397 protein-coding genes, 13 tRNA genes, 12 rRNA genes, 6 pseudogenes and 2 riboswitches (2 of these 430 only partly in view) are annotated in these 461,373 nt (G+C 52.8%); of the genes and pseudogenes, 178 read left to right on the forward strand and 250 right to left on the reverse strand.

What is annotated here, in order from left to right; translation table 11 throughout:
* On the forward strand, window positions 1–1,314 hold the 3' portion of the coding sequence (locus tag IB214_RS21490) for a hemolysin family protein (RefSeq protein ID WP_096758548.1). 24 nt of this gene lie to the left of the window's left edge; the window shows 1,314 of its 1,338 coding nt (coding positions 25–1,338); the start codon falls outside the window, past its left edge; its stop codon occupies window positions 1,312–1,314.
* Between the two features lie 84 nt (window positions 1,315–1,398).
* On the opposite strand, the gene IB214_RS21495 is transcribed toward IB214_RS21490, so the two are convergent.
* Entirely contained in the window at window positions 1,399–1,605 is a 207-nt protein-coding gene (locus tag IB214_RS21495; protein ID WP_003025710.1) for a DUF1107 domain-containing protein, read from the reverse strand.
* A gap of 326 nt (window positions 1,606–1,931) precedes the next feature.
* Between IB214_RS21495 and IB214_RS21500 the strand changes: the two genes are divergently transcribed.
* Window positions 1,932–2,489 carry a YtfJ family protein gene (locus IB214_RS21500; protein ID WP_096758549.1) on the forward strand — a complete coding sequence of 186 codons (558 nt, stop codon included), beginning with the start codon at window positions 1,932–1,934 and terminating at the stop codon, window positions 2,487–2,489.
* On the opposite strand, the gene cysQ is transcribed toward IB214_RS21500, so the two are convergent.
* Window positions 2,479–3,219: a 3'(2'),5'-bisphosphate nucleotidase CysQ gene (gene cysQ, locus IB214_RS21505; RefSeq protein WP_115259599.1), complete on the reverse strand. Its 741-nt coding sequence runs from the start codon at window positions 3,217–3,219 to the stop codon at window positions 2,479–2,481. The genes IB214_RS21500 and cysQ overlap by 11 nt on opposite strands.
* 189 nt (window positions 3,220–3,408) lie before the next feature.
* On the opposite strand from cysQ, the gene cpdB reads away from it, so the two are divergent.
* Window positions 3,409–5,352: a 2',3'-cyclic-nucleotide 2'-phosphodiesterase gene (cpdB, locus tag IB214_RS21510; protein WP_117342419.1), complete on the forward strand. Its 1,944-nt coding sequence runs from the start codon at window positions 3,409–3,411 to the stop codon at window positions 5,350–5,352.
* A 95-nt stretch (window positions 5,353–5,447) separates the two neighbouring features.
* Here the strand turns inward: cpdB and IB214_RS21515 are convergent, their stop codons facing one another.
* The gene (locus tag IB214_RS21515) at window positions 5,448–5,822 is read right to left on the reverse strand and encodes a helix-turn-helix domain-containing protein (protein WP_115260000.1); all 375 of its coding nucleotides are present in this window, start codon (window positions 5,820–5,822) and stop codon (window positions 5,448–5,450) included.
* An 88-nt stretch (window positions 5,823–5,910) separates the two neighbouring features.
* Here IB214_RS21515 and IB214_RS21520 point away from each other — a divergent pair, with 88 nt between their 5' ends.
* From IB214_RS21520 to IB214_RS21530, 3 genes are all read left to right on the forward strand, one after another.
* Window positions 5,911–6,759: an SDR family oxidoreductase gene (locus IB214_RS21520; RefSeq protein ID WP_117342420.1), complete on the forward strand. Its 849-nt coding sequence runs from the start codon at window positions 5,911–5,913 to the stop codon at window positions 6,757–6,759.
* Between the two features lie 81 nt (window positions 6,760–6,840).
* Complete coding sequence (locus tag IB214_RS21525; RefSeq protein WP_096758553.1) at window positions 6,841–7,665, forward strand: AraC family transcriptional regulator; 825 nt, start codon at window positions 6,841–6,843, stop codon at window positions 7,663–7,665.
* A gap of 75 nt (window positions 7,666–7,740) precedes the next feature.
* Entirely contained in the window at window positions 7,741–8,706 is a 966-nt protein-coding gene (locus IB214_RS21530) for a DMT family transporter (RefSeq protein WP_117342442.1), read from the forward strand.
* Window positions 8,707–8,770: 64 nt separating this feature from the next.
* On the opposite strand, the gene IB214_RS21535 is transcribed toward IB214_RS21530, so the two are convergent.
* The gene (locus IB214_RS21535; protein ID WP_117342421.1) at window positions 8,771–10,342 is read right to left on the reverse strand and encodes a methyl-accepting chemotaxis protein; all 1,572 of its coding nucleotides are present in this window, start codon (window positions 10,340–10,342) and stop codon (window positions 8,771–8,773) included.
* A gap of 245 nt (window positions 10,343–10,587) precedes the next feature.
* Between IB214_RS21535 and ytfE the strand changes: the two genes are divergently transcribed.
* Entirely contained in the window at window positions 10,588–11,250 is a 663-nt protein-coding gene (ytfE, locus tag IB214_RS21540; protein WP_115259604.1) for an iron-sulfur cluster repair protein YtfE, read from the forward strand.
* A 63-nt stretch (window positions 11,251–11,313) separates the two neighbouring features.
* On the opposite strand, the gene cycA is transcribed toward ytfE, so the two are convergent.
* Both cycA and fklB read right to left on the reverse strand, forming a co-directional pair.
* The gene (gene cycA, locus IB214_RS21545) at window positions 11,314–12,723 is read right to left on the reverse strand and encodes a D-serine/D-alanine/glycine transporter (RefSeq protein WP_096758556.1); all 1,410 of its coding nucleotides are present in this window, start codon (window positions 12,721–12,723) and stop codon (window positions 11,314–11,316) included.
* A 309-nt stretch (window positions 12,724–13,032) separates the two neighbouring features.
* Window positions 13,033–13,653, reverse strand: coding sequence for an FKBP-type peptidyl-prolyl cis-trans isomerase (gene fklB / locus IB214_RS21550; RefSeq protein ID WP_168246986.1), 621 nt, complete (start codon window positions 13,651–13,653; stop codon window positions 13,033–13,035).
* A gap of 219 nt (window positions 13,654–13,872) precedes the next feature.
* Here fklB and IB214_RS21555 point away from each other — a divergent pair, with 219 nt between their 5' ends.
* Window positions 13,873–14,523, forward strand: a complete 651-nt coding sequence (locus IB214_RS21555) for an OapA family protein (RefSeq protein ID WP_096758557.1) — start codon at window positions 13,873–13,875, stop codon at window positions 14,521–14,523.
* 88 nt (window positions 14,524–14,611) lie between these two features.
* Here IB214_RS21555 and IB214_RS21560 read toward each other — a convergent pair whose 3' ends face one another.
* The 7 genes and pseudogenes from IB214_RS21560 to IB214_RS21590 form a co-directional block, all read right to left on the reverse strand.
* The gene (locus IB214_RS21560; protein WP_096759481.1) at window positions 14,612–15,538 is read right to left on the reverse strand and encodes a DMT family transporter; all 927 of its coding nucleotides are present in this window, start codon (window positions 15,536–15,538) and stop codon (window positions 14,612–14,614) included.
* A 142-nt stretch (window positions 15,539–15,680) separates the two neighbouring features.
* A complete protein-coding gene (rplI, locus tag IB214_RS21565; protein WP_003025676.1) occupies window positions 15,681–16,130 on the reverse strand; it encodes a 50S ribosomal protein L9 in 450 nt (149 codons plus the stop codon).
* Window positions 16,131–16,169: 39 nt separating this feature from the next.
* The gene (gene rpsR, locus IB214_RS21570; protein ID WP_002210155.1) at window positions 16,170–16,397 is read right to left on the reverse strand and encodes a 30S ribosomal protein S18; all 228 of its coding nucleotides are present in this window, start codon (window positions 16,395–16,397) and stop codon (window positions 16,170–16,172) included.
* Window positions 16,398–16,401: 4 nt separating this feature from the next.
* Window positions 16,402–16,716, reverse strand: a complete 315-nt coding sequence (priB, locus tag IB214_RS21575; protein WP_096758558.1) for a primosomal replication protein N — start codon at window positions 16,714–16,716, stop codon at window positions 16,402–16,404.
* A gap of 6 nt (window positions 16,717–16,722) precedes the next feature.
* Window positions 16,723–17,118: a 30S ribosomal protein S6 gene (rpsF, locus tag IB214_RS21580; RefSeq protein WP_096758559.1), complete on the reverse strand. Its 396-nt coding sequence runs from the start codon at window positions 17,116–17,118 to the stop codon at window positions 16,723–16,725.
* Window positions 17,119–17,188: 70 nt separating this feature from the next.
* Window positions 17,189–17,272: pseudogene (locus tag IB214_RS21585) on the reverse strand (hypothetical protein); the annotation flags it as partial.
* A 4-nt stretch (window positions 17,273–17,276) separates the two neighbouring features.
* Complete coding sequence (locus IB214_RS21590; protein WP_096758560.1) at window positions 17,277–18,041, reverse strand: TSUP family transporter; 765 nt, start codon at window positions 18,039–18,041, stop codon at window positions 17,277–17,279.
* A gap of 298 nt (window positions 18,042–18,339) precedes the next feature.
* Between IB214_RS21590 and yjfY the strand changes: the two genes are divergently transcribed.
* The gene (gene yjfY, locus IB214_RS21595) at window positions 18,340–18,615 is read left to right on the forward strand and encodes a DUF1471 family protein YjfY (RefSeq protein ID WP_096758561.1); all 276 of its coding nucleotides are present in this window, start codon (window positions 18,340–18,342) and stop codon (window positions 18,613–18,615) included.
* Between the two features lie 136 nt (window positions 18,616–18,751).
* Here the strand turns inward: yjfY and IB214_RS21600 are convergent, their stop codons facing one another.
* Genes IB214_RS21600 through ulaA form a run of 6 tightly spaced genes read right to left on the reverse strand, consistent with a single transcriptional unit; the run spans window position 18,752 to window position 23,161 of the window.
* Entirely contained in the window at window positions 18,752–19,438 is a 687-nt protein-coding gene (locus IB214_RS21600; protein ID WP_117342422.1) for an L-ribulose-5-phosphate 4-epimerase, read from the reverse strand.
* Entirely contained in the window at window positions 19,438–20,292 is an 855-nt protein-coding gene (gene ulaE / locus IB214_RS21605; protein ID WP_117342423.1) for an L-ribulose-5-phosphate 3-epimerase UlaE, read from the reverse strand. The genes IB214_RS21600 and ulaE overlap by 1 nt, the downstream gene beginning before the upstream one ends.
* Window positions 20,293–20,301: 9 nt before the next feature.
* Entirely contained in the window at window positions 20,302–20,952 is a 651-nt protein-coding gene (ulaD, locus tag IB214_RS21610) for a 3-keto-L-gulonate-6-phosphate decarboxylase UlaD (RefSeq protein WP_096758564.1), read from the reverse strand.
* Between the two features lie 13 nt (window positions 20,953–20,965).
* Window positions 20,966–21,433 carry a PTS ascorbate transporter subunit IIA gene (gene ulaC, locus IB214_RS21615; RefSeq protein WP_096758565.1) on the reverse strand — a complete coding sequence of 156 codons (468 nt, stop codon included), beginning with the start codon at window positions 21,431–21,433 and terminating at the stop codon, window positions 20,966–20,968.
* Between the two features lie 9 nt (window positions 21,434–21,442).
* Window positions 21,443–21,748, reverse strand: coding sequence for a PTS ascorbate transporter subunit IIB (gene ulaB, locus IB214_RS21620; RefSeq protein WP_096758566.1), 306 nt, complete (start codon window positions 21,746–21,748; stop codon window positions 21,443–21,445).
* A 15-nt stretch (window positions 21,749–21,763) separates the two neighbouring features.
* A complete protein-coding gene (gene ulaA / locus IB214_RS21625; RefSeq protein WP_096758567.1) occupies window positions 21,764–23,161 on the reverse strand; it encodes a PTS ascorbate transporter subunit IIC in 1,398 nt (465 codons plus the stop codon).
* Between the two features lie 366 nt (window positions 23,162–23,527).
* Between ulaA and ulaG the strand changes: the two genes are divergently transcribed.
* Both ulaG and ulaR read left to right on the forward strand, forming a co-directional pair.
* Complete coding sequence (gene ulaG / locus IB214_RS21630) at window positions 23,528–24,592, forward strand: L-ascorbate 6-phosphate lactonase (protein WP_117342424.1); 1,065 nt, start codon at window positions 23,528–23,530, stop codon at window positions 24,590–24,592.
* 107 nt (window positions 24,593–24,699) lie between these two features.
* Window positions 24,700–25,455 carry an HTH-type transcriptional regulator UlaR gene (ulaR, locus tag IB214_RS21635; protein WP_096758569.1) on the forward strand — a complete coding sequence of 252 codons (756 nt, stop codon included), beginning with the start codon at window positions 24,700–24,702 and terminating at the stop codon, window positions 25,453–25,455.
* Here ulaR and yjfP read toward each other — a convergent pair.
* A complete protein-coding gene (gene yjfP / locus IB214_RS21640; protein ID WP_117342425.1) occupies window positions 25,452–26,201 on the reverse strand; it encodes an esterase in 750 nt (249 codons plus the stop codon). The genes ulaR and yjfP overlap by 4 nt on opposite strands.
* Before the next feature lie 182 nt (window positions 26,202–26,383).
* Here yjfP and bsmA point away from each other — a divergent pair, with 182 nt between their 5' ends.
* Window positions 26,384–26,713 (forward strand): biofilm peroxide resistance protein BsmA, encoded by a 330-nt coding sequence (gene bsmA, locus IB214_RS21645; RefSeq protein ID WP_117342426.1) that lies wholly within the window; start codon window positions 26,384–26,386, stop codon window positions 26,711–26,713.
* A gap of 147 nt (window positions 26,714–26,860) precedes the next feature.
* Entirely contained in the window at window positions 26,861–27,136 is a 276-nt protein-coding gene (yjfN, locus tag IB214_RS21650) for a DUF1471 family protease activator YjfN (protein ID WP_135912687.1), read from the forward strand.
* A gap of 85 nt (window positions 27,137–27,221) precedes the next feature.
* Here the strand turns inward: yjfN and IB214_RS21655 are convergent, their stop codons facing one another.
* The 21 genes from IB214_RS21655 to nnr form a co-directional block, all read right to left on the reverse strand.
* Complete coding sequence (locus tag IB214_RS21655) at window positions 27,222–28,844, reverse strand: isovaleryl-CoA dehydrogenase (RefSeq protein WP_115259611.1); 1,623 nt, start codon at window positions 28,842–28,844, stop codon at window positions 27,222–27,224.
* Window positions 28,845–28,928: 84 nt separating this feature from the next.
* Window positions 28,929–30,095 carry a glutathionylspermidine synthase family protein gene (locus tag IB214_RS21660; protein WP_096758574.1) on the reverse strand — a complete coding sequence of 389 codons (1,167 nt, stop codon included), beginning with the start codon at window positions 30,093–30,095 and terminating at the stop codon, window positions 28,929–28,931.
* 2 nt (window positions 30,096–30,097) lie between these two features.
* Window positions 30,098–30,739 (reverse strand): DUF1190 domain-containing protein, encoded by a 642-nt coding sequence (locus IB214_RS21665; RefSeq protein WP_117342427.1) that lies wholly within the window; start codon window positions 30,737–30,739, stop codon window positions 30,098–30,100.
* A 9-nt stretch (window positions 30,740–30,748) separates the two neighbouring features.
* A complete protein-coding gene (locus IB214_RS21670) occupies window positions 30,749–31,147 on the reverse strand; it encodes a DUF350 domain-containing protein (RefSeq protein ID WP_096758576.1) in 399 nt (132 codons plus the stop codon).
* Between the two features lie 17 nt (window positions 31,148–31,164).
* Window positions 31,165–31,824, reverse strand: a complete 660-nt coding sequence (locus IB214_RS21675) for a YjfK family protein (protein WP_096758577.1) — start codon at window positions 31,822–31,824, stop codon at window positions 31,165–31,167.
* Between the two features lie 58 nt (window positions 31,825–31,882).
* Window positions 31,883–32,581 carry a PspA/IM30 family protein gene (locus tag IB214_RS21680; protein ID WP_096758578.1) on the reverse strand — a complete coding sequence of 233 codons (699 nt, stop codon included), beginning with the start codon at window positions 32,579–32,581 and terminating at the stop codon, window positions 31,883–31,885.
* 15 nt (window positions 32,582–32,596) lie between these two features.
* Complete coding sequence (locus IB214_RS21685; protein WP_117342428.1) at window positions 32,597–33,001, reverse strand: DUF2170 family protein; 405 nt, start codon at window positions 32,999–33,001, stop codon at window positions 32,597–32,599.
* A gap of 122 nt (window positions 33,002–33,123) precedes the next feature.
* Window positions 33,124–33,855, reverse strand: coding sequence for a 23S rRNA (guanosine(2251)-2'-O)-methyltransferase RlmB (gene rlmB, locus IB214_RS21690; protein WP_096758580.1), 732 nt, complete (start codon window positions 33,853–33,855; stop codon window positions 33,124–33,126).
* A 73-nt stretch (window positions 33,856–33,928) separates the two neighbouring features.
* Window positions 33,929–36,391: a ribonuclease R gene (gene rnr, locus IB214_RS21695; protein WP_096758581.1), complete on the reverse strand. Its 2,463-nt coding sequence runs from the start codon at window positions 36,389–36,391 to the stop codon at window positions 33,929–33,931.
* A gap of 38 nt (window positions 36,392–36,429) precedes the next feature.
* Window positions 36,430–36,855, reverse strand: coding sequence for a nitric oxide-sensing transcriptional repressor NsrR (nsrR, locus tag IB214_RS21700; RefSeq protein ID WP_096758582.1), 426 nt, complete (start codon window positions 36,853–36,855; stop codon window positions 36,430–36,432).
* Window positions 36,856–37,071: 216 nt separating this feature from the next.
* Entirely contained in the window at window positions 37,072–38,370 is a 1,299-nt protein-coding gene (gene purA, locus IB214_RS21705) for an adenylosuccinate synthase (RefSeq protein WP_096758583.1), read from the reverse strand.
* A gap of 102 nt (window positions 38,371–38,472) precedes the next feature.
* The gene (locus tag IB214_RS21710) at window positions 38,473–38,670 is read right to left on the reverse strand and encodes a DUF2065 family protein (RefSeq protein ID WP_096758584.1); all 198 of its coding nucleotides are present in this window, start codon (window positions 38,668–38,670) and stop codon (window positions 38,473–38,475) included.
* 82 nt (window positions 38,671–38,752) lie between these two features.
* The gene (gene hflC / locus IB214_RS21715) at window positions 38,753–39,757 is read right to left on the reverse strand and encodes a protease modulator HflC (protein ID WP_115259618.1); all 1,005 of its coding nucleotides are present in this window, start codon (window positions 39,755–39,757) and stop codon (window positions 38,753–38,755) included.
* A 2-nt stretch (window positions 39,758–39,759) separates the two neighbouring features.
* Window positions 39,760–41,016, reverse strand: a complete 1,257-nt coding sequence (gene hflK, locus IB214_RS21720) for an FtsH protease activity modulator HflK (RefSeq protein ID WP_115259619.1) — start codon at window positions 41,014–41,016, stop codon at window positions 39,760–39,762.
* A 189-nt stretch (window positions 41,017–41,205) separates the two neighbouring features.
* Complete coding sequence (gene hflX, locus IB214_RS21725) at window positions 41,206–42,486, reverse strand: ribosome rescue GTPase HflX (protein ID WP_096758587.1); 1,281 nt, start codon at window positions 42,484–42,486, stop codon at window positions 41,206–41,208.
* A gap of 74 nt (window positions 42,487–42,560) precedes the next feature.
* Window positions 42,561–42,872 (reverse strand): RNA chaperone Hfq, encoded by a 312-nt coding sequence (gene hfq, locus IB214_RS21730; protein ID WP_096758588.1) that lies wholly within the window; start codon window positions 42,870–42,872, stop codon window positions 42,561–42,563.
* 84 nt (window positions 42,873–42,956) lie between these two features.
* Window positions 42,957–43,907: a tRNA (adenosine(37)-N6)-dimethylallyltransferase MiaA gene (miaA, locus tag IB214_RS21735; RefSeq protein WP_096758589.1), complete on the reverse strand. Its 951-nt coding sequence runs from the start codon at window positions 43,905–43,907 to the stop codon at window positions 42,957–42,959.
* On the reverse strand, window positions 43,900–45,759 hold the full coding sequence (gene mutL, locus IB214_RS21740; protein ID WP_117342429.1) for a DNA mismatch repair endonuclease MutL: 1,860 nt from the start codon (window positions 45,757–45,759) through the stop codon (window positions 43,900–43,902). Before mutL ends, miaA begins: the two co-directional genes overlap by 8 nt.
* Before the next feature lie 9 nt (window positions 45,760–45,768).
* Window positions 45,769–47,103: an N-acetylmuramoyl-L-alanine amidase AmiB gene (gene amiB / locus IB214_RS21745; RefSeq protein WP_117342430.1), complete on the reverse strand. Its 1,335-nt coding sequence runs from the start codon at window positions 47,101–47,103 to the stop codon at window positions 45,769–45,771.
* Between the two features lie 17 nt (window positions 47,104–47,120).
* On the reverse strand, window positions 47,121–47,582 hold the full coding sequence (tsaE, locus tag IB214_RS21750; RefSeq protein WP_096758592.1) for a tRNA (adenosine(37)-N6)-threonylcarbamoyltransferase complex ATPase subunit type 1 TsaE: 462 nt from the start codon (window positions 47,580–47,582) through the stop codon (window positions 47,121–47,123).
* Window positions 47,572–49,101, reverse strand: coding sequence for a bifunctional ADP-dependent NAD(P)H-hydrate dehydratase/NAD(P)H-hydrate epimerase (gene nnr / locus IB214_RS21755; RefSeq protein WP_117342431.1), 1,530 nt, complete (start codon window positions 49,099–49,101; stop codon window positions 47,572–47,574). Before nnr ends, tsaE begins: the two co-directional genes overlap by 11 nt.
* On the opposite strand from nnr, the gene queG reads away from it, so the two are divergent.
* The gene (gene queG / locus IB214_RS21760; protein WP_115259624.1) at window positions 49,100–50,239 is read left to right on the forward strand and encodes a tRNA epoxyqueuosine(34) reductase QueG; all 1,140 of its coding nucleotides are present in this window, start codon (window positions 49,100–49,102) and stop codon (window positions 50,237–50,239) included. The two genes, nnr and queG, sit on opposite strands and share 2 nt — an antisense overlap.
* Before the next feature lie 269 nt (window positions 50,240–50,508).
* Here queG and IB214_RS21765 read toward each other — a convergent pair.
* From IB214_RS21765 to orn, 4 genes are all read right to left on the reverse strand, one after another.
* A tRNA-Gly gene (locus tag IB214_RS21765) sits at window positions 50,509–50,584 on the reverse strand.
* Window positions 50,585–50,620: 36 nt separating this feature from the next.
* Window positions 50,621–50,696: transfer RNA gene (locus IB214_RS21770), tRNA-Gly, on the reverse strand.
* A gap of 36 nt (window positions 50,697–50,732) precedes the next feature.
* Window positions 50,733–50,808 (reverse strand) — tRNA-Gly (locus IB214_RS21775).
* Window positions 50,809–51,004: 196 nt separating this feature from the next.
* A complete protein-coding gene (gene orn, locus IB214_RS21780) occupies window positions 51,005–51,550 on the reverse strand; it encodes an oligoribonuclease (RefSeq protein ID WP_117342432.1) in 546 nt (181 codons plus the stop codon).
* A gap of 106 nt (window positions 51,551–51,656) precedes the next feature.
* On the opposite strand from orn, the gene rsgA reads away from it, so the two are divergent.
* From rsgA to mscM, 3 genes are all read left to right on the forward strand, one after another.
* Entirely contained in the window at window positions 51,657–52,709 is a 1,053-nt protein-coding gene (gene rsgA / locus IB214_RS21785) for a small ribosomal subunit biogenesis GTPase RsgA (RefSeq protein ID WP_170972982.1), read from the forward strand.
* 92 nt (window positions 52,710–52,801) lie between these two features.
* Window positions 52,802–53,770, forward strand: a complete 969-nt coding sequence (gene asd, locus IB214_RS21790; protein ID WP_096758597.1) for an archaetidylserine decarboxylase — start codon at window positions 52,802–52,804, stop codon at window positions 53,768–53,770.
* 17 nt (window positions 53,771–53,787) lie between these two features.
* Entirely contained in the window at window positions 53,788–57,102 is a 3,315-nt protein-coding gene (gene mscM / locus IB214_RS21795; protein ID WP_096758598.1) for a miniconductance mechanosensitive channel MscM, read from the forward strand.
* 81 nt (window positions 57,103–57,183) lie between these two features.
* Here mscM and yjeM read toward each other — a convergent pair whose 3' ends face one another.
* Together yjeM and epmA are read right to left on the reverse strand one after the other, a co-directional pair.
* Window positions 57,184–58,686, reverse strand: a complete 1,503-nt coding sequence (gene yjeM / locus IB214_RS21800) for a glutamate/gamma-aminobutyrate family transporter YjeM (RefSeq protein ID WP_117342433.1) — start codon at window positions 58,684–58,686, stop codon at window positions 57,184–57,186.
* Window positions 58,687–58,898: 212 nt separating this feature from the next.
* Entirely contained in the window at window positions 58,899–59,876 is a 978-nt protein-coding gene (gene epmA / locus IB214_RS21805; RefSeq protein ID WP_096758600.1) for an elongation factor P--(R)-beta-lysine ligase, read from the reverse strand.
* A 324-nt stretch (window positions 59,877–60,200) separates the two neighbouring features.
* Here epmA and frdA point away from each other — a divergent pair, with 324 nt between their 5' ends.
* The 5 genes from frdA (at window position 60,201) to IB214_RS21830 (ending at window position 64,131) form a co-directional block, all read left to right on the forward strand.
* Complete coding sequence (gene frdA / locus IB214_RS21810) at window positions 60,201–61,991, forward strand: fumarate reductase (quinol) flavoprotein subunit (RefSeq protein ID WP_117342443.1); 1,791 nt, start codon at window positions 60,201–60,203, stop codon at window positions 61,989–61,991.
* The gene (frdB, locus tag IB214_RS21815; protein ID WP_096758601.1) at window positions 61,984–62,718 is read left to right on the forward strand and encodes a fumarate reductase iron-sulfur protein; all 735 of its coding nucleotides are present in this window, start codon (window positions 61,984–61,986) and stop codon (window positions 62,716–62,718) included. The genes frdA and frdB overlap by 8 nt, the downstream gene beginning before the upstream one ends.
* A 10-nt stretch (window positions 62,719–62,728) precedes the next feature.
* Entirely contained in the window at window positions 62,729–63,124 is a 396-nt protein-coding gene (gene frdC / locus IB214_RS21820) for a fumarate reductase subunit FrdC (RefSeq protein WP_003025537.1), read from the forward strand.
* Between the two features lie 10 nt (window positions 63,125–63,134).
* Complete coding sequence (frdD, locus tag IB214_RS21825) at window positions 63,135–63,491, forward strand: fumarate reductase subunit FrdD (RefSeq protein WP_117342434.1); 357 nt, start codon at window positions 63,135–63,137, stop codon at window positions 63,489–63,491.
* 106 nt (window positions 63,492–63,597) lie between these two features.
* Window positions 63,598–64,131 (forward strand): lipocalin family protein, encoded by a 534-nt coding sequence (locus IB214_RS21830; protein ID WP_117342435.1) that lies wholly within the window; start codon window positions 63,598–63,600, stop codon window positions 64,129–64,131.
* On the opposite strand, the gene sugE is transcribed toward IB214_RS21830, so the two are convergent.
* Complete coding sequence (gene sugE / locus IB214_RS21835; RefSeq protein ID WP_016151397.1) at window positions 64,128–64,445, reverse strand: quaternary ammonium compound efflux SMR transporter SugE; 318 nt, start codon at window positions 64,443–64,445, stop codon at window positions 64,128–64,130. The two genes, IB214_RS21830 and sugE, sit on opposite strands and share 4 nt — an antisense overlap.
* A gap of 259 nt (window positions 64,446–64,704) precedes the next feature.
* Here sugE and IB214_RS21840 point away from each other — a divergent pair, with 259 nt between their 5' ends.
* Entirely contained in the window at window positions 64,705–65,304 is a 600-nt protein-coding gene (locus IB214_RS21840) for a LuxR C-terminal-related transcriptional regulator (RefSeq protein ID WP_096758603.1), read from the forward strand.
* Between the two features lie 30 nt (window positions 65,305–65,334).
* On the opposite strand, the gene ecnB is transcribed toward IB214_RS21840, so the two are convergent.
* The 3 genes from ecnB to efp form a co-directional block, all read right to left on the reverse strand.
* Window positions 65,335–65,481 (reverse strand): lipoprotein toxin entericidin B, encoded by a 147-nt coding sequence (ecnB, locus tag IB214_RS21845; RefSeq protein WP_096758604.1) that lies wholly within the window; start codon window positions 65,479–65,481, stop codon window positions 65,335–65,337.
* Between the two features lie 107 nt (window positions 65,482–65,588).
* Complete coding sequence (ecnA, locus tag IB214_RS21850; protein ID WP_043018154.1) at window positions 65,589–65,723, reverse strand: lipoprotein antitoxin entericidin A; 135 nt, start codon at window positions 65,721–65,723, stop codon at window positions 65,589–65,591.
* Between the two features lie 56 nt (window positions 65,724–65,779).
* A complete protein-coding gene (gene efp / locus IB214_RS21855) occupies window positions 65,780–66,346 on the reverse strand; it encodes an elongation factor P (protein WP_096758605.1) in 567 nt (188 codons plus the stop codon).
* A gap of 40 nt (window positions 66,347–66,386) precedes the next feature.
* On the opposite strand from efp, the gene epmB reads away from it, so the two are divergent.
* On the forward strand, window positions 66,387–67,415 hold the full coding sequence (gene epmB, locus IB214_RS21860; RefSeq protein ID WP_096758606.1) for an EF-P beta-lysylation protein EpmB: 1,029 nt from the start codon (window positions 66,387–66,389) through the stop codon (window positions 67,413–67,415).
* Between the two features lie 183 nt (window positions 67,416–67,598).
* Window positions 67,599–68,462: a YjeJ family protein gene (gene yjeJ / locus IB214_RS21865; protein ID WP_117342436.1), complete on the forward strand. Its 864-nt coding sequence runs from the start codon at window positions 67,599–67,601 to the stop codon at window positions 68,460–68,462.
* A gap of 88 nt (window positions 68,463–68,550) precedes the next feature.
* Here yjeJ and IB214_RS21870 read toward each other — a convergent pair whose 3' ends face one another.
* From IB214_RS21870 to IB214_RS21880, 3 genes are all read right to left on the reverse strand, one after another.
* The gene (locus tag IB214_RS21870) at window positions 68,551–68,904 is read right to left on the reverse strand and encodes a DUF4156 domain-containing protein (protein ID WP_042999161.1); all 354 of its coding nucleotides are present in this window, start codon (window positions 68,902–68,904) and stop codon (window positions 68,551–68,553) included.
* 186 nt (window positions 68,905–69,090) lie between these two features.
* The gene (gene groL, locus IB214_RS21875) at window positions 69,091–70,737 is read right to left on the reverse strand and encodes a chaperonin GroEL (protein ID WP_096758608.1); all 1,647 of its coding nucleotides are present in this window, start codon (window positions 70,735–70,737) and stop codon (window positions 69,091–69,093) included.
* Window positions 70,738–70,780: 43 nt separating this feature from the next.
* Complete coding sequence (locus tag IB214_RS21880; RefSeq protein WP_000027827.1) at window positions 70,781–71,074, reverse strand: co-chaperone GroES; 294 nt, start codon at window positions 71,072–71,074, stop codon at window positions 70,781–70,783.
* Window positions 71,075–71,349: 275 nt separating this feature from the next.
* On the opposite strand from IB214_RS21880, the gene yjeH reads away from it, so the two are divergent.
* Window positions 71,350–72,612 carry an L-methionine/branched-chain amino acid transporter gene (yjeH, locus tag IB214_RS21885; RefSeq protein ID WP_117342437.1) on the forward strand — a complete coding sequence of 421 codons (1,263 nt, stop codon included), beginning with the start codon at window positions 71,350–71,352 and terminating at the stop codon, window positions 72,610–72,612.
* Window positions 72,613–72,665: 53 nt separating this feature from the next.
* On the opposite strand, the gene IB214_RS21890 is transcribed toward yjeH, so the two are convergent.
* On the reverse strand, window positions 72,666–73,145 hold the full coding sequence (locus tag IB214_RS21890; protein WP_115259635.1) for an FxsA family protein: 480 nt from the start codon (window positions 73,143–73,145) through the stop codon (window positions 72,666–72,668).
* 339 nt (window positions 73,146–73,484) lie between these two features.
* Here IB214_RS21890 and aspA point away from each other — a divergent pair, with 339 nt between their 5' ends.
* From aspA to IB214_RS21915, 5 genes are all read left to right on the forward strand, one after another.
* Window positions 73,485–74,921 (forward strand): aspartate ammonia-lyase, encoded by a 1,437-nt coding sequence (gene aspA / locus IB214_RS21895; protein WP_096758611.1) that lies wholly within the window; start codon window positions 73,485–73,487, stop codon window positions 74,919–74,921.
* Window positions 74,922–75,035: 114 nt separating this feature from the next.
* A complete protein-coding gene (gene dcuA / locus IB214_RS21900; protein ID WP_115259636.1) occupies window positions 75,036–76,337 on the forward strand; it encodes an anaerobic C4-dicarboxylate transporter DcuA in 1,302 nt (433 codons plus the stop codon).
* A gap of 128 nt (window positions 76,338–76,465) precedes the next feature.
* Window positions 76,466–76,813, forward strand: coding sequence for a divalent cation tolerance protein CutA (gene cutA / locus IB214_RS21905; RefSeq protein WP_096758613.1), 348 nt, complete (start codon window positions 76,466–76,468; stop codon window positions 76,811–76,813).
* A complete protein-coding gene (locus IB214_RS21910) occupies window positions 76,789–78,498 on the forward strand; it encodes a protein-disulfide reductase DsbD (protein WP_117342438.1) in 1,710 nt (569 codons plus the stop codon). The genes cutA and IB214_RS21910 overlap by 25 nt, the downstream gene beginning before the upstream one ends.
* Window positions 78,499–78,533: 35 nt before the next feature.
* On the forward strand, window positions 78,534–79,109 hold the full coding sequence (locus IB214_RS21915; protein WP_115259638.1) for a transcriptional regulator: 576 nt from the start codon (window positions 78,534–78,536) through the stop codon (window positions 79,107–79,109).
* Here the strand turns inward: IB214_RS21915 and IB214_RS21920 are convergent.
* Both IB214_RS21920 and IB214_RS21925 read right to left on the reverse strand, forming a co-directional pair.
* Window positions 79,106–79,696, reverse strand: a complete 591-nt coding sequence (locus IB214_RS21920) for a LysE family translocator (RefSeq protein ID WP_115259639.1) — start codon at window positions 79,694–79,696, stop codon at window positions 79,106–79,108. The genes IB214_RS21915 and IB214_RS21920 overlap by 4 nt on opposite strands.
* Before the next feature lie 36 nt (window positions 79,697–79,732).
* The gene (locus IB214_RS21925; protein ID WP_115259640.1) at window positions 79,733–80,578 is read right to left on the reverse strand and encodes an AraC family transcriptional regulator; all 846 of its coding nucleotides are present in this window, start codon (window positions 80,576–80,578) and stop codon (window positions 79,733–79,735) included.
* 169 nt (window positions 80,579–80,747) lie between these two features.
* Here IB214_RS21925 and IB214_RS21930 point away from each other — a divergent pair.
* The 3 genes and pseudogenes from IB214_RS21930 to IB214_RS21940 all read left to right on the forward strand — a co-directional run bounded on the left by IB214_RS21930 (window position 80,748) and on the right by IB214_RS21940 (window position 82,604).
* Window positions 80,748–80,823 (forward strand) — tRNA-Phe (locus tag IB214_RS21930).
* A 196-nt stretch (window positions 80,824–81,019) separates the two neighbouring features.
* Window positions 81,020–81,370, forward strand: a pseudogene (locus IB214_RS21935) (Arm DNA-binding domain-containing protein); the annotation flags it as partial.
* A gap of 98 nt (window positions 81,371–81,468) precedes the next feature.
* A protein-coding gene (locus IB214_RS21940) for an IS3 family transposase (RefSeq protein ID WP_208642073.1) occupies window positions 81,469–82,604 on the forward strand; the annotation gives its coding sequence in 2 pieces (ribosomal slippage) (window positions 81,469–81,715 and window positions 81,715–82,604; 1,137 coding nt in all).
* 365 nt (window positions 82,605–82,969) lie between these two features.
* Here IB214_RS21940 and IB214_RS21945 read toward each other — a convergent pair.
* The 5 genes from IB214_RS21945 to IB214_RS21965 form a co-directional block, all read right to left on the reverse strand.
* Complete coding sequence (locus IB214_RS21945) at window positions 82,970–86,764, reverse strand: peroxidase family protein (RefSeq protein WP_161959052.1); 3,795 nt, start codon at window positions 86,762–86,764, stop codon at window positions 82,970–82,972.
* Window positions 86,765–87,960: 1,196 nt separating this feature from the next.
* A 5S ribosomal RNA gene (gene rrf, locus IB214_RS21950) occupies window positions 87,961–88,076 on the reverse strand.
* Window positions 88,077–88,167: 91 nt separating this feature from the next.
* Window positions 88,168–91,077: ribosomal RNA gene (locus IB214_RS21955) — 23S ribosomal RNA — on the reverse strand.
* Between the two features lie 217 nt (window positions 91,078–91,294).
* Window positions 91,295–91,369: transfer RNA gene (locus IB214_RS21960), tRNA-Glu, on the reverse strand.
* A gap of 88 nt (window positions 91,370–91,457) precedes the next feature.
* Window positions 91,458–92,999 (reverse strand): 16S ribosomal RNA (locus IB214_RS21965).
* Together the 16S, 23S and 5S rRNA genes with 1 tRNA gene alongside form the textbook arrangement of a ribosomal RNA operon.
* Before the next feature lie 614 nt (window positions 93,000–93,613).
* Here IB214_RS21965 and IB214_RS21970 point away from each other — a divergent pair.
* From IB214_RS21970 to IB214_RS21990, 5 genes are all read left to right on the forward strand, one after another.
* Entirely contained in the window at window positions 93,614–95,245 is a 1,632-nt protein-coding gene (locus IB214_RS21970; protein WP_117343563.1) for a sensor histidine kinase, read from the forward strand.
* The gene (gene dcuR / locus IB214_RS21975; RefSeq protein ID WP_096758636.1) at window positions 95,242–95,961 is read left to right on the forward strand and encodes a two-component system response regulator DcuR; all 720 of its coding nucleotides are present in this window, start codon (window positions 95,242–95,244) and stop codon (window positions 95,959–95,961) included. Before IB214_RS21970 ends, dcuR begins: the two co-directional genes overlap by 4 nt.
* Window positions 95,962–96,712: 751 nt before the next feature.
* On the forward strand, window positions 96,713–98,053 hold the full coding sequence (gene dcuB, locus IB214_RS21980; protein ID WP_096758637.1) for an anaerobic C4-dicarboxylate transporter DcuB: 1,341 nt from the start codon (window positions 96,713–96,715) through the stop codon (window positions 98,051–98,053).
* A gap of 95 nt (window positions 98,054–98,148) precedes the next feature.
* On the forward strand, window positions 98,149–99,795 hold the full coding sequence (gene fumA, locus IB214_RS21985) for a class I fumarate hydratase FumA (protein WP_096758638.1): 1,647 nt from the start codon (window positions 98,149–98,151) through the stop codon (window positions 99,793–99,795).
* A gap of 160 nt (window positions 99,796–99,955) precedes the next feature.
* Window positions 99,956–100,588, forward strand: a complete 633-nt coding sequence (locus tag IB214_RS21990) for a DUF2238 domain-containing protein (protein WP_117343564.1) — start codon at window positions 99,956–99,958, stop codon at window positions 100,586–100,588.
* Window positions 100,589–100,624: 36 nt separating this feature from the next.
* On the opposite strand, the gene melB is transcribed toward IB214_RS21990, so the two are convergent.
* Window positions 100,625–102,055 (reverse strand): melibiose:sodium transporter MelB, encoded by a 1,431-nt coding sequence (melB, locus tag IB214_RS21995; RefSeq protein WP_117343565.1) that lies wholly within the window; start codon window positions 102,053–102,055, stop codon window positions 100,625–100,627.
* Window positions 102,056–102,146: 91 nt separating this feature from the next.
* Entirely contained in the window at window positions 102,147–103,502 is a 1,356-nt protein-coding gene (gene melA, locus IB214_RS22000) for an alpha-galactosidase (protein ID WP_117343566.1), read from the reverse strand.
* A gap of 268 nt (window positions 103,503–103,770) precedes the next feature.
* Here melA and melR point away from each other — a divergent pair, with 268 nt between their 5' ends.
* From melR to pmrB, 7 genes are all read left to right on the forward strand, one after another.
* Complete coding sequence (gene melR / locus IB214_RS22005) at window positions 103,771–104,703, forward strand: transcriptional regulator MelR (RefSeq protein WP_117343567.1); 933 nt, start codon at window positions 103,771–103,773, stop codon at window positions 104,701–104,703.
* Window positions 104,704–104,902: 199 nt separating this feature from the next.
* The gene (gene adiA / locus IB214_RS22010) at window positions 104,903–107,170 is read left to right on the forward strand and encodes an arginine decarboxylase (protein ID WP_117343568.1); all 2,268 of its coding nucleotides are present in this window, start codon (window positions 104,903–104,905) and stop codon (window positions 107,168–107,170) included.
* 313 nt (window positions 107,171–107,483) lie between these two features.
* The gene (locus IB214_RS22015) at window positions 107,484–108,245 is read left to right on the forward strand and encodes an AraC family transcriptional regulator (RefSeq protein WP_117343569.1); all 762 of its coding nucleotides are present in this window, start codon (window positions 107,484–107,486) and stop codon (window positions 108,243–108,245) included.
* Window positions 108,246–108,372: 127 nt separating this feature from the next.
* On the forward strand, window positions 108,373–109,710 hold the full coding sequence (adiC, locus tag IB214_RS22020; RefSeq protein ID WP_096758642.1) for an arginine/agmatine antiporter: 1,338 nt from the start codon (window positions 108,373–108,375) through the stop codon (window positions 109,708–109,710).
* Window positions 109,711–109,846: 136 nt separating this feature from the next.
* A complete protein-coding gene (gene eptA / locus IB214_RS22025; RefSeq protein WP_117343570.1) occupies window positions 109,847–111,484 on the forward strand; it encodes a phosphoethanolamine transferase EptA in 1,638 nt (545 codons plus the stop codon).
* A 4-nt stretch (window positions 111,485–111,488) separates the two neighbouring features.
* Window positions 111,489–112,157, forward strand: a complete 669-nt coding sequence (gene pmrA / locus IB214_RS22030; RefSeq protein ID WP_117343571.1) for a two-component system response regulator PmrA — start codon at window positions 111,489–111,491, stop codon at window positions 112,155–112,157.
* A 9-nt stretch (window positions 112,158–112,166) separates the two neighbouring features.
* Complete coding sequence (gene pmrB, locus IB214_RS22035; RefSeq protein ID WP_161959047.1) at window positions 112,167–113,240, forward strand: two-component system sensor histidine kinase PmrB; 1,074 nt, start codon at window positions 112,167–112,169, stop codon at window positions 113,238–113,240.
* On the opposite strand, the gene pmrR is transcribed toward pmrB, so the two are convergent.
* Both pmrR and proP read right to left on the reverse strand, forming a co-directional pair.
* The gene (pmrR, locus tag IB214_RS22040) at window positions 113,234–113,323 is read right to left on the reverse strand and encodes an LpxT activity modulator PmrR (protein ID WP_096758646.1); all 90 of its coding nucleotides are present in this window, start codon (window positions 113,321–113,323) and stop codon (window positions 113,234–113,236) included. The genes pmrB and pmrR overlap by 7 nt on opposite strands.
* A 157-nt stretch (window positions 113,324–113,480) precedes the next feature.
* Window positions 113,481–114,983 (reverse strand): glycine betaine/L-proline transporter ProP, encoded by a 1,503-nt coding sequence (gene proP, locus IB214_RS22045; protein ID WP_096758647.1) that lies wholly within the window; start codon window positions 114,981–114,983, stop codon window positions 113,481–113,483.
* 699 nt (window positions 114,984–115,682) lie between these two features.
* On the opposite strand from proP, the gene kdgT reads away from it, so the two are divergent.
* Window positions 115,683–116,681, forward strand: coding sequence for a 2-keto-3-deoxygluconate transporter (gene kdgT / locus IB214_RS22050; protein ID WP_096758648.1), 999 nt, complete (start codon window positions 115,683–115,685; stop codon window positions 116,679–116,681).
* 26 nt (window positions 116,682–116,707) lie between these two features.
* On the opposite strand, the gene IB214_RS22055 is transcribed toward kdgT, so the two are convergent.
* Both IB214_RS22055 and crfC read right to left on the reverse strand, forming a co-directional pair.
* Window positions 116,708–117,601, reverse strand: a complete 894-nt coding sequence (locus tag IB214_RS22055) for a diguanylate cyclase regulator RdcB family protein (RefSeq protein ID WP_117343573.1) — start codon at window positions 117,599–117,601, stop codon at window positions 116,708–116,710.
* Complete coding sequence (gene crfC / locus IB214_RS22060) at window positions 117,598–119,952, reverse strand: clamp-binding protein CrfC (protein ID WP_117343574.1); 2,355 nt, start codon at window positions 119,950–119,952, stop codon at window positions 117,598–117,600. Before crfC ends, IB214_RS22055 begins: the two co-directional genes overlap by 4 nt.
* 551 nt (window positions 119,953–120,503) lie before the next feature.
* Between crfC and IB214_RS22065 the strand changes: the two genes are divergently transcribed.
* From IB214_RS22065 to IB214_RS22145, 17 genes are all read left to right on the forward strand, one after another.
* On the forward strand, window positions 120,504–120,839 hold the full coding sequence (locus IB214_RS22065; protein WP_117343575.1) for a zinc ribbon domain-containing protein YjdM: 336 nt from the start codon (window positions 120,504–120,506) through the stop codon (window positions 120,837–120,839).
* Window positions 120,840–120,956: 117 nt separating this feature from the next.
* Entirely contained in the window at window positions 120,957–121,406 is a 450-nt protein-coding gene (gene yjdN / locus IB214_RS22070; RefSeq protein ID WP_096758652.1) for a VOC family metalloprotein YjdN, read from the forward strand.
* A 132-nt stretch (window positions 121,407–121,538) separates the two neighbouring features.
* Window positions 121,539–122,327, forward strand: coding sequence for a phosphonate ABC transporter ATP-binding protein (gene phnC / locus IB214_RS22075; RefSeq protein WP_117343576.1), 789 nt, complete (start codon window positions 121,539–121,541; stop codon window positions 122,325–122,327).
* Between the two features lie 23 nt (window positions 122,328–122,350).
* Window positions 122,351–123,367, forward strand: a complete 1,017-nt coding sequence (gene phnD, locus IB214_RS22080) for a phosphonate ABC transporter substrate-binding protein (RefSeq protein ID WP_096758654.1) — start codon at window positions 122,351–122,353, stop codon at window positions 123,365–123,367.
* A gap of 111 nt (window positions 123,368–123,478) precedes the next feature.
* Entirely contained in the window at window positions 123,479–124,258 is a 780-nt protein-coding gene (gene phnE / locus IB214_RS22085; protein WP_096758655.1) for a phosphonate ABC transporter, permease protein PhnE, read from the forward strand.
* Window positions 124,259–124,278: 20 nt separating this feature from the next.
* Window positions 124,279–125,004 (forward strand): phosphonate metabolism transcriptional regulator PhnF, encoded by a 726-nt coding sequence (gene phnF / locus IB214_RS22090; protein WP_115259669.1) that lies wholly within the window; start codon window positions 124,279–124,281, stop codon window positions 125,002–125,004.
* Window positions 125,005–125,457 (forward strand): phosphonate C-P lyase system protein PhnG, encoded by a 453-nt coding sequence (phnG, locus tag IB214_RS22095; protein ID WP_117343577.1) that lies wholly within the window; start codon window positions 125,005–125,007, stop codon window positions 125,455–125,457. It abuts the gene before it with no gap.
* Window positions 125,454–126,050, forward strand: a complete 597-nt coding sequence (gene phnH / locus IB214_RS22100) for a phosphonate C-P lyase system protein PhnH (protein WP_096758658.1) — start codon at window positions 125,454–125,456, stop codon at window positions 126,048–126,050. The genes phnG and phnH overlap by 4 nt, the downstream gene beginning before the upstream one ends.
* Entirely contained in the window at window positions 126,050–127,117 is a 1,068-nt protein-coding gene (locus IB214_RS22105; RefSeq protein WP_117343578.1) for a carbon-phosphorus lyase complex subunit PhnI, read from the forward strand. The genes phnH and IB214_RS22105 overlap by 1 nt, the downstream gene beginning before the upstream one ends.
* A 46-nt stretch (window positions 127,118–127,163) precedes the next feature.
* Window positions 127,164–127,955, forward strand: a complete 792-nt coding sequence (phnJ, locus tag IB214_RS22110) for an alpha-D-ribose 1-methylphosphonate 5-phosphate C-P-lyase PhnJ (RefSeq protein ID WP_137399228.1) — start codon at window positions 127,164–127,166, stop codon at window positions 127,953–127,955.
* Window positions 127,952–128,710, forward strand: a complete 759-nt coding sequence (phnK, locus tag IB214_RS22115; protein WP_115259672.1) for a phosphonate C-P lyase system protein PhnK — start codon at window positions 127,952–127,954, stop codon at window positions 128,708–128,710. The genes phnJ and phnK overlap by 4 nt, the downstream gene beginning before the upstream one ends.
* Window positions 128,711–128,770: 60 nt before the next feature.
* On the forward strand, window positions 128,771–129,451 hold the full coding sequence (gene phnL / locus IB214_RS22120; RefSeq protein WP_117343579.1) for a phosphonate C-P lyase system protein PhnL: 681 nt from the start codon (window positions 128,771–128,773) through the stop codon (window positions 129,449–129,451).
* A complete protein-coding gene (gene phnM, locus IB214_RS22125) occupies window positions 129,448–130,584 on the forward strand; it encodes an alpha-D-ribose 1-methylphosphonate 5-triphosphate diphosphatase (protein ID WP_117343580.1) in 1,137 nt (378 codons plus the stop codon). The genes phnL and phnM overlap by 4 nt, the downstream gene beginning before the upstream one ends.
* 2 nt (window positions 130,585–130,586) lie before the next feature.
* A complete protein-coding gene (phnN, locus tag IB214_RS22130) occupies window positions 130,587–131,132 on the forward strand; it encodes a ribose 1,5-bisphosphokinase (RefSeq protein ID WP_096758664.1) in 546 nt (181 codons plus the stop codon).
* A gap of 72 nt (window positions 131,133–131,204) precedes the next feature.
* Window positions 131,205–131,963: a phosphonate metabolism protein PhnP gene (gene phnP / locus IB214_RS22135; RefSeq protein WP_117343581.1), complete on the forward strand. Its 759-nt coding sequence runs from the start codon at window positions 131,205–131,207 to the stop codon at window positions 131,961–131,963.
* Window positions 131,964–132,046: 83 nt separating this feature from the next.
* Window positions 132,047–132,298 (forward strand): plasmid stabilization protein, encoded by a 252-nt coding sequence (locus IB214_RS22140; protein ID WP_006688247.1) that lies wholly within the window; start codon window positions 132,047–132,049, stop codon window positions 132,296–132,298.
* Window positions 132,295–132,582 carry a type II toxin-antitoxin system RelE/ParE family toxin gene (locus IB214_RS22145; RefSeq protein ID WP_117343582.1) on the forward strand — a complete coding sequence of 96 codons (288 nt, stop codon included), beginning with the start codon at window positions 132,295–132,297 and terminating at the stop codon, window positions 132,580–132,582. Before IB214_RS22140 ends, IB214_RS22145 begins: the two co-directional genes overlap by 4 nt.
* Here IB214_RS22145 and yjdP read toward each other — a convergent pair.
* Together yjdP and IB214_RS22155 are read right to left on the reverse strand one after the other, a co-directional pair.
* Entirely contained in the window at window positions 132,579–132,908 is a 330-nt protein-coding gene (yjdP, locus tag IB214_RS22150) for a DDRRRQL repeat protein YjdP (RefSeq protein WP_096758667.1), read from the reverse strand. The two genes, IB214_RS22145 and yjdP, sit on opposite strands and share 4 nt — an antisense overlap.
* A 68-nt stretch (window positions 132,909–132,976) precedes the next feature.
* Window positions 132,977–135,241: a hybrid sensor histidine kinase/response regulator gene (locus tag IB214_RS22155; protein ID WP_117343583.1), complete on the reverse strand. Its 2,265-nt coding sequence runs from the start codon at window positions 135,239–135,241 to the stop codon at window positions 132,977–132,979.
* Window positions 135,242–135,355: 114 nt separating this feature from the next.
* Here IB214_RS22155 and IB214_RS22160 point away from each other — a divergent pair, with 114 nt between their 5' ends.
* The 3 genes from IB214_RS22160 (at window position 135,356) to IB214_RS22170 (ending at window position 138,897) form a co-directional block, all read left to right on the forward strand.
* Entirely contained in the window at window positions 135,356–136,879 is a 1,524-nt protein-coding gene (locus tag IB214_RS22160) for a sugar ABC transporter ATP-binding protein (protein WP_096758669.1), read from the forward strand.
* Complete coding sequence (locus IB214_RS22165; RefSeq protein ID WP_096758670.1) at window positions 136,872–137,867, forward strand: ribose ABC transporter permease; 996 nt, start codon at window positions 136,872–136,874, stop codon at window positions 137,865–137,867. Before IB214_RS22160 ends, IB214_RS22165 begins: the two co-directional genes overlap by 8 nt.
* 88 nt (window positions 137,868–137,955) lie before the next feature.
* Window positions 137,956–138,897: an ABC transporter substrate-binding protein gene (locus tag IB214_RS22170; protein WP_096758671.1), complete on the forward strand. Its 942-nt coding sequence runs from the start codon at window positions 137,956–137,958 to the stop codon at window positions 138,895–138,897.
* A gap of 71 nt (window positions 138,898–138,968) precedes the next feature.
* Here the strand turns inward: IB214_RS22170 and IB214_RS22175 are convergent, their stop codons facing one another.
* From IB214_RS22175 to vgrG, 7 genes are read right to left on the reverse strand one after another with little or no spacing between them, the layout of a single operon-like run.
* On the reverse strand, window positions 138,969–140,375 hold the full coding sequence (locus tag IB214_RS22175; RefSeq protein ID WP_117343584.1) for a hypothetical protein: 1,407 nt from the start codon (window positions 140,373–140,375) through the stop codon (window positions 138,969–138,971).
* Window positions 140,372–140,632 (reverse strand): PAAR domain-containing protein, encoded by a 261-nt coding sequence (locus IB214_RS22180; protein ID WP_096758672.1) that lies wholly within the window; start codon window positions 140,630–140,632, stop codon window positions 140,372–140,374. Before IB214_RS22180 ends, IB214_RS22175 begins: the two co-directional genes overlap by 4 nt.
* A 1-nt stretch (window position 140,633) precedes the next feature.
* Window positions 140,634–141,401 (reverse strand): hypothetical protein, encoded by a 768-nt coding sequence (locus IB214_RS22185; protein ID WP_348939352.1) that lies wholly within the window; start codon window positions 141,399–141,401, stop codon window positions 140,634–140,636.
* Between the two features lie 46 nt (window positions 141,402–141,447).
* Window positions 141,448–142,233, reverse strand: a complete 786-nt coding sequence (locus tag IB214_RS22190) for a hypothetical protein (protein ID WP_117344061.1) — start codon at window positions 142,231–142,233, stop codon at window positions 141,448–141,450.
* A 46-nt stretch (window positions 142,234–142,279) separates the two neighbouring features.
* Window positions 142,280–143,050, reverse strand: coding sequence for a hypothetical protein (locus IB214_RS22195; protein ID WP_348939353.1), 771 nt, complete (start codon window positions 143,048–143,050; stop codon window positions 142,280–142,282).
* A gap of 9 nt (window positions 143,051–143,059) precedes the next feature.
* Window positions 143,060–145,156: an alpha/beta hydrolase gene (locus IB214_RS22200; protein ID WP_117343586.1), complete on the reverse strand. Its 2,097-nt coding sequence runs from the start codon at window positions 145,154–145,156 to the stop codon at window positions 143,060–143,062.
* The gene (vgrG, locus tag IB214_RS22205) at window positions 145,149–147,722 is read right to left on the reverse strand and encodes a type VI secretion system Vgr family protein (RefSeq protein ID WP_223240326.1); all 2,574 of its coding nucleotides are present in this window, start codon (window positions 147,720–147,722) and stop codon (window positions 145,149–145,151) included. The genes IB214_RS22200 and vgrG overlap by 8 nt, the downstream gene beginning before the upstream one ends.
* A gap of 526 nt (window positions 147,723–148,248) precedes the next feature.
* Between vgrG and IB214_RS22210 the strand changes: the two genes are divergently transcribed.
* From IB214_RS22210 to IB214_RS22220, 3 genes are read left to right on the forward strand one after another with little or no spacing between them, the layout of a single operon-like run.
* Window positions 148,249–148,932 carry a D-lyxose/D-mannose family sugar isomerase gene (locus IB214_RS22210; protein WP_117343588.1) on the forward strand — a complete coding sequence of 228 codons (684 nt, stop codon included), beginning with the start codon at window positions 148,249–148,251 and terminating at the stop codon, window positions 148,930–148,932.
* A 14-nt stretch (window positions 148,933–148,946) separates the two neighbouring features.
* Window positions 148,947–149,807, forward strand: a complete 861-nt coding sequence (locus tag IB214_RS22215; protein ID WP_117343589.1) for a ketose 1,6-bisphosphate aldolase — start codon at window positions 148,947–148,949, stop codon at window positions 149,805–149,807.
* Entirely contained in the window at window positions 149,804–150,808 is a 1,005-nt protein-coding gene (locus tag IB214_RS22220; protein ID WP_117343590.1) for a carbohydrate kinase family protein, read from the forward strand. The genes IB214_RS22215 and IB214_RS22220 overlap by 4 nt, the downstream gene beginning before the upstream one ends.
* 87 nt (window positions 150,809–150,895) lie before the next feature.
* Here IB214_RS22220 and IB214_RS22225 read toward each other — a convergent pair whose 3' ends face one another.
* Window positions 150,896–151,627 carry a response regulator transcription factor gene (locus IB214_RS22225; protein WP_117343591.1) on the reverse strand — a complete coding sequence of 244 codons (732 nt, stop codon included), beginning with the start codon at window positions 151,625–151,627 and terminating at the stop codon, window positions 150,896–150,898.
* Between the two features lie 288 nt (window positions 151,628–151,915).
* On the opposite strand from IB214_RS22225, the gene fdhF reads away from it, so the two are divergent.
* Complete coding sequence (fdhF, locus tag IB214_RS22230; protein ID WP_115259684.1) at window positions 151,916–154,063, forward strand: formate dehydrogenase subunit alpha; 2,148 nt, start codon at window positions 151,916–151,918, stop codon at window positions 154,061–154,063.
* Between the two features lie 182 nt (window positions 154,064–154,245).
* The gene (gene yjcO, locus IB214_RS22235; protein WP_117343592.1) at window positions 154,246–154,929 is read left to right on the forward strand and encodes a Sel1 family TPR-like repeat protein YjcO; all 684 of its coding nucleotides are present in this window, start codon (window positions 154,246–154,248) and stop codon (window positions 154,927–154,929) included.
* An 81-nt stretch (window positions 154,930–155,010) separates the two neighbouring features.
* Here the strand turns inward: yjcO and gltP are convergent, their stop codons facing one another.
* The 7 genes and pseudogenes from gltP to nrfA all read right to left on the reverse strand — a co-directional run bounded on the left by gltP (window position 155,011) and on the right by nrfA (window position 163,191).
* Window positions 155,011–156,321 (reverse strand): glutamate/aspartate:proton symporter GltP, encoded by a 1,311-nt coding sequence (gltP, locus tag IB214_RS22240; RefSeq protein ID WP_096758683.1) that lies wholly within the window; start codon window positions 156,319–156,321, stop codon window positions 155,011–155,013.
* A 344-nt stretch (window positions 156,322–156,665) separates the two neighbouring features.
* Entirely contained in the window at window positions 156,666–157,283 is a 618-nt protein-coding gene (nrfG, locus tag IB214_RS22245) for a heme lyase NrfEFG subunit NrfG (protein ID WP_096758684.1), read from the reverse strand.
* Window positions 157,280–159,509 (reverse strand): annotated as a pseudogene (gene nrfF / locus IB214_RS22250) (heme lyase NrfEFG subunit NrfF). Before nrfF ends, nrfG begins: the two are co-directional and overlap by 4 nt.
* A 13-nt stretch (window positions 159,510–159,522) precedes the next feature.
* Window positions 159,523–160,479, reverse strand: a complete 957-nt coding sequence (gene nrfD / locus IB214_RS22255; protein WP_096758687.1) for a cytochrome c nitrite reductase subunit NrfD — start codon at window positions 160,477–160,479, stop codon at window positions 159,523–159,525.
* Window positions 160,476–161,147 carry a cytochrome c nitrite reductase Fe-S protein gene (nrfC, locus tag IB214_RS22260; protein WP_115259688.1) on the reverse strand — a complete coding sequence of 224 codons (672 nt, stop codon included), beginning with the start codon at window positions 161,145–161,147 and terminating at the stop codon, window positions 160,476–160,478. Before nrfC ends, nrfD begins: the two co-directional genes overlap by 4 nt.
* Window positions 161,144–161,710 (reverse strand): cytochrome c nitrite reductase pentaheme subunit, encoded by a 567-nt coding sequence (nrfB, locus tag IB214_RS22265; RefSeq protein WP_117343595.1) that lies wholly within the window; start codon window positions 161,708–161,710, stop codon window positions 161,144–161,146. Before nrfB ends, nrfC begins: the two co-directional genes overlap by 4 nt.
* A gap of 44 nt (window positions 161,711–161,754) precedes the next feature.
* A complete protein-coding gene (gene nrfA / locus IB214_RS22270) occupies window positions 161,755–163,191 on the reverse strand; it encodes an ammonia-forming nitrite reductase cytochrome c552 subunit (RefSeq protein WP_096758690.1) in 1,437 nt (478 codons plus the stop codon).
* A gap of 436 nt (window positions 163,192–163,627) precedes the next feature.
* Between nrfA and acs the strand changes: the two genes are divergently transcribed.
* The 3 genes from acs to actP all read left to right on the forward strand — a co-directional run bounded on the left by acs (window position 163,628) and on the right by actP (window position 167,785).
* Window positions 163,628–165,586: an acetate--CoA ligase gene (gene acs, locus IB214_RS22275; RefSeq protein WP_115259691.1), complete on the forward strand. Its 1,959-nt coding sequence runs from the start codon at window positions 163,628–163,630 to the stop codon at window positions 165,584–165,586.
* Window positions 165,587–165,824: 238 nt separating this feature from the next.
* The gene (locus IB214_RS22280) at window positions 165,825–166,139 is read left to right on the forward strand and encodes a DUF485 domain-containing protein (protein ID WP_096758693.1); all 315 of its coding nucleotides are present in this window, start codon (window positions 165,825–165,827) and stop codon (window positions 166,137–166,139) included.
* Entirely contained in the window at window positions 166,136–167,785 is a 1,650-nt protein-coding gene (gene actP / locus IB214_RS22285) for a cation/acetate symporter ActP (protein ID WP_096758694.1), read from the forward strand. The genes IB214_RS22280 and actP overlap by 4 nt, the downstream gene beginning before the upstream one ends.
* Window positions 167,786–167,832: 47 nt before the next feature.
* Here actP and IB214_RS22290 read toward each other — a convergent pair whose 3' ends face one another.
* Window positions 167,833–168,786, reverse strand: a complete 954-nt coding sequence (locus tag IB214_RS22290) for a DUF4431 domain-containing protein (RefSeq protein ID WP_117343596.1) — start codon at window positions 168,784–168,786, stop codon at window positions 167,833–167,835.
* A gap of 242 nt (window positions 168,787–169,028) precedes the next feature.
* On the opposite strand from IB214_RS22290, the gene IB214_RS22295 reads away from it, so the two are divergent.
* Window positions 169,029–170,318: a Gfo/Idh/MocA family oxidoreductase gene (locus tag IB214_RS22295; protein WP_117343597.1), complete on the forward strand. Its 1,290-nt coding sequence runs from the start codon at window positions 169,029–169,031 to the stop codon at window positions 170,316–170,318.
* A 15-nt stretch (window positions 170,319–170,333) separates the two neighbouring features.
* Here the strand turns inward: IB214_RS22295 and IB214_RS22300 are convergent, their stop codons facing one another.
* Together IB214_RS22300 and IB214_RS22305 are read right to left on the reverse strand one after the other, a co-directional pair.
* Entirely contained in the window at window positions 170,334–171,023 is a 690-nt protein-coding gene (locus IB214_RS22300) for an LrgB family protein (RefSeq protein ID WP_115259693.1), read from the reverse strand.
* Window positions 171,016–171,426 (reverse strand): CidA/LrgA family protein, encoded by a 411-nt coding sequence (locus IB214_RS22305; RefSeq protein ID WP_117343598.1) that lies wholly within the window; start codon window positions 171,424–171,426, stop codon window positions 171,016–171,018. Before IB214_RS22305 ends, IB214_RS22300 begins: the two co-directional genes overlap by 8 nt.
* A 101-nt stretch (window positions 171,427–171,527) precedes the next feature.
* Between IB214_RS22305 and IB214_RS22310 the strand changes: the two genes are divergently transcribed.
* On the forward strand, window positions 171,528–172,418 hold the full coding sequence (locus tag IB214_RS22310) for a LysR family transcriptional regulator (RefSeq protein WP_115259695.1): 891 nt from the start codon (window positions 171,528–171,530) through the stop codon (window positions 172,416–172,418).
* A 73-nt stretch (window positions 172,419–172,491) separates the two neighbouring features.
* Here IB214_RS22310 and IB214_RS22315 read toward each other — a convergent pair whose 3' ends face one another.
* From IB214_RS22315 to soxR, 4 genes are all read right to left on the reverse strand, one after another.
* A complete protein-coding gene (locus IB214_RS22315; protein WP_117343599.1) occupies window positions 172,492–172,983 on the reverse strand; it encodes a transposase in 492 nt (163 codons plus the stop codon).
* Between the two features lie 224 nt (window positions 172,984–173,207).
* Window positions 173,208–174,854 carry a Na+/H+ antiporter gene (locus IB214_RS22320; RefSeq protein WP_117343600.1) on the reverse strand — a complete coding sequence of 549 codons (1,647 nt, stop codon included), beginning with the start codon at window positions 174,852–174,854 and terminating at the stop codon, window positions 173,208–173,210.
* A 158-nt stretch (window positions 174,855–175,012) separates the two neighbouring features.
* Window positions 175,013–176,362: a guanine/hypoxanthine transporter GhxP gene (ghxP, locus tag IB214_RS22325; RefSeq protein WP_096758700.1), complete on the reverse strand. Its 1,350-nt coding sequence runs from the start codon at window positions 176,360–176,362 to the stop codon at window positions 175,013–175,015.
* Window positions 176,363–176,961: 599 nt separating this feature from the next.
* On the reverse strand, window positions 176,962–177,420 hold the full coding sequence (gene soxR / locus IB214_RS22330) for a redox-sensitive transcriptional activator SoxR (protein ID WP_117343602.1): 459 nt from the start codon (window positions 177,418–177,420) through the stop codon (window positions 176,962–176,964).
* A gap of 86 nt (window positions 177,421–177,506) precedes the next feature.
* On the opposite strand from soxR, the gene soxS reads away from it, so the two are divergent.
* Window positions 177,507–177,830 (forward strand): superoxide response transcriptional regulator SoxS, encoded by a 324-nt coding sequence (gene soxS / locus IB214_RS22335; RefSeq protein WP_096758702.1) that lies wholly within the window; start codon window positions 177,507–177,509, stop codon window positions 177,828–177,830.
* Window positions 177,831–177,832: 2 nt separating this feature from the next.
* Here the strand turns inward: soxS and IB214_RS22340 are convergent, their stop codons facing one another.
* On the reverse strand, window positions 177,833–179,419 hold the full coding sequence (locus tag IB214_RS22340; protein ID WP_115259698.1) for an EAL domain-containing protein: 1,587 nt from the start codon (window positions 179,417–179,419) through the stop codon (window positions 177,833–177,835).
* A gap of 548 nt (window positions 179,420–179,967) precedes the next feature.
* On the opposite strand from IB214_RS22340, the gene IB214_RS22345 reads away from it, so the two are divergent.
* Window positions 179,968–180,249: a YjcB family protein gene (locus IB214_RS22345; RefSeq protein ID WP_096758704.1), complete on the forward strand. Its 282-nt coding sequence runs from the start codon at window positions 179,968–179,970 to the stop codon at window positions 180,247–180,249.
* An 81-nt stretch (window positions 180,250–180,330) separates the two neighbouring features.
* Here IB214_RS22345 and IB214_RS22350 read toward each other — a convergent pair whose 3' ends face one another.
* Complete coding sequence (locus IB214_RS22350) at window positions 180,331–182,640, reverse strand: autotransporter outer membrane beta-barrel domain-containing protein (RefSeq protein ID WP_117343603.1); 2,310 nt, start codon at window positions 182,638–182,640, stop codon at window positions 180,331–180,333.
* A 378-nt stretch (window positions 182,641–183,018) separates the two neighbouring features.
* Window positions 183,019–183,552, reverse strand: a complete 534-nt coding sequence (gene ssb1 / locus IB214_RS22355; protein ID WP_096758705.1) for a single-stranded DNA-binding protein SSB1 — start codon at window positions 183,550–183,552, stop codon at window positions 183,019–183,021.
* 251 nt (window positions 183,553–183,803) lie between these two features.
* Here ssb1 and uvrA point away from each other — a divergent pair, with 251 nt between their 5' ends.
* Window positions 183,804–186,626: an excinuclease ABC subunit UvrA gene (gene uvrA / locus IB214_RS22360; RefSeq protein ID WP_096758707.1), complete on the forward strand. Its 2,823-nt coding sequence runs from the start codon at window positions 183,804–183,806 to the stop codon at window positions 186,624–186,626.
* A gap of 97 nt (window positions 186,627–186,723) precedes the next feature.
* Here uvrA and IB214_RS22365 read toward each other — a convergent pair whose 3' ends face one another.
* The 5 genes from IB214_RS22365 to dnaB form a co-directional block, all read right to left on the reverse strand.
* Window positions 186,724–187,080, reverse strand: a complete 357-nt coding sequence (locus IB214_RS22365) for an MmcQ/YjbR family DNA-binding protein (RefSeq protein ID WP_096758708.1) — start codon at window positions 187,078–187,080, stop codon at window positions 186,724–186,726.
* Window positions 187,081–187,207: 127 nt separating this feature from the next.
* Window positions 187,208–187,921 carry an acid phosphatase AphA gene (gene aphA, locus IB214_RS22370; protein WP_117343604.1) on the reverse strand — a complete coding sequence of 238 codons (714 nt, stop codon included), beginning with the start codon at window positions 187,919–187,921 and terminating at the stop codon, window positions 187,208–187,210.
* Between the two features lie 261 nt (window positions 187,922–188,182).
* Window positions 188,183–189,376 (reverse strand): aromatic amino acid transaminase, encoded by a 1,194-nt coding sequence (gene tyrB, locus IB214_RS22375; RefSeq protein ID WP_117343605.1) that lies wholly within the window; start codon window positions 189,374–189,376, stop codon window positions 188,183–188,185.
* Between the two features lie 131 nt (window positions 189,377–189,507).
* Window positions 189,508–190,587, reverse strand: a complete 1,080-nt coding sequence (gene alr / locus IB214_RS22380; protein WP_117343606.1) for an alanine racemase — start codon at window positions 190,585–190,587, stop codon at window positions 189,508–189,510.
* Between the two features lie 31 nt (window positions 190,588–190,618).
* On the reverse strand, window positions 190,619–192,034 hold the full coding sequence (dnaB, locus tag IB214_RS22385; RefSeq protein ID WP_096758712.1) for a replicative DNA helicase: 1,416 nt from the start codon (window positions 192,032–192,034) through the stop codon (window positions 190,619–190,621).
* A 61-nt stretch (window positions 192,035–192,095) separates the two neighbouring features.
* On the opposite strand from dnaB, the gene IB214_RS22390 reads away from it, so the two are divergent.
* Entirely contained in the window at window positions 192,096–193,079 is a 984-nt protein-coding gene (locus IB214_RS22390; protein ID WP_115259703.1) for a quinone oxidoreductase, read from the forward strand.
* A gap of 228 nt (window positions 193,080–193,307) precedes the next feature.
* Here the strand turns inward: IB214_RS22390 and pspG are convergent, their stop codons facing one another.
* From pspG to IB214_RS22405, 3 genes are all read right to left on the reverse strand, one after another.
* Window positions 193,308–193,550, reverse strand: a complete 243-nt coding sequence (gene pspG / locus IB214_RS22395) for an envelope stress response protein PspG (protein ID WP_096758714.1) — start codon at window positions 193,548–193,550, stop codon at window positions 193,308–193,310.
* 133 nt (window positions 193,551–193,683) lie between these two features.
* Window positions 193,684–194,682, reverse strand: a complete 999-nt coding sequence (dusA, locus tag IB214_RS22400) for a tRNA dihydrouridine(20/20a) synthase DusA (protein WP_096758715.1) — start codon at window positions 194,680–194,682, stop codon at window positions 193,684–193,686.
* A gap of 91 nt (window positions 194,683–194,773) precedes the next feature.
* Window positions 194,774–195,262, reverse strand: a complete 489-nt coding sequence (locus IB214_RS22405) for a cupin domain-containing protein (protein ID WP_115259704.1) — start codon at window positions 195,260–195,262, stop codon at window positions 194,774–194,776.
* 117 nt (window positions 195,263–195,379) lie between these two features.
* On the opposite strand from IB214_RS22405, the gene zur reads away from it, so the two are divergent.
* Entirely contained in the window at window positions 195,380–195,898 is a 519-nt protein-coding gene (gene zur, locus IB214_RS22410; protein WP_096758717.1) for a zinc uptake transcriptional repressor Zur, read from the forward strand.
* Window positions 195,899–195,942: 44 nt separating this feature from the next.
* Here zur and IB214_RS22415 read toward each other — a convergent pair whose 3' ends face one another.
* The 4 genes from IB214_RS22415 to IB214_RS22430 all read right to left on the reverse strand — a co-directional run bounded on the left by IB214_RS22415 (window position 195,943) and on the right by IB214_RS22430 (window position 198,826).
* Window positions 195,943–196,152 carry a CsbD family protein gene (locus IB214_RS22415; RefSeq protein WP_096758718.1) on the reverse strand — a complete coding sequence of 70 codons (210 nt, stop codon included), beginning with the start codon at window positions 196,150–196,152 and terminating at the stop codon, window positions 195,943–195,945.
* 136 nt (window positions 196,153–196,288) lie between these two features.
* Window positions 196,289–197,608 carry an MATE family efflux transporter DinF gene (gene dinF / locus IB214_RS22420; RefSeq protein ID WP_117343607.1) on the reverse strand — a complete coding sequence of 440 codons (1,320 nt, stop codon included), beginning with the start codon at window positions 197,606–197,608 and terminating at the stop codon, window positions 196,289–196,291.
* 131 nt (window positions 197,609–197,739) lie between these two features.
* A complete protein-coding gene (lexA, locus tag IB214_RS22425; RefSeq protein WP_096758720.1) occupies window positions 197,740–198,348 on the reverse strand; it encodes a transcriptional repressor LexA in 609 nt (202 codons plus the stop codon).
* Window positions 198,349–198,457: 109 nt separating this feature from the next.
* Entirely contained in the window at window positions 198,458–198,826 is a 369-nt protein-coding gene (locus tag IB214_RS22430; RefSeq protein ID WP_117343608.1) for a diacylglycerol kinase, read from the reverse strand.
* 170 nt (window positions 198,827–198,996) lie between these two features.
* Between IB214_RS22430 and plsB the strand changes: the two genes are divergently transcribed.
* The gene (gene plsB, locus IB214_RS22435; protein WP_115259706.1) at window positions 198,997–201,417 is read left to right on the forward strand and encodes a glycerol-3-phosphate 1-O-acyltransferase PlsB; all 2,421 of its coding nucleotides are present in this window, start codon (window positions 198,997–198,999) and stop codon (window positions 201,415–201,417) included.
* A 52-nt stretch (window positions 201,418–201,469) separates the two neighbouring features.
* Here plsB and ubiA read toward each other — a convergent pair whose 3' ends face one another.
* The 5 genes from ubiA to malK form a co-directional block, all read right to left on the reverse strand.
* Window positions 201,470–202,342: a 4-hydroxybenzoate octaprenyltransferase gene (ubiA, locus tag IB214_RS22440; RefSeq protein ID WP_096758722.1), complete on the reverse strand. Its 873-nt coding sequence runs from the start codon at window positions 202,340–202,342 to the stop codon at window positions 201,470–201,472.
* Window positions 202,343–202,355: 13 nt separating this feature from the next.
* The gene (ubiC, locus tag IB214_RS22445) at window positions 202,356–202,853 is read right to left on the reverse strand and encodes a chorismate lyase (RefSeq protein ID WP_096758723.1); all 498 of its coding nucleotides are present in this window, start codon (window positions 202,851–202,853) and stop codon (window positions 202,356–202,358) included.
* Between the two features lie 180 nt (window positions 202,854–203,033).
* Window positions 203,034–203,984: a maltose operon protein MalM gene (gene malM / locus IB214_RS22450; RefSeq protein ID WP_115259707.1), complete on the reverse strand. Its 951-nt coding sequence runs from the start codon at window positions 203,982–203,984 to the stop codon at window positions 203,034–203,036.
* A gap of 113 nt (window positions 203,985–204,097) precedes the next feature.
* Complete coding sequence (locus tag IB214_RS22455) at window positions 204,098–205,456, reverse strand: maltoporin (RefSeq protein WP_117343609.1); 1,359 nt, start codon at window positions 205,454–205,456, stop codon at window positions 204,098–204,100.
* 75 nt (window positions 205,457–205,531) lie between these two features.
* The gene (gene malK, locus IB214_RS22460; protein WP_096758726.1) at window positions 205,532–206,641 is read right to left on the reverse strand and encodes a maltose/maltodextrin ABC transporter ATP-binding protein MalK; all 1,110 of its coding nucleotides are present in this window, start codon (window positions 206,639–206,641) and stop codon (window positions 205,532–205,534) included.
* Window positions 206,642–207,012: 371 nt separating this feature from the next.
* Here malK and malE point away from each other — a divergent pair, with 371 nt between their 5' ends.
* From malE to xylE, 4 genes are all read left to right on the forward strand, one after another.
* Window positions 207,013–208,203, forward strand: a complete 1,191-nt coding sequence (gene malE / locus IB214_RS22465; RefSeq protein WP_096758727.1) for a maltose/maltodextrin ABC transporter substrate-binding protein MalE — start codon at window positions 207,013–207,015, stop codon at window positions 208,201–208,203.
* Between the two features lie 130 nt (window positions 208,204–208,333).
* A complete protein-coding gene (gene malF, locus IB214_RS22470) occupies window positions 208,334–209,878 on the forward strand; it encodes a maltose ABC transporter permease MalF (RefSeq protein ID WP_117343610.1) in 1,545 nt (514 codons plus the stop codon).
* A gap of 14 nt (window positions 209,879–209,892) precedes the next feature.
* Complete coding sequence (gene malG, locus IB214_RS22475) at window positions 209,893–210,783, forward strand: maltose ABC transporter permease MalG (RefSeq protein WP_043018069.1); 891 nt, start codon at window positions 209,893–209,895, stop codon at window positions 210,781–210,783.
* A gap of 323 nt (window positions 210,784–211,106) precedes the next feature.
* On the forward strand, window positions 211,107–212,582 hold the full coding sequence (xylE, locus tag IB214_RS22480; RefSeq protein WP_096758731.1) for a D-xylose transporter XylE: 1,476 nt from the start codon (window positions 211,107–211,109) through the stop codon (window positions 212,580–212,582).
* Window positions 212,583–212,626: 44 nt separating this feature from the next.
* Here the strand turns inward: xylE and psiE are convergent, their stop codons facing one another.
* The 6 genes from psiE to pgi all read right to left on the reverse strand — a co-directional run bounded on the left by psiE (window position 212,627) and on the right by pgi (window position 219,180).
* The gene (gene psiE, locus IB214_RS22485; RefSeq protein WP_096758732.1) at window positions 212,627–213,037 is read right to left on the reverse strand and encodes a phosphate-starvation-inducible protein PsiE; all 411 of its coding nucleotides are present in this window, start codon (window positions 213,035–213,037) and stop codon (window positions 212,627–212,629) included.
* Window positions 213,038–213,212: 175 nt separating this feature from the next.
* Entirely contained in the window at window positions 213,213–215,309 is a 2,097-nt protein-coding gene (locus IB214_RS22490; protein ID WP_117343612.1) for a YjbH domain-containing protein, read from the reverse strand.
* Entirely contained in the window at window positions 215,309–216,046 is a 738-nt protein-coding gene (locus tag IB214_RS22495) for a capsule biosynthesis GfcC family protein (protein ID WP_096758734.1), read from the reverse strand. The genes IB214_RS22490 and IB214_RS22495 overlap by 1 nt, the downstream gene beginning before the upstream one ends.
* Window positions 216,043–216,681, reverse strand: coding sequence for a YjbF family lipoprotein (locus IB214_RS22500; RefSeq protein ID WP_115259714.1), 639 nt, complete (start codon window positions 216,679–216,681; stop codon window positions 216,043–216,045). Before IB214_RS22500 ends, IB214_RS22495 begins: the two co-directional genes overlap by 4 nt.
* Window positions 216,682–216,821: 140 nt before the next feature.
* Window positions 216,822–217,064 carry an exopolysaccharide production protein YjbE gene (gene yjbE / locus IB214_RS22505; protein WP_096758736.1) on the reverse strand — a complete coding sequence of 81 codons (243 nt, stop codon included), beginning with the start codon at window positions 217,062–217,064 and terminating at the stop codon, window positions 216,822–216,824.
* A 469-nt stretch (window positions 217,065–217,533) separates the two neighbouring features.
* Complete coding sequence (pgi, locus tag IB214_RS22510) at window positions 217,534–219,180, reverse strand: glucose-6-phosphate isomerase (RefSeq protein WP_096758737.1); 1,647 nt, start codon at window positions 219,178–219,180, stop codon at window positions 217,534–217,536.
* Between the two features lie 404 nt (window positions 219,181–219,584).
* Here pgi and lysC point away from each other — a divergent pair, with 404 nt between their 5' ends.
* Entirely contained in the window at window positions 219,585–220,934 is a 1,350-nt protein-coding gene (gene lysC, locus IB214_RS22515) for a lysine-sensitive aspartokinase 3 (protein WP_117343613.1), read from the forward strand.
* A 92-nt stretch (window positions 220,935–221,026) separates the two neighbouring features.
* Here the strand turns inward: lysC and IB214_RS22520 are convergent, their stop codons facing one another.
* Entirely contained in the window at window positions 221,027–221,812 is a 786-nt protein-coding gene (locus IB214_RS22520) for a nucleotidyltransferase domain-containing protein (RefSeq protein WP_117343614.1), read from the reverse strand.
* A gap of 5 nt (window positions 221,813–221,817) precedes the next feature.
* On the reverse strand, window positions 221,818–222,945 hold the full coding sequence (locus tag IB214_RS22525) for a slipin family protein (RefSeq protein ID WP_117343615.1): 1,128 nt from the start codon (window positions 222,943–222,945) through the stop codon (window positions 221,818–221,820).
* Window positions 222,946–223,396: 451 nt separating this feature from the next.
* On the opposite strand from IB214_RS22525, the gene rtcR reads away from it, so the two are divergent.
* Together rtcR and IB214_RS22535 are read left to right on the forward strand one after the other, a co-directional pair.
* Window positions 223,397–224,977 carry an RNA repair transcriptional activator RtcR gene (rtcR, locus tag IB214_RS22530; protein ID WP_117343616.1) on the forward strand — a complete coding sequence of 527 codons (1,581 nt, stop codon included), beginning with the start codon at window positions 223,397–223,399 and terminating at the stop codon, window positions 224,975–224,977.
* Between the two features lie 104 nt (window positions 224,978–225,081).
* Window positions 225,082–225,354 carry a DUF3811 domain-containing protein gene (locus IB214_RS22535; protein WP_096758747.1) on the forward strand — a complete coding sequence of 91 codons (273 nt, stop codon included), beginning with the start codon at window positions 225,082–225,084 and terminating at the stop codon, window positions 225,352–225,354.
* Here the strand turns inward: IB214_RS22535 and rluF are convergent.
* From rluF to IB214_RS22555, 4 genes are all read right to left on the reverse strand, one after another.
* Window positions 225,351–226,226, reverse strand: a complete 876-nt coding sequence (gene rluF / locus IB214_RS22540; RefSeq protein WP_096758748.1) for a 23S rRNA pseudouridine(2604) synthase RluF — start codon at window positions 226,224–226,226, stop codon at window positions 225,351–225,353. The genes IB214_RS22535 and rluF overlap by 4 nt on opposite strands.
* A gap of 250 nt (window positions 226,227–226,476) precedes the next feature.
* Window positions 226,477–226,794: a CcdB family protein gene (locus tag IB214_RS22545; protein WP_117343617.1), complete on the reverse strand. Its 318-nt coding sequence runs from the start codon at window positions 226,792–226,794 to the stop codon at window positions 226,477–226,479.
* Window positions 226,794–227,087 (reverse strand): type II toxin-antitoxin system CcdA family antitoxin, encoded by a 294-nt coding sequence (locus IB214_RS22550; RefSeq protein ID WP_117343618.1) that lies wholly within the window; start codon window positions 227,085–227,087, stop codon window positions 226,794–226,796. The genes IB214_RS22545 and IB214_RS22550 overlap by 1 nt, the downstream gene beginning before the upstream one ends.
* Window positions 227,088–227,183: 96 nt before the next feature.
* A complete protein-coding gene (locus IB214_RS22555) occupies window positions 227,184–227,549 on the reverse strand; it encodes a hypothetical protein (protein WP_117343619.1) in 366 nt (121 codons plus the stop codon).
* A 131-nt stretch (window positions 227,550–227,680) separates the two neighbouring features.
* Here IB214_RS22555 and IB214_RS22560 point away from each other — a divergent pair, with 131 nt between their 5' ends.
* Window positions 227,681–227,854, forward strand: coding sequence for a hypothetical protein (locus IB214_RS22560; RefSeq protein ID WP_032938222.1), 174 nt, complete (start codon window positions 227,681–227,683; stop codon window positions 227,852–227,854).
* Window positions 227,855–227,994: 140 nt separating this feature from the next.
* A complete protein-coding gene (locus tag IB214_RS22565) occupies window positions 227,995–228,564 on the forward strand; it encodes an AAA family ATPase (protein ID WP_117343620.1) in 570 nt (189 codons plus the stop codon).
* Here IB214_RS22565 and IB214_RS22570 read toward each other — a convergent pair.
* Window positions 228,542–229,132 (reverse strand): GrpB family protein, encoded by a 591-nt coding sequence (locus tag IB214_RS22570; RefSeq protein WP_223240324.1) that lies wholly within the window; start codon window positions 229,130–229,132, stop codon window positions 228,542–228,544. The genes IB214_RS22565 and IB214_RS22570 overlap by 23 nt on opposite strands.
* Window positions 229,133–229,191: 59 nt before the next feature.
* Between IB214_RS22570 and IB214_RS22575 the strand changes: the two genes are divergently transcribed.
* The 3 genes from IB214_RS22575 (at window position 229,192) to pepE (ending at window position 232,214) form a co-directional block, all read left to right on the forward strand.
* Window positions 229,192–229,341, forward strand: a complete 150-nt coding sequence (locus IB214_RS22575; RefSeq protein WP_161959046.1) for a hypothetical protein — start codon at window positions 229,192–229,194, stop codon at window positions 229,339–229,341.
* 354 nt (window positions 229,342–229,695) lie between these two features.
* Window positions 229,696–231,117 carry a hypothetical protein gene (locus tag IB214_RS22580; RefSeq protein ID WP_117343622.1) on the forward strand — a complete coding sequence of 474 codons (1,422 nt, stop codon included), beginning with the start codon at window positions 229,696–229,698 and terminating at the stop codon, window positions 231,115–231,117.
* A gap of 407 nt (window positions 231,118–231,524) precedes the next feature.
* Complete coding sequence (gene pepE, locus IB214_RS22585; RefSeq protein ID WP_117343623.1) at window positions 231,525–232,214, forward strand: dipeptidase PepE; 690 nt, start codon at window positions 231,525–231,527, stop codon at window positions 232,212–232,214.
* 128 nt (window positions 232,215–232,342) lie between these two features.
* Here the strand turns inward: pepE and IB214_RS22590 are convergent, their stop codons facing one another.
* Both IB214_RS22590 and metH read right to left on the reverse strand, forming a co-directional pair.
* Window positions 232,343–233,974: a Na/Pi cotransporter family protein gene (locus IB214_RS22590; protein WP_117343624.1), complete on the reverse strand. Its 1,632-nt coding sequence runs from the start codon at window positions 233,972–233,974 to the stop codon at window positions 232,343–232,345.
* A 152-nt stretch (window positions 233,975–234,126) separates the two neighbouring features.
* Window positions 234,127–237,810 (reverse strand): methionine synthase, encoded by a 3,684-nt coding sequence (metH, locus tag IB214_RS22595; protein ID WP_096758757.1) that lies wholly within the window; start codon window positions 237,808–237,810, stop codon window positions 234,127–234,129.
* A gap of 195 nt (window positions 237,811–238,005) precedes the next feature.
* On the opposite strand from metH, the gene iclR reads away from it, so the two are divergent.
* The gene (gene iclR / locus IB214_RS22600; RefSeq protein WP_096758758.1) at window positions 238,006–238,830 is read left to right on the forward strand and encodes a glyoxylate bypass operon transcriptional repressor IclR; all 825 of its coding nucleotides are present in this window, start codon (window positions 238,006–238,008) and stop codon (window positions 238,828–238,830) included.
* An 86-nt stretch (window positions 238,831–238,916) separates the two neighbouring features.
* On the opposite strand, the gene aceK is transcribed toward iclR, so the two are convergent.
* The 7 genes from aceK to IB214_RS22635 form a co-directional block, all read right to left on the reverse strand.
* Complete coding sequence (aceK, locus tag IB214_RS22605) at window positions 238,917–240,698, reverse strand: bifunctional isocitrate dehydrogenase kinase/phosphatase (protein ID WP_117343625.1); 1,782 nt, start codon at window positions 240,696–240,698, stop codon at window positions 238,917–238,919.
* Window positions 240,699–240,805: 107 nt separating this feature from the next.
* On the reverse strand, window positions 240,806–242,110 hold the full coding sequence (gene aceA, locus IB214_RS22610; RefSeq protein ID WP_096759483.1) for an isocitrate lyase: 1,305 nt from the start codon (window positions 242,108–242,110) through the stop codon (window positions 240,806–240,808).
* Window positions 242,111–242,266: 156 nt separating this feature from the next.
* Entirely contained in the window at window positions 242,267–243,868 is a 1,602-nt protein-coding gene (gene aceB / locus IB214_RS22615; RefSeq protein WP_117343626.1) for a malate synthase A, read from the reverse strand.
* Window positions 243,869–244,136: 268 nt separating this feature from the next.
* A complete protein-coding gene (gene metA, locus IB214_RS22620; RefSeq protein ID WP_096758761.1) occupies window positions 244,137–245,066 on the reverse strand; it encodes a homoserine O-succinyltransferase in 930 nt (309 codons plus the stop codon).
* Window positions 245,067–245,546: 480 nt separating this feature from the next.
* Window positions 245,547–245,662, reverse strand: a 5S ribosomal RNA gene (gene rrf / locus IB214_RS22625).
* Between the two features lie 91 nt (window positions 245,663–245,753).
* A 23S ribosomal RNA gene (locus IB214_RS22630) occupies window positions 245,754–248,663 on the reverse strand.
* A 232-nt stretch (window positions 248,664–248,895) separates the two neighbouring features.
* Window positions 248,896–250,437, reverse strand: a 16S ribosomal RNA gene (locus IB214_RS22635).
* A gap of 622 nt (window positions 250,438–251,059) precedes the next feature.
* Here IB214_RS22635 and purH point away from each other — a divergent pair.
* A complete protein-coding gene (purH, locus tag IB214_RS22640) occupies window positions 251,060–252,649 on the forward strand; it encodes a bifunctional phosphoribosylaminoimidazolecarboxamide formyltransferase/IMP cyclohydrolase (protein WP_117343999.1) in 1,590 nt (529 codons plus the stop codon).
* 15 nt (window positions 252,650–252,664) lie between these two features.
* The gene (gene purD / locus IB214_RS22645; RefSeq protein WP_117344000.1) at window positions 252,665–253,954 is read left to right on the forward strand and encodes a phosphoribosylamine--glycine ligase; all 1,290 of its coding nucleotides are present in this window, start codon (window positions 252,665–252,667) and stop codon (window positions 253,952–253,954) included.
* Here the strand turns inward: purD and zraR are convergent.
* Entirely contained in the window at window positions 253,951–255,276 is a 1,326-nt protein-coding gene (zraR, locus tag IB214_RS22650) for a sigma-54-dependent response regulator transcription factor ZraR (RefSeq protein ID WP_115259730.1), read from the reverse strand. The genes purD and zraR overlap by 4 nt on opposite strands.
* A gap of 5 nt (window positions 255,277–255,281) precedes the next feature.
* Window positions 255,282–256,667: a two-component system sensor histidine kinase ZraS gene (gene zraS, locus IB214_RS22655; protein WP_117344001.1), complete on the reverse strand. Its 1,386-nt coding sequence runs from the start codon at window positions 256,665–256,667 to the stop codon at window positions 255,282–255,284.
* 261 nt (window positions 256,668–256,928) lie between these two features.
* Here zraS and zraP point away from each other — a divergent pair, with 261 nt between their 5' ends.
* Entirely contained in the window at window positions 256,929–257,363 is a 435-nt protein-coding gene (gene zraP / locus IB214_RS22660) for a zinc resistance sensor/chaperone ZraP (RefSeq protein WP_096758766.1), read from the forward strand.
* Window positions 257,364–257,452: 89 nt separating this feature from the next.
* Here the strand turns inward: zraP and IB214_RS22665 are convergent, their stop codons facing one another.
* The 6 genes from IB214_RS22665 to nudC form a co-directional block, all read right to left on the reverse strand.
* Window positions 257,453–258,148 carry a DUF1481 domain-containing protein gene (locus IB214_RS22665; protein ID WP_117344006.1) on the reverse strand — a complete coding sequence of 232 codons (696 nt, stop codon included), beginning with the start codon at window positions 258,146–258,148 and terminating at the stop codon, window positions 257,453–257,455.
* An 11-nt stretch (window positions 258,149–258,159) separates the two neighbouring features.
* Window positions 258,160–258,432 carry a nucleoid-associated protein HU-alpha gene (gene hupA / locus IB214_RS22670; RefSeq protein WP_096758767.1) on the reverse strand — a complete coding sequence of 91 codons (273 nt, stop codon included), beginning with the start codon at window positions 258,430–258,432 and terminating at the stop codon, window positions 258,160–258,162.
* A gap of 186 nt (window positions 258,433–258,618) precedes the next feature.
* Window positions 258,619–259,209 carry a YjaG family protein gene (locus IB214_RS22675; RefSeq protein WP_096758768.1) on the reverse strand — a complete coding sequence of 197 codons (591 nt, stop codon included), beginning with the start codon at window positions 259,207–259,209 and terminating at the stop codon, window positions 258,619–258,621.
* A 33-nt stretch (window positions 259,210–259,242) separates the two neighbouring features.
* Window positions 259,243–259,923: a deoxyribonuclease V gene (nfi, locus tag IB214_RS22680; protein WP_117344002.1), complete on the reverse strand. Its 681-nt coding sequence runs from the start codon at window positions 259,921–259,923 to the stop codon at window positions 259,243–259,245.
* A gap of 9 nt (window positions 259,924–259,932) precedes the next feature.
* Window positions 259,933–260,997: a uroporphyrinogen decarboxylase gene (hemE, locus tag IB214_RS22685; RefSeq protein ID WP_096758770.1), complete on the reverse strand. Its 1,065-nt coding sequence runs from the start codon at window positions 260,995–260,997 to the stop codon at window positions 259,933–259,935.
* 49 nt (window positions 260,998–261,046) lie between these two features.
* Entirely contained in the window at window positions 261,047–261,820 is a 774-nt protein-coding gene (gene nudC / locus IB214_RS22690; RefSeq protein WP_115259732.1) for an NAD(+) diphosphatase, read from the reverse strand.
* A 96-nt stretch (window positions 261,821–261,916) separates the two neighbouring features.
* Here nudC and rsd point away from each other — a divergent pair, with 96 nt between their 5' ends.
* From rsd to thiH, 7 genes are all read left to right on the forward strand, one after another.
* Window positions 261,917–262,405: a sigma D regulator gene (gene rsd / locus IB214_RS22695; RefSeq protein WP_096758772.1), complete on the forward strand. Its 489-nt coding sequence runs from the start codon at window positions 261,917–261,919 to the stop codon at window positions 262,403–262,405.
* A 53-nt stretch (window positions 262,406–262,458) separates the two neighbouring features.
* Window positions 262,459–262,581: riboswitch (TPP riboswitch) on the forward strand.
* A gap of 81 nt (window positions 262,582–262,662) precedes the next feature.
* Window positions 262,663–264,561, forward strand: a complete 1,899-nt coding sequence (thiC, locus tag IB214_RS22700; protein ID WP_117344003.1) for a phosphomethylpyrimidine synthase ThiC — start codon at window positions 262,663–262,665, stop codon at window positions 264,559–264,561.
* The gene (gene thiE / locus IB214_RS22705; protein WP_117344004.1) at window positions 264,561–265,196 is read left to right on the forward strand and encodes a thiamine phosphate synthase; all 636 of its coding nucleotides are present in this window, start codon (window positions 264,561–264,563) and stop codon (window positions 265,194–265,196) included. The genes thiC and thiE overlap by 1 nt, the downstream gene beginning before the upstream one ends.
* The gene (locus IB214_RS22710) at window positions 265,189–265,947 is read left to right on the forward strand and encodes a HesA/MoeB/ThiF family protein (protein ID WP_115259735.1); all 759 of its coding nucleotides are present in this window, start codon (window positions 265,189–265,191) and stop codon (window positions 265,945–265,947) included. Before thiE ends, IB214_RS22710 begins: the two co-directional genes overlap by 8 nt.
* Window positions 265,928–266,128, forward strand: coding sequence for a sulfur carrier protein ThiS (gene thiS, locus IB214_RS22715; RefSeq protein ID WP_096758776.1), 201 nt, complete (start codon window positions 265,928–265,930; stop codon window positions 266,126–266,128). Before IB214_RS22710 ends, thiS begins: the two co-directional genes overlap by 20 nt.
* Before the next feature lies 1 nt (window position 266,129).
* The gene (gene thiG / locus IB214_RS22720) at window positions 266,130–266,900 is read left to right on the forward strand and encodes a thiazole synthase (protein ID WP_117344005.1); all 771 of its coding nucleotides are present in this window, start codon (window positions 266,130–266,132) and stop codon (window positions 266,898–266,900) included.
* The gene (gene thiH / locus IB214_RS22725) at window positions 266,897–268,027 is read left to right on the forward strand and encodes a 2-iminoacetate synthase ThiH (RefSeq protein WP_096758778.1); all 1,131 of its coding nucleotides are present in this window, start codon (window positions 266,897–266,899) and stop codon (window positions 268,025–268,027) included. Before thiG ends, thiH begins: the two co-directional genes overlap by 4 nt.
* 118 nt (window positions 268,028–268,145) lie before the next feature.
* Here thiH and IB214_RS22730 read toward each other — a convergent pair whose 3' ends face one another.
* The 14 genes from IB214_RS22730 to IB214_RS22795 form a co-directional block, all read right to left on the reverse strand.
* Window positions 268,146–268,358: a cold-shock protein gene (locus IB214_RS22730; RefSeq protein WP_096758779.1), complete on the reverse strand. Its 213-nt coding sequence runs from the start codon at window positions 268,356–268,358 to the stop codon at window positions 268,146–268,148.
* A gap of 956 nt (window positions 268,359–269,314) precedes the next feature.
* Window positions 269,315–273,538 (reverse strand): DNA-directed RNA polymerase subunit beta', encoded by a 4,224-nt coding sequence (gene rpoC / locus IB214_RS22735; protein WP_115259738.1) that lies wholly within the window; start codon window positions 273,536–273,538, stop codon window positions 269,315–269,317.
* Window positions 273,539–273,614: 76 nt separating this feature from the next.
* Window positions 273,615–277,643 carry a DNA-directed RNA polymerase subunit beta gene (rpoB, locus tag IB214_RS22740; protein WP_096758781.1) on the reverse strand — a complete coding sequence of 1,343 codons (4,029 nt, stop codon included), beginning with the start codon at window positions 277,641–277,643 and terminating at the stop codon, window positions 273,615–273,617.
* A gap of 320 nt (window positions 277,644–277,963) precedes the next feature.
* Complete coding sequence (gene rplL, locus IB214_RS22745; RefSeq protein ID WP_049842133.1) at window positions 277,964–278,329, reverse strand: 50S ribosomal protein L7/L12; 366 nt, start codon at window positions 278,327–278,329, stop codon at window positions 277,964–277,966.
* A 66-nt stretch (window positions 278,330–278,395) separates the two neighbouring features.
* Window positions 278,396–278,893: a 50S ribosomal protein L10 gene (gene rplJ / locus IB214_RS22750; RefSeq protein ID WP_007704673.1), complete on the reverse strand. Its 498-nt coding sequence runs from the start codon at window positions 278,891–278,893 to the stop codon at window positions 278,396–278,398.
* 414 nt (window positions 278,894–279,307) lie between these two features.
* Window positions 279,308–280,015: a 50S ribosomal protein L1 gene (gene rplA / locus IB214_RS22755; RefSeq protein ID WP_096758782.1), complete on the reverse strand. Its 708-nt coding sequence runs from the start codon at window positions 280,013–280,015 to the stop codon at window positions 279,308–279,310.
* Window positions 280,016–280,018: 3 nt separating this feature from the next.
* Window positions 280,019–280,447, reverse strand: a complete 429-nt coding sequence (rplK, locus tag IB214_RS22760; protein ID WP_003033122.1) for a 50S ribosomal protein L11 — start codon at window positions 280,445–280,447, stop codon at window positions 280,019–280,021.
* 155 nt (window positions 280,448–280,602) lie between these two features.
* Entirely contained in the window at window positions 280,603–281,148 is a 546-nt protein-coding gene (gene nusG, locus IB214_RS22765; protein ID WP_003033125.1) for a transcription termination/antitermination protein NusG, read from the reverse strand.
* 1 nt (window position 281,149) lies between these two features.
* Entirely contained in the window at window positions 281,150–281,533 is a 384-nt protein-coding gene (gene secE / locus IB214_RS22770; protein ID WP_003033128.1) for a preprotein translocase subunit SecE, read from the reverse strand.
* Between the two features lie 229 nt (window positions 281,534–281,762).
* Window positions 281,763–282,947: an elongation factor Tu gene (gene tuf / locus IB214_RS22775; RefSeq protein ID WP_096759316.1), complete on the reverse strand. Its 1,185-nt coding sequence runs from the start codon at window positions 282,945–282,947 to the stop codon at window positions 281,763–281,765.
* A 118-nt stretch (window positions 282,948–283,065) separates the two neighbouring features.
* A tRNA-Thr gene (locus tag IB214_RS22780) sits at window positions 283,066–283,141 on the reverse strand.
* Window positions 283,142–283,146: 5 nt separating this feature from the next.
* Window positions 283,147–283,221, reverse strand: a tRNA-Gly gene (locus IB214_RS22785).
* Between the two features lie 115 nt (window positions 283,222–283,336).
* Window positions 283,337–283,421, reverse strand: a tRNA-Tyr gene (locus tag IB214_RS22790).
* Between the two features lie 8 nt (window positions 283,422–283,429).
* A tRNA-Thr gene (locus IB214_RS22795) sits at window positions 283,430–283,505 on the reverse strand.
* A gap of 390 nt (window positions 283,506–283,895) precedes the next feature.
* On the opposite strand from IB214_RS22795, the gene coaA reads away from it, so the two are divergent.
* Window positions 283,896–284,846, forward strand: a complete 951-nt coding sequence (coaA, locus tag IB214_RS22800) for a type I pantothenate kinase (RefSeq protein WP_096759485.1) — start codon at window positions 283,896–283,898, stop codon at window positions 284,844–284,846.
* A gap of 31 nt (window positions 284,847–284,877) precedes the next feature.
* On the opposite strand, the gene birA is transcribed toward coaA, so the two are convergent.
* The 9 genes from birA to btuB form a co-directional block, all read right to left on the reverse strand.
* Window positions 284,878–285,840, reverse strand: coding sequence for a bifunctional biotin--[acetyl-CoA-carboxylase] ligase/biotin operon repressor BirA (gene birA, locus IB214_RS22805; protein ID WP_115259739.1), 963 nt, complete (start codon window positions 285,838–285,840; stop codon window positions 284,878–284,880).
* Entirely contained in the window at window positions 285,837–286,865 is a 1,029-nt protein-coding gene (gene murB / locus IB214_RS22810; protein WP_117344055.1) for a UDP-N-acetylmuramate dehydrogenase, read from the reverse strand. The genes birA and murB overlap by 4 nt, the downstream gene beginning before the upstream one ends.
* 154 nt (window positions 286,866–287,019) lie before the next feature.
* Window positions 287,020–287,135: ribosomal RNA gene (rrf, locus tag IB214_RS22815) — 5S ribosomal RNA — on the reverse strand.
* A 91-nt stretch (window positions 287,136–287,226) separates the two neighbouring features.
* Window positions 287,227–290,136, reverse strand: a 23S ribosomal RNA gene (locus tag IB214_RS22820).
* Window positions 290,137–290,343: 207 nt separating this feature from the next.
* Window positions 290,344–290,419, reverse strand: a tRNA-Ala gene (locus IB214_RS22825).
* 109 nt (window positions 290,420–290,528) lie between these two features.
* Window positions 290,529–290,605, reverse strand: a tRNA-Ile gene (locus tag IB214_RS22830).
* 70 nt (window positions 290,606–290,675) lie between these two features.
* Window positions 290,676–292,217, reverse strand: a 16S ribosomal RNA gene (locus IB214_RS22835).
* Between the two features lie 378 nt (window positions 292,218–292,595).
* Complete coding sequence (gene murI / locus IB214_RS22840; RefSeq protein WP_115259740.1) at window positions 292,596–293,447, reverse strand: glutamate racemase; 852 nt, start codon at window positions 293,445–293,447, stop codon at window positions 292,596–292,598.
* On the reverse strand, window positions 293,392–295,230 hold the full coding sequence (gene btuB, locus IB214_RS22845) for a TonB-dependent vitamin B12 receptor BtuB (RefSeq protein ID WP_117343674.1): 1,839 nt from the start codon (window positions 295,228–295,230) through the stop codon (window positions 293,392–293,394). The genes murI and btuB overlap by 56 nt, the downstream gene beginning before the upstream one ends.
* A 64-nt stretch (window positions 295,231–295,294) precedes the next feature.
* Window positions 295,295–295,491: riboswitch (cobalamin riboswitch) on the reverse strand.
* A gap of 115 nt (window positions 295,492–295,606) precedes the next feature.
* Here btuB and trmA point away from each other — a divergent pair.
* Window positions 295,607–296,707, forward strand: a complete 1,101-nt coding sequence (trmA, locus tag IB214_RS22850; protein ID WP_117343673.1) for a tRNA (uridine(54)-C5)-methyltransferase TrmA — start codon at window positions 295,607–295,609, stop codon at window positions 296,705–296,707.
* Between the two features lie 46 nt (window positions 296,708–296,753).
* On the opposite strand, the gene IB214_RS22855 is transcribed toward trmA, so the two are convergent.
* Window positions 296,754–297,113: a YijD family membrane protein gene (locus IB214_RS22855; protein WP_003825114.1), complete on the reverse strand. Its 360-nt coding sequence runs from the start codon at window positions 297,111–297,113 to the stop codon at window positions 296,754–296,756.
* Window positions 297,114–297,128: 15 nt separating this feature from the next.
* The gene (fabR, locus tag IB214_RS22860) at window positions 297,129–297,764 is read right to left on the reverse strand and encodes an HTH-type transcriptional repressor FabR (protein ID WP_003028862.1); all 636 of its coding nucleotides are present in this window, start codon (window positions 297,762–297,764) and stop codon (window positions 297,129–297,131) included.
* Between the two features lie 191 nt (window positions 297,765–297,955).
* Here fabR and sthA point away from each other — a divergent pair, with 191 nt between their 5' ends.
* Complete coding sequence (gene sthA, locus IB214_RS22865) at window positions 297,956–299,356, forward strand: Si-specific NAD(P)(+) transhydrogenase (protein ID WP_096758790.1); 1,401 nt, start codon at window positions 297,956–297,958, stop codon at window positions 299,354–299,356.
* On the opposite strand, the gene oxyR is transcribed toward sthA, so the two are convergent.
* From oxyR to argC, 4 genes are all read right to left on the reverse strand, one after another.
* Window positions 299,339–300,256, reverse strand: a complete 918-nt coding sequence (oxyR, locus tag IB214_RS22870) for a DNA-binding transcriptional regulator OxyR (RefSeq protein ID WP_115259743.1) — start codon at window positions 300,254–300,256, stop codon at window positions 299,339–299,341. The two genes, sthA and oxyR, sit on opposite strands and share 18 nt — an antisense overlap.
* A 292-nt stretch (window positions 300,257–300,548) precedes the next feature.
* Window positions 300,549–301,922: an argininosuccinate lyase gene (gene argH, locus IB214_RS22875; protein ID WP_117343672.1), complete on the reverse strand. Its 1,374-nt coding sequence runs from the start codon at window positions 301,920–301,922 to the stop codon at window positions 300,549–300,551.
* A 107-nt stretch (window positions 301,923–302,029) separates the two neighbouring features.
* Window positions 302,030–302,806: an acetylglutamate kinase gene (argB, locus tag IB214_RS22880; protein WP_117343671.1), complete on the reverse strand. Its 777-nt coding sequence runs from the start codon at window positions 302,804–302,806 to the stop codon at window positions 302,030–302,032.
* A 7-nt stretch (window positions 302,807–302,813) separates the two neighbouring features.
* Window positions 302,814–303,818, reverse strand: coding sequence for an N-acetyl-gamma-glutamyl-phosphate reductase (gene argC, locus IB214_RS22885; protein WP_117343670.1), 1,005 nt, complete (start codon window positions 303,816–303,818; stop codon window positions 302,814–302,816).
* A 155-nt stretch (window positions 303,819–303,973) separates the two neighbouring features.
* On the opposite strand from argC, the gene argE reads away from it, so the two are divergent.
* From argE to gldA, 6 genes are all read left to right on the forward strand, one after another.
* Complete coding sequence (gene argE / locus IB214_RS22890; RefSeq protein ID WP_117343669.1) at window positions 303,974–305,125, forward strand: acetylornithine deacetylase; 1,152 nt, start codon at window positions 303,974–303,976, stop codon at window positions 305,123–305,125.
* 280 nt (window positions 305,126–305,405) lie between these two features.
* Window positions 305,406–308,057, forward strand: a complete 2,652-nt coding sequence (gene ppc / locus IB214_RS22895) for a phosphoenolpyruvate carboxylase (protein ID WP_115259747.1) — start codon at window positions 305,406–305,408, stop codon at window positions 308,055–308,057.
* Between the two features lie 212 nt (window positions 308,058–308,269).
* Window positions 308,270–310,003, forward strand: coding sequence for a phosphoethanolamine transferase CptA (locus IB214_RS22900; protein WP_117343668.1), 1,734 nt, complete (start codon window positions 308,270–308,272; stop codon window positions 310,001–310,003).
* A gap of 151 nt (window positions 310,004–310,154) precedes the next feature.
* On the forward strand, window positions 310,155–311,006 hold the full coding sequence (locus IB214_RS22905; protein ID WP_117343667.1) for an AraC family transcriptional regulator: 852 nt from the start codon (window positions 310,155–310,157) through the stop codon (window positions 311,004–311,006).
* A 268-nt stretch (window positions 311,007–311,274) separates the two neighbouring features.
* Window positions 311,275–311,937, forward strand: a complete 663-nt coding sequence (gene fsa / locus IB214_RS22910) for a fructose-6-phosphate aldolase (RefSeq protein WP_117343666.1) — start codon at window positions 311,275–311,277, stop codon at window positions 311,935–311,937.
* A gap of 11 nt (window positions 311,938–311,948) precedes the next feature.
* Entirely contained in the window at window positions 311,949–313,052 is a 1,104-nt protein-coding gene (gene gldA, locus IB214_RS22915; protein ID WP_117343665.1) for a bifunctional L-1,2-propanediol dehydrogenase/glycerol dehydrogenase, read from the forward strand.
* Between the two features lie 106 nt (window positions 313,053–313,158).
* Here gldA and katG read toward each other — a convergent pair whose 3' ends face one another.
* The 3 genes and pseudogenes from katG to IB214_RS22930 all read right to left on the reverse strand — a co-directional run.
* The gene (gene katG, locus IB214_RS22920; protein ID WP_117343664.1) at window positions 313,159–315,339 is read right to left on the reverse strand and encodes a catalase/peroxidase HPI; all 2,181 of its coding nucleotides are present in this window, start codon (window positions 315,337–315,339) and stop codon (window positions 313,159–313,161) included.
* A 167-nt stretch (window positions 315,340–315,506) separates the two neighbouring features.
* Window positions 315,507–316,394, reverse strand: a complete 888-nt coding sequence (gene metF / locus IB214_RS22925) for a methylenetetrahydrofolate reductase (RefSeq protein ID WP_096758802.1) — start codon at window positions 316,392–316,394, stop codon at window positions 315,507–315,509.
* 157 nt (window positions 316,395–316,551) lie between these two features.
* A pseudogene (locus IB214_RS22930) lies at window positions 316,552–316,794 on the reverse strand (LysR family transcriptional regulator); the annotation flags it as partial.
* Between the two features lie 78 nt (window positions 316,795–316,872).
* Between IB214_RS22930 and IB214_RS22935 the strand changes: the two are divergent.
* Window positions 316,873–317,043 (forward strand): annotated as a pseudogene (locus IB214_RS22935) (carboxymuconolactone decarboxylase family protein); the annotation flags it as partial.
* Between the two features lie 100 nt (window positions 317,044–317,143).
* On the opposite strand, the gene metL reads toward IB214_RS22935, so the two are convergent.
* Both metL and metB read right to left on the reverse strand, forming a co-directional pair.
* Window positions 317,144–319,576 carry a bifunctional aspartate kinase/homoserine dehydrogenase II gene (gene metL, locus IB214_RS22940; RefSeq protein ID WP_115259753.1) on the reverse strand — a complete coding sequence of 811 codons (2,433 nt, stop codon included), beginning with the start codon at window positions 319,574–319,576 and terminating at the stop codon, window positions 317,144–317,146.
* 2 nt (window positions 319,577–319,578) lie between these two features.
* Window positions 319,579–320,739, reverse strand: coding sequence for a cystathionine gamma-synthase (metB, locus tag IB214_RS22945; RefSeq protein WP_096758808.1), 1,161 nt, complete (start codon window positions 320,737–320,739; stop codon window positions 319,579–319,581).
* Between the two features lie 265 nt (window positions 320,740–321,004).
* Here metB and metJ point away from each other — a divergent pair, with 265 nt between their 5' ends.
* Window positions 321,005–321,322, forward strand: a complete 318-nt coding sequence (gene metJ / locus IB214_RS22950; protein ID WP_003825168.1) for a met regulon transcriptional regulator MetJ — start codon at window positions 321,005–321,007, stop codon at window positions 321,320–321,322.
* A 120-nt stretch (window positions 321,323–321,442) separates the two neighbouring features.
* On the opposite strand, the gene IB214_RS22955 is transcribed toward metJ, so the two are convergent.
* The 3 genes from IB214_RS22955 to rpmE form a co-directional block, all read right to left on the reverse strand.
* Window positions 321,443–322,867, reverse strand: coding sequence for a glycoside-pentoside-hexuronide (GPH):cation symporter (locus IB214_RS22955; protein WP_117343663.1), 1,425 nt, complete (start codon window positions 322,865–322,867; stop codon window positions 321,443–321,445).
* An 89-nt stretch (window positions 322,868–322,956) separates the two neighbouring features.
* Window positions 322,957–323,637, reverse strand: a complete 681-nt coding sequence (locus IB214_RS22960; RefSeq protein ID WP_096758810.1) for an oligogalacturonate-specific porin KdgM family protein — start codon at window positions 323,635–323,637, stop codon at window positions 322,957–322,959.
* A gap of 336 nt (window positions 323,638–323,973) precedes the next feature.
* Window positions 323,974–324,189, reverse strand: coding sequence for a 50S ribosomal protein L31 (rpmE, locus tag IB214_RS22965; RefSeq protein WP_096758811.1), 216 nt, complete (start codon window positions 324,187–324,189; stop codon window positions 323,974–323,976).
* A 332-nt stretch (window positions 324,190–324,521) separates the two neighbouring features.
* Between rpmE and priA the strand changes: the two genes are divergently transcribed.
* The 7 genes from priA to rraA all read left to right on the forward strand — a co-directional run bounded on the left by priA (window position 324,522) and on the right by rraA (window position 332,500).
* A complete protein-coding gene (gene priA, locus IB214_RS22970; RefSeq protein ID WP_115259756.1) occupies window positions 324,522–326,720 on the forward strand; it encodes a primosomal protein N' in 2,199 nt (732 codons plus the stop codon).
* A 156-nt stretch (window positions 326,721–326,876) separates the two neighbouring features.
* Window positions 326,877–327,902, forward strand: a complete 1,026-nt coding sequence (gene cytR, locus IB214_RS22975) for a DNA-binding transcriptional regulator CytR (protein WP_117343662.1) — start codon at window positions 326,877–326,879, stop codon at window positions 327,900–327,902.
* A 93-nt stretch (window positions 327,903–327,995) separates the two neighbouring features.
* Window positions 327,996–328,961 carry a cell division protein FtsN gene (ftsN, locus tag IB214_RS22980; RefSeq protein ID WP_117343661.1) on the forward strand — a complete coding sequence of 322 codons (966 nt, stop codon included), beginning with the start codon at window positions 327,996–327,998 and terminating at the stop codon, window positions 328,959–328,961.
* A 92-nt stretch (window positions 328,962–329,053) separates the two neighbouring features.
* Window positions 329,054–329,584, forward strand: coding sequence for an ATP-dependent protease subunit HslV (gene hslV / locus IB214_RS22985; RefSeq protein ID WP_003028805.1), 531 nt, complete (start codon window positions 329,054–329,056; stop codon window positions 329,582–329,584).
* A gap of 9 nt (window positions 329,585–329,593) precedes the next feature.
* The gene (gene hslU, locus IB214_RS22990) at window positions 329,594–330,925 is read left to right on the forward strand and encodes an HslU--HslV peptidase ATPase subunit (RefSeq protein WP_096758815.1); all 1,332 of its coding nucleotides are present in this window, start codon (window positions 329,594–329,596) and stop codon (window positions 330,923–330,925) included.
* Window positions 330,926–330,992: 67 nt separating this feature from the next.
* On the forward strand, window positions 330,993–331,922 hold the full coding sequence (menA, locus tag IB214_RS22995) for a 1,4-dihydroxy-2-naphthoate polyprenyltransferase (RefSeq protein WP_117343660.1): 930 nt from the start codon (window positions 330,993–330,995) through the stop codon (window positions 331,920–331,922).
* A gap of 92 nt (window positions 331,923–332,014) precedes the next feature.
* Window positions 332,015–332,500, forward strand: coding sequence for a ribonuclease E activity regulator RraA (gene rraA / locus IB214_RS23000; RefSeq protein WP_115259760.1), 486 nt, complete (start codon window positions 332,015–332,017; stop codon window positions 332,498–332,500).
* Window positions 332,501–332,539: 39 nt separating this feature from the next.
* On the opposite strand, the gene IB214_RS23005 is transcribed toward rraA, so the two are convergent.
* From IB214_RS23005 to zapB, 3 genes are all read right to left on the reverse strand, one after another.
* Window positions 332,540–332,929 (reverse strand): hypothetical protein, encoded by a 390-nt coding sequence (locus tag IB214_RS23005; protein ID WP_117343659.1) that lies wholly within the window; start codon window positions 332,927–332,929, stop codon window positions 332,540–332,542.
* Window positions 332,926–333,594, reverse strand: coding sequence for a hypothetical protein (locus IB214_RS23010; protein ID WP_117343658.1), 669 nt, complete (start codon window positions 333,592–333,594; stop codon window positions 332,926–332,928). Before IB214_RS23010 ends, IB214_RS23005 begins: the two co-directional genes overlap by 4 nt.
* Before the next feature lie 92 nt (window positions 333,595–333,686).
* A complete protein-coding gene (zapB, locus tag IB214_RS23015; RefSeq protein ID WP_115259761.1) occupies window positions 333,687–333,932 on the reverse strand; it encodes a septal ring assembly protein ZapB in 246 nt (81 codons plus the stop codon).
* Window positions 333,933–334,360: 428 nt separating this feature from the next.
* On the opposite strand from zapB, the gene IB214_RS23020 reads away from it, so the two are divergent.
* From IB214_RS23020 to fpr, 4 genes are all read left to right on the forward strand, one after another.
* The gene (locus IB214_RS23020) at window positions 334,361–335,206 is read left to right on the forward strand and encodes an MIP/aquaporin family protein (protein ID WP_096758820.1); all 846 of its coding nucleotides are present in this window, start codon (window positions 334,361–334,363) and stop codon (window positions 335,204–335,206) included.
* Window positions 335,207–335,227: 21 nt separating this feature from the next.
* A complete protein-coding gene (glpK, locus tag IB214_RS23025; RefSeq protein WP_096758821.1) occupies window positions 335,228–336,736 on the forward strand; it encodes a glycerol kinase GlpK in 1,509 nt (502 codons plus the stop codon).
* Between the two features lie 177 nt (window positions 336,737–336,913).
* The gene (gene glpX, locus IB214_RS23030; RefSeq protein ID WP_117343657.1) at window positions 336,914–337,924 is read left to right on the forward strand and encodes a class II fructose-bisphosphatase; all 1,011 of its coding nucleotides are present in this window, start codon (window positions 336,914–336,916) and stop codon (window positions 337,922–337,924) included.
* Between the two features lie 95 nt (window positions 337,925–338,019).
* The gene (fpr, locus tag IB214_RS23035; protein ID WP_096758823.1) at window positions 338,020–338,766 is read left to right on the forward strand and encodes a ferredoxin--NADP(+) reductase; all 747 of its coding nucleotides are present in this window, start codon (window positions 338,020–338,022) and stop codon (window positions 338,764–338,766) included.
* 86 nt (window positions 338,767–338,852) lie between these two features.
* On the opposite strand, the gene IB214_RS23040 is transcribed toward fpr, so the two are convergent.
* Window positions 338,853–339,275 (reverse strand): DUF805 domain-containing protein, encoded by a 423-nt coding sequence (locus tag IB214_RS23040; RefSeq protein ID WP_096758824.1) that lies wholly within the window; start codon window positions 339,273–339,275, stop codon window positions 338,853–338,855.
* Between the two features lie 225 nt (window positions 339,276–339,500).
* Here IB214_RS23040 and IB214_RS23045 point away from each other — a divergent pair, with 225 nt between their 5' ends.
* Window positions 339,501–340,100: a YiiQ family protein gene (locus tag IB214_RS23045; RefSeq protein ID WP_096758825.1), complete on the forward strand. Its 600-nt coding sequence runs from the start codon at window positions 339,501–339,503 to the stop codon at window positions 340,098–340,100.
* Window positions 340,101–340,208: 108 nt separating this feature from the next.
* Window positions 340,209–340,976: a triose-phosphate isomerase gene (tpiA, locus tag IB214_RS23050; RefSeq protein WP_096758826.1), complete on the forward strand. Its 768-nt coding sequence runs from the start codon at window positions 340,209–340,211 to the stop codon at window positions 340,974–340,976.
* Window positions 340,977–341,017: 41 nt separating this feature from the next.
* Here tpiA and IB214_RS23055 read toward each other — a convergent pair whose 3' ends face one another.
* The 6 genes from IB214_RS23055 to fieF all read right to left on the reverse strand — a co-directional run bounded on the left by IB214_RS23055 (window position 341,018) and on the right by fieF (window position 348,073).
* Window positions 341,018–342,490 carry a DASS family sodium-coupled anion symporter gene (locus tag IB214_RS23055; protein WP_096758827.1) on the reverse strand — a complete coding sequence of 491 codons (1,473 nt, stop codon included), beginning with the start codon at window positions 342,488–342,490 and terminating at the stop codon, window positions 341,018–341,020.
* A gap of 112 nt (window positions 342,491–342,602) precedes the next feature.
* The gene (locus IB214_RS23060; protein WP_115259766.1) at window positions 342,603–343,907 is read right to left on the reverse strand and encodes an SLC13 family permease; all 1,305 of its coding nucleotides are present in this window, start codon (window positions 343,905–343,907) and stop codon (window positions 342,603–342,605) included.
* A gap of 73 nt (window positions 343,908–343,980) precedes the next feature.
* Window positions 343,981–344,730 carry a CDP-diacylglycerol diphosphatase gene (locus tag IB214_RS23065; RefSeq protein ID WP_117343656.1) on the reverse strand — a complete coding sequence of 250 codons (750 nt, stop codon included), beginning with the start codon at window positions 344,728–344,730 and terminating at the stop codon, window positions 343,981–343,983.
* Window positions 344,731–344,833: 103 nt separating this feature from the next.
* Window positions 344,834–345,823 (reverse strand): sulfate/thiosulfate ABC transporter substrate-binding protein Sbp, encoded by a 990-nt coding sequence (sbp, locus tag IB214_RS23070; RefSeq protein WP_096758830.1) that lies wholly within the window; start codon window positions 345,821–345,823, stop codon window positions 344,834–344,836.
* Between the two features lie 200 nt (window positions 345,824–346,023).
* Window positions 346,024–346,986: a 6-phosphofructokinase gene (gene pfkA, locus IB214_RS23075; protein WP_117343655.1), complete on the reverse strand. Its 963-nt coding sequence runs from the start codon at window positions 346,984–346,986 to the stop codon at window positions 346,024–346,026.
* A 184-nt stretch (window positions 346,987–347,170) separates the two neighbouring features.
* The gene (gene fieF, locus IB214_RS23080; RefSeq protein ID WP_096758832.1) at window positions 347,171–348,073 is read right to left on the reverse strand and encodes a CDF family cation-efflux transporter FieF; all 903 of its coding nucleotides are present in this window, start codon (window positions 348,071–348,073) and stop codon (window positions 347,171–347,173) included.
* 308 nt (window positions 348,074–348,381) lie between these two features.
* Here fieF and IB214_RS23085 point away from each other — a divergent pair, with 308 nt between their 5' ends.
* The gene (locus tag IB214_RS23085; protein ID WP_117343654.1) at window positions 348,382–348,945 is read left to right on the forward strand and encodes a type IV secretion protein Rhs; all 564 of its coding nucleotides are present in this window, start codon (window positions 348,382–348,384) and stop codon (window positions 348,943–348,945) included.
* Window positions 348,942–349,301, forward strand: coding sequence for a putative T6SS immunity periplasmic lipoprotein (locus IB214_RS23090; RefSeq protein WP_117343653.1), 360 nt, complete (start codon window positions 348,942–348,944; stop codon window positions 349,299–349,301). The genes IB214_RS23085 and IB214_RS23090 overlap by 4 nt, the downstream gene beginning before the upstream one ends.
* Before the next feature lie 207 nt (window positions 349,302–349,508).
* Here IB214_RS23090 and cpxP read toward each other — a convergent pair whose 3' ends face one another.
* Entirely contained in the window at window positions 349,509–350,009 is a 501-nt protein-coding gene (cpxP, locus tag IB214_RS23095; protein WP_117343652.1) for a cell-envelope stress modulator CpxP, read from the reverse strand.
* 150 nt (window positions 350,010–350,159) lie between these two features.
* On the opposite strand from cpxP, the gene cpxR reads away from it, so the two are divergent.
* Together cpxR and cpxA are read left to right on the forward strand one after the other, a co-directional pair.
* A complete protein-coding gene (cpxR, locus tag IB214_RS23100) occupies window positions 350,160–350,858 on the forward strand; it encodes an envelope stress response regulator transcription factor CpxR (RefSeq protein WP_005121756.1) in 699 nt (232 codons plus the stop codon).
* Window positions 350,855–352,228, forward strand: coding sequence for an envelope stress sensor histidine kinase CpxA (cpxA, locus tag IB214_RS23105; RefSeq protein WP_096758834.1), 1,374 nt, complete (start codon window positions 350,855–350,857; stop codon window positions 352,226–352,228). Before cpxR ends, cpxA begins: the two co-directional genes overlap by 4 nt.
* 66 nt (window positions 352,229–352,294) lie before the next feature.
* On the opposite strand, the gene yiiM is transcribed toward cpxA, so the two are convergent.
* Window positions 352,295–352,969, reverse strand: a complete 675-nt coding sequence (gene yiiM / locus IB214_RS23110; protein WP_096758835.1) for a 6-hydroxyaminopurine reductase — start codon at window positions 352,967–352,969, stop codon at window positions 352,295–352,297.
* Window positions 352,970–353,121: 152 nt separating this feature from the next.
* Between yiiM and IB214_RS23115 the strand changes: the two genes are divergently transcribed.
* Window positions 353,122–354,012 (forward strand): dihydrodipicolinate synthase family protein, encoded by an 891-nt coding sequence (locus IB214_RS23115; protein ID WP_115259794.1) that lies wholly within the window; start codon window positions 353,122–353,124, stop codon window positions 354,010–354,012.
* Between the two features lie 88 nt (window positions 354,013–354,100).
* On the opposite strand, the gene sodA is transcribed toward IB214_RS23115, so the two are convergent.
* Window positions 354,101–354,721, reverse strand: a complete 621-nt coding sequence (gene sodA / locus IB214_RS23120) for a superoxide dismutase [Mn] (RefSeq protein WP_096758838.1) — start codon at window positions 354,719–354,721, stop codon at window positions 354,101–354,103.
* Window positions 354,722–354,976: 255 nt separating this feature from the next.
* Between sodA and IB214_RS23125 the strand changes: the two genes are divergently transcribed.
* The gene (locus IB214_RS23125; RefSeq protein ID WP_117343651.1) at window positions 354,977–356,398 is read left to right on the forward strand and encodes an L-fucose/L-arabinose isomerase family protein; all 1,422 of its coding nucleotides are present in this window, start codon (window positions 354,977–354,979) and stop codon (window positions 356,396–356,398) included.
* Window positions 356,399–356,600: 202 nt separating this feature from the next.
* Window positions 356,601–357,635, forward strand: coding sequence for an L-rhamnose/proton symporter RhaT (gene rhaT / locus IB214_RS23130; RefSeq protein ID WP_117343650.1), 1,035 nt, complete (start codon window positions 356,601–356,603; stop codon window positions 357,633–357,635).
* On the opposite strand, the gene rhaR is transcribed toward rhaT, so the two are convergent.
* Window positions 357,632–358,483: an HTH-type transcriptional activator RhaR gene (gene rhaR / locus IB214_RS23135; RefSeq protein ID WP_117343676.1), complete on the reverse strand. Its 852-nt coding sequence runs from the start codon at window positions 358,481–358,483 to the stop codon at window positions 357,632–357,634. The genes rhaT and rhaR overlap by 4 nt on opposite strands.
* A 152-nt stretch (window positions 358,484–358,635) precedes the next feature.
* A complete protein-coding gene (gene rhaS / locus IB214_RS23140; RefSeq protein WP_096758841.1) occupies window positions 358,636–359,484 on the reverse strand; it encodes an HTH-type transcriptional activator RhaS in 849 nt (282 codons plus the stop codon).
* A gap of 303 nt (window positions 359,485–359,787) precedes the next feature.
* On the opposite strand from rhaS, the gene rhaB reads away from it, so the two are divergent.
* The 5 genes from rhaB to rhaM all read left to right on the forward strand — a co-directional run bounded on the left by rhaB (window position 359,788) and on the right by rhaM (window position 365,073).
* Complete coding sequence (gene rhaB / locus IB214_RS23145; RefSeq protein WP_117343649.1) at window positions 359,788–361,257, forward strand: rhamnulokinase; 1,470 nt, start codon at window positions 359,788–359,790, stop codon at window positions 361,255–361,257.
* On the forward strand, window positions 361,254–362,513 hold the full coding sequence (rhaA, locus tag IB214_RS23150) for an L-rhamnose isomerase (protein ID WP_117343648.1): 1,260 nt from the start codon (window positions 361,254–361,256) through the stop codon (window positions 362,511–362,513). Before rhaB ends, rhaA begins: the two co-directional genes overlap by 4 nt.
* A 144-nt stretch (window positions 362,514–362,657) precedes the next feature.
* Complete coding sequence (rhaD, locus tag IB214_RS23155; protein WP_115259799.1) at window positions 362,658–363,485, forward strand: rhamnulose-1-phosphate aldolase; 828 nt, start codon at window positions 362,658–362,660, stop codon at window positions 363,483–363,485.
* A 128-nt stretch (window positions 363,486–363,613) separates the two neighbouring features.
* Entirely contained in the window at window positions 363,614–364,762 is a 1,149-nt protein-coding gene (fucO, locus tag IB214_RS23160) for a lactaldehyde reductase (protein WP_115259800.1), read from the forward strand.
* Window positions 364,759–365,073: an L-rhamnose mutarotase gene (gene rhaM / locus IB214_RS23165; protein WP_117343647.1), complete on the forward strand. Its 315-nt coding sequence runs from the start codon at window positions 364,759–364,761 to the stop codon at window positions 365,071–365,073. Before fucO ends, rhaM begins: the two co-directional genes overlap by 4 nt.
* 57 nt (window positions 365,074–365,130) lie before the next feature.
* On the opposite strand, the gene IB214_RS23170 is transcribed toward rhaM, so the two are convergent.
* Window positions 365,131–365,679: an XRE family transcriptional regulator gene (locus tag IB214_RS23170; RefSeq protein ID WP_117343646.1), complete on the reverse strand. Its 549-nt coding sequence runs from the start codon at window positions 365,677–365,679 to the stop codon at window positions 365,131–365,133.
* Window positions 365,680–365,780: 101 nt separating this feature from the next.
* Between IB214_RS23170 and IB214_RS23175 the strand changes: the two genes are divergently transcribed.
* Complete coding sequence (locus IB214_RS23175) at window positions 365,781–366,440, forward strand: AzlC family ABC transporter permease (RefSeq protein ID WP_096758848.1); 660 nt, start codon at window positions 365,781–365,783, stop codon at window positions 366,438–366,440.
* Entirely contained in the window at window positions 366,440–366,763 is a 324-nt protein-coding gene (locus IB214_RS23180; RefSeq protein ID WP_115259804.1) for an AzlD domain-containing protein, read from the forward strand. Before IB214_RS23175 ends, IB214_RS23180 begins: the two co-directional genes overlap by 1 nt.
* Before the next feature lie 42 nt (window positions 366,764–366,805).
* On the opposite strand, the gene IB214_RS23185 is transcribed toward IB214_RS23180, so the two are convergent.
* Window positions 366,806–367,018 carry a YdgH/BhsA/McbA-like domain containing protein gene (locus IB214_RS23185; protein ID WP_115259805.1) on the reverse strand — a complete coding sequence of 71 codons (213 nt, stop codon included), beginning with the start codon at window positions 367,016–367,018 and terminating at the stop codon, window positions 366,806–366,808.
* 129 nt (window positions 367,019–367,147) lie between these two features.
* Here IB214_RS23185 and IB214_RS23190 point away from each other — a divergent pair, with 129 nt between their 5' ends.
* Both IB214_RS23190 and IB214_RS23195 read left to right on the forward strand, forming a co-directional pair.
* Window positions 367,148–367,669 (forward strand): Crp/Fnr family transcriptional regulator, encoded by a 522-nt coding sequence (locus tag IB214_RS23190; RefSeq protein ID WP_117343645.1) that lies wholly within the window; start codon window positions 367,148–367,150, stop codon window positions 367,667–367,669.
* Window positions 367,670–367,724: 55 nt separating this feature from the next.
* A complete protein-coding gene (locus IB214_RS23195) occupies window positions 367,725–368,234 on the forward strand; it encodes a YgjV family protein (RefSeq protein ID WP_223240311.1) in 510 nt (169 codons plus the stop codon).
* On the opposite strand, the gene fdhD is transcribed toward IB214_RS23195, so the two are convergent.
* Window positions 368,201–369,037, reverse strand: a complete 837-nt coding sequence (gene fdhD, locus IB214_RS23200) for a formate dehydrogenase accessory sulfurtransferase FdhD (RefSeq protein WP_117343644.1) — start codon at window positions 369,035–369,037, stop codon at window positions 368,201–368,203. The genes IB214_RS23195 and fdhD overlap by 34 nt on opposite strands.
* A 194-nt stretch (window positions 369,038–369,231) precedes the next feature.
* On the opposite strand from fdhD, the gene fdnG reads away from it, so the two are divergent.
* The 4 genes from fdnG to fdhE are packed head-to-tail and all read left to right on the forward strand — an operon-like array spanning window position 369,232 to window position 374,755.
* The gene (fdnG, locus tag IB214_RS23205; RefSeq protein WP_117343643.1) at window positions 369,232–372,282 is read left to right on the forward strand and encodes a formate dehydrogenase-N subunit alpha; all 3,051 of its coding nucleotides are present in this window, start codon (window positions 369,232–369,234) and stop codon (window positions 372,280–372,282) included.
* 12 nt (window positions 372,283–372,294) lie between these two features.
* A complete protein-coding gene (gene fdoH / locus IB214_RS23210; RefSeq protein WP_115259809.1) occupies window positions 372,295–373,197 on the forward strand; it encodes a formate dehydrogenase O subunit beta in 903 nt (300 codons plus the stop codon).
* Window positions 373,194–373,829 (forward strand): formate dehydrogenase cytochrome b556 subunit, encoded by a 636-nt coding sequence (gene fdoI / locus IB214_RS23215; RefSeq protein ID WP_096758858.1) that lies wholly within the window; start codon window positions 373,194–373,196, stop codon window positions 373,827–373,829. The genes fdoH and fdoI overlap by 4 nt, the downstream gene beginning before the upstream one ends.
* The gene (gene fdhE / locus IB214_RS23220) at window positions 373,826–374,755 is read left to right on the forward strand and encodes a formate dehydrogenase accessory protein FdhE (protein ID WP_096758859.1); all 930 of its coding nucleotides are present in this window, start codon (window positions 373,826–373,828) and stop codon (window positions 374,753–374,755) included. Before fdoI ends, fdhE begins: the two co-directional genes overlap by 4 nt.
* 126 nt (window positions 374,756–374,881) lie before the next feature.
* Here the strand turns inward: fdhE and fabY are convergent, their stop codons facing one another.
* The 6 genes from fabY to IB214_RS23250 all read right to left on the reverse strand — a co-directional run bounded on the left by fabY (window position 374,882) and on the right by IB214_RS23250 (window position 379,606).
* On the reverse strand, window positions 374,882–375,823 hold the full coding sequence (fabY, locus tag IB214_RS23225; RefSeq protein WP_153064726.1) for a fatty acid biosynthesis protein FabY: 942 nt from the start codon (window positions 375,821–375,823) through the stop codon (window positions 374,882–374,884).
* A gap of 44 nt (window positions 375,824–375,867) precedes the next feature.
* Window positions 375,868–376,305, reverse strand: a complete 438-nt coding sequence (dtd, locus tag IB214_RS23230) for a D-aminoacyl-tRNA deacylase (protein ID WP_096758864.1) — start codon at window positions 376,303–376,305, stop codon at window positions 375,868–375,870.
* Window positions 376,306–376,307: 2 nt separating this feature from the next.
* Window positions 376,308–377,174 (reverse strand): virulence factor BrkB family protein, encoded by an 867-nt coding sequence (locus IB214_RS23235; RefSeq protein WP_115259810.1) that lies wholly within the window; start codon window positions 377,172–377,174, stop codon window positions 376,308–376,310.
* On the reverse strand, window positions 377,168–377,767 hold the full coding sequence (yihX, locus tag IB214_RS23240; protein ID WP_096758866.1) for a glucose-1-phosphatase: 600 nt from the start codon (window positions 377,765–377,767) through the stop codon (window positions 377,168–377,170). The genes IB214_RS23235 and yihX overlap by 7 nt, the downstream gene beginning before the upstream one ends.
* Window positions 377,768–377,872: 105 nt before the next feature.
* Window positions 377,873–378,676 (reverse strand): DeoR/GlpR family DNA-binding transcription regulator, encoded by an 804-nt coding sequence (locus IB214_RS23245; protein ID WP_096758867.1) that lies wholly within the window; start codon window positions 378,674–378,676, stop codon window positions 377,873–377,875.
* Window positions 378,677–378,709: 33 nt separating this feature from the next.
* A complete protein-coding gene (locus IB214_RS23250) occupies window positions 378,710–379,606 on the reverse strand; it encodes a sugar kinase (RefSeq protein WP_117343642.1) in 897 nt (298 codons plus the stop codon).
* A 165-nt stretch (window positions 379,607–379,771) separates the two neighbouring features.
* On the opposite strand from IB214_RS23250, the gene yihU reads away from it, so the two are divergent.
* The 8 genes from yihU (at window position 379,772) to ompL (ending at window position 389,427) form a co-directional block, all read left to right on the forward strand.
* Window positions 379,772–380,668, forward strand: a complete 897-nt coding sequence (yihU, locus tag IB214_RS23255; RefSeq protein ID WP_117343641.1) for a sulfolactaldehyde 3-reductase — start codon at window positions 379,772–379,774, stop codon at window positions 380,666–380,668.
* Between the two features lie 22 nt (window positions 380,669–380,690).
* Window positions 380,691–381,569 (forward strand): sulfofructosephosphate aldolase, encoded by an 879-nt coding sequence (gene yihT / locus IB214_RS23260; protein WP_117343640.1) that lies wholly within the window; start codon window positions 380,691–380,693, stop codon window positions 381,567–381,569.
* Window positions 381,570–381,584: 15 nt separating this feature from the next.
* Window positions 381,585–382,826, forward strand: coding sequence for a sulfoquinovose isomerase (gene yihS, locus IB214_RS23265; RefSeq protein WP_117343639.1), 1,242 nt, complete (start codon window positions 381,585–381,587; stop codon window positions 382,824–382,826).
* 3 nt (window positions 382,827–382,829) lie between these two features.
* The gene (locus tag IB214_RS23270) at window positions 382,830–383,687 is read left to right on the forward strand and encodes an aldose-1-epimerase (RefSeq protein ID WP_117343638.1); all 858 of its coding nucleotides are present in this window, start codon (window positions 382,830–382,832) and stop codon (window positions 383,685–383,687) included.
* A 48-nt stretch (window positions 383,688–383,735) separates the two neighbouring features.
* Window positions 383,736–385,772 carry an alpha-glucosidase gene (locus tag IB214_RS23275; RefSeq protein ID WP_117343637.1) on the forward strand — a complete coding sequence of 679 codons (2,037 nt, stop codon included), beginning with the start codon at window positions 383,736–383,738 and terminating at the stop codon, window positions 385,770–385,772.
* Between the two features lie 45 nt (window positions 385,773–385,817).
* Window positions 385,818–387,200 (forward strand): MFS transporter, encoded by a 1,383-nt coding sequence (locus tag IB214_RS23280; protein WP_117343636.1) that lies wholly within the window; start codon window positions 385,818–385,820, stop codon window positions 387,198–387,200.
* Between the two features lie 46 nt (window positions 387,201–387,246).
* Complete coding sequence (locus IB214_RS23285; protein WP_117343635.1) at window positions 387,247–388,668, forward strand: MFS transporter; 1,422 nt, start codon at window positions 387,247–387,249, stop codon at window positions 388,666–388,668.
* 66 nt (window positions 388,669–388,734) lie between these two features.
* Window positions 388,735–389,427 (forward strand): porin OmpL, encoded by a 693-nt coding sequence (ompL, locus tag IB214_RS23290; protein WP_117343634.1) that lies wholly within the window; start codon window positions 388,735–388,737, stop codon window positions 389,425–389,427.
* Between the two features lie 68 nt (window positions 389,428–389,495).
* Here ompL and IB214_RS23295 read toward each other — a convergent pair whose 3' ends face one another.
* The 4 genes from IB214_RS23295 to typA form a co-directional block, all read right to left on the reverse strand.
* Window positions 389,496–390,761 carry an MFS transporter gene (locus tag IB214_RS23295; protein ID WP_117343633.1) on the reverse strand — a complete coding sequence of 422 codons (1,266 nt, stop codon included), beginning with the start codon at window positions 390,759–390,761 and terminating at the stop codon, window positions 389,496–389,498.
* 99 nt (window positions 390,762–390,860) lie between these two features.
* Window positions 390,861–391,844, reverse strand: coding sequence for a TIM barrel protein (locus IB214_RS23300; RefSeq protein ID WP_096758880.1), 984 nt, complete (start codon window positions 391,842–391,844; stop codon window positions 390,861–390,863).
* Between the two features lie 8 nt (window positions 391,845–391,852).
* The gene (locus IB214_RS23305) at window positions 391,853–392,563 is read right to left on the reverse strand and encodes a GntR family transcriptional regulator (protein WP_096758881.1); all 711 of its coding nucleotides are present in this window, start codon (window positions 392,561–392,563) and stop codon (window positions 391,853–391,855) included.
* Window positions 392,564–392,801: 238 nt separating this feature from the next.
* Entirely contained in the window at window positions 392,802–394,625 is a 1,824-nt protein-coding gene (gene typA / locus IB214_RS23310) for a ribosome-dependent GTPase TypA (RefSeq protein WP_115259820.1), read from the reverse strand.
* Window positions 394,626–395,004: 379 nt separating this feature from the next.
* On the opposite strand from typA, the gene glnA reads away from it, so the two are divergent.
* The 4 genes from glnA (at window position 395,005) to IB214_RS23330 (ending at window position 399,301) form a co-directional block, all read left to right on the forward strand.
* Window positions 395,005–396,414 carry a glutamate--ammonia ligase gene (gene glnA / locus IB214_RS23315; RefSeq protein ID WP_096758883.1) on the forward strand — a complete coding sequence of 470 codons (1,410 nt, stop codon included), beginning with the start codon at window positions 395,005–395,007 and terminating at the stop codon, window positions 396,412–396,414.
* A 194-nt stretch (window positions 396,415–396,608) separates the two neighbouring features.
* A complete protein-coding gene (gene glnL / locus IB214_RS23320; RefSeq protein WP_115259821.1) occupies window positions 396,609–397,658 on the forward strand; it encodes a nitrogen regulation protein NR(II) in 1,050 nt (349 codons plus the stop codon).
* Window positions 397,659–397,669: 11 nt separating this feature from the next.
* On the forward strand, window positions 397,670–399,079 hold the full coding sequence (gene glnG / locus IB214_RS23325; protein WP_115260010.1) for a nitrogen regulation protein NR(I): 1,410 nt from the start codon (window positions 397,670–397,672) through the stop codon (window positions 399,077–399,079).
* Window positions 399,080–399,190: 111 nt separating this feature from the next.
* Window positions 399,191–399,301 (forward strand): YshB family small membrane protein, encoded by a 111-nt coding sequence (locus IB214_RS23330; protein ID WP_096758886.1) that lies wholly within the window; start codon window positions 399,191–399,193, stop codon window positions 399,299–399,301.
* Window positions 399,302–399,388: 87 nt separating this feature from the next.
* Here the strand turns inward: IB214_RS23330 and hemN are convergent, their stop codons facing one another.
* From hemN to IB214_RS23345, 3 genes and pseudogenes are all read right to left on the reverse strand, one after another.
* Window positions 399,389–400,762: an oxygen-independent coproporphyrinogen III oxidase gene (gene hemN / locus IB214_RS23335; RefSeq protein ID WP_117343632.1), complete on the reverse strand. Its 1,374-nt coding sequence runs from the start codon at window positions 400,760–400,762 to the stop codon at window positions 399,389–399,391.
* Window positions 400,763–400,950: 188 nt separating this feature from the next.
* A complete protein-coding gene (gene yihI / locus IB214_RS23340; protein WP_096758888.1) occupies window positions 400,951–401,466 on the reverse strand; it encodes a Der GTPase-activating protein YihI in 516 nt (171 codons plus the stop codon).
* A gap of 110 nt (window positions 401,467–401,576) precedes the next feature.
* A pseudogene (locus tag IB214_RS23345) lies at window positions 401,577–401,801 on the reverse strand (hypothetical protein).
* 227 nt (window positions 401,802–402,028) lie between these two features.
* Between IB214_RS23345 and yihA the strand changes: the two are divergent.
* The gene (gene yihA, locus IB214_RS23350) at window positions 402,029–402,661 is read left to right on the forward strand and encodes a ribosome biogenesis GTP-binding protein YihA/YsxC (protein WP_096759489.1); all 633 of its coding nucleotides are present in this window, start codon (window positions 402,029–402,031) and stop codon (window positions 402,659–402,661) included.
* Between the two features lie 333 nt (window positions 402,662–402,994).
* Here the strand turns inward: yihA and polA are convergent, their stop codons facing one another.
* The gene (gene polA, locus IB214_RS23355; protein ID WP_117343631.1) at window positions 402,995–405,781 is read right to left on the reverse strand and encodes a DNA polymerase I; all 2,787 of its coding nucleotides are present in this window, start codon (window positions 405,779–405,781) and stop codon (window positions 402,995–402,997) included.
* Window positions 405,782–406,144: 363 nt separating this feature from the next.
* On the opposite strand from polA, the gene IB214_RS23360 reads away from it, so the two are divergent.
* A complete protein-coding gene (locus IB214_RS23360) occupies window positions 406,145–407,080 on the forward strand; it encodes an acyltransferase (protein ID WP_117343630.1) in 936 nt (311 codons plus the stop codon).
* Between the two features lie 13 nt (window positions 407,081–407,093).
* Here the strand turns inward: IB214_RS23360 and dsbA are convergent, their stop codons facing one another.
* The 3 genes from dsbA to IB214_RS23375 all read right to left on the reverse strand — a co-directional run bounded on the left by dsbA (window position 407,094) and on the right by IB214_RS23375 (window position 409,066).
* Window positions 407,094–407,717, reverse strand: coding sequence for a thiol:disulfide interchange protein DsbA (gene dsbA / locus IB214_RS23365; RefSeq protein WP_096758891.1), 624 nt, complete (start codon window positions 407,715–407,717; stop codon window positions 407,094–407,096).
* A 16-nt stretch (window positions 407,718–407,733) separates the two neighbouring features.
* Window positions 407,734–408,720 carry a serine/threonine protein kinase gene (locus IB214_RS23370; RefSeq protein ID WP_117343629.1) on the reverse strand — a complete coding sequence of 329 codons (987 nt, stop codon included), beginning with the start codon at window positions 408,718–408,720 and terminating at the stop codon, window positions 407,734–407,736.
* Window positions 408,721–408,796: 76 nt separating this feature from the next.
* Complete coding sequence (locus IB214_RS23375; protein WP_042325406.1) at window positions 408,797–409,066, reverse strand: YihD family protein; 270 nt, start codon at window positions 409,064–409,066, stop codon at window positions 408,797–408,799.
* 69 nt (window positions 409,067–409,135) lie between these two features.
* On the opposite strand from IB214_RS23375, the gene mobA reads away from it, so the two are divergent.
* Together mobA and mobB are read left to right on the forward strand one after the other, a co-directional pair.
* Window positions 409,136–409,720 (forward strand): molybdenum cofactor guanylyltransferase MobA, encoded by a 585-nt coding sequence (gene mobA, locus IB214_RS23380; protein WP_117343628.1) that lies wholly within the window; start codon window positions 409,136–409,138, stop codon window positions 409,718–409,720.
* Window positions 409,717–410,220, forward strand: coding sequence for a molybdopterin-guanine dinucleotide biosynthesis protein MobB (gene mobB / locus IB214_RS23385; protein WP_117343627.1), 504 nt, complete (start codon window positions 409,717–409,719; stop codon window positions 410,218–410,220). The genes mobA and mobB overlap by 4 nt, the downstream gene beginning before the upstream one ends.
* A 307-nt stretch (window positions 410,221–410,527) precedes the next feature.
* On the opposite strand, the gene rrf (IB214_RS23390) is transcribed toward mobB, so the two are convergent.
* The 9 genes from rrf (IB214_RS23390) to pepQ all read right to left on the reverse strand — a co-directional run bounded on the left by rrf (IB214_RS23390) (window position 410,528) and on the right by pepQ (window position 420,097).
* Window positions 410,528–410,643: ribosomal RNA gene (rrf, locus tag IB214_RS23390) — 5S ribosomal RNA — on the reverse strand.
* A 93-nt stretch (window positions 410,644–410,736) separates the two neighbouring features.
* Window positions 410,737–413,646: ribosomal RNA gene (locus IB214_RS23395) — 23S ribosomal RNA — on the reverse strand.
* 206 nt (window positions 413,647–413,852) lie between these two features.
* Window positions 413,853–413,928 (reverse strand) — tRNA-Ala (locus IB214_RS23400).
* A 109-nt stretch (window positions 413,929–414,037) separates the two neighbouring features.
* Window positions 414,038–414,114, reverse strand: a tRNA-Ile gene (locus tag IB214_RS23405).
* A gap of 70 nt (window positions 414,115–414,184) precedes the next feature.
* Window positions 414,185–415,726, reverse strand: a 16S ribosomal RNA gene (locus IB214_RS23410).
* A gap of 378 nt (window positions 415,727–416,104) precedes the next feature.
* Window positions 416,105–416,650 carry a menaquinone-dependent protoporphyrinogen IX dehydrogenase gene (gene hemG, locus IB214_RS23415; protein WP_096758895.1) on the reverse strand — a complete coding sequence of 182 codons (546 nt, stop codon included), beginning with the start codon at window positions 416,648–416,650 and terminating at the stop codon, window positions 416,105–416,107.
* A gap of 11 nt (window positions 416,651–416,661) precedes the next feature.
* Complete coding sequence (trkH, locus tag IB214_RS23420) at window positions 416,662–418,113, reverse strand: Trk system potassium transporter TrkH (protein ID WP_115259827.1); 1,452 nt, start codon at window positions 418,111–418,113, stop codon at window positions 416,662–416,664.
* Window positions 418,114–418,151: 38 nt separating this feature from the next.
* On the reverse strand, window positions 418,152–418,766 hold the full coding sequence (locus IB214_RS23425; RefSeq protein ID WP_117343803.1) for an IMPACT family protein: 615 nt from the start codon (window positions 418,764–418,766) through the stop codon (window positions 418,152–418,154).
* Window positions 418,766–420,097: a Xaa-Pro dipeptidase gene (pepQ, locus tag IB214_RS23430; protein ID WP_117343802.1), complete on the reverse strand. Its 1,332-nt coding sequence runs from the start codon at window positions 420,095–420,097 to the stop codon at window positions 418,766–418,768. Before pepQ ends, IB214_RS23425 begins: the two co-directional genes overlap by 1 nt.
* Before the next feature lie 189 nt (window positions 420,098–420,286).
* Here pepQ and fadB point away from each other — a divergent pair, with 189 nt between their 5' ends.
* Both fadB and fadA read left to right on the forward strand, forming a co-directional pair.
* Complete coding sequence (fadB, locus tag IB214_RS23435) at window positions 420,287–422,476, forward strand: fatty acid oxidation complex subunit alpha FadB (RefSeq protein ID WP_117343801.1); 2,190 nt, start codon at window positions 420,287–420,289, stop codon at window positions 422,474–422,476.
* Between the two features lie 9 nt (window positions 422,477–422,485).
* On the forward strand, window positions 422,486–423,649 hold the full coding sequence (gene fadA / locus IB214_RS23440) for an acetyl-CoA C-acyltransferase FadA (protein WP_117343800.1): 1,164 nt from the start codon (window positions 422,486–422,488) through the stop codon (window positions 423,647–423,649).
* Between the two features lie 183 nt (window positions 423,650–423,832).
* On the opposite strand, the gene fre is transcribed toward fadA, so the two are convergent.
* Window positions 423,833–424,534, reverse strand: a complete 702-nt coding sequence (fre, locus tag IB214_RS23445) for an NAD(P)H-flavin reductase (RefSeq protein ID WP_096758901.1) — start codon at window positions 424,532–424,534, stop codon at window positions 423,833–423,835.
* A 40-nt stretch (window positions 424,535–424,574) separates the two neighbouring features.
* Window positions 424,575–426,068, reverse strand: a complete 1,494-nt coding sequence (gene ubiD / locus IB214_RS23450; protein ID WP_096758902.1) for a 4-hydroxy-3-polyprenylbenzoate decarboxylase — start codon at window positions 426,066–426,068, stop codon at window positions 424,575–424,577.
* Window positions 426,069–426,272: 204 nt separating this feature from the next.
* Here ubiD and rfaH point away from each other — a divergent pair, with 204 nt between their 5' ends.
* Entirely contained in the window at window positions 426,273–426,761 is a 489-nt protein-coding gene (gene rfaH / locus IB214_RS23455; protein ID WP_115259830.1) for a transcription/translation regulatory transformer protein RfaH, read from the forward strand.
* A gap of 7 nt (window positions 426,762–426,768) precedes the next feature.
* On the opposite strand, the gene tatD is transcribed toward rfaH, so the two are convergent.
* From tatD to udp, 9 genes are all read right to left on the reverse strand, one after another.
* A complete protein-coding gene (gene tatD / locus IB214_RS23460; RefSeq protein ID WP_115259831.1) occupies window positions 426,769–427,551 on the reverse strand; it encodes a 3'-5' ssDNA/RNA exonuclease TatD in 783 nt (260 codons plus the stop codon).
* Between the two features lie 41 nt (window positions 427,552–427,592).
* Window positions 427,593–428,381: a Sec-independent protein translocase subunit TatC gene (gene tatC, locus IB214_RS23465; RefSeq protein ID WP_096758905.1), complete on the reverse strand. Its 789-nt coding sequence runs from the start codon at window positions 428,379–428,381 to the stop codon at window positions 427,593–427,595.
* A gap of 2 nt (window positions 428,382–428,383) precedes the next feature.
* On the reverse strand, window positions 428,384–428,932 hold the full coding sequence (gene tatB, locus IB214_RS23470; RefSeq protein WP_096758906.1) for a Sec-independent protein translocase protein TatB: 549 nt from the start codon (window positions 428,930–428,932) through the stop codon (window positions 428,384–428,386).
* 3 nt (window positions 428,933–428,935) lie between these two features.
* Window positions 428,936–429,190, reverse strand: a complete 255-nt coding sequence (gene tatA / locus IB214_RS23475; RefSeq protein WP_096758907.1) for a Sec-independent protein translocase subunit TatA — start codon at window positions 429,188–429,190, stop codon at window positions 428,936–428,938.
* 78 nt (window positions 429,191–429,268) lie between these two features.
* On the reverse strand, window positions 429,269–430,909 hold the full coding sequence (gene ubiB / locus IB214_RS23480) for a ubiquinone biosynthesis regulatory protein kinase UbiB (protein WP_115259832.1): 1,641 nt from the start codon (window positions 430,907–430,909) through the stop codon (window positions 429,269–429,271).
* Window positions 430,906–431,511 (reverse strand): ubiquinone biosynthesis protein UbiJ, encoded by a 606-nt coding sequence (gene ubiJ / locus IB214_RS23485; RefSeq protein ID WP_115259833.1) that lies wholly within the window; start codon window positions 431,509–431,511, stop codon window positions 430,906–430,908. The genes ubiB and ubiJ overlap by 4 nt, the downstream gene beginning before the upstream one ends.
* Window positions 431,512–431,524: 13 nt before the next feature.
* The gene (gene ubiE / locus IB214_RS23490; RefSeq protein ID WP_096758910.1) at window positions 431,525–432,280 is read right to left on the reverse strand and encodes a bifunctional demethylmenaquinone methyltransferase/2-methoxy-6-polyprenyl-1,4-benzoquinol methylase UbiE; all 756 of its coding nucleotides are present in this window, start codon (window positions 432,278–432,280) and stop codon (window positions 431,525–431,527) included.
* A 94-nt stretch (window positions 432,281–432,374) separates the two neighbouring features.
* A complete protein-coding gene (gene rmuC, locus IB214_RS23495) occupies window positions 432,375–433,805 on the reverse strand; it encodes a DNA recombination protein RmuC (protein WP_115259834.1) in 1,431 nt (476 codons plus the stop codon).
* A 141-nt stretch (window positions 433,806–433,946) separates the two neighbouring features.
* A complete protein-coding gene (gene udp, locus IB214_RS23500; RefSeq protein WP_003828923.1) occupies window positions 433,947–434,708 on the reverse strand; it encodes a uridine phosphorylase in 762 nt (253 codons plus the stop codon).
* 265 nt (window positions 434,709–434,973) lie between these two features.
* Between udp and IB214_RS23505 the strand changes: the two genes are divergently transcribed.
* On the forward strand, window positions 434,974–435,783 hold the full coding sequence (locus tag IB214_RS23505; protein WP_115259835.1) for a dienelactone hydrolase family protein: 810 nt from the start codon (window positions 434,974–434,976) through the stop codon (window positions 435,781–435,783).
* Between the two features lie 103 nt (window positions 435,784–435,886).
* On the opposite strand, the gene metE is transcribed toward IB214_RS23505, so the two are convergent.
* A complete protein-coding gene (metE, locus tag IB214_RS23510) occupies window positions 435,887–438,148 on the reverse strand; it encodes a 5-methyltetrahydropteroyltriglutamate--homocysteine S-methyltransferase (RefSeq protein ID WP_117343799.1) in 2,262 nt (753 codons plus the stop codon).
* Between the two features lie 235 nt (window positions 438,149–438,383).
* Here metE and metR point away from each other — a divergent pair, with 235 nt between their 5' ends.
* A complete protein-coding gene (metR, locus tag IB214_RS23515) occupies window positions 438,384–439,322 on the forward strand; it encodes an HTH-type transcriptional regulator MetR (RefSeq protein ID WP_115259837.1) in 939 nt (312 codons plus the stop codon).
* Here the strand turns inward: metR and IB214_RS23520 are convergent.
* The 3 genes from IB214_RS23520 to pldB all read right to left on the reverse strand — a co-directional run bounded on the left by IB214_RS23520 (window position 439,225) and on the right by pldB (window position 442,036).
* Window positions 439,225–440,124, reverse strand: coding sequence for a carboxylate/amino acid/amine transporter (locus IB214_RS23520; protein ID WP_117343798.1), 900 nt, complete (start codon window positions 440,122–440,124; stop codon window positions 439,225–439,227). The genes metR and IB214_RS23520 overlap by 98 nt on opposite strands.
* Window positions 440,125–440,204: 80 nt before the next feature.
* On the reverse strand, window positions 440,205–441,005 hold the full coding sequence (gene yigL / locus IB214_RS23525; RefSeq protein WP_096758916.1) for a sugar/pyridoxal phosphate phosphatase YigL: 801 nt from the start codon (window positions 441,003–441,005) through the stop codon (window positions 440,205–440,207).
* Between the two features lie 14 nt (window positions 441,006–441,019).
* The gene (gene pldB, locus IB214_RS23530) at window positions 441,020–442,036 is read right to left on the reverse strand and encodes a lysophospholipase L2 (RefSeq protein ID WP_096758917.1); all 1,017 of its coding nucleotides are present in this window, start codon (window positions 442,034–442,036) and stop codon (window positions 441,020–441,022) included.
* A 110-nt stretch (window positions 442,037–442,146) separates the two neighbouring features.
* Here pldB and rhtB point away from each other — a divergent pair, with 110 nt between their 5' ends.
* Window positions 442,147–442,767, forward strand: coding sequence for a homoserine/homoserine lactone efflux protein (gene rhtB, locus IB214_RS23535; protein WP_096758918.1), 621 nt, complete (start codon window positions 442,147–442,149; stop codon window positions 442,765–442,767).
* A 45-nt stretch (window positions 442,768–442,812) separates the two neighbouring features.
* Here rhtB and rhtC read toward each other — a convergent pair whose 3' ends face one another.
* From rhtC to pldA, 3 genes are all read right to left on the reverse strand, one after another.
* On the reverse strand, window positions 442,813–443,433 hold the full coding sequence (gene rhtC, locus IB214_RS23540) for a threonine export protein RhtC (RefSeq protein WP_096758919.1): 621 nt from the start codon (window positions 443,431–443,433) through the stop codon (window positions 442,813–442,815).
* A 63-nt stretch (window positions 443,434–443,496) separates the two neighbouring features.
* Complete coding sequence (gene recQ, locus IB214_RS23545; protein ID WP_115259840.1) at window positions 443,497–445,326, reverse strand: ATP-dependent DNA helicase RecQ; 1,830 nt, start codon at window positions 445,324–445,326, stop codon at window positions 443,497–443,499.
* 88 nt (window positions 445,327–445,414) lie between these two features.
* Complete coding sequence (gene pldA, locus IB214_RS23550) at window positions 445,415–446,284, reverse strand: phospholipase A (protein WP_096758921.1); 870 nt, start codon at window positions 446,282–446,284, stop codon at window positions 445,415–445,417.
* A 165-nt stretch (window positions 446,285–446,449) separates the two neighbouring features.
* Between pldA and yigI the strand changes: the two genes are divergently transcribed.
* The gene (gene yigI / locus IB214_RS23555; RefSeq protein WP_005133301.1) at window positions 446,450–446,917 is read left to right on the forward strand and encodes an acyl-CoA thioesterase YigI; all 468 of its coding nucleotides are present in this window, start codon (window positions 446,450–446,452) and stop codon (window positions 446,915–446,917) included.
* Between the two features lie 51 nt (window positions 446,918–446,968).
* Window positions 446,969–447,865 (forward strand): EamA family transporter RarD, encoded by an 897-nt coding sequence (gene rarD, locus IB214_RS23560; RefSeq protein WP_117343797.1) that lies wholly within the window; start codon window positions 446,969–446,971, stop codon window positions 447,863–447,865.
* Between the two features lie 117 nt (window positions 447,866–447,982).
* On the opposite strand, the gene corA is transcribed toward rarD, so the two are convergent.
* The 8 genes from corA to IB214_RS23600 form a co-directional block, all read right to left on the reverse strand.
* Window positions 447,983–448,933 carry a magnesium/cobalt transporter CorA gene (corA, locus tag IB214_RS23565; RefSeq protein ID WP_096758923.1) on the reverse strand — a complete coding sequence of 317 codons (951 nt, stop codon included), beginning with the start codon at window positions 448,931–448,933 and terminating at the stop codon, window positions 447,983–447,985.
* A 154-nt stretch (window positions 448,934–449,087) separates the two neighbouring features.
* Window positions 449,088–449,144, reverse strand: coding sequence for a YsgD/CorL family protein (gene ysgD, locus IB214_RS23570; RefSeq protein WP_212723238.1), 57 nt, complete (start codon window positions 449,142–449,144; stop codon window positions 449,088–449,090).
* A 247-nt stretch (window positions 449,145–449,391) separates the two neighbouring features.
* The gene (uvrD, locus tag IB214_RS23575; RefSeq protein ID WP_096758924.1) at window positions 449,392–451,554 is read right to left on the reverse strand and encodes a DNA helicase II; all 2,163 of its coding nucleotides are present in this window, start codon (window positions 451,552–451,554) and stop codon (window positions 449,392–449,394) included.
* A 64-nt stretch (window positions 451,555–451,618) separates the two neighbouring features.
* Window positions 451,619–452,335 carry a 5-amino-6-(5-phospho-D-ribitylamino)uracil phosphatase YigB gene (gene yigB / locus IB214_RS23580; protein WP_117343796.1) on the reverse strand — a complete coding sequence of 239 codons (717 nt, stop codon included), beginning with the start codon at window positions 452,333–452,335 and terminating at the stop codon, window positions 451,619–451,621.
* Window positions 452,335–453,237, reverse strand: a complete 903-nt coding sequence (gene xerC / locus IB214_RS23585) for a tyrosine recombinase XerC (RefSeq protein WP_115259842.1) — start codon at window positions 453,235–453,237, stop codon at window positions 452,335–452,337. The genes yigB and xerC overlap by 1 nt, the downstream gene beginning before the upstream one ends.
* Window positions 453,234–453,941, reverse strand: coding sequence for a DUF484 domain-containing protein (locus tag IB214_RS23590; RefSeq protein ID WP_115259843.1), 708 nt, complete (start codon window positions 453,939–453,941; stop codon window positions 453,234–453,236). Before IB214_RS23590 ends, xerC begins: the two co-directional genes overlap by 4 nt.
* Window positions 453,938–454,762: a diaminopimelate epimerase gene (gene dapF / locus IB214_RS23595; RefSeq protein ID WP_003017933.1), complete on the reverse strand. Its 825-nt coding sequence runs from the start codon at window positions 454,760–454,762 to the stop codon at window positions 453,938–453,940. The genes IB214_RS23590 and dapF overlap by 4 nt, the downstream gene beginning before the upstream one ends.
* A 36-nt stretch (window positions 454,763–454,798) precedes the next feature.
* Window positions 454,799–455,002: a lipoprotein gene (locus IB214_RS23600; protein ID WP_115259844.1), complete on the reverse strand. Its 204-nt coding sequence runs from the start codon at window positions 455,000–455,002 to the stop codon at window positions 454,799–454,801.
* A gap of 139 nt (window positions 455,003–455,141) precedes the next feature.
* Between IB214_RS23600 and cyaY the strand changes: the two genes are divergently transcribed.
* Window positions 455,142–455,462, forward strand: coding sequence for an iron donor protein CyaY (gene cyaY, locus IB214_RS23605; RefSeq protein WP_096758930.1), 321 nt, complete (start codon window positions 455,142–455,144; stop codon window positions 455,460–455,462).
* 95 nt (window positions 455,463–455,557) lie between these two features.
* On the opposite strand, the gene cyaA is transcribed toward cyaY, so the two are convergent.
* Window positions 455,558–458,104 carry a class I adenylate cyclase gene (cyaA, locus tag IB214_RS23610; RefSeq protein WP_096758931.1) on the reverse strand — a complete coding sequence of 849 codons (2,547 nt, stop codon included), beginning with the start codon at window positions 458,102–458,104 and terminating at the stop codon, window positions 455,558–455,560.
* Window positions 458,105–458,498: 394 nt separating this feature from the next.
* Here cyaA and hemC point away from each other — a divergent pair, with 394 nt between their 5' ends.
* The 3 genes in view from hemC to hemX are tightly spaced (at most 21 nt apart) and all read left to right on the forward strand, a layout consistent with a single transcriptional unit that may run on beyond the window.
* Window positions 458,499–459,440: a hydroxymethylbilane synthase gene (gene hemC, locus IB214_RS23615; protein ID WP_135912796.1), complete on the forward strand. Its 942-nt coding sequence runs from the start codon at window positions 458,499–458,501 to the stop codon at window positions 459,438–459,440.
* Entirely contained in the window at window positions 459,437–460,177 is a 741-nt protein-coding gene (gene hemD, locus IB214_RS23620) for a uroporphyrinogen-III synthase (protein WP_117343795.1), read from the forward strand. The genes hemC and hemD overlap by 4 nt, the downstream gene beginning before the upstream one ends.
* Before the next feature lie 21 nt (window positions 460,178–460,198).
* Window positions 460,199–461,373, forward strand: the 5' portion of a protein-coding gene (gene hemX / locus IB214_RS23625; protein WP_117343794.1) for a uroporphyrinogen-III C-methyltransferase. 25 nt of this gene lie beyond the right edge of the window; 1,175 of the gene's 1,200 nt are visible here — the first part of the coding sequence; the start codon lies at window positions 460,199–460,201; the stop codon falls past the right edge of the window.

A 461,373-nucleotide genomic window follows, 5' to 3' on the forward strand; every position in this document is an offset into this window, starting at 1 on the left:
CTCTGCCTGATCGCCGTGAGTGCGTTTTTCTCGATATCCGAGATCTCGCTTGCCGCATCACGCAAAATTAAACTTAAGCTGCTTGCCGATGAAGGCAACATTAATGCGCAACGCGTAATGAAGATGCAGGAAAACCCCGGCATGTTCTTCACGGTGGTGCAAATTGGCCTTAACGCCGTCGCCATTCTTGGCGGTATCGTGGGTGATGCGGCATTTTCCCCGGTCTTTTACGGCCTTTTCTCAAAGTACTTTGCTCCAGAACTGTCCGAACAACTGAGCTTTATTTTGTCGTTCTCGCTAGTAACGGGTCTGTTCATCCTGTTCGCGGATTTAACCCCGAAACGCATCGGTATGATTGCGCCAGAAACTGTGGCTTTGCGCATCATCAACCCGATGCGCTTCTGTTTAATGGTGTTCCGTCCGCTGGTGTGGTTCTTCAATGGGCTGGCAAACAGTATTTTCCGGCTGTTCAAGATCCCAATGGTGCGTAAAGATGACATCACCTCCGATGATATCTATGCCGTATTTGAAGCCGGTGCGCTGGCGGGTGTCTTGCGTAAGCAGGAGCATGAGCTGATCGAAAACGTGTTCGAACTGGAATCCCGTACCGTACCGTCATCCATGACCTCACGTGAGAACGTCATCTGGTTCGATCTGCACGAAGATGAGCAGAGCCTGAAGAACAAAGTGGCGGAACATCCACATTCCAAGTTTCTGGTGTGTAACGAAGATATCGATCACATCATCGGCTACGTGGACTCCAAAGATCTGCTGAACCGTGTGCTGGCCAACCAAAGCATGGCGCTGAACAGCGGCGTGCAGATCCGCAATACGCTGATCGTCCCAGATACCCTGACGCTGTCTGAGGCGCTGGAAAGCTTCAAAGCCGCAGGCGAAGACTTTGCCGTTATCATGAACGAGTACGCGCTGGTGGTGGGCATTATCACACTGAACGACGTGATGACCACGCTGATGGGTGACTTAGTCGGTCAGGGTCTGGAAGAACAGATTGTGGCGCGTGACGAGAACTCCTGGCTTATCGACGGCGGTACGCCCATTGATGACGTGATGCGCGTACTGGATATCGACGAGTTTCCGCAGTCCGGCAACTATGAAACCATCGGTGGTTTTATGATGTTTATGCTGCGTAAAATCCCGAAACGTACCGACTCAGTGAAGTACTCAGGCTATAAATTCGAAGTGGTGGACATCGATAACTACAAGATCGATCAGCTGCTGGTGACGCGTCTGGACAGCAAACCCACCGTTCTGGTGCCAAAGCTGCCGGATGCGAAAGAAGACGGCGCGGCATAAGTTTGCCGACCTGAAAACATCAACGGCTCCTGTTACAGGAGCCGTTTTTTTATAGACTACTTAAACTACCGCATAGCACTTTGATCAAGCCATCTCAGTTTGCAGACGCAAGACCTGACGGTTAACTTCGGACATAACAGAAAAATGCAGTTTGTCCTTCACTTTTGGGATAAGAATCTTACCCTTATCAAATTCAAAAGCGCCTACGTCCTTGATATATAACCGTCCACGAAACAGGATCTTCACGTACTTCGCCACCTGCAGCGGGTTGTACCGTTGGAAAATTTTCATTGTTGTCTCCTGCTGAGCATTACGCCTTTGCGGTACCACAATCGGTCCGACAATCCTCAGGCGCAAATTTTAATGCCATATGACTATAGACTATCTCTACGTTGTTTCCAGCGTGTATAAGTTTATTTACCTTCAGGTTACAATTATTCAGAATTATCTTTTCAACGTTTCGCTGTCCTCAGTATAAGCCTTCATTTTTCACAGGATTTGTGCGCTCGTCCGCAAACTGGCATTGCGCTTGCGGGAAAAAGCATCAATCGCACATATGCTTAAACTCCACACCCAAGTGGTCGGATCACCTGCAAAATAAGAAAGAAGGAAACACCATGACCTTACAAAAACTGCTGGCACTGTCGTGCCTGTTGCTGCCGATGATGGCCTCTGCCCATAAATTTGAAACCAACCAGCGTGTGCCGCCGGTCGGGATCGCCGATCGCGGCGAACTGATTCTTGATAACGATAAGTTTAGCTACAAAAGCTGGAATAGCGCGCAGTTGCCGGGGAAAGTTCGCATTGTGCAACACATCGCCGGACGCACCTCGGCAAAAGAGAAAAACGCCACATTGATTGAGGCCATCAAAGCGGCGAATCTGCCACACGATAAGTATCAGACCACCACCATCGTTAACACGGATGATGCCATTCCCGGCTCCGGCATGTTTGTACGCAGCAGCCTTGAGAGCAACAAGAAGCTTTACCCGTGGTCACAGTTTATTGTCGACAGCAACGGCATCGCGCGTAAAACCTGGCAACTGGACGAAGAGAGCTCAGCCATCGCGGTCCTCGACAAAGACGGTCGCGTTCAGTGGGCGAAAGACGGGGCGTTAACGCAGGAAGAGGTGCAGCAGGTTATCGCCCTGCTGCACAAATTGCTCAGTAAATAGAGACCCGGAAGCCGGGGTTAAGGAACGATTCACGCGGGGTGTAATCCAACGGTTTACCCTGCCAGTCGTGAACGTGCGCTCCGGCTGCCGCGGCAACGGCGTGGCCTGCTGCGGTGTCCCAGACGTTGGTCGGCCCAAAACGCGGGTACAGCTGTGCCTGCCCTTCTGCCACCAGGCAGAACTTCAGCGATGAGCCAATCGACGTGGTCTGGTGCTCACCGAGCTGTTGCAGATACTCTTTTAGCTCGTTGTCGGCATGCGAACGGCTTATCACCACCAGCGGTGGACGCGCGTCGCGCACCTGGATTTGTTTGTGCACGCCGCACTCTTCTTTCCAGGCTTTACCTTCGGCCGCGCTGTACATCACCTTCATTACCGGGGCATATACCACGCCCAGTACCGGTTTTCCTTTCTCGATCAGCGCGATATTAACGGTAAATTCACCGTTACGTTTGATGAACTCCTTGGTACCATCCAACGGATCAACCAGCCAGTAACGCTGCCAGTGCTGGCGGATATCCCAGCCCGGCGGGTCCTCTTCTGACAACACCGGAATATCCGGCGTCAGCGCCTGTAATCCTGCAAGGATCACCGTGTGCGCGGCAATATCCGCCGCCGTGACCGGAGAATCATCCTGCTTGCTGGTGATTTCTATCGGTTTGATTCCATCGTAGACCTGCATAATGGCATCGCCCGCGTTCCGTGCAAGCTGGCATACATGTTCTAGCATTCTCCACCTCATTTATAGCAGCGGTGTTAACTCGTTGTTTTACTTATACCCGATCGTCAGAGGATCCGCCAACTGTGATAGCGCCTGCGGTTTTAAACGCTCTATTCATGGCATGATTCACACTTCTGTAAGCAATAAGCTGTATATACATTTTCTTTTGTGGCCTGGTTCTAAAAAGGATGCCCTCTGATGATTAAGTTTAGTGCAACGCTTCTGGCCACGCTGATAGCGGCCAGCGTGAATGCCTCAACCGTCGATCTGCGCATAATGGAAACCACTGATTTGCATAGCAATATGATGGATTTCGATTATTACAAAGATACGCCAACGGAAAAATTTGGCCTGGTACGTACGGCAAGTCTGATCAATGCCGCCAGAAATGAAGTCAAAAACAGCGTACTGGTCGATAACGGCGATCTGATTCAGGGCAGCCCGCTAGGAGATTACATGGCGGCGAAAGGGCTGAAAGCCGGCGAAACGCACCCGGTTTATAAGGCGCTGAATACGCTGGATTACGCGGTCGGCAACCTCGGCAACCATGAATTTAACTACGGTCTGGAGTATCTGCATAAGGCGCTCGCAGGCGCGAAGTTCCCTTACGTTAACGCCAATATCATCGACGTTAAAACCAAAAAACCGCTTTTTACCCCTTATTTGATTAAAGACACCGAGGTGGTCGACAAAGAGGGTCACAAGCAGACGCTGAAAATTGGCTACATCGGTTTTGTGCCACCGCAAATCATGACCTGGGATAAAGCCAATCTCAGCGGCAAAGTGACAGTGAATGACATCACCGAAACCGCACGTCAATACGTACCGGAAATGCGGGCCAAGGGCGCGGATGTGGTCGTCGTGGTGGCTCACTCGGGCCTTTCTGCCGACCCGTATCAGGCTATGGCGGAGAACTCGGTTTATTACCTCAGCGAAGTACCGGGTGTTGATGCCATCATGTTTGGTCATGCTCACGCCGTGTTCCCAGGGAAAGACTTTGCCAACATCAAAGGCGCAGATATCGCTAAAGGTACCCTGAATGGCGTTCCGGCAGTAATGCCAGGCATGTGGGGCGATCATCTGGGCGTGGTGGATTTGGTGCTGAATAACGACAGCGGGAAATGGCAGGTCACCCAGGCGAAAGCTGAAGCCCGCCCGATTTATGATGCGGCGGCAAAAAAATCCCTGGCCGCTGAAGACACGAAAATTGTTGAGATCCTGAAAGCCGACCACGACGCCACGCGCGAATTCGTCAGCAAACCAATCGGTAAATCGGCCGATAACATGTACAGCTATCTGGCACTGGTGCAGGACGATCCAACCGTGCAGGTGGTGAACAACGCGCAAAAAGCTTACGTTGAACGCTTTATTCAGGGCGATCCGGATCTGGCGAAACTGCCGGTACTTTCCGCCGCCGCACCGTTTAAGGTGGGCGGCCGTAAGAACGATCCGGCCAGCTTTGTTGAGGTGGAAAAAGGCCAGCTCACCTTCCGCAACGCCGCCGATCTGTACCTCTATCCCAACACGCTGGTAGTGGTAAAAGCCAGCGGTAAAGAGGTGAAAGAGTGGCTGGAATGTTCCGCAGGACAGTTTAATCAGATTGATATTCACAGCAGCAAACCGCAGTCGCTGATCAACTGGGATGGCTTTCGTACCTATAACTTCGACGTGATCGACGGCGTAGACTATCAGATTGATGTGTCACAACCCGCCCGCTACGACGGCGAATGCCAGACGATCAACCCGCAGGCAGAGCGTATTAAGCATCTGACCTTTAACGGTAAACCTATCGACCCGGACGCTACCTTCCTGGTAGCAACCAATAACTATCGCGCCTACGGCGGTAAGTTTGCCGGTACCGGCGACAGCCATATCGCCTTTGCCTCACCGGATGAAAACCGCTCGGTGCTGGCCGCATGGATAGGGGCCGAGACGAAGCGTGCCGGTGAAATTCACCCGGCGGCGGATAATAACTGGCGTCTGGCGCCGATCCACAGCGAGACGAAGCTGGATATTCGTTTTGAAACCTCGCCGTCCGATAAAGCCGCCGCGTTTATCAAAGAAAAAGGACAGTATCCACTGCAAAAAGTCGCCACCGACGATATCGGTTTTGCGATTTATCAGCTGGATTTGAGTAAGTAATTTTAGTGCCGGATGCGACACAATAGCGTCTTATCCGGCCTACGCATGAAGCCGACTTGTAGGCCGGATAAGCGCAGCGCCATCCGGCACATCGTTCACCCCGGGATCCGCTGCGCCAAAACCTGAGGTAAATTCATTTCGATCCAGTCCGCCAGTGCGGCGACTTTATCACTCACCTGCTCACCCAACGGCGTCAGACTGTATTCCACATGCGGCGGTACCACCGGATACGATACCCGGTTGATAAACCCGTCTTGCTCCAACGCCTGTAAGGATTGCGCCAGCATCTTTTCACTGACACCGCCCATCTTACGGCGCAGATCGCTAAAACGGTGCGTGCCGTCGCGCAGCGCCACCAGAATCAATACTCCCCAACGGCTGGTAACGTGTTTTAACACCTCGCGGGAAGGACACTGTTCAGCAAATAAGTTGCCGTCGCGCAGTTGCTGAGAAAGCGTCGAATCTGTCATTTTCATACTTACCTTTTTGTGCGTACTTACTAAAAGTAAGTTTAGGTGTTAGCGTGAGTCAACACAAGACAAAAACCTGGAGTTCCTCATGATTGCGATTACCGGCGCCACTGGCCAACTGGGCCAACACGTTATTGAAAACCTGCTGAAAACCGTTCCCGCCAGCCAGATTGTGGCGATTGTGCGTAACCCAGCGAAAGCCGCTACCCTCAGCCTGCAGGGTATTACCGTCCGCCAGGCGGATTACACCGACGAAGCCGCCTTTACCACCGCGTTGCAAGGCATCGACAAACTGCTGCTGATCTCCTCAAGCGAAGTCGGACAGCGTACTCCACAGCACCGCAACGTGATCAATGCGGCGAAATCTGCACGTGTGAAATTCATCGCCTACACCAGCCTGCTGCATGCCGATACCTCCCCGCTGGGGCTGGCAGATGAACACGTGGCAACCGAGAAGATGCTGGCAGAATCCGGCCTCGATGTCGCGCTGCTGCGTAACGGCTGGTACAGCGAAAACTATCTCGCCAGCGCCCCCGCCGCCCTCGAGCACGGCGTGTTTATTGGTGCCGCCGGAGACGGCAAAATCGCCGCCGCCACCCGCGCGGACTACGCTGCTGCTGCCGCGCGCGTCATCAGTGAAGAAGGCCATGCCGGGAAAATCTACGAGCTGGCGGGAGATGAAGGCTGGACGCTGAGCCAGTTGGCCGCCGAACTGGCTCAACAGAGCGGTAAAAAAGTGGTGTATCAGAACCTTAGCGAGGCCGATTTTGCCGCCGCGCTGAAAGGGTTTGGCCTGCCTGCCGGACTGGCAGAAATGTTGGCCGACTCTGATATCGGTGCCTCAAAAGGCGGGCTGTTTGACGACAGCCATACGCTGAGCACACTGATTAAACGCCCGACCACATCGCTGGCGGAGAGCGTCAGCGGCATCGTATAACTGTTAAAATTTGGTTAATTACGGTGGCATCCCCGCGCATCCTCTCTGATAATGATAAGACGATGTGTGGGGAGAGATAACGTGCAGGGTGTACCTGAGCAGTTTATTGATGAGAAAGACAGCGCCCGTTTTCGCCATCTGGCGCAGATACCGGGCGTTGAGCTGTATCATGCGCATATCTCGCGTTACGCGTTTGAGCCTCATACCCACGAAGCGTTTGGCATTGGCGCGATCGAAGCCGGCGCCGAGCGTTTTCGCTATCGTGGCACCCAGTACGTGGCACCGGCCCATTCCGTCGTGACCATGAATCCCGATGAGCTGCACACCGGCGAGGCTGAAACCGCCGACGGCTGGCGCTACCGGATGATTTATCTCGACCCCTCTCTTCTGCAAGAGGTCACCGGGATCCGCCACTGGTGGTTCCATGATGTGACGCGCCACGATCCCCACCGTTCACGCCAGATCTGTTCGCTGATCCACGGGATGTGGAACACCGAGGATCCGCTGGCACAAAAAGGATTGCTGCTCGATCTGATCGACACCTTCCAGCCACTGGCTCGTCATGCGCCGGTGTCGCGGGAAGGCGCGCATCGCTTTGATCGCGTGCGCGAATATCTGCATGATAACTACATGCACCCGGTTACGCTCGACGAACTGGCTCGCGTGGCTGCGCTCAGCCCCTGGCATTTTCAGCGCCAGTTCAAACTGCACTTTCACGTCACCCCGCATCAGATGCTCATGGCTGTTCGCCTGTGGCGCGCCAAAGATTTTCTCACGCGCGGTATGCCCGCCGCCGACGTTGCTGCGGCAACCGGCCTGACCGACCAGTCGCACCTCACCCGCGCGTTTACCCATCGCTACGGTATTACGCCTGTGCGTTATCAGAAGCAGGTTTATTCGCGCTAATGCGCAATCTCATACAATACAGCGGTGTTTTCCCTGCCTACACTCGGCGCAATGTTCAATGATGTGGATGTCAAAATGATTAGCGGTGTGTTGTACGCCCTGCTGGCGGGGTTGATGTGGGGGCTGATTTTTGTCGGGCCGTTGATCGTGCCGGAATACCCGGCGGTATTACAGTCGATGGGGCGCTACCTGGCGCTGGGGCTGATTGCCCTGCCGCTGGCCTGGCTGGGTCGCGGACGTCTGCGTCAGCTATCGCGCAAGGACTGGAAAACCGCGCTGGCTCTGACGATGATGGGCAACCTGATTTATTATGTTTGTCTGGCCAGCGCCATTCAGCGCACCGGTGCGCCGGTCTCGACGATGATCATCGGCACGTTACCGGTAGTGATCCCGGTCTTCGCCAATCTGCTCTATAGCCAGCGTGACGGTAAATTATCCTGGTGGCGTTTGGCCCCGGCGCTGGTGCTGATCGGCATTGGCCTGCTGTGCGTGAATATTTCTGAGTTGAATCAGGGGTTACCTGATTTTAGCGGCTGGCGCTACGGGTCGGGTATCGCCCTGGCACTGGTTTCCGTGGTGTGCTGGGCATGGTATGCGCTGCGTAATGCCCGCTGGCTGCGTGAAAACCCCGATAAGCATCCGATGATGTGGGCCACAGCCCAGGCACTGGTGACGCTGCCCGTTTCTCTGCTCGGTTACATTGCGGCCTGCCTGTGGCTGAACGGGCAAACGCCGGACTTCTCCCTGCCCTTCGGCCCGCGTCCAGGCGTATTTATCGGCCTGATGGTCGCCATTGCGGTGCTGTGTTCGTGGGTGGGGGCATTGTGCTGGAACATCGCCAGCCAAAAGCTGCCAACGGTGATCCTCGGGCCGTTGATTGTATTCGAGACGCTGGCGGGACTGCTGTATACCTTTATCTTGCGCCATGAAATGCCGTCGGCGCTGACGATTAGCGGCATCGCGTTATTGGTTATCGGTGTGGTGGTGGCCGTCAGAGCCAAGCCGGAGAAACCGAGCGTCGTCGTGGTTCCACAATCATAATGTGCCGAATGGCGCTGCGCTTATCCGGCCTACGCGATAATTCCTTGTAGGCCGGATAAGGCGTTTACGCCGCCATCCGGCGCGACACTTTAAACACCGCAACGGTCTGATTCAGGCGTGCCGCCTGTTCTTCGAGCGCAGCCGCCGCTGACGCGGATTCTTCCACCAGCGAGGCGTTTTGCTGCGTCACGCGATCCATCTCGGCAACGGCCTGACCAACCTGATCGATTCCCCGACTCTGCTCATCAGAGGCCGAAGCAATCTCACCCATGATATCGGTCACGCGGGTGACGGCGCTGACGATCTCCGCCATTGTTTCACCCGCCTCATGCACCAGTGCGGTACCGGCGTTGACCCGATGACCAGAATCATCAATCAGGGCCTTAATCTCTTTAGCCGCCTGCGCGCTGCGCTGCGCCAGAGTGCGCACTTCTCCTGCTACTACCGCAAAACCACGCCCCTGTTCACCGGCGCGTGCGGCTTCTACCGCCGCGTTCAGCGCCAGAATATTGGTCTGGAAGGCAATACCGTCAATAACAGTGGTAATTTGCGCGATTTTGCTGGAACTGGTGGCAATTTCATCCATGGTACGCACCACGCCATCAACCACCGTGCCGCCTTTTTGCGCCGTCTGCGAGGCATTTTTTGCAAGGCTAGTCGCCTGTCGTGCATTATCCGCATTCTGTCTCACGGTAGCGGTGAGCTGTTCCATGCTGGCTGCCGTTTCCTCCAGCGATGCGGCCTGCTGTTCGGTACGCGAGGAGAGATCGTTGCTGCCCGCGGCGATTTCACCCGCCCCGGTGTAAATCGTATCGGCCCCGTCACGCACCACGCTAACCGTGTTCGCCAGCGACTGCTGCATATCGCGGACGTTACGTGCCAGCAGCGCCATTTCATTGCTGCCGTCAGCACTGATGCTGTGGGTCAGGTCACCTGCGGCAATATGGCGAATATGTTCCATCACCTCGCGCAGTGGCTTCAACAGTACGCGCTGCATGGCTATCCAGCTAACGACAATCACCGTGACCACAATCAGCATGACGGCAGACAGCAACCAGATAATTTTCTGGTAGTCATTCTCGTTATCCTGCACGCCCGCATTTGCCAGCGCGGATTGTGCCGCACGCCATTCCTGATACACACCCTGCATTGCCGTCTGCTTTTGTTCAGCATTCTGTTTGAACATCTCTTCCAGTTTGCCTTCCGCCAGCAGCGCGTTCATTTTGGCAAGCGTGGTCGAATAAATGCCGTACTGCTCTTCCAGTCGATCAGCCAGATGTTCATCCAGACCCGGCGTTTCCGGCAACGCATAGTATTTATCGTAATGCTCTTTCGCTTCTGCCAGCAGGCGATTTGCCGTGCTTACCAGCTCTGCTAGCTGCCCGCCGTTCACCTCGCTGGCCATCGTGCCCTGCAGACGCAGCATGCCCCGGTTGAGCGTGACGCGCGCCTGGTTCAGGCTAATCCACGCATCGGTAAACTCGGCCACGTTCTGGCTGGAAAGCTGAGACACGTTAAAATTTTGCTTATCGTTGTTGAGTGCGCCAATAAAGACGCCTGCGGAGATGAGCTGCATCGCGCCCAGGGAAAGTAACACGGTGATAAGTAAGGTTATCACTTTGATTCGTTTGAACATCTGTTGCCTTTTTATTATGCAGGTATTGTCTGAGGTCTAACTATCGGCAGCCGCGCCCGCTTATTTAATCTTCTGACGCGGCTTTTTTCGCCGTTTTGCGCCTTTTCAATAAGATTCAGCAGGTTAACGGCATAAGAAATTTTCGTGACAGCCATCACAAATCCCACCACCCCGAAAGGGGTATATCCTTCGCTATAAGTTGCATTTAAAATACATCTTATATTATTGAGAATGAGGTAACGGCTATGTCTTATCGCGATCAACCTTTAGGTGAACTGGCGCTCTCTATTCCTCGCGCTTCGGCACTGTTTCGTAAGTACGATATGGATTACTGCTGCGGCGGTAAGCAAACGCTGGCACGCGCTGCCGCACGTAAAGAGCTGGATGTCGAGGCTATCGAAGCCGAACTGGCAAAACTGGCTGAGCAACCGTTGGAAAAAGACTGGCGCAGCGTGGCACTGGCAGAAATTATCGACCATATCGTCGTTCGTTATCATGACCGCCACCGCGAACAGCTGCCGGAACTGATCCTGCAGGCCACCAAAGTTGAACGCGTGCACGCAGACAAACCAAACGTACCACGCGGTCTGGCGAAAAACCTGACCATGCTGCATGACGAGCTGTCCAGCCACATGATGAAAGAAGAGCAGATCCTGTTCCCGATGATCAAACAGGGAATGGGTAGCCAGGCGATGGGGCCAATCAGCGTAATGGAAAGCGAGCATGACGACGCCGGTGAGCTGGTCGAAGTGATCAAGCACATCACCCAAAACGTGACGCCGCCGCCGGAAGCCTGCACCACCTGGAAAGCCATGTATAACGGCATTAACGAACTGATCGACGACCTGATGGAACACATCAGTCTGGAAAACAATGTGTTGTTCCCGCGTGCCCTCGCTGGTGAATAAAAAGGGCGCCTGAGAGCGCCCTGATTGATGAAGCATTAGAGCCGCGTCGCGGCTCTTTTTTTATTAACGTACACCTGCCATACGTTTCTTACCGATAAACAACCAGCCCAGCCCCAGCGCAATGAACCACAGCGGCGTGACGATCAGCGCCTGACGGGTATCTTCTTCCAGCGTCAGCAGTACCAGCACGAACACGAAGAACGCCATGCACACCCAGCACATCACCTTGCCCCACGGCATTTTGTAAATCGACTTCTCATGCAGCTGCGGACGCTGTTTGCGGTACACCAGGTACGAGCAAAGAATGATGGTCCAGACAAACATGAACAGAATCGCCGATACGGTGGTGATCATGGTGAACGCACCGATCACGCTCGGATTAACGTACAGCATCACCACACCGCCCAGCAGGCAGATACAGGAGAAGGTTAAGCCTTTCGCCGGAACAGCACGTTTGGACAGCTTGGCGAACGCTTTCGGTGCCACGCCTTCCTGCGCCAGACCGAACAACATACGGCTAGTCGAGAACACACCGCTGTTCGCAGAAGACGCCGCAGACGTCAGAACCACAAAGTTAATCAGGCTCGCCGCCGCCGGCAAGCCGACCAGCACGAACAGTTCGACAAACGGGCTCTTGGTTGGAACCACCGAGCCCCACGGGGTGACAGACATAATCACAATCAGCGCGAACACGTAGAACATGATGATACGGATTGGAATCGAGTTAATCGCACGCGGCAGGGATTTCTCCGGATCTTTGGTTTCCGCCGCTGTCGTCCCGACCAATTCAATACCCACGAACGCAAACACCGCAATCTGGAAGCCCGCAAAGAAGCCGCTCAGACCTTTCGGGAACCAGCCACCGTCATTCCACAGGTGGGTGAACGATGCCTGAACGCCAGTAGGTGACTGGAAGTGCGTCAGCACCATCACCAGACCAACCACGATCAGGCCGACGATGGCGACAATTTTGATCATCGCAAACCAGAATTCCATCTCACCAAACATTTTCACCGTGGCGAGGTTGAGGACCAGCAGCAGAATGATTACCGCCAGCGATGCCACCCAGTCGGATAGCCCAGGGAACCAGAATTGCGCATACGCGGTAATGGCAACGACGTCCGCCATTCCTGTCACGACCCAGCAAAACCAGTAGGTCCAGCCGGTAAAATACCCAGCCCACGGCCCGAGCAGGTCGGAGGCGAAATCACTAAAAGATTTGTATTCGAGATTCGAGAGCAGCAATTCTCCCATTGCACGCATCACGAAAAACAGCATAAAACCGATGATCATATAAACAAAGATGATCGACGGCCCGGCGAGGCTGATGGTTTTCCCGGAGCCCATAAACAGGCCGGTACCGATAGCGCCACCAATGGCAATAAGTTGAATATGTCGGTTTGTGAGATTGCGCCGCAGCGACTGTTCAGACGAAGCCTCTTCGTCGGCAACGACTTTTACCTGATCTACCATGTTTTTTTCTTCCTGTACCTGTCTGTGTTGTTCAGGCTCTACGGCCTTTGGTGTGTCTATGATACGACGATCCCGTTATCAGGACTCATCGATATTAGGTAAGAATTGGCGGGATGAATACTAAGATTTAGATATAATGTTAATTTTATGTTTAAAGTGAGTGTCATATCACTCTGATAGCGCGAATCAGCTCACAAAAATACGCGCAAGTGCGCTATTTGCAAGATAAAATATCGACATCGGTATAACTATAGCTTTTCACGCTATTTCTCTGCTCCCCCCAAGGCTGAGGGGAACAGAAGTCACTGCTTACAGGATTTCAAGCAGCTCAACGTCGAATACCAGCGTGCTGAACGGAGGAATGGACGCACCCGCGCCACGCTCGCCGTAGGCCAGTTCCTGAGGGATAGTCAGCTCCCATTTGGAACCCACCGGCATCAGGGTCAGCGCTTCAATCCAGCCAGGGATAACGCCGTTAACCGGGAATTCAGCCGGTTCACCACGGGCAACGGAGCTGTCGAACACGGTACCGTCGATCAGCTTACCGGTGTAGTGCACGCGTACACGGTCGGTACGTGCCGGAATAGCCCCTTCGCCCTGCGTCAGAACGCGGAACTGCAGACCGGATTCAGTGCTGTTTACACCGTCTTTCTCACGGTTTTCTTCCAGATATTTGACGCCATCAGCAGCCATAGACTGGAAACGCTCGCGACGGACCGCATCAGCACGTTCGTGGATTTCACGCAGCGCACGGTGCACAACGTCAACCGGCACAGCTGGATGTTTGCCTTCCAGCGCGTCAGCGATACCCGCAACCAGCGCTTCAGGCAACAGCCCTTCCAGACCGGATTCGCTCAGCTGCTGTCCTACCTGCAAACCAATGCCGTAGCTTGCTTGCGCTTCGATAGTGTCAAAAGTCGGGGTGGCCATCATATTTCCTTTCATCGGAGGTAAAGTAGCGGGCAGCATAGCAGCCATGCCGCATCCGGTAAAACTTTGTCTCGGGAACAGATGACAAATCGCGAGGAAACATAAACAATAGGAATATCCCGCGTTGACGTCACGAAAGCGGGCATGAAGGCAAATATCATAGAATCAGGCATCTATACTCTATGATTCAGGAACGAGACGCGGAGCAGGAGGAAAGCCATGCCCGGGCGCTTTGAATTAAAACCAACCCTGGCGAAAATCTGGCATGCACCGGACAATTTTCGCATTATGGACCCGCTACCGCCTATGCATCGCCGCGGCATTATTGCTGCCGCTATCGTGCTGGTGATAGGTTTCCTGCTCCCTTCCAACGATACCAGCGATACTCCTGCGGTCACACGTGATGCCCAGTTGGATCTCCAGTCGCAATCGCAGCCACCCACTGAAGCTCAGCTGCAGGCGCAGCTGGTCGCCCCGCAAAACGATCCGGGTCAGATGGCACCGGTCGCACCGGAACCCATCCAGGAAGGCGATCCCGATGCGCAGCCGCAAGCCCAGCAGTCCCAGCCTCAGACGCAGCCTTTTCAGCCCGATAGCGGGATTGACCAACAATGGCGTACCTACCGTGTAGACTCCGGAAAAACGCTCGCCCAGGTGTTCCGTGACCATAATCTTCCACCGACCGATGTGTATGCCATGGCGCAGGTTGAAGGTACCGGAAAACCGCTGAGCAACCTGAAAGACGGTCAGATGATACAAATCAGGCAGAATGCCAATGGCGTGGTCACGGGGTTAACCATCGATACCGGCAACGGCCAGCAGGTGCTGTTTACCCGCCAGCCTAACGGCAGCTTTATTCGCGCACGTTAAATGTACTGATTGCCGGGTGGTGACTTCGCCTTACCCGGCCTACGGCTCCCGCGATTGTAGGCCTGATAAGCGGTAGTGCCATCAGGCGTTACCGCTTCACCTTATTCACCCACCAAATCCCCGAACAGACCAGCACCAGCGCCACTGCGTATTTCCATTCGAGAATGTTCTCACCAAGAAAAATCGACGACAGCACCGCACCAGAGACCGGGATCAGGAAGTTAAACGGCGCGATCATTCCCACGCGGTTGTATTTGAGCAGAATACTCCACAGTGCGAACGCCACTGAGGAGAGCAGCGTCAGGTAGCCCAGAATCGCCACCGATGCAGAGCCGTGGACGGTAAGTGTTCCGCCAAAAGCGTAGCCACCGATAACCAGAGCCAGACCGCCCATCCCCAGCTGATACCCCGTCATTACCGTCGGGTCAACCGTCTGCGAAATACGTTTTCCGTACAGCGTAGCGGCAGAGAGAATAAAGGCCGCCAATACCACTGAACCGTCTCCTAACAGGGTAAAGCTAAAATCCATCAGCCCACTGTTAAAATTCACCACCATCACGCCAGCAAAGCCCAGAATGCAGCCCAACGCTTTGTTGTAGCTCAGCTTGTCGTTCTGATAGATAAAGTGGGCCAGCAGCACGCTAAAGAACGTTCCGGTGGCGTTCATGATTGAGCCTTTCACACCCGTGGTGAAGGCCAGACCAATATAGAAGAAGATGTATTGCAGCGAGGTTTGCGTCAGACCCAGCAGCGTAAGCTGACCAAATTGACGCGGACTTAACCTGCCAATGGGTTTGCGCTGCGCCATCGCCAGCAGTAGCAGCAATAACCCCGCAAACAAAAATCGGTATCCGGCAAAAACAATCTTTGACGGAATATCATCGGTGGCAATCTGGAAAATCTCATATCCGCTTTTAATTGCCGGATAGGCGCTCCCCCACAGCAGGCAGCAAAATGCCGCGCTCAGGTAGACCACGTTTTTACGCGCGAACAGAGGTTGGTGCGTTGTGTCCATGCCATCACCACTTTGAAATTGTGTTTTATTTTTATGATTATCGCGAAAAGGATAAAGAATAGCCAGAGCGAAAAACAGGAGGGCAGAAAAGCAAAACGCCGGCACAAGGCCGGCGCTTTTACGCGGTTTTTAGAATAAAAACTTATTCTGCAACTACGTTTACAGTCAGCTTAGCAAACACTTCGCTGTGAACCTGGAAGCTCACTTCGTGCTCGCCAGTGGTACGCAGAACGCCGTTCGGCAGACGAACTTCGCTCTTAGCCACTTCAACGCCAGCTGCAGTTACAGCGTCAGCGATGTCGCGAGTACCGATGGAACCGAACAGTTTACCTTCGTCGCCTGCTTTAGACGCGATGGTTACGGTTTCCAGTGCATTGATTTTCTCAGCGCGAGCTTCAGCAGCAGACAGAACGTCAGCCAGTTTGGCTTCCAGTTCAGCGCGACGTGCTTCGAAGAATTCAACGTTTTTCTTGGTAGCAGGAACAGCTTTACCCTGTGGTACCAGGAAGTTACGAGCGTAGCCCGCTTTAACGTTAACCTGATCACCCAGGCTACCCAGGTTTGCTACTTTATCAAGCAGAATAACTTGCATTACCTTATCCTCTTAAAGTCGTTAATAGACAGCGGCCGATTACTGATGACGATCGGTATACGGCAGCAGGGACAGGTAGCGAGCGCGCTTGATGCAGCGAGCCAGCTGACGCTGGTATTTTGCACGAGTACCGGTGATACGGCTCGGGACAATTTTACCGCTTTCGGTAATGTAGTTTTTCAACGTTGCGATGTCTTTGTAATCAATCTCAACAACGCCTTCCGCGGTGAAACGGCAGAACTTGCGACGACGGAAATAACGTGCCATATGGCTAGTCTCCAGAATCTATCAATTCAATCTGCTCGGCATGCAGAACCATTTTGCTCAGGCCGTTCTTTGCCTTGTGGCAAGAAATGAACCCCTGAACAGTTACTGCGCTACCGACCGTTATACTGTGAGTAATGGCCTGGTTTTCGTGTCCGCTAATAATAACGGGCATTTGGCACCACGCCTGCCGGTGGAAACCGGCTTCCTCCTGCACAGAACGATGCTCAAGCACGAACTGGCAATGAGGAATTCCTGATGGGCTGACCTTGCGAAGCGGCGTCCTGCACACTGTGCCAGATAACACCAGACGGTTGGTCATCAGAAATTACTCTTCAGAATCCCCAGCTTCAGCATCATCTGCGGTTTCGTTAGCGAAATCATCGCGACGTTCACGACGCTCGTCTTTCGCTTTAACCATCGGAGATGCTTCGGTAACAGCGTGCTTAGTACGCATTACCATGCTACGGATAACGGCATCGTTGAAGCGGAAGTTTGTTTCCAGCTCATCGATAACTTCCTGCGGCGCTTCAACGTTCAGCAGAACGTAGTGAGCTTTGTGCAGTTTGTTGATCGGGTAAGCCAGCTGACGGCGGCCCCAGTCTTCCAGACGGTGGATCGTGCCTTCTGCTGCAGTGATTGCACCAGTGTAGCGTTCGATCATACCCGGAACCTGTTCGCTCTGGTCAGGATGGACCATAAAAACGATTTCGTAATGACGCATCGAATTGCTCCTTACGGATTATTCAGCCTCCTGTCTGGGTCAGCCGAGGCCCATGGAGGCAAGGAACGTGTTAAAGGTCGGCTGAAAAATGACGCGTCATAATACTGGCGGTAGCAGGTAAACTCAAGGTGATTGTATGAATATTTATCAAACCGTCATTAATACATATCCACCAGCATTTTGACACTGATGCAAATCGAGACAATCACAATCATCGGTCGGATGACTTTCTTCCCACGCGTCAGCACCACCGAGGCTCCAAGACGCGCACCGAGAGATTGCCCAACGAACATCACCAGTCCCAGCGACCAGATCATTTTACCGCCGAAAATGAAGAACAGAATCGAGGCGATGTTCGACGCCAGGTTAATAAAGTTGGAGTGAATTTGCGCCTTATCGATGCCGTATCCCCATAACGTGATATAGCAGAGCGTATACAAGGAACCGGCCCCTGCGCCGAGAAAACCGTCATAAAAACCTACGCACCCACCGCCGATAAGTGAAAAGAGAAACAGCGATACCTGCTGCTTTCTTTTTGGTTCGCTCAGGTTAGGGGCAAAAATAAAGTAGATGGCGACGGTAATTATCAGCACCGGCAGCAGCTTTTTTAGCAGGTCCGGCTCAATGAACTGAATCAGTGTGGTACCCAGCGCGGAACCGATAAAGGCAGATAAGAACACATACTTGTGTTCCTGCACGTTGATATGCCCCCGGCGCAAAAAGTAAATCCCAGAGGTGAGTGAACTACCCAGAGCCTGAATTTTATTGGTCGCCAGCGCATTGGCCGGCGGTAAACCGGAGATCAACAATGCGCCAATTGAAAGAAACCCACCGCCCCCTGAAACCACATTAATAAAACCCGCCACCAGCGCAACCATAAACATAATCACGAAGTAGCTGAAATCCATGAATGAAGTATCCATAAGCTTTTGCCTTATAATCATGAAGTTATATTCTTTTTCAGCTCACTATAAACGGCGTACCCTTCCGGTTAAATTGACCATTTGGTAAGAGCTTATGCCGGGGAAACAGGAATTTTTTAACCGTAGCGGAAGGTATCAGTTGATTGTTAATTAAAGAAAAGACGGCTATGCGGTAATTTTTTGAACAACTGCATCAGAAATGGTCGCTATCGACTCTGTCGGTTGTGGTTAAAATTAAATCAGAAGTTATCCACTCACAGGAGAGCGCTAACCAGAGACCGCGGTCGAGGAGGTACCTATGCGAACCCGTGTGTTGACCCTTTTGGCCGTGCTATTGCTCAGTGCAAATGCAATGGCAGCCATTGAAATTACCCACCGTCAGGCCAGGAATATGGATGATGTGCAGAGCTTAGGCGTGATTTACATAAACCATAACTTCGCCACTGAAAGTGAAGCAAATCAGGCCCTGAATGAAGAAACAGATGCGCAAGGCGCCACCTACTACCACGTGATCCTCACCAGGGAACCCGGAAGTAACGGAAATATGCACGCCAGCGCGGATATTTATCGCTAGCTACCCAGAAATAACCAACGAGAACATTGCCACAGTTTGACTTGCCCCCTTGATTGGGGGCTTTTTTTTACAGTAAAACGCCGCCGAAGCCAGACCGATAACATCCCCTTAAAGATTTAGCTCCGGGGCATTTTTCTTACTTCTGCCCGTAATAGGCGTTCGGACCGTGCTTACGCATGAAGTGTTTATTCATCAGGTAATCATCGATGGGATTAAGCCCGGAGTTAATGCCGCGCGCAATCCACGCCATCTTTGCCACCTCCTCCATCACCACCGCATTATGCACCGCATCCTCGGCATCTTTACCCCAGGCAAACGGGCCATGCTGATAGACCACAATGCCCGGCGTATGTAACGGCTCAACGTCGGCTAGCGTTTCTATGATCACCTTTCCTGTGTTCAGCTCATATTCGCCCTGCACTTCTTCTTCCGTTAATGCCCTGGTGCAGGGAATATCGCCAAAAAAGTAATCCGCATGGGTGGTTCCCAGCGCCGGGATCGCCTGCCCCGCCTGCGCCCATGCTGTGGCGTGGGTAGAGTGGGTATGCACTACGCCGCCAAGCGATGGATAACGCTGATACAGCGCCAGATGAGTCGCGGTATCAGAGGAAGGGCGATAGCCACCCTCCACCACTTTCCCTGACATATCCACCACCACCATATCGTCTACTGTCATATGCGTATAGGCGACACCGCTGGGCTTGATTACCACCTGCCCGCGTTCACGGTCGATAGCGCTGACGTTGCCCCAGGTAAAGGTCACGAGGCCATAGCGCGGTAGATCCATATTGGCTTCGAACACCTGCTGTTTGAGTTTTTGCATTACGCCGCCTCCACCAGACCTGCGCTTGCCATTCGGGCCTTCACCCAGTCACGCGCTTTCGCCACTTCCGCCGCCGGGTCGTCAGTGGTTTCACTCCACATCTCAATCAGATAGGGTCCGCAATAGCCACTCTGCTTGAGCGTCTCAAAACAACGCTCGAAATCGACAACGCCCTCGCCAAACGGTACGTTCTTGAATACGCCGGGTTTAGTGTCTTTCACGTGTACGGCGACGATGTGTCCGATTCCGGCCTGTAGCTCCATCTGTACGTCGTTATCCCACGCCGACAGGTTGCCGATGTCTGGGTAGAGCTGGAACCACGGGTTATTCAGGTAGTGCGCGTAGCCTAGCGCCTTGCTGATCGAGTTCATCAGCGGGTAATCCATGATCTCCATCGCCAGCGTCACCTGTGCGCGGCTCGCCATCTCGACGCTCTCTTTCAGCCCGTCACGAAAACGCCGACGCGTCTCGTTGTTGGCTTCTTGATAGTAAACGTCATAGCCCGCCAGTTGGATGACTCGAATGCCGACGTCCTGGGCGAACTGGATCGCTTTACGCATGATCTCCAGCCCCTGCGCACGTACCACGTCATCTTCACTGCCGAGCGGGAAGCGACGATGGGCGCTCAGGCACATCGACGGTACCCGCACGCCGGTTTCGGCAACGGCGTTAACCAACGTCAGACGCTGCTCACGGCTCCAGTCGAGACGCGCCAGGCGAGCGTCGGTTTCATCTACTGACATCTCAACGAAGTCAAAACCCAGCGTTTTCGCAAGCTGTAGCCGCTCCATCCAGCACTCTCCGGCGGGGAGTGCTTTCTCGTAGATGCCGAGCGGAATTTGTTTCGACAGCATAATTGCTCCTTAGCCCCACAGCTGGGCAATAGAGCGTTTAAACTGACGCGCGGCTTCAACCGGGGAAGCGGCATCGCGAATGCTGCGACCCGCGATAAAGACGTGAATCGGAATGCCTTTGAACAGCGGCAGATCTTCCAGCGCCAGGCCACCGGTCACCGTGACCTTAAAGCCCATATCAGACAGACGTTTGATCGCGCTGATATCCGCGTCACCCCACGCCACACCTGCTGCCTGTGCATCGCGACTGCGGTGATACACCACCTGTTGAATGCCCGCTTCACGCCACTCCTGCGCTTGCTCCCAGGTCCAGTAGCCGGTCAGTTCAATCTGCACGTCGCCATTGAACTCTTTCGCCACGTCCAGCGCACCTTTGGTGGTATTGATATCTGCACAGCAGATAACTGTCACCCAATCCGCGTTGGCTTCAAAACACATGCGGGAGAGAATTTTTCCCGCGTCGGCGATTTTGGCGTCTGCCAGCACGATTTTATGCGGATACAGCGCTTTCAGGTCGCGAACCGCACGCACGCCTTCGGCAACGCAAAGAATGGTACCCACTTCAATAATGTCTACTTCATCGGCAATCAGGCGTGTCGTTTCATACGCGGAAGACATGGATTGGTTATCCAGCGCAACCTGCAACATAGGTAATGACATTTTGGTGTTCCTTTTAAACAGCCGCCGCGGTGGCGTTATCAATTAAATCCAGCACTTCCTGCGCGGTGCGGCAGGCACGTAAACGGTCGAAGTTAGCTTCATCGTCAAACAGGTTAACGATCTGCATGATGCCCACTTCTTGATGGGTGTTGGCGTCAACAGCCGCCATCGTTATCAGGATATCGACAGGGTCGTTATCTTCATGGTTGAAGACCAGCGGCGTTTTCAGGGTCACCAGCGCAAAACCGGTTTTCTTCACACCTTCTTCTGGGCGCCCGTGCGGCATCGCCAGACCCGGCGCTATCACAAAATAGGGACCATGTTGGGCAACGCCATCCAGAATGGCCTGGTAGTAGCGCGGCTCAACCACATCAGCCTTAACCAGCAGATCAACGCCCAGCTTGACCGCCTCCTGCCAGGTGCTGGCCTCGGCCTGTAATAGGATCGCGTTATTGTCCGCCAATGAATCTCGTAATTTCATATGGCGTCCTTACTTCACATCTTGTGGGAAATGCGCGTTGATCACTTCCAGCAGCTTTGGACCAAAGTCAGCGGGCGACAGCATATTACGTACACCCACCACGTATTTATTGCCGGTAACGGTAATCTCACCGGCGATGTGGGTGGAGGCAATGATGATATCCGCGCCGCTCAGTTCACTTTTGTATTCACCCACCGCGCAGCTGTTCACCGTGTGGTCGATATTTGACTGGGTTAAAAACTGGTCCACTTTCATTTTCATAATCATGGAGCTGCCTTGCCCATTACCACATACAGCCAGAATACGTACGGTCATAATCGGAACTCCTTATTAAGCAGACTGTTCTGCCAGTTGTTTTTCTGCGTCTTCCTCAGCGCGCAATGAGCGTCCTGCGAAAAACATATAAGCCAGTGCAATCACAATAATGACGGCCATAAAAATCAGCCCTATGGAGGCGAAGCCCTGCATCATCGGCGGTGCCAGAATTGACCAGTCCGCCATGCCCATCCAGGCGCTCATACCGGTGAGTTTCACCGCCCAAACGCAGCCGAAGATTTCAATCATTCCCATCACCAGGCAAATCTTGAGCGCAGCACGCCAGCCGCCAAAGTGATTAGCAAACACGCCGATAGTGGCGTTAGAGAAGAACATCGGGATAAAGCCCGGAATGATCAGAATGGAGGAACCTACGCCGACAAGGATGCCGACGGCGATCAGCTGACCGATAGTGCCCCACATAAAGCCCCAGACCACGGCATTCGGCGCGAAGCTATAAATAGCCGCACAGTCGATGGCCAGTACCGCCCCTGGGATTAGACGCTGGGAGATACCGTTAAAGGCTTCAGAGAGTTCGGCGACAAACATGCGCACGCCCTGAGTAATAATGAAAATGGCCACCGCAAACGAGAAGCCGGTTTGCAGGATATAGACCGTCCAGTGGGTTTTCCCCGCCATCGCCTGCACCACATCGATACCGAAAGAGAGCAGGATCGCACCGAAGAAAATGGTCATCACAATCGCTGTCGAGACGATGTTGTCGTGGAAGATATTCAGCCAGCCTGGCAGCTTGAGGTCTTCAACGCTTTCCTCCTTTTTGCCCAGATACGGTGCGATTTTATAAGCAATCCACGACGCAAACTGCTGCTGGTGCCCGATAGAGAAGCCGCAGCCATCAGTCACTTCCTGCGTCGGCTTGTACATCATGTTTGAAGTGATGCCCCAGTAAAGCGACACCAGCACCGCAGTGCAGATAATGGTGGTCCACATGGAATAGCCGAAGATATAGAACGAGACCGCAATCAATCCCGCCTGCTGAAACATGATGTGCCCGGTCAGCATGATGGTGCGAATACCGGTAATCCGTCGTAGCAACACGTAACAGATGTTCAGCGCCAGCGCTAACAGCACCGCATAGCCCACCCAGCTATAAGCGTCGCCCATGCGTTCAATGGTTGCCATCATTGAGGCGTAGGTATCGGAAATCGCCCCGTTGATGCCATAAACCTCAGACATCTTCGCCACGACCGGTTTGAACGTGCTGGTGAGAATGCCGGACCCGGCCTGCAGCAGCATAAAGCCGATGATCGTTTTGATAGTGCCCTTGATGATAACGCTGACACTTTTACGCAGCAGGATGTAACCGAGGCAGGTCACAATACCCAACAGCAGCGGGGCGTTGGTCATGACCTGATTAAAGAACACGGTAAAGATGTTGTAGAGGATCTCCATAACGATCTCCAGTAGACGAAGTTGCTGAACATTCATTACAGATGCCCAGGATATTGTGCCCTCACTTTAGTTTTCAAAAGTAATCACATCAAGATTGAATTTGATTAAATGTGATGCAGTACGCAAATTATTCACTTACGAATGAAATGGTTTTTCCCACATTCAATCAAACGAAAATAAAATCAATAAAAACAATTAAATATGATTATTAATTAATGAGAGGGCACTTTATCTTATTGCAATATTTATCGAGAGCGTCTCTTTTTGTTGAAAAAACACGCATTGCCATTTTGATAAAATGGTGTCAGGATTAATCAAAATAAGTCACAATTTGATTCAACTTGAACAAACCTGAAGGTAAATGCGATGAGTAAAGTAAAAAGTATCACGCGTGAATCATGGATCCTGAGCACATTCCCGGAGTGGGGCAGCTGGCTAAACGAAGAGATCGAACAAGAACAGGTTGCACCAGGCACCTTTGCGATGTGGTGGCTGGGCTGTACCGGAATTTGGCTGAAATCGGAAGGCGGGACTAACGTCTGCGTTGATTTTTGGTGCGGAACAGGCAAGCAGAGCCACGGTAATCCACTGATGAAAACAGGCCATCAGATGCAGCGTATGGCAGGCGTGAAGAAACTCCAGCCAAACCTACGCACCACGCCGTTTGTTCTCGATCCTTTCGCTATTCGCCAGATCGATGCCGTTCTCGCCACGCACGATCATAACGATCATATCGACGTGAACGTTGCTGCCGCCGTCATGCAGAACTGTGCCGACGATGTGCCGTTTATCGGACCACAAACCTGTGTGGATCTGTGGGTGGGTTGGGGCATGCCAAAAGAACGCTGCATCGTGGTGAAGCCAGGCGACGTCGTTAAAGTAAAAGATATTGAAATCCATGCGCTCGACGCGTTTGATCGTACGGCATTAATCACCTTGCCTGCGGATCAAAAAGCGGCAGGTATCCTGCCTGACGGCATGGATGCACGTGCGGTTAACTACCTGTTCAAAACGCCGGGCGGTACGCTATATCACAGCGGTGATTCTCACTACTCCAACTATTATGCAAAGCACGGCAACGAGCATCACATCGACGTCGCACTTGGCTCCTACGGTGAGAACCCGCGCGGTATCACCGACAAAATGACCAGTTCCGATATGCTGCGTATGGCAGAAGCGCTGAACACCCAGGTGGTTATCCCCTTCCACCATGATATCTGGTCAAACTTCCAGGCCGATCCACAGGAGATCCGTGTTCTTTGGGAGATGAAAAAAGACCGGCTGAAGTATGGCTTCAAACCGTTTATCTGGCAGGTTGGCGGCAAGTTCACCTGGCCGCTGGACAAAGATAATTTTGAGTATCACTACCCGCGCGGCTTTGAAGACTGCTTTACCATTGAACCGGATTTACCGTTTAAATCCTTCCTGTGATTGCAGTTAAAATGCCGGGTCTTCCCGGCATTTTTACCCATTTATCTTAGTATTTTCAGGCTATTTCAAATATCATCTTTTCAAATCAATTTGTATCGGAATAGCTCATGACTGAAGCACAAAGACATCAAATATTGCTGGATATGCTGGCGCAATTGGGCTTTGTTACCGTTGAGAACGTGATTGAACGTCTGGGAATCTCACCCGCCACAGCGCGCCGGGATATCAATAAACTCGACGAAAGCGGCAAGCTCAAGAAAGTCCGTAACGGTGCAGAAGCCATTACCCAGCAGCGCCCGCGCTGGACCCCAATGAATCTGCATCAGGCGCAAAACCACGACGAAAAAGTGCGGATTGCCAAAGCCGCTTCCCAGTTAGTGAACGCGGGTGAAAGTGTCGTGATCAACTGTGGATCAACGGCGTTCCTGCTTGGCCGCGAAATGTGTGGCAAACCGGTGCAAATCATCACCAACTACCTGCCGCTGGCGAATTTTCTGATCGACCAGGAGCATGAAAGCGTCATCATCATGGGGGGGCAGTACAACAAAAGTCAGTCCATCACGCTGAGCCCACAAGGCAGCGAGAATAGCCTGTATGCCGGACACTGGATGTTTACCAGCGGTAAAGGACTGACCGCTGACGGACTGTATAAAACCGATATGCTCACCGCGATGGCTGAACAAAAGATGCTTAACGTGGTCGGCAAACTGGTGGTGCTGGTTGATAGCAGCAAGGTCGGTGAGCGCGCGGGCATGCTGTTCAGCCGTGCCGATCAAATCGACATGCTGATTACCGGCAAAAATGCGAACCCTGAGATCCTGCAACAGCTGGAAGCACAGGGCGTGACTATTCTGCGCGTTTAGAGGTGTTGGCGGAAAAACGCGACTGTCGCCGCCAGCGCTTCTGGCGTGATGCGATGCCGTACGCCTGCTTCCCACAGGCAGGTCAGAGAGTTGTCCAGACCTGCCTGGATTAGCGCCTGTTGTAAGCGGAAGGTTTCCACTGCCGGCACCACGTCGTCATCCTGGCCATGCCACAACAGCAGCGGTCTGTCGGCAAGGCGCTCCAGTTGATGCGTTACCTCCCAGTCAGCCAGTGGCGCGACAATCGCATCAAATTCCGCCTGCTGCTCCGTCGTCTGTACCAATACTGGCGGAAAAAGCGTATGGGCAAGTCGGGTAAAATAGCCCGATCCCATCAGGCAGGCTGCACATTTCACCTCGGGATGGCGCGCCATAATGCCCAGCGTTGTCATGCCCCCCATAGATGCCCCTGCCACGGCAAGACGTTCATCCAACAGCCAATTTTCAGCCACCAGCGCCGCACGTAACGCCGTAAATTCCTGCATGTTTTGCTGCAATATCTGCCAGAAGCGGTGCATTCTTTCCTGCGCATTACCGTGGAAGCGCGTGCCATGATCGGGCGCATCGGGCATGATGACCCGAAACCCGGCCTGTGCCAGTGCAACGGCAAAATAGCTGTAGACCAGACTGGAAGAGGTAAACCCGTGATAGACGATAACGCAGGGGAGTGAAAGGTCGTTTTTATTCGTGGGAAATGCGTGCAGGACAGGGATCCCCGCCAACTGTCGTGTTTCAATTTCTATCATATGTCGCCTCTTTTTTTCTGGTATGCCATGGCGAAATACTTAACGCAAGTGAATGTGTGCGGCAATGATTCATAATGTTGAGAACTGGGTTACGCTTTCGCAACATTTTCATTCGAAAATCGCGTGAGAGATAACAATTCGGGAACATTCCCCCTAAAGGGAAATTAATAAGGCACTACACTATGGCTATCAGGAAACGAGATAGAGTTATGCATCGGTTTGCCTCTTTGATGCTGGTGATGTTGTTAAGCGCCTGTAGCGTGCTGCAGGGCACGCCACAACCGGCACCGCCCGTCGCCGATCACCCACAAGAAATCCGCCGTGACCAGAGTAATGGGTTACAGCGATTGGGGGTTGTGAGCGCGTTGGTAAGAGGTTCTCCAGATGATGCGCTGGCAGAGATCCGCGCCAAAGCCGCTGCGGCTAAAGCTGATTATTACGTTGTCTTATTAGTCGATGAGACCATCGTAACAGGCCAATGGTATTCACAAGCCATTTTGTATCGTAAATAACATTGGGTTGAAATTTAGTCAGTTTTACATTGCTTTGCGCCCCTATGCGTTTTCCTGTGCACAATAAACCAACAGCAGGGAGCTGGAGGTTTATTCTCGCGATGGAATGCCCTGCCACGTGTAGGGGTACGAATAATGGAGCTGACGATGAAACAATCACTAGCCTTATCCTCACTGCTGCTTTCTGCTGGAATGGTGGATACCACGGCACAGTCTGCCGAGTTCGCCAGCGCTGACTGCGTAACGGGTCTCAACGAAATTGGCCAGATATCTGTCAGTAACATTGCGGGAAATCCGCAGGATGTGGAGCGTGTTGTGGCGTTAAAAGCGGATGAGCAAGGTGCCTCATGGTACCGGATTATTCAGATGTACGAAGAACAGCAGCCCGATAACTGGCGCGTACAGGCCATACTTTATGCATAACAGATTGCCGGATGGCGTAAACTTATCCTGGCTACAACGAACGTAGGCAGGATAAGACGCGCCAGCGTCGCCATCAGGCATATTATTACCGTAATCCCCCCGTTGCCCGCAGTAGCAAATCATTCTGTACCTGTTCAGACAACTTCATCCCGCCGCGCGTATCCAGCATCATCTGACACCAGGCCTGCGCCACGGGCGGAGACGCATAACGCAACATCTGCGTCCCGCAGCCGAGCAGGAACAGCTGCTGGGTAATTTCCCGTCCCAGCGCTTCACTGGGTTTGTGTAAATGCGGCTGTAGCTTACGCACCATTCGATCGTAATGCCTGTCTTGCCCTTTGACCTCGGCAAAGGCCTCGCTGAGCATGTCGACCATACCTGGTTGTTTCGCCAACACCCGCAACACATCAAGGCACATGATGTTGCCAGACCCTTCCCAGATGCTGTTGACCGGCATTTCACGGTATAAACGCGGCAGCTCACTCTCTTCGCAATAGCCTGCACCGCCGAGCACCTCCATGGCCTCTGCAACAAATGGCATACCGCCTTTGCAGATGGAAAACTTGGCTGCCGGGGTGAATAACCGGGCCCACAACGCTTCTTTCGCATCCGTTCGACGATCCCAGGCCCGCGCCAGGCGAAACAGTAGCGCGGTTTGACCTTCCAGTTGAAGCGCCATGCGGCTTAATACCTGTCGCATCATCGGTTGCTCAATCAACGGCTTGCTAAATACCTGGCGTTGATGCGCATGATAAATGGCGACAGAAAAAGCGCGTCGCATCATACTGTGGCTCCCCAGCGCACAGTCAAAACGCGTCATGCCGCCCATTTTCAGAATATGGCGAATACCTTCACCTTCTTCTCCCAGCAGCCAGCCCATCGCGTCCTGAAACTCAACCTCACAGCTGGCATTAGAGCGATTGCCTAGCTTATCTTTCAGGCGCTCAAGACGGATGGAGTTACGCTGGCCATCAGGTAAAAATCGCGGCACAAAAAAGCAGGATAAGCCGCCCCTGGCCTGCGCCAGCACCAGATGGGCGTCACTTTGCGGTACCGAGAAGAACCATTTATGCCCCACCAGCCGATACGCACCATCCGCCAACCGTTCTGCCTGAGTGGTATTGCTCAGCACATCCGAGCCACCCTGCTTTTCCGTCATCCCCATACCAATCAGCAGGCCGCGTTTTTGCCCACCGGGCAGAAGATGAGAATCGTAGCGATCGCTACGCAGCGGCGTCAGCCAGTCATGAAATTGCGAAGGTAACATCTGGAGTAACAACGGCGTAGCGGCAAAGGTCATGGTCACCGGGCATAAGGTTCCCGCTTCCACCTGTGCATGCAGCATAAAACGTGCAGCTCGGGCAACAAACGTTCCCTGCCGCGCATCCTCTTCCCAGGCAAGATTATGCACGCGGTTGGCGCACAATCCCTGCATCAGTAAATGCCAGGCGGGATGAAAGCGCACATCATCCAACCGCTGCCCCTGCGGATCGTATCGCAGCAGTTCAGGCGGATACGCGTTAGCCAACCTACCCAGTTCAAGCGATTCTGCAGTGCCTAATTGCTGACCAATACTGGCGAGGAGATCGCTATCCCAGGCAGCGCCTTCGCGGTTGACTGCTTCACACAGTGCTCCATCCGATAGGTATAAGTTGCTGTTATTGAGTGGTACAGGTTGGTTAAAAACGGTATGCGTTTGCCAATGCATTGTGTCTCCCTCCATCAATGGCCATCGCCTTAAGTATGGTCAGAACCACACTCTCTGCGAAGGAGGGAGATCACAAAAGTACGTTTAGCCAGCAATGTAATGAGGAATAAAACGAGAAGTATCTTTCGTAATCAACGTATTGTCTTCACGGATCCCCATGCCGCAGGCTTCATCGTCGACGATCCAACTACCAATCAGCGTGTAGCTATCGCCAAAACGCGGCAGCGGCTGAAACGCCTGATAGATCATCGGTTCTTCTGCGTAGTCGCCATCAGCATGTTCAACAATCTGCTGCTGACCATTAAAAATGGTGACGTTGCCCCCCTCACGGGAAAATATCGGTTTGCGTACATAGCTTTCGCCGGGTGCAATTTTTGACGTTTCACCTTCGAACCAGGCTGGCAGGAGGTTTGGATGGTTGGGGAAGTATCGCCACAGCAGAGGCATCAACCCTTTGTTACTGAGCACGCTCTTCCACAGTGGTTCGACCCACTGTTCCCGGCGATGACGTAGCAACGGACCGTTATCGTCACGCATCATCCACTCCAGAGGATAGAGCTTAAAGGCGCGACGAATGACGTTGTCATCAAGATCCGTCAGCACACCGCCGACGCCAAGCCCCAGATCCTCAACATAAATAAACCGCGACGCTTGACCTGCCTGCTGCGCACAATCCTGCAAATACAGCACGGTGGTGCGATCTTCGTCGGAATCTTCACAGCAGCAGAAGTAAAACGGCTCCGGACTGTAAAGCTCACTAAAACGGGCGATCAGACGTTCCTGGATAGCGTTGTACTGGTCAGTGTCCCGCGGGATCGCCCCACTGCGGCGAGCATCTTCCAGCCATAGCCACTGGAAATACGCCGACTCGTACAACGACGTTGGTGTATCAGCGTTGTATTCCAGCAGCTTGACCGGCGCATTGTTGCCACACCAGACAAAATCCATTCGCCCATACAGCGAAGGATCTCGATTGCGCCAGCTCTCAGCAATAACATCCCAGTACAGTGGGGGAATGGCCAATTGCTGAAGAATCTGCTCGTCCTTAACTGCTCGCTCAACGACGTCCAGACACATTTGATGCAACTCAGCAGTAGGCTTTTCGATCTGCTCTTCAATTTGCCGTAGCGTAAAGCGATAAGCCCGGCTTTCATCCCAGTAGATTTCGTTGTCGATAATGTGAAAATCAAAACCATGATCGTAGGCGATCTGGTCCAGATCCTGGCGAACAGGAATATCATGTCGTAACATCGTTAGCCTCCCCAGTGCCCGCGCGCGCTGGACGAACGCCCGTAACCCCCGCGAGAAACCGTCGAGACTTTCTTCGTCGTGTAGGCATGCGTCGTGGCGGTATCGTTTTTTCCGCTACCGGAACGCCAGGCATAGTCGCCTGAGGTCGTACGCCAGACGGGGCGGGAAACGTATGAAGAGCCGCCACTGCTGTAAACATACTGCTCGTCACGATCTTTGCGAATCACCCGACTGAGCAAAAAACCGGTAAACACCGGCACCCAACTCTGATCGGTGCTATCGAGGTAGCAATCGCCAAACTGGGTCTGACAACTCGCCTTACTTAATTGCGTTGGCACTTTGCCATAGAACTCTGTCTTGGCATTGTTCCAGCCGTCCGCACACACGGTAGCGGTATTACCGTCATCAATACATTCGCTCACCGTGGAGTAAAACCGGCCGTCTCCGTCGTTGTCCGAGCCTGTATCATCCCCGCATCCCTTGAGGATAAAAAATGCTGCGCCGCCCATAATCGCCAGCGTCAGATACTTTCCACTGTAGCGACTGCGTTTTTTCTCAAAGGGATTCACCGGGCGATTCATTCGGGCGATCGCCGAATGACCTGTTCCCAATTTCTTTTGTCCGGATTTACGTTTTCTAGCCATGATCGTCCATTACCATGTCATACAGGCGGCATTAAAAATCCCGCCAGCCAGCGCAGCGGTTCCCATAAACAGTCCCGCAGCGGTGTTGTGGTTAATAATTTTTTCACTCAATGCTGGCATATATAAGCGTACACCACCGTAGATAATAAGCTGTATCACCAACGCAATACCGCCCCAGGCAAAATAATCAGGAATACTGACCGCGTTGATTGCTGCGCTGGATAAAGGAATAACATAGCCCAGCAGCGTGCCGCTAAATGCCAGAGAGGCTGCCGTATTGTTATTTTTAATCAACTGCCATTCATTGTGCGGTGTTATCTTTGAATAGATAATAAGAAAAATTATCACCATGGCCGCACCAATAAAAAAATAGGCACAAAAGGCCAGTAATGATTCCAGGATATGCATTGTTTTCGTCCCTGACGTTAACCAATAATATTAAGAGATGTTAATGGGATATCGACACCCAGCGCCCGTGAGAATATCCACTCTGGCTCGCCTTGTTCATTGAACGACTCTTCGCCGTTCAACAGCAGATATTCCCAGGTATCTGCTGTTACCTGTCGTTGGTAGCCCATGGTAAAGTTATGCACTTCCCACTTTGCATGCTGCTGATTCTCGACCTTTTCCAGCATGTAGACTGGCTCAATATTCCCCGGTTCTTCGTCATTAAAAAAACGCTGCCAGTGCTGACCCTGCCAGAAAAGCGCTGGCATGCCGATCTCTGCCGGGCTAATGGCGGACTGCCAGTGTTTTTTCTGAGTTAAGCCATAGCTTTCTTCATACACAAACAGTTTGATATCGTCGATATCATCCATATCTGACCCGCCGGTAGTATTGATTTGCAGAAATTCCTCGCCCGAGGTGTAGTAGCGGAAAATCTGGCTTCCACCGCCCAAATTAATATGGCTGATTGCCGCAACGGTATACTCCTCGCCGGGCAACACCACCAACAAATCCTCTTCTAACAGGCGAAACGCCAGTGTGTCGAGCGTAAACCCTGCGCTCAAATGTAGGCCCAATGGGCCACGAACGGGCGTAGCGGCCTCTGCTGTGCCAAATATACGCTGTAAAAAAGTCGACATCGTTATCCCTTACTAACCTGCCAGCTAGCAATCTTTGCGGGCAGGCTTTGCCGTATAATTACTCGCCTTGCTGGCGTTGTAGTCGCGCCAGCACATCCTGGGCAGAACTTTTGTTGGCAGCGCCAATGCCGACTTCAGCCAGTTTCTCGTCCAGATCACGTCCGTCAGCCACTTTCTCCAGCTGTGTTGCCGCATCCAGCCGGGCCTGTCGCTCTGCCTGACGTGTTTGCAGACGTTTAAGTGACTCTGCTGCCGTCGATACGCTGGAAGAAGCCCCGACTGTAGATGTTGTCACGGCCTGTTGAGCGCGCTGCATCGCTTCCGTTGCCTTAACCACCTCAAGCTGCTGTTCAAACTGGGCAATCCGCTGGCCCGTTGCGGTAACAGCCTTTTCAACGCCATCACGTGAGATTTCTAAGTTAGTAAGCACTTGCTGTTCAGCCGCAATCACGTTCTCCAGACGCGCGATCTCTTCGGCGACTTCGTTAATTAACGACGGATTGACGTTTTTACTTAGCGCTTCCAGCGCCCGCGCTTCAAGAGTGGACTGACGTTCGCGCAGATCTTTCAGTTTGTCATTGCTCAGTTTCACGCGTGCCAACAGGTCAACTCGCGATTTCCCGGCTTTTTCCAGTTCATTTCTTGCGTCACGAATGTGTTGCTCCAGCATTCTGACGCCCTGTGCTTCTTCGATTGACTCTTCTGCCTGAGAAAGCACAGATTTGCCGAGGGTAAACAGGCTTTTCAAGATTCCCATCAACAGCGTTCCTTGTTATTTGTGAGTATATTCTTCAGTGATTTCCGCCAGATCTAGCGCGTTATCCACGAGCGTTGTCATTTCAAGCACCACGTCCTCTAATGTGGAGTTCAGCGACAGCGCACCAAATGCGACGTAGTATTCATCCTGCCGCACACGAGAAATGCCTACAGACGACAGTGGAAGCAGCTTTTGATTGCGTAATAAGAAAAGATTAAATGCGTCCTGATGCTGAATATTATTCACTGGGCAAATAACAGTTTCGATAATCATCTGGCGGGAGGTAAATAGAATACTGAGAAGTAAGTCTCCATAATCATTCATTTTAATAATCAATGACTGCTCATTACTTATAATATCTATATTAAAACCATGAAAATTAGTGAGCGCTTTAGTCAGCACCTGCGGGGTCCATGCCATATATAAATCCTGTATGTTATACTTAAATAAATATAAAAATATTTTCCTTCTCTTATTAGAATATCAGTTTTAGATAAAAAAAAACCATCCGAAATTGGATGGCTTTTTCTGAAAATTAACGTTTATCCACGCTGGCGGACGGCCTCAAACAGGCAAATCCCCGTCGCAACAGAAACGTTAAGCGATGAAACGCTCCCCGCCATCGGAATACTGATCAGCTCATCACAATGTTCGCGGGTCAGACGACGCATGCCTTCGCCTTCTGCGCCCATCACCAATGCCAGACGACCGGTCATTTTACTCTGGAACAGAGTATGGTCCGCTTCACCGGCGGTTCCGACGATCCAGATATTCTCTTCCTGCAGCATACGCATGGTACGTGCCAGATTGGTCACGCGGATCAGCGGTACGTTTTCAGCAGCACCGCAGGCTACTTTTTTCGCCGTGGCATTCAGCAACGCAGAACGATCTTTCGGTACGATAACCGCGTGCACACCGGCAGCGTCTGCGCTACGCAAGCAAGCACCAAGGTTGTGCGGATCGGTGACACCATCGAGGATCAAAAAGAACGGTTGATCAAGTGAGGCAATCAGATCCGGCAGATCGTTCTCCTGATACTGACGACCCGGTTTCACGCGGGCAATGATTCCCTGATGAACTGCACCCTCACTTTTCTCATCCAGGAACTGGCGATTCGCCAACTGGATGACAACACCCTGGGCTTCCAGGGCATGGATCAGCGGCAGCAGGCGTTTGTCTTCACGCCCTTTGAGAATAAAGACCTCCTGAAAGCGCTCAGGCGCACGCTCAAGCAGGGCCTGCACCGCATGGATGCCGTAAATCATTTCACTCATGAATGTACTCGTTAAGATAGTTTAAGTGTAACGCCGGGCAACGCGTGGCCGCCCGGCTTACGGTTTATGGCTGTTATTGCGCGACGTTCTTTTTCGCCGCGCGTTTGGCTTTGGTGGCGGCCGCGATTTTAAGCGTTTTTGTCGAGGGCTTTTTCGCTTTTTTATCGCCTTTTTTCTCAGCCGTTTTTTTATCCGCCTGAGGTTTAGCTTTGCCTTTTTTCTCGCCGCGGAATGCGCTATCCGGTTCGAAATTCACCTTTTTTCCCGCCTGACGACGTCGGCCGGTGCTTTTACCCGTATCGCCTTTCTTCGCCTTTTCACGCGCAGTTTTACCCTCGTTGCGCGGGGCACGTTCGCTGGAGATCAGGCTAAAGTCGATTTTACGCTCGTCCATGTTGACGGCTTCCACACGCACTTCGACGCGATCGCCCAGGCGATACATCTGACCGCTTGATTCACCGGTCAGGCGTTGCCCAACCTGATCGAAGCGATAGTAGTCGTTATCCAGCGAGGAGACATGCACCAGGCCGTCAATAAACAGTTCATCCAGGCGAACAAAGAAGCCAAAACCGGTCACACTGGCAATGACGCCTTTAAAGACATTACCGACCTGATCCAGCATGAAGTCACACTTCAGCCAGTCAGATACATCGCGCGTAGCTTCATCAGCACGACGTTCTGCCATAGAACAGTGCTGACCCAGTTGCAGCATCTCTTCCATCGAATAGTGGTAGCCACCGGTTTCCGTGGTATTGCCTTTGTGGCCCTGCTCCTGCGCCAGCAGATACTTGATCGCACGGTGCAAAGAGAGGTCCGGGTAACGACGGATCGGCGAGGTAAAGTGGGCATAAGACTGCAGCGCCAGACCAAAGTGACCGCGGTTTTCGGGATCGTAAATCGCCTGCTTCATCGAGCGCAGCAGCATAGTTTGCAGCATTTCTGCGTCAGGTCGATCGGCAATCGACTCCAACAACTCGGCGTAATCGCGCGGCTCAGGTTTGTTGCCGCCCGGCAGCTCCAGTCCCAACTCCGCCAGCACGGAACGGAAGGAGGTAATCGCTTCAGTCGTCGGCTTGTCATGGATACGGAACAGTGCCGGCTCTTTGGCTTTCTCAACAAAACGTGCCGCTGAGATGTTCGCCAGGATCATGCACTCTTCGATCAGCTTGTGTGCGTCGTTACGCTGAGTCTGCTCAATGCGTTCAATACGGCGTTCGGCATTGAAGATAAACTTCGCTTCTTCGCTCTCAAACGAGATACCGCCGCGCTCTTCACGGGCTTTATCCAACACTTTGTAGAGATTGTGCAGCTCTTCAATGTGTTTCACCAACGGTGCGTATTGCTCACGCAGTTCCTCATCACCCTGCAGCATGTGCCAGACCTTGGTGTAGGTCAAACGCGCGTGGGAGCTCATCACCGCTTCATAGAATTTGTAGCCCGTCAGACGCCCTTTCGTGGAGATGGTCATCTCACAAACCATGCACAGCCTGTCTACCTGCGGGTTCAGCGAGCATAACCCGTTGGAAAGGACTTCCGGTAGCATCGGTACAACCTGCGACGGGAAGTAGACGGAAGTCCCGCGGCTGCGCGCTTCCTGGTCCAGCGGGGTAGGCGGACGCACGTAATAACTGACGTCAGCGATAGCAACCCACAAACGCCAGCCACCGCCGCGTTTCTTCTCACAGTAGACTGCGTCATCAAAGTCACGCGCATCCTCACCATCAATTGTCACCAACGGCAAATCACGCAGGTCAACACGACCGATTTTGGCCTCTTCCGGTACTTCTTCTTTCAGCCCGGCGACCTGTTTAACGACTGCATCAGGCCAGATATAAGGGATTTCGTGCGTACGCAGGGCCATATCAACGGCCATGCTGGTACCCATGTTGTCACCCAGCACTTCAACAATTTTACCCACCGCTTTAGTGCGACGAGTTGGGCGCTGGGTCAGTTCAACCACCACCACAAAGCCCATGCGGGCGCCCATCACCTCTTCTGGTGGGATCAGGATATCAAAGCTGAGACGGCTGTCGTCCGGAACGACAAAACCTACGCCCGCATCGGTAAAGTAACGACCGACAATCTGACTGGTTTTCGGCACCAGTACACGCACAATACGCGCTTCGCGGCGGCCTTTACGATCCGCGCCCAGCGGTTGCGCCAGTACTTGATCGCCATGGATGCAGGTTTTCATCTGCTCACTCGAGAGATACAGATCGTCTTTACGTCCTTCGACGCGCAGAAAGCCGTAGCCATCACGGTGGCCAATAACGGTACCTTTCAGCAGGTCAAGACGCTCCGGCAGTGCGTAACACTGCCGGCGGGTGAAGACCAGTTGCCCATCACGCTCCATCGCGCGCAGGCGGCGACGAAGCGCTTCGAGCTGCTCTTCGCCTTCAATGTTGAGTTCAACGGCCAGCTCATCGCGGTTGGCCGGTTTTTCACGTTTAGTTAAATGTTCGAGGATAAATTCCCGGCTCGGGATGGGATTCGCGTATTTTTCTGCTTCGCGTTCCTGGAAAGGATCATGTGACATCGAGGTTCCTCCATTGTCAGCTCTGATGAAGATTTTCGTCACTCCACCAGCAATAATTTATATAGCGGTTGATTCTTTTCAACCAAATCAGCAAGTGTGTAGTTGTCCAGTTCCGTGAGAAAACTTTGCACTGCCTTAGAAAGCGCCTGTTTGAGTCGACAGGCAGGGGTAATGTGGCAAAACTCGCTGCTGCAGTTGACCAACGTCAACGGCTCCAACTCGCGGACCACATCACCAATACCAATATCCTTTGCCGCTTTGCCCAAGCGGATACCGCCATTTTTTCCACGGATAGCAGTAACGAAGCCAGCCCGGCTAAGTTGATTAATTATTTTGACCATATGATTACGGGACACGCCGTAGACTTCTGTCACCTCAGAAATACTGGTCATACGTCCTTCGGGTAGCGACGCCATGTAGATTAGCGCACGTAATCCGTAATCGGTGAAACTCGTTAACTGCACATCAACCTCTGGAAAAAGGATAAAACGGATAAGCCTGGTAGTATTAATTATATTGATGATAAACCAGCCACCAGCCAGGTCGCTAATTTATTTCAATTCGGGAAGGAAAAAAGCGAGGAACCTACATGATTTTAAGCCAGATACTGATACAAAGCCTTGCATCCGGCTTGCTTTAAAGCAAGCGCAGCGCCATCTGACGCTACGCTACAACCTACATTATGCGTCGAACGGGTCGCGCAGAATCATGGTTTCAGTACGGTCTGGGCCAGTTGAAATGATATCAATCGGCACACCGGTCAGCTCTTCAATACGCTTGACGTAGTTCAGCGCTGCCTGCGGCAGACCGCTACGCTCTTTCACACCGAAGGTGGACTCAGACCAGCCAGGCATGGTTTCGTAGATCGGCTCGATGCCTTTCCAGTCGTCAGCTGCCAGCGGGGTAGTCGTGACTTCACGGCCATCCGGCATACGGTAAGCGACACAGATTTTCACTTCTTTCAAACCGTCCAGGACGTCCAGTTTGGTCAGGCAGAAGCCAGACAGGGAGTTAATCTGTACTGCACGACGCACAGCAACGGAGTCCAGCCAGCCGGTACGACGACGACGACCAGTGGTTGCGCCATATTCGTTACCCTGCTTGCACAGGAACTCGCCGACATCATCAAACAGTTCGGTCGGGAACGGCCCCGCACCTACACGAGTAGAGTAGGCTTTGATGATACCCAGAACGTAGTCCACATAACGCGGGCCCAGGCCGGAGCCGGTCGCCACGCCACCTGCGGTGGTGTTGGAGGATGTTACGTACGGATAGGTACCGTGGTCGATATCCAGCAGCGTACCTTGCGCACCTTCAAACATGACGAAATCGCCACGCTTACGCGCCTGGTCCAGCAGATCGGAGACATCAACAACCATAGAGGTCAGGATGTCGGCAATCGCCATCACATCATCCAGCACTTTCTGGTAGTCAACGGCTTCAACTTTATAGAAATTCACCAGCTGGAAGTTGTGATATTCCATCACTTCTTTCAGTTTTTCAGCGAAGGTTGCTTTATCAAACAGATCGCCAACGCGCAGACCGCGACGTGCTACCTTGTCTTCATAAGCAGGCCCGATGCCACGACCGGTGGTGCCGATCGCTTTCGCGCCACGTGCTTTCTCACGCGCATTATCTAACGCAACATGATAATCAAGGATCAGCGGACACGCTTCAGACAGCAGCAGGCGCTCACGGACAGGAATCCCGCGGTCTTCCAGTCCTTTCATCTCTTTCATCAGCGCGGACGGAGACAGCACAACACCGTTACCGATGATGCTGATGACGTTTTCGCGAAGAATACCTGATGGAATAAGATGGAGGACGGTTTTTTCACCGTTGATTACGAGAGTATGGCCTGCGTTGTGACCACCCTGGTAGCGCACAACATATTTAGCCCGTTCAGTCAGGAGATCGACGATCTTCCCTTTACCTTCGTCACCCCATTGGGTGCCCAGTACGACGACGTTGTTACCCATTTTTCAAAATCACCGTTTGCTTAAAAATGGATTCTACCACCGCTTTTTCAGATATACAGCACTTTTTGCATGCGGAAATCCGTAAATTAGTCTACTTATTGGTCAGCCAATCGTTTTCTTCAACATGTAGTAGACCACCACGCCTGCAACCACAAGACCTCCACCAAAACGCCGCAAAATATTTTCAGGAAGTTGCGCCATTGCCCCGATCATTTTCTTCCAGGCACTGGGATAAAGCATCGGACCCAGCCCTTCCAGCACCAAAACCAGCGCGAGTGCCAACAAAATTGTTGAGTTCATCCGTTGTCCTTATCTAAAAAGAAAACCACCGCATCCTTGGGGATGCTGGTGGTTTTGCTGGTTTAAAACCGCGGGTGCGAGTTTAGCGTGTTGCGTTGCTCGGCGTCTTCATGTAGCGGAAGAAATCGCTGTCCGGGCTCATGATCATCACGTCCTGATTGCCTTCGAAGCTCTTCTCATAAGCACGCAGGCTACGGATGAAGGCGTAGAAGTCAGGATCCTGACTGAATGCATCAGCAAACAGTTTAGCGGCTTCTGCATCGCCTTCACCGCGCATAATACGGCCCTGACGCTCAGATTCTGCCAACGTTTTGGTGACTTCATAGTCCGCTGTTGCACGCAGTTTTTCCGCTTCTTCCTGACCCTGTGAACGATGGCGACGTGCTACGGCTTCACGCTCAGCACGCATACGGTTGTAGATCGCCTCAGACACTTCAGCAGGCAGGTTGATTTGCTTAATACGCACGTCAACCACTTCGATCCCCAACGCCGCCATACTGTTCGGGTTGATGACCGGTACTTTACCGTTGGTTTCAGCCTGAACACGCTCAGCCGCTTCGGCAATCGCGCTATCCGCTGCCGGCGTTGCGACTTCGTCTTCCGTACCTGCAGAACCCGAGTTCAGCGCGTCACGGACTTCCAGCGTTAAGCGACCACGAGAGTCGGTAACGATGTCTTTTACGTCCAGACGACCAATTTCAGAACGCAGACGGTCAGAGAACTTACGTTTCAGCAGAACTTCTGCCTGAGAAACATCGCCACCGCCCGTTGCCAGGTAGTAACGGCTGAAGTCACTGATACGCCACTTGATGTAGGAATCAACGATCAGGTCTTTCTTCTCTTTGGTGACAAAGCGATCGGCCTGGTTGTCCATGGTCTGAATACGCGCATCAAGCATCTTCACGGATTCAATAAATGGAATCTTGAAGTGCAGACCCGGTGCAACAACCAATGGTTTGTTGTCATCGTCACGTAAAACTTTGCCAAAGCGCAGAGTAATACCACGCTCGCCTTCTTTGACCACAAAGAGAGACATGAACAGCACTACCAGAACGATGATGATAATCGCAATAACTGACTTACGCATCGTTATTCCCCCTGACGCTGGTAGTCGTTACGCTGCGCGTTAACGCGGCGTTGGTCCATAATATCGCCCTGACTGGTGGACGAAGTGTTGCTTGCTCCCGTGCTGGAAGAGGATGCTGGCGGCAGAGTCAGCAGGTTTGAGCTGCTCTGACTCTTGGCTGCCGGAGCGTTGCCGCCTTTTAGCATTTGATCCAACGGCAGAACCATCAGATTGCCACCCTTGTCGTTAACCAACACCTTACGGGTATGGCTCAGCACTTTTTCCATAGTCTCGATATACAGACGCTCGCGAGTAATTTGCGGTGCGGCTTTATATTCCGGCAGGATTTTGGCAAAACGCGCCACTTCACCCTGAGCTTCCAGGATGGTTCGTGTTTTGTATGCACGCGCTTCTTCAAGAATACGCTGCGCCTGACCATTAGCACGCGGCTGTACTTCGTTGGTGTACGCTTCTGCTTCACGAATGTACTGCTGCTCGTTTTCACGCGCCGCAATGGCATCGTCAAATGCCGCTTTCACCTCTTCCGGCGGACGAGCAGCCTGGAAGTTGACGTCCAGCAGGGTGATACCCATGTTGTATGGACGAATGGTCTCTTCCAGTTCACGCTGGGTATCGCTACGAATAACGGTACGCCCTTCGGTCAGGATACGGTCCATGGTGTATTTACCGATAACCCCACGCAGTGCACTGTCGGTTGCCTGACGCAGACTGTCATCGGCACTGGTCACGCTAAACAGATATTTCTGCGGGTCGGTCACGCGGTACTGCACGTTCATCTCAACGCGCACGACGTTTTCGTCAGAAGTCAGCATCACACCGGAGGCTGCCAGTTCACGCACGGCTTCAACGTTTACCGGCGTAACGGTATCCACAAATGTCGGTTTCCAGTTCAGACCCGGCTCAACCAAATGGCTGAATTTACCGAAGCGTGTCACTACGCCGCGTTCCGCTTCTTTAATGGTGTAGAAACCGCTGGCTGCCCAGATAATGACAATAGCGGCTGCAGCAATAGTAAAGACTCGACCGCCCAGTTGCGGACGCGGGCCTTGCGATGAACTACCGCCACCACCAGAGCCTGTACCTTTACCGCCACCCAGACCACCGAGTTTTTTACTCAGCTTGCGGAAGATATCATCAAGATCGGGAGGCCCCTGCTCGCGACCACCTTTGTTTCCATTTCCCTCAGGGTTGCCGCCAGGTTTGCTGCTTCCCCAGGGGTCGCGGTCTTGTCCGTTATTACCGGGCTGATTCCACGCCATGTTTGTGCTCCATATTTGTTATGCGATGCTATACCTGCGTCTTTTGCGTTGCAGATGCGTTGGCTACGCCCTTCACCCCCAGTCACATAGTTGACTATGCGTTTGGGGATGCCGGGACTTGCCGCCTTCCTACCGTACAAAATCCACGAGGTATAGAGGCGAAAAAATCTTCAGGCCATATCCGACAGGTCAGACAACATAGTCTTCCAGTGCCGGTTCTTGTTTACAGAGGCGACGCCAGTCAACGATCGGCATACGTACTTGCAGACCTACGCTACCGTCCTCCTCCATCCACTCTCTTTCTATTGCCTGAAGTTGGTAAAACCGGCTTCTCAGACGCCCTTCCTGCGGCGGCAAACGCAGCGTATGCTGCGCAACCTCACCAGAAAGACGCTCTGTTAAAGCCTGAAAAAGCTGTGGTATGCCAATACCGGTTTGCGCTGAAACCCAAACGCGGATTGGTTTATTTTCTTCATCTCTGTCGATACGCGGTTCAAAATCGTCCAGCATATCGATTTTATTCATTACCAGCAGAGTCGGGATCTCATGCGCATCGATCTCTTCGAGTACCGTATCGACGGCCTCAATGTTTTCCTGCACACGAAAATCTGCCGCATCAATAACGTGCAGCAGCAATGTCGCCTGACGAGTTTCCTGTAAAGTGGCTTTAAATGCCGCTACCAGGTCATGCGGTAAATGACGGATAAACCCTACGGTATCCGCCAGCACGGTTTCGCCGACGTCCGCCACGTCGATACGACGTAGCGTCGGATCCAGGGTCGCAAACAGTTGATCTGCTGCATAAACCCGGGCTTCGGTTATCTGGTTGAACAGGGTGGATTTTCCGGCGTTGGTATATCCCACCAGTGATACGGTTGGGACATCCGCTTTCTTGCGCGACTGCCGCCCCTGCTCACGTTGCTTTTCAACTTTTTGCAGGCGCGACTGGATCTGCAAAATACGATTACGCAGCAAACGACGGTCGGTTTCGAGCTGGGTTTCACCCGGACCGCGCAAACCAATCCCGCCCTTTTGCCTTTCAAGGTGGGTCCAGCCACGGACCAGACGCGTAGCCATATGGCGCAACTGCGCCAGCTCAACCTGCAACTTACCTTCATGGGTACGCGCACGCTGGGCAAAAATATCTAAAATGAGACCGGTCCTGTCGATAACAAGACACTGGCATAACTGTTCCAGGTTACGTTCCTGGGCAGGGCTCAAAGCATGATCAAAAATCACCACCGCAGCGCCAGTCGCTTTTACGGCTTCCGCAATTTCGATTGCCTTACCTTCACCAACAAAAAACTTCGGGTGCGGTGCTTTACGGCTCCCGGTAATCACCTGCATTGCTTCGACACCGGCGGAAGAAACCAGAGATTCAAACTCCTGGAGGTCTTCCATATCTTTGTCTTGCGAAAAATAGATGTGTACCAGTACCGCCTGCTCACCGGCATCATAACGGTCAAACAAGCGTCAACCCCTTAATATATATCAACGGGGAACGCAGGATCTCTGGCTCCCCGTGTGTAAAACAGCCCAAAACCTTATTCGGTTTCTTCGCTGTCCTGTTGCGCAGAAGAACCCTGCGCGCTGCTACCATGATGGTAGTTACTGCTACCTGTGCCGCCGGTGGCATTATTGCTGTGATGAGATACCGGGCGAGACGGGACAACAGTAGAAATCGCGTGCTTGTAAACCATCTGGCTGACCGTGTTTTTCAACAGGATCACGAACTGATCAAAAGACTCGATTTGACCTTGCAGTTTAATACCATTCACCAAATAAATAGAAACTGGAACACGTTCCCGACGCAATGCGTTCAGGAACGGATCTTGTAAAGATTGCCCCTTAGCCATTCTCTCTTTTCCTTATATGCTTATTTGTACTTTGAACCTTTCGATTCTGAAAAATTGCGCACGATACGTTTCAATTGTACACATTCAATTCGCGATAGCACCAACAACCTGTAATACTTCGTTTCGCGCCTGGTCAGGCTTTTCACTGTCAAGCCAGTGCACCCCTTCCCAACCACGTAACCAGGTTACCTGCCGCTTCGCCAATTGCCTCGTGGCGCAAACACCTCTATAAACCATTTCATCGTATGAAATTTCGCCTTCAATGTACGACCACATCTGGCGATACCCAACACAACGAATGGAAGGCAAATCCGTATGCAAATCTCCTCGGGCAAAAAGCGCCCGGACTTCTGCTTCAAAACCTGAAGCTAACATCTGATGAAAACGCTGCTCAATTCGCTGATGGAGCAGTTCACGGCTCGCCGGGGCGATTGCAAACTGATGCACCTGATACGGCAAAGCATCTCCTGACGTTTGCGTCAGCTCCGTTAAAGTTTTACCCGAAATGAAAAAAACTTCCAGTGCCCGGGAAAGTCTTTGCGGATCATTTGGATGAATCCGCGCCGCAGCAACCGGATCGATCTCCTGAAGCTGTCGGTGTAACGCATCCCATCCACGCTCTGCCGCCTGCTGCTCAATGCTGGCTCTGACCTCCGGGTCCGCCGACGGTAACGGCGACAACCCTTCCAGCAAGGCTTTGAAATATAACATTGTGCCACCCACTAACAGCGGAATTCGTCCCGCTGCAGTGATATCGGCCATCTCCGCTAGCGCATCGCGACGAAAATCCGCCGCAGAATACGCCTGCGCTGGATCGCGAATATCCAGCAATCGATGCGGCGCAGCCTTTAACTCTTCAGCATCCGGCTTAGCTGTACCGATATCCATCCCCTTGTAGATAAGGGCGGAATCAACGCTTATCAACTCTACTGGCAAAACTTTACGCAATTCAATTGCTAATGCTGTTTTACCGGAGGCCGTCGGCCCCATCAAAAATAGTGCCTTTGGCAGGCTCGCCTTACTGATATCACTCATGTTTCAGGGCGTTCATTACCGAATGTAAGTCAACAGGTTGTAACAGACCACCCGGCGGCGCCTTCACTAATTGTGGGCATAGCCGCTCAACATCCGTTAACAGCGTAATGGCCTGAGCCATGCTCCACTGCGGATGTTCACTCGTGACGTTTCGCGCAATCCACTGTGCAATATCGCCAGATTCGGATACGGACTGCAGCGCCAGGTAGCCTATCAGTTCAGGAATCAAGATTTGTAAATTTTGTTGGCGTAAGGGTAAAGGCACCGCTCGGATGGTCACATGCTGCGCATCCAGTTGAAATTCAATGCCCAACTCAGCCAACTCACTCTGTGCTTTTTCCAGTGCCGTCTTCTCATCATCGGTCACTTTCAAACGCAAAGGGATCAGTAACGGCTGGGCGCAAACGGGTCCTTGCGCTGGCGTTAACTGCGCCTGACGCAGCCAGCGCTCGGCCACCGGCAACGCCAGCAGGCGAATATGACCGTCACATTCCAGTAATGCACAGTCAGCCCCCACGATCGTCAATACACGACCAAAACTTTGGCTATTTCCGGTAAGCGGTGCCGAGGGTGTTTCAGGCATCGTGGTTTTATGCGTTGGCGCAGGTGTCTGCAGCAGTTGCTGATAAACTTCCCCCTGCTGCTTTTGATACCCAGGCTGAGCATGTGGCCAACTGGCACTCGCCTGACGGCCACCACCACCACCGCCTGCCGATACGGAATAACGCGGCGTAGCCGGTTCACGCGCGGGGGCAGGTTCGGCAAAGTGGTTTCGTCCAGCCGCAACCCGGTTCTCCGGGATATGCCTTGGCGCAGGCGTGTCGTCATCGGCCAACGGCAGCGACGTTTCAAGCTGCTGTTGCAATACGCTCAACACCCCCTGATAGATAAAGTCATGCACCAGCCGGGACTGATGGAAACGGACTTCATGCTTGGCAGGATGCACGTTAACGTCCACCTGATGCGGGTCGATTTCCAGGTACAGGACAAACGCTGGCTGTTGATCGGCCCCAAGTTTGTCTTCACAGGCCTGACGGATAGCATGGTTGATCAGCCGATCGCGCATCATACGGCCATTCACATAGCAGTACTGTATTTCGGCCAGCGCCGTCGTGGTGTGATTCGGGTCAGCGACCCAGCCACGCAGCGTTAAATCTCCATGCTGCCACTCAATCGCCAGCGCATGCTCCAGAAACGGCGTGCCGCAAATCGCGCCCAGACGACGCTCTTTCTGTCCATCGGCGGCGACTGCGCGGTACTGACGCACCATTTTACCGTTGTGCGACAAATTTATGGTCACATCAAAACGCGCCAGCGCAATGCGGCGGATTATCTCGTCGATATGGTTAAATTCGGTTTTCTCGGTGCGCATGAACTTACGCCGTGCTGGCGTGTTGTAGAACAGATCCAACACTTCCAGCGTGGTGCCCACCGGATGTGCGGCAGGTTTAATCGTCACATCCATATCGCGCCCTTCGGCATAGGCCTGCCAGGCTTCGGATTGTTCTTGCGTACGTGACGTCAGGGTTAAACGAGAGACCGAGCTGATGCTGGCCAGCGCTTCCCCGCGAAATCCGAGGCTAACAATAGCTTCGAGATCGTCAAGGGAGGCAATTTTACTGGTCGCATGACGCGCGAGCGCGAGCGCCAGTTCGTCTTTTTTAATGCCGCAGCCGTTATCACGAATACGGATCAGCTTGGCGCCACCACGTTCGATATCAATATCAATGCGCGTTGCACCCGCATCGATACTGTTTTCTACCAGTTCTTTAACCACTGACGCAGGCCGTTCTACCACTTCACCTGCGGCAATTTGGTTCGCCAACTGTGGCGGTAGAACCTGAATCGGCATGGCTAATCCTTAATTGGTTAACGTGTCGCCCGGCGAAATGGCACTGGCAGTTTGCGCCGGTGCGCCCTGTGGCCCGGTTTGCATCGGATGCGACTGGAAGTAATTACGCAATCCTTTGTAAATCGCCTCGGCCAGCTGCTGCTGATAATCATCGCTCGCCAACAATCGTTCTTCGCTGTTGTTACTGATAAAGCCGGTTTCAACCAGCACAGACGGGATATCCGGCGAACGCAATACGCCAAGACTGGCGTGCTCCGGACGACGCTTATGCATCGAACCAATGCGCTCCAGCTGGCCGATCATACTGGTTGCCACATCATACCCTACACGCTGTGAATGACCGAACTGCAGGTCCAGCACCGCCTGACTCAAATACGGGTCGGACTGACTGTTGGCCAGCACATCACCCGCGCCACCCAACAGCTCCGATTGCTTCTCGTGCTGTTCCAGCCAGCCAGCCATTTCAGTGTTGGCTCGACGGTTTGACAACACCCAAACGGAAGCACCCGTGGCATCCCGGTTGGGTGCCGCATCAGCATGAATGGAGACCAGGAAGTTGGCATTTTGTTTACGCGCCACGTCAGAACGGCCCATCACCGAGATGAAGTAATCGCCGTCACGAGTGAGTACGCCCTTAAACATCGGATCGTCATTGAGCAGACTGCGCAGCTTACGCGCGACGGCGATGGTGACGTTTTTCTCACGCGTGCCGCCAGGACCAATCGCGCCAGGATCTTGTCCACCGTGCCCGGCATCAATCGCAATGACCACTTTATCGCCATTATTGTTGCTCACCGCCCGAGCGGCAGGCCGCGTGGCCGTATTACTGTTGATGACGGCTGTCGTGCGATTATTTTCCGTTTTAAACGGGTTACGCGCAGGTTCTGACGGACGCGGAGCGACAACGGGTGCTTCAACGCGCTTCACCACCACAGGAGGTGGCGGTGGCGGCGGAGGTGCATCAGCATTGATGGTAAACACCACGGTATAGTTACCGCCGTTTTGCCGTTTTACAGCGGCGGCTTTTCCGTTCTCGGTTAAATCGACAACCAGTCGCAAAGACTGTGGATCGTTCGGTGTACCCGCACGGATGGCCTTAACCAGGTTATTACCGCTAAACAGCAGCGGCAGTCCCTGAATCACGCCGGTTTGTTTAATATCCAGCGCAACGGTGCGCTTCCCGTCCTGCGAAACAGCATATTCAGGCTCGCCAATAAAACTGAGCGTAATCCGCGCCTGCTGTTCGCCGTTAGAAACCTGAAGATCGGAAAGGCTGGCGGCCCCTGCCTGCGCGCACAGCAGGACCAGGGTTGCCATCAGCCAATTTCTGATGCGATAAATCATCCCGCCACCCTTTAAGGTTATTCGGCTAAACGCGCCAGCAATAAATTACCCGATGAGGAGACGGCACTTACGCGCGCCTCTCGACCTTGCGCCTGGTATTCGATGTGTATTTCGACGTCCGGGTCCGGGAGCACACCTTTACCTTGTTGTGGCCATTCCACCAGGCAAATTGCATCATTGGCAAAATAATCACGGATCCCCATAAATTCGAGCTCCTCGGGGTCCGCAAGTCGGTACAGATCGAAGTGATATACCATTAAATTTTCAAGCGAATAGGGTTCGACCAGCGTATAGGTGGGGCTTTTTACATTGCCTTTATGACCTAGCGCCTGCAGGAATCCCCGGCTGAAGGTGGTTTTACCCGCACCTAAATCGCCGTACAAATAAATAACCGTTGCGCCGTCACAGGCCTTCGCGACCCGCAGTCCCAGGTCTAACGTCGCCTGTTCATCCGGTAGCGGAATTACTCTATTCATCATGATAAACGTCAATCACATCAGGGTTAACAATACGCTGTAGCGTGGTAAAGAGATCTGTCGCCAGCATGCCGCGCGTACCAAATCGCGCCGCCAGCACATCCGCTGCCGCGCCGTGCGCCACACATCCCGCACACGCAGCATCATACGGGGTAAGCTTCTGTCCGAGCAATGCGCCAATGATTCCGGAAAGGACATCACCCATACCGCCGCTGGCCATTCCTGCGTTACCGGCATCGATAATGGCTAATGCATTGTGCTCCGAGGCCACTACCGTACCCGCGCCTTTCAGCACCACCACACCTCCGTACCGTTTTACCAGACGCTGTGCAGAAAGTAAGCGATCGTCTTCAATTTCTGTAATGGAACAGCCCAACAGTCGCGCAGCCTCGCCCGGATGCGGCGTGATCACGCGATTGTGACGTTTATCGGGATTGATTGCCAGCAGGTTAAGCGCATCGGCATCCCACAGCATCGGTTTGCGAAAATTCTCAACTTTTTGCAGTGCTTTTTTTCCCCACTCTTGCTGCCCAAGTCCGGGACCGATGACCACGATATCCGCCCACACCAGACTTTCCTCCACCGCGCGAGGCGTCAACTCATCGACCATCAGTTCCGGACGGGCGGTCAGGATCGGTGCAATATTTTCACTGCGCGTGAGCACCTTAACCAATCCGGCACCAGCGCGAAGCGCCGCTTCACCGGCCATGCGTATGGCGCCTGCTGTGCCATAGTCACCCCCGATGATCGCCAGTCGACCATGGTCACCTTTGTGCGATGTTGCGCGGCGTGGTGTCAGCCAGCATCTAAGCTGTGAGGCATCAACGCGCTGAATGGGCGCGTCCTGCCCCGCCAGCCAGGCATCCAGTCCGAGCGCGTTAAAATGGATACGCCCTGTGACATCACGCGCTTTGCCCGTGATCAGACCGGGCTTCAATGCAATAAAGGTAACGGTATGGGCAGCATGAATCACCGCTCCGGGCGTTCCCCCCGTCTGCGCTAGCAGACCGGAAGGAATATCAATAGCCACTGTGGGAGCAGAATGCGCATTCGCCTGTTTGATTAATGTCGCCAGTGGGTCGCGAGGTGCATGTTTTAAGCCGGTGCCGAGCAGCGCATCGATAATCACATCCACCTCTTGCGGCCAGATAATATCCGGGGCGTGGATAACGCCACCTGCGTTCAGCCAGGCATGACGAGCATGTTCTGCCTCCTGTGGGAGCGGTTTGTCGCTTTCTTGCGCTAATAGCGTGACGTGAATCCCCGCGGCTTTGGCAAGTCTCGCCACGACATAGCCGTCGCCGCCGTTATTACCGTGGCCACAGAGCACCAGCCAGTGCCGAGCGGCAGGATATGCATTGCGAGCAACCTGGAACGCCGCCTCTCCCGCACGTTGCATCAGCTCATACAGCGTCAGCCCAAGGCTGTCTGCCGCCTCATGTTCCATCCGTTTGATGTCATCGGCGTGCCAGATGGAGTGTGGTATACTTGCGGGGTTTTTCTTCATTGTATGGTCCGTCATGTCAGAGCCCCTCGATCTCAATCAGTTAGCACAAAAAATTAAGCAGTGGGGGCTGGAACTTGGCTTTCAGCAGGTCGGTATTGCCGATACAGACCTTAGCGAAGCCGAACCCAAACTGCAGGCCTGGCTGGATAAACAATACCATGGCGAAATGGACTGGATGGCCCGTCACGGTATGATGCGCGCCCGCCCCCACGAGTTATTACCCGGAACTTTACGCGTCATCAGCGTACGGATGAATTATCTCCCCGCTAACGCCGCGTTTGCCAGCACGCTAAAAAATCCGTCGCTGGGCTACATCAGCCGTTATGCACTGGGCCGTGACTACCATAAGCTGCTGCGTAACCGTTTAAAAAAACTGGGAGAGTTGATCCAGCAGCATTGCGTTTCGCTGAATTTTAGACCTTTTGTCGATTCTGCGCCCATTCTGGAGCGTCCGCTGGCGGAAAAAGCCGGACTTGGCTGGGTTGGTAAGCACTCACTAATTCTTAGCCGTGAAGCCGGGTCATTTTTCTTCCTTGGTGAACTGCTGATCGATTTACCGCTTCCGGTGGATCAGCCTGTAGAAGAAGCCTGCGGCAAATGCGTGGCCTGTATGACCATTTGCCCCACGGGCGCCATCGTTGAACCCTACACCGTTGATGCCCGCCGCTGTATTTCCTATCTCACGATCGAACTAGAAGGCGCTATCCCGGAAGAGTTTCGCCCACTGTTGGGCAACCGAATCTATGGCTGCGATGACTGCCAGCTCATTTGCCCCTGGAATCGCTATTCGCAGCTCACTGTAGAAGATGACTTTAGCCCACGTAAACAACTGCATGCCCCGGAACTGATTGAGCTGTTTGGCTGGAGCGAAGCGTGGTTTTTAAAAGTGACGGAAGGTTCGGCTATTCGTCGCATCGGACACCTGCGTTGGTTGCGAAATATCGCCGTCGCGCTGGGAAATGCCCCGTGGGATGAAACCGTAATAAATGCGCTGGAAAATCGCAGAGGTGAGCACCCACTTCTCGACGAGCACATAGAATGGGCGATTGCGCAGCAGATTGAGAAAAGAAATGCCTGCGTGGTTGAAGTGCAATTACCGAAGAAACAGCGGCTGGTCAGGGTGATTGAAAAAGGTCTGCCGCGTGATGCTTAAGTCATCCACAGCTTGTGCATAAAAATAAAAACACATTGATATTCAAGAAGGAAAAAATCGTCAAGTGATCACATTAACAATTTGAAATGATAATTAATTCATTAAATTCAAATGGTTATAAAGATACTATTCACCAAGCGAAGTTTTTTGCATTCCAGGAATATTACTCTGACCTGTGGATAAGTCTGTTTACAAGAGTATGTCAAAGACAAAAGAAAACAGCCCCAACGCGATTATTCGTTGTGGATATGTTTATTGAGATAAGAATTTGGAGCGGGAAACGAGACTCGAACTCGCGACCCCGACCTTGGCAAGGTCGTGCTCTACCAACTGAGCTATTCCCGCTTGGGTGGTGCGTATCTTGCGATACTTTTCAAATTTTGGAGCGGGAAACGAGACTCGAACTCGCGACCCCGACCTTGGCAAGGTCGTGCTCTACCAACTGAGCTATTCCCGCTTGGGTGGTGCGTATCTTGCGATACCTTTCAAATTTTGGAGCGGGAAACGAGACTCGAACTCGCGACCCCGACCTTGGCAAGGTCGTGCTCTACCAACTGAGCTATTCCCGCAAATCTGTACTGCTTTTGTTGCTGTCGTAACGCGTAAATCTCTGTCGTTACGGGAGGCGCATTATACGAGAAATTCGTTTAGCTGCAACCCCCTTGAATACGATTTTTTTGAAAACTCGTTCAAGTGATTACTTTACAATCAAGCTGGGCAATTTAGCGTCAAAAAGCCGGTGACGCAAGCCACCGGAGAACAAAATCAAAGCTTAATAAAATGCTCACGGTAGTAAGCCAGCTCAGCGACGGACTCACGAATGTCGTCCATCGCCTGGTGTGTCCCCTGCTTCGTGAAGCCATCGAGGATCTCCGGCTTCCAGCGACGGGCCAGCTCTTTCAACGTGCTAACGTCCAGATAGCGATAATGGAAATACGCTTCCAGTTCCGGCATGTATTTGAACAGGAAACGACGATCCTGGCCGATGCTGTTGCCACAAATCGGGGATTTCCCTGCCGGAACCCACTCTTTTAAAAATGCCAGCGTCGCCAGCTCCGCTTCACGATCGCCCATGGTGCTCGCCTTCACGCGCGCCACCAGACCACTTCCGGTATGCGTACGCACGTTCCAGTCATCCATTAGCGCCAGCTGCGCGTCGGACTGGTGGACGGCAATCGTCGGTCCTTCAGCCAGAATATTCAGATTGGCGTCAGTCACCAGCGTCGCGATCTCAATAATGCGATCGCGCTCGGGATCCAGACCTGTCATCTCCAGATCGATCCAAATCAGGTTGTTTTCATTGCCACTCATGCTATTTTCCACCCTTCAGACGTCACATTCAGTGTGACTATATTCATCTAAAATTGCGTGTATCATAAATGTTTTGCCCATCATGGGCGACCAGGAGTCAGTACGATTGAGTAAAAATAAACTCTCCAAAGGCCAACAGCGCCGCGTGAACGCCAATCACCAGCGTCGTCTTAAAACGTCCACGGAGAAGCCCGACTACGACGACAACCTGTTTGGCGAGACCGCTGAAGGTATTGTTATCAGCCGCTTTGGCATGCATGCCGACGTGGAGTCTGCCGACGGCGATGTCCACCGTTGCAACATCCGTCGCACAATTCGTTCGCTGGTAACCGGCGATCGTGTAGTCTGGCGTCCAGGTAAGGCCGCAGCCGAAGGCGTGAACGTTAAAGGGATCGTTGAAGCGGTACATGAACGTACCTCGGTGCTAACGCGTCCGGACTTTTATGACGGTGTAAAACCCATTGCGGCCAACATCGACCAAATCGTCATTGTCTCAGCCATCTTACCCGAGCTGTCACTCAATATTATCGACCGATATCTGGTTGCCTGCGAAACGTTGCAGGTTGAGCCTATTATCGTACTCAACAAAATCGATCTGCTCGACGATGAAGGCATGGTCTTCGTGAATGAGCAGATGGATATCTATCGCAATATTGGCTATCGCGTGTTGATGGTCTCCAGCCATAAAAAAGACGGCCTGCAGCCGCTTGAGGAAGCGCTGACCGATCGCATCAGCATTTTTGCTGGTCAATCAGGTGTGGGCAAATCCAGCCTGCTCAACAACCTGCTCGGCCTGCAGAAAGAGATCCTGACCAACGATGTTTCCGATAACTCCGGTCTTGGGCAACACACCACCACGGCCTCTCGCTTGTACCACTTCCCGCACGGCGGTGACGTCATTGACTCCCCCGGCGTACGTGAGTTTGGGTTGTGGCATCTTGAGCCGGAACAAATCACCCACGGGTTTGTCGAATTCCATGATTTCTTAGGTCATTGCAAATACCGCGACTGTAAGCATGATACGGATCCAGGCTGCGCTATCCGTGAAGCAGTAGAGAAAGGGGCTATCGCCGAAACTCGGTTTGAGAATTATCACCGCATCCTTGAAAGCATGGCGCAGGTAAAAACGCGTAAAAACTTTTCTGATACGGACAACTGACAACTAAGCTAAGCATCGCTAGAATCGTCCCCCTTTTTTCAGGATCCGGCCCGCATGCCGGATCGGGAACAAATTATGGCCTGGAGGCTACCTTGTTAAATTCATTTAAGCTTTCGCTACAATACATTCTGCCGAAACTATGGCTCACTCGCCTGGCGGGTTGGGGTGCAAGCAAACGAGCAGGATGGCTAACTAAACTGGTTATCGATCTGTTCGTGAAATATTACAAGGTCGATATGACAGAGGCGCAGAAGCCGGATACCGCCAGCTATCGCACCTTTAACGACTTCTTCGTGCGCCCACTGCGTGACGATGCCCGCCCAATTAATACCGACCCGAATGTTCTGGTTATGCCAGCTGACGGCGTGATTAACCAGTTGGGGAACATCGAAGAAGACAAACTGTTGCAGGCCAAAGGGCACAGCTACAGCCTTGAAGCACTGCTGGCAGGTAACTACCAAATGGCGGACAAGTTCCGTAACGGAACGTTTGTCACGACGTACCTCTCACCGCGTGATTACCACCGCGTACATATGCCGTGTAACGGCATCCTGCGGGAAATGCTGTACGTGCCCGGCGATCTTTTCTCGGTCAACATTCTGACCGCGCAAAACGTGCCCAACCTTTTTGCCCGTAACGAACGTGTTATTTGCCTGTTTGACACTGAATTTGGCCCGATGGTGCAAATTCTGGTCGGTGCAACCATCGTCGGTAGCATCGAAACTGTCTGGGCTGGCACCATCACGCCACCGCGTGAAGGCGTAATTAAGCGCTGGACATGGCCTGAAGGTGAAAGTGAAGGTTCAGTGGCGCTGCTGAAAGGCCAGGAAATGGGCCGCTTTAAGCTTGGTTCAACCGTCATCAACCTGTTTGCGCCAGGCAAAGTTAATCTGGTCGAGCAGTTGCAGGATCTTTCAGTCACCAAAATCGGTCAACCGATGGCAATCTCTACCGAAACGTTCGTGACGCCAGAGGCCGAACCCGCCCCGCTTGCGCAAGACGAGATCGAAGCAGAACACGCTGCCAGCCCGCTGGTTGACGACAAAAAAGACGAAAGTTAAACATAGGAATCGCTGCTGTGCGCCTGATTATCACTTTTCTGATGGCCTGGTGCCTCAGCCAGGGGGCGTACGCTGCGACGGCCCCCGATACCAAACAAATCACCCAGGAACTGGAGCAGGCCAAAGCGGCAAAACCCGCTCAGCCAGAAGCCGTCGAGGCGCTCCAGTCCGCGCTGAATGCCCTTGAAGAGCGTAAAGGCTCTCTCGAGCGCGCCGAACAGTATCAGCAGGTTATTGATAACTTCCCCAAGCTGTCCGCGACGCTACGCGCGCAGCTTAGCAACCTGCGCGATGAACCTCGCAGCATCCCCACGGACCTCTCGGCTGACGCCTTAAACCAGGAGATCCTGCAGGTCAGCAGCCAGTTGCTGGAAAAAAGCCGTCAGGCCCAGCAGGAGCAGGATCGCGCCCGCGAAATCGCCGATTCATTAAACCAGCTCCCTCAACAGCAAACCGATGCTCGCCGTCAATTAAATGAAATTGAACGACGCCTTGGCGCAGCCAGCGGCAATACGCCGCTCAATCAGTCGTTGCAGGCTGAATCCGCCAGACTCAAAGCGCTGGTCGATGAGCTGGAGCTGGCACAACTTTCCGCTAACAATCGTCAAGAACTGGCGCGTATGCGCTCCGAACTGGCCGAAAAACAGAGCCAGCAGCTCGACGCTTACCTGCAGGCATTACGAAATCAGCTCAATAGCCAGCGGCAGCGTGAAGCGGAGCGGGCGTTGGAAAGCACCGAACTGCTGGCAGAAAACAGTGCAGGACTGCCGGAAGGCATTGTCGATCAGTTCAAGGTCAACCGCGAACTGTCACAGGCGTTAAACCAACAGGCACAACGTATGGACCTGGTGGCGTCTCAGCAGCGTCAGGCCACCGGTCAAACGTTGCAGGTACGTCAGGCATTGAACACGCTGCGCGAGCAGTCACAGTGGCTGGGGGCGTCGAATATGCTGGGTGAAGCTCTTCGCGCGCAGGTTTCCCGTCTACCTGAAATGCCTAAGCCGCAACAGCTCGATACCGAAATGGCGCAGCTGCGCGTACATCGCATGCGCTATGAAGACCTCCTCAACAAACAGCCGCAGCTACGCCAGATCCATCAAGCGGATGGACAGCCGCTTACCGCAGAGCAGACCCGTATTCTCAATGCCCAACTGCGTACCCAGCGTGAGCTGTTGAATTCCCTGCTACAGGGCGGCGATACGCTGATACTCGAGTTAACCAAGCTGAAAGTCTCCAATAGTCAGTTGGAAGATGCGCTGAAAGAGGTTAACGAAGCCACGCACCGCTATCTGTTCTGGACCTCTGACGTCAGCCCGATTTCACTCTCCTGGCCGGTCGATTTGGTTCAGGATCTGCGTCGTCTAATCTCATTAGATACGTTTAATCAGCTTGGTAAAGCCAGCGTCATGATGCTCACCAGTAAGGCCACGCTGCTGCCGTTGTTCGCCGCGCTGGTGCTGGTAGGGTTTAGCCTCTATTCGCGTAAGCACTTCACCCGCTTTCTTGAGCGATCGTCTGCGCGGGTCGGTAAAGTCACCCAGGATCACTTCTGGCTGACGATACGAACGGTATTCTGGTCAATTCTCGTTGCCTCGCCGCTGCCGGTGCTGTGGGCGACGCTGGGTTACGGCCTGCAGGAAGCCTGGCCCTATCCGCTGGCCGTCGCCATCGGCGATGGTGTGACCGCCACGGTGCCTATGCTGTGGGCGGTGATGATTTGCGCTACCTTTGCGCGGCCGAATGGTCTGTTCATCGCGCACTTTGGCTGGCCGCGCAACCGCGTCGCTAAAGCTATGCACTATTACCTGATGAGCATCGGACTGATTGTTCCGCTGATCATGGCGGTGATCATGTTTGATAATCTCAATGACCGGGAATTCTCCGCTTCATTAGGACGCCTGTGCTTTATGTTGATTTGTGGCGCACTGGCCATCGTCACTCTGAGCCTCAAACGCGCCGGGATCCCGCTGTACCTCGACAAAGAGGGCAACGGCGACAACATGGTCAACAGCATGCTGTGGAATATGCTAATGGGTGCCCCGTTAGTTGCCATTCTTGCGGCCGCGGTAGGTTACCTGGCCACAGCACAGGCGCTGCTGGCCCGCCTGGAGACGTCTGTTGCTATCTGGTTCTTGTTGCTGGTGGTTTATCACGTCATCCGCCGCTGGATGCTTATCCAGCGCCGTCGTCTGGCTTTTGACCGCGCCAAACACCGACGCGCAGAAATGCTGGCGCAGCGTGCACGTGGTGAAGAAGAACCCGCGCACTCCACCAGCCTGGAAGGAGCGATAGATATCGATGAAAGCGAAGTCGATCTGGACGCGATAAGCGCACAGTCGCTGCGCCTGGTGCGGTCTATCCTGATGCTCATCGCCCTGCTTTCAGTCATCGTGCTGTGGTCAGAAATTCATTCCGCGTTCGGCTTCCTGGAAAATATCTCTCTATGGGATGTGACGTCCACGGTGCAGGGCGTAGAAAGCTTAGAGCCGATTACGCTGGGCGCAGTGCTTATTGCCATTCTGGTGTTTATCATCACCACCCAGCTGGTGCGTAACCTGCCTGCACTGCTGGAACTGGCGCTGTTGCAGCACCTGGATTTAACACCAGGTACCGGTTACGCCATCACCACTATAACCAAGTATCTACTGATGCTAATTGGTGGCCTGGTGGGCTTCTCAATGATTGGTATTGAGTGGTCGAAACTGCAGTGGCTGGTTGCTGCTCTCGGTGTTGGTTTGGGCTTTGGTTTGCAAGAGATCTTCGCCAACTTTATATCCGGCCTGATCATCCTGTTTGAAAAACCAATTCGTATTGGCGACACGGTGACCATTCGCGACCTCACCGGCAGCGTGACCAAGATTAACACCCGCGCGACCACCATCAGCGACTGGGATCGTAAAGAGATCATCGTGCCCAACAAGGCGTTTATCACCGAGCAGTTTATCAACTGGTCGTTATCCGACTCAGTGACTCGTGTGGTATTGACCATTCCTGCACCGTCAGAAGCCAACAGCGAGGAGGTCACGCAAATCCTGCTCACTGCCGCCCAGCGCTGCTCACTGGTTATCGACACACCGGCGCCGGAAGTCTTCCTGGTTGACCTTCAGCAGGGGATTCAGATCTTTGAGCTGCGTATCTATGCCGCAGAGATGGGACACCGTATGCCATTGCGCCACGAGATCCACCAGCTGATTCTGGCGGGCTTCCGTGAGCACGGTATTGATATGCCATTCCCACCGTTCCAGATGCGTCTGGAGAGCCTCAGCGGAAAGCAAACGGGGAGAACGTTAAGTTCTGCGGGCAGAGGTAAGCGCCCGGCGGGAAGCTTGTAAACGTGAGTGGTGCCTGATGGCGGCTTCGCCTAATCCGGCCTACGAAGATGCTTCTTTAGTAGGCCGGATTAGGCAGGTCGTTTATTCAACCGCCCATTCAGGCTCATTGGCTATACGACGGCTGTAGTTCTGGTAAATCGCCATGGCTAACAACGAGAAGAAAATCGGCCCGCCGGTCATCCACAGTGCACTGTTCCAGTCGCCAGCTTCAATCACCGGCTGGATAATGGTGAACACGTTGGCGAACGTCACCACCAGCACCACGACACTCGTTGCCAGTAGCGTTGCGGCTCGGGTTTTAAATATCACAAACGGTCTTTCCAGACCGACGCGAGATTTAAAGAAAGGGAACGCCAGCGCGAGGAACAGATACGGCAGCGTCATCGAGACGTTCGCCATCAGCGTCAGCTTGTTATAGAACGCTGAGGCCGTATCGCCGCCAAACGACACCAGAAGAATAAACAGGCTCACCAGCAGACACTGCATCCACATCGCCGTCGTCGGCATCCCCATAGCGTTCAGTCTGGTCATCGGTGCAGGCCACAGTGCTTTTGGCGTCCCCTGAATAATTGCTTTCAGCGGCGAGTAGCTGAGCGTGAAGAATGCCCCGGTATAAGCAAGGAACATAGACAGGCCGGTAATACGCGCAAACCAGACGCCTGTAGTGATAGCCGCCTCAGGTGAAAGATGCAGCGCATGGCCCAGCGTCATCCCCAAACTTTTCATCAGGATATAAGTAATATTACCCAAGTTCACTGAACTATTACTTAATACATCCTGCCAGTTGGTACTCACGCCCCATAAAAAGATGGCCAGCGAATAACCCACTGAAATGACAATCGCCGCGAAGACAATGCCTTTCGCGAAGTTCTTTTCAGGTTTCTCTGTTTTATCAACCAGTCCACCCACGGCTTCTATTCCGCCATAGGCAAAAATAGCAAACACCACAAATGACAGCATGGCCAGACCGGACTGATATCCCGGATTCGGTGAAGAGACAAAATTAATATCCTGTGCAAAGTGGCCACCGCTTAATAACAAAATAGCGACACTCACTAACAACAGAACTAAATTAAGACACATGACGGCAATTCCGCCAACCGCCGTAATGCGAGCAATCTTATTAATACCCCGTGACGCTACGCCAGTCACCAACACCATCCAGCCAACAGCAAGCAGTCCGACGACCTGCGTGGGCTCAAACCCGGCGATACGCCAGGTCTGCGTCATATCCGCGCCGAATATAAAGGTGGAAAAAGGCACCCAGACTTTCGCCGCGGTGCTCACCATCCAGATAACGTAGGAAGAGAACCACATAAAGGTGCCGATAAACGCATAACGAGGTCCGACGCTATTATTCATCCACGAATAGATCCCACCCTCTTCTTTCCGATAGGCAGACCCCATTTCAGCCATCATTAAGGCAAATGGGATAAAGAATAATAATGCAGAAAATACATACCATGGAATGGCACTGTATCCCATTAAATAGAAAGCCGAGGGGCTATTAGCAAATCCAAAAACAGACGTAAATATCATCAGGATGAGACCAGTCAGGCTCATCTTTTTTATTGTTTGGGTCATTAAACTATCCCTTACTCTGGAGAGTGTTTATCAAACACCACTCACCGGTGAATACTGCCCCCTTGCAGAGATCAGCAATAAGAAAATCAACACAGGATTGATACCTGAATGCTAACAAAATTCCAGAGTTAAATTGTGGCTATTAGAGGGGAAATGAAAAAAGATGCTACAAAGTGACGACTATGCGCCACTTTGCAATGCGGAGACGTGAATTACGCACGATCGACGGTAAAGGCGATAACATCAGCGAGGCTATCGGCCCCCAGTGCCAGCATAACCAGACGGTCGACGCCCAGCGCCACGCCTGAGCAATCCGGCATCCCAACTTTTAGCGCTTCAAGCAGATTGTTATCGATAGGCTGTTGCGGTAAGCCACGGGCGGCTCGTTTGCGGTTATCCTGTTCGAAGCGTTGCTGCTGCTCGCGTGCATCGGTCAACTCATGGAAACCATTCGCCAGCTCAATACCTTTGTAGTACACCTCAAAACGTTCGGCCACGCGGTGGTCTTCAGTACTGATTTGCGCCAACGACGCCTGGCTGGCCGGGAAATGATATACAAACGTCGGTTTATCTTTGCCAATGTGCGGTTCGACGCCCATCGCAAACAGCAGTTGCAGCAAGGTATCCCGGTCTTCTTCGGTGTCCGCGATATTGCTGAGATCCAGCTTAGCCGCCGCTTCGCGCAACTGTGTTTTATCCGCTGACAGCGGGTCGATTTCAAGATGACGCTGGAAGGCTTGCTGATAAGAGAGGCTTTCCGCCGGAGAGCAGTCCAGCACTTGCTGGAGCAAATCATCCACTTCATTCATCAGACGGTACATATCGTAATGAGGACGGTACCACTCGAGCATGGTGAACTCGGGGTTATGGTGACGCCCCATCTCTTCGTTACGGAAACTGCGACACAGTTGGTAGACCGGACCACACCCTGCAACCAGCAGGCGCTTCATATGGTATTCCGGGCTGGTCATCAAATAGAGGTTCATGCCCTGAGAATGACCCGGGCCAACGAAACGCGTTTCGAACGGGAACAGATGAATATCCGTAACCGTCGCCTGACTCATACAAGGTGTCTCAACCTCAAGCACGCCACGGTCGGCAAAAAAGCGGCGGATTTCCGCTATAATTGCTGCACGTTTTAACAGATTGGGGATGGACGCGCTCGGCTGCCAGGTTGCCGTTTCGCTCATGGTTGTTTCTCCGATTTAAGACAAGGGCACGAAGTCTACTCGTAACGCGTTAGCGAGACAAATTTCGGGAGGGAATAACAAACACGGACAAGTTGATAAAAAAAGCAACATTGGGTGGTTTAGTAATTAAATTAATCAAAATCAATGATAATTCCCCCCTGTGATACGCTAAAAAAATCGAACACGTCAAATTTCCCGCTCCTCCCTGAGACTATACTATTGTACCTATAAAGGAGCAGTGGAAACGCGTTCATAACCCGTTTGACTCAGATGAAGCATCTGATTACGGGCGGGGATGAAATAACAACAATCTGGAGGAATGTCGTGCAAACCTTTCAAGCCGATCTTGCCATTATAGGCGCCGGTGGCGCGGGATTACGTGCTGCAATTGCTGCCGCACAAGCAAATCCCAACGCTAAAATCGCACTGATCTCAAAAGTGTACCCAATGCGCAGCCATACCGTTGCTGCCGAAGGCGGCTCTGCTGCTGTCGCGCAGGATCATGACAGCTTTGACTACCATTTTCACGATACGGTAGCTGGCGGAGACTGGCTGTGTGAGCAGGATGTCGTGGATTACTTTGTCCACCACTGCCCAACTGAAATGACGCAACTGGAACAATGGGGTTGCCCATGGAGCCGTCGTGAAGACGGTAGCGTCAACGTACGTCGCTTCGGCGGTATGAAAATTGAGCGCACCTGGTTTGCCGCGGATAAGACCGGCTTCCACATGCTGCATACGCTGTTCCAAACGTCTTTGCAGTTCCCGCAAATTCAGCGTTTCGACGAACACTTCGTCCTGGACATCCTGGTTGATGACGGTCAGGCTCGCGGCCTGGTTGCGATGAACATGATGGAAGGCACGCTGATGCAAATCCGTGCTAATGCGGTTGTCATGGCAACAGGCGGCGCTGGCCGTGTGTACCGTTACAACACCAACGGCGGCATCGTTACCGGCGACGGTATGGGCATGGCACTGAGCCACGGCGTTCCGCTGCGTGATATGGAATTCGTTCAGTATCACCCGACTGGTCTGCCAGGCTCCGGTATCCTGATGACCGAAGGCTGCCGCGGTGAAGGCGGTATTCTGGTCAACAAAGATGGCTATCGCTATCTGCAGGACTACGGCATGGGTCCGGAAACCCCACTGGGCGAGCCGAAGAACAAATACATGGAACTGGGTCCGCGCGACAAAGTTTCTCAGGCCTTCTGGCACGAATGGCGTAAAGGCAATACCATTTCCACCCCGCGTGGCGATGTGGTTTACCTCGACCTGCGTCACCTCGGTGAGAAAAAACTGCTCGAGCGCTTACCGTTCATCTGCGAACTGGCGAAAGCCTACGTGGGTGTCGATCCGGTTAAAGAACCGATCCCGGTACGTCCGACCGCGCACTACACCATGGGCGGTATCGAAACCGATCAGCACTGTGAAACCCGCATTAAAGGTCTGTTCGCCGTTGGTGAATGTTCCTCTGTTGGTCTGCATGGCGCTAACCGTCTGGGTTCTAACTCTCTGGCAGAACTGGTGGTCTTTGGCCGCATGGCGGGTGAACGTGCAGCAGAACGCGCTGCAACGGTAGGCGCAGCAAACGGTGCCGCACTCGACGCACAGGTTGCTGGCGTTGAAAAACGTCTGAAAGATCTGGTGAACCAGGAAGGTAACGAAAACTGGTCCAAAATCCGCGACGAAATGGGTCTGTCCATGGAAGAAGGTTGCGGTATCTACCGTACGCCGGAACTCATGCAGAAAACCGTTGATAAACTGGCCGAACTGCAGGAACGTTTCAAGCGCGTACGTATCACCGATACCTCCAGCGTCTTCAACACCGACTTGCTGTACACCATCGAACTGGGTCATGGTTTGAACGTTGCTGAATGTATGGCGCACTCTGCGCTGGCACGTAAAGAATCCCGCGGCGCGCACCAGCGTCTGGATGAAGGCTGCACCGAGCGTGATGACGTTAACTTCCTCAAACACACTCTCGCCTTCCGTGATGCTGACGGCACAACTCGCCTGGAATACAGCGACGTGAAAATCACCACTCTGCCGCCAGCTAAACGTATGTACGGTGGCGAAGCGGAAGCAGCCGATAAGAAGGAGAAGGCGAATGGCTGAGATGAAAAACCTGAAAGTTGAGGTGGTGCGCTATAACCCGGAAACCGATACCGCGCCGCACAGTGCTTTCTATGAAGTTCCTTATGATGAAACCACATCTCTACTGGATGCGTTGGGTTACATCAAAGATAACCTGGCACCGGACCTGAGCTACCGCTGGTCCTGCCGTATGGCAATCTGCGGCTCCTGCGGCATGATGGTCAACAACGTGCCTAAACTGGCGTGCAAAACCTTCCTGCGTGAATACACCAACGGTATGAAGGTTGAAGCGCTGGGCAACTTCCCGATCGAACGCGATCTGGTCGTCGATATGACGCACTTTATCGAAAGCCTGGAAGCGATCAAGCCGTACATCATTGGTAACCCGCGTACTCCGGATCAGGGTCCAAACACCCAGACTCCGGCGCAAATGGCGAAGTATCATCAGTTCTCCGGTTGCATCAACTGTGGTCTGTGCTATGCCGCGTGCCCGCAGTTCGGCCTGAACCCAGAGTTCATTGGACCGGCTGCAATCACCCTGGCGCATCGTTATAACGAAGATAGCCGCGACCACGGTAAGAAGGAGCGTATGGCTCAGTTGAACAGCCCGAACGGCGTCTGGTCCTGTACTTTCGTGGGCTACTGCTCCGAAGTCTGCCCGAAACACGTCGATCCGGCTGCGGCCATTCAGCAGGGTAAAGTTGAAAGTTCAAAAGACTTTCTTATCGCTACCCTGAAACCACGCTAAGGAGTGCACGATGACGACTAAACGCAAAGCCTATGTGCGGCCAATGACGTCCACTTGGTGGAAAAAACTGCCATTTTATCGTTTTTACATGCTGCGTGAAGGCACGGCAGTTCCGGCAGTCTGGTTCAGCATTGAACTGATTATCGGCCTGTTTGCACTCAAGCATGGTGCAGAGTCCTGGATGGGTTTTGTCGCCTTTTTACAAAACCCGGTGGTGGTAATTCTTAATATTATCGCCCTGGCTGCAGCGCTGCTGCATACCAAAACCTGGTTTGAGCTGGCGCCAAAAGCTGCCAACATCATCGTAAAAGACGAAAAAATGGGGCCAGAGCCGATCATCAAAGGTCTCTGGGCAGTTACTGTGGTTGCGACAGTAGTAATACTGTTTGTTGCCCTGTTCTGGTAAGGAGTCCGGAATGATTAATCCAAATCCAAAACGCTCTGACGAACCCGTATTCTGGGGCCTGTTTGGTGCAGGCGGTATGTGGAGCGCTATCATTGCGCCGGTGATGATCCTGTTGGTAGGCATTATGCTGCCGCTGGGCTTTGTTCCTGATGCTTTCAGCTATGCACGCGTACTGGCATTTGCTCAGAGCTTCATCGGACGTGCGTTCCTGTTCCTGATGATCGTTCTGCCGCTGTGGTGTGGTTTACACCGTATGCACCACGCGATGCATGACCTGAAAATCCACGTGCCAGCTGGCAAGTGGGTATTCTACGGTCTGGCTGCGATCCTGACCGTTGTAACGGCGATTGGTATTCTGACCATCTAATCGCTCCGCCCTCTTATCATCCGGTAAGAGGGCGTTTTTTCGCTCTCTCTTCCCTTAATTCCCCGCCAGGTTCTACACTTAGGAAAAACCTTAAAAGGAAAATCCTATGCGCTTGCTGCCTGTAGTTGCTGCCATTACGGCTGCATTTCTGGTTGTCGCTTGCAGCTCCCCTACGCCACCAGCAGGCGTGACCGTTGTCAATAACTTTGATGCTAAACGCTATCTCGGAACCTGGTACGAAATCGCGCGCTTCGATCATCGCTTCGAACGAGGACTGGATAAAGTCACGGCCACCTACAGCCTACGTGATGATGGTGGTATCAACGTCATCAACAAAGGCTACAACCCCGACAGAAGCATGTGGCAAAAAACGGAAGGCAAGGCTTATTTCACTGGTGATCCTACGCGAGCGGCGCTGAAGGTGTCGTTCTTCGGTCCATTCTACGGTGGGTATAACGTGATTGCTCTCGATCGGGATTATCGCCACGCGCTGGTTTGTGGCCCGGATCGCGACTACCTGTGGATCCTCTCACGTACCCCCACTATTTCAGACGAGATGAAACAGCAAATGCTGGCAGTCGCGGCCCGGGAAGGGTTTGAAGTGAACAAGCTAATTTGGGTAAAACAGCCTGGCGCTTAGTGGGTACTGAGCTTCAGACCAATAATTCCGGCGACAATCAGACCCAGACTCAGCAAACGTGCCGGACTGGCGGATTCCCCCAGCAGCAGGATACCGGTAATGGCCGCCCCTACCGCACCAATACCGGTCCAGACCGCATAAGCTGTTCCAACGGGCAACGTTCGCATCGCCCAGGAAAGCATGGCGATACTGACTATCATGGCCACAATGGTAATAATGCTCGGCGTCAGACGGGTAAAACCGTGGGTATATTTCAGGCCAATTGCCCATACGACTTCAAGCAGGCCAGCAATCAATAAAACGATCCAGGACATGTCAGGCTCCAGAATAACAATGGGGCCGTCCCCGGTGAGAGAAGCGTTTGCAGGTCGTCCTACAACGCTGAAGTATGAAAAAGCATTTTTGCCCGAAAGAAAATGAATTTCAACATTTTTATCCATTGCCTGCTTAAAGCAAGAATTGAGCACAAATAGCAGCGTAGTTCCCGCATTTGGCTGCCATTGGTCTTATCTATGATAAATGGCTTTCTGAAGTCAGGAAGCCGTTTTTCCCACTTCTGAATGCGAAAAGTTTATGCATAAAATTTTAGTGATTGACCGGTGCCACTTTACCCGTACAGGGGTCGAGGCCTTGCTTAATCATTCTGGTAGGTTTAATTCGTCGTTTCTGGTATCAGGAATCAATAACCTCTTACTGGCAAAAGAACATATTTCGCAGTGGAAACCGCATCTGGTGATCGCAGATTTATATGGTTTTCTCAGCGATGTACATGCCAGTCCGCCTATTGCGCCTTTTTTTATGAGCTGTGGTCTGATCCCCCTGATTTTACTGCAATCAGGAGACAGAAAGCCTGTACCCGCTCACAACCCGCAATACGCCGTCCATTCGGTATTATCCAAACGCACTACGCTCTCTGAGTTGTCAGACAGTATTCAGGATGCTCTCTGCGTTCGTCCTGCGCTAAAGACCACTAAAAACGCGACACCGCTGCTTACGCCGCAGGAAGAGAAAGTACTGTCGATGTGGATGGATGGCGTGAGTAACACTGCGATAGCCTCGGCACTCGGCATTCATGGCAAGACGGTTTACACCTATAAACGCAACATTCGCATCAAGCTGCATTTAGGAAACCGCTTTTCACCGTTTCTGTCGCTACCCGAGAAAATGAATTAACGGTACGACAGAGCGTCGTACCGTTCATGATTATTGCTGAGCTTTTGTCGCTGCACCAGAGATTGCGCTACCGCCTTCAGAAATATCCTGCCCAACACCTTTTGTTGTATTACACGCAGTCAACACTGAAGAAAGAACCAACACAGAAAAGAGCGCTGCAATTGTCTTTTTAACCATAACGTCTTCCTTTTCTAGCCAATATTGTTTGTGTATAGCTACTTAATGATAGACAAGATCCGGAAGGATGACGGAAAAACGCATATTTTTAAGACAATATGACAGGCTCAACTGGCCGCGTGAGAGATGGAATTACCAAGATGTTTGATGTCTTCACCGAAGCCACGTGCGGTATTACAGCCCGTCAGGAGTGTGCTGGTGAACAGGATAAGCATTACAAGACCGAGAAGACGTTTCATCATTCCTGCCCTGGAAAAGTATGGCGCAGCAGCCTGCGCCATCGATCAAATAGGATGTATTACTTAACGCGGGAAACGTATTCGCCTGAACGCGTATCCACTTTGATCACTTCGCCGATCTGTACGAACAGCGGAACTTTAACAACTGCGCCGGTGGACAGCGTCGCTGGTTTGCCACCCGTACCCGCGGTGTCACCTTTCAGACCCGGGTCAGTTTCAACGATTTCCAGCTCAACAAAGTTCGGTGGGGTCACGGAGATAGGCTGACCATTCCACAGGGTCACGATGCACTCAGCCTGATCCAACAGCCATTTAGCGCTATCGCCTACCGCTTTCGCGTCAGCAGCCAGCTGTTCGAAAGTGGAGTTGTTCATGAAATGATAGAACTCACCGTCGTTGTACAGGTAAGTCAGGTTCATATCTACAACGTCTGCGCCTTCAGCGGAGTCGGTGGATTTGAAGGTTTTCTCTACACGAGTACCGGTCAGCAGGCGGCGCAGCTTAACGCGCGCGAAAGCCTGGCCTTTACCCGGTTTAACGAATTCACTGGCTTCAACCGCATAAGGTTCGCCGTCCATCATGATTTTAAGACCGGCACGAAAATCGTTGCTATAGTAAGTCGCCATAAGGCCCTCTGAAATTGTTAACTGGTAGCTTAGCCACAAAATGGCGCATATTGTAACCCTAAACACCCCATCCAGAGAAGATTGGTTAGTACAACTTGCCGATGTTCTCACCGATCCGGATGAACTATTACGTCTTTTGAATATAGACGCTGATGAAAATATGCTCGCAGGTCGTGAGGCAAAACGTCTTTTTGCCCTGCGCGTCCCGCGATCGTTTATCGCGCGGATGGAAAAAGGCAACCCCAACGATCCGCTGCTGCGCCAGGTACTCACCTCCCAAGATGAATTTGTCGCCGCGCCAGGATTCTCGACCGACCCGCTGGAAGAACAGCACAGCGTCGTGCCGGGATTACTACATAAGTATCGCAATCGGGCGTTGCTGCTGGTAAAAGGCGGATGCGCGGTCAACTGTCGCTACTGCTTCCGTCGCCATTTCCCTTATGCCGATAACCAGGGGAATAAGCGTAACTGGCAGATTGCGTTAGATTACATCGCGGCGCACCCGGAGCTGGATGAGATTATCTTCTCCGGCGGCGATCCGTTAATGGCCAAAGACCACGAACTGGACTGGTTGCTCACGCAACTGGAAGCCATCCCACATATTAAGCGCCTGCGTATTCACAGCCGTTTGCCGATTGTCATCCCGGCGCGAATTACCGACGGATTGGTCGAGCGTTTTGCTCACTCTTCTCTGCAAGTTCTGCTGGTGAATCACATTAACCACGCCAACGAAATTGATGAGACATTTCGTCAGGCGATGGCAAAACTGCGTCGGATTGGCGTCACACTGCTCAACCAAAGCGTGTTATTGCGCGGCGTGAACGATAACGCCCAGACGCTGGCGAATCTTAGCAACGCGCTATTTGATGCCGGTGTGATGCCCTATTACCTGCACGTGCTGGATAAGGTGCAAGGGGCCGCACACTTTATGGTCAGCGACGATGAAGCGCGTCAAATCATGCGAGAACTGTTGACGCTGGTGTCTGGCTATATGGTCCCCAAACTGGCGCGTGAAATTGGCGGAGAGCCCAGTAAAACACCGCTGGATCTGCAATTACGTCAGCAATAATCCAAATGAGTGTCCGTTTTCGGACACTCACTGCCAAATAATATAATTTCAATTTATTCAGTCCTTCTCTGACTTTTAATTTATGTTATTTTAGCGATAGCTATCTTTTAATGTATTTATAAATCATATAAATAAATCAATATTTAGTTTTCCGTTGAATATTAGGTGAGAGAGAGAACCGCCGTGGCTATAACGATTAAAGGTATTAATACGGGCATTATTCGTCAAAAAAATGAGTTCATTGCGCTGGCATTAAAGATAAAGGAACCCAGAAATAAAGAGTCGCTGTTTTTTCTGTCACCATTCGGGCTACGAGACCTGCTTATCGCGCTGGAGAGCAGACTGCATACCAAGCACCTGTTGGGCGAGGATGCGCGTCTGCAGTATGAAAAAGCACGTGACAAAGTCAGTCAAAAAATGCATGAAAACATGCCATTAATTCAGGAGGATGAACTTAAAAATGCGGATATTAATCGTCGGATAAATTCACTGGTATTAGTAAGCGACGAAGGCGAAAACTTAACGCTCTCTCTTACACTGCATAATGGTCGAGTTTGCGAGCTATTAATTAATGAACTACAAATTACGGTACTGGCACATGCAATTATTCACGCAATAAATAATGCAGGGATGCGCGAATTAGCACTGCGTATCACATCGTTATTAGATTTCCTGCCTCTGTACGACATTGATTGCCTGGATAACGATAATCTTGAATACGATGCCTATACACAATCAGAATGGAAACATAATCTGTTTAATCATTATCTGGCTGTCATCTATCGCTATAAAGATAAAGCAGGGAAAGTTCGGTTCTGTGGTTCAGTGGTGAAAACTCGATCCCCTTCGGATGATAAAGACGTAGAAGCGATCTCTCGTCGGCTTATCGACTTCAGCCCACGGCTAAAAAAATTGGCCGGTGTACCGTGCAAAGTGTTTGTCAGAACACTCACGGGGGATAAAACACAAAAGCTGACACAGGATCAGTGCCTGCGCGCGCTGCATCATTTACGCCTACAGTCTGCCAGTAAAGCGCAGAATGCCTGATGGCGCTGCGCTTATCAGGCCTACGCTTATGTGTACCGTAGGCCGGATAAGACGCTTCAGCGTCGCCATCCGGCATCAACAGCGTTTATCAATTAGGGCACTTATAAACCTGACCAATCATCTCGCTGGCGGTTGGGACAAAACTCGACAACATACCTTGTGATGGGCTGCTTACACCATAAATCACATTACCGCCCATTGCCGCAGCCTGGTTACGCAGATCGTTCGCCGCGCCGCGCATAGAGCCGCCCTCTTCGCCGTGCTGACCAGAAAGCCAGTTGCTCTGCTTACCGGTTGCGGTACCAATCAGCTGGCACTCGGCACCTGGCTTCTCTTCAACGAAGCGTACGCTTTGTCCGGCTGAACTCAGTTCGTTGCTGGAGCTACAACCCGCCATCAGTAGCGCGGCACCAACGATCCCTGCTAAATATTTCACGTGCATGTTATTCCCCATAATCAATGCGCTGGACGTTTTGTCCGTAGCTGAATCATATACTAAAAAGATGACCAAAAGAAAAACCCCCGGACATTTCTGCCCGGGGGTTTCTCATTTTTCGCGAGATGCGTATTTAATCAAATAATTCAAGTTGCAGCCAACGAACCTGCGGCTTGAAGTATGAAGATTAAATTACATCATGCCGCCCATTCCGCCCATGCCGCCCATACCACCAGCAGCACCTAAGTCAGCGGAATCGCCTTTCGGCAGGTCGGTTACCATGCACTCGGTGGTGATCATCAGACCCGCAACAGAAGCCGCGTACTGCAGAGCAGAACGGGTTACTTTAGTCGGATCCAGGATACCCATGTCGATCATGTTGCCGTATTCTTCAGTTGCAGCGTTGTAACCGTAGTTACCGTCACCCGCTTTCACGGTGTTAGCGACAACAGACGGTTCTTCGCCGCAGTTCAGAACGATCTGACGCAGCGGGGATTCCATTGCGCGCAGCGCAACTTTGATACCCACGTTCTGGTCTTCGTTCTGACCACGCAGTTCGCTCAGTTTGGATGCTACGCGGATCAGCGCAACACCACCACCAGCAACCACGCCTTCTTCTACCGCAGCACGGGTCGCGTGCAGGGCATCTTCAACGCGTGCTTTCTTCTCTTTCATTTCAACTTCGGTAGCAGCACCCACTTTGATGACTGCAACGCCGCCTGCCAGTTTCGCTACGCGCTCCTGCAGTTTTTCACGGTCGTAGTCAGAAGTTGCTTCTTCGATCTGCTGGCGAATCTGGGTTACACGACCCTGGATTGCCGCTTCTTCGCCCACACCATCGATGATGGTGGTGGTGTCTTTGTTGATCACAACGCGTTTTGCCTGGCCCAGATCTTCCAGGGTCGCTTTTTCCAGCTCCATACCGATCTCTTCAGAGATAACGGTACCGCCGGTCAGGGTCGCGATATCCTGCAGCATAGCTTTACGGCGGTCGCCGAAGCCAGGTGCTTTAACCGCAGCCACTTTCACGATGCCACGCATGGTGTTAACGACCAGGGTAGCCAGCGCTTCGCCTTCAACATCTTCAGCAATGATCAGCAGCGGTTTGCCTGCTTTCGCAACGGCTTCCAGAACCGGCAGCATTTCGCGGATGTTGGAGATTTTCTTATCAGCCAGCAGGATGAACGGCGTTTCCAGTTCTACTGCGCCCGTTTCCGGCTTGTTGATGAAGTAAGGAGACAGGTAGCCACGGTCGAACTGCATACCTTCAACTACGTCCAGTTCGTCCTGCAGACCGGTACCGTCTTCAACGGTGATCACGCCTTCTTTACCGACTTTGTCCATCGCTTCTGCGATCAGTTTACCTACGGTTTCGTCGGAGTTAGCGGAGATGGTACCAACCTGAGCAATCGCTTTAGAGTCGGAGCACGGTACGGACAGGGCTTTCAGTTCTTCAACCGCAGCAGCGACAGCTTTGTCGATACCACGTTTCAGATCCATCGGGTTCATACCCGCAGCAACAGCCTTCAGGCCTTCAGTGATGATGGACTGAGCCAGTACGGTCGCAGTAGTCGTACCGTCACCTGCAGCGTCGTTCGCTTTAGAGGCAACTTCTTTCACCATCTGCGCGCCCATGTTTTCGAACTTGTCTTCCAGCTCGATTTCACGTGCTACGGAAACACCATCTTTAGTGATAGCTGGGGCACCGAAAGATTTATCCAGAACCACGTTACGGCCTTTCGGACCGAGGGTAACTTTTACTGCGTCTGCCAGTACGTTCACGCCGCGCAGCATTTTCACACGAGCGTCGTTACCGAATTTTACGTCTTTAGCTGCCATTTTCTCTTTCCCTTAAATTCGTATGTTCAGTGTCGTTCGCGGATTAAGCTTCAACAATCGCCAGGATGTCACTTTCAGACATGATCAACACTTCTTCATTGTCGATCTTCTCAGATTTAACACCGTAGCCATCGTTGAAAATGACGATATCGCCAACTTTCACGTCCAGCGGCTGTACGGTACCGTTGTCCAGGATGCGACCCTTACCGACAGCGATGATTTCGCCACGAGTTGATTTACCCGCTGCGGAACCGGTCAGTACGATGCCGCCAGCAGATTTGGATTCAACTTCTTTACGTTTGACGATCACACGATCATGTAACGGACGAATACTCATTGATAGCTCTCCTTTGAGAAAGTCTTTATCAGTTATGGGTGGCGCCGGCCCGTGAACGGTTTACCGGCTAGTGACCAGAGAGATGGGGATGGGGTTTTCTCCCTTCAAGGGGGCAAGCGAAAAATTTTTTTTATCAGGAGAAAATCCCGCCAAAACACCGACACACCTCACATTTAATACCGATTTCAGTCACGTCGTCATAAGCAAATCCGATTGTGATACCATCGAAAATCTGCGCTGTAGCCTATTTAACGGGCATAATCGGATAACAATTTATGAGTGGACTGAAGCAAGAGCTGGGGCTGGCTCAGGGCATTGGCCTGTTGTCGACATCATTGTTAGGGACAGGCGTTTTTGCTGTTCCCGCACTGGCTGCCCTGGTGGCGGGTAACAATAGCCTGTGGGCCTGGCCGGTCCTCATTCTTCTAGTCTTCCCCGTAGCGATTGTCTTTGCCGTGCTCGGTCGCCATTACCCCAGCGCCGGCGGTGTGGCACATTTTGTCGGCATGGCCTTTGGCCCTCGCCTGGAGCGTGTTACCGGCTGGCTGTTTTTATCGGTGATTCCGGTCGGGCTGCCAGCGGCATTGCACATTGCCGCCGGATTCGGTCAAGCCATGTTTGGCTGGCATGGCTGGCAGCTTTTGTTGGCAGAACTCGGTACGCTGGCGTTGGTTTGGTATGTGGGTTCCCGCGGTGCCAGCTCCAGTGCAAACCTGCAAACGGTTATCGCCGGGCTGATTGTTGCCCTGATCGTTGGCATCTGGTGGGCGGGTGAACTTAAACCCGGCGAAATCCCCTTTCCTACCATTACCGATATTGAACTGCCTGGGCTATTCGCGGCGCTGTCGGTGATGTTCTGGTGTTTTGTCGGTCTTGAAGCATTCGCACACCTGGCCTCGGAGTTCAAAAAACCGGAGCGAGACTTTCCCCGTGCACTGATGATCGGCCTGCTACTGGCCGGTTCAGTCTACTGGGCATGTACAGTCGTGGTACTACATTTTGGCGCCTATGGTGAGCAAATGGCTGCGGCAGCATCGCTACCTAATATTGTCGTGCAACTGTTTGGCGTACAAGCTCTGTGGGTAGCCTGCATCATTGGTTATCTGGCCTGCTTTGCCAGCCTGAACATTTATATTCAGAGTTTCTCCCGCCTGGTGTGGTCGCAAGCGCAATATAAGCCGGAGAGTTACCTGGCTCGCTTGTCCCCTCGCCATCTTCCACGCAATGCTTTGAACGCGGTGTTAGCTTGCTGCGTGGTCAGCACATTGTGCATCTATATACTGCAAATCAACCTCGATGCATTAATCATCTATGCCAACGGCATCTTTATTATGATTTATCTGCTGTGCATGCTGGCAGGGTGCCGACTGCTAAAAGGACATTATCGTGCGCTGGCGGTGATTGGCTGTCTGTTGTGTCTGTTGCTGCTGGCAATGGTTGGCTGGAAGAGTCTGTATGCACTGGTTATGCTGGCAGGACTGTGGTTGTTTTTACCCCGCAGGCCGGATAAGGCCGTTACACCGCAATCCGGCAAGTAAAGCCTCGTTGCCGGATGATGCCGCTCACACGGCGTATCCGGCCTACAACGTCATCAATCCCGACGGTCGTCGTCTTTATGATCAAGGCGGTTGCGCTCATCATCTTTACGCTGGAACTCGCCGTCAAAGGTCTCGCCCCCACCAGTTCCTGCACTAAAGCCGCCCCCCGGCATACGAGAAAAGCGCAGGTGCGGCAGCAGCTTCATGGTCAGATGCTTCTGCACCGGAGGTAATAAAAGAAGAAGACCAAGGAAATCTGTGAAGAAGCCCGGCAGCACCAGCAGCAAACCAGCAATAATCAGCGACACGCTCTTGATCATTTCTTCAGCAGGACTTTCACCCGCCGCCATTTTTTGTTGCATCAACAAAAAGTTCTTAAACCCTTGGTTACGAACCAGAGACATACCGATAACCGAGGTAAAAATGACCAAAATCAGCGTCATCAGAACACCCATAACATGGGCAACCTGAATGAAAATAGATATCTCTATGTAAACATAGAGAAAAATGGCAAGTAATGGTATCCAGCGCAAAGGACTCTCCTGTAAATAACAGCCGTTTTCGCCACGTCTGTCCGAATGGTTATGTGACTCGCATCGGAAAGATGTGGGGGGAATTAGCAAAATTTCAAGCGGGTTCTACACTTATTTTTGGTATTAATCCTAAAGGGGTGATCCATTTCACAGAATAATAATTAAGGGGTAATTTCCGCGTTTTAAGTGATCCAGATTACGGTAGAAATCCTGAACCAGCATATGATCTCGGGTATCAGACCGATGCAGGGGATAATCGTCGGTCGAGAAACAATCGAAATCACATATATCCTGTGTGTTTAGTAAAAAATCATTGGCAGCTTGAAAAAGAAGGTTCACATGTTAAACAACATTCGTATCGAAGAAGACTTGTTGGGTACCAGGGAAGTTCCAGCGGACGCCTACTACGGTGTTCATACTCTGAGAGCGATTGAAAACTTCTACATTAGCAACAACAAAATCAGCGATATCCCTGAATTTGTTCGCGGTATGGTAATGGTGAAAAAGGCAGCGGCCCTGGCCAACAAAGAGCTGCAAACCATTCCTAAGAGTGTGGCAAATGCCATCATCGCAGCATGTGATGAAGTTCTGAATAACGGAAAATGCATGGATCAGTTCCCGGTAGATGTTTACCAGGGTGGTGCGGGTACCTCCGTCAACATGAACACCAACGAAGTGCTGGCCAATATCGGTCTGGAACTGATGGGTCACCAGAAAGGTGAATATCAGTACCTGAATCCGAACGACCACGTGAACAAATGTCAGTCTACCAACGACGCTTATCCGACCGGCTTCCGTATCGCTGTTTACGCATCCATCATCAAACTGATTGATGCCCTTAACCAACTGCGTGAAGGCTTCGAACAAAAAGCTGTTGAATTCCAGGACATCCTGAAAATGGGTCGTACCCAGCTGCAGGATGCTGTACCGATGACTCTCGGTCAGGAATTCCGTGCTTTCAGCGTTCTGTTGAAAGAAGAAGTGAAGAACATTGGCCGTACTGCTGAGCTGCTGCTGGAAGTTAACCTCGGCGCAACCGCAATCGGTACAGGTCTGAACACCCCGAAAGAGTACTCTCCGCTGGCTGTACAGAAACTGGCTGAAGTGACTGGTTTTGCCTGTGTTCCGGCTGAAGACCTGATTGAAGCAACGTCCGACTGTGGCGCATACGTTATGGTGCACAGCGCACTGAAACGTCTGGCTGTTAAGATGTCCAAAATCTGTAATGACCTGCGTTTGCTCTCCTCTGGCCCACGTGCCGGCCTGAACGAGATCAACCTGCCGGAACTGCAGGCGGGCTCTTCCATCATGCCAGCGAAAGTAAACCCGGTTATCCCGGAAGTCGTCAACCAGGTGTGCTTTAAAGTCATCGGTAACGACATCACCGTCACCATGGCGTCTGAAGCAGGTCAGCTGCAGTTGAACGTTATGGAACCGGTTATTGGCCAGGCGATGTTTGAATCTATCCACATCCTGAGCAACGCTTGCTATAACCTGCTGGAAAAATGCGTTAGCGGCATTACGGCTAACAAAGAAGTGTGTGAAGCATTCGTGTATAACTCTATCGGTATCGTGACCTATCTGAACCCGTTCATCGGTCACCACAACGGCGATATCGTCGGTAAAATCTGTGCCGAAACCGGTAAGAGCGTGCGTGAAGTTGTCCTTGAACGTGGCCTGCTGACCGAAGCTGAGCTGGACGATATCTTCTCTGCTCAGAACCTGATGCACCCTGCTTATAAAGCAAAACGTTATACTGATGAAAGCGAACAGTAATCGTGTAGGGTAGTACCAGAGAAGGCACGTCAGATGACGTGCCTTTTTTCTTGCACGAAGTTACTTAAAAACAACAATTTAATATCAACTTGTTAAACAACAAGGAAGGCTAATATGATAGTTTTAGAACTTATCATCGTTTTGCTGGCAATCTTTTTAGGTGCCAGACTTGGGGGTATCGGTATTGGATTTGCAGGTGGGCTGGGTGTTCTGGTTCTCGCCGCTATTGGCGTAAAACCGGGTAACATTCCGTTCGATGTTATTTCCATTATCATGGCGGTCATCGCTGCCATTTCTGCTATGCAGATTGCAGGTGGTCTGGACTATTTGGTTCACCAAACTGAAAAACTGCTGCGTAAGAACCCAAAATACATCACGATCCTTGCACCGATTGTGACCTATTTCCTGACCATCTTTGCAGGTACAGGCAACATCTCTCTGGCAACGCTGCCGGTTATCGCTGAAGTAGCGAAGGAACAAGGCATCAAACCTTGCCGTCCGCTGTCTACTGCAGTGGTTTCTGCACAGATTGCGATTACTGCGTCGCCAATCTCCGCAGCTGTGGTGTACATGTCTTCCGTCATGGAAGGTCATGGCATCAGCTACATCCACCTGCTGTCCGTGGTCATTCCGTCCACGCTGCTGGCGGTACTGGTGATGTCCTTCCTGGTCACTATGCTGTTCAACTCCAAGCTGTCTGACGATCCGATTTACCGTAAACGTCTGGAAGAAGGCCTGGTCGAACTGCGCGGTGAAAGACAAGTTGAAATCAAAGCGGGCGCAAAAACCTCCGTATGGTTGTTCCTGCTGGGCGTAGTTTGCGTGGTGGCTTACGCCATTATCAACAGCCCAAGCCTCGGTCTGGTCGCTAAACCGCTGATGAACACCACCAACGCCATCTTGATCATCATGCTGAGCATCGCGACGCTGACCACGATCATCTGCCGCGTTGAAACGGACTCTATCCTGAACTCCAGCACCTTCAAAGCCGGTATGAGCGCCTGTATTTGTATCCTGGGCGTTGCATGGCTGGGTGATACTTTCGTCTCTCATAACATTGACTGGATCAAAGAGACTGCAGGTAGCGTCATTCAGGGTCATCCGTGGCTGCTGGCTGTCATCTTCTTCTTTGCTTCTGCACTGCTGTACTCTCAGGCAGCAACGGCAAAAGCTCTGATGCCGATGGCTCTGGCACTGAACGTTTCTCCGTTGACCGCTGTCGCATCCTTCGCGGCTGTTTCTGGCCTGTTCATTCTGCCAACTTACCCAACGCTGGTTGCGGCGGTTCAGATGGATGACACCGGGACAACCCGCATCGGTAAATTCGTCTTTAACCATCCGTTCTTCATCCCGGGTACGCTGGGTGTGGTACTGGCTGTCTGCTTCGGCTTCCTGCTGGGCAGCTTCATGCTGTAAGTTTTACCTGCAGGGCGCCTGTGCGCCCTGCAGTTCCTCTCTCCCGTCTCGCTTTGACTAACATCCTTCTTCCGTCCGTTGTATAGTGACTCCTCTCTTGCTGGTTACTCTGTGCTTTCGAGGTGTTTATGCTTGATGTAAAGAATCAGGATATCTCCATCCCCGATACCGTTGTCGTGCTCTGTACCGCCCCGGATGAAGCAACCGCTCAGGATCTGGCCGCTAAAGTGCTGGCGGAAAAACTGGCTGCCTGCGTCACACTGCTGCCCGGCGCTACCTCCCTCTATTATTGGGAAGGCAAGCTGGAGCAGGAATATGAAGTCCAGATGATCTTAAAAACCGCAGTTTCACACCAGCAAGCACTTCTCGATTGCCTGAAGTCACATCACCCGTACCAAACACCTGAACTTCTGGTTTTACCCGTCACTCACGGAGATTTTGATTACCGCTCATGGCTCAACGCATCCTTACGCTGATCCTGCTGCTCTGCAGCACATCAACTTTTGCTGGCTTATTTGACGCACCAGGTCGCTCGCAGTTTGTCCCGGCCGACCAGGCATTTGTGTTCGATTTTCAGCAAAACCAACACGTTCTGAACCTCTCCTGGCAGGTCAAAGACGGCTATTATCTTTATCGTAAACAGATAAGCATAACCCCATCTCAGGCCGAGACTGCCGAGGTAAAATTGCCGCCCGGGGTCTGGCATGAAGATGAGTTTTACGGCAAAAGTGAAATTTATCGTCAGCAGTTGACTATCCCTGTCACCGTCAAGCAGGCTGCTGCGGGTGCGACGCTAACGGTTACCTACCAGGGCTGTGCCGACGCCGGGTTCTGTTATCCGCCTGAGACAAAAACCGTGCCGTTACGTGAAGTGGCGGCCAGTGCAGAAACACCACCAACGACCTCTTCAGCAACGGTATCGCCAGAAGAACAACCACAACCCACGACCCAACTGCCGTTCTCCGCATTGTGGGCGCTGCTGATCGGGATTGGCATTGCCTTTACACCTTGCGTCCTGCCGATGTACCCGCTGATTTCCGGTATCGTGCTAGGTGGAAAACAGCGCTTATCAACCGGACGAGCACTACTGCTAACCTTTATCTATGTCCAGGGAATGGCGCTCACCTACACCGCGCTGGGTCTGGTGGTTGCCGCTGCGGGGTTACAGTTCCAGGCGGCGCTACAGCATCCTTATGTCCTGGTTGGCCTTGCTATCGCCTTTACGCTGCTGGCTTTATCGATGTTTGGCCTGTTCACGCTACAGCTGCCTTCATCACTGCAAACACGCCTCACGTTAATGAGTAACCGTCAGCAAGGCGGCTCTCCCGGCAGCGTATTTACAATGGGGGCGATTGCCGGTCTGATCTGTTCGCCTTGCACCACCGCCCCACTAAGCGCAATCCTGCTGTATATCGCTCAGAGCGGAAACATGTGGCTAGGCGGCGGCACGCTGTATCTGTACGCGCTGGGAATGGGACTGCCCCTGATGCTCATTACCGTCTTTGGTAACCGTCTGCTACCGAAAAGCGGCCCGTGGATGGAGCATGTCAAAACCGCCTTTGGTTTTGTCATCCTGGCGCTTCCCGTATTTTTACTGGAACGTATTATCGGTGACGAATGGGGGATCCGCTTGTGGTCGTTACTCGGCGTCGCGTTCTTTAGCTGGGCCTTCATTACCAGTCTGCAAGCCAAACGCCCATGGATGCGCCTTGTGCAAATAGCCCTGCTCGCCGCCGCTCTGGTGAGCGTACGTCCCTTGCAGGACTGGGCATACGGTACGCCGCATGCACAAACGCAGGCACATCTGAACTTCAAACCCATCGCGACGGTCGATGCGTTAAATCAGGCGCTGGCAGAGGCAAAAGGTAAGCCGGTGATGCTGGATCTGTATGCCGACTGGTGCGTAGCCTGCAAAGAATTTGAGAAATACACCTTCAGCGATCCGCTGGTTCAACAGGCATTAAGCAACACGGTATTACTGCAGGCGGACGTCACGGCAAATAATGCCCAGGATGTCGCACTGCTGAAGCATCTGCAGGTTTTAGGGCTGCCAACCATTTTGTTTTTTGATGCTCAGGGTAAAGAGCAGCCAAACGCGCGGGTAACAGGCTTTATGGATGCCGCAACATTTAGCGCACATTTGCACGATCGCCAACCGTGAGCGACACTTGCAAAAGGAAAACGGAGGAGAATACCGTGCAACGTGAAGATGTCCTGGGAGAAGCCCTGAAATTACTTGAGGTGCAAGGGATAGCCAATACCACGCTGGAAATGGTGGCCGACCATATTGATTATCCGCTTGATGAGCTGCAGCGCTTCTGGCCCGATAAAGAGGCCATCTTGTACGATGCCCTGCGGTACCTTAGCCAGCGGGTAGATATCTGGCGGCGTCAGCTTCTGCTTGATGACACCCTGAGCGCTGAGCAGAAGTTACTGGCTCGCTATAACGCCCTGGCCGAATGTGTGAGCAACAATCGTTACCCCGGCTGCCTGTTCATCGCCGCCTGTACCTTCTACCCTGACCCTGGCCACCCTATCCATCAACTTGCGGATCAACAAAAAAAGGCGGCCCATGATTTTACCCATGAACTGCTGACGACGCTGGAAGTTGACGACCCGGCGATGGTCGCCAAACAGATGGAACTGGTGCTTGAAGGTTGCCTGAGCCGCATGCTGGTCAATCGTAGCCAGGCCGACGTGGAAACGGCACACCGGCTGGCGGAAGACATCCTGCGCTTCGCTCAATGTCGTATGGGCGGTGCGCTGACCTAAGCAAACATCCCCGCCCATGCGGAGATAAGCAGACACAGCGCCATCACCCGTTGAAAACGCACCATCGCCGTGGTGGTGCGAAACACCCTGTTTACCGCCTTACCCAGCCACGCCCAGCACAACAAGCACGCCACAGATATCAGTAAGAACCACAGCGCCATTAGCGCGACATCCCGCAGCATATGCTCACCCGTAGGGGCAAACAGACTCACCACCGCCAGCGCCATCATCCACGTTTTGGGATTGATAATCTGCAACAGTGCCGCTGCTTTGGCAGTAAAGCGATGGCGCGTTTGCCCAGCAATATTCGTTGCCGGAGCACAAAACAGCTGCCAGCTCATCCATGTCAGCCACAGTACACCCGCCCAGCTCATCACCTGGCGTACCAGCGGATACTGGCGCAGCAGTTCACCTGCACCGGCTCCAGATATCAGCACAATGGCGCTGGCGGCCACACAGCCGCTGACAAGCGCAGGCAGTGTGGCTCTCACGCCATAATGCTGACTGCTGGTCAACACAAGAATATTGGTGGGGCCTGGCGTTATCGAAGCAACAAAAGCAAACAGCAAGTACGGCATAATATTCACAGGTGACTCCTTATTATTGGAGTCCTGACTGTGCCGTTATTTATTGGAAACGTCTGGAAGGTTTGTGCACAACTTACGGTAATGTGCAGGCGTAATCCTGTACGCCCGCTGGAACCAGCGCCCAAGATGACTTTGATCGGCAAAGCCCAGTGTTGTCGCCACAGCGACGGGCTGCTCCCCTCGCGCCAGGAGCTGACGTGCTTTTGCCAGCCGCAACTGGATAAGCCAGGCATGCGGTGCCATATGGAATTCTCGCTTGAAACTGCGGGTCAGGGTAAAGCGGTCTGTCCCTGTCTCCCGTGCCAGATCGGAAAGGCCGATATTGTCGCCCATATGCGCATGCATATAGTCCCGCGCTCGATGCGCCATTGCACAACCCTGTATTTGTGATGGCAGACGCTTATGCCACCGACAATGTGCCGTGAGCTGAGTCAGCAAATTATCCATATTGCTTTGCTGCACGATACGCATTTCATCGGTATGCAGTGAACCAAATGTCTCACCAATCGCCCGAACCAGATGCGGCTCACGGGTCAGCGTTTGGTTAAAGTGCAGTGAATAGCTACCCGGAGTAGCCTCGTACAGCCCATGTAACGTGTGGGTCAGCCACTGTTCATCAAGGTAAAAGGTCAGATAGGTAAAACCGCCTGCAACCGGGGCATCACCATCATGGATTTCACCCGGTTCTAGCAGAAACGCATCACCCGGCTGGCTGTGATGGCGCTCCCGGCGACAGTGAAACTGCTGGGTACCGGAAAGGGTGATCCCCACCAGATAGCTGTCATGCCAGTGCGGGTCAAAGGCATGGCCTTCAAAGTGCGCCTTAATAGTCTCAATACCGGTATCGGCATGCTGTCGTAGTTCAAGCCAGTCGTTTGCCATACTGCCCTCCTCTCGCTGCCAGCATTGCCTGGTTAAATCACACCTGTCTGGAAGATTTGTGCAAACGTCAGGCATAAACGTACAGACTGCCGTAATATTAAGCGGTTGAACAGCTTTTCACGATATTTGATTGACTGCCAGGCGTGAATGCGGTTTAATGCGCCCCGTTGCCCGGATAGCTCAGTCGGTAGAGCAGGGGATTGAAAATCCCCGTGTCCTTGGTTCGATTCCGAGTCCGGGCACCAAATTCATATCAACGGACCTCCACGGAGGTCCGTTTTTCGTTTCAGGACGCCACGATTTAAGCGTTCTTCCTCCAAATCAATTCTACCGAACTCAACAAGATTCCCCCCACATCAACCTCATTGTGTGGGTATAATTGCGGGATACCCCAGTTCGACAGAATTTGTACCCTCTTTAGCGCATTCAGAAGGCTGAACTATGGCACTGACTGACGCAAAAATCCGGGCTGCAAAGCCCACTGACAAGGCTTATAAACTTACTGACGGGGCTGGCATGTTCCTGCTGGTTCATCCTAATGGTTCCCGTTACTGGCGTCTCCGTTATCGTATTCTGGGTAAGGAGAAGACTCTGGCACTTGGTGTGTATCCAGAAGTTTCTCTCTCCGAAGCTCGTACAAAACGGGATAAGGCCCGAAAACTAATTTCGGAGGGGATTGACCCTTGCGAACAGAAAAGAGCTAAAAAAGTAGTCCCTGATTTACAACTCTCTTTTGAACATATTGCACGACGCTGGCATGCCAGTAATAAACAATGGGCACAATCGCACAGTGGACTGACCCCACCCCGGTAGACGATCCTGCCCTATAGTTGGACTGACCCCACCCCGGTAGACGATCCTGCCCTATAGTTTGAGCATAGGGGGAGCATATGGGCACACCACGATTTACACCTGAATTTAAGGAAGAAGCCGTCCGACAGATAACGGAACGCGGTTATTCCGTTGCCGAAGTATCTGACCGTCTGGGCGTTTCTGCCCACAGCCTCTACAAGTGGCTACGGGCTATCAAACCGGATAACAGCGAGCAGCATGCCCGGGATTTACTGGAAGCCAAAAGCGAGATCCTGAAACTACGGGCGCAGCTAAAACGTACCGAAGAAGAACGGGATATCCTGAAAAAGGCCGCGCGGTACTTTGCAAGGGAGCCCGACTGAAGTACCGCTTTATCAATGAGCACCGCACTGTATGGGGTGTGATGACAATGTGTCGGGTACTGGATGTCGCCCGGGCCGGGTTCTACGCGTGGCTGCATAACCCGGTCTCGGCACGTGATAAAGATAATCAGCGTCTGCTGACGCTTATCCGTGACTCCTATTCACTGAGCGGAGGCGTATACGGTTACCGGCGGGTTCATAGCGACCTGAACGAAATCGGGGAAACCTGCGGTAAAAACCGGGTGGGCCGTATTATGCAACTGAACCGGATTAAAGCCGTGCGCGGCTATAAAGCGCCGCGTCGTATCGCTGGCAGACCTTCAGTGGTTGCCCCTAATCGCGTGCAGCGGCAGTTTACTGTTGTCCGGGCCAATCAGGTCTGGGTCACCGACATTACTTATATCCGTACCTGGCAGGGCTGGCTGTATCTGGCGGTGGTTATCGATCTCTTCGCCCGTAACGTGGTGGGCTGGTCGATGAAGCCCACTCTCTCACGCGAACTGGCGCTGGATGCACTGATGATGGCGGTCTGGCGACGTAAACCCGACGGTGAGGTCATTGTGCACTCAGACCAGGGAAGCCAGTACGGCAGTGACGACTGGCAGCGCTTCTGCCGGGCTAATAACCTGGTCCCGAGCATGAGCCGGCGTGGCAACTGCTGGGATAATGCGGTGGCCGAATCGTTCTTCAGTTCACTGAAAAAAGAGCGCATCAGGAAGAGAATATACAAAACCCGGGATCTAGCCCGGGCGGATATCTTCGATTACATTGAAGTGTTCTACAACCGGGCCCGGCGCCACAGTCACCTCGGCGGCGTCAGTCCGGAGGCCTTCGAACAGGCCTCGTCGTGAGGACAGAATTTGTCTACGGTCGTGGGGGCAGTCCAACTATAGGGCAGGATCGTCTACCGGGGTGGGGTCAGTCCACTTTTTTAAGTTGTCTACTCAGGATTTCTATAACTTCTTTGCGCTTCCTTGTGGTTCATTCAGATTTAATGGAGAGCATTAAACTATATTGCTTTCGGAATAAAATAATCCTGAACGCCTTATCTTGATAGCCTCGGTTTTGGGTATAGAACCTATTCACATCGGTAGAGGCGCCAGCATAAGCAAATGGATAACGCGACTAAAAAAACAGCGTTATAAAGGTAGCTTTCGTTCCCTTTAATAACTTATTTAGTGTTGTTGGCGTATGCTGGCGCGACATCGTCGTCTCCTTATCCGATTAGAATAAAATCATCAATATTGACGCTTTTAGAGTTTACGTTTTCTAAAGTAATGACATTGGCATTAACAGGATCGCCGATGGTAATTACGGTACTGTTACCGGTTCCCCCGGCAATCTTGACGCTGCTGGCAAAATTCGCCACACCAATGCCGAATAAACTCACATCGAGGTAATCCTGTCCGCCGCTGGGGTTACTGTCGAAGCCGCTGGTAATACGGTCTCGCCCAAAGCCTGCGCTAAAGACGAAGGTGTCATTTCCGGCACCACCGGTCATGATATCGTCACCCTGTCCCCCCTCGAGTCTGTCGTTACCCGCTCCACCTGTCAGTTTATCGTTACCGGCCCCGCCCTGAAGGTTATCGGCACCGTCACCCCCATCAAGGGCGTCATTTCCTGCGCCACCGTAGAGCGTATCGTTTCCTCCCATCCCATACAAAAAGTCATTACCGCTGCCACCGGTGATGGTGTTGGCAATGGCATTACCTCTGCCGGTAAACGCGCCTGTCCCGGTGAACACCAGGTTTTCAACGTTATTGGTCAACGTGTAATTGTGGAGGGTGGTCTGGACAGCATCTGTCCCGCCATTAAGACCTTCTGTGACGACGTCTCCATTATTATCAACAATATAGGTGTCATTGCCGAGGCCGCCTACCATCAGATCAGCCCCTTCGCCACCGTCAAGTCTGTCGTTACCCGCTCCGCCTGTCATTTTATCGTTACCGGTCCCGCCCTGAAGGTTATCGGCACCCTCCCCTCCATCAAGGACGTCATTTCCTGCCCCACCGTTGAGCGTGTCGTTTCCTCCCATCCCATACAAAAAGTCATTACCGCTGCCACCGGTGATGGTGTTGGCAATGGCATTCCCTCTGCCGGTAAACGCGCCTGTCCCGGTGAACACCAGGTTTTCAACGTTATTGGTCAACGTGTAATTGTGGAGGGTGGTCTGGACAGTATCTGTCCCGCCATTAAGACCTTCTGTGACGACATCGCCATTATTATCAACAACATAGATGTCATTTCCGGCACCGCCCACCATCACGTCGGCCCCGAGGCCACCGTTGAGAATATCGTTGCCAGCCCCACCGTTGAGCGTATCGTTGCCGCCCCCGCCATTCAGGACGTCGTTGCCGAGCCCACCATTCAGGATGTCAATGCCGTTCCCACCATCCAGGACGACGTTATTGTGGGCAATGACCGGCGGTTTATCGAGCTGACTCGTCCCGAAGATGTTCTCGGGAAGATTGGTCAGGCCCGTGTTGCGTGCCACGATCCCGGCAAAACCCTGTTCCTCGATAACCTCGTAGAGGTCCAGATGCTCCACGCGATCGAGATAATACAGCCGGTCACCTTCCTGGATGCGGTCAAGTTGTTCGTGGATGATGACCCAGAAGGTCTGGCCAACCACACCACCATTGATGTGCTTCTCGGCGAGTCCGCCAACGAACAGATCCACTCTGTCGATACCTTTGACGGTGTTTCCGTTGACCAATTTATAGCCAGGATTCGCCGCCAGGAAGTCTGCAATTTGACTATCCTCTAGTACGAGGTCGGGATAGGCCTTCTTGAATTGCGCAATGACGGTGTCGCTGAGATTGTTCCGTGCCTGGAAGTCTTCCCATGAACCGTAGGGTGTGAGATCACCAGCAAAGCTGACCGCCTCTTTGACGTACGGATCGAGAGAGGCCATCAGGTCGGCCCGGATCTGGTTCATCGAACCCAGACCAACGTCCCACTCGCGGGCGACGTCGAAGGCGAACACGTCAGCACTCATACGAACAAGGTCGTTGCGCACAGCATCGACGATATTGACGTCGACTTCTTCCGCAGGCTGGACAACACCCCCGGCAATGATCCCGGCGGCACCCAGTTGCTCATAGCCTGGCTGTGGAGAGTAAGGCAATTGCGATTTGGGGAAGTTAAACGCGCTCGTATCGTTGGTCGGGTTGAGGAACGCGTCGAACAGCGGCACCTGCGTTGCATTGCCCTCAGCGTCGAGCACCGTCAGCGTCTGCCCTATCAGCGAATGCCCGAACCGGTAAGCGGCAACCGCGAACTCGTGCGAGACTCGTGCATCCACTTCCGGATTGTACTCGGCGAAGCCGTGATCGCCCTCACCTCTCATGCCACCAAGCAACTTGTCGGCAAAGTCGGTGTAAATAACGCGCTGATATTCAGCTTCGTTAATGATCTTGGCAGCCTGGAACAGCTCTTCAGCTGTTCCATTAAATCCGGCTTCGAGCAATGCGTTGACATGGAAGTTGTGATTCCGTTCCCAGATGTTGTGGATCGCGGTTAGTGCGATGTTTTCGTTCGCACGTCCATCACCCGCCACGTAGTGGTCGAGCAGGTTGATAAAGGGGTTAGTGTCGAGCAGCAGCGCAAAGCCACTTCCCATGAAATTAGAGGTCATGGCAGGAAGCATCGCTTGGTTGATAACGCCATTACTGTCGACCAGTCCGGCGAAGTACTCCCGGAAGGCTACGCGGTGGTCGCCCGGCAGCGAGCTGTCGGTGAACAGCGTGTTGTTGTTCCAGTGATGCAGGATCAGTTCACTCAGCGTGGGCAGTAGCTTGAAATTTGGATTTGATGGATCCAGTCCGCCCTCTAACAGCTTGCCCGTAAAGCCGCCCAGTCCATCACCTTCTCGCAGGAACTGGCCGACGAGTTCGTTAGAGCCATAAGTTTGGTTCTGGTCAGCGAATGGCGATGTCTTATTGAGATGCTGCGGGATTCCATTGGCATCAATACTGTCAACGGTGCCACGAGTCAGGTCCGCGGGGTTTGGAACCGAGCCCGGAGTGCCAATCTGGATCGTTCCGTTACCTCCCTTACCGAGGAAATCAAGACCGTGATCGAAGTACTGACCGAAGGCCGTAAATAAGCTGTTCACGCCAGCGGCATTGCCGGACAGGTTTGCTTCCTGTGCACCAAGGGCATCGCTGATGGCTCGCGGATCCAGCCCGGAGAACAGGGGGTTGATGTCGCGGTTTTGGGTCGTCTCATTCCAGGCGCCGTAGTGCGCGTCGGTGAGCCGTATGAACGGCTGATCGGCTGATCCATAGTCAAGGTGAACCCGGTTATTACCGGTGCCTTCGAGATCTCGGATCCCGAGCGCATCGTTGTCTTCCCCTCCTTCAAGCCCGTTGACGAGATTCTTCAGGTTGGCGACATCACTGGCGGTGAGAGGGAAAGCACCGTCGCCGCCGACATCGTCATTGTCATTGTCATTGTCATTGTCATTGTCATTGTCATCGTCATCGTCATCGTCATCGGCTTCCGTCGACGTTTCCTTGCGTGCTAAGACAATGGGATCGGTAGGTTTCAACTTGGTGTTTATGCCATCATGCACCGTGATCTTGTCCTGAGTTAGCGTAGAAGCCTTGGATCTCGGTGCCAGCTCAATCACCTCCTGCGGCGTCGGCGTGCCAAACACATCATCCAGACTTATACCGAGCACCGGATCGGTCTCTTTGTTCACTTCAACTGCGGATAAGAAATTGGCGGTCCGGTTGCTGATAATCCATGACGGCGGATCTATAACCGACCATATCCCAGCGTATCCCGCCTGAAATGAGGAATCAAAAAAGCGCAGGAAGGAAAAGTCTGTAACACCAAACTTGCCTTGCCCTGTGACCAGGTTGTTAAAGCTAGCATCGAAGGTTCGCATACTGAATGGCACAAGATGGTTAGATAATATATTGAAGTTGAGATCGTCGACATCCATTTGTGCTATAGATATTTGTTTGAGGGTATATTTCAGGTCAGGTTTTATGACATTCTTCATTTTCATTTCTCTCAGTAATGATTATGAAAGGCACGAAAAGGCGAAGCCGGTAAGCGGCACTCGAATTACGCGCCTGGAATTGCTAACTGAGCGAATAGGTAGAGCGACTTCGAGCTCCGGGTGGACGCACAACCTATATATTACCCTTTAACGTCACAAAAGACCCTATGATAGATATGCTCAGCCCCCACTGGAAAATCGCGACGACTTACTTTGCCAAACTGATAGCAGGCTTCAGACAAGCGACCCCTTAATATTGAATAAAGCCAAAAAAATAACATCCGTCAATTAGTAGCAACTATTTTTAAATTTCGAATGGCAAAAAAATCATCAATATTACATAGCTAATACATCACCCAGAATTTAATCGATCATCACCGCGTTAACAGTCGCACATTAATTTCCTTTAAATTCAATACCCTACAAAAATCCATCCAGACAAGTATTGAATAAATCATAAAGAAAAAATTGAACACCCATCAAGCCGCACTAATAAAAATGATATAAAAGTTTAAATGGCGACAATAAAAATAATACATCCTCATTACCGCGCTGCTGAAATTCCGGAGCTAAACTATATTAATATATCATTACCAACATAAATGAAGTCATTATATGTAATGTTAAATTTTCTTATGCGGTTTAAATTATGATTTTCCTGACTGGATATACGGAATAGCCTCGGATTCCCTGGAGGTTTTACTGGATAACGTCGGAATGTAAGGACGCGCGGAAAATTCAGATGACTTCCTTGAAAGAAGTTATTTCGCGATAGGATCGAAGCTAAATAGGGTACACTGGCAAGATGGACATTTAACAGCCAAATTTGACATGAGTTTTGATAATCCCCGTGTCCTTGGTTCGATTCCGAGTCCAGCACCACTCTTTAGAAGAAGCAGCCTACGGGCTGGTTTTTTGCTATTTTATTTCCCAAGGCTTTTCAGCCAATCCCAAGCCATCTCCTTATCAATTACCCGCAACCGTCGCTGCTACCCCCCATAAATTAATGGGCAGTTAGATTTTATAATTAAAGAAGAATGCTTTGTCGTTTACGGGCAGGATAAAGGACATTTTACGCGGACAGAAGAGAGGTTTTGCTGGGCAGATAAGGCGCTGACGCGGCTATCCATCTGCTTTCACATACAACAGACGCAAAAAAGCCCATCCGTCAGGATGGGCTTCTTCACTTGTTTGATGCCTGGCAGTTCCCTACTCTCGCATGGGGAGACCCCACACTACCATCGGCGCTACGGCGTTTCACTTCTGAGTTCGGCATGGGGTCAGGTGGGACCACCGCGCTACAGCCGCCAGGCAAATTCTGTTATCAGACCGCTTCTGCGTTCTGATTTTATCTGTATCAAGCTGAATTGATGTCTCTTTCGCCAAAACATCTTTGGCGTTGTAAGGTTAAGCCTCACGGTTCATTAGTATCGGTTAGCTCAATGTATCGCTACACTTACACACCCGACCTATCAACGTCGTAGTCTTCAACGTTCCTTCAGGACTCTCAAGGAGTCAGGGAGAACTCATCTCGGGGCAAGTTTCGTGCTTAGATGCTTTCAGCACTTATCTCTTCCGCATTTAGCTACCGGGCAATGCCATTGGCATGACAACCCGAACACCAGTGATGCGTCCACTCCGGTCCTCTCGTACTAGGAGCAGCCCCCCTCAATTCTCCAGCGCCCACGGCAGATAGGGACCGAACTGTCTCACGACGTTCTAAACCCAGCTCGCGTACCACTTTAAATGGCGAACAGCCATACCCTTGGGACCTACTTCAGCCCCAGGATGTGATGAGCCGACATCGAGGTGCCAAACACCGCCGTCGATATGAACTCTTGGGCGGTATCAGCCTGTTATCCCCGGAGTACCTTTTATCCGTTGAGCGATGGCCCTTCCATTCAGAACCACCGGATCACTAAGACCTGCTTTCGCACCTGCTCGAGCCGTCACTCTCGCAGTCAAGCTAGCTTATGCCTTTGCACTAACCTCCTGATGTCCGACCAGGATTAGCTAACCTTCGTGCTCCTCCGTTACTCTTTAGGAGGAGACCGCCCCAGTCAAACTACCCACCAGACACTGTCCGCAACCCGGATCACGGGTCTACGTTAGAACACCAGCCATTAAAGGGTGGTATTTCAAGGTTGGCTCCATGCAGACTGGCGTCCACACTTCAAAGCCTCCCACCTATCCTACACATCAAGGACCAGTGTTCAGTGTCAAGCTATAGTAAAGGTTCACGGGGTCTTTCCGTCTTGCCGCGGGTACACTGCATCTTCACAGCGAGTTCAATTTCACTGAGTCTCGGGTGGAGACAGCCTGGCCATCATTACGCCATTCGTGCAGGTCGGAACTTACCCGACAAGGAATTTCGCTACCTTAGGACCGTTATAGTTACGGCCGCCGTTTACCGGGGCTTCGATCAAGAGCTTCTCCTTACGGATAACCCCATCAATTAACCTTCCGGCACCGGGCAGGCGTCACACCGTATACGTCCACTTTCGTGTTTGCACAGTGCTGTGTTTTTAATAAACAGTTGCAGCCAGCTGGTATCTTCGACTGATTTCAGCTCCACGAGCAAGTCGCTTCACCTACCATCAGCGTGCCTTCTCCCGAAGTTACGGCACCATTTTGCCTAGTTCCTTCACCCGAGTTCTCTCAAGCGCCTTGGTATTCTCTACCTGACCACCTGTGTCGGTTTGGGGTACGATTTCGTGTTACCTGATGCTTAGAGGCTTTTCCTGGAAGCAGGGCATTTGTTACTTCAGCACCGTAGTGCCTCGTCATCACACCTCAGCGTTATACAGAAGTCCGGATTTACCTAAACTTCCCGCCTACATGCTTAAACCGGGACAACCGTCGCCCGGCTAACATAGCCTTCTCCGTCCCCCCTTCGCAGTAACACCAAGTACAGGAATATTAACCTGTTTCCCATCGACTACGCCTTTCGGCCTCGCCTTAGGGGTCGACTCACCCTGCCCCGATTAACGTTGGACAGGAACCCTTGGTCTTCCGGCGTGCGGGTTTTTCACCCGCATTATCGTTACTTATGTCAGCATTCGCACTTCTGATACCTCCAGCACCCCTCACAGGACACCTTCAACGGCTTACAGAACGCTCCCCTACCCAACAACACATAGTGTCGCTGCCGCAGCTTCGGTGCACAGTTTAGCCCCGTTACATCTTCCGCGCAGGCCGACTCGACCAGTGAGCTATTACGCTTTCTTTAAATGATGGCTGCTTCTAAGCCAACATCCTGGCTGTCTGTGCCTTCCCACATCGTTTCCCACTTAACTGTGACTTTGGGACCTTAGCTGGCGGTCTGGGTTGTTTCCCTCTTCACGACGGACGTTAGCACCCGCCGTGTGTCTCCCGTGATAACATTCTTCGGTATTCGTAGTTTGCATCGGGTTGGTAAGTCGGGATGACCCCCTAGCCGAAACAGTGCTCTACCCCCGAAGATGAGTTCACGAGGCGCTACCTAAATAGCTTTCGGGGAGAACCAGCTATCTCCCGGTTTGATTGGCCTTTCACCCCCAGCCACAAGTCATCCGCTAATTTTTCAACATTAGTCGGTTCGGTCCTCCAGTTAGTGTTACCCAACCTTCAACCTGCCCATGGCTAGATCACCGGGTTTCGGGTCTATACCCTGCAACTTAACGCCCAGTTAAGACTCGGTTTCCCTTCGGCTCCCCTATACGGTTAACCTTGCTACAGAATATAAGTCGCTGACCCATTATACAAAAGGTACGCAGTCACCCTGATAAATCAAGGCTCCCACTGCTTGTACGTACACGGTTTCAGGTTCTTTTTCACTCCCCTCGCCGGGGTTCTTTTCGCCTTTCCCTCACGGTACTGGTTCACTATCGGTCAGTCAGGAGTATTTAGCCTTGGAGGATGGTCCCCCCATATTCAGACAGGATACCACGTGTCCCGCCCTACTCTTCGAGTTCACAACACATGCGATTTTGTGTACGGGACTATCACCCTGTACCGTCGGACTTTCCAGACCGTTCCACTACCACACATGCTGATTCAGACTCTGGGCTGCTCCCCGTTCGCTCGCCGCTACTGGGGGAATCTCGGTTGATTTCTTTTCCTCGGGGTACTTAGATGTTTCAGTTCCCCCGGTTCGCTTCATTACGCTATGTATTCACGTAATGATAGTGTGTCGAAACACACTGGGTTTCCCCATTCGGAAATCGCCGGCTATAACGGTTCATATCACCTTACCGACGCTTATCGCAGATTAGCACGTCCTTCATCGCCTCTGACTGCCAGGGCATCCACCGTGTACGCTTAGTCGCTTAACCTCACAACCCGAAGATGTTTCGTAAAACACATCGTGTTGCGAAAATTTGAGAGACTCGAACACACCGCTTATCTGTTCTTATTACGGAGAACAGACACAGTGTGTCGTTTCAATTTTCAGCTTGATCCAGATTTTTAAAGAGCAAATATCTCAAACGTAACTCACTGAGTTAGTTTTGAGATATCGATGGGTTGTGCCTTTCACTCACGACCAGCAAGTGGCGTCCCCTAGGGGATTCGAACCCCTGTTGCCGCCGTGAAAGGGCGGAGTCCTAACCGCTAGACGAAGGGGACACGGAGTGTCACGACTTCGCAGCCGTCTTGCTTCTTTACTTTTCATCAGACAATCTGTGTGAGCACTACAAAGAACGTTTCTTTAAGGTAAGGAGGTGATCCAACCGCAGGTTCCCCTACGGTTACCTTGTTACGACTTCACCCCAGTCATGAATCACAAAGTGGTAAGCGCCCTCCCGAAGGTTAAGCTACCTACTTCTTTTGCAACCCACTCCCATGGTGTGACGGGCGGTGTGTACAAGGCCCGGGAACGTATTCACCGTAGCATTCTGATCTACGATTACTAGCGATTCCGACTTCATGGAGTCGAGTTGCAGACTCCAATCCGGACTACGACATACTTTATGAGGTCCGCTTGCTCTCGCGAGGTCGCTTCTCTTTGTATATGCCATTGTAGCACGTGTGTAGCCCTACTCGTAAGGGCCATGATGACTTGACGTCATCCCCACCTTCCTCCAGTTTATCACTGGCAGTCTCCTTTGAGTTCCCGGCCGAACCGCTGGCAACAAAGGATAAGGGTTGCGCTCGTTGCGGGACTTAACCCAACATTTCACAACACGAGCTGACGACAGCCATGCAGCACCTGTCTCAGAGTTCCCGAAGGCACCAAAGCATCTCTGCTAAGTTCTCTGGATGTCAAGAGTAGGTAAGGTTCTTCGCGTTGCATCGAATTAAACCACATGCTCCACCGCTTGTGCGGGCCCCCGTCAATTCATTTGAGTTTTAACCTTGCGGCCGTACTCCCCAGGCGGTCGACTTAACGCGTTAGCTCCGGAAGCCACTCCTCAAGGGAACAACCTCCAAGTCGACATCGTTTACGGCGTGGACTACCAGGGTATCTAATCCTGTTTGCTCCCCACGCTTTCGCACCTGAGCGTCAGTCTTTGTCCAGGGGGCCGCCTTCGCCACCGGTATTCCTCCAGATCTCTACGCATTTCACCGCTACACCTGGAATTCTACCCCCCTCTACAAGACTCTAGCCTGCCAGTTTCGGATGCAGTTCCCAGGTTGAGCCCGGGGATTTCACATCCGACTTGACAGACCGCCTGCGTGCGCTTTACGCCCAGTAATTCCGATTAACGCTTGCACCCTCCGTATTACCGCGGCTGCTGGCACGGAGTTAGCCGGTGCTTCTTCTGCGAGTAACGTCAATGAATGCGGTTATTAACCACATCCCCTTCCTCCTCGCTGAAAGTACTTTACAACCCGAAGGCCTTCTTCATACACGCGGCATGGCTGCATCAGGCTTGCGCCCATTGTGCAATATTCCCCACTGCTGCCTCCCGTAGGAGTCTGGACCGTGTCTCAGTTCCAGTGTGGCTGGTCATCCTCTCAGACCAGCTAGGGATCGTCGCCTAGGTGAGCCGTTACCCCACCTACTAGCTAATCCCATCTGGGCACATCCGATGGCAAGAGGCCCGAAGGTCCCCCTCTTTGGTCTTGCGACATTATGCGGTATTAGCTACCGTTTCCAGTAGTTATCCCCCTCCATCGGGCAGTTTCCCAGACATTACTCACCCGTCCGCCACTCGTCACCCAAGGAGCAAGCTCCTCTGTGCTACCGTTCGACTTGCATGTGTTAGGCCTGCCGCCAGCGTTCAATCTGAGCCATGATCAAACTCTTCAATTTAAGTTTGATGCTCGTGAATTAAACTTCGTAATGAATTACGTATGTTCACTCAGAGACTTGGTATTCATTTTTCGTCTTGCGACGTTAAGAATCCGTATCTTCGAGTGCCCACACAGATTGTCTGATAAATTGTTAAAGAGCAGTGCAACACGGCTTTCGCTCACTGTTGCGAGGTGGCGTATATTACGCTTTCCTCTTTCAGAGTCAACCGTTTATTTTCAGGTTTTCTCTTCAACCGAACCGGCTGTTTGTGTGAAGTGATTCACATCCGCCGTGTCGATGGAGGCGCATTATAGGGAGTTCTCTGGCGCCCGCAACCCTTAAATTACAGAAAAATGACTGACTGCTGCATTCCACAGCAAAACCCCGCCTTATACCCATTTACACACAGAGTTATCCACAAAGCCGTCAGAATCTCTAACCTCATATTACGGAATCCCATGGAAATCGACCTGGAATTCCCTATCCTATAAAGAAGAAACCAACGCATACCCGTTTTCTACTCTATATATAAGGAGAGCAAACGGCAGTAGCCCCATAATCCCCCTACCATCTTTGAATTACGTATCCCATCAGGTGATAATAACCACACAATCAGTCATTCCAGGACCGTGATGAGAAACGCTCTGCAACGTACTGCTATACGCAAACGACCGATGAAGCTCGGCACCACCGTGATCCTCATGGTCAGTGCTGTACTTTTCTCCGTACTGCTCGTCGTTCATCTGATTTACTTCTCACAAATTAGCAATATGACGCGCGATGCCTTAGCGGACAAAGCCCTTGCGGTGGCCCGAACGCTGGCTGACTCCCCGGAGATCCGTCAGGGTCTGCAGAAAGCGCCTCAAGAAAGTGGCATTCAAGCGATTGCCCAGGCGGTGAATAAAAGCAACGACTTCCTGTTCATCGTCGTCACGAATATGCAAAGCATCCGTTATTCACATCCCGAGGCCCAGCGAATCGGCCAGCGGTTTAAAGGCGACGATATTTTGTTGGCCCTGGAAGGGAAAGAAAACGTCGCAATTAATCGTGGCTTTCTGGCTAAAGCACTGCGTGTGTTTACCCCCATCTATGACGAAAACCACCGCCAAATTGGCGTCGTGTCGATTGGCCTTGAGCTCAGCAGAGTCACTGAACAGATTAATAACAGTCGCGACAGTATCTTCTGGTCCGTCTTATTTGGGGTTCTGGTTGGCTTGTTGGGTACCTGGGTGTTGGTCAAGGTGCTCAAACGTATTCTGTTTGGCCTCGAACCCTATGAAATCTCCAACCTGTTTGAACAGCGCCAGGCGATGCTGCACTCTATAAAGGAAGGCGTAATTGCCGTTGACGACAGTGGTGAAGTCACGCTGATAAACCAGGCGGCCCAGGAACTGCTGGATTACCGCAAGTCACAAGACGATGCACAACTCTCCACGCTCAGTCATGCCTGGTCACAGGTGGTCGATTTTTCTGAAGTCTTACGTGATGGAACACCACGGCGCGATGAAGAGATCACCGTGAAAGACCGGCTACTGCTGATCAACACTGTGCCGGTCATCAGCAACGGTAAAATCATCGGTGCTATTTCAACGTTCAGGGATAAGACGGAAGTCCGTAAACTAATGCAACGCCTTGATGGTATGGTCAACTATGCCGATGCACTTCGTGAACGATCCCACGAATTCATGAATAAGTTGCACGTGATTCTGGGATTATTGCATCTGAAAAGTTATAAGCAGTTGGAAACTTATATAATTAAGACAGCCAACAACTATCAGGAAGAAATCGGCTCATTGCTGGGAAAAATAAAGTCCCCGGTTATCGCGGGATTTTTACTCAGTAAGATTAATCGCACATCCGATTTAGGCCATACCCTTGTCATTAGTAATGAAAGTCAATTACCGGAAAACAGCAATGAAGATCAAGTGACCGTGCTGATTACCGTTCTGGGGAATTTGATTGAAAACGCACTGGAAGCGTTAGGTCAAGAAGCCGGTGGTGAGATCAGCGTATCCTTACACTATCGACACGGCTGGTTACATTGTGAAGTTAATGACGATGGTCCGGGGATCGCTCCCGATCGCATTGACCACATATTTGAGAAAGGCGTCTCGTCAAAAGGAAGCGAACGGGGCGTTGGTTTAGCGCTTGTTAAACAGCAGGTTGAAAGTGTTGGCGGCAATATCGCCGTCGAATCTGAACCTGGGATCTTCACCCAATTTTTTGTACAGTTACCGTGGAATGGTGAGAGGGCCAGCAGATGATCAATGTCTTAATTGTCGATGACGACGCAATGGTAGCGGAGTTAAATCGCCGATATGTGGCGCAGCTCTCCGGTTTTCATTGCTGTGGGACAGCGTCTACGCTGGAGAAAGCCAAAGAAATACTCTTTCATGGCGAACATCATATCGATCTGATTTTGTTAGACATTTATATGCAAAAAGAGAACGGTCTGGATCTGCTGCCCGTTCTGCATAGCGAAGGCTGCAAATGTGACGTCATTGTCATCTCTTCCGCCGCCGATGCTACCACCATTAAGGACTCGCTCCACTACGGGGTCGTCGATTATCTGATAAAACCTTTTCAGGCTTCCCGTTTTGAAGAAGCGCTTACCGGCTGGCTGCATAAAAAGACGGAGATGGAAAAACATCAGTACTATGAACAGTCGGAGCTTGATCAGTTGATTCACGGCAGTTCCTCTACCGAGCAGGAAACACGTCGCTTACCCAAAGGATTAACGCCTCAAACGTTACGTACCTTGTGCCAGTGGATTGATGAGCACCAGGATCAAGAGTTCTCTACTGATGAGTTGGCGAACGAAGTCAATATCTCGCGTGTGTCCTGTCGCAAGTACCTCATCTGGCTGGTCAATTGTCATATCTTATTTACCAGCATTCATTACGGCGTGACTGGCAGACCGGTGTATCGTTATCGCGTTCAGGCTGAGCATTATTCGCTGCTAAAACAATACTGCCAATAAACAGCATTACGGGGATTATTCGTTATATAAAAGTAACAGTTATTAAAATAATGAAAAATTCCCCTACTGCTGTCTTAGACAGCAAAATACTGAATTTGCGTTAGATCAAATATAATTGTATCCAGCATGTTAACGCTCTATTTTATTATTGACAAACATCACACTGTTTTTAATTTCAAAATCACTAACAAAAGTTAATTAAGTATTATCTAACTCGCAGAATGTGTATTTTTACCCCTAAAGGATTAGTCTGATTTTAACCAGACATAAAAATCTATATCGGTAGCAATGGAGAATATGCTACGTACTATGGACACCGTACATTTTTGTGAGCAAATAAAAGTATCCGTTCGCCAACCTCATAGCATCATGAATTGGCGTGAGCGTGATCACATAAATAATACACTCACCTATCCTGCCGGTGGTTCACGTAATAGTAGAATACGTAAAGCTGACGATAAGTTTCCGGTTAACCGGGACAACGTACCTACACTACAACATCAGCCAATGCTCTTCATATCATGCTCTGCTTCCCATCGCCTGAGGATTCTCTCCTCAGAACAAAGTCACAGAAAAAAAGTTAAATATTTCCAATAACGTTTAAAAATTTTCTAGAAAGATATTTGAACATTAATCACAAATACGGACATACCGAATATTGACCGCTTTCTGATGCTTATTACAGCATAAAAGAGTGTGGCACAGATCCATTTATCAAAAATTGACTGGGTTTTTTGCGAGGGTAAATAAAATGTTATTTAGTATACAGCTTCTTATAATATTAATATGTTTGTTTTATGGTGCCAGAAAGGGCGGTATCGCACTGGGTTTGTTAGGCGGTATCGGTCTGGTCATTCTGGTTTTCGTGTTCCATCTCCAGCCGGGTAAACCGCCAGTAGACGTTATGCTGGTCATTATTGCCGTGGTCGCTGCTTCCGCAACCTTGCAGGCCTCCGGCGGTCTTGATGTTATGCTGCAAATTGCTGAAAAGCTGCTGCGTCGTAACCCAAAATACGTTTCCATCGTGGCACCGTTTGTCACCTGCACCCTGACTATCCTGTGTGGTACAGGTCACGTGGTGTACACCATTCTGCCTATCATCTATGACGTTGCGATTAAGAACAATATTCGCCCGGAACGTCCGATGGCGGCGAGTTCTATCGGTGCGCAGATGGGTATCATTGCCAGCCCGGTTTCCGTGGCCGTCGTGTCACTGGTCGCGATGCTGGGTAACGTAACGTTTGAAGGCAAGCACCTCGAATTCCTCGACCTGCTCGCTATCACCATCCCCTCTACCCTGCTGGGTATTCTGGCGATCGGTATCTTCAGCTGGTTCCGTGGTAAAGATCTGGACAAAGACGAAGATTTTCAGAAGTTCATATCCGTTCCTGAAAACCACCACTATGTCTATGGCGACACCGCTACGCTGTTAGACAAAAAACTGCCTAAGAGCAACTGGCTGGCAATGTGGATCTTCCTGGCCGCTATCGCTGTCGTTGCCGTCCTGGGTGCGGTATCTGAACTGCGTCCTTCTTTTGGCGGCAAACCGCTGTCAATGGTTCTGGTTATCCAGATGTTCATGCTGCTGACTGGCGCACTGATTATCATCCTGACCAAAACCAACCCCGCATCTATCTCTAAAAATGAAGTCTTCCGTTCAGGTATGATCGCGATTGTAGCGGTGTACGGTATTGCCTGGATGGCGGAAACCATGTTCGGCGCACATATGTCTGAAATTCAGGGCGTACTGGGCGAGATGGTGAAAGAATATCCGTGGGCCTATGCGGTTGTCCTGCTGTTGGTCTCCAAGTTTGTAAACTCCCAGGCTGCGGCGCTGGCGGCTATCGTGCCGGTCGCGCTGGCTATCGGCGTTGATCCTGCGTACATCGTTGCCTCTGCTCCGGCATGCTACGGTTACTACATTCTGCCGACCTACCCAAGCGATCTGGCGGCCATTCAGTTTGACCGTTCCGGCACCACCCGCATTGGCCGCTTCGTCATTAACCACAGCTTCATTCTGCCTGGTTTGATCGGCGTAAGCGTATCCTGTGTATTTGGCTGGGTGTTCGCTGCAATGTACGGTTTCCTGTAATCACACTTCGCGTGCCGTCCACTTTTGTACGGCACGCTACTCATAAGATGCAGAACAATTTACGTTTCTGATAAAAAAGAAAAGGCTGGAAGCAAATGTCAAAAGTTGAATTCACTTACCAGGCGCCTTTCCCGCTGGGGGAAGACAAAACTGAGTACTATCTGCTGACATCCGATCACGTCAGCGTCGGCGAGTTTGAAGGCGAGACAATCCTCAAGGTAGAACCAGAAGCACTGACGCTCCTGGCCCAGCAAGCCTTCCACGATGCCTCCTTCATGCTCCGCCCGGAACACCAGCAGCAAGTCGCCTCCATTCTTCACGATCCAGAAGCCAGCGAAAACGATAAGTACGTGGCGCTGCAATTCCTGAGAAACTCTGAAATCGCCGCCAAAGGCGTGCTGCCAACCTGTCAGGATACCGGCACAGCTATTATCATGGGTAAAAAAGGCCAACGCGTCTGGACCGGTGGCGGGGACGAAGCCGCGCTCTCCAAAGGTGTCTTTAATACCTACATTGAAGATAACCTGCGCTATTCACAAAACGCCGCACTGGATATGTACAAAGAGGTCAATACCGGGACGAACCTGCCCGCGCAAATCGACCTGTACAGCGTGGATGGTGACGAATACAAATTCCTGTGTGTGGCCAAAGGCGGCGGCTCAGCAAACAAAACGTACCTCTATCAGGAAACCAAAGCACTGCTGACCCCCGGTAAGCTGAAAAATTACCTGGTCGATAAGATGCGCACGCTGGGTACGGCGGCCTGCCCGCCTTACCACATCGCCTTTGTCATTGGCGGCACCTCAGCAGAAAGCACCCTCAAAACGGTGAAACTGGCCAGCACGCACTACTACGACGCGCTGCCGACCGAAGGTAATGCCCATGGTCAGGCGTTCCGTGACGTTCAACTGGAACAAGAACTGCTTGAAGAAGCACAGAAACTGGGTCTCGGCGCACAGTTTGGCGGCAAATACTTCGCACACGATATCCGCGTGATCCGCTTGCCTCGCCACGGTGCATCTTGCCCGGTAGGCATGGGTGTATCCTGCTCTGCCGACCGTAACATCAAGGCCAAAATTAATCGCGACGGTATCTGGATTGAAAAACTGGAGCATAATCCAGCCCAGTACATTCCAGAATCGCTGCGTCAGGCTGGTGAAGGTGAAGCAGTTAAGGTTGACCTGAACCGCCCGATGAAAGAGATCCTCGCCCAGCTTTCTCAATACCCGGTATCTACGCGCCTGTCGTTAAGCGGCACCATCATTGTGGGTCGCGACATTGCCCATGCGAAGCTGAAAGAGCGTATTGATTCCGGTGAAGGTCTGCCGCAGTACGTGAAAGATCACCCGATCTACTACGCGGGTCCGGCAAAAACACCAGCGGGTTATCCATCAGGCTCCTTAGGCCCAACCACCGCGGGTCGTATGGACTCCTACGTTGATCTGCTGCAATCCCACGGCGGCAGCATGATCATGCTGGCGAAAGGGAACCGCAGCCAGCAGGTGACCGACGCCTGCCATAAACACGGCGGCTTCTACTTAGGCAGCATCGGCGGTCCGGCGGCAGTACTGGCGCAGCAGAGCATTAAGCATCTGGAATGCGTGGAGTATCCGGAACTGGGTATGGAAGCTATTTGGAAAATCGAAGTTGAAGATTTCCCGGCCTTCATCCTGGTCGATGACAAAGGCAACGATTTCTTCCAGCAAATTGTCAGCAAGCAATGCGCTAACTGCGCGAAGTAACCTATCTGGCCCGGCACCGGACTGCTCCCAATCGTTGGACACCCAACCGTTGAGGACAGCCCGGTGATCCCCCCGGGCCACTCTCCCCCCTCAATAACGGGTATTGAATTTTTATCACGCCCGATAAATAGTAGCCTTTTCGACTACTCGCTAAATCATCATGATCCGCACACTGAATACTTCGATGCTGAATACTGGCGCACTGGTGCTGGCGCTCATTCTTGCCTACACCGGCTTCTGCGCCACAGAAAAAATCACCTGGCTGATGGAAGTCACGCCGGTCATTATTGTCGTCCCGTTGCTGCTGGTAACCGTTAAGCGCTACCCGCTGACACCGCTGCTCTACACGCTGATTTTCTTGCATGCCATCATTCTGATGGTGGGCGGTATGTACACCTACGCTAAGGTGCCGATTGGCTTTAATGTTCAGGAGTGGCTGAATCTGAGCCGCAACCCTTATGACAAGCTGGGCCACTTCTTCCAGGGGCTGGTACCTGCCCTGACGGCCAGAGAGATTTTAGTACGCGGCAATATTGTCCGTGGGCGTAAGATGTTGGCGTTTTTAGTCTGCTGTGTCGCGCTGGCGATCAGCGCCACCTATGAACTGATTGAATGGTGGGCGGCGCTGGCGATGGGTCAAGGTGCAGATGATTTCCTTGGCACGCAGGGCGATCCGTGGGATACCCAGTCAGATATGTTCTGCGCCCTGCTCGGCGCATTAACCACGGTGATACTGCTGGCGCGGGTTCATTGTCGGCAGTTGCGCCGCTATGGGTTAATCACCGTGAACTGATTGCCGGATGTCGCTGACGCTAATCCGGCCTGTACGTTACGCCTTAGCTTCACTGGCGGTTGCTACCGCAACCACCGGTATATCCAGTTGCTCATCCACCGAAGGCACCTTGCGGTACTTATCCAACAAGTGGATCTGGATCCGGCGCAGCGTATCGCCGTTCAGTCGGTAGAAACGGAAGTAGAGGATTAGCGTGACCATAAAAAAGAGGGCCGGTAGCGCTATCATAATGAATTGCATACCCACGATGGTTTCGGCAGACTGCTCAACGTTCGGCAGATAGCCAATTATTCCGAGCACCAGCGCGATAAAGAAAGCAGCAAACGCTGATCCCCCTTTGACCACCATGGTTTGTACCGAATAGGCAATGCTTTCACAACGTACATTGAGCTTGTATTCACCGTAATCGACGGTGTCCGCGACCATAATGACCTGCAGCACCCAGAAAAGCGCCGAACCAATATTCAGTAAAACCCCGGCAATCACAATCAGCAGGGTATTATGAAAACCCGCTAATGCCATCGCCAACAGCACGCCGCAGCTAAGTACCGGCATTATCGATGCCCCAGCCCATAAGATCCGCCGGGACAACGCTTTCACCAGTCGAGGAAAAAGGATCAGCGTCAGCAGATTAGCCGCACCGGCGTAGGACATGTAGTACGGGAAGAGGGCCGCATCGCCAATTACGTAGGTAAAATAGTAAATAGCAAAACCCGCAATAATATTGGCCGCGATATTGTAGGCCAGCGCCATGCCCAGCAAGCAGGAAAGCTGGTCGTTTTTATAGATAAGTCCGACGATCGCTTTCAAACTCAGGCGACTGCTGTCAGCTGTTGCATCGCTGTCCGACGAATACACCTCGTGCACATTACGTAGCGTCACGAATGTCGACACGATAAAGAATGCGATCAGCACCAGCGTAAACATCTGGAAACCAAATCCGCGATCGGCCCCGCCAACATAGCTGACAAAGGGCAACGTTACCCCGGCGGTCACAAACCCGGACAAGCTGGCGAAAAAGCGGGGAAACGGCACCAGTTGCTCACGTTCGCGTTTATCTAGCGTAATGGTCGGCACCAGCGACCAGAAGGGAATATCCATAATGGTGTAGGTCATCCCCCACAGAATGTAGGTGACACATACAAAGACAACCTGCGTTGTCCCTTCGAACAGATGGGCGCTAAATAGCAAGAACAGCACCAGCGAGTTCGCCAGGGTGCCGATTAGAATCCAGGGTTTAAACTTTCCCCAGCGTGAGCGGGTGGCGCTAACAATCCAGCCCATGATCGGATCGTTAATCGCATCCCAAATCCTTGCCGCCAGGAACAATGTCCCGACCAGTCCCACTGATAATCCCACCACATCGGTGTAGTAATACATCAGGTACATGTACACAATACCAATAGCGAAATCCTTACCAAACGCTCCAAATCCATAACTGAGTTTTGTTGTCAGAGATATGCTCATAGGGTATCGGGTCACTGTTACCAGCGCCCGCCTTCTGTAATAGGAAACGTGAGACGTCGGGCGCCGGACATGCTGCCAGCGCGCAAGGGGCTTATCGATGTAACCAGGCCGGTAACCAGTCGCCATGTGAAGCAATCAGGTCGTCCACCAGCGCATAAATCTCCTCAATGCCCAATACTGCCGCGGTATGGGGGTCCATCATTGCCGCGTGATACACCCGATCGCGGTTTTCCGTCAGGATGGCTTCGGTCAGCAGGGTCTGCACATTGATATTGGTTTGCATCATTGCCGCCAGATGCGATGGAAGAGAGCCCACCTTCGTCGGTTGAATGCCATTGGCATCAACCAGACACGCCACTTCCACACAGCAGCCCTGTGGCAGGTTATCGATCAGGCCGTCATTACGCACGTTGCCATAAATCACGCTCGGCTCACCGGTCCAGATGGCATTCATGATCGTGCTGGCATATTCCCGCGACGGTTTAATATCAATCCGCGCCGCCGTTTTGTACTCCTCCAGCTCTTTATGCCAGTTCGCCAGTTGTTCCACGCAACGTTTCGGGTATTCATCCAGCGGCACCTTGTAGCGCTCAATCAGGTCTTCACGTCCCGGCTTAATAAACCACGGCGTATATTCAGCAAAATGTTCTGAAGACTCAGTAACGAAGTACCCCAGTTTTTTGAACATCTCATACCGCACGATGTTCTGGCAGCGGCTATTTCCGTGAATGTTAGGCTTCGGCGCCTGACCGGCTTCATAAGCAGCCAGCAGTTCCGGGTACAAATCCACATAGCTGCCCTCTGCTGTTTTTCGTTCCAGCTCCAGGTAAAACGCCATATGGTTGATCCCGGCGCTACGGTAGCGCAACGTGGCGGGATCGATATTCAAATCACGCGCCAACTCCTCCGCCGTCCCCTGAACAGAATGGCACAGCCCAACCTGTTTAATCTGCGGATACCGTGCATACATAGCCCAGGTGTTCATCGCCATCGGATTGACGTAGTTAAGCATCGTGGCATGCGGGCAGACTTCGGTCATGTCTTCACAAATCTGCCATAAATGCGGGATGGTGCGCAGCGCGCGCATAATGCCGCCCGGCCCCAGCGTATCGGCAATGGTTTGTTCCAGACCATGACGTTTACACACGTCAAAATCAGTGACGGTACACGGCTCATAGCCGCCAATCTGGAAGGCGACAACCACAAAATCGGCATCCTGCAACGCCGCTTTCCGATCGGTATGACAGGTAATGTGACCGGATGCGCCCGCTGAATCCATCAGTTTGCGCACCACAATATGCGATTCTTCAAGGCGTGTGGGATCGATATCCATTAAGGCAATATGCGCAGATTTCAGTGCATCGCGGTGAAAGACATCCCCGAGAATATTTTTGACGAAAATCGTGGAACCGGCGCCGATAAAGGTAATTTTGGGTGCAGACATCATCACTCTCCAGAACGTTGTTGGTCATCGTCAGGATGGCACGCGATGGCGATGAAAACCTCCGGCTTCTGTAATGAGCATTCCCAAAAACTCAGATCACCTTTCTGCCCACGCAGAATCTGAGTTAATGGGATTAAATTAGCCGAAAAGCAGAGTATGTGGCCCAAAAACTCTACTATGCTGAGGTCTAATGACTCAATTTGCGTCCCAATTCGCAGTCTTATCTGTATACAAATGGCATGATTCTGAGCATTCAGGAAATGGAGTGACCATGACGACGTTACCGATACCGCTTCTCCCTCCCGATCCACACATGTGCAGTAGCGATGAACAGCAGACCCGCAGCCCGCTGACGCTGTACTCAGAGTATCAACGCATGGATATCGAGCTGCGCCCGCCGCATGCCATGGACTCCAGCCACTGGCACGGCCAGGTGGAAGTGAATGTACCGTTCGATGGCGACGTTGAGTATGTTATCAATAACGAAGTGGTGCAGATAAAACAGGGACATATCACATTATTCTGGGCCTGTACGCCGCACCAGCTCACCCGTCCGGGTACCTGCCAGCAGATGGCGATTTTCAATTTACCGATGCACCTGTTTCTCTCCTGGCCGCTGGATCGCGAACTGATCAACCACGTCACGCATGGCATGGTCATTAAATCACTGGCGACGCAACAGCTCAGCACCTTTGAAGTTCAGCGCTGGCAGCAAGAGGTGAACAGCCCGAACGAACAAATTCGCCAGTTGGCGATCGACGAAATTGGTCTGATGCTTAAGCGCTTTAGCCTGTCGGGCTGGCAGCCGATTCTGGTCAATAAAACCTCGCGCACGCACAAAAACAGCGTTTCCCGACACGCTCAGTTTTATGTCAGCCAGATGCTGAGCTTTATTGCCGACAACTACGATCAGGCGCTCACCATTAACGACGTCGCGGAGCATGTGAAGCTCAATGCCAACTATGCGATGGGAATTTTCCAGCGCGTAATGCAGCTCACCATGAAGCAGTACATTACCGCGATGCGGATCAACCACGTCCGCGCGCTGCTAAGCGATACCGATAAAACGATTCTGGACGTGGCGCTGACCGCCGGGTTCCGCTCCAGCAGCCGCTTTTACGACACCTTCAACAAATTTGTCGGCATGTCACCACAGCAATACCGCAAACTGAGTCAGCAAAGACGACAGTCCTCAGCCCTCTGACCCCGGCAATATCACTATCAGCCAAAAAAATAATTCCCCTGTCGATAAACGACGGGGAAAAATCGCCAAATGCACCAATCAACCATTTGTTTTTAAAAAATAAAAACACAAAATCGCCTGATTTTCGCCCCCTTTACTCCCGTATTTATCAGGTAAATACTTGCCCTCGTCACACATCCTCCACTACGGGAAACAGACGATGAAAGTATTAATTGTTGAAAGCGAATTTCTGCATCAGGACACCTGGGTCGGCCACGCGGTCGAACGTCTGGCGGACGCTCTAAGTCGGCAAAATGTGACCGTCATTAAGTCCACATCATTCGATGATGGTTACGCCATCCTGGCCGCCAATGAGGCCATTGACTGCCTGATGTTCAGCTACCAAATGGAACAACAGGACGAACACCTCAACGTCAGGCAATTGATCGGCAAGCTTCACGAACGCCAGCAAAATGTTCCCGTTTTCCTGCTGGGTGATCGGGAAAAAGCTACCGCATCGCTGGATCGCGATCTGCTGGAGCTTGTCGATGAATTCGCCTGGATTCTGGAAGATACTGCCGACTTTATCGCCGGGCGCGCCGTTGCGGCAATGACCCGTTATCGCCAGCAGCTTCTGCCGCCACTGTTCAGCGCATTGATGAAATACGGCGACATCCATGAATATTCCTGGGCCGCACCGGGCCACCAGGGCGGCGTCGGATTTACCAAAACCCCTGCGGGTCGTTTCTACCATGATTACTACGGTGAAAATCTGTTCCGTAGCGATATGGGTATCGAACGCGCCTCTCTCGGCTCACTGCTTGACCACACCGGCGCATTTGGCGAGAGTGAAAAATATGCCGCCCGCGTCTTTGGCGCTGACCGTTCGTGGTCCGTAGTGGTCGGCACATCCGGCTCTAACCGCACCATCATGCAGGCCTGCATGACCGACAACGACGTGGTCGTTCTGGATCGAAACTGCCATAAATCGATTGAGCAGGGGCTGATCCTCACCGGGGCAAAACCGGTGTATATGGTGCCAAGCCGTAACCGTTACGGCATTATCGGGCCTATCTACCCGCAGGAAATGCAGCCGGAAACGTTGCAGAAAAAAATCAGCGAAAGCCCGCTGACGCAAGGTAAAGCCGGGCAAAAGCCATCTTACAGCGTGGTCACTAACTGTACCTACGACGGCGTCTGCTACAACGCGAAAGAAGCGCAAGACCTGCTGGCACAAACCAGCGATCGTATACACTTCGATGAAGCCTGGTACGGCTATGCGCGCTTCAACCCGATTTACAACGACCACTACGCCATGCGTGGAGAGCCGGGCGACCATAACGGCCCTACCGTATTTGCCACGCACTCCACCCACAAACTGCTGAATGCGCTGTCACAGGCCTCTTACATCCACGTGCGTGAAGGCCGTGGAGCGGTGAATTTCTCCCGCTTTAACCAGGCGTATATGATGCACGCCACCACCTCACCGCTGTATGCCATCTGCGCCTCAAACGACGTGGCGGTCTCAATGATGGACGGTAATAGCGGCCTGTCGCTCACTCAGGAAGTGATCGACGAAGCGGTTGATTTCCGCCAGGCAATGGCGCGGTTATACAAAGAATTCACCGCCGAGGGCGACTGGTTCTTCAAACCGTGGAACAAAGAGGTGGTCACCGATCCACAAACCGGCGAAACCTACGACTTCGCGGATGCTCCGACCCAACTGCTGACCACCGACCAGAATTGCTGGGTGATGCGCCCGGGTGAATCCTGGCACGGCTTTAAAGACCTGCCGGATAACTGGAGCATGCTGGACCCGATTAAGGTCAGCATTCTGGCACCGGGAATGGGCGACGACGGCGAGCTGGAAGAAAATGGCGTGCCGGCCGCGCTGGTCACCGCCTGGCTTGGACGTCACGGTATCGTACCGACCCGCACCACCGACTTCCAGATTATGTTTCTGTTCTCAATGGGGATCACCCGCGGGAAATGGGGCACGCTTATCAACACGCTGTGTTCCTTCAAGCACCATTACGATGCCAATACCCCGCTGTCACAGGTGATGCCGGAACTGGTAGAGGAACATCCTGACACTTACGCCAACATGGGCATTCACGATCTGGGCGACACCATGTTCGCCTGGCTGAAAGAAAATAACCCTGGTAGACGCCTCAATGCGGCCTACTCCGGCCTGCCTGTCGCTGAAATCACCCCGCGCGAAGCCTATAACGCGATCGTGAGCGACAACGTTGAGATGGTAGCCATCGAAAATCTGCCGGGCCGTATTGCCGCCAATTCCGTTATCCCTTACCCACCGGGAATCCCGATGCTGCTGTCCGGGGAAAACTTTGGCGATGCCAATAGCCCACAGATAAGTTACCTGCGTTCGTTGCAATCCTGGGACCATAACTTCCCTGGCTTTGAACATGAAACCGAAGGAACGGAAATTATCGACGGCATGTATCACGTCATGTGCGTGAAAGCATAATGTCGCTTTATAGATAGTCCGATGTTTAAGGTAGACATGTCATGCTTGAGTAATTCCTGAGTATTGCTGCAAAACAATAACATTGTCATACCTTTTGCGCGGGGCCACCCCGCGCTTTTTTTATGCAGCGAAAACACGTTGCCACTCGCGTAAATTATTATGTACACCCCAATAATCCCCACAGATATTGTAATTCCTTTGAATCACGCTATTTTATCGCAGGTTTTGATTCATCATACAATTCCATTTAACCGGTATTACTCACCCTTCGGCGAGCGACGGTATTTTATATTCATATTCCAGGAGTTCGGGTATGAGGGTTTGCAGCAAAGAAGCTTGTGTTGTTGTATTAACGGAGAAAGATGTTTGGTTAAGGATTAACGGTAAAGAAGCCATCAGTTTAAAAGCCAACCACATGGCACTGGTGGCATGTGATAATAATATTATCGACTTCTCTTCACTCAATAACGCCCTGGTGGTTCACATCAGTCGCGACATTATTAAAGATTACTTACGATTTTTAAATAAAGATCTTTCACAAATCCCCCTCTGGCAACGCAGTGCCAGCCCGGTAATGACCGCTGCCTGCCTGACGCCGGATGTGTTTCGGGTCGCCGCCCAGCACTGCGTGATGGAAACGCTGAACGAAGGGGAGGCAGAACGGACGCGTGCACTGCTGTTCACCGTGCTATCACGCTTTCTCGACAGCAAAAAGTTTCTCCCGCTGCTGATGCATATGTTACGCAGCCGCATTAGCGACAGCGTTTATCACATCATTGAGAGTGATATTCATAAAGACTGGAACTTGAGTTTGGTCGCCAGTTGCCTGTGCCTGAGCCCCAGTTTGTTAAAGAAAAAGCTCAAAAATGAAAATACAAGTTACAGCCAAATAATTACCACCTGTCGCATGCGTTATGCCGTCAATCAATTATTGATGGACGGAAAAAACATATCTCAGGTGTCACAACTGTGCGGATATAACAGTACGTCATACTTCATCTCTGTATTCAAAGAGTTCTACGGGATGACCCCACTGCATTATGTTAGCCTGCACCGGGAACAAACGGCCGCCTGATTTTTAATCATTTAGCAATAAGCCATAATAATATCAGCATTGGCGATACTCCCCTTTCGCCATAATTCAATCATCTTCTGCGGAGGTATGATACGTCGTCATTTATCCTTATCAGGAGTTAAGAAATATGTCGACGGATGCTGATGCTCACAAAGTGGGCTTAATCCCCGTCACCTTAATGGTGTCGGGGAATATTATGGGTTCCGGTGTATTCCTGTTACCCGCCAATCTGGCGTCAACTGGCGGGATTGCAATCTACGGATGGCTGGTCACGATTATCGGCGCGCTGGCGCTGTCGATGGTGTACGCCAAAATGTCGTCCTTAGACTCCAGTCCCGGTGGTTCTTACGCGTATGCCCGCCGCTGCTTCGGTCCCTTCTTAGGCTATCAAACCAACGTCCTGTACTGGCTGGCCTGCTGGATCGGTAACATCGCGATGGTGGTCATTGGCGTGGGTTACCTGAGCTACTTTTTCCCCATCTTAAAAGATCCGCTGGTGTTGACGCTGACCTGCGTCGCCGTACTGTGGGTCTTCGTGTTGCTGAATATCGTCGGGCCGAAAATGATCACCCGCGTGCAGGCCATTGCTACCGTGCTGGCACTGGTGCCCATTGTCGGGATTGCCGTCTTCGGCTGGTTCTGGTTTCGCGGTGAAACCTATATGGCAGCCTGGAACGTCAGCGGCATGAACACCTTCGGCGCGATCCAAAGCACCTTGAACGTCACCCTGTGGTCATTCATCGGGGTAGAAAGTGCTTCTGTGGCTGCGGGCGTGGTCAAAAACCCTAAACGTAACGTTCCTATCGCCACCATTGGCGGGGTACTGATTGCCGCCGTCTGCTACGTGCTTTCTACCACCGCGATTATGGGCATGATCCCTAACGCGGCGCTGCGCGTTTCGGCTTCACCATTCGGCGATGCGGCACGCATGGCATTGGGTGACACCGCAGGCGCGATTGTCTCCTTCTGCGCAGCGGCCGGGTGTCTCGGCTCACTGGGCGGCTGGACGTTGCTTGCCGGGCAAACCGCAAAAGCGGCGGCCGACGACGGTCTGTTCCCACCGATTTTCGCCCGCGTCAACAAAGCCGGTACGCCGGTTGCCGGGTTAATTATCGTCGGGATCCTGATGACTCTCTTCCAGTTCAGCAGCATGTCACCGAACGCCGCCAAAGAGTTTGGTCTGGTCTCTTCTGTCTCAGTCATCTTCACGCTGGTGCCTTACCTGTATACCTGTGCCGCCCTGCTGCTGCTGGGCCATGGTCACTTTGGTAAAGCACGTCCTCTGTACTTGCTGGTCACCTTCGTGGCATTTATCTACTGCATCTGGGCAGTGGTCGGCTCGGGTGCCAAAGAAGTGATGTGGTCATTCGTGATGCTGATGATCATCACCGCGCTGTATGCCCTTAATTACAACCGGATCCATAAAAATCCGTATCCACTGGATGCCCCAGTTAACAATAATTAATGTAAGCAGCAGGGGTGCATATAGGCCGGACAAGGCATCGCAGCCATCCGGTATTAAGCCAATCTTAAGTTCTTAAGGTTGGCTTAACTTTACTTTGCGAGGATCTGCCCCACTTAGTCGATGGAATTTCCTCTTCATGTTAAAGCACCTGTTTAAAAGACCGACTCTCGGGCACATCAGCTGGCTGCTGCTGATCTCTTTTTATCTGGCCACCTTTCTGAACGTCGCGTTCTATAAGCAGGTGCTGCAAGACCTCCCGCTGGACTCCCTGCGCAACGTGCTGGTGTTTCTCTCCATGCCGGTGGTGGCCTTCAGCGTCATGAACATTGTGCTGACGCTGGCTTCATTCCTGTGGCTTAACCGCCCGTTGGCCTGCATTTTCATTCTGGTGGGTGCCTCTGCCCAATATTTCATCATGACCTACGGCATCATCATTGACCGCTCGATGATCGCCAATATGATGGATACCACGCCCGCTGAAACCTTCGCCTTGCTGACGCCGCAAATGATCATCACGCTCGGGATAAGCGGTATTCTGGCGGCGATCATCGCCTGCTTGATCAAAATTAAACCAACGACACCGGTATTGCGTAGCGTGCTGTACCGGGGGGCAAATATCCTGGTCTCGGTACTGCTGATCGTGCTGGTCGCCACCTTCTTCTACAAAGATTACGCCTCACTGTTTCGCAACAACAAAGAGCTGGTTAAATCCCTCAGCCCGTCCAACAGCATCGTCGCCACTTCGTCCTGGTATTCACACCAGCGCCTGGCCGATTTGCCGCTGGTGCGTATTGGCGAAGATGCCCACCGCAATCCGTTAATGCTGAAAGAAAAGCGTAAAAATCTCACCATCGTGGTGCTGGGAGAAACCTCGCGCGGGGATAACTTCTCGCTGTCGGGGTATTCACGCCAGACCAACCCGCGGCTGGAAAAAGATGACGTGGTCTATTTCCCGCGCACCACGTCCTGCGGGACGGCGACGGCGGTGTCCGTCCCCTGCATGTTCTCCGACATGCCGCGTGCACACTACGATGAAGAGCTGGCGCACCACCAGGAAGGCGTACTTGATGTCATTCAGCGGGCGGGAATCAACGTGCTGTGGAATGATAACGACGGCGGCTGTAAAGGCGCATGCGATCGCGTACCGCATCAGAATATGACCAAGCTAAATCTGCCGGGGCAGTGCATCGACGGTGAATGCTACGACGACGTTCTGTTCCACGGGCTGGAAGAGTACATTAACCATCTTCAGGGCGACGGCGTGATTGTGCTGCACACCATCGGCAGCCATGGCCCGACCTATTACAACCGCTATCCGCCGCAGTTCAAGAAATTCACCCCAACCTGCGACACCAATGAGATCCAAACCTGCTCGCAGCAACAACTGGTGAATACCTACGACAATACCATCCTGTATGTTGATTATATTGTTGATAAAGCAATCAATATACTGAAAGCGCATCAGGACAATTTCACCACCAGCCTGGTCTATCTTTCCGATCACGGTGAATCGTTAGGGGAAAACGGCGTCTATTTACACGGCCTGCCGTATTCCATCGCGCCAGAAACACAAAAGCATGTACCGATGCTGCTGTGGTTGTCAGAGGACTACCAGCAGCGCTACCAGATCTCGCAAACATGTTTGCAAAAACGGGCCAGCGCAGAAGACTTCTCACAAGATAATCTGTTCTCCACCCTGCTGGGATTAACGGGCGTACAGACCAGGAATTACCAGGCGGCAGATGATATTCTGCACCCATGCCGGGGAGGCTAACTGAATGAAAATTCTGATTGTTGAAGACGATACGCTGTTATTACAGGGACTGATCCTTGCCGCCCAAACGGAAGGCTATGCCTGCGACGGCGTGTCAACCGCCCGTGCCGCAGAGCAATGTCTGGAGACCGGGCATTATAGTCTGGTGGTACTGGATCTCGGTTTACCTGATGAAGACGGCCTGCACTTTCTCAACCGCATCAGGCAGAAAAAATACACGATTCCGGTACTGATCCTCACCGCCCGCGATACGCTCAAAGACCGGGTTGCCGGGCTGGACGTCGGTGCCGATGACTATCTGGTCAAACCGTTCGCGCTGGAAGAACTGCATGCCCGTATTCGGGCCTTGCTGCGCCGCCATAACAATCAGGGCGAGAGCGAGTTGACTGTCGGTAACCTGACGCTGAACATTGGTCGTCGCCAGGTATGGATGGACGGGCAAGAGGTTATCTTAACGCCGAAAGAGTACGCGCTGCTGTCGCGCTTGATGCTCAAAGCGGGCAGCCCGGTACACCGGGAAATCCTGTATAACGATATCTACAGCTGGGATAACGAACCGTCGACCAATACGCTGGAAGTTCACATTCACAACCTGCGCGATAAAGTGGGTAAAGCCCGTATTCGCACGGTCAGGGGATTTGGCTACATGCTGGTTGCCACTGAGGAAAGCTAAGTGAAGCTGATACGTTATTTAAAACAGCCGCTGCCCCTGCGCCATCGCTTGATGATAACGATCGGCCTGATTCTGGTGGTCTTTCAGCTGATTAGCACCTTCTGGCTGTGGCATGAGAGCACCGAACAAATACAGCTGTTCGAACAGGCGTTACGCGAAAACCGTAACAACGATCGCCACATCATGCATGAGATCCGCGAGGCCATCGCCAGCCTGATCGTCCCCGGTCTCTTTATGGTCAGCCTGACGCTGCTGATTTGCTATCAGGCAGTGCGACGGATCACCCGCCCGCTTGCCAACCTGCAAAAAGAGTTAGAAGCGCGCACGGCCGATAACCTGACCCCTATAGAGATCCGCAGCTCTACCGTTGAGATACAGGCGGTCGTCACGGCACTGAATCAGCTGGTGACGCGACTCACCAACACTCTCGACAATGAGCGTCTGTTTACTGCCGACGTCGCTCACGAGCTGCGCACACCGTTATCTGGCGTTCGCCTGCACCTGGAATTACTGTCAAAAACCCACAACGTGGACGTTTCACCGCTTATTGCCCGCTTAGACCAAATGATGGACTGCGTGTCGCAGCTGCTGCAGCTTGCCCGCGTGGGTCAGTCGTTTTCAGCGGGGAATTACCAGCATGTCAAACTGCTGGAGGACGTCATACTGCCTGCCTACGATGAACTCAGCACCATGCTGGATCAGCGGCAACAAACGCTTCTATTACCCGAGAGCGCTACCGATGTCGTGGTGCGTGGCGACGTTACGCTGTTGCGTATGCTGCTGCGTAACTTAATCGAAAACGCGCATCGTTACAGCCCGGAGGGCAGTAATATTAGAATTAGCCTGAATACTAGCCCGGAAGCGCGGATGGTCGTTGAAGACGAAGGGCCGGGCATTGATGAAAGTAAATGCGGGGAGTTAAGCAAAGCATTTGTGCGCATGGACAGTCGTTTTGGCGGTATTGGACTGGGGCTGAGCATTGTCAGCCGCATCACCCAGCTCCATCGCGGGCAATTCTTTTTGCAAAATCGTACTGGGGCCACCGGCACCCGAGCCAGCGTAGTACTGGAGAAAGATCAGTAAGAGCTCACCCACACGTACACAAAGCTGCTCACAATCAGCAGGCTGCACACGGTGGTTAAACTTTCATAGATACGGGTTTTCATGACACTCTCCTCCGATAGTATGGAGGAGAGTTTGCCTGACAGAGATTAAGCCAACCTTAAGGCCACGCGCCGGATGGCGGCTAACGCCTTATCCGGCCTACTGAGTACAACGCTACCCGTAGGCCTGAAAGCTGCGCGCCATCAGGCAGTAACACGATTACTCATCAATACGCGGATGCTGCTGGACCAGGCGTGAACGCTTAACCTGCAAATCCGCAATTTCCTGATCGATATCTTCAATCTTCTGCTCGATATTATCGTAGTGCTCGCCGAGGATTTCTTTCGCTTCCTGAATATCCGAAGCGGCAGGCGTCGCCCCTTTCAGCGGCTGGTTAGCGGTCTCTTTCATGGTTATACCGGTAATTAAACCGACCACCGCAACCACCATCAGATAGTAAGCCGGCATCATCAGGTTCTGCGAACTTTCCACCAGCCAGGCGGCCAGCGTCGGTGTCAGACCAGCAATCAGTACCGAAATATTAAATGCCGCAGCCAGCGCACTGTAACGAATGTGCGTCGGGAACATTGCCGGTAACGTTGACGCCATCACCCCGGTAAAGCAGTTGAGGATCACCGCCAGCATCAGTAAACCGGCAAAAATCAGGCCGATGACGTTACTGTTAATCAGGATGAAGGCCGGGATGGCCAGCACAAACAGCGCAATACTGCCCATGATCACAAACGGTCGACGCCCGAAACGGTCACTCAGCAGCCCCATTATCGGTTGCACAAACAGCATACCAATCATAATGGCGATAATAATCAGCACACCATGATCTTCAGAGTAATGCAGGTTATGCGACAGATAGCTCGGCATGTAGGTGAGCAGCATGTAATAGGTGACGTTGGTGGCAATCACCAGACCGGTACACGCCAGCAGACTACGCCAGTGTTTAGTGGCGATTTCTTTAAACGAAACCTTCGGCCCTTCCTGCAGCCCCTGGCGATCGCCCTGTTCCAGCTTATCGACATGCTGCTGAAACGCCGGGGTTTCTTCCAGCGCGTGGCGCAGATACAAACCAATCAGTCCTAACGGCAGCGCGATAAAGAACGGAATACGCCAGCCCCACTCAAGGAAGTTTTCCTCACCGACGACGGTCGAGATCAGCACGACTACGCCCGCACCCAGCACAAACCCGGCAATCGAGCCAAAGTCCAGCCAGCTGCCCATAAATCCGCGCTTACGGTCCGGGGAATATTCCGCGACGAAAATCGAAGCACCGGTGTATTCCCCGCCCACCGAGAATCCCTGCGCCATCTTACACAGCAACAGCAATATTGGCGCCCAGATACCAATCGAGGCATACGACGGGATAAGCCCAATACAGAAGGTGCTTATCGACATAATGACAATGGTGATAGCGAGGATCTTCTGGCGACCGTATTTATCGCCGAGCATACCGAAGAACAGTCCGCCAAGCGGTCGAATCAGAAAGGGAACGGAGAAGGTGGCGAGTGCAGCAACCATCTGCACGCTGGGGTCAGCCCCCGGAAAGAACACTTTACCTAATGCGTAAGCAACAAATCCATAAACGCCAAAATCGAACCATTCCATCGCATTACCCAGCGACGCTGCGGTAATGGCTTTTCGCAGTTTACCGTCATCAATAATGGTGACGTCGCGAAGCGTAATGGGTTTTATTTTTTTCCTTTTTAGCATACCAGTCCTCATAGACTTAGCCCTGTCGCGCACGAGACTCTCCCAACGCAGCATGCGCTAAGGTCATCGCCGAGCGGGGAATGCACAGGCGCAATCCCTGTAACAAGCGTAGCAGGTTTACTTACACTGAACGGCAATGCGCAGTACAACCGAACCTGTTGACGCCTGATTGGGCGGTTAATGACCTCTTTACCCTAACAGTGTTTAAATCTGTGATCAACTTCACACATAGTATTTCATTTCGTCAACCTGCGTAAATAAGGTCATTCTTAGTCAACTTTTTTACACACCAGGGTTGCGATTAATTCCCTATTTACTACAAGTAAAAATCGCTTTTCAGCATCAACAATCACGAACGTCATTATTACCCTGCCAGGCAAAAAAACACCTAATCCCGTTACAACTTATTCACAGGTTTTTTAATAATCGGAAGCTTTAGGAATTTTTGCATGAAATATGTGATGAAGATAACTAAAACGCTGTTTTATTTTGATTGAATCATCGTTCTTATGAATGCACACTAATTCCAGACGCACTATCCCTGGGGGCAATGACATGCTCAACGTATGCCGCGTTAGATTTTAAAAAACAAAGAGATAGCTTTTTTTCTTTGTTAAGACTTACGAATAACTTGTTGAATTTAAATAATATTTTGTTTTATTGCGCATTTATCATCGGCGATAAGATATGAGGACGTTTATGAAAATTAAGGCCACGATTGAACGCATCCCCGGCGGAATGATGTTGATTCCTCTGTTATTAGGTGCGGTGTTAAATACGTTAGCTCCCGATACCGGTGCGTATTTCGGTTCATTTACTAAAGGGATGATTAGCGGCACCGTTCCCATTCTGGCCGTGTGGTTCTTTTGTATTGGTGCTTCTATTGATTTACGGGCAACCGGCACGGTATTACGCAAGTCCGGTACGCTGGTATTAACCAAAATCGCCGTGGCCTGGGCAGTGGCAATGATCGCCGCATCATTCATTCCTGATACCGGTATTCAAACAGGATTCTTTGCGGGTCTTTCCGTCCTGGCAATTGTCTCTGCAATGGACATGACCAACGGCGGTCTGTACGCCAGCCTGATGAACCAGTACGGTACTAAAGAAGAGTCCGGCGCATTTGTCCTGATGTCTCTGGAATCCGGCCCGCTGATGACCATGGTCATTCTGGGTTCTGCAGGTCTCGCCTCCTTTGAGCCACACCATTTCGTTGGCGCCGTATTACCGTTCCTGATTGGTTTTACGTTGGGTAACCTGGATCACGACCTGCGTACTTTCTTCAGCAAAGCGACGCCGGTACTGATTCCGTTCTTCGGTTTCGCACTGGGGAACACCATTAACCTGAGCGTTATCGTTGATACCGGTCTGCTGGGTATCCTGCTGGGTGTCGCGGTCATCGTGATTACCGGTATCCCGCTGATTATTGCTGACCGTGTGATTGGTGGCGGGAACGGTACGGCGGGCGTAGCGGCGTCTTCTGCAGCCGGTGCTGCGGTAGCAAACCCGGTCATTATCGCCCAGATTAACCCGGCATTTGAACCGGTTGCCGCCTCCGCGACCGCGTTGGTTGCCGCCAGCGTGATTGTCACGGCGATTCTGGTCCCGATTATCACCGCCCTGTACGCCAAACGTTTTAACAAAACACCGGTCGTCACAGAATCGACAACCGCACCGGCAGACTCGTTACACCACTAAGTCCGCCGCGTACTCACCGTCCCTTCTCAACCTCTGCGAGGGGACGGTGCAAAAATCTCCTCAACCATCGCATCCACCAGTCGCTTCGCCGAACACAGTCGCGGCATCCCCAGCGCCACATTTTGCCAACGCTGCGTCACCGACCCGCTCACCGGATGCTGCTCCATATCACACCAGTCGCCCAACCAACTCAGCATATCGTTATGCTCGCGTGATCCCCCTGCGGTAGGTGAACTGAGCCATTGATGATAATAATGACGCGTGGTGGGTGCGGCATTCACACTGTGCGCCAGCGACTGGGTCGCCATAGTGCGTAGATTATCTTTGAGCATCGCCACCACATCGGCATTGCCCAGCCGACAAGCATCACCAAACGCGCCCCAGCGCAGCTCTTCCAGCGCGACAAAACAACGCCCCGGCAGCGACCAGCCGTCATACGCCCCCGCCCGCCAACGGGTAAAAATTTGTTCGCTGTGCTCACCTGCCTGAACGGTCAGCCCACGCTGCGTCAGCGCCTTCTCTTTATAAGCACTGCGTTGGCTAAACCAGCTGGAGAGCGTATTGATCTGCTGCATAATGCCGGGCGTGGATTGCCCGCGCGGACGTTCCGTCTCTTGCAGGAACGCCAATCCTTCGGTAATACGCACCAGCGCCAGATGACCGGGGTCAATCATGCTCGCCAGTTTTTCCACCAGCTTCAGGCGCATCATCAGATTCTCGCTGGAGACGCCCGCCAGAACCCACGCCTGCAGCTGTGTCTGGGATAACACTTCCTGCGTCAGGCGCGCGCGCAGACGCTGCTGCTGTTGCAGAAAACCGCCGGAACGTTTGGTTTCATCTCCCTGAACCAGATCGACCATAAACTTTGGGTAGACGCACTCCAGCGCCCGCCCGGGGCCTTCCAGTAACACGTTAGTCATGTATGCTCAGCTGCAAAAAGGGTATGGATATCATCACGTAGCAAGCGGGAGTCTTCATAAATCCATGACGCAATCGTAATACGGTGCTGCAGTTGTTCACTCAATGCGCTCACAGCAGATTCATTTTGCTGACGCAGGATCAGACTCTCACGCAGGCTCGCCTGCAATTGCGTCAGACACAGCGAGAAATCGGCAAAAAACGTCGCCATGCCAGCCGTAACAGAAATATCGACCTGCGCCACTAAAGCTTTACGAATTTGTTGGCAAAACAGCGTAACGTACTGCCCAAGGCTGTTGTGCAGTGCGTTGATATCTATCAGGTACCGCGTTTTTGCGGCGACATCATCATTCCATCCCCAGTTCGGCTGATTCAGCCAACGTGAGAACGTATCCCGCACTCCGCCCGCGGAGGATGTGCCTTCATCCAACGGCGTATCCTGCTCAATCGCTTCGTTAAACAACTGGCGGGTATTGAAGTTAAACATCGCCGAATGAAACGCCGGAAAGCGGATCCGGGCACGGAATCCGGCATGGCTTAACTCCTCTTTCACCCGCTGCTCAATGGGTCGTATGGCGTCATTTAACGCCCGCGACAACGTCGACTCAAGTTGCTCAAAGCGCAGGGCTAAATCGCGGCTGATACTCTCCTGTGCCGCCAGCAGGACGACTTCACAGGCGGAACGAATTTTATCTAACACAATTTTCGCTTGCCCTTCATCATGCAGCACCAGCATTTCTCCGGCCATTTCCGCCGCCGCAACGCCCGACCCCATACCGTGTCGTGACATCCTCAGCACGCTTTCTTTTTCAAACAGCCTATCGATACTGCCCAGGATCTCAGCCTGCTGCTGATTGAGAAACGCGGTGGTCGCCTCCAGTGCCAGATCAACTTCGTGTTTAACCTCATCGCTGACCTGCTCCTGACCCACCAGGATCTGCTGCATATCCTCTTCAATATGGTCGATGTTCAGCTGCAGCTTGTCACACGCGACCGTTAATCCGTGATAGCGAAACTCAAGGTATTCGTGTGCGCTTTGCGCATAGTTCAACAGCTTATGGGACGCGGAGCGGAGCGCATAGAGCGAGGCATTCGCGTAGGCGGCATAAATAACATTCTGAATCGGCTGCTCAAACAGCGAGTCTTGCCACAGTAAATCGGCAGCATGCCGAATATGCTCGGTATCATCCAGATCGGCGGTACGCCAACGCCGACCCAGCGCCGCTTCGGCAAAATCCTGTACCCAACGTTGTTGCTGGTGATCCGGCAGCCGCCCGTGAGTCATCAGTTCATGACGTGCGCGGTTCGCCAGATACCCCCACATGGAAGACACCGGATAAATACGCTCAGGCGTAATACAGCCCTTCATCAACGTGCCAGAAATCAGCGCCCGCACCTGCTCTTCATCATCGCTATTACGGTCTTTTTGATCGAATTTATTGACCAGGGCATACAGCGGTACCGATTTACCCACCGCGGTGATCGCCTGGCGCACTTCCTCATCCGAAATCGACTTCAGTTGGGTATAGTCCATCACCGCCAGTACCGCAGACGCCCGCGCCAGCTGTTCCTTCAGCATCTTTTGTAAGTGCGGCTGTCCGGCTTCATTCGGCCCCGGCGTATCCAGCAGGGTTAACTGCCCCGGATAATTTTCCTGCCCGGCCAAATGCACAAACTCAATCTCAATCACCGGAATATGCTCAATGGCGGCATACGCAGAAAAAGGAAAATCAACCTCCAGCGCTTTTGACAGACGCACCAGATCGTTCAGGCTCTTGAGGCACTGGAAAATAGGTTCGGCACCTAAATAGGTGCGCTCGAACGCCACACCGTTTTCAATACGTAGCAGCAGCGTATTCATATCTTTATCAATTTCCAGCTCATGGCTAAGAGACTGGCGATCGCACTCGCGCACACGCTGCTGCAAGGTTTTCATTAAGGCATCAATCGGCGCGACATGAGAAAAATACAACACCGGATCTTTCTGGCCTGGCGTATGGCGGATCAGCGTCGGCAGGGCCGTCATCGGACGATTACGATTGGGTAACACTTCCGTCCCCACAATCGCATTAATCGTCGTCGACTTTCCCGCTTTCATCGTGCCGACAATGGCCAGTACCATTTCCAGACGCGTGACCTTCCGTAGCTCATTATTGAGCGTTGCTTGCTGGACATCCATGCCACGCGCAGTGAAATGCAGGGGCTGTACGTGCCCGCTATGCTCACCTTTTTTCAACGCGACATCATCCAACGACGTCGTCGGCAATTTTTTCAACTGCCTGAGATGGTCAAGAGAGAGCATCAGCAAGCGTTCAGCTTCCTGACTTAATTCATATATTGTCTGTGTGTACATGGAAAATTTTTCCTTAACGCAAATAATCTTACTTTTATTCAGCCAAATCTTTTTATTTATGAATTTTCGGCTTTTATCATTACGTGTGGAAATAATTAAAATCAAAATAACTAATTGATATTATTAAATTAAATTTGTTTTATAACCGCTGGCCCGATGCCTCTCCCTTACTGTAATAAGTAAGAAAGATAAACAGAGTAGTTCAGTTTTGAAAAATGCCAGTTTAATTCCCCTACCTAAATTAAGGGGGATGCGATATCCACTTACAATAACTAAGCCATTCTGAGAGCCATGTTATCAATGAATATCAGGTGGTTCGCCTCACCTTAACTTAAATAACAAAGCGGAGCAATTTCCCTTAAAAAATATTCCGCCAAACGTGCAAGTAGTGGAAAGTACAGGTATTGAGACCTTTATCTGCGCCGTGCCTCAGCGCTTAATCAGTCAGTAGTCCCGACAACCGCAGGGATTTTATGTATAATTGCGGCCTTTTTCGGCAATCTGCCATTTTTTGGGCGCTTTTGCCCCTGCTGACTTTTGAGGAAATCCACATGTCATTACCACACTGCCCACAATGCAACTCCGAATACACCTACGAAGATAACGGCATGTTCATCTGCCCGGAATGCGCTCACGAATGGAACGATGCTGAACCTGCGCATGACGGCGACGAACTGATCGTGAAAGACGCTAACGGTAATCTGCTGGCCGACGGCGACAGCGTAACCGTCGTGAAAGATCTGAAGGTCAAAGGTAGCTCTTCCATGCTGAAGATCGGTACCAAAGTGAAAAACATCCGCCTGGTGGAAGGCGACCACAACATCGATTGCAAGATTGATGGATTCGGACCGATGAAACTGAAATCCGAGTTTGTGAAAAAGAACTAATTTTGTTGGCCGGATAAGGCGTTAGTCGCCATCCGGCTTTTATTGCCCGGTGGCGCTTCGCTTACCAGGCCTACGCTAACTACACTTAACGGGCTTCTTTTACCTGAGGTAAAGATCATGTCGTTAAGTCCCTACATCTCTTTTGCAGGCAACTGCGCTGACGCCATTGCGTACTACCAACAGACGCTGGGCGCAGAACTGCTCTACAAAATCAACTTCGGTGAAATGCCCCAGTCGGCGCAGGACAGTGAAGAGGGTTGCCCTTCTGGAATGAAATTCCCTGATACCGCCATCGCCCACGCCAACCTGCGCGTTGCGGGCAGCGACATCATGATGAGCGACGGCGTCGCGACGGGAAAAGCCCATTACTCCGGCTTCACGCTGGTCCTCGACACGCAGGATGTCAACGAAGGGAAGCGCTGGTTTGACAACCTGGCAGCAACAGGTCAAATCGAAATGGACTGGCAGGAAACATTCTGGGCGCACGGTTTCGGTAAAGTCACCGACCAGTACGGTGTGCCGTGGATGATCAACGTCGTCAAACAACAGCAGCCCCCCACGGAGTAATCCTACGGGAGGCTTGTCCTCCCGTACTGTCATCAAATATCGCTCAACTCTTCATCTTCGAGTAACCATCCCTTAACGAAAATGTCACATTAATCCGCCACGATGGGGCCACTTTTTTAGGGAGGCCGCATCATGCAAACGGTTATTCGCGTCGAGAAACTCTCCAAATCATTCAATCATCATCAGGCGCTGAATGCGGTTGATCTGACTATCCATTCCGGTGAGATGGTGGCTCTGCTTGGGCCATCAGGTTCCGGCAAATCCACCCTTTTACGTCATTTAAGCGGGTTGATTACCGGTGATAAATCGCCAGGTAGCCACGTCGAGCTATTAGGCCGCACGGTACAACGTGAAGGCCGACTGGCGCGTGACATCCGCAAAAGCCGTGCCCATACGGGCTATATCTTCCAACAGTTCAATCTGGTGAACCGTCTCACCGTGCTGGAGAACGTGCTGATTGGCGCCCTCGGCAGCACGCCGTTCTGGCGCACCTGTTTTAGCTGGTTTACGCCACAGCAGAAGCAACGGGCGTTACAGGCGCTGACTCGCGTTGGCATGGCGCACTTTGCCTACCAGCGCGTTTCTACGCTCTCCGGCGGACAGCAGCAGCGCGTCGCCATCGCCCGCGCCCTGATGCAACAGGCAAAAGTGATCCTCGCCGATGAGCCGATTGCCTCGCTGGACCCGGAATCTGCACGCATCGTGATGGACACCCTGCGCGACATTAACCAGACCGACGGCATCACCGTCGTGGTCACGCTGCATCAGGTGGATTACGCCCTGCGCTACTGCGAACGCATTGTTGCGCTGCGCCAGGGACACGTCTTCTACGACGGCAGCAGCCAGCAGTTTGATAACGATCGTTTTGACCATCTCTACCGCAGCATGAACCGCGTCGACCAGAACGCACAGGCTGCCTGACATCCCCACAATGAGGAATGGAAATGAGTTATAAGACAGTTGCCGCACTGGCCTTCACCAGCATGTTTAGTCTCAGCACCTTCTTAAGCCCGGCATATGCCGAAGAACAGGAAAAAGCGCTGAACTTTGGCATTATTTCGACCGAATCACAGCAAAACCTGAAGCCACAGTGGGAACCGTTCCTGAAGGACATGGAAAAATCGCTGGGCGTAAAAGTGAATGCCTTCTTCGCCCCGGACTACGCCGGGATCATCCAGGGCATGCGCTTTAACAAAGTCGATATCGCCTGGTACGGCAACCTCTCGGCGATGGAAGCGGTGGATCGCGCCAATGGACAGGTCTTCGCCCAGACCGTCGCAGCAGACGGATCGCCGGGGTACTGGAGCGTATTGATCGTCAATAAAGACAGTCCGATCAACAACCTGAACGATCTGATCGCCAAACGTAAGGATCTAACCTTCGGCAACGGCGATCCAAACTCCACCTCGGGCTACCTCGTCCCCGGTTACTACGTCTTCGCGAAAAACAACATTGCTGCCAGCGACTTCAAGCGCACCGTTAACGCCGGGCATGAAACTAACGCCCTGGCCGTCGCCAACAAGCAGGTGGATGTTGCCACCAACAACACCGAAAACCTCGACAAGTTAAAAACCTCCGCACCGGAAAAATTGAAAGCACTGAAGGTGATCTGGAAATCGCCGCTGATCCCTGGCGATCCGATCGTCTGGCGCAAAAACCTCTCCGAAACCACCAAGGACAAGGTGTACGACTTCTTCATGAGTTATGGCAAAACGCCGGAAGAGAAAGCCACGTTGGAACGCCTGGGCTGGGCGCCGTTCCGTGCCTCCAGCGATCTGCAACTGGTACCGATTCGCCAGCTGGCGCTGTTTAAAGAGATGCAGGGCGTGAAGGACAACAAGGGCCTGAACGCGGAAGAGAAAACCAGCAAAACCTCGGTGATTAAAGCACAACTGGATGATCTCGACCGCCTGACCGCCGCGCTGGGTGCCATGACCAGCGTAAATAAAGCGGTGCAGTGATTTGTAGGCCTGATAAGCGCAGCGCCATCAGGCAATCGCGTAAATGCCGGATGGCGGTGCAAACACCTTATCCGGCCTACAACGCAAACACCTGTTCCAACGGAGCCAAATATGCAAACCATCACCGTCGCCCCGCCCAAGCGTAGCTGGTTCTCGCTGCTGAGCTGGGCCATTCTTCTCGCCGTGCTGGTCGTATCATGGAAAGGGGCCGAAATGGCTCCACTCACGCTGATCGAGGATTCCGGCAATATGGCGACCTTCGCCGCTGACTTCTTCCCGCCGGACTTCAGCCAGTGGCAGGACTATCTCAGCGAAATGGCCATCACCCTGCAAATCGCCGTCTGGGGGACAGCCCTCGCCGTGGTGCTGTCGATTCCTTTCGGCCTGATGTGCGCCGACAACCTGGTGCCGTGGTGGATTTACCAGCCAATGCGTCGCCTGATGGACGCCTGCCGCGCCATCAACGAAATGGTCTTCGCCATGCTGTTTGTGGTTGCGGTCGGTCTCGGGCCGTTCGCCGGGGTGATGGCGCTGTTTATCCACACCACCGGGGTGCTCTCCAAACTGCTTTCCGAGGCGGTAGAAGCCATTGAGCCGGGTCCGGTCGAAGGCATTCGCGCCACGGGTGCTAACAAAATTGAAGAGATCCTCTACGGCGTTCTACCGCAGGTCATGCCGCTGCTCATCTCCTACTCGCTGTACCGCTTTGAGTCCAACGTCCGCTCCGCCACGGTGGTCGGCATGGTTGGCGCAGGCGGCATCGGCGTGACGTTATGGGAGGCGATTCGCGGCTTTCAGTTCCAGCAAACCTGCGCCCTGATGGTGTTAATCATCGTCACCGTCAGCCTGCTGGATTTCCTCTCTCAGCGTTTGCGTAAGCACTTCATCTAATCAGCGAGGCATTGATTGCTATGCACTTGTCTACACATCCGACCAGTTATCCGACGCGTTATCAGGAAATTGCCGCCAGACTTGAGCAGGAGCTTCGTCAACATTATCGCTGCGGTGACTACCTTCCGGCCGAGCATCAGCTTGCCGCCCGCTACGCGGTCAACCGCCACACGTTGCGCCGCGCCATTGACCAGTTGGTCGAACGCGGCTGGGTGCAGCGTCGTCAGGGCGTCGGCGTGCTGGTGCTGATGCGCCCGTTCGATTACCCACTGAATGCCCAGGCGCGCTTCAGTCAGAACCTGCTGGACCAGGGCAGCCATCCCACCAGCGAGAAGTTGCTGGCGGTGCTGCGCCCGGCCTCGAGCCATATTGCCGACGCGCTCAGCGTCACTGAGGGCGACAACGTCATCCATTTGCGCACCCTGCGCCGGGTGAACGGCATCGCGCTCTGTCTTATCGACCACTATTTTTCCGACCTCACCCTCTGGCCGCTGTTGCAGGGCTTTAACCACGGCTCACTGCACGACTACCTGCGCGAGCAGTTGGGTCTGATGTTACTGCGCACGCAAACACGCATCAGCGCCCGCCGCGCGCAGGCCAAAGAGAGCAAGGTACTGGAAATCCCCAACATGGCGCCGCTGCTGTGCGTGCGCACCCTGAACCACCGTGAAGGCGAAGAACACGCGACGGAATACTCCGTCAGCCTGACCCGCGCCGACATGATCGAATTCACCATGGAGCACTGAATGCACCTTGATACCGCCACCCGCCAGCGCTGGATGCGCGCGCTGGCTTACAGCAACGCTGAAGACCTGAATGCGCGCGTCAACGCGCTGAAACTGACACCAGAATATGAACTTATCCGCGCACCGGAAAGCGGGCTGATGCAGATCCAGGCCCGCATGGGCGGCACCGGCAACCGTTTTTTTGCCGGTGATACCACGATAACGCGCGCCGTCGTACGCCTGAAGAGCGGCACGCTGGGTTATAGCTACCTGCTGGGACGCAACAAACCCCACGCCGAGCAGTGCGCCGTGATTGACGCACTGCTGCAGGAACAGACGTATTTCCAGAGCGTAATGGAAACCTTAATTACCCCGCTGGAAGCGGAACGCGATGCGCTAATTAACGCTCGCCGTGCCGAAGTCAACGCCAGCCGGGTCGACTTCTTCACACTGGTACGCGGAGATAACGCATGACACGATCTACGGCACTACAGAGCGCCTTTAATTTACCCGTCCAGGATGCGCAGCAGTGCTTTCGTCGCCTGCTAAAAGCCATGAGCGAACCGGGGGTGATTGTCGCCCTGCATCAGCTGAAACACGGCTGGCAGCCGCTGGGTCTGGCAACCACCAGCGTGCTGCTGACCCTGGTCGACGGTGACACCCCGGTGTGGCTGGCTCCAGCCATGGATAACGACATTGCCCGACAGAACCTGCGTTTTCACACCAATGCCCCACTGGTAGAACAACCGCAGCAGGCAGCCTTTGCCATCGCCGACAATCGCATTAGCAGCGAACAGCTCAACGCCCTCTCTTCCGGTTCCGCCGTAGCACCAGAGACCAGCGCGACCCTGATTGTGCAGATCGCGGGCTTAAGCGGTGGACGCATGCTGCGCCTGACCGGGGCCGGTATCGCCGAAGAACGGATGATCGCCCCGCAGTTACCGGAATGCCTGATTCATGAACTGACCGAGCGCCCGCATCCGTTCCCGCTGGGGATTGATCTGATCCTCACCTGCGGCGAACGGCTGCTGGCTATTCCGCGAACCACCCACGTGGAGGTGTGCTGATGTACGTTGCCGTCAAAGGGGGCGAGAAGGCAATAGCCAACGCCCACGCACTGCAGGATAACCGACGCCGAGGCGATGCGCACATTGCCGAACTGAGCGTGGCGCAAATCGAACAGCAGATGAACCTCGCCGTTGACCGGGTCATGACTGAAGGCGGTATCGCCGACCGTGAACTGGCGGCACTGGCGCTCAAGCAGGCCAGCGGCGACAACATTGAAGCCATCTTTTTGCTACGCGCTTACCGCACGACGCTGGCAAAACTGGCGGTGAGCGAGCCGGTCAACAGCGCAGAGATGCGCCTGGAACGGCGTATTTCCGCCGTCTACAAGGATATTCCCGGCGGGCAGTTGCTGGGTTCAACTTACGACTATACCCACCGCCTGCTTGATTTCACTCTGCTGGCCAACGGCGAGACGCCGCCGCTGCGCGCCGCGGAGAGTGAACAGGATGCCGCCCCGCACGTCTTCTCCCTGCTGGCAAATCAGGGGCTGGCGAAGCACGAAGAGGACGACGGCGCTCAGCCCGATGACATCACCCGCACGCCGCCGGTTTACCCCTGCTCGCGCGCCTCGCGCCTGCAACAGCTAATGCGCGGCGACGAAGGGTATCTGCTGGCGCTGGCTTACTCCACCCAGCGCGGCTACGGGCGCAATCACCCGTTTGCCGCCGAGATCCGCAGCGGCTATGTGGCGCTGGAAATAGTAGCGGAAGAGCTGGGATTTGCGGTAAACGTCGGCGAACTGCTGATGACCGAATGCGAAATGGTGAACGGCTTTGTCGCGCCAGAAAATGACTCTCCCCATTTTACCCGCGGCTACGGGCTGGTGTTCGGCATGAGCGAACGCAAAGCGATGGCAATGGCGCTGGTAGACCGCGCCCTACAGGCACCCGACTACGATGAAACGGTCACGGGACCGGCGCAGGACGAAGAGTTCGTGCTGGCGCATGCGGATAACGTCGAGGCGGCGGGTTTTGTTTCCCACCTCAAACTCCCCCACTACGTCGATTTCCAGGCCGAGCTGGAACTGCTCAAACGCCTGCAACAGGAGGCCGTCCGTGACCGCTAATCTTTCCGGCTACAATTTTGCTTATCTCGATGAACAAACGAAACGCATGATCCGCCGGGCACTGCTGAAAGCGGTCGCCATTCCGGGGTATCAGGTACCGTTCGGCGGGCGTGAAATGCCCATGCCCTACGGCTGGGGCACCGGCGGTATTCAGCTTACCGCCAGCGTGATAGGTGAAGCTGACGTGCTGAAGGTCATCGACCAGGGCGCGGATGACACCACCAACGCGGTGTCCATTCGCAACTTCTTCAGGCACGTAACCGGGGTAAACACCACCGACGCGACCTGCGACGCGACGCTTATTCAGACCCGTCACCGCATCCCGGAAACGCCGCTCACGGAAGATCAGATTATTATTTTCCAGGTGCCGATCCCCGAACCGCTGCGCTTTATCGAGCCACGCGAGACGGAAACCCGCACTATGCACGCGCTGGAAGAGTACGGCGTGATGCAGGTGAAGCTGTATGAGGATATCGCCCGCTTCGGCCATATCGCCACCACCTACGCCTATCCGGTCAAGGTCAACGGGCGCTACGTGATGGATCCGTCCCCCATCCCAAAATTCGACAACCCGAAAATGGACAGGATGCCCGCGCTGCAGCTGTTCGGGGCCGGGCGTGAAAAACGCATCTACGCCGTACCGCCGTATACCCGAGTCGAGAGCCTCGATTTCGACGATCACCCGTTTACCGTGCAGAGCTGGGATGAACCCTGCGCCATCTGCGGTTCCACCCACAGCTATCTCGACGAAGTGGTGCTCGACGACAGCGGCAAACGGATGTTTGTCTGCTCCGACACCGACTACTGCCGCCAACAGAGCGAGGCCCTTAGCCAATGACGCAACCGCTGCTTTCCGTCAATAACCTGACCCATCTCTACGCGCCGGGCAAAGGCTTCAGCGATGTCTCTTTTGACCTGTGGCCTGGCGAAGTGCTGGGCATTGTGGGCGAGTCCGGTTCCGGCAAAACAACCCTGCTGAAGTCGATTTCCTCGCGCCTGACGCCGCAGTCTGGCGAAATTGTGTATCAGAACCGTTCGCTGTACGGCATGAGCGAAGCCGACCGTCGCCGCCTGCTGCGCACCGAATGGGGCGTGGTACATCAGCACCCGATGGACGGCCTGCGCCGTCAGGTTTCGGCGGGCGGTAATATCGGCGAACGCCTGATGGCCACCGGCGCACGCCACTATGGCGACATTCGCGCTACCGCGCAGCGCTGGCTGACCGACGTCGAAATTCCCGCCTCGCGCATCGACGATCTGCCCACCACCTTCTCCGGCGGCATGCAGCAACGTTTACAGATTGCCCGCAACCTCGTCACCCATCCCAGGCTGGTATTTATGGATGAACCCACCGGTGGGCTGGACGTCTCGGTACAGGCCAAACTGCTGGATCTGCTGCGCGGCCTGGTGGTGGAACTGGATCTGGCCGTGGTGATTGTCACCCATGATTTGGGCGTGGCGCGCCTGCTGGCAGACCGTTTACTGGTGATGAAACAGGGTCAGGTGGTGGAAAGTGGATTAACCGACCGCGTGCTCGACGATCCGCATCATCCGTACACCCAACTGCTGGTGTCGTCGGTGTTGCAGAACTGATTTTTTGTTGTGCCGGATGGCGGCTGCGCCTTATCCGGCAATAAGAACCATGAGGCTCAAATGATCCGCGTAGAAAATGTCAGTAAAACCTTTGTACTGCACCAGCAAAACGGCGTACGCCTGCCGGTGTTGCACAACGCCACTCTGGACGTAAAAAGCGGTGAGTGCGTGGTGCTGCACGGTCACTCGGGCAGTGGGAAATCAACGCTGCTGCGTTCGCTGTACGCCAACTATCTGCCGGACACCGGCCATATTCATATTCAGCACGGCGACGAGTGGGTGGATCTGGTGCAGGCTCCGGCGCGGAAAGTGCTGGAAGTGCGCCGTTCCACCATCGGCTGGGTCAGCCAGTTCCTGCGCGTGATCCCCAGGGTCTCGGCGCTGGACGTGGTGATGCAACCGCTGCTGGATCTGGGCGTCTCCCGCGACGTGTGTGCGGCCAAAGCGGCGCGCCTGCTGGAACGTCTGAACGTCCCGGAAACGCTGTGGCATCTCGCCCCATCGACCTTTTCCGGCGGTGAGCAGCAGCGCGTCAACATTGCGCGCGGGTTTATCGTCGATTACCCAATTTTACTGCTCGATGAGCCCACCGCGTCGCTGGATGCCAAAAACAGCGCCGCCGTAGTGGCACTGATAGAAGAAGCCAAAGCGCGCGGCGCGGCAATTGTCGGTATTTTTCACGATCAAACCGTTCGCGACCGCGTGGCGGACCGTTTGCACCTGATGGGAACCACAGCATGATTATCAATAACGTAAAGCTGGTGCTGGAAGACGAAGTGGTACAGGGATCGCTGGAAATGGAGGGCGGCGTGATTCGCGCCTTTACCGAAAGCCAGAGCCGTCTGCCCGAAGCGCTGGACGGTGAAGGTGGCTGGCTGCTGCCGGGGCTTATCGAACTGCACACCGATAATCTCGACAAATTCTTCACCCCGCGCCCGAAGGTGGATTGGCCCGCGCATTCGGCGATGAGCAGCCATGACGCGCTGATGGTCGCCAGCGGCATCACCACCGTGCTGGATGCAGTAGCGATTGGCGATGTTCGCGACGGCGGCGATCGCCTGGAAAATCTGGAAAAGATGATCAATGCGGTGGAAGAAACGCAGAAGCGCGGGGTCAACCGCGCCGAGCATCGTCTGCATCTGCGTTGCGAACTGCCGCATCACACCACCCTGCCGCTGTTTGAAAAACTGGTCGGGCGCGAACCGGTGACGCTGGTTTCACTGATGGATCACTCGCCGGGCCAGCGCCAGTTCGCCAACCGCGAAAAATACCGGGAATATTATCAGGGCAAGTATTCACTTACCGATGAGCAGATGGCCCGCTACGAAGAAGAACAGTTGGCCCTCGCCGCACGCTGGTCGCAGCCCAACCGGACCACCATCGCGCAGATGTGTCGCGAACGCCATATTGCGCTGGCAAGCCACGACGACGCTACCCATGACCATGTTCTCGAATCACATCAACTTGGCAGCGTGATCGCCGAGTTTCCCACCACCTTTGCAGCCGCAGAGGCTTCACGCCAGCACGGCATGAATGTGCTGATGGGCGCACCCAATATCGTGCGCGGCGGCTCGCACTCCGGCAACGTCGCGGCGCATAAGCTGGCTGAACTGGGGCTGTTGGATATTCTCTCCTCTGATTACTACCCCGCCAGCCTGCTCGACGCAGCGTTTCGTGTAGCGGACGACGATGCCAACCGTTTCACGCTGGCGCAGGCGATTCATCTGGTGACCCGTAATCCGGCGCGGGCGCTGAATCTCGACGATCGCGGTGTTATCGCTGAAGGTAAACGCGCGGATCTGGTGCTGGCGCACCGCAAAGGCGATCACGTGCATATCGACCACGTCTGGCGGCAGGGAAAAAGGGTGTTCTGACTATGGGAAAACTGATCTGGCTGATGGGGCCGTCCGGCTCCGGTAAGGACAGCCTGCTGGCCGAACTCCGCCAGCAGGAACAGGCGCAACTGCTGGTGGCGCATCGTTACATTACCCGGGCCGCCAACGCCGGGAATGAAAACCATATTGCGCTGAGCGAACAGGAGTTTTTTACCCGCGCCGGACAGAACCTGCTGGCGCTGAGCTGGCATGCCAACGGCTTGTACTACGGCGTCGGCGTGGAGATTGACCTCTGGCTACACGCCGGGTTTGATGTGGTGGTAAACGGCTCCCGCGCCCATCTGCCACAGGCAAAATCACGCTACGGCGCGGCGCTGCTGCCGGTCTGTTTGCAGGTATCACAAGACGTGTTGCGCCAGCGCTTACTGGCGCGCGGGCGAGAAAATGAAACGGAGATTGTCGCCCGTCTTGAACGTGCAGCCCGCTATGCGCCAGAGGACTGCCATACGCTAAACAATGACGGTAGTCTGCTACAGTCAGTGAATACATTGCTCACACTGATGGGACGTAAGCATTCTTATGCCTGAGAGCGCACGGACCCGTAGGCCGGATAAGACGCCTGCGTCGCCATCCGGCTATACATGATCTGGGGAGCAACAATGAGCTTAACGATCACTTTAAGCGGCACCGGCGGCGCGCAGCTGGTGCCGGTTTTTGGCTGCGACTGCCGCGCCTGCCAGCGGGCGCGTTTACAGTCGCAATATCGCCGCCGCCCCTGCAGCGGCGTGGTCAAATTCAACCATGCCGTGACGCTGCTCGACGCGGGGATCCCGCATCTGATGGACGACTGGCCCGCCGGCAGCTTCCGCCAGTTTCTGCTCACCCACTACCATATGGATCATGTGCAGGGACTGTTTCCGCTGCGCTGGGGCGTGGGGAAAACGATCCCGGTATATGGGCCGCCGGATGAACAGGGCTGCGACGATCTGTTTAAGCATCCCGGCATTCTCGACTTTAGCCACACCGTCGAACCGTTTGTGGTGTTTGATTTGCAGGGGTTACAGGTGACACCGCTGCCGCTCAACCACTCAAAGCTGACGTTTGGCTATCTGCTGGAAACCGCGTACAGCCGCGTGGCGTGGCTCTCTGATACCGCCGGGCTGCCCGACAAAACGCTGACGTTTCTGGGCAACAATCAGCCGCAGGCGATGATCATCGACTGTAGCCATGCCCCGCGCACGCAACCACCGCGCAACCACTGCGATGTAAATACCGTGATTGCGCTCAATGACGTTATCCGCTGCCCACGGGTGATTCTGACCCACATCAGCCATCAGTTCGACGAGTGGCTAATGCATAATCCGCTACCGACAGGTATCGAAGCCGGGTATGACGGCATGGAGATTGTGCTGGATTAAGCGCTGACACTTCATAATAAGACTTGTTAACAGGTCTTTCCCATCCTATATTAAGACCAGTTAAATGGTCTTAAGGAGCGATTATGCCACATATCATTTTAAGCGACACCACCGCCAGCGTGAGTGAGCTAAAAAAGAACCCGATGGCGACTGTTAGCGCAGGGGATGGGTTTCCGGTCGCAATCCTGAACCGTAACCAGCCCGCCTTTTATTGTGTTCCCGCTGAGCTTTACGAAAAAATGCTTGATGCGCTGGACGATCAGCAACTGGTTAAATTAGTCCATGAACGGAGCCAACAGCCACTGGTGGATGTTGATCTGGACAGCTATTTATGAGTTATACGGTAAAATTCAGGGAAGATGCGCTGAAAGAATGGCAAAAACTGGATAAAACCATTCAGCAGCAGCTTGCCAAAGAACTCAAGAAATGCGGTGAAAATCCGCATGTCCCCTCCGCGAAGCTCAGGGGAATAAAAGATTGCTATAAAATCCAACTACGCACTTCAAGGTTCCGTCTTGTTTATCAAGTTATTGACGACACCCTGGTCATCGCTGTCGTTGCTGTCGGTAAACGCGAGCGTAGTGAAGTTTATAATCTTGCCAGCGAAAGACTACGTTAACGATCGTAATCGTCTTCCATTCTACGTTCTTCATCTTCCAGCTGACGCCGTTCCTGATCGAGCCGACGCTGGCGGTCATCCAGCTGCCGACGGCGGTCTTCAAACTGGCGACGACGATCGTCATATTGCCTGCGGCGATCGTCGCTTACCTGGCGTTGCCAGCTTTCGTCGCGCGAGTCATCGTAATCCCGATTATTATCAGGCTTATAGGCGTCGCTGACGGCGCGTTGAATATTGCCGATGGCGTCATCAATAATATCCGCCTGCGCCGACACGGTGGTCAGCATCAGCAAACTGAAAAAAAAGATCGTCGGGGAGCGTGTCATAAACCAGCCTCAAAAAGAAACTCGCCCCACGGTAATCAAAGCGCTTGCTCACGAGTAGCGGAGGAATCTCAATTGCGCGGATGACGCAGCGCCTGCGCCAGCTCCCCGCGGGTAAACGGTTTTCGCAGTAGCGCCACCTCCGGCAGGGCCGGGTTGTGTGCCGGACGTAAATCCTGACCGCTGATCAGAAGGATACTCAACTGCGGGTAATGCTTTAGCGCATGGTTAACCACATCCACGCCGCTTAATCCACCGGGCAGCATGAGGTCGCTGATCAGAATGTCGATCTCTGAAGATGCGGCAAGCAAGTGCATCGCCTGCTCGCCGTTGGCGGCCTCCAGCGTCAGATAACCCAGCAGGTGGAGCTGCTCACACAACGTCTGGCGCACATCGGCCTCATCTTCGAGCACCAACACCAGTTTCTCACCGCTGTTCGCCGCATGTTCCACCACAGGGATGTCCTGAGGCTGCACCGGCACAATGGCGCGCGGAAGCTGTAACCGGACCGTGGTCCCTTGCCCCGGCGCGCTCTCAATTTCCACCCGACCACCAGACTGACGCACAAAACCGTACACCATCGACAGGCCCAGCCCGCTGCCGCTGCCGGTCTGTTTGGTGGTGAAGAACGGTTCAAAGACCTGCGCTTTGATCTCCTGCGACATCCCACAGCCCTGATCGGCCACCTCCAGCATCACCATGTCCTGCTTACGTCCGTCGCTGCGCGTGACCCGCTGATTCCAGCTGCGAATTTTAATCGTACCCGCCTGCCCGTCCATCGCATCACGGGCGTTCATCACCAGATTAATAATGGCGTTTTCCAGCTGGCTGACGTCGATCCACGCCGGCCAGGCGGGTGACTGCGCTTCAATCTCCAGCGTCATCGTCGCCGGTAGCGAATGGCGCATCAGCTCCCCCAGGTTCTCCAGCAACGTTTTCAGCTCCACCGCATGTGGGTGCAGCGATTGCTTGCGCGAAAAAGCCAGCAGTCGCTGGGTCAGCAGCGCCCCGCGCTCGGCGGCTTTTAGCGCCCGGTTGATGCGCGGCGCATCGGGCGAGTCCGGACTGACCAAATCCAGACTGCCAATAATCACTGCCAGCAGGTTATTGAAATCATGCGCTAATCCACCCGTTAACTGCCCCACCGCCTTCAGCTTTTGGCTGTGCAGTAACGCTTCTTCCAGCCCCTGACGCTCGGTGCGGTCGATTTCCATCTGCGTTGTTTTTTCTTTCAGCAGCCGAGTGGTGTGTTCAAGCGACGCCGTATTGCGGGCAAACACGCTAAAGGCGCGCGCCAGCTCTCCCAGCTCATCGCGCCGCTGCAGGGCCGGCACGCTGACGTCCGATTCGCCATGCGCCAGCCGGGTCATCGCCCGCGAGATAGCCGTCAGGTTCGAGCCTAAGTTGCGGTAGATATACCAGCCGGCAAAGCCGGTGATCACCACCGCCAACAGCGCAAAAATCATGATAAACAGCACGCCGGACTGCAGTTCCTGATGGCTTTGCGCCACCCGCTGCTCGGAGATACTCGCCACCTGCGAGACATACTGGTTGATATCGCTGTTGAGGATCGCCACCAGCGCTTTGATATGGAACATATACCAGCTGATCGCCAGGTCACTCTGCTCCAGCGCGGACGAAAGCGGCTCCAGCTTATGCAGTTCGAGGTTGAAGTCGCTAAGAATACGACTCACCAACTGGCTGGGGTTTTGCAGAACAAGCGCGGGCATCACGCCGCCCAACTGTTTAATTACCGAACGCGGCGTCGGCGTTTCAATAGCGGCAACGATCAGGCGGTCCATCTGCCTCAGCAGCGCGTCATCCTGCGCGCCGGTGAGTTTTTGCAGATGGCGTAAATAACTTTGATTCTGGTACAGCGAACTGAGCAGAGCATTACGTTCCAGATGCCGCAACTGACCGCGCTGCAGCATGCCTTCCACACTGCTTTGCAGTTCGTTACTGCGCTGGATAATGCGCTCGACCAGCCCCGGTTCCTGCTGCGCCAGCGGGGCGCTGGCCAGCTGTTCCAGCGAATGCTTGAGCGCGCGCTGGGTCTCCTGTAGCCGTTCCGCTTCACCTTTGTATTCCAGCGCCCCCACGACCTGTGAGAGCCGCACCGCCGCCGTCGCGACGTTCGCCGTGTCGCGCGCCAGATTCATGCTGCCGGTCATGTCATCAACGGTTTGCTGTTGCACCTGTTCCTGGATCTGGCTGGCGTGCTGAAAGCCCAGCACCGCCACCCCGCTGACCATCAGCGTGACCGCCACCACCAGCAGATTGAAGAACAGCAATCGCCCGCGCGCACTGGCGAAAAAGTGACGTCCGGGTTGCGGCATATCACGCTCCATGAAGAAAAATCGCAATATGACAAATATGAACGGCTTCTGACATTTTGCATTTACATTCCTGTGATGGACTGCTGATATCGGCCACCCCGCAGGAGATCCGTTATGAGCAAGACACCGGTTCTGGAGATGCGCAACATTGCCAAAGCATTCGGCAAATTTTACGCGCTGAAAGGGGTCGATTTAACGGTGTGGTCCGGCGAAATCCACGCCCTGATGGGTGAAAACGGCGCCGGGAAAAGTACCCTGATGAAGATCCTCGCCGGGGCCTATACCGCCACCAGCGGTGAGATCTTAATTGACGGTCAGCCCTTTCATATTCGCGGACCCAAGGATGCGCTAAGCGCTGGCATCACGCTGATTTATCAGGAGATGCAGCTCGCGCCAAATCTGACGGTAGCGGAAAATATCTTTCTTGGCAGCGAACTGTCGCGCGGTGGTCTGGTACAGCGCAAAGAGATGGTGATGCAGGCGCAAAAGGTCATCGACCGGCTCGGGGCACAGTTTAAGGCCAGCGATCGGGTCATGACGCTGACCATCGCCGAGCAGCAGCAGGTCGAAATCGCCCGCGCCCTGCACCGTAACAGCCGCATCCTGGTCATGGATGAACCCACCGCCGCCCTCTCTTCACGTGAAACCCACCGCCTGTTTGAGCTGATCATGCGCCTGCGTGATGAAGGGATGGCAATTATCTACATCAGCCACCGCATGGCGGAAGTATATGAACTTTCGGATCGCGTCAGCGTGTTGCGCGACGGGCAGTACGTCGGCAGCCTGACCCGCGACAAGCTTAACGCCTCTGAACTGGTGCGCATGATGGTCGGCCGCCCGTTAAGCGATCTGTTCAACAAAGAACGCGATATCCCTTTAGGCAAGGCGCGCCTGAACGTGCATCACCTGACCGATGGCAACAAAGTCCAGCCGTGCAGTTTACTGGTGCGTTCCGGGGAGATTGTCGGCCTGGCCGGGCTGGTCGGCGCCGGTCGCTCCGAGTTGGCACAGCTGATTTTTGGCGTGCGCAAAGCCATCAGCGGCATGATTGAAGTCGACGGCGAGCCGGTGGTGATCCACTCCCCGCGTGAGGCCATCGATCACGGTATCGGCTTTCTGACCGAGAACCGCAAAGAACAGGGGCTGTTTTTAGAGCTGGCGGCGGCTGAAAACATCACCATGGCCACGCTGGAGCGTGACGCCAACTGGGGCATGCTGAACCGCAAAAAAGCGCAGACCATCTCCGATGACGCCATTCAGTTGCTCAACATCCGCGTACCCCACGCGCAGGTCCGCGCGGGCGGACTGTCCGGCGGCAATCAGCAAAAATTACTTATCTCTCGCTGGGTCGCGATTGGCCCACGCATTTTGATCCTCGACGAACCCACGCGCGGCGTGGACGTCGGTGCCAAAAGCGAGATCTACCGGATCATGAACGAGATGGCGCGCAAAGGTGTGGCGATCTTAATGATCTCCAGCGAACTGCCGGAAGTGGTCGGCATGAGTGACCGGGTGTACGTGATGCGCGAAGGCAGTATTGCCGGTGAGCTGAACGGACAAAGCATTACTCAGGAAAATATTATGACGCTGGCAACCGGCGTGAACGACTCCCATCATCAGGCGGTGTCCCATGAATAATCCAACCCCTTCCCAGCCAGTGGCCAAATCCGCTTCCGCGAAAAAAATGTTGATGGGCGATCTGATGCAAACGGTCGGTATCTTGCCCATTTTAATCCTGATTGTGGCGGTATTTGGTTTTATCGCACCCAACTTTTTTACCGAAAGTAACCTGCTCAACATCACCCGTCAGGCGTCGATCAACATCGTGCTGGCAGCGGGGATGACCTTCATCATTCTCACCGGTGGGATCGACCTTTCCGTCGGTTCCATTCTCGGCACCACTGCGGTGGCGGCGATGGTCGTGTCGCTGATCCCGGAGCTGGCAATGTTGTCGATTCCGGCGGCATTGATGCTTGGCCTGGCACTGGGGCTGTTTAACGGCGCACTGGTCGCCTTTGCCGGACTGCCACCGTTTATCGTCACCCTTGGCACCTATACCGCGCTGCGCGGCGCGGCTTACCTGCTGGCGGACGGCACCACGGTTATCAACTCCAATATCAGCTTCGAGTGGATCGGTAACAACTACCTCGGGCCGATCCCGTGGCTGGTGGTGATTGCGTTGGCGGTCATTGCGGTGTGCTGGTTCATTCTGCGTCGCACCACGTTGGGCGTTCATATTTACGCGGTGGGCGGCAACATGCAGGCCGCGCGGTTAACCGGTATCAAAGTGTGGCTGGTGCTGCTGTTCGTCTACGGCATGAGCGGGCTGCTTTCCGGCCTCGGCGGGGTGATGAGCGCCTCGCGACTGTACAGTGCCAACGGCAACTTGGGCATGGGCTATGAGCTGGACGCCATCGCCGCGGTGATCCTCGGAGGCACCAGTTTTGTCGGCGGGATCGGCACCATCACCGGCACGCTGGTGGGGGCGTTGATTATCGCTACGCTCAATAACGGCATGACGCTAATGGGCGTGTCTTATTTCTGGCAACTGGTGATCAAAGGGGCGGTGATCATCATAGCGGTGCTAATCGACAAATACCGTACCCGACACCATCAAAGTGCATAGACAAGCTTACTGGCCTACATATTCGTAGGCCTGATAAGCGCAGCGCCATCAGGCGTATAACAACAATACCCTACGTGAGGAAACGAGTATGCGTTTGAAGCCATTAGTTACCGCGCTCTGTGCTGGCGCACTGCTTGCCGCGACGCCGTATGTGCAGGCAAAAGAACTGAAATCCATCGGCGTAACGGTTGGCGATCTTGCCAACCCGTTCTTCGTGCAGATAACCAAAGGTGCAGAGCTGGAAGCGCGCAAGCTGGCGGGGGATAACGTCAAAGTGACGCTGGTGTCCAGCGGCTACGATCTCGGTCAACAGGTGTCGCAGATAGACAACTTTATTGCCGCTAAAGTCGACATGATCATTCTTAACGCGGCAGATTCCAAAGGCATCGGCCCGGCGGTAAAACGGGCGAAAGACGCGGGGATTGTGGTCGTCGCCGTTGACGTGGCAGCGGAAGGCGCTGACGCCACCATCACCTCCGACAACACCCAGGCCGGCGAAATGGCCTGTAAATACATCACCGACCGCCTGAAAGGGAAAGGCAACGTCGTTATCATCAACGGGCCGCCGGTTTCCGCCGTGCAGAACCGCGTAGAAGGCTGCCAGACCGAGTTCAAACGCCACCCGGACATCAAGGTGCTGTCGCATAATCAGAACGCGAAGGGCAGCCGTGAAGGCGGGCTGGAGATCATGACAGCTCTGCTGGCGGCCAATCCGAAGATCGACGGCGTGTTCGCCATTAACGATCCGACAGCGATCGGGGCCGATCTGGCTGCAAAACAGGCGCAGCGTAGTGAATTCTTTATTGTCGGCGTCGACGGATCGCCGGACGGCGAAGAGGCGCTGAAGCGGGAAAACTCATTATTTGTGGCGACCCCGGCACAAGATCCGCAGGTGATGGCAGCCAAAGCGGTCGAAATCGGCTATGACATATTGCAGGGTAAACCCGCGCCGAAAGAGCCCGTGCTGATCCCGGTGACGATGATCGATAAGAACAACGTCGGCAGCTATAAGGGTTGGACGGTGAAATAAGCCCTGAATTGACTGATACCCTCCTCCGCAAGAGAGTAAACGAAGCAAGAGCGCCCGTCAGGGCGCTTACCTCATAAAAACTGAGAGTAATAAATATCCATTTCCTGCTCTATATTATGACTCAATATAAAAGAAAAAATCATAACCGCCGTATAAATAACCGGAATACCAATAACTAAAGGAGTAAACACATACCAGGGGTGATTTTCGAACAGTTCCAGTGGTACGAGACTTACAAATCCGATACACCATAAAATAATTGTGCACAATTTTATAATTCTCCAATAATCATCGAAATCCAGCTTATCAAGAGCAGGCCAACATCCTGGATATTTAGCAGCTATTATGCCAGATTGAATAGTATCTGCGGATGTACTGGCGAATAACTGATGCCCTTGCCCATATTTTGCAGCATCCGCAGCCAACGCTAATATAACCCAGCGCTGAACCTCTGAGCTTTTCCCAGTGACGGCCTCCAGTTCATATCGACTATCGGCTAAAATACTCGTTGTTGCGCTTTCTATCCCACTAAACAATACGAATTTTGACTGTTTATCCAGTGAGTTGAACCACAGTTTTTTAATTTTGCCAACATCCACTTGTTGTGCAGAAAGATATGTACTTACGATTTCATCAAGATAATATGGAGTACTGTCCATCATGCGTAACAAATATAAAGGCGTGTCTTTATCTGCAAGCAGTTTTGTATTGGTAAAAATAAAAGCATTAGCACTCTCGAAAAAATCAGAATCACTTTCATCGTGCAATTCAACAGTAATAACCAGGTTGTTTTCAGAGTTATTTAAATCAATCCAGTCATTGATTAAGAAATAATCAGGACATTCGTCAAGAATATTAATTTTCCCGACCTTATCGTTGGGGATGCCCAGGCTTGCCAGCACCGCCTTGAAACTATTGCCGATAGTGTCATCCGCTCCCTTAACGTACAGCCAGGTATTAAATGGACGATAATCCCTGACAAGGGAATTTTTTAGAGGTTCTATCAACTGTCTTAGCACGTTATCAACTCTGACGTCATCCATTGAGTCAACTTCAATATCAATTCGTAACGGCGTTGCAGAACCTGCTGGCGCTTCACCCTCTAGTTTCTGAATTTTTAATGCCAGTTCAGGCACCGGGAGAATGGATGAATAGTCTAAAAGAGGCAATGCCTGTTTTGCCCAGTTTTTCCACTTATTCATACCATACTGCTCAAGATAACCCGCATAGTAATATGGAAAAGATATAACACCGTAGGTGATGACTACCACACACCAGATTGCTAACACTATTAGCGATGGGATACCTATTGCATTCCCTATCAAATAATCAGGAACTTTCTTGTCCTGCAACCAGCTGAATATATTGTACGTTATAAAAAACAGAAATATAGCACAGCTAATGATCAGCATAATATTCAGCGGGAATTTTTCTGATTCTTGATAGGGATTCTTGTTTGGTATCTTCCATTTACTCATTTACTTGTCCCCGCCGTTGGCAGAGTGGTTTTTATTGCACAGCCGCATGCAGCCCTGCAACCATCCACAACTACGCCTTTGCCGTCCATTGTCCAGGTTGGCTCAAAATCAAGTATGGGAAAGGTGCCTTTGTGCGGAATACAAACAACAGTATCCCCCTGCAAAGCAACAGGAATCCCCATAAATAGGCTACCGGAAGCTCTATTAACATACCCGCCGTTCTCCAGTGGGTCATTTAACCTGATAACACCTTTCATTTTATTTCCCTGCTTCCATATTGCAGCGCATACGATCCCACCCCTTGTAGTCTTTCACTATGGGTTCTTTATCGGGAAGATTTTGATAATTCGCCTTATATCCTTCCGTTAGATGCGGCAATGCTGCCTTCATAAAAACGACCGTTCCCCAGGCGGCACCTGGAAAATCAGGACTGGTATGACCGTCTACATACTCGCCACTGGATTTATGCTTGCCTGGTCTGTAGAGATAATATGTATCATCAAAGTATTTATAATCTATACCCGGACCACCTGGTTTTAAACGCGGATCGTCAAAAGGGTATGAGCTCATATACAAATACCCCTGCGCAGTTGAAATAAATGCTTGGTTATTGCTCACCACAACTATTTTTATTTCTTTCCCTTCTGGATAATCACGCATAACGCCGTCTGAGTTTCTCACTTGCGCTGAAAAAGAGGCCATATAATTCGCTACTTGCCATGTTTGACCATAGTCTTTGGATATTTTATATGCTCCAGGCTCCCATTCAGGGACCAGAATGTACTGCTCTGAAGGATGAATATACACTCCCGTGAATACTCTGTAGATTGGATTGCCATATATTGATTTAGTGATATTTCTTTTTGTGTCATGATAAACAACATATCCTTCACAATCATACCCAATCAATTCCAGATAGCGATTATCATCAAACCGATAAATTACCTGTGATGGTATTTTTGTGCAGGCAGAGATAGCACATAATGAAATTGTCCCAACTACTATTATCGTACTTAACTTTTTCATAATTCATCCTTAAACGTTAAGCGGTTTGGGCATATCCCATTGCAGGTTATTTCCCCGCATTCATATTGCAGCGCATACGATCCCACCCCTTGTAGTCTTTCACTATGGGTTCTTTATCGGGAAGATTTTGATAATTCGCCTTATATCCTTCCGTTAGATGCGGCAATGCTGCCTTCATAAAAACGACCGTTCCCCAGGCGCGCCCAGGCGATTCAGGTCTCATATGGGCATCCACATATTTCCCTTTCGATTTTTGCTTTCCGTCCGTATATATAGAAAGATAGTCGGTGTCATCAAAGTATTGATAATCTATACCCGGACCGCCTGATTTTAAACGCGGATCGTCAAAAGGGTATGAGCTCATATACAAATGGTGTTGTGAGGTGGTAATAAACGCCTGATTATTGACCACCACTACTCTTTTTATTTCTTTTCCTTCTGGTCTGTCGCGCATAACGCCGTCTGAGTTTTTCTCCAACGCCGGGAAAGGGGCCATATATGTTGCGACTTGCCACGTTTGACCATAATTTTTAGATATCAGATATGCCGTTGGCTTCCAGTTTGGAATGAGAATATACTTATCGGAAGGATGGATATATGTTTCGGTGAAAATTCTGAAAGAGGCAAATACGCCATCAATCAATTCTTTATGAATGTTTCTTTTAACATCATGATACCAGAGTGCGCCATCACAATTGAAGCCCTTTAGTTCCAGATACCGGTTATCATCATAGTGATAAATAACCTGTAATGGTATTTTTTTCGTACAACCAGAGATAACACATAGTGAAATTGCTGCGACGATTACTCTTACCACATTTCCCAGCTTCATAATTCATCCTTAAACGTTAAGCGGTTTAGGCATATCCCATTGCAGATTATTTCCCCGCATTCATATTGCAGTACATCCGGGTCCAGCCCTTATAGCCCACCACCTCCGGTTCTTTATCGGGAAGATTTTGATAATTCGCCTTATATCCTTCCGTTAGATGCAGCAATGCTGCCTTCATAAAAACGACCGTTCCCCAGGCGGCACCTGGAAAATCAGGACTGGTATGACCGTCTACATACTCGCCACTGGATTTATGCTTGCCTGGTCTGTAGAGATAATATGTATCATCAAAGTATTTATAATCTATACCCGGACCACCTGGTTTTAAACGCGGATCGTCAAAAGGGTATGAGCTCATATACAAATACCCCTGCGCAGTTGAAATAAATGCTTGGTTATTGCTCACCACAACTCTTTTTATTTCTTTCCCTTCTGGATAATCACGCATAACGCCGTCTGAGTTTCTCACTTGCGCTGAAAAAGAGGCCATATAATTCGCTACTTGCCATGTTTGACCATAGTCTTTGGATATTTTATATGCTCCAGGCTCCCATTCAGGGACCAGAATGTACTGCTCTGAAGGATGAATATACACTCCCGTGAATACTCTGTAGATTGGATTGCCATATATTGATTTAGTGATATTTCTTTTTGTGTCATGATAAACAACATATCCTTCACAATCATACCCAATCAATTCCAGATAGCGATTATCATCAAACCGATAAATTACCTGTGACGGTATTTTTGTGCAGGCAGAGATAGCACATAATGAAATTGCCCCAAGCATTATTATTACCGTATTTCCATTTTTCATGATTTATCCTTAAACGTTAAGCGGTTTGGGCATATCCCATTGCAGATTGGTAGCCTCGGCATTATATATTTCATTATGTCTGGCAGGTTTTACCGTTGTTGAATGACAATATTCGTTTACCACACCAAATTCACCTTTTGGTAAGATATCATCCGGTCTATTCATATGATCTTTTGTATCCGCTTTATTCAAAATACCCGAATTATAATAATCAACCGTTCTTGGAAGACCGTTACGCTTCATACGCCAGTCTCCGCGTAGTAGTAGTTCCTTCCAGAATTCTCCGTAGCGGTGATCAAATGCCCGGCATATACCCACTGCCAGATCGAACGCCATCGCTTTCGCAGGAGCATCTTTGGACATCACAATCGAGGAATGCTGGCTGTAACCCACCGGGTCTGTTTTCATCCATTCTTTTTCCAGCTCATCCGGCGTTTTTTCATAAATAAGCTGAACGGTCGTGTTGTACTTCCCTCCCATAACCACGCCTTTGGTATAAGGTCTGCCATATTTTTTAGAGAAAACCTTCAGCTCAGCTAACGTTAATTCATGACCCGGCTGTAAATTATCAAAGCCGTTCCCGCTCAGGTTTTTTATGTCAGTTTCTTTACGCGCAATGGCATTCGCCTTTGCGGAAAATGAGATGATTTGATCGGGGGAATCTAGCGCTACCGGATATTTATATCCGTTCCCGGCACCCTGTAATTGGTGTCTGAAGGTGATGGGGAGCTGCTCGCCATTAATGATGACATCAGAATACGTATATTGTTTGGTAAAGCCTGTATCCTGGTTAAAACTCTTATCTTTTAACGCCGGCATCTCAAAAGGTATGCTCAGAGGACTATTACCTATATCCGGGCCATTTTCACAGAAAACCCGCTGGCGTAAATTGTCTAAGCCACCGGCAATGTCCTGAGGGATCCCCCGCCAGCCAAAGCCCTGCACGTTAAGTAATGAGACAATGCTATCATTGGGGCAAAAGTAATTATAAACCTTACCGAAGTTATTACGTGCATAGCATTTATTCGTCCGCCACTGCGAACGGGTTTTACTCAGGCAAATCGTCCCTTCTATTTCATCAATTTCAGCTTCCGAGTGGTATTCTCCGTGGCCGTATTTAGCGTTTGTCGCCATCAAATGGCAGAAGTTTTTAAACGTCTGCTGCCGGGCGCGATCCGTCTGGTGATGTCCGGGCGTCATACTTTCAGCAGCCGTTTTTTCCAGTGTGTAGGGAGAATGGCTAAGTATCACGCAGTCAGCGGGTTTCTCATTAGCCTGCATGACCAGCATATTGGCCAGCATAGTGATAATAGTCCCCTGTGAATGTGCAACAATATTAATTGGGTCCAGTTTTGTTGCCGATTCACGTCTTATCATCAATATCAAATCAGCCAGCCGCTGCGCGGCAAAAAACTGATAAATGCGGTGGGGATTCTCATAAATAGGATGCGTAAAATCCCCACCATTCATATGCAATGAAGCAAACCCTGCAGCACCATTCGCCACACCGCCGGATCCCGGGCCGAGCATATCTGGAATATTGGTTGTCGCATTGGCAAACGTACCGCCATTTTTGGCATACACATCGTCGAGAACGTTACCAAAATTATCGTTCTGATATTTCAACGTGGTTGCTGCAATATGCCCCAGTTTTTCCAGCTTAGCGTGGTCATCTTCCTGATAGGCGTTGTAGGGCAGCCTGGTAGCGTTCCCGAGTTTAGCCAGCTCATCACGATAGCGCTTTTGATCCTCGCGATATGTCGCATGATCAACAGGCTTATATCCCCAATAAAAAGGGATCACCGGGCTACGTCCTGGCATTTTGACATTCTGTTGCTCGCCGTCGCCCATATCCATTTTGAACTGGTGCCATTCATGCGGATACATATCCGTGCGACCCATACGTTCATTCAGGCCAGCAATAATACCCTGCTCCTGATTCTGATATGCCTCCCCCACATCGTTCACGCCGTGAACAAGAATCACAATACAGGGCATAGGGCGTTTAATAGCAACATTGCAGGTTTCCATACCTGCCCCCGTAGATTTAGGAACCCCCTGTATACCTGTTGCCACGACGCGCTGATTAAAAGGGCTGTTACTCATCGGGTATAATCTCCATTTTCATTTCATCCATTTCCGTCAGATCTAACAGGGGTGTCATTCCTTCATCGTCGGTAACACCTTCAATTATTTCCCCTGATGCCTTAATAATTTTAAATTTGGTATTTTTAAGTACGTCATCACTATTGTCGTCGCCGTGTAATTTGATGCGACGATGAAATGTCTCTTCCTGGAATACGGGAATTTTATCTTTAACTGATTCCGGACCGCTCCAGTCAAGCATGGCACCTTTAAGCTGCACTTTAGAGGGGGAGAATATTTTTACGGAGCCGTCCTGGTTGATCCGGATTCCGCCACCGCCACACAGCAACTGAATATTCTTTTTCGCACTGATAGTCACATTGCCGTTCATACTCTGAATATGAAAATCCTTATCAGAGAGCAGACCCATTTCGCCACGCTGTGCCTGCACGGAAATATCATCTTTTGCAGCGATGATTTTGATACCGATGGCTCTGCTGAAAAGTGACAGCCCCTGTCCGACAGCCATTGACAGTTTTTTAAAGACGTTAAAACTGCCGTTATTGGCAGCGTTTAGCGACAAATCTTTGTCTGCTGATAATGCCATCGTTTGCGGTGTGAGCAGGGCCATACCGTGATCGGCATAGGCCACCAGCCCCGGCTGTGTAAGCTGTTTAAGTGCTACGTTGAGCTGCTGCTGCGGCCCCATTTCGACATTTAACGCCTGCGCCGTCAGGGCGCTTTGTTGCAGAGACGTTGCCAGCGTCAGCGCGTCCTGAAGCTGCTGAACCACGGCGTTCATGTCGAGCTGTTGACCCTGGGCTTTTGGCTGCGCCTCTGTCGTGAGCAATAACCCCTTTGCTGCCCTCAGCACTGCCCGGTCATCGGTGCGCAGTTCCGCACCTTCGCCGCGCGGTTTACCGCCAGCATCGACAAGATGGCCCATGTTAAGCTGTGTCTTGACGTACTCAGTACTTAGCTTGACGTGTTCCTGTCCGCGCTTATCCTCCATCCGGAGTTTGTTGAGTCCCGCGGTGCGGATGACGTTGCGTGTATTGTTGCGGCTGGTGACGAGGTCAGGCTTGGGGGCATGATGCAGCGCATGTGCAATGAAGGGTCTTTCCGGATCGCCACCTTCAAACGCGATGGCGACTTCTGTCCCCTGGATAAGCGGGAAATGATGACCATAGGTATCACCGGTATAAATCCGCGCCAGACGGACGGGCATACTTTCATAGCCTTTCACCTGGAGGTCCAGATCAAACTCAAACTTAACCCAATAGCGGCCCTGTGCATCGAGATGCGCGTATTTGTCATTATCTATTGATGATGAAACGATCGCGGGAACCGTACCTGCTATACGTGGCCGGGGTAACGGTTGCGGTCGAAAGCAGACATCCCTGCTGTAGGGAATACCTTTCAGTTGAGACTGGAGTGCCGAATCACGTTTCCCCGTGACCCGCATTGCAGTGACTACAAATCCAGGTGTGAATGCGTCCGGAACCGTCCCGTCGATATTGAGCACCATACCAGGCGTGATCAACGGACTGGTGGTCTCACCGCTTAATACCGACTGGTGGTTAAGAATAATTTCGTGATGCAATCTGGCATAAAACCCGCTTGATTCACCCGGCTGCACATGACCAAATTCTGATCCCGGTTGATGATGGTTATCCGCGTAGCGATAATCCATGCCATACATCGCAGGGCCTCCCGACGTCACATCGGCATCAACATTGAGGATCCGCGAGTTTGCCAGTCTGTAATCAAAGTTTTTTGCTTTAACTGCCGCGGACACAACGTTGTGCGTTGATATCAGCTTATCGATTGAGTAATCATGTGATGTCAGGCCAGCATGGGAAACATGCATAATCTTCCGATCAACAAGGTAGCAGCGTTGCGAGTCACTGAAGATAAGCACCATTATGTGCGGAACATCATGATGATTTTCGATTCTGAACCAGATCCCCACTTCAGACAGGATACGGCTGATAAACGCTAAATCTGACTCACCCCACTGCACGATCATTTCCCGGTTCGGATACGCGCAAAAAAGCGAGTTAACGTCGATTTCGTAATCCGCAAAAGCATGCTCTTTGAGGATCTTCGCGACCAGAGTCGGAACGCTGGTATTCAGATAAATAGCCGACCGCTTTCGTCGTGAGAGTAATGCTAGCTTATGTTCAAGCCTGATTTCGTACAGTGATTCATCTGCGGAGGTGCTAATTAGCGAAAATGACGTCACTATCCCTTCTATTTGCCGTTCAAGAAGCCAACGCTCAGAACCCCGTATGTATTCACTCCAATTATTATTAGGCGCTCTAATTTGTAGCGTGGCTTCAACGTTTAACAGTGAGTCCGGTGAGATATTTTTAATTTTAGATGTAAAGGTAATTTTGTAACTATATGGTTCACTTAACTTTTCCTGACCGTCAATTGTCTCAACATCAAGTACCCCTGAATTACCCACCTCCCTTACGGTTAATAAATACTTATTTATACTATCACCTAAAGATATACCCTCAAGATTGTAGAAGCCTGAACCTTTTTTCATTATCGCATCCCTTGCAAGCAGAAAGTAATACATAAGAAATAAAGTTTATCTAGCATATCAACAATAACGAGAAAAAAGTCATCTTTTCTCAAAACAAATATAAAAAATGGATTACCAACTATTAATCGAACATGTAATATAATTCAGGCGCATTAATCCATGTGTTAATTGGAAGTTACCACACCCAATTAATCCATATTTATTTATGATAGCGCTTTAATATTCATATTCTACAACATGGCATTTTATTACCGCGCGGACACGATCTGCCTTCTCTCCAAACAACCCCAGAAGACAAGGATTCCCCCACAAACGGCAAAACATTAACTCAATGATTTACAATCATATTTTAAAAATAATTTCTTTAATTTATTATTTTATCGAATAAATCACATACAATCATAAAAAACACAATAAAATATAACTATTCCCTATTCTTTTGCGAAGGGAGAGCTAACTGGATTGTGCCCATGTCTCCCATGGGAAAGCTGTTGATTTTCTCCCTCTCCCCCTGAGAGAGGGCCACTGAGAGGTCATCTTATCAGCCACAGGAGAATCGATGAAACGCTCCGCAATAAATGAGATTCTGGGTCACACGCGCCAGTTTTTTTCCTTGCACGACGTGCATCTCCCACCCTTCGCCAGCTTCCCACCCACCCAATGGCGCAAACTCGACGCCGGAGCCTGGAGTGAAGTCTTTGACCTCAAACTCGGCTGGGACGTCACCGCATTCGGCGGTGATAACTTTGCCGCCCTGGGCTTAACGCTGTTTACCCTGCGTAATGGTTCACCAAAAGGCATGCCCTATGAGAAATGCTACGCCGAAAAAATCATGCACGTCCGCGATGGCCAGGTGACGCCCATGCATTTTCACTGGCGCAAACGCGAAGACATTATCAATCGCGGCGGCGGTAATTTGATTGTGGAACTGTGGAACGCCGGAGTCAGAGAACAAACGGAAGACAGCGACGTCAGCGTAGTGATTGACGGCTGCCGGCAAATGCACGCAGCGGGCAGCCAGCTGCGCCTGACGCCAGGGGAAAGCATCTGCCTGACGCCCGGTCTGTATCATAGCTTCTGGGCCGAAGAAGGGTTTGGCGACGTGCTGGTTGGCGAAGTTTCTTCGGTTAACGACGACGATCACGATAACCATTTCCTGCAACCCATCGCCCGCTATAACGACATTGAAGAAGACGAACCGGCGCTGCTGGTGTTGTGTAACGAATATCGCCTGTTCCGCTAACCAAGGAGCGCATTATGCCGTTGATTTCCCTCGCCGATGGCCTCGCCCATGCCCGCGAGCACCGCTATGCCTTAGGCGCGTTTAACGTTCTGGATTCGCACTTCCTGCGTGCGCTGTTTGCCGCCGCGAAGCAGGAACGATCGCCATTTATTATCAACATTGCCGAAGTGCATTTTAAATATATCTCGCTGGATTCTCTGGTCGAAGCGGTAAAGTTCGAAGCCGCACGCCATGACATTCCGGTGGTGCTTAACCTCGATCACGGCCTGCATTTTGAGTCGGTGGTGCGGGCGCTGCGCTTAGGCTTCAGCTCGGTGATGTTCGATGGTTCTACGCTGGAGTACGAGGAGAATATTCGCCAGACCCGCGAGGTGGTGAAGATGTGCCACGCCGTCGGCGTGTCGGTGGAAGCAGAGCTGGGGGCCGTCGGCGGCGATGAAGGCGGAGCGCTGTACGGCCATGCCGACGAGTCGCTGTTTACCGACCCGATGCTGGCACGGGATTTCGTCGACAGAACCGGCATTGATGCCTTAGCCGTCGCCATTGGCAATGCCCACGGCAAGTACAAAGGCGACCCCAAACTCGACTTCCCGCGGCTGGACGCCATTCGACAGCAGGCGGCAATCCCGCTGGTACTGCACGGCGGCTCCGGCATTAGCGACGACGATTTCCGTCGCGCCATCGAGCTTGGCATCCACAAAATCAACTTCTATACCGGTATGTCACAGGCGGCGCTGGCGGCGGTGGAGTCGCGGATGAACAACCGCCAGCCGCTGTACGACGAATTTGCTGAGCTGCTGTTGGGTATCGAAGAGGCCATTACCGATACCGTCTCCGAACAGATGCGCATCTTTGGCAGCGCGGGGCAGGCCTGATGGAACGCAGAGGCATTATCGCCGCAGGCAACATGCTGGTCGATCATGTGCATCAAATTGTGCAGTGGCCGGAATGCGGTTGGCTGGCGGAGATCACCCACAGCGAACGCGCTACCGGCGGTGCGCCTCTGAACGTGCTGCTGACGCTGGCGAAAATGCACACCGGGCTGCCGCTGCAGGCGGTGGGATTGATCGGTCAGGACAGCGATGGCGACTACATTATGGCGATGCTCGAGCAGTATCACGTGAATCGCCAGCACGTGCAGCGCACCACGTCCGCCCCCACCTCGATGTCGCAGGTGATGACCGACCCGAGCGGCCAGCGCACTTTTTTTCATTCTCCCGGCGCAAACCGGCTGCTGGATCTTCCCGCCTTTGAGCAGCTTGATAGCACGATGAAAATTTTCCATCTCGGCTATCTGCTGCTGCTCGACAGCCTGGACAAGCCGGATGATACCTTTGGCACGCGCAGCGCTCGGCTACTGGCGCAAATGCGCGATAACGGGTTTGAAACATCGCTGGACCTGGTGTCGCGCAAGGGCGATCCGCGCTATCAGCCGCTGGTAATGCCAGCGCTCCGTCATCTCGATTATCTGGTGATCAACGAGCTGGAGGCCGGGGAATTCAGCGGGCTGGCGATCCGCCAGCCTAACGGTGAGCTGCATATCCCGCACATCGCCAGCGCTGCACGTGAGCTGCTGGACGCGGGCGTGCGCCAGCGGGTGGTGATCCACTGCCCGGAAGGCGCCTGGGGCGAAACGCCGGATCGAGACGGCACATGGATCCCTTCGCAGTATCTGGCGCAGGAGGAGATCGTCGGCAGCGTCGGTGCGGGGGATGCATTTTGCGCCGGATTTTTGTACGGCTGCCATGAGCACTGGTCGCTGGAAGGGAGTATCCGGCTGGCGCACGCCTGCGCGCGGGCCAGTTTGCTGTGCGCCAATGCCATCGACGGCGCGAAAACGCTGGCAGAGTTAAAAGCTGGGATGGCTGATGCCTGATGCGCTGCGCTTATCAGGCCTACGTAGCCATTATCGCTTTTGTAGGCTGGATAAGGCGTTTACGCCGCATCCGGCAACTGCACACGATCACGCCGCTTTTTCGTGATGCTGGACGTCAGCGGCAAACACGTATCCCAACCCGCGCAGGGTTTTAATCAGCATAGGCTGATGCGGGTTGGCTTCTATTTTGCGCCGCAGTCGCATGATTAACACGTCGATGGTGCGATCAAACACCTCGACGCTATCGCTGCGCGTCAGTTCCAGCAGCTGCTCGCGGCTCAGCACCCGCCGGGCATTTTGTGCCAACGCCAGCAGCAGGTTGTATTCACCCTGCGTCAGGTCGACTTTCAACTGCTGGGGATTACGCAACTGGCAGCCCGCGGTATCCAGATGCCAGCCATTAAAGGAAAGCCCGGTGGTTTGCGCACCCGAGCCTTCAGGCGTGAGCACGCCTACGCGTCTGAGCACCGCCTTAACCCGCGCCACCAGCACCCGCGCATTGAACGGTTTACCGATGTAATCATCAGCGCCCATTTCCAGCCCGACCACCACATCCGACTCACTACCCATTCCTGTGAGCATTACTACCGGCAGGCCAGGCCTCATCTTTTGCACCTGTTGCAGCACCATCAGGCCGTTGGTGTCGGGCAGCACCATATCCAGTAAAACCAGCGCAATATCCGGCTGAGTCTCAATGCAGCGCAACGCCGCCTGTCCGGTATGACAGGTCGTCACGGCAAAGACGTGTTCGCTCAGCACATCCTCCAGGAGTGCGCAGATTGTTACGTCATCATCCACAACCAGTATCGCCGGCTTCATTGTTTTTCCCCATCTCGCGCCAACTCAAATGAGTGTGAATGATTCTGCACAGAGTGACAGCGATAAGGCACAAGGACGTGCGGGAAACATAGCCCCGGTCACACTGCCGGGCCGTCACACTTGTAGGATTCGTCACGTCAAATATGACGACAGCCTGTTTTTCGTCAGGGTTTTGCTCAAATGATGCCCGTATTATCGGCCAATGCCCCTGCTAAAAACATGGCATAAAAGATGCATAACAAAAACGACAAGCGCGTATGCGCGATTTGATTAACTGGAGCGAGACCGATGAAAAAAGTCGTCACGGTTTGCCCATATTGCGCATCAGGTTGCAAAATCAACCTGGTGGTCGATAACGGCAAAATCGTCCGGGCTGAGGCGGCGCAGGGGAAAACCAACCAGGGTACCCTGTGTCTGAAGGGCTATTATGGCTGGGATTTTATCAACGATACCCAGATCCTAACCCCTCGCCTGAAAACCCCAATGATCCGTCGCCAACGTGGCGGCAAACTGGAATCTGTTTCCTGGGATGAAGCGCTGGATTACGTGGCAACTCGCCTGAGCGCCATCAAAGCGAAGTATGGCCCGGATGCTATTCAGACGACCGGTTCATCTCGCGGAACGGGTAATGAAACCAACTATGTAATGCAAAAATTCGCACGCGCCGTTATTGGTACCAATAACGTTGACTGCTGCGCTCGCGTCTGACACGGCCCTTCGGTTGCAGGTCTGCACCAATCGGTCGGTAACGGCGCAATGAGTAATGCGATTAACGAAATTGATAACACCGATTTAGTGTTTATTTTCGGGTACAACCCGGCGGATTCCCACCCTATCGTGGCGAATCACGTGATTAACGCTAAACGTAACGGGGCGAAAATTATCGTCTGTGATCCGCGCAAAATTGAAACCGCGCGCATTGCCGACATGCACATAGCGTTAAGAAACGGCTCGAATATCGCGCTGCTCAACGCTATGGGTCATGTCATCATCGAAGAAAAACTGTACGACCAGGCGTTCGTGGCCTCACGTACGGAAGGCTTCGAAGAGTACAGCAAGATCGTCGAAGGCTATACGCCGGAGTCCGTCGAAGACATTACTGGCGTGAGCGCACAGGAAATTCGTCAGGCTGCACGTATGTATGCATCGGCAAAAAGCGCGGCTATCCTGTGGGGCATGGGCGTGACCCAGTTCTATCAGGGCGTGGAAACCGTGCGTTCACTGACCAGCCTCGCCATGCTGACCGGCAACCTCGGTAAGCCAAGCGTGGGCGTTAACCCGGTTCGTGGCCAGAACAACGTTCAGGGCGCGTGCGACATGGGTGCGCTGCCGGATACCTATCCGGGCTATCAGTACGTTAAGTTCCCGGAAAACCGCGAGAAGTTTGCTAAAGCCTGGGGCGTAGAAAGCCTGCCTGCCCATACCGGCTACCGCATCAGCGAGCTGCCGCACCGTGCGGCGCATGGCGAAGTGCGCGCGGCGTACATTATGGGTGAAGATCCATTACAGACCGATGCTGAACTCTCCGCAGTGCGCAAAGGTTTTGCGGATCTGGAACTGGTCATCGTGCAGGATATCTTCATGACCAAAACCGCCGCTGCCGCAGACGTTATTTTACCGTCTACGTCATGGGGTGAGCATGAAGGCGTCTACTCTGCGGCTGACCGTGGCTTCCAGCGCTTCTTTAAAGCGGTTGAGCCGAAGTGGGATCTGAAAACGGACTGGCAGATTATCAGTGAAATTGCTACCCGTATGGGCTACCCGATGCACTACAACAACACCCAGGAAATCTGGGATGAGTTGCGCGGCCTGTGCCCGGATTTCTACGGCGCCACCTACGAGAAGATGGGCGAACTGGGCTATATCCAGTGGCCTTGTCGCGACACCTCGGATGCCGATCAGGGCACGTCTTACCTCTTCAAAGAGAAGTTTGACACCCCGAACGGTCTGGCACAGTTCTTTACCTGCGACTGGGTTGCGCCAATCGACAAGCTGACCGACGAGTACCCGATGGTCCTGTCGACGGTGCGCGAAGTCGGCCACTACTCTTGCCGTTCAATGACCGGCAACTGTGCGGCGCTGGCGGCATTAGCGGATGAACCGGGCTACGCCCAGATCAACACCGCCGATGCTGAACGTCTGGGTATTCAGGATGAAGAGCTGGTGTGGGTTAACTCGCGCAAAGGTCGTGTCATCACGCGTGCAGCAGTCAGCGATCGCCCGAACAAAGGCGCGATTTATATGACCTACCAGTGGTGGATTGGGGCCTGTAATGAACTGGTCACCGAGAACCTGAGTCCGATTACCAAAACGCCAGAGTACAAGTACTGTGCCGTCAACGTTGAGCGCATTGCCGATCAGCGTGCTGCCGAGCAGTATGTGATTGATGAGTACACCAAGCTAAAAGCCAGTCTGCGCGAAAGCGCGATGGGCTGATCTGCCGGATGGCGGCATGAATGCCTTATCCGGCCTACGACCTGTTTCCACTGTAGGCCTGATAAGATGCATTGGCATCGCCATCAGGCATTTTCCTTACAACGGTCTCCATTCGGAGGCCGTTTTTTTATGCAAATAATCTCTCTATACTGTTCGTTCCCTACTCTAAATCTAAAAATAAGATGAAACGACTTTTCGCCTTGATGGTGTTATTGACATGTTTTGCCCATGCCGAAGAACCAGGTAGCCAGTTCCTGAAGGCCGCAGAGGCTGGAGACAGACGCGCACAATACTTTCTCGCCGATACCTGGTTTAGTTCAGGCGATTTGAGTAAAGCCGAATACTGGGCGCAAAAGGCTGCCGACAATGGCGATTCGGACGCCTGGGCTCTGTTGGCACAAATTAAAATTACCAATCCAGTCAGTCTGGATTATCCGCAAGCCAAAACGCTGGCTGAAAAAGCGGCCCAGGCGGGCAGTAAGAGCGGCGAAATTACACTGGCACGTATCCTGGTCAATACCCAGGCGGGGCATACCGATTACCCCAAAGCCATTACGCTGTTACAAAACGCCTCGGAGAATCTGGAGAGCGACTCAGCCGTTGATGCGCAGATGCTGCTCGGCCTGATTTACGCCAACGGCGTAGGCATTCCCGCAGACGATGACAAAGCCACCTGGTATTTCAAACGCAGCTCGGCCATTTCGCGTACCGGGTATTCCGAGTACTGGGCCGGGATGATGTTCTTAAACGGTGAGCAGGGTTTTATTGAAAAAAATAAACAGAAGGCGCTGCACTGGTTGAATCTGAGCTGTACGGAAGGGTTTGATACCGGCTGCGAAGAGTTTGATAAGTTAACGAACGGGTAGTGAAGGTGGATTGCCTGATAAGCATAGCGCCATCCGGCAATCCAGAGCGGGTTGCCGGATGGCGGCGTTGCCTTATCCGGCCTACACGGCGGTCTTATCAAATTTGCCCAATACTTCGCGCTCATAGGCCAGCGCTTTTTTACGGTCAAATTTGTGTTCCCACTTGGCGATAACCAGTACCGCCAACGCGTTACCCACCACGTTCAGCGCAGTACGCGCCATGTCGAGGATACGGTCAACACCGGCGATAAATGCCAGACCTTCCAGCGGAATACCTACGCTACCCAGCGTAGCCAACAGCACCACAAACGACACGCCCGGCACACCCGCGATCCCTTTCGAGGTCACCATCAGCGTCAGCACCAGTACGATTTCCTGCCACAACGACAGGTCAATGCCGTACAGCTGGGCGATAAAAATCGCGGCGATACTCTGGTACAGCGTCGAACCGTCAAGGTTGAACGAATACCCGGTCGGCACCACAAAACTGGTGATGGAGGCCGGTGCACCATAGGCTTCCATCTTCTCAATAATACGCGGTAGCACGCTCTCAGAGCTGGCGGTAGAGTAGGCCAGAATCAGTTCGTCTTTCAGGATACGAATCAGGATCCAGATGCTCAAACCGCACACGCGCGCCACGATACCGAGCACCACCAGCGCGAAGAACAGGATGGCGAAATGCACCAGCAGCACCAGCTTCGCCAGCGGCCACAGGGAGGCAAAACCGAAGTTCGCCACGGTGACGGCGATCAGCGCAAAGACACCGACCGGCGCATAACGCATCACCATGTGCGTCACTTTAAACATTGTTTCAGAGATGGAACGGAACACGGTCACCAGCGGTTCGCGGTGAGTGGCCGGCAGTGAAGACAGGCCCAGACCAAACAGTACCGAGAAGAAGATAATCGGCAGCATGTCGCCTTTCGCCATCGACGCAACGATGTTGGTCGGCACCAGTGACAAAATCGTACCCATCAGGCCATGCGCGTGGCTCTGCACTTCTGCGGTTGTACTTTGATATTTCGAAATATCCACGGTCGCCAGCTGCGACATATCGACACCGGTACCAGGCTGGAACACATTCGCCAGCGTGATGCCGAGGATAATTGCCACGGTGGTGATCACTTCGAAATAGATAATGGTTTTGGCGCCAATACGACCCAGCTGTTTGGCATCACCGACCCCGGCAATACCGACGATCAACGTGGAGATAACTATCGGCACAACAATCATTTTGATCAGGTGGATAAAGATATCCCCTGCCGGAGACAGCAGGTTAACTACCAGCCATTCGCGGCTGTCACTGTGATAATGCAGGTAACTCCCCAGCAAAATGCCCAGCACCATGGCGATCAAAATCTGCCAGGCCAGGCTGACTTTCAAATTTTTCATAACAACGGACTTCCTCGATGGAGCGCTATTTCACATATAACCTATGGGAATAGTACATACTGAAAGGGTATGAATTGTGTTGCGTTCGTTTATGGAATTTTTTAACGCTTATTATCATTATCATTTGCATGGCATTCAGCGCAACCCTTTAAGAACAGGGCCTTTAGCTGATTTTATGCATAAAAACGCGAGTTTATGCGGGTCATCATGAATAACTTTTTGTTATAAAAGAATATTCATTTGATAAAAAATGAAGAATTATGACTGTGCGTTTTTTTCGCTAATTTGTTCAACTGCTGTTTTTTTGCACAGCAAAAACGACGCAAATCACAAAAAAACAAAAATTATTTTTGTCGATTCTGCAGCAATTTCGCCATATTGATTGAGTCAATCAACTGAGCACGATCCACCCTCGGCGAGTTTAAATCGAGAACTTTTTGCCACTGCAAAATAGCCTGTGCATAGTCGGCCTGCATAAACGCATCAGCAGCCAGCAGCATCAGCGCGGTAACTTCTGTCGGGTCCAGCGCCAGCGATTTCTCAATCATCTCACGGGTTTGCGGCGTCATATGCTGCCCGGACTGATAGTACAGCACCGTCGCCAGTGCCGAATAGATCTCGGCGTTTTCACCGCGCAAACGCAGCGCCTGCTCATAGGCCAGTAGCGCATTATGATACGCGTTTTGCCAAAGATAATACTCACCCAGTTGCGCCCATTGCGTGCTGTCTTGCGGGTTGGCACGTATTTTTGACTGCAGCGAAAGCAGCTGTTTTTCCTGCATATTTTCATCAGAAAACGCATGTAACGGGTCAGCCAGTCGCGCCTGCTCCTGCTGGACCGCCTGCCATTTTGGCGACAACAAATACCCTCCCGTGCAGGCAATCACCATCAGCACAGCTATAGCGGCCAGGCGTTTTACCGGCATCGGACGCAACGGTGCACAACATTCAGGCTGACTCATCGTTCATCCTCTTCTACGCGCTGATGCGTTCTCACCCGCCAGATAATCACGCCCACCAGCAGCAATAACAGGCACGGCAGTGCCCACAACAACAGCGTCTGCTTATTGAGCGGCGGGTTATAGCGGACGAAATCACCGTAACGATCGGTCATCCACGTGGTGATCTCATGTTCACTTTTGCCCTCTGCCACCATGCTATACACCTGATGACGCATACTGACCGCCACCGGCGCATTGGATTCCAGTAAGTTTTGATTCTGGCACTGTGGGCAGCGCAACTGGCTGGCAATAGACAGCGCTTTTTCCTGCTGTTGCGGGTTGTCAAAACGCCAGGTGTCGACAACCTGGGCATGCGTAGCGAAAGTGATGAAAAACAAGACGATCGTTAAGAGTAAAAACTTTCTGCCGGATGGCGCTGCGCTTATCCGGCCTACGGTTTGCGTACCCTGTAGGCCGGATAAGGCGTTTACGCCGCCATCCGGCAACGCTGTGATTAATTTACGCATCGCGCTTTCTCCCCCGCCAGCCGCTGAGCAGCGCGCCGAATACCATCAGCAGCCCTCCGCCCCAAACCCAACGCACACCACTTTGCACGTACAAGCGCATGGCATAGCGCTCCGGTCCGGTTTTTTCGCCGATCACCGCGTACCAGTCGTGCAGCAGGTTCCAACGGATACCCGGCTCCATCATTTGCTGGCGACGCGCGGAATAGAAGCGTCTTTCGGGCTGCAGGCTGCCGATGCGTTTCTCATCCTGCCAGAGCGTAATCAGCGCCTTTTCACTGGTGTAGTTTCCTTTTGCTTCCAGAGAGAGGTGCTCAAAGCGGAAAACATAGCCTGCCAGTTCAACCTGCTGCCCAGGACTCAGATTCAGGCTCACTTCCTGGCGGCTCCCGCTGGAGAACACGATCCCTGCAGCAAAAACCAGCACGCCAGCATGCGCCAGCAGCGCCGGAAGCTGGCTTCGCAGCGGCACCTTCCGGCTTCTGATCGTCGCTATCACGATGACCACCAGCATCAGCAGGCCAAACGGCAGCGTTGCACGGTTGAAGTAAGGCGCGCCAACGGAGAGTCGTCCCCAACCAAACAGGCCGTAAATCATCGGATACAGCGTGCCAATCAACACGATAAGCAGCACCGCGCAAAACAGCAGCAGCGCGACCAGAATCATCATCTCACGCGACCAGCCGCCAAAACGTACCGTGTGACCGACGTCCCGCGCCCGCCAGGCATACAGACCGAGCGATGCCAGGCTTAACACGGTAAACAGCGCAAACAGCGGCGCAGCGCGGACGTTGTCCAGCGCAAAGGCATGAACAGAAACCAGTATGCCGGAACGCACAATCAGCGTGCCCAACAGCGATAAAATCAGCGTGACAATCGCCAGCAGCAGCGACCAGTGCGGGAAACCTCCACGCTGCCGTGAGACATACAGGCTATGCAGTAACGCACTGGCGGAAAGCCAGGGTAATAAGGAAGCGTTTTCTACCGGGTCCCAGAACCACCAGCCGCCCCAGCCCAGTTCACAATAAGCCCACCAGGAACCAAGGATGATCCCAAGCGTCAGGGCGCACCAGCCGGGCAGCGCCCAGCGCCAGCACACCCAGGCAGTCCGCGCGTTAAAGCCGCCGCGCAGCAGCGAAGCCAGCGCCACGCCGGCCGCCACCATCAGCCCACCGTAGCCCAGATACAGCAGCGGTGGATGCAGAATCAGCCCCAGGTGTTGCAGCATCGGGTTCAGGTCGCGCCCTTCAATTGCCGGCGGGAAGATGCGTACGAACGGATCGGACCACACCACCACGAACAGCAGCAATGACGCGGTCATCATTGACAAGACACAGAGGGTTAACGGAAATAGCGCGTCCGGCTCACGCCTGGAGCGCCAGGCGAACAGTGCGCTCCAGGCAGAAAGAAACAGCACCCACAGTAGCAGCGATCCTTCATGACCACCCCACACCGCCGCCAGCTTTAATCCCCACGGCAGCAGGCTATAGCTGTGCTGAGCTACGTAAACAACGGAGAAATCACTGGTCAGGAAACAGAACACCAGAATGGCAAAGGCCAGCAACAGCAGCGCAAACTGCGTCCACACGCCCACGCAGGCCAGACGCATAACGCCCTGCCAGCGCTGACGTACGCCCGTCAGCACGGCAAGCGGGGTCAACACGTTGACCCCGAGACTTAACAACAATGCCAGAAAACCGGCTTCAGGAAGGAGTACGTCCAGAAATCACCTTGCCCTACGCAACCGTCAGTTGCCCTGCATACAGAATGAAAAAGCGCAGCAGCAGCACGCCGGTCAGGCTGGCACCACACACTGCCAGCACACCGTGAAACGTCGGGCTGCGATTCGCCCACGGTTTCAGCAGCATCGGCAGGATCAGCCCCAACCCGGCCACGCCCAGCCAGAACCACCAGGTCCAGAAACCACCGCCCAACGCCGCAACCAGCGCGCGCATTTTGCCGTCATCGCCCAGCGCCAGCCCGATAAAGAACGCCGCCAGCAGGAAGATTTCCAGCCACACTACCGGGGTTTCCATGCGGTGTACAAAATGCGCCTCGGTGGTGTGCGGGTTACCGCGATGGCGCAATGCCATGGCGATCAGCGCCACCGCCGCACCGGACGAGATCCCGGAAAACAGGAACAGCACTGGCAAGATCGGGTTATTCAGGAACGGATAGGATTTCAGCGCCGACAGCAGGAACCCTGTGTAGGCCCCGAGCAGCACCGCCAGCACCAGCATCACTGTTTCCAGCAGACGATGGAACGGCGCGATCAGCGCCAGCAGTTTTGGCACGATCGTCAGACGAGGCACGAAGCGCTGTTGCAGGGCAATAACCTCTTTATCAAAGATTTTTGCCAGCCACAGCACCAGCACCACCATATACAACTGGAATAGCATGACCCCCATCGACATCACCGAGGTGAAGCTGTAGTGGAACATCAGTTTCCAGAAGGTCCATGGACGCGTCAGGTGCAAGACCAGGATCAGCAGGCCGAGAATAATCGCTCCCGGCCCGAGTACCAGCGTGGTACGCAGTAACGTACTGTCTGAACCGCCCGCTTCCGGATGCAGCCGTCGAAGCAATACCGACAGCGTCACCAGTCCGGCGGAAATACCGATCAGGAACAGATAGATGGCGATGGGCCAGTCCCACACCAGTGATTCAAAATGGAATGCAGAAGCGGGTGTCATTGACTCACCTCCCCGTATTTAAAGGGAACGCGGTAGACCTTCGGTTTGGTGCCTAACGCCAGCTTGTAACGGTAGGTATTTTTCTGGTGTAACAGACGAGAGACCTCGCTGTTGGGATCGTCCAGATTACCAAACGTCAGCGCTTTCGTCGGACATGACTCAACGCAAGCAGGCTGCTTGCCCGCTTTCAGGTTGGTTTTACGGCAGAAGTCGCACTTATCTGCCGTTTTGTTGACCGGATGAATAAAGCGCACACGATACGGGCAGGCGGCGATGCAATACTGGCAACCGACGCACAGATCCGGGTTCACATCCACAATGCCGGTGGCAGCATCGCGATACGATGCCCCCGTCGGGCAGACGTCAACACAGGGGGCGTGATCGCAGTGCTGGCACGAATGGCGGAAGAAGCGGTACTTCACATCAGGAAACGTCCCCAGCGGCTCGCTGCGAATAATCGTCAGACGCGATACGCCTTCCGGCACGCTGTTCACTTCCCGACAGGCATCCATGCAGGCGGTACAGCCGATGCATAATGATTCATCATGTATCATGCCGTAACGCACGCCGTTAATGTTTAACGTCTTCGCCACGACGCGTCCCGCCGTCCCGCTAACAGCCACCAGCGCGCCGACGCCGGTGATAAACTGGCGACGAGAGCAACTCATGGATGCTCCTTAAGCAAGGGAATCGACGCCGGATTAAAGTTTGGATTGTTACGCTGATCGCTGTGGCAATCGACGCAAATCTTAATCCGTCCTTTATCGCTTAGCGTCTGCATCGTGTCTTGCTTCGGATGCAGTGAGTGACAGCTGGCACACGCTACTTTCGTCACGTGGACATCGTGCGGCCAGAACGCTTTTTGCAACTGATCAGGCAGGTGACAGGACATACAGACGCTGTTCTGCTGCTCCACGTTGTACATCGGCTCATTAAAGCGCATCACATCCTTCACCCCTTCGCGGTGATTGGGTGACGGCTGGCCGTGACAGTTGGTGCAGGTAACCGGCAGTTTATTATTTGGGTTGATGACTTCGGCATGTTTACCATGCATGCCTTCGGTGTCCGGCTTGTGACAATCCAGACAGGCGGCATCCGGATTACGCTGTTGGGTGACCGTAAAGCGTTGATCCGATTCCTGTGGCGTGGGGGTCGCGGCATTCCCGCACAGGCTCCAGAACAGGCCTGACGCCAGCACCCCAGCAGTTAATAACGAACGTAATACGCTCATATTCACTCCGTTGAGTTATCCGCCCCTTGCGAGGCGGAAAGGGGTTATTGGCTTAACAGACCGTTTTTACGCGCCTGGTCTTCCCACTGCGGAATCACCGTTTTGATGAAGTCCTGCTTCTCAGCATTGATTTGCTGCATGTTCAAACCGATCGCCTTCTGGGCTTTCTCTTTCGTCGAGATATCCGGCAGCGGAATTTCATGGGTGATGCCTTTGGTCGCCAGCAGACGGACCAGTTTGGTACGGGCATCGGCCGCTTTATCCATCGCGCTACCCAACATACGCAGACCTTCCTCCGGCGCATGCATGTGAATCCCGTGCGAGGCGATAGACAGATCCCAGCGCCATTGCGCATGGCGAATATCTTCCAGAATCGGCTTCATTTCAGCTTCCGTTGCGCCCGCATCCCATGCAGCTTTCGCTTCGAAGTGGGCATGTACCAGCTGATCTTCAACCTTGATTTTCAGGTCATGAATCGCTTGTTTACGCTCGGCAACCACTTTTTGCAGGGACGCTTTGTCCTGGGTGTGGCAGTTGGCGCAGGTCTGAGGGAAGTTATCGAACGGGTTACCAATTTTATGGTCGGTGTAGATCTTGCCTTCAGCGTTTTGCACTTTCGGCATATGACAGTCGATGCAGGTCACATTGTTCTTGCCGTGAATGCCCGCAGTCCAGGTTTCATATTCCGGGTGCTGCGCTTTCAGCATCGGCGTTTTAGACAGGGAGTTGGTCCAGTCGGAGAACGCAATGGCGTCGTAGTATTTCTCCATGTTCTCAACTTTCATCCCCTCGTCCCACGGGAACTTAACGGCTTTGTTTTTACCGTCGAAGTAGTACTCCACGTGACACTGGCCGCAGACCATGGACTGCTGGTCAAAACGACCGGCTTTATCAAACGGTTTACCGATGCTTTCCATCGCGCGTTCTGCATAAGGACGGGACAACGTCAGCTCAGGCTTCCCTTTGGCGAAATCTGCCGAGGCGGTGTTATGGCAATCCGCACAGCCTAAATTGTTAACAATTTCCGGGCCGCCGCGCGCCCATTTACCGTGGAAATAACCGTCTTCGCCGTCTTTCTGGATCAGGCGCGCCACGTCAGGGCTTTTACAGCTCCAGCAGGCCATCGGCAGCGGACCATCTTCTGCAGTTTTTGGCGCGCCGGTACGTAATGTTTCACGGACATCGGTCACCGCGTAAGCATGCCCACGCGGTTTGTTGTAATCACGCGAGAAAGGATATCCCGCCCACAGAATCACCAGTCGAGGATCCTCTGCCAGCGCATCTTCACGTGCGGACTGCTCCGACGTGGCTTTCCATGAGAGGTATTGATCGGGATGCTGAGGGGCGAAGGTTTCATTCTTCGCTTCAACGGTGACGGTTTTTGCGGGTACTGGGGTTTGTTCAGCGTGAACGGCAGAGATAAATAAAAACGGTAATATCAGGCTGAAGAAACGGAGTACGGGTGATTTTGTCCTTGCCATAGGGGGGTCTCATCCAGATGACGCCATTGTCTGCAATGGCGATTCTTTTATTGTTTTCCATAACAGCAACCACACGTATACTGTCATGACATTGCTCCACCCTCTTTTTATCAAAAAACCACACTTAGAATGTTGTTTTTAATCAATTGTAAGTGCATGTAAAATACCACTTTAGAGTTAGTAAACCCCTCCAACCTCTCACTCTTTGGTCTATTCCCAACACCGATCACCTTTTTCAAACTTCTTCATATAACTGCATGTTATCGCGAGATTTAATCAATTTTTGCTAGTTCTCTTCAAAAATCAGTTTGCCGCTAATTTGCACAATTCGCTTATTGCGTGATCTGCCGCTCAAATCCCAAACAAAACTCCAAATGCCCCTACATTTAACGTTTATGAGACATATTATTAACATCCTACAAGGAGAACAAAAGCCATGAGCCAAATACATAAACACGCTATTCCCGCAAATATTGCGGATCGTTGCCTGATAAACCCGGAGCAGTACGACGCGAAATACCAACAATCTATTACCGACCCCGACACATTTTGGGGCGAGCAGGGAAAAATTCTCGATTGGATGCAACCTTATAGCCTGGTAAAGAACACCTCTTTTGCGCCCGGCAATGTGTCCATTAAATGGTACGAAGACGGCACGCTGAATCTGGCAGCGAACTGCCTTGACCGTCATCTACAGGAAAACGGCGATCGCACCGCCATCATCTGGGAAGGCGATGACGCAACTCAAAGTAAACATATTACCTATCGCGAACTGCATCGCGACGTTTGCCGTTTTGCCAATACATTGCTGGATTTAGGCATTAAAAAAGGCGATGTAGTGGCGATCTATATGCCAATGGTCCCGGAAGCTGCGGTGGCGATGCTGGCCTGCGCCCGTATTGGTGCGGTGCATTCGGTGATCTTTGGCGGGTTCTCGCCGGAAGCCGTTGCCGGACGTATCATCGACTCAAACTCACGCCTGGTGATCACCGCCGATGAAGGTGTGCGTGCTGGACGCGGCATCCCGCTGAAAAAGAACGTGGATGATGCGCTGAAAAACCCGAACGTGAAGACCGTTGAGCACGTGGTGGTCCTCAAACGTACCGGCGGAAAAACAGACTGGCAGGAAGGCCGCGACCTGTGGTGGTCCGACCTTATTGAGAAAGCGAGCCCTGAGCATCAACCGGAAGAGATGAACGCGGAAGATCCGCTGTTTATTCTGTATACCTCCGGTTCAACCGGTAAGCCAAAAGGCGTGCTGCACACCACCGGCGGGTATCTGGTTTACGCGGCGACCACCTTCAAATACGTGTTTGATTATCATCAGGGCGATATCTACTGGTGTACCGCTGACGTCGGCTGGGTAACCGGGCACAGCTATTTGCTGTACGGCCCGCTGGCCTGCGGCGCTACCACGCTGATGTTCGAAGGCGTACCCAACTGGCCAACGCCTGCGCGCATGTCGCAGGTCGTGGATAAGCATCAGGTTAATATTCTCTATACCGCACCCACCGCGATCCGCGCTCTGATGGCAGAAGGCGATAAAGCGATTGAAGGCACCGACCGTTCGTCACTGCGTATTCTGGGCTCTGTCGGCGAGCCGATTAACCCGGAAGCCTGGGAATGGTACTGGAAGAAGATTGGCAACGAAAAATGCCCGGTCGTCGATACCTGGTGGCAGACCGAAACCGGCGGTTTCATGATCACCCCACTGCCGGGCGCTACCGAACTGAAAGCCGGTTCGGCAACACGTCCGTTCTTCGGCGTGCAGCCGGCGATTGTCGATAACGAAGGCAACCCGCTGGAAGGCGCGACCGAAGGCAACCTGGTGATCACCGATTCCTGGCCGGGTCAGGCGAGAACCCTGTTTGGCGATCACGATCGTTTTGAGCAGACCTACTTCTCCACCTTCAAGAATATGTACTTCAGCGGCGACGGCGCGCGTCGTGACGAAGACGGCTACTACTGGATAACAGGACGCGTGGACGACGTGCTGAACGTTTCCGGCCACCGTCTGGGGACGGCTGAAATCGAGTCGGCGCTGGTGTCGCATCCGAAGATTGCCGAAGCCGCGGTAGTGGGTATTCCGCATAATATTAAAGGCCAGGCCATCTACGCCTACGTCACGCTGAACCACGGCGAAGAGCCGACACCTGAGCTGTACGCTGAAGTACGCAACTGGGTGCGTAAAGAAATTGGCCCGCTGGCAACGCCAGACGTGCTGCACTGGACCGACTCACTGCCAAAAACCCGCTCCGGCAAAATTATGCGCCGTATTCTGCGCAAAATTGCGGCTGGCGATACCAGCAATCTGGGCGATACTTCGACCCTCGCCGATCCTGGCGTGGTAGAGAAACTGCTCGAAGAGAAGCAGGCTATCGCGATGCCATCATAACCCTTACCGTGAAATGCCCGATGGCGCGCTGCTTATCGGGCCTACAGGTTCAGCATCCCTTGTAGGCCGGATAAGGCGTTAGCCGCCATCCGGCAAAATAAAAAATCCCCCTACCCTCTCTTCATCGGGAGGGAAATTATAAAACCTCCCCCAAAGGATTTCGTGTTGCCGGACTGCGACAGCTAACAGGTCATGCCTGTAGCGCGAAAGACAAAGGGGACCTCTGGAGAGCTCTGCGATGAATGACAATATTTATCAGCGGATAGAAGACAGTGCGCGTTTCAGGGAGTTAGTTGAAAAAAGGCAACGGTTTGCCGCTGTACTATCCATCATCATGCTGGTGGTTTATATCAGCTTTATTTTACTGATTGCCTTTGCGCCTGGCTGGCTGGGGACACCGCTACATGCGGGAACCAGCGTCACCCGAGGTATTCCAATTGGGGTGGGCGTGATCCTCATCTCCTTCCTCCTGACCGGAATCTATATCTGGCGGGCCAACGGTGAATTCGATCGTCTTAACAATGCGGTTCTGCACGAGGTTAAAGCATCATGAAGAGAGTCCTGACGGCGCTAGCCGCCACGCTGCCCTTCGCCGCAAATGCGGCGGATGCTATTAGCGGTGCAGTCCAACGCCAGCCAACCAACTGGCAGGCGATTGTTATGTTCCTGATTTTCGTCATATTTACGCTCGGCATTACCTACTGGGCGTCTAAGCGCGTGCGTTCGCGTAACGACTATTACACCGCGGGCGGTAACATCACCGGTTTCCAGAATGGGCTGGCGATTGCGGGCGACTATATGTCGGCGGCGTCGTTCCTCGGGATTTCCGCGCTGGTCTTTACCTCTGGCTATGACGGGCTGATTTACTCACTCGGCTTCCTGGTCGGCTGGCCAATCATTCTGTTCCTGATTGCCGAACGTCTGCGTAACCTCGGTCGCTACACCTTTGCGGACGTCGCCTCTTACCGTCTGAAGCAGGGGCCTATCCGTATTCTGTCGGCCTGTGGTTCACTGGTGGTGGTCGCGCTGTACCTGATCGCCCAGATGGTGGGTGCCGGGAAGCTTATCCAACTGCTGTTCGGTCTGAACTATCACATTGCTGTGGTGCTGGTTGGCGTACTGATGATGATGTACGTGCTGTTCGGCGGCATGCTGGCCACTACGTGGGTGCAAATCATCAAAGCCGTGCTGCTGCTGTTCGGCGCCAGCTTTATGGCCTTTATGGTCATGAAGCACGTCGGCTTCAGCTTCAACAACCTGTTCACCGAAGCGATGGCGGTACACCCGAAAGGCTCGGCGATTATGAGCCCGGGCGGATTGGTGAAAGACCCAATATCGGCGCTATCGTTAGGCCTCGGACTGATGTTCGGAACCGCGGGTCTGCCGCACATTCTGATGCGTTTCTTCACGGTCAGCGATGCCCGCGAAGCGCGTAAGAGCGTGTTCTACGCCACCGGCTTTATGGGTTATTTCTACATCCTGACCTTTATCATCGGTTTTGGCGCAATCATGCTGGTCGGTGCAAACCCGGCATATAAAGACGCAGCTGGCGCGCTGATTGGCGGCAATAACATGGCGGCGGTGCATCTGGCCAACGCGGTGGGCGGTAACCTGTTCCTCGGCTTTATCTCCGCAGTGGCCTTTGCCACCATTCTGGCCGTGGTTGCTGGTCTGACGCTGGCGGGTGCCTCGGCGGTCTCTCACGATCTGTACGCTAACGTGTTCCGTAAAGGTGCTACCGAGCGTGAAGAACTGCGCGTGTCGAAAATCACCGTACTGGTACTGGGCGTGATTGCCATCCTGCTCGGCGTGCTGTTTGAAAACCAGAACATCGCCTTTATGGTCGGCCTGGCGTTCGCTATCGCGGCAAGCTGTAACTTCCCGATCATTCTGCTTTCCATGTACTGGTCACGACTGACCACGCGTGGTGCCATGCTGGGCGGCTGGTTAGGTCTGATAACGGCAGTGGTGCTGATGGTGCTTGGCCCAACGGTATGGGTGCAAATTCTCGGTCACGAAAAAGCCATTTTCCCGTATGAATACCCGGCGCTGTTCTCCATTAGCGTGGCGTTCCTCGGTATTTGGTTCTTCTCTGCTACCGATAATTCTGCAGAAGGTAACCGCGAGCGTGAGCAGTTCCGTGCTCAGTTCATCCGTTCCCAGACCGGGTACGGCGTAGAGCAAGGTCGCGCGCACTAATAGATCTCCTCCCCGACTTCACCGGTCGGGGAGTGTTCGGCACAGATTCAACCTGCGGTAAAACTCGCCACCAGACGGAGTTTTCCATCAATTAGCTTAAACAAATATGACGATGCTCCGTCACAAGACTCTGAGAGGCCAGGCCGTTGTTTATTCGCATCGGTACCCTGAGAAAGCCTTAAAACGCCCTCGTCAAATTCCCCCATAGCAACCGTGTCGCAGGTTCCGTCAACCACGTGACGCTGACCGTTTTCTTCATAATAAAACGTGCCGTCTTCATCACCCGGAAAGTATTTCCGTTTCTGCTCTTGTGCCGATAGCGCGTTTATCCGGTGTTCTTTGATTTCCAGAGTGTCAGGGTTAACATCAAGACTACTCAAGATGTGTAAACCCTTAATAATCTGCGACGCATTTTTATCAAACACCGCCTCGGTAAGCTGATCCGACTGAGATGATTGTGATTCATCGTAAGGAATAAAATCATCAAGGCTGCCCGGTAATGGGAATACAAAATAAGACTTTAATGCGGCAACGTTTTTCTCACTCAGCGCCTGCTGGAACTGTTGAAACTGAATCAGCGCGCTTTTCTTTTGTTCGGGCGTGTTGAGAGGGGTAACATCTTTCACATCATCAAGGATGAGCAAGACAGAGGTAAAGTGGAGGCCAGTTTGGGCATACATCGTTTTCCCGGTCAGGATGACATCTTTTCCCAGAGAAGGAGCAAGATCGGCGTAACCAGGCTTACTTTTGCCCATCAAAATAATCTGTACTAGCGGAACACTTTCACTCTCACCGGTAATATCACACTCAAAAGGTTGATCCAACTTAAGATAATCATAAGTTACCGCTTCATCGCCATCCTTGATGCTTTCGTAATTTGGCGGGCCGGGTAGCGTCTGTTGTATCAATGTTCCCTGAAGTACCACCTTTTGGTCCTCATCAGGACACCAGGCCATAACGACCTGGCTGAACAGGAGAGCAGATAACCACAAATATTTCACACTGAATATCCTTACACTGGCCAACGGAATTAATCACGATTGTAAAATATGAGCGTAAGGCTAAAAAGCGTTCATGGGAAAATCAGAATATCGACATCTTCCCCGGTCTTTTTCGCTGGGGATCACAGTTTTCTCTCTCCAACGTATCCATCACTGTTGATAGCGCTACAGTACCTAAATGAAATTGAAACACTGTTTTTATTACATAAACACGTTAATTCATTTTGAGAAAAGAGGATGCGATGAAGAAATATGCCCTGGTAGGAACCGGCGGGCGAGCGGGCCTGTATATCTCAGCGATTGGTGGGCAATGGAAGGAAAACGCCCGGCTGGTCGCCTTTTGCGACACCAACCAAACCCGTATGAACTACGCGAATCAGCTATTAAAAAATGAGGGGGCCGCTCCGGTATCCACCTGGAAAGCCGCACAGTTTGAAGACATGATCCGCGAAACCCGCCCCGATGTCATCATCGTGACCACTATGGACCGCACCCACGATGACTATATCGTGCGGGCGCTGCACGCGGGCTGTGATGTGATCACTGAAAAACCGATGACCATCGATGAGAAGCGCGCCCTGCGTATTCTCGACGCCATTGAAGAGACCGGACACGAGGTGCGCGTCGCTTTTAACTATCGCTATGCTCCGCATCACAGCAAGGTACGCGAGCTGCTGATGAACGGTGCCATTGGCGACGTCTTTTCGGTTCACTTTGAGTGGTTACTGAATACCGAACACGGCGCCGATTACTTCCGCCGCTGGCATCGGGAAAAGCGCAACAGCGGCGGCCTGCTGGTGCATAAATCAACCCATCATTTTGACCTGATGAACTTCTGGCTGGACAGCTATCCACAGCGTGTTTATGCCGAAGGCAGCCTGCGTTTCTACGGAAAAGAAAATGCCGAACGCCGCGGTGTGACGCAGTTTTATCCACGTGCTCATGGCTATGCGCAGGCCAAGGACGATCCGTTTGCACTGCAAATGGCGGAGAATCAGCAGCTTAAAGCGCTGTATCTGGATGCTGAACACGAAGACAACTATTTCCGAGATCAAAGCGTATTCAGCGATGGCATCACCATTGAAGACACGCTGTCGGTGCTGGTGAAATATCAAAACCAGGTACAGCTCACCTACTCGTTGAACACTTATCTGCCGTGGGAAGGACTGAACGTGGTGTTTAACGGTAGCGAAGGTCGCCTGGAGATGAAGATCGTGGAGAAATCATACGTCAATGCAGGCGGGGCGAGGGAGAACGAAGGCAGCCTGGAAAGCTGTGATATTACCGTTTTCCCGATGTTCGCTGCGCCCTGGCAGGCCGACTTCACGCTGGGCGAAGGTGGCCACGGCGGCGGTGATAACGCGATGCTGGCCGATCTGTTTGGCGAGCCGCGACACGATCCGCTGCAGCGAGCCGCCGACCATCGCGCGGGCGCCATGTCAATTCTGACCGGCATCGCCGGGAATCGCTCCATGCAGCAGCAGCGCCCGGTAAATTTTAAAGAGTTTGAACTGATTTCACGGCTGAAATAGCGTACGGGCCGCTGGTCAGAACATCAGCCTCGCGACCAGCGGTGCCACCAGCACCATCACCACGCCGGAAAGCATCATTACCAGGCTGGCAATCACCCCTTCCTGTTGGCCAAGCTCATAGGAGCGCGCGGTGCCTGCGCCGTGCGACGCCGCACCAAACCCAGCCCCTTTCGCCATCCCTTCACGAATGGAAAGGCGCAAAAACAGCATGTCGCCCACCGCCATACCGAATACGCCGGTGATCACCACAAACAGCGCCACCAGATCCGGTTGCCCGCCCAACGGCTCGGCCGCCGCCAGTGCAAATGGCGTGGTCACCGAGCGCACCGCCAGGCTGCGCTGGATTTCATCGGGTAACATAAACAGACGCGCCAGCCATACCGAACTGGTGACGGCCACCAGTGTTGCTGTCACCACGCCTGCCGTCAGCGACATCCAGTGACGCTTAATGACCGCGAGATTATCGTAAACCGGCACGGCAAATGCGATGGTCGCCGGGCCCAGAAGCCACATCAGCCAGTGCGATTCACCAATATAGTTTTGCCAGGAGATATGCCCGAACACCAGCATCAGCACCAGCAGCGCGGGCGTGAGGACCAGCGGCATCAGCGGCAATGTCCGAAAACGACGATACAGGCGCTTGTTGGCAAAATAGATACCCAGCGTAATCACCAGACACAACACGCTTAACTGGAAATTACTCACGGTTTAACCTGCTCATTTCATAGCGATAAACTTTATCAACCACCCACGCAGTGGCACCGAGCACCATCAGCGTGCTGATGGCAATAACGGCAAAAATGCGCCAGCCATCCACCAGCAACAGGTGCGTATAGTTCACCACGGCAACAACCGCCGGGACAAAAAACAGCAGCATTTCAGCCAGCAGCCAACGGGCGCCTGCGCGTATCCAGCTAAGCGGGATCACCCTGCACACAATCAGCACCAGCATCAGTACCATCCCGACCAGGTTGGCGGGAAGCGGCAAATGTAGCCAGGAGACAAGATATTGAGCAAAAACAAATAAACCTGCGTACAACAGAACCTGAACGGGGACCTGGAGTCGATGAATAACCGCAGGCGTCACGCGGCTAATCGCCACAGCCATGAGGGAATGTCCGTAAAAAAGAGAGAGCGCCAGTATAGAGACCCTCCCCCAAGGACTGAAATGAATTAAACTCATTGCAGGCATAGTCTTAAGGAATAATCATGGATATCAGAACGCTGCGATATTTTGTTGAGGTGGTTCGCCAGCAGAGCTTTACCCGCGCGGCAGAGAAGCTGTTTGTCACCCAGCCGACCATCAGCAAAATGTTGAAGAACCTTGAAGACGAGCTGAACTGCACGCTGCTAATCCGCGACGGGCGGCGATTGTTGTTGACCGATACCGGACGTATCGTCTTTGAACGCGGCTTGGCAATCCTCGCCGAATTCCGCCAGCTTGAGGCAGAACTGAGCGATATTAACCATCTGAATAAGGGGATCCTGCGACTCGGTATCCCCCCGATGGTCGGAATGTTAATGGCCGGCCCCATCAGCCTGTTTCGCCAGCGTTATCCCGGCGTTGAGCTGAAAATATCAGAATTTGGTGGCTTAACCGTCCAGCAGGCAGTGATGAACGGCGATCTGGATGTGGCGATGACGGCGCTACCGGTCGAAGAAGAGAGCGGTCTGGCGACCTTGCCGCTTTTCAGCCATCCACTTTGCGTGCTGGTGCCGCGCTCCGGCCAGTGGACAACCTGTGATTCTATTTCCCCCGAGGCGCTGGCCGAGCACCCGCTGCTAATCTACAACGAAGATTTCGCCCTAAGCCGTCAGTTGCTGGAGTTGTTTAGCCAGCACCACGTCAAGCCACGCATTGCGGTACGCAGCGGACAGTGGGATTTCCTCGCTGCGATGGTACAAGCCGGGGTTGGGATCGCCATTTTACCAGAACCCATTTGCGAAAAACTGGATAAGCAGACGCTACGCTGGATCCCGCTGGAAAGCCATTTACGCTGGCAGTTGGGCATGATCTGGCGCGAAGGCGTGTATCTGTCGCACAGCGCACAGGCATGGCTAAAATGCTGCGAAGGGTTTTGGTTAACGCAGGAGACGTAAGTTGCCGGATGGCGGCGTGACCGCCTTATCCGGCCTACAATTGCGTTCCGTAGGCCGGATAAGCGTAGCGCCATCAGGCACGTTCACCAGCACGGAGGTCCGTTATCTCACCTGCCCAGTTCTCCGGATACAACCCCAATTTAACATCACGATGAAACGTTGAAAAAGGCCATGACTTCACCTGCTGCGCCCAACCATGTTTCACAGGATTAATATAAATGTAATCCACATGCTGGCAATAATCGCGCTCATCACGAATGGTATGTTCCCAAAAGCGAGGTTGCCAGATATGCCTGACGGATAACGATCGGGTGAAATGCTTTTTAATTTCCCGCCAGCGGGACGAAAAATCAGCGTCATTTTCAGGCAGCGTCCAGATGCAATGCATATGCTCAGGCAAAACGACCCACGCATTGATATAAAAAGGTTTAACCTTGTTTACCTCGGAAATAGCACTGCGAAGATGATAGATTTTTGATGTCAGAAGATGGCTTCCGCGGTCTTGTAGATTCACCGTAAAAAACCATGTTCCACCGTTGATGTAATTACGCCGATAATCAGACATGTGGCCTCCTTTCCTCAACCGTAAGGAAAAAAGAGGGAATCAACAAGAAGGACGGATTCATTCAGGAAAGCCGCTCGCAAATTACACGAGGAATAATTTTTTTCGGTCTGGAAAGCTGTGCGCTATCGGGTACATCCTTCGCCGGATGGCGGCGTAACCGCCTTATCCGGCCTACAATTGTGTTCCGTAGGCCTGATAAGCGGAGCGCCATCAGGCGCTACCGTTTATTGATTCTCTATCAGCAGTGCTTCCAGCAAATCCAGATCGTGCAGCAGTTTCTGCAGCGTTTCATTGCTGATTTCACGGGTGGCGCGCAGATGATACAGCTCTGCACGCTCCGAGCGCAGCGCCGCCAGACGGAAACGCCGTTCAAGGTTTTCTTCCTGCAACGAGCTTTCCGCATCATTACGCCCATCGACACGACGGCGCAGGTTACCAATCACCCGCGAGCTCACCTCGGTCAGCAGCTGATTATCAATATTCTCTTCGCTATCCGCAGCCAGACGCTCTTCCATTTTCTGGATGGCCACAATCGCCACTTCCGCCGTCGCGGCACGGGCAATGCGGATCTCTTTTTGCTGCTGCGAGTGATCCGCCACTTCAAGATGCTGCAGCAGGATCGGCAGCATCACCACGCCAACAAACAGCGAAAACAGAATCACACCGGCGGCAAGGAAGATCAGCTCATAACGTGCAGGGAAGCCGCTGCCGTCAGGCAACAATAGCGGAATAGAAAGGACACCAGCCAGCGTGATCGCCCCACGCACACCAGCAAAGGATGCGATCAGGATTTCACGCGTGGTCCACGAGCCAAACTCCATCGGCTTCTTCTTCAGAAAGCGCATGCTGAAGTTTTTCATGGTCCACAGCCAGCCAAAACGCACCAGCATCAGTGCCGCATAGATCAGCACGATATCGGTAAACAGCATCCACATTTCGACATTCGGATCGGCGTCTGCCGCCGCCAGCGAAGACTCCAGAATACCCGGTAACTGCAGCCCTAACAGCAGGAAGACCATGCCGTTAAACACGAACTCGAGCATGGCCCAGGTACTGTTTGCACGTAAGCGCATAGCCAGCGGAGCACGGCGCATGACACCTGAACGGGTAATCGTCATCCCGGCCGCCACCGCCGCGAGGATCCCGGAAACACCGATATGTTCCGCAATCAGATAAGAGGCAAACGGCAGCAGGAATAACAGGACGATTTGCGTGGCTGGCTCATCGCCACCCCAGCGGCTGAGAAAACGCAGGGAGCGACCGTACAGCCAGCTGACCACAAACCCAGCCAGGATACCGCCAATTGCCACCTTGAAGAATTCAACCGTCGCACCGCCGACGGTAAACACCATCGTGCCCATCGCCACCGCGACAGCAAACTTGAGTGAAACCAGACCGGAGGCGTCGTTCATTAACGCTTCGCCCTGCAAGATGCCCATGATTTTCTTCGGGATGCGGCCTTCACCGACAATGCCAGAAAGTGCCACGGCGTCAGTTGGCGACAGCACGGCGGCCAGCGCAAAAGCCGGGATCAGCGGAATGCCCGGCACCAGCCAGTAAATCATAAAGCCTATTCCGACCACCGTGACCAGCACGAGCGCCAGCGCAAGGCCGAAAATCTCTCGCCCATGCTCGAGAAACTCACGCGTTGGCGTCTTCCAGCCATCGGCAAACAGCAGCGGCGGGATAAACAGAACCAAAAACAGTTCAGGGTCGAACTCCACATGCAAACCAAACGTCGGCCACGCCAGCAAGGCGCCGATGGCGATCTGCATAAGGGGTAAAGGGAGTTGGAAGGGCAATACGCGAGTCACTACCCCCGACAGCGAGACCACAAGGGTCATGATGAGTATGGTAAAAAAGATTTCCATGCGTTCCCTGTTTGCGATGTTTCTTATGATATGCGACGAGAGGCGTCGTGCCTCAATTCTATCTTCCTCAGAGTAACGCAAAAGACAACGAGATGTGTTCCGAAAATAAAAACGGGCGGCAAAAGCCACCCGTTTTCAGGATCATCATGATGTGAGAATCAGATTGCCCAGCCGCCGGCATAGAAGGCCACCAGCGCGATAGAAATGACTACGGTACCGATGTTCAGTTTACGCCATTCACCGGAAACAATGCGTCCAATCACCAGCGTAGCAAAGCCGATCATAATGCCGGTAACGATGTTACAGGTCAGCACGATGAACACAGCAGTCACCAGACCCGCCATCGCATCCACAAAGTCTGCGAAGTCAATTTTCGCTACGTTGCTCAGCATCAGCAGGCCGACATACATCAGCGCCGGTGCGGTCGCGTAGGCAGGAACCAGATAAGAGAGCGGAGAGAGGAACAGGATCAACAGGAACAGCACGCCGACGGTGATCGCGGTCAGACCGGTTTTACCACCCGCCGCCGTACCCGCTGCGGACTCAATATACACTGCCGCAGGAGCCGCCCCCACCAGACCAGAGAACACGCTGCTCAGGGAGTCGGTGGTTAACGCTTTACCGCCATCAATAATCTGTCCGTCTTTATCCAGCAGATTCGCCTGCCCCGCCACGGCACGGATAGTCCCGGTCGCATCGAAGACGGCGGTCATCACCAGCGCCAATACGCTCGGCAGGACGATCGGGTTCAACGCCCCCATAATGTCCAGGCTGCCGATCAGGGAATTCCCTTCCGCATCGCTCAAAGAAGGCATGGCAAAAATACCGGAAAAATGCACGGTAGGGTCGAAAATCAGGCCAACAACAGAAATACCGATGATGGTCAGCAGGATGCCGCCCGGTACTTTCAGTTTTTCAAGGCCGATAATGACCGCCAGGCCAATCAGCGACATGATCACCGGGAAGGTATCGAAATCGCCCAGAGCAACCGGCAGGCCGTCCAGTGGGTTCTTAATCACCAGCCCAACGCCGTTTGCCGCAATCAGCAGCAGGAACAGGCCGATACCAATCCCCGTGCCGTGCGCAACGCCCTGCGGCAGGTTGCGCAGGATCCAGCTACGGATACCGGTCGCAGAAATAATGGTAAACAGGACGCCCATCAGGAACACCGCACCCAGCGCCACTGGCACGCTAATATGCTGCCCCAGCACCAGGCTAAATGCGGTAAACGCCGTCAGCGAGATAGCGCAACCAATCGCCAGCGGCAGGTTTGCCCACAGGCCCATTACAATAGAACCCACGCCTGCTACCAGGCAGGTCGCTACGAAAACTGCAGCCGGTGGGAACCCGGCTTTACCCAACATCCCCGGAACCACAATGACGGAGTAGACCATTGCCAGGAACGTCGTTAATCCGGCAACGACTTCCTGACGAACGGTACTGCCGCGGTGCGAAATTTTAAACCAGGCGTCGAGTGAGCCGCCGGTACGCGCTGAAGGCGTAGACATAGAAAACATCCCCTGAGAGTTTATTTTTCGTCAATATGCGTGATGGACAATCCACTGCCTGCTAAACGTTTTCTCCATGTGCCAGGTTTGCGCCAAAAGGGGTGTCGCAAAAAAGCAAACGTTTAGCTTCACGCATAAAAAACGGGTGGTAAAAAAAAGCAAACGATTATCCTGCGATCATACGGCGGTTTTCAACAGAACTTTGCCGCTTTTTATGCATTTCTTCTTATAGCGCACAAGAAATAGCCAACCGATGCGCAAACGTTATCGTTAATGCGCAATCTGGCAACAAATTTCGCTGGGTTATTGCAACATGCGCTACTATTTCAGGCGCAAAGTCGCACAGGAAAACAGGTGAAGATGCAGGAAAAATTTCGGCTAAAAAACCGCCAATTGACTGGCAATTGTCCTGGGGTGACTTACAATTACTTTATCAACACAGACCGGAACCTCCACTACGTGCTCGACTGAGGGGTGTTGATGTCGGGGGAAACCCTCCCGTGAACCAGCGGGATAGAGTGAAAGACAAAGACCGGAACCAAACTAAAGCGCCCAGTTGTGGCGCTTTAGTTTTATACCCATCACCGGTTTCAAACTCATCAATCATCTTCCAGCAATCGCGCCCCAGTCCCCTGCTCACCAAGCTGATCGCCTGGGTTACGCAACGGACAATCACTGCGTGACAAACAGCCGCAGCCAATACAACCGTCCAGCTCATCGCGTAGTGCCACCAGAGTATGAATGCGTCGGTCAAGCTCTTCGCGCCATTGTGAAGAAAGCTGCCTCCACTCCTTCGCACTGAGCGAGTGGCCTTCGGGTAATACGCTCAACGCATCACCAATTGTTGCCAGCGGAATACCAATCCGTTGAGCAATCTTGATGATGGCCACATAACGCAGCACATCTCGTTTGTATCGACGCTGATTACCGCTATTGCGCATGCTGCTGATTAACCCTTTGCTTTCATAGAAATGCAGGGTCGATACTGCCACGCCGCTACGCTTTGCCACTTCACCAGGGGTGAGCAGCGCTTTAATCCGGGGTAATTTCTTTTCCATAAATCGCTTTACCTCAAGTTCACTTGAGGAATTATACTCGCCGACAGACAAAACGACGAATCGAATACTGAGAAAGAGGCTGCCATATGTCCCATCAGCAAATTATTCAGACACTTATTGAATGGATTGATGAACATATCGACCAACCGCTGAATATCGAAGCGGTCGCGAAAAAATCAGGTTATTCAAAGTGGTATTTACAGCGAATGTTCCGTACGGTGATGCGCCAGACGTTAGGCGACTATATTCGTCAGCGTCGACTGCTGCTGGCCGCCGTTGAGCTACGCAATACTGAGCGACCTATTTTTGATATTGCGATGGATCTCGGCTATGTATCGCAACAAACATTCTCACGTGTGTTCCGCCGCGAGTTTGATCGAACCCCCAGCGACTATCGCCATCGTTTGTAGAATTATTGCCCGCCCTGCGTCAGTATGGCGGGCGAGCGCTTAACCCAGTGCATGAACTCCTGCGGCGGCAATGCTTTCGCAAAGTACCATCCCTGACAAAACTGTACGCCGCGCTCCAGCAGCCAGCTGATTTGATCCGCTGTTTCGACCCCTTCTGCAATTGTCTTCAGGTGTAAACTTTGCGCCATTTCGATGATATGTTCGGCAATCATGTGGCTGGTACTGTTGGTGGTCAGCGTACTGATAAACGATTTATCGATCTTCAGAATATCCACATTCAACGAAGACAGATTGTGCAGATTGGAATACCCAGTCCCAAAATCATCAAACGCGACTTCATAACCCGCCTGACGAAATGCCTGAATAACCGGGGTCATCTTCTGCAAATCAATAAATCCGCGCTCGGTGACTTCAACCTTAATTTGCTGCGAACGTACAGAGTAGTCACGTGATTTTTCAGCAATCAGCGCGATCAGCCGGGATGAATGAAAGTCGGAGGCAGAGAGATTTATTGAGATGTAAAGCTGAGGGTGTGCTGACAGAAAATAGCCCAAATCGTTGAACACTTCTTCGACCACATAATCCGTTATCTTCTCAATCATCCCTTCCTTTTCCGCCAGCGGAATGAATTCTGTCGGACTCATGACCTCACCTTTGCAACCGGGCCAGCGCAACAGCGCCTCGGCCCCAACGCATTGACCATTTTTGATATCAATGATCGGCTGGTAATGCAGGCAAAGCTGGCGTTTTTTGAGCGCGCGTTTTAACAGACGGCGAGGAGAATAGTATTGTTGGCGCGTACGCCACCACATCAGTAGGATCAGGATGCTACAGATCACGCCGAAAGGGAGCGTTAGTACAGCTTCATGATAGAAATTCTGATCAACGCGATCGTCCGTGGTCGACACAATAACCGCAATGGGCCGCTTTTCTGAATGCACGATGGTATAGAAACGATCGTCTTGCTGGAATGTCGGGGCATCGCCGCGTACCAGCGGCAGTAATTGCGCAACGTTTGACCCTTCACTGGCAGAGAAAAAGCTATCCGTTACCGTATCATAGACCCCCCAGGCGAGGTCCGGATCATCAGACATGACCTCGCTGTAGGATAAAGGATTGATAACGACAACGTAGTTTCCTCTTTGCATATACGTCATTCTGTAGCCAGAAAAAAACGGCGTATCGCGATAGTAATAAATGGAGATGTCCGGCGTCCGCTTATAGTCAGCGGTGGGCATAATATATGAGGCTGGCGGCACCATCGACGTTGAGCACAAAAAATGATCGCCCTGCGCATAAATGAGATCGCTGATATATAAACGCCCACGAATAATATTCAGCATACTTTTTTGATGCGCCGGGGTACACATCTCCCCTTGATACAGTTGTGCCATATCGCGCGCGAGATCGGCTTGCTGGATCACCAGCTCTGTTTTATTGAGGGCCAGCTGCGCAAAAGTGCGGAGTTGATTGCGGGTTTCGGACGTCGCCCTGACATGAGCAAACCATAACGCCAGTACCACGGGGAGCAATACCACCGTGAGTGTTCCAAGGAACCTCAGCGTCTTACGTCGCGCACTGTGAGTCATGTCAGCCCTATTTCCCTGTATCGTATATGCCAGTACCCATCAAGGCAGGATGCTATAAACGCCGGCTAGTTAAGTTGTATGAATCTATCAACATTCGCAACCGCCGTCTCTATGTAAAAGTCTGATAATAGCGGATGATGATATTCTTTTTCCGTAAGGCAAACTTAAAGTTAAGCTTATTTGAAAATAGCACACTGTAAAAGTCGTAATGTTTTATACGCGTTATACGGGCTTCGCATAAAAAATACATAAATTTTTTTAAAGATTAATTTAGGATAAAGATAACAAGCAGCGTAAATACACCTTCTATTACGAATGATGCATTCGCTCACCACACCCTATAACCACAATTAAACAAATGTTATTAACCAATAAAAAGAGCGTCCCGCACTGGTGAACAAACGAACAGATGTGATATAGTTCACAAAAATCATGTAACAGAAACAGTGTTTCATTGATGTGCATGCCCGCCGATAGCCAGAGTGCCACACCTGTTGTGAACAACCCCGTGCTGTCCTGGGCATCAAGACTTTTTGAGGACGTTTTTCATGGCAACAATAACAACTGGCGTAGTTCTTCTGCGGTGGCAACTGCTGAGCGCAGTGCTGATGTTTTTAGCCAGCACGCTCAATATCCGTTTTCGTAAATCAGATTATATTGGCCTGGCCGTTATCAGCAGCGGTTTAGGGCTGGTTTTCGCCTGCTGGTTTGCAACCGGATTGCTCGGCATCACCCTGATGGACGTGTCCGCTATCTGGAATAACATCCAGTCTGTGATGGTAGAAGTGATGAGCCATACGCCGCCAGAGTGGCCGATGGTATTAAACTGATCAAAAGAAAGCGTCCGACTGAACTAAAATTTCAATCGGACGCTTATTTTTAGGTTAAGTGAACCCATTCAAAGCTATGAACTACCACTCCATACGGAAACCCGCATTAACCTGCCAGTTCATATCAATGTCACCTCCCGCCGATCTTTCCAGATCAACATACAACCGGGAGTTATTGTTCTGAGTGAGATGGATATTGGTACCTATACCATAGTTGATCCAGGAGTCACTTCCCCCTTCGCTCACTTTCAGTGCGGCATCTTTACCCCAAACGGTGACATCACGATCGCCAGCAAACTCATGCAGCAAATCCAGCTTCACGTAAATATCGCTATCCGGGCGCGATTCAAACCGATAACCTCCGCGCAATCCGACACGGCCAATAACGCTGTCTATATCGTTTTGACGGACTTTCAACCCACTACTGGTGGTGTAACTGGCCTCATCCAGATAGGTATACACGATCTGACCTTGCGGTTCGATAAACGTAGAGTTTCCTAAGCTAAACTCGCGACCGTATTCTGCGCTGGCACTGATTGACCATGTGCTGCTATCTGCAAAGCCAGAGTTGCCGTATGTGTTCCTGTAATTGAAGTCACTTTCATGGCGGCTATATTTCAGCACCAGATCCAGGTAATCTTGTTTCTCTGGGCGATTCCATGCAGCATAAAGTGAACCACCGTAGTTCTTGTTATCGCCAGTACCATAAGTGAAGTCGGCATTGCCTCTCATGTAATGCGCGGCAATCCCTCGCGTCCAGACAGACGATTCGCCTTCGTCTTTGTTGTCATAACCGAGTTGCCAGAAGCTATACAGGTTTTTGAAGTAGCTCCCAGTATCACTCTCTATTTCACCACCTTTATAGCGTATCCACAGACCATTTTGCTGCTGATCCTGGCGGAGTTCGCCTAAACGCTTATTCAGGCTGTCGATTTCAAGACGAGCGGTCGCCATTGCGTAGTTCAGCCCAGCATTGGCGATCACGGTGTTACTACCTGCGCTGGCTTTCGTCGAAACACCCGTGATATACCAGTTGGTACCGTACTGGCTTTGCGGATCGCCTTCACGGATATCAGAACGCAGCAGTGGTTTATAGTCATACACATACTCGTTCGTAATATCGACTTTATCGTACGCTTCGAATGTCACATTACTTGCCGCATCGGCAACCCAGATATCTTCCTTCAAATCAGTGAGCTTGTTGATATTCAACGCTTCAATCGCATGTGTACCGCCGGTACTACTTTTGACAACTTCAATGAAGTCGCTGCCGTTACGTCGCTGCTCATCCGTTTTATTGGTATTGACATCAATCAGGAAAATACCGTTGTTCCCTTTCAAATCATGAATTTTAACGGTTTCGTTGATACTCTGATTGGTGTGCAGGTTAAAACCATGCAGGTTTACCGTACCGCCGTCTTTCAGGGTGATGGCACTGATTTCCGCATCTTTACCATCGGGGATCCAGTGGGCGTTATTCGCCAGCGTAAGGTTGAGATCGCCGCTCCATTTCCCGGTTGTTGCGTCAAAGAAGTTTGCTTCATGCCCATGCCAGTATGAATCTGCCCCATTAAGCGTAATATTCATCTGGCTTGTATTAGAATAAAGCTTATCACCGAAGTCGAGGTTACCTAATAGATTAACCTTGTTGCCTCCGGCCTGATTAATATTAACGACACCACCGTCTTTAGCACTGACCGCATCACTTTTTGATGAGCCTTCCGGGTAACCGCTATTGTTCTCCAGGAGTTCTTTAAAGTTACTGGCATAGGTATTAATGTAAACATCTCCACCGTTTGCCGTAATGGTTGAACCCGCACCCCGAGCATAGACTCCGTTATTAGCCAGCGTTGCATCTTCGCCCTGTTTGGTGTGCTCAACTTCAGAACGAATGTACACATTGCCGTTCACAGACACATCCGCGCCACCGCCTACATATAACGCAGTATTGTTGTGTGTATACTTATTGCCAATTAGGAAATTATTTTTAAGACTAAAATTGTCGACAGTCACTTTGGTGTCACTGCCTTCTGCAGACAACCCAAAGAAGGCTAACCCGGCACGATGATCCTGCTCCGTGGTCCCGCTAATATTGACGTTGTAATTACCAATATGATACTCACCACCCTGATCACTCGTGATGTTGCCAATCTTGACCTCAAGACCGTTACCTTCACCTCGCTCAGGATTATCAATTTTAACCGTAAAATCGTAGTTGTTGTCGCCGGCAATCGTATCTTTGATGCTGAAACCAGGGAGCTCGGGGTCCTTACCGATATAGTTCAGTGTATAATCTTTAGCGAATGCCGCCCCAGAATATAGCGCATTACTAATGCTCACCGACAAGGCTAAAGGCAATATTACCTTAGCGTTATTCTTCCATTGATACATATATAGACTCCGAAGTACAAAAGAATATAGAAATATCAAGACGACTATCAAATCCTCATTAATAAAAAGAGATCGGAGAGCAATACACTTGTATCAATGATGAATTGACAATCTCAGAGCATTATTTAATGCGGTACATCACGCTGTCAATATTTTTTGAATCATGAAATAAATAACTTCGCAATAGTTTATTTAACTTTGACTACTATCAATATTATTAAGTGCATATATTAAAATATTAATTATAAACAATGATTATATTTCGCTTTTTCCTTACAAAATATTCGAATATTATATGTGAGAAGATCGTCAAATACAAAAAAGCCCCATTTTAAATGGGGCTTTTCATTCATTACGGTAATAATCGTTAAATAACGATCAGAACGGAATGTCGTCGTCAAAGTCGATTGGCGGTTCGTTAGACGGCGCTGCCGGAGCGGACTGCTGCGGACGAGACTGTGCACCGCCGCTGAACTGGTTGCCACCCTGCGGCTGCTGAGGCTGACCCCAACCACCCTGTTGACCGCCACCTGCATTACCGCCCGCCGGTGCACCGCCGCCCTGACGACCACCCAGCATTTGCATGGTGCCGCCGACGTTCACAACAACTTCAGTCGTGTACTTCTCGACACCTGACTGATCGGTCCATTTGCGGGTACGCAGCTGACCTTCAATGTAGACCTGAGAACCTTTGCGCAGATATTCGCTGGCGACTTCCGCCAGTTTGCCAAACAGCACAACACGGTGCCATTCAGTCTGCTCTTTCATCTCGCCGGTCGCTTTATCACGCCAGGATTCGGAAGTAGCCAGCGTAATGTTGGCAACTGCACCACCATTCGGCATATAGCGTACTTCCGGGTCCTGGCCCAGATTACCGACGAGAATCACCTTGTTTACGCCTCTGCTGGCCATGATCGTGTCTCCTGAAAAACGTTTCTTAATAAGTGTAAGCGCGGGATTGTAGCATTTCCAATAGCGCTTTTACTACGTTGAGAGGTGGATTCCAGTAAACAACCTCAGCCAGACATTGTTACACAGACACCTGCGTTTTGCATTCCAATACTGTATATCCATTCAGGTCAGGTTGTGTCATAATTAACCGTTTGTGATCGCCGGTAGCACCATGCAGCCAGGCAAAAAAGCGTTTAATCCGGGAAAGATGAATGGATAAGATCGAAGTTCGGGGCGCCCGCACCCATAATCTCAAAAACATCAACCTCGTCATCCCGCGCGACAAGCTGATTGTCGTCACCGGGCTTTCGGGCTCAGGCAAATCCTCGCTGGCTTTCGACACCTTGTATGCCGAAGGGCAGCGTCGTTACGTTGAATCGCTTTCCGCGTATGCGCGTCAGTTCCTGTCGCTGATGGAAAAACCGGATGTCGACCACATTGAGGGGCTGTCGCCAGCCATCTCAATTGAACAAAAATCGACATCCCATAACCCGCGATCCACGGTAGGCACCATTACCGAAATTCACGACTACCTGCGCCTGCTGTTTGCCCGCGTCGGTGAGCCGCGCTGTCCGGATCACGACGTACCGCTGGCAGCGCAGACCGTTAGCCAGATGGTGGACAACGTGCTGTCACAACCGGAAGGCAAGCGCCTGATGCTGCTGGCACCTATCATCAAAGAGCGCAAAGGCGAACACACAAAAACGCTGGAGAATCTGGCAAGCCAGGGTTATATCCGCGCCCGTATTGACGGTGAAGTGTGTGACCTGTCCGATCCACCAAAGCTGGAGCTGCAAAAGAAACATACCATTGAAGTGGTCATCGACCGCTTTAAAGTCCGTGACGACCTGTCACAGCGTCTGGCGGAGTCTTTTGAAACCGCGCTGGATCTCTCCGGTGGCACGGCGGTGGTTGCCGATATGGACAACCCGAAAGCGGAGGAGCTGCTCTTCTCCGCCAACTTTGCCTGCCCTATTTGCGGCTACAGCATGCGCGAGCTGGAACCCCGCTTGTTCTCGTTCAATAACCCGGCGGGCGCATGTCCTACCTGCGACGGTCTCGGCGTGCAGCAGTATTTCGACCCTGACCGCGTGATCCAAAACCCAGAGCTGTCGCTGGCTGGCGGCGCGATCCGTGGCTGGGATCGTCGTAACTTCTATTACTTCCAGATGCTTAAGTCACTGGCAGAGCATTATAAGTTCGACATAGAAGCCCCGTGGGCCAGCCTGAACCCAACGGTTCACAAAGTGGTGCTGTACGGTTCCGGCAAAGAGAATATCGAATTCAAATATATGAACGACCGCGGTGATACTTCCGTACGTCGTCACCCGTTTGAAGGTGTGCTGCACAATATGGAGCGCCGTTATAAAGAGACGGAATCCAGCGCGGTACGCGAAGAATTATCTAAGTTCATCAGCAACCGACCGTGCGCCAGCTGTGAAGGCACGCGCCTGCGTCGTGAAGCGCGCCACGTGTTTGTTGAGAACACACCGCTGCCTACTATTTCTGACATGAGCATCGGTCATGCGATGGATTTCTTCAACAATCTCAAACTTGCCGGTCAACGGGCGAAGATTGCGGAGAAAATCCTTAAAGAGATTGGCGACCGCCTCAAGTTCCTGGTTAACGTCGGTCTGAACTACCTGACGCTGTCGCGTTCGGCCGAAACGCTCTCCGGCGGCGAAGCCCAGCGTATCCGTCTGGCAAGCCAGATCGGTGCGGGCCTGGTCGGCGTAATGTACGTGCTGGATGAACCGTCCATCGGTCTGCACCAGCGCGATAACGAACGCCTGCTGGGTACGCTTATCCATCTGCGCAATCTGGGTAATACCGTGATTGTGGTTGAGCACGATGAAGATGCGATTCGCGCCGCTGACCATGTGATCGATATCGGTCCAGGCGCGGGCGTCCACGGTGGACAGGTGGTGGCGGAAGGTACGCTCAATGACATTATGGCAGTGCCTGAGTCACTGACCGGCCAGTATATGAGCGGCAAGCGCAAGATTGAAGTGCCGAAACAACGCGTGCCCGCTAACCCGGAAAAAGTGCTGAAGCTCACCGGTGCGCGCGGCAACAACCTGAAAGATGTCACCCTGACGCTGCCGGTTGGCCTGTTTACCTGTATTACCGGCGTATCCGGTTCCGGTAAATCAACGCTGATAAACGACACGCTGTTCCCGATTGCTCAGACCCAGCTCAACGGCGCTACGCTGGCTGAACCTGCACCTTATCGCGACATTCAGGGGCTGGAGCATTTCGATAAAGTTATCGACATCGACCAGAGCCCCATTGGTCGTACGCCACGTTCCAACCCGGCAACCTATACCGGCGTATTTACACCCGTCCGCGAACTGTTTGCTGGCGTGCCGGAATCACGCGCGCGCGGCTACACGCCGGGGCGCTTTAGCTTTAACGTGCGCGGTGGACGTTGTGAAGCCTGTCAGGGCGACGGCGTAATCAAAGTTGAGATGCACTTCCTGCCGGATATCTACGTGCCGTGTGACCAGTGCAAAGGCAAGCGCTATAACCGCGAAACGTTGGAGATCAAGTACAAGGGCAAGACTATCCACGAAGTGCTGGATATGACCATTGAAGAGGCGCGTGAGTTCTTTGATGCCGTCCCGGCGCTGGCGCGTAAACTGCAAACGCTGATGGACGTTGGCTTGACTTATATTCGCCTTGGGCAGTCCGCAACAACCCTTTCTGGCGGCGAGGCCCAGCGCGTGAAGCTGGCGCGTGAGTTATCAAAACGCGGTACAGGACAAACGCTGTACATCCTCGATGAGCCGACTACCGGTCTGCACTTTGCGGATATTCAGCAGTTGCTGGACGTGCTGCACCAGCTCAGGGATCAGGGCAACACCATCGTGGTCATTGAGCATAATCTGGACGTGATTAAAACGGCCGACTGGATTGTCGATCTCGGTCCGGAAGGGGGTAGCGGCGGCGGAGAAATCCTGGTTGCCGGTACGCCGGAAACGGTTGCAGAGTGTGAAGCCTCACACACCGCCCGCTTCCTCAAACCACTGCTGTAGTTACTCATGCCCGATGGCGCAAGCTATCGGGCCTACAGGATAGACGTATTGGGTTGTAGGCCAGATAAGGCGCTTACGCCGCATCCGGCAAAAAGGCTCAGAACTGCGCCAACATCCTGCGTTTATCTTCTGGCAGCGTCTTGATAGCCTGTTGATAAGAGGCGTCCACCAAATAGTAAATTTGTGAATCTGGCAGCGAACCATCCAGGTACACCGTGCTCCAGTGCGCCTTATTAAGATGCCGGCTTGGCCGGACATCGCTATGCTGCTGGCGCAATAACTCGGCCAGTTCAGGGCTGGTTTTCAGCGACACAGCAGGGCGTTCTTCCACCTCTTTTACCATCGCAAAAAGCACATCTTCGACTTTAATTTGCGTGGCTTTCCAGTCGCTGTGCACGCTCTGTTCGGCACCTGTTTTCGCCATGCAGTATTGCAGCAACTCCGAGTTCGTCATCTTTATTCCCCTTACCAGCAGCTCGCCTAATGAGAACATCTTTTACTCAGTGTGCAGCAACTCTGCCAAAGGTAAAAGCCAGCAACGCAAATTTGTTTAAAAAATCACCAATAAAGAACCTGTACCCTCAGTATTCTGAGTTTACAATCACCTCTTCGCCATATGCCCCGGCCTGCGGCAGTGGTTTATAGGTGGAGTTGGAGGCGCGCAAAATGCGAATACCGCGAATACCTACGTCGCGCGCGGCGGTGATGTCATTGTCGGAATCGCCGTAGAACATGCGGATGTTTTTATCCTGTAACCACTGCGTTTTGGTGTTCTGCCCGGCTTTATCACCGGCAAAGATAACCGGATTCATATTAGCGGATGGAATGTGGAAGTTATCGGACAGTGTTTTAGACACAGTTTCGGTTTTTGTCGGGCTACGTCCCGTGACAAAGAAGATGCTGTCACCGCGACGAACATGCATATCAATCAACTGACGCGCGACTTCTTTTGGAATACTAAATTCATCCCAGCCATTGTTCATTTTTTCCCAGAACGCCGGATTCTTCAGGTAATCCTCACTCTCCGGGGACCAGGTTTTTTTGCCACGCCAGAAACCCGGGCTGGAAAAAAGAACGGTGTCATCAATATCGAATCCGACGGCCATTGGCGGGCGTCCGGTCAGGCTGTTTTCAATCTGAGCAACAGAGACCCAGTGAACCGGAGACTGCTCAGCGAGTTTTGCAACGTTAGTGCCTGGATTAAGCTGCGAGGGGGAAGAAACTAAAGCCTGGGCGGAATGGTTTAACGTGAACAATAAGCAAACGGCACTAAGTGCCAACGTAATCTTGCGCATATTTTTCCCTAAGTAGTCAGCTAGTTATCATTTTTTTATTAACAACTGGTCAAAAAACTATCTGACCTTACCCCCTGGGGAAGGTGAAAGGAAGGGGTTTCTCTCGTTTTGTTACAGAAAAAGAGGATGATCACACAGAAAAAGCGTGCCTGATGGCGCGACACTTATCAGGCCTACAACCGAAAAATCCAATACTTTGTAGGCCGGATAAGGCGTTTACGCCGCCATCCGGCAACACTGTGCGAGAAATGACAAATCCGGTTACATGACAGCAGCAAACGCTTTTGCCACACGCTGGACGTTACCGTGATTCAACCCGGCGACGCACATGCGGCCGCTGGCGATCAGGTAAACCCCGAATTCATCACGCAGGCGATCGACCTGGGCGGCGCTCAACCCGGTATAGCTGAACATACCGCGCTGTTGCAGAAGGTAGTCAAAGTTACGGCCCGGTATCTCGGCATGGAGAACATTGACCAATTCCTGACGCATCGCCAGGATGCGGGTACGCATCGCTTCTACTTCCGCCAGCCAGTTGGCTTTAAGCGCGTCATCGCCCAGCACGGCGGCAACCACCTGCGCACCAAAGTTAGGTGGACTGGAGTAGTTACGACGCACCGTGGCTTTTAACTGCCCCAGCACGCGACCCGCAGTCTCGGCGTCTTCGCACACCACGGAAAGGCCGCCGACACGCTCACCGTATAAAGAGAAAATTTTAGAGAACGAGTTGCTGACCAGGGCAGGCAATCCAGCGCTGGCAATGGCGCGGATCGCATAGGCGTCGTCTTCCATTCCCGCGCCAAATCCCTGATAGGCAATATCAAGGAAAGGGATTAGATCGCGCGCTTGCAGAATCTCGATAACCGCATCCCACTGCGCAGGCGTCAAGTCCGCACCGGTCGGGTTATGGCAGCACGGATGCAACAGTACAATGCTGCGAGCCGGTAAGGTGTTCAAGGTTGCCAGCAGGTCGTTGACGCGCACGCCGTTAGTCGTGTTGTCATACCAGGGGTAAGTACTTACTTCGAATCCAGCCCCTTCAAAAATCGCGATGTGGTTTTCCCATGTCGGATCGCTGACCCAGACGCCAGAATCAGGGAAGTAACGCTTCAGAAAATCCGCACCTACTTTTAGCGCACCTGATCCTCCCAGCGTCTGAATCGTCGCCACGCGCTGCTGCTGAAGAACCGGGTGTTCTGCGCCAAACAGTAGTGGCGCAATGGTGTGGCGATAGCTGTTCAGGCCTTCCATCGGTAAATACAGTGACGCACCCTGCGGCTGAGCATTGAGCCGGGCTTCCGCTTCGCTTACGGCGTTAAGCTGAGGGATTATCCCGTCTTCGTTGTAATACAGACCGATGCTGAGATTCACTTTGTCACGACGTGAATCTTCCTTGAAGCGCTCCATGAGCGATAAAATCGGGTCGCCGGCGTAGGCGTCAACTTTTTGAAACACGTGGTGGTTCTCCAGGTTTACAGAAAGGGGATAAGAACACAATAAACCGGAAGCGGGAGAAGATCGAGAGGATGTTGAGAGGATTATTGCCGGATGGCGGCAGAACCGCTTTATCCGGCAGACAGCCAGATTCAGTCCACGTACTTCATCGCTACCCTTGATGTCAGGCGCGTGATAAGTTCGTAAGCACTTACTTTCGTTATTTCAGCAATGCGTTCAACGGGCAGACCATCGCCCCACAGAATCACCGGATCGCCGGCTTTTTCCTGCGCTTCTGGTCCCAAATCAACGCAGATCATGTCCATTGCCACACGACCAACAATCGGCACTTCCCGACCATTGACCAGTACCGGTGTGCCGGACGGCGCCGCTCGCGGATACCCGTCGCCATAGCCCATCGCCACCACGCCCAGGCGCGTGTCACGCGCGCTTTCCCACGTTCCACCATAGCCAACAGGTTCGCCCGCTTTGTGCTCGCGCACGGCGATCAGGCTGGAGGTGAGCGACATCACCGGCTGGCAGCCAAAATCAGTCCCGGCGGAATGATTCTCCAGCGGCGATACGCCATACAGAATTAGCCCCGGACGCGCCCAGTCGAAATGGGACTGCGGCCACAGCAGGATACCGCCAGATGCGGCAATAGAACGCTGTCCCGGCTTGCCTTCACAAAAACGATTGAAGATTTCGAGCTGCTTTTCCGTCGCGCCACATTCGGGTTCGTCTGCACGGGCAAAGTGGCTGACGATGTTGACCGGCTGACGCACGTTTTTACAGTGGGTCAAGCGTTGATAAAACGCCTCAGCCTGCTCAGGACGTACGCCCAGACGGTGCATCCCGGTGTCGAGCTTCATCCAGACGGTGACGGGTTCCGCCAGTTCAGCCGCTTCCAGCGCCGCAAGCTGCTCCTCATTGTGCACGGCAGTATGCAGCCGCTGTGCGGAGATGGTCGGCAGATCGGAGGCATCGAAAAAACCCTCCAATAGCAGGATGGGTTGCGTGATCCCACCCGCGCGCAGTCGCAGAGCTTCTTCAAGACGAGCGACACCAAAAGCGTCCGCATCAGGGAGCGTTCGCGCGGTCTCTAACAGACCATGGCCGTAAGCGTTCGCTTTCACCACCGCAACCAGTTTACTGGCAGGTGCCAGTTCACGCAGACGTTGCAGGTTGTGTCGCAGAGCGCGGCGGTTAATGACAACAGTTGCCGCTTGCATTTGTGTTCCTTAATAAATGGACGACGGAGCGTTACTCATCGTCATACTGTGGTCCGGCATAATTATCGAAGCGTGACCACTGGCCGTTAAACGTCAGGCGCACCGTACCGATTGGGCCGTTACGTTGCTTACCAATAATAATTTCCGCGATGCCTTTTAAGTCGCTGTTTTCGTGATAAACCTCGTCACGATAAATAAACATGATTAAGTCGGCATCCTGCTCGATAGACCCCGATTCACGGAGATCCGAGTTGACCGGACGCTTGTCGGCGCGTTGTTCCAGAGAGCGGTTAAGCTGCGACAGCGCCACCACCGGCACATGCAGTTCTTTTGCTAATGATTTCAGCGAGCGCGAAATTTCAGCAATTTCCAGCGTACGGTTGTCGGAGAGCGACGGCACCCGCATCAGCTGCAGGTAGTCGATCATAATCAGTCCGATACCGCCGTGTTCACGGGCGATACGGCGTGCGCGCGAACGCACTTCCGTGGGCGTCAGGCCGGAGGAGTCATCAATGTAGATGTTTCGTTTCTCCAGTAAGATCCCCATGGTGCCGGAAATTCGCGCCCAGTCTTCGTCATCCAACTGACCGGTACGGATTTTAGTCTGGTCTACGCGCGACAGCGATGCCAGACAACGCATCATGATCTGTTCGGAGGGCATTTCAAGACTAAAGATAAGTACCGGCTTATCCTGCAACATCGCCGCATTTTCGACGAGGTTCATTGCAAACGTCGTTTTACCCATCGACGGACGCGCGGCGACGATAATCAGGTCCGACGGCTGTAGACCGGCAGTCTTTTTGTTGAGGTCGTCGTAGCCGGTATTCACCCCGGTGACGCCGTCATGCGGCTGCTGGAACAGCTGTTCGATGCGCGCGACGGTGGCGTCGAGCACCTCGGTAATATTTTTCGGGCCTTCGTCTTTGTTGGCGCGGCTTTCGGCGATTTTAAAAACGCGGGATTCCGCGAGATCCAGCAAATCTTCACTGGAACGCCCTTGCGGATCAAATCCGGCCTCCGCGATTTCATGGGCTACCGAAATCATGTCGCGCACGACGGCGCGTTCGCGGACGATATCCGCATAGGCGCTTATGTTCGCCGCACTTGGCGTATTTTTAGATAACTCAGCCAGATAGGCGAAACCGCCGACGCTGTCGAGTTGCCCCTGCACTTCCAGCGACTCGGCCAGGGTTATCAGATCGATGGGTTTGCCCATCTCCTGCAAACGATGCATTTCGGTGAAGATATGCCGGTGCGGTCGGGTGTAAAAATCCTCCGCGACGACACGCTCGGCAACATCGTCCCAGCGTTCGTTATCCAGCATTAAACCGCCCAACACCGACTGTTCCGCTTCAATCGAGTGCGGCGGTACTTTCAGCCCGGCGACCTGCAGATCGCGGTCACGAGCATCAGTCTGTTGTTTGTTGAAGGGTTTATTTCCTGCCATAGTGAATGGAGTTACCGAGATAATGATTGGGTCGAAAGATTACCACATTTCTGGAGGAAGCATGGCAACACGTATTGAATTTCACAAGCACGGCGGCCCTGACGTACTGAAGGCTGTGGACTTTACGCCCGTTGATCCGACCGAGCATGAAATCCAGGTCGAAAACAAAGCGATTGGCATCAATTATATCGATACCTACATCCGCAGCGGACTGTATCCGCCCCCTTCTCTGCCCAGCGGACTCGGCACCGAAGCGGCCGGCGTGGTCAGCAAAGTCGGTAGCAAAGTAACCCACATCAGCGTTGGCGATCGCGTGGTCTACGCCCAGTCAATGCTCGGCGCCTACAGTTCCGTACATAATGTCCCCGCCGATAAAGCCGCCATTTTACCTGATGCCATCTCGTTTGAGCAGGCTGCCGCGTCCTACCTGAAAGGGTTAACCGTTTTCTATCTGTTGCGTAAAACCTATGAAATCCAGCCTGACGAGCCGTTTCTGTTCCATGCCGCCGCAGGCGGCGTTGGTCTGATTGCCTGCCAGTGGGCAAAAGCATTGGGGGCGAAGCTAATTGGTACCGTCGGCACTGCGCAAAAGGCGCAAATTGCATTACAGGCCGGCGCATGGCAGGTGATTAACTATCGCGAAGAGAGCATTGTCGAGCGGGTTAAAGAAATTACGGGCGGTAAAAAAGTCCGGGTAGTTTATGACTCGGTGGGTAAAGACACCTGGGAAGCCTCGCTGGACTGCCTGCAACGCCGGGGATTGATGGTGAGTTTTGGTAATTCTTCCGGGCCGGTGACCGGCGTTAACTTAGGCATTCTGAACCAGAAAGGCTCGCTGTACGCCACACGCCCTTCTCTGCAGGGTTACATCACCAACCGCCATGAATTGACCGAAGCCAGTAATGAGCTATTTTCACTGATTGCCAGCGGCGTGATTAAAGTCGATATCGCGCAAGGTCAGACGTTTGCGTTAAAAGATGCCCAGCGGGCGCATGAAGTACTGGAAAGCCGGGCCACGCAGGGGTCGAGTTTGCTGATCCCGTGAAACTTCTCCCTTAAATAATTCAAGCAGCCAACACGCCTGCGGTTTGAATTATGACGGGGAAGAAAAGAATTAGGGCTTCCCGTAGGAAGCCCTTTCTTTTTTTAGTTCGGCTGTATGTAGGGTACAGCTCGATGAATTCGTTAACCGCGCAATAGTGACAGATTTAATAATCAATTCCTATTTGGTTCTAAAGGCAATGTTGCAGGTTGTGATGTACCGCTCAATACCTTAGTAAAATCGACGGTTATTGCGCTGATAGTGCGGGACTTTTGGCGCTTTTATGGCCTTGATAACCCACACCACGGCGACAGCCAATAACAGCCATGGCAGCAGTTTAATCATCAGCGCAAACATCCCGCCGAGGAACATCACGGCGGTCGCCACCATCAGCGCAGCCAGAATCCCCAGCAGCGACACGCCGGTGACCATCAGCATGACAAAAAAGCCAATCACAAAAAGTAGTTCCAGCATGATGCTCTCCCATAATGAATTTCTGCTTAAACCATTACAAAAATCATGCCAGAATTAATTGATTGATTTATAAAGAAAATGCCCCGCAACAGTGCGCAGGGCGTGGTGAAATTGACTAACTTTTGGTGAACAATTAACGTTTGTCTGCTACCAGCTTCAACGCATGTTCCAGCACGTTGATATCCGCACCGGCTTTGTGCGCATTTTCGCTCAGGTAACGACGCCACTGACGCGCGCCCGGAATGCCCTGGAACAGCCCCAGCATATGGCGGGTAATATGTCCCAGATACGTTCCCTGGCTCAGTTCCCGTTCAATATACGGGTACATGGCGCGCACCACGGCAACAGGGTCCACGTCAGCACCCGTTGAACCGAAAATTTCGCGATCCACGGATGCCAGAATACCGGGGTTCTGATAGGCTTCACGTCCCACCATCACGCCATCCATATGTTCAAGGTGCGCTTTCGCTTCTTCCAGCGATTTAATGCCGCCGTTGATCGACATGGTCAACTGCGGGAAATCACGCTTCAGCTGGTACACGCGGGCGTAATCCAGCGGTGGGATTTCACGGTTTTCTTTCGGGCTCAGCCCGGACAACCAGGCCTTGCGCGCATGAATGATAAACATCTCACATTCTCCTTTGCCGGAGACCGTGTTGATGAAATCACACAGAAATTCGTAGCTGTCCTGGTCATCAATGCCAATACGGGTTTTGACCGTCACCGGAATCGATACCACATCACGCATCGCCTTGATGCAGTCGGCAACCAGCTGCGCATTGCCCATCAGGCAGGCACCAAACATCCCGTTTTGTACGCGATCAGAGGGACAGCCCACGTTGAGGTTTATCTCGTCATAGCCCCGTGCTTCCGCCAGCTTCGCACACTGTGCCAACGCGGCCGGGTCGCTACCACCAAGCTGTAAGGCTATCGGATGCTCTTCGTCGCTATACGCCAGATAGTCGCCTTTACCATGAATGATTGCCCCGGTGGTTACCATCTCCGTATAGAGCAGCGTCTGGCTGGACAGTAAGCGCAAAAAGTAGCGGCAGTGTCTGTCCGTCCAGTCGAGCATCGGCGCGATAGAAAAACGATGTGCAGGGAAAGCGGTGGACTGAGATTCAGGCAGCATGGCGAATAATTAAGCATCCGGTTAAAAAAGGGGCGCCACTATAGCATAGACCGCGACGATAGTGAGCCACATCGTCACGGCCCCCCTCATGCTATTTCGATCCGGGTTTACCGTCGTGGGAACCAAAAAACTGTGGTGGATGGTCAACCCAGCGATCCTCGCGCGTGGCCGCATACACCGGATTCAGTGGGTAATAGATACGATTGAATTTTTTATTTGCCTCGCCGACGACCAGCAGTCGCACCTCTTCACTGGTGTTATTGATAAAGGTGTGACACACGCCGGTTCCCGCTGGAAATCCGACGCTGTCCCCCGGTTCCAGCTTCCATAAATAGCCGTTAATCCAGGCCTCCGGATACCCTTCCAGCACGTAGATAAACTCTTCTTCATCGCTTTCGGCGTGAGGGTACGAGGTGCGACGGCCCGGAGGCAGGCGTTCATGGTGAATACCGAGGCGACCCAAGCCCAGCTTACGAGCAAGCGGTGCGCCGATAGAAAACAGCTCATCACTTCCGGGATAGGTAGCGTCGTCAGCCCCCTCCACCTCACGCCAGTGGCGAATACAATCCGGTCTTTTCATTTTATATTTTCCAGTATTGCGATGCGTCAGGTATAGCACACCACGGCTGATCTCGGCGTTTTATGCAGAACATGATAAAGTAAGGGATTAACCTTCCACGCAAATCGAGGCGCAAAAATGGAAAGAACCCCTACGCAGGAGTTGCTGGCTCACGCTGAAAAACTCTGTGCGCAACGTAACGTGCGACTCACGCCGCAACGCCTCGAAGTGCTGCGCCTGATGAGCCTCCAGGAAGGGGCAATCAGCGCATATGACCTGCTGGATTTATTACGGGAAACTGAACCACAGGCTAAACCGCCTACCGTCTATCGTGCGCTCGATTTTCTGCTCGAACAAGGTTTTGTCCACAAGGTAGAATCCACCAACAGCTACGTGCTTTGCCATTTGTTTGATCAGCCCACCCACAGCTCCGCGATGTTCATTTGTGACCGCTGCGGCGTGGTGAAAGAAGAGTGTGCGGAGGGCGTGGAAGACATCATGCATACGCTGGCGGCCAAGATGGGCTTTGCCCTACGTCATAACGTAATTGAAGCGCATGGCCTGTGCCAGGTCTGTGTGGAAGTTGAAGCCTGCCGTCATCCTGGCGACTGCCAGCATGATCACACGATTCAGGTAAAAAAGAAGGTCGGGCGTTAAGCGAGAGAACGTACATCCTTGTACATTCAGGCGGGAGGGGATAATTACCAACGGTAGTCGTTGCGGGTTTCCCAATCCTTCACTTCTTTCTCCGCCTGATCTTTCGCATAACCGTAACGTTCCTGGACTTTACCCACCAGTTGGTCACGCTTACCTTCAATGACCGTCATATCATCATCGGTCAGTTTGCCCCATTGCTCTTTCACTTTACCTTTCAACTGCTTCCAGTTACCACCGACTTCGTCTTTATTCATCATCAAATCCTCATCGTTAGGTTGTGAATAGCGAGAGTGCTGCGTCCAGACACGCTATGTTTTTGCTGGACGTGAGAATAAGTGTAGTCAGTGATTCTGAGTTCTATTTATTATTCGGAATTTTTAACCATACGAGTCAGGAAAACCAGGTGCCATTTCGCCAGTGACGCCGCCAGATAAAAGCCAGCGAGAGTCCGCGCAGCGCCAGAAAAACGGCGAGTGCCAGCCACAAACCGTGGTTGCCTAACAGCGGTAACGTGAATAAGGTTAAGCCGAATCCCGCAGCGGCAACGGCCATACTGTTACGCATTTCCGCAGCACGCGTTGCGCCAATAAACATGCCGTCCAACAGGTAACACCAGACGCCCACCAGCGGTAACACCACCTGCCAGATAAGGTAACGATCGGCCAGCTGCTGAATCTGCGGTAGTGAGGTCAACGATGCAATAATGTGCTCGCCAAACAGGGCATAGATCAGTGAAAAAAGGATCGCCACAATGCCCGACTGTCGACACGCCGCGCGCCAGACATCCAACAGTTGGCTGCCATCCCGGGCACCATAAGCCTGACCAGAGTGCGCTTCCACGGCATAGGCAAATCCGTCCAGCGCATAGGCGGTGAAGGTCAACAGGGTCATCAGAACGGCGTTGACCGCAATAATATCGCCCCCGAGACGCGCCCCGAGTACCGTAATCGCACCAAAACACAGCTGCAGCAACAGCGAACGCAGCATGATGTCGCGGTTAAGCGCCATCAGACGGCGGAAGTTTCCGCGCCATGCCTGTTTCAGCATCATGAGCGAAACACCGCGCAGGTGGAGAACCTTGCGCACCATCAGCAGGCCAATCAGCAACGTGGCATATTCGGCAATCACCGTCGCCAGCGCGGCGCCCTGCACGTTCATATGCAGCCCCATCACCAGCCATATATCGAGCACAATGTTGAGGATATTGCCGACAATCAACAGGATCACCGGTGCTCGCGCGTACTGAACGCCCAGCAGCCAGCCAAGCAGTACCAGGTTCGCCAGCGAGGCAGGCGCGCTGAGCCAACGGATTTCAAGGAAGCGCCTGGCCTGTTCCAGTACCGCTTCGCTCCCCCCCACGATGTGTAACGCCAGATCGATAATCGGCGTACGAAATAGCGCAATTGCCGCCCCCGCCCCCAAAGCCAGAATCAGCGGCTGCACCAGTGCTCGGGCCAACGCCTGCGGATTTTTTGCGCCAAATGCCTGAGCCGTCAGCCCGGTGGTACTCATGCGTAGAAAGAGCAGCAGCATAAAGAGAAAACTGGTTGCCGTCGCACCCACTGCGACGCCACCCAAATAGACCGGGCTATCCAGATGACCAATCACAGCCGTATCCACCAGTCCCAGCAGGGGAACGGTGATATTGGAGAAAATCATTGGCAGGGCAAGGTGCCAGAGTGCTTTATCAGAGGAGGTAAAAAAAGGCATACAGGAGAGCCTGAGAAGACGTTAGAGATACTGGAAAAAATCGTACAGGCCCGGTAAACAGAGTGCCACCGGGCACGTTGCCGGATGACGACGTAAACGTCTTATCCGGCCTACAGGAAATCAACAGACCGTTACAGCCATTCACCGTTACGGATAACGCCGACGGCCAGTCCTTCAATGGTGAAGTTCTGCTCACGCAGGTCGACAACGATCGGTTTGAACTCGCTGTTTTCTGGCAGAAGCTCGACTTTATTTCCCTGTTTTTTCAGACGTTTAACCGTCACTTCATCATCAATGCGGGCAACAACCACCTGGCCGTTACGCACGTCCTGTGTCTTATGCACTGCCAGCAGATCGCCATCCATAATACCAATGTCTTTCATTGACATACCGCTGACGCGCAGCAGGAAATCAGCATTAGGTTTGAACAGGGATGGATCAACCTGATAGTGGCCTTCGATGTGCTGTTGCGCCAGCAGCGGCTCACCTGCAGCAACGCGACCTACAAGCGGTAATCCTACCTCTTCTTCATGCAACAGACGAATACCACGCGATGCACCAGAGACGATTTCGAGCACCCCTTTACGCGCCAGCGCTTTAAGGTGTTCTTCAGCCGCGTTTGGGGAACGGAATCCCAAACGCTGCGCGATCTCCGCACGCGTCGGTGGCATACCTGTCTGGCTGATGTGATCCCGAATGAGATCAAACACCTCTTGCTGCCTGGCCGTTAACGCTTTCATTCCGCCCCCTGGGTGTATATACAGTTATGCTGTGAGTATATACAGCTAAAGGCGATTTTGGAACCGCAAACTGCACAAAAAACAGGAGATTTATGAAGTTGTGGAATCCTTATCGAAAATGGGACCACAACAGGATGCCCCAGGTGATCAGGGCGACAAAAATAGACAGCAGAACAGCCGCCGACCCCATATCTTTCGCTCGACCGGAAAGTTCGTGATGCTCCGATCCAATACGGTCGACCACTGCTTCAATAGCGCTGTTTAAGATTTCAACGATCATCACCAGCATTACTGAACCAATCAACAACACACGGGTAATGGCGTCGACGTCCAGCCAGCAGGCGATGGCGACGCCCAGCAGTACGGCAACGCTTTCCTGACGAAATGCCGCTTCATTTATCCATGCGGCGCGAAAACCTTTCCACGAGTAGCCAGCAGCTTTGATAATTCGGGTGAATCCAGTGGTATTATTGGCCATCAAAAGAACCTTTTTACATTATTAGCGTCAATGTCATTGTAACGTTACCCCGTTTGTTTCAGGGTGTGGCAAAGCAGCGCGAAGTATGACGGGATACACCAGAAATTCACTAAACTTTCTGATATCCTTGCAGCGCATTTGCATTATTAACCAGAGGCTTTACATCGTTTATGTCCGGCTGGCCACGAATTTACTACAAATTACTGAATTTACCATTAAGCGTCCTGGTAAAAAGCAAGTCTATTCCGGCAGAACCTGCCCCGGAGTTGGGACTCGATACGTCTCGTCCCATTATGTACGTCCTACCGTACAACTCAAAAGCAGACTTGCTGACGCTACGTGCCCAATGTTTGGCGCACGATCTTCCCGATCCCCTGGAACCGCTGGAGATAGACGGGACTTTACTGCCGCGCTACGTGTTTATTCACGGCGGTCCGCGTGTGTTCACCTATTACACGCCAAAAGAAGAGTCCATCAAGCTGTTCCATAACTATCTCGATCTGCATCGCAGCAATCCTGACCTGGATGTGCAGATGGTGCCGGTTTCGGTGATGTTTGGCCGCGCGCCTGGCCGCGAAAAAGGTGAAGTCAACCCGCCGCTGCGCATGCTGAACGGCGTACAGAAATTCTTCGCCGTTTCCTGGCTCGGTCGCGACAGTTTTGTCCGTTTCTCGCCGTCGGTCTCTCTGCGCCGCATGGCAGACGAACACGGTACGGATAAAATCATCGCTCAGAAACTGGCGCGCGTGGCGCGTATGCACTTTGCCCGTCAGCGTTTAGCTGCTGTTGGCCCGCGCCTCCCTGCCCGCCAGGATCTGTTTAATAAGCTGCTGGCCTCAAAAGCAATCGCCCGTGCGGTAGAAGATGAAGCCCGCAGTAAAAAAATCTCCCACGAAAAAGCGCAGCAAAATGCCATTGCGCTGATGGAAGAGATCGCCGCCAACTTCTCCTACGAGATGATCCGCCTGACTGACCGTATTCTGGGATTCACCTGGAACCGACTGTATCAGGGTATTAACGTTCACAATGCAGAACGCGTTCGCCAACTGGCCCACGACGGGCATGAAATTGTCTATGTCCCCTGCCACCGCAGCCATATGGATTACATGCTGCTGTCGTACGTTCTGTATCACCAGGGGCTGGTTCCTCCGCACATTGCGGCCGGGATCAACCTGAACTTCTGGCCGGCTGGCCCGATTTTCCGCCGCCTGGGTGCGTTCTTTATTCGTCGTACCTTCAAGGGCAATAAGCTCTATTCCACCGTATTCCGCGAATACCTCGGCGAGTTGTTCAGCCGCGGTTATTCGGTTGAGTACTTTGTCGAAGGTGGGCGCTCACGTACCGGTCGTTTGCTGGATCCGAAAACCGGCACGCTATCGATGACCATCCAGGCAATGCTGCGCGGCGGTACGCGTCCTATCACCCTGGTGCCGATTTACATTGGCTACGAGCACGTGATGGAAGTCGGCACCTACGCGAAAGAACTGCGTGGCGCGACAAAAGAGAAAGAGAGCCTGCCGCAGATGCTGCGTGGCTTAAGCAAGCTGCGTAATCTGGGTCAGGGCTACGTCAACTTTGGCGAACCGATGCCATTGATGACCTACCTCAATCAGCACGTGCCGGAGTGGCGTGAGTCTATCGATCCTATCGAGTCGATTCGCCCTGCCTGGCTGACGCCGACGGTCAATAACATTGCCGCCGATCTGATGGTGCGCATTAACAACGCCGGTGCGGCCAACGCCATGAACCTGTGCTGTACCGCGCTACTTGCATCCCGCCAGCGTTCCCTGACCCGCGAGCAGTTAACTGAGCAGCTTGATTGCTACCTCAGCCTGCTGCGTAACGTACCGTATGCATCAGATGCAACGGTTCCGACGCAGAGTGCCAGTGAGCTTATCGATCACGCCCTGCAGATGAACAAGTTTGAGGTCGAGAAAGATACCATCGGTGACATCATCATTCTGCCGCGCGAGCAGGCGGTATTGATGACTTACTACCGCAACAATATTGCGCATATGCTGGTACTGCCGTCACTGATGGCGGCGATTGTGACTCAGCATCGCCGGATTTCACGCGTCGCATTGCAGCAACATATTGATGCACTGTATCCGATGCTGAAAGCCGAGCTGTTCCTGCGCTGGGAGCGCGATGAGCTTACAGGGGTGATCGACGAACTGGCTGGAGAAATGCAGCGTCAGGGTCTGATTACGTTGCAAAACGATGAGCTGCAAATCAACCCGGCACGCTCCCGCACGCTACAGCTGCTGGCCGCAGGTGCGCGTGAGACTCTGCAGCGCTACGCCATCACCTTCTGGCTGTTGAGCGCGAATCCGTCGATCAACCGCGGTACGCTGGAGAAAGAGAGCCGCACCGTCGCTCAACGTCTTTCCGTACTGCACGGTATCAACGCACCGGAATTCTTCGATAAAGCGGTGTTCAGTTCCCTGGTGCTGACCCTGCGTGACGAAGGCTACATCAGCGACACCGGAGATGCCGAGCCGGAAGAGACGATGAAGATTTACCAGATGCTGGCCGAACTGGTGACGTCGGATGTCCGTCTGACCATCGAGAGCGCCACTCAGGGTGAGTAAGCATAAAAAAACCGGTCGAAATGACCGGTTTTTTTTTATCGCAGACTAAAACTCAAAGATGCCAGTAACTCATCGCAAGGCCTAAGAACAACACCAGGCCCACGTAGTTGTTATTCATAAATGCTTTAAAGCAGGCATCCCGCTCGCGGTTAACGATCAGCTTCTGCTGATACACAAACAGCGCCCCTGCTACCAGCAAAGACCAGTAATAGCCCAGCGCCAGTCCGTTCAGCCAGCCCACCAGCGCCATCAGCACCAGTACGCCCACTTGCAGAAGACCAATAATCAGTTTGTCGTTTTGGCCGAACAGGATAGCGGTCGATTTAATGCCAATCTTCAGGTCATCATCGCGGTCGACCATCGCATATTGGGTGTCATAAGCCACTGCCCAGAGAATATTGGCCAGAAACATCAACCAGCAGCTGAGCGGTACCGACTCGCTCACGGCGGCAAACGCCATCGGGATAGACCAGCCAAACGCCGCACCCAGCACCACCTGCGGCAGGTGCGTATAGCGCTTCATGAAGGGATAAACCCACGCCAGCGCCAACGCGGCAATCGACAACAAAATGGTCATCGTGTTGAGCGTCAGGACCAGCAAGAAGGCGAGCAACACCAGCACAACAAACAACGTGCGGGCTTCTTTCTCCGTCACGGCACCGCTTGGCAGCGGTCGGTTCGCGGTGCGTTTCACATGACCGTCAAATTTGCGGTCAGCATAATCATTCACCACGCATCCGGCGGCGCGCATTAACCAGACGCCAGCCACAAACACCGCCAGGATCCACAATTGCGGAACCCCAGGGGTCGCCACCCACAACGCCCACAGCGTTGGCCAGAGCAGCAGTAAGGCGCCGATTGGCTTATCCGTACGCATCAAGCGGTGAAACGCCAGCAGCTTATTCTGCGTCAGACTCCACTCCATCTTTATCTTCCTCTCAGTACAACGGCGATGCAGGTAAAAAAAGCTCGGTAAGCATCAGTGGCTTACCGCTCAGCCGCAGGCGGGAACGACGCCCCCACAGCTCTGCATCGCGGCCAATCTCAATAAAATCTCGGGTCAATGTCGATGACGTAAACAGGTAGCGCCCGAGCGGGGTTTTCCCCAGATTTTGCAAGGCCAGTTCAGGGCCACACAATGTCGATTCCGGCACCACGGTGCGCCCGGCAAGCCAGGGTTCACCATCCGCGCAGAGCAGGATTTCACGTAACCAATAGCGGGATTCTGTCGGCAGCAGCGTCAGTTCTTCGGCCACCTCATTTTGCCCAACAAATCCTTCTCGTATCAACGTTACGCTGACCTGCTTTCCCTGCTGCTCAAAACGTTGGGTCATGGAGTCTTCCAGTAACAACCAGTCAAGCAGTTGGGGGTCCAGCGTCGGGATCGCATCAAAATAACGCAGCGCACGCAGTTGCGTTAACGCAGGGTGTGGCATGCCTTACTCTCCGATTTATCACGTTCAGGCATTGTATCGCAGAAAAGGCATTACGGGGTGAGCAAACATGATTAAGTGATCGGCGGAGCAACACAAGCATAACAAGTAGCATGGAAGGATAAAAAAAGGTGCGCCAGGAGACGCACCAGTTGTTGCAAAATCAGCAATGTGGGGAGACGGTTACCCCTTGCCTTTTACACTGCTGATAAAGGTGGAACGGGCAGATTTGGATCCCAGACGTTCAGCTTCATCAAGCAGCTTCAGCGCTTTATCGACATCGCCTTTCGCCACAGCATCCTTAATCGCCTGGTTAAAATAGCTTTCCGTGTCGTTCAGCATCGGCTCGCTTTTCTGCGGGGCTGGTGCGGCGACCGGGGCAGCTGCCACCGCAGCCGGAGCCGCATAGGCCGCTGCTGGTGCGGCAGTATTGCCCACCGTCACCGGTCCCGGACCGGATGAGCCAAACAGCGGCCCGACCAGCACGCTGGAGGAGGAGCTGGTTTTGACTTTTAGTTTCAGCAAGCCATCTGTGGTATGACGAGCGATCGGATCCGGGATATCCGGCACGGCGTTACCCACGCCCTTGGCATAGGCTTTTGCCGGGTCAAGCAGAGTCGTGGTCTGCTGGAGATCTTTCTCGGTGGTGAAGACCAGAACATAGAGCTTCTGCTGGCCCAGCGCTGGCGTCAGGCGCATGACCCCTTCCAGGCGATCCGCGCTCATCACGCCGGGCTCCTGATAGGTGAAATAGCTGCTGGGGAAGAAAGCAGATGGCGTCATGTTCTGATCAAGAATCAGGACGTTTGGCGCAAATACGCTGGTTTGTTTGTTCACTTCACTGGAGAGCGTCAGGGTCAGCTCACCAATATTGGCCGGTACGCTATAGGCGGCAACCGGACCGCTAATTCCCGCTACGTCCAGACGCTGACCGGCGGTCGCAAGCTGTGTGGACTGTACCTTAGATTGATCAACAGGCGTCCAGGCTAATTGTTGCAGTGCGGCAGTGGGGATTGCGGGTGCGCCGGTGGTGTTCTGCGGCACAAAATTCACATCGGCCAGGCTGATGCCGGGCGCACTGGCAAATAACCCTGCAGATAAACAAAGGGCAACGAGACTTTTCTTCATTTTCATTGTTATCACCTCAGATAGCATGGGTTCAGCGGTGGCCAGGCAATAGCGCGCTAAACCTTAAGTAAGAGGGGCTTACGCCCCTCTTTCGGTCTTTACGTCAGGTTAATGCTGGATTACCACCAGATTTCCATCTGGGCGCCGAAGGACCACTCGTCGCTGTCGCCACGGCTGGTGGTGCTGAGACCGGAGTTGGTTGCTGCCGCGAATTTGGTAACGTCGTTACCATTTTTCACATAACCCCACTCTTCATCCCATTTGGCATAGGTTGCGAAGACGCGGATTGCCGGACGAGACCAGATGCTGTCGCCCGCCTGCCATTGTTGCGCCAGGGTGACTTTGTACTGGCTGTTGCGATCGCTGGTCTGCTGCGATTTCACGTTGTCATAGCCCACTTCCAGCAGGGTGCTCATGATCGGCGTCCATTTGTACATCGGACGGATACCCACGGTGTACCATTCGGTACCCAGGTCGTTATCCATGTCGAGGTTCTGGTACATACCGACGTACATCAGGTCCCATTTGTCGCCCAGCGAGATAGCACCGTGGTCCAGCACGCGGAACAGGCTACCGTTGTTATTCACCACGTTATTGGCGAAGTTAGTCTTAGTACCATCCGGATTGGTAATGGTTGTCGTAGAAGAACCGTAAGAGCCCTGGTTCAGGCCTTTACCCTGCGTGGTCATGGAGTCTGTCGCATACTGAACAACAAACTTGTTATAGCCTTTCAGCATGCTCTGAGTATGTTCAGCGGTGAACATCCAGCCATCTTTTGATGCGCCGTCTGCCAGGCTGTAGTCGTCGGTGGTGTTAGCACGACCGTAGTCCACACCCAGTTCCAGCATACCGTCCGGGTTAATCGCCATTTGCGCTAAACGCACGTCGAACACGTCGTTGGCGGTGTCTTTGGTACGATCATAAATATTCTGGCTGCTGAACGCGTAAGAGCCGCCCGCTTCCTGAGAACGGGTCGCTGCCAGCGCCAGTTTACCGAAGCCCAGATCGATGTTTTCAATACCGGCACCAGGACCTGAAATATCCCAGTAGTAGAAGTCGATCATGTGCACATCATGACGCTGGTAGAAGCGCTTACCGGCCCAAATGGTGGAACCTGGCAGCCATTCAATCAGGTTTTTACCCTGCACGTTTGCTTCACGGAATGCCGGGTCAGTTCCTTCCCAGTCATTCTGCTGTGCGACGGAGTAGGCGACGTTGGTGTCGAAGTAGAAGCTCTTATCGCCCTCTTTCCACACTTCCTGACCCAGTTTAATTTCCGCATAGGTTTCACATTCGTTACCGAGACGGTATTTACTTTGTGCACCGGTTGCCTGGAAACACTGTTGTTCGCCGCCACTACCCGTCCAGCCGATACCGGAACGAGCATAACCATGGAAATCCACGGCCATTGCCTGAACAGACATAATGCCTGCTGCTACAGCAACCGCCAGAGGGAGTTTGCGCAGAGTAATCATCATTCTATCTCCTGAGATCATTGCTTTTCTTTGAACGCTTCACCTTGACGGATTTGCGCTTTTTTTTAATGGGACACCTTAAACGCCCGGCTCTTGATGCAACCGACGACATGCAGTGCCATCTTCACGGAACAGATGGCAACGCTCTGGCGGCAGGCCGATAGCGAATGTGGCACCCTCTTCTACCAACACCACGTCATTCTGGCGGTATACCAGGTTTTGACGGATGGCGGGGATCTGGATATGAATTTGCGTTTCGTGGCCCAACTGCTCGACCACCTGAACTTCACCTTCGAGGGTGACGTCAGCGATATCGCTGGGCAGCAGATGTTCCGGGCGAATACCTAAGGACATGTTGGCGCCAACCTGCACGGCACGGCTTTCTACCGGTAGCCAGATTTGCTGGCGGTTAGGTAATTCAACCTGCACCTGGTCGATTGCGGTTGCGGTGACTTTCACCGGCAGGAAGTTCATCTTCGGTGAACCAATAAAGCCCGCCACAAAGCGGTCGGCTGGGTAGTGATACAGCTCCAGCGGCTTGCCGACCTGCGCGACGCGGCCCGCATCCAGCACCACGATTTTGTCAGCCAGCGTCATCGCTTCGACCTGATCGTGGGTGACGTAAATCATCGTGCGGCCCAGACGTTTATGCAGGCGGGAGATTTCAATACGCATCTGCACACGCAGTGCTGCATCCAGGTTAGAAAGCGGTTCATCGAGCAGGAACACGCGCGGTTCAGCCACCAGCGTACGGCCAATCGCCACGCGTTGACGCTGACCGCCAGAGAGTGCTTTTGGCTTACGCTCAAGCAGGTGCGCCAGCTGCAGGACTTCAGCGACCTGATTCACACGCTGGTTCATGACGTCTTTTTTGGCACCGGCCAGTTTGAGACCGAAAGACATGTTCTCGGCGACGGATAAATGGGGATACAGCGCGTAGGACTGGAAGACCATACCCACGCCGCGTTCGGCGGGCGGGATGTCGTTCATTCGGGTGTCCCCGATAAACAGGTCGCCGCTGGTGATGGTTTCCAGCCCGGCGATCATACGCAGCAAGGTCGACTTACCGCAGCCTGACGGTCCGACAAATACCACGAACTCTCCTTCGTGAATGTCGAGATTGATATCCTTCGATACCACCACGTCACCCCAGGCTTTCGTTACATTTCGCAGCTGTACGCTCGCCATGCCCTTCTCCCTTCGTTACAACCTGTCATCGACAGCAACATTCATCATGGGCTGACTATGCGTTATCCATTAGGAGCGTGAATCCTCCACCCCCCAGCTTTTTTATGGGGGAGGAGGCGGGAGGATGAGAGAGTCGCGTCTGAGACCCGGGCCGTACGCTGCCAAGGAATTTCGTGATGTCGCCCGCAAAAATCAGTGGGTTTTTATGTGCGCCAGCACGCATTACTCACATTTCTGTAACACAGATCACATAAAGAATGGGTGGGGCGTAGGGGTAAGGAGGATGGAAAGAGGTTGCCGTATAAAGAAACTAGACACCGTTAAGCCACCTCTGTGTATCCAAGCGCACATCACCAAAAAGGATGGGGAATATGAAAATCAAAACCGGCGCACGCATCCTCGCATTGTCTGCATTGACGACGATGATGTTTTCCGCCTCGGCTCTCGCCAAGATTGAAGAGGGCAAACTGGTTATCTGGATCAACGGCGACAAAGGCTATAACGGCCTCGCTGAAGTGGGTAAAAAATTCGAGAAAGACACCGGCATCAAAGTCACCATTGAACATCCGGATAAGCTGGAAGAAAAATTCCCGCAGGTTGCCGCGACCGGTGACGGCCCGGACATCATCTTCTGGGCACATGACCGTTTTGGCGGCTACGCGCAATCGGGTCTGTTGGCTGAAGTTACGCCAGACAAAGCGTTCCAGGACAAACTGTTCCCGTTCACCTGGGATGCCGTACGTTACAACGGTAAGCTGATCGCCTACCCGATCGCCGTTGAAGCACTGTCGCTGATTTACAACAAAGACCTCGTGCCAAACCCACCGAAAACCTGGGAAGAAATTCCTGCGCTGGATAAAGAGCTGAAGGCGAAAGGCAAATCTGCCCTGATGTTCAACCTGCAAGAACCGTACTTCACCTGGCCGCTGATTGCTGCCGACGGCGGATACGCGTTCAAGTTTGAAAACGGCAAATACGACGTCAAAGACGTGGGCGTGGATAACGCTGGCGCGAAAGCGGGTCTGACCTTCCTGGTCGATCTGATTAAGAACAAACACATGAACGCGGATACCGACTACTCCATCGCTGAAGCGGCCTTTAACAAAGGCGATACCGCGATGACCATCAACGGTCCGTGGGCCTGGTCGAACATCGATAAGAGCAAGGTGAACTACGGCGTAACGCTGCTGCCAACCTTCAAAGGCAAAGCGTCTAAACCGTTTGTCGGCGTACTGAGCGCCGGTATTAACGCCGCCAGCCCGAACAAAGAACTGGCGAAAGAGTTCCTCGAAAACTACCTGCTGACCGATCAGGGTCTGGATGAAGTGAACAAGGACAAACCGCTGGGTGCCGTCGCGCTGAAATCCTTCCAGGAAGAGTTAGCGAAAGATCCACGTATCGCGGCCACCATGGGTAACGCCGAGAAAGGCGAAATCATGCCGAACATCCCACAGATGTCTGCATTCTGGTATGCCGTTCGTACCGCAGTGATCAACGCCGCCAGCGGTCGTCAAACCGTTGATGCTGCGCTGAAAGATGCACAAGGTCGTATCACCAAGTAATGCTGTAGCGCACGTGCCGGATGGCGGCATGAATGCCTTATCCGGCCTACAAATCACTGTAGGCCTGATAAGCGCAGCGCCATCAGGCATTTTTGCCGACAGATGTTCAAAGTTGTAGAGGAAGATCCCCATGGATGTCATTAAAAAGAAATACTGGTGGCAAAGCGACACGCTGAAATGGTCAGTGATGGGTCTGCTGGGTCTGCTGGTGGGCTACCTTGTTGTTTTGATGTACGCTCAGGGGGAGTACCTGTTTGCCATCATGACGCTTATTTTAAGCTCTGCTGGCCTGTATATTTTCGCCAACCGTAAAGCCTATGCCTGGCGCTATGTCTATCCTGGCGTGGCTGGTATGGGGTTATTTGTTCTGTTCCCACTCATTTGCACCATTGCAATTGCCTTTACCAACTACAGTAGTACCAACCAACTGACCTTTGAGCGCGCCCAGGAAGTCCTGATGGACCGTTCTTATCAGGCGGGTAAAACCTACAACTTTGGTCTGTATCCGGCGGGTACGGAGTGGCAACTGGCCCTCACCGACGGTGAAACAGGTAAAAATTATGTCTCCGACGCCTTTAAATTTGGTGGCGAGCAGAAACTACAACTGAAAGAAGCCGAAGCGCTGCCAGCAGGTGAACGTGCCACGCTGCGTATCATCACGCAAAACCGCCAGGCGCTGACCCAACTGACCGCCGTGCTGCCGGATGACAGCAAGGTGATTATGAGCTCGCTGCGCCAGTTCTCCGGTACGCAGCCGCTGTATACGCTTGCTGATGACGGCACGCTCACCAACAATCAGAGCGGCGTAAAATACCGTGCAAATAACGATATTGGTTACTACCAGTCACTCGCGCTAGACGGTAGCTGGGGTACAGAGAAACTCAGCCCAGGCTATACCGTCGCCATCGGCTGGGATAACTTCACCCGCGTCTTTACCGATGAAGGCATTCAGAAACCGTTCTTCGCGATCTTTATCTGGACCGTCGTCTTCTCAGTGCTCACCGTCATCCTGACCGTTGCCGTCGGTATGATTCTGGCCTGTCTGGTGCAATGGGAATCGCTGAAAGGCAAAGCGATTTATCGCGTGCTGCTGATTCTGCCTTACGCCGTGCCGTCGTTTATCTCGATACTGATTTTCAAGGGGTTATTTAACCAGAGCTTCGGTGAAATCAACATGATGTTGAGCGCGCTGTTCGGCATCAAGCCGGCCTGGTTCAGCGACCCAACCACCGCGCGTTCGATGATTATCATCGTCAACACCTGGCTGGGCTATCCGTACATGATGATCCTGTGCATGGGGCTGCTGAAGGCGATTCCCGACGATCTGTATGAAGCCTCGGCAATGGATGGCGCTGGCCCATTCCAGAACTTCTTTAAGATTACGCTGCCGTTGCTGATCAAGCCGCTGACGCCGCTGATGATCGCCAGCTTTGCCTTTAACTTTAACAACTTCGTGCTGATTCAGCTGTTGACCAACGGTGGCCCGGACCGACTCGGTACCACCACGCCAGCCGGTTATACCGACCTGCTCGTCAGTTACACCTACCGTATCGCCTTTGAAGGCGGCGGCGGTCAGGACTTCGGTCTGGCGGCGGCGATAGCCACCCTGATCTTCCTGCTGGTTGGCGCGCTGGCGATTGTGAACCTGAAAGCCACACGTATGAAGTTTGATTAAGGGAGATAACGACAATGGCTATGGTCCAACCGAAATCACAAAAGTTACGTTTATTCGCAACGCACTTAGGTCTGCTGATTTTTATCGCGGCAATTATGTTCCCGCTGCTGATGGTCATTGCCATCTCGCTGCGCGAAGGTAACTTCGCCACCGGCAGTCTGATCCCGGAAAATATCTCCTGGGAGCACTGGAAACTGGCGCTGGGCTTTAGCGTGGAACACGCGGATGGCCGCGTGACGCCGCCTCCGTTCCCGGTGCTGCTGTGGCTGTGGAACTCGGTGAAAGTGGCCACCATTACCGCGATCGGTATCGTGACCCTCTCCACCACCTGTGCTTACGCCTTCGCCCGCATGCGCTTCCCAGGTAAAGCCACGTTGCTGAAAGGCATGCTGATTTTCCAGATGTTCCCGGCGGTACTGTCGCTGGTGGCGTTATATGCCTTGTTTGACCGTCTGGGCCAGTACATTCCGTTTATCGGTCTGAACACCCACGGTGGCGTGATCTTCGCCTACCTTGGCGGCATTGCGCTGCACGTCTGGACAATCAAGGGGTATTTCGAAACCATCGACGGTTCACTGGAAGAAGCGGCCGCGCTGGATGGCGCAACGCCGTGGCAGGCATTCCGCCTGGTGCTGTTGCCGTTGTCGGTGCCGATTCTGGCGGTGGTGTTCATTCTGTCCTTCATCGCCGCAATTACCGAAGTCCCGGTCGCCTCACTGTTGTTGCGTGATGTGAACAGCTATACCCTGGCAGTCGGTATGCAGCAGTATCTCAATCCACAGAACTATTTGTGGGGCGACTTTGCCGCTGCAGCCGTGCTTTCTGCTATTCCGATCACCCTGGTGTTCCTGCTGGCCCAGCGCTGGCTGGTTAACGGCCTGACGGCAGGCGGTGTGAAAGGCTAAGTTTCATCGATGTACCCGCCCGGCAACGGGCATGCCACTGCAACCCTCAACTTATGTTATCCCAACCTGTGACTGTTTTTCGGCGCTCTACGGAGCGCCCTTTTTTTATGTAATTTTGCATTGCGGTTACGATTATTTTCTTTCGTGCTCGCCATCACTGCAATTTTATTTCTCGCCTGAGCGGACATTAATTAAACAGAGTGAAGATCACAGAAAAGACAAAACGTAATTGCAATGTAAAAAATGATAATTGTCATACCTGCCTGTTAAATCCACCATCACAACACTGATAAAAAGAGCTGTATCTTCTAAGGCAGGTCTGAATGAATACCCAATATAATTCCAGTTATATTTTTTCGATTACATTAGTTGCCACATTAGGAGGACTGTTATTCGGCTACGACACCGCCGTCATCTCCGGTACCGTCGAGTCCTTAAATACGGTTTTTGTCGCCCCACAACATCTGAGCGAATCCGCCGCAAACTCACTGTTAGGCTTCTGCGTCGCCAGCGCGCTGATTGGCTGTATCATCGGTGGTGCGCTGGGTGGCTATTGCAGTAACCGCTTTGGTCGTCGCGATTCACTCAAAATCGCCGCGATCCTGTTCTTTATTTCCGGCATCGGTTCCGCATGGCCGGAATTAGGGTTTACCGCCATTAATCCCGATAATGCTGTTCCTGTTTATTTAGCCGGATACGTCCCCGAATTTGTTATTTATCGCATTATTGGTGGTATCGGCGTCGGTTTAGCCTCCATGCTCTCACCGATGTATATCGCAGAACTGGCCCCGGCACATATTCGTGGAAAACTGGTTTCCTTTAACCAGTTCGCGATTATTTTCGGGCAACTGATGGTCTATTGCGTAAACTATTTTATTGCCCGTTCCGGCGACGCCAGCTGGCTGAATACCGATGGCTGGCGTTATATGTTTGCCTCTGAAAGCATTCCCGCCCTGCTGTTTTTAATACTGTTGTATACCGTACCGGAAAGCCCACGCTGGCTGATGGCGCGCGGCAGACACGAGCAGGCGGAAGGTATTCTGCGCAAAATTATGGGCAGCAATCTTGCTACCCAGGCGATGCAGGAGATCAATCAGTCACTGGAGCACGGTCGCAAAACAGGCGGGCGTCTGCTGATGTTTGGCACTGCGGTCATCGTCATCGGCGTCATGCTGTCCATCTTCCAGCAGTTCGTCGGCATCAACGTTGTGCTCTACTACGCGCCGGAAGTTTTTAAAACCCTGGGCGCCAGCACCGACGTCGCGCTGTTGCAGACCATCATCGTGGGCGTAATCAACCTGAGCTTCACCGTGCTGGCGATCATGACGGTCGATAAATTTGGCCGTAAACCGCTGCAAATTATTGGCGCGCTGGGTATGGCCATCGGCATGTTCAGCCTCGGTACTGCGTTTTATACCCAGGCTTCTGGTCTGGTGGCGCTGCTGTCGATGCTGTTTTATGTTGCGGCATTCGCCATGTCCTGGGGCCCGGTGTGCTGGGTACTGCTGGCTGAGATTTTCCCCAACGCGATCCGTGGCAAAGCGCTCGCCATTGCGGTGGCCGCCCAGTGGTTGGCGAACTACTTTGTCTCCTGGACCTTCCCGATGATGGACAAAAATTCGTGGCTGGTTGCCCATTTCCACAACGGTTTCTCCTACTGGATTTACGGTTGCATGGGCATTCTGGCGGCGCTGTTTATGTGGAAGTTCGTACCGGAAACCAAAGGCAAAACGCTGGAAGAACTCGAAGAGCTGTGGGAACCCGCAGCAGAGAAAACGCAGCCCGCGTCTGCGCAGTAATCAACGTAAACAACACGCCGCAGCCCAATGCGGCGTGTTATTTTTTACTCACGCTTCAACCGTTTGGAATTACACAACCACAGCGTGATCACCAGCAGCAGGATCGCCGCGGAATAGATCAGTACGTCCATGGGGGCTTTATGATCGACGATGATCAACCGCACAATCGCCGTGATCCCGATATAAACAAAGTAGCGCAGCGGAAAGTGAAAACCTGACTGAAAGTACTTCACAATCAGCGCGATAAATTCAAAGTAGAGGAAGTAAACCACCAGCCCTTCCACCAGCTCGTATTTGCTGGTTTGTTCCGGCGCGAACAGCACATCCGCCAGATGCAGCGTCTCTTTGCCGAGGAATACCACCAGAATCAGCCCCAGACTCAGTAGCCCAAGATTCAACACAGTCTGTAACATCGTGGAGATAAACTCCACGCGCGGACGAGATATCGGCGTCATAGCAGCCCCTTTTGCTCAATGGCGAAGTTCCTGTATAACGCAAAAATGTGACGGAGATCTACATTTTTTGTTTATGTTTTGTTCACACAACGGTTCTTGCCGGATGGCGGCTTTGCCTTATCCGGCCTACCGTAGGCCCGGTGAGCGTAGCGTCACCGGGCGATCAACATTCACATCAACGGAAGTTCTCACTCCTGTCACTGGTCATATCGTACAAACCAAACTTACGCCCAAGCTGCTGACCACCGTCGCGCGTCAACGGCGTCCAGCCAATTGCCGCACGGCTGCGGGTTGGTCCCGAAGAGAAGAGATCCAGCGGCACGGAGACATACACGCCTTTGGTGAAATCACCTTCCCCATACTCATCCGGTGATGCATCGGTGAGGGTTGCATAACCGCCGACCACCACGCCGCTGTCGAAGCGTTTGGCGATTTCCAGGGTCCCGCCTTTATCGCCCGCCAGGTACTGCCCCACGCTGGCTTTTACCAGTACATCCTGGGCGAACGACGGGTTCCAGTACGCCGTCAGATGTCCGGTCTTCACGCTGTAGTCGGTGAATTTCATCATGTCCTGCGCACTGCGCCAGTCACGCTGCTTCACATAGTTGGCGTCAACGCCAAACGCCCAATTGCTGTCCAGTGGACGGTACAGCACTTCAGCCCCCGCGCCGCCAAACATGGTTTCCAGATAGCCACCGTACACTTGTCCGTAAAACCCGTTGCCGAGTGACTGGAAGTAGTTGGCCTGCAGGTTATTCACATACACATCGTTCTGCACGTAGTCACGGACGTGAGTACGCACCCGCGGCAAATGTGAATCACTGGGCGGATTGGTGTAGTTAAACTTGTCGTAGTTATTGGCCAGGTTAGCAAACAGACTGCCGGTCGTGAGCAGATGGTCTGTCACCCACAGATCTGCCGTTCCCATGACGCCCAGCTGATACATATAGAAGTTTTCCGGGCCGCCCACGGACTGATTGAGCACCGGATCGATATGAAAATCAAAGCGTGATTTATCGATATACCAGCCCTGCTCGGTGGTCTGCGGCACCACGGGCTCCACGCGCTTTTGCGCCAGCGGTGTTTCATGGCCCAGCGGCTCGCCTTGCAGATGATCCTGCAGACTCGCAACATCTGTTTCGGTGGTGACCTGCGGTAAATTCAGGCGATTTTCCGTAATACGGATCGTACGGATCCCCTCAGGGAGATCGTTCATTACGATCCGATTTGCCCGTTCGATCCCTTCCCGCGAGTCACGGTATTTCACCTGTTCGCCGGTCACGTACAGCGTATCACCCTGCACCTGGAGTTTCGGATCCGCCAGCCCGGCGTTGTATTTCAGTAGCGTGAGCTGATTCGCCACCACCGAATGTTGCAGGATGGCATCCTGCAGCTGGGGCTGATATTGCGGTCGCGCGTTGTCGTTATACGTTGGTCGCAGATCGTTGAAGTTCGTGCGTAGCGTGACGCCGAACATAAAGGTATTACCGCGCTCGTAGCTGAGGTTAACGTCGGCCCAATCGGTGACGCGGTAAATGGCGCCGACGTTAAACTTGCTCTTCTGATCCAGCTTGCCGGCAAAATCCTGCTGGTAGTTGTTACCCTCATATTCCAGCTTCAGGCGCAGCGGCTGCCAGGGCGTCTGGTATTCCACGCCGCCAAACAGTGACGCAGGGCCGTGGAACATCTGGCTACCGTCGATGGAGCCCGCCTGTTTATAGCTGTTATCGCGATAACAGAATTTATCGCTGTACGAGCACAGCGGATTACTCACATTGCCGCTGGTACCAAGATATCCCCAGCCAAGACCAAGCGAGAAATCAAACGGCCCCCAGGCTTTGTTGGCCACGATGTATTCCGCATCAAACAGACCGGTTCCGCCGATATCCCGTGCGCCAACCGCGACCTGCGGCATCCAGTAGCTCTCTTCCCACAATCGCAATTTGAGATCGAACGCTTTGTCTTTATACGTCTGATCGCCTGAAAATGACTCCACGCTGCTGTATTTTTTGGTGCGCACATCGGTATAGCGTAGGGTCGTTTCCAGCCACGGGAACAACTGCACCGACGCGGAGTAGTAGCGGTACTGATCGTTATCGCGGTAGTTGAGGCTCATTTCCCCTTCACGCGCCATCCGCGCGGTTGGCGTTTGCAGCAGCCCCACGCCGCCAAAGTCAGACTGGGAAGGCCCAATCGGCGCAGGGTACGTTTCACCGTGGCAGGCCGTGCTGATACCCAGCGCCAGCAGGCTGAGCAGATAAGTTTTTCTCATTATTCAGGTATCCGCTGGGTCAGAGTGCGAAGAATGTCGGCATTGATTTGATCCGGGGCGCGGCTCCAGACAGAGTCAGACAGCCCAACAAAAATGATGCTGCCGGGCATCGGCTCAACGTGACGTTTATTCCAGTAAGCGACCGGTACTTTTTGCGTGCGTCCATCGGGATAGACCACCCACGCATAGCTGCGATCTGCACCGCTCAGCAGACTTTGTCCGGCGAGATAGCTGGCGATATCACGCCCTGGCATAAACGGCTGTTTACCCGGATGATTGATCGCGCCAAACAGGGTGATTTCCGTTGGCTGAGGCCCAACCCACAGCGTGTAGTTGCCCTGCAACGGCGGATTCCCCCGTTCACTCACCCGCACCGCGTCCGGGTCGAGATTCACCCGCTGTCTGCCGGTTACCTTCAGGGTCTGAATTTGCTGGCGTAGCGTGTTGATAGCGGCTGCATCGTCACCGCCTTCTTCTGCACTCAGCGCCGCCAGCCGTCCCAACAGCGCCTGTTGCTGGCGCTGCGCGGTAACCGTCGCCAGCTCTTCCCCGATCACCGCCGCGGGCCACCAGCTATTCGCCAGCGTGGGTTGACCCACCAGATCGATAAGATGTTCCGCGCCGGTCAGCGTTTTCGGTTCTGCACTGCCTGAGGTGATCACTTTTACCGTTCCTGCGGCAAAAACAGATGCCGCACAAAGGCTAAAAGTCAGCGCGGTAATCATTCGTTTCATCATGATTTTGCCGCCTTGATCAGCGTGGTCTTCACCGGGAAATAATTCGCACCCAGATACTGCTCTGACTGGCGAATCATCCCGTCACTGTCGATCCAGTAACGGTTATGCCAGCGAGTCCGATCGGTGGTGACTTCTTCATCCAGTACGCGTACCGGGGTATCTTCGCTGGCAACCCGAATGCTGTCAGTGCCGTCCCATCTGAAGACCGAACGGGCGGTGGCGTAGCGCACCTGCTTATGCTCGGTCCAGCCCATCGTGCGGGTCCAGGTGACGCCATCAACAATCTGGTTTGGTTTGATAAGCGGGTCCGCCGCCAGATTATTCACCGCGATCAGGTTGTCTCCGCCCAGCAGCGTTTTCACCAGACGCCCGTGTTGCGTTACGAGCATGGCCTGGTCCTGGGTGACCCATTTCTGCTGCCCGTTTTCAGCGAAAGCGAGCACCACAAACAGCTGCGGACCGCCGTTAAGCTGCATGTACTGGCTGGCGTAAGGCATGTTGTGGATATCATCATCCGTCATCTGTACGCCAGGAGTACCCAACACGCTTTGCCACAGCGAATGACCCAGCCCTTCGGTGGTAGCTGAACACGCCTGTAATAACAGACAAACCAATATGAGCGCTGGTCGCATCACGACGTTTCTCCGCATTATTGCCGGGTGGCGCGACGCTTACCCGGCCTACAAATCCCACAGGCTTTTGGAAATTCAAAATAACCACACCGAAGTGTGGTTATGGTTAATCCCCTTCATACTTCAGGGGCTACGTACCGGAATTACTGGGTACTGGTGGTCGTGGTGGTGGTGGTTCCGGTATTCGAACCATCGCCACCGCCGGTTGCCGCCAGGGCGACCCCCACCGCGGAGCTTACGGTGCTCACGCTGGTTGCGGAGGAACTTCCTGCCGAAACCGACGCGGCTGCCGACCCTGCCGCCTCCCCCACCTGAACGGGGGCAGCATAGACAGAGGTCGTCGCAAGCGCAGATATAGCCAACAGGCCATACAGTACTTTTTTCATCACAATATCCCTTCATTGTATGAATGGAGATTTACCCAAAAGAATTTCGGGCGAGATCGAGTATACACAACCGAAAGTGTGTAAATTACGCCGCGCAGGAATTTAGGATAATTAGAAAAAAGTGGGAGATAATATTATTAAAAAATACACAAATCAATACAAATCAATCACATGGAATAAATACATAAATAATGCAACATCCGTAAAATCTGAAAATCATTGTGTTAAATCTAACGTGGTATAATTATTTTAGGATTAAACTCAATTAAATCCCATGTAATGCGGAAGACAAGATAAATTATCTTATAAAAAAGCCGATAATAATATCGGCTTTTTTTATAAGTAATCAGTAAATTCATTCGAATTGCAGCAAGGCGGCAAGCCCGTTAATCCCCGGGAGCATAGATTACTATGTGACCGGGGTTAACGAACGCAGCCAACACCGCTGCGGTTCGAAGGAAGAAGCTGATTAACGCCAGGACTTATAACGGTTAATCAAACCGTTAGTCGAGCAATCATGGCTGTTGATCTCTTGATCATCGTTCAACTCAGGCAGAATGCGGTTCGCCAGCTGTTTGCCCAGCTCTACGCCCCACTGGTCGAAGGTGAAGATGTTCAGGATAACGCCCTGAGTAAAGATTTTATGCTCATACAGCGCAATCAACGCACCCAGGCTGTACGGAGTGATTTCGCGCAGCAGGATAGAGTTCGTAGGACGGTTGCCTTCGAATACTTTGAACGGCACAACGTGGTCCAGCGTCGCCGGATCTTTACCCTGGTCGCGGTATTCTTGTTCAACCACTTCACGAGACTTGCCAAACGCCAGCGCTTCGGTCTGGGCGAAGAAGTTAGACAGCAGCTTCGGATGGTGGTCAGACAGCGGGTTATGCGTGATAGCCGGAGCGATGAAATCGCACGGCACCATTTTGGTCCCCTGGTGGATCAGCTGATAGAACGCATGCTGACCGTTGGTCCCCGGCTCACCCCAGATGATTGGGCCAGTCTGGTAATCCACCGCATTGCCGTTACGGTCAACGTATTTACCGTTGGATTCCATGTTGCCCTGCTGGAAGTAGGCCGCAAAACGATGCATATACTGGTCGTACGGCAGAATGGCTTCGGTTTCGGCACCATAGAAGTTGTTGTACCAGATACCGATCAGCGCCAGCAGTACCGGCAGGTTTTTCTCCGCTGGGGTGGTGGAGAAATGTTTATCCATGGCGTGCGCGCCGGACAGCAGTTCAACGAAGTTGTCGTAGCCCACGGACAGGATGATCGACAGACCAATCGCTGACCACAGGGAATAACGACCGCCAACCCAGTCCCAGAACTCGAACATGTTGGCCGTATCGATACCGAACTCACCGACTGCTTTCGCATTGGTGGACAGCGCCGCGAAGTGTTTTGCCACGTGTTTTTCATCACCGGCGGTCGCCAGGAACCAGTCGCGCGCGCTATGGGCGTTGGTCATGGTTTCCTGGGTGGTGAAGGTTTTAGAGGCGACCAGGAACAGCGTGGTTTCCGGATTCACTTTCTTCAGTACTTCGGCGATGTGCGTACCATCGACGTTTGACACAAAGTGCATATTCAGGTGATTTTTGTACGGACGCAGCGCTTCGGTCACCATGAACGGACCGAGGTCGGAGCCACCGATACCGATGTTCACCACATCCGTAATCGCTTTGCCGGTGTAGCCTTTCCAACTGCCGGAGATAATCGCTTCAGAGAAGGATTTCATCTTCTCCAGCACCGCATTCACTTCCGGCATCACATCTTTGCCGTCCACGATGATCGGGGTATTGCTACGGTTGCGCAGCGCCACATGCAGCACTGCACGATCTTCCGTACGGTTGATCTTCTCACCGGAGAACATGGACTTGATAGCACCGCTCAGGTCGGTCTCTTTTGCCAGGTCCTGCAGTTTCGCCAGCGTTTCTTCGGTGATGCGGTTTTTGGAAAAATCCACCAGCATCAAATCGTCAAACGTTGCGGAAAACTTGGCGAAACGATCGCTATCTTTCGCGAACAAGTCCGCGATCGTAACGTCTTTCATCTCTTCAAAGTGTTTTTGTAGTGCCTGCCAGGCTGAGGTCTGCGTTGGATTGATGTTTTTCATTAGCAATACTCTTCTGATTTTGAGAATTGTGACTGAGATCGATTGTAACGCCAGTCACAGAAAAGTGTGATTGTTTTAGTGCCGTTGTCCTGGCGTCCATCAAACAGGGGTAATTATAAGCTCGGTTACTCAGGGCTACAGCAGCATGAAAAATCCGCATAATCCCAGCATTGACAGTACAGGCCATGCCTTTTATTTATATACATAAAGTCATTCGATATGCGTCAAGGCGGCAAACCTGCTCGCCACAGGAGCTTACTGAAGTAAGTGACTGTGGTGAGCAGGTGCAGCCAACGAAGAGGCAGATTGAAGGACGAAATGTAATACGGTATTTGCGCCTGCACCGGTTTCCGTTCTGCCTTTGTGCCATGGTCGCTCTATTCATTCCCTGACACGAGGTAGTTATGACTGATGTAGTTGTCTCCAAGTTTGGCGGTACCAGCGTCGCGGATTTCGACGCCATGAACCGCAGCGCTGATGTGGTGCTTTCCGATGCTAACGTCCGTTTAGTGGTGCTTTCCGCTTCAGCGGGTATTACTAACCTGCTGGTCGCTTTGGCTGAAGGGCTGGAGGCAACTGAACGCTTCGAGAAACTCGACGCTATTCGTCAGATCCAGTTCGATATTCTGGAGCGTTTGCGTTATCCAAACGTGATCCGCGAAGAGATCGAACGTCTGCTGGAAAATATCACCACGCTGGCGGAAGCGGCTTCGCTGGCGACCTCAACCGCGCTGACTGACGAACTGGTCAGCCACGGTGAACTGATGTCCACCCTGCTGTTTGTCGAAATCCTGCGCGAGCGTAACGTTCAGGCGCAGTGGTTTGACGTGCGTAAAGTGATGCGTACCAACGATCGTTTTGGTCGCGCAGAACCAGATGTCGTGGCGCTGTCTGAACTGGCCACGCTGCAGCTGGCACCGCGCCTTGAAGAAGGTCTGGTGATCACCCAGGGCTTTATCGGCAGCGAAAGCAAAGGCCGCACTACCACGCTGGGGCGCGGCGGCAGCGACTATACCGCCGCCTTGCTGGCAGAAGCCCTGCACGCCACGCGCGTCGATATCTGGACCGATGTACCGGGCATTTACACGACCGACCCGCGCGTGGTGCCAGCCGCAAAACGCATTGATGAAATTGCCTTTGAAGAGGCCGCAGAACTGGCGACCTTCGGCGCAAAAGTCCTGCACCCGGCGACGCTGCTCCCTGCCGTACGTAGCGATATTCCGGTGTTTGTCGGCTCCAGCAAAGACCCCAAAGCGGGCGGTACGCTGGTGTGTAATAAAACCGAGAATCCACCGCTATTCCGTGCCCTGGCGCTGCGTCGCAAGCAAACGCTGCTGACGCTGCATAGCCTGAATATGCTGCATTCTCGCGGGTTTTTAGCGGAAGTGTTCGGCATCCTGGCGCGCCACAATATCTCGGTGGATTTGATAACAACCTCAGAAGTCAGCGTCGCACTGACGCTGGATACCACCGGTTCAACGTCCACCGGCGATACGCTGCTCACGCAATCCCTGCTGATGGAGCTGTCCGCGCTGTGCCGGGTCGAAGTAGAAGAAGGTCTGGCATTGGTCGCCCTGATCGGGAACGACCTGTCTAAAGCCTGCGGCGTGGGAAAAGAGGTGTTCGGCGTGCTGGAACCGTTCAACATCCGCATGATTTGCTACGGCGCATCCAGCCATAATCTGTGCTTCCTGGTGCCGGGCAGCGAAGCCGAGCAGGTCGTACAGAAACTGCATCATAATTTGTTTGAGTAATACCAGCCGGATGGCGGATGCGGCGAAACGCCTTATCGGGTCTACGGTGAATTCGTAGGCCCGATAAGAGGCAATACCATCGGGCAACACAGTCATGACATCACTGTCTCATATAACAGTCGGTCCAGTTCCCTGACATCGCCTTCCCGGCTATCCGGTAACACCGGTGGCGTTTCGCCTCGCGCCAGCTCCTCGCGGATAAACGCATGCAGCAGTGGGCGACGCAGTCCATATTCCGCTTCCCCTACCCGCTGCTTGCGTTCCAGCAGGTCGTCTATCTCCTGACGCAGCGGCGCATCCAGCTCGCTCCCCGCCAACAGTTCGGCAAAGCGCATGGGTGGCACGCCTTTTCCCGCTTCGACCCAACGCACGGCCAGCAACGGACGCAGCACGTAGAAGTATTTTTTTAGTCGCACTTCATTGCCTTGCAGATAGCCACGGAAGTTTTTTCGCGCCATCGAATAGTAGTGCCAGCGGGCACGCACAGGCGAAAACCATTTTGGCACCAGCGCTTTCAACGCAGACACCGTCGCGTCATCCTGCTGATAAACCACCGGCGAATCCAGCCACTCGATAAGCGTCGGGTTAGCCCCTTTCAGCAGACCCAAAGCTTTACGCCACTCCCAGCCGCACACGTCCAGTTCATCGTCTATGGGCAGTTCAATAACATCACGCGGCGCTTCCACCCGCAGATACCATTCTGGCGGATGAACGTACAAAAATCGCACATCGTAATCACTGTCCGGAGAGGCGAATCCCCAGCCACGGCTGCCGGATTCACAGGCGTACAGCACCTTCACGCCATAGCGCTGTTCCACCTTTTTTAGCTGGCGCACTACCCGTTCGCGCATCGCGGCGTTCACTCCGTTATTGCTCATTTTACTTATCCTTTTATATTCACCAGACCGTGCAGAACCTGGTCCAGACCACCAAATACCGAGATTTTATCGATACGCTCCGCCACTCTCTCGAGGGTTTCCAGCTCTTTTAAACGCAGCGCCACCGGGTTGTTTTCCATCACTTTCGCTGTGTTCAACAACGAGCGCGTGGCGGCCGTTTCTTCACGTCGACGAATGACGTTGGCCTGCGCCGATTTTTCGGCCTCCACCAGCTGCGACAGGATGGTTTTCATATCGCCTGGCAGCACGATATCTTTCACGCCCAGCGAAGCGACCTCAATGCCAAACGGCGTCATGCGGGTTTTCACCTGTGTACTGACCACGTCGTCAATCACCTGTTTATCTTCCAGCAGTTCATCCAGAGTTCGGGTACCAACCGCCTCACGCAGCGCAAACTGCAGCTCGCGATACAAGTGATCCAGCGGTTTTGTCAGCTGGCCAAACGCCTGTAACACGCCGCTGTAGCGCCAGTTCGCCGCCAGATTCAGACGCAGGTTAACCTTATCTTTGGTCAGGATCTCCTGCCCGCCGACCTCCAGAACCTGCAAGCGGGTATCAACGACTTCCGCTTCCACCAGATGATTCACCTTCCAGTACGCACTCAGACCCGGCGGCAACAGCGCCTGCGTCTCACCATCAATTTTCAGCACACCGACGTGCCAGGCCGGAACCTGCACCGTTAAGATCGCGTCACGACCTTTTACCGCACCGCTACGGCGTGGCTGTAACACGGCATTCATCACGTCCGTTGGGACCTGAACCTGACCCGTATCCATGCGTACCAACGTTAACGCCTCCTCGGCTCGCCAGTACAGACGACGGGTTGAAGGCGGTAAAATTTCCTGCAAGACGCCGTTCACATACAGCGCACCGGCTTCGGTCTCGGTTAAATCTGCCGCCACACAGTACTGTTCCACCCACGCAGGCTGGAAGCGACGCAGGTACTCTGCCAACGCCTCAGGAACATCGCTGCCATCGGCATTTACCACCAGAACATCCGGTGTGTTAAACCACGGCAAACGGTGTTCACCTGCATCCAGCACCTTGTAGTAGTCACCCTGGCGGGATAACAGACCAAGCTGGCCTTTACGAATAGTGATTTTCTTCATCATTTTTTATTCCTTATTGTGAGTCAGGCGCGGGTGCAGGGGCGAAGCGGCAGGGGAATTCCCTTTTGCCTGTCGCACAGCGTCATTACCGGCAGCCTGTTTTGGGCGGTGCTGACTGCGCACGAACCCGTTTTATTTCTATGATTAACAACCAGTTTTCATTTGGAGGATGAAATTGGGAATCGAACCCACTTGGTGGTCATCGGCTGACGGAACACCCCGGGAAAACAGCCTGTGCCGTTCCTGACGTGCCGGCGGGGTTTAATCCCCTGCGTTTTCAGCGTTGTTGACGTATCAGGTATTGCCAGAAGCGTGCCAGAAAGAAAAATCATCAAATTTATTTTTTATTGCTTTGATTAATATAGTTTTTATTTTTAACACTCAGATTAATGATTGCCGTTGCGCAGAGATTTTTTTATCTTTCAATATCGATATTTATCTTTATGGATAAAGCATGAAAAAACGGCGGGTGGTGATTGGCGTTCTGGGCACGGTGCTGGATAAGCGCGGTAAACGGGCGAATCGGTTTAAGAAATGGCGCCCTACGGTTGGACTGTGCCAGCAGGCTGATTTCCCCATCGACAGACTGGAACTGCTCCACCAGCCGCGCGACGAAAGCATGGCACAGCGGCTGATTGAAGATGTCGCCCTGCTCTCTCCTCATACCGAGGTGCGCCCGCATGCGGTGACCATTAACGACCCGTGGGATTTTGAGGAGGTTTACGCCGCGTTCCTCGACTTCGCCACCCACTACACATTTGATACTGAAAACGAAGAGTATCTGGTGCATATCACCACCGGCACACACGTGGCGCAGATTTGTTGGTTCCTGCTGACGGAGGCGCGCTATCTGCCGGCCAGCCTTTTGCAATCCAGCCCGGCACCGCGAGGTTCATCTGATGAGGCCGTCGCCGCAGGCGTCTGCTCGGTTATCGATCTCGATTTAAGCCGCTATACCACGCTGACCAGCCGCTTTCAGCGTGAGCAGCAGCAATCGGTCTCCTTCCTGAAAGCCGGTATTGATACCCGTAATGCCACGTTTAATACGCTCATCGACCGTATTGAGCGCGTGGCGCTGCGCTCGACCGATCCGATTCTACTGACAGGTCCCACCGGCGCGGGGAAATCGTTCCTCGCCAAACGGATTTTTCAGCTACGCCAGTCACGCCATCTGGTGGCCGGTAAACTGGTAGCGGTTAACTGCGCCACCCTGCGCGGTGACAACGCAATGTCGACATTATTCGGACACGTCAAAGGCGCGTTTACCGGCGCACTTACGCCACGCACCGGTCTGTTGCGCGAGGCTGACGGTGGGGTGTTATTTCTCGATGAGATTGCCGAACTGGGGCTGGACGAGCAGGCTATGCTGCTGAAAGCGATTGAAGAAAAAACCTTTTTTCCGTTTGGTGGCGACAAAGAGGTGCACAGCGATTTCCAGTTGATTGCCGGGACGCATCGCGATATGCAGCAGTGGGTGGCAGAAGGTCGTTTTCGCGAAGATCTCTACGCGCGCATCAATATGTGGCGCTTTGCCCTGCCCGGTCTGGCGCAGCGGCGGGAAGATATCGCACCCAACGTGGAGTATGAGCTCCAGCGCTTTTCCAGCCTCAAACAGGCGCAGACTCGCTTTGATAAAGAAGCGCGCGAGCGCTATCTGGCTTTCGCCTGTTCACCAAAGGCGCTATGGCGCGGCAACTTTCGCGAGCTGAGTTCATCCGTTGCACGCATGGCGACGCTGGCCGAACAGGGGCGCATCACGCTCGCGCTGGTCGAAGAGGAGATCGCGTTATTGCAGGAAAGCTGGCAGCTCAACGATTTACAGCCGGAATTCGATCTGGACATTGATCTGTTTGATAAGCGTCAGTTAGAAACGGTGATCGACGTCTGCCGACGCAGCGCCTCGTTGTCTGAAGCGGGCCGCGAGCTGTTTGCCGTTTCCAGGCTGAAGAAAGCCAATCCTAACGACGCCGACCGCCTGCGCAAATATCTGGCCCGTTTTGGGCTGAGCTGGGAAAACGTCCGTAGCCAATCATAAAATTAAAAAAAGTACCGGGTGACGCATGCTTACCCGGTCTGGATGCTATCAGCCAGCCCAGGATTACCGTACACTGGGTTAATCGGCAAACTGAGGGCAACCGTATGGCACTCCCCCGCATTACCCAAAAAGAGATGACCGAGCGCGAACAGCGCGAACTGAAAACGCTGCTCGACCGCGCGCGTATTGCACACGGTCGACTGCTAACCAACGCGGAAACCAACAGCATTAAGAAAGAGTACATCGATAAGCTGATGCTGCAGCGCGAAGCTGAGGCTAAAAAAGCCCGCCAGTTGAAGAAAAAGCAGGCTTATAAACCGGATGCGGAATCCTCGTTTTCCTGGTCAGCGAATACGCCAACGCGCGGCAGACGTTAACGCCCTTTCTTCTTACGCCCCGGCTGAACAAAACGTTTACCGTTGGATGCCGGGCGCGCTTTCTCTTTCTCAGCAGCTTTTTCGATTTTCACCACCGGGCGCTTAATGCCTGCGGTTTTTGGCTTCGCTTTCGGCTTCGGTTTCGCTTCCGAGGAAGAGTTTTCAATAAGCTTGAACAGATCGATCAGCTCATCATCGGTCAGGTCACGCCATTCACCTAGCGGCAAACCAGACAAGCCGATGTTCATGATCCGCGTACGTTCAAGTTTTACCACTTCATAGCCAAAGTGTTCGCACATCCGACGGATCTGACGGTTCAGGCCCTGCACCAGGGTGATACGGAAGACAAACGGTGCCTCTTTCCTGACCTTACATTTCTTGGTGACGGTACCGAGAATGGGTACGCCCGCCCCCATGCCACGAATAAAGTCATCGGTTACGGGTTTATCGACCGTCACCAGGTACTCTTTCTCATGATCGTTACCGGCACGCAGGATTTTATTCACCAGGTCGCCGTGGTTAGTGAGAAAGATCAGCCCCTGGGAATCTTTGTCCAGACGACCAATCGGGAACACGCGCTTACTGTGGTTAACAAAATCAACGATGTTATCGCGCTCACCATCTTCAGTGGTGCTGACAATACCGACCGGTTTGTTCAGCGCGATAAAAACCAGATCTTCCGCTTCACGCGGCTCAATCAACCGACCGTTCACTTTCACGACGTCGCCAGGCATCACCTGATCGCCAATGGTGGCGCGTTTGCCATTCAGGAAGACATTCCCTTGTTCGATAAAGCGATCCGCTTCGCGACGCGAGCAGATTCCGCTTTCACTGATGTATTTGTTTAATCGGATGGATGAGTCGGGCAGCATAATTTCTCCTGTATACACTTCATCCTTCAAGCTGTTTCTGCGTTGGCTGCTCTCACTCCCCCAGGTCACATAGCAATCTATGCTCCCAGGGATTCGCTCCCTTGCCGCCTTGATACAGCTTGAATGATCTTGTGTATTAAAAGCGAAATATACCCTACCTTGCGGGGGATAAAAATAATCGTGAACGCCAGTCCCGACACTATTTGCGATCTGTCACGCCTTTCAACATAATCAGCCCCGTCATGGCGCTCTAATAACCGTTAAGCAGGAAATCAATTGCATCTCGAAGTTCAGCCCTGTTTGCGGTCAGGTCTCCCACACAATGACCCATATTCTTCACAGGTATGCCTGTCATCATGTGCATCATCACCACATAAGCTTGCCCACCAATACTAACAACAGGACAAATTTTAGCTGGCGGTACTTCGTCGGGGAACTGACTGAGCGCTATAACGGGTGCAACCAGTACATGCCGCAAAACAGCGGCCACCGGATGCTGTAAGCTAATTAAAAACGGATAAACACTTTTTCCACTTCCAGTGTTCTCATAAGCGCAATACTGCTCCATCAGAATGTCCTTTGAAAATCACTGAACGAACCGTTTTCTTCCACCCATTGATTTAATACTTCTATCGATTTTTTATTATCCCGCAACCATTCTTCGCGTTTGTTCTCACGAAATTTTTCGATTAGGGCTTCGGTTAAAACAGCTGACAGATTGATTTTAAGCTTACGTGCCTCCTCCAGTATCTCTGGAGCCAGAGAGACATTAACTGATTTTTTTACCTTAGATACAGTGCGCATGATAACCCCCATAGTAATGCGCATGACGTACCTAAGGTTAGCGTAATAAGCGAGCATTTTCTATTCCCCGACCAGCAAATCATCATGTCACAGTAGGGTGGTTGCACAGACCTGTCACGCCCCGAAGAAGAAGTCTGCGAGGCGCTTTCCAGATTAGTTTAGGGGATCGCGAGCAAACAGCTGCTGGTCCGCTTTCGCTTCCAGCTGTGCCAGTGCAGGAATCAACTGGCTGATGTTCACCAGACTGTGTCCTAACTGACATACGCTTTCATACGCAAAATGTTCCTGACCTTCACCCGCCATAGTCAGCAGGCTTTCGCCCATAAAATTCAGCGTCTGGTACAACCCTGCCAGCGCCTCTTCGCAGCCAAACGATAGCACCAGATTTTCTTCGGTGGTGAGATGGCTACAATCAAGATGGCGGAACGCCTCGGCAAGAGGAAAATGAAGCAGGTCAGCCTGCGAAACAGGAGAAAAAGACGCGGAACAGGCGTTAGTGGTACTATTAGCATCAGCCATAGCATTACCTCGTATAATGTTGTGGTGAGAAGCTCGGTATGTGTTCGCGCACTGCCGGGCTTCGTTGTTTCTGTAAGACAATTGACTTACACTTGTCTTACGACCATCAATGTAAGTCAGGTGTCAGACACATGTCAACAGTAGAGTTTAAAAAGAAAGGTAACAAACAAATCGCTTTACGTGTCGAACCGGAACTGGAAGCAGGGATCCAGAAAGCACTTTCAATGGATGGTGATGCTTCAATATCCGCATGGATTAAGCGCATTATCAGGAAAGAGCTGAAGCAGAAAGGGATTGAAGTGTAAGTGGCAGTGCTTGGTATCGTTTTTCTGTAGGTCTGTTTAGAGCGATGAGCCGACATGCAATTCAGAATAAGATGTAGTTATTCAAACCATCACAGGTATATCGCTGCTTCATCGCATCAATAAACATTCAGGAAAGGTCAATGTCTTCAGTTTTACAACATCGTTTCATTCTTACAGGTGGCCCAGGATCAGGCAAAAGCACGATAATTGATACGATGATAAAACGAAGATTTTGGTGTTCTAAAGAAGCTGGAAGAGGTGTGATTCAAGACCAGGTTAACATCGGCGGCGATGCATTACCGTGGGCTAACCAGAGTGCATTTGCAGAACTGATGCTATCTTGGGAAATGCGTTCGTGGCATGAAGCGGAAGGGCAAACACAACCCTGCTTCTTCGACCGTGGTGTTCCTGATGTTGTGGGTTATTTACGTTTTTCTGAGCTTACCATACCGAGGCATCTGGAAAACGCTATCGAGAAATTTCGCTATAACCGAATCGTATTTATTGCACCCCCGTGGCGTGACATATATGTACAGGACACAGAGCGCAAACAATCTTTCGATGTTGCCATCGCGACATATCACGCCATGGTGAAAACATATCGTATGTATGACTATCAGTTGATTGAATTACCATGTAATTCAGTAGAGGAACGTGTGGATTTCATCCTTTCCAGGATAGAGCATATCAAATATAGCCTAAATGTTTAAAAATTCTCTGATAGATATCGTGTACCACTTTACTTTTATTTTCATGATATTTTTGAATGTTAAAGCTGCAACCTTTGATTGCCTCAAATTTGGTATCAGCATAAAGTTTGCAGTCTTTTTCTGACTGTCTAAGCCAATCTCGGAAAAGCAAATGCCGAGCTGTTTCAGGGGTGTCTTGAGTAAAAATATGTAGGTTAACTCTAGGATTTTCATGATGAAAAAGACGATGACCATGAAAGCGAGGTTCACGAACAATTAGTCTATACCCAAGGTTTTCAAGCGCTAACAAATATATTTCTTCATCCGCGGCATCGGCAACCGTCACGTCAATATCAATAACGGGTTTAGCTGCCAGGCCAGGTACTGCCGTAGAACCCACATGATCAATTTTTAGTAGATTCGACCCTAATTTATGCTTAATTTTAGATTCCAGTGCTGAATATATTTCCGGCCACGAGGGATCATAAGCAACGACCGCAATATTCTCAATCGGCGGTACACCATTAACAAAGTAGCTATCCTGAGGATTGATGACATAATGCTCCATCATCTCTTTTTTGCTAACCATGAACTGATATCCATAGATCATTCAAATTATGAACGATAGTGTACAGGAGATGGGGTTGGATGTCTCTCAAACGTCGGCTCCTGGCACAAGAGGACAAGTTAACTGAGCTGAAGGTCCGCTGTGAGCGAGGAGCAGACATCTTTGCCTATAAAGGGCTGCATGCTTTAAAGGCCATTGGTCATCCACAGTATTTTGGCTACATCATCTAACCAGTCTGAAAGGTGTTCCCTATACCAGTTGAGATATGAAGGAAATGCTGTGTTTTTGCCGCTCATCAAGTAGCACAATAACTTCAGGGCCTAACTCACATGCCAGAGGTACTCTAAAGGAGAATGGTATGTTCATGAAGGATACTTAAATTCCCATCCACAATTTAATTCTCCCTCAGTTGTACATCAAGATGAGTACGGCACATCTCAATAAAAACTATGTTTTACAGTATGTTGGGCACCATCAACCCGACAACGGCTGATATTTTTGAATAAGGCTCCTAAAGAGTGATATGTATATGCCGATAATCAAGTAAATATGTTGTCTATTGCCTGAAATCGGATATATACCTCATGAATGAGAAAAATGTTGTCGGAACAACCGCTGGAATAATTGGCAGCTCTGAAAATTACGCAGACAATGTAATCTTGGGGGCAACCAGAGGCCATGGATTTGCTGCTGAAAAAGCAAATCACCTTAAGGACGTGATGTCAGGAAAAAATGCAAAGATTGTTGGCGGTGACAATGTCAAAAATGGTGCTGACAGACTGGTGGATGGCATTCACATACAAACAAAATACTGTAATTCAGGCTCAAAATGTATCAGTGAATGTTTTGAAGATGGAACTTTCCGCTACTTAAACACTGATGGTACCCCTATGCAAATAGAAGTGCCGTCAGATAAATATGATGATGCGGTGCGGGCAATGGAGAATAGAATAAAAAATGGTCAAGTGCCAGGTATAACAGATCCAGAATCAGCGAAAGATATTGTCAGGAAAGGTTCATTCACATATGAACAAGTAAGGAATATTGCTAAATTTGGTACTATTGAAAGCTTAACTTATGATGCAATAAACGGCATTAAGTTGGCTGGTACAGCAATGGGAATCTCTGCGGCTGTTTCATTCGCTGTCGCTTTATGGAATGGCGAAGACTGGGATAAAGCTCTTGAATCGTCTTGCTATGCTGGTTTAAAAGTGGGTGGTATAGCTTGGGTTAGTAGCATCATTACTGCTCAACTTGGCAGAACAGGTATAGAACAAAGTTTGCGTGGCGCTACAGATTGGATCGTTCAGCAAATGGGGCCTAAAGCTGCCGCATGGATTGCAAATGGTTTACGATCAGGTAATGCTATATATGGTGCCGCCGCGATGAACCACGTTAGCAAACTTTTGCGCGGGAATATTGTCACAGGCGTTGTCACCACTCTGGTTATATCCTCCGTAGATTTTGTTCGAATGTTTCAGGGCCGATGCTCAGGCGCTCAATTATTCAAGAATGTTACTACTACCGCATCTGGAGTTGCTGGCGGAACAGGCGGCTGGATGGCAGGTGCTGCTGGAGGAGCCGCATTGGGTTCACTTATTCCTTTCGTTGGCACGGCTGCAGGCGGAATAATCGGGGGGTTATTAGGTGCGTTTGCCGGTGGTACGGCTGCAAATGCTGCGGTTTCAGCTATTCTCGATGAGTTTATTGAGGACGATGCTAAAGAAATGCTTAAAATAGTTGAAGAAGTATTTGGTGAACTTGCTTTTAATTATCTGCTAAGTGAGCAAGAGGCAAAGTCAGTTATTGATGACTTTAAAGGGAAGGACGTGCCAGATTTTTTGCGAGATATGTATGCATCTTCTGACCGCCCGTCGTTTGCAGAAAATGAATTTGAACCAATGATTATAAATATCGCTAAGAATAGGAGCATTATTTCTCTACCTACTGATGCTCAACTATTACAAAAAACCGCAAAAATCATAGATACCCTCGTAGCAGCTTAATTATCCAATGTGTATTAGCTCAGGTAAGAGCTAATACACCACATTACGCCTTATTATTCCTGAACGGAATATCAACCCATTAGTAGTAATCAATTTTTTTTGCCTCATTAGATTTGAGGCTCGGACCACGAATCAACTGAAAGCAATCTTTGGTGGCAGAGCCCACCTAACCTGCTCCCTGTTGATTAACATAGGCTGAAACTAGCAACGTCTGCTTCTGGCACAAAGCAGCCCCTCTTCCCTGTTATCGTTTCCCGAACCAACCGTAGCATTCTAGAAAATGACACCGTCTTGCGAGGCGCATTCCAGAACCTCACTTCCAACATCGTGAGCCATATCAGTGAGGCGTTATACTGACGGTGGTAACATGACCGCGGTTTGTAATTTTTTGATTACATGGAGAAATGATGGAACTGCTTTTATTGAGTAACTCGACGCTGCCGGGCAAAGCCTGGATGGAACACGCGCTACCGCTGATTGCTGAGCAACTGAACGGTCGCCGTACTGCGGTGTTTATCCCGTTTGCTGGCGTGACGCAAACCTGGGATGAGTACACGGCGAAAACGGCCGCCGTCTTTGCTCCCATGGGCGTCGACGTCACGGGTATTCATACCGTTGCCGATCCGGTGGCGGCAATTGAAAATGCAGACGTGGTGATTGTCGGTGGTGGTAACACCTTCCAGTTGCTGAAAGAGAGCCGCCAACGCGGGCTGCTGGCGCCGATTGTTGACGTGGTCAAACGCGGCGCGCTGTACATTGGCTGGAGTGCAGGTTCCAACCTCGCCTGCCCAACCATCCGTACCACTAACGACATGCCGATTGTCGATCCAAAAGGCTTTGATGCCCTGGGCCTGTTCCCACTGCAGATTAACCCGCACTTCACCAACGCGTTGCCGGAAGGCCACAAAGGCGAAACGCGTGAACAGCGTATTCGCGAGCTGCTTGTGGTTGCGCCAGAGCTGACGGTAATTGGTCTGCCAGAAGGCAACTGGATCAAGGTGAGCGATGGTCAGGCGGTTCTTGGCGGCCCGAACACCACATATATCTTTAAAGCGGGTGAAGACGCGGTTGCCGTTGAAGCAGGCCACTGCTTTTAGTGGATTTGTTGTCTGATGCCGGATGGCGGTTACGCCTTATCCGGCCTACAAGATTGACGACAAAATTGACGGTTATCCGTAGGCCCGGTAAGCGTAAGCGCCACCGGGCAACATTTCACCAGTCCTCGTTAGTAATCATCCCGTTCGTCGTCTTCATCCGGTTGCTCCAGCACGCTGTAGGCAACGGAGCAAAACAATGAGTTCAGACGCTGCATGTCGCCTAACAGCGCGAGGTGCAGGGAACTGGTTTCGATGCTCTGCACGTTTTGCTGATGCAGGCGATCGACGTGTGCGTGCGAATAACGACGGTTAAGAATACGAAAACGGTGTTTGCTGCGACGCAGTCGACGGGCGCTGGTCACGTCGCCAGAGAAGAACACTGACATCGCCAGCTTCAGGTTGCTGAGCAGCTGATCGTAGAGCGCATCCAGCTCTTTCAGACCTTCCAGAGAAAAGGCCCGACGCGCGGCCAGCGACTTATCGGCAATCTCGCTCCCCATGCGTTCGACGATATCGGAGGCCTGCTCCAGGTTGAGCGACATCTCGATAATCTCCGCCCAGCGCTTAGACTCCTCTTCCGCCAGCTCATCTTTTGGCATCCGCGCCAGGTAAAGTTTGATCGCGGTGTACAGCACGTTGATATCGTCGGCCATCCTGCGCAGCTCTTTTTCCTCGCGCGGCTCACCGTGCATCACCCGCTTCAGCCCTTCCATCATCTGCTCCATGGCGTCACCAATACGCAGGGCTTCGCGAGCCGCATTCGCCAGTGCGAGCGTAGGGGTATCGAGTGCGCTGACGTCCAGATGCTTGGGCTTCAGATGGCCGTCCAATTCCGGCTCATCGCGGATAATACGTTTGCAAAAGCGCGCCATCGGCTCGGCGAACGGCACCATCGCCACGCAGCGCACCAGGTTGTAGAAGACGTGGAAGTAGATAACCAGTTCGGATTTTGGCAGCGGCAGTTCATCCATCAGATTCGCCAGCGGATGCACAAACGGCAGAATAATCAGACTGCCCACCAGCTTAAACAACAGGCTGCCGAGCGCCACGCGGCGGGCGGCAGCGTTGGCGGCACTGTTATTGAGCATCGCCAGCAGGCCGGAGCCGAGGTTCGCACCAATCACCAGACACAGCGCTACCGGGAACGAAATAATACCCGCGGCTGTCAGCGTTGCCGTCAGCAGGACCGCCGCCAGGCTGGAGTAACTGATAATCGCGAACATGGCACCAATCAGCGCATCGAGCATGATATCGCCGGTGAGCGAGGCAAAAATGACCTGCACCCCGTTGGCCTGAGTGATCGGCGTGACCGCCTGCACAATCAGCTCCAGCGCCAGTAAAATGAGCCCCAGCCCGATGCCTACGCGCCCCAGTTGCCCAACGCGGGACTGCTTACGTCCGAGGAAGAAAACAACGCCAATGAAAATCAGCAGCGGCGACAGCCACGAGAGGTCAAAGGTCAGGATACGCGCCATCAGCGCGGTCCCGACGTCAGCGCCAAGCACAATCACCAGCGCAGGCGTCAGCGCCACCAGATCCTGGGCGACAAACGACGTCACCAGCATGGTGGTGGCGTTACTGCTTTGCACCAGAGCAGTAACGCCAATGCCCGCGCAAAAGGCGAGCGGCTTCTTTTCAACGCTACGGCTGAGCACGGTACGCAGGCGTGCGCCAAAGACGCGCATCACGCCGGTACGCACGATATGGGTACCCCAAACCAGCATCGCCACAGCAGAAAGCAGGTGTAACAGAGTTAGCACGGAATCAGGTTCTCCTTATCGTTATATGCTCCTGAGGCTCATGACACCAACGCGCACAAGTTCCCTTCAGTATAAGGGTTTAAACGTAATAAAGAGACAGGGCACTCATTGAGCGCCCTGTTTGTTGTAAAGAAAGATAACAGTTTTGTGAATCAGTCGGCGTCGTAGCCTAAGTTAGGCGCTAACCAGCGCTCAACTTCTGCCACGCTCATGCCTTTACGGAAGGCATAATCTTCAACCTGATCGCGTTGAATTTGTGCGACGGCGTAGTACTTACTGTCCGGATGACTGAAGTACCAACCGGAAACAGATGCACCAGGCCACATGGCGAAGGATTCTGTGAGTTTCATACCGGTGTGCGTTTCTACATCCAGCAGCTCCCAGATAGTCGCCTTCTCGGTGTGCTCAGGGCACGCCGGATAGCCCGGAGCCGGACGAATACCTTGATAGTTCTCGCGGATCAGTTCGTCATTACTGAGGTTCTCGTTCGCCGCATATCCCCAGTAAACTTTACGCACCCGTTCATGCAGATATTCAGCGAAGGCTTCCGCCAGACGATCGGCAATCGCTTTCACCATGATTTTATTGTAATCATCATGCTGTGCGTCAAACGCGTCAGCCAGCGTGTCTTCTTCCAGGCCGCCGGTGACGGCGAAAGCGCCAATGTAATCCGCTTTACCGGAGGTTTTCGGTGCCACAAAGTCAGACAGGCAGTAGTTAGCAAAACCAACCTTCTCCGTCTGCTGACGCAGATGGTGGCTGACGGTCAGGACGTGCGTCCGCGTTTCATCCCGGTAGATCTCAATGTCATCACCTACGCGGTTAGCCGGGAACAGGCCAACGACACCACGTGGGTTCAGGGTTTTCTCGGCGCTCAATTTATCCAACATGTCGTTGGCATCTTTGAACAGGCGTTTAGCCTCTTCACCCACCACCTCATCTTCCAGAATGCGCGGATATTTCCCGGCCAGTGACCAGGTCATAAAGAACGGTGTCCAGTCGATGTAGTTGCGCAGCGTTTCAATGCTGGCTTCAACTTCCTGCACGCCCAGGCGGTGCGCCACCGGCGGGGTATAGTTTTCCCAGTCGAAGGCCAGGTCGTTATCACGCGCGGCTTCCAGCGTCACCGGCGGGGTACGCGGTTTTTTACGCGCATGCTGAATACGCACAGTTTCGTACTCTTTACGCGTGCGGGCGACAAAATCATCGTGCTGGGTATCAGACAGCAACGCAGCCACCACGCCGACGGTGCGCGAGGCATTCTGCACATAGACCGTCGGGCCGCTGTAGTTCTGCTCGATTTTCACCGCCGTGTGCGCTTTTGAGGTGGTCGCGCCGCCAATCAGCAGCGGAATAGTAAAGCCCTGGCGCTCCATCTCTTTCGCCACGTTAACCATTTCGTCCAGCGACGGGGTGATCAGTCCGGAAAGACCAATCAGGTCAGCATTCACTTCGCGTGCGGTGCGCAGGATTTTCTCTGCCGGCACCATCACGCCAAGATCGATAATTTCGTAGTTGTTACACTGCAGCACCACGCCAACGATGTTTTTACCGATGTCGTGCACGTCGCCCTTGACGGTGGCGATCACCATCTTGCCGTTGCTGGAGCCTTTCTCTTTGCTGGCTTCAATGTACGGTTCAAGGTAGGCCACCGCCTGCTTCATCACGCGAGCAGACTTCACCACCTGCGGCAGGAACATTTTACCGTCGCTGAACAGGTCACCAACCACGTTCATGCCGTCCATCAGCGGCCCTTCGATAACCTCAATCGGGCGCGCGGCCTGCTGACGGGCTTCTTCGGTATCCTGCTCGATAAACTCGGTAATGCCTTTCACCAGCGAGTATTCCAGGCGTTTTTTCACGTCCCAGCTGCGCCATTCTGCCAGTTGCGTATTAGCTGTTTCGTCAGTTTTGCTGCCGCGATATTTCTCTGCCAGCTCCAGCAGGCGTTCGGTACCGTCATCGCGGCGGTTGAGGATCACGTCTTCAACCGCATCGCGCAGTTCGGCAGGCAGATCGTCATAAATCGCCAGCTGACCAGCGTTCACAATGCCCATGTCCATGCCGTTGCGAATGGCGTAGTACAGGAACACTGCGTGGATCGCTTCGCGCACCGGGTCATTGCCACGGAACGAGAACGACACGTTGGAGACACCACCGGAGATTAGCGCATGCGGTAGTTCGCGTTTGATGTCCTCACAGGCACCGATAAAGTCCTGCGCGTAGTTGTTGTGCTCTTCGATGCCGGTCGCGACGGCAAAGATATTCGGGTCAAAGATAATGTCTTCCGGCGGGAAACCCACTTCTTCGGTGAGAATTTTGTACGCCCGGCGGCAAATCTCAATTTTACGCGCGCGGGTGTCGGCCTGGCCTTGTTCATCAAAGGCCATCACCACCACGGCAGCACCGTAGCGACGGACCAGTTTGGCATGGTGGATAAACGGCTCAACGCCCTCTTTCATCGAGATGGAGTTAACGATGCCCTTACCCTGAATGCACTTCAGCCCTTTTTCAATGACGTCCCATTTCGAGGAGTCGATCATGATCGGTACGCGAGCAATATCCGGTTCACCGGCGATCAGGTTGAGGAAACGCACCATCGCCGCTTCGGCGTCAAGCATCCCCTCATCCATGTTGATATCGATAATCTGCGCGCCGCTTTCCACCTGCTGGCGAGCAACATCCAGCGCTTCGCTGTATTTTTCTTCTTTAATCAGTCGCTTAAATTTGGCAGAGCCGGTGACGTTAGTACGTTCACCGACGTTAACAAACAGGCTGTCATCACCAATGTTCAGCGGCTCAAGGCCTGAAAGACGGCAGGCAACCGGCAGTTCCGGCAGTTGACGCGGCGGTAAACCTTCAACCGCACGGCTCATGGCGGCAATATGTTCCGGCGTGGTGCCGCAGCAGCCGCCGACGATGTTCAGGAAACCCGCTTCAGCCCATTCGCGGATTTGCTTCGCCATGGTGTCAGCGTCGAGATCGTATTCGCCGAAGGCATTTGGCAAACCGGCATTCGGGTGCGCGGTGACATAGCAGTCGGCAATCCGCGACAGTTCCTGTACGTACTGGCGCAGCTCGTCCGGGCCTAACGCACAGTTGAGGCCGAAGGTCAGCGCGTCAGCATGGCGCAGTGCGTTATAGAAGGCTTCGGTGGTCTGCCCGGAGAGCGTACGCCCGGAAGCGTCGGTGATGGTGCCGGAGATCATAATCGGCAGCTCAACGCCCAGGGCTTCAAATTCGGTTTTTACCGCAAAAATAGCGGCTTTGGCATTAAGCGTGTCAAAAACGGTTTCGATCAGGATCAGGTCGCTACCGCCTTCCACCAGCGCTTTAGTGGATTCACGGTACGCGGCCACCAGCTGATCAAAAGTAATATTGCGGTAGGCGGGATCGTTGACGTCCGGTGAGATAGACGCGGTGCGGTTAGTCGGACCGAGAACACCCGCGACATAGCGCGGTTTATCCGGCGTACGCGCTGTCCATTCGTCGGCGCAGGCGCGCGCCAGTTTTGCCGCGGTGAAGTTGATTTCCGCCGACAGGGATTCCATCTGGTAATCCGCCATGGCGATAGTCGTCGAGTTGAAGGTGTTGGTTTCAATGATATCCGCGCCCGCTTCAAAGTAGGCGTGATGAATCGCGGTGATAACCTCCGGCTTGCTCAGCACCAACAGGTCGTTGTTGCCTTTCAGATCGCTCGGCCAGTCGGCAAAGCGTTGGCCGCGGAAATCGTCTTCACTCAAACGATAACCCTGGATCATGGTGCCCATACCGCCATCCAGCACCAGAATACGTTCTTTTAACTGCTGACGTAATTGTTCAACTTTGCTGCTCACACTCACTCCCGACAACGCTCAACCAGACCGAAAAAAGGCCAACAAAGCATACTGGCATAAACCAGTGAGGTGGAAAAGCAAACAACGACCAACATGAGACATGTTCAGCTTCACTCATCCGATCAGTACAGGAACTCTTGCATTATAATTGAATAAAACGAAAATGATTTCCACGATACAGAAAAGGAGTCTGCCATGGTTGCCACTGTCCCCGCGAAACGCGGTAGAAAACCCGCCGCCACAACTACGCCTGCAACCGGGCAGGTTCAGTCTTTGACCCGAGGTCTGAAGCTGCTGGAATGGATTGCGGAATCCAACGGCAGCGTAGCGCTGACCGAGCTGGCGCAGCAGGCCGGTCTGCCCAATTCCACCACGCACCGTTTGTTGACCACCATGCAGCAGCAGGGTTTTGTGCGTCAGGTGGGTGACTTAGGACACTGGGCCGTGGGCGCCCATGCGTTTATCGTCGGCAGTAGCTTCCTGCAAAGCCGCAACCTGCTGGCAATCGTCCACCCTATTCTGCGTAAGCTGATGGAAGACTCCGGTGAAACAGTGAACCTGGCGGTGCTGGACCACAGCGACCATCAGGCGATTATCATCGATCAGGTACAGTGCACACAGCTGATGAGAATGTCTGCCCCTATCGGTGGCAAACTGCCGATGCACGCCTCTGGCGCGGGGAAAGCGTTCCTGGCGCAACTCAGCGAAGAACAGGTTACCAGCCTGCTGCACCGCAAAGGCCTGCACGCGTATACCCACGCCACGCTTGTCTCGCCGGTGCATCTGAAAGAAGATCTCGCCCAGACCCGTAAGCGCGGTTATTCGTTTGATGATGAAGAACATGCGCTGGGCCTGCGCTGTGTGGCGTCATGCATTTACGACGAACATCGCGAACCGTTCGCCGCCATTTCGATCTCCGGCCCGATCTCCCGCATTACCGACGACCGCGTCACCGAGTTCGGTGCGATGGCAATCAAAGCGGCCAAAGAGGTCACACTGGCATACGGTGGGATTCGTTAAGATGGGACTTCCGGGTGGCAGCTACGCCTGGCCCGGCCTGCTATCCAAGGTTGGGATGATTTGTAGGTCTGATAAGCGCAGCGCCATCAGGCACGGCGCACATTGCCGGATGGTGGCGCAAAGGCCTTATCCGGCCTACGGTCGGTTTCATAACGCACGCTAAACCGCTGGCGGCGCCGATAGGCGTAAACGTCTTCCACGTGCCCTTCACGGATCCGCGTTTGCAGACCTCGCCAGTAGTCGGCGCAGAACAAATCGGCATGCATCTCTTCAAATAACGGTCCAATACGCGGATCGGCGCACAGCCAGTGACGAAATTCTTCCGGAAATACATCTCCCGGCGAGACGCTGTACCACGGTTCGCTGGCCAGCTCATCCTCCGGGTAACGCGCGGGCGGGATATGGCGGAAATTCACCTCCGTCATGTAGCAAATTTCATCATAGTCGTAGAACACCACCCGCCCGTGTCGGGTCACGCCGAAGTTTTTAAACAGCATGTCACCCGGGAAAATATTGGCGGCTGCCAGTTGGCGAATAGCGTTACCATATTCTTCTATCGCATCCCGCAGCTGCTGGCCTTCGACCTGCTCCAGCCAGATATTTAGCGGCACCATCCGCCGTTCGATATACAGATGACGGATCACGACCTGCTCGCCGAGATCGGTCATTTTTTCGGGTACTTCCTGCTGCAACAACGCCATCAGCGCCGGGGAAATTTGTCGTTTATCCAGCACAAAATTTTCGAATTCCTGGGTATCGGCCATGCGTCCAACGCGATCGTGCTCTTTGACCAGTTGGTAACAGGCGCGGACGTGGGCCGCAGACATCTCTTTTTGCGGCGCAAATTTGTCTTTAATAATTTTGAAGACCCGATCGAATCCAGGCAGAGTAAACACCAGCATCACCATGCCGCGTATTCCCGGCGCTTCGATAAACTGTTCATCGCAGTCGGCCAGATACAGCAGATATTCACGGTAGCTTTCGGTTTTCGCATGCTTCTGACAGCCAATCGCCATATACAGCTCGGCGGTAGTTTTACCGGGCAGGATCTCACGCAGCCACTCGACCAGTGCCGCAGGCAACGGCGCGTAGACCATAAAGTAAGAGCGGGCAAAACCAAACACAATGCTGGCTTCCGCCGTAGTCGTCAGACAAGTGTCGACAAACAATTCGCCTTCGTCAGTGCGGTGAATAGGCAGTAAAAACGGCAGCGTGACCTCTGGTGTGATCAGTTTTCCCACCAGCCAGGCGGCCTTATTGCGATAAAACAATTCGTTCGCCACCTGCAAATGGCAGCGCGCCAGCACCGCTTCGCCAACAATTTCCGTCAGGTGCTCGATGATGTAGCGAATATCACGCTGTTTATTCTGCCATGGCAGACGAAGGGGGAGATCGCTGAGCACGCGCGTGAGCAGCCCTTCCCAGCCTGAATCAGGGAAAAAGTCTTTCGCCAGCGGGCGCGGGATAGTACGAAATCGACGTTCTGACTGAGAGCTAAAAATAAACAACCGCTCGGGCGTCAGCGAGCGGTGATCAAATAACCGGCAGTACACGGAGTTAAAAAAGCTCTCGGCAATCTCAAAGCGCGGATAGTCCGGCAGCAACTGGGTGTAATGCTCTTTTACACGCAGTAAAAATGCCGCATCGGTACTTTTGCCGTCGGTAATGCAGCGCAACTGTTCCACTACCAGACCAACGTGATGATCGTAGAGATGGATACGGCTTTTCATCGCCTGCTGCACAGCATGCCAGTCAGCGTGTTCAAAACGCTGCTGCGCGCCGGACGTCACTTCCAGAAACCGGCCATACTGCGCATCAAAACCTTGCAGGATGGTTTGGGCAATCAGCAATTCCAGGCCACGCGACATCTTTTGCCCTCGTTCAGAATCGAATAATGCCGGATGGCGCATTCGCGTATCCGGCCTACACAGAACTGTAGGCCCGGTAAGCATTACGCCACCGGGCATCAGGTCGATCAGAACTGTGATTCTTCAGTGGACCCGGTCAGCGCAGTAACGGATGACGCGCCACCCTGAATGATGGTCGTCACTTTGTCGAAATAACCGGTACCCACTTCCTGCTGGTGGGATACGAAGGTGTAGCCATCTTTCGCCGCCGCAAATTCTGGCTGCTGAACTTTCTCAACGTAGTGGCGCATACCTTCGCCCTGTGCATAGGAACGCGCGAGGTCAAACATGTTGAACCACATACTGTGGATGCCCGCCAGGGTAATGAACTGATATTTATAGCCCATATCGGACAGCTGTTGCTGGAAGCTGGCAATGGTTTTGTCATCCAGGTTCTTCTGCCAGTTAAACGACGGCGAACAGTTGTAGGCCAGCAGTTTGCCCGGATATTTAGCATGGATAGCATCGGCAAAGCGGCGCGCCAGTTCGAGATCCGGTGTGGAGGTTTCGCACCACACCAGGTCAGCATACGGGGCGTAGGCCAGTCCGCGACTGATCGCCTGCTCAATACCCGCATGGGTACGGTAGAACCCTTCGCTGGTACGCTCGCCGGTAATGAACTCGCTGTCGTAAGGGTCGCAGTCAGAGGTAATCAAATCCGCTGCGTCAGCATCGGTACGGGCAATAACCAGCGTCGGGACGCCCATCACGTCTGCCGCCAGACGGGCCGCCACCAGTTTCTGGATAGCTTCCTGAGTCGGTACCAGCACCTTGCCGCCCATGTGACCGCATTTTTTCACCGAGGCGAGCTGATCTTCGAAGTGAACCGCCGCTGCACCGGCTTCAATCATCGATTTCATCAATTCAAACGCGTTCAGGACACCGCCAAAACCGGCTTCGGCATCGGCAACGATCGGCAGGAAGTAATCCACATAGCGCGGATCGGTTGGCTCAATGCCGGTTGACCATTGGATCTGATCCGCCCGACGGAAGGTGTTGTTGATCCGATCCACCACGGCGGGCACAGAGTTAGCCGGGTATAGCGATTGATCCGGGTACATGCTGGAGGCCAGGTTGGCGTCTGCCGCCACCTGCCACCCGGAAAGGTAGACCGCTTCAATACCGGCTTTCGCCTGTTGCAGCGCCTGACCACCAGTCAGTGCACCGAGGCTGTTGATATAACCTTTCTTCGATCCGCCGTGCAGCAAACGCCACATTTTCGCTGCGCCAAGCTGCGCCAGCGTACATTCCGGGTTGACCGAGCCACGTAACTTCACCACTTCCTCCGCGCTGTACGGGCGGGTAATGCCTTCCCAGCGTGGTTGTGTCCATTCTTTCTGTAAGTCTTCGATTTGTTGGGTACGGGTTTTCATGTGCAGATGCTCCATATTATTCTCCTGGCTTCCCAGGCGTTATTGGTGAAGGCAGTTTGGTCACGGCCAGCGCGCAAAAACCGGAGCGTACTTATAGTACGTGAGGATTTTGAGCACTGCCCGGGGCGAAAATGGCGAACAAAATAGCCTGGGCTGTTAAGCCAGTAAGCGGTAGCCTGGCAAGGTAAGGAAGTCGATCAGTTCGTCAGAGGTGGTGATTTGCTCCATCAGGCGTGCGGCGTCATCAAAGCGCCCGCTGCTGTAGCGGTGTTCACCCAGCTCGTCCTGAATCACCCGCATTTCTTCGGCCAGCATCTGACGGAACAGCGGTTTGGTCACCGGCTTACCGTTGCTGAGGGTTTTCTGATGGTGGATCCACTGCCAGATGGAGGTACGGGAGATTTCGGCAGTTGCCGCATCTTCCATCAGGCCATAAATCGGTACGCAACCGTTGCCAGAGATCCACGCTTCGATGTACTGCACGGCAACGCGAATATTGGCGCGCATGCCTTCTTCAGTACGTTCCCCTTCGCACGGAGCCAGCAGTTGTTCTGCAGTAATCGGCGCATCCTCTTCTCGGGTGACAAACAGCTGATTTTTGTTGTTGCCCAGCACATCGTTGAAAATCGCCATTGCGGTATCTGCCAGTCCAGGGTGAGCAACCCAGGTCCCGTCATGACCGTTATTGGCTTCCAGCGCTTTATCCGCTTTAACTTTTGCCAGCACCTGATTGTTGCGCTCAGCGTCTTTGCTGGGGATAAACGCCGCCATACCGCCCATCGCAAAGGCACCGCGTTTATGACAGGTTTTAATCAGCAGACGCGAGTAGGCGCTGAGGAACGGCTTATCCATCGTTACCACCTGACGATCGGGCAGAACACGATCCGGGTGATTCTTGAGGGTTTTGATGTAGCTGAAAATGTAATCCCAACGACCGCAGTTGAGGCCGACAATATGGTCACGCAGCGCGTGCAGGATCTCATCCATCTGGAAAACGGCTGGCAGTGTTTCGATCAGCAACGTGGCTTTTATCGTGCCGCGCGGCAGATTAAATCGGTCTTCTGTATAGCTGAAGACTTCACTCCACCAGGCCGCTTCTTGCCAGGCCTGCGTTTTCGGCAAATAGAAGTAAGGACCACTGCCTTTAGCCAGCAAGGCTTTGTAGTTGTGGAAGAAATAGAGGGCAAAGTCGAACAGACTGCCGGGAATCGCTTCCTCACGCCAGGTGACGTGTTTTTCCGGCAGATGCAGGCCACGTACACGACAAACCAATAACGCCGGATCGGGCTTCAGTTGGTATATCTTGCCAGCGTCGTTGGTGTAACTGATGGTACCGTTCACCGCATCGCGCAGGTTGATTTGCCCGTCGATCACTTTACTCCACTCGGGAGCCAGTGAATCCTCAAAGTCAGCCATAAAGACTCTAACGTTGGCGTTGAGCGCGTTAATCACCATCTTGCGTTCAACGGGTCCGGTGATTTCCACGCGACGATCCTGTAAATCATCAGGAATACCGCGAATCTTCCAGCCACCTTCACGAATGGAAGCTGTTTCCGAAATAAAATCAGGCAACTTACCGTCATCAATATCCTGCTGCTGCTGAATACGCGCGGCGAGAAGTTTATTGCGTTTTGGCGTAAATCGAGTCACCAATTCGGTCAGGAATTCCACCGCCTCTGCGGTCAAAATCTGCTGTTCCTGCTCGCCATGCGGCCTGGTAAAAACCAGCTCATCGGTTGTTGTTGCCTGTTGATTCATTGCGTAGTTCCTCGTCATTGATCCAAACACATCCCCAATGCGAACGAAGGATCGTTGTGCGGTTTTCGTTCAGCACAACTAAGACTACCCATTTAAATTTCAAAATCAAAAACAATTTCCATTTTTAATTTAATTATCAATTAACTTATTGATAACAATCATAATAAAAATTAATCACACCGTGAGGTGCGTTTCGGAAATAAAAAAAGCACCCGAAGGTGCCTGATTCAACATGCTGAAACGCTTAAGGATCGTTTGCTACAGAAGATTAATCCAGCGTTGGATTCATGTGGCGCAGATCGTATGGCGTGATCTGGTAGACGTAATAGTTGAGCCAGTTAATAAACAGCAAATTGCCATGGCTACGCCAGCTTGCCCGAGGTTTGTTTTGTGGGTCATCTTGCGGGAAATAGTTGTACGGAACGTCCGGGGTCAACCCCGCTTCGGCGTCACGAAAATATTCACCGGCCAGCGTATCGGCGTCATATTCCGGATGACCCGTCACGAACGCAATACGTTTATCTTTACTGGCAAACAGGTAGGCATCGCCCTCTTCCGTCTCGGCAAAAATCTCAAGATCGGTGTAATCCCTGATCAACGCAGCAGGGAAATCAGCATAGCGTGAGTGCGGCGCAAGGAAAGCATCATCAAAACCACGCGTCAGCAGGGCATGGGGATGAAGGATATGGTGTTCGTATACACCTGAAAGCTTGTCGTTGCGGGTTTGCTTGGGGATGCCATAGAGGATATTCAGTGCGGCCTGCACCGCCCAACAGACAAACAATGTTGATGTGACGTGGTCTTTCGCCCACTCCAGTACCTGTTTGATCTGCGGCCAGTAGGCCACATCGTTAAACTCAACCAGGCCTAACGGTGCCCCGGTGACGATCAGTCCATCAAAGTTCTGATCGCAAATATCCTCGAAATTACAGTAAAAGTTATTCAGATGCTCCGTCGGCGTATTGCGCGACTCGCGGGCATCAATGCGTAATAGCTGAACGTCTACCTGCAGCGGTGAGTTCGACAATAACCGGAGAAACTGGTTTTCCGTTTCGATCTTCTTCGGCATCAGGTTGAGGATAAGCACCTTCAGAGGACGAATTTCCTGACCGGATGCGCGGGATGTCGTCATGACGAAGACGTTTTCCTCACGCAAGAAATTGACGGCGGGTAGCTCGTCCAGCACGCGAATTGGCATAACCTGATAACCTCACAACATACGTTTAAACGTTTAGACATCCAGATAGCTGACAATAACCAGGAATCGTGTGAATGTCGAGCCTGCATGCTCAAGGTGAGAAAGTTTCACGACTCACTCGCTGTAGAATAGTGCAGTAAGAGTCAAAAGGAGAATGCTTTGTCGTTCACGGGCAGGATAAAGGACATTTTACGCGGACAGAAGAGAGGCTTTCGCTGGACAGATAAAGCGCTGACGCGGCTATCCACCCGCTTTCACATACAACAGACGCAAAAAAGCCCATCCTGACGGATGGGCTTCTTCACTTGTTTGATGCCTGGCAGTTTATGGCGGGCGTCCTGCCCGCCACCCTGCGGGCCGTTGCTTCGCAACGTTCAAATCCGCTCCCGGCGGATTTGTCCTACTCAGGAGAGCACTCACCGACAGACAACAGACGCAAAAAAGCCCATCCGTCAGGATGGGCTTCTTCACTTGTTTGATGCCTGGCAGTTCCCTACTCTCGCATGGGGAGACCCCACACTACCATCGGCGCTACGGCGTTTCACTTCTGAGTTCGGCATGGGGTCAGGTGGGACCACCGCGCTACAGCCGCCAGGCAAATTCTGTTATCAGACCGCTTCTGCGTTCTGATTTTATCTGTATCAAGCTGAATTGATGTCTCTTTCGCCAAAACATCTTTGGCGTTGTAAGGTTAAGCCTCACGGTTCATTAGTATCGGTTAGCTCAATGTATCGCTACACTTACACACCCGACCTATCAACGTCGTAGTCTTCAACGTTCCTTCAGGACTCTCAAGGAGTCAGGGAGAACTCATCTCGGGGCAAGTTTCGTGCTTAGATGCTTTCAGCACTTATCTCTTCCGCATTTAGCTACCGGGCAATGCCATTGGCATGACAACCCGAACACCAGTGATGCGTCCACTCCGGTCCTCTCGTACTAGGAGCAGCCCCCCTCAATTCTCCAGCGCCCACGGCAGATAGGGACCGAACTGTCTCACGACGTTCTAAACCCAGCTCGCGTACCACTTTAAATGGCGAACAGCCATACCCTTGGGACCTACTTCAGCCCCAGGATGTGATGAGCCGACATCGAGGTGCCAAACACCGCCGTCGATATGAACTCTTGGGCGGTATCAGCCTGTTATCCCCGGAGTACCTTTTATCCGTTGAGCGATGGCCCTTCCATTCAGAACCACCGGATCACTAAGACCTGCTTTCGCACCTGCTCGAGCCGTCACTCTCGCAGTCAAGCTAGCTTATGCCTTTGCACTAACCTCCTGATGTCCGACCAGGATTAGCTAACCTTCGTGCTCCTCCGTTACTCTTTAGGAGGAGACCGCCCCAGTCAAACTACCCACCAGACACTGTCCGCAACCCGGATCACGGGTCTACGTTAGAACACCAGCCATTAAAGGGTGGTATTTCAAGGTTGGCTCCATGCAGACTGGCGTCCACACTTCAAAGCCTCCCACCTATCCTACACATCAAGGACCAGTGTTCAGTGTCAAGCTATAGTAAAGGTTCACGGGGTCTTTCCGTCTTGCCGCGGGTACACTGCATCTTCACAGCGAGTTCAATTTCACTGAGTCTCGGGTGGAGACAGCCTGGCCATCATTACGCCATTCGTGCAGGTCGGAACTTACCCGACAAGGAATTTCGCTACCTTAGGACCGTTATAGTTACGGCCGCCGTTTACCGGGGCTTCGATCAAGAGCTTCTCCTTACGGATAACCCCATCAATTAACCTTCCGGCACCGGGCAGGCGTCACACCGTATACGTCCACTTTCGTGTTTGCACAGTGCTGTGTTTTTAATAAACAGTTGCAGCCAGCTGGTATCTTCGACTGATTTCAGCTCCACGAGCAAGTCGCTTCACCTACCATCAGCGTGCCTTCTCCCGAAGTTACGGCACCATTTTGCCTAGTTCCTTCACCCGAGTTCTCTCAAGCGCCTTGGTATTCTCTACCTGACCACCTGTGTCGGTTTGGGGTACGATTTCGTGTTACCTGATGCTTAGAGGCTTTTCCTGGAAGCAGGGCATTTGTTACTTCAGCACCGTAGTGCCTCGTCATCACACCTCAGCGTTATACAGAAGTCCGGATTTACCTAAACTTCCCGCCTACATGCTTAAACCGGGACAACCGTCGCCCGGCTAACATAGCCTTCTCCGTCCCCCCTTCGCAGTAACACCAAGTACAGGAATATTAACCTGTTTCCCATCGACTACGCCTTTCGGCCTCGCCTTAGGGGTCGACTCACCCTGCCCCGATTAACGTTGGACAGGAACCCTTGGTCTTCCGGCGTGCGGGTTTTTCACCCGCATTATCGTTACTTATGTCAGCATTCGCACTTCTGATACCTCCAGCACCCCTCACAGGACACCTTCAACGGCTTACAGAACGCTCCCCTACCCAACAACACATAGTGTCGCTGCCGCAGCTTCGGTGCACAGTTTAGCCCCGTTACATCTTCCGCGCAGGCCGACTCGACCAGTGAGCTATTACGCTTTCTTTAAATGATGGCTGCTTCTAAGCCAACATCCTGGCTGTCTGTGCCTTCCCACATCGTTTCCCACTTAACTGTGACTTTGGGACCTTAGCTGGCGGTCTGGGTTGTTTCCCTCTTCACGACGGACGTTAGCACCCGCCGTGTGTCTCCCGTGATAACATTCTTCGGTATTCGTAGTTTGCATCGGGTTGGTAAGTCGGGATGACCCCCTAGCCGAAACAGTGCTCTACCCCCGAAGATGAGTTCACGAGGCGCTACCTAAATAGCTTTCGGGGAGAACCAGCTATCTCCCGGTTTGATTGGCCTTTCACCCCCAGCCACAAGTCATCCGCTAATTTTTCAACATTAGTCGGTTCGGTCCTCCAGTTAGTGTTACCCAACCTTCAACCTGCCCATGGCTAGATCACCGGGTTTCGGGTCTATACCCTGCAACTTAACGCCCAGTTAAGACTCGGTTTCCCTTCGGCTCCCCTATACGGTTAACCTTGCTACAGAATATAAGTCGCTGACCCATTATACAAAAGGTACGCAGTCACCCTGATAAATCAAGGCTCCCACTGCTTGTACGTACACGGTTTCAGGTTCTTTTTCACTCCCCTCGCCGGGGTTCTTTTCGCCTTTCCCTCACGGTACTGGTTCACTATCGGTCAGTCAGGAGTATTTAGCCTTGGAGGATGGTCCCCCCATATTCAGACAGGATACCACGTGTCCCGCCCTACTCTTCGAGTTCACAACACATGCGATTTTGTGTACGGGACTATCACCCTGTACCGTCGGACTTTCCAGACCGTTCCACTACCACACATGCTGATTCAGACTCTGGGCTGCTCCCCGTTCGCTCGCCGCTACTGGGGGAATCTCGGTTGATTTCTTTTCCTCGGGGTACTTAGATGTTTCAGTTCCCCCGGTTCGCTTCATTACGCTATGTATTCACGTAATGATAGTGTGTCGAAACACACTGGGTTTCCCCATTCGGAAATCGCCGGCTATAACGGTTCATATCACCTTACCGACGCTTATCGCAGATTAGCACGTCCTTCATCGCCTCTGACTGCCAGGGCATCCACCGTGTACGCTTAGTCGCTTAACCTCACAACCCGAAGATGTTTCGTAAAACACATCGTGTTGCGAAAATTTGAGAGACTCGAACACACCATTTATCTGTTCTTATTACGGAGAACAGACACAGTGTGTCGTTTCAATTTTCAGCTTGATCCAGATTTTTAAAGAGCAAAACTTCTTAATGCACTCGGAAGTACATTCAGAAGTTCATCATTCATCAGACAATCTGTGTGAGCACTACAAAGAACGTTTCTTTAAGGTAAGGAGGTGATCCAACCGCAGGTTCCCCTACGGTTACCTTGTTACGACTTCACCCCAGTCATGAATCACAAAGTGGTAAGCGCCCTCCCGAAGGTTAAGCTACCTACTTCTTTTGCAACCCACTCCCATGGTGTGACGGGCGGTGTGTACAAGGCCCGGGAACGTATTCACCGTAGCATTCTGATCTACGATTACTAGCGATTCCGACTTCATGGAGTCGAGTTGCAGACTCCAATCCGGACTACGACATACTTTATGAGGTCCGCTTGCTCTCGCGAGGTCGCTTCTCTTTGTATATGCCATTGTAGCACGTGTGTAGCCCTACTCGTAAGGGCCATGATGACTTGACGTCATCCCCACCTTCCTCCAGTTTATCACTGGCAGTCTCCTTTGAGTTCCCGGCCGAACCGCTGGCAACAAAGGATAAGGGTTGCGCTCGTTGCGGGACTTAACCCAACATTTCACAACACGAGCTGACGACAGCCATGCAGCACCTGTCTCAGAGTTCCCGAAGGCACCAAAGCATCTCTGCTAAGTTCTCTGGATGTCAAGAGTAGGTAAGGTTCTTCGCGTTGCATCGAATTAAACCACATGCTCCACCGCTTGTGCGGGCCCCCGTCAATTCATTTGAGTTTTAACCTTGCGGCCGTACTCCCCAGGCGGTCGACTTAACGCGTTAGCTCCGGAAGCCACTCCTCAAGGGAACAACCTCCAAGTCGACATCGTTTACGGCGTGGACTACCAGGGTATCTAATCCTGTTTGCTCCCCACGCTTTCGCACCTGAGCGTCAGTCTTTGTCCAGGGGGCCGCCTTCGCCACCGGTATTCCTCCAGATCTCTACGCATTTCACCGCTACACCTGGAATTCTACCCCCCTCTACAAGACTCTAGCCTGCCAGTTTCGGATGCAGTTCCCAGGTTGAGCCCGGGGATTTCACATCCGACTTGACAGACCGCCTGCGTGCGCTTTACGCCCAGTAATTCCGATTAACGCTTGCACCCTCCGTATTACCGCGGCTGCTGGCACGGAGTTAGCCGGTGCTTCTTCTGCGAGTAACGTCAATGAATGCGGTTATTAACCACATCCCCTTCCTCCTCGCTGAAAGTACTTTACAACCCGAAGGCCTTCTTCATACACGCGGCATGGCTGCATCAGGCTTGCGCCCATTGTGCAATATTCCCCACTGCTGCCTCCCGTAGGAGTCTGGACCGTGTCTCAGTTCCAGTGTGGCTGGTCATCCTCTCAGACCAGCTAGGGATCGTCGCCTAGGTGAGCCGTTACCCCACCTACTAGCTAATCCCATCTGGGCACATCCGATGGCAAGAGGCCCGAAGGTCCCCCTCTTTGGTCTTGCGACATTATGCGGTATTAGCTACCGTTTCCAGTAGTTATCCCCCTCCATCGGGCAGTTTCCCAGACATTACTCACCCGTCCGCCACTCGTCACCCAAGGAGCAAGCTCCTCTGTGCTACCGTTCGACTTGCATGTGTTAGGCCTGCCGCCAGCGTTCAATCTGAGCCATGATCAAACTCTTCAATTTAAGTTTGATGCTCGTGAATTAAACTTCGTAATGAATTACGTATGTTCACTCAGAGACTTGGTATTCATTTTTCGTCTTGCGACGTTAAGAATCCGTATCTTCGAGTGCCCACACAGATTGTCTGATAAATTGTTAAAGAGCAGTGCAACACGGCTTTCGCTCACTGTTGCGAGGTGGCGTATATTACGCTTTCCTCTTTCAGAGTCAACCGTTTATTTTCAGGTTTTTCTCTTCAACCGAACCGGCTGTTTGTGTGAAGTGATTCACATCCGCCGTGTCGATGGAGGCGCATTATAGGGAGTTCTCTGGCGCCCGCAACCCTTAAATTACAGAAAAATGACTGACTGCTGCATTCCACAGCAAAACCCCGCCTTATACCTATTTGCACACAGAGTTATCCACAAACATCCCCATCATTTCGGCGATCCTTTCTACCTATATACGGTTTTAAGCTCTCGAAATAAGGGTCAACATTGAAAAAGAAAAATTCGCGAGCGTTGCGCAAACGTTTTCGTTACAATGCTGCGGCAAAACAAGGATGCCCCGTAAGGGGCGTTAGCTGAGTTTTTACGCAAAAACTCAGCTAACGCTCTCTGTTATAGTCAAATCCAGGGGATTTACCATGCAACAACGTCGTCCAGTCCGCCGCGCTCTGCTCAGTGTTTCTGACAAAGCAGGTATTATCGAATTCGCTCAGGCACTTTCCGCACGCGGTGTGGAGCTGCTGTCTACAGGTGGCACTGCGCGCCTGTTAGCAGAGAAAGGTCTGCCAGTGACCGAAGTTTCCGATTACACCGGTTTCCCGGAAATGATGGATGGACGCGTGAAGACCCTGCATCCAAAAGTACACGGCGGCATTCTTGGCCGTCGCGGTCAGGATGACGGAATAATGGAACAACACGGTATCGCCCCTATCGATATGGTGGTTGTTAACCTGTACCCGTTCGCCGAGACCGTGGCTCGCGTTGGCTGCTCGCTGGAAGATGCGGTAGAGAATATCGATATCGGCGGCCCAACCATGGTGCGCTCGGCCGCCAAGAACCATAAAGATGTGGCTATCGTGGTAAAGAGCAATGACTACGACGCCATTATTAAAGAGATGGATGCCAACGAAGGTTCTCTGACCCTCGACACCCGTTTCGATCTCGCCATTAAAGCGTTCGAACACACCGCCGCCTACGACAGCATGATTGCCAACTACTTCGGCAGCATGGTCCCGGCCTATCACGGTGAAAGCAAAGACGCTGCAGGTCGCTTCCCACGAACCCTGAACCTGAACTTCATTAAGAAGCAGGATATGCGCTACGGCGAAAACAGCCACCAGCAGGCGGCCTTCTATATAGAAGAGAATGTTAAAGAGGCGTCCGTTGCCACCGCAACGCAGGTACAGGGCAAAGCGCTCTCTTATAACAACATCGCCGATACCGACGCCGCGCTCGAGTGCGTGAAAGAGTTCAACGAGCCAGCCTGCGTTATCGTTAAGCACGCCAACCCGTGCGGCGTGGCAGTCAGCTCCTCTATTCTTGATGCCTATGACCGCGCGTACAAAACCGATCCAACCTCCGCGTTCGGCGGCATCATCGCTTTTAACCGCGAACTGGATGCTGAAACGGCACAGGCCATTATCTCCCGCCAGTTTGTTGAGGTGATCATCGCCCCGTCAGCAACTGAGGAAGCGCTGAAGATTACGGCGGCTAAGCAGAACGTTCGCGTCCTGACCTGCGGTCAGTGGGCTGAGCGTGTTGCGGGCCTGGATTTCAAACGCGTGAACGGCGGACTGCTGGTTCAGGATCGTGACCTGGGTATGGTCACCGAGGGTGAACTGCGCGTAGTGTCCAAACGTCAGCCTACTGAGCAGGAGCTGCGTGATGCGCTGTTCTGCTGGAAAGTCGCGAAGTTCGTGAAATCCAACGCCATTGTCTACGCCAAAGAGAACATGACCATCGGCATAGGCGCAGGTCAGATGAGCCGCGTTTATTCCGCGAAGATCGCCGGGATTAAAGCCGCCGACGAAGGTCTGGAAGTCAAAGGTTCGGCAATGGCGTCTGACGCCTTCTTCCCGTTCCGCGACGGGATTGATGCCGCAGCAGCCGTTGGCGTGAGCTGTGTTATCCAGCCAGGCGGTTCCATTCGTGATGACGAGGTGATTGCCGCTGCCGACGAACACGGTATTGCGATGATCTTTACCGACATGCGCCACTTCCGCCATTAATCCACGGAGCAGACGATGAAAGTATTAGTTATTGGCAACGGCGGGCGCGAACACGCGCTGGCCTGGAAAGCAGCCCAGTCACCGCAGGTTTCAACCGTTTATGTCGCACCGGGCAATGCGGGTACCGCACTGGAACCGACGCTGCAAAACGTGGCTATCGGTGTAACCGACATTCCGGCACTGCTGAGCTTTGCCCAGAACGAGAAGATCGATCTCACCATCGTTGGTCCGGAAGCACCGCTGGTGATTGGCGTGGTCGATGCCTTCCGTGCCGCCGGTCTGAAAATCTTCGGCCCAACCGAAGGTGCTGCGCAGTTGGAAGGTTCTAAAGCGTTCACCAAAGATTTCCTCGCGCGCCATAATATTCCCACTGCGGAATACCAGAACTTCACTGAAGTGGAGCCCGCGCTGGCCTATCTGCGTGAGAAAGGCGCGCCGATCGTCATTAAAGCCGACGGTCTGGCTGCCGGTAAAGGCGTTATCGTGGCGATGACGCTTGAAGAAGCTGAAGCCGCCGTGCACGACATGCTGGCAGGCAACGCGTTTGGCGACGCGGGCCACCGCATTGTGATCGAGGAGTTCCTCGACGGCGAAGAGGCAAGCTTTATCGTGATGGTCGACGGCGAGCATGTCCTGCCGATGGCTACCAGTCAGGACCACAAACGTGTGGGCAATGGCGATACCGGTCCGAACACCGGCGGGATGGGTGCATACTCTCCAGCGCCTGTTGTAACTGATGACGTTCACCAGCGCACCATGGAACGCATCATCTGGCCAACCGTAAAAGGCATGGCGGCGGAAGGTAACACCTACACCGGTTTCCTGTACGCAGGCCTGATGATCGACAAACAGGGCAACCCGAAGGTTATCGAGTTTAACTGCCGCTTCGGCGACCCGGAAACCCAGCCGATCATGCTGCGCATGAAGTCGGACCTGGTGGATCTGTGTCTCGCCGCCTGCGACGGTAAGCTGGACGAAAAAACCTCCGAGTGGGACGAGCGCGCCTCGCTGGGCGTGGTAATCGCCGCCGGGGGTTATCCGGGCGACTACCGTACCGGAGACGCGATCCACGGCCTGCCGCTGGAAGAAGCCGCTGACGGTAAAGTGTTCCACGCCGGCACGAAACTCGCCGCCGACGACACGGTATTGACCAATGGGGGCCGCGTCCTGTGCGCAACCGCACTGGGTCATACCGTTGCAGAAGCGCAGAAGCGCGCTTACGCGTTAATGGCCGACATCCGCTGGGAAGGCAGCTTTAGCCGTAACGATATCGGCTGGCGCGCCATCGAACGCGAGCAGCGCTAACGCGAAATTTTCGCCAATAGCGTTTTGCGCGTGATGCCTAACTGACGGGCGGCTTCAGTTTTGTTGCCGCCCGTTTTTTCCAGTGCTGCCAGAATCACCTCTTTTTCAACATCCACCAGCGGTTGGATCTCCGGACTGTTCTCTGCTTTTATTGGCGTCGCGGCAATCGCCAACGGCAGCTCGCGTTCAGAAATGTATTCTCCCGTCAGCAGAACCACCGCACGCTCAATCGCATTTTCCAGCTCACGAATGTTTCCCGGCCAGTCGTAATGGATCAGCAGATCCATTGCCTGCGGGGTAAAACCTTTCACCGCTTTGCGGTTACGCTCAGCAAAGCGCTGGAGAAAATGCCCGGCCAGCAGCGGAATATCTTCCCGGCGTTGACGTAATGCGGGCATCTCGATAGTGACGACGTTCAGGCGATAGTAGAGATCCTGGCGAAAACGTCCGGCGTTGACCTCTTGTGCCAGATCGCGATGGGTGGCGGCAATCAGCCGGACATCCACAGCAATAGTCTGATTACTGCCTACGCGCTGAACTTCACGCTCCTGAATCGCCCGCAGCAGGCGCACCTGCATCAACGGCGAGATATCGCCAATCTCATCAAGAAACAGCGTACCGCCGTCGGCTTCCACAAAGCGCCCTTCCCGGCGTTTATCGGCACCCGTAAACGCACCTTTTTCATGGCCGAACAGTTCAGATTCCAGCAGAGATTCATTCAGCGCCGCGCAGTTGAGCGTCACCAGTGGTTTATCACTGCGCGCACTGCTGGCGTGAAGCGCCCGGGCGACCAGTTCTTTGCCCGTTCCGGAGTCTCCGTGAATAAGCACCGTCGCATCCGACGGCGCAACCATCGCAATTTCGTTAAGCAGGTGCTGCATCGCCGGACTGTTGCCAATCATGCCAAACTGCGCTGCCGGGGCTGCTACGGGGTCGACGCCGGTCGCCCGGGTATGCGCCAGCGCCTTTTCCAGCGTGTGCTGCAGACTGTCAAAATCCAGTGGTTTGATTAAGTAATCCAGCGCCCCGGTTTTTAACGCTTCCACCGCGGTCTCCACGCTAGAAAAAGCGGTCATAATCAAGACAGGAATCGCCGGATTCAGGGCTTTGATCTCTTTCAGCGTTTCAATGCCGTCCATCTCCGCCATACGCACATCGCACAACACCAGATCAAAGACGTGTTCACGCACCTGCGCCAGCGCCTCTCGTCCGCTATAGGCAAGCGCAACGTCATAGCCCCAGCCACGCAGCAGCGCTTGTAGAATAGTGCAGTGGCTGACGTCATCGTCCACAACCAGAATATCGATTTTTCCGTGTGTCATCCTTGTCAATCCTGTGGTTTCGCATTGATCGGCAGCCAGAGAGTAAAGACGGTGCCTCTACCTTCCACGCTGGTCACCTGAATGGTTCCGCCGTGCTGCTCAATGATGTTTTGCACCACCGCCAGTCCCAGCCCGGTACCGTCTGCCTTCGTCGTAAAGTAAGGAGTAAAAATAGCCTCCAGCTGGTCGGGCGCAATTCCCTTTCCGCTGTCGGTAACCCTAATTTTAACCCGTTCGGCGCTACTTTCACTCGCTGAAACCGTAACCGTCCCCTGATGCCCAATAGCATGAATGGCGTTGAGGTATAAATTCAGCAGGACCTGCGTGAGTCGGTCGGGATCGGCTTGAATAGCGGGTAACGCAGCATTCGGCGTAAACTGCAGTTGAATTTCCCGGCTCTGAGCATCCTGGCTAACCAAATGCAGCGAGTGGGTGATGACTTCATTAAGATCGACCCGCTGCAGCGTCAGGTGCGCGGGCTTCACCAGCTCCAGCAATTCACTCACCACCCGATTTAAGCGATCGGCCTCTTTCGCCATCACCTGCGCCAGTTCATGCGACTCGCCCCCCGCCGGAGTGCGTTCGGCAAAATATTTCGCTAACCCCTTGATGGATGACAGTGGATTACGGATTTCATGCGCGACTCCCGCCGCCAGATGTCCGAGCGCCATCAGCTTTTCTTTACGCTTCATCGCGTCCTGTAGCTCTTTATAAGAACGCTGATAGCGTTGGTACCAGAAAAACGTCAGCACGGTAGCCAGCAGCACCGCCGCCAGAGCAGACAGAACGATCAGCGTATTACGCCACTCTCTGGCCTGAGTCGCGGCCAGGTCGCTGGCATCAAAAGCGATAAAGATGGTTTGCGTAGGCGTATTCGCATGATCGTCATTACCGGAGCAGCGTGCCATACCGTGCCTCCCGGCCCCATACAACGGCTGGAACTGGCGATAAATTTCCAGGGCTGGTATTTGATCATGCCCATCGGGCGATGAGTCGATATTCCGCCAGCGTTCTTGTTCCCCAGGATTTAACTGACGCAGGACATCCGGCGAGTAGAGGGATTTACCAACCATAGAGGAATCACTGTGGGTGATGATCACGCCATGCTCATCGACAACGGCAAACCAGAGTACGCCCGGCTGTACCGCCATTTGCTCCAGCAGCGTTTGTTGCTGCGCATGATGCATACGCATTCCCATGCCCACACGCGTACCGGACTCAAGGGCGCGGATCAGCACGCTTCCCTTTTCCAGTAACGTTTGTCGAGCGGCATCACTTTCCCGGCCGTAGTCCCGAATGGTCATGATAGAAAACCACCCCACCAAAATCAGGATCGCCGCCGGTAATAACCGGCTCAGCCACTTTGCTGCCGTATCCTTATCAAGACGCATACGTTCTCCCTTTCCCGCCGTTCCTTTCTTCATTTCAGGTATACAGCAGAAATCATGCCATCTTTTCACCCTGATAACCCTGTTCTCAGGCACAAACCCTCACAACGGGTGGGTAAAAATGACCCACCGGGCTGTTCTGGCGAGTCATTTTTACTCGCTTACGCCCGGGCGGCAGCCGCGCGATCCCCGCAGCACAAGGACGTCCAGGTTGGCACGGAAGATGCAAAAGAGAAAGTAAGCTAACCAACAGGAGAACGAACGATGAAACGGAATAATAAACTGGCGCTAATGGTCCTCTCGCTGATGGCTCTGGGTTCCACCCCGGCACTGGCGCAACATCACTGGGGCAATGGTGAGGGAATGTGGCAACAGGGTGGTACGCCAATGACCACCGAGCAGCAGGCCGCAGCCCAGAAAATCGCTGATGATTACTACACGCAGACCCGCGCATTGCGCCAGCAGTTGACGTCCAAACGTTATGAGTACAACGCGTTGCTCACCGCCAGCCCGCTGGACAGCGCAAAAATTAATGCCGTCGCAAAAGAGATAGAATCTCTGAATCAAGCGCTGGATGAGCAACGGGTGAAACGGGATGTCGCCATGGCGGAGGCGGGTGTGCCTCGCGGTGCCGGCATGGGTTGCGGTGGCGGCAGTTACCATCGTGGCGGGGGTCATATGGGTATGGGCCACTGGTAAAGAACTTAATGCCTGATGGCGCTACGCTAATCAGGCCTACAGATGGATACCGTAAGCCGGATAAGACGCTTTCGCGTCGCCATCCGGCGTTAAAATGTTTTATCTTTTGGCTGCCAACGACAGAAATCAGAATTCGCGACCAGCAACAGCTGAGATCCCTCAGGCGCTTCCAGCCATGCCACGCTCACGTCGACCGACGAGCGGCTCTGGCGGCGCTCGATATGGTTTATCGCCCATGAATCTAAATCAGGTTTGATCGTCTCGCCTTCACACGTAGTGACCGTGCGTTCGGCAGCATGCCAACGCCCCTGCCGTAATACCACACGCCCCTGGCGCAGCGCATCGCTGGTCTGACGGGTTTGATCGGCACGGTAGCGGTAGAGCGCAATTTGATCGCTGGAAAGCTGTTGCTTTTGTCCATCGACTTCACGCTGCATAAAACTCAGTTCACCCCGATCGTCGAAACGGATGCGAACATGCTCCGGCGGTTGGCTGTATACGTTGAGTTCTATCAGAGAGAGGGTGTCACCCTGCCAGCGGTACTCACTGGTGGTTGTGTCGCCGCTTCGCCACGGACTAAAAACGGAGAGCAGATGCACATCATTGTTGGAATCTTTACGCCAAACGCGTACCGCTCCGTGATCGCCAACATAACCGCTGGCCGTGAACGGAGGAAGCTCAGAGTGGCGACTGCAGGCAGACAGCAACAGAACACCTGAAAGCCAAAGCGTATGACGCCAGATGGACAAAAGGGGCGAAACCGCCCCCTCGTTAAAACTGTTCACTGCCACGCGAATTACTTAACCGCGTCTTTCAGTGCTTTACCAGAAACAAATGCCGGTACGTTAGCTGCGGCGATTTTGATTTCTTGACCGGTCTGCGGGTTGCGGCCAGTACGCTCAGCGCGGTGGTTCACTTTGAAGGTACCGAAACCAACCAGTTGTACAGCATCGCCTTCTTTCAGAGACTCAGTAATAGCAGCCAGAGTGGATTCCAGAGCAGCTTTAGCCTGTGTTTTGGACAGTTCTGCTTTGTCTGCAATTACATCAATCAGTTGAGTCTTGTTCATAAGTTATCCTTACAATGTGTTTATCGCTTGCTAAGCATCGAGTGCGACGGAAATGCCAGAAAAGCACTCTCCTGCATACACGCACCGATAGCCACTTTTCTTCGCCCCCCAAATGTAGACCAGACGGGGGGCGGATGGGAAGCCTTCAGGCACGACAAATCAGGCGTTAAATCACGTTTTGTGGTGTCATTGCTGAAAAATTATACCAATATTGCTCTCGCCAGCCTCGCGCAGGTCTGCACGCAGCCCTTTTATCAGCTCAAGATCGCGTTCTTCGCAATCGGCTAAAAGTCGGAATATTTCCCACTGAATATCCCATTCTTGCTCAACGGCAGGGTTCTCTTTCAGCTCTTCATCGGTCATTTCGCGACCCGCTTGCGTCATTTCCAGCATCGCGACGCTGGTAATCGAAGCCTTACTGACTTCAATCGCGTGTTCCAGGGTTTCACCGCTCAGACGAGAATGCATGACTTCGCTCAGGGCAACACAGGCGTCAATCGCCGGATAAACGCCGTACAGATCGTAGTCGTCTGCGGACGGAATAGCCTCTTCAAACTTCTCCAGCTGGCTGTCAAAATTGATTTTCGCATCCTTGACGGTCAGCACTTCCCAGACTAAATCCAGGATTCGGCGGTAAATCTGCCCATCTCCAAACTCCGTTTGCTTGCAGAACATGGCGTAGTTTGGGTACATGCGCTCACACAGACAGGCCATAAAGGTGACGTGCTGCCAGCTTTCCAGCTTCTCCAGACGCAGATGAATCGGGTTTTGTAACATGATGAGTTCTCGAATACGGAAATTAGTCGCAGTTTACCCGATATGGGGCGTTTTTGCTGCAAGCCGCGTAAAAGCAGGGCGTTCCGATGCCACCGCATCCGCCCAGCGTGTCGGTTCCGGCAGGCGATAGCCGTTCATACAACGCTGCACCCACGCCAGCGCGCTATCCATGCCCACGCGATGTCCGGTAGAGATAAACAGTGGATTACAGCGTGCTTTGCTGCGCCAGACCCACGCCAGCTGCTCGCCTTTATCCAACAGTGGCGCTAGCGCCCCGGGTTCAGCAGATAAGGGGTCAAACTTGCCGCACAGCCGTTTTTTCGCCACGCCAATCGTCGGGACATCCACCAGCAGACCAAAATGGCTGGCAACGCCAAGACGACGCGGGTGGGAAATACCGTGACCATCAACGAACACTAAGTCAGGCTTCTGCGATAATTGTTCCCAGGCAGCCAGCAGCGCAGGATATTCGCGAAAAGAGAGAAAACCGGGGATATACGGCATGGTGGTGGCGATACGCGCCACCTTATATTCAACCAGCTCAAGAGAAGGATACTTCAGTAGCACGATGGCGGCTCGCGTCACCTCTCCGCCCTGCTCAAACCCGACATCTGCCCCAGCGATCAGATCCGGCGGATCGCTTTTAAAGCGATCTTCACGGATCACCGCAGAGGCCAGTTCAAGCTGTTGGGCGCGTAGCGACGCAAGATCCATCGTGACTCCTTAGCGGTGGTACTGCTCAGACAAGCGATGTACCGCCTCCACAAACACCCCGGCATGTTCCGGCGGCACATCCTGGTGGATACCGTGACCCAGGTTAAAGACGTGGCCTTCCCCTTGACCGAAGCCCGCCAGTATCGTGGCGACTTCTTCTTCGATACGCGGTGCCGGTGCGTAGAGCATGGACGGGTCCATATTGCCCTGTAACGCCACTTTATGACCGACACGACGACGCGCATCGGCAATATCTGTCGTCCAGTCGAGACCCAGCGCATCACATCCAGTTTCCGCCATCGCTTCCAGCCACTGTCCGCCGCCTTTAGTGAACAAGGTGACCGGCACGCGGCGGCCGTCGTTTTCACGCAGCAGACCATCGACAATTTTGTGCATGTAATAGAGAGAGAACTGCTGATAGTCGCGACCAGTCAGCACGCCGCCCCAGGTATCGAAAATCATCACCGACTGCGCGCCGGCTTTGATCTGCGCATTCAGGTATAGCGTGACGCTTTTCGCCAGCTTATCGAGCAGCAGATGCAGCGACGTTGGATCGGCGTACATCATCTTTTTAATCACGGTGAAGGCTTTGCTGCTGCCGCCTTCCACCATGTAAGTCGCCAACGTCCACGGACTGCCAGAGAAACCAATCAGCGGCACGTCACCCTTCAGTTCGCGGCGAATAGTGCGTACCGCGTTCATCACGTAGCCCAGTTCGCCTTCCGGGTCCGGGATCGGCAGCTTATCCACATCGGCCTTACAGGTGATGGGAGAGGTAAAGCGTGGGCCTTCGCCAGCTTCAAAGTACAGCCCAAGTCCCATCGCATCCGGGATGGTCAAAATGTCCGAAAAGAGGATCGCCGCATCAAGTTTATACCTGCGCAGCGGTTGTAGCGTCACTTCGCAGGCCAGCTCGGCGTTTTTGCACAGCGCCATGAAATCGCCCGCTTGCGCACGAGTGGCTTTGTACTCCGGCAAATAGCGGCCCGCCTGGCGCATCATCCATACCGGAGTAACATCAACAGGCTGGCGCAGCAGCGCACGCAGGTAACGATCGTTCTTCAGTTCGGTCATTTTTATCTTCCTTTTAGCGTCAGGCCGTCAGTGTATCATTACTCGTTCTTTACTCGTACTCAGCCCGACACATCGCCACAGTATCTTCGATCAGTCGACGTGCGACGGTACCCGGCGGGGGAAGTAGCGGTAAGTCATCGTAGCGATACCAGTTCGCTTCCAGCAGTTCTTTCGGGTCGATGACGATCTCCCCGCTATCATATTCCGCCATAAACGCGGTCATCAAAGACTGCGGAAACGGCCAGGGCTGGGAGGTAACGTAGCGCAGGTTTTTCACCTTAATGCCGCTTTCTTCCATCACTTCTCGCGCTACCGCTTGTTCTAACGTCTCCCCCACTTCAACAAAACCGGCCAGCACGGTATGCACGCCGTTGCGGTGGCGAACATGCTGAGCCAGCAGCAGGGAGTCTTCACGACGGATGGCGACAATAATGCAGGGGGCAATTTGCGGATAATAACGTTCACGGCAGTGGCTACACAGCATTGCCCATTCCGTTTTGCTTGGGTGCATCGGATGGCCACAATAACCGCAGAATTTATGCGAACGGAAAAACTCGGCCAACTGCACGCCGCGTCCGACCAGTTGAAACAGTCCCACATCCTGATCGAGGATCTGGCGCACTGAGCCCATATCGTGGCGACGCTGCTGCTGCACCAGCCAGACGGTTTCACCTTCCCACTCGCCTATCGGCAACCCGCGCTGACCCAGCAGATCAAAACCAGCCGCGTCACCATGTGGCAGCTCTCCGTGAGGCAACCACAATTTTTGTTCATGACTGACGATCCACCAGCCGCTGTCTAATTTTTCAATAATACGATCCATATCTCTTGCGCAACCTTTGCTTCACAGGCATGTTGTTTACATTATTTTTACATTTATCGGTGAGCCGTTTTTCAACACCACCTTGCGGAGTCAATCATGCTAAACCAGCTGGAAAGCCTGACGGAACACGTCGGAGGAAGTAATAAACTGGTTGATCGCTGGCTACATGTACGTAAGCACCTGCTCGTGGCTTACTACAATCTGGTTGGCATTAAGCCTGGCAAAGAATCGTACATGCGGCTCAATGAAAAAGCGCTGGATGATTTTTGTCAGAGCCTGGTCGACTACCTCTCCACCGGACACTTCAGTATTTATGAACGTATTCTGCATAAATTGGAAGGGAACGGGCAGCTTTTAAAAGCCACAAAAATTTGGCCTCTTCTGGAAGCCAATACACAACAGATTATGGACGACTATGATTCCAGTCTGGAAAACGCCATTGACCACGATAATTTCCTTGAATTTCAACAGGCATTGTCGGATATCGGCGAGGCGCTGGAGGCCCGGTTTATGCTGGAAGATAAGTTGATTATGCTGGTGCTTGATGCGGTACACGACAGCGCAATGATCAAACGCCCTGCTTGAGATTTGCGCGAGTAACAGGTAGTTTACAACCATTCCTCCTCGCCAGAGGGGGAATTATCTTGTCGGAGTGCTTATTTTCCACATCAGCATGAGTGGAAAAGGCTGAGACCGTTAATTCGGGATCCGCGGAACCTGATCAGGCTAATACCTGCGAAGGGAACAAGAGTAAATCTACAGTTGTATCGCCCATGGGCGATCTTCCCTCTTGCTTCATCCGTCGTCTGACAAGCCATATCCTTACTTTTTTGGAATGAGCTATGTCTGCCACTACTAAACCATCCCGCCGCGAACAGCGCGCCCAGGCCCAACACTTTATCGACACCCTGGAAGGGACCGCCTTTCCTAACTCAAAACGCATCTATATTGCTGGTTCACAGCCAGATATCCGTATTCCTATGCGTGAAATCCAGCTCAGCCCGACGCTCATTGGCGGCAGCAAAGATACCCCACAGTTCGAAGAGAACGAAGCCGTGCCGGTTTATGACACCTCTGGCCCGTATGGCGATCCTGATGTGGCGATTAACGTCCAGCAGGGTCTGGCAAAACTGCGCCAGCCGTGGATATCCGCACGTAATGACAGCGAAGACCTAGACGACCGTAGCTCCGCCTATACCAAAGAGCGCCTGGCCGATGATGGCCTGGACGAGCTGCGTTTCAACGGCTTGCTGACGCCTAAGCGCGCCAAAACCGGCCGCTGCGTGACCCAGTTGCACTACGCGCGCCAGGGCATCGTCACTCCGGAGATGGAGTTTATCGCTATCCGCGAAAATATGGGCCGCGAGCGCATTCGCAGTGAAGTGCTGCGCCACCAGCATCCAGGCATGAGCTTTGGCGCCAGCCTGCCGGAAAATATCACGGCGGAATTCGTGCGTGATGAAGTCGCTGCCGGGCGCGCCATCATCCCCGCCAACATCAACCACCCGGAATCAGAGCCGATGATCATCGGACGTAATTTCCTGGTGAAGGTCAATGCCAACATCGGTAACTCAGCGGTCACTTCCTCCATCGAAGAAGAAGTGGAAAAGCTGGTGTGGTCCACGCGCTGGGGGGCGGATACGGTGATGGACCTGTCCACCGGTCGCTATATTCACGAAACCCGCGAATGGATCCTGCGAAACAGCCCGGTGCCGATCGGCACCGTACCGATCTACCAGGCACTGGAGAAGGTCAACGGGATCGCCGAAGATCTCACCTGGGAAGCGTTCCGCGATACGCTGCTGGAGCAGGCCGAGCAGGGCGTCGACTATTTCACTATCCACGCGGGTGTGCTGCTGCGCTATGTGCCGATGACCGCTAAACGCCTGACCGGGATTGTCTCGCGCGGCGGCTCCATCATGGCGAAATGGTGCCTCTCCCATCACAAAGAAAACTTCCTGTTCGAGCACTTCCGCGAAATCTGTGAAATCTGCGCCGCTTATGACGTTTCTCTTTCGCTGGGTGATGGTCTGCGTCCGGGCTCTATTCAGGATGCCAACGACGAGGCACAGTTCTCAGAGCTGCATACGCTGGGCGAGCTGACCAAAATTGCCTGGGAATATGACGTGCAGGTGATGATTGAAGGCCCTGGCCACGTACCGATGCAGATGATTAAGCGCAACATGACCGAAGAGCTGGAGCACTGCCACGAAGCGCCGTTCTACACTTTAGGGCCATTAACAACCGATATCGCCCCAGGCTATGACCACTTCACCTCCGGTATTGGCGCGGCAATGATTGGCTGGTTTGGCTGCGCGATGCTGTGCTACGTCACGCCAAAAGAGCACCTCGGCCTGCCGAACAAAGAAGACGTGAAGCAGGGGTTGATTACCTACAAGATTGCCGCGCACGCCGCCGATTTAGCTAAAGGGCATCCGGGTGCGCAGATCCGCGATAACGCCATGTCAAAAGCGCGCTTCGAATTCCGCTGGGAAGACCAGTTTAATCTGGCGCTCGACCCATTCACCGCCCGCGCCTACCACGATGAAACCCTGCCACAGGAGTCCGGCAAAGTCGCTCACTTCTGCTCAATGTGCGGGCCGAAATTCTGCTCGATGAAAATCAGCCAGGAAGTGCGCGACTACGCTGCCGCACAAACCATCGAAGTGGGGATGGCGGGTATGTCGGAGAACTTCCGCGCCAAAGGCGGTGATATCTACCTGAAAAAGGAGGAAGCCTGATGTATCAGCCTGAATTCCCAACGGTACCTTTCCGCCTCGGGCTGTACCCGGTGGTCGACAGCATTGCGTGGATTGAACGCCTGCTTGATGCAGGCGTACGTACTATCCAGCTGCGAATCAAAGATAAACGCGACGAAGAGGTCGAAGCCGACGTGATTGCCGCTATTGAACTGGGGCGTCGCTACAATGCCCGTCTGTTTATCAATGACTACTGGCGACTGGCGATTAAACACCATGCTTACGGGGTACATCTGGGCCAGGAAGATCTTGAAAGCACCGACCTGAAGGCGATTCAGGCCGCAAGGTTACGTCTTGGGGTATCCACCCACGATGATATGGAGATTGACGTGGCGCTAGCCGCCCGCCCTTCTTACATCGCACTGGGTCACGTCTTCCCCACACAAACCAAGCAGATGCCATCTGCCCCACAGGGATTGGTACAACTCGCCACGCATATCGAACGACTGGCTGACTACCCTACTGTCGCCATTGGCGGTATCAGCCTCGAGCGGGCACCGGCTGTGCTGGCGACCGGGGTGGGCAGCATTGCGGTGGTCAGCGCCATCACGCAGGCCGCTGACTGGCGAGGCGCCACGTCACAGCTGCTTTCAATTGCAGGAGCAGGCGATGAATGATCGCGATTTTATGCGCTATAGCCGCCAGATTTTACTCGGTGATATTGCGATAGAGGGCCAGCAGACACTGCTCAACAGCCACGTGCTGATTGTTGGCTTGGGCGGATTAGGCTCCCCTGCCGCGCTGTATCTGGCGGGTGCGGGAGTAGGCACATTGACGCTGGTGGACGACGACGACGTGCATCTGAGTAATCTTCAGCGCCAGATCCTGTTCACGACTGATGATATCGCCCGGTCAAAATCCCAGATGGCCCAACAGCGACTGACACGGCTCAACCCGGATATCGAACTGGTCGCGCTACAGCAGCGCCTGAAAGGCGATGCGCTCAGGCACGCAGTGGCGCGCGCTGACGTGGTGCTCGACTGCACCGACAATATGGCGACGCGTCAGGCGATCAATACCGCCTGCGTCGCCCTGAATACACCGCTTATCACTGCCAGCGCTGTTGGCTTTGGTGGCCAATTGATGGTGCTGACGCCGCCGTGGGAACAGGGCTGCTACCGCTGTCTGTGGCCGGATGACATCGAGCCCGAACGCAACTGCCGTACCGCAGGCATTGTCGGTCCGGTCGTTGGCATCATGGGTACCCTGCAGGCGCTGGAAGCCATCAAACTTCTCAGCGGTATTGAAACCCTAAGCGGTGAATTACGCCTGTTCGATGGTAAAACCAGCCAGTGGCGTAGCCTGGCGTTACGCCGCGCCCGCGGTTGTCCGGTATGCGGAGGGCAACATGCAGATCCAATTCAATGATGAGCCAGTACAGTGTGCCGAGGGGCAAAATATCAGCGCGCTGCTGGCAGAGCTTAATCAGCTCAAGCCGGGGATAGCGCTGGCGCTGAATCAACAGATCCTGCCGCGCGAGCAGTGGGAACAGCAAATCGTGCAGGAAGGCGACCAGATCCTGCTTTTTCAGGTTATTGCAGGGGGTTGATATGCTACGTATTGCCGACAAAACGTTTGATTCACATCTGTTCACCGGCACAGGGAAATTTGCCTCATCGCAACTGATGGTCGACGCCATTCGCGCCTCCGGTAGCCAACTGGTGACATTGGCAATGAAGCGCGTGGATTTACGCCAGCACAACGATGCCATTTTGGTGCCACTGGTCGAGGCAGGGGTAACGCTGCTGCCGAATACCTCAGGGGCGAAAACGGCGGATGAAGCTATCTTTGCCGCGCAGCTGGCGCGCGAAGCGCTGGGGACGCACTGGCTGAAATTAGAAATACATCCTGACGCTCGATGGCTGTTACCAGATCCTATCGAAACGCTGAAAGCCGCCGAGGCGCTGGTGAAGCAGGGTTTCGTGGTGCTGCCCTACTGCGGCGCGGACCCGGTGCTGTGCAAGCGGCTGGAAGAAGTGGGCTGTGCGGCGGTCATGCCGCTCGGTGCGCCCATTGGCTCAAATCAGGGCCTGGAAACCCGCGCCATGCTGGAGATCATTATTCAGCAGGCCACCGTCCCAGTGGTGGTTGATGCCGGGATCGGTGTGCCCAGCCATGCCACGCAGGCGTTGGAAATGGGGGCCGACGCGGTGTTGGTCAACACGGCGATTGCCATAGCGGACGACCCGGTAATGATGGCGACGGCGTTCCGGCTGGCGGTTGAAGCGGGCCTTCTGGCACGTCAGGCCGTTCCGGGGAGCCGAAGTACCAATGCTTGCGCCACCAGCCCATTGACCGGATTTCTGGAGGTCTCAGCATGAAAACCTTCAGCGATCGCTGGCGACAGCTGGAGTGGGATGATATCCATCTGCGCATTAACGGCAAAACCGCCGCCGATGTCGAGCGCGCACTTAACACTGCACAGCTGAGTCGTGATGACCTGATGGCGCTGCTCTCGCCAGCCGCCGCCGATTATCTGGAGCCGCTGGCGCAGCGAGCGCAAAAGCTGACCCGCCAACGCTTTGGTAATACCGTCAGCTTTTACGTGCCGCTGTATCTTTCGAATCTGTGCGCCAACGACTGCTCCTACTGCGGCTTCTCCATGAGCAACCGCATCAAGCGTAAAACTTTGGATGAATCAGAGATTCAACGGGAGTGTGCGGCGATCCGCGAGCTGGGTTTTGAGCATCTGTTGCTGGTCACCGGCGAGCATCAGGCGAAAGTCGGCATGGACTATTTTCGCCGCCATTTACCCGCCATCCGTCGTCAGTTTTCTTCGCTACAGATGGAGGTACAACCGCTGTCAGTTGCTGAATATGCTGAGCTAAAGATACTCGGTCTGGACGGTGTGATGGTGTATCAGGAGAGCTACCATGAGGCGACTTATGCCCGGCACCATCTGAAGGGAAAAAAGCAGGACTTCTTTTGGCGGCTGGAAACGCCGGACCGACTTGGTCACGCCGGTATCGACAAAATTGGCCTTGGGGCACTGATTGGCTTGTCTGACAGTTGGCGGGTTGATTGCTATATGGTAGCCGAGCATTTGCTATGGATGCAGCAACATTACTGGCAAAGCCGTTATTCAATCTCGTTCCCACGCCTGCGCCCATGTACCGGAGGTATTGAACCGGCATCGATTATGGATGAGCGTCAACTGGTACAAACCATTTGTGCGTTTCGCTTGTTGGCGCCGGACATCGAGCTGTCGCTCTCCACGCGTGAATCACCGTGGTTTCGCGACCACGTCATTCCGCTAGCAATCAATAACGTCAGCGCCTTCTCAAAGACGCAGCCCGGCGGCTATGCCGACAATCACCCGGAGCTGGAACAGTTTTCTCCGCATGATGATCGGCGCCCTGAAGATGTTGCCGCAGCACTCAGTGCGCAGGGTTTACAGCCCGTGTGGAAAGACTGGGATAGTTTTCTCGGACGTGCGTCACAGATGTAGTGAATCCGGATGTAAAAACGAAAAAACCCGCTTTCGCGGGTTTTTTTATTCACTATCACTTATCTGCTCAGGCTCTGGCCTTCATCGCTATCGTAAGCGTTCGTGAGATTATCGGCGATTACAGCGCGATAACGTTAACAGCAGACGGGCCTTTCGCGCCGTTCTCAACGGAGAACTCGACTTTTTGGCCTTCGTCTAAGGTTTTATAATCGTTGCTCTGGATAGCGGAAAAATGCACAAACACATCTTTGCTACCGTCCTGAGGAGTGATAAAGCCGAAGCCTTTCTCAGAGTTAAACCATTTTACTAAACCAGTCATTTTGTTAGACATAGATACTTCCTTTCATATTTTGAGCCGCTTATGCAGCGAAGATGGCCTGTTTTGCAGAAATTAACTTATTGGGCACTTAGGAGGAGGCTCATGAAGAAGAGTATCTGAGGATAACGCTTGAACTGAGAACTGCTTTACTAAAACTGCTTTCATAAGGTCTGTGTTCCAAACCGATGCAGCTATAGTAGCCTTACTTCTAATCATTAAGCAAGCATTAATTTATTTAATGCCCTTAGCTGGTGAAATGTTGAGCTGATTTGGTTAAGAGCCTAAGATAACACCTTGATGTATATATAATAAAAGCCCTGACCGTTGCAGCCAGGGCTTTAAGTTACTACAAACTTCAGATTTAACATTAATTGACTTACAATTTGATACTGCTGTTTGTACTACATTTTAAATGTACACGTTTACCACAGATAATATTGGAGAATGCTACTAACGAACCTTCCTCTATTTACCGTTAAACATATTTCGCCAGCTTGATGAATTCACTCAAGAATGGCGGCCTAAACAAGTACACTTCCCCTCGCGACATATACTCTTTGATGCGTTGCCTGACTTCCCTTGCGATTGCTCAATAATGGAAACCGCAAACATTAACTTTTAAATCATGGCCTTACATCGTCGCGCTTACTTAACTTTTTGCGATTACATATATCAACTACGTAGCCTTAAAGCATCGTCGATGTGAAACAAAATAACTTCAACGCCGACTACCCCATACAACAAAATACTTCGTGGCCTTTATCGCAATCCCCCTATCGAACTCTACTAACTCTTACTGCTTTAACAGCTAACTACTCTTTCGCTGCTGTTAAGTATTAACATACGGATTTTAAAAACAGTGTCAATACTGTTTTTAATGACATGTCTTTATTGACAGTATTCATAAGACTGCATGTCAGGCAAAAAAAAACCCGCCGAGGCGGGTTTTTCATTACGGTCAGCAACGATTAATCGTTGTTAGAACCGCCCAGACCTGCGTTCAGCAGTTCTGCCAGGCTGGCAGATGCATCTTCCGCAGTAACCTGAGGCGCTGCCGGCTGTTCGCCCGCTGCGCGACGGCGCATACGATCCTGGTGGTACGCATAACCGGTACCGGCAGGGATCAAACGACCCACGATAACGTTCTCTTTCAGGCCACGCAGTTCGTCGCGTTTACCCGCAACGGCTGCTTCGGTCAGGACACGCGTGGTCTCCTGGAACGATGCGGCAGAGATGAACGATTCGGTTGCCAGAGACGCTTTGGTGATACCCAGCAGGTCGCGAGAGTAAGTTGCCGCAACTTTGCCGTTCGCTTCCAGATCGCGGTTAGCAATCTTGACGCGGGAGTATTCAACCTGTTCGCCTTCCAGGAAGTCGGAGCTACCAGCACTGTCAATGGTCGCTTTACGCAGCATCTGACGAACGATAACTTCAATGTGTTTATCGTTAATCTTAACGCCTTGCAGACGGTAAACGTCCTGAACTTCGTTGGTGATGTAACGCGTTACCGCGTGTACGCCACGAAGACGCAGGATGTCGTGCGGTGCTTCCGGACCGTCGGAAACAACGTCACCACGTTCTACACGTTCACCTTCGAACACGTTGAGCTGACGCCATTTCGGAATCATCTCTTCGTACGGTTCGCTGCCGTCTAACGGGGTGATAACCAGACGACGCTTCCCTTTGGTTTCTTTACCGAAGGAAATGATACCGCTGATTTCCGCAAGGATAGCTGGCTCTTTCGGACGACGTGCTTCGAACAGATCCGCAACGCGTGGCAGACCACCGGTGATGTCCTTGGTACCGCTTGATTCCTGAGGAATACGCGCCAGAGCATCACCCGCACTGATCTGGATACCATCTTCCAGCTGGACGATTGCTTTACCCGGCAGGAAGTACTGCGCAGGCATATCGGTACCTGGGATCAGAACGTCGTTACCGTTAGCATCAACAATTTTCAGGGCTGGACGCAGGTCTTTACCACCTGCAGTACGCTCTGCAGAATCCAGAACCACCAGAGAAGACAGACCGGTCAGCTCGTCGGTCTGACGAGTAATGGTCTGGCCGTCGATCATGTCAGTGAAGCGGATGAAACCACTTACTTCAGTGATGACAGGCATGGTATGTGGATCCCAGTTTGCTACGGTTTCGCCGCCAGTAACCTGTTCGCCATCACCTTTCGCCATAACAGCACCGTAAGGCACTTTATAGCTCTCTTTGGTACGACCGAATTCGTCGATCAGTTTCAGCTCGGTGTTACGCGAGGTCACTACCAGCTTACCGGCAGAGTTCACAACCGACTTCGCATTGCTCAGACGGATGCTACCTTTGTTTTTCACCTGGATGCTGGATTCAGCAGCCGCACGAGATGCCGCACCACCGATGTGGAACGTACGCATCGTCAGCTGTGTACCCGGTTCACCGATGGACTGTGCCGCGATAACGCCGATGGCTTCACCTTTGTTGATGATGTGGCCACGTGCCAGGTCACGACCATAGCAGTGCGCACATACACCAAAGTCGGTGTCACAAGATACAACGGAACGTACCTTGACGGAGTCAACGGAGTTCTCTTCCAGCAGGTCACACCAGTGCTCGTGCAGCAGCGTGTTGCGTGGAACCAGAATATCCGCGGTGCCCGGCTTCAGAACGTCTTCAGCAGTCACACGACCCAATACGCGATCGCGCAGCGGCTCTTTAACGTCACCACCCTCGATAACCGGGGTCATGGTGATGCCTTCCAGTGTGCCGCAGTCATCTTCAGTCACAACCAGATCCTGCGCGACGTCAACCAGACGACGTGTCAGATAACCGGAGTTTGCTGTTTTCAGTGCGGTATCCGCCAGACCTTTACGCGCACCGTGAGTAGAGATGAAGTACTGGAGTACGTTCAGACCTTCACGGAAGTTCGCGGTGATTGGCGTTTCGATGATGGAGCCATCCGGCTTCGCCATCAGACCACGCATACCTGCCAGCTGACGAATCTGTGCTGCAGAACCACGCGCACCGGAGTCGGCCATCATGTAGATGCTGTTGAAGGAAACCTGCTGCTCTTCGACGCCGTCACGGTTAATAACAGTTTCGGTTTGCAGGTTGTCCATCATCGCTTTGGATACACGATCGTTCGCCGCAGCCCAGATATCGATAACTTTGTTGTAGCGTTCGCCCGCGGTAACCAGACCAGACTGGAACTGCTCCTGGATCTCAGCAACTTCAGCTTCCGCTTCAGAGATGATCTCGTATTTCTTCTCTGGGATAACCATGTCGTCAATACCAACAGATGCGCCTGAGCGCGCTGCATAGGCAAAGCCGGTGTACATGGTCTGGTCAGCGAAGATAACGGTCGGCTTCAGGCCCAGAATGCGGTAACAGGTGTTCAGCATTTTGGAGATAGCTTTCTTACCCAGCGCCTGGTTGACGATGGAGAAAGGCAGACCTTTCGGTACGATCATCCACAAAATAGCACGGCCAACGGTCGTGTCTTTCAGGCTGGTATGCGCAACGAATTCGCCGTTTTCATCTTTTTCGTATTCAGTGATACGCACTTTAACGCGCGCATGCAGAGAGGCCAGGCCAGCGCGATAGATACGCTCAGCTTCTTTCGGGCCAGTCAGCACCATGCCTTCGCCTTTGGCGTTAACACAGTCACGAGTCATGTAGTACAGACCCAATACAACGTCCTGAGACGGAACGATGATAGGTTCGCCGTTCGCCGGGGACAGGATGTTGTTGGTAGACATCATCAGCGCACGCGCTTCGAGCTGGGCTTCCAGCGTCAGCGGTACGTGAACAGCCATCTGGTCACCATCGAAGTCGGCGTTATATGCCGCACAAACCAGCGGGTGCAGCTGGATAGCTTTACCTTCGATCAGTACCGGTTCAAATGCCTGGATACCCAGACGGTGCAGTGTTGGTGCACGGTTCAGCAGTACCGGGTGTTCGCGGATAACTTCGTCCAGGATATCCCAAACGACAGCTTCTTCACGCTCAACCATTTTCTTAGCGGCTTTAATGGTGGTGGCGAGGCCACGCAGTTCCAGCTTGCCGTAGATGAACGGTTTGAACAGTTCCAGTGCCATTTTCTTCGGCAGGCCGCACTGATGCAGACGCAGGTATGGACCTACGGTGATAACAGAACGACCGGAGTAGTCAACACGCTTACCGAGCAGGTTCTGACGGAAACGACCCTGCTTACCTTTGATCATATCGGCCAAAGATTTCAGAGGACGTTTGTTAGAACCGGTGATCGCACGACCGCGACGACCGTTATCCAGCAGGGCGTCAACCGCTTCCTGCAGCATACGTTTTTCGTTACGTACGATGATATCTGGCGCAGCCAGATCCAGCAGACGTTTCAGACGGTTGTTACGGTTAATGACGCGACGATACAGATCGTTCAGGTCAGAAGTCGCAAAACGACCACCATCCAGCGGAACCAGCGGACGCAGATCTGGCGGCAGAACCGGCAGAACGGTCAGGATCATCCACTCTGGCTTGTTGCCAGACTGTACGAACGCTTCCAGCAGTTTGATACGCTTGGTCAGCTTCTTACGCTTGGTTTCGGAGTTGGTTTCGTTCAGCTCTTCGCGCAGAGTTTCACACTCTTGCTCCAGATCCATGCTCTTCAGCAGGGCCTGGATAGCTTCCGCACCCATCTTCGCGTCGAATTCGTCACCGAACTCTTCCAGCGCGTCCAGATACTGCTCTTCAGTCAGGATCTGTTGACGTTCCAGATTGGTCATACCGCCTTCGATAACAACATATGATTCGAAGTACAGTACGCGTTCGATATCACGCAGCGGCATATCGAGCAACAGACCGATACGGGACGGCAGTGATTTCAGGAACCAGATGTGCGCAGTCGGAGACGCCAGCTCGATGTGGCCCATACGCTCACGGCGTACTTTAGTCTGGGTCACTTCAACGCCGCACTTCTCACAGATCACACCACGGTGTTTCAGGCGCTTGTACTTACCGCACAGGCACTCGTAATCTTTTACTGGCCCAAAGATACGGGCGCAGAAAAGGCCGTCACGCTCAGGTTTGAACGTACGGTAGTTAATGGTTTCCGGCTTCTTAACTTCACCGAAAGACCATGAACGGATCATGTCTGGCGAAGCCAGAGCAATTTTGATCGCATCAAACTCTTCGGTTTTAGTCTGCGCTTTCAGAAACTTTAATAAATCTTTCACGGATTTGCTCCCGTCGGAGTTAGCACAATCTGGCGCCGGGTCTTACCCCGGCACCAGTGACCTGTTTGAGCGAGAGTTACTCGTCTTCCAGCTCGATGTTGATACCCAGCGAACGAATCTCTTTCAACAGTACGTTGAAGGATTCTGGCATGCCTGGTTCCATCTGATGGTTGCCGTCCACGATGTTTTTATACATCTTGGTACGACCATTCACGTCATCAGACTTAACGGTGAGCATTTCCTGCAGGGTGTATGCCGCGCCATATGCTTCCAGCGCCCACACTTCCATCTCCCCGAAGCGCTGACCACCGAACTGAGCCTTACCACCCAGCGGCTGCTGAGTAACCAGGCTGTAAGAACCGGTAGAACGCGCGTGCATCTTGTCATCAACCAAGTGGTTCAGTTTCAGCATGTACATGTAGCCAACGGTAACCTGGCGCTCGAATTGCTCACCGGTACGACCGTCGAACAGTGTGATCTGACCAGAAGTCGGCAGGCCACCCAGCTGTAACAGTTCCTTGATTTCAGACTCTTTCGCACCGTCGAAGACCGGCGTTGCGATCGGCATACCTTTTTTCAGGTTTTCAGCCAGACGCAGAACTTCTTCATCACTGAAGGTATTCAGGTCCACTTTCTGACGAACGTCGGTACCCAGATCGTAGGCACGCTGGATGAATTCGCGCAGTTTGGCGACTTCTTCTTGCTGCTTCAGCATGGCGTTGATTTTCTCGCCGATACCTTTCGCAGCCATACCCAGGTGGGTCTCAAGGATCTGACCGATGTTCATACGCGATGGTACGCCCAGCGGGTTCAGTACGATATCTACCGGCGTACCGTTAGCATCGTGTGGCATATCTTCGATCGGGTTGATCTTAGAGATAACACCCTTGTTACCGTGACGACCTGCCATCTTATCACCAGGCTGGATCCGACGTTTAACCGCCAGATAAACCTTAACAATCTTCAGCACGCCTGGTGCCAGATCGTCGCCCTGAGTGATTTTACGGCGTTTCGCTTCGAGTTTTTTCTCGAATTCGTGTTTCAGTTCGTCGTACTGCTCAGCCAGCTGTTCCAGCTGATTTTGTTTCTCTTCGTCGGTCAGGCCGAGTTCCAGCCAGCGATCGCGCGGCAGTTTGTCGAGCTTCTCAGCTTCAACGCCACCGGCAACCAGCACCGCGTAGATACGGCTAAACAGGCCAGCTTCGAGGATCTGCAGTTCTTCAGACAGGTCTTTCTTCGCCTGCTTCAGCTGCATCTCTTCGATTTCCAGCGCACGTTTGTCTTTTTCTACGCCATCGCGAGTAAAGACCTGAACGTCGATAATCGTACCGGAAACACCGTTTGGTACACGCAGAGAAGAGTCTTTAACATCAGACGCTTTCTCACCGAAGATTGCACGCAGCAGCTTCTCTTCTGGGGTCAGCTGGGTTTCACCTTTCGGCGTTACCTTACCTACCAGAATGTCGCCACCGGTGACTTCTGCACCAATGTAAACGATACCGGACTCATCCAGTTTGGAGAGCGCAGCTTCACCCACGTTCGGGATATCAGCGGTGATCTCTTCCGGCCCCAGCTTGGTGTCACGGGACACACATGCCAGTTCCTGAATGTGGATGGTAGTGAAACGGTCTTCCTGAACAACACGCTCGGAAACGAGGATGGAGTCTTCGAAGTTGTAACCGTTCCATGGCATGAATGCCACGCGCATGTTCTGACCCAGAGCCAGTTCACCAAGGTCGGTGGACGGACCGTCTGCCAGCACATCACCACGTTCAACCGGCTCGCCCAGAGAGACACAAGGCATCTGGTTGATACAGGTGTTCTGGTTAGAACGGGTGTATTTGGTCAGGTTATAGATGTCGATACCCGCTTCGCCCGCATGCATCTCGTCTTCGTTAACTTTGATAACGATACGGGAAGCATCAACGTACTGAACGGTACCGCCACGCTTAGCAACAGCAGTAACACCGGAGTCAACAGCAACAGCACGCTCCATACCGGTACCAACCAGCGGCTTATCAGCACGCAGAGTCGGAACCGCCTGACGTTGCATGTTCGCACCCATCAATGCACGGTTGGCGTCATCGTGTTCCAGGAACGGGATCAGGGACGCACCGACGGATACCACCTGCTGGGTGGATACGTCCATGTAGTCAACCTGGTCACGGCTGAACAAGCTGGATTCGCCTTTGCTACGACATGTTACCAGGTCTTCTACAAAGTGGCCTTCGTCATCCAGGTTGGAGTTCGCCTGAGCGATAACGTAGTTGCCTTCTTCGATAGCAGACAAGTAATGAATTTCGTCGGTAACAACACCGTCAGTCACTTTACGATACGGCGTCTCAAGGAAGCCATATTCGTTAGTCTGTGCGTACACGGACAGGGAGTTGATCAGACCGATGTTCGGACCTTCAGGGGTTTCGATTGGACATACGCGACCGTAGTGAGTCGGGTGTACGTCTCGAACTTCGAAGCCTGCACGTTCACGGGTCAGACCGCCTGGGCCGAGGGCAGAGATACGACGCTTGTGCGTAATCTCAGACAGCGGGTTGTTCTGGTCCATAAACTGAGACAGCTGGCTGGAACCGAAGAACTCTTTCACTGCGGCAGAAATCGGCTTGGCGTTGATCATATCCTGAGGCATCAGGGTATCCAGATCGCCCAGAGACAGACGCTCTTTCACCGCACGCTCTACACGTACCAGGCCAACGCGGAACTGGTTTTCCGCCATTTCGCCAACGGAACGGATACGACGGTTACCGAGGTGGTCGATATCATCGACTTCGCCTTTACCGTTACGGATATCGATGAGCTTCTTCATCACTTCAATGATGTCGTCTTTGCTCAGGATACCGGAACCTTCGATCTCGTCACGCAGCAGAGAACGGTTGAACTTCATACGACCAACCGCAGACAAGTCATAGCGGTCTTCGGAGAAGAACAGGTTCTCGAACAGGCTTTCAGCAGCTTCGCGAGTCGGCGGCTCACCAGGGCGCATCATACGGTAGATTTCTACCAGCGCGCTCAGACGATCGTTGGTTGGGTCGACGCGTATAGTTTCAGAAATATATGCACCGTGATCCAGATCGTTGGTAAACAGCGTTTCGATACGCTTGTGACCAGACTGACTCAGCTTAGCCAGCAGATCCAGGCTCAGCTCCATGTTCGCTGCGCAAATCAGCTCACCGGTTGATGCGTCAACGTAGTCTTTAGCCGCAACTTTGCCCGCGATGTACTCAACTGGAACTTCGATAAGCTTGATATCGTCTTTTTCCAGCTGACGAATATGGCGCGCAGTGATGCGACGACCTTTTTCGACGTAGATTTTGCCGTTAGCTTCAATATCAAAGGAGGCGGTTTCACCACGCAGGCGTTCCGGCACCAGTTCCATCTGCAGCTTGTTGTCACGAATTTCGAAGACAACTTTCTCAAAGAACAGGTCAAGGATCTGTTCAGTGGTGTACTGCAGCGCACGCAGAATAATGGTCGCTGGCAGTTTGCGGCGACGGTCAATACGTACGAACAGGTTGTCCTTCGGATCGAATTCGAAATCCAGCCAGGAACCACGGTAAGGAATGATACGCGCGTTATAAAGCACTTTACCCGAAGAGTGGGTTTTACCCTTATCGGAGTCAAAGAAGACGCCTGGGCTACGGTGCAACTGGGAAACAATAACACGCTCGGTACCGTTGATGACAAAGGTACCGTTGTCAGTCATGAGTGGAATTTCACCCATGTAGACTTCTTGTTCTTTAATGTCTTTTACGGTGCCTTCCGGCGCTTCGCGCTCGTAGATCACCAGACGCAGTTTGACGCGCAGCGGTGCGGAATAAGTCACGCCACGGATCTGACATTCCTGAACGTCAAAAACAGGTTCGCCAAGGCGGTAGCTGACGTACTGCAGCTCAGAATTACCGCTATAGCTTTTAATAGGGAAAACGGAACGGAAAGCTGCTTCCAGACCATACTGCCCTTCAGGATCTTGCTCGATGAACTTCTGAAACGAGTCAAGCTGGATAGAAAGGAGATAAGGTATGTCCAACACTTGCGGACGTTTACCAAAATCCTTACGAATACGTTTTTTCTCGGTATAGGAGTAAACCATTAGGGTTCCTCAGCTCGCTGACAAGTCGACCCATCTGTCCGACGAAGGGACAGTTTGTGCAACACTATTTTGTTGACCGGAAAATCGAATACTTTCCGCAATGCCTGTTGCTATCACGCTTAAACCATTTCGTTGCGATTTACACAGAGCGGAGGCTCTGTCGCAATATATTAAGGCGTCGATAGAAACAAACATTGAAAGGCACAACAGTAGTCAAACAGTGTGAAATGCTACTGGCGCCTTACAGCGCAAAAAGGCTGGTGACTAAAAAGTCACCAGCCATCAGCCTAATTTCTTAGGCTGCAACTAGAAAAGTTGGCTTATTTAACTTCAACTTCAGCGCCAGCTTCTTCCAGAGATTTTTTCAGTGCTTCAGCGTCATCTTTGCTCACGCCTTCTTTCAGAGCGGCCGGAGCAGATTCTACCAGGTCTTTAGCTTCTTTCAGACCCAGGCCAGTTGCGCCACGTACTGCTTTGATTACTGCAACTTTGTTCGCGCCGATACCTTTCAGAATCACGTCGAATTCAGTTTTTTCTTCAGCAGCTTCAGCCGGGCCCGCAGCTACAGCTACAGCAGCAGCAGCAGAAACACCGAATTTTTCTTCCATTGCAGAAATCAGTTCTACAACGTCCATTACGGACATAGCGGATACTGCTTCAATGATTTGATCTTTAGTGATAGACATTTAAATTGTTCCTGAAAATCAGAATAAGTTTATACGTAAGCAGATGCTTGATAAAGATAACTGCGATTAAGCAGCTTCTTTCGCATCGCGAACAGCAGCCAGAGTGCGAACCAGTTTGCCAGCCGAAGCTTCTTTCATGGTTGCCATCAGGCGTGCAATTGCTTCTTCGTAGGTCGGCAGAGTTGCCAGGCGATCGATTTGCGATGCCGGGATCAATTCACCTTCAAAGGCTGCGGCTTTGACCTCAAATTTTGCATTCGCTTTCGCGAAATCTTTGAACAGACGAGCAGCTGCGCCCGGGTGTTCCATAGAATATGCAATCAGGGTCGGACCAACGAACGCGTCTTTCAGGCACTCGAACTGAGTACCTTCAACAACACGGCGCAGCAGGGTGTTACGAACAACACGCATGTATACGCCGGCTTCGCGACCTGCTTTACGCAGTTCAGTCATTTTGTCTACAGTAACGCCACGGGAATCCGCAACTACTGCAGACAGCGCGCCTTTGGCTACTTCGCTGACTTCAGCAACAATCGCTTGTTTGTCTTGAAGATTTAAAGCCATTAGCTTTGCTCCTGGATGTTTGCCGGGACTCATGTCCCGGAACTCACTTCACTCTTCCCAACGGACAGAGCGTCTTAATACGGTGAGCAGAAACAAGCCAGAGTATCAGAAATAATCTTAGCGTTCTGTCACCGTCTACGCAGGGCATTAAGCTTCTTTCGAAACACCTGCGGTCTTCGACGGAGGCCTGGATAGGCCAGGCTCCAACGAACAAATCTTGTCTATCTGTCGCTATTCAATCTGTGACGGCGTTGACTGCCTTCGTTCACACCAGTCACATAGTTAACTATGCTCCTGGCGATTCACTCAGTTGTCGCCTTGCCACAGCCTGAATATCTTGGATATACGTCTGCAATTAGCAGAAACGTGGGGGTAAGATTGTAGACAAAATCACCGCCCACGTAAAGGCGAATATTAGTTCGCCACAGTCGCGGTCAGACCGGACTGATCAACGGCAACACCAGCACCCATGGTGGTGGAGATGCTAACTTTCTTGATGTACACGCCTTTAGCCTGAGTCGGTTTCGCTTTTTTCAGCGCAACCAGCAGAGATTCCAGGTTTTCTTTCAGTTTGTCAGCGTCAAAATCCACTTTACCGATGGTAGTGTGGATGATGCCGTTTTTGTCGTTACGGTAACGAACCTGACCCGCTTTAGCGTTCTTAACCGCTTCAGCAACGTTAGGGGTTACAGTACCAACTTTCGGGTTTGGCATCAGGCCACGCGGACCCAGAACCTGGCCCAGCTGGCCAACAACGCGCATTGCATCCGGGGAAGCAATAACAACGTCAAAGTTCATTTCGCCTTTCTTGATCTGGTCAGCCAGATCTTCCATACCTACCAGTTCAGCGCCAGCAGCTTTAGCAGCTTCAGCGTTTGCGCCCTGGGCAAATACGGCTACGCGAACGGAACGGCCAGTACCGTGCGGCAGTACAGTTGCACCACGTACGTTCTGGTCAGATTTACGAGCATCGATACCGAGGTTAACGGCAACGTCAACGCTTTCTACGAATTTAGCAGTGGCCAGCTCTTTCAGCAGAGCAATAGCTTCGTTGATATCATACTGTTTAGTTGTATCAACTTTGTCACGGATCACGCGCATACGCTTGGTCAGTTTAGCCATTTCTTAATCCTCCACTACCAGGCCCATGGAACGTGCAGTACCTTCAATGGAGCGAGTCATCGCTTCAATGTCGGAACCAGTCATGTCGGCAGCTTTGGTCTGCGCGATTTCCTGCAGCTGGGCGCGGGAAATTTTACCCACTTTGTCTTTGTTCGGCTTACCGGAACCAGACTTGATACCAGCCGCTTTCTTCAGCAGAACTGCTGCCGGAGGCGTTTTGGTAACGAAAGTGAAAGAACGGTCAGCGTAAACGGTGATAACAACCGGGATCGGCAGACCTTTCTCCATGGAATCAGTTTTTGCGTTAAACGCTTTGCAGAATTCCATGATGTTCACACCTTGTTGACCCAGTGCTGGACCTACCGGCGGGCTCGGGTTAGCCATACCAGCTGCAACCTGCAGCTTGACATAGGCTTGGACTTTCTTAGCCATTCTAAATTCCTCTAGTTGGGTTATAGCGCCTCAAAAAGGCTCCCCGTGATAAAATTCGTTTTACGGATGCTATCCATAAAAACAAAAGGCGCGAAATTGTATTCCAATCTCGCGCCTTGTGCAACGATTAAATCGCCGCTTTTTTGATCGACTTGTTAGGCTTTCTCAACCTGAGCGAAGTCCAGCTCAACCGGCGTTGCACGACCGAAGATAGATACGGAAACCTTCAGACGAGACTTCTCATAATCCACTTCTTCAACTACGCCGTTAAAGTCAGCAAACGGACCGTCGCTAACACGAACCATTTCGCCCGGTTCAAACATCGTTTTCGGACGTGGCTTATCGCCAACCTGCTGCAGGCGGTTCATGATCGCATCAACTTCTTTGTCGCTGATCGGAGCTGGACGGTCAGAAGTACCGCCAATAAAGCCCATCACACGCGGCACGCTACGCACCAGGTGCCAGCTCGCATCGTTCATGACCATCTGGACCAGTACATAGCCCGGGAAGAATTTACGTTCGCTTTTGCGACGTTGACCGCCACGGATTTCGACCACTTCTTCAGTCGGCACCATGACTTCGCCAAACAACTCTTCCATATTTTGTAACTTGATATACTCACGCAGCGATGTGGCTACGCGGCCTTCAAAACCGGAAAACGCCTGAACGACGTACCAGCGCTTTTTAGGAGCTTCAGACATCTTAGAACCTCAGGCCAGTGATAAAGGATACCAGGCGAACCAGAATACCATCCAGTCCCCACAGGATCAGTGACATTACCGCAGTGACCGCAGCAACGATCAACGTGGTGTGCAGCGTTTCCTGGCGAGTTGGCCAAATGACCTTACGGACTTCGGTACGCGCTTCACGGGCAAAAGCAACGGTCGCTTTACCTTTTGTCGTCAACAGCGCGACACCGCCCGCTGCGGCAATCAGAATCACTACGGCTAGCGCACGCAACGGCAGCATCATGTCACGATAGAGGTAGTTGCCAACGATAGCGACAAGCAGCAATACAGCGACAACAACCCACTTCATCGCTTCCAGGCCGCGCCCGCTTCCTTGAGCTTCGGTATTCGCACTCATAAACCAACCTGTCAGAAGTATTCTACAAACATTTTCACCCCGCGTACGCGAGGCGATCCAAACCGAAATGCTCTGGTGCGTTTCGGACTAAACGCCCTCTTCAGAGCCTGTCTCAGCAATGATTATGGCAAAAAAAATCACTGATGAGCCAGGTTCTGGTTCGACAGCGTATAAAAAGGGCATCAAATGATGCCCTTTTATTGCGCATTGCGTCAAATAATATCAGCAATTAGCTCAGAACTTTAGCAACAACGCCCGCACCAACAGTACGGCCGCCTTCACGGATTGCGAAACGCAGACCGTCGTCCATCGCGATCGGGTGGATCAGGGTAACAACCATTTTGATGTTGTCGCCCGGCATTACCATCTCTACGCCTTCCGGCAGTTCGATGGTACCCGTCACGTCAGTTGTACGGAAGTAGAACTGAGGACGGTAGCCTTTGAAGAACGGAGTATGACGGCCGCCTTCGTCTTTGGACAGGATGTAAACTTCAGATTCGAACTTGGTGTGCGGCTTGATAGAGCCCGGCTTAGCCAGTACCTGACCACGTTCGATTTCTTCACGTTTGATACCACGCAGCAGAACACCAACGTTCTCACCAGCACGGCCTTCGTCCAGCAGTTTGCGGAACATTTCAACGCCAGTACAGGTAGACTTAGCAGTCTCTTTGATACCAACGATTTCAACTTCTTCGCCAACTTTAACGATACCGCGCTCTACACGACCGGTAACAACAGTACCACGGCCGGAGATGGAGAATACGTCTTCGATAGGCAGCAGGAACGGCTTGTCAATCGCACGCTCTGGTTCCGGGATGTAAGAATCCAGGTAGCCAGCCAGTTCAACGATTTTAGCTTCCCACTCAGCTTCGCCTTCCAGCGCTTTCAGAGCAGAACCACGAACGATCGGAGTATCGTCGCCCGGGAAATCGTACTGAGACAGAAGTTCACGAACTTCCATTTCTACCAGTTCCAGCAGCTCTTCGTCATCAACCATGTCGCATTTGTTCAGGAACACGATGATGTACGGAACGCCAACCTGACGACCCAGCAGGATGTGCTCACGAGTCTGCGGCATCGGGCCGTCAGTCGCAGCAACAACCAGGATCGCGCCGTCCATCTGCGCAGCACCGGTGATCATGTTTTTAACATAGTCGGCGTGGCCCGGGCAGTCTACGTGTGCGTAGTGGCGAGACGGGGTGTCATATTCAACGTGAGAAGTGTTGATGGTGATACCACGTGCTTTTTCTTCCGGTGCGTTATCGATCTGATCGAATGCACGAGCAGAACCGCCGTAGGTTTTAGCCAGTACGGTAGTGATTGCAGCAGTCAGCGTTGTTTTACCATGGTCAACGTGGCCGATAGTACCGACGTTAACGTGCGGTTTTGTACGTTCAAATTTTTCTTTAGACATCGATTGTCCCTCTAAGACACGGATAAATCGGTGATATCACCACATCAACCAGGCAATATACCTGAACTGTTGAATGCTTTTAAAAGTAAACAGAGAGAAACGGGAAGGAGAAGTGAAGTGGTGCTGATACCCAGAGTCGAACTGGGGACCTCACCCTTACCAAGGGTGCGCTCTACCAACTGAGCCATATCAGCACGTCTGGAGCGGGCAGCGGGAATCGAACCCGCATCATCAGCTTGGAAGGCTGAGGTAATAGCCATTATACGATGCCCGCATCCTGAAACTCGGCTACCCAGTTCTTTCTGTAACAAAAAAGAGATTTCTCTCTTTTCTGTTTGAGCTGGTTAATTTTTCTAACCAACCCAGGCGGCGATAACGCTGCCAGAAAGTGGTGGTGGGGGAAGGATTCGAACCTTCGAAGTCTGTGACGGCAGATTTACAGTCTGCTCCCTTTGGCCGCTCGGGAACCCCACCGGACTTGATGGTGCCGACTACCGGAATCGAACTGGTGACCTACTGATTACAAGTCAGTTGCTCTACCTACTGAGCTAAGTCGGCATCAAGTAGCGCGCATTTTATGGAGACCTGCGCTTTCATGCAACTAAAAAATCGCATAAAACGTTCTATCGCTCACATTTTACACTATACGGCCGATAAATAATCTATTCTCGCGCCTGACTGTACAAATTTACAACGTTTCACGACCGTCCAGGAGGTGTTTTACTCCATCATATGTATACCAACTGATGCAAAGTGCCTCTTTTTACATCTGGAATACCCGTCACATTGCTTTTCAGGGGATGATTTTTTCTTATTATTCCCTCCCATCTGGTGTTACCCTCCTGCCCATTGTCCAAATTAACTGAAATGTGACGTGCCATTGCGTGCCAGGGATGAATTCATTTTTTATTACTGACCTGATATCGCAATGACAGCCAGACCATGCGTATGAGTATAAAAGAGCAAGCGTTAATGACGCCTTACCTACAGTTTGATCGCAACCAGTGGGCTGCGCTTCGTGATTCCGTGCCGATGACCCTGACCGAGGAAGAGATTGCTCGTCTGAAAGGCATTAATGAAGACTTATCGCTGGAAGAAGTTGCCGAGATTTATTTGCCCTTATCGCGTTTGCTAAACTTTTACATCAGTTCAAACCTGCGCCGTCAGGCTGTGCTGGAGCAATTTTTAGGCACCAACGGCGAGCGTATTCCTTATATCATCAGTATTGCTGGCAGCGTTGCGGTAGGAAAAAGTACCACTGCGCGCGTCCTGCAGGCATTGTTGAGTCGCTGGCCTGAGCATCGCAAGGTTGAGTTGATTACCACCGATGGCTTTCTTCACCCTAACCAGGTGTTGAAAGACCGTGGACTTATGAAGAAGAAAGGCTTCCCTCAGTCCTACGATATGCACCGTCTGGTAAAATTCGTTTCCGACCTCAAGTCAGGTGTTCCTAACGTCACGGCGCCGGTTTATTCACATCTTATCTATGATGTGATCCCTGATGGAGACAAGACCGTCGCACAACCCGATATTTTAATTCTCGAAGGATTAAACGTATTACAAAGTGGGATGGATTACCCTCACGATCCACATCATGTATTTGTTTCTGACTTTGTCGACTTCTCTATTTACGTTGACGCACCAGAAGAATTACTCCAGACGTGGTATATCAATCGTTTCCTGAAATTCCGTGAAGGGGCATTTACCAACCCCGACTCTTATTTCCATAACTACGCCAAACTGTCTGAAGATGAGGCTATCAATACCGCCACAACACTTTGGAAAGAAATTAACTGGCTGAATTTAAAACAAAATATCTTACCAACGCGTGAGCGAGCCAGCTTAATCATGACTAAAAGCGCCAACCATGCTGTTGAACAAGTGAGATTACGGAAATAAACAAAAAGGGGAGCTATCGCTCCCCTTTTTATTACCCTGCGCTTCTGAGTGATATTTCTCCACCCATCCACGGTTTGATCACGCCATCCTGTTCAAGTAATAGCGCACCTTGCGCATCTATTCCCCGGGATACACCAAATATTTCTTTATCGCCGATAATCAATTTAACGGGACGATTGATAAAATTATCCAGCGTCTTCCAACGTGGTAAATAAGGCGTTAGCCCTTCTTGCTCAAACAGTACGAGTGCTGCACGCAGCTCACGGATCAACCGAGCGGCAAGGGTGTTACGATCAATGTTAATTCCCGCTTCCTGCAGGTTAATCCAGCCCTGATTAACCACACTCTCTTCCACCCGACGCATTGCCATATTAATACCCGCGCCAATAACAATTTGCGCAGCGTCACCCGTTTTACCGGTAAGCTCCACCAGAATGCCGGCGAGTTTACGATCGAGCAGATAGAGGTCGTTAGGCCATTTCACGCGCACCTTATCGGCACCCAGATCGCGTAATACTTCTGCCATGACGATACCAATGACCAGGCTCAGGCCAATCGCAGCCGCCGGTCCCTGCTCCAGACGCCAGAACATTGAGAGGTAAAGGTTTGCTCCAAACGGAGAAAACCATTTACGCCCACGACGGCCACGTCCGGCCTGCTGATATTCAGCGACGCAGGCATCACCTGATTCCAGTTGCCCAATACGATCCAAAAGGTATTGGTTGGTCGAATCAATGACCGGCAGGACGGTAATATTTCCACCACCCAGTTGGGAATGAATAACTGATGAATCCAGGAGCTGAATAGGTTCCGGTAAGCTGTATCCTTTACCGGGAACGGTAAATACATCAACACCCCAGTCACGTAACGTCTGGATGTGTTTATTGATAGCCGCACGACTCATGCCTAGCTTTTCACCTAGCTGTTCACCCGAATGAAATTCACCATCAGCCAGCAATGAAATAAGCGTCAGAGGTACAGTATGATCCTTCATGCTATGATCTCCACGGCGTTCATTTCCCCCTGAGGTCCAATAAATCGGACCTCAGGCTCAAGCCAGACATTAAATTTCGCACCCACTTTCTGGCGAACGTGATGGGCAAGCTGCACCACATCCTGGCTTGTTGCATCGTTGGCATTAATGAGTACCAGCGCCTGTTGCTGATGTACCGCAGCACCACCTATACTCGCCCCTTTTAGCTGACATTGATCGATAAGCCAGCCAGCAGCCAGTTTCACAGAGCCATCTTTTTGAGGGTAATGAGGCGCTGTCGGGAATTGTGACAGCAGCACCTGAGCAACTTCTGCGGTAACGACGGGATTTTTAAAGAAGCTCCCCGCGTTACCCTGTATTTTAGGGTCGGGTAGTTTAGTTGTACGCATATGACAGACGGCATCAAACACTTGCTGCGGCGTCACCGTCGAGGGATCCAGGCGAGTTAAGTCGCCGTAGGTCAGCACCGGCTGCCATTGTTTTGGTAGTTTCAGCCCAACTGCAACGATCGCAAAGCGATCCTGGTATTCATGTTTGAAGATACTATCACGATAGCCAAAACGGCATTCCGCTGCTGCGACGCGTAAATGTTTGCCCGTCGACAGTTCAACGCAATCAACATATTCACAGACACGCTGTAGTTCTACGCCGTAAGCACCGATATTCTGGATCGGCGATGAACCGACACAACCGGGGATGAGCGCAAGGTTTTCCAGCCCTGGCATGCCCAGTTGCAGAGTATGCTGTACCAGATGATGCCAGTTTTCCCCCGCACCTACGTGCAAATGCCAGGCATCAGGCTGTTCTGTGACCTGAATGCCCTTAATACGGTTAACAATCACCGTTCCATAGAAGGCATCAAGAAACAGGACGTTACTCCCTTCACCGAGGATCAGCACTGGATGTTGTAATGCATTGGCTGATTGCCAGGCATTCAGTAATTGTTGCTCATTTTCGGCGCAGACAAGTTCATTAGCATACTGATCAATACCGAAGGTGTTCCAGACTTTAAGGGAGTGATTCATAGACGCTTTCCTGATGCAAAATCGTGCTTAGTTTACCGCATATGCCTCAGGATGGCTTGTGTTATGGAAGAGTGGGATATTGAGCACTCACCGACAAACAACAGATAAAACAAAAGGCCCAGTCTTTCGACTGAGCCTTTTGTTTCTGTTTGATGCCTGGCAGTTCCCTACTCTCGCATGGGGAGACCCCACACTACCATCGGCGCTACGGCGTTTCACTTCTGAGTTCGGCATGGGGTCAGGTGGGACCACCGCGCTACAGCCGCCAGGCAAATTCTGTTATCAGACCGCTTCTGCGTTCTGATTTTATCTGTATCAAGCTGAATTGATGTCTCTTTCGCCAAAACATCTTTGGCGTTGTAAGGTTAAGCCTCACGGTTCATTAGTATCGGTTAGCTCAATGTATCGCTACACTTACACACCCGACCTATCAACGTCGTAGTCTTCAACGTTCCTTCAGGACTCTCAAGGAGTCAGGGAGAACTCATCTCGGGGCAAGTTTCGTGCTTAGATGCTTTCAGCACTTATCTCTTCCGCATTTAGCTACCGGGCAATGCCATTGGCATGACAACCCGAACACCAGTGATGCGTCCACTCCGGTCCTCTCGTACTAGGAGCAGCCCCCCTCAATTCTCCAGCGCCCACGGCAGATAGGGACCGAACTGTCTCACGACGTTCTAAACCCAGCTCGCGTACCACTTTAAATGGCGAACAGCCATACCCTTGGGACCTACTTCAGCCCCAGGATGTGATGAGCCGACATCGAGGTGCCAAACACCGCCGTCGATATGAACTCTTGGGCGGTATCAGCCTGTTATCCCCGGAGTACCTTTTATCCGTTGAGCGATGGCCCTTCCATTCAGAACCACCGGATCACTAAGACCTGCTTTCGCACCTGCTCGAGCCGTCACTCTCGCAGTCAAGCTAGCTTATGCCTTTGCACTAACCTCCTGATGTCCGACCAGGATTAGCTAACCTTCGTGCTCCTCCGTTACTCTTTAGGAGGAGACCGCCCCAGTCAAACTACCCACCAGACACTGTCCGCAACCCGGATCACGGGTCTACGTTAGAACACCAGCCATTAAAGGGTGGTATTTCAAGGTTGGCTCCATGCAGACTGGCGTCCACACTTCAAAGCCTCCCACCTATCCTACACATCAAGGACCAGTGTTCAGTGTCAAGCTATAGTAAAGGTTCACGGGGTCTTTCCGTCTTGCCGCGGGTACACTGCATCTTCACAGCGAGTTCAATTTCACTGAGTCTCGGGTGGAGACAGCCTGGCCATCATTACGCCATTCGTGCAGGTCGGAACTTACCCGACAAGGAATTTCGCTACCTTAGGACCGTTATAGTTACGGCCGCCGTTTACCGGGGCTTCGATCAAGAGCTTCTCCTTACGGATAACCCCATCAATTAACCTTCCGGCACCGGGCAGGCGTCACACCGTATACGTCCACTTTCGTGTTTGCACAGTGCTGTGTTTTTAATAAACAGTTGCAGCCAGCTGGTATCTTCGACTGATTTCAGCTCCACGAGCAAGTCGCTTCACCTACCATCAGCGTGCCTTCTCCCGAAGTTACGGCACCATTTTGCCTAGTTCCTTCACCCGAGTTCTCTCAAGCGCCTTGGTATTCTCTACCTGACCACCTGTGTCGGTTTGGGGTACGATTTCGTGTTACCTGATGCTTAGAGGCTTTTCCTGGAAGCAGGGCATTTGTTACTTCAGCACCGTAGTGCCTCGTCATCACACCTCAGCGTTATACAGAAGTCCGGATTTACCTAAACTTCCCGCCTACATGCTTAAACCGGGACAACCGTCGCCCGGCTAACATAGCCTTCTCCGTCCCCCCTTCGCAGTAACACCAAGTACAGGAATATTAACCTGTTTCCCATCGACTACGCCTTTCGGCCTCGCCTTAGGGGTCGACTCACCCTGCCCCGATTAACGTTGGACAGGAACCCTTGGTCTTCCGGCGTGCGGGTTTTTCACCCGCATTATCGTTACTTATGTCAGCATTCGCACTTCTGATACCTCCAGCACCCCTCACAGGACACCTTCAACGGCTTACAGAACGCTCCCCTACCCAACAACACATAGTGTCGCTGCCGCAGCTTCGGTGCACAGTTTAGCCCCGTTACATCTTCCGCGCAGGCCGACTCGACCAGTGAGCTATTACGCTTTCTTTAAATGATGGCTGCTTCTAAGCCAACATCCTGGCTGTCTGTGCCTTCCCACATCGTTTCCCACTTAACTGTGACTTTGGGACCTTAGCTGGCGGTCTGGGTTGTTTCCCTCTTCACGACGGACGTTAGCACCCGCCGTGTGTCTCCCGTGATAACATTCTTCGGTATTCGTAGTTTGCATCGGGTTGGTAAGTCGGGATGACCCCCTAGCCGAAACAGTGCTCTACCCCCGAAGATGAGTTCACGAGGCGCTACCTAAATAGCTTTCGGGGAGAACCAGCTATCTCCCGGTTTGATTGGCCTTTCACCCCCAGCCACAAGTCATCCGCTAATTTTTCAACATTAGTCGGTTCGGTCCTCCAGTTAGTGTTACCCAACCTTCAACCTGCCCATGGCTAGATCACCGGGTTTCGGGTCTATACCCTGCAACTTAACGCCCAGTTAAGACTCGGTTTCCCTTCGGCTCCCCTATACGGTTAACCTTGCTACAGAATATAAGTCGCTGACCCATTATACAAAAGGTACGCAGTCACCCTGATAAATCAAGGCTCCCACTGCTTGTACGTACACGGTTTCAGGTTCTTTTTCACTCCCCTCGCCGGGGTTCTTTTCGCCTTTCCCTCACGGTACTGGTTCACTATCGGTCAGTCAGGAGTATTTAGCCTTGGAGGATGGTCCCCCCATATTCAGACAGGATACCACGTGTCCCGCCCTACTCTTCGAGTTCACAACACATGCGATTTTGTGTACGGGACTATCACCCTGTACCGTCGGACTTTCCAGACCGTTCCACTACCACACATGCTGATTCAGACTCTGGGCTGCTCCCCGTTCGCTCGCCGCTACTGGGGGAATCTCGGTTGATTTCTTTTCCTCGGGGTACTTAGATGTTTCAGTTCCCCCGGTTCGCTTCATTACGCTATGTATTCACGTAATGATAGTGTGTCGAAACACACTGGGTTTCCCCATTCGGAAATCGCCGGCTATAACGGTTCATATCACCTTACCGACGCTTATCGCAGATTAGCACGTCCTTCATCGCCTCTGACTGCCAGGGCATCCACCGTGTACGCTTAGTCGCTTAACCTCACAACCCGAAGATGTTTCGTAAAACACATCGTGTTGCGAAAATTTGAGAGACTCGAACACACCGCTTATCTGTTCTTATTACGGAGAACAGACACAGTGTGTCGTTTCAATTTTCAGCTTGATCCAGATTTTTAAAGAGCAAAACTTCGCAGTGAACCTTTTCAGGTACACTCTGAAGTTTTCTTGTTTTGTTCGCAGTAAAGGATGGTGGAGCTATGCGGGATCGAACCGCAGACCTCCTGCGTGCAAGGCAGGCGCTCTCCCAGCTGAGCTATAACCCCATCGTAATACTTCATCTCTGTACCGATAATTTGTCCTGAGACAAGGCGTGGAATGACGAAGCATACTGAAGTATGCGAGTCGTTTCACAACACAGTATCAGGGCAAATTTGGTAGGCCTGAGTGGACTTGAACCACCGACCTCACCCTTATCAGGGGTGCGCTCTAACCACCTGAGCTACAAGCCTGCAGAGATTTTTACTGCTAATTTTTCATCAGACAATCTGTGTGGACACTACAAAGAACGTTTCTTTAAGGTAAGGAGGTGATCCAACCGCAGGTTCCCCTACGGTTACCTTGTTACGACTTCACCCCAGTCATGAATCACAAAGTGGTAAGCGCCCTCCCGAAGGTTAAGCTACCTACTTCTTTTGCAACCCACTCCCATGGTGTGACGGGCGGTGTGTACAAGGCCCGGGAACGTATTCACCGTAGCATTCTGATCTACGATTACTAGCGATTCCGACTTCATGGAGTCGAGTTGCAGACTCCAATCCGGACTACGACATACTTTATGAGGTCCGCTTGCTCTCGCGAGGTCGCTTCTCTTTGTATATGCCATTGTAGCACGTGTGTAGCCCTACTCGTAAGGGCCATGATGACTTGACGTCATCCCCACCTTCCTCCAGTTTATCACTGGCAGTCTCCTTTGAGTTCCCGGCCGAACCGCTGGCAACAAAGGATAAGGGTTGCGCTCGTTGCGGGACTTAACCCAACATTTCACAACACGAGCTGACGACAGCCATGCAGCACCTGTCTCAGAGTTCCCGAAGGCACCAAAGCATCTCTGCTAAGTTCTCTGGATGTCAAGAGTAGGTAAGGTTCTTCGCGTTGCATCGAATTAAACCACATGCTCCACCGCTTGTGCGGGCCCCCGTCAATTCATTTGAGTTTTAACCTTGCGGCCGTACTCCCCAGGCGGTCGACTTAACGCGTTAGCTCCGGAAGCCACTCCTCAAGGGAACAACCTCCAAGTCGACATCGTTTACGGCGTGGACTACCAGGGTATCTAATCCTGTTTGCTCCCCACGCTTTCGCACCTGAGCGTCAGTCTTTGTCCAGGGGGCCGCCTTCGCCACCGGTATTCCTCCAGATCTCTACGCATTTCACCGCTACACCTGGAATTCTACCCCCCTCTACAAGACTCTAGCCTGCCAGTTTCGGATGCAGTTCCCAGGTTGAGCCCGGGGATTTCACATCCGACTTGACAGACCGCCTGCGTGCGCTTTACGCCCAGTAATTCCGATTAACGCTTGCACCCTCCGTATTACCGCGGCTGCTGGCACGGAGTTAGCCGGTGCTTCTTCTGCGAGTAACGTCAATGAATGCGGTTATTAACCACATCCCCTTCCTCCTCGCTGAAAGTACTTTACAACCCGAAGGCCTTCTTCATACACGCGGCATGGCTGCATCAGGCTTGCGCCCATTGTGCAATATTCCCCACTGCTGCCTCCCGTAGGAGTCTGGACCGTGTCTCAGTTCCAGTGTGGCTGGTCATCCTCTCAGACCAGCTAGGGATCGTCGCCTAGGTGAGCCGTTACCCCACCTACTAGCTAATCCCATCTGGGCACATCCGATGGCAAGAGGCCCGAAGGTCCCCCTCTTTGGTCTTGCGACATTATGCGGTATTAGCTACCGTTTCCAGTAGTTATCCCCCTCCATCGGGCAGTTTCCCAGACATTACTCACCCGTCCGCCACTCGTCACCCAAGGAGCAAGCTCCTCTGTGCTACCGTTCGACTTGCATGTGTTAGGCCTGCCGCCAGCGTTCAATCTGAGCCATGATCAAACTCTTCAATTTAAGTTTGATGCTCGTGAATTAAACTTCGTAATGAATTACGTATGTTCACTCAGAGACTTGGTATTCATTTTTCGTCTTGCGACGTTTAAGAATCCGTATCTTCGAGTGCCCACACAGATTGTCTGATAAATTGTTAAAGAGCAGTGCAACGCGGCTTTCGCTCACCGTTGCGAGGTCCCGTATAATACGTTTTCCTCATTCAGAGTCAAGCATTTCTTTCCGCTTTTCTCCGCAGGGTTCTCAGTAGAACCCCGCTGACCCGGCGGCTTGTAATCCGTTGTTCCGTGTCAGTGGAGGCGCATTATAGGGAGTTATTTCAGGCTGACAAGGGGAAATTTAAAATAATTTTCCGAGTGCGTATTATTTCACCAAAACTGATTAAACTGCCAGTTTTTCGAGCGTTTTGAAGCCATAACGCTGGAGGACTGGCAGTAATTGTTCAGCTTCAGGCGTCATTGCCATACAAAAGGCAATATTCTCGTCAGCTGATTTTGCGTCAGGTGCTTCATGTTCTAACAACCAAGCCGTGCGACGCGCAATCGCGGCACCGGAATCCACCAGTCGCGTCCCTTCAGGTAGAACCTGTAAAAGTTCTTCCTGTAATAGAGGGAAATGCGTACATCCGAGAACAACCGTATCCGGCGGTTCCGACATCCGCAACCATGGTCGCAGAATGCGGCGCAACTCATCCAGAGGAACTGCTTCTCCGTGCAGCTTCGCTTCCGCCAGTTCCACCAACTCAGCGGAACCCAACATCGCGATCTGACACTCGTTCGCAAAGCGCGCAATCAACTCATGCGTATATGAACGCTTCACCGTCGCTCGCGTCGCCAGCAGCCCCACTACACCGTTAGCCGTAAGGCGCGCCGCCGGTTTAATTGCAGGTACCACGCCGACGACCGGGAAAGCGAACTTTTCGCGTAACGCAGGGAGTGACACCGTGCTGGCGGTATTGCAGGCGATAACAGCCAGTGAAAGGGGGTAGCGCTGCTGAACGGCAGTCACAATCTCAACAACACGCTCGACAATAAATTCCTCGCTCTTCTCTCCATAAGGAAAGGCAACGTTATCGAAAGCGTATATATAGTGGAGATCCGGCAAGAGGTTGCGGATCTCATTGTAGACCGACAACCCACCGACGCCGGAATCAAACACCAGCACGGTGGGACGTGGATCAGAAAGTGTAGCTGCCAGACAAGGTGTATTCCCGTCCTGCAGTTGGGTAGCCATAAACTGTCTCGTAATCTTTATCGAACAGGTTGGCGATTTTACCACGAACTGTCAGCTGTGAGGTGATCGGATATGACACCGCCAGATCCCACAAACTCACTCCACCCAATTTTACCGGCTGGTTAGTGACATAGTCCTTGTCATATCGTGTTCCCAGATATTGATACGTCAGGCCCCAGTCAAAATCATAGACCTGCCAATCGAGCTGATACTTCACCTGCTGTTTGGAACGGCGGGCCAGCGGCTTGTCCGTAATCGCATTACGCGCATCGACATAGTCATAGCTCAGCGTATGCGCCAGCGGACCCGTATCGAAACTCGCCGTCGCTTCAACGCCTTTAATCCGCACTTTCCCTTCGTTATAGTATTTCAGAGTGTGGGGGTCATAATCGATCATGTTATCGATATCGTTGCGATATCCTGACAAACGCCAGTTTACATCCGCCGTTAACCCTTCAAACGCCCCTTCCCACTGCTTGCTCTCTTCAGGATCAAGGTTTGCATTGCCATACATACCGTACAGCTGCCCCAGATTAGGTGCTTTATAAGAGGTGCCATAAGAAGCAATGAAACGATAGCCGTCAATGAACGCCCATCCGGCGCTGGTTTGCCATGTGCCATGCCGACCAAACTGGGAGTTGTCGTCGCTGCGCGCCGCGCCTTCGAAGGTGAAGTCGCCAAGCTGTTGCAACCCGGTCAGATAAATACCGGTATTACGCTGATCGTAACCGTCCGTAACATACCCGGTGCCTGGCTCTGTGGTTTGCTTTTGCCAGTCGACGCCAGCGCCCACATTGCCATGGCCAACCACGATACTGTTTGACCACTGCACGTTATATTGCTTCATCTCATCCAGGGTTGCCGAGGAGTCGTAGCGACCATAGTCCGGGTCATAGTTGTAGTCTTTGCTATGGCTGTAGCTGGAAACCAGTTGTGATTGGATTTGCTCGCCATTAAAGCGCAGTCCGGCATCCCAGCTTTGGCTATAGAGCTTACGGGTATCGACTAACGGCGTGCCTGGATAGTAGTAAGAATCATAATTGGTGCGGTTATCATAGCCATAGCCGCGCACAAACCCGCTCCAGGTGTCGGAGAAGTTATGTTCCAGTGCGCCGTACAGCGTCTTACTTAAAAAACCATCTTTATCGGGCTGCGCTTGCTCACCAGTGCTACCGTAGGCGACAACGTCAAAACCTTTGGTATAGGCATAATCCCCCATCAGCGTCACGCGCGTATTCTCACCGAGCTGTTGCTGCGTCGAGATGTCGTAATTCTGATAACCATTACTGCCCACACCGGCGGTCAATTCCGTCCCCGGTTTTTCTCGCGTGGTAATGATATTCACCACACCGCCGATCGCATCAGAACCATAAACAGCGGAACGCGGCCCACGAATGTATTCAATACGTTGCACCAGTGATACCGGGAACTGGCTGAGATCGGCGGCACCACTCACCCCAGCTAAATTCAGGCGCACGCCGTCAATCAGCACCAGTACATGACTGGCGTTGGTCCCACGAATAGAAATAGACGAATTTTGTCCCATACCACCGTATTGCGCGATATCGACACCCGGCAGGCGGCGAAGAACGTCATTCACAGAGGTAGATTGCCAGCGATCGATTTCCTGGCGCGTAACAACGGTGATGGGAGCAAGCACTGCACTAAGGGGTTGCTGAAAACGGTTAGCCGTAACGACGAGAGTATCCGGGCTAGCATCCTGCGCCCAACCAGAAAATGCCGCGACGGAAAGTGCCGTCAGCAGCAATGATTTTTTGATCATTGTAAAGCATCCACAATATAAGAAGGATGCCGCAGGTCCCACCGATAGTACGCGATGATGAAAACCAGATGCGACGTTAGCCGGCAGGTCTTCGGGCTTGGAAGGTTATTCAATATAGCGAATAAAAAGAAATGAAGACTTCCCACCCAAAGGCAGTGTCTGCTTACGCTCTCATTTCACCTTTCCTTACCGCTGCGCGTCAGCTCCAGATTTACACTGGATTCCCTTTTAACTCACAGGACCGGAACGCGGATGCTACAGTTTGTTATTACCGACTGTCCAGACTGCGTATCACAATATTAGAAATCATCAATAACTGGACATCTACTGAGCAATCCCTACAATCCCCGCGTACTTTTATTTTTCAGGACGCATCATGACCCCCGAACACCTCCCGACAGAACAGTATGACGCGCAGCTAGCCGATAAAGTGGCTCGTTTACAGAGCTTAATGACGCCATTTACTGATCAGGCTCCGGAAGTGTTTCGCTCGCCGGTCAGTCATTACCGCATGCGCGCTGAATTCCGCCTGTGGCATGACGGTGACGACCTGTATCACATCATGTTTGAAAGCCAGACCAAAAGCCGTATTCGCGTCGACAGCTTTCCGGCAGCCAGCGAACTCATCAACACGCTGATGACAGCCATGATTGACGGCGTTCGTCACAATCACATCCTGCGTCATAAATTGTTCCAGATTGATTACCTCACCACCATGAGCAATCAGGCGGTGGTATCCATGCTGTACCATAAAAAGTTAGATGACGAATGGCGTCAGGAAGCCGAAGCACTGCGGGATGCGCTACGCGCGCAAAACCTGAATGTGCATCTGATTGGCCGGGCGACCAAAACCAAAATCGCGTTGGATCAAGATTACATCGATGAACGTTTGCCGGTTGCGGGTAAAGAGATTATCTACCGCCAGGTTGAGAACAGCTTCACGCAGCCGAATGCCGCCATGAACATTCAGATGCTGGAATGGGCGATTGATGTCACCAAAGATTCGCAGGGCGACCTGCTTGAATTGTACTGTGGCAATGGCAACTTCTCGTTAGCGCTGGCGCAGAACTTCAACCGCGTACTGGCCACTGAAATCGCTAAACCGTCCGTGGCTGCCGCGCAGTACAATATTGCGGCTAACCATATTGATAACGTGCAAATTATTCGTATGGCTGCAGAAGAGTTTACTCAGGCGATGAATGGGGTGCGCGAGTTCAACCGTTTACAGGGCGTCGACCTGAAGAGTTACCAGTGTGAAACCATTTTTGTTGATCCACCGCGCAGCGGCCTGGACAGCGAAACAGAGAAGATGGTGCAGGCGTATCCGCGTATTCTGTACATCTCCTGCAACCCGGAGACACTGTGTAAGAACCTGGAAACGTTGAGCCAGACGCACAATGTGTCACGTCTGGCGCTGTTCGATCAGTTCCCGTACACGCACCACATGGAGTGCGGAGTATTACTGACCGCGAAGTGATTTTTTTGTAGGCCGGGAAAGCAAAGATACCCCCGGCCTACAAATACTATTCCGCAATTTCTTGCTTACGGTTACGCACCTTAAAGCCGATCCAGAACACCAGAATCACTGACAGGACCGCTGGGAAGAAGTTCGAGCCGATATCCGGGTATTCCGCGCGCACCACGGTGCTGTACAACAGAACGCCAAGAATAAAACAGGCCGCAGCCAGACCCGGCAGCCCCACAGGCATTGTGCGATTCTGGTAACGTTGATGCAGGCAGTAAACCGTCAGCACCAGCGAAATAATCGGGAATACAGAGAATGGCACAATGGAGCTAAACAGCGCCGCAAATGTACCATTGATCGATAAGCCAGCAACCAGCGCCAGCAGCAGCGTACCTTTATCTTGACCTGACTGTTTCATTGCTCGTCCTTCTCGTTACTCGGAGTGATGCGTCATCTTCTCTTGTTCACGGCGATACCAGTAAAATGCGCCTTTGGCGATCATGCGCAGTTGCAATACCAGCCGCTCTTCCAGTTGTCGACGCTGTTCGGCGCCAACATCCAGCGCTTCTGCCCCCGCACTGAAAACAATCGTCACCATGGCTTCGGCTTGTGCTTCAGTAAACGCACGAGGCATATGGTTTTCGAGTTCCAGATAGTCCGCAAGTTCCGCAATGAAATGCTGAATTTCGCGAGCCACGGCGGCACGAAACGCCGCGGAGGTACCAGACCGCTCGCGCAATAATAAACGGAAGGCGTTGGGATTGTTGCCGATGAACTCCATAAATGTTGAGACCGAGGTGCGGATCACACTGCCGCCCTTGGCGATACGCTGACGCGCCTGGCGCATCAACTGGCGTAGCATCAGGCCGCTCTCATCCACCATCGTCAGGCCGAGCTCATCCACATCGCGAAAATGGCGATAAAATGAGGTTGGCGCAATGCCCGCTTCACGAGCAACTTCACGTAAACTGAGGCTGGCAAAACTGCGCTCTGCACTCAATTGACTAAATGCGGCCTCAACCAGCGAACGCCGGGTTTTTTCTTTTTGTTGCGCTCTAACGCCCATCACGATGTCTGAATCCTTCCTTATACCTTGCTGGCACTATACCAGAGATTAGGCGGTTGGCATGGCTTTGTGAATGATTGTTTACGCGCAGTTTGTGCTTCGACTTCGCAAAAAAGCACAACGATAATTGGGTTATCCCGACAACGATGTTACTATTCTGTTGCTTTTATGTATAAGAACAGGTAAGCCTGACCATGTCACATTCCTACGATTACGATGCAATAGTAATAGGTTCCGGCCCCGGCGGCGAAGGCGCTGCAATGGGTCTGGTTAAGCAAGGCGCGCGCGTCGCCGTTATTGAGCGCTATCATAACGTCGGCGGTGGTTGTACCCACTGGGGCACCATCCCATCTAAAGCACTCCGCCACGCCGTCAGCCGTATCATTGAATTCAATCAGAACCCACTCTACAGCGACCATTCCCGGCTTCTTCGCTCTTCTTTTGCCGATATTCTTAACCATGCCGATAACGTCATTAATCAGCAAACGCGTATGCGGCAAGGATTTTACGAGCGAAACCACTGTGAAATTTTGCAGGGGAATGCCCGTTTTGTTGACGAACACACCCTCGCTCTGGAGTGCCATGACGGTACGGTGGAAACGCTCACGGCAGATAAATTTGTTATTGCCTGCGGTTCGCGTCCCTACCACCCAAATGATGTCGATTTTTCTCATCCGCGCGTTTACGACAGTGATTCTATACTCAGCCTGCACCATGAACCTCGCCACGTTCTGATCTATGGCGCGGGCGTCATTGGCTGTGAATATGCGTCGATCTTCCGGGGAATGGACGTCAAAGTTGATTTGATCAATACCCGTGACCGTCTGCTGGCGTTTCTTGATCAGGAGATGTCCGACTCGCTGTCTTATCACTTCTGGAACAGCGGCGTGGTGATTCGCCATAACGAAGAATACGAGAAAATTGAAGGCTGCGATGATGGCGTCATCATGCACCTGAAATCCGGAAAGAAACTAAAAGCCGACTGCCTGCTGTACGCCAACGGTCGTACCGGTAACACCGATTCATTAGCGCTGGAGAATATTGGCCTGAAGACGGACAGCCGCGGCCAGCTAAAAGTGAACAGCATGTACCAGACGGCGCTGCCGCATGTGTATGCCGTAGGGGATGTGATCGGTTATCCGAGCCTTGCTTCCGCAGCCTACGATCAAGGCCGTATCGCCGCCCAGGCGCTGGTCAAGGGTGAGGCCACCGCGCACTTGATCGAAGATATTCCGACAGGCATTTACACCATTCCCGAAATCAGCTCCGTCGGTAAAACTGAACAGCAACTGACGTCAATGAAAGTCCCTTACGAGGTTGGCCGCGCCCAGTTTAAACATCTGGCACGCGCACAAATCGTCGGGATGAGTGTCGGAACATTGAAGATTCTGTTCCATCGGGAGACCAAAGAGATTTTAGGGATCCACTGCTTTGGCGAACGCGCTGCCGAAATTATTCATATCGGTCAGGCAATAATGGAGCAAAAAGGTGGTGGTAACACCATCGAGTACTTCGTTAACACCACCTTTAACTACCCAACCATGGCGGAAGCCTATCGGGTAGCTGCACTGAACGGCTTAAACCGCCTGTTTTAACGTGTTGTCGAAATGGCCATCCATTGCACCACGGATGGCCTCTGCCAGCTGTTCATAACGGCTGCGCAGCGGCGAACCCGGACGGTACACCAGACCAATGGTACGACGCGGTTCTGGTTTAATGCACGGCACATAGACCACACCATCACGCTTACGCTCCGGTGGGACAGCCAGCGCGGGCAGTAAAGTAATCCCGCTGCCTGCTGCCACCATGTTACGCAACGTTTCCAGACTGGTTGCCCGGAAATGGGTGTCTTCATCAGCACCGGCTTCAAAACAAAAGCCCATCGCCTGGTCACGCAAACAGTGACCATCTTCGAGCATCAACAGTTTTTCACCTGCCAGATCGGACATCGGTACGCGGTCGCGATTTGCCCATGGGTGATCTTCATAGATCGCCAGCATCATCGGCTCATCAAACAGCGGTACCTCGATAAACGCTTCACTCTCTTTCACCAGCGCCAAAATCACACAGTCGAGTTTACCGCTGTCCAGTTGCGCCAGCAGCTGATGCGTTTGCGCCTCATGCAGGTACATTTCCAGTTTCGGGAAGGTCTGGTGCAACATAGGAATAATATGCGGCAGCAGGTAAGGTCCTACCGTTGGGATCAAACCAATATGTAGCGGGCCAGACATTGTCTCACCCTGTTGGCTTGCCATCTCCTTGAGCACTTTGACCTCGCGCAACACGGTGCGCGCCTGATCCACCAGCAGTAAACCCGCTTGAGTGAACAGCACTTTACGACTCGTCCGCTCCAGCAGCATAACGCCAAGCTCATCTTCGAGTTTGCGGATTTGCCCACTCAGCGTTGGCTGGCTGACGTGACAGGAGTCTGCCGCTCGTCGGAAGTGACGGTGTTCGGCAAGTGCTACCAGGTATTCAAGATCACGAATATTCATTATTCATCCTCCATTGCCACGATAGTTCGTAGCGATAGGTAGCATAGCAACGAACGATTATCCCTATCAAGCATTCTGTTTAATAATGCACCACAGAAACGGAACGGTACCCCTTTAACCCTTGAAGCTACTGTCCGTTCTCATACTCGAAATAACTAAAGCCAACGTGAACGTTTGCGGACCTCTGGTCCGCTTTTTTTTGCATAAAAAAGCCCGGCTTGATGCCAGGCTCAGATAACCATTTGCCGGATGGTGACGCGAGGGCGTTTACCGCCATCGGGCAAAACACACGTTACGCCAGGCGCGCCTTCGCGTAGTCGATCGCCTGCGCTACCTGCTGCGGTGAAACGCCCCCTTTCGCCACACGCTTATCGAGGCACGACTGTAGCGAGAGGATCGGGTACACGTCATCGCCAATCACGGCGCTGAATTTTTGCAAATCAGCCAGTGACAGTGCTTCCAGCGGTTTGCCCTGACGAATCGCCTCAACTACCGTTTCACCCACGATATGGTGTGCTTCACGGAACGGGACGCCTCTCGCCACTAGATAATCGGCCAGCTCCGTAGCGTTGGCATAGCCCTGCTGCGCGGCTTCCTGGCAACGTGGGCGTTTTACCTGAATACCGTCCAGCACCAGCGCCGCCATATGCAGGCAGTCCAGCCAGGTATCGAGTGCATCGAACAGCCCTTCTTTGTCTTCCTGCATATCCTTGTTATACGCCAGCGGCAGTCCTTTCAGCGTCATCATCATGCCAGTCAACGCACCTTGCACGCGGCCACATTTGCCACGAATCAGCTCTAATGCGTCCGGATTTTTCTTCTGCGGCATTAATGATGAACCGGAGGTTACGCGATCGGACAGTTCCACAAAACCAGCTTCCCCGGTATTAAAGAAAATCAGATCTTCAGCAAAGCGTGACAGGTGAACCATACCGATAGAGGCATCTGAGAGGAGCTCCAGAACATGGTCACGATCGGATACGCTATCCAGACTATTGCGGGTCGCCGAGGCGAAACCCAGCCAGCCAGCCAATTGCTCGCGATCGATTTCATAGGCAGTACCCGCCAGTGCACCGCAGCCTAACGGGCTGACATCCAGACGCTTGAGTGTATCCTGCAGACGGCTCTCATCACGCGCCAGCATTTCAACATAGGCCAGACACCAATGAGCAAACGTCACCGGCTGGGCACGCTGCAGGTGGGTATAACCCGGCATGACGGCATCCTGATTATTCTCTGCTGTCACCACCAGCGCGCTTTGCAACTGACGGTTAGCAGACAACAATTCAAGCACCGTGTCTTTGCACCACAGTTTAAGATCGGTTGCTACCTGGTCATTACGGCTACGCCCGGTATGCAGTTTTTTACCCAACGGCCCGACTTTATCGATGAGCTTGCCTTCTACCCAACTGTGAATATCTTCCGCATCGCTTTGCAGGATCTGTTGCGGGTCGAGGCGTACTTCTTCCAGCAGAGTATTCAACGCCTCTTCCAATTGACATTGTTCATCAGCAGTCAACACACCGACCGTGACCAGCGCTTTGGACCAGGCCACAGAGCCGACGATATCCTGCTCGGCCAAGCGGTAGTCGAAGCGCAAAGAGTCGTTGAACTGTTTGAACCGCTGATCTGCTGCCTGTGTAAAACGCCCACCCCAAAGTGCCATAACGAATTTCCTTAATATGATATTTTTCCCGGTGGCGCTACGCTTACCGGGCCTACAAAACCCATGCAGGCCGGATAAGGCGACGCTGCCATCCGGCACAGTAATAGTTAAGCCAGAATACGCGTACCGATCGGCGTGCCGTTAAACAGCGCCGGGAGTTGTTCGGCATGACGCCAGGAAGCGATATCCACTGGACGTCCCAGCGTACGTGCCGCGTCCAGCGCCGCGTTCACCTTCACAATCATGCCATCGGTGATAATACCCTGCTCAATCAGCTGTTCTGCTTTGGCTGCGGTCATTTCGGCAATCCGCTGGCCTTTACCATCCAGAATACCGCTGACGTCAGACAACAGGATCAGATCCGCACCCAGCGTTGCCGCCAGCGCCGTCGCAGCCTGATCGGCATTGACGTTCATCAGTTGCCCTTCTTCCGTGACGCCTATCGAGCTGACGACCGGTAGAAAACCGTTTTCCAGTAGCGTGTTAATCAGCTTAGGAGAACCAGGCTGTGCCAGTCCAACATGACCTAACGCTACATCGAGCTGGGTCACTTTTACGCTGTCACCATCGCCAAGGTACAGACCAACAGCGTCAATATGGTGTTTCTTCGCCCACGCCAGCAGCGTTTTATTCGCCGTTCCGGCTAGGGCACCGGTAATGATGTCGATCTGGTCGGCTGGCGTCACGCGCAGACCATTTTTCTTTGTCACCGGCAAGTTGAGCCCTTTCATCAGCTCGTCAACCACGCAGCCGCCACCGTGCACAATGACCAGCGGACGCTGGTGCGACTCGCGATAATTGACCAGAGCGGTAAACAAACGCTCCAGCGCCTCTTCGCTATCCAGTAAAACGCCGCCCAGCTTGATAATTAATGGATTCATCATTGCACCCTTAAAGAAGAGACTGCGTTTCAGCAAAGCCGAAACGGATATTTGCGCACTGCATCGCCTGTGCGGCAGCGCCTTTCAATAAATTGTCTTCGGTTGCCACCACAATCAGGTGCTCGCCCTGAACGGCAAAACCGATATCGCAGAACGGTAAACCCACCACATTTTTCAGGGCCGGGACACCGTTGTCATACAGACGAACCAGCGGTTTATCACCATAGGCCTGCTGCAGTGCTTGCGCCACCTGCGCATGGGTCACGCCCGGCTTCAAACGACAGGTGATGGTTTCCAAAATGCCGCGCGGGAAGTTTCCCAGATGCGGAGTGAAAATCACGTCCACCCCCAAATGTGTGGCGATCTCCGGCTGATGGCGGTGGGTAAATACACCATACGGTTGCAGACTCACTTCACAGAAGCTGTTCGAGATGGCAGCTTTACGTCCTGCTCCACTCACACCACTGGTGGCGTTAATTACCGGCCACTGGCTGAGATCAAGCAGATTGGCATCAATCAGAGGCTTAAGCGACAACTGCGCCGCCGTGGGATAGCAACCCGGTACAGCAATCAGATTCGCGTCTTTTAGTTTGCTTGCACTCCACTCCGCCAGCCCGTAGACCGCTTGCTCCAGCAGCTCAGGATGCTGATGAGTAAAGCCATAATACTTTTCATAGAAGGCGCCGTCGTTAACACGGAATGCACCAGAGAGGTCAAACACCACGCAGCCCGCTTCCAGAAACTGTGGCGCCAGGTCATGACTAACCTCATGGGCCGTCGCCAGAAACACAACGTCTACCCCTGCGCTAAACTCGCGGATATCCGACATGGGTTGCAACGGCAAATCAACAATGCCCTTTAACTGCGGATGTAAATCAGAGATTAATTTTCCTGCATCATTGCTTTGCGCTGAGACAGTCAAAGCGGTTATGTTCATATCAGGATGGCGATTTACATAGGTCACAAGCTCTGCACCAGCATAGCCACTGGCGCCCACAATCAGCGTATTCAACATCGGGGCTGTTCACCTTCTTATATTCGGTTGCCAGGTATAAGCCTTTATCACCTCACCTTTCACTTGGTGGGTTTTATTTCGCTCAACATTATTGTATTTTTATTCACAAATACTGCATGAATATTGATACTATCATGACCCGAGGTGTGTCAACAATGAAAAACAATTTACCGCCATTTATCGAGATTTACCGCGCTCTGATTGCCACACCATCGATCAGCGCCACCGAAGAAGCGCTCGATCAAAGTAATGCAGGTTTAATCACTCTGCTGGCGGATTGGTTCAAAGATTTAGGCTTCAGCGTTGAGGTACAACCGGTTCCCGGCACCCGTAATAAATTCAATATGCTGGCAAGTACAGGCACCGGTGCAGGCGGCCTGCTGCTCGCCGGTCATACCGACACCGTACCGTTTGACGACGGACGTTGGACGCGCGATCCGTTCACCCTGACCGAACATGACAACAAGCTCTACGGACTGGGTACGGCGGATATGAAAGGTTTCTTCGCGTTTATTCTCGATGCACTGCGTGATGTCGATGTGAAACAGCTGAAAAAGCCGCTCTACATCCTGGCCACCGCCGATGAAGAGACCAGTATGGCGGGCGCACGCTACTTCTCTGAAAATACGGCGATTCGCCCGGATTGCGCGATCATCGGTGAGCCAACATCCCTGCAGCCAATTCGCGCACACAAAGGCCATATTTCCACGGCGGTACGCGTACTCGGCCAGTCTGGCCATTCCAGCGATCCAGCGCGCGGCGTGAACGCCATTGAACTGATGCACGATGCCATCGGCCATATTATGCAGTTGCGCGACTCGCTGAAAGCACGCTATCACCACGATTCATTCACCGTGCCTTACCCGACGCTGAACCTCGGCAGCATGCATGGTGGCGATGCCTCCAACCGTATTTGCGCCTGCTGCGAACTGCACATGGATATCCGCCCGTTGCCGGGAATGACGTTAAGCGACCTGAATGGCTTACTGACGGACGCGCTGGCCCCGGTGAGCGAACGCTGGCCTGGCCGACTGACGGTTTCCGAGCTGCACCCGCCGATCCCAGGTTACGAATGCCCGCCGGATCACCAACTGGTCGAGGTGGTGGAAAAACTGCTCGGCGAGAAAACCGATGTGGTGAACTACTGCACAGAAGCACCGTTTATCCAGACGCTGTGCCCGACGCTAGTACTGGGACCAGGTTCCATTAATCAGGCACATCAACCAGATGAATATCTGGAAACACGCTTCATTAAGCCAACCCGCGAATTAATTACCCAGGTTGTGCATCATTTTTGCTGGCATTAACCGAACGTCGCCTTGCTAATCCTTTAGTGGTAAGCAAGGCGATTCTTTTAACATTTGCATAAGCAACGCTTATTTGACGCGATGTGAATTAAATAACGTAAATTCCCGCCATTTTTTCGTTTGCTGAACCGATTTCGCAGCAATTGACGTCAGGTGTTTTACGTGGCTTTATAAAAGACGACTAAAAAGTTAAGTCCGAAAGATTTCGCGTTGCAGCCATTGCCGCTGGGACGCGAAAGATACAGGACATATTCAAAACAGATGGGGTGTCTGGGATCATATGAACGAACAATATTCCGCGTTGCGTAGTAATGTCAGTATGCTCGGCAAAGTGCTGGGAGAAACCATCAAGGATGCGCTGGGAGAGAACATTCTCGATCGCGTAGAAACAATCCGTAAGCTGTCTAAATCATCCCGCGCTGGCAATGAAGCGAACCGTCAGGAACTGCTCACTACGCTGCAGAATCTGTCTAACGACGAGCTGCTGCCAGTTGCCCGTGCGTTTAGTCAGTTCCTGAACCTGGCCAATACCGCCGAACAGTACCACAGCATTTCGCCAAAAGGCGAAGCTGCCAGCAACCCGGAAGTGATTGCCCGTACCCTGCGTAAACTGAAAGACCAGCCTAACCTCGATGAAGCGACAATCAAAAAAGCCGTGGAATCGCTCTCTCTGGAGCTGGTCCTGACCGCACACCCAACCGAAATCACCCGACGTACGTTGATTCATAAAATGGGTGAGGTTAACGCATGCCTCAAGCAGCTTGATAACAAAGACATCGTCGATTACGAACGCCACCAGTTGATGCGTCGCCTGCGCCAGCTAATCGCCCAATCATGGCACACGGATGAAATCCGTAAACTGCGTCCCAGCCCGGTTGATGAAGCCAAATGGGGCTTCGCCGTGGTTGAAAATAGCCTGTGGGAAGGTGTACCGAACTATCTGCGTGAACTGAATGAACAGCTGGAAGCGCATCTGAACTACAAGCTGCCCGTCGATTTTGTCCCGGTCCGATTCACCTCGTGGATGGGCGGTGACCGTGACGGTAACCCGAACGTAACGGCAGATATCACCCGCCACGTGCTGCTGCTCAGCCGCTGGAAAGCGACCGATCTGTTCCTGAAAGACATCCAGTTTCTGGTTTCTGAACTGTCGATGGTCGAAGCCACGCCTGAGCTATTAGCGCTGGTGGGTGAAGAAGGCGCGGCAGAACCTTATCGCCATCTGATGAAAATGCTCCGTTCGCGTCTGATGACGACCCAGGCCTGGCTGGAAGCGCGTCTGAAAGGCGAAAAATTGCCGAAACCTGCAGGTCTGCTGACACAAAACGAGCAGCTATGGGAACCGCTGTACGCGTGTTATCAATCACTGCAAGCCTGCGGTATGGGCATCATCGCCAATGGCGAACTGCTCGATACCTTGCGCCGAGTGAAATGTTTTGGCGTCCCGCTGGTGCGTATCGATATTCGTCAGGAAAGCACCCGTCATACCGAAGCGCTGGGCGAACTGACCCGTTACCTGGGCATTGGCGACTACGAAAGCTGGTCAGAAGCAGACAAACAGGCCTTCCTGATCCGAGAACTGAACTCCAAACGTCCACTGCTGCCGCGCAGCTGGGAACCGAGTAACGATACCCGCGAAGTCCTCGATACCTGTCGGGTGATTGCCGAAGCACCTCATGGTTCTATTGCTGCCTACGTGATCTCGATGGCAAAAACACCGTCGGATGTGCTGGCCGTTCACCTGCTGCTGAAAGAAGCTGGCATTGGTTTTACCATGCCGGTAGCGCCGCTGTTTGAAACGCTGGACGACCTCAACAATGCTGACGATGTAATGACTCAGTTGTTGAATATCGACTGGTACCGCGGTCTGATTCAGGGCAAGCAGATGGTCATGATTGGCTACTCTGATTCCGCAAAAGACGCAGGCGTGATGGCGGCGTCCTGGGCGCAATATCAGGCGCAAGATGCGTTGATCAAAACCTGCGAAAAAGCCGGCATTGAACTGACGTTGTTCCACGGCCGGGGGGGTTCAATCGGCCGCGGCGGCGCTCCGGCCCATGCGGCACTGCTCTCACAACCACCTGGCAGCCTGAAAGGCGGACTGCGCGTCACTGAGCAGGGTGAGATGATCCGCTTCAAATACGGTCTGCCGGAAGTGACCATCAGCAGCCTGTCTCTGTACACCGCCGCGATCCTGGAAGCCAACCTGCTACCACCGCCGGAACCGAAAGACAGCTGGTGCCATATTATGGATGAGCTGTCAGATATCTCCTGCAAGCTGTACCGTGGCTACGTGCGTGAGAACAAAGACTTTGTACCTTACTTCCGCTCAGCAACTCCCGAGCAGGAACTGGGTAAATTACCGCTCGGCTCACGTCCAGCTAAGCGCCGTCCGACCGGTGGGGTAGAGTCTTTGCGTGCCATTCCATGGATCTTCGCCTGGACACAAAACCGCCTGATGCTCCCGGCCTGGCTGGGCGCAGGTACCGCACTGCAAAAAGTGGTTGAAGACGGTAAACAGAGCGAACTTGAAGCGATGTGCCGCGACTGGCCATTCTTCTCCACGCGCCTTGGCATGCTGGAAATGGTGTTCTCGAAAGCGGACCTGTGGCTGGCAGAATACTACGATCAGCGTCTGGTCAAAAAAGAGCTGTGGCCGTTAGGTGAAGAACTGCGCCACCGTCTGGAAGCCGACATCAACGTGGTACTGGCAATCGCCAACGACTCACATTTGATGGCCGACCTGCCGTGGATTGCCGAGTCAATTCAGTTAAGAAATATTTATACCGATCCGTTGAACGTGCTACAGGCTGAACTGTTACACCGTTCGCGTCTGGCAGAAGAACAAGGTGAAGCCCCCGATCCGCGCGTTGAACAAGCGCTGATGGTCACCATCGCCGGTGTCGCAGCGGGTATGCGTAATACCGGTTAAGTAAGCCCCCCCCTGTCACCCTCGTACAATTGCGCGGGGGTGACCTCAAAAACGCTTGTCATAACCGTTTCATTTCAAATATATTCTTGCCTTGATTCATTTATTTTATGAATGAATCATCAACGAAACGCGATCTTAACGTCGCGACGCTTCAGATCTCCTTAAGATTTAGCCGCTACTCTTGGCGACACGATTAATGACAGGCTCACACTATGCAATCCTTACAACTCCAGACTAAACCCCCGTTTAGCTGGAAAGCCCTAGGTTGGGCACTTCTCTATTTTTGGTTTTTTTCTTCATTACTGCAGGCCATTATTTATTTTAGCGGTTATAGCGGATCGACCGGATTACGTGACTCATTATTATTTAGTTCGCTATGGTTGATCCCGATATTCTTATTCCCTAATCGTATCCGTATTATTGCCGCCGTCATTGGCGTCGTGCTGTGGGCCGCGTCGCTCGCCGCACTGAGTTATTACGTCATTTACGGGCAGGAGTTCTCACAGAGCGTGCTGTACGTGATGTTTGAGACTAATGCCAACGAAGCCAGCGAATACTTAAGTCAGTATTTCAGCCTTAAAATTGTCTTCATCGCGCTGGCCTATACCGCCGTGGCGATTCTGCTGTGGACGCGCCTGCGCCCGGTTCATATTCCCTCCCCCTGGCGTTATCTGGTGTCGTTTGCGCTGTTATACGGCTTGATTCTGCACCCGATGACCGTCAATACATTTATTAAGCATAAACCTTTCGAGCAAACGCTGAACGGTCTTGCTGCTCGTATGGAGCCCGCCGCACCGTGGCAGTTTATTTCTGGCTATTATCAGTATCGTCAACAACTAACCTCATTGAACAGTCTGCTGAATGAGAACAATGCGCTACCGCCACTGGCGCACTTTAAAGACAACTCTGGCGATGCTCCGCGCACGCTGGTGCTGGTGATTGGTGAGTCAACTCAGCGTGGGCGCATGAGCCTGTACGGCTATCCGCGTAAAACCACGCCGGAACTGGACGCGCTGCACAAATCCGATCCTAACCTGACCGTATTCAATAATGTTGTGACCTCTCGTCCTTACACTATTGAAATCCTGCAGCAGGCGCTGACCTTTGCTAACGAGAAGAACCCGGATTTATATCTGACGCAGCCGTCGCTGATGAACATGATGAAGCAGGCGGGGTATAAGACCTTCTGGATCACTAACCAGCAAACCATGACCGCGCGTAACACTATGCTGGCCGTATTTTCCAAGCAGACAGATAAGCAGTTCTATATGAACCAGCAGCGAACGCAAAGTGCGCGCGAATATGACAGCAACGTGCTGGCACCGTTTAAAGAAGTGCTGGCCGATCCGGCGCCGAAAAAATTCATCATCGTTCATCTGCTGGGAACACATATTAAGTACAAATTCCGCTATCCGGATGGTCAGGGGAAATTCGACAACAATATCGACCACGTTCCTGCAGGCCTGAGCAACGATGAGCTGGAAGCCTATAACGATTACGACAGCGCTAATGTGTATAACGACCACATCATTGCCAGCCTGATTAACGACTACAAAGCCACCGATCCGAACGGCTTCCTGCTCTACTTCTCCGACCATGGCGAAGAGGTGTATGACACGCCGCCGCATAAAACGCAGGGGCGTAATGAAGACAACCCAACGCGTCATATGTACACGGTGCCGTTCCTGCTATGGACGTCTGAAAAATGGCAGGCTGCACACCCGCGTGACTTCTCACAAGATGTCGATCGTAAGTACAGCAGCTCTGAACTTATTCATACCTGGTCTGATTTAGCGGGCTTTACCTACGATGGATTCGACCCGACACGTGCCATTACCAACCCGCAGTTCAAAGAGACAACCCGCTGGATTGGTAATCCGTACAAGAAAAACGCCCTGATTGATTACGATACTCTGCCTTACGGCGATCAAATCGGTAATCAATAACAGGCTGCCGGATGCGCTACGCTTATCCGACCTACAGCTCGCAATGACTTGTAGGCCGGATAAGGCATTAGCCGCCATCCGGCAATAATCACTTGAGGGCGGTTGCTTTCAACGTTACTGTGGCCCTGTCAGTTGCCAGCAAGGGATTCACATGTATCACGACGTCAGCCACCTTCTCTCCCGCCTGATTAACGGTCCCCTCCCGCTGCGGCAGGTGTGTTTCGCCAGCACCAACGGTTCAATGCCGGAATTAGCCTATCAGGTTGATTTTCCCCGTCTGGAAATTGTACTGGAAGGCGAGTTTGCTGATGTCAGCATCGGAAACAAACTTACCTCTGGTGATGTGCTGTACGTCCCGGCAGGTGGCTGGAATCTCCCGCAGTGGCACACGCCGGTCACCACGCTCAGCATCCTGTTCGGCAAACAGCAGTTAGGTTTCAGCATCGTTCAGTGGGATGGAAAACAATGTCAAAACCTCGCCAAACAACACGTTGCGCGGCGCGGACCGCGTATTGGCTCCTTCCTGCTGCAAACGCTACATGAGATGCAGATGCAGCCACAGGAGCAACAAACGGCCAGGCTGATCGTCGCCAGTCTGTTAAGCCACTGTCGCGATCTGCTGGGCAGCCAGATCCAGACCGCGTCGCGTAGTCAGGCGCTTTTCGACGCTATTCGCGACTATATCGACGAACGCTACGCCTCGCCGCTGACCCGCGAATCCGTCGCCCAGGCATTCTACATTTCACCGAATTACCTCTCACACCTGTTTCAGAAAACCGGGGCGATTGGTTTTAACGAGTATCTGAACCATACGCGACTGGAACACGCTAAGGCGCTGCTGAAGGGTTACGACCTGAAGGTGAAAGAAGTGGCACACTCCTGTGGATTTGTCGACAGTAACTACTTCTGTCGCCTGTTTCGTAAGAATACAGAGCGTTCTCCGTCAGAGTATCGTCGGCAATATCACAGCCAGTTAACGGAAAAAGAGGCACATTGGCAGTGAAGCCGTTGCGTAGCGACACAGACTGAGCACAAATCCATCATTTACTGGATTTTTGTAATATTCAAGAACCCTCAAAACTCTCTATACCCCAGAATAAACCCATAGCTAATTAACATGTGATGTATCTCTCACTTTGACAGATACATTACATTTATCCAGTTTTTGGCAGATTTGTCAGATAGCGCACGACTGTAAAACGCTCTTATCCTGTACGCAGAACAGCATTCCGGCAACGGGCGGCTAACCGAATATTAAGAGGGTGTTTTGTATGGAACTGTACCTGGATACCGCCAACGTGGCGGAAGTTGAACGTCTGGCACGCATCTTCCCGATTGCTGGCGTCACTACCAACCCAAGCATCGTGGCGGCAAGTAAAGAGTCCATCTGGGAGGTACTGCCGCGTCTGCAAAAGGCAATAGGCAAAGACGGCATTCTGTTCGCGCAGACCATGAGCCGTGATGCGCAGGGGATGGTGGAAGAAGCTAAGCGCCTGAGCTTCGCCGTACCAGGTATCGTCGTTAAAATCCCGGTCACCGCCGAAGGTCTTGCGGCCATCAAGCAGCTGAAAAAAGAAGGTATTACCACCTTAGGCACCGCCGTGTACAGCGCAGCGCAAGGACTGCTGGCCGCGCTGGCGGGAGCAAAATATGTCGCCCCTTATGTGAACCGTGTTGACGCCCAGGGCGGAGACGGTATCCGCACGGTACAGGAACTGCAAACATTGCTGGAGCTGCATGCGCCAAACAGCATGGTGCTGGCAGCCAGCTTTAAAACGCCACGCCAGGCGCTGGATTGCTTACTGGCAGGATGTGAAGCAATCACCCTGCCATTAGATGTAGCGCAACAAATGCTCAATACCCCTGCGGTAGAGTCTGCAATAGAGAAGTTTGAGCAGGACTGGAACAACGCATTTGGTCGGATCACTCTTTAAGGAGATAACGTATGGATCGCATTATTCAATCACCGGGTAAATACATCCAGGGTGCCGATGTTATTACTCGTCTTGGCAGTTACCTCAAACCGCTGGCGGAACGCTGGCTGGTTGTTGGAGACAAATTTGTCTTAGGCTTTGCCCAACCCGCCCTGGAAAAAAGCTTCCAGGATGCCGGTCTGGCGCTGGAAATCGCCCCGTTTGGCGGCGAATGTTCACAAAACGAAATCGATCGCCTGCGCGGCGTCGCGGAACAAGCGCAGTGTGGCGCGGTATTAGGCATTGGTGGCGGTAAAACGCTGGATACCGCCAAAGCACTGGCCCACTTTATGGGCGTGCCGGTTGCCATTGCACCGACCATTGCCTCAACCGATGCCCCCTGCAGCGCGCTGTCGGTAATTTACACCGATGCAGGTGAGTTCGATCGCTATCTGCTGCTGCCGAACAACCCGGACCGGGTCATTGTGGATACCAAAATTGTCGCGGGGGCACCGGCTCGTTTACTTGCCGCCGGCATTGGCGATGCGCTGGCAACCTGGTTTGAAGCCCGCGCCTGTTCACGCAGCGGCGCCACCACCATGGCCGGTGGTCAGTGTACTCAGGCGGCACTGGCGCTAGCCGAGCTGTGCTACAACACGCTGATCGAAGAAGGCGAAAAAGCGATGCTGGCCGCCGAGCAGCACGTGGTGACCCCAGCACTGGAGCGCGTGATTGAAGCCAACACCTACCTGAGCGGCGTCGGTTTTGAAAGCGGTGGGCTGGCCGCAGCACATGCTATTCACAACGGCCTGACGGCCATCCCGGATGCACATCACTATTATCACGGTGAAAAAGTGGCATTCGGTACGTTAACGCAGTTAGTACTGGAAAATGCGCCGGTAGAAGAAATTGAAACCGTGGCGGCACTGTGCCACTCCGTTGGTCTGCCAATCACCCTTGCCCAACTGGATATCAAGCAGGATATTCCGGTCAAAATGCGCATCGTGGCCGAAGCAGCCTGTGCCGAAGGCGAAACCATTCACAACATGCCTGGCGGAGCCACGCCTGATCAGGTTTACGCCGCGCTGTTGGTGGCAGATCAGTACGGTCAGCGATTCCTGCAAGAGTGGGAATAAGCACGGTTTGACCGGATGGCGGCTTCGCCTTATCCGGCCATGCCTAACGGCCAATAAAAATCCCCGCAATTGCGGGGATTTTCTGTATGCCATCCGGCCTCTTGCTTTACAGCAGGTCGAAACGGTCCAGATTCATCACTTTCACCCATGCCGCGACAAAGTCTTTCACAAACTTCTCGTGGGCATCGCTGCAGGCATACACTTCAGCCACTGCACGCAGGACCGAGTTAGAGCCAAACACCAGGTCAGCGCGGGTTGCCGTGTACTTCACTTCGCCGCTCAGACGGTCGCGACCTTCAAACAGCTCCTGTGACGCATCAACCGCCTTCCACTCATGACGCATATCCAGCAGATTGACAAAGAAGTCAGTGCTGAGCACGCCTGGGCGATCGGTAAAGACGCCATGCTGGCTACCATCGAAGTTTGTTCCCAGCACACGCATACCGCCCACCAGCACGGTCATTTCCGGCGGGGTTAACGTCAGTTGCTGCGCTTTATCGATCAGCAGCGACTCGGTGGTCGAAACCTCAGGACGGGAACGATAATTACGGAAACCATCGGCAATCGGCTTGAGCAGTTCAAACATCTCAATATCAGTCTGATCCTGACGCGCATCCACACGGCCCGGCGCAAAAGGTACATTGATGCTGACACCTGCCGCGCTTGCCGCCTTCTCTACACCAACGACGCCTGCCAGCACGATGATATCGGCCAACGAGGCGGTATGCGCCGATTTATAAATACCTTCCAGCACCGGCAGAACACGGGCTGCCGTCGCATTCACATCCCAGCCGCGTTGCGGATTCAGCGCCAGACGCGCCCCGTTAGCCCCGCCGCGTTTATCGCCCCCGCGGAACGTTGACGCAGAAGCCCATGCCACCGACACCAACTCGCCCACGGAAAGCCCGGAAGCCGCAATGGTCGCCTTCAGGTTAAGGATATCTTCTTCGCTTGGGTTGAAGAACGCGTGCGGCAGCGGATCCTGCCAAATCAGATCTTCCTGCGGGACTTCTGGTCCAATGTAACGTGATTTTGGCCCCATATCCCTGTGCGTCAGCTTAAACCATGCGCGGGCAAAGGCTTCGTTAAACGCCTGCGGATCGTTGAGGAAACGACGGGAGATCTTCTCGAATTCCGGATCAAAACGCAGCGTCAGATCGGTAACCAGCATCGTCGGCTTACGTTTTTTCGACGGATCAAACGGATCCGGAATAATTTCAGGAGCATCGACCGCTTCAAACTGGATAGCACCGGCCGGGCTGCGGGTCTGTACCCATTCGTATTTGAACAGGTTCTCGAAGAAATAGTTGCTCCACTGGGTCGGCGTTTGCGTCCAGACCACTTCCAGACCGGAGGTGATGTTGTCTGCGCCCACACCGCTACCGTAGCTGCTGGCCCAACCTAAGCCCTGGGCCTCAATCGGTGCCGATTCTGGATCGGGGCCGACGTGCGATGCAGGACCTGCACCGTGGGTTTTACCCAACGTATGACCACCGCCAATCAGCGCCACGGTTTCTTCGTCATTCATCCCCATGTTGCCGAAGGTGGCACGAATCGCTGCTGCCGCGGAAAGCGGTTCGCCGCTGTGATCCGGCCCTTCCGGGTTCACGTAGATAAGTCCCATCTCAGTCGCACCCAGCGGGGCTTTCGCCAGCTCTTCCGGATGGCGGTGCGTCAACCAGGCTTTTTCGTCACCCCAGTTCACATCAAGATCCGGTTCCCATACGTCTTCACGACCGGCACCAAAGCCAAAGGTACGGAAGCCGGAGTTTTCCAGCGCCACGTTACCCGCGAGGATAAACAGGTCGGCCCAGGAAATTTTCTGACCATACTTTTGCTTAACAGGCCACAACAAACGACGGGCTTTATCCAGGCTCACGTTGTCCGGCCAGGAGTTCAGTGGTGCAAAACGCTGCTGTCCGCGACCTGCGCCACCGCGTCCATCAATGGAGCGATAGGTCCCTGCGCCGTGCCATGCCATACGGATAAACAAACCGGCATACGTGCCCCAGTCAGCGGGCCACCACGGTTGAGATTCGGACAGGAGGGCTCTGAGATCCCCTTTCAGGGCAGAATAGTCGAGTTTGCTAAATTCTTTGCGGTAATTGAAATCTTCACCCAATGGGTTTGAACGGTTGGAGTGTTGGTTCAAAAGGTCTACGCGGAGTTGATTCGGCCACCAGTCGCGGTTATTTCTTCCTGCTCCCGCGCTGGGATCGTGACCGCCTTGATGGAAAGGACACTTACCGGCAGTTGATGCGTTTTGGCTATCGTCGGACATGCTCATCTATATGCTCCCTTTACAGTGTTCTAGCTACGATATACACCACCAGAGATAAGATATAGTCGAAAAAACCCACAGATTCGATAGCTAAATCCTTTTATATTTTTAGTTACAGAGATGTAGATCAAAATGATCAACAAAAAGCCCTCCGTAGAGGGCTGATGTTACAATTAAGCAGGCCTGACGCCCAGCGTATGGCATATCGCGTAGCTCATCTCGGCGCGATTGAGCGTATAGAAATGGAAATCTTTCACCCCTTCACGGCTTAAAATCTTCACCATGTCCATGGCAATGTTAGCGCCCACCAGCTTGCGGGTTTCCGCGTCATCATCCAGACCGTCAAACATCGTCGACATCCAGGAAGGGATGCGCACGTTGGTCATGTCAGCGAATTTTTTCGCCTGCTTAAAATTAGAGACCGGCAGGATACCCGGGATAATTTCCACATCGATACCTGCGGTTACGCAGCGGTCACGAAAACGCAGATAGCTTTCCACGTCGAAGAAAAACTGGGTGATCGCGCGATTCGCTCCGGCGTCGACCTTACGCTTCAGGTTGAGCAGATCGGCCTGGGCGCTTTTCGCTTCCGGGTGGACTTCCGGATAGGCCGCAACAGAGATATCAAAGTCTGCCACTTCTTTGAGTAACCCAACCAGATCGGCGGCGTACATATCCGGTTTGCCACTGCCTGGCGGCAGGTCGCCGCGCAGGGCCACAATATGACGAATCCCGTTGTTCCAGTAATCCTGAGCGATAATTCGCAGCTCGTCGCGAGTAGCATCAATACAGGTCAGATGCGGGGCCGCTTCAAGACCGGTGCGATCCTTAATCCCCTTAATGATGCTGTGCGTGCGGTCACGCTCACCGGAGTTTGCGCCGTAGGTCACGGAGACAAACTTGGGCTTCAGACTGCTCAGGCGATCGATTGAGTTCCACAGTGTTTGCTCCATTTCACTGGTGCGCGGCGGGAAAAACTCAAACGAAACGTTAATCTGACCCTGGACTTCAGCCAGGCTCTGATTCAGGGCTTCCCGCTGGTTGGCGTGAAAAAAGCTCATACCTTACCTCATCAATCTTTTGTCGTTATATGTTGTGTTGTGAACTGCTATACGTTTAGACGTCTAGATGTAAAAATGACGGAAAAGCGCCGTAACGTCAACATAAAAATCATCGTGAAAGGTGAGGAATACTCAGTGAAGATGAAAATAATTCACTTTAGCGTGCAGAAAGGAAGGACGCCGAGAGTAATGAAGGAAGCCATTGCAGGCGAGATTCTTGTTCAGGCGGTAATATCAGTCCGACAGTGATGCACAATTCCGTGTCGCATAGCGGACGAAAAACCACTCCCTGCCGCTGGATAGCTGCAAACGATGCCGGAAACAGGCTCACCCCCTCGCCACGTGCAATACGCGCGAGCAGAACATCATGCTCCAGCGGCTCTTCAATACAGACAGGCGAGCGGGATCACGGTGAGTCCAGTAGCCTCCAGCGGCAGCGCCACACTAGCCGCGTCCAGTTTTCCACGCCGCCCCTGGCGCGTTAGGTAACGCCACACCGCAGCTAAAGGTGCACATTGCCGCCGCACTGCACGTGGGGTTAACGCAGGAGGAGATTACTGAAGTGATTATACAGATGGCAGTATACGCAGGCTTTCCCGCTGCGCTGAACGGGCTGTTCGCCGCAAAAGAGGTGTTTGCGAAACAGTAAAGATGCCGGATGGCGATGCTTGCGCATCTTATCCGGCCTACACAGCATTACCCTTACTACGTAGGCCGGATAAGCGTAGCGCCATCCGGCAACACACACCCTACAGCAACTGCGCCAGACGATTAATATCCGACTGAATCGCCCCGGCGGTCACATCACGACCCGCCCCCGGCCCACGGATCACCAGCGGGTTATCGCGGTACCAGCGGCTTTCGATGGCGAACACGTTATCGCACGGCAGCAGCGCCGCCAGCGGGTGCTCAGGACGGACCGCTTCCACCCCCACACGCGCTTTGCCGTTGGCATCGAAACGTGCCACGTAGCGCAGTACCAGCCCCATTTCACGGGCGGCCTCCAGCCGCTGAACCATCTGCTCATTCAGCTCATCGCCATTTTCAAAGAAATGGTCAATAGAGCCTTCTTCACAGTGCGCAGGTACCAGTGACTCCACGCGAACCTGGTCCGGCTCGATGTCGTAACCCGCTTCACGCGCCAGGATCACCAGCTTGCGCATCACATCTTTACCAGAAAGGTCAACGCGCGGATCCGGCTCAGTCAGCCCCTGCTGCCACGCTTGATCCACCAGGTCGGTAAACGGAACAGAACCGTCAAATTGCAGGAACAGCCACGACAGCGTGCCGGAGAAGATCCCGCTGATCGACAAAATGGTGTCTCCGCTGTCAATCAGATCCCGTACGGTATGATTGATCGGCAATCCGGCACCGACAGTGGCGTTATACAGCCAGTGACGACCGGTTTTCTCAAAGGCGTCGTGGATTTGGCGATACTTATTACTCGTGCTTGCGCCAGCCAGTTTATTGGCGCTAATCACGTGAAAACCGTGGCTGGCGAAATCCAGATACTGATCCGCCAGTTGTTCACTGGCGGTGACGTCCAGCACGACTAAATCGTCATACGGGTGCGCGCGCATCCACAGGAACAAGGATTCTTCATCCTGCTCTACCGCTTCATCATCAAAGAAGGCCAACGCGCGGCTGGCGTCCAGTCCTTCGTAATTCAGCAGGCTACGGCGGCTATCCACCACGCCTGCCAGCACGAATTCAAAACCGGTACGCGCAGACAGCGTGCTCTGCTCACGAGCAAACAGCTCCAGCCAGCGAGAACCGATATTCCCCTTGCCAAACAGCACCAGGCCGATGCGTTTTTCAGCGCGGAAAATTGACTGGTGCAGACCCTGGATCAGGCTTTCGGTCGGGCCAGTACGCAGCACGGCAACCAGGCTGATACCCTCTTCTGACTGCCAGGTAAACTCAACCGGCTGGCCCTTCAGTTGTTGCCAAAAACGGTGGCAGTGCAGCGGGTTACGCGTCACCCCAGCCCCCACCATCGCCACCAACGCCAGGCCCTGACGCAAACGCAGCTCGCCCGGCAGGCCTGCTTCATCAAGAATTTTCAGCGCGCCGTCAGCGACTTCAGAGGTGTAGCAAAATTGCAGCAGTTGGCGATCAGGATGCACACCCACCGCCAGCGGACGCACCTGTGCACGTTTTAAAATCTGGTCGATATCTTTGTAAGCCAGCTTAAAGTCCTGACCTGTGGGCACCTGGAACTCTATCAGGCAAACGTCGTCATGGCTGGTGACAATACGCGCCCCGGTACCGGAAGCCAGCACGCGTTCAATGCGCGTCGATCCTTGTTCCGGCGTATAGCTACAGCGCAACTGGAGATCAATATCGCTGCCGGAAACCGGCTGTAAGGTACGGGCATGGAGAACCGGTGCCGCCAGACGCGCCAGTTCGCTGGCTTCATCAAGGCGCAGCAACGGCAGCAAACACGCATCTTTTACTTTGCGCGGATCCGCGCTGTACACCCCGGCGACATCGCTCCAGATAGTCACGCGGGAAACACCCGCCAGTGCGCCAACCTGGGTCGCGGAGTAGTCAGAACCGTTACGCCCCAACAGCACCGTTTCGCCCGCATTACTGCGGCTGATAAATCCGGTCACCACCAGGCGTTTCCCCGGATGCTGCGCCAACAGCTGTTGCAGTAAGGGATACGAAAGGCCTTCATCCACCTGCGGTTGAGCGCCGCGTTCCGCGCGCAAAAACTCGCGCGCATCCAGCCAGGCAGATTCCAGACCCTGCTGGTTAAGTACGGCAGACATCAGACGCGCTGACCACACTTCACCATGCCCGACTACTTCAGCGTAAACCGTATCGTTGACGCCGCCGTCGAGTAAACCGGCCAGACGCTCCAGATCGTGAATAAACTCGCCAATCAGCCCATCGGCCACGTCTGGTGGTAACAGACCGCTAATAAGCTCGCTCTGATAGCGGCGTAACGCCTGCTGAACCTGATGCGCAGAAAGGCGATCGGTCTGGCTTAACTTCAGCCAGCTAATCAACTGGTTAGTGGTACTGCCCGCCGCGGAAACAACCATCATGTCGTCAGGCTGCGAGTACTCAGCCATAATGCCTGCGACACGTAAATAACATTTCACGTCAGCCAGACTACTACCACCAAATTTGTGCAGTTGACGACCCTTCGCCCCTGCCTGCGCAATCACACTCATGTTTACCCCTTGTTTGCAGCCCGGAAGCCATTTTCCAGGTCGGCAATTAAATCTTCGCCATCTTCAATACCGGTGGAGATACGCAGCAGCGTCTCAGAAATGCCGGCAGCAGCACGTGCTTCTGGTGCCATCCCCGCGTGGGTCATGGTCGCGGCATGGGAGATCAGGCTTTCGACGCCCCCCAGTGATTCTGCCAGCGTAAACAATGATAACCCGCCAAGGAAGTCGCGCAGCGTTTGCTCATCACCATCCAGTTCAAAACTCAACATCGCGCCAAAGCCTTTTTGCTGACGCGCGGCAATTTCATGCCCCTGATTATCCGGCAGTGACGGGTGATACAGTTTTTTCACCAGCGGCTGGGTTTGCAAATAGTCGACAATAGCCTGGGCGTTGCGTTGTGCCACCTCCATACGAGGTGACAGCGTACGCAGGCCGCGCAACAGCAGATAACTATCAAATGCGCCGCCGGTGACGCCGATATTATTCGCCCACCATGCCAGCTCAGTGACCAGTTCTGGATCTTTTGCAATCACCACGCCAGCCACGACATCTGAGTGACCATTTAAATATTTCGTGCATGAATGCAACACCAGATCGGCGCCCAATGCCAGTGGATTTTGCAGTGCCGGGCTTAAAAACGTGTTATCAACGACGCTTACCGCGCCAGCCTCACGCGCCAACTGGCAGATTTTCGCAATATCGACCACGCGTAACAGCGGATTACTTGGGCTTTCTACCAGCACCAACGTCGGTTTCTCCGCCAACGCGGCCTTCAGCGCGGCTTCATTGCCTTGATCGACAAATAGCACGCGATAACACCCACGCTTCGCCAGACTGTCAAACAGGCGATAGCTGCCGCCGTAACAGTCGTGCGGCGCCACCAGCAGGTCGCCCGGCTTCAGGAACACCGTAGTTACCAGATGAATTGCCGACATACCGGTACTGGTCAGCACCGCGCCCGCACCGCCTTCCAGCTCCGCCAGCGCACGCTGGACAACATCACGCGTCGGGTTACCGCGACGTGAATAGTCATGGGCCCGAGGCTCGTTGAATCCGGTAAAATTATAGGTGCTTGAAAGGTGAATCGGCGGGACAACGCAACCGTACTGCTCGTCGTCATTTAATCCGCTACGCACTGCGATGGTGGCCTGTTTACGCGTCATATTGAGGAGTTCCTGGCTGAGCCGGTGAATAGTCAGACCCCAGAGTAATCATTGTTACAATAGCCGTCAATACATCTGGACATCTAAACTTCTTTGCGTATAGATTGAGCAAATTCAAAATAGCCGTTAAAATTATATGCATTAGCGTACATCTGCGTCGGCTAACTTCGTGTCAGGGCCGCGCCACTACGATAAACTACGCACAGTTATGGTCCGGGCTCAGGTTCTGGCCTCAAATTTAATGACAAAGAGGATTAAGTATCTCATGGCTGAATGGAGCGGCGAATATATCAGCCCATACGCTGAGCACGGTAAGAAGAGTGAGCAAGTCAAAAAGATTACGGTTTCCATTCCTCTGAAGGTGTTAAAGATCCTTACCGATGAACGCACGCGTCGTCAGGTGAACAACCTGCGCCACGCCACCAACAGCGAACTGCTGTGTGAAGCGTTTCTGCATGCCTTTACCGGACAACCGTTACCTAACGATGACGATCTGCGCAAAGAGCGCAGTGATGAAATCCCGGAAGAAGCCAAGGTAATTATGCGTGAACTGGGGATCAACCCGGAGACGTGGGAGTACTAACTAGTTAAAACGGCGGCTGACGTTGCAAAAGATGAGAAGACGCGGGACTGCTCCCGCCTCTTCTCGTCCTGTTTATCCTAACGTATAACGCGCGATACAGAGCCTCATACCTTCACGACGTTACTTACTAATACCATTGAGCTTGTTCAATGTTTCTTCCATTTTGAGCGTTTCTTTACGGTTCAACGGATAGAAATAAATCAGCACGACCGCCGCCAAAAACAAGCATAAAGCCGGCAAGAGATTCGCCATCGTATAAATATTTTCCTGCACAATGCTGGTTTGCACCGCACCGCCGGTTGATGACGATTGATAACCAATGATCGCCAGCATAAAGCCACCAATGGCCCCTGCGCACGCCTGACCCACCTTGCGGGCAAAGAAGTTCACGCCATAAACGGTACCATCCTCACGATCGCCGGTGACATACTGGTGGTAGTCGCAAACATCGGTCATGAACGCCCAAATCATCAGGTTGAATAACCCCGCCCCCAACGTCGCCAGGAACAGGAAAACCAAATAGACTTTCGCGTCGGTGATATGGGTGAAGTACATGATCACGTACATGACCACCGAAAAGAGCAGCGCACCTACGCTGGCTTCTTTCTTACCAAATCGCTTCGTGAGCCAGGATGCCGAGGGTGCCAGCAAAATCAAGGAACCAAAGGTAAACAGTAACGCGACAGACATCGCCTCTTTATTGTGGAAATAGTCATTAAACAGATAGGTCATATTGGTGCCGGAAAGCCCCTGATTAATCACGATCAGCAGATCCACAACAACTAAAACAATCAATGCTTTATTGCGTATCAACCCTTTCAGAAGCACCGACACGGGCATGCTATCTTTTCTTTCCACCCGCACGCGTTCCGTCGTTAAATGGCAGGTCAGCGTTAAAAAGATAAAGCCCAGTATTGCGCAACCAATGGAGATCCAGAAGAAGTGCTGCCCGGAAATCACCTGGCTTCCGTCCACCAGAGTGGTGTACATCAGGATAGGAATAAAAAAGCCGGTTGCCCCGCCGCCGATTGCGGACCCAACGCTGCGGTAGGTTGAAAGCGATACGCGATCTTCCGGGTTAGAGCTAATCGCCGCAGACATGGCACCATAAGGAATACTCACAGTCGATAGCAGTGAGCCGTAAATGAAATAGGATACGCAGATGTAGATAATTTTCGCCGTATAAGAAAAGTCTTGTACAAACGGCAGAAACAGGACGACCGCAATGATACAGAATGGATACTTCATGCGGCGTACCCAAGGGTTAAAACGCCCGTACGCCGTCAGTTTAGACGTATCACATAAGCGCCCTACGCCAACATCGACAAACGCATCAAAGAGTTTGGTCACAAAATAAAGTGAGCCAACAATAACGCCAGAAACACCGAGTACGTTGGTGTAATAAATCATTAAAAAGCTATTCACTAACCCAAGAATAAAACAGGTTCCCAGGTCACCACATAAATAACCAATTTTATCTCTGAATCCGAAAGGTCTGACGGCAATACTGCTATTGCTTCTAATCATAGTTCCATCATTGGACATGATGTCAACTCCTTAGATACACTATTCACGCAAATTATGCTTATATCCCGATACTCAGCGTAATAAACCGATGAGAAGAGTATTAGCGATCAGAAGTTATAACCGAGACCGACACGATAACGGGTCTGACGATCGTCTGTCGTTGTTGTGTTATAACCTGATGAAACATTACCGATTTCAACAAAAGGAACCCAGGAACCTATGTTATAAGCAACCCGGAAGTTATACTCATAATCTTCGCTTTTGTTGTTATATAAATCTTCACTATCGGCAATTTTATAAATGCCGTTCAGTTCAAACATCCAGTTATTGATGTTATAACCAACCCAGGCTTCAGGGCGATAAACCATACGGTCATCTTTACCCTCCGTGTTTCTACGCATGTACTCTTGACGATAGCGGAACGCGGTCCACCAGTTGTCATTGATGTTATACTGCACGCGAATATAAGGCTTATAAATCGTGATGTTATCGCCAGTCTCGATTGCAATACCCGGCTGCCAGGTAAGCCCCTGCGAAGTAAATTGATAGCTTGCTGTATACTCGTTGCCGTTACTTTCCATATTGTTCCACGCATCATTCGATTGCGAGTCATCGGAACGTGAGATAGCTTCGACTGCCACACCAAAACCGGTAGCAAAACGGTGAGACATATAAACACGGTCATAGTTACGGCCATCGTCATAATATTCATGGCGGTAATCAACATAGCCTGCGTGTGCAGCTGCAGAGAATAATGGAATAAGTAATAATGCGGAGTTTAATTTCATAAACGTCCCTTCCCATAAACAATTAAGGAATGAATCCATATGACCTCCCTAAAAAGGATAATCAAATTGGATCTATGAATAATTTTATATTTCCCAAAAATTGTATTTAAGCTGGAGGGACAAAACCTTTTAAATTTTGCCAAAAACTCAAATCAGTGGCAAAGACGTAAAGATAAAAACGATAAAGATCACCAATAGAAACATTTTACCGATAAAATAAAAACACCGTTTTATTTATGCATTGGTTTTACATTCACCGCAAGCATACATATTTCAGCACTGATTCACAGATACAAAAAAAGCGCCTTACGGCGCTTTTTTCCGACAGCAAAAAACTTATTTGCTGGTACCCGGTACGCTGAAACGCTTGTTGAAGCGGTCAACACGGCCACCGGTAGCAACATCACGCTGTTTGCCAGTATAGAACGGGTGGCATTTACCGCACACGTCGAGGTTCAGATCGTGACCAACGGTAGAGCGGATTTTCATGACGTTACCGCAAGAGCAGTTTGCAGTAATTTCTTCGTATTTCGGATGAATATCTTTTTTCATGGGGAGAACCTCAGTTAAGGCCGCGTCGCTCTTCCAGCCCTAACGCCAGACACCACGCGATGTTAATTATTCCCCGTCACCTTTCACACTGCTGATGCGTTGCCTGCGTTCAATCACTCTGGTCACATAGTTCACTATGCTCCCAGAGATTCGCTCGCTTGCCGCCTTCCAGCCGCGCGAAACTCTCGGGTAATGGTCAGTATTTGACGCAATCAATTTGCATCAAAGGCGGCGAATCATACAGAAATTAGCCTGCTCATGCAAACTGATCCGCATTCCGCTCCTCACTAATGTGTATACTAACCCGCCAGAATTCAAGTCAGGATGATTCAATGCCCGTTGCTCACGTTGCCTTACCCGTCCCGCTACCCCGCACCTTTGACTACCTCTTACCGGAAGGTATGAGCGCCAAAGCCGGGTGTCGCGTGCGTGTACCCTTTGGCAAACAGCAAGAACGCATTGGCATTGTCCTGTCAGTTAGCGAGAACAGCGAACTGCCGCGGAGCGAACTAAAAGCGGTCATTGAGGTGCTGGACAGCGAACCGGTCTATTCGACCTCCGTCTGGCGCTTGCTGCTGTGGGCCGCAGATTATTACCATCATCCCATTGGTGACGTGCTGTTTCACGCCCTGCCGATGCTACTGCGCCAGGGGCGTCCCGCCACCAACACGCCAATGTGGTACTGGTTTGCCACCGAAGAAGGCCATGCCACTGACCTGAACAACCTGAAACGCTCACCGAAGCAGCAGCAGGCGCTGGCAGCACTGCGACAGGGAAAAATCTGGCGGGATCAGGTGGCCGACCTCGAATTTAATGATGCGGCATTGCAGGCGCTACGCAAAAAAGGTCTGTGCTCCCTGGCAAGCGAAACGCCTGGATTCAGTGACTGGCGCACGCACTACGCCGTCTCTGGCGAGCGTTTAAGGCTGAATACCGAACAAGCCACCGCCGTTGGAGCTATTCACAGCGCATCGGACAGCTTTAGCGCCTGGCTACTCGCCGGCGTCACAGGCTCTGGCAAAACGGAAGTCTATTTAAGCGTACTGGAAAACGTCCTCGCTCAGGGCAAGCAGGCGCTGGTGATGGTGCCGGAAATAGGCCTGACGCCGCAAACCATCGCCCGCTTTCGTGAACGCTTCAATGCTCCGGTCGAAGTCCTGCACTCTGGTTTAAATGACAGCGAACGTCTTTCTGCATGGCTGAAAGCAAAAAACGGTGAAGCAGCAATTGTCATCGGTACCCGCTCATCGCTGTTCACCCCGTTTAAAAACCTCGGCGTAATTGTCATCGACGAAGAACATGACAGCTCCTATAAACAGCAGGAAGGCTGGCGCTATCACGCCCGCGACCTGGCGGTTTACCGTGCGCACAGCGAGCAGATCCCGATTATCCTCGGCTCAGCCACACCGGCGCTGGAAACGCTGTGCAACGTACGACAAAAAAAATATCGCATGTTGCGCCTGACGCGTCGCGCCGGAAATGCCCGTCCCGCGACGCAGCACGTGCTGGATCTGAAAGGTCAGCAGGTACAGGCCGGACTGGCCCCGGCGCTGATCGCCCGCATGCGTCAGCATCTGCAGGCTGATAACCAGGTTATCTTGTTTCTTAATCGCCGGGGTTTTGCCCCTGCGTTGTTGTGCCACGACTGCGGCTGGATTGCTGAATGTCCACGCTGCGATCACTACTACACGCTGCATCAGGCGCAGCATCATCTGCGCTGCCACCACTGCGACAGCCAGCGCCCGATACCGCGTCAGTGCCCTTCCTGCGGCTCTACGCATATGGTACCGGTTGGACTCGGCACCGAGCAGCTCGAACAGGCCTTAGCGCCGTTCTTTCCCGGCGTGCCGATTTCACGTATCGATCGCGATACCACCAGCCGTAAAGGGGCGCTTGAGCAGCATCTGGCGGAGGTCCATCGCGGCGGAGCACGCATTCTTATCGGGACGCAAATGTTGGCGAAAGGCCACCACTTCCCGGACGTCACGCTGGTGGCGCTGCTGGATGTGGACGGGGCATTATTCTCTGCTGATTTCCGCTCCGCAGAGCGCTTTGCCCAGCTCTATACCCAGGTATCCGGGCGCGCAGGACGTGCCGGGAAACAGGGCGAAGTGGTATTGCAGACGCATCACCCTGAACATCCGTTGCTGCAAACCTTATTGCATAAAGGCTATGACGCCTTTGCCGAGCAGGCACTGGCCGAGCGACAAACGTTGCAGCTCCCACCGTGGACCAGCCACGTGATCGTGCGGGCAGAAGATCACAACAACCAGCAGGCACCGCTGTTTTTACAACAGTTACGTAATCTGATTCAGGCCAGCCCGCTGGCCGACGATAAGCTGTGGGTATTGGGCCCGGTTCCCGCGCTGGCGCCCAAACGTGGCGGTCGCTATCGCTGGCAAATTTTGTTGCAACATCCGTCACGAATTCGACTGCAGCATATCGTCAGCGGCACGCTGGCGTTGATCAATACCCTGCCCGAAGCACGCAAGGTCAAATGGGTGCTGGATGTCGATCCCATTGAGGGATAAGCCCTCATGATGCGAGGCGGATCGTAAAATTAAATATCCATCACACTTTTTATGAAAATTCTGTAACTGCTTCGATTCACTATCTGATAAAAATGTTTCAGATGAAGGTTACCCAGGGACAGAGCTGCGCCAGCAGCGCCCTGGCGAGGAGAAAGAGTGAAACCGAACAAGCAGGTCACTGCCGCAACGATGAAAGATGTTGCCCTGAAGGCGAAGGTCTCCACGGCAACCGTTTCCCGTGCATTGATGAATCCAGACAAAGTCTCTCAGTCAACCCGTAACAAGGTTGAGCAGGCCGCTCTGGAAGTAGGATATTTACCGCAGTCAATGGGCCGCAACGTTAAGCGTAATGAATCACGTACCATCCTGGTCATCGTCCCGGATATTTGCGATCCCTTTTTCAGCGAAGTCATTCGCGGCATAGAAGTCACCGCCGCCGAGCAGGGTTATCTGGTGCTGATCGGCGATTGCGCGCATCAGAACCAGCAGGAAAAGACCTTTCTTAACCTCATTATTACCAAGCAAATTGACGGCATGGTGCTGCTCAGCTCACGCCTGCCATTTGATGCCAGCGTAGAAGAACAGCGCAATTTACCGCCGATGGTGATGTCCAATGAGTTCGCGCCTGAGCTGGAACTGCCCACCGTTCACATTGATAACCTCACCGCCGCCTTTAACGCGATGAACTATCTGCTGGAGTTGGGGCACAAACGCATCGGCTGTATCGCCGGACCAGAAGATATGCCACTGTGCCACTATCGCCTGCAAGGTTACGTTCAGGCGTTACGCCGCAGCGGGATTACCGTCGATCCGCATTTTATTGCGCGCGGTGATTTTACCTACGAAGCGGGGGCTAACGCGCTAAAGCAACTGCTTGAACAGCCTCAACCACCGACAGCCGTCTTTTGCCACAGCGACGTCATGGCGCTGGGCGCACTTTCCTACGCCAAACGCCAGGGACTGAAAGTGCCTGACGACCTGTCGATTATTGGCTTTGATAACATTTCACTGGCGGAATATTGTGATCCACCGCTGACAACCGTCGCACAGCCGCGTTTCGATATCGGACGTGAGGCTATGCTGTTACTGCTCGATCAACTCCAGGGGCAAAATGTCAGCAGCGGGTCACGTTTACTGGACTGTGAACTCATTATTCGGGGCACCACCCGGGCACTGACGTAAAGTAAAGTGCTTTCGGACTCCCCTGTCTGGTCAAAGGCCCGCCGCTTAAGTAACATGGCGGGCTGACGAACGAATAAATACAGCGAAACGATAGTGGCACAACGAGATTATGTACGTCGCGGCCAACCGGCACCTTCGCGGCGCAAAAAGAGCACCTCACGGAATAAGCAACGCAATACGCCTGCGGTTTCACCCGCGATGGTCGCTATTGCAGCAGCCGTACTCGTGACCTTTATCGGTGGTCTGTACTTCATTACGCATCACAAGAAAGAAGAGTCCGAGACGCTGCAAAACCAGAAAGTTACCGGCAATGGCATTCCGCCGAAGCCGGAGGAACGCTGGCGATACATCAAAGAGCTGGAAAGCCGTCAACCTGGCGTGCGTGCACCAACCGAACCCTCTGCGGGCGGTGAAGTGCTGAATGCCGATCAGCTGACCAATGAGCAGCGCCAGTTGCTGGCGCAAATGCAGGCTGATATGCGTCAGCAGCCTACTCAGCTCAACGAAGTTCCGTGGAATGAGCAAACGCCTGCGCAGCGCCAGCAAACGCTGCAGCGTCAGCGTCAGGTGCAGCAACAGCAATGGAGCAACGCGCAGCAGCAGGCTCAGCAGCCACGCCCTCGGGCAACGGAGCAGCCTCAGCAGCAGCAAACGCGTACCGCACAAGCCGCGCCGGCGCAGCAGCCTCGTCAAACGCAGCCCAAACCTGCGGCCCAACAGCCATACCAGGATCTGCTGCAGACGCCTGCACATACCGCTGCCGCTCAGCCGAAGACGCAGCCAGCCGCACCGATTACCGAAGTGCCGAAGCAGACTGCTGAGAAAAAAGATGAGCGCCGCTGGATGGTGCAGTGTGGGTCGTTTAAAGGGGCTGAACAGGCAGAAACCGTACGTGCACAGCTGGCTTTTGAGGGCTTTAACTCCCGTATTACCACCAACAACGGCTGGAATCGCGTGGTTATTGGCCCACTCAAAGGCAAAGAAAACGCTGACAACACCATCAGCCGTTTGAAAGTAGCGGGTCACACAAACTGTATTCGACTGTCTGCCGGGGGTTGAAACCCCCAAAATCCCCCCCATCTATACTTGCATTACGCCCCGTACATCTGTGCGGGGCCTGAATTCCGTATTTGTAACCAAGGGGTCTGCTCGTGACAACAATAGTAAGCGTACGCCGTAACGGCCATGTGGTAATCGCCGGTGATGGTCAGGCCACACTGGGTAACACCGTAATGAAAGGCAACGTGAAAAAAGTCCGCCGTCTGTACAACGACAAAGTCATCGCGGGCTTTGCGGGCGGCACTGCGGATGCATTCACGCTGTTTGAACTGTTTGAACGCAAACTTGAAATGCATCAGGGTCACCTGGTGAAAGCTGCCGTTGAGCTGGCGAAGGACTGGCGTACCGACCGTATGCTGCGCAAACTCGAAGCGCTGCTGGCTGTTGCCGATGAGACTGCATCACTCATCATTACCGGTAATGGCGATGTCATTCAGCCAGAAAACGATCTGATTGCCATCGGCTCCGGCGGTCCCTACGCCCAGGCTGCGGCACGTGCTCTGCTTGAAAACACCGAGCTTGGCGCCCGCGAGATTGCTGAGAAAGCGTTGGATATTGCAGGGGATATCTGCATTTATACCAACCACTTCCATACCATCGAAGAATTGAACTCCAAAGCGTAAGGATCCCCCATGTCTGAAATGACCCCACGCGAAATTGTCAGCGAACTGAACAAACACATCATCGGCCAGGATAACGCCAAGCGTTCCGTGGCGATTGCTCTGCGTAACCGCTGGCGCCGCATGCAGCTCGACGAAGAGCTGCGCCATGAAGTTACGCCAAAAAACATTCTGATGATTGGCCCAACCGGCGTCGGTAAAACCGAAATCGCCCGTCGTCTGGCAAAACTAGCCAACGCACCGTTCATCAAAGTTGAAGCCACGAAATTCACCGAAGTCGGCTATGTGGGTAAGGAAGTTGACTCCATCATCCGCGATCTGACCGATGCTGCCATTAAAATGGTCCGCGTCCAGGCGATCGAGAAAAACCGCTTCCGCGCCGAAGAAATGGCGGAAGAACGTATTCTCGACGTACTGATCCCACCAGCTAAAAATAACTGGGGACAGTCTGAACAGCCTCAGGAACCTTCCGCTGCACGTCAGGCATTCCGTAAAAAACTGCGTGAAGGCCAACTGGACGACAAAGAGATTGAAATTGATCTCGCCGCTGCGCCGATGGGCGTAGAAATTATGGCACCTCCTGGCATGGAAGAGATGACCAGCCAGCTGCAGTCCATGTTCCAGAACCTGGGCGGCCAGAAACAAAAACCGCGTAAGCTGAAAATCAAAGAAGCCATGAAGCTGTTGATTGAAGAAGAAGCGGCGAAGCTGGTAAACCCGGAAGAACTGAAGCAAGACGCTATCGACGCCGTTGAGCAGCACGGGATCGTGTTTATCGACGAAATCGACAAAATCTGTAAGCGCGGTGAATCCTCCGGTCCGGACGTGTCCCGTGAAGGCGTGCAGCGCGACCTGCTGCCGCTGGTCGAAGGCTGCACCGTCTCGACCAAGCACGGCATGGTGAAAACAGATCACATTCTGTTTATCGCTTCCGGCGCGTTCCAGGTGGCGAAACCGTCCGACCTGATCCCGGAACTGCAGGGTCGTCTGCCAATTCGTGTAGAATTGCAGGCACTGACCACCAGCGATTTCGAGCGTATCCTGACTGAGCCTAACGCCTCCATCACCGTCCAGTACAAAGCGCTGATGGCAACTGAAGGCGTTAATATTGAGTTCACGGAAGATGGCATTAAGCGCATCGCTCAGGCCGCCTGGCAGGTCAACGAAACCACCGAGAACATCGGTGCCCGTCGTCTGCACACCGTGCTTGAGCGTCTGATGGAAGATATTTCCTATGATGCGAGCGATTTAAACGGCCAAAGCATCACAATTGATGCCGAATATGTGAGCAAACATCTGGATGCGCTGGTCGCAGATGAAGATCTGAGCCGTTTTATCCTATAATCGCGTTCAATGCATTTTCATCACTGTTGATGGGGCTGATAAAGCCCCATTTTTATTGGCGCTAAATATGACTGAACAACAACAAATTAGCCGCTCACAAGCCTGGCTGGAAAGTTTACGACCTAAGACCTTACCGCTCGCCTTCGCGGCGATCATCGTCGGTACGGCATTAGCATGGTGGCAAGGGTATTTCGATCCGCTGGTGGCTCTGCTGGCATTGATAACGGCGGGGCTGCTGCAAATCCTGTCCAATCTCGCAAACGACTATGGCGATGCTGTCAAAGGCAGCGACAAGCCTGACCGCATTGGACCGCTACGTGGCATGCAAAAAGGGGTGATCACCCAACAGCAGATGAAGCGCGCCTTAATGGTCACCGTGGCCTTAATTTGCCTGTCCGGCCTGGCACTAGTGGCGGTGGCCTGCCACACGATGGCTGATTTTGTCGGCTTCCTGGTGCTCGGTGGCTTGTCGATTATCGCGGCGATCACCTATACCGTCGGCAATCGCCCCTATGGCTACATCGGCCTCGGTGATATTTCCGTGCTGGTTTTCTTCGGCTGGCTGAGCGTGATGGGCAGTTGGTATTTGCAGGCCCATACGCTGATCCCCGCGCTAATCCTGCCAGCCACCGCCTGCGGTCTGCTGGCTACCGCCGTGCTCAACGTCAATAACCTGCGTGATATCAACAGCGACAGGGAGAACGGTAAAAACACGCTGGTGGTGCGTCTGGGGGCCGTGAATGCACGTCGTTACCATGCCTGCCTGCTGATGGGGACGCTGGTTTGCCTGGCGCTGTTTAATCTGTTTTCGCTGCAAAGTCTGTGGGGATGGCTGTTCATCCTGGCTGCTCCGCTGCTGATTAAGCAGGCGCGATACGTAATGCGTGAAATGGATCCGGCAGCAATGCGTCCGATGCTGGAACGCACCGTAAAAGCGGCACTGTTAACTAACCTGCTGTTTGTGGTTGGAATTTTCCTAAGCCAGTGGTCTGTTTAACTGACAAATATCAATTAACAATTGATGATTTTGCCAACAGTACACATAGCGCGATATACTAAAAATTCTCGCAGCAACTGAACGTTGAGCCTATGAAATACGATACATCCGAGCTTTGTGACATCTACCAGGAAGATGTCAACGTCGTGGAACCACTGTTCTCTAACTTTGGGGGACGGTCGTCGTTTGGCGGACAAATCACCACGGTAAAATGTTTCGAGGACAACGGGTTGCTGTACGATCTGCTCGAACAAAATGGCCGTGGTCGCATTCTGCTGGTCGATGGCGGCGGCTCTGTCCGTCGTGCGCTGGTTGATGCCGAACTGGCGCGGCTGGCGGTACAGAATGAATGGGAAGGTCTGGTCATCTACGGTTCAGTACGCCAGGTAGACGATCTGGAAGAACTGGACATCGGTATCCAGGCAATTGCCGCTATTCCGGTGGGTGCCGCAGGTGAAGGCATTGGAGAAAGCGATGTGCGCGTCAACTTCGGTGGCGTGACGTTCTTCTCCGGCGACCACCTGTACGCCGACAATACCGGGATGATCCTCTCCGAAGACCCGCTCGATATCGAGTAATTGAAAAAGGCCATCAGCAAATTTGATGGCCTTTTATTTTCATTCATCCGATTTGTAGTGGATGACTTTCACATCATAATTCCCAGCCCTAGCTTCAACAACGACACTCATCATCTCGCGACTTGCAGGATAAGATTCAATGTATGCGTTTAATTTTTCCTCTGCTCTCTGAACATCACTCTTTGGTATCCCCGTAAAAACTATTTCACTGCGTTGAAGATGGCTACCTTCATCTGCATGGCTTACAAAAAACCAGTCGCTGGATACCCTTGGAACCTGTTTAAGAGGTTCTGGCGTTAACAGCTGATAAATTAATAAATTCTTCTGCGCATAGTTTTTTTTTGTAAAAATGCTCGCCATGAAATAACAATACAACAGCGCAAAGAAAATCATAAAACCAATAATAATACCTGATATACGAGACATCATATGCGGAGTTCCCAAACATAATCAGGATTTGCAACAGGTTTTATTACATCCATAAATAAAGGTAACTCCCCTGAATAGGGTTCATGTTTCGTCCCCTTATCTAAAGGATCGGGAAACAGTAACGGAATGACGCTTTTATTCTTAAATTCACCAACCGGACCATAGAAGTCCCATATCCGATAAGCCTTTTCTTTCGAGCATATCTGAAGATAAGAGGTGTAATCTGCGTAATTTACTGCTTGGTAAAAACCAAATAAATTCGATACCAAATCTTCGGCACTATAGCCACTATCAGTTAAATAAACGTAAGGCCAAAAATCCTGTAAGGATTCAAAGCGATATGACGTACTTAAGAATATCGATAAAGCAACACCTTGCAGAGTTCGTTCCTGCAATCCTCGTCGCACCATAAATCTACGATATATGCCAGTATTAATATTTAGGCCATGAATGCTTTTGGACATACTTTGATGATAATTTACTTCATAAAATTCGCTATCACCACCACGAGCCCTTGTCATTTCAAACCAGAGCTTTTCAGCTCCAGCCGGATTGGCATGACCTAAATCAATCCATCCTATATTCTCTGTATAGATAAGACCGTATCTAATATCTCTGGTGATAAATCGATCCGAATTATCAATAATATCATTTCTTTTTGTCATATCGTATTCTTTGAAATTTGAGAATTACGATATCCTAAAGTCTACATAGTAAAAAGGCATCCATAATGGATGCCTTTCTCAAGAAATCAGAATTAGACTTCTTCCATACGCCCCAGGAGAGCATGCAGACGATCCTGCCAGCCGCTCTGCTGTTCTTTCAGGCTGTTGTTCTCTCGCTCCAGCTCTTCACGCTGCTGCTGTGCAGACTGAACTTCCTGCGACAGTGAGTTGTTTTTTTCTTTCAGCTCTTCGATTTCCATCTGCAACAGCGTGATGGTATCAATCGCCTGCTGTACTTTTGCTTCCAGTTTCTCAAACACTTCTAATGACATCGTCATACCTCTCCTGAATTGCAAGGCGTTGATGGATATAAATCCTCGTCCCGATAACGGTGACGCCTTAATAAAAACGCGCGTTCTCTACTTAGCACCGATTGTATGAAGCCGCGCCATCCCTGTCCAGCAGCATCCCGCGTAGATTGCGGTTTGCAACACTTTTAATCCTTGTCCTGGCGACAAACACCCTATAGCTCAAAAGTGTTAACATATTGGTTAATGAAATGATTCAGCTCACACTAGTTATGTATTACAAATACCTCGTTATGGCGCGAAAACGCTCATTTTGTTGATGCAGCACACACATTTTAATTTCGATATTTCTCGTTTTTGCTCGTTAACGATAAATTAACAGTGTGCCTACCGGGCTCCGGGGATGTCAGTGACCTTCTCGCACACAATAAACATTAATCTCTCTTCAGGATCCGATTATGAGTCAAACATCAACCTTGAAAGGCCAGTGCATTGCTGAATTCCTCGGTACCGGGTTGTTGATTTTCTTCGGTGTGGGCTGTGTTGCTGCACTCAAAGTCGCTGGGGCGACTTTTGGGCAGTGGGAAATCAGTATCATCTGGGGTCTGGGGGTAGCGATGGCTATCTATCTGACGGCAGGCGTTTCTGGTGCACACCTGAATCCGGCGGTCACAATCGCACTTTGGCTGTTTGCCTGCTTTGATAAGCGTAAAGTCGTACCTTTTATCATTTCACAAATTGCCGGCGCCTTTTGCGCAGCGGCTTTGGTTTACGGGCTTTATTACAATCTTTTCATCGATTTCGAACAAACCAACCATATCGTGCGCGGTAGCGCTGAAAGCCTCAATCTGGCAGGGACATTCTCAACATATCCAAACCCGCATATCAATTTTGTGCAGGCCTTCGCAGTTGAAATGGTCATTACCGCTATTCTGATGGGGCTGATTTTGGCACTGACCGACGATGGTAACGGTGTGCCACGTGGTCCACTGGCGCCGCTGCTGATCGGTTTATTGATCGCAGTTATTGGTGCCTCTATGGGACCACTGACCGGTTTTGCAATGAACCCGGCACGTGACTTCGGACCGAAACTCTTCGCCTGGATGGCTGGATGGGGTGAGATTGCCTTCACGGGCGGTCGCGATATTCCTTACTTCCTGGTACCGGTGTTTGGCCCGATTACCGGCGCGATTTTGGGCGCATGGGCATATCGCAAACTGATTGGTCGCCATTTGCCGTGCGATGTCTGCGCGATTGAAGAGAAAGACGTCGCGGCCAACACTCAACAAAAAGCTTCGCAGTAATGTGACTACGGGACAAAAATCATGACTGAAAAAAAATATATCGTTGCGCTCGACCAGGGCACTACCAGCTCCCGCGCGGTCGTAATGGACCACGATGCAAATATTGTTAGCGTTTCACAACGCGAATTCGAGCAAATCTACCCGAAAGCCGGTTGGGTAGAACACGACCCGATGGAAATTTGGGCGACTCAAAGCTCTACGCTGGTAGAAGTGCTGGCGAAAGCCGATATCAGTTCCGACGAAATTGCCGCGATCGGGATTACCAACCAGCGCGAAACCACCATCGTCTGGGAGCGTGAAACCGGTAAACCTATCTATAACGCCATTGTCTGGCAGTGTCGTCGTACCGCGGATATTTGCGAGAAACTTAAGCGCGACGGTATGGAAGACTATGTCCGTAACAACACCGGGCTGGTCATTGACCCGTACTTCTCTGGCACCAAAGTGAAGTGGATCCTCGACCACGTAGAGGGCTCGCGTGAGCGCGCTCGTCGCGGCGAACTGTTGTTTGGTACCGTGGACACCTGGCTTATCTGGAAAATGACTCAGGGGCGCGTACACGTAACGGATTACACCAACGCCTCACGTACCATGCTGTTCAACATCCATACCCTGGACTGGGACGACAAAATGCTGGACGCACTGGACGTCCCGCGTGCCATGCTGCCGGAAGTGCGTCGTTCTTCTGAAGTCTACGGTCAGACCAACATTGGCGGTAAAGGCGGCACGCGTATTCCTATCTCGGGTATCGCGGGTGACCAGCAGGCCGCACTGTTCGGTCAGCTGTGCGTGAAAGAAGGGATGGCGAAAAACACCTACGGCACCGGCTGCTTCATGCTGATGAATACCGGCGAGAAAGCCGTGAAGTCTGAAAACGGGCTGCTGACCACCATCGCCTGCGGTCCGACCGGGGAAGTAAACTATGCGCTGGAAGGCGCGGTGTTTATGGCCGGCGCATCCATTCAGTGGCTGCGTGATGAAATGAAACTCATCAGCGATGCGTTCGACTCCGAATACTTCGCCACCAAAGTGAAGGACACCAACGGTGTGTACGTCGTTCCGGCATTCACCGGTCTGGGTGCGCCATACTGGGACCCGTATGCGCGTGGTGCCATCTTTGGCCTGACCCGTGGCGTTAACTCCAACCACATCATCCGTGCAACGCTTGAGTCTATCGCTTATCAGACCCGTGACGTGCTGGAAGCAATGCAGGCCGACTCCGGTATTCGTCTGCACGCGCTGCGTGTCGACGGTGGCGCGGTCGCCAACAACTTCCTGATGCAGTTCCAGTCCGACATTCTTGGCACCCGCGTTGAGCGCCCGGAAGTACGTGAAGTGACTGCACTGGGTGCCGCATACCTGGCAGGTCTGGCCGTTGGCTTCTGGCAAAACCTGGATGAACTGCAGGAAAAAGCGGTCATCGAGCGTGAATTCCGCCCAGGCATCGAAACCACCGAACGTAACTTCCGTTACAGCGGCTGGAAAAAAGCGGTTAAACGCGCCCTGGCGTGGGAAGACCACGAAGAGTAACCCGTCATTGCCGGATGGCACGGCCTACTGATACGAATCTGACGTAGGCCGGATAAGACGCGTTAGCGTCGCCATCCGGCAATATCTTCGTGCGGGGCAATCCCGCACACACATCAATAATCCCGCCCTCTCCCCTGTGCTACACTTCGCGCCATTCCTTTCTGCTACGAGTTTGCAATGAGACGAGAACTTGCCATTGAATTTTCACGCGTAACCGAAGCGGCGGCACTGGCTGGCTATAAATGGCTGGGACGCGGCGATAAAAATACCGCCGACGGCGCAGCGGTGCACGCCATGCGTATTATGCTCAACCAGGTCAATATTGACGGCACCATCGTGATTGGCGAAGGTGAAATTGATGAAGCGCCGATGCTGTATATCGGTGAGAAAGTCGGTACCGGTCACGGCGATGCCGTAGACATTGCGGTCGACCCTATCGAAGGTACGCGCATGACGGCAATGGGCCAGGCGAATGCGCTGGCGGTCCTCGCAGTTGGTGACAAAGGCTGTTTCCTCAACGCGCCAGATATGTACATGGAGAAGTTGATTGTCGGCCCTGGCGCCAAAGGGGCTATCGACCTGAACCTGCCGCTGGAAACAAACCTACGTAATGTCGCCGCCGCACTCAACAAGCCGCTCGGCGATCTGACCGTGACGATTCTGGCCAAACCTCGCCACGATGAGGTGATCGCAGAGATGGCGAAGCTTGGCGTTCGCGTGTTCGCCATTCCCGATGGCGACGTCGCAGCCTCCATTCTGACCTGTATGCCAGACAGCGAAGTTGACGTGCTGTACGGCATTGGCGGCGCACCGGAAGGTGTCGTTTCTGCCGCCGTCATCCGCGCGCTGGACGGCGACATGCAGGGTCGTTTGCTGGCACGTCATGACGTCAAAGGCGACAGCGAAGAAAACCGCCGTATCGGCGAACAGGAACTGGCCCGCTGCCAGGCGATGGGCATTGAAGCCGGTAAAGCGCTGCGTCTGGACGAAATGGCACGTAGCGATAACGTTATCTTCTCCGCCACCGGGATCACCAAAGGTGATCTGTTGGATGGAATCAGCCGTAAGGGCAATATCGCCACCACCGAAACGCTGCTGATCCGCGGCAAGTCGCGCACGATCCGTCGTATTCAATCCATCCACTACCTTGATCGCAAAGATCCTGATGTGCAGGCGCATATCCTGTAACAAATTTGTTTGATTGAGCCTTCCAGTCCTTCGGGGCTGGAAATCTTTCGTGCAACGAACGAAGATAAGGCAATCAAAGCAGACAGGAGGACACCATGGCAGATTGGGTAACAGGCAAAGTCACTAAGGTACAGAACTGGACCGACGCCCTGTTTAGTTTGACCGTGCGCGCGCCGGTTCTCCCCTTCACTGCGGGTCAGTTCACTAAGCTTGGTCTGGAGATCGACGGCGAACGCGTCCAGCGCGCCTATTCCTACGTGAATGCACCAGACAACCCCGATTTAGAGTTTTATCTGGTGACGGTGCCTGACGGAAAGCTGAGTCCACGTCTGGCCGCGCTAAAACCTGGCGATGACGTACAGGTGGTCAGTGAAGCCGCGGGGTTCTTTGTGCTGGATGAAGTCCCCGATTGCGATACGCTGTGGATGCTGGCAACCGGCACGGCGATCGGCCCGTACTTATCCATTCTGCAACTGGGCAAAGATGTCGATCGCTTTAAAAATCTGGTGCTGGTCCATGCTGCCCGTTATGCCGCCGATTTAAGCTACCTGCCGCTGATGCAGGCGCTGGAAAAGCGTTACGAAGGGAAATTACGTATTCAGACCGTCGTCAGCCGTGAAACAGCTGCAGGTTCGCTTACTGGCCGCGTTCCCGCACTGATTGAAAGCGGTGAGCTGGAAAAAGCAGTCGGTCTGCCGATGGATACCGCCACCAGCCATGTGATGCTCTGTGGGAACCCACAGATGGTACGCGATACCCAGCAGTTGCTGAAAGATACCCGGCAGATGACCAAACACCTGCGTCGCCGACCGGGCCATATGACCGCTGAGCATTACTGGTAAGGGTGTTTGCCTGAAGTCACTTTTGCCGGATGGTGGCTTCGCCTTATCCGGCCTACGGGTGACACTTTCGCCATCTGGCATTGTATTCACGCTTTGTACTTCACGTCCTGCGTATCCTTACCAAACTTATTCTCGCCCTGGGTGCCAACAAACGCGCCCAGGTCAATCAGCATGCCGACCAGAATCAACGTGGGGACAAAGCGTCCGACGACCCACGGCAAGACGCTGGGTAACATCGTCCAATTTCCTGCCAGCAGCATCCACGCCAGAATCATCAATAGCGCCCATGCGCCAGAGCGTCCCCGGTCATGCAGGCGTTTTACCGTCACCGCCGCTGTCGGCCATAACAAGCACACCAGGCAAAAAGCCGCTGTCTGAATATCGAGAAGTTTTTTACTCGCCAGCGAGAACAGAACCAGCATACCGACAATCCAGAGGCCGACCCAAATCCAGAAATCACGGCGTCCAATACGCCCTTTAATTGAGAATAACCACTGCTGTATGGTCATGTAAGTTCCTTTATTATTACCTTCAAGAACAGCTTACCCTTTTGACAAGCCCGACGGTTTTGCTCTATGGATTTCGAGTGGTGGGAAGGCGGCAAGTGAATGAGTCCCGATGAGCTTACTCAAGTAAGTGATTCGGGTGAATGAACGCAGCTAACGCACCTGCCACTTGAAAGACGACGAGTATATCGTTTTAATCGTGGTCAGTCATAATGAAAGGTACGATTGATGAAGCAAGGATTTACTCTGTTTTTATTATTGTTTTCAGCCCTGTCCGCAAGCCCTGTGGCTCGGGCGGAAGCGCCCTCGACGGCAACCACTGCCCCCTATCTGCTGGCGGGTGCGCCGACGTTTGATCTGTCGATCAGCCAATTTCGTGAAAACTTTAATACGCAGAATCCGAAGCTTGCATTAAATGAATTCCGCGCCATCGACAGCAGCCGCGATAAGGCAAATCTCACCCGAGCAGCCAGTAAAATCAATGAAAACCTGTATGCGTCATCAGCCCTTGAGCGCGGGACATTGAAAATTAAAAGCATGCAGATAACCTGGCTGCCGATCCAGGGGCCGGAACAAAAGGCCGCCAAAGCCAAAGCGCTGGAGTACATGAGTGCCGTCATCCGTACCGTAGCCCCCTTATTGACCAAAGAACAAAGTCAGAAAAAACTGCAAAAATTGCTCACCGCAGGCAAAAGTAAGCATTACTACGCAGAAACCGAGGGTGCAATTCGCTATGTCGTGGCAGATAACGGCGAAAAAGGGCTGACCTTCGCTGTTGAACCGATTAAGCTGGCGCTATCTGAAAATCTCGAAGGGTCGAATAAATGACAAAAAGCAAAGCCTTCATGATGATCAATCTCTATACTGTTTCACAGACCATGCTGCCCTGACGGGCGGCCATCTTCCTTAATTCGCTGACAAGCGTGGAGAAATGAAATGCGACATCCTTTAGTGATGGGTAACTGGAAACTGAACGGCAGCCGCCACATGGTAAACGAACTGGTTGCTAACCTGCGTAAAGAACTGGCTGGCGTTGCTGGCTGTGCAGTAGCAATCGCTCCACCGGAAATGTATATCGACCTGGCGAACCACGCCGCTGCCGGTAGCCACATCATCCTGGGTGCGCAGAACGTTGACCTGAACCTGTCTGGCGCATTCACCGGTGAAACCAGCGCTGAAATGCTGAAAGATATCGGCGCGAAATACATCATTATCGGTCACTCTGAGCGTCGTACTTACCACAAAGAGTCTGACGAACTGATCGCTAAAAAATTCGCCGTGCTGAAAGAGCAGGGTCTGACGCCGGTTCTGTGCATCGGTGAAACCGAAGCAGAAAACGAAGCGGGCAAAACTGAAGAAGTGTGCGCACGTCAGATCGACGCAGTACTGAAGACTCAGGGCGCAGAAGCATTCGAAGGCGTGGTTATCGCTTACGAACCTGTATGGGCTATCGGTACCGGCAAATCTGCAACTCCGGCACAGGCTCAGGCTGTTCACAAATTCATCCGTGACCATATTGCTAAAGCTGACGCAAAAATCGCTGAACAAGTTATCATCCAGTACGGCGGTTCCGTAAACGCAGCTAACGCGGCAGAATTGTTCGCGCAGCCGGACATCGACGGCGCGCTGGTGGGTGGTGCTTCTCTGAAAGCCGACGCCTTCGCCGTGATCGTTAAGGCAGCTGAAGCCGCTAAACAGGCTTAAGTTGTTGTAAGGGGGGCATTGCCCCCCTTGTCATCTCCGCGTTACCAATATCCCAGCCAGTGCCACCAGAAGGCACCCGTTACCCCCCAGATAGTCAGGTTGGCCACACTCATCACCAGCCCTGTTTTCCACCACTCAGCCAGCGTAACGTAACCCGAGCCAAAAATGATGGGCGCAGTACCTGTGCCGTAGTGCGTGAGCGACATCATCAACGAGGATGAGAATCCCAGCATCAGGCCAAGCAGCGCCGGAGGCGCACCGAGACCTAATCCCGCCGCGAAGAACGCCGCGAACATCGCCGTAATATGCGCGGTAGTGCTGGCAAAAAAGTAGTGCGAATAGACGTAAAGCAGAACCAGCAGCAGTGTGGCGATACTCCAGTGAACGCCGAGATGATCGATGGCACTTCCGACGCTGGTCGCCAGCCAGCCGACCAGGCCCAGTTTGCTCAGGAAGTCCGCCATCATTACCAGCGCAGCAAACCAGACTATCGTATCCCATGCCCCACGGCATTTGAGAATATCATCCCAGCTGAGTACCCCGGTCACTAACAGAATTGATAAGCCGATTAACGCCGCGCTGGTGGGGTTGACGGTCCAGGCACTGCCCATAATCATCGCAGGAACACCCGCCCACAGGCAGAGCAGCAAAACGAAAACCGCGAGGGTGATTTTCTCTGCCAGCGCAAGCGGGCCAAGCGCATCGAGCTTTTGCCGGGCGAACTGCGGCGCGTTCGGCGTGCGGGTAATGGCCGGCGGGTAGAGCCACCAGATAATAATGGGCATCACGATCAGTGAGACGACCGCAGGCAGAAGCGCAGCGATGGCCCACATTCCCCAGGTCATATTCAGTACCCCATCCGTCCCTTTGGTCAAAAAGCTGACAATCAGTGGGTTAGGCGCGGTCGCAGTAATAAACATCGCCGAGGTAATCGGGTTAATGTTGTAGTTCACCAGCGCCAGATAGCGGCCGGTAGAACCGTTTTCCTTATCTCCCGGCTGAGACCCGAGGCTTTCGGCAATCGCCCGCATGACCGGGTGAATAATCCCACCACCGCGCGCGGTATTGCTTGGGGTTACGGGGGCTATCAGCGTTTCCGCCAGGGTTAACGCCCAGGCAATACCCAGCGTCCGTTTGCCAAACAGGGCAATAAACCCATAGCCAATGCGCGCGCCCAGCCCCGTTTTCAACAGGCTTTGCGACAGCATGATGGAGATACCGATCAACCAGATCAGTTGGTTAGAGAAACCGCTCAGCGCATCACTCAGCGCCGCAGTCGGTTTACCAGGGTGAGTGACGCCGGTCATTGCCACCAGCATAATCGCTACAATCGCGATAGCGCCAATAGGCATGGCTTTGCCAATGATGGCCGCGATAGTGCCAATAAACAACGCCAGCAGATGCCACGCTTCGGGGGTAACGTCAGGAGGGCAAGGGATAACAAACCAGATAGTCAGGGTAATCACGATCGAGATAATGGCAGGCCAACAGCGTATAGGGGTCAATCTGTCCATGAGTCAATCCTTGAGTTTCCAGCACGCAAGTATGCACATCGATATTACCCGGTATCGACATACAGAATGCGATTCACCTTCTCAATACATAAATTTTTACGATTACAAGACGTTATAGTTTCCCCAGTACGCTAAACCACAGATAATCCAGCGGCAGCAGAACCAGATACGTTGCCATAGCCAGCGTAATGCACAGCAGCATTCCTGCCCGTGCAGGCACTTTGCCTAGCGCCATCGCCACCACAATTGGCGATGCCTGATACGGCAGCAACGGAGTGGAATAGCCCAACACCTGAATCATAATCACCGACAGCAGCGGAAACCCGGTCGCATCGGCAAAGCTCTGTGCCAGCGTGGTATACAGCGCCGGAACGCCGTTGGCGGTCATAATAAAATTGAGCGCCGTGGTAATACCGGTTAACGCCAGAAAGCTGGTAAAGGGTTTATCCGCGTCCAGCGGCATCACGTGTAGCAACGCCTCCCCCACCGCGCTACCGATGCCGGTTTGCGTCACGGTGATCGCCAGCCCCAGGATCCCCGCCACGTAAATACAGGTGCGGATGTTCACCCCGCTGGAAAACTCGTCCCCGTTAATAAAGCCTACCCGTGGCAACAGCGTAATGATTGCCGCCGCCAGCCCAGTCCAGGCCGGACCAATACCGTGCCAGCTTTCGCTGACCCACATCAGCAACACCACCGCTAACATCCAGGCCAGCCGTTTTTCATCGCGACTCATCGGCGCAGGTGGCGTCACATCCATAGGGGCATGGGGCTTGCCGGGGAACAGCCAGCAGATCAGTCCAACCAGCAGCGCGCCTTTTAACCACCCGAGGACCGGCGTATGCAGCAATAAATAGGGTAGATAATTCAGATGGATACCGTAAGAACCTTCCGTTGCGCCGCTCATCACCAGATTCGGTACGTTGGCGGGTAGGATGGTAGCGGAAAGCTGGAACGTCCCAAAACCCACGGCTAACGCCAGACCGTACCAGGCACGGGTACCGTCGACAATGCCAGCGCGTTTCGCCATCGCCGCGACAATCGGCATCAGCAGCGCAATACGCCCCATATTGGACGGCATCACAAACGCCAGCGCATAGCTCAGCAGCACCACGCTTGCGACCATTAACGGCCAGGAATCGGTCAGCCGGGACGACAACGCCCGCGCCGCCCTGTCCGCCAGTCCCGTTTTACGTATCGCGATGCCCAACACGAAACCGCTGAAAACCAGCCAGAACGCCGACGAAGCAAAGCCGCCAAAAATCACCTCCGGTGGGGCGATTTTCGCCACCATTGCGACAGAGAAGAATATCAGCGCCGTAATGAACTCCGGTAACAGCGACGTAGCCCAGAGCAGAATGGTGATGCCAACCACCAATGAAGGGATAAACAGAGGGTGCGTAAGCCAGAGCGACATGCCTGTCTCCTGTTGTTTTTTTCAACAAGAATACGGGGACAGGCACAGAGAGTAAACGCCAGATTAGGTGGGGTTACCGCAGGATCTGGCACTGATGATCCTGAATTTCCTCGGCGGAGGCGAGATTCAGCGACAGCAGATCGCGCTGGGTCGCCAGCAGGACAAAGGACTCATCACTCTGACGCACCATCGCCAGCGCATAGCGCCCCATATGATCACGCGCATCCGGCACCTCTTCCGCCAGCATCATAAACGGGCTGCGCTGTGCCAGTTCGTTTTCCGTCACGCGGCGCGCCAGATACTCGTGCCCACGTAATCCCCCCGGCAAAGGCAGCCAGCGGGTGCTGATTTTCGCCATATTGTCATCCAGTTGCGTTCTAACGTCAGAACGCAGGCAAGAGATATGAATGTGGAAATGGTTTTGCGTGCGGCCAGACGGCGAGTTGATCGTGAGTGATACCGCTTTATCAGGAATTTCCTGGCCGTATTTTTGGCTCATAAAACCGCGCGCTTGCCAGGCGAGCCAGAAAAAATTCGGCGTGCCTGATTGCAACAGCAGCGGGCTTTCCGTGCCGTTAATGCGGTAAGTGGGCATCAATAAGTATTGCAGAGGGCCGTTACGGTCTTTGAACACCACATACCCGGCATCCGGTTTCACCTCCGCACACGGCGCAGGGTTATGCCGTTGCAGCTGGTTCGGCAGGCATTGCTCAAGAACAATCTGGCGTAATGCATCCGGGTTACCGTTGAGTTTCCAGTAACCTATGCCCGCAGCGGCAGCGATAATCATCACCACCAGTAAAAAATAGCCTGCTTTTTTCATTACGCGTTTCCTGTATCCCATTGAAGGGTAAGCGTAACGTAAAATGATGACAAATAAAAAAGCCCGGTCGCGTTATGCCACCGGGCCTGCAAACACATCTGCGTTAGCGTTTACTGATTTGGTCAAACGTACCGCCGTTAGAGAAGTGCTCTTTCTGCGCTTTGGTCCAGCCACCAAACTCGTCGTCGATGGTGAACAACTTCAGCTTCGGAAAGGCATTTTCGTATTTCTTCGCCACGTCAGCATCACGCGGGCGGTAATAGTTTTTCGCCGCAATTTCCTGACCTTGCGGAGAATAGAGATACTTCAGGTAGGCTTCGGCCACCACTTTGCTGTCTTTCTTTTCTACCACTTTGTCGACAATAGACACGGTCGGTTCTGCGAGAATAGATTCGCTTGGCGTGACGATCTCAAACTTGTCTTTACCCAGTTCGTTCGTCGCCAGCAGCGCTTCGTTTTCCCATGCGATCAGCACATCGCCAATTCCACGTTCAACAAAGGTATTGGTAGAGCCGCGCGCGCCGGAATCCAGCACTTCCACGTTTTTAAACAGAGCTTTGACGAAGTCCTGAGCTTTGGCCTGATCGTTGTTATTGTGGTGCAGGGCATAACCCCATGCCGCCAGATAGTTCCAGCGTGCCCCGCCGGAGCTTTTCGGGTTTGGCGTAATGACTGACACACCCGGTTTAACCAGATCGTTCCAGTCATGAATCTGCTTTGGATTGCCTTTGCGCACCAGGAAGACGATGGTGGAGGTGTAAGGTGCAGAGTTGTCCGGCAGGCGTTTAATCCAGTTTTTATCGATACGGCCACGCTCAGCAATGGCGTCCACGTCATAGGCCAACGCCAGGGTAACCACATCGGCTTCGATACCGTTGATGACTGAGGTTGCCTGTTTACCGGAGCCACCATGTGACTGACGGATCACCACGTTATCGCCCGTTTCCTGTTTCCAGTGCGCCGCGAAGGCTTTGTTGTACTGTTCGTACAGCTCACGCGTTGGATCGTACGATACGTTAAGTAACTGAATATCCTTTGCCAGAACGCTGGTCGATGCCAGCAATAATGTTAACCCTACGCCCCATTTGTTCATCGCCCAGCTCGCTTATTTAATGTTGTGATGAGCAGAGCGTGCCAGAAAGCGAACCAAACTTTAAAGAATAAAAAAAGATTTGCTATAACGCGGGGGAATATATGGAGTCGGGTGTTTGCCTGATGGCGCTACGCTTATCAGGCCTACAATTTGCATCATGTAGGCCGGATAAGGCGCAAGCCGCCATCCGGCAATTGCAATCAGTACAGTTTTTTCGCGCAGTCCAGCCAGTCACCTTTGAACGGACGCTTCATATTCTCGATAGCGTCGATGATGTCGTGGTGAACCAACTGTTCGTTCTGAATACCGACGCAGCGACCGCCATGACCTTCAAGCAGCAGATCAATGGCATACGCCCCCATACGGGATGCCAGAATACGGTCGTAAGGCACCGGGGAACCACCACGCTGGATGTGACCCAGTACGGTTGAGCGCGTTTCACGGCCGGTTTCTTTCTCGATGTAATGCGCCAGTTCATCAACGTCACACATGTGCTCGGTGATCGCCACAATCGCGTGTTTCTTACCTTTGGCGATGCCAGCTTTGATTTCAGCGACCAGATCGTCACGGCTGAATTCAACTTCCGGAACGACGACGAATTCGCAGCCACCGGCAATTGCTGCCGCCAGAGTCAGGTCACCACAGTAGCGCCCCATCACTTCAACGATGGAGATACGTTGGTGAGAAGAAGAGGTGTCACGCAGACGGTCAATCGCTTCTACCACGGTACCCAGTGCGGTGAAGTAGCCGATAGTGTAGTCGGTGCCTTTAATATCGTTGTCGATAGTACCCGGCAGGCCAATGCACGGGAAACCCATTTCAGTCAGACGTTTTGCACCCAAGTAGGAACCGTCACCACCGATAACAACCAGGGCGTCAATCCCACGCTTCTTCAGGTTTTCGATAGCCACAGCGCGCACGTTTTCGTCGCGGAATTCCGGGAAGCGAGCAGAACCGAGGAAAGTACCGCCACGGTTGATCATGTCGGACACGCTATAACGGTCGAGCTGAACCATACGGTCTTCATACAAACCCAGGTAGCCATCATGGATCCCCATGACTTCCAGTCCTTCCGTCAACGCTGCACGTACAACACCACGGATTGCTGCGTTCATGCCCGGCGCATCACCGCCGCTTGTCAACACACCGATTTTCTTAATCATGACTACCTCTGAACTTTGGAATGCAAAATGAAATCTGCTGCCGGAAGTCGATTCCGCATATCGAAACGATCCAACGAATATGCAGATAGTATAACAATCACTTCCTGCTGAATTGATTCAGGTCAGGCCAAACGGTGGTAATTTATACACAAAATGCTGGCCCTGCTCACTTTTTTACAACGAATTATGAAAGCTCAAACATCTTGCCTTCCTTGGGTACGACTGAACAGGGATCCTGATGAATAATCACATCCGATCCCGGGAAACGCCGCAAAATCGCCTGCTCAACCTGTTCAGCCACTAAATGCGCCTGAACGAGCGGCAGATTATCTTCCATTTCCAAATGAATCTGAATAAAGCGGGTCGGCCCTGACTGCCGCGTGCGAAGATCGTGAGCGCCGCTGACTCCTGGCCATGACGTCACTATATCAATAATTTCCTGACGTTCTTCATCGGGCAAGGCGCGATCCAGCAAGGATTGCACCGCCTCGTAGCCCATACGCAATGCGCTATATAGAATATAGATGCCAATCCCGAGCGCAAACAAGGCATCCGCACGATGCCAACCGTACCAGGCCAGACCAAGCGCGACGAGAATAGCGCCGTTCATCATAACATCAGACTGATAATGAAGCATATCTGCCCGAACGGCCTGACTTTGCGTACGCTTAACGACCCAACGCTGAAACGTGACCAGTATGATAGTACAAATTAACGCAATGACGGTGACGATTACCCCGACGCCCGGATCTTTCATCGGCGTCGGTTGAACAAGATGCTGAATGCCTGTCAAAAATAAGAACAGCGCCGAGCCAGAAATAAACATACTTTGCGCCAGCGCCGCCAGCGATTCTGCTTTCCCGTGCCCGAACGTGTGTTCATCATCGGCTGGCTGTAAGGAATAGCGCACCACCAGCAAATTGGTTAACGACGCGGCAATATCGACCAAAGAGTCCACCAGTGCAGCCAGAATACTCACCGACCCGGTGTACCACCACGCAAAAATTTTGATCAAAAGTAACAGCGAAGCCATCACGGTCGCCGCGATAGCCGCCCGGCTCACCAGCCGCCCATAAGTTTGATTCATAAGCACTCCCATCAGGATATGCCGCTAGTATAACGGATGAACTAAAACAGTCAGGCAATAAGAAAGTGTCAAATTTTGGGCAAAAAAAAACCATACGCAATGTGTGGAAAAGCGGGGATGGAATGTTGCTGCAAACATAGCACATTAAAATAAAAAATTACGCCCCCTCTTATAGCCGGACCAGTATGGCAATACGTCATCTGAATACGTTTTATTCTGAATTTTTAGGACCTCTCAACAACTTTTCCATTACTCCTTTACTTTAGGTGTACGATAAATACTCAATCAACATATCTTGAGGGATTAAGATAGTGTATTACCCTAATTCTATTGACTGGAAACCGATCCAAGAAGGGGGACTGCGTAGGTTAAGGCTTGGCGAGATAAATCTTGCAAACTCGCTCTTTGGCTTCAGCATTCTTTACCATCAAGTTTGGATTCATCTGGAAAGTTACCTTCCTTTTGATACTCAAAACCCAGGTCAGGCGATGACGCCTGACGGCGAAATGTGGTTTAGAACCATAAAATACGAAGATGATTTCTCGATGCCAACAAAACAGCCAACGCCAAATGCCCAGCATCTTTTTTTGCATGAAATGATGCATGTTTGGCAGCACCAATATGGAATGTGGGTACGAACACGCGGGGCGTTCTCATGGGCTGCTGATTATACATACAGTCTAAATGAAAAAAATCTACTTGATTACGGACTGGAGCAGCAAGCATCCTTAGTCAGCGATTACTGGTTGTTAAAGCACTATGGGTTAGATGGGCATAGCGATCTCTATGTTTACCGCGATTATGACCCAGAAGAACCGGCGCTGGAATTAATGCAGAAATATGAAAAGGTACTCGGGAGCTTTCCGATATGAAGAAATCGCTCTTTTTTCTCCCTTTACTTTTATTTCTGGCCGGGTGCCCGGGGAAAGGCAGAGAGGGTGCAGAGTCCGGTGAACGACGGGCGATCTACGTAGATGGCAATCGTGTTTGCTTTACCATAGATAAAAACGATGTGTTAAACCGCTATATTCTGTCAACTAATGGTAGAGAAGGTAAAAAATTATTAGTCGGCGATTTTAAACATCTCACCTACCCAAGTACCTGCTTCACGGTTAATTTAGAAAAAGGGGTGGTGTATGGTGCAAGCTATACCTTAAATGGAAAAAATCACTACTACACATTTATCATTACCCATGATGGTACTGTGTTGGATTTAGGAAAAAGCTGAGCACTATTATCAGATTACACGGCTCTACATAAAGGCTGTGAGTTACATTGAGGTCAGCCACACATAACAAAAGCTTTTATAAGCGCTAAATACCTTCTGCAAGTCGCTGTTTTTCTTTGGCAGTTCACTGGAATTTTGGGCAAAAAAAACCCCCACATCATGTGGGGGAAGACAGGGATGGTGTCTATGGCAAGGAAAACAGGGTTACTACTGGGAACGTGAGTTGCTACTACTCAATAAATTCAACGATGAGCTTTTTTGCCATTGCGCGACATCGCGCAGCTGCTCCATTCGTTGCTCATGTTTCTCATTTAAAACCGCTTGCTGCTCGGGCGTTAACAGGCGATACATCTGGTTGCGGACCTTGGCGATTTCAACCTGGCGGGCAACCTGCTGTTGTGCCATCTTTTCTGCCTGAGCGCGCACAGCGCTTTCATCAAAATTCTCTGCGGTGACAAGACGATGCATTGTCTCCATTTCGCTAACATTAACAGGAGGCTGCTCATGTCTGGCCTGCTGCATTAAATCTCGCATCTGTTGACGTTGATGTTCGGTTAAACTGATACCGTCAAACATGTGGCTCTGCGCATTACGTTGCGAAGAGCTTTCACCCAGGTGCCAGTGATCGCCTGTGACGACTTCAGCTGCATGGCTAAACGTACTGAGTGCCAGCGTTGAGGCCATGACGGCAGCGGTAACTTTGCCCATCACTTGCTCCCAAAATCTTTTCTGTCGCGATTCAACGAGAGACAGTTTACGATTCGGGCTGCAAACATGCGTCAGGGGGTGTAAAACAACGTAAAGTCATAGATTAGCGCCGCCTGATGTCGTAATTTCTGCCTCGGAGGTACGTAAAAAATGAATAAAATACTGCTAGTTGATGATGACCGAGAGCTGACATCCCTGTTAAAGGAGCTGCTCGAAATGGAAGGTTTCGATGTGCTGGTTGCCCATGATGGGGAGCAGGCACTGGAGCTTCTGGATGACAGCATCGATTTACTTTTGCTCGACGTCATGATGCCGAAGAAAAACGGCATTGATACACTGAAAGCACTTCGCCAGACACACCAGACCCCCGTAATCATGCTGACCGCCCGCGGCAGCGAACTGGATCGCGTACTCGGCCTTGAGCTGGGCGCGGACGATTATTTACCCAAACCGTTTAACGACCGCGAACTGGTCGCGCGTATCCGCGCCATTCTGCGCCGCTCCCACTGGAGCGAACAGCAGCAGAACAGCGATAACGGCTCGCCGACGCTGGAGGTGGATGCGTTAAGCCTCAATCCAGGTCGCCAGGAAGCCAGCTTTGACGGGCAAACCCTGGAGTTAACCGGTACCGAATTCACCCTGCTGTATTTGCTGGCGCAGCATCTCGGCCAGGTGGTTTCTCGTGAACATTTAAGCCAGGAAGTGCTGGGCAAACGCCTGACACCGTTCGATCGTGCTATCGACATGCATATCTCGAACCTGCGTCGTAAGCTGCCGGAGCGTAAAGACGGGCACCCGTGGTTTAAAACCCTGCGCGGTCGCGGCTATCTGATGGTCTCCGCTTCATGATAGGAAGTTTAACCGCACGCATCTTTGCCATCTTCTGGTTAACGCTGGCACTGGTGCTGATGCTGGTGCTGATGTTACCCAAGCTCGACTCACGCCAGATGACCGAGCTACTGGATAGCGAACAGCGCCAGGGGTTGATGATTGAGCAGCACGTTGAAGCTGAACTGGCGAACGATCCGCCCAACGATTTGATGTGGTGGCGTCGCTTGTTTCGAGCGATAGACAAGTGGGCGCCGCCGGGACAGCGGTTATTACTTGTTACGACGGAAGGACGCGTGATCGGCGCAGAACGCAACGAAATGCAGATCATTCGTAACTTTATTGGTCAGGCCGATAACGCCGATCATCCGCAAAAGAAAAAATACGGTCGTGTTGAAATGGTTGGGCCTTTCTCCGTCAGAGATGGCGAAGATAACTACCAACTGTACCTCATTCGGCCTGCCAGCAGTTCACAATCTGACTTCATCAACCTGCTGTTTGACCGACCGCTGTTACTGCTGATCGTGACCATGTTAGTCAGCTCTCCGTTGCTGCTTTGGCTGGCCTGGAGTCTGGCAAAACCGGCTCGTAAGCTGAAAAATGCGGCGGATGAAGTGGCGCAGGGTAACCTGCGTCAGCATCCTGAACTGGAAGCCGGTCCGCAAGAATTCCTGGCGGCAGGTGCCAGCTTTAACCAGATGGTGACGGCGCTGGAACGCATGATGACCTCACAGCAACGCCTGCTGTCGGACATCTCTCACGAGTTGAGAACGCCGTTAACGCGTCTGCAATTGGGGACCGCGCTGCTGCGCCGTCGTAGCGGCGAGAGCAAAGAGCTGGAGCGTATTGAAATGGAAGCGCATCGACTGGACAGCATGATCAACGATCTGCTGGTCATGTCGCGCAATCAGCAGAAAAACGCGCTGGTCAGTGAAACCGTGAAGGCGAATCACCTGTGGGGTGACGTGCTGGATAACGCCGCCTTTGAAGCCGAGCAGATGGGCAAATCGTTCACAGTTAACTTCCCGCCAGGGCCGTGGCCGCTGTACGGTAACCCGAATACGCTGGAAAGTGCGCTGGAGAACATTGTTCGCAACGCCCTGCGCTACTCACACACCAGGATTGAAGTGGGCTTCGCGGTGGATAAAGACGGGATTACCATCACCGTGGACGATGATGGTCCGGGCGTGAGCCCCGAAGACAGAGAACAGATTTTCCGTCCGTTCTATCGTACCGATGAAGCACGCGATCGCGAATCTGGCGGTACTGGTCTGGGTCTGGCAATTGTTGAAACCGCTATTCAGCAGCATCGTGGCTGGGTCAAGGCCGAAGACAGCCCATTGGGTGGTCTGCGCCTGGTGCTCTGGCTGCCGCTGTATAAACGTGCGTAATTGTGCCTGTTGCGCCGGATGACGATGCTAACGCATCTTATCCGGCCTACAGGTTCAATAATCGCCTTATTTTCCCCACAATCTCCGCGAATTATCTTCGATCTTGCCGCTTAAGCGGCGTTTCTGCATGGTTCTGGTCCAGCTCTTTGACAGCCCCGCCGCCGACAGCAAACGGTGATACTGGTCGTCATCAAACGGCATATGCCAGGCAATGGCGATGGCCTCTTGCACGCTAACGTCACTCACACGAGACGCCAGTACCAGCGGCGCATCCGCCGATACCATGCCGGGTGCGATAACGCTGCACAACCAGCCGGTCTTGCCCGCATCCTGCATCTGGCTTGCCATGTCGCTAATAGCAAAATGAAAATTCAGCTTAAAACACGGCGAGCGTGGCTGTGTGACCTGAATCAGCGCCTCACCCCACTGGAAGATATCACCAATAAAAACATTCTCTTCCGTCATGCCCTGCGTTGACAGGTTCTCGCCAAAAGCGGGCGCGACAAACAACTCTGCCTGTTCAGGAAAAGCCTGTCGCCAGTGTAGGTAGTGTTCACGCGGATAATGGCACAGCGCGCGGTCCGGCCCACCGTGAATTTTCGTTTCTGCCTGTTCATCCCCTGCCAACCCTAATTCGGTCAGCATCAGCTCGCCATCGACCTGAACTTTCGCAATCGCACTGGGGCGGCTTCCCGTGTAATCCCGAATCTTGCCTGCAAATACATCAACCGGATATCGCATCTGTTCCCTCTCCCGATAACTTTTCCCCATTACACCCTATTTATTCTACCCTATTCGCTCAAAATGAGAGCACGGTTGGTGTGAAACGTAGGGACACATGCTATCAATGTAAGTTGGTTTTGAAACAACATTTCAATGAAGGAGTCGACAACGTGACGGGTCAATCGCAATTTGCTGGCGTCTGGTGTCCTTCCATTACGCCAATGGACAATGACGGCAAGATCGATTTCAACGGTCTGAGCCAGCATCTCAAACGCCTTACCGAGGCACAGATCGACGTTATTTTGCTGATGGGAAGCATTGGGGAATTTGCCTCCTTTACGCTCGACGAAAGGCTGCAGTTGATCCGTGAAGCCCGAGCTATGAGCTCGCTGAAGATGGTCGCCAACGTCTCATCCACCTGCCAGAATGATGTGCTACTGATGGCGCAGGAAGCGTATCACGCGGGATACGATGCCGTCATGATCCTGCCACCTTACTATTACGGACAAACGGCAACGCAGCTGCTGAGCTACTTCCGCCAGTTAGGGCAACAACTCAGCGGTCAATGGTTTGCCTATAACTTCCCGGCCCGTACCGGCTGTGATTTAACACCTGAGCTGGTTGCTACCCTGGCCGGGGAATTCCCGAACTTCGCCGGTATCAAAGACACCGTGGACTGCCAGTCCCATACCCGCAGTATGATTCAGACCACCCGCGCTGTACGCAAAGATTTTGCCGTACTCTCCGGTTACGACGAATATTACATCCCCAACCTGCTGGCAGGCGGCGCGGGGATTATTTCTGGCCTAAATAACGTGATGCCTGAGCTGTTTGTCCACGCACGCGAGGCGTTTAAACAGGGCGACCTGGCAGCGTTGCGTGATATTCAGGATAAGATTGGCACGTACATGTCCATCTACGCTATTGGCGAGGATTTTGTCACCACCATTAAAACCGTGGTGTCGCGTAAGTTTGGCTATTGCACCGGCGTTTCGCGTAATGCAGGTGGGGAGTTAAACGAGGACCAATGCCGAATAATTGATGAGGTGTTTGGGCGTTAATATTACCCGGCCCGCATCATGATGTGGGCCGGGTAAGTGCATCAGGCAATACAGCGTTACCGCTCTACGCCATCAGGCTGTATGGGGCTTATTTTTTCGCCGCGAAACGCGCCGCAGCTTCGTCCCAGTTCACCACGTCCCAGAACGCTTTGATGTAGTCCGGGCGACGGTTCTGGAATTTCAGGTAGTAAGCGTGTTCCCAAACGTCCAGGCCCACGATCGGGAAGCCGGAAGCGCCAGAGATAGCCTCACCCATCAGCGGGGAATCCTGGTTGGCAGTAGAAACCACAGCCAGTTTGTCACCTTTCAGTACCAGCCATGCCCAGCCAGAACCGAAACGGGTTGCCGCTGCTTTTTCAAATTCAGCTTTGAAGTTATCAACAGAGCCAAAGTCGCGTTCGATAGCCGCTTTCAGGTCACCCTGCAGCGTAGTACCGGTTTTCAGACCTTTCCAGAACAGGCTGTGGTTAGCGTGGCCGCCTGCGTTGTTACGCAGTACGGTTTTCTTATCCGCTGGCAGCTGATCCAGTTTAGTGATCAGCTCTTCAACAGGCAGGCTAGCGAATTCAGGCAGGCTTTCCAGCGCAGCGTTCGCGTTGTTTACATAGGCCTGGTGGTGCTTGGTATGGTGGATTTCCATCGTCTGCTTATCAAAGTGCGGTTCAAGGGCATCATAAGCGTACGGCAGGGATGGCAGTGTATAACTCATAATCATCTCCAGTATTGTCGGGCGGCCAGTGTTAACGCCGCGTAAGCAGTTGAGTCATTATAGTTAATTAAATGATATTGAAAATGATTATCAATGCCGTATTTTTTACAGGGTTATTGCAAGATGAAAATGTGAGCGCCACCGGGAAAATCAGGCGAATTTTGCCAACCTGCGTAGGAAACAGGCAGCGACATAAAGGACATGGGAGACAAAGCACGAGATAGTCTGCGGATTATCTCACAAGGAAATATTGCTATGTCTGTCAACATCGCCCTTTTCGGAATCGGCCTCGACACATACTGGCCCCAGTTTGCTGGCCTGGAGTCACGCTTGCAGGGTTACCTGCAAACGATTGATGAGCGTCTGACGGCGCAACAGGCCACCGTCATTAATGGCGGCCTGATTGATAACGTCGATAAAGCCGATGCTCTTATCAGGCGATTACAACAGCAGCCGGTCGATGCGGTCTGTCTTTACATTAGCACCTACGCACTCAGCGCAACGGTTCTGCCCCTTGTACAGAGTATCAATAAGCCAGTTATTATTATGGCCCTACAGCCGGAGCCTGGTCTGCCCTATTCGGCAATCCGCCAAATTCCCGATCGGGGCGGACGTACTGGAGAGTGGCTGGCGCACTGCCAGGCCTGCAGCGCGCCCGAACTGGCAAACGTATTTAATCGTGCGAATATCCGCTTTCAGTTGATTGTTGGTGCGTTACAGGGCGATGAGTACGTCTGGCAACAAATGGCACAGTGGTTACAGGCCCTTAATGCCCGCCAGATGCTGGCAAACTGTCAGGTCGGCGTACTCGGACACTATTATGACGGCATGGTGGACGTTTACAGCAATATGACGAACCTGTCCGCCAAATTGGGCGTACGCTTTAAGCCACTGGAAATGTGTGAGCTGGCGGAATACCGCGAGCAGGTCAGCGAGACAGATCTCAGCGTCAAACAACAGGAAATGTACCGTGTACTTCAGCTGGATCCGACATGCGAACCGGCAGAGCTTGATCGCGCACTTACCACCGCCTGCGCCATGGATAAACTGATTGCCCAGAACACACTCGGTGCACTGGCCTACTACTACGAAGGTAGAAACGGCAATGCTTACGAGAACATCATCACCTCAATCATTCTTGGCAACACACTACTCACCCACCGTGGTATTCCCGTGGCAGGTGAATATGAAATCAAAAATGTACTGGCGATGAAAATTCAGCAGCTTCTGGGGGCGGGTGGTTCATTCTCTGAGCCATATGGAATTGAATTTATTGATGATGTTGTATTGTGGGGACATGATGGCCCGGCGCACCCGCTGATGGCCGATGGTCCGGTGCGTCTGGTTCCGCTGCCGGTTTATCATGGTAAACCGGGTAAAGGTGTGTCTATCCAGATGACCGTGAAACCGGGCCCGGTAACCTTTCTTTCGGTCATTGAAGATGCCGAAAACGGGGTGCGTTTGCAGTATGCCGAAGGGGAAGCAGTGGCAGGTGAAGTCCTGGATATCGGCAATACCAACAGCCGCTATCGCTTCCCGTTATCGGCTCGCGATTTCACCACACAATGGTGCATGGGCGGTCCAGCCCATCATTGCAGCATTGGCCTTGGTCATCATGGTGAGGTACTGGAAAAACTCGCCTGGCTACTCGGTATTCAGACGGTAAAAATCTGCTAACCCTTAATATTATCGCCCTTCTCAAAAAAGAGGGGCGGATCAGCATTTGTGATCAACATCCTTTTCATCCCCTGAATTTTGCCAGCATTGCCCATCCTACGGCAGCATGCTGAAGGTTAATTCATTGCTCACTCTTTAGACTTTTGAATATCAAAACGGGTGATTTTCATCCAGTTAGAACGACAATTTAAAAGGAACCAGAATGGGTAACGCAATTACGATGGGGATATTATGGCATCTTATCGGTGCCGCTAGTGCCGCTTGTTTTTATGCCCCTTTTAAAAAGGTACAGCACTGGTCCTGGGAGACCATGTGGTCCATAGGCGGTTTTGTTTCATGGTTGATCCTGCCCTGGCTCGTCAGCGCAATCCTGCTGCCAGACTTCTGGGCCTATTACAGTTCATTCAGCGCGTCCACACTACTACCGGTATTTTTATTCGGCGCAATGTGGGGGATCGGTAATATCAACTATGGTCTGACCATGCGCTATCTCGGCATGTCGATGGGGATCGGCATCGCTATCGGCATTACGCTGATTGTTGGCACCTTAATGACACCAATCATTGCCGGTAAATTTGACGTGCTCATCGGCACGCCGGGTGGGCGTATGACCCTGCTTGGTGTGCTGGTCGCGCTGATCGGCGTGGCGATAGTCACTCGAGCAGGACAGTTAAAAGAACGCAAGATGGGTATCAAAGCCGAAGAGTTCAACCTGAAAAAAGGTCTAATACTGGCGGTGATGTGCGGCTTTTTCTCCGCAGGGATGTCCTTTGCCATGGATGCGGCTAAACCGATGCACGAAGCCGCCGCTGCGCTCGGTATCGATCCTTTGTATGTCGCTCTGCCAAGCTACGTAGTCATTATGGGCGGCGGTGCGGTGATCAACCTGGGATTCTGCTTCATTCGTCTGGCAAAAATGAAGAACCTGTCGGTAAAAGCCGACTTCTCGTTAGCAAAACCACTTATTATCAGCAACATCCTGTTCTCAGCCCTTGCCGGTCTGATGTGGTATCTCCAGTTCTTCTTTTACGCCTGGGGCCATGCCAAAATTCCAGCGCAGTATGACTACATGAGCTGGATGCTGCACATGAGTTTCTACGTCCTGTGCGGCGGTATCGTCGGCCTGATCATGAAAGAGTGGAGCAATGCGGGAAAACGCCCTGTCAGCGTGCTGAGCCTCGGCTGCGTGGTGATTATCCTTGCCGCAAACATTGTCGGTCTGGGAATGGCCAGCTAGTCCTGCGGATTACTGAGATGACGCCACTGGCTCGGCGTCATCCCGGTTTCTCGCGTAAACACCACCGAAAAGTAGTTACTGTCCTCAAAGCCACAACGCATAGAAATCTCACCAATCATCAACTTGCTATGTTGCAGCAAATACTGAGCGTGGCAGACCCGCACCTGTCGAAGATACTGGTTGATGGTCATTCCAGTCTGGCTGCGAAACTGCTGACGCAGCACGCGCTCGCTGCACTGCTCCCGTTGACAGAATTTATCCAGTTCAAAGGTATGCTCATGGCTGCCGGCCAGCGCAGTGATCAGCTTATCCAGCAGTGTCTCACTGGTGGTGGCCGGGAGCCTATCCGTGGCATAACGATGGCGCTTGAGAAGCGTCACCAACTGTCCGAACAACAGCTCCGCCATATCATTACATAACGGATCTCGCTGCTGGCTTTCGTGTTCCAGTTGGCTAATCACCTGTCGAGCCTGAGCCATACCGGCACTGCCCAGCCGCCAGTGGGGCTGGCACGGCGTGCCGTTGTTAAAACCGGGGATCACATCTTCCCATCCCAGATTCAGCGTCAACCGCTCAGGGCAGTAGATAATATTCTGCAGGACGAGGTCGTTAACAGAGGTGTACGAGTGTTTGTCTGCGGCGCGAATGTAAAACAGATCGCCACGGGTTATTCGATACGGCCGATCGTTGAGAACATGCAGACCATTGCCACGCCAGACCATCACCAGCTCACAAAACTCATGAGTATGTTCGGCAAACACATCCTGCGGATAGCGATCGGCGACGGCGACGGCCTGCTGTTCGCTCGCAAAAAAGTCTGATTTCAGAAGGACTAGCTGATTCGCCACCACATCACCTCAACCTGAACGCTTGCCGGATGCGCTGCGCTTATTCGGCCTACAGGGCATTCATGTAGGCCGGACAAGGCGCAGCCGCCATCCGGCATTAAAGGGTATGATTATCAGCAAACGGACGGTAAAAAACGTTGATAGCTTTCGCGTTACTGGAGGCTGCTTCCGGCCATGACGTCGCGGCCCTGGCGAATATCGCGCGGTGACCAGTTAAACTCCCGGCGAAATAGCGTCGAAAAGTGGTTACTGTCGCCAAAACCGCAGCGATAAGCGATGTCCGTAACGCTGTCATCGCTATGGCGCAATAAGTGCCGTGCTTTGATTAGCCGCAGGCGATTGAGATAGCGCTGCGGCGTCAGCCCGGTTTGCTGTTTGAGCTGGCGGTGCAAGGTGCGTAAAGAGAGCGAAAACTGCTCAGCCACCGCATCCCAGCAGACTTCGTCGGCAAAATTATCTTCCAGCCACGCCATCAGCCGGTTTAGTCGCGCATCGTTATCCGCTGCCGCTTCCATCAGACTACTTTTGCGTAGCAGCACCAGCAGTTGCATAAACAGGATCTCGCGATTGGCCGCCGTCGGCGTATCCATCTCCTCACCAAGATGCTCTATTTGCCCCACCAAGTGACGGACCTGCTGCAGTACGCCCTGATTCACGCGCCAGTGGGACGGATACTGACCGTTCTGCTCCTGAGGTAACAACTGGTTTAACCCAGCCAGAAACTGAAACGCATCCGGGGAACGATACAGTACATTTGTCAGGCACAGGTTGTCAGTATGTTCATATAAGTGTCTGTCATGATCGCGGACAAAACAGACCGTCCCGCCGCTAATGGTGTAGGGCTGTCCATTGAAAACATGAATACCTGTTCCATGCTCAACTATCACAATTTCATGAAAATCATGATGATGCTCGGGAAAAGCAGTCTGGGGCAGTCGCGGTTCGATCGCCACAGGCGCTTTACCTGTCGGAAAAAAATCCACGCAATGCAGTACGGTCATGATGACTTCCTTCCAGATCAAATGAACATGGCTGCATAGTAATTAAGGGTTATGACCCTCACCTTAAATTTTTGACGCCAAAGTGCGTAAACACGGTTAATTCTTCAAGAAACGACAGGAAAGATCGGGAAATGCGGAAGGGGTCACATCAGACAAAATCCCGCCCATTACACGAAACTGTGAACAGCATCACGTTCACCTTTGCCATGCTGCCAGCGGCTTATTGTGACTGTCACTAACAAGAAGGTACGCCGTTCCAGGGGTTCTTAGACTGAGTGCAATAAAACTCAGAAGGACCTCGCTATGACTCTTCGCCATTGTGTCGCTGTCGATCTCGGCGCATCCAGCGGACGCGTAATGCTGGCACGTTACGACAGTGACCACCGCACCCTGACGCTGCGTGAAATCCACCGTTTCGCGAACTGTCTGCAAAAAACAGACGGTTTTGACACCTGGGATATCGACAGCCTGGAAAACGACATTCGCCTGGGGCTGAAGAAGGTCTGCGATCAAGGCATCCTGATTGACAGCATCGGGATTGATACCTGGGGCGTGGATTACGTCCTGATCGGTAAAGACGGTCAGCGCGTCGGTCTGCCGGTCTCTTACCGCGACAGCCGCACTACCGGCGTGATGTCGCAAGCTTTAGCGCAACTGGGTAACAGCGAGATATATCGTCGGAGCGGCATTCAGTTTCTGCCCTTTAACACCCTGTATCAGCTCCGCGCGCTGGTCGAACAGCAGCCAGAGCTGGTCCCACAGGTGGCGCATGCCCTGATGATCCCCGACTACTTCGGCTACCGCCTGACCGGCGAAATGAACTGGGAATATACCAACGCCACCACTACGCAGTTGGTCAATATCAACACCGACGACTGGGATGACACCCTGCTGGCATGGACCGGCGCAGACAAAGCCTGGTTTGGTCGCCCAACGCATCCGGGGAACGTGATTGGTCACTGGATCTGCCCGCAGAAAAATCAGATCCCGGTGGTTGCCGTCGCCAGCCACGACACCGCCAGCGCGGTCATCGCTTCACCGTTGGCCGATAACAACAGCGCTTATCTCTCTTCCGGTACCTGGTCCCTGATGGGGTTTGAGAGCAAAACACCGTATGCCAACGAGGCCGCGCTGGCGGCAAATATCACCAACGAAGGCGGCGCGGAAGGACGTTACCGCGTGCTGAAAAATATTATGGGGTTGTGGCTGCTGCAACGCGTATTAAAAGAGCGGCAGATTACCGACCTGCCCGCGCTGATCGCGAAAACCGAAGCGCTACCGGCCTGCCAATTCCTGGTCAACCCGAACGACGATCGCTTTATCAACCCAGTTGATATGAGCGCAGAAATCCAGGCCGCATGCCGCGAATCCGGTCAACCCGTTCCGGTTCAGGATGCTGAGTTGGCGCGCTGTATTTTCGACAGTCTGGCGCTGCTGTACGCCGACGTCCTGCAGGAACTGGCACACCTTCGTGGTCACGCCTTCAACCAACTGCACATTGTTGGCGGCGGCTGCCAGAACGCCCTGCTCAACCAACTGTGCGCGGATGCATGCGGTATCCGCGTCATGTCCGGGCCTGTTGAGGCCTCTACGCTCGGCAATATTGGCGTTCAGCTGATGACGCTGGACGAACTTAACAACGTCGATGATTTCCGCCAGGTGGTGACAGCTAACTACGACCTGACAACCTTCATCCCAAATACTGACAGTGAAATTGCCCGCTACCAGGCGCAGTTTCAATCAACACGACAGACAAAGGAGCTTTGCGCATGACCACTCAACTTGAACAAGCCTGGGAACTGGCAAAACTGCGTTTCGCCGCGGTAGGTATCGATGTCGAGGAGGCATTACGCCAGCTCGATCGTCTGCCGGTCTCCATGCACTGCTGGCAGGGCGATGATGTCGCCGGATTCGAAAACCCGGAAGGTTCGCTCACCGGCGGCATTCAGGCCACCGGTAACTATCCAGGTAAAGCGCGTAACGCCGTTGAACTGCGCGCCGATCTGGAGCAGGCACTGAGCCTGATCCCGGGTCCTAAGCGTCTGAACCTGCACGCTATCTACCTGGAATCCGATACCCCGGTATCCCGTGACCAAATCAAACCTGAACACTTTAAAAACTGGGTGGAATGGGCGAAAGCGAACCAGTTAGGTCTGGATTTCAACCCGTCATGCTTCTCGCATCCGTTGAGTGCCGACGGTTTCACGCTGGCACATGCTGACGACAGCATCCGTCAGTTCTGGATTGACCACTGCAAAGCCAGCCGTCGCGTCTCCGCGTACTTTGGCGAACAGCTGGGTACGCCGTCGGTGATGAACATCTGGATCCCGGATGGCATGAAAGACATCACCATTGACCGCCTGGCACCACGCCAGCGCCTGCTGGAAGCACTGGACGACGTCATCAGCGAGAAGTTCGACCCGGCGCATCATATTGATGCCGTCGAGAGCAAACTGTTTGGTATCGGCGCAGAAAGCTACACCGTTGGCTCCAACGAGTTTTACATGGGCTACGCCACCAGCCGCCAGACCGCACTATGCCTGGATGCAGGTCACTTCCATCCGACTGAAGTGATTTCCGACAAGATCTCTGCCGCCATGCTGTACGTGCCGCGCCTGCTGCTGCACGTCAGCCGTCCGGTGCGCTGGGACAGCGACCACGTGGTATTGCTGGATGATGAAACTCAGGCGATTGCCAGCGAGATCGTACGCCATAATCTGTTCGACCGCGTACACATTGGCCTCGACTTCTTCGACGCTTCCATCAACCGCATTGCCGCATGGGTGATCGGCACTCGCAATATGAAGAAAGCCCTGCTGCGTGCGCTGTTAGAACCCACTGAGCAACTGCGCCAACTCGAAGCTAGCGGCGACTACACCGCCCGCCTGGCCCTGCTGGAAGAACAGAAATCGCTGCCATGGCAGGCCGTCTGGGAGATGTATTGCCAGCGTCACGACACTCCAACCGGCAGCCAGTGGCTGGACAACGTCCGCAGGTATGAAAAAGACGTACTGAGCAAGCGTAGCTAAAGGCGCTGTCTGCCTTGTAGGCCGGATACGGTGCGTTAGCGCCGCCATCCGGCAACGTACAAAACACTACGCCGGATGGCGCTGCGCTTATCCGGCTTACGTAAGACCCGACACCCGTTCGGGCAATAAACAGGAACACCGACCATGCAAAACATTACTACCTCCTGGTTCGTCCAGGGGATGATCAAAGCCACTTCTGATGCCTGGCTGAAAGGTTGGGATGAGCGTAACGGCGGCAACCTGACGCTGCGCCTGGATGAAGCTGATATCGCCCCCTTTACCGCTGATTTCCACGAAGAACCGCGCTACATCGCGCTGAGCCAGCCGATGCCGCTGCTGGCTAACACGCCGTTTATCGTTACCGGTTCCGGCAAATTCTTCCGCAACGTCCAGCTCGATCCGGCAGCCAATTTAGGTGTGGTTAAAATCGATAGCGACGGCGCCGGCTACCACATTCTTTGGGGGCTGACCCACGAAGCCGTACCAACCTCCGAACTGCCCGCACACTTCCTTTCCCACTGCGAGCGCATTAAAGCCACCGATGGCAAAGACCGCGTGATCATGCACTGCCATGCCACCAATCTGATTGCTCTGACCTATGTACTGGAAAACAGCACTGCGCTGATCACCCGCAAACTGTGGGAAGGCAGCACCGAATGTCTGGTGGTGTTCCCGGACGGCGTCGGCATTCTGCCGTGGATGGTGCCGGGTACCGACGAAATCGGTGAAGCGACGGCAGTTTCAATGCAGCAGCATTCTCTGGTGTTGTGGCCGTTCCACGGCGTATTTGGCAGCGGGCCGACGCTCGACGAAGCGTTCGGTTTGATAGATACCGCAGAGAAATCGGCCGAAGTTTTAGTCAAAATCTATTCGATGGGCGGTATGAAGCAAACCATCACGCGTGAAGAGCTCATTGCTCTCGGCAAACGTTTTGGCGTGACCCCACTGGCCAGCGCATTAGAGCTGTACTGATACCTCCCTCATTCAACGCCGGATGCGGCTTTGCCTTATCCGGCCCACATGACGGTCCCTATTTAACCGTAGGCCCGATAAGCGAAGCGCCATCGGGCACCAGGGATTTATTATTCAGGAGAATACTTATGAGCTTTATGTTGGCACTGCCAAAAATCAGTCTGCACGGCGCTGGTGCGATTGGTGATATGGTCAACCTCGTGGCGAACAAGCAATGGGGTAAGGCGCTGATCGTAACCGACGGTCAACTGGTCAAACTGGGCCTGCTGGACAGCCTGTTTACCGCCCTTGATGCGCATAAAATGTCGTATCATCTGTTCGACGACGTATTCCCGAACCCAACGGAAGAACTGGTCCAGCAAGGTTTTGCCGCATACCAGGACGCTGAATGTGATTACATCATCGCTTTCGGCGGCGGCAGCCCGATCGATACCGCTAAAGCGGTGAAAATCCTGACCGCCAACCCTGGCCCGTCTACCGCCTATTCCGGCGTGGGCAAAGTTAAAAATGCCGGCGTACCGCTGGTTGCCATTAACACCACCGCGGGTACGGCCGCAGAAATGACCAGCAATGCGGTGATCATTGATTCCGCACGCAAGGTGAAAGAAGTCATCATCGATCCGAACATTATTCCGGATATCGCCGTCGATGACGCCAGCGTGATGCTGGAAATTCCTGCCTCAGTCACCGCCGCTACCGGTATGGACGCCCTGACCCACGCGGTGGAAGCCTATGTTTCTGTTGGCGCGCACCCGTTAACCGACGCCAATGCCCTGGAAGCTATTCGCCTGATCAACCAGTGGCTGCCTAAAGCCGTCGACGAGGGTCACAACCTCGAAGCCCGTGAGCAAATGGCATTTGGTCAGTATCTGGCGGGAATGGCGTTCAACAGTGCAGGTCTGGGTCTGGTGCATGCGCTGGCACACCAGCCGGGCGCGACGCACAATCTGCCGCACGGCGTCTGCAACGCCATCCTGCTGCCGATTATCGAAAACTTTAACCGTCCAAACGCCGTGGCACGCTTTGCCCGCATAGCACAGGCCATGGGCGTCGATACACGCAACATGAGTGATAAAGTGGCAAGCATGGAAGCCATCAACGCGATCCGTGCCCTGAGCAAGCGCGTGGGCATTCCGGCAGGCTTCAGCCAGCTAGGCGTGACCAAAGAGGACATTGAGGGGTGGCTGGACAAAGCACTCGCCGATCCGTGCGCACCATGCAATCCGCGCACCGCCAGCCGCGAAGACGTCCGCGCGCTGTATCTGGAGGCGTTATGATCCTCAAAGCCTTTGTGATGCAGGTGAATGCCGACGCGCACGTTGAGTATCAGCGTCGGCATAATCCCATCTGGCCGGAGCTGGAAGCCGTACTGAAAGCCCACGGCGCGCATCACTACGCGATTTATCTCGACCAGGAGCGCAGCCTGCTGTTTGCCACCGTTGAGATTGAATCCGAAGAGCGCTGGAATGCCGTCGCCAGCACCGACGTGTGTCAGCGTTGGTGGAAGCATATGCGTGACGTGATGCCCACTAATCCGGACAACAGCCCGGTGAGTGCGGAGCTAAAAGAAGTGTTTTATCTGCAGTAGTATTGTAGGCCGGATAAGGCGCTAACGCGCCGCATCCGGCACAACGCAACATAACAGTTAGCTCTGCTCAGAAACCAGAATCGCTTGGGTATCCGGCTCCAGCGCTTTAAAGATATGTGCCTGGTCCGCGGGATAACAAATGTAATCCCCTTCGCCTAACTCTTCCGGCGCGTCGGTCAGTCCCACCAGCGCCTTCCCCTGCGTCACAATAATATGCTCAACAGACCCCGGCGGATGCGGGTGTGAGATGCGGTCGGCACCCGGTTGCGTCAACAACAGATAGATATCTCGCCGTGCGCCCGGTGGACAGGCCGCCAGTAAAATAGCCTGATAATGGGCCTGCTCCGCCACCACTTTGGTCCCTTCCCCCCGGCGTATCACTTGGGTTTTTTGCTCCTGCGGCTCCAGCAATCGCGCAAAGGGAATATCCAGCGCCACACACAGCGACCACAGCGTTTCCAGGCTAGGATTGCCATTGCCCGCCTCCAACTGCGAGAGCGTCGATTTTGCAATGCCCGCGCGGCGGGCGATTTCTGCCAGCGACAGACCGGTACGCTGACGTTCACGCACCAGGCTTTTCGCAATCATACTGATGGGTTGGGTCATACATGACTCCATGTTCTTTATATCGAACGAATCGTTCGACTTGTAAAGCAATCTTGTTGCGTTCATTATAATGGAAATTCGTTCGATATGGCTAAAGCAGGATGAAACATTATTTTTCCAGTCTCAAAGGCGACACGATAAAAGCAATATTTTTAGTCTGTCTGGCTGTCGGCGTAGTCGGCATGTCATACGGCTCGCTGGCGATGGCTTACGGCTTCCCGCTGTGGGTGCCGTTTGTGCTCTCGATTACAGTGCTGGCGGGTGCGTCTGAGTTTATGTTTATCGGGATTGTCGCCAGCGGCGGTAATCCTCTGGCTGCTGCAGCAGCAGGATTGCTGGTGAATGCCCGCCACGTGCCGTTTGGCGTGACGGTACGCGATCTGGTGGGAACGCGGGCCGCCAGTTTCCTCGGCTGCCATATCATGAACGATGAAAGCGTGGTGTTTGGCCTGTCGCAAAAAACGCCGGAGCAGCGCAAAGCCGCCTACTGGCTGTGCGGACTGGGCGTAGCCATTGTCTGGCCGCTGGGCACGCTGCTTGGGGCGATGGTTGGCAAGCTACTGCCCGCCCCAGAAACCATCGGCCTGGATGCCGTTTTCCCTGCCATTCTGCTGGCCTTAGTGGTCCCGGCATTTAAAAACCGTACAACGCTGGTTCGCGCCTGCAGCGGTGCTGCGCTGTCGCTCGCCGCCGTCCCGTTTGCGCCGGTGGGCCTGCCGGTACTGCTTTCACTGTTTGGCTTACTGGCGAGGAAAAAATAATGGGCAACATGACGCTGTTTATCGTCGGTATCGCCGTACTCTCTCTGGGAACCTATTTGATGCGTTTAGGTGGAGCAAAGTTGGGGAGCCGTCTGGCATTTTCCACGCGCTCGCAGGCGCTGCTTTCCGATGCCGCGACGGTATTACTGTTCTCCGTCGCCCTGGCGACCACCTTTTACGAAGGTGAGCACTTTGCTGGTATGGCGCGCGTTCTCGGCGTGGGGTTTGCAGTGTTCCTCGCCTGGCGCAAAGTGCCGTTGATTATGGTGATTATCGCCGCTGCTGTGGTGACGGCGTTGTTAAGGATGGCGGGAATAAACTAAAAAAGCGCCTCAAGGGCGCTCTTTCGACAGTACTGAGGTATTTTATTTCAGCAGTTCAGCGGTCATATGCACACGGTTACCGCTGTAGGCCTGAGTGATTTTATAATCGCTTGCGCCAGCACGTTCCGCCTGAGCGGCAATTTTTGCTTCAGTGCTTTCCAGAGTTGACCCGGTAGCGGTAACAGACTGAGCAGCGAAAGAACCGAAAGAGGTAGCAAGAGCGATAACTGCGACAAAAGTTTTGATGTTTTTCATGATGTAAACCCTTTAATTTAGTTGTTTGAGTAAGGCACCGTGCCTTGATGTGATAAATAATAGCCCTCACACCGCACAACTAAAAGCGGAAGGATTTGCCTGTCTTATTCAAATTATTTGAGAGATAACATGTCAGCCGAATACGATCAAAAATTGCTGTCAGGCTCGCGAAAAAAACCACTCTCTGCGGGCAGTTGGTTACTGCGTCAAGGTGAAAGGCAAAGCAAAATTTATTATTTACATCATGGCGTTGCCCGTGCGGTGTATCACTCAGACAACGGTTCAGAACGGGTGAAAGAGTTTTACTTCCCGGGTGAATATTGTTTTCTGTACCTGAACTGGCTAACCCACACCTCGGCAGATTACAGCCTGCAAATGATCACCCCGGGCGAAATCAGTGAAATCTCGCTGGCATTGCTGGATGCGCCGGAACATCAGGACATCAAGACACAGCTCCTGGTCCAGCAGTTGATCTACAAAGAGAAAAAAGAACAAATGCTGCTGCTTAATACGCCAGAACAACGCTACCAGTATGTTCAGACACACTTTCCCAGTTGGGAATTGCAGCTCACTCAGCGGGACCTCGCCCACTACATTGGCATTACGCCCGTTAGCCTGTCCCGCATTCGCCAGCGCCTTAACAAAGGTTAACGCATTCGCTTTTCGCATAGATTATTGTCCCGCCACTCTTCACAAGATGGCGCGCATGATGAACGCATTTTTTCTCTCTCAGCTGCTGGCCTGCATCAGCTTTGTGCTGGATATTTCAGCCTTTCATTTCCGGCGTCGGGCGATGACGTTAGTGCTGTTGACCAGCTCAACCAGCCTGCTGGCCATTCATTTTTATCTTTTGCATCAACCCGCCGCCACAGGATTAATGCTCATCGCCGCCTGTCGTTATGCGATAGCCATCGTGACGCAACGCCGCTGGGCCATGTGGGGATTTATGATGGGGTCACTGCTGTGTAGTGCTTATCTCTGGCAGGGAATGTGGGGCCTGCTGCCGCTCGCAGGAAGCCTGCTGATGACCTATGCGTCGTTTCAGACACAGGGTGGAAAATTACGTGGATACACATTGTGCGGCAGCCTGTGCTGGCTACTGAACAATGCCATCGTCGGCTCGCCCGTTGCTGTCATGATGGAGCTGGCATTCTCAGGCAGCATTGTGGCAGCCTGGTGGCGTTACTCCGCCACCAGACGTTCCGGATGCGTATAAATCGTTGCCCTGCCCGGTTTACAAAAACCCACCAGCGTCAGGTTACAGCGTTCGGCTACTTCTACGGCCAGTGTCGTCGCGGCAGAGACAGCAAACAGAATCTCCACGCCGCACATCGCCGACTTTTGCACCATCTCATAGCTGGCGCGACTGGAGACTAAAACGGCTCCCTGCCGCCATGTTTCGCCTTCAATTGCACGCCGCCCGAGCAGTTTATCCAGCGCCACGTGACGGCCCACATCTTCATGCCCTCCCGCCAGGTTCCCCGACGGCTGGACCCAGGCCGCTGCGTGCGTACAGCCCGTCAGTTGCCCCACGGGCTGGAAGTCGTGCAGATGCTTTAACGCGCGATCGAGGTCCGCCAGGTTAAACGTCTGGGTAAACGCCAAAGGCTGAACCGGCTTGCCAATGTCGTTGAGCTGTTCCACGCCGCAAACGCCACAACCGGTACGACCGGCCAAAGCTCGACGGCGCTCTTTCAATCCCATAAAACGACGGCTGGACAGCTCAACCTGAACTTCTAATCCGTTACAAGAAGGCACCACTTCCATGCCGTAGATATCCTGCGGGGACTCAATAATGCCTTCAGAAAGTGAAAAGCCCATCGCAAAATGCTCAAGATCTTTCGGTGACGCCATCATCACCACGTGCGAAATCCCGTTGTACACCAACGCAACGGGCACTTCTTCAGCGACGACATCCGGCTGAGGATGTTGCAAATCCTCGCGTTTCCAGAGGGTCAACTGGCGCGATCCCGTCAAAGTTGTCACATTTTCGATGTTTTCTTGAATAATCTTATTCACTTTCTTTTAACCATATTGGAACACACATACCAACATTGTGGTATTCTTTACAAATCCCTCCTGGACGGAGGGAAATTCACCCAATTCTGGACCTTTGCGGTCCCGTCCGCAAAGAAAAATAACAACCACTTCCCTCGCGATCGCGATACACCTACGCGAAGGGAACGTGACAATGTCGAAACAAGGAGCGAACCATGCAGGTCAGCAGAAGGCAGTTCTTTAAGATCTGCGCTGGCGGTATGGCAGGCACCACGGCAGCGGCACTGGGTTTTGCACCCGGCGTAGCGCTAGCGGAAACACGGCAATATAAACTGCTGCGTACCCGCGAAACCCGTAACACCTGCACTTACTGTTCCGTTGGCTGTGGACTGTTAATGTACAGTCTCGGTGACGGTGCGAAAAACGCCAAAGCATCCATCTTCCATATCGAGGGCGATCCGGACCATCCGGTGAACCGTGGCGCACTGTGCCCGAAAGGGGCTGGTCTGGTGGATTTCATCCACTCCGAAAGCCGGCTGAAATTCCCGGAATACCGTGCACCAGGCTCCGATAAGTGGCAACAAATTAGCTGGGATGAGGCATTTGACCGCATCGCGAAGCTGATGAAAGAAGACCGCGACGCTAACTACGTTGCGCAGAACGCCGAAGGCGTCACCGTTAACCGCTGGCTTTCCACCGGGATGCTGTGTGCTTCCGCCTCCAGTAATGAAACCGGCTATTTAACGCAAAAATTCTCCCGCGCGCTGGGTATGCTCGCGGTCGACAACCAGGCGCGCGTCTGACACGGACCAACGGTAGCAAGTCTTGCTCCAACATTTGGTCGCGGTGCGATGACCAACCACTGGGTCGACATTAAAAATGCCAACCTCGTTGTGGTGATGGGCGGTAACGCCGCTGAAGCTCACCCGGTCGGATTCCGCTGGGCGATGGAAGCCAAAATTCACAACGGCGCGAAGCTGATTGTGGTCGATCCTCGCTTTACGCGAACCGCAGCGGTGGCAGATTTCTATGCACCCATTCGTTCCGGTACTGACATTGCCTTCTTGTCAGGCGTCTTGCTGTACCTGCTGAATAACGAAAAATTCAACCGCGAATATACCGAAGCCTACACCAACGCCAGTCTGATTGTGCGTGAAGATTATGGCTTCGAAGATGGCCTGTTCACCGGCTATGACGCGGACAAACGCAAGTACGATAAAACCAGCTGGAACTACGAGCTGGATGAAAAAGGCTTCGCCAAACGCGATGTTACGCTGCAACACCCGCGCTGCGTGTGGAATCTGCTGAAACAGCACGTTTCCCGCTACACGCCGGATGTTGTCGAAAACATTTGCGGTACGCCGAAGGCTGATTTCCTGAAAGTCTGCGAATACATCGCTGAAACCAGCGCCAAAGACAAAACCGCGTCGTTCCTGTACGCGCTGGGCTGGACGCAGCACTCCGTGGGCGCGCAGAACATTCGCACCATGGCGATGATCCAGCTTCTGCTCGGCAATATGGGGATGGCAGGCGGTGGCGTTAACGCCCTGCGCGGTCACTCCAATATTCAGGGTCTGACTGACTTAGGCCTGCTGTCGCAGAGCCTGCCTGGTTACATGACGCTGCCAAGCGAAAAGCAAACCGACCTGCAAACCTACCTTGCAGCCAACACGCCAAAACCGTTGCTGGAAGGTCAGGTAAACTACTGGGGCAACTACCCGAAATTCTTCGTCTCGATGATGAAGGCCTTCTTTGGTGATAAAGCGACAGCGGAAAATAGCTGGGGCTTCGACTGGCTGCCGAAGTGGGATAAAGGGTACGACGTGCTGCAGTACTTCGAGATGATGAACCAGGGCAAAGTGAATGGCTACATCTGCCAGGGCTTCAACCCAGTCGCCTCATTCCCGAACAAAAACAAGGTCGTGGCTTCACTGTCAAAACTGAAGTTCCTGGTGACTATCGACCCACTCAACACCGAAACGTCCACCTTCTGGCAAAACCACGGTGAGTCGAACGATGTGGATCCGTCAAAAATCCAGACCGAAGTGTTCCGTCTGCCGTCCACCTGCTTCGCCGAAGAAAACGGCTCAATCGTTAACTCCGGACGCTGGCTGCAGTGGCACTGGAAAGGCGCGGATGCCCCAGGGATTGCCGCCACCGACGGTGAAATCCTCGCCGGTATCTTCCTGCGCATGCGCAAGATGTACGCCGAACAGGGGGGAGCGAACCCGGAACAGGTGCTGAGCATGACCTGGAACTACTCCACGCCGCATGAACCTGCTTCAGAAGAAGTAGCGATGGAGAGCAACGGTAAAGCCCTGGCTGATATCACTGACCCAGCAACCGGTGCGGTGATCGTCAAGAAAGGCCAACAGCTTAGTTCATTTGCCCAACTGCGCGATGACGGCACCACTTCCAGTGGCTGCTGGATATTTGCCGGTAGCTGGACACCGGAAGGCAACCAGATGGCGCGTCGTGATAACGCCGATCCGTCGGGCCTGGGCAATACGCTGGGCTGGGCATGGGCATGGCCGCTCAACCGCCGCATTCTGTATAACCGCGCCTCCGCTGACCCGCAGGGGAATCCGTGGGATCCAAAACGTCAGATCCTGAAATGGGATGGGGCGAAATGGAGCGGGATGGATATTCCGGACTACAGCGCCGCCGCACCGGGCAGCAACGTCGGGCCGTTTATCATGCAGCCCGAAGGGATGGGACGCCTGTTTGCTATCGATAAGATGGCGGAAGGGCCGTTCCCGGAACACTACGAGCCGTTTGAAACGCCGCTGGGCACCAACCCGCTGCACCCGAACGTTATCTCTAACCCGGCTGCCCGTATCTTTAAAGGCGATGAAGAAGCACTGGGCAAAGCGGATAAGTTCCCGTACGTCGGGACAACCTACCGTCTGACCGAGCACTTCCACTACTGGACCAAGCACGCGCTGCTAAACGCCATCGCTCAGCCGGAACAGTTTGTGGAAATTGGCGAGAAGCTGGCGAACAAGCTCGGCATCTCCCACGGCGATACCGTTAAGGTCTCTTCTAACCGCGGCTACATCAAAGCCAAAGCGGTGGTGACCAAACGTATTCGCACGCTGAAGGCCAACGGTCAGGATATCGACACCATCGGTATTCCGATCCACTGGGGCTACGAAGGTGTGGCGAAAAAAGGCTTTATCGCTAACACGTTAACGCCATTCGTCGGTGATGCGAACACGCAGACGCCGGAATTTAAGTCCTTCCTCGTGAACGTGGAAAAGGTGTAACGGAGACGACCTATGGCTTATCAATCGCAAGACATCATTCGTCGATCCGCCACTAACGGTTTCACCCCCGCGCCTCAGGCGCGGGATCACCAGGAGGAAGTGGCCAAGCTCATCGACGTCACCACCTGCATCGGTTGTAAAGCCTGTCAGGTGGCCTGCTCAGAGTGGAACGATATCCGAGATGAAATCGGCAGCAACGTTGGGGTGTACGACAACCCCGCCGATTTGACCGCCAAATCCTGGACGGTGATGCGCTTCTCGGAAGTGGAACAAGACGACAAACTGGAGTGGCTGATCCGCAAGGATGGCTGCATGCACTGTGCCGATCCGGGCTGCCTGAAGGCGTGTCCGGCGGAAGGGGCAATCATTCAGTATGCCAACGGCATTGTCGACTTCCAGTCCGAGCAGTGCATTGGCTGCGGCTACTGCATTGCAGGCTGTCCGTTCGACGTGCCGCGCCTCAACCCGGAAGACAATCGCGTCTATAAATGTACGCTGTGCGTTGACCGTGTGGTGGTAGGACAAGAACCGGCCTGCGTGAAAACCTGCCCAACCGGCGCGATTCATTTCGGCACCAAAGAGTCGATGAAAACGCTGGCAGGCGAGCGCGTGGCAGAGCTGAAAACCCGTGGCTACGATAACGCCGGACTGTACGATCCGATAGGCGTTGGCGGTACGCACGTTATGTACGTACTGCATCATGCCGACAAGCCGAATCTGTACCATGGCCTGCCGGAAAACCCGGAAATCAGCGCCACCGTGAAGTTCTGGAAAGGCATCTGGAAACCCCTCGCAGCGGTCGGCTTTGCAGCGACATTTGCGGCCAGCATCTTCCACTACGTCGGCGTAGGTCCGAACCGTGCGGAAGAGGAAGAAGACAATCTGCATGAAGAAAAAGACGAGGTGCGCAAATGAAACGACGTGACACCATCGTGCGCTATACAGCGCCGGAACGCATCAACCACTGGGTCACCGCCTTCTGCTTCATGTTGGCGGCGATAAGCGGGCTGGGCTTTTTCTTCCCATCCTTCAACTGGCTGATGCAAATCATGGGCACCCCGCAGCTGGCGCGAATTCTGCACCCGTTTGTCGGCGTGATTATGTTTGCCTCGTTTATCATCATGTTTTTCCGTTACTGGCACCACAATCTAATCAATCGGGATGATATCTTTTGGGCGAAGAATATTCGTAAGATCGTCGTCAACGAGGAAGTAGGTGACACGGGACGTTATAACTTCGGCCAGAAATGCGTATTCTGGGCGGCGATTATCTTCCTGGTCCTGTTGCTGGTGAGCGGAGTGATCATCTGGCGCCCGTATTTTGCGCCTGCTTTCTCAATCCCGGTGATCCGATTCGCGTTAATGCTGCATTCATTTGCCGCAGTAGCGTTAATTGTGGTTATCATGGTGCACATTTACGCCGCCCTTTGGGTGAAAGGCACCATTACCGCGATGGTGGAAGGATGGGTCACCAGCTCATGGGCGAAGAAACATCACCCACGCTGGTACCGTGAAGTCCGCCAGAAACAGGAAAAGTCATCTGAATGAGTATTCGCATAATCCCGCAAGATGAGCTGGGTTCGAGCGAGAAACGCACGGCGGATATGATTCCGCCGTTATTGTTCCCCAGACTCAAAAATTTGTATAACCGCCGTGCTGAGCGTCTGCGCGAGCTGGCCGAAAACAACCCGTTGGGTGATTATCTGCGCTTTGCTGCGCTGATCGCTCATGCGCAGGAAGTGGTGCTGTACGACCATCCGCTGCAGATGGACCTGACCGCGCGCATCAAAGAAGCGAACGATCAGGGTAAACCGCCGCTGGATATCCACGTTCTGCCACGCGATAAGCACTGGCAAAAACTGCTGCAATCGTTAATTGCTGAGCTGAAACCAGAAATGAGCGGCCCTGCGTTAGCGGTGATCGAGAATCTGGAAAAAGCCTCCGAGCAAGAGCTGGAACTGATGGCCAGCGCGCTGTTTGCTTCTGATTTTGCGTCGGTCAGCAGTGATAAAGCGCCGTTCATCTGGGCCGCGCTGTCGCTCTACTGGGCACAAATGGCCAGCCTGATCCCCGGCAAAGCCCGAGCGGAATACGGTGAACAGCGCCAGTTCTGCCCGGTGTGCGGTTCGATGCCAGTCTCCAGCATGGTGCAAATCGGTACCACTCAGGGGCTGCGCTATCTGCACTGCAACCTGTGTGAAACCGAGTGGCACGTGGTGCGCGTGAAGTGCAGCAACTGCGAGCAAAGCCGTGATTTGAACTACTGGTCACTGGATAACGAACAGTCTGCGATTAAAGCTGAAAGCTGCGGCGACTGCGGGACTTACCTGAAGATTCTGTATCAGGAAAAAGACCCCAATGTCGAAGCCGTTGCCGACGACCTCGCCTCGCTGATGCTGGACGCGCACATGGAGCAAGAGGGCTTTGCCCGCAGCTCCATCAACCCGTTCCTGTTCCCGGGTGAAGGGGAGTAAGTCTACTCACAACCCGGTGAGCATTTCACGCTGCCGGGTTGTCCTTTAGACGCTTAATGCCTGAATAACACGTCTGGGATCGTTAGCAATAGCGAACGGGGTAGAATGAAAAACAGGGATTTGCCCCTATTCCTCTTCGTTTCCACCTTCTTCGTAGGCACCAAATGGTTTTGCGGGTAGCACAATGTAGGTGCCTTCAAACACCACACCTGCCGCATCATCGCCAAAGACCTCTACCTGCATCTGGACACGCGCCTTACGGCCTCTCGCCAGACGGTCAAGATCGCCACTCAGCGAACCCAGATCGGCAATGGCCGTCGGCTTGCCGGTGATCGGTCTGCTGTAGCGGATATGTGCATCGGCGAGGATAATCGTTCCGCCCAAATGGCGCTCGCGCAGCATTAGCCAGATCAGCCCCCAACCGGTTAACGTAGCCAGAGAAAACAGGCTCCCGGCAAACAGGGTATGGTGCGGGTTTTGATTGCCGGTTTCGGGCATCGTGGTAATGAATTTTTGCCCGGTATACTGCTGAATACGCACGCCCATTTTCTCGCTCAGCGGAATATGTTCGTACCAGGCTTGCTGAAGCTGTCCACACCAGTCACCACGATGAAGAATATCATCCAGTGTGGCAATGGGCTTGATCATCAAAAAGTGGCGTACCGGCGTGGTTTGCGGCGTGGTGATTTCACCCTGGCTCACAAAACCCAGCTTGGCAAAAAATTCGACCGCATCTTCACGGGCGCTACAGGTTACGCGCTTGACCCCTTCCTGACGCGCCACAGATTCCAGGGTCATCGCCATCAGCGTGCCTAAGCCCTTCTCCTGCACGGACGGGTCTACAGCCATAAAGCGTATGGAGGCTTCGTTATCCGCATTGATATACAAACGCCCTACCGCGACCAGATTGCCCTCTTCATCCACCACCATCTGGTGGTGCGCCATCGCATCCCAGGCATCCCGCTCAGAGCCTTTTGGCTGATGCAGTGGTTTACGCAACATCTCCCAGCGAAACTGGTAGTAACGCGCCAATTCTTCTTCTGTTTGCGGCACTCGAAGGTGATACATAGTTGTATTCTCTCTTGTTACCCGCGACCACGCCGGAAGCTGGTTCATACCTGTAACCAGAACGTCACGGGGCCATCATTAACCAGTGAAACCTGCATATCCGCAGCGAATCGTCCGGTTTGCGTATTCATCTCCTGTTGGCGACAGCGCTCAACAAAGTATTCATATAACGCTTCTGCACGATCGGGCGCAGCGCCCTTTGAGAAGCCCGGGCGCATGCCCCGTTCGGTATCTGCCGCCAGCGTAAACTGTGAGACCACCAGCACGCTGCCACCCGCCTGTTGTACGTTCAGGTTCATCTTACCTTCGGCATCGCTAAAAATTCGATAACCGAGCACGCGCTCGCAAAGGCGGTTTGCTTTCTGTTCGTCATCATCCCTTTCGACACCTAATAAAACTAAAAGTCCTGGGCCAATTTCACCCGTCACCTCATCCTCCACGGTGACGCTGGCACGGGTTACGCGCTGAATCAATGCAATCATATTTATTCTGCTTCTTCTTGTTCTGCGGCTTGTTTGAGTTTGCGGTATTCACCGAGAGTGACAGTTATTTCCGCGCCTAGCAAGACGATACACCACGTCCAGTATACCCAGACAAATAAAATGGGGATCACCGCCAGCACGCCGTAAATCAACTGATAAGACGGAAACATCGTGATATAGAGCGCAAATCCTTTCTTCCCAGCTTCGAACAGCACCGCGGCGACAAAAGCGCCGATCACCGCATCACGATTGGGTACGCGTGTGGTAGGTACAATGCTGTACAGCAGCCAGAATGAGAGCCAGGAGAGCACCAGCGGCAATACCCTCAGGACGTTATCAATAACGGTATTGAGATCGCTGGCCCAGCGCAGGGACAAAAGATAAGAGCTGATCGCCAGACTGGCACCCGCCAACAACGGGCCCAGCGTTAAAATCATCCAGTACACCGCAAACGAATACACTTTGGGCCGGGTGCGTTTGCTGCGCCAAATGGTATTCAGTGCGCTGTCGATGGCATACATCAGCAACAGAGCCGTCACAATCAGCCCACATGCGCCGACGGCGGTCATTTTGTTCGAGTTCGCGACAAACTGTTCGATATAGCGCTGAATAACATCGCCGGTGGCCGGAATAAAATTAGCGAATATAAAATGTCGCAGCTGAATGCTGACGTCGGAAAACATGGGAAATGCGGCGAAAAGCGCAAAAACAACGGCGATAAGCGGCACTAACGAAAGCAACGAGACGTAAGCCAGGTTGCCCGCCAGTGTCGTCATGTTGTCCTCATCAATGCGTTGCCATAATAACTTCAGCCAGGCCCGTACAGGACGCGTATGGTGCCTGGCTTTTTGATGCACGTTTTTTAGCATAACACCGTCGCGAAATAGTCAGGTATGGTCGTTTTATCAACGACCAGGATGCTGGTGATCCCTAACTGGTTAGCCCCTTCAATATTATCGGCGTTATCATCAAAAAAGACCGTATCTGCGGCAGAAAAACCTTCGGACTGCAGAACATGCTGGTAAATCCGCGCTTCGGGTTTACGCATGCCGAGTTCCTGAGAAAGATAGATATGGTCCGCAGCCTGGCGAACTTCTGGGTACTCATCCGGCCAAAATGTCGTATGCAGGCGGTTGGTATTCGACAGCACCACGACACGATGCCCCTGCTCACGCAGTTTATGCATGATGTCGATGACGTCGGGGCGTAGCGCAACAAAAACGGCCTGCCAGCCATGGGAAAATTGTTCGTAACTCAACGGCAGCGCCATGTCGTGACACAGCGCCTCGGCAAACGCCTCATCGGTTATTTCACCCCGCTCATGTTGGCGAAAAGCCTCCCCCATGGTGAAACTTTGCTTTAGCGAAGCCAGCGGGACACGGCTCAGATCGCTCCATGTGCCTAACACGCGATTGAAGTCGATATCGACAATCACATTACCCAAATCAAAGATATAGAGCATGTCCTTCTCCTTACTCGCCATGGATGAATAACTGTAGCGGGAAAGGAGAAGTTTGACTATGCGTGCGTGATGGCTTTGACGTTTCCGAGTCACCACTAGAGGGGATTACATTGCCAGAGCGTCATCCTGGGAGGGACTCACCTGCACAATTTCCACCTGCTGCGACTGGAGCAAGTTGTGCAATGCCGGACCGGGATACTCATCGGTAAACAACGCCGTCACCTGAGACACGTTACCAATCTCTACCGCTGCGGAAGCCGTGTATTTCGTATGATCGGCAGCCAGCAGAATATGCCGCGAATGGGCCATCATCGTTTTCACCACGCTGGCTTCGTTGACATCAAATTCCAGCAGCGCGCCATCGTTTTCTATCGCCCCGACGCTGGTCACCAGATAATCTGCCCGAAAATCAGCCACAAACGCGGTGGCTGAAGGGCCGATAATCCCGCTGTTGTGCGGGCGCAGCGTCCCGCCGGGCACCATCACCTCGAAGCGCGGATTGTTATACAGAATATGCGCCACCCGCAGACTGTTGGTGATAATGCGCAAATGGTTATGGTTTAACAGCGCCCGCGCCACCTGTTCAACGGTGGTACCGATGGTAATAAACACCGTTGAACCATCTGGAATATAGTCAGCCACTGCTTCTGCGATGGCTTTTTTCTCTTCCGTCCAGGAGACTTCACGCTGCTCGAACGCCGTATTGACCACGCTCGACGCTCTGCCTGCCCCGCCGTGGTGACGCGTAATCAATCCCTGTTCGCTTAGTTTACGAATATCACGGCGCACGGTCTGCGTGGAAACATCCAGCAGGCTGGCCAGCTCGTCAATATTCATATAACCGCGCTCGCTAATCAGCATAAGCAGCTGATCGTGCCGCGGGTTACCGGTCAGTTCGGTAAGACTCATGAAATTTCCTCGAAAAACCATTGCCCTGGCATTTTATACAAAAAGTGACAGAAAAGATCGGGTTTGATCACAGTCAGGGATACCCGCACGCCCTCCTGGGCGCGTACACTTCAGTGCCGCAACCCCGCTGGCAAACTTGACGGCATCTTCCTGGGCGCAGCCAGAAGCCAGACTGAAGGCCAGCGCACCGTGGAAAACATCTCCTGCACCGGTAGTATCAACCACATCCACGGCGAAGCCAGGTTGATGCTGTAACACATTATTTTTTATCCAGTCACAGCCTTCCCCACCTCGCGTCACATAAACATGTCCATTTGTGAGCGCTTGTGCTTTTTTCAGACCAGCCTCCGATTCTTCTGTCCCGGTCAGGCGCGCCAGTCCCGGTTCAGAGAAAGCAGCATGATCGCTTAACGCCACCAGCTCGCTAATGTCCTGCGGCGTAACATCACCATCCAGCACGGTTATCACTCCAGCCCGACGCGCGAGGGTAAATGCCTGCTTTGCCCCTTCGTGCCAGCGAACATCTGCCAGCACCACGTCCCACTGTGAAAAATCAATCGCATTCAACCAGTCGGCATCCGGCAGTAAATCCGGACTAGGGTAGTTGACGATAATCCGCTCCCCTTTCGCATCAACCATGATTGCCGATTGCGAAGAGTTTGCTTCTGTATAGCGCCGGGTGTAGCGGGTATTTACCCCCAGGGATTCAAGCTCCGCCAGCAAGCTATTTCCGGTGTCGTCATCGCCCACACGGCCAATAAAGTCCACCTGCGCGCCCAACTTCGCCGCAGCCACTGCCGCCGTTGCGGCAGGCCCTCCCCCCACTTCCGTATAGCGCTTCGCCACATATTTCCCCCCTTCAGTCGGTAAGCCTTCTACGTAATAGATGCGATCCATCACGGCAATACCCACACAAGCAATACGAATCATGGTCATTCCTCAAATGTTTTGGATGGGATCATTTTAATTTCACAAAATGTTTAAAAAGTGACGACTGTCAATTTTTTGACCATAAATTACAAATACGATCAAAAACAGACAGAAAAGACCGATTTTAAATGACAAAAAATGACATCCACATCTCAGGAGAAGGTTATGGCAGTTATAGCATTTATCGGATTAGGTCAGATGGGTTCACCAATGGCGAGCAACTTGCTGAAGCAGGGCCATCAGCTCAGCGTCTTTGACGTTAACCCGGATGCTGTTCAGCGCTTGGTAACACAAGGCGCACAGCCTGCCAGCACGCCAGCTCAGGCCGCAAAAGACGCAGAGTTTGTCATCACCATGCTGCCAAACGGCGATCTGGTACGCGGCGTTTTATTCGGTGAACAAGGCGTTTGTGAAAGCCTTTCCCCGCAGGCGCTGGTGATTGATATGTCGACCATTCATCCACTGCAAACCGACAAGCTGATTACCGATATGCGTGCCAGGGGCTTGTGCATGATGGATTGTCCGGTCGGACGCACTTCCGATCACGCGGTCGCGGGGACATTGCTGCTGCTGGCGGGTGGTACGGCAGAACAAGTCGAACGCGCCACACCAGTGCTGATGGCGATGGGCAGCGAACTGATTAACGCAGGCGGGCCGGGCATGGGCATCCGCGTGAAGCTTATCAACAACTATATGAGCATTGCGCTGAATGCGCTGTCTGCCGAAGCCGCCGTGCTGTGCGAGGCACTCGGTCTCTCCTTCGATGTGGCCTTGAAAGTGATGAGCGGGACCCCCGCCGGAAAAGGCCACTTCACCACCTCCTGGCCTAACAAAGTGCTGAAAGGCGATCTTTCCCCGGCCTTCATGATCGAGCTGGCCCACAAAGATCTTGGTATCGCGCTGGATGTTGCCAATCAGTTGCATGTGCCGATGCCGCTGGGTGCCGCCTCCCGCGAGGTTTATAACCAGGCGCGCGCCGCCGGTCGTGGTCGTGAAGACTGGACCGCCATTCTTGAGCAGGTGCGCAACAGCGCCGGACTAACTGCCAAAGTAAAAATGTAACGACTGTATAAAGGAAAATTGAATGAACAATTACACCATCAAAGATATCACGCGCGCATCCGGCGGTTTTGCCATGCTGGCCGTCGACCAGCGTGAAGCCATGCGCTTAATGTTTGCCGCTGCGGGTGCGAAATCCCCGGTCAGCGACAGCGTGCTGACCGATTTCAAAGTGAATGCGGCAAAAATCCTTTCTCCTTATGCCTCGGCCATTCTGGTCGATCAGCAATTCTGTTACCGCCAGGTGGTGGAGCAAAACGCGGTAGCCAAAAGCTGCGCCATGATTGTTGCCGCCGATGCGTTTATTCCGGGCAACGGCATTCCTGTTGATAGCGTAGTGATTGATAAAAGTATCGATCCGCAGGCCGTTAAGCAAGACGGCGCCAAGGCGTTAAAACTGCTGGTGCTGTGGCGTAGCGATGAAGATGCCCAGCAGCGTCTGGATATGGTGAAAGAATTTAATGAGATGTGCCACTCCAGTGGCTTGCTGAGCATTATCGAACCGGTCGTACGTCCGCCGCGTCGCGGCGATAAGTTCGATCGCGAGCAGGCCATTATCGATGCCGCTAAAGAACTGGGTGACAGCGGTGCCGATCTCTACAAAGTCGAAATGCCGCTCTACGGTAAAGGCTCTCAGCAAGAGCTTCTCACTGCATCACAGCGGCTGAATGAAAACATCAATATGCCGTGGGTCATTCTCTCCTCCGGTGTGGATGAAAAACTGTTCCCTCGCGCGGTCAGCGTGGCCATGACCGCAGGAGCATCCGGCTTCCTGGCCGGGCGCGCGGTCTGGTCATCGGTTGTGGGATTACCGGATACCGAACTGATGCTGCGCGATGTTTCTGCACCGAAGTTGCAGCGTCTGGGCGATATCGTCGATGAAATGATGGCCCGCCGCCGTTAATACGAGGATCGAAGAATGAAATGGTTTAACACCTTGAGCCACAACCGCTGGCTGGAGCAGGAAACCGACCGCATCTTTAACTTTGGCAAGAACGCGGCGGTACCGACCGGATTTGGCTGGCTGGGAAACAGTGGCCAGGTCAGAGCAGATATGGGAACGCATTTGTGGATCACCGCCCGCATGCTGCACGTCTATTCCGTTGCCGCGTCCATGGGTCGCCCCAGCGCATATCAGTTGGTCAGTCACGGGATTAACGCCCTGAACGGCGCACTGCGCGACAAACGCTACGGTGGCTGGTACGCCTGCGTCAATGACGAAGGCGTGATGGATGCCTCCAAGCAGGGCTATCAGCATTTCTTTGTGTTGCTTGGCGCGGCAAGCGCCGTCACTACCGGTCATCCGCAGGCCAGACAGCTGCTCGATGACGCCATCGAAGTGATTGAAAAATACTTCTGGAGTGAAGATGAGCAGATGTGCCTGGAGTCCTGGGACGAAGCCTTCAGCCAGACGGAAGATTATCGCGGCGGCAACGCCAACATGCACGCAGTTGAAGCCTTCCTGATCGTTTACGACGTCACCCACGACCGTAAATGGCTGGATCGGGCGCTGCGCATCGCGTCGGTGATTATTCACGACGTGGCCCGCAGCGGCGAGTATCGGGTCAACGAACATTTCGATTCGCAGTGGAACCCGATTCGCGATTACAACAAAGACAACCCTGCTCACCGCTTTCGCGCCTACGGCGGTACACCGGGCCACTGGATTGAGTGGGGCCGCCTGATGCTGCATCTGCATGCCGCGCTGGAAGCGCGCTTCGAAACGCCACCCGCCTGGCTGCTGGAAGATGCTAAAGGTCTGTTCCACGCCACCATCCGCGATGCCTGGGCTCCCGATGGCGCTGACGGCTTTGTTTACTCAGTGGACTGGGACGGCAAACCGATCGTCCGCGAAAGAGTGCGCTGGCCGATAGTCGAAGCCATGGGTACCGCCTACGCCCTGTATACCCTCACTGGCGAGAGCCAGTACGAAACCTGGTACCAGACGTGGTGGGATTACTGCATCACCTATCTGATGGATTACGAGACCGGCTCATGGTGGCAGGAACTGGACACCGATAACAAGGTGACCACCAAAGTCTGGGACGGCAAGCAGGATATTTATCACCTGCTGCATTGTCTGGTGATCCCACGCCTGCCACTGGCTCCGGGACTTGCTCCAGCGGTTGCTGCCGGTCTTCTGGATATCAACGCAAAATAGGTCATAAGGATAGCAGCCATGCATAGCGGCGGAAAAACCGTTCATCTTCGGGCGGGTCATTACCAGGCAAAAATCGTGACGGTTGGCGCTGGGCTGGCGGAACTGACGTACCACGGGCGCCATATTGTCGTCCCACATAAGCCGGAAGAGATGCCGTTGGCACATCTGGGGAAAGTGCTTATCCCGTGGCCTAATCGCGTGGCAAACGGCTGCTATCAGCATAACGGCAAGAGATTGCAGCTTGCCGTCAACGACCTTGCTTCGCAGAGCGCGATTCATGGCCTTTTAGCCTGGCGGGATTGGCAGATTAACCAGCAGTCGGCATCGGAAGTGTCGCTGACAATTTTTCTGCCGCCCTCATATGGCTACCCATTTGCACTGGTATCAGAGGTAATTTACCGGCTGGATACTACCAACGGGCTGCACGTTTCTATTTGTACGCAGAATGTGGGCGAGGACACGGCGCCTTATGGTGCAGGAGCGCACCCCTATTTGACCTGCAATCTACAACACATCGACAGCTGTGAATTAACACTGCCGGCGAGCGAAGAAAGGTGTGATGAACGGGATTTCACTACGCCGCATTTACTCGCGCAAACCGTAATTGATCATACGTTTAGGCCCCTGTCACCCGACGCGGGATGGGAAGTCAGAATGACCAGCCGCTCGCAAAATATGTCCACCTTTTTACGCAGCCACCAGCCCTGGCTGCAGGTGTATACCGGCGAGAAATTAGCAAGGTGTGGCCTGGCAGTAGAACCCATGACCTGCCCGCCCGACGCCTTTAATTCTGGGATTAGCCTGATTCATCTCGCGCCCGGAGAAAAACACCAACTGAATTTTTTAATCGGCAGTGAATAACAGATTTCCGACAAATTACCGAATTACCCTATGTTTACGGAGACGATAATGAATTCGCTACAACAACGGTCAACCGCATTAGAAATCACCACGTTACAGGATGGCTTTGCGCTTACGTACCATCAGCGCCTGATTCTGCGCCATACCTCGCAAACCCCTTGTCTGTGGATCGGCGCAGGCGTTGCCGACATTGAGATGTTCCGCGGCAACTTCAGCATTAAAGACAAACTCAATGAGAAGATTGCCCTCACGGAGGCGACGGTCAACGAATCACTTGATGGCTGGCGGGTACATTTCAGCCGCGGCGGCGCCATCGCGGCCAGCCTGCACATCTCCACCGATGAACAGGGCCGACTGAAGCTGGATCTGCAAAACGACGATCTCAGCCACAATCGCATCTGGTTACGTCTGGCCGCCAATCCGAAAGATCATATCTACGGCTGCGGCGAGCAATTTTCTTACTTTGATTTACGCGGTAAACCGTTCCCGCTGTGGACCAGTGAACAAGGCGTGGGCCGCAACAAGAGCAGCTATGTGACCTGGCAGGCAGACTGCAAAGAGAACGCCGGCGGCGACTATTACTGGACTTTCTTCCCACAGCCGACCTTCGTCAGCACGCAAAAGTACTACTGCCACGTTGATAACAGCTGCTACATGAATTTCGACTTTAGTGCGCCGGAATATCACGAGCTGGCGCTGTGGGAAGACAAAACCACCCTGCGCTTTGAGTGCGCCGACACGTATATCGCCCTGCTGGAAAAACTGACCGCGCTGTTAGGCCGCCAGCCGGCGCTGCCGGACTGGATTTACGACGGCGTCACGCTGGGTATTCAGGGCGGCACCGAGGTTTGCCAGAACAAACTGGACACCATGCGTAATGCGGGCGTGAAGGTGAATGGCATCTGGGCGCAGGACTGGTCCGGGATCCGTATGACCTCGTTTGGCAAACGCGTGATGTGGAACTGGAAGTGGAACAGCGACAACTATCCACAGCTGGATAGCCGCATTAAACAGTGGAAAGAAGAAGGCGTACAGTTCCTCTCGTATATCAATCCGTACGTTGCCAGCGATAAAGACCTCTGCGCGGAAGCGGCGGCTCGCGGCTATCTGGCAAAAAACGCCGCTGGCGGTGACTATCTGGTTGAGTTCGGCGAGTTCTACGGCGGCGTGGTCGATCTGACCAACCCGGAAGCCTACGACTGGTTCAAAGACGTCATCAAAAAGAACATGATTGAGCTCGGCTGTGGCGGCTGGATGGCGGATTTTGGCGAATATCTGCCGACCGATACGTATCTACACAACGGCGTCAGCGCCGAGATCATGCATAACGCCTGGCCTGCACTGTGGGCGAAGTGTAACTACGAAGCGTTACAGGAAACCGGCAAGCTCGGCGAGATCCTGTTCTTTATGCGTGCGGGTTACACCGGCAGCCAGAAGTACTCCACCATGATGTGGGCAGGCGACCAAAACGTTGACTGGAGTCTCGACGATGGTCTGGCCTCGGTCGTGCCTGCCGCACTTTCGCTGGCAATGACCGGTCACGGCCTGCACCACAGCGATATCGGCGGTTATACCACCCTGTTTGAGATGAAGCGCACGAAAGAGCTGCTGCTGCGCTGGTGCGACTTCAGCGCCTTCACACCAATGATGCGCACCCACGAAGGCAACCGTCCGGGCGATAACTGGCAGTTTGATGGTGATGCAGAAACCATCGCCCATTTTGCCCGCATGACTACCGTGTTCACCACCCTGAAACCGTATCTGAAGCAGGCCGTCGCGCAAAACAGCGCCACCGGACTGCCGGTGATGCGCCCGCTGTTCCTGCATTATGAAGACGATGCCACCACCTACACCCTGAAATACCAGTACCTACTGGGTCAGGATCTGCTGGTTGCGCCGGTTCACGAACAGGGTAAGCGCGACTGGACGCTGTATCTGCCAGAGGACTGCTGGGTCAACGTCTGGACCGGGGAAACTTACCAAGGTGGCGAAATTACCGTTGATGCGCCTATTGGCAAACCTCCGGTCTTCTATCGCGCGAAGAGTGAGTGGGCATCACTGTTTGCAACTTTACGCAGTATCTAATCAGGCTCGCCCGCGCGGAAACACGCGGGCAAATGAGGGATAATCATGAGTCAGAATACAGCCAATCCGGCAACCCTACGCTTACCTTTTAAAGAAAAACTCGCCTATGGGATGGGTGATTTAGGTTCCAATATCCTACTGGACATTGGCACGCTCTATTTACTCAAGTTTTATACCGATGTCCTTGGTTTGCCAGGTACTTACGGCGGTATCATTTTCCTTATTGCCAAGTTTTTTACCGCGTTTACCGATATGGGTACCGGGATTATGCTCGATTCGCGACGTAAAATCGGTCCGAAGGGCAAATTCCGTCCGTTCGTGCTTTACGCAGCTTTCCCGGTTACGCTCCTGGCTATCGCCAACTTCGTCGGTACGCCATTTGAAATCACCGGAAAAACGGTGATGGCAACGGTGCTGTTTATGCTGTACGGACTGTTCTTCAGTATGATGAACTGCTCTTACGGCGCGATGGTGCCCGCAATAACGAAAAACCCGGATGAACGAGCTTCCCTTGCCGCCTGGCGCCAGGGCGGTGCCACGCTCGGCCTGCTGCTGTGCACCGTCGGCTTTGTGCCGGTGATGAACCTGATCGAAGGTAACTCGCAGCTGGGTTATATCTTCGCCGCCACGCTATTCTCCCTGTTCGGCCTGCTGTTTATGTGGCTGTGCTATGCGGGTGTGAAAGAGCGCTACGTCGAAGTAAAGCCGGTAGATGCAACGCAAAAGCCGGGATTACTGCAATCCTTTCGCGCCATCGCCGGCAACCGCCCGCTGTTTATTCTGTGCATTGCCAACCTGTGCACGCTCGGCGCGTTTAACGTCAAGCTGGCGATCCAGGTCTATTACACCCAGTACGTATTGAACGACCCGATCCTGCTCTCCTGGATGGGCTTCTTCAGTATGGGTTGTATCTTCATCGGCGTATTTTTAATGCCGGGAATGGTCAGACGCTTTGGTAAGAAGAAGGTCTATATCGGCGGTCTGCTGATTTGGGTGGCGGGCGATCTGCTCAACTACTTCTTTGGCGGCGGGTCGGTGAGCTTTGTCGCCTTCTCCTGTCTGGCCTTCTTTGGTTCGGCGTTTGTTAACAGCCTGAACTGGGCGCTGGTCTCTGACACGGTGGAATATGGCGAATGGCGCACCGGCGTGCGCTCTGAAGGGACGGTATACACCGGATTCACCTTCTTCCGTAAAGTCTCGCAGGCGCTGGCGGGGTTCTTCCCCGGTTGGATGCTGACGCAGATTGGCTACGTGCCTAACGTGGTGCAATCGGCGGGTACCGTCGAAGGTTTACGCCAGCTGATTTTTATTTATCCGTGCGCCCTGGCAGTCATCACCATCGTGGCAATGGGCTGCTTCTACAACCTTAACGAGAAGATGTATGTCCGTATCGTTGAAGAGATAGAAGCGCGTAAACAACCCGTTTGATAATAATAATGAATAGCGCCCTACGGGGCGTTATTAAGGAGCGATTATGTCTGACCATGATCCGCTAACGTTAAAACTGAGCCTGCGTGAAAAACTCGCCTACGGAGTGGGTGACTTCGGCTCAAATTTGATGCTGTGTATCGGCACGCTGTATCTGCTTAAATTTTATACCGATGAGCTTGGGATGCCTGCATATTACGGTGGGATAATCTTTCTGGTGGCGAAGTTCTTCACCGCCTTCACCGATATGCTGACCGGCGTATTACTGGACTCACGGCGTAATATTGGCGTAAAAGGGAAATTCAGACCCTTTATTTTATATGCGTCGTTTCCTGTCGCCCTGGTTGCCAGCGCGCAGTTTTTAGCCACCGATTTTACGCTAACGGTAAAAACGGGACTGGCAACGGTGCTGTTTATGCTGTTTGGCCTGTTCTATAGCCTGATGAACTGCTCTTACGGGGCGATGGTTCCCGCCATCACCAAAAACCCGCATGAGCGCGCCCAGCTTGCAGCCTGGCGTCAGGGTGGCGCCACGGTCGGACTGCTGCTGTGTACCGTGGGCTTTATGCCGATTCAGGCGCTGTTTACCAGCACACCTTCGCTTGGCTATCTGATTGCTGCGCTGATCTTCTCGGTTTGCGGTTTGTTCAGTATGTGGTGGTGCTTTAGCGGGGTGAAAGAGCGCTATATCGAAATCATGCCGGACCATCATAAGCCCAGTATTCTCAAATCGTTCCGCGCGATTTTCCGTAACCCTCCCCTACTGGTGTTGTGTATCGCCAACTTGTGTACGCTGGCGGCATTCAACATCAAGCTGGCGATTCAAGTTTATTACACCCAGTACGTGCTCAACGATATCCATCTGTTGTCATGGATGGGTTTTTTCAGTATGGGATGCATTCTGATTGGCGTACTGCTGGTGCCTACAACCGTGAAACGCTTCGGTAAAAAACAGGTTTATCTCGGCGGCCTGGCATTGTGGGCCCTCGGCGATGTGCTGAACTTTTTCTGGGGCGGGACGTCGTTCTTGTTTGTGACTTTCTCATGCATGGCCTTCTTCGGTACCGCTTTTGTTAACAGCCTGAACTGGGCGCTGGTCCCAGATACCGTTGACTACGGTGAATGGAAAACCGGGATTCGTGCCGAGGGGTCGGTCTATACCGGTTATACCTTTTCACGAAAAATTTCTGCTGCGCTGGCGGGTTTCTTGCCGGGTATTATGCTGACGCAAATCGGCTATGTCCCCAACATAGTCCAGAGCGAGGCCACCTTGCTCGGTTTGCGCCAGCTTATTTTTCTCTGGCCATGCGGGCTTGCCATCATCGCAGCCTTCACCATGGGTTTATTTTATAAACTCAATGAAACTCGCTTTGCTTTTATTATCGAGGAAATCAGTCAACGGAAGAAAAGCAATTTCAAACCTGATACTGAGAGTCATAAAAAGAATACCTCTGTTGTAAACGTATAAAAATAATTGCCGCTTTCTCCATCTCTATGGATGGCGGCTTCCCTACGCTTATAAAATGGATTTATTATGAAAAAGTTGAATACAATAATTCTTTTATCCTCTGTCGTCTCCACCTCTGTTTTTGCCGGTGCCTATGTGGAAAACCGCGAGGCATATAATCTGGCATCCGATCAGATGGAAGTCATGCTGCGCGTTGGCTATAATTCCGATATGGGTGCGGGTATCATGCTCACGAATACCTACACCATGCAACGCAAAGATGAGTTAAAACATGGCTATAACGAAATAGAAGGCTGGTATCCATTATTCAAGCCGACAGATAAACTGACTATTCAACCCGGTGGACTGATTAACGATAAGAGTATTGGTTCTGGCGGCGCAGTATATCTGGACGTGAATTATAAGTTTACGCCCTGGTTTAACCTTACGGTACGTAATCGATATAATCATAACAACTACAGCTCAACCGATTTAAACGGCGATCTGGATAACAACGATACCTATGAGATTGGCAACTATTGGAACTTCAGCATTACGGATAAGTTTTCTTATACGTTTGAACCACACTACTTTATGCGAGTAAATGATTTTAATAGTAGTAATGGTAAAGACTATCATTGGGAAATTACCAATACCTTTAAATATCGCATCAACGAGCACTGGCTGCCCTATCTTGAATTACGCTGGTTAGATCGTAATGTGGAACCCTACCACAGGGAACAAAATCAGATTCGTGTCGGGGCAAAGTATTTCTTCTAGCTCCCTCTATTGATAAAAAAGCCGCTGACAGTCAGCGGCTTTTTCATACTACCTGACGTAAACGCGCATCACGCCTGTTCCGCTTGCAGCATTTTCTTTCTTTCACTGATTCGCTTAACCAGCAGAACAGATGCAATCGCCCCACAGAAAGCGAAGCAGGCCATAATACCAAACACAATTTTGTAGCCGATGAGCCCTGGGTTCAAATCCAGAATATATCCGTACATACTGAAGCAGAACATCGCCGGGGCATAACCGATAAAGCTGCCCAGCGCCATTGCCGCACCCGTTTGATTCTCTGCGATTTTGGCCTCACCAATCGGGGCAAAGAATACAGCGCGCTGAGTAAATACGATAGCGCCGAAGCCCAGCGTACACACCATACCTAAATAAACGGGCATACTTTCATGCGGCAGAACGATCAGCAGCAACAGTGCCACTGTGCTGAGCATAAATGTGTAGCATAAATATTTACTCGGTGATTTCAGGATTTTATCTGAGATCAGTCCACCAATCGGGCCACCAACCATTTTCAGGCAATATTGGTTAATAATCCCATAAGCCCCCACCAGCGCGACGGGCAGCATATAAATGTTTTTCAGGAATGGGATAAAGAACGTCAATCCACAATACACGGCATAAACAAAGAAGACGTTAAACGCGATTAACCAAATAGTCTTATCTTTCAGAACTGACGACATGCTTGGATTTTTCGGCGCATCTTCATCATCATGGATTTTTGCGGCGGGGATTTCCTCTTTATCGTTCAGAACAAAGAAGATGATGATCCCGACCATAATGACAATTGCAGAGTAGAACCAGATACCGGCCTTGAACCCCAACAGACCACTGCCAAACCAGGCAAAGACGGCCAGTGCAGAAAATGCGACAACCGTATCCACAATACCGCGGCCCGTTTCAAAAAAGCCGAACAGACGCCCTTGTTGTTCGCTGTTGCCGAGTCGGCTAACGGATTTTAATAACACCGGCCAGTTCATCATGTCGCAGGTAACACCAAATAACGCCCAGACAAAGAGGATCCCCCAATAGCCAGGCATGGTGGTCAAATAAACCCCCAGCAGCCCCGTAGCAATAAGGGAAAGAGACATAGTGTATTTACGTGGAAGTTTGTCTGCAAAATAAATAGATAAGAAAAAACCTATGGTAGTTACAAATGAGTTCACTGACATCGCGTTACCAATCTGACCGTTAGTCAAATGGAAGTATTCTTGCATCGGAATATAGAACGCATCTTTCAGTGAGGGTAATTTGTAAATTGTACCGCCACACAGCGTTAACAGGCTAAAAAGCGCCCATTTCTTTTTTGTGAGCATAGCATCCCCTAAATGATTTATTTAATCATTTGTTTTAAATATAAAAATACGCCCATTCATCAGGAATGGACTATGAATTCTAAATAAAGGCGTTAGATATTAATAATGAGTTAGAATGTGATGCGCCTCATTTTTAATTTGTTGTAGCACGCTACGCACAAATTGTATTTGTTGGATGGCATCATTTTTTTCTTTAATCAAACGTTCTTCGAGAAGTTCTGGCTCCGGTAGCGGTGTTTCGCTCATCTGGCGCCATGGGATCCAGGGGTTATCTCCTTCATTGTCGAAACGAAATGCCGGGGCGTAATAATCCACTTCTTCTTCCAGCCCGTAAGCCGTTACCTGCGGCTTCTCATCACCTAAGCAAATAAGTTTGGTCAGCAGATCTTTAAACGGCATATCCCCTTGACCCGAAGTACAGGCTTTATGGCCCAGTCCCGCATTCTCATTTACAATTAATGCATCTTTAATATGCACCTGGGTAATATGCGGAGACATTGTGTCTAACGCCGTCAACGGATGCTCATTGGCATTGATCATATTAGCAAAATCAAACAGTAAAGAGAGCGACTCCATATCACTGTTCTGAACTAACGATACCAATTCATGACTCTTTAAATCCTCATGCTGCTCTAAGGTAAAGGTCAGTCCGCTATCCTGATAGCAATCGCGCAAATATTTGATATCTTGCGTAATGATTGCAAGCACTTCTTGAAGATTACCTTCGTAGCGCGGGTAAAACCTCACCGAAGAGGCGCCTGTTTTTAATGCGATAGCGACAGCCTGGTCAATAGCTTTTTTATCAGAAGAACTGGTCTCGATATGCAGATCAAGCTGTAGCTGACGCGCTTTGTCGCCAAATGCTGACAGTGCTTCATCATTCATATTTTCAAGAGAATAGCGTTCACCATCAAGGACGTGGATTTTCACCCCACGCAGATTATTTTCACTGGCGATATCTAATAAATCATTCGGTAATATGCGTTCAACGCGCATATTCAAATGATAAGCATAAGCGTGAAGATAAAGAGGAAGATTATCTACCCGCGCCAGAATTTTATGTGCATTGTCTTTAGTGACCATAAACGTACCTACAAGTTAATGAAGAGATCAACTGCTTCAAATCGCCAATACTCAATATCTATTTGTACGATATTGCCATCGCTGTCAGCCCGGTGTTTTTCAATAAGAATGGCGGGCATTCCAGTCGAACCGCCAATAAACTTGCTAATGTCGCCGGCCATTCTGACAGGTTTAAAAGCCAGTTTTTTGATTACCGTTTCTTTTTTATATTCATTTTCCCATACCGAAGAAAATGACTGGCTTTCAAGCTGCTCAATAAATCCCGGAGCGACCTTCGGGTTGATAAACGTTTCATGATAGAAAACTTTATGCCCTTCCAGCGCTCCCCAGCCCGTTATCCGATACAGTTCATCAGACGGTGTTGCTGACACCAGAGGCGCGGCAACGTCCGGGTACTGAGAAACCCGGCTTTTCTCGATAAATCCCCAGGAAGGCTCTCTACCCTGCTCAAGCGCGGCGCGCTGAAAGCTTGCTGACAATTCCGGGCTGTAGTTAAAGCGTGCCTGGGTAACGAACCACCCTTTGCGATCCTTACGAAAGATTTTGGATTCAGACTCCAGGTTTAATAGCGCCTGACGTAACGTCATGCGCTTGATCCCCAGCAACTCTCCCAACTCCCTTTCCGAGGGCAGTTTTCCGCCTGGAGTGGTGATCCCATCTTTTAACCAACGATCTAACTTCTCTTTCGCATTCTCAACGGTCGACTGATTACTCGTCATTGCTTAATTCGCTTGGTTTAAACCAGATGGTTTAATCATACGCTGACGATGAAAAAGAAAGCAAACACCCGCGTTGAGCTTTAGAAAAATTTGTGACCAAGCTCTCTTAAGCCAGACATCTTGAGGGGAGAGTATTTCTTGAGGCAGGGAATCAACGTAATCCCGCCGGGGACCAGGGATTGCGGGCAAAAAAAAACCCCACCTCTTAAGGCAGGGTCTTGTCATTAAAGCGCGTTAATTAGTCTTCTTTCGGACCACGCATCGCACGTTTACGATCGTTTTCAGTCAGGTGACGTTTACGAATACGGATAGACGTTGGTGTTACTTCTACCAGTTCGTCGTCATCGATGAATTCCAGAGCCTGTTCCAGAGTCATTTTCTGAGCTGGAACCAGCGTGGTGGCTTCATCAGTACCGGAAGCACGCATGTTGGTCAGTTTCTTACCGGTCAGGCAGTTTACAGTCAGGTCGTTAGAACGACTGTGAATACCGATGATCTGGCCTTCATAAACTTCTGCGCCGTGACCCAGGAACAGCTTACCGCGGTCCTGCAGGCTGTACAGTGCAAACGCAACAGCTTTACCCTGACCATTAGAGATCAGCACGCCGTTCTGACGCTGGCCCACTTCGCCCGGACGAACATCGTCGTAATGGCTGAAGGTGGAGTACAGCAGACCGGTACCGGAGGTCATGGTCATGAATTCTGAACGGAAGCCGATCAGACCACGGCTTGGGATCACGTAGTCGAGACGTACGCGGCCTTTACCATCTGGATTCATGTTTTTCAGGTCGCCTTTACGCTCGCCCAGTGCCTGCATAACAGAACCCTGGTGCTGCTCTTCGACGTCCAGCGTTACGTTTTCGAATGGCTCTTGTTTACGGCCATCGATTTCGCGGAAGATAACTTTCGGACGGGAAACCGCCATCTCGAAACCTTCACGACGCATGTTTTCAATCAGAACGGACAGGTGCAGTTCACCACGACCAGACACGCGGAATGCGTCTGCATCCGGAGTCTCTTCAACACGCAGTGCAACGTTGTGTACCAGTTCTTTTTTCAGGCGGTCAAGGATCTGACGAGAAGTAACGTACTTACCTTCTTTACCGCAGAACGGAGAGGTGTTTACGTTGAAGAACATGGTCACAGTCGGCTCATCAACAGACAGCGCCGGCAGCGCTTCAACATTCTGCGGATCGCAGATGGTGTCGGAGATGTTCAGTTCGCCCAGACCAGTGATCGCGATGATGTCGCCCGCTTCTGCAACGTCGCTCTCGATACGCTCAAGACCCAGATGGGTCAGAACTTTACCGACTTTACCGTTGCGAGTTTTGCCTTCGCTATCAATGATAGTGATCTGCTGGTTCGGTTTAACTTTACCGCGCTTGATGCGACCGATGCCGATAACACCCACGTAGTTGTTGTAGTCCAGCTGAGAGATTTGCATCTGCAGCGGGCCATCAAGGTCAACGTTCGGAGCCGGTACACGGTCAACGATGGTCTGATACAGCGGGGTCATGTCTTCCGCCATATCTTCGTGATCCAGACCTGCGATACCGTTCAGCGCTGAAGCGTAAACGATCGGGAAGTCCAGCTGTTCGTCGGTCGCGTCGAGGTTAACGAACAGGTCGAATACCTGGTCAACAACCCAGTCAGGACGCGCGCCAGGACGGTCAACTTTGTTGATAACAACAATTGGCTTCAGGCCATGAGCAAAGGCTTTTTTGGTCACGAAGCGCGTCTGCGGCATCGGACCGTCCATTGCATCAACCACCAGCAGCACGGAGTCTACCATGGACATTACACGTTCAACTTCACCACCGAAGTCGGCGTGTCCCGGGGTATCAACGATGTTGATACGGTAGTCATTCCACTTGATAGCGGTGTTTTTAGCGAGGATGGTAATCCCACGCTCTTTCTCCAAATCGTTGGAGTCCATCACGCGCTCTTGGGTTTCGGCACGAGAGTCGAATGTACCGGATTGTTGGAGCAGCTTGTCTACCAGGGTGGTTTTACCATGGTCTACGTGCGCGATGATGGCGATGTTACGCAAATTTTCGATCACAACTTTGCCTCAGGCATTTTAGAAATAGCGCGTTATTGTACACGGATTAATCGCAGTACAAAACAGGATCACAAACATCCTCCGCAAACAAGTATTGCAGAGTTTCTTTGTGATCACATTCACGGAGCGTTAAAAGGGGTAATCTCATGTCAATTGCACCATTATAGTGCTTAATGTTCACAAAGAGGCACTATAATGGTGCAATACAACCTTCATGGTGCAACCCCTTTGCACGATGATGCGCATGATAACGCCTTTTGGGGGCAATTTAAAAGTTGGCACAGATTTCGCTTTATATTTTTTACGGCGACACGGCCAATTTTTGCAGAATTGAAGACCTCGTTACCACGACGACAATGACCAATCCGGGAGAGTAAGTATGTCCGCTGAACACGTTTTGACGATGCTGAACGAACACGAAGTGAAGTTTGTTGATTTGCGCTTCACTGACACTAAAGGTAAAGAACAGCACGTCACGATTCCTGCTCATCAGGTAAATGCCGAATTCTTTGAAGAAGGCAAAATGTTTGACGGCTCCTCAATCGGTGGCTGGAAAGGCATTAACGAATCAGACATGGTTCTGATGCCAGATGCTTCTACTGCACTCATTGACCCGTTCTTTGAAGAGTCTACTCTGATCATCCGTTGCGATATCCTGGAACCGGGTACGCTTCAGGGCTATGACCGCGACCCGCGCTCCATCGCAAAACGCGCTGAAGAATATCTGCGTGCTACCGGCATCGCAGACACCGTGCTGTTCGGGCCAGAGCCAGAATTCTTCCTGTTCGACGACATCCGTTTCGGCAGCTCTATTTCCGGTTCCCACGTCGCTATCGATGATATCGAAGGCGCATGGAACTCCTCCACCAAATATGAAGGTGGTAACAAAGGTCATCGTCCTGGCGTGAAAGGCGGTTACTTCCCTGTTCCTCCGGTCGATTCTTCCCAGGACATCCGTTCTACCATGTGTCTGGTCATGGAAGAGATGGGCCTTGTCGTTGAAGCGCATCACCACGAAGTGGCGACTGCGGGCCAGAACGAAATCGCTACCCGCTTTAACACTATGACCAAAAAAGCGGACGAAATTCAGATCTACAAATACGTCGTTCACAACGTCGCGCACCGCTTCGGTAAAACGGCGACCTTTATGCCAAAACCGATGTTCGGCGATAACGGTTCCGGTATGCACTGCCACATGTCCCTGTCCAAGAACGGTGTAAACCTGTTCTCCGGTGACAAGTATGCGGGTCTGTCTGAGCAGGCGCTGTTCTACATCGGTGGCGTTATCAAACACGCTAAAGCCATCAACGCCCTGGCGAACCCGACCACCAACTCCTACAAGCGTCTGGTCCCGGGTTACGAAGCACCGGTTATGCTGGCGTACTCTGCCCGTAACCGTTCTGCCTCTATCCGTATCCCAGTCGTTGCCTCTCCGAAAGCACGCCGTATTGAAGTGCGCTTCCCGGACCCGGCGGCTAACCCGTACCTGTGCTTTGCAGCACTGCTGATGGCTGGTCTTGATGGTATCAAGAACAAGATCCACCCGGGCGAAGCAATGGACAAAAACCTGTACGACCTGCCACCGGAAGAAGCAAAAGAGATCCCACAGGTTGCTGGCTCTCTGGAAGAAGCACTGAACGAACTGGATCTGGACCGCGAGTTCCTGACTGCAGGCGGCGTGTTCACCAATGAAGCGATCGATGCGTACATTACGCTGCGTCGCGAAGAAGATGACCGCGTGCGCATGACCCCGCACCCGGTAGAGTTTGAGTTGTACTACAGCGTTTAATCGTTTGAGTTGTACTTTCCAGATAAGGTCGCGTCACGCGCTGGCGCGATAACCTGGAATTGAGTTGCCGTGGAAACTTTCAGCCCATCACACGATGGGCTTTTTTCTCCGCCAACGAACTGATCCTTCGCGCTTTTTCTACGTGAAAGCTATAATGCACTAAATTGGTGCAACCTTTTTCAGGAGACTGCTGAATGGCAACCGGCACGCTGCCCGATGCTGGGCAGATCCTCAATTCGTTAATTAACAGCATTTTACTTGTCGACGATGAGCTGGCGGTGCATTACGCCAACCCCGCGGCACAGCAGCTGCTTGCCCAAAGTTCCCGCAAACTGTTTGGCACGCCGCTTTCTGAACTGCTGAGTTATTTCTCATTAAACATCGGGCTGATGCGAGAGAGCCTGGAAGCGGGTCAGGGCTTTACGGACAACGAAGTGACGCTGGTGATAGATAGCCACTCGCATATCCTCTCTGTGACCGCTCAGAGGCTGCCTGATGGCCTTATTCTGCTGGAGATGGCGCCCATGGATAACCAGCGCCGTCTGAGTCAGGAGCAGCTCCAGCATGCCCAGCAAATAGCCGCCCGCGATCTGGTACGTGGTCTGGCGCATGAAATTAAAAACCCGTTGGGTGGATTACGCGGTGCAGCACAACTGCTCAGTAAAGCGCTACCGGATCCAGCCCTCAAGGAATATACCCAAGTCATTATTGAGCAGGCAGACCGCCTGCGTAACCTGGTCGACCGCCTGCTGGGGCCGCAGCAACCCGGTATGCACATCACGGAAAGTATTCACAAGGTGGCAGAACGCGTTGTGGCACTGGTGTCGATGGAACTCCCGGAGAACGTCACGTTGATCCGCGATTACGACCCGAGTCTGCCAGAAATACTGCACGATCCTGACCAGATAGAACAGGTTCTGCTGAATATCGTGCGTAATGCGTTACAAGCGCTGGGGCCGGAAGGTGGCGAGATTATTCTGCGTACCCGCACCGCGTTTCAGCTCACATTGCACGGCATGCGTTACCGCCTGGCGGCGCGTATTGACGTTGAGGACAACGGTCCGGGTATTCCTCCACATTTACAGGATACGCTGTTCTACCCAATGGTCAGCGGTCGCGAGGGGGGAACCGGGCTGGGATTATCTATCGCCCGTAATTTGATTGATCAACATTCCGGCAAAATTGAATTTACCAGTTGGCCGGGTCATACCGAGTTCTCGGTTTACCTGCCTATCAGGAAATAGAGGTGACGTTTATGCAACGAGGAATAGTCTGGGTCGTTGATGACGATAGTTCCATCCGTTGGGTGCTTGAACGTGCGCTCGCAGGGGCAGGACTCAACTGCACCACATTTGAAAGCGGTAAAGAGGTACTGGACGCGCTCGCCAGTAAAACGCCGGACGTGCTGTTGTCGGATATCCGCATGCCGGGGATGGACGGCCTGACGCTGTTAAAACAAATTAAACAGCGTCATCCGATGCTTCCGGTCATCATCATGACCGCGCACTCCGATCTGGACGCCGCCGTCAGCGCCTACCAGCAAGGGGCGTTCGATTACCTGCCCAAGCCGTTTGATATTGACGAAGCTGTGGCGCTGGTTGAACGCGCCATAAGCCATTATCAGGAACAGCAGCAGCCGCGTAATGTTCAGATCAACGGCCCCACCACCGATATCATTGGTGAAGCCCCAGCAATGCAGGATGTCTTTCGCATAATTGGCCGGCTTTCCCGCTCTTCAATTAGCGTCTTGATCAACGGTGAGTCCGGGACCGGTAAAGAGTTGGTCGCTCATGCTCTCCACCGTCACAGCCCGCGTGCCAAATCGCCATTTATCGCCCTTAACATGGCGGCAATTCCGAAGGATTTAATCGAATCTGAACTGTTTGGCCACGAAAAAGGCGCCTTTACCGGCGCCAATACCATTCGTCAGGGACGCTTCGAGCAGGCGGATGGCGGCACGCTGTTTCTCGATGAGATTGGCGATATGCCGCTGGACGTGCAAACGCGATTGCTGCGTGTATTGGCCGACGGACAGTTTTACCGCGTCGGCGGCTATGCGCCGGTGAAGGTGGACGTGCGCATTATCGCGGCTACGCACCAGAATCTGGAACTGCGGGTACAGGAAGGCAAGTTCCGCGAGGACTTGTTCCACCGACTGAACGTCATTCGCGTTCATTTACCACCGCTGCGCGAGCGACGGGAAGACATCCCTCGCCTGGCGCGTCATTTCCTGCAGGAAGCCGCTCACGAGCTGGGTGTGGAAGCCAAGCAGTTACACCCTGAAACCGAGGCCGCACTGACGCGTCTGGCCTGGCCGGGTAACGTTCGTCAACTAGAGAACACTTGCCGCTGGTTAACCGTGATGGCCGCCGGGCAGGAAGTGCTGATTCAGGACCTGCCGGCTGAGCTATTTGAAGCAAGCGTTCCAGACGCGCCCTCACATATGCAGCCTGACAGCTGGGCAACACTGCTGGCACAATGGGCTGACCGGGCGCTACGCTCCGGTCATCAAAACTTACTCTCTGAAGCGCAGCCTGAAATGGAACGCACGCTGTTAACCACCGCGCTGCGCCATACTCAGGGCCATAAACAGGAAGCGGCGCGCTTACTCGGATGGGGGCGTAATACCCTGACACGTAAGTTAAAAGAGCTTGGCATGGAGTAAGGGATTTTCGCTGTGTAAAGATTGATAATTGAGCGCAAAGCGCTGCTATTTTGCGCTTTACTGTTCCGATGAGTTAAGTATGATCGTGCCCGGAAAACGGGGGAAGTCATCATGCTGGAATCAATTATTAATCTGCTGTCGAGCGGCTCGGTTGAAAGCCATACGCCGCAAACTGCGGTTGCCGCGGTGCTGTGTGCAGCGCTGGTTGGGCTGTTTAGCTAGCGGGTTTGTCGGGTGGCGCTTCGCTTACCCGACCTACATATTGAGATGTCGTAGACCCGGTAAGCGAAGTGCCACCGGGCAACGTCATTAGATGACCCGCGAGAACTGCTGCATCCGTGCTTTCTGGCGCAGGTACGCATCAAAGCACATGCAAATATTGCGGATCAGCAGACGACCTTTTGGCGTCACCTGAATCCCATTCTCATTCACATCCACCAGCCCATCTTTCGCCAGCGGAGCCAACAGCTTCAGGTCTTCAGCAAAATAGTCAGCAAAGTTCAGATCCCATTGCTGTTCTACGACGGCGTAGTCGAAGCGGAAGTTGCAGATCAGTAGTTTAATCACATCCCGGCGAATACAGTCATCTTGGGTCAGTGCAATACCGCGCCACAGCGCATTTCCCTGCTCATCCACCTGCTGATAATAGTGCTTCAGCTCTTTTTGGTTCTGCGCGTAGTTGTCGCCAATCATACTGATGGCGGAAACGCCCATGCCCAGCAGGTCGGTATCGCCCTGGGTGGTATAACCCTGGAAATTACGGTGCAGAACACCCTCGCGCTGGGCAATCGCCAGCTCGTCATCCGGGCGGGCAAAGTGATCCATCCCAATGAACTGATAACCTGTTTCGGTCAGCGAGGAGATGGTCTCCTGCAAAATATCCAGCTTCTGTTGTGGGCTGGGCAGGTCAGCATCTTTGATTTTACGCTGCGCGGCAAACAACGTTGGCAGGTGCGCATAGTTAAAGACACTCAGGCGGTCGGGATTGAGCTCAGCCACCCGCTTCAGGGTAAAGGCAAAGCTTTCCGGCGTCTGTTTTGGCAGACCATAGATGAGGTCAATGTTGGTCGAGGTAAAGCCAATCTCACGCGCACGATTAATCAGTGCAAAGATAAACTCCTCGTCCTGCTCACGGTTTACCAGGCGCTGAACTTCTTTATTGAAGTCCTGCACCCCCATGCTCAGGCGGTTAAAGCCTTCAGCACGTAAATGATCGAGCACATCGAGTTCGATTTCACGCGGATCAACTTCGATCGAGATTTCTGCATCCGCGTTAAAATCGAAGTTATCACGCAGCAGCGTCATTAAGCGGCTAATCTGCGTTTTATTCAGATAGGTTGGCGTACCGCCGCCCCAATGCAACTGGCTAACATGACGGCCAGCAAACAGCGGCGCGCGATGAATAATCTCTTGTTCTAAAACGTCCAGATATTGATCGGCCTTATGCTGCTGGCGGGTCACAATTTTGTTGCAGCCGCAGAAATAGCACAATTTATGGCAGAACGGGATATGGACGTACAAAGAGAGTGGACGTTCAGGGTAACGCGCTACGGCTTGCAGAAATGCTTCAGCACCGTAGTCTGCAGAAAACTCCAGCGCGGTCGGATACGAGGTGTATCGTGGCCCGGAATAGTTATATTTCTGGATCAGGGCCAGGTCCCAGTCGATTAGCTGCTCAGACATGCTCACTCCTTCCGATGGCGTTTCTGGCGGGTACGGCGTACCGGCTTACCCCCACTGCGAGTGATAAGCCGGTTGCGCAGCCACTTTTGGCGCCGCGACAATCGCTGTAGTTTAACGAATAACCACACCAGATAACATATAACCGGAAGGGTTATAAGCAGGACGGGAAGACCCACGGTACAAAACCGTTAGTTACCGCCCTTCAGCAGGCGCATCATGTCTTCCTGCTTTTCTTCTTCTTCGTCAATTTCTTCGTCATCATCGTAAGAGAGCCCCAGTTTCTGCATCAGCTCATCGATGCGATCCAGCTTGGCATCCACCCAGGACTGATCTTCAGCACTCAGGATCTCTCCCGCTTCAAGACGTTCCAGCAGCGCATCCAGGCGCTCATCCGTTTCCAGTAAATCCAACTCAGCCTGTGGTGAAAGCATAGGTTTCTCACTCTTCGGTTTGTGCTGTTTGGTGACTTTTTCAGTCACACCCAATGCAATGGGAGTTTTACTGCCAATACGAGGATCTTTGTGTTTGTTTTGGTTTCCGCCACCTGATGCACCGTCGCTGCCAGTCGCACGGCTGCCCGCCGCAAGACCACGGTGTTTTTTCTGACGCTTACGGTCGCGAGCTTCCAGGTTAATTTCTTCGCGTGTCTTACGACGCGCCTTTGCAGGACCTTTCCCGCGAGGTGTAGAAGTTGTTTTCATCATGATTCGTCTTTGGCTGTTTTTATTCAGTATATAATTGCGCCGGAATCTAGCAGAAATAAAGAAAAAAGGCGACAGAGTAATCTGTCGCCTTTTTTCCTGACTCTCAACCCTTAACGGGCCCTACAATCCCTGTCGGCTATCAACACACCCTGTTTTTCCCTTAGCCAGAAACATTCCGTGTTGTTTCCATTTCCTTTTACTAACGTCTCCGGACGTTTGTCTTCCTGACAATCCTGCGTCTTCGCCTCCTGGCGCTCCTGACCCTCATCCTGAGTCGTTTATCCTGTTAGCTCCCTTGCTATGGACGCTACTTTACTCTTTTGGGTAACACGCACAAGTAACCGACTTAACAGTTTCAGTTTTTCAGAATATTTCTTAATGGTAATTATATGATTTATTTAATTTATATTGTTATGCACTCTCTCATCTCGCATAAATACTATCGGCAATGTCTCACAAAGCCCGCGCTTTTAACTTACATAACCCGTGCGTCGAAAAATCCGCCTTTTGCTGGTGTTCAGGTATAATCGCTGCAAAGCCTTGATTGATGGAGACGACCACGTTGACTAACTTGAATTATCAACAGACGCATTTTGTGATGAGTGCGCCTGATATTCGCCATTTACCTTCCGATACAGGAATTGAAGTGGCTTTTGCTGGCCGTTCCAACGCAGGCAAATCCAGCGCACTAAATACCCTGACAAATCAAAAGGGTCTGGCACGTACATCTAAAACGCCGGGCCGTACTCAGCTCATCAACTTGTTTGAAGTGGTTGACGGTAAACGTCTGGTTGATTTGCCGGGGTACGGGTATGCAGAAGTTCCGGAAGAGATGAAGCGCAAATGGCAGCGCGCGCTGGCAGAATATCTGGAGAAACGTCAAAGCCTGCAAGGTTTAGTCGTACTGATGGATATTCGCCATCCACTGAAAGATCTCGATCAGCAGATGATTTTGTGGGCCGTAGAGAGCAACGTCCAGGTGCTGGTATTACTGACCAAAGCGGACAAACTGGCCAGCGGCGCACGCAAAGCACAGTTGAATATGGTGCGTGAAGCAGTGCTAGCGTTTAATGGCGATGTACAGGTAGAAGCATTCTCATCGCTGAAAAAGCTGGGTGTGGATAAACTGCGTCAGAAACTGGATACCTGGTTTAGCGAACTGGCGCCTATTGAAGAGATGCAGGACGGGGAATAACCTACCGATATGCCGGATGGCGCCGCTGCGCGTCTTATCCGGCCTACAGCATGTGCGAAACCTTTCTTTCGCACAATAAAAAACGCCCCAGTCATTACTGACTGGGGCGGCTAAAATATTCAGCCAAATCCGATTACGTGAAGTAAAAGGTCTGAAAGATAGAACATCTTACCTCTGTACCCTACGAGAATAACTTTACTCTTTTTTGAGCAGCGCAGAAAGCACTTTTTGTAATTTTTTTTCACTCCCGGCATAGGAAATTTTAATGGTCATCACAAAAAGCGCTAACTTATGTTGCTTAGTTACGAAAAGAGCGTGTTATTCAGCAAACCCTTAGTGCGCTTGATCCCAGTTTTCACCGCTTCCGACTTCCACCAGCAACGGCACATCAATTCGCGTTCCGTTCTCCATCAGCTGATGGATTTTTTTCGAGACGCTATCGAGATCATCTTTGTGCACTTCAAACACCAGTTCATCATGTACCTGCATGATCATACGTACGCGAGGCTGTTCGGTTTGCAGCCAGCCGTCTACGGCAATCATAGCGCGCTTAATAATGTCCGCAGCGGTGCCTTGCATCGGGGCGTTAATCGCCGCACGTTCCGCACCTGCACGACGCGCACCATTACTGGATTTGATATCCGGTAAATAGAGGCGACGTCCTTCCAGCGTTTCAACGTACCCTTGCTCTTTTGCCTGCGCACGCGTGCGTTCCATATATTCCAGTACGCCCGGGTAGCGTTCGAAATAGAGATCCATGTACTTCTGTGCTTCTTTGCGTGGAATATTGAGCTGGCGTGCAAGACCGAAGGCGCTCATCCCGTAGATCAGACCAAAGTTGATGGCCTTCGCGCTGCGGCGCTGTTCACTGGTCACGGAATCAAGAGGTAAGCCAAAGACCTCTGCAGCCGTGGCGCGGTGAATGTCTTTTCCTTCGGCAAAGGCGGTAAGCAGCCCCTTATCACGCGAGAGGTGCGCCATAATGCGTAGCTCAATCTGCGAGTAGTCCGCCGAGACAATGACATAATCTTCTGGTGCAATAAATGCCTGGCGAATACGGCGTCCTTCCTCATTACGCACCGGAATATTTTGCAGGTTAGGATCGGTAGAAGACAAACGCCCGGTCGCCGTAACGGCCTGATGATAAGAGGTATGCACACGGCCAGTTTTAGGGTTGATCATCAGCGGAAGTTTATCTGTATAAGTGGACTTCAATTTTGCCAGCCCACGATATTCCAGAATCACCTTCGGCAGCGGATAATCCAGCGCTAACTCTTCCAGCACCTCTTCTGACGTTGACGGCGCGCCGCCCGGCGTTTTCTTCAGCGGCTTGATGCCCTGCTTTTCAAACAGAATGGTTTGCAGCTGTTTAGTGGAAGAGAGGTTAAAGGCTTCCCCGGCAATCTCGTGCGCTTTTTGCTCCAGCTCGTTCAAACGCAGCGTCAGCTCTGCTGAATGCTTGTGCAACACGGCAGGGTCGATTTTTACACCGTTGCGCTCGATGCGGGACAGGACCGGGACCAACGGCATATCGATATTCTCGAAGACGTTTAGCGGTCCTTTATGTTTTTGCAGCTCTGGCCACATTTTCAGATGCAGCTGTAGCGTGACGTCGGCGTCCTCCGCGGCATAACGACCAGCTTCTTCCAGCGCAATCTGGTTAAAGGTCAGTTGGTTTTTACCTTTCCCGGCGATCTCTTCGAAGGTGATCGTTTTATGTTTCAGCCAGCGGTCAGACAGGCTGTCCATATCGTGTCGCCCGGCAACGCTGTTAAGAATGTAGGATTCGAGCATGGTATCAAAGACGATACCGCGCAGTTCGATACCGTAGTTCGCCAGGATGCCACGGTCATACTTCAGGTTTTGCCCAACTTTATGCGCTTTTTCGTCTTCCAGTAGCGGCTTCAGCAGCGTCAGTGCCCGATCACGGGAAATTTGGTCAGGGGCATCCAGGTAGTCATGCGCGACAGGAACATACGCCGCCACACCCGGTTCAATAGCGAAAGAGAGTCCCACCAGATTCGCGGAGATATTGTCCAGGCTGTCGGTTTCGGTATCAAAAGCAAAGACCGGCGCTTTTTTCAGCTTCGCAATCCACGCTTCCAGCGTCGTCTCGTCCAGAATCGTCACATAGTTATCGTATGAGAGAACCGTGGCGGGCTCCTCAGGCGTTTCATCAATAACGATGGTTTCCTGTGGTTTTGCCGCAGGTTTTGTGCCTTTTGCCTGCAGCCATTTCCCGGCTTCAACGTCGGTGACCCAACGTTTGAACTCATATTGTTTGAACAGATTTAACAGCTCGTCCGCTGCAGGTTGTCGTACTTCCAGCTGCTCGCAGGTTAATTCCAGCTCGACATCCGTTTTGATGGTTGCCAGCTTATAAGAGAGGTAAGCCACCTCTTTATTCTGCTCGAGCTTGCCAGCCATGGTTTTTGCGCCACGGAAAGTCAGGCCCGCTATTTTTTCTGATTCAGCATAGAGCGTGTCCAGCCCACCCAGCCCCTGGAGTAACGCCTGAGCCGTCTTTTCACCCACGCCCGGCACGCCAGGAATGTTATCAGAAGAGTCGCCCATCAGCGCCAGGAAGTCGATAATCAGTTCCGGCGGCACGCCATACTTATTTACCACCTCATCCGGGCCGAGGATCGTATTGGTCATGGTGTTGATGAGGGTGATATTCGGCGTCACCAGCTGAGCCATGTCTTTATCACCGGTACTGATCAGCACCGGACGGCCAATTTGCTCTGCTTCACGCGCCAGCGTACCGATAACGTCGTCCGCTTCTACGCCTGAAACAGCCAGCAGGGGTAACCCCATGGCTTTTACCATCGCGTGCAGCGGTTCAATCTGCGAGCGTAGATCGTCTGGCATCGGCGGACGATGCGATTTGTAGTGCTCGAATAATTCATCACGGAAGGTTTTACCCTTGGCGTCGAATACCACCGCCGCATGCGTCGGCTTATATTGCAAAATCAAGCTACGCAGCATGTTGAGGACACCGTACATCGCGCCCGTAGGCTCTCCTGCGCTGTTGGTCAGCGGTGGGAACGCATGGTATGCGCGATACAGGTAAGATGAGCCATCTACAAGGATAAGTGGGTTTTCTGGGATCTGAACCATAATGTCCATGCCTGTTTATCAGATTATGGGTAAAGGATGCCACAGACAGGATGAAAACATGAGTTTTTCGCCGCATTTGTCGAAAAACTTTTGTAGATCTTCTGCGTTGTTCGCAATGTGAGCTGTGGATAAGTTTGTGAATAAATAATTTTCAGCCCTTTAAATACAGCAAGATAATTTATGAATCATAATAATTCTGCATATTTTTCATTATGTTATTTCATGACGCAGAATTTTATATCATCTTTTCAGCTTATAGCTGGATGTGGATAGATATTCCCTTTTTTTCTATTCAGCGAAGATCCATCATTTGGTTCGTTTTCTGATAAAATTAGCCCCTTGCGCCCTTTTAGCGCACTATTTATGGCTAACCTTTTGAATAATTTAATTATGGCGAGAATACTCGCCGCGATAACGCTGCTGCTGAGTATCGCATTGACCATATTGGTCACGATTTTATGTTCCGTGCCAATCATCCTGGCCGGAGTTGTAAAACTGCTTTTGCCTATTCCTTTCGTCTGGCGCAAGGTATCCCTCTTTTGTAATTTCATGATGTACTGCTGGTGTGAAGGTCTGGCGCTATTGCTACACCTTAATCCACGACTGAAGTGGGATGTTGAGGGGCTAGAAGGTCTGAGCAAGAAGAATTGGTATCTGCTCATCTGTAATCACTACAGCTGGGCCGACATCGTTGTGCTTTGCGTTTTGTTTCGTAAGCATATCCCGATGAATAAATACTTTCTTAAGCAGCAGTTAGCCTGGGTGCCTTTTATTGGTCTGGCATGTTGGGCGCTGGATATGCCATTTATGAAACGCTATTCGCGCGGTTATTTGCTCCGTCACCCTGAACGACGTGGTAAAGATGTGGAAACAACACGTCTTTCTTGTGAGAAGTTTCGTGTGCATCCAACAACGATCGTGAATTTTGTCGAAGGCTCACGGTTCACCCACGAGAAATGCCAGCAGACCCGATCTCCCTATAAAAACCTGCTGCCACCTAAGGCTGCCGGTATTGCGATGGCGCTGAATGTCTTAGGATCGCAATTCGATAAGTTGCTGAACGTCACGCTGTGTTATCCGCAAAACAGCAGCCATCCTTTCTACGACATGCTGAGCGGTAAGTTAACGCGCATTGTAGTACGGGTGAATCTGGAGCCGGTGAAAGAGGAATTACACGGTGATTACGTCAACGATAAAGGGTTTAAGCGTCGGTTCCAGCTGTGGCTGAATACGCTCTGGGCCGAGAAAGATGCGCAAATAGATACGATTAAAGCCTCAACTAAAAAAGCCGGTCTCTGACCGGCTTTTTCGTTTACTTCTGGCCTACCAGATATTTCACGGTATCGGCATACTGCTGTACAAAGATATCCATGCTGCTGGTATCCATGCCTTGCGGATTCACCTGATATTTGCCATTCACAAACATCGCCGGAACCCCCTGCAGTTGCAGATCGGCAGCCGCTTTTTCCTGCTGCGCGACCAGTGATTTCACCACGAAGCTGTTCCATGCCGCATCATAGTCTTCACCTTTAATACCCGCATCAACAAATACTTTACGGATATCAGCGGTAGACTGGACGGTCTGAGTTTTCTGCACCGCTTCAAACAACGGTACTGTGACCTTATCTTCTACGCCCAGCGCCAGCGCAACCGCCCACGCCTGAGTCAGATCTTTGCCCAGAGGTCCCAAAAACTCAACGTGGTATTTGGTCATCTTGGTGCCTTCAGGCAGTTTTTTCTTCACGTTATCAGACACGTGAAGCACTTCTTCAAACTGGTAGCAATGCGGGCAGTAGAAGGAGAAGAACTCCAACACCTGCGGTTCACCCGCAATAGGCTTTTCCAGTGTGATGTACTGCTTACCATCCTGGAACTGCGCTGCCGATGCGCTAAAAGCTAAAACCATACCAGCCAGCGCCAGCCATATTTTTTTCATGTCCATGTCTCTCCGATTAATACATTGGCGTTAATTGTAAGGGGGGTTGTTGCAGAATTTTTGCCTGCTCAATAAAGGTCGCCGTCTGACGGTGCCAGTAATCTTCTCCGGTTAACCACGGGAAGTTTTTTGGAAACGCAGGATCATCCCAACGTCGAATCAGCCAGGCTAGATAATAAACTAAACGCATGGCGCGTAAAGGTTCTATGAGTCCTAATTCAGCGACGTCGAACTCAGTAAAATCTTCATAAGCCTCGATAATGGTTTCAAGCTGCATGCGCTGCTCGGCTTTATCACCATTAAGCAGCATCCATAAATCCTGAATGGCCGGGCCATTGCGGGCATCATCTAAATCGACAAACATCGGACCATCGCGCCACAGAATATTTCCGGCATGACAGTCACCGTGCAGGCGCAGAGTGTCAAAACGCGTATGCCACCGTTCGGTAACCACGGTGATAAGCGCATCCGTTGCTTTCAGAAATGCCGCTTTTTGCCCTGATGGAATAATCGATGCACTGTCGAAAAGTTTACGCGGTTCAATCAGATACTCGTCGAGGCCAATGGTCGGTCGAAAAGCAAAAGGCTGTTTTCGCCCGGTTTGATGCAGACGTCCGAGATAGCGGCCAACCGACTCCATTTGATCGATATTGTCGGCTTCAAACTGCCGACCTCCTACGCTGGGGAATATCGCATAGTGGAACCCTTGATGCCCCAGTAACGTCTGGCCATCAAACACCATCGGCGCCGCAACCGGCACGTCATCACGCACCAGTTCCAGTGCAAACTGATGTTCTTCCTGTATTTGATCGACGGACCAACGCTCAGGGCGGTAAAACTTTACGACAAAGCGTCGACGGTCTTCGTCCTGGAATTGGTAGACACGGTTTTCATAGCTGTTGAGCGGGGTAAGCCCGGAATCCACCCGGATCCCCTGCTCAAACAGCGCATCCATGATGGTATCCGGGTGTAGCGTTTGGAAAGTAAAAGCGTTGTTATTCATCCCATCATCCGGAAATTACTACGAATGATTCAGGATATCATTTCGCAGCACTTTCGGTGGCGGCGATTACAAGCTTTTACTCTTTAATTACGCCACGAGCGCGCAGCAATGCTGTTTTAAAGTCTTCTTCATAATCTTTCTGAATACCTGGGATCACCGCATCCTTCGCTGAGTCACGCATTTTCAGGTGATAGATCAGAATGTCATCAGTTAAATCCGCCAGTTCTCCGTCAAAACCTGACTCTTTCGCCAGTTTCTGTAAAAATTGCATCAGGTTAAGATCGGGTTCTTTCTGCCAGGCTGGCTGGAGGAGTTCAATAACTTCATTCAGACGTTTACATTTCATGGTTGTGCTCCTTACGCTTAATACAGATACGTTAGCAGGGTCAATCCCACATTAAAAGAGGCGATATCAGTGATTCTGGATAGTGCAATTACAGGGGTTGTCCTGGCGGGCGGTAAGGCCAGGCGGATGGGGGGTGCAGATAAAGGACTGCTTGAGCTAGACGGCAAACCTTTGTGGCGGCACGTCGCCGATGCGCTCGCCTTACAGGTCGAGACCGTCGTGGTTAATGCCAATCGCCATAAGGATATTTATCAGCAAAGTGGTCTGAAAGTTATCCCTGATTCATTACCTGATTTCCCTGGCCCGCTGGCCGGAATGCTGTCGGTATTTTTACAACTGGCAGGTGACTGGTTTTTATTCTGCCCCTGCGATATGCCCTATATTCCCCACAACCTGGTCGCAAGACTGGCAGAACAGCGCCAAAATGCGCCAGTGGTGTGGGTGCATGATGGGGAGCGGGATCACCCGACAATTGCGCTGATGCACAGAGCAATGCAGCCGTTACTGCAGGAGTATCTTCAGGCAGGTGAACGACGGGTGATGGTCTTTATGCGCCAGGCCGGCGGACACGCCATCGATTTTAGCGATCATAAAGATGCGTTTGTGAATGTGAACACACCTGAAGAATTGGCCAGATGGCAGGATAAATCATGATCCCATTGCTCGGTATTGCCGCATGGAGCGGCACAGGAAAAACCACACTGCTCAAAAAACTGATCCCGGAACTGTGCGCCAAAGGCATTCGTCCAGGATTAATTAAGCATACCCACCACAACATGGACGTCGATAAACCCGGCAAGGATAGCTATGAGTTACGTAAAGCTGGCGCAGCGCAAACACTGGTCGCCAGCCAGCAACGCTGGGCGTTAATGACGGAAACGCCGGCAGAACCTGAGTTAGATTTAGCCTATCTGGTGAGCCGAATGGATGCTACAACACTGGATTTGGTACTGGTTGAGGGTTTTAAACACGAACCTGTCGCCAAGATCCTGCTTTTTCGTGAAAATTGCGGGCATAGTGCACAAGAATTGACGATTGATGAGTATGTTGTTGCGGTTGCCAGTGATGTTCCACTTGAAGTGGATGTCCCACTTTTAGATATCAACGACGTACAACAAATTGCAGGGTTTGTTGTACAGTGGCTGGGACGTTAACCAACCGGTAATCTGCAAAATTGTGCCTGATGACTTTGCGCTTATCAGGCCTACCATTCCGGCAGCGAGCAAGCACGTCCCAAAAACACAGACGCAAAAAAGCCCATCCGTCAGGATGGGCTTCTTCACTTGTTTGATGCCTGGCAGTTTATGGCGGGCGTCCTGCCCGCCACCCTGCGGGCCGTTGCTTCGCAACGTTCAAATCCGCTCCCGGCGGATTTGTCCTACTCAGGAGAGCACTCACCGACAGACAACAGATAAAACAAAAGGCCCAGTCTTTCGACTGAGCCTTTTGTTTCTATTTGATGCCTGGCAGTTCCCTACTCTCGCATGGGGAGACCCCACACTACCATCGGCGCTACGGCGTTTCACTTCTGAGTTCGGCATGGGGTCAGGTGGGACCACCGCGCTACAGCCGCCAGGCAAATTCTGTTATCAGACCGCTTCTGCGTTCTGATTTTATCTGTATCAAGCTGAATTGATGTCTTTCTTTCGCCAAAACATCTTTGGCGTTGTAAGGTTAAGCCTCACGGTTCATTAGTATCGGTTAGCTCAATGTATCGCTACACTTACACACCCGACCTATCAACGTCGTAGTCTTCAACGTTCCTTCAGGACTCTCAAGGAGTCAGGGAGAACTCATCTCGGGGCAAGTTTCGTGCTTAGATGCTTTCAGCACTTATCTCTTCCGCATTTAGCTACCGGGCAATGCCATTGGCATGACAACCCGAACACCAGTGATGCGTCCACTCCGGTCCTCTCGTACTAGGAGCAGCCCCCCTCAATTCTCCAGCGCCCACGGCAGATAGGGACCGAACTGTCTCACGACGTTCTAAACCCAGCTCGCGTACCACTTTAAATGGCGAACAGCCATACCCTTGGGACCTACTTCAGCCCCAGGATGTGATGAGCCGACATCGAGGTGCCAAACACCGCCGTCGATATGAACTCTTGGGCGGTATCAGCCTGTTATCCCCGGAGTACCTTTTATCCGTTGAGCGATGGCCCTTCCATTCAGAACCACCGGATCACTAAGACCTGCTTTCGCACCTGCTCGAGCCGTCACTCTCGCAGTCAAGCTAGCTTATGCCTTTGCACTAACCTCCTGATGTCCGACCAGGATTAGCTAACCTTCGTGCTCCTCCGTTACTCTTTAGGAGGAGACCGCCCCAGTCAAACTACCCACCAGACACTGTCCGCAACCCGGATCACGGGTCTACGTTAGAACACCAGCCATTAAAGGGTGGTATTTCAAGGTTGGCTCCATGCAGACTGGCGTCCACACTTCAAAGCCTCCCACCTATCCTACACATCAAGGACCAGTGTTCAGTGTCAAGCTATAGTAAAGGTTCACGGGGTCTTTCCGTCTTGCCGCGGGTACACTGCATCTTCACAGCGAGTTCAATTTCACTGAGTCTCGGGTGGAGACAGCCTGGCCATCATTACGCCATTCGTGCAGGTCGGAACTTACCCGACAAGGAATTTCGCTACCTTAGGACCGTTATAGTTACGGCCGCCGTTTACCGGGGCTTCGATCAAGAGCTTCTCCTTACGGATAACCCCATCAATTAACCTTCCGGCACCGGGCAGGCGTCACACCGTATACGTCCACTTTCGTGTTTGCACAGTGCTGTGTTTTTAATAAACAGTTGCAGCCAGCTGGTATCTTCGACTGATTTCAGCTCCACGAGCAAGTCGCTTCACCTACCATCAGCGTGCCTTCTCCCGAAGTTACGGCACCATTTTGCCTAGTTCCTTCACCCGAGTTCTCTCAAGCGCCTTGGTATTCTCTACCTGACCACCTGTGTCGGTTTGGGGTACGATTTCGTGTTACCTGATGCTTAGAGGCTTTTCCTGGAAGCAGGGCATTTGTTACTTCAGCACCGTAGTGCCTCGTCATCACACCTCAGCGTTATACAGAAGTCCGGATTTACCTAAACTTCCCGCCTACATGCTTAAACCGGGACAACCGTCGCCCGGCTAACATAGCCTTCTCCGTCCCCCCTTCGCAGTAACACCAAGTACAGGAATATTAACCTGTTTCCCATCGACTACGCCTTTCGGCCTCGCCTTAGGGGTCGACTCACCCTGCCCCGATTAACGTTGGACAGGAACCCTTGGTCTTCCGGCGTGCGGGTTTTTCACCCGCATTATCGTTACTTATGTCAGCATTCGCACTTCTGATACCTCCAGCACCCCTCACAGGACACCTTCAACGGCTTACAGAACGCTCCCCTACCCAACAACACATAGTGTCGCTGCCGCAGCTTCGGTGCACAGTTTAGCCCCGTTACATCTTCCGCGCAGGCCGACTCGACCAGTGAGCTATTACGCTTTCTTTAAATGATGGCTGCTTCTAAGCCAACATCCTGGCTGTCTGTGCCTTCCCACATCGTTTCCCACTTAACTGTGACTTTGGGACCTTAGCTGGCGGTCTGGGTTGTTTCCCTCTTCACGACGGACGTTAGCACCCGCCGTGTGTCTCCCGTGATAACATTCTTCGGTATTCGTAGTTTGCATCGGGTTGGTAAGTCGGGATGACCCCCTAGCCGAAACAGTGCTCTACCCCCGAAGATGAGTTCACGAGGCGCTACCTAAATAGCTTTCGGGGAGAACCAGCTATCTCCCGGTTTGATTGGCCTTTCACCCCCAGCCACAAGTCATCCGCTAATTTTTCAACATTAGTCGGTTCGGTCCTCCAGTTAGTGTTACCCAACCTTCAACCTGCCCATGGCTAGATCACCGGGTTTCGGGTCTATACCCTGCAACTTAACGCCCAGTTAAGACTCGGTTTCCCTTCGGCTCCCCTATACGGTTAACCTTGCTACAGAATATAAGTCGCTGACCCATTATACAAAAGGTACGCAGTCACCCTGATAAATCAAGGCTCCCACTGCTTGTACGTACACGGTTTCAGGTTCTTTTTCACTCCCCTCGCCGGGGTTCTTTTCGCCTTTCCCTCACGGTACTGGTTCACTATCGGTCAGTCAGGAGTATTTAGCCTTGGAGGATGGTCCCCCCATATTCAGACAGGATACCACGTGTCCCGCCCTACTCTTCGAGTTCACAACACATGCGATTTTGTGTACGGGACTATCACCCTGTACCGTCGGACTTTCCAGACCGTTCCACTACCACACATGCTGATTCAGACTCTGGGCTGCTCCCCGTTCGCTCGCCGCTACTGGGGGAATCTCGGTTGATTTCTTTTCCTCGGGGTACTTAGATGTTTCAGTTCCCCCGGTTCGCTTCATTACGCTATGTATTCACGTAATGATAGTGTGTCGAAACACACTGGGTTTCCCCATTCGGAAATCGCCGGCTATAACGGTTCATATCACCTTACCGACGCTTATCGCAGATTAGCACGTCCTTCATCGCCTCTGACTGCCAGGGCATCCACCGTGTACGCTTAGTCGCTTAACCTCACAACCCGAAGATGTTTCGTAAAACACATCGTGTTGCGAAAATTTGAGAGACTCGAACACACCATTTATCTGTTCTTATTACGGAGAACAGACACAGTGTGTCGTTTCAATTTTCAGCTTGATCCAGATTTTTAAAGAGCAAAACTTCGCAGTGAACCTTTTCAGGTACACTCTGAAGTTTTCTTGTTTTTTTGCAGTAAAGGATGGTGGAGCTATGCGGGATCGAACCGCAGACCTCCTGCGTGCAAGGCAGGCGCTCTCCCAGCTGAGCTATAACCCCATCGTAATACTTCATCTCTGTACCGATAATTTGTCCTGAGACAAGGCGTGGAATGACGAAGCATACTGAAGTATGCGAGTCGTTTCACAACACAGTATCAGGGCAAATTTGGTAGGCCTGAGTGGACTTGAACCACCGACCTCACCCTTATCAGGGGTGCGCTCTAACCACCTGAGCTACAAGCCTGCAGAGATTTTTACTGCTAATTTTTCATCAGACAATCTGTGTGGACACTACAAAGAACGTTTCTTTAAGGTAAGGAGGTGATCCAACCGCAGGTTCCCCTACGGTTACCTTGTTACGACTTCACCCCAGTCATGAATCACAAAGTGGTAAGCGCCCTCCCGAAGGTTAAGCTACCTACTTCTTTTGCAACCCACTCCCATGGTGTGACGGGCGGTGTGTACAAGGCCCGGGAACGTATTCACCGTAGCATTCTGATCTACGATTACTAGCGATTCCGACTTCATGGAGTCGAGTTGCAGACTCCAATCCGGACTACGACATACTTTATGAGGTCCGCTTGCTCTCGCGAGGTCGCTTCTCTTTGTATATGCCATTGTAGCACGTGTGTAGCCCTACTCGTAAGGGCCATGATGACTTGACGTCATCCCCACCTTCCTCCAGTTTATCACTGGCAGTCTCCTTTGAGTTCCCGGCCGAACCGCTGGCAACAAAGGATAAGGGTTGCGCTCGTTGCGGGACTTAACCCAACATTTCACAACACGAGCTGACGACAGCCATGCAGCACCTGTCTCAGAGTTCCCGAAGGCACCAAAGCATCTCTGCTAAGTTCTCTGGATGTCAAGAGTAGGTAAGGTTCTTCGCGTTGCATCGAATTAAACCACATGCTCCACCGCTTGTGCGGGCCCCCGTCAATTCATTTGAGTTTTAACCTTGCGGCCGTACTCCCCAGGCGGTCGACTTAACGCGTTAGCTCCGGAAGCCACTCCTCAAGGGAACAACCTCCAAGTCGACATCGTTTACGGCGTGGACTACCAGGGTATCTAATCCTGTTTGCTCCCCACGCTTTCGCACCTGAGCGTCAGTCTTTGTCCAGGGGGCCGCCTTCGCCACCGGTATTCCTCCAGATCTCTACGCATTTCACCGCTACACCTGGAATTCTACCCCCCTCTACAAGACTCTAGCCTGCCAGTTTCGGATGCAGTTCCCAGGTTGAGCCCGGGGATTTCACATCCGACTTGACAGACCGCCTGCGTGCGCTTTACGCCCAGTAATTCCGATTAACGCTTGCACCCTCCGTATTACCGCGGCTGCTGGCACGGAGTTAGCCGGTGCTTCTTCTGCGAGTAACGTCAATGAATGCGGTTATTAACCACATCCCCTTCCTCCTCGCTGAAAGTACTTTACAACCCGAAGGCCTTCTTCATACACGCGGCATGGCTGCATCAGGCTTGCGCCCATTGTGCAATATTCCCCACTGCTGCCTCCCGTAGGAGTCTGGACCGTGTCTCAGTTCCAGTGTGGCTGGTCATCCTCTCAGACCAGCTAGGGATCGTCGCCTAGGTGAGCCGTTACCCCACCTACTAGCTAATCCCATCTGGGCACATCCGATGGCAAGAGGCCCGAAGGTCCCCCTCTTTGGTCTTGCGACATTATGCGGTATTAGCTACCGTTTCCAGTAGTTATCCCCCTCCATCGGGCAGTTTCCCAGACATTACTCACCCGTCCGCCACTCGTCACCCAAGGAGCAAGCTCCTCTGTGCTACCGTTCGACTTGCATGTGTTAGGCCTGCCGCCAGCGTTCAATCTGAGCCATGATCAAACTCTTCAATTTAAGTTTGATGCTCGTGAATTAAACTTCGTAATGAATTACGTATGTTCACTCAGAGACTTGGTATTCATTTTTCGTCTTGCGACGTTTAAGAATCCGTATCTTCGAGTGCCCACACAGATTGTCTGATAAATTGTTAAAGAGCAGTGCAACGCGGCTTTCGCTCACCGTTGCGAGGTCCCGTATAATACGTTTTCCTCATTCAGAGTCAAGCATTTAATTTCTGCTTTTCTCCGCGGGGTTCTCAGTGGAACCCCGCTGACCCGGCGGCTTGTAATCCGTTGTTCCGTGTCAGTGGAGGCGCATTATAGGGAGTTATTTCAGGCTGACAAGGGGAAATTTAAAATAATTTTCCGAGTGCGTATTTTTTATTCTTTACGTTTATTTTAACGACGCTTTGTTGGTTAATTGCGCTATTTCTCGCGCAAAACTCGCAACCTGTTCCCAATCGGTATAGACCACTTCTTTATTCGTATCCGTTTCGCCACCGGACATCTTCATAATCAGTTGGATCATGACGCGGTCATACCAACGATAGCGAGGATAAAGCAGTGCGCCAGCGATCACCGCGCTACGATCGGGTCGCCACGGCGAGCTCATCAGAAACTTGCGCGCATAGCTGTTGGTTTGCGGGGTACGTTTTTCCGGCTTACGGGCGACCAGATTAACGGAGTAGAACGCACTCGGCATCGCGTTCAGCCGCGTAGCGTGCTTCTTCACAAACGTCTGAAAAGCAGAATGGTAGTGACCGTAGCGAATCGAGGCACCGATCACCACGCTGTCATAGTGCTGCCAGTCAGGCTCTTCGGTGCGGTGCAGATTCATCACATCCGCCCAGATGCCCAACTCTTTGAGCTCAGAAGCCAGATACTCGGCGATTTCGCGCGTTTGTCCATCCCGGGAAGAAAAAAGAATCAGTGTTTTCACGTGTTACTCCATTATTCACGCCAGAAGGTAGGGGTAAAGAGTACCAGCAGAGTAAAGACCTCCAGACGACCAAACAGCATATTGGCAATCAGGATCCATTTCGCCACCGGGTTCATACTGGCAAAGTTGTCGGCAACCACACCCAGCCCTGGCCCCAGGTTATTCAGCGTCGCGACAACGGAAGCAAATGCAGAGAAGTCATCCACGCCGGTCGCGATAATCGCCAGCATACTGATAATAAAGACCAGCGCATAGGCCGAGAAGAATCCCCATACTGCTTCGAGGATACGTTCTGGCAGTGCACGGTTACCTAGCTTAATACTGTAAACCGCGTTCGGGTGGACCAGGCGCTTCAACTCACGGTTACCCTGCTTGAACAGCAGCAGAATACGAATCACCTTCAAGCCACCGCCCGTTGACCCGGCACAGCCACCAATAAAGGCAGAACACAGCAACAGCACGGGCAGGAACAACGGCCAGCGAGCAATACTGTCCGTGGTGAACCCCGCGGTGGTCGCCATCGACACCACCTGGAAAAAGGCCTGATTGATTGTCGTTAGCGCCGAACCGTAGGTATTGTGGATCCACAATACCAGCGTACAGATAGCCACCAGCGTCAGCTGTACCCCAATGAACATCCGAAATTCCGGATCGCGCCAATAGACCTTCAGACTACGCCCGCTTAATAAAGAGAAGTGCAGGCCATAGTTACACCCGGAGATCAGCAGGAAGATTGCAATAATTGTGTTGATAGTCGGACTATCGAAATAACCCACGCTGGCGTCATGCGTTGAAAAGCCGCCGATAGCAATGGTCGCAAAGCTGTGACCGATAGCGTCAAACGCAGGCATGCCGGCAAACCACAGCGCCAGCGCACAGGCCACTGTCAACAATACATAGATAAGCCACAGGGTTTTCGCCGTTTCGGCAATACGCGGACGCATTTTATTGTCTTTCAGCGGCCCTGGCATTTCTGCCCGGTAAAGCTGCATACCGCCGACGCCAAGAATAGGCAGAATAGCCACCGCCAGAACGATGATCCCCATCCCGCCAAACCATTGCAGCATTTGACGATAAAAGAGAATCGCATGTGGTAATGAATCCAGCCCCACCAGCGTGGTTGCGCCCGTCGTAGTTAAGCCGGAGAAGGATTCGAAAAACGCATCGGTGATCGTGAGGTTTGGACTTTCAGCAAAGATAAACGGTAGCGCACCCACGCTGCCCAGCACGGTCCAGAACAAGACCACGATAAGAAACCCTTCGCGGGATTTCAGTTCGCCCTTTTCTTTACGGTTCGGCCACCACAGCATGGAGCCAATCGCCAGCGCGACAAAGAAAGTTTGCGTAAATGCACGACCCGCCCCATCACGGTAGATGAGCGCTACCAGTCCGGGGATGATCATTGTCCCCGAGAATAAAATGACCAGTAGTCCAACGATTCGGGTAATGGCGCGAAAATGCATCTCTGCCGCTTCCTTAGTTCTTTAAAATGAGGTGGGGATTATTCTTTAATCGCTAACAATTGCAATGAACCTCGACTAAAATCCGCCAGCCTTGCTGAAAATTCATTCACTTTCGTGTAAGGAAGCGCTACCCGTAGCTGAACGAATGCCTGGTAATCACTGGTTATGATTTTACCGTCGAACTGCCCCAACAGTGCTTCAATACCTGCCAGTTGGCCGTACTCACACTGCAAAGTATATTCGGTAAGCGGCGTCTTGCGCTGCGTTGTTAATTGCCGCAATGCCTGGCTCACCCCACCACCGTAGGCTTTGACCAGTCCACCTGTACCGAGAAGAATACCGCCGTAGTAGCGCACCACCACCGCGGTAATCTCGCCGACGCCACTGCCCATTAGCTGCGCAAGCATCGGTTTACCTGCCGTCCCCGCCGGTTCGCCGTCGTCCGAAAAGCCCAGCTGTTGCGAGTCATCCGGTGCACCCGCTACCCACGCCGCGCAATGGTGGCGGGCGTCCGGATGCTCTGCCCTGACTGACTCGACAAACGCTTTTGCCGCCTCTACGCCGTCCGTGTGGGCGAGCAACGTAATGAAGCGGCTTTTTTTGATCTCTTCAACGACGCTAACCGGCGCCGCAGGGATTAACCAACTGTCCATTACGCCAGTTTCAAATCCCGGGTCATGTTTTCGATATGATTCTCATGGACGACCACGTTGTCTTCAATACGAATACCACCGAACGGCTTCAGCGCGTCAATCTTCTGCCAGTTGAAGTGTTTGCTGAATTGCCCTTCACGCCACGGCGCTAACAGGGATTCGATAAAGTAAATGCCCGGCTCAATGGTCAGGACCATACCCGGTTGCAGCACGCGAGTGCAGCGCAGGTACGGATACTTCGACGGTGCGGCAAGATGCGTACCGCTGTCATCCTGCATAAAACCAGCGACATCATGCACCTGTAATCCCAGCGGGTGACCAATACCGTGCGGCATAAACGGCCCGGTAAGATCGTTTTCCACCATCGCCTCTTCACTCATATCGGTGATGATTTGATGTTTACGCAGCAGCTTCGCGATGCGCTGATGGAACTGAATGTGATAATCCACATAGTTGACACCCGCTTTCATGGTTGCAATCAGCGCCAGTTCTTCTTCGTTAACGTCTTTCACCAACTGTGCATAGTCGTTGTCGCTTTTCGCCGACCAGGTCCGCGTCAGGTCTGCCGCATAGCCGTTATATTCCGCCCCGGCGTCCAGCAGGAAGCTGCGGAATTCTGATGGCGGTTGATGATCCAGCTTGGTGTAATGCAGTACAGAGGCATGTTCGTTAAGCGCGACGATGTTGCTGTAAGGCACGTCGGTATCGCGATGCCCCGTGGCTGTCAGGTACGCCAGGTTGATGTCGAACTCGCTCATCCCTGAACGGAACGCTTCTTCGGCTGCACGGTGTCCACTTACCGCCATTTTCTGCGCTTCGCGCATGCAGGTCAGCTCGTAATCGGTTTTATACGCACGGTAATAGTGAAGATAGTCGATCACCCCTTTCGGGTTGATGTTGCTGGCAGCAATGTCCAGCTGCAGCGCACGTTCCGGTACCGGGCCGATGTACCCGATATTGCCGCGGGCAGCAGGCAACTGGCTACCAATACCGTCGGCTTTTGGCAACGCAATAATTTCAACTTCTTCGGTCCAGAAAGAGGTCGGCAGCGGCTCAACGTTGTGCCAGTAATCCACCGGCAGGTAGAACCACAACTTAGGCTTATTAACGCCATCCACCAGCAACCAGCAGTTGGGAACCTGCGTGACGGGTACCCAGGCTTTAAACTGCGGATTGACCTTGAACGGATACGGATGGTCGTCGAGAAAAACGTTAACCAGCTCACCGGAGTGAATAAGTAACGCATCCAGCTTAAAACGCGCCAGCGCATCGCGGGTCCGTTCCTGTAAGGTAACAATATGATTTTTATAGAGTGCGGCCAGTGATTCCATTATTTACCCTTCTGTTTTTTTGACCTCAAGTCTCCGCATCTTAGCACATCGTCCTGTGACTGCGTGATTTCTGCCGAGCGTGATCGGCCCGTCATTTCTTTAATCATTCATTTGCATTTTATTAACATAAAACACACACTTCGATTCATCTGGTATGACCAGATCACCTTGCGGATTCAGGAGACTGACATGCTTTACAAAGGCGACACCCTGTACCTCGACTGGCTGGAAGATGGCATCGCCGAACTGGTGTTCGATGCCCCTGGCTCAGTCAATAAACTCGACACGGCAACCGTAGCCAGCCTTGGCCATGCGCTGGATGTGCTGGAGAAACAACATGATTTAAAAGGGCTGCTGCTGCGTTCTAACAAAGCAGCCTTTATTGTCGGTGCCGATATCACCGAATTCCTTTCACTGTTCCTTGTTCCTGAAGAACAGTTAAGCCAGTGGCTGCACTTTGCCAACAGCGTCTTTAATCGCCTGGAAGATCTGCCTGTCCCAACCCTGTCTGCGGTCAACGGCTATGCGCTGGGTGGCGGCTGCGAGTGCGTCCTGGCGACCGACTACCGTCTGGCAACCCCGGACCTACGCATCGGTCTACCGGAAACCAAGCTGGGCATCATGCCGGGCTTTGGCGGTTCCGTGCGTATGCCACGCATGCTGGGCGCAGACAGCGCGCTGGAAATCATTGCCGCAGGTAAAGACGTCGGTGCCGAGCAGGCACTGAAAATCGGTTTGGTTGATGGCATTGTGAAGCAGGAAAAACTGCTCGAGGGCGCAATGGCGGTACTGCGTCAGGCAATCAACGGCGACCTCGACTGGCGGGCCAAACGCCAACCAAAACTGGAGCCGCTGAAACTCAGCAAAATTGAAGCGGCCATGAGCTTTACCATCGCCAAAGGCATGGTTGCGCAGACGGCAGGGAAACATTACCCAGCCCCGATCACCGCCGTGAAAACGATTGAAGCTGCCGCCCGCTTTGGTCGTGAAGAAGCGCTGAACCTGGAAAACCAAAGTTTTGTCCCGCTGGCGCACACCAACGAGGCGCGTGCGCTGGTCGGTATTTTCCTCAACGATCAGTACGTCAAAGCGAAAGCGAAAAAACTGACGAAGGATATTGAGACACCGAAGCAAGCCGCAGTTCTGGGCGCAGGCATTATGGGTGGCGGTATAGCCTACCAGTCTGCCTGGAAAGGCGTGCCGGTTATCATGAAAGATATCAACGATAAATCGCTGACGCTGGGCATGACCGAAGCCGCCAAGCTGCTGAATAAGCAACTTGAGCGCGGCAAGATCGACGGTCTGAAGATGGCGGGCGTGATTTCCACCATCCAACCAACCCTCGACTACACCGGCTTTGAGCGCGTGGACGTGGTGGTGGAAGCGGTTGTTGAAAATCCAAAAGTGAAAAAAGCGGTGCTTGCAGAGACCGAAGATAAAGTGCGCCCGGATACCGTGCTGGCGTCAAACACGTCTACCATTCCGATTAGCGAACTGGCCAGCGTTCTGAAGCGCCCGGAAAACTTCTGTGGCATGCACTTCTTTAACCCGGTGCACCGGATGCCGCTGGTTGAGATCATCCGCGGTGAGAAAAGCTCGGATGAAACCATCGCTAAAGTCGTCGCCTGGGCAAGCCTGATGGGCAAAACGCCGATTGTGGTCAACGACTGCCCTGGCTTCTTTGTAAACCGCGTGCTGTTCCCCTACTTCGCCGGTTTCAGCCAGTTACTGCGCGACGGCGCGGACTTCCGCAAAGTCGATAAGGTGATGGAGAAACAGTTCGGTTGGCCAATGGGTCCGGCGTATTTACTGGACGTAGTCGGTATTGATACTGCACATCACGCGCAGGCAGTGATGTCCGCAGGCTTCCCGCAGCGGATGCAGAAAGATTATCGCGACGCGATCGATGCCCTGTTCGATGCCAGCCGCTTTGGACAGAAAAATGGTCTCGGGTTCTGGCGTTATAAAGAAGACAGCAAAGGCAAGCCGAAGAAAGAAGAGGATGCTGCGGTCGATGGCCTGCTGGCAGACGTCAGCCAGCCGAAGCGCGATTTCAGTGATGACGAGATTATCGCCCGCATGATGATCCCGATGGTCAACGAAGTGGTGCGCTGCCTGGAAGAAGGCATCATTGCCAGCCCGGCGGAAGCCGATATGGCACTGGTTTACGGTCTCGGCTTCCCTCCGTTCCACGGCGGTGCGTTCCGCTGGCTGGATACGCTCGGCAGCGCCAAATACCTCGATATGGCGCAGCAATACCAGCACCTCGGCCCACTGTATGAGGTGCCGGAAGGATTGCGTAATAAAGCGCGTCATAACGAACCGTACTATCCCTCGGTTGAGCCTGCCCGCCCGGTTGGCGACCTGAAAACGGCTTAAGGAGTCACAATGGAACAGGTTGTAATTGTTGATGCGATCCGTACCCCGATGGGCCGTTCGAAAGGGGGCGCGTTCCGTCACGTGCGGGCAGAAGATCTCTCCGCACATTTAATGCGTAGCCTGCTGGCGCGGAATCCAGCGCTTGAGCCCGCGGCGCTCGATGACATTTACTGGGGTTGCGTACAACAGACGCTGGAGCAAGGGTTCAATATCGCCCGTAACGCCGCACTGCTGGCGGAAGTCCCACACTCCGTCCCGGCTGTCACCGTCAACCGCTTGTGCGGTTCATCCATGCAGGCCCTGCACGATGCGGCGCGCATGATTATGACCGGCGATGCTCAGGCTTGCCTGATTGGCGGCGTGGAGCATATGGGTCACGTGCCAATGAGCCACGGCGTAGATTTTCATCCGGGAATGAGCCGCAACGTGGCAAAAGCCGCGGGGATGATGGGCCTGACGGCGGAAATGCTCTCTCGTATGCACGGTATCAGCCGTGAAATGCAGGATGCCTTCGCCGCACGTTCACACGCTCGCGCCTGGGCTGCCACCCAGTCTGGCGCATTTAAAAATGAAATCATCCCGACTGGCGGTCACGATGCCGACGGCGTGTTGAAACAGTTTAACTACGACGAAGTGATCCGTCCGGAAACCACCCTCGAAGCGTTGTCTACCCTGCGTCCGGCGTTTGATCCGGTTAGCGGTACGGTCACTGCCGGTACCTCTTCCGCGCTTTCCGACGGTGCCGCTGCTATGTTGGTAATGAGCGAGGGCCGTGCCCGCGAACTGGGCCTGACGCCGCGCGCGCGCATTCGCTCAATGGCGGTGGTCGGTTGCGATCCGTCAATCATGGGTTACGGCCCGGTTCCAGCCTCAAAGTTGGCGCTGAAAAAAGCTCGGCTTTCCGTCAGTGACATCGGTTTGTTTGAAATGAACGAAGCCTTTGCTGCGCAGATCCTGCCATGCATTAAAGATCTGGGCTTGATGGAGCAGATTGACGAGAAGATCAACCTCAACGGCGGTGCGATCGCCCTGGGCCACCCGCTGGGATGTTCCGGTGCGCGTATCAGCACCACCCTGCTGAACCTGATGGAGCGTAAAGACGTGCAGTTTGGTCTGGCGACGATGTGTATTGGGTTGGGTCAGGGTATCGCTACGGTATTTGAGAGAGTGTAATCACAGAGTGCCGCATCTTGTAGGCCGGGCAAGCGAAGCGCCCCCGGCAACGATGCCGGATGGCGACGTAAAAAACGTCTTATCCAGCCTACAAAATGTTATCTCAAAGCCATTGGTGCCAATGGCGAAGAGAGAAGGTTTAGTTGCCGTTCTTCCCGCCTGTCAGGGGCGGGTTTTTTATTTTTAAATAAAAGCGAACGCATCACCAAACAGGCGATCTTCACGTGCCTGACGCTCATTACAGAACAGATCGCGCGCGATTTTTGCCATCTCAAAACGCCCGGCAATGTAGATGTCATGCTCAGCCAGCGTGCCGTGATCCTGCAATACTGCCGTTAGTACGGTACCCGTACGACCACGCCAACCTTCTTCAGGCTGTTCGACCACGGGCTCAACGCGCAGGTTCGGGTGATTAACAGACAACGCTTCCAGTTCACCGAGATCGTAGAGATGCTTCTCTTCACGCCCGCCCCAGTAAATCGTCACGTCACGGTTTGGGTTGCGCGCCAGCGCGGTCAGTAAAATCGAGCGCGCATAAGAGAAGCCGGTGCCGCCAGCAATCAGGATCAGCGGTCGGTCTTCATCGTCACGCAGCCAGGCTTCGCCGTGCGGGATATCCACGTTGATTTCTCGATCCTGGAGAATGCGATCCATGACGGCCATCGCATACAGGTTAAGCTCAGAGGCACCCACGTGCAGCTCAATGAACCCGTGCTCATCCGGCGTTGAGGCCATGGAGAACGGACGCTTATCTCGTTCATCCATCACGACCATTAAATACTGACCAGCACGAAAGGAAAACGCCGCGTCTGGCACTAAACGGACGCGATATACGGTGTCAGTGATAGCTTCTACCGAGGTCACTTTACAGCTTAAGGTTGTCATGCGCTCTCTCTGTCGGATCAATAGGCAAAACGATCGCGCCTCAGGCGCTTTTGCCGTCATTAAAGATGGCCAGCTCATCCCAAATTGCGTCAATGCGCGCAGTCACTTCGGGATCTTTTTTAATCGGACGTCCCCATTCACGTTGGGTCTCACCCGGCCATTTATTGGTAGCATCCAGGCCCATTTTTGAACCAAGGCCGGAGACCGGCGAGGCAAAATCCAGATAATCAATCGGTGTATTCTCTACCAACACCGTATCCCGGGCCGGGTCCATACGGGTGGTGATCGCCCAAATCACATCATTCCAGTCACGTGCGTTGACATCGTCATCGCAGACAATAACAAATTTGGTGTACATAAACTGTCGTAAAAACGACCAAACGCCCATCATGACGCGTTTGGCATGACCGGCGTACTGTTTTTTGATCGTGACAACCGCCAGTCGATACGAACAACCTTCCGGCGGCAGATAAAAATCGACGATTTCCGGGAACTGCTTTTGCAGAATCGGCACAAACACTTCGTTCAGCGCCACGCCCAGCACGGCAGGTTCATCGGGTGGACGCCCGGTGTAGGTGGAGTGATAAATAGCATCTTCACGCTGGGTAACGTGCGTGACGGTGAAGACCGGAAAGCTATCCACTTCATTGTAGTAACCCGTATGGTCGCCGTACGGACCTTCCGGCGCTAACTCCCCCGGCTCGATGTAGCCTTCCAGCACGATCTCTGCGCTGGCTGGGACTTCGAGATCGTTGGAAATACATTTGACCACTTCGGTCTTGGTACCGCGCAACAGTCCGGCAAACGCGTATTCCGATAACGTGTCAGGTACCGGCGTTACCGCGCCCAAAATCGTTGCCGGATCGGCCCCCAGCGCTACCGCAACTGGAAAACGCTCACCAGGATGGGCTGCACACCACTCCTGATAATCAAGCGCGCCACCACGATGGGAAAGCCAGCGCATAATAAGCTTGTTTTTGCCGATCAGCTGCTGACGGTAGATGCCCAGATTCTGCCGTTCTTTATGCGGGCCACGCGTCACGGTGAGCCCCCAGGTGATCAGCGGGGCGGCATCTTCCGGCCAGCAGGTCATGATGGGAATACGGTTGAGATCGACGTCATCGCCTGACGCGATTTTTTGCTGACAAGGTGCACCGCGCAGCCGTTTGGTCGGCATATTCAAAACCTGCTTGAACTGCGGCAGCTTATCAAACAGATCGCGGAACCCTTTTGGCGGCTCCGGCTCTTTCAAAAACGCCAACAGTTTACCCACTTCCCGCAGCGCAGAGACATCTTCTTGTCCCATCCCCATGGCAACACGCTTAGGCGTGCCAAACAGGTTGCACAGCACCGGCATCGAATAGCCTTTAGGGTTCTCAAACAACAACGCAGGCCCGCCCGCACGCAGCGTGCGATCGGCAATTTCAGTGATTTCCAGATGAGGATCCACTGGAAGCGTAATGCGTTTGAGCTCACCCTGCTGTTCAAGCAGCGTCAGGAAGTCGCGTAAATCGTTATATTTCATGGCGTCCATTGTGGCCTCTTCGTAAGCGCCTCATTATACGGCGTTCATCATTGCGATGCTGTATTTTTGTTAAATTAGCGTGAACTCTGGCGGTACATCCAAGCGCAGGGATTATATACCCAATGCGTTTCGGGTTGCGTTGAGGCGGGTATAATTAACTTAGTGCATGGCTTTTGTTATGCTTACGCTCAGAACAAGCGGATAAGAGTTATTATGCAAGCCTGGTATTTACTGTACTGCAAACGCGGGCAACTTCAGCGTGCCCAGGAACACCTGGAAAGACAGGCAGTGAGCTGCCTGACGCCCATGATCACCCTGGAAAAAATAGTGCGTGGAAAACGTACTACAGTCAGTGAGCCACTTTTCCCTAACTACATGTTTGTCGAATTCGACCCGGAAGTGATCCACACCACCACCATCAATGCCACACGTGGCGTCAGCCATTTCGTCCGCTTTGGTGCAACACCCGCAACAGTTCCGTCTTCCGTTATTCACCAGCTTTCCATCTACAAACCAGAAGGGATTATTGACCCTGAAACCCCGTATCCAGGAGATAGCGTGATTATCACCGAAGGTGCATTTGAAGGGCTGAAGGCAATTTTCACCGAACCAGATGGCGAGGCACGCTCCATGCTGCTGCTTAACCTGCTGAATAAAGAGGTTAAGCAGAGCGTGAAAAACACCGGTTTTCGCAAAATCTAAATCCGCTTCAGAAGGTGACTTCGAAGAGTGTCCTGACATTGGCGTCGATAGCGGCTGCCAGGCGCTGAGGATCGTCTCCACGCCAGTGCGCAATACGCTCAAGAATGTGCGGCAGGTGCGCAGGTTCATTACGACGTGAAGCCGGTTTCGGAGTTAAATCGCGGGGGAGTAAATAAGGGGCATCGGTTTCGATCAGGAGCCTTTCCACCGGGATAAACGGCAGCAGTTCCCGAAGTTCCATGCCCCGACGTTCATCGCAGACCCATCCGGTGATGCCAATATACAGCCCCCTGTCTACGCAGTCCTGCATCTCCTGGCGTGAGCCGGTAAAACAGTGCAATACAGCGCCTGGAAGGCTGTCCAGCCAGGGTTCGAGCAGCGTCAGGAAACGGTCATGTGCGTCGCGGCAATGCATGAAAACCGGCATCTGCAACTCGGCGGCAATACGCAGTTGTGCCTCAAACGCCCGCTCCTGCTCCTGCGGCGTGGAGAAATTGCGATTGAAATCCAGCCCACATTCACCAATGGCGACCACTTCAGACTGGTTTGCCAGCGCCACAATCGCCTCTTCCGTTGAGGGTTGCCATTGACTACTGTCATGCGGGTGAACACCCGCAGTGGACCAGCAATGTGGATAATGCTGTGCCAGTTTTAACGCCTGCTGGCTTTCGTGCAGGTTAGTTCCGGTCAAAAGCATGCCATTTACGCCGGCAGCAAAGGCGCGCGCGACAACCTCATCCCTGTCTTTTGCAAATTGCGTACTGGTTAGATTAACGCCAATATCAAACATGCTTCCTCCCATATGACAACCGCCCTTACGGGCGGTTGAATTTATTCTTCGGTTTTATCGGCAGCTTCAGCTTTCTCGTTCTCCGCCTCGTTATCTTCGTCTCGCGTACGTCGCTTACCGACATAGAAACGGGAGAAGAAAACGCCGACTTCAAACAGGCAGTACATCGGTATGGCCAACAGCGTTTGCGAAAAGACATCCGGCGGCGTCAGTAACATCCCCACGACAAAGGCGCCAACGACAACATAAGGACGTTTTTTACGTAATTCGTCAGGCGTCGTAATACCCATCCAGCACAGCAGCACAATGGCAACGGGAACCTCGAAGGAGACCCCAAAGGCCATGAAAAGTGCCATTACGAAGCTGAGGTAGCTGGCAATATCCGTCGACACCTGTACGCCCTGCGGAGCCGTATTGGCAAGGAAACCAAACGCCAGCGGGAAGACGACAAAGTAGGCGAATGCCATGCCGATATAGAACAGCAGCGAACTTGAAACCAGCAGCGGCACAACAAGGCGGCGTTCATGCTTATATAACGCGGGAGCAATAAATGCCCATACCTGGTACAGGATCACTGGCGCTGACAGGATCAGCGACACCATAAAGGTGAGCTTGATCGGGGTAAAGAACGGCGAGGCCACATCTGTGGCGATCATCGTCGCACCCTGCGGCATTTGCTTGATCAGCGGTGCCGCAACCATATGGTAAATGTCGTTGGCAAAATAAACCAACGCCAGAAAGATCACCAGAACCGCAATAATGCAGTTCAGGAGTCGCTTACGCAGCTCAATCAAATGCGTGATGAGCGGTTGAGTATCTTCTACAGCCATGTTTACGGTTTATCACTCGACGAGGGGGAGGATTCGACAACAGGCGCGGCGGATTTCTTTTCTGCGTCCATCAACGTTACGGAAGCGGCTTCCGTCGGTTCCGGCGTACTAGCACCCGTGGATTGCGGTTTTTGCTCTGGCGAGCTGGCCTGCGCTTCAGCCGTAGCCGGGGTAACCCCCTCATGCTGCGCTTCGCTCCCTTTCACTACCGGATTATGGATAGTGTGGGCTTCATCGCTGGCTTTCTCAGGGTCGTTAGCGCTGTAAGAACGCTTCATCGACTCCGCAGCTTCACGCAATTCATCCATCGAAGCTTTCAGCTCCGGCGTCAGATTTGTCAGGCTCGCTTTCTCAACTTTCTTCAGGCTGTCCTGAAACTCCTGAAGCTTAAGCTCCTGGGTCAGTTCATTCTGAACCGTCGTTGCAAGAGAGCGCAATGCACGAACCCAACCCGCGACCGTTTTTACCGCCACCGGCAGTCGTTGTGGCCCCAGAACAATGAGGCCAATCACGAACACCAATAGCAGTTCGCTAAAACCGATATCAAACACGGATTATACCTGCTCTTTATCGTGGCTTTTGGCGTCTTCTTTTTTCACTTCACCCTGCTTATCGGTGATGGATTTAGCAGTAAAATCAGCGTCCTGGCTGGTTTTATCTTGCTTAGGTTCATCATCACCCATCGCCTTTTTGAAGCCTTTGATTGACGCGCCAAGATCGGAACCGATGGAGCCGAGTTTCTTGGTGCCGAATAGCAGTACAACGATGACGGCAATGATCAACAACTGCCAGATACTGATACCACCCATACATGTTCCTCTGTTATAGATGATGAATTAATAAGACCGTAGTATACGTTACACGACCTGCCTTGAGCGATGAAAAATTCAGCGCATTTTGCGCCAGCCTATCAGCCAGGCAATGACGCCACCCGCCATTAGCCAGCCAGGCATCAAACCCCACTCAGGACGGCTTACCAGCAAGAATGTCCCACTTAGCAGCAGCGTTGCGCCAATACCCAATAAATAACGGGATTGTCCCTGACGAACATGATTCGCCTGAAGCTCGCGCGCAATCTTATCAACACTGTGTTGTAAATATTTGCCCTGGCGCAAACTGTCATACACAAGTTCAGGTATTTCTGGCATTTTTTCGACCCAGAACGGTGCTTTTTCTTTAAAAGCCCTGACAAGCGCAGGAATACCGACCTGATCTTTAATCCACGACTCCAGAAATGGCTTGGCTGTTTTCCATAAATCTAACTGCGGATACAGCTGTCGACCAACGCCCTCAACATACAACAATGTCTTCTGTAACAGCACCAGTTGCGGCTGGACTTCCATATTAAACCGACGTGCGGTGTTAAACAGGTTCAACAGCACGTGACCAAATGAAATCTCCGACAGCGGTTTTTCAAATATCGGTTCACACACGGTACGAATAGCAAATTCAAATTCTTCGACGTTGGTGTCCGGCGGAACCCAGCCAGAATCTACGTGCAACTCGGCAACCTTGCGGTAGTCGCGGTTAAAGAACGCGATAAAGTTTTCCGCCAGGTAGCGCTTATCTTCTTTATTCAACGAACCGACAATCCCGCAGTCAATGCCAATATATTTCGGGTTCTCAGGGTGTTCATAGCTAACAAAAATATTCCCAGGGTGCATGTCCGCATGGAAAAAGCTGTCGCGGAATACCTGAGTAAAGAAGACCTGAACGCCACGCTCAGCCAACAGTTGCATATTGGTGCCGTTCTTCTCAAGCGCGGCAACATCTGAAACAGGGATACCGTAAATACGCTCCATCACCATCATGTTCTGACTGCAATAGTCGGAATACACTTCCGGGATGTACAGCATCGGGCTGTCTTCAAAATTACGCCGCAGCTGAATCGCGTTCGCCGACTCGCGCAGCAGATTCAGCTCATCGATCAGCGTTTTTTCATATTCACGCACCACTTCCGTTGGCCGCAGGCGGCGACCATCCGGCAGCAAGCGAGGCACCCAGCGAGCAAGGCGATAGATCAGTTTTAAATCGGCTCTGATGACCGGCAGAATATCCGGGCGAATGACCTTGATCACGACCTCTTTGCCGTTCGATTTCAGTCGCGCAGTGTGTACCTGTGCAATAGACGCAGATGCCAGTGGAGTGATGTCAAAATCATCAAACCATTCTTCAACAGGGAGTCCGCCCATTGCTTCTTCGATTTGTTGTTTTGCGCGTTGCCCATCGAATGGGGCCACCCGGTCCTGCAGCAGTGCAAGCTGATCGGCGATTTGCGGAGGAAAAAGGTCGCGGCGGGTGGAAAGCATTTGACCAAACTTGATCCACACCGGTCCCAGCTCCTGCAAAGCCAGTCTCAGCCTTTCACCCAGCGGTTTATCTTTATGCCGGTTTGGCATCCAGAACAACGTGTAGCGCCACAACCTAAGCGGCAGCGTAATACGCATTTTGGGGATGAGTTCATCAAGACCGTAGCTTAAGAAAGTGCGAATGATGAAATAAAGGCGCCGTACTTCACCTGGCGTCATTTGGCCTCCAGTTTTTCCAGCCGTTTGGCCAGAGAGTCGACCGCACGCTCAACGGCAGCGGTTTCTTCGGCAAACCATGCAACTTCCAGCGGGCCCGGGGCCATGCGCCACTCTTCGGTGATCGCTTCGGCAACATAACGCTGCTGACGTTGAACGGTACGGCATAAAAACGTAGCCCCACCGCGCAGGGTCTTGCTGATCCCTTCTGCAACAATATCGCCAGTATAAGGGGCAAGCAGTTCTGCGGGATCGAACTCCGCCAGGTCTGCCAGCGCGACAACGTTCTGCACCACTTGAATATCGCCCTGCACTTCCAGCTCGCCGCTGCGGATAAGCGCCGTGAGCTGCTGGCGATCGCGCAATTTTGGTAACACGCTGGCATGCGTGATCACGGTGCAATCAGCTTCGCCTTCCCATGCCCCCAGTACATCAACCTGGCGTTCGCTAAACACCAGGACTAGCGGGGTCGAAAATCCTTTGAGATCTACACGCAGCACCTTGCCCTGCAAACGCGTTCTGGCTGATTTCAGTGCCGGTGAACGATACAGAAAGGTGTTGAGCAGATTTTCAACGCCTGCGGTCACTAAGGGTTTAAAAGGCATCCCCGATCTCCTGTCAGAACTTGTAACCACGATGCAGCGCAACAACACCTGCCGTCAGGTTGTAGTAATCAACGCTTTCAAACCCGGCATCTTGCATCATTGCTTTTAACGTGTCCTGATCGGGATGCATACGGATGGACTCCGCCAGATAGCGGTAACTATCGGCATCGCTTGCCACCATTGAACCGATACGCGGCAGAATATGGAAAGAGTATGCGTCATACGCTTTGCTCAGCGGCTCGATAATCGGCTTGGAAAATTCCAACACCAGTAAACGTCCACCAGGCTTCAACACGCGATACATAGAACGCAGTGCTTTGTCTTTATCCGTGACGTTACGCAGGCCGAACGAAATGGTAATGCAGTCAAAGGTGTTGTCCGGGAACGGCAATGCTTCCGCGTTCGCCTGGACATACTCGACGTTGCCAATCACGCCAATGTTGCGCAGCTTTTCGCGACCCATTTTGAGCATTGAGTCATTGATATCCGCCAGAACCACTTTCCCGGTTTCACCGACCATGCGAGAAAATTTCGCCGTCAGATCGCCCGTACCACCGGCTAAATCCAGGACAGTCTGCCCACGGCGCACGCCACTGCAATCAATGGTGAAGCGCTTCCACAAACGATGAATGCCAAATGACATTAAGTCATTCATAACGTCATATTTAGACGCCACAGAATGAAAAACGTGGGCCACCATGTCAGCTTTCTGCTCTTTAGCGACGGTCTGAAAGCCAAAGTGCGTCGTTTCTTGTGAATTATCCACCATCTCAGTGCCTGCTCATCCAAAAAATGTTCGAGAAGTGTAACAGATTGGGCCAATTTGCCCTACCCTTCTACCGGGTTCAACTAACCCAAACGGGCTAGTTTGATTGCTGATTTACCGCCTCTCCATCGGGGTAAGTCTCGTCTTGTTGCGCCTCGGGGACCGAACGTAAACGAAACTCTTCATCCTGGCTCGTGGCTTGTTCAGCCAGTTCAGGATTAATCTCACGCTTAATTTCTACACCCAATCCACGAAACGCTTCTGCCTGAGCCAGAACGTTTCCACGCCCTGAAGACAATTTTTTCATCGCCTGCCGATAGTTATCTTGTGCCTTGTCCAGGCTCTGACCTATTGCTGACATATCATCGACAAACAGCCGCATTTTGTCATAAAGCTTGCTGGCCCGGTCCGCGATCTGCTGCGCATTACGACTTTGATGCTCATACCGCCACAGATTAGCAATGGTGCGCAATGCCACCAACAACGTGGTCGGGCTTACCAGCATAATATTATTTCTGAGTGCTTCTGTAATCAGTTCGGGCTGCCTGTCCAGCGCCAGCAGAAAAGCGGGCTCAACCGGGATAAACATCAGCACATAATCAAGCGTACGTAATCCCGGCAACTGCTGGTAGTCTTTGCGGCCCAGCAGACGAATATGGTTACGCACGGAGGCGATATGTTCCTGTAACGCACTTTCGCGGGTGTAGTCATCCTCTGCATTAAAGTAGCGTTCATAGGCCACCAGCGTCATTTTCGCATCGATCACCACGTCTTTGCCCTGCGGCAATCGGACAATAACATCCGGCTGCATCCGCGATCGTGCGTCATTTTCTATGCTGACCTGAGTTTCATATTCATAGCCTTCGCGCAGACCGGACGCCTCCAGTACCCGCGTGAGTACGACTTCTCCCCAGTTGCCCTGGGTTTTGTTATCGCCTTTCAGCGCCCGTGTCAGGTTAACCGCTTCTTGCGCCATCTGCGCGTTCAGTTGCTGGAGGTTACGAATTTCGTGCGCCAGGGTATGACGCTCTTGCGCCTCTTTGCCAAAGCTATCCTGCACCTGGCGGCGAAAACCGTCCAGCTGTTCACGTAATGGTGTAAGCAAGCTATTCAGGCTTTGGCGATTTTGCTCATCAACGCGACGATTGCTGTGTTCAAAAATACGGTTTGCCAGGTTTTCGAACTGTTCGCTCAGACGCTGTTCGCTGTTGATCATCTGGCGGATTTTATCTTCCGCATGCTGTTGCGTCGCGTCGAGTCGCGTGGTGACTTCCCGGAGATCGGCTTCCAGAGAGGTGTTAATACTCTGCAGGCTGCGAAGTTCGTTGTTGAGTAGCTCGCACTCGTCGCGCCAGTGGGCTTCCTGCGCCAGCTGTTGACGTGCGGCGCTTAGCGCAATATCCAGTTCACGCCGTTCTTCGATAAGATCCGCGCGGATTTGGTCGGCACGCGCTTTGGTCGCCAGCCAGCCCACAAGCAGCCCTGCAGCTAACGCCACGACGGCACTTATCATTATCGAAATATCCACTACGCCCCCCTTACAGCAACGACTTACCCGCACAAAATAGAATTGTGCTGTATAAACGTCCAGTTTAAAAGGAATTTCCTGCGAGGTACTGCGCAAAATAAAAAGGCCGAACATGTCGGCCTTTTCAGAAAGGAGAGAAAATTACAGCAGGCGACGTGCAGCCTCTACCACGATTTTCACCGCGTGGCTTTCCGTTTGCTTCATGGTTTCAGCATTCGGGATTTCTTGCTGAGTACGGTTAACGATAACACCCGCAACCATACCGGCACGCAGACCCTGGCTTGCACACATGGTCAGCAGCGTAGCGGATTCCATTTCGTAGTTCATGACGCCCATGGACTGCCACTCTTCCATCGAGCCTTTGAAACGGCTCACCACGCGACCAGAGAAGGTGTCATAACGCTCCTGGCCTGGGTAGAAGGTATCTGAAGAGGCGGTCACGCCGACGTGGGTAGTCGCGCCAATAGATTTCGCGGCTTCCACCAGCGCGGTGGTGCATTCGAAATCGGCAACAGCCGGAAATTCCATCGGTGCAAAGTGCAGGCTCGCCCCGTCCAGACGGACAGACGCGGTGGTAACCAGCACGTCGCCCACGTTGATATGCGGCTGAATAGCGCCGGTCGTACCGATACGCAGGAAGGTACGAATGCCCAGTTGCGCCAGTTCTTCTACGGCGATAGAGGTCGACGGACCGCCGATACCGGTAGAGCAGACAATCACAGCTTTACCATCCAGCTCAGCACGCCAGGTAGTGAACTCGCGATGAGATGCCAGCTTAACCGGCTTGTCCATCAGCGCGGCGATCTTTTCCACACGCTCAGGGTCGCCAGGGACGATAGCAAGCGTAGCCCCTTGTAAATCGTTCTTGGTGAGGCCGAGATGAAAAACATCAGACTTAGACATAAAAACTCCTCTGTGAATCGGTTTTGTCAGAAGAAGCAAAAACACACTTTACCGAAGGCATAAACATATTTTCGTGACAGCTATCACTTTGATGTAAATCAATTGCATTTCATTACCGTCAAATAGTGATGAACATCACATTAACTGTTCGATACAGGCAAGCCTTGCACAAAAGATAGACCGTTTAAGGCAATGTGGTTCGTTGCACGCGTCTATAGTTAATGATGCGCTATTTGGCTAAATACTTAAGGGTACGGAGAATACCATGGCAACAACACGACAATCTGGCTTTGCACCTGCAGTATCCCCACCCGCAGCAACGGCGGTTCACACCCCGGATAACGAAATCATCGCGGGAATAACGTCGATTCCGTCTCAAGGCGATGATATGCCTGCGTATCATGCACGCCCGAAGCACAGCGAAGGTCCGCTACCGGTTGTTATCGTCGTGCAGGAAATTTTTGGCGTTCATGAACACATCCGTGATATTTGTCGCCGCCTGGCGCTGGAAGGGTATCTGGCTGTCGCTCCAGAGCTTTACTTTCGCGAGGGCGATCCGAATGATTTTGCCGATATTTCAACGCTGTTAAGCGGCCTGGTGGCCAAAGTCCCGGACTCTCAGGTTCTGGCCGATCTGGACCACGTCGCCAGTTGGGCCTCACGCAACGGTGGTGACGCACACCGACTGATGATCACTGGTTTTTGCTGGGGTGGACGCATCACCTGGCTGTATGCCGCACACAACCCGCAGTTAAAAGCGGCAGTGGCATGGTATGGCAAACTGGTCGGCGACAAAACGCTGAACTCGCCCAGGCATCCTGTCGATATCGCTACCGATCTTAACGCCCCCGTGTTGGGGCTTTATGGCGCGCAGGACACCAGTATTTCGCAGGAAAGCGTGGAAACCATGCGTCAGGCATTGCGCGCGGCGAATGCCAAAGCAGAAATCGTGGTGTATCCCGATGCCGGGCATGCTTTTAACGCGGATTATCGCCCGAGCTATCACGAAGAGTCCGCCAATGACGGCTGGCAAAGAATGCTGGCGTGGTTTGCGCAATATGGTGGGAAGAAATAAATGTTAATCGCCCGGTGGCGGCTACGCCTTACCGGGCTTACAACGACTTGCACGTTCCTGTTGGCCGGGTAAGCGTTAACGCCCCCGGCGATCGGGCACCTAATTAAGCCTGACGCAGGTTCTGCGCCGCTTTCACCATGTTCGCCAGCGCTGCGCGGGTTTCCGGCCAGCCACGCGTCTTCAGCCCACAGTCCGGGTTCACCCACAGACGCTCAGCCGGGATACGCTGTTCCGCTTTCTTCAGCAGGGCTTCAATCCATTCCACGCTTGGCACATTTGGCGAGTGAATGTCGTACACGCCCGGCCCGATTTCGTTCGGGTAGTCGAACTCTTCGAACGACTCCAGTAGCTCCATGTCGGAACGCGAGGTTTCAATGGTGATCACGTCGGCATCAAGCGCAGCGATGGAATCCATGATGTCGTTGAACTCGCAGTAACACATGTGGGTATGGATCTGCGTTTCGTCCTTCGCCACTGCGGCGTTGATGCGGAAGGCCTCGACACCCCATTCCAGATACGCCGCCCAGTCGCTACGACGCAGCGGCAGACCTTCACGCAGCGCCGGTTCATCAATCTGGATGATGCCAATACCGGCGGCTTCCAGATCGGCGACTTCGTCACGCAGTGCCAGCGCAATCTGCTTAGCGATGGTTTCGCGGGTCACATCTTCGCGCGGGAATGACCAGCAAAGAATGGTCACCGGGCCTGTCAGCATGCCTTTGACCGGTTTGTCAGTCAGCGACTGGGCGTATTTTGCCCACTCAACGGTAATCGCTTCCGGACGACTCACGTCACCAATCACTACCGGCGGCTTCACGCAGCGGGAGCCGTAGCTCTGTACCCAACCATTCTGAGTAAAGACAAAGCCGTCCAGATGCTCGCCAAAGTATTCAACCATGTCGTTACGCTCAGCTTCGCCGTGTACCAGTACGTCCAGGCCTAAACGTTCCTGCTCAGCGATCGCCTGTTTGATATGCTCGGCGATACCGGTACGGTAGTTGCCCGCATCCAGGTTACCCTTTTTAAAATCCAGACGCAGGCCGCGGATTTCCGTGGTTTGCGGGAAAGATCCGATCGTCGTGGTCGGCCACGCTGGCAGGTTAAAGCGCGCACGCTGAGCTTCGGCACGTACCGGGTAAGCGTGAGAACGTTGACTGTCCTGCGCGGTGATTGCCGCCAGACGTTTTTCGACTGCCGCATTGTGGACGCGGGTTGACTGACGACGCGCCTGAATTGGCGCACTCCACTCAACCAACGCTGCGGTATCGCCGCTGTTCAGCGCATCACGCAGCAGCGCCAGTTCACCGCACTTTTGCAGGGCGAAGGCAAACCAGCTTTTCACTTCGGCATCAAGGCGGGTTTCGACGCTCAGATCAATTGGGCTATGCAGAAGAGAACAAGAAGAGGCCACCCAAAGCGGACGTTTGCCGACAATGTCTTTAATCTGTGCATATTTCTCGGTCAGATCGGCGCGCCAGACGTTACGGCCGTTAATCAGGCCTGCGGAGAGCAGCCAGTTAGCGGGCAAACGCGAGTGCAACTCGGCTACGTCATCTTTACCATGAACCAGATCCACGTGCAGACCCTGTACCGGCAGCGCGGTGATGGTATCCAGATTCGGCGTCACGCCTTCGAAATAGGTAGTCAGTAGCAGCTTCACCTGCCCGGTCAGCGCATCGTACGCCGGTTTAAAGGCGTTCAGCCATTCCTGGGGCAACTCCAGCACCAGCGCAGGTTCATCAATCTGTACCCACTCAACACCGCGTTTCGCCAGCTCAGCCAGCACCTGCTGGTAAACCGGCAGGATGTCGTTCAGCAGACTCAGGCGATCAAACTGCTCACCCTTCACTTTCCCCAGCCACAGGTAGGTGACCGGACCCAGCAGGACGGGCTTCACTTTGTGGCCCAGCGCCAGCGCTTCGTCCACTTCATCCAGCAGTTGAGTCCAGGTCAGTTTGAACTGCTGACCTTTGGTAAATTCAGGCACCATGTAGTGATAGTTGGTATTAAACCATTTGGTCATTTCCGCCGCTGCCGCCGGTTCACCGGTCGGTGCGCGACCACGGCCAATGCGGAATAAGGTGTCGATATCGACAGAGCCATCATTGTTCTGATGACGGGCCGGAACGTTACCCAGCAGCAAACTGGTGGTCAGCACATGATCGTACCAGGCAAAATCGCCCACTGGCAGCAGGTCAACGCCAGCTTGCTTTTGTTGATCCCAGTGACGAGCGCGCAGTTCGCGACCCGTTGCCAGCAATTCTTCACGAGAGGCGTTACCCGCCCAGTAGCTTTCTTGCGCTTTTTTCAACTCGCGACGCAGGCCAACGCGAGGGAAACCGAGGGTGTGATTCAATATTGTCATTTTTCTTCCTCTAATTATATGTAAATCCTATGGATTTTGAATTTAGGGAAGGCGGCAAGTTTGCTCATCCCCAGGAGCTTACTGAAGTAAGTGACTGGGGTGGGGAAACGAAGCCAACGCACCATAAATTTAAAAGACGAAGGATTTTAGCCGTCCAGATGTTTACACATCCATAATTGGCGGTTACTGTATATTCCTCAAGCGCAATTTATTCATGCCGAAGTGAAGGACTTTCATGATCGAGATTAAGCATCTGAAAACGCTACAGGCGTTGCGGAACAGTGGGTCGCTGGCAGGCGCAGCAGCGACGTTGCATCAGACCCAATCCGCCCTGTCTCACCAGTTCAGCGATCTGGAACAACGCCTCGGCTTTCGGCTATTTGTGCGTAAAAGCCAGCCGCTACGTTTTACGCCACAGGGTGAAATTTTGTTGCAGTTGGCCAATCAGGTGTTGCCACAAATCGGTCGCGCGCTTCAGGCATGCAACGAACCGCAGCAAACCCGGCTGCGCATCGCCATTGAATGTCACAGCTGTATTCAGTGGCTGACCCCCGCGCTGGAGAATTTCCGTGCTAACTGGCCACAGGTAGAGATGGATTTTAAATCCGGCGTGACTTTCGATCCGCAACCAGCCCTGCAGCAGGATGAGCTGGACCTGGTGATGACATCCGACATTCTGCCGCGCAGCGGCCTGCACTATTCACCGATGTTTGATTTTGAAGTCCGTCTGATACTGGCGCCCGATCACCCACTGGCCAGCAAAACGCAGGTAACGCCGGAAGATTTAGCCAGCGAAACCCTGTTGATTTATCCTGTACAGCGCAGCCGACTGGATGTCTGGCGGCATTTCCTGCAGCCTGCTGGCGTTAGCCCGTCGCTGAAGAGCGTGGATAACACCCTGCTGCTGATCCAGATGGTCGCCGCCAGAATGGGTATTGCAGCGCTGCCGCACTGGGTAGTGGAGAGTTTTGAACGCCAGGGCCTGGTAGTGACCAAAACCCTGGGTGATGGATTATGGAGCCGACTGTACGCCGCTGTGCGCGATGGCGAGCAGCGTCAGCCGGTCACGGAAGCATTTATTCGCTCAGCGCGGAATCACGCCTGCGATCACCTACCGTTTGTGCGGAGTGCGGAGCGACCCACTTTCGATGCACCCACAGTGAGGCCACTATAACAACCGCACCAATGATGAAGCTTGGCCAGTGAGGCTGCTGGTGCCAGATGGCCAGATTAACCAACAGCCCCGCAGGCACATGCATATTGTTCATGATACCCAGTGTGCCTGCATCTACCTGCGTCGCGCCGTAGTTCCACATAAAGTAACCGATGCCCGATGCTGCCACGCCAAGGAACACCAGAATCCCCCACTGCAGCGAAGTTTCAGGCATTTTTTGCGCATTCCCTACTATAAGCCAGGCAACGACCGCCACCAGTAATGCCCCCATATAAAACCAGGCAAAGGCGTTGTGCTGCGGCATGGGACGGGTTTCCATCAGACGCTTATAGCCCACCATGCCGATGGCAAAGCTGATGTTAGAAAGCTGTACCAGCAGCAGACCGGTCCAGAAATGACTGGTCACCTGATCGTAACGAATGATCCCCGCCCCAATCACCGCCAGCAGTGCGCTAAACGCGTAGCTCCAGCGTAAACGGCGTCGGCTCATCAGGTCATAAATCAGTGTGATATAGAGCGGTGTCAGGACGGTAAATAACAGCAGCTCGGAAACCGTCAGGTACAAATAAGCACGGAAACTCAGCATATACATGATGCCAAGCTGCATGGCACCCACCAGCATGTACAGACCAATCGTTTTTACGCTGTGGCCGCGGGTACGCAGGAATGGCAGGAACACCAGCGCAGCCAGTCCGACCCGCACCAGCACGGCAAAATAGCTATCGACATGACCGGCAAGGTACTCGCCAAACAGGCTAAAGGAAAAGGCCCACAGAATAGTGGTAATGATGAGTAGCGCCACAATAGATGTCTCTGAACAAAAGATACACCCATTGTAGCGAAGTTCACGGTTGACAACTGACTAACTAATGAGCGGTTCCGTTATTGTAAAAACAGTTCTCGCAGATAATGCGGCACGGCATCGTCGGCATTAAGCCCGATCACGTCCAGCTCCGGGTGCAGATCCTTCAGGCGCTGATGCGCATTACCCATAATGCAGCCTTTTCCCGCCATCGATAGCATTTCGGCGTCGTTCATGCCGTCACCAAAGGCGATACAGTCTTTCAGGCTGAAGCCCATCGCTTTTGCCACCGCTTCCAGCGCATGGCCTTTTGATACGCCACCCGCCATCACTTCCAGACAGGTCAGCGTGGAGAAACTGACGTTCACACGATCACCCCAACGGGCGTTAATAGCCTGCTCCAGCGGCAGCAGGATTTCGTGAGAGTCGGTGGTGAAAAACACTTTACTGACGCCTTCCGGCTCCAGCAGCGCAGGTTCAAACAGTGAGTAGTTAAACACCGCTTCTTTAAAGAAACGCATTTCATCCGGGCGATGGCGGTTCATAAACCACTCATCGTCGCGATACACGTTGGTCACGATATCCGGGTTCGCATTCACCACACCAAACAGATCGCTGGCAATGTCGCGATCCAGGTTATGCGAGAACACAAGATTCCCGTCAGTATCATGTACGCGCGCACCGTTGGAGGTGATCATGTAGGACTTAATGCCGAGATTGTCGCGAATTTGCCCTACATCAATATGATGACGGCCGGTCGCAAACACAAAATTCACACCACGAGCCGTCAGCAGTTTCAGCGTCTCTTTGGCATACGGGGACAGGGTATGGTCGGGGGAAAGCAGCGTACCGTCTAAATCAGATGCAACTACCTGATACATAAAAAATTAAACCTCTAAGCAAAGCGGTGTCCGCTGGATGAGTTATGCCTGTCGAAAAATTCAACAATGGCGTTGAGCGCGACTGAGCGCATTGCGTCCTTTTCAAAAAGGATCTCATGGTAGGCGCCTTTTATGACCAGCGGTTGACCTCCTTCTACAGGATGGCCCGCTGCAGCGCGGAGTTCACAAAAACGATAGTGCATGCGGTTATCCACCACACGCTCTTCTTCAGCCTGAATAAGCAACGTCGGGGTCGCATCATCTCCGGCCCCGGCCAACACCTGCTCACCCGCCAGAATGCCTTCACGCACCCAATGATAGGTCGGGCCGCCTACGCGCAACTGCGGATCATCAGCATAGAAGCGCAGATTACGCCGATAGCGCTGTCGGCTATGGGTGAGCGCATTCATCCCAAACGGCAACGCCCGCCAGCGACCGGTCCCCATGGCATAGCCTTCGCGAATGCGCGGATACCCTTCAGCCCAGTCAAGAATATGGCGCACCATCCAGTCAGGAAAGCGCATCACGATCCCGAACATCGGGGCGCTGAGGGCAATAGCATCACACTGATTAGGGTGGCGCTGCAGGAACAGCGTGGCAATAGCGCCTCCCATGGAATGCGCCAGTATATAGCGTTTTCTCCATGGACCTGGCTGCACTTCCTGCTGCCAGAAGGCGGTCAAATCGTCGACATAGTCATTAAAGTTATCCACATGGCCACGGTGCGGATCCGAGAGCATCCGCCCGGAACGCCCCTGGCCACGATGGTCGATAATGAGGACGTCAAAACCAGAATAAAACAGGTCATACGCCAGTTCAGCGTATTTTACGTAGCTTTCTATGCGCCCGGGACAAACGACGATGACGCGATCGTTTTTTTCTGCACGAAAGCGAACAAAGCGTACGGGAACATTATCTACGCCAGTGAATTCCGCTTCCTCCCGCTGACGCCAGAAATCTGTCAGTGGCCCCATGGAAAAAGCGGCAAACGCGTTTTCTCTTGTTTCCCAGTCTTTTTGCTGCTGAAACATCGGGTATCCAGCCTCGTTGACCAAGTAAAATCGTTTTTTTTGCCGAGCCTGTTACAACGCATCGGCAGTAGCGTATTGTGGCATAAAAATAGACAAGTCGGGAGTTTCTCATGACCTTTGAATGGTGGTTCGCCTACCTGCTGACGTCCATTGTTTTGAGCTTGTCGCCAGGTTCAGGGGCGATCAACACCATGACAACCGCCATCAGCCATGGTTATCGGGGAGCAGCGGCGTCGATTGCCGGTTTGCAGACCGGGCTTGGCATTCATATCGTGCTGGTCGGTGTTGGGCTAGGAACGCTATTCTCACGGTCAGTGATCGCCTTTGAGGTACTAAAGTGGGCGGGGGCAGCCTATCTTATCTGGTTGGGCATTCAGCAATGGCGCGCGGCGGGAGCCATCGACCTGAACACCATCGCCAATACGCAATCACGCAGTCGCCTGTTCAAGCGCGCCGTCTTCGTCAACCTGACCAACCCAAAGAGCATTGTATTTCTCGCCGCCCTGTTCCCGCAGTTCATCATGCCGCAGGAGCCGCAGTTGATGCAGTACGTGGTGCTGGGCGTGACCACCATCGTGGTCGATATTATTGTGATGATCGGTTATGCGACGCTGGCTACCCGCATTGCGGGCTGGATTAAAGGGCCAAAGCAAATGAAGGCGCTGAACAAAGTGTTTGGTTCGCTGTTTATGCTGATAGGTGCCCTGCTGGCGTCAGCACGGCATGCCTGAGATCAGTGCCGGATGACGCTACCGCTTATCCGGCCTACTGGTAAGTTAACGCGAAATAATCAGATGAATGCCGAAGCCCGCGAATAACGCGCCGGCAAAGCCGTCAATCCACTTCGCCAGACGCTGATAGCCACGACGCATTTTCGGCAGCGCAAACAGGCTGGCGACCACGGTAAACCACGCCAGCGTCTCGACGATAATCAGCGCGAAAATACCCCAACGGGCAGCGGTACCGACGTTGTCGCCGACAAACAGCGAAAAGACGGAGCCAAAATAGATAATGGCTTTGGGATTCGCCAGGTTGGTCAGCAGACCTTTTAAAAAACTGCGTCCGCTCTGCGCCAGCTCAACCTGCGGCGCGGGTGCCGCAACGTCCTGTTTTTTAAACGCGCCGCGCAGCATCTGATACCCCATCCAGCACAGATACAGACCACCGCCGACCATAATAATAGTGTGCAGCCAGGCCATTTTTTCGATGATCAGATGCAGACCGAGCAGTGCCACGCCCGCCCAGACCATGACGCCGCAGGTAATACCCAGCACACCCATCATCGCCTCTTTGCGCGAGCGGCTAACGGCCGTTTGCGAAACAAAGAAAAAATCGGGGCCAGGACTCATCAGCGCTACGATGTGTACCAACGCAACAGTAAAAAATAGCGTTAACATAAAAATGACTCGCGGGGAAATAGTTCAGAGAGTCACCATCCTGGCACTTTTTTGCCTGGCTGACTACTCTTCGTCGTCACCATCAACATGTGCGCGGATAAGTGCCATAAACTCTTTGCCAAAACGCTCAAGTTTACGCATTCCCACGCCGTTGACGCTCAGCATTTCGCTCGGTGACACCGGCATTTGCTCGGCCATTTCAATCAGCGTGGCGTCGTTAAAGACCACATACGGCGGGATATTCTCTTCATCGGCAATGGCTTTACGCAGCTTACGCAGTTTGGCAAACAGCTTACGATCGTAGTTACCGCCAAAGGATTTCTGCATTGCGCGTGGTTTAAGCGCCACAATACGCGGCACGGCAAGCTGTAGCGGCACAACGCCGCGCAGTACCGGACGCGCAGCTTCGGTTAACTGCAACGCGGAGTGGTGGGCAATATTCTGCGTCACCAGTCCGAGGTGAATCAGCTGGCGAATGACGCTCACCCAATGTTCGTGGCTCTGTTCACGACCAATACCGTAGACCGGCAGCTTGTCATGCGCCATCTCACGAATGCGCTGGTTATTCGCCCCGCGCAGAACCTCGACGACATAGCCCATACCAAAACGTTGGTTAACGCGGTAGATCGTCGACAGCGCTTTACGCGCATCCATTAAGCCGTCGTACTGTTTTGGCGGATCGAGACAAATATCGCAGTTGCCGCACGGCTCCTGACGCCCTTCGCCAAAATAGTTCAACAGCACCAGACGGCGACAGGTTTGCGCCTCGGCAAAGGCCCCCATCGCATTGAGCTTGTGACGCTCGATATCCAGCAGCTGTCCGGCGGGTTTCTCTTCGAGACAACGGCGGAGCCACGCCATATCGGCCGGATCGTAAAACAGCATCGCTTCTGCGGGCAGGCCATCACGCCCGGCACGCCCGGTTTCCTGATAGTAGGACTCGATATTACGCGGGATATCAAAATGCACCACGAAGCGCACGTTGGGTTTGTTAATTCCCATGCCAAACGCCACGGTCGCGACAACGATTTGCAGGTCGTCGCGCTGGAATTTCTCCTGCACGTCGGCGCGCACGTTGTTGTCCAACCCGGCATGATAGGCTCCGGCGCTGATCCCACGGCTTTGCAGACGCGCCGCGGTGTCTTCAACCTTCGCGCGGCTGTTACAGTAAATAATGCCGGACTTTCCGCGTTGTTCCTGCACGTAGCGCATCAGCTGATCGAGCGGCTTAAACTTCTCCATTAGCATGTAGCGGATATTGGGACGGTCAAAGCTGCTGATCTGAATGAGGGGATCGTTAAGCCCGAGCAGACGCACAATATCCAGCCGGGTGGTGTCATCAGCGGTGGCCGTGAGCGCCACAAACGGCAGTGCAGGGAAACGCTGACGCAGCTGACCCAGCGCGGCATATTCCGGGCGGAAATCATGCCCCCACTGGGAAATACAGTGCGCTTCATCTACCGCCAGCAGTACCGGGTTCCAGTGCGCCAGATTATCAAGGAAGTTATCCAGCATCAGGCGCTCGGGCGCAATGTACAGCAGGCGGATTTGCCCGCTACGGCAGCCTGCCATCACCTCTTGCTGCTGTTCACGGCTCTGGGTGGAGTTCAGACACGCCGCCGCTACACCGTTTGCCAGCAGCTGATCGACCTGGTCTTTCATCAGGGAAATCAGCGGCGAGACAACAACGGTGAGGCCGTTCAGCAATAATGCGGGAATTTGATAACACAGGGATTTACCACCACCGGTTGGCATAACGACCAGGCAGTCGCGGCCAGAGAGCACGGTGTCGATGATTTCTTCCTGACCAGGGCGAAACTGTTGGTAGCCAAAGGTTTCCTGCAAAACCTGTTTAGCGCCCATTTCCAGATTCAACACTTCCGCCTGCGCCACATTAACCCCGTTAACCTTAAATAAAAACAGGCGCTATTTTCAGCGCCTGAGAGAGAAACTGCAATGATTAAAATACTCTCAATGCCGATCAGAAGATATCGTTGAGCATTACGCCCACGCCAACGCGCGTCTGATTAAAGTTATAGTCAATCAGCGACTCGCCATAACCACTGTAGACCTGGGTATAAAGACGAACATGTTTGGTGATGGGGTAGCTGACACCCAACTCAGCGCCGCCGTAGCCGGTATTCCAGTTGTACTGACCTTTCGCGCTTAACACGGCGTCACCGAGGTGGTAACCCAGTTTGAGCTGATAGTAGCCCATATATTTAGTGATATCAGGGTTATCGTCAGTGCTGCCGATGACGTACCACGGCTTCACTTCTACCAGCCAGTTACCGTTTTCTGCCATCAGGCGGGTATACAGGCGGTTCCAGCTGCGCGAGGTCGGTTCGGAACGACCGTTAGAGTCGTGGTTATATCCCATTTCTACATCACGTAGCGTCCAGCCGGCAACGCGATAATCGGTGGCGAAACCGAGGAACAGTTGTGGTTCGTAGTTAGTTTCGCGAAACGGTGCCGATTCTTCGCTATTAGAAAGCTGCCACCAGGATTTCTGGGTATAGGAACCACCAAGCACGGAGTTCGGGCCTAAAATCCCGCGCCACAGCGGAAACGCCAGGCTCAGCTGAAACTTCACCTCATCTTTACGCGCATTTTCAGACCAGCTATAGCTGCTGATGGCCTCTTTATTCATGTCGCTGGTATTGGTGTAGATGAGGTAGTTGGTGTCATAAGGGTAAAGCGTGAAAGGATTGTCATGCTCTTGCAGCATGTTGGCAATAATACTGCCGCGCACAGCGGGTGCATCATGAATCTCTTTCACTGTCGCTTCCTGCGCATACACGGTCAACGGCAGCATAACTGCTGGTAGTAACCATCCCAGAATCGCCCGCATCGGTCATGTTCTCCTGAACTAAAATATTGATGAATTGTAAGATTTTATTGATAGCATTTTACATACTTAGTGCGCTCTTCGTTAGTTATCCCGTCCCAAAGTAGAAAACAACAATTAAGAAGCATAATATCAACACCTCATTAACTATCGAGAGTTAGGGATTGTATGTCTGCCGTACTGACTGCTGAGCAAGCACTGAAATTAGTGGGCGAAATGTTTGTCTACCATATGCCGTTTAACCGGGCGCTGGGGCTGGAGCTGGAACGTTACGAAAAAGAGTTTGCCCAACTGGCCTTTAATAACCAACCGATGATGGTCGGCAACTGGGCGCAAAGCATCCTGCATGGTGGCGTGATTGCCTCAGCATTGGACGTAGCAGCTGGACTGGTGTGCGTGGGCAGTACGCTGACCCGTCATGAAACCATCAGCGAGGACGAGCTGCGCCAGCGGATGTCGCGCATGGGAACCATCGATCTCCGCGTCGATTATCTGCGCCCAGGCAGGGGGAATCGCTTCACAGCTACCAGCAGTTTGCTGCGGGCAGGCAATAAAGTTGCCGTTGCACGCGTGGAGCTGCATAACGAAGAGCAGCTTTATATCGCCAGCGCCACCGCAACGTATATGGTGGGGTAAGCGCCTGAAACAAGGTAAACTGCCGTTACATTTCTGAAATGAGTTTTCCCGATGGATGCTAAGCAAACGCGGCAGGGCGTATTACTCGCTCTTGCTGCCTATTTTATTTGGGGCATTGCACCCGCATATTTCAAGTTGATTTACTACGTCCCCGCAGACGAGATCCTGACGCACCGTGTGATTTGGTCATTTTTCTTTATGGTGGTGCTGATGAGCATCAGCCGCCAATGGTCAGGGATCAAAACGCTGCTGCAAACGCCAAAGAAGGTTTTCCTGCTGGCGCTTTCCGCGGTGCTCATCGGCGGAAACTGGCTGCTATTCATTTGGGCGGTCAACAACCACCATATGCTGGAAGCCAGCCTCGGCTACTTTATTAACCCCCTGGTGAATATTGTATTGGGCATGATTTTCCTCGGTGAGCGCTTTCGCCGCATGCAGTGGCTGGCCGTGCTGCTCGCCGCCTGCGGCGTGCTGGTACAGTTGTGGACGTTTGGATCACTGCCAATCATTGCGCTGGGACTGGCCTTCAGCTTTGCTTTTTATGGCCTGGTGCGTAAGAAGATCGCCGTCGAGGCGCAAACCGGCATGCTGATCGAAACCTTGTGGCTGTTACCAATTGCGGCAATCTATCTGTTTGGTATTGCCGACAGACCAACCAGCCATATGGGACAGAACCCCATGTCGCTCAATCTGTTGCTGATTGCAGCAGGGGTCGTGACCACCATTCCACTACTGTGCTTTACCGGTGCAGCGACCCGTCTGCGTCTGTCCACGCTGGGCTTTTTCCAGTATATCGGGCCGACGCTGATGTTCCTGCTGGCGGTAACATTCTACGGCGAAGTACCGGGCGCAGATAAGATGGTGACGTTCGCCTTTATCTGGGTCGCGCTGGCGATATTCGTGATGGATGCGATTTATACCCTACGCAGAACGCGAAGGGGGCTGTGATTGCGCCTGATGGCACTGATTTTGTAGGCCGGATAAGACGGTTACGTCGCCATCCGGCATCTTTCTGCCTGATGGCGCTGCGCTTATCAGGCCTACGGGAGCGTTAATAATTCTCTGCTACAGCCAGTTCTTGCGCTTAAAGTACAAATACGGCGCCAGGCCCGCGAGCATCATAAAGACAATCGCTCCGGGATAACCGAAGCTCCAGTGCAGTTCCGGCATGAACTCAAAGTTCATGCCGTAGCTGGATGCCACCAGCGTCGGCGGCAGGAACACGACGGAAACCACCGAGAAGATCTTGATGATGCGGTTCTGTTCGATGTTGATAAAGCCCATCGCCGCCTGCATCAGGAAGTTAACCTTCTGGAACAGGGATTCATTGTGCGGCAGCAGGGATTCGATATCGCGCAGGATCTCGCGCGCCTGCTCCAGCTGACCGCCCGGCAGTCGCGCCTTACGCACCAGGAAGTTTAATGCGCGCTGGGTATCCATCAGACACAGACGAACTTTCCAGCCGATATCTTCCAGTTCCGCCAGCGTGGAGAGCGCTTCGTCATATTCATCGCCCTGACGCCCTTCCATAATCACGCGGCTGAGTTTTTCCAGATCGCTGTAGATATTCTCTATTTCATCCGCCAGCTGTTCAATTTTCGTTTCGAACAGATCGAGTAGCAACTCGTAAGCGTTGCCGTCGACCATTGACTGGCTGCGCGCACGCATACGGTACAGGCGAAACGCCGGCAGTTCGCGCTCGCGCAGGGTAAACAGACGACCTTCGCGAATGGTGAATGCCACGGTTGAGTTGCCCGCATGATCGTCGGCATCTTCATAGAAGAAGAAGGAGTGGATGTGCAGGCCGTCTTCGTCTTCAAAAAAACGTGCGGATGCTTCGATGTCTTCCAGTTCAGGGCGCGTAGCCAGGTTCTGGCCCAAGTCCTTTTGCACACGGTTTCGTTCATCGTCATCCGGCTCGACTAAATCGACCCAAACCGAACTGGCGAGATGATCAATTTCATCCGCCTCAAGACGTATTAAACGATTGTTTTCCAGTTGAAATGCGCTCAGCATGACCGGGACTCCCAATGCAAAAAATTATCGGACAGTTCGGTGGGCACACAGAAACAAATTGGGTTTCAGACCATTAAACAGCCTGACTCGGCGCGACGAGAAAAAACAGAAGGTCGCTGACAACCGCGAAGGCTATCAGCAAAAAGGGATAGCCTTAGGAGTTGATCCTGGATGACAGGATAATGAGCCAGTATCTACTGGGTGTGTCCAAGGCGAATGTCCTCTTAGCGTAATCGTGCGCGCATGTTACGCCAGCAAAATTTTGACGTCAACACGCAACAGATGGCGAAAAAGTAATAATTTCCCCTCATGCTGCAAGGTTAGCAGAACGGGGGGATTTATCTATGATTTCAGAATATTAACCGAAAGATTGCCGGATGGTGGCTTCGCCTTATCCGGCCTACAAATCATAATATTAAGCGACATGCATGCCTGATAAGCGTAGCGCCATCAGGCGATCAAACGGTTTCTAGTCTGGCGTAGGCGGCAACCAGCCATTTGATCCCCTGCCCCTGGAACGCGACCTGCAAACGACTGTGTTCACCGCTACCTTCCAGGTTGACGATGGTGCCCTCGCCAAATTTGGCGTGACGCACACGCTGACCGAGCTTATAGCCGGTGTCGTTCTCCGCCATCGGCGTACCCATCCGTTGATGACTTACCGGACGGCTGACCGTGGCGCGCAGGCGAACCTCTTCCACGCAGGTCTCTGGTAATTCACCAATAAACCGGGATGGACGGTGGTAAACCTCTTTGCCGTACAGGCGACGCGTTTCGGCGTAGGTCAACGTCAGTTTCTGCATCGCACGGGTAACACCCACATAGGCCAGGCGGCGTTCCTCTTCGAGGCGCCCGCCTTCATCGAGTGACATCTGGCTGGGGAACATGCCCTCTTCCATTCCGACGATAAACACCTGCGGGAACTCCAGACCTTTGGCCGAGTGCAAGGTCATTAGCTGGACCGCATCCTGCCAGGTATCCGCCTGCCCTTCGCCCGCTTCCAGCGCTGCGTGGGAGAGGAACGCCTGTAGCGGCATCAAGTCTTCGTCTTCTTCGTTGTAGCTGAACTGGCGCGTTGCCGTCACCAGTTCCTCTAAGTTTTCGATACGCGTCTGGCCCTTCTCACCTTTTTCCTGCTCGTACATCATGCGCAGGCCGGAGTCTTTTATTACCCGGTCGGTCTGCACGTGCAGCGGCATATCGGCGGTTTCCTGCGCCAGTGCGTCGATAAGTTCCATAAAGCGCTGTAGTGCACTGGCGGCACGCCCGGCCAGGGCTTTTTCCTGCAGCAGTTCACGACACGCCTGCCACATTGTCAGCTGGCGGTCGCGCGAGGTCTGCCGCACCACGTCCAGCGTACGATCGCCGATACCGCGCGTGGGGGTATTCACCACACGCTCGAACGCGGCGTCGTCGTTACGATTAGCTATCAGACGCAGGTAAGAGAGCGCGTCTTTGATTTCCTGACGCTCGAAGAAGCGCATTCCACCGTAAATACGGTACGGCATACTAGCCTGCAACAGCGCTTCTTCCAGCACGCGCGACTGGGCGTTGCTGCGATAAAGAATGGCGCACTGTGTCAACTGACCGCCATTGTCCTGCCAGGCTTTGATGCGGTTAACCACAAAACGCGCTTCATCGAGTTCGTTGAACGCGCAATAGAGTGAGATCGGCTCACCGTCGACGCCCTCGGTCCACAGCTTTTTGCCCAAACGCCCGTTATTGTTTTCAATCAGGGCGTTAGCCGCGCTAAGGATATTATTGGTCGAGCGGTAGTTCTGCTCCAGACGAATAGTTTCGGCACCGGGGAAGTCGTTGAGGAAGCGCTGGATGTTTTCCACCTGCGCCCCGCGCCAACCGTAGATTGACTGATCATCATCGCCGACGATCATCACCTTGCCGGTGTCACCCGCCAGCAGGCGGATCCAGGCGTACTGGATATTGTTCGTATCCTGGAATTCGTCCACCAGGATGTTGGTAAAACGTTCGCGGTAGTGCTGCAGAATGTGCGGTTTGTTGAGCCACAGTTCATGCGCGCGCAGCAGCAGCTCGGCGAAATCCACCAGCCCGGCGCGATCGCACGCTTCCTGGTAGGCCTGGTAAACCTTCTGCCAGGTTTGCTCGACCGGATTGCCGTAGCTCTGCAAATGGTGCGGGCGCAGCCCTTCGTCTTTCTGGCTGTTGATAAACCACATTGCCTGGCGCGCTGGCCACTGCTTCTCATCGAGGTTCATCGCTTTGATCAGACGCTTCAGCAGGCGCAGCTGGTCTTCGCTGTCGAGGATCTGGAAATCCTGCGGCAGGTTGGCATCCATATGGTGCGCACGCAGCAGGCGGTGTGCCAGTCCGTGGAAGGTACCGACCCACATACCACCCTGGCTGGTTCCCATGATCTGACCAATACGGTGGCGCATTTCTGCCGCCGCTTTGTTGGTAAAGGTCACGGCCATAATCGAGTATGGCGAGTTGTTTTCAACCGTCAGTAACCAGGCGATGCGGTGTACCAGCACGCGCGTTTTACCACTCCCCGCGCCTGCCAGAACCAGCATGTTGCTGCGTGGCGCAGCCACAGCCTGGCGCTGTTCGTCATTGAGGCTATCGAGCAGGTAAGAAACGTCCATTGGCACCGCCGGAATCAACAGGGCCCAGCCGGACCCCTGGGAATTTATACAGAGTTGTTGATGATTATATCAGCGAGGTCAGAGATGCCAACTGTGAAATTTCGATATGCGGCAGTAAACGGCTGTCAGCGGTTTGCATCAGGTCGGCATTTTCCGGCTTGATCCAGCAGGCCTGCATGCCACAGCGGATGGCCCCGGCGACATCTGTCGTCAGGTCGTCACCGACGTGCAGGATCTCACCCATGGACATATTCAGTTTTTCCGCCGCCAGCAAATACATGTCGCTGAACGGTTTTGATCGCCCATCGGGGCCGGCACGCAGCACAAACTCAAAATATTCGCCCAGACCAAACAGCTCCGGCTGCGCGTTACCGTTGGTGATCGCCACCAGCGGCCACTTGCGGGCCAGTACCTTCAACGTGTCATGCGTAGATTGCGGGACGTCGATGCGGCTGCGCCATTTGGCGAAGTTCATCATCGCCGCGTTCGCCCCCATTTTCGCCTCTGCCGCCGACAGGCCAGCCTCCAGCATAGCGCGCTCTACGGCACGATGACGCCATTGGGTGACGTCATGGTAAATATCCGGCTCGGCGTCGCGCACAGCCTGGCGCAGGCGCTGCAGGTCGGTATTTTGTAAGGAGCTCAACGCCGGGTGATAATTTTGCACAAACGCGAGCGCTTCCTGCTCGGTGCGCGTGATAACGGGACGGTTATCGTAAAGGGTGTCATCAAGGTCAAAGGTGAGCGCAGAAATACGCCCCAAAGGCCGGTAAAAACGCATTATTTCCCCCGTTTGGCGCGCGGATGCGCCGCATCGTACACTGAAGCCAGGTGTTGAAAATCAAGATGGGTATAGATTTGCGTGGTAGAGAGGTTGGCGTGTCCCAACAGCTCTTGTACCCCGCGCAGGTCGCCGCTCGACTCCAGCATATGCGTCGCAAACGAGTGGCGCAGTTTATGGGGATGCACATGGCTATTCAGCCCCTGCTTGATACCCCATTCGGCAAAACGTTTCTGCACGTTACGCGCGGAGATACGTTTGCCCAGTTTTGACAGAAAAAGCGCGTCTTCGTCACTGCCGAAAAGCCCGCGCAGATCCAGCCAGTGTTCAATCCAAGCCACCGCATTGCGGCCAATTGGCAGGCGGCGCTCTTTGCTGCCTTTACCCATCACCCACACTTCGCCGGTGTCGAGATCGAGATGTTTAATATCCAGGCCAACCAGTTCCGACAAACGCAGTCCCGCGCCGTACATCACCTCCAGCATAGCCCGGTCGCGCACGGCGAGGGGATCGTTGAGATCGATATCCAGCAGTCGGTTAACGTCATCCACATCAATATTTTTCGGCAGATGCCGCGGTGCCTTCGGCGCAGAAATACCTTTTGCCGGGTTGGCTTTCAGCTCACCCTGATTCACCAGCCAGTCGAAGAAACTGCGTAAGGCGGAGAGGCGCAATGCCAGGCTCGCCGGTCCCAGACCGTTGCGGCGACTGCGCACAGCAACGCTGCGCACCCTTGCAGCATCACATTGTTGCCAGCTTTGCAGGCCGGTTTCTTCGGCTATCGCGATGATGGCATCCAGCTGACGCCGATAATTGAGTAACGTGATGGGACTAAGCTGACGCTCCACGCCCAGATAGCGTAAGAAGCGTGCAACGTCCTGAGAAAGCGGTGAGTCGGTCATACGCGTTCAATCCAGCGCTCCAGCAGTTCCGGCAACATCAGCGAGATTTCCTGCAATAGCTGCGTGCCTTGCCCTTGCTGGTAATGATTAACATCACGGCTGCTGAACAGCATGACGCCAAGGGAACCATCTTGCCCCAACATCGACATGGCTACCGAACCAATCGCTTTCGCCTCCGGCATCATCACCAGCAGTTCCGGGCCATTGAGCGGACCCAGATAGTGCTGTGACTGCCCGAGACGCTGAATACGCAGCGGCTCGAAGGCCTGACGACTTAATGCCAGATGGGTAAACTTTGAAGGGGCGCCAAGCCGCCAGCGATCCGGGAACAGACGAACCGTCGCGCCAGCCAGCCCCAGCTCACGTGCCCAGCGATGAAATCGCATCAGCATATCGTCGAGGCTGCTGGCCGCCGCCAGCCGTCCTTGCAGATTTAACAGGCGATAAAACAGACTTTCGTTGGCGTTAGCCTGTTCCATCAATAGCGTCATGTTCTCTTCAAGCACGTTGATGTGATTACGCGCTCGAGCCATATGCCATTCAACTAAAGAGATCGTACCCCGCACCGGGTGCGGGACGCGCATCGCTTCAACCGCTTGCGCATTACGGATAAAAAACTCAGGGTGACGTTGTAGATATTCGACGACCGCCCGATCGTCAAGTTCCATGAGCGTTTCCTGTAGTTCTTCCCCTGGTTGCTTCATAGATGAATAAATCCGTCGTAGACATGTGCCGCCGGGCCAGTCATATACAACGGATGACCCGGGCCTTTCCAGGCGATATCAAGGCGACCGCCCGGTAGTTCCACGCGCACTTCTTCTGCCAGCAGGCCCTGCTGAATACCGACAGCGACAGCAGCGCACGCTCCGCTGCCGCAGGCCTGCGTTTCACCCGCCCCACGTTCATAGACGCGCAGCCGGATGTGCTCGCGTTTCACCACTTGCATAAATCCAATATTGGCGCGCTCAGGAAAGCGTTCATGGCTTTCCAGAACCGGTCCCAGCGTTTCCACCGTGGCCGTATCCACATCATCAACCTGAATGACGCAGTGTGGATTCCCCATTGATACCACGCCGCACAATACTGTCTGCTCGGCCGCCCGCATAATATAGGTCTTCTCTGCTTTATTGGCGCGAAAAGGCACTTGCGAGGGTTCAAAATTGGGCTCGCCCATATTGACCCGCACCAGCTCATCGTCCGTCACAGTTAATACCATGCGGCCATTCGCCGTACTGACGCGGATATCACGTTTATTGGTCAGCCCTTTCAGGCGTACAAAACGCGCAAAACAACGGGCACCGTTACCGCACTGCGACACTTCGCTACCGTCAGCATTAAAGATACGGTAATGGAAATCCAGCTCCGGATCATACGGAGGCTCAACCACCAGCAGCTGATCAAATCCCACACCAAGATGCCTGTCGGCCAGGCGGCGGATCAGCTCAGGTGAAAAAAAGACATTCTGCGTTACCGCGTCGACGACCATAAAATCGTTGCCAAGGCCATGCATTTTAGAGAATTGCATCGTTCACTCCGTTCACGCGGGTACAGAGACTTCGCTTTAGTAGTTTACCTGGGAAGGCCCATCTCCCGTTGCTCGATCGTTTCGATCGGGCACTGTGGACTGCGATTGCGTTTCAACTGGCTTCGTCGGTGGCGGCGCGGTTTTATCTGCTGGCGGGAAATAGAGTGGACCTTTCAGACCACAGCCCGTCAGGCTGAACAGAGTAAGAAGTACAGCGAGTGCCTGAAACACGTTTTTCATTATGGATTGCCCGTAAAGTTCATACTTTCTGTTTTCTATCATCGCAGGAGAAGACGTAAAAGCAAGAGTTTGGCTAAAACTGCAACGTGAATTCTTTCAGGTTATACTCTCGCCATCATGAAAAAACGGAAAAACACCAATGAACGACAGTGAATTTCACCGCCTTGCCGACACCCTGTGGATGACCATTGAAGAGCGTCTGGACGACTGGGACGGCGACAGCGATATCGACTGCGAGATCAACGGCGGCGTGCTGACCATCAGCTTTGAAAACGGCAGCAAGATTATTATTAACCGTCAGGAGCCGCTGCATCAGGTGTGGCTGGCGACCAAACAGGGTGGCTACCATTTTAACTTGAAAGGTGACGAATGGATTTGCGACCGTAGCGGTGAACGCTTCTGGGATCTGCTGGAGCAGGCTGCAACGCAACAGGCGGGAGAAGCCGTGAGCTTCCGTTGAGGTTTTGTGCCGGATGCGCTTTGCTTATCCGGCCTACCCGTTTCGCGTCAATTGTAGGCCGGATAAGGTGTTTACACCGCCATCCGGCACAATAATCACGAAAAATACTGCTGCAACATCGGCGTGTCATTATCCTGATTAGCCGGCGGGACCGGGTTAATCGGCTGGGTACGGAACGGGATAACCTGCGCGCGACCATCGGTTTTCACAATCTGATAGAACTGCGGCAGATTAAAGTTAATGAAGCTGGAGCCGTAGGTAAAGCGATCGTGCGACGAGGAGTAGAAGCGGCTAACATCGCGAACCAGCTCTTCTTTGCTGCCTTCGCAATGGTGATACACCTCGACCCGATTACTCTCGTCCAGAATGTAGATATTAAAGCCCTGTTCATCACCCGTTTCTTCGAAAAAGAACTGGATGATCCCTTCACTGGCAAAACCATCCACTACCGACGGCAATTTCACGTGATTGGTCTCAACCTGAACGGAAAGACCGTGCAGCTTGTTGTGTGAAATTGCGCCGTAGAACTCAATGGCGTTTTCCAGTTTCTGTACCGACACATTCAAACGCTCAAAGAACAGTCCCCACGTCTGCCCGGCAACGCGCAGCGCTTTGAAGCGACCGGTTTCATGGCGTGTACTGGAAAGGCGCAGCTCAATGCACTCGGACACCAGTTGCTGGACGCGTGTACGGATCAGGCCACGTAAATGCTGGCTATAACAGAAGACCTCGACGCTGTCCGGCGGTGCCGCATCTTGATGCATTTTGCCGAGAATCGTTTTTAACGCTTCAATCATCGCCTGCTCGCCGTTGAAGTGCAGCGTACGTACTTCGTTCCACGAGTTGCGGTACAGCAGGTCTACGCTACCGACCAGGCAATTTTGTTCTTCGCCAAAGCTGAAGACGTCCAGCTTACGGAAATCAAAATGCACCACCTGATTGCGGAATGCCGCCGTCGGGTCGTATTCAAGGTTGACGATAATCGCCAGATGGCGAATCTCACACGGGCTGTACAGCGCTTTCGGCGTAGGTGCCGGCAAGCGCAGCGGGAAGTGGTGCGATACGTCAGCGACCATCTCCTGCAGCTTCGGCAGATCGACAATGCCGTTGCCCTTAATAAACAAATGCGTACGTGATGTCAGCAGACCGTTAAACCACGCCCACGCCACCAGTTTGTTCAGGTAGCGGTTATATTCCAGCGGCTGATGGCTGATGATCGAATCCATGTTGGGCGCACGGTTGTAGAGATACCAACCTGAACGGTTAGCACGACCCGGCGGCACATGGATAAAGGTCAGATACGGTTCCGAGAGGTCCGGTGAGATCTGCGGGTTCACCAGCGTCACTTTGCCCGGCAGGGCCTCAAACGCAGCGTAAAGCTTACGGGTCAGCACGCCAATGTCCTGCGGGCTGGCGCTGACGCTGAGGTTGTTACGACGCGCGAAGCGGATCAGGTTACGGTAGCTCTGCATCATCGCATCGAGCAGTTCGTTGTGCGCTTCACGAACCTGGTCAATCTTCCAGTTGGCGCGGTTATCCAGCATGGTCAGACGGGCGTCGTCCCAGCCCCACTCTTTCACTAACTGACTTAGCACTTCACGACGCCAGCCCACGCAGGCGCGCTCGCGGCTCAGTTTCTCGCACACTTTTAAGTAGAAACATCGACGAACTAAATCGAGGCGCGTCGGATCTTCGATTGCCGTGAGGTACTCGGTCACGCGCTCCAGCATCATGCAGTACGGATCGAGACCAAAAGAGACGATCTCGCCGTCGTGCAGGCGCTGTTTAATGTCTTTCGCCAACAGGCGTGGATTGGGGTATTCCCAGGAATACGCTTCCAACAGCAGCGTTTTTAGCACCGCTTTGTACGGGGAGTCGATACTCTTGTACAACTGCCAAAGGCTGGCGCCAAAGTACTCTTCGGCGGAAAGCGAGCTGAGCCCACCCAGATCCAGCCATTCGTTTGGCGTTAACACCCCCTGTGCGTAGAGCGTCATAACGTAATCGTCGTAATGCTCTTCTTCGTCGCCCGGCACCATATTCCATAGAATACGTTTGCCCGCGAGGCGCACGGCGGTGCGATAAAATTCATCAAGCAACAGGATGTGCTGCGTTGAGCCACAGTCTTCACCACCCAGACTGCCGCTTTCATTGTGACGGAAACGGTTTTCATCAATCAGGAAGAAACTGACTTCCACGCCCAGCGAGGCGGCCCAGCTTTCCAGCAGGCTGCATTTACGCTGCAGCAACTGGCGCTCTTCGCTATCCAGCCAGGATTGATGGCAGACCCAGATATCCAGGTCAGAGGAACAGCTTTGCCCGACTGAAGAGGTGCTGCCCATCGAGTAAACGCCGGTAATCGGCAGCTCACCCTTCGGGGGGTCCTGCGGCGACATGCCGCGGTACAGCTCCAGCTCATTCAGGTAGTGACGTTGGGTTTCATCAGGCGTGTAAAAGCATATGCCTTTGGGAACGTTACCATCGAGGTAACCCGGCATCAGCGGATGGTGGTAGTGCAATAATGTCGGCAGCAGACTGTATACCTGCTGGAAAGCAGGGCCCATGGCAGCAAGCGCGCGATCGACACGCAGTTGATTTATGGCATCCAGTCTCTGTTTCAGAGTCTCAATATAGAGGTACAAGACGTATCGCCTGATTTTGCTATCCGTCATGGTGTCGACTGCTGCAGCGCATGCGCTTACCAACACTCTTCAGCAATTCGGATAAACCGTATGTCAAAAATAACCGTTACCTTTTTTTCTCCGCACTTTTTTTAGGGAGTACAGCCGAAAAAATGGTCTAAAACGTGATCAATTTAACACCTTGCTCATTGACCGTAAAGAAAGATGCGCTACATACAAGTGTAGCACCGTTCGTTGCGTGTAAATTCCTTCATACGGTCGGGAGGTATCTCGTCATTAATCACTGCCAGTGATGATGCAGCGCCTTTTCGTCTCACTACGTTTGAGCGTAACGCTGACATCCCTTTGATAAGGATGTTAGGATGGTTAATGATTGATAATGACGGTAACAAGCATGTTAGACAATGTTTTGAGAATTGCCACACGCCAAAGCCCCCTTGCGCTCTGGCAGGCACATTATGTCAAAGACGCTTTAATGGCAAATCACCCCGGTCTGGTCGTTGAACTGGTCCCTATGGTGACCCGTGGCGACGTGATCCTGGATACCCCGCTGGCGAAAGTCGGGGGGAAAGGTTTATTTGTCAAAGAGCTGGAAGTCGCGCTGTTAGAAAAACGCGCCGATATCGCCGTGCATTCCATGAAGGATGTGCCGGTCGAGTTCCCTGAAGGGCTTGGGCTGGTCACTATCTGTGAACGCGAAGATCCGCGCGATGCGTTTGTCTCAAATAAATTTAACTCACTGGATGACCTCCCGGAAGGCAGCATCGTTGGGACGTCGAGCCTACGTCGCCAGTGCCAATTGGCGAAGCAGCGCCCGGACCTTGTTATCCGCTCATTGCGTGGCAACGTGGGCACACGCCTGAGCAAACTGGATAACGGCGACTATGACGCCATTATTCTTGCCGTCGCCGGGCTAAAGCGTTTAGGGCTTGAGTCACGCGTCCGGACCGCGCTGCCGCCAGAGGTCTCTCTGCCAGCTGTCGGGCAAGGTGCTGTGGGCATAGAATGTCGACTTGACGATCTACGTACCCAGGCGCTGCTGGCCCCGCTCAACCATGAAGAAACCGCCCTGCGCGTCAAAGCGGAACGCGCCATGAACACCCGCCTGGAAGGGGGCTGTCAGGTGCCTATTGGCAGCTATGCAGAACTCATCAACGGTGAGATTTGGCTACGAGCGCTGGTCGGTGCACCTGACGGGTCGCAGATGGTGTGTGGAGAGCGTCGTGGTGCACCGCAGGATGCCGAACAAATGGGCATTTCCCTGGCGGAAGAACTGTTAGAGAACGGTGCGCGCACCATTCTGGCTGACGTTTATAACGGAGAAGCACCGGCATGAGTATTCTGGTCACCCGCCCGTCTCCCGCAGGGGAAGAGTTAGTGAGCCGTCTGCGCACACTGGGGCAGGTGGCCTGGAGTTTTCCGCTTATCGAGTTTTCGCCCGGTCGGGAACTGGCAACGCTAGCCTCCCGACTGTCGGCGCTCACGGAAAACGATCTGGTCTTTGCTCTCTCGCAGCATGCCGTCAACTTTGCCGATGCCGAGCTTTCGCAGCAGGGGGCAAACTGGCCCACTCTCCCGCGCTATTTTGCTATCGGTCGCACAACAGCGCTGGCATTGCATACCGTGAGCGGATGCAATATTCACTATCCGCTGGATCGGGAAATCAGCGAAGTCTTGCTACAATTACCTGAATTACAAAATATTGCGGGAAAACGCGCGCTTATTTTACGCGGCAACGGCGGTCGTGAGCTGATAGGCGAAACCTTAACAGCTCGTGGTGCAGATGTTGATTTTTGTGAATGTTATCAACGCAGTGCAAAACATTACGATGGTGCAGAAGAGGCGATGCGCTGGCATTCACGCGGTGTGACGACGGTGGTTGTCACCAGCGGAGAGATGCTGCAACAGCTCTGGTCTCTTATTCCGCAGTGGTATCGTGAGCACTGGTTACTACGCTGTCGGCTGCTGGTCGTCAGTGAGCGTCTGGCGCACCTCGCCCGGGAACTGGGCTGGCAAGATATTAAGGTCGCTGATAACGCCGACAACGATGCGCTACTGCGCGCATTACAATAACTCTCATAATGGGATGCCATAATGACGGAACAAGAAAAATCCTCCGCCGTGGTTGAAGAGACCAGGAAGGCCGTGGAAACAACGCCACAGCCAGTCAAAGCAGAAAAAAAGAACCACAACAACACCGCACTGATCCTGAGCGCAGTGGCAATTGCGATTGCACTGGCGGCGGGCGTGGGTCTGTATGGCTGGGCGAAACAGCAGGCAACAACGCAAACAGCAACCAGCGATGCGCTGGCGACTCAGCTCATCGCGCTACAAAAAGCGCAGGAAAGTCAGAAGAGCGAGCTGGAAGGCATTATTAAACAGCAGGCCACACAGCTGGATGAAGCCAGTCGACAGCAGGCCGCGCTGGTCAAACAGCTTGATGAAGTCCAGCAGAAGGTCGCCACCATCTCCGGCAGTGATGCAAAAACCTGGCTGCTGGCACAGGCTGATTTCCTGGTGAAACTGGCCGGACGTAAATTATGGAGCGATCAGGACGTTACGTCTGCGGCAGCGCTGCTGAAAAGCGCCGATGCCAGCCTGGCAGACATGAACGATCCCAGTTTGATTACCGCCCGTCGCGCCATCACCGATGATATCGCCAGCCTGTCTGCGGTTTCACAGGTCGACTACGACGGCATTATCCTCAAGGTAAATCAGCTCTCCAACCAGATTGATAACCTACGCCTGGCGGACAACAACACCGACGATTCACCGATGGATTCCGACAGCAGTGAGCTTTCCAGCTCTATTAGCGAATGGCGCGTCAATCTGCAAAAAAGCTGGCAGAACTTTATGGACAGCTTTATTACCATTCGCCGTCGCGATGAAACTGCCGTTCCGCTACTGGCACCAAATCAGGACGTTTACCTGCGTGAAAATATCCGTTCTCGCCTGTTAGTCGCCGCACAAGCCGTGCCACGTCATCAGGAAGAAACCTATCGCCAGGCGCTGGAGAATGTCTCCACCTGGGTACGCGCCTATTACGACACCGACGATGCAACCACCAAAGCGTTTCTTGATGAAGTGGATCAGCTGAGCCAGCAAAGCATCAGTATGAACGTGCCGGACACGTTGCAGAGCCAGACCATTCTCGAGAAGCTCATGCAAACCCGCGTGCGTAATTTACTGGCACAGCCAACAACCTCTCCAGCCGAGGCTGCACCTGCACCTGCACCTGCACCTGCACCTGCACCTCAGGCTGACACGCC

Source organism: Citrobacter sp. C1 (genome assembly GCF_014596895.2).
Classification (GTDB): Bacteria; Pseudomonadota; Gammaproteobacteria; order Enterobacterales; family Enterobacteriaceae; genus Citrobacter; species Citrobacter gillenii.

Bases quoted from the DNA above. Each gene is read 5' to 3' on its own strand.
- yjfY (WP_096758561.1), top strand. From the start codon at position 18,340: ATGCGAACCCGTGTGTTGACCCTTTTGGCCGTGCTATTGCTCAGTGCA.
- thiS (WP_096758776.1), top strand. From the start codon at position 265,928: ATGCAGATCCAATTCAATGATGAGCCAGTACAGTGTGCCGAGGGGCAA.
- IB214_RS23060 (WP_115259766.1), bottom strand. From the start codon at position 343,907: ATGTCGCTCTGGCTTACGCACCCTCTGTTTATCCCTTCATTGGTGGTT.
- IB214_RS22405 (WP_115259704.1), bottom strand. From the start codon at position 195,262: ATGAAAAGACCGGATTGTATTCGCCACTGGCGTGAGGTGGAGGGGGCT.
- rhaT (WP_117343650.1), top strand. From the start codon at position 356,601: ATGGGTAACGCAATTACGATGGGGATATTATGGCATCTTATCGGTGCC.
- IB214_RS23235 (WP_115259810.1), bottom strand. From the start codon at position 377,174: ATGCTAAAAAACGTGCATCAAAAAGCCAGGCACCATACGCGTCCTGTA.
- IB214_RS23090 (WP_117343653.1), top strand. From the start codon at position 348,942: ATGAAGAAATCGCTCTTTTTTCTCCCTTTACTTTTATTTCTGGCCGGG.
- IB214_RS23180 (WP_115259804.1), top strand. From the start codon at position 366,440: ATGGGCAACATGACGCTGTTTATCGTCGGTATCGCCGTACTCTCTCTG.
- phnH (WP_096758658.1), top strand. From the start codon at position 125,454: ATGACACGATCTACGGCACTACAGAGCGCCTTTAATTTACCCGTCCAG.
- nrfD (WP_096758687.1), bottom strand. From the start codon at position 160,479: ATGACACCCGCTTCTGCATTCCATTTTGAATCACTGGTGTGGGACTGG.
- IB214_RS23275 (WP_117343637.1), top strand. From the start codon at position 383,736: ATGAATTCGCTACAACAACGGTCAACCGCATTAGAAATCACCACGTTA.
- IB214_RS21555 (WP_096758557.1), top strand. From the start codon at position 13,873: ATGCCCGGGCGCTTTGAATTAAAACCAACCCTGGCGAAAATCTGGCAT.
- IB214_RS23305 (WP_096758881.1), bottom strand. From the start codon at position 392,563: ATGACGAGTAATCAGTCGACCGTTGAGAATGCGAAAGAGAAGTTAGAT.
- IB214_RS22710 (WP_115259735.1), top strand. From the start codon at position 265,189: ATGAATGATCGCGATTTTATGCGCTATAGCCGCCAGATTTTACTCGGT.
- IB214_RS21710 (WP_096758584.1), bottom strand. From the start codon at position 38,670: ATGAACTCAACAATTTTGTTGGCACTCGCGCTGGTTTTGGTGCTGGAA.
- fieF (WP_096758832.1), bottom strand. From the start codon at position 348,073: ATGAATCAAACTTATGGGCGGCTGGTGAGCCGGGCGGCTATCGCGGCG.
- metB (WP_096758808.1), bottom strand. From the start codon at position 320,739: ATGACGCGTAAACAGGCCACCATCGCAGTGCGTAGCGGATTAAATGAC.
- IB214_RS22555 (WP_117343619.1), bottom strand. From the start codon at position 227,549: ATGGCTGATGCTAATAGTACCACTAACGCCTGTTCCGCGTCTTTTTCT.
- IB214_RS23125 (WP_117343651.1), top strand. From the start codon at position 354,977: ATGTCTGTCAACATCGCCCTTTTCGGAATCGGCCTCGACACATACTGG.
- fadB (WP_117343801.1), top strand. From the start codon at position 420,287: ATGCTTTACAAAGGCGACACCCTGTACCTCGACTGGCTGGAAGATGGC.
- IB214_RS22175 (WP_117343584.1), bottom strand. From the start codon at position 140,375: ATGAGTAAATGGAAGATACCAAACAAGAATCCCTATCAAGAATCAGAA.
- IB214_RS22015 (WP_117343569.1), top strand. From the start codon at position 107,484: ATGAGGGTTTGCAGCAAAGAAGCTTGTGTTGTTGTATTAACGGAGAAA.
- IB214_RS23590 (WP_115259843.1), bottom strand. From the start codon at position 453,941: ATGAAGCAACCAGGGGAAGAACTACAGGAAACGCTCATGGAACTTGAC.
- katG (WP_117343664.1), bottom strand. From the start codon at position 315,339: ATGAGCATGTCCGACGATAGCCAAAACGCATCAACTGCCGGTAAGTGT.
- rplJ (WP_007704673.1), bottom strand. From the start codon at position 278,893: ATGGCTTTAAATCTTCAAGACAAACAAGCGATTGTTGCTGAAGTCAGC.
- IB214_RS23250 (WP_117343642.1), bottom strand. From the start codon at position 379,606: ATGATTCGTATTGCTTGTGTGGGTATTGCCGTGATGGATCGCATCTAT.
- yjcO (WP_117343592.1), top strand. From the start codon at position 154,246: ATGAAACGACTTTTCGCCTTGATGGTGTTATTGACATGTTTTGCCCAT.
- fsa (WP_117343666.1), top strand. From the start codon at position 311,275: ATGGAACTGTACCTGGATACCGCCAACGTGGCGGAAGTTGAACGTCTG.
- rhaS (WP_096758841.1), bottom strand. From the start codon at position 359,484: ATGACCGTACTGCATTGCGTGGATTTTTTTCCGACAGGTAAAGCGCCT.
- ulaB (WP_096758566.1), bottom strand. From the start codon at position 21,748: ATGACCGTACGTATTCTGGCTGTATGTGGTAATGGGCAAGGCAGCTCC.
- IB214_RS23360 (WP_117343630.1), top strand. From the start codon at position 406,145: ATGGCTAACCTTTTGAATAATTTAATTATGGCGAGAATACTCGCCGCG.
- alr (WP_117343606.1), bottom strand. From the start codon at position 190,587: ATGCAAGCGGCAACTGTTGTCATTAACCGCCGCGCTCTGCGACACAAC.
- zur (WP_096758717.1), top strand. From the start codon at position 195,380: ATGGAAAGAACCCCTACGCAGGAGTTGCTGGCTCACGCTGAAAAACTC.
- btuB (WP_117343674.1), bottom strand. From the start codon at position 295,230: ATGATCAAAAAATCATTGCTGCTGACGGCACTTTCCGTCGCGGCATTT.
- malG (WP_043018069.1), top strand. From the start codon at position 209,893: ATGGCTATGGTCCAACCGAAATCACAAAAGTTACGTTTATTCGCAACG.
- IB214_RS22165 (WP_096758670.1), top strand. From the start codon at position 136,872: ATGAATAATCCAACCCCTTCCCAGCCAGTGGCCAAATCCGCTTCCGCG.
- dtd (WP_096758864.1), bottom strand. From the start codon at position 376,305: ATGATTGCATTGATTCAGCGCGTAACCCGTGCCAGCGTCACCGTGGAG.
- dapF (WP_003017933.1), bottom strand. From the start codon at position 454,762: ATGCAATTCTCTAAAATGCATGGCCTTGGCAACGATTTTATGGTCGTC.
- IB214_RS23505 (WP_115259835.1), top strand. From the start codon at position 434,974: ATGGCAACAACACGACAATCTGGCTTTGCACCTGCAGTATCCCCACCC.
- cpdB (WP_117342419.1), top strand. From the start codon at position 3,409: ATGATTAAGTTTAGTGCAACGCTTCTGGCCACGCTGATAGCGGCCAGC.
- IB214_RS21560 (WP_096759481.1), bottom strand. From the start codon at position 15,538: ATGGACACAACGCACCAACCTCTGTTCGCGCGTAAAAACGTGGTCTAC.
- vgrG (WP_223240326.1), bottom strand. From the start codon at position 147,722: ATGTATTACTTTCTGCTTGCAAGGGATGCGATAATGAAAAAAGGTTCA.
- epmB (WP_096758606.1), top strand. From the start codon at position 66,387: ATGGCGCATATTGTAACCCTAAACACCCCATCCAGAGAAGATTGGTTA.
- frdB (WP_096758601.1), top strand. From the start codon at position 61,984: ATGGCTGAGATGAAAAACCTGAAAGTTGAGGTGGTGCGCTATAACCCG.
- IB214_RS22960 (WP_096758810.1), bottom strand. From the start codon at position 323,637: ATGAAATTAAACTCCGCATTATTACTTATTCCATTATTCTCTGCAGCT.
- pldA (WP_096758921.1), bottom strand. From the start codon at position 446,284: ATGCGGGCGATTCTGGGATGGTTACTACCAGCAGTTATGCTGCCGTTG.
- nrfB (WP_117343595.1), bottom strand. From the start codon at position 161,710: ATGAGCGTATTACGTTCGTTATTAACTGCTGGGGTGCTGGCGTCAGGC.
- malK (WP_096758726.1), bottom strand. From the start codon at position 206,641: ATGGCGAGCGTACAGCTGCGAAATGTAACGAAAGCCTGGGGTGACGTG.
- ghxP (WP_096758700.1), bottom strand. From the start codon at position 176,362: ATGTCTACGCCTTCAGCGCGTACCGGCGGCTCACTCGACGCCTGGTTT.
- IB214_RS22535 (WP_096758747.1), top strand. From the start codon at position 225,082: ATGGCACTCCCCCGCATTACCCAAAAAGAGATGACCGAGCGCGAACAG.
- pepE (WP_117343623.1), top strand. From the start codon at position 231,525: ATGGAACTGCTTTTATTGAGTAACTCGACGCTGCCGGGCAAAGCCTGG.
- groL (WP_096758608.1), bottom strand. From the start codon at position 70,737: ATGGCAGCTAAAGACGTAAAATTCGGTAACGACGCTCGTGTGAAAATG.
- metA (WP_096758761.1), bottom strand. From the start codon at position 245,066: ATGCCAATTCGCGTGCTGGACGAGCTACCCGCCGTCAATTTCTTGCGT.
- IB214_RS22195 (WP_348939353.1), bottom strand. From the start codon at position 143,050: ATGAAAAATGGAAATACGGTAATAATAATGCTTGGGGCAATTTCATTA.
- IB214_RS22055 (WP_117343573.1), bottom strand. From the start codon at position 117,601: ATGACTAACGTGTTACTGGAAGGCCCCGGGCGGGCGCTGGAGTGCGTC.
- IB214_RS22545 (WP_117343617.1), bottom strand. From the start codon at position 226,794: ATGGAGCAGTATTGCGCTTATGAGAACACTGGAAGTGGAAAAAGTGTT.
- IB214_RS21925 (WP_115259640.1), bottom strand. From the start codon at position 80,578: ATGGCAAACGACTGGCTTGAACTACGACAGCATGCCGATACCGGTATT.
- IB214_RS23175 (WP_096758848.1), top strand. From the start codon at position 365,781: ATGAAACATTATTTTTCCAGTCTCAAAGGCGACACGATAAAAGCAATA.
- IB214_RS22180 (WP_096758672.1), bottom strand. From the start codon at position 140,632: ATGAAAGGTGTTATCAGGTTAAATGACCCACTGGAGAACGGCGGGTAT.
- pmrR (WP_096758646.1), bottom strand. From the start codon at position 113,323: ATGAAAACCCGTATCTATGAAAGTTTAACCACCGTGTGCAGCCTGCTG.
- aspA (WP_096758611.1), top strand. From the start codon at position 73,485: ATGTTAAACAACATTCGTATCGAAGAAGACTTGTTGGGTACCAGGGAA.
- ubiJ (WP_115259833.1), bottom strand. From the start codon at position 431,511: ATGCCTTTTAAACCCTTAGTGACCGCAGGCGTTGAAAATCTGCTCAAC.
- zraS (WP_117344001.1), bottom strand. From the start codon at position 256,667: ATGCGTCTTGATAAGGATACGGCAGCAAAGTGGCTGAGCCGGTTATTA.
- IB214_RS23055 (WP_096758827.1), bottom strand. From the start codon at position 342,490: ATGGACAGATTGACCCCTATACGCTGTTGGCCTGCCATTATCTCGATC.
- IB214_RS23170 (WP_117343646.1), bottom strand. From the start codon at position 365,679: ATGACCCAACCCATCAGTATGATTGCGAAAAGCCTGGTGCGTGAACGT.
- IB214_RS21840 (WP_096758603.1), top strand. From the start codon at position 64,705: ATGCATAAAATTTTAGTGATTGACCGGTGCCACTTTACCCGTACAGGG.
- eptA (WP_117343570.1), top strand. From the start codon at position 109,847: ATGTTAAAGCACCTGTTTAAAAGACCGACTCTCGGGCACATCAGCTGG.
- argC (WP_117343670.1), bottom strand. From the start codon at position 303,818: ATGTTGAATACGCTGATTGTGGGCGCCAGTGGCTATGCTGGTGCAGAG.
- nudC (WP_115259732.1), bottom strand. From the start codon at position 261,820: ATGGATCGTATTATTGAAAAATTAGACAGCGGCTGGTGGATCGTCAGT.
- murI (WP_115259740.1), bottom strand. From the start codon at position 293,447: ATGGCTACCCAACTGCAGGACGGGAATACACCTTGTCTGGCAGCTACA.
- dnaB (WP_096758712.1), bottom strand. From the start codon at position 192,034: ATGGCAGGAAATAAACCCTTCAACAAACAACAGACTGATGCTCGTGAC.
- frdC (WP_003025537.1), top strand. From the start codon at position 62,729: ATGACGACTAAACGCAAAGCCTATGTGCGGCCAATGACGTCCACTTGG.
- malM (WP_115259707.1), bottom strand. From the start codon at position 203,984: ATGAAAATGAAGAAAAGTCTCGTTGCCCTTTGTTTATCTGCAGGGTTA.
- purD (WP_117344000.1), top strand. From the start codon at position 252,665: ATGAAAGTATTAGTTATTGGCAACGGCGGGCGCGAACACGCGCTGGCC.
- zraP (WP_096758766.1), top strand. From the start codon at position 256,929: ATGAAACGGAATAATAAACTGGCGCTAATGGTCCTCTCGCTGATGGCT.
- purA (WP_096758583.1), bottom strand. From the start codon at position 38,370: ATGGGTAACAACGTCGTCGTACTGGGCACCCAATGGGGTGACGAAGGT.
- rpsR (WP_002210155.1), bottom strand. From the start codon at position 16,397: ATGGCACGTTATTTCCGTCGTCGCAAGTTCTGCCGTTTCACCGCGGAA.
- tatD (WP_115259831.1), bottom strand. From the start codon at position 427,551: ATGTTTGATATTGGCGTTAATCTAACCAGTACGCAATTTGCAAAAGAC.
- secE (WP_003033128.1), bottom strand. From the start codon at position 281,533: ATGAGTGCGAATACCGAAGCTCAAGGAAGCGGGCGCGGCCTGGAAGCG.
- aceK (WP_117343625.1), bottom strand. From the start codon at position 240,698: ATGTCGCGTGGCCTGGAATTGCTGATTGCCCAAACCATCCTGCAAGGT.
- mobB (WP_117343627.1), top strand. From the start codon at position 409,717: ATGATCCCATTGCTCGGTATTGCCGCATGGAGCGGCACAGGAAAAACC.
- xerC (WP_115259842.1), bottom strand. From the start codon at position 453,237: ATGACCGACTCACCGCTTTCTCAGGACGTTGCACGCTTCTTACGCTAT.
- IB214_RS21655 (WP_115259611.1), bottom strand. From the start codon at position 28,844: ATGCATTGGCAAACGCATACCGTTTTTAACCAACCTGTACCACTCAAT.
- glpK (WP_096758821.1), top strand. From the start codon at position 335,228: ATGACTGAAAAAAAATATATCGTTGCGCTCGACCAGGGCACTACCAGC.
- psiE (WP_096758732.1), bottom strand. From the start codon at position 213,037: ATGACGCCGATATCTCGTCCGCGCGTGGAGTTTATCTCCACGATGTTA.
- phnK (WP_115259672.1), top strand. From the start codon at position 127,952: ATGACGCAACCGCTGCTTTCCGTCAATAACCTGACCCATCTCTACGCG.
- IB214_RS23330 (WP_096758886.1), top strand. From the start codon at position 399,191: ATGCTGGAATCAATTATTAATCTGCTGTCGAGCGGCTCGGTTGAAAGC.
- IB214_RS22190 (WP_117344061.1), bottom strand. From the start codon at position 142,233: ATGAAGCTGGGAAATGTGGTAAGAGTAATCGTCGCAGCAATTTCACTA.
- IB214_RS22520 (WP_117343614.1), bottom strand. From the start codon at position 221,812: ATGAGCAATAACGGAGTGAACGCCGCGATGCGCGAACGGGTAGTGCGC.
- fdoH (WP_115259809.1), top strand. From the start codon at position 372,295: ATGGCTTATCAATCGCAAGACATCATTCGTCGATCCGCCACTAACGGT.
- amiB (WP_117342430.1), bottom strand. From the start codon at position 47,103: ATGATTTATCGCATCAGAAATTGGCTGATGGCAACCCTGGTCCTGCTG.
- IB214_RS23040 (WP_096758824.1), bottom strand. From the start codon at position 339,275: ATGACCATACAGCAGTGGTTATTCTCAATTAAAGGGCGTATTGGACGC.
- priA (WP_115259756.1), top strand. From the start codon at position 324,522: ATGCCCGTTGCTCACGTTGCCTTACCCGTCCCGCTACCCCGCACCTTT.
- IB214_RS22145 (WP_117343582.1), top strand. From the start codon at position 132,295: ATGAGTTATACGGTAAAATTCAGGGAAGATGCGCTGAAAGAATGGCAA.
- priB (WP_096758558.1), bottom strand. From the start codon at position 16,716: ATGACCAACCGTCTGGTGTTATCTGGCACAGTGTGCAGGACGCCGCTT.
- oxyR (WP_115259743.1), bottom strand. From the start codon at position 300,256: ATGAATATTCGTGATCTTGAATACCTGGTAGCACTTGCCGAACACCGT.
- IB214_RS22455 (WP_117343609.1), bottom strand. From the start codon at position 205,456: ATGATGATTACTCTGCGCAAACTCCCTCTGGCGGTTGCTGTAGCAGCA.
- polA (WP_117343631.1), bottom strand. From the start codon at position 405,781: ATGGTTCAGATCCCAGAAAACCCACTTATCCTTGTAGATGGCTCATCT.
- phnG (WP_117343577.1), top strand. From the start codon at position 125,005: ATGCACCTTGATACCGCCACCCGCCAGCGCTGGATGCGCGCGCTGGCT.
- hfq (WP_096758588.1), bottom strand. From the start codon at position 42,872: ATGGCTAAGGGGCAATCTTTACAAGATCCGTTCCTGAACGCATTGCGT.
- yihS (WP_117343639.1), top strand. From the start codon at position 381,585: ATGAAATGGTTTAACACCTTGAGCCACAACCGCTGGCTGGAGCAGGAA.
- corA (WP_096758923.1), bottom strand. From the start codon at position 448,933: ATGCTGAGCGCATTTCAACTGGAAAACAATCGTTTAATACGTCTTGAG.
- IB214_RS21945 (WP_161959052.1), bottom strand. From the start codon at position 86,764: ATGAAGAATGTCATAAAACCTGACCTGAAATATACCCTCAAACAAATA.
- IB214_RS22415 (WP_096758718.1), bottom strand. From the start codon at position 196,152: ATGAATAAAGACGAAGTCGGTGGTAACTGGAAGCAGTTGAAAGGTAAA.
- pgi (WP_096758737.1), bottom strand. From the start codon at position 219,180: ATGAAAAACATCAATCCAACGCAGACCTCAGCCTGGCAGGCACTACAA.
- phnJ (WP_137399228.1), top strand. From the start codon at position 127,164: ATGATCCGCCGGGCACTGCTGAAAGCGGTCGCCATTCCGGGGTATCAG.
- zapB (WP_115259761.1), bottom strand. From the start codon at position 333,932: ATGACGATGTCATTAGAAGTGTTTGAGAAACTGGAAGCAAAAGTACAG.
- hupA (WP_096758767.1), bottom strand. From the start codon at position 258,432: ATGAACAAGACTCAACTGATTGATGTAATTGCAGACAAAGCAGAACTG.
- cpxA (WP_096758834.1), top strand. From the start codon at position 350,855: ATGATAGGAAGTTTAACCGCACGCATCTTTGCCATCTTCTGGTTAACG.
- IB214_RS22155 (WP_117343583.1), bottom strand. From the start codon at position 135,241: ATGCCGCAACCCGGACGTCACTTTTTCGCCAGTGCGCGCGGGCGATTG.
- IB214_RS23600 (WP_115259844.1), bottom strand. From the start codon at position 455,002: ATGAAAAACGTGTTTCAGGCACTCGCTGTACTTCTTACTCTGTTCAGC.
- yigL (WP_096758916.1), bottom strand. From the start codon at position 441,005: ATGTATCAGGTAGTTGCATCTGATTTAGACGGTACGCTGCTTTCCCCC.
- adiA (WP_117343568.1), top strand. From the start codon at position 104,903: ATGAAAGTATTAATTGTTGAAAGCGAATTTCTGCATCAGGACACCTGG.
- yjdP (WP_096758667.1), bottom strand. From the start codon at position 132,908: ATGACACGCTCCCCGACGATCTTTTTTTTCAGTTTGCTGATGCTGACC.
- hemC (WP_135912796.1), top strand. From the start codon at position 458,499: ATGTTAGACAATGTTTTGAGAATTGCCACACGCCAAAGCCCCCTTGCG.
- IB214_RS22340 (WP_115259698.1), bottom strand. From the start codon at position 179,419: ATGACTCACAGTGCGCGACGTAAGACGCTGAGGTTCCTTGGAACACTC.
- IB214_RS22170 (WP_096758671.1), top strand. From the start codon at position 137,956: ATGCGTTTGAAGCCATTAGTTACCGCGCTCTGTGCTGGCGCACTGCTT.
- ytfE (WP_115259604.1), top strand. From the start codon at position 10,588: ATGTCTTATCGCGATCAACCTTTAGGTGAACTGGCGCTCTCTATTCCT.
- tuf (WP_096759316.1), bottom strand. From the start codon at position 282,947: ATGTCTAAAGAAAAATTTGAACGTACAAAACCGCACGTTAACGTCGGT.
- IB214_RS23375 (WP_042325406.1), bottom strand. From the start codon at position 409,066: ATGAAATGTAAACGTCTGAATGAAGTTATTGAACTCCTCCAGCCAGCC.
- dcuR (WP_096758636.1), top strand. From the start codon at position 95,242: ATGATCAATGTCTTAATTGTCGATGACGACGCAATGGTAGCGGAGTTA.
- sugE (WP_016151397.1), bottom strand. From the start codon at position 64,445: ATGTCCTGGATCGTTTTATTGATTGCTGGCCTGCTTGAAGTCGTATGG.
- ulaC (WP_096758565.1), bottom strand. From the start codon at position 21,433: ATGAAATTACGAGATTCATTGGCGGACAATAACGCGATCCTATTACAG.
- argH (WP_117343672.1), bottom strand. From the start codon at position 301,922: ATGGCACTTTGGGGTGGGCGTTTTACACAGGCAGCAGATCAGCGGTTC.
- rraA (WP_115259760.1), top strand. From the start codon at position 332,015: ATGAAATACGATACATCCGAGCTTTGTGACATCTACCAGGAAGATGTC.
- miaA (WP_096758589.1), bottom strand. From the start codon at position 43,907: ATGAGTGATATCAGTAAGGCGAGCCTGCCAAAGGCACTATTTTTGATG.
- rlmB (WP_096758580.1), bottom strand. From the start codon at position 33,855: ATGAGTGAAATGATTTACGGCATCCATGCGGTGCAGGCCCTGCTTGAG.
- purH (WP_117343999.1), top strand. From the start codon at position 251,060: ATGCAACAACGTCGTCCAGTCCGCCGCGCTCTGCTCAGTGTTTCTGAC.
- IB214_RS22295 (WP_117343597.1), top strand. From the start codon at position 169,029: ATGAAGAAATATGCCCTGGTAGGAACCGGCGGGCGAGCGGGCCTGTAT.
- zraR (WP_115259730.1), bottom strand. From the start codon at position 255,276: ATGACACACGGAAAAATCGATATTCTGGTTGTGGACGATGACGTCAGC.
- IB214_RS22730 (WP_096758779.1), bottom strand. From the start codon at position 268,358: ATGTCTAACAAAATGACTGGTTTAGTAAAATGGTTTAACTCTGAGAAA.
- trkH (WP_115259827.1), bottom strand. From the start codon at position 418,113: ATGCATTTTCGCGCCATTACCCGAATCGTTGGACTACTGGTCATTTTA.
- IB214_RS21500 (WP_096758549.1), top strand. From the start codon at position 1,932: ATGACCTTACAAAAACTGCTGGCACTGTCGTGCCTGTTGCTGCCGATG.
- ssb1 (WP_096758705.1), bottom strand. From the start codon at position 183,552: ATGGCCAGCAGAGGCGTAAACAAGGTGATTCTCGTCGGTAATCTGGGC.
- IB214_RS22350 (WP_117343603.1), bottom strand. From the start codon at position 182,640: ATGTATCAATGGAAGAATAACGCTAAGGTAATATTGCCTTTAGCCTTG.
- IB214_RS23280 (WP_117343636.1), top strand. From the start codon at position 385,818: ATGAGTCAGAATACAGCCAATCCGGCAACCCTACGCTTACCTTTTAAA.
- IB214_RS23300 (WP_096758880.1), bottom strand. From the start codon at position 391,844: ATGGTCACTAAAGACAATGCACATAAAATTCTGGCGCGGGTAGATAAT.
- orn (WP_117342432.1), bottom strand. From the start codon at position 51,550: ATGAGTGGCAATGAAAACAACCTGATTTGGATCGATCTGGAGATGACA.
- IB214_RS22185 (WP_348939352.1), bottom strand. From the start codon at position 141,401: ATGAAAAAGTTAAGTACGATAATAGTAGTTGGGACAATTTCATTATGT.
- ompL (WP_117343634.1), top strand. From the start codon at position 388,735: ATGAAAAAGTTGAATACAATAATTCTTTTATCCTCTGTCGTCTCCACC.
- IB214_RS23020 (WP_096758820.1), top strand. From the start codon at position 334,361: ATGAGTCAAACATCAACCTTGAAAGGCCAGTGCATTGCTGAATTCCTC.
- malF (WP_117343610.1), top strand. From the start codon at position 208,334: ATGGATGTCATTAAAAAGAAATACTGGTGGCAAAGCGACACGCTGAAA.
- phnN (WP_096758664.1), top strand. From the start codon at position 130,587: ATGGGAAAACTGATCTGGCTGATGGGGCCGTCCGGCTCCGGTAAGGAC.
- yjfP (WP_117342425.1), bottom strand. From the start codon at position 26,201: ATGATAGAAATTGAAACACGACAGTTGGCGGGGATCCCTGTCCTGCAC.
- rfaH (WP_115259830.1), top strand. From the start codon at position 426,273: ATGCAAGCCTGGTATTTACTGTACTGCAAACGCGGGCAACTTCAGCGT.
- glnG (WP_115260010.1), top strand. From the start codon at position 397,670: ATGCAACGAGGAATAGTCTGGGTCGTTGATGACGATAGTTCCATCCGT.
- hemE (WP_096758770.1), bottom strand. From the start codon at position 260,997: ATGACCGAACTGAAGAACGATCGTTACCTGCGTGCGCTGCTGCGCCAG.
- yihT (WP_117343640.1), top strand. From the start codon at position 380,691: ATGAACAATTACACCATCAAAGATATCACGCGCGCATCCGGCGGTTTT.
- IB214_RS21535 (WP_117342421.1), bottom strand. From the start codon at position 10,342: ATGTTCAAACGAATCAAAGTGATAACCTTACTTATCACCGTGTTACTT.
- thiG (WP_117344005.1), top strand. From the start codon at position 266,130: ATGCTACGTATTGCCGACAAAACGTTTGATTCACATCTGTTCACCGGC.
- gldA (WP_117343665.1), top strand. From the start codon at position 311,949: ATGGATCGCATTATTCAATCACCGGGTAAATACATCCAGGGTGCCGAT.
- rtcR (WP_117343616.1), top strand. From the start codon at position 223,397: ATGAAAAAACGGCGGGTGGTGATTGGCGTTCTGGGCACGGTGCTGGAT.
- nrfC (WP_115259688.1), bottom strand. From the start codon at position 161,147: ATGAGTTGCTCTCGTCGCCAGTTTATCACCGGCGTCGGCGCGCTGGTG.
- cysQ (WP_115259599.1), bottom strand. From the start codon at position 3,219: ATGCTAGAACATGTATGCCAGCTTGCACGGAACGCGGGCGATGCCATT.
- soxS (WP_096758702.1), top strand. From the start codon at position 177,507: ATGTCCCATCAGCAAATTATTCAGACACTTATTGAATGGATTGATGAA.
- IB214_RS22955 (WP_117343663.1), bottom strand. From the start codon at position 322,867: ATGTCCAATGATGGAACTATGATTAGAAGCAATAGCAGTATTGCCGTC.
- fdhE (WP_096758859.1), top strand. From the start codon at position 373,826: ATGAGTATTCGCATAATCCCGCAAGATGAGCTGGGTTCGAGCGAGAAA.
- plsB (WP_115259706.1), top strand. From the start codon at position 198,997: ATGTCCGGCTGGCCACGAATTTACTACAAATTACTGAATTTACCATTA.
- pepQ (WP_117343802.1), bottom strand. From the start codon at position 420,097: ATGGAATCACTGGCCGCACTCTATAAAAATCATATTGTTACCTTACAG.
- yihU (WP_117343641.1), top strand. From the start codon at position 379,772: ATGGCAGTTATAGCATTTATCGGATTAGGTCAGATGGGTTCACCAATG.
- IB214_RS22575 (WP_161959046.1), top strand. From the start codon at position 229,192: ATGTCTCTCAAACGTCGGCTCCTGGCACAAGAGGACAAGTTAACTGAG.
- rplK (WP_003033122.1), bottom strand. From the start codon at position 280,447: ATGGCTAAGAAAGTCCAAGCCTATGTCAAGCTGCAGGTTGCAGCTGGT.
- lysC (WP_117343613.1), top strand. From the start codon at position 219,585: ATGACTGATGTAGTTGTCTCCAAGTTTGGCGGTACCAGCGTCGCGGAT.
- IB214_RS22310 (WP_115259695.1), top strand. From the start codon at position 171,528: ATGGATATCAGAACGCTGCGATATTTTGTTGAGGTGGTTCGCCAGCAG.
- yiiM (WP_096758835.1), bottom strand. From the start codon at position 352,969: ATGCGATATCCGGTTGATGTATTTGCAGGCAAGATTCGGGATTACACG.
- melA (WP_117343566.1), bottom strand. From the start codon at position 103,502: ATGATGTCTGCACCCAAAATTACCTTTATCGGCGCCGGTTCCACGATT.
- dusA (WP_096758715.1), bottom strand. From the start codon at position 194,682: ATGCTGCCTGAATCTCAGTCCACCGCTTTCCCTGCACATCGTTTTTCT.
- fre (WP_096758901.1), bottom strand. From the start codon at position 424,534: ATGACAACCTTAAGCTGTAAAGTGACCTCGGTAGAAGCTATCACTGAC.
- fabY (WP_153064726.1), bottom strand. From the start codon at position 375,823: ATGTATCACCTTCGAGTGCCGCAAACAGAAGAAGAATTGGCGCGTTAC.
- yjbE (WP_096758736.1), bottom strand. From the start codon at position 217,064: ATGAAAAAAGTACTGTATGGCCTGTTGGCTATATCTGCGCTTGCGACG.
- mutL (WP_117342429.1), bottom strand. From the start codon at position 45,759: ATGCCGATTCAGGTTCTACCGCCACAGTTGGCGAACCAAATTGCCGCA.
- IB214_RS22490 (WP_117343612.1), bottom strand. From the start codon at position 215,309: ATGAGAAAAACTTATCTGCTCAGCCTGCTGGCGCTGGGTATCAGCACG.
- IB214_RS21675 (WP_096758577.1), bottom strand. From the start codon at position 31,824: ATGTCGACTTTTTTACAGCGTATATTTGGCACAGCAGAGGCCGCTACG.
- ubiE (WP_096758910.1), bottom strand. From the start codon at position 432,280: ATGGTGGATAATTCACAAGAAACGACGCACTTTGGCTTTCAGACCGTC.
- ubiC (WP_096758723.1), bottom strand. From the start codon at position 202,853: ATGCCACACCCTGCGTTAACGCAACTGCGTGCGCTGCGTTATTTTGAT.
- IB214_RS23370 (WP_117343629.1), bottom strand. From the start codon at position 408,720: ATGAATAACAACGCTTTTACTTTCCAAACGCTACACCCGGATACCATC.
- IB214_RS22345 (WP_096758704.1), top strand. From the start codon at position 179,968: ATGGCAACAATAACAACTGGCGTAGTTCTTCTGCGGTGGCAACTGCTG.
- IB214_RS23425 (WP_117343803.1), bottom strand. From the start codon at position 418,766: ATGGACAGTTGGTTAATCCCTGCGGCGCCGGTTAGCGTCGTTGAAGAG.
- IB214_RS23285 (WP_117343635.1), top strand. From the start codon at position 387,247: ATGTCTGACCATGATCCGCTAACGTTAAAACTGAGCCTGCGTGAAAAA.
- argB (WP_117343671.1), bottom strand. From the start codon at position 302,806: ATGATGAATCCATTAATTATCAAGCTGGGCGGCGTTTTACTGGATAGC.
- dsbA (WP_096758891.1), bottom strand. From the start codon at position 407,717: ATGAAAAAAATATGGCTGGCGCTGGCTGGTATGGTTTTAGCTTTTAGC.
- ulaE (WP_117342423.1), bottom strand. From the start codon at position 20,292: ATGCTGTCGAAACAAATTCCGCTCGGCATCTACGAGAAAGCACTCCCC.
- IB214_RS22200 (WP_117343586.1), bottom strand. From the start codon at position 145,156: ATGAGTAACAGCCCTTTTAATCAGCGCGTCGTGGCAACAGGTATACAG.
- efp (WP_096758605.1), bottom strand. From the start codon at position 66,346: ATGGCGACTTACTATAGCAACGATTTTCGTGCCGGTCTTAAAATCATG.
- IB214_RS23065 (WP_117343656.1), bottom strand. From the start codon at position 344,730: ATGAAAAAAGCAGGCTATTTTTTACTGGTGGTGATGATTATCGCTGCC.
- coaA (WP_096759485.1), top strand. From the start codon at position 283,896: ATGAGTATAAAAGAGCAAGCGTTAATGACGCCTTACCTACAGTTTGAT.
- soxR (WP_117343602.1), bottom strand. From the start codon at position 177,420: ATGGAAAAGAAATTACCCCGGATTAAAGCGCTGCTCACCCCTGGTGAA.
- IB214_RS22215 (WP_117343589.1), top strand. From the start codon at position 148,947: ATGCCGTTGATTTCCCTCGCCGATGGCCTCGCCCATGCCCGCGAGCAC.
- IB214_RS21670 (WP_096758576.1), bottom strand. From the start codon at position 31,147: ATGCATATCCTGGAATCATTACTGGCCTTTTGTGCCTATTTTTTTATT.
- uvrD (WP_096758924.1), bottom strand. From the start codon at position 451,554: ATGGACGTTTCTTACCTGCTCGATAGCCTCAATGACGAACAGCGCCAG.
- fucO (WP_115259800.1), top strand. From the start codon at position 363,614: ATGAGCTTTATGTTGGCACTGCCAAAAATCAGTCTGCACGGCGCTGGT.
- IB214_RS21530 (WP_117342442.1), top strand. From the start codon at position 7,741: ATGATTAGCGGTGTGTTGTACGCCCTGCTGGCGGGGTTGATGTGGGGG.
- cpxP (WP_117343652.1), bottom strand. From the start codon at position 350,009: ATGGGCAAAGTTACCGCTGCCGTCATGGCCTCAACGCTGGCACTCAGT.
- IB214_RS23045 (WP_096758825.1), top strand. From the start codon at position 339,501: ATGAAGCAAGGATTTACTCTGTTTTTATTATTGTTTTCAGCCCTGTCC.
- IB214_RS22550 (WP_117343618.1), bottom strand. From the start codon at position 227,087: ATGCTCGCTTATTACGCTAACCTTAGGTACGTCATGCGCATTACTATG.
- IB214_RS21990 (WP_117343564.1), top strand. From the start codon at position 99,956: ATGATCCGCACACTGAATACTTCGATGCTGAATACTGGCGCACTGGTG.
- glpX (WP_117343657.1), top strand. From the start codon at position 336,914: ATGAGACGAGAACTTGCCATTGAATTTTCACGCGTAACCGAAGCGGCG.
- melR (WP_117343567.1), top strand. From the start codon at position 103,771: ATGACGACGTTACCGATACCGCTTCTCCCTCCCGATCCACACATGTGC.
- IB214_RS21880 (WP_000027827.1), bottom strand. From the start codon at position 71,074: ATGAGTATTCGTCCGTTACATGATCGTGTGATCGTCAAACGTAAAGAA.
- ubiD (WP_096758902.1), bottom strand. From the start codon at position 426,068: ATGGACGCCATGAAATATAACGATTTACGCGACTTCCTGACGCTGCTT.
- metR (WP_115259837.1), top strand. From the start codon at position 438,384: ATGATCGAGATTAAGCATCTGAAAACGCTACAGGCGTTGCGGAACAGT.
- nfi (WP_117344002.1), bottom strand. From the start codon at position 259,923: ATGGATCTTGCGTCGCTACGCGCCCAACAGCTTGAACTGGCCTCTGCG.
- IB214_RS21685 (WP_117342428.1), bottom strand. From the start codon at position 33,001: ATGGCATGGACCCCGCAGGTGCTGACTAAAGCGCTCACTAATTTTCAT.
- ulaA (WP_096758567.1), bottom strand. From the start codon at position 23,161: ATGGAGATCCTCTACAACATCTTTACCGTGTTCTTTAATCAGGTCATG.
- IB214_RS23185 (WP_115259805.1), bottom strand. From the start codon at position 367,018: ATGAAAAACATCAAAACTTTTGTCGCAGTTATCGCTCTTGCTACCTCT.
- rarD (WP_117343797.1), top strand. From the start codon at position 446,969: ATGGATGCTAAGCAAACGCGGCAGGGCGTATTACTCGCTCTTGCTGCC.
- IB214_RS21515 (WP_115260000.1), bottom strand. From the start codon at position 5,822: ATGACAGATTCGACGCTTTCTCAGCAACTGCGCGACGGCAACTTATTT.
- IB214_RS22855 (WP_003825114.1), bottom strand. From the start codon at position 297,113: ATGAAACAGTCAGGTCAAGATAAAGGTACGCTGCTGCTGGCGCTGGTT.
- yigI (WP_005133301.1), top strand. From the start codon at position 446,450: ATGTCTGCCGTACTGACTGCTGAGCAAGCACTGAAATTAGTGGGCGAA.
- IB214_RS22565 (WP_117343620.1), top strand. From the start codon at position 227,995: ATGTCTTCAGTTTTACAACATCGTTTCATTCTTACAGGTGGCCCAGGA.
- iclR (WP_096758758.1), top strand. From the start codon at position 238,006: ATGGTTGCCACTGTCCCCGCGAAACGCGGTAGAAAACCCGCCGCCACA.
- dcuB (WP_096758637.1), top strand. From the start codon at position 96,713: ATGTTATTTAGTATACAGCTTCTTATAATATTAATATGTTTGTTTTAT.
- rhtC (WP_096758919.1), bottom strand. From the start codon at position 443,433: ATGTTAACGCTATTTTTTACTGTTGCGTTGGTACACATCGTAGCGCTG.
- rplA (WP_096758782.1), bottom strand. From the start codon at position 280,015: ATGGCTAAACTGACCAAGCGTATGCGCGTGATCCGTGACAAAGTTGAT.
- yjfN (WP_135912687.1), top strand. From the start codon at position 26,861: ATGAAACAATCACTAGCCTTATCCTCACTGCTGCTTTCTGCTGGAATG.
- adiC (WP_096758642.1), top strand. From the start codon at position 108,373: ATGTCGACGGATGCTGATGCTCACAAAGTGGGCTTAATCCCCGTCACC.
- uvrA (WP_096758707.1), top strand. From the start codon at position 183,804: ATGGATAAGATCGAAGTTCGGGGCGCCCGCACCCATAATCTCAAAAAC.
- cyaY (WP_096758930.1), top strand. From the start codon at position 455,142: ATGAACGACAGTGAATTTCACCGCCTTGCCGACACCCTGTGGATGACC.
- tatA (WP_096758907.1), bottom strand. From the start codon at position 429,190: ATGGGTGGTATCAGTATCTGGCAGTTGTTGATCATTGCCGTCATCGTT.
- ulaR (WP_096758569.1), top strand. From the start codon at position 24,700: ATGACTGAAGCACAAAGACATCAAATATTGCTGGATATGCTGGCGCAA.
- frdD (WP_117342434.1), top strand. From the start codon at position 63,135: ATGATTAATCCAAATCCAAAACGCTCTGACGAACCCGTATTCTGGGGC.
- IB214_RS22675 (WP_096758768.1), bottom strand. From the start codon at position 259,209: ATGTTACAAAACCCGATTCATCTGCGTCTGGAGAAGCTGGAAAGCTGG.
- proP (WP_096758647.1), bottom strand. From the start codon at position 114,983: ATGCTAAAAAGGAAAAAAATAAAACCCATTACGCTTCGCGACGTCACC.
- IB214_RS22210 (WP_117343588.1), top strand. From the start codon at position 148,249: ATGAAACGCTCCGCAATAAATGAGATTCTGGGTCACACGCGCCAGTTT.
- acs (WP_115259691.1), top strand. From the start codon at position 163,628: ATGAGCCAAATACATAAACACGCTATTCCCGCAAATATTGCGGATCGT.
- phnC (WP_117343576.1), top strand. From the start codon at position 121,539: ATGCAAACGGTTATTCGCGTCGAGAAACTCTCCAAATCATTCAATCAT.
- kdgT (WP_096758648.1), top strand. From the start codon at position 115,683: ATGAAAATTAAGGCCACGATTGAACGCATCCCCGGCGGAATGATGTTG.
- IB214_RS21970 (WP_117343563.1), top strand. From the start codon at position 93,614: ATGAGAAACGCTCTGCAACGTACTGCTATACGCAAACGACCGATGAAG.
- IB214_RS22365 (WP_096758708.1), bottom strand. From the start codon at position 187,080: ATGACGAACTCGGAGTTGCTGCAATACTGCATGGCGAAAACAGGTGCC.
- IB214_RS23010 (WP_117343658.1), bottom strand. From the start codon at position 333,594: ATGACAAAAAGAAATGATATTATTGATAATTCGGATCGATTTATCACC.
- queG (WP_115259624.1), top strand. From the start codon at position 49,100: ATGTCAGAGCCCCTCGATCTCAATCAGTTAGCACAAAAAATTAAGCAG.
- IB214_RS22305 (WP_117343598.1), bottom strand. From the start codon at position 171,426: ATGGCTGTGGCGATTAGCCGCGTGACGCCTGCGGTTATTCATCGACTC.
- lexA (WP_096758720.1), bottom strand. From the start codon at position 198,348: ATGAAAGCGTTAACGGCCAGGCAGCAAGAGGTGTTTGATCTCATTCGG.
- gltP (WP_096758683.1), bottom strand. From the start codon at position 156,321: ATGAAAAATTTGAAAGTCAGCCTGGCCTGGCAGATTTTGATCGCCATG.
- xylE (WP_096758731.1), top strand. From the start codon at position 211,107: ATGAATACCCAATATAATTCCAGTTATATTTTTTCGATTACATTAGTT.
- IB214_RS21910 (WP_117342438.1), top strand. From the start codon at position 76,789: ATGGCTCAACGCATCCTTACGCTGATCCTGCTGCTCTGCAGCACATCA.
- pmrA (WP_117343571.1), top strand. From the start codon at position 111,489: ATGAAAATTCTGATTGTTGAAGACGATACGCTGTTATTACAGGGACTG.
- IB214_RS22580 (WP_117343622.1), top strand. From the start codon at position 229,696: ATGAATGAGAAAAATGTTGTCGGAACAACCGCTGGAATAATTGGCAGC.
- hslU (WP_096758815.1), top strand. From the start codon at position 329,594: ATGTCTGAAATGACCCCACGCGAAATTGTCAGCGAACTGAACAAACAC.
- nrfG (WP_096758684.1), bottom strand. From the start codon at position 157,283: ATGAGTCAGCCTGAATGTTGTGCACCGTTGCGTCCGATGCCGGTAAAA.
- IB214_RS22225 (WP_117343591.1), bottom strand. From the start codon at position 151,627: ATGAAGCCGGCGATACTGGTTGTGGATGATGACGTAACAATCTGCGCA.
- IB214_RS22320 (WP_117343600.1), bottom strand. From the start codon at position 174,854: ATGGAAATCTTTTTTACCATACTCATCATGACCCTTGTGGTCTCGCTG.
- IB214_RS21665 (WP_117342427.1), bottom strand. From the start codon at position 30,739: ATGGCTAGAAAACGTAAATCCGGACAAAAGAAATTGGGAACAGGTCAT.
- hflC (WP_115259618.1), bottom strand. From the start codon at position 39,757: ATGCGTAAGTCAGTTATTGCGATTATCATCATCGTTCTGGTAGTGCTG.
- thiH (WP_096758778.1), top strand. From the start codon at position 266,897: ATGAAAACCTTCAGCGATCGCTGGCGACAGCTGGAGTGGGATGATATC.
- IB214_RS22315 (WP_117343599.1), bottom strand. From the start codon at position 172,983: ATGTCTGATTATCGGCGTAATTACATCAACGGTGGAACATGGTTTTTT.
- cutA (WP_096758613.1), top strand. From the start codon at position 76,466: ATGCTTGATGTAAAGAATCAGGATATCTCCATCCCCGATACCGTTGTC.
- IB214_RS22390 (WP_115259703.1), top strand. From the start codon at position 192,096: ATGGCAACACGTATTGAATTTCACAAGCACGGCGGCCCTGACGTACTG.
- menA (WP_117343660.1), top strand. From the start codon at position 330,993: ATGACTGAACAACAACAAATTAGCCGCTCACAAGCCTGGCTGGAAAGT.
- ecnA (WP_043018154.1), bottom strand. From the start codon at position 65,723: ATGATGAAACGTCTTCTCGGTCTTGTAATGCTTATCCTGTTCACCAGC.
- fdoI (WP_096758858.1), top strand. From the start codon at position 373,194: ATGAAACGACGTGACACCATCGTGCGCTATACAGCGCCGGAACGCATC.
- nrfA (WP_096758690.1), bottom strand. From the start codon at position 163,191: ATGGCAAGGACAAAATCACCCGTACTCCGTTTCTTCAGCCTGATATTA.
- yjeM (WP_117342433.1), bottom strand. From the start codon at position 58,686: ATGACCCAAACAATAAAAAAGATGAGCCTGACTGGTCTCATCCTGATG.
- IB214_RS21600 (WP_117342422.1), bottom strand. From the start codon at position 19,438: ATGCAAAAACTCAAACAGCAGGTGTTCGAAGCCAATATGGATCTACCG.
- metF (WP_096758802.1), bottom strand. From the start codon at position 316,394: ATGAGCTTTTTTCACGCCAACCAGCGGGAAGCCCTGAATCAGAGCCTG.
- sbp (WP_096758830.1), bottom strand. From the start codon at position 345,823: ATGAACAAATGGGGCGTAGGGTTAACATTATTGCTGGCATCGACCAGC.
- rhaB (WP_117343649.1), top strand. From the start codon at position 359,788: ATGACTCTTCGCCATTGTGTCGCTGTCGATCTCGGCGCATCCAGCGGA.
- rhaM (WP_117343647.1), top strand. From the start codon at position 364,759: ATGATCCTCAAAGCCTTTGTGATGCAGGTGAATGCCGACGCGCACGTT.
- phnP (WP_117343581.1), top strand. From the start codon at position 131,205: ATGAGCTTAACGATCACTTTAAGCGGCACCGGCGGCGCGCAGCTGGTG.
- rpmE (WP_096758811.1), bottom strand. From the start codon at position 324,189: ATGAAAAAAGATATTCATCCGAAATACGAAGAAATTACTGCAAACTGC.
- tsaE (WP_096758592.1), bottom strand. From the start codon at position 47,582: ATGATGAATAGAGTAATTCCGCTACCGGATGAACAGGCGACGTTAGAC.
- murB (WP_117344055.1), bottom strand. From the start codon at position 286,865: ATGAATCACTCCCTTAAAGTCTGGAACACCTTCGGTATTGATCAGTAT.
- IB214_RS22430 (WP_117343608.1), bottom strand. From the start codon at position 198,826: ATGGCCAATAATACCACTGGATTCACCCGAATTATCAAAGCTGCTGGC.
- pspG (WP_096758714.1), bottom strand. From the start codon at position 193,550: ATGCTGGAACTACTTTTTGTGATTGGCTTTTTTGTCATGCTGATGGTC.
- hemN (WP_117343632.1), bottom strand. From the start codon at position 400,762: ATGTCTGAGCAGCTAATCGACTGGGACCTGGCCCTGATCCAGAAATAT.
- phnE (WP_096758655.1), top strand. From the start codon at position 123,479: ATGCAAACCATCACCGTCGCCCCGCCCAAGCGTAGCTGGTTCTCGCTG.
- hflK (WP_115259619.1), bottom strand. From the start codon at position 41,016: ATGGCGTGGAATCAGCCCGGTAATAACGGACAAGACCGCGACCCCTGG.
- phnD (WP_096758654.1), top strand. From the start codon at position 122,351: ATGAGTTATAAGACAGTTGCCGCACTGGCCTTCACCAGCATGTTTAGT.
- rsd (WP_096758772.1), top strand. From the start codon at position 261,917: ATGCTAAACCAGCTGGAAAGCCTGACGGAACACGTCGGAGGAAGTAAT.
- fumA (WP_096758638.1), top strand. From the start codon at position 98,149: ATGTCAAAAGTTGAATTCACTTACCAGGCGCCTTTCCCGCTGGGGGAA.
- rplL (WP_049842133.1), bottom strand. From the start codon at position 278,329: ATGTCTATCACTAAAGATCAAATCATTGAAGCAGTATCCGCTATGTCC.
- fklB (WP_168246986.1), bottom strand. From the start codon at position 13,653: ATGGCCACCCCGACTTTTGACACTATCGAAGCGCAAGCAAGCTACGGC.
- IB214_RS22495 (WP_096758734.1), bottom strand. From the start codon at position 216,046: ATGATGAAACGAATGATTACCGCGCTGACTTTTAGCCTTTGTGCGGCA.
- bsmA (WP_117342426.1), top strand. From the start codon at position 26,384: ATGGCTATCAGGAAACGAGATAGAGTTATGCATCGGTTTGCCTCTTTG.
- thiE (WP_117344004.1), top strand. From the start codon at position 264,561: ATGTATCAGCCTGAATTCCCAACGGTACCTTTCCGCCTCGGGCTGTAC.
- ulaG (WP_117342424.1), top strand. From the start codon at position 23,528: ATGAGTAAAGTAAAAAGTATCACGCGTGAATCATGGATCCTGAGCACA.
- dcuA (WP_115259636.1), top strand. From the start codon at position 75,036: ATGATAGTTTTAGAACTTATCATCGTTTTGCTGGCAATCTTTTTAGGT.
- glnA (WP_096758883.1), top strand. From the start codon at position 395,005: ATGTCCGCTGAACACGTTTTGACGATGCTGAACGAACACGAAGTGAAG.
- IB214_RS21520 (WP_117342420.1), top strand. From the start codon at position 5,911: ATGATTGCGATTACCGGCGCCACTGGCCAACTGGGCCAACACGTTATT.
- melB (WP_117343565.1), bottom strand. From the start codon at position 102,055: ATGAGCATATCTCTGACAACAAAACTCAGTTATGGATTTGGAGCGTTT.
- birA (WP_115259739.1), bottom strand. From the start codon at position 285,840: ATGAAGGATCATACTGTACCTCTGACGCTTATTTCATTGCTGGCTGAT.
- IB214_RS23190 (WP_117343645.1), top strand. From the start codon at position 367,148: ATGTCAGCCGAATACGATCAAAAATTGCTGTCAGGCTCGCGAAAAAAA.
- IB214_RS23195 (WP_223240311.1), top strand. From the start codon at position 367,725: ATGATGAACGCATTTTTTCTCTCTCAGCTGCTGGCCTGCATCAGCTTT.
- tatC (WP_096758905.1), bottom strand. From the start codon at position 428,381: ATGGCTGTAGAAGATACTCAACCGCTCATCACGCATTTGATTGAGCTG.
- rhtB (WP_096758918.1), top strand. From the start codon at position 442,147: ATGACCTTTGAATGGTGGTTCGCCTACCTGCTGACGTCCATTGTTTTG.
- IB214_RS21590 (WP_096758560.1), bottom strand. From the start codon at position 18,041: ATGGATACTTCATTCATGGATTTCAGCTACTTCGTGATTATGTTTATG.
- rhaD (WP_115259799.1), top strand. From the start codon at position 362,658: ATGCAAAACATTACTACCTCCTGGTTCGTCCAGGGGATGATCAAAGCC.
- ubiB (WP_115259832.1), bottom strand. From the start codon at position 430,909: ATGACGCCAGGTGAAGTACGGCGCCTTTATTTCATCATTCGCACTTTC.
- rpsF (WP_096758559.1), bottom strand. From the start codon at position 17,118: ATGCGTCATTACGAAATCGTTTTTATGGTCCATCCTGACCAGAGCGAA.
- IB214_RS23245 (WP_096758867.1), bottom strand. From the start codon at position 378,676: ATGAGTCTTACCGAACTGACCGGTAACCCGCGGCACGATCAGCTGCTT.
- IB214_RS22560 (WP_032938222.1), top strand. From the start codon at position 227,681: ATGTCAACAGTAGAGTTTAAAAAGAAAGGTAACAAACAAATCGCTTTA.
- pfkA (WP_117343655.1), bottom strand. From the start codon at position 346,986: ATGATTAAGAAAATCGGTGTGTTGACAAGCGGCGGTGATGCGCCGGGC.
- argE (WP_117343669.1), top strand. From the start codon at position 303,974: ATGAAAAACAATTTACCGCCATTTATCGAGATTTACCGCGCTCTGATT.
- malE (WP_096758727.1), top strand. From the start codon at position 207,013: ATGAAAATCAAAACCGGCGCACGCATCCTCGCATTGTCTGCATTGACG.
- IB214_RS21830 (WP_117342435.1), top strand. From the start codon at position 63,598: ATGCGCTTGCTGCCTGTAGTTGCTGCCATTACGGCTGCATTTCTGGTT.
- actP (WP_096758694.1), top strand. From the start codon at position 166,136: ATGAAGAGAGTCCTGACGGCGCTAGCCGCCACGCTGCCCTTCGCCGCA.
- glnL (WP_115259821.1), top strand. From the start codon at position 396,609: ATGGCAACCGGCACGCTGCCCGATGCTGGGCAGATCCTCAATTCGTTA.
- metL (WP_115259753.1), bottom strand. From the start codon at position 319,576: ATGAGTGTGATTGCGCAGGCAGGGGCGAAGGGTCGTCAACTGCACAAA.
- tpiA (WP_096758826.1), top strand. From the start codon at position 340,209: ATGCGACATCCTTTAGTGATGGGTAACTGGAAACTGAACGGCAGCCGC.
- aceB (WP_117343626.1), bottom strand. From the start codon at position 243,868: ATGAATCAACAGGCAACAACAACCGATGAGCTGGTTTTTACCAGGCCG.
- rnr (WP_096758581.1), bottom strand. From the start codon at position 36,391: ATGTCACATGATCCTTTCCAGGAACGCGAAGCAGAAAAATACGCGAAT.
- IB214_RS22525 (WP_117343615.1), bottom strand. From the start codon at position 222,945: ATGATGAAGAAAATCACTATTCGTAAAGGCCAGCTTGGTCTGTTATCC.
- yihX (WP_096758866.1), bottom strand. From the start codon at position 377,767: ATGCTCTATATCTTTGATTTGGGTAATGTGATTGTCGATATCGACTTC.
- udp (WP_003828923.1), bottom strand. From the start codon at position 434,708: ATGTCTAAGTCTGATGTTTTTCATCTCGGCCTCACCAAGAACGATTTA.
- ulaD (WP_096758564.1), bottom strand. From the start codon at position 20,952: ATGTCATTACCTATGTTGCAGGTTGCGCTGGATAACCAATCCATGTCT.
- yigB (WP_117343796.1), bottom strand. From the start codon at position 452,335: ATGCGTTTTTACCGGCCTTTGGGGCGTATTTCTGCGCTCACCTTTGAC.
- pldB (WP_096758917.1), bottom strand. From the start codon at position 442,036: ATGTTTCAGCAGCAAAAAGACTGGGAAACAAGAGAAAACGCGTTTGCC.
- phnF (WP_115259669.1), top strand. From the start codon at position 124,279: ATGCACTTGTCTACACATCCGACCAGTTATCCGACGCGTTATCAGGAA.
- rhaA (WP_117343648.1), top strand. From the start codon at position 361,254: ATGACCACTCAACTTGAACAAGCCTGGGAACTGGCAAAACTGCGTTTC.
- ppc (WP_115259747.1), top strand. From the start codon at position 305,406: ATGAACGAACAATATTCCGCGTTGCGTAGTAATGTCAGTATGCTCGGC.
- phnL (WP_117343579.1), top strand. From the start codon at position 128,771: ATGATCCGCGTAGAAAATGTCAGTAAAACCTTTGTACTGCACCAGCAA.
- epmA (WP_096758600.1), bottom strand. From the start codon at position 59,876: ATGAGCGAAACGGCAACCTGGCAGCCGAGCGCGTCCATCCCCAATCTG.
- nusG (WP_003033125.1), bottom strand. From the start codon at position 281,148: ATGTCTGAAGCTCCTAAAAAGCGCTGGTACGTCGTTCAGGCGTTTTCC.
- IB214_RS22140 (WP_006688247.1), top strand. From the start codon at position 132,047: ATGCCACATATCATTTTAAGCGACACCACCGCCAGCGTGAGTGAGCTA.
- rpoB (WP_096758781.1), bottom strand. From the start codon at position 277,643: ATGGTTTACTCCTATACCGAGAAAAAACGTATTCGTAAGGATTTTGGT.
- cpxR (WP_005121756.1), top strand. From the start codon at position 350,160: ATGAATAAAATACTGCTAGTTGATGATGACCGAGAGCTGACATCCCTG.
- IB214_RS22570 (WP_223240324.1), bottom strand. From the start codon at position 229,132: ATGGTTAGCAAAAAAGAGATGATGGAGCATTATGTCATCAATCCTCAG.
- yjdN (WP_096758652.1), top strand. From the start codon at position 120,957: ATGTCGTTAAGTCCCTACATCTCTTTTGCAGGCAACTGCGCTGACGCC.
- crfC (WP_117343574.1), bottom strand. From the start codon at position 119,952: ATGTACACACAGACAATATATGAATTAAGTCAGGAAGCTGAACGCTTG.
- IB214_RS23005 (WP_117343659.1), bottom strand. From the start codon at position 332,929: ATGATGTCTCGTATATCAGGTATTATTATTGGTTTTATGATTTTCTTT.
- IB214_RS23295 (WP_117343633.1), bottom strand. From the start codon at position 390,761: ATGCTCACAAAAAAGAAATGGGCGCTTTTTAGCCTGTTAACGCTGTGT.
- metJ (WP_003825168.1), top strand. From the start codon at position 321,005: ATGGCTGAATGGAGCGGCGAATATATCAGCCCATACGCTGAGCACGGT.
- IB214_RS21680 (WP_096758578.1), bottom strand. From the start codon at position 32,581: ATGGGAATCTTGAAAAGCCTGTTTACCCTCGGCAAATCTGTGCTTTCT.
- fadA (WP_117343800.1), top strand. From the start codon at position 422,486: ATGGAACAGGTTGTAATTGTTGATGCGATCCGTACCCCGATGGGCCGT.
- sthA (WP_096758790.1), top strand. From the start codon at position 297,956: ATGTCACATTCCTACGATTACGATGCAATAGTAATAGGTTCCGGCCCC.
- aceA (WP_096759483.1), bottom strand. From the start codon at position 242,110: ATGAAAACCCGTACCCAACAAATCGAAGACTTACAGAAAGAATGGACA.
- rluF (WP_096758748.1), bottom strand. From the start codon at position 226,226: ATGCTGCCCGACTCATCCATCCGATTAAACAAATACATCAGTGAAAGC.
- trmA (WP_117343673.1), top strand. From the start codon at position 295,607: ATGACCCCCGAACACCTCCCGACAGAACAGTATGACGCGCAGCTAGCC.
- hemD (WP_117343795.1), top strand. From the start codon at position 459,437: ATGAGTATTCTGGTCACCCGCCCGTCTCCCGCAGGGGAAGAGTTAGTG.
- cycA (WP_096758556.1), bottom strand. From the start codon at position 12,723: ATGGTAGATCAGGTAAAAGTCGTTGCCGACGAAGAGGCTTCGTCTGAA.
- IB214_RS22900 (WP_117343668.1), top strand. From the start codon at position 308,270: ATGCAATCCTTACAACTCCAGACTAAACCCCCGTTTAGCTGGAAAGCC.
- IB214_RS22160 (WP_096758669.1), top strand. From the start codon at position 135,356: ATGAGCAAGACACCGGTTCTGGAGATGCGCAACATTGCCAAAGCATTC.
- IB214_RS21495 (WP_003025710.1), bottom strand. From the start codon at position 1,605: ATGAAAATTTTCCAACGGTACAACCCGCTGCAGGTGGCGAAGTACGTG.
- IB214_RS21660 (WP_096758574.1), bottom strand. From the start codon at position 30,095: ATGTTACGACATGATATTCCTGTTCGCCAGGATCTGGACCAGATCGCC.
- yihI (WP_096758888.1), bottom strand. From the start codon at position 401,466: ATGATGAAAACAACTTCTACACCTCGCGGGAAAGGTCCTGCAAAGGCG.
- sodA (WP_096758838.1), bottom strand. From the start codon at position 354,721: ATGAGTTATACACTGCCATCCCTGCCGTACGCTTATGATGCCCTTGAA.
- fpr (WP_096758823.1), top strand. From the start codon at position 338,020: ATGGCAGATTGGGTAACAGGCAAAGTCACTAAGGTACAGAACTGGACC.
- IB214_RS22065 (WP_117343575.1), top strand. From the start codon at position 120,504: ATGTCATTACCACACTGCCCACAATGCAACTCCGAATACACCTACGAA.
- IB214_RS21870 (WP_042999161.1), bottom strand. From the start codon at position 68,904: ATGCACGTGAAATATTTAGCAGGGATCGTTGGTGCCGCGCTACTGATG.
- dinF (WP_117343607.1), bottom strand. From the start codon at position 197,608: ATGCCTTTTTTTACCTCCTCTGATAAAGCACTCTGGCACCTTGCCCTG.
- ubiA (WP_096758722.1), bottom strand. From the start codon at position 202,342: ATGGAGTGGAGTCTGACGCAGAATAAGCTGCTGGCGTTTCACCGCTTG.
- yjeH (WP_117342437.1), top strand. From the start codon at position 71,350: ATGAGTGGACTGAAGCAAGAGCTGGGGCTGGCTCAGGGCATTGGCCTG.
- aphA (WP_117343604.1), bottom strand. From the start codon at position 187,921: ATGCGCAAGATTACGTTGGCACTTAGTGCCGTTTGCTTATTGTTCACG.
- nnr (WP_117342431.1), bottom strand. From the start codon at position 49,101: ATGACGGACCATACAATGAAGAAAAACCCCGCAAGTATACCACACTCC.
- rplI (WP_003025676.1), bottom strand. From the start codon at position 16,130: ATGCAAGTTATTCTGCTTGATAAAGTAGCAAACCTGGGTAGCCTGGGT.
- thiC (WP_117344003.1), top strand. From the start codon at position 262,663: ATGTCTGCCACTACTAAACCATCCCGCCGCGAACAGCGCGCCCAGGCC.
- IB214_RS22905 (WP_117343667.1), top strand. From the start codon at position 310,155: ATGTATCACGACGTCAGCCACCTTCTCTCCCGCCTGATTAACGGTCCC.
- IB214_RS22280 (WP_096758693.1), top strand. From the start codon at position 165,825: ATGAATGACAATATTTATCAGCGGATAGAAGACAGTGCGCGTTTCAGG.
- metE (WP_117343799.1), bottom strand. From the start codon at position 438,148: ATGACAATATTGAATCACACCCTCGGTTTCCCTCGCGTTGGCCTGCGT.
- ecnB (WP_096758604.1), bottom strand. From the start codon at position 65,481: ATGGTTAAAAAGACAATTGCAGCGCTCTTTTCTGTGTTGGTTCTTTCT.
- IB214_RS22105 (WP_117343578.1), top strand. From the start codon at position 126,050: ATGTACGTTGCCGTCAAAGGGGGCGAGAAGGCAATAGCCAACGCCCAC.
- phnM (WP_117343580.1), top strand. From the start codon at position 129,448: ATGATTATCAATAACGTAAAGCTGGTGCTGGAAGACGAAGTGGTACAG.